This is a genomic window from Hahella sp. HNIBRBA332 (assembly GCF_030719035.1).
Classification (GTDB): Bacteria; Pseudomonadota; Gammaproteobacteria; order Pseudomonadales; family Oleiphilaceae; genus Hahella.
The window spans coordinates 3,341,259-3,802,631 of sequence record NZ_CP132203.1; the positions used below are offsets into that span (position 1 = coordinate 3,341,259).

Here is a 461,373-nt window from a genome sequence, read left to right on the forward strand (position 1 = left end):
AAGAAGCTCCCCAGCTATGAAGACATGCTTTACCGGTTTTGGATCCCCCTCATTCGATTTGAGGAAAAAGCGACTGGCGAAGAAAGGAAGGAGGAAAGTTGAACCCAGATTTATCGACCTGAGTCATCGACAGATGTATTTAAAGAAGGTGAGCATTGCGCTCACCTTCTTAACTTAAGACTGGCGTTATTTACGAGGAAATTTAAGCCGCAGCCAACCCAACGCCGCCAGCATCAACCAGACCGCACCGCCACCGCCGGAATCGCCACCGCCGGAATCGCCACCGCCGGAATCGCCACTACCTGAGTCGCCACTACCTGAGTCGCCACTACCTGAGTCGCTACCACCTGAGTCGCTACCACCTGAGTCGCTACCACCTGAGTCGCTACCACCTGAGTCGCTACCACCTGAGTCGCTACCACCTGAGTCGCCGCCAGCAGGCTCTTCATCATCATTAGATATCACGCCTGACGCAGTCGCCTGACTGACAATCCCAGAGGATGGATTGCTTATTGTCAGCGTGAAAGTCTCATCCGTCTCGAATGTCGTATCGCCAGAGACATTAACCGTAAACGTCTTACTGAACTCACCCGCCGCCAAGCTCACTGCTCCAGAAGGCAAGACGCCTCCGAAGTCTGTCGCGTTGGCTGGATTAGCTCCCGCCCCCGCTACATTGTAATCCACTGTCATGTCGACAATTGCGTACTGACGGGAAACTTGAAAGGTAAAAGCCGTCTGACCGCTATTCCCTTCAACTTGGTTCGCACTGACCGCGCTGACGGAAATATTGCCAGAGGTATTCACGGAAACCAGAGAGAAGTTCGCAGGGGAAATGCTAAAGAACACGTTGTCGCTACACTTCACCCGAATTCGTCCATTTGTGGTATCCGTGTTGGGAGCAACCACTCTCTCGAATCCATCGTTGGAGGCGCCGGCTTTAATTATCGTAGTAAACGTGGAGCCGCCATCTTTCGATAATTCGATATCCACCTGGCTGCAACTTACTGGGGCCAGATTTGTATTCGCTACATTCCAGGCCACATCCATCTGTTGTCCGCCGGTATATGATCCGGCGCCTGGAGCAGTTACCTTAAATGGGCCAGAGTCGCCATCAACCGTCAGCTTGACGTCATCCTGGTTTACACCGAAATCGCCAGAGCGAACGGTAACCCTGAAATTAAGATCGCGGTCGGTCGTAGGCAGGGTTTCCCCTAGAGAGCCGCTTAGATCACCAGAAAGAATTACGTCCAATTTGGGGAAGTAACGCGTAGGTGAAGTCGTTCCTTGAAAAGAACGGAACAAAGGACGCTGTCCATCATCGGTGGCCATTTCAACCGCATCCGAAGTTCCACCGCTATCACTTTTGTCTTGCTGCTCCCATGTGTAGGTTAATCCAGATAAATCGCCTGGATCAGTATCATTAGCCGTCGCAGTGAGCATGAAAGGTGTCTGGGCGGGAATCGTGTAATCTGGCCCTGCATTCACAGTGGGAATTGCATTCCCTGTATTGACCTGCGTTCCGCAGCTAGCCCCACTAACCGTCAGATGATTGTGGATTTGCTCCAGACTACCTCCGTTAAAGTAGTCGTCTGCATTATTCTGTATATTTTGAGGAGAACATAATCCCGAGTAAGACATTATCGTCGAACCAGACCCAACTTCCCATGCGCTGCTGGCTGAACGACGACCTCCGCCGCAATCACCACTAGTCGCATTGAAGGTGTGGCCTGCACCAAACTGGTGTCCAAGTTCATGGGCCAGCAAGTCCGACACAAAGTATTCAAAGCGGCCATCAGGGTTTCCAAGGCCAGTCCGCCCTTGCGCCTTATGAGTGCTGCTACAAACCACCCCGACATAGGCTAGCCCGCCCCCCACTTGATTGAGAAGATGACCAACATCGTAATCAGCAGTTCCTATAACGCTGTCAAGGTTGGACTGATTTTCCGGCAGCATGTTTGAGGAGCTAGAGTAAGGGTCTGTTGACGAATCTGTGTAAATAATGCTGTCGTTGTCCGCAACCAGCTGAAAACGAACCGCAACTTCCTTCTCGTATATCTGATTAAGGCGGTTAACGACAGAAACAATAAATGCCTGAGTTTCCGCTACAGAAGGATTGCTTGAGTCGCTACTAACTGATGCCGAGAACTCGCCAGTAGCAGCCATCGCCAGTCGATATACTTTATAGCTGTCGCCAAAACTTACTCGTTCCGCCAGCCCAGGCATTTCAAGAGACTTCAGATAACCATATTCATTACCGCTCTCTATGGAGTGGTCATGCTCCGCCGTATCGCACTGCAAAGGCTCTTTACTTGGCATGTCCTCTTTGAAAAAACCGCGATACTGGCTGGCGCTCTCTGTCTCGCTAAAGCTGGATTCCGGTTCAATCACCATCGTGGCTTCCGGGGTATTCACATAACCATGAAATCCACGCGGCGTTGTGTCGATACGCCCACTGACGCCTTTGTCCTCAACGCCAAATACTTTGTAGGTGCGCAGTTCTGGATACTTGGCCTCTAACTCTGGGGCCATGACAGGAGAGTAAAACGCTTCCAGCAGTAAAAAGCCGCCATCAGGTTTGGGGTAGTAAAACGGCAATCCTTCTAACGCTCCTTCAAGGGGGGCGTCTTGCAGATAGACTTTAAGGCGCTCAATATCCGCCGCTATTCCGCGATAGTGGAACGCCGACTCAGTCTGCGCCTGCGCTTTACCCGCCATGTCCAGCCACAATCCATCGGGAGACTGGGCATGGGAGACACTGGCGATAGCCAGCGCCAACTGCGACGCCACAAAAAATGCTGCTTTATTCATGCTCATCAACTCAAATACCTGATAATAATCTCTGACGCCTGTCCCCTGAGAAAGCAGGGGCTTTGGCTAGTTCACCGGCGGTTAAAACCAGCTCTTTATGGATCGCCACAACCGTGAGAAAAACCCAGGCTCCACCGTTTCTTCATGGCGCTCGACGCTATTCCCGGCTTTTTCCGGTATGAGCGCGCCTTCCGGCTCGATGGGTTTGGGGATGTATGGCAGATCCTGCTTGAAGAAAACCCGGTAGCGATCCTCCGTCTTCCTATCGGAAAACCGGCTTTCAGGCTCTATCAATACACTACGGCCATCCATGGTGAGAAAAGCCTTGAAGCCTGCATCGGTATAATCAATGCGACCTGACAAGGTGGGGATATCCACGCCATGAACTTTGTAAGTTCGGATATTGGGATACTTTTCAGCGAGCTCAGGCGCCATCACCGGAGAGTCATACGCTTCAACCGTGACAAAGCGCTGATCCGGCATCGGCAATGTCAAAGACAGGCCATCGGCGGTGCCTTGTTGGGGGGCGGCTCTGAGGTAGGCGCGTAGCTCCTCGCCTTTCAACACGACAGCAAAATACGGAAATTCTTGTGTTTTCTGCGTCTCCGCAATGGGCGACCAGAATGACGTCTCAGCACTTGCGGTCTGGGACATCAAAACGATTCCTCCAATCAATGCAAACTGCTGCGCTGACTTTATGGACTTGCGTAACTGCACTATACCCCCGAGAGAAACCGCGGTCAGTTGCGATCAAAAAACGAACACAACCAAGTTAATCCTCAATATATAAACGGATTCGGGGCGGACTACTATATAGTTTTTGTAAGAATGAGAAGGAAGACCGCCTCTAATCACAACAGGTCGCCGCACCTCAGACATGTCACGCTGAATCTAAAATTGACTCATGCTTAAAGAGGTGCGACAACCTATTGAATTTATAGGCAGTTTAATGGAAAAGAACGATTGACGCGCCGGCCATTTGGCTTAGTTGTGAGTTAATTGGGACTCAGTTGGCGCCGTTACAAAAGTACTGTTTTCTTTCCGTAATTCTCCTTTTAACGCTCGGTTCACCCGCCAGTTAAACAGTGTGGTAAGACATATTGCTGTAAACCCGAGACCCACGCCCAAGCCCATCCAGACACCGACTATTCCCCACTGACCTTTCAGCAGCCACGCCACAGGGAAGCCAACCAGCCAATATCCAACCACCGTAATCAGGGTCGGCGCCGCCCCCATACGCAAGGCCCTCAGGGCGGTCATCATGATGACCTGAGCGCCATCCACCACCTGGAAAACCGCCGCTACCGCAAGCAGGCTGACGCCTAGCGTCAACACGTCCTGATCCAAGGCCCCTTCTCCGCCAAGGGTAAAGAGACCAACGATCTGCTCAGGAAGTAACAGAAACACAAGCGCCGACACCAGGCAGAACAACCCGCCCAATGACAGACCCGTCCAGGCGTAACTCTTCAATTCTCCCATGCGACCTTCTCCGTAACATTGCCCTACACGGATAGAAGCGCCCTGAGCGAATCCAATATAGATATTGAAAGACATGGAAGCTGCCTGTAGGGCAATCTGATGCGCCGCCAACGCCACTGCACCCATGGCGCCCGCCAATAAGGTCGCAGCGGTGAACAGTCCCGCCTCCATCGTCCAGGCCAGCATGATCGGCAATCCCAGCGAATAGAACGGCTTGAAGTCCACCAAGCGGGTTTTGACTTTTGCCAGACCGCCCAGCACCGCACGGACTTCCGCATAACGGTTCAAGTCCAAGACAAGCATGACGCACATGAACACACACACCAATGCGGTTCCAATCGCGACGCCGGCAATGCCGAGTTCAGGGAAAAAGCGCCAGCCGGTCATCAGTGCATAACTTAATGGCACGTTCAGCGCCACTGCTGCAAAACTGATTCGCATGATGGAAGTGGTGCGTGACATGCCCGCAGCCAACCCCCGCAGCACCATGAATGTAAACGCCGGCAAACTGATCCAGGCGGCCTGCCCCAAGTATTGCGAAGCATACGCCACCGCCTGCGGCTCCTGGCCCATACTCAGCAACAGCGCAGGCGTCACTTTCATCGCCAGCGCCACCATGGCGGCGATCACCACGACGAGAATCAGGCCCGCCTTGACAATACGAATGATGTCCTGCCGCGCGCCGCGGCCAGTATGAAAAGCGACCTCATTGGCGACCGCTGCGAGCAAACCGCTGATCACCACCAATATGAAGTTGAATATCGCCGCGCCCAGCCCGGCGCCCGCCAACTCTTCCACTCCCAAAATCCCAAACATAACGGAATCGCAGAAAATCATGGCTGACTGCGCAACCTGGGCCGCTGATAACGGAAGGGATAATTTCAGAACTTCTCTTAACCTGCTCATTTTTCCTTGCTCACTCTTCGGCAACGTCTCACGACGAGCCTTCGCCACACACCTGTTAGTTAGTTTCACTCAATAAATTAAAACTGTCGCTCGGAATCCGCCTCCTGCAGGTCCGTATTCATTCCAAGCATGGCCAGTAAAAGAACGCCAGTCACAGCGTCTTAACAAAGCTGTTGCCTAAATTAGGTTGGAGCGGCAATATTCACAAGCGAAACATTCGCCGTTACACATGAGTTTTATTCATGCCAATCCGTCCCAGAAAATTACCACCGCTAAATGCGCTAAAAGCCTTTGAGGCCAGCGCCAGACTACTCAGCTTCTCTGTCGCTGCGCTCGAGCTGAACGTAACGCAAGGCGCAGTCAGCAAACAGGTAAAATTACTTGAGGAATATTTTGAGCAGCCTCTTTTCCTGCGGCGGGCGCGCCATATCAAATTAACGGAAGCCGGAGAAAAACTCTTTCACAGCCTGGGGGATATTTTTGATCAGTTGGTCAAAGCCTGTGACGCGGCGTCTTCCCATCAAAAAGATATTTTGCGCCTGCAAGTAACGCCTTCCCTCGCCGTTCGCTGGTTGTTCCCTCGCCTGCCTCAGTTGCAACGAGAACTCAAAGACGTCCAGCTGAAAATCACAACCATGTGGTTGTCGGCGGAGAAAGAGGCGGACCTGGATCTGGATCACTACGATATCGTATTGCATTGCGGACGCCGGCGGGATAACGGCTCAGCCAACCTGCTGCGGGAAGAGCAACTTGTACCAGTATGCCATCCCTCTTTGCTGAAGCAGCACGGGAATGACTGGGACCGCCTCATTCGCAACTTGCCGCTACTGCACCCTTCCGTCACTCATGAAGACTGGCGCAATTGGTTGACGAAAAATCCCGTGCCCGGCGTGGACCCGTCTTCAGGGCTGATATTCGATACCTTGGACATGCCGGTGACCGTCGCCATTCAGGGGCATGGCGTCGCGTTGGCGGACCCGCTGTTCATTATGGATGAATTGAAAAACGGCATCTTGACCACACCTCGCAATCATAGCCACGACAGCGGCTGGGGCTATTATTTTGTGCATCAGAAACTACGCGCTTCCGACCCCAGCATTCTTACATTCAAGCGCTGGCTGATTGCGGGTCTGCAGGAGGATATGGAGCGACTGGAAACGATCAGGCTGCTACCTTCCTTGACGCCTCTGAGCAAGTAGATTTAAAGCTCCGTTTCGTGGCGCGCATGGGCTGGTTCGCTCAGTCCTGAGGCGTTATCCTTGGACCATGTTAATCGCCGTTGAGGCCGCCTGCAGACAGGCTTTATGCGCAAAATCATCCACATTGACGCCGACTCATTCTACGCCTCCGTAGAGATTCGCGATAACCCCTCGCTGCGGCATCTGCCAGTAGCGGTGGGCGGCAGCCCTGACAAACGCGGCGTCATCGCCACCTGCAATTACAACGCTCGCGCATTTGGCGTCCGTTCCGCCATGTCTTCAGCAAAAGCCGTTCTGCTATGTCCTGATTTAGTGTTCATTCGTCCCCGCTTTGAGGTCTACCGCAGCGTATCCAAAGACATTCATAAAATATTTCGCGACTACACCGACCTGATTGAGCCTCTATCATTGGATGAAGCCTATCTGGACGTATCCGAATGCAACGCCTGCAAGGGCAGCGCTACACTCATCGCCGAAGAAATTCGCGCCCGCGTAAAACAAGACTTGCAGCTGACGGTATCGGCGGGGGTCGCCCCGAACAAGTTTTTGGCCAAAATAGCCAGCGACTGGAATAAGCCCGACGGCATCTTCGTCATCCGGCCGCAAGACATCAAAGACTTCATCCCCCAACTTTCCGTTCGCAAAATTAACGGCGTCGGTAAAGTGACCGCGGCGAAAATGGGGGCTTTAGGCATCACGACCTGCAGCGATTTACAGCAACTGTCCAAGGACGATCTGGAGCGCCATTTCGGCAGCTACGGCGAACGCCTCTACAACCTGTCACGGGGCGTGGACAACCGTCCCGTACAGACAGAGTGGGTGCGTAAATCCCTGTCCGTTGAGCACACCTACGACCACGACCTGCAAAATCTCGACGCTATTCTCGATCATTGCGAGCCTTTGTTCGAAGAGCTACTAGAGCGTTTCAATCGCATCAGTGACGCCTACCTGGTCAGCAAGCGCTTCGTCAAAGTCAAATTCGCCGACTTCACTCAGACCACCCTTGAAGAACTTCTACCGGGTTACAGCGGCCAATGGCGAAGTCTTCCCGACTACCTGCGCCTCATGAGCGCCGCCTGGGCGCGCCAGAAAAAACCTGTGCGTCTGTTGGGCATGGGAGTCAGACTGAAAGATCCTAAAAATAACAATATTGGGGAACAGCTATCGCTGTTTTGAGGCCCGCTTCTCATCGCATTCATAAAGTAAAACCTTGGCCAACACAATAATGTCTATTTACGGCGCTTTTGCATCCCCTCAACATTACCCAGCCAACCACCGGCGCAAATCAGCACAATATAGGTCCAGGGCGTAAACAGGATTATGTTACCGAGCAGGCGTCTCATCAGAGGAGGCCAGTTGTGGATGGCGTCATTTTCCATGACTTCAAACAGCAGCATGACGCAGGCGACGCCCAGTAGGGTGATGGAGGTCAGTTTGACCAGCGCATCGTGCAAGGGAGGCGTATTCTTCAGATAAGGATGAAACGCCCAATAGACGCATCCACCGCCAATCAGCGCGCCAACCGCGATGCCGGCCCACTTAAGCGTGACAGAGACTTCCATGGACGTTTCGCCCATGAACAAAGCAGTGGCCCATCCAAGAAATATTTTACCGCAGATTTCCAGCGCGCCTTGACCGCTCACCGTATGGAAACGCGCAATCCAGACGATAATCGCCAGGCTCAGCATCAGACTGGGCCCCAGGCGAAACAAGTGATAGTAAGTAAAGTCCCGTCCAATCGCGTCGTCGATCAAAAAACAGAATGCGCCGTTACTCACCCCAACGCTTAACGCCAATACCAGTGGCGAAAACAATAAGGATGTATGGGAGACGCCAGCCGCATATTTGAAACTGTGCAAGTGTAAGCCCATGCACTGCCCTCCATGTGAGCTTAACCCAACCTTTCTTTATTCTAATTATTGGTCCGACAAACTATGACGGCCTCTCATCGATCGTTACTCCCTGTCAGCTTGTCTGGCCCCTTACGAGATTGTATATCACGAATAGCGTCAATAAGTTATGCGCCGATTGTTTAAAAATGTTTCTCAAGCCACCTTGAAATTGGAAACCATTTCTTTCAACTGCGCCGCTCGGTTGCTGAGATTTTTGGAAGAATCGAACAATTTGCTTACTACCTGCTCGGTATCCCTAACTGCGTCCCGCACATGGGCGAGGTTAGCAGTCATCTCGCCAGCCACACTGCCCTGCTGCTCCGCCGCAGTAGCAATCTGCAGACTACGATTGGTGATTTCCCCCATTTCCGTCACGATGCCATCGAACATGTCTCCTGACTCGCCCACTTTGGAGGAACCTGTTTCCGCCACTTCAACGCTGGCGCCCATCAGTTCAACTGCGTCCTTAACCTGCTTCTTCAACGCCTCAATAGTGCCGTTTATTTCACCGGTGGCGTCTCGGGAGCGCATCGCCAGTTGCCTTACTTCATCCGCCACGACGGCGAAACCGCGTCCGCTTTCTCCCGCTCTCGCCGCCTCAATGGCGGCGTTAAGCGCCAGCAGGTTGGTCTGCTCGGCGATGCTTTCGATGCTGTCGGTGACAGAGGAGATGGTATCCACTTGATTGGCGATGTCCGTCACCGCCTTGGAGCAATTATCCAGATTGCGTGACAGGTTATTGATGACGTTAACCGCATCGCCCACCAACTCGTTGCCAGTGGACGCACGCTCGTTAGTAGCCTGGGTTGCGGCGGAAGTGGTGCTGGCGTGTTCCGCCACTTCTCTCACTGTCGCCGCCATCTGCTCCATGGCGGAGGACAACTGCTCAAGCTGAGAGGATTCATCGTCAATCGCTCGTTTAGCGGTCGCCATGCGGCTGGAAAGCTCTTTCGACTCATCTGACAGCGAACGGCTGATCTCCATCTGTTTTCCGATCAAATCCGCCAACGAACGCCGGGTGGATTCAATGGCGCGACTGATATGGGATACCTCATCGCGTCCGATACAGTCCAGATGAAAGGTCAGGTTACCCCGCGCCAGATTCTCCATCGCCGCCACCACTCTAGAAAAACTGCGCTGCATCGCATTAACGACGAAATGAGACGCTGCGAACATGACCACAAGAACGCCAATGCTGACCCAAACCAAGCGGGTCAGTGTTTCCTGATACAGCTCATCCGCATCGTCAAGGTATATCCCTGAAGCGATGATCCAGCCTTGTTCCGGCCAGGGCTCGATATAAGTAGTCTTATCGACCAGCTCCTCTTTTCCCGGCTTGCGCCATTGGTAGGTCACAAATCCAGACTTGCCGGCGCGAAACCATTGCGTCGCCACATCCCCAAAGCGCCCGCCTTCATTAAGGTCAATGTTAGGAACCGGCTCCCCCACCCATTCAGGTTTAGGGGGAAACGCGACAAACTTCTGGTCGACGGAAAAGGCGTAAACATAGCCGTCCAGGGACTCCCCCCAACGCAAACCGCCAAGCATCTCACGAATGTACTGATTCAATTCTTCCGGGTGTTTCGCCTTATACTGCTTCAGGTTATGAAGGGCCGCCTCCACCATGTTCATTGCGCTCTCGCGCAGGGCGTCACGTTGGGATTCACGGGTTAAACTGGCGTTATACCAGCTGGAAGCGATAAACATGATCATGATGACCACACTGAGTCCTAGAAATTTTTGTCTCAGGGTCAACTGGGCGAAGAAACGGTCAATAGCGGTGGCAGGATGCGCTTCCCTCATGAAATACTCCCTTTTCGCGGATGCTTGCGTCGCAAATCAGTTCAACGGGGCTTAGACTTTAAAAGTGTAGTCAAGATTTAGCCTTCCGCAGACAGTCCGCCTCAGGAAATTTTCATTCAGCCAAAATCCCCTTCACGCCAACCATGGAACCCCATGCAAAGCCCCTCTCCGTCCGGAGCCAGCTCACTTTCTTCCAGCATAACGCCCTCATCATCGCGAATACGTTGAATCAGAGCATATTCAGCCCGGTGTTTTTCATCAATTTCGTTAAGGAAAATCCCGTCCAGCAACTGCATCATGGCGTAAAGGGTTGCATCCACCGTCTCCTCCACTAACTCGCGGTCTCTGTCGCTCTCATACGATCGCATGCTATGTAACGCCTCTTTTCGAACTTTGTTGAACAAATGCTCGCCAAAGGCGTGAGACGCCGAAACTTTGCGACTATATTGCTCTTTCGGCCAGTTTTCATAAGGTTCCATTGGTCCTCTCCTTGTGCTTATAGACAACCGTTACGGCCCAAACCGTTTTATCAATGAACTATTGAACCATATCGTTGCGACAAACTGATGTTAACCACCGCGCCGCTATTGAACTCAATGGCGTCGCTGATCATACCGTCGCTGAAAATAACGCCGTTTTCCGGTACGCGGGATTTGATAGTCAGCGCCTCCCCGCCGGTAATTTCCCCATACACCAGTTCGGTTTGCGTCGTATTACTGGGGAAAGGTTCGCGAACGGAGAACAGTAGCTTTTGCGCGTCCCATGAGAGCGGCTGATAGGCGTCCGCGCTGTCGCCTTGCGCGCCGCGGGCTCGCGCTACGCCCAGGGAGCCGGCGATGACGCTGCGCATCCACCCGGTGGAACCGAGTCCTGTAGAGACGATCACACCGCTTGAGCTGTGCATTTCCGAAGACTCGCGAAAATCAATTTCGTAGCGTAACGAGGTATGGTTCTTCGGCCCGATGAAGAAGTCGTTCACAGCCACCATTGTCTGGCCATCGTTGAGGCTGGCTTCCGCCATGGATACCCGTTTGATCGGCCGTTTGGCTTTCAGCAGCTCCTTCAGCACCGCATCCAGGTCCGCTACTTGAAATGGCAGCAATACGCCATCGATGCGAGCTGGATCGGGGTTAACCGCCACGACGGGTTGGCCATGCAAATATTTCAGTGTATTCGCCACCAGCCCGTCTTGTCCGAGCACGACAACCACATCCTGAGCGCCGAAGATGAAATTGCTAAGGAAATCTCGATCAAGGGTCTGCACGCGTCCTATGCGTGACAACGTCGTCTCTGCGGCGGCCAATGATGCGCGATAGCTTTGATCCTCATGAATGTAGACATCAAAGTCTTCGCCGCGGCTCTCTATATAAAAGCGCGCCTGTTCTTCAGTGTTATGCCGCCAGGCCAGCTCTTCCAACCGCGTTCTGCGTTTCACCAGAATCAGCTTGGTTTCCGTAGCACGCTCGCTCATCGTTTTTTACCCAGTAACTCGCGCATCAGATCCGGGCTGATATTCAATTGACCAATCTTGTCAGCGCCGGTGGCCAACTGGCGGAAGGCCTGGGCGATCAGTTGTTCTGGATTCATCGAGCTGTTGGTGATCGCCTCCAGAATGCGGTTATCCACTTCCGCCATCGCCTTCATGCTGGCGGATATCGCATAGGCTTTGACATCCGCTTCTTTGCGGCTGTTTTCCGCGCTGACCGTCACCAGTTCTTTACGCTTGTTCTCCTGCTCTATTTCATTCTCCAATACTTCCCGCTGCAGCTCCTGGGTTTTACGTTGCACCGCCATACGGGCGTCCATTTCCGCTTCCTTGACCTGCTGCTTCTTCTGTTCGACGGAAATTTCCGTCTCCAGCTCGTTCTCCTTGATCTTACGCTCCTGCTCAATGGCTGCGTTGCGGCGTGTATAAGCCGCCTCGTCCGCATCCTTCATCATTTGCTCGCGCACTGTGGCTTCAAGCGCGCGGGCGGTTTCCGGGTTGGGCTTAATCGCCAGAATGGAAACATCCAGGATTTCCACCCCCAGTTTTTCCAGCACAGGAGCGGAGTCAAGTGCGGCGGCGAGTGTCCCGGCCAGCGTTTCCGAAGCCAGCAGGCTGTCTTTCAAGGACAGGCTCTGAATGCTGTTGCGAGTAATGGACTGCAGCAGATTGAGAATGCGCGCTGGCAGCTTCTTCGGCGCGTCCGAAACATAGGATTTGCCGTCATCAGCCAGGGTGAAGTTCATGGTCGCCGCCAGAATCTTGGGGCTTTTTACGCGATAGACCAACTGACCTTGCACGGTAACTTCCTGAAAGTCGCTGGTGCTTTCCTTGAAAATAAAAGGCAAGTCCGCCGAGCCAATGGGAATCGAAACCAGTGACGTCGTCGGCGCGAAATAGAAAAAGCCCAGGCCAGCGCCTTCCCGCTTAAGTTTGCCTTTGTTGAATTGCATGATGTAGGTGGTGGGTTCGGTTTTTATATATCTGAACATCTGAGACCTCTTCCTTAATTTCAAATAGTGGCTCAAAGCCACCATAGACAATTAAAGGCTCTGGGCCACTATTTGTCAACCCGTAATTTCCTCATACGCCGGAATGCCTTCCGGCCCGCTACTTTGTAGACTGATTCCGCATGCACTATCTTTAATACAGTGACTCTCATCGATAGAGACTTCAACTATACATGCGGCGCCGATTTACCCGGTTTGTACTTGCGCTGTTATGGCTGCTTATCGTTCAGGGCGTCTATGCGGCGGAGGCGGAGCTGTCCTTTGTGAGGATTTGCGACGACGCGGGAGAATGGCCACCCTATACGTTTTATCGAATGGAGAATGGTAAGAAGGAAATTGCCGGTTACGCCGTGGATGTGGCGCGGGAGATTTTGGAAAGCAACCATATCAAGTATTCCATTGAACTTCCTTCCTGGAAGCGCTGTTTGCTGGAAGTCAGAAAAGCGCGCCAATACGACATGCTGCTCAATGCGTCCTACACCGAGGAGCGCAGCAAACAATATCTGTATTCACTTCCCTACTACTGGACGCACCTTTACTTCTTCTACTTGCAGCAGCGTTTTCCCGAGGGCTTGGGCGAGGTAGAAAAAAACCTCCTGGACACTTACGTCATCGGCGGACTCTCTGGCTACAATTACACCTATCTGGAGCACCCGAACGAATCCATGGATACTGACTCCGTGACCTATGACCACCTGTTCCTGAAGTTGCGTAGCGGCAAGGTGGACCTGATTACCGCCGATTATGAAATCATGCTGGGTTTCGCCCATAAAGGTCTGGATTTGATCGCCACGCCGGGGATGCAATACACCCCGATTCCCAACTCTCCCCCGCAGGGCTATCACATGCTGTTTCCCCGCACTGAGGAGGGAGAATACCTTAAAGCGCTAATGGACGCAGGCATCGCAAAAATGCAAAAAGAAGGACGCTTACAAGAGATCCTGGACAGTTACATCAACCCGACCGAGCAGGTCACGAGCGATCCCTGACATGGAGGCAAGTCTCCCCGTCAAACGCGGGAACAGAACTTGGAAAAACGCGGGGCGACATTTCAGCAATCGAACCGTCATTGGCGTCGCCGCGCTTACGCTCTCCCTGTCCGCATCCCTGACCTTCGCCGCCGGAATCACCGTGCGTCTGGCCAATGGCGAGTGGCCTCCTTATCAATCGAAAACGCTCAAGCACTATGGCGTGGCCAGCCATATTGTGACGGAAGCTTTCGGCATCGTGGGCGTGAACGTGCAATATGTGTTCTTTGACTCTTGGAAGCGCGCCTACGCTGAAGCGCTTTCAGGAAACCTGGACGGCAGCCTGCTATGGAGCCCCTCTGTCGATCGAGAAGCGCAGTTTCACTTCAGCCAGCCGGTCGTCATGGGCGAGTCGGTGTTTTTTCATCGTGTGGATTCGGATTTCACCTGGACCAGCTTCGCCGACCTGAAGCATTATCGCGTTGGCGGCACCCTGGGTTACTCTTACCAATTCGAGGGCACGGAAGGGGTGCAGATTGAGCGGGTGTCCACTGACGAGGTGAATTTCACCAAACTGCTGCGCGGTAGAATTGACGTCTTTCCATCTGATAAAGACGCAGGCTACGCCCTGCTATATGAGCTGTTCCCGCCGGAAGACGTAGCGCAGCTGACGATTTCACCCCATGTCTATAACAGCACCACCTATCATCTCATATTGACCCGCGCTCTCCCGGCGAACAAGGAGCGCGTCAAACAATTCAATGAAGGCCTGCGACAGCTGAAAGAAAGCGGTCTGCTCGACCGCTATCTGGAGGACTCTCGGCGCGGCGCCTATCGACTGCCGCAAGCCGTCACCGAAGAAGAAAGCAAAAAAGTCGCCGCGCCTTAACCGAAGTCGTGATGAATGACTTCCGAGTCTATCGGCTGGCCGTTTTCATCGAATTTGAAGATCTCTTCATACATCAACGTCTTCTCGCCAGGCCTGCCAAAACTCATCTTTTTGATAGGACGCCCTTCTGCGTCAAACACCATGCATTCGGACACTACCTGTACGCCTTTCAACGTATAGATAGAGCTGTGCAGCTTTGACTGCCCAGCCTCCAGAGGGACCGCAGCGGTTGATTCCTGGGACAGCGGCTCATACAGCACGACATAGTGCGTGGCCCTCAATCCATCCAGAGAAATGGCTTCCTTACTGGCGTGAACCCGGCGCAGGTAGGCGTGCAAGGTTTTCTGATGCAGTGCCTGCGGCACATTGATGATTTCCGTGTGGGCGATGCCCCGCGCCGCGATCAGCTCGCTCATCGCCAGGGTCTGATCGTTATGGAACCAGTGACGCCGATAATCGGAATGCTCCATGATTTGATCATGCTCTATGGGCACGCCTTCGAGATCCACGAAGGCGACCAGCTCCGGCGTAACGAAACGCGCGACTTCCTGCAGTCGCGCCTGACAGTCCACTGGGAAAATGACCTGCCCTTCCTCATCCCAGTCATCGTCCTCATCCTCAATAGAACGCATGGCCTGAATACCGTGTTCGGAGAGTTCCACGAAGGAAAACGGGCCGCTAAAACCATATTTCTCATCAAACCCCAGCAAGGGATACTCTATGCCCAGTACGTCCTTATCTTGATTGAAGAAAACATGTTTCACCGGGATAGGATGGGGGCCACGATCGGTGACTTCCATACGGAAAGCATTATCCGGATTCGGTTTCAGCACCCCTTCGCCATTTTCAGGATTCACGTCAACCCGGTATTCCGCATGAACCTTATACTCTTCCAATTCACCGATGGGGATATTGTGAGGGAACGCATCATCGGGAACTTCCACTGTGACGACCACGTCAGGGCTGATTTCCGCCCCATTTTCCAGCGTGGACGCATGTTCCCATATCGCCAGGGCTCTGGCCGCGTAATCACCGTCTTCAGCGGGTCCAAGAAGACGAAATACTGTGTTGTGTTCACAGAACATCATGTACTCAGTAACTTCTTCGTCATTGAGCAGAAAACAGGTGTATTCGGCTCCGGCCGGGATTTCGTCTGCATCGACAGGCGCGCCTTGGTAGAAATAAACAATGGAATGGACGTCTATAGAACTGCTCGAATGGCTCATTGGATACCTGACTGAATTGCAAAGCGGAATTCGGCGCTTCGCTCAATACAAACGGGAAACGCCAACCAAACCCAATACCCTACCCCATATCTACGTTCGGGTCAGCCTCGGGTTAACCCTTTGGCGTCAATTTGGCGTTTCAGGACCTTTCTGCGAAATGCGGGATATCTTCCTGCAACAAATGCCAGGGCGCTTTCGACTCACAATAGATCTGTTTCGAAGGCTTGACGCCGGGGTCGTCGTCCAAAGCGCCAGCGGCGACGCCAATGTCATCCCGCCCATCGCGCATAAATTGAATAGTCGATCCACAGTCTCCACAGAAGGTCCGACTAACATTACAGGAAGAGCGATAGCTGCGCAGGCTCTCAACGCCTTCCAACATCACAAAACTGTCCTTGCCGGTCACAATATATGCGCCAAAGGCAGAACCATGGACCTTGCGACACATGCTGCAATGGCAGTAGGTCAGCGCTTTGATTTCACCTTCTATCTGGAATTTCACCGCGCCACACAAACAAGAGCCCTTTACTTCAGTCATACTAATTCCCCCCTGCACCTTTAATTAATCGCTTTTTTCTCCACGCCCTTCGACGTTGCGATCACCCAGTCGCCCAATGAGTCAAGAAAGCCTTCCGCAAAGGCGTCCGGTCCCAGTATTAGAAACATCGCTTCTGCAGATAATGTCCATTCCTCAGGCGTTTGGAAGTCAAAGTACTTCGCTTTTAACAAACTATGCGTCGCGTCAGGAAACAACTTCAATCGGTAATCCCGCCAGTTTGAGGATTGAAAAGCGCCGTCTATTGCCTGCATGCTCTCATGGACATCCACATTACGGTCTTTCTCGCCGAACAACCCCAGAAAAGGAACCTTGACCTGAGCCAGCCCCGCAGTCATATCGGCTTGTATGTTGCGCATGACGAAACGATAGCGTTCGGGGGACATAGGTTCCGTTAGTACGCCTGCTGGCGCAGCGCTGTCGCGCAGCCACGCTAGGTACTGATCATAGGAGAGATTATTTTGCGCGAGATAGCGATCTGATTTTTCGCTGAACGCCAATGCCGTTCCGATTTGTTCTTCGCTGTAACCCGCGCTGAGCATGCGTTCACGCTGCAGATAAAGTGACTGCCTGCGCCAATTAACCGCGACGCCCACCGCCACCATGAAATCGACGTTTGACGCTCCTTTTGCGCCTCCCGCTAATTCCGACAGCACCCAGCCTCCCTGCGAAAAGGCAATGACGCCGACCGCGCCCACATCAACGCCCGACTGACGTTGCAGCGCCGCCATGCCCGCTTGCGCCTCCTGCGCCCGGTCCAACATGCTTTGCGCCAGCCAGTCGCCACTGGATTCGCCAACGCCCTGCTTATCCCAACTAAGGCAGGCCACGCCACGCTCCAGCAACTGGTTCATGATGCCGACATAACCGCCATTGGCGAAACGGTCCACCGGACCATCGCCGTGCAGAAATACAAGTACAGGAAAGGGGCCTTTTCCTTCCGGCGTCAACAGAGTCGCCCCCAACTGCTCACCGTCATAGTCAAAGGTAAAATCGGTTCTTTGCGCATAGTTCAGGCTGTGTTGGTCCAACACACCCAATGTCGCCACAGCCGCCAAAGCGCACACAAATAGCAGACCCGCCACAACTTTCATCTTCTCTCCCTAACCCATTGTGAAGTCCGCTACATTAAATCCGGAGCGACCTTAAGATCGTCTTAAGAATGCGATGTCGAAGCCCAGATCACACTGACTTGCGCCCCATCCTCGGTCAGATCAACCGAAAAACGCCACTCCAGCTTGTCGCAGATACGCCGCACCAGCTCCAGCCCCAAACCGAACCCTTCTGCATTTGTATCGGCGTCATCAGGATTAACCGGATTCGTCAAACGTAAACTATCGCGATTCGCCGTCAAGACAATCTCACCGTCGGAGGAATGCTGAAAGGCATTGCGAACAAGATTCGCCGACACAATATGCAACAGACTTTTTTCGATTTTGACCACGTCTGCGTCCAGCTCCAGCCGCACCTGCACATTTCTACCCGTCAACAAATATCGGTGATCGTCAATGATGGCGTGAAAAAACGTATCCAGGGTCACCCGCTCTTTCTTTAACGTTTGCGGCGACTCCCGCGCCAGCCATAGCAAGGCGCTGGACAGCAACGCCATATTCGCCCCCGCCAATTGCGCCCGCCGCAGCGACGCCTTACCCGCCTCGCCGGTTTGCAATTCCAGGGTGTCCAGACTGGCCTGGATAATCGCCAGAGGGGTTCTCATTTCGTGACTGGCGTGCTTTAGAAACTGCTTTTCGCGTGCATTGAACGCCTCTATACGGGCGACGCCTTCCTGCATTCGCTGCGCCAGATGATTGAGTTCCTCAATTTCAAAATGCGGCGCTTCCACCCGCGCCTGAGTTCCCAGGGTTTGCGCCCAGGCGCTGAGCGCAGCGATGGGCTGGGTGGCCCGCCGGATCAACCAGAAAAACAGTGCAAACAGTAGCGCGAATACAGCCAGTGTGGTGAGCAATGAATGCAGCAGTGCGGCGCTGAAAAACTCCTCTCCCAGCGTTTCGATATCCGCGCGGTTATGGCGGCTTAATAAATACCGGCGCTCGCCACTTTCAGTCTGAAATGGCAGCAAATATAAAAACGCCTCTTCTCCAGCATTTTGAACCACCGCCTCCAGTACTTCGCCATCGCGAGCTGGCTCAGCGCCAAATTGCGATCGCACATGCTCTGGCACCGCCGCCCAGCTTTGATACAGACTCAGATATCCATCACTCGCTGGCTGCGCTCCCGCCGTTCGCTGCGACTGCCGCAACAGAGCCTGCGCCTCCAGTTTCATCAACGTATCGCCAGCCCAGTCCATATTGTTCCAGGAAGAGATAAAAGCAAGAGTGAGACTCGCCAATAGCAACCCCGCTCCCATCCACCACAATTGATCTCTGAGACTTCGAGCCAATGTCTTGGCGCGAGCGCGCGGCCTTTCCCTGTGTGAGTTAAACATCATGTCATTCTCTGGAGACTGTTTGCTGCAAACAATACCTGTTAATCATTCTCATTATTAATAAGCCATAGGGCTCAAGTATTTATACCTATTTTCTGAGGCGTTATCCAATCATTTGACGCCTTTGCAAATAAGCCGGCCTAAAACCGAACTAAACACTGAAAACACCAATCATTATTTAAATTAAACATCATCTCGTTTCGATCAATCAAAATCATAATCTATCAAGGAACAAGGATACTATCATGACCATTATCAACACCGTTTCTTTACATGAAGCCATGAACAATGAAGTTAAAAAAGGCGGGAAGAAGCTCGCGTTATTTGTCATAGATGAACAAGGAAGACAAGCGCCCGGAAATCATGCCGCGCTATTGGCGACTATCACTAAAGCGCAAACCTTGCGCATGCCGATTTACTTAATAGAAATTGATCACGCCGCACTCAGTGAGGGAGCGCAACCTATCGTGATTGGCGGCGCCCCGCCAGTGGGAGTGAGAACTTGGAGAGACTACTGCGTGCGCGGCGCCAAAGTGGTTAAAAAGCCGCACATTAGTATGTTTAATCCTGAGACCAATCTGGATATCGCAGCGGAAATAAAAAGACAAAACATTACCGGCGCAGTCATTATCGGAACGCAAACCAACCAATGTGTCAAAGTAAATGCTGTAGGCGGCTATGTGGACAGGCTTAACACCAAGAAGTTTGACGGACTGAATAAGCTCTGTAAGGTTTATACATGTGGTGCGGTATTAAGAGGCACGGAAGAAGCCACCTGGAAAAATGAACCTAATGTTTTCTATTACAATCATTTGGAAGTAGCTCCCCATCCTCATCGATAGGCTTCGCTCCTATCACGGCATCAGCCCCAACGCGTCAGCCCTGAACCTTGCAGAAAGACGGCTGACGCCTAGACGCTACGGGTCCGGCCAATCCGGGCCCGACGCATGTATATCAACGTCCAGAGCAGCTCCAATTTCCCCCCAGCAAAGCCATCTGCTCTGCTGACAGCGCTATTCCTCCCATCCAGTCTTTGTAGCCGTAATACAACACCATGACCTTAATATTCGCCGACTCACTGAGAGTGCGTAGACTTTCTCTATTTTCACCGATGACTGATATTAATTTATCCAACTTTTGTTCCAGGGATTCCGGAATGTCTTTATCCAATTCAAACGCCCATCCTTGATGACGATAGACGGATTATACGGATTGATTTCGTTTCTCCTCCTGCAAATAGCTATGCGTTGGATTTAAACCAAGGAAAGCGGATATCTTTTCAGGAATTATCGATGCGAGTTGAATGATTAACTTTACCCTGAAATGAAGTTCAATATACGCTCACTTAATTCGCCACTGTTCAGTATTTCGTTTTAGCGCAATGACAAAACAGTAAGGTTTTCCCACCAAAGCATAATAGACATTACAGCAATTATTCTCCGCTTTAATATCCACTCTTCTTGGCTTCGGCGCGACGCTATGATTGGCCAAAAACCGTTCGAAAACGCCTAGAAAGGACGCATCTATTTCGCTGGTGACAATACCGGTGATGAGTTAATTCAAGCCCTGCACTGAGCCCCAAAATAAGTATGATCGCCACCGGCTTTTTTGTTTAAAGCGCTATTCATGAAAAATCCCCTTGAGGAAACTTTTTTAGAATCTGGTTATCAAACTCATTAAGCATACTAATTATGCAGAAGTCACTGCAGCTTTTATTGTTACATGCCAACAACAGACGGTTTTTGAATTTCATCTTTATAATACTTTCTCAACGACACTTCAGGACTATATATGGCGAAGAAAATCCCATTAGGCGACAAACTGTATTTATTCACTGACGCCACTGGCATGATAGCGGACAACCTGCTTATTACCTCTCACGGCGGCTATATTTCCCGCCCGGATTTCGGCAAGCAGACTGGCTGGGCGCGCAATATTCCTGGTCTGGGTGGCTGGATCGGCGTACCGGAATGGACCCAGCTTTATTTCTATGGCCCTCACACTCAAGCATTGCTGGACCCGGGCCTGAGTTCCGTCATCAGCGGTAAAACCAAGTTTTTGCAACATCTGGCGCCCAATACAAAGGTCAGAAATTACAGCCTGAGTAAATACCAGGGAGAAGAAACCGGGGAAACCTACGACAGCATCAGTCGGGATATAGACAGCAACCGGACATTCATCACTTTGCGTCAGGACGCCTTAAACAGCGGCGACGCGAGAATGATGGCGGAAGTCCAACGCCTGTGTCCCACCCCGTTTCCCAAGTTTGATGTACTGACCGTACGCAATCGGAAACTGATGGGCGGCGTCAACCTCAAGCACGCCCTGGACATGCTCGCCAGTAATGGTTACCGCTACAACAAGATTCACTGCGTCTTCTGTCGTTCAAGAATGATCGGCCCAAGCGGCAGCTGGGACGCCCGTAATAACCCTTAAGGTTTTACAGCGCCGGGCAAGGGACGCTCAGGCGCTGTCTTCCCGAATACATACGCCGACGCCGACAACGGTATGAATCAGAGCCTGCGCAAAGGGCTTATCCACGGCTTTACGTAATTGGTGCAGTTGTACGTTGAAGTTACCTGGGTCTACTTCTTCCCCGGGCCAGGCGGCGCTTTCCAGCTCCTCCCGGGAAACCACGTCGGGACTGCGTCGCATCAACGTCACCAACAGCCTCCAACCGGTTGGCGTCAATTTTAGCTCGCGCCCCTCTCGCATCACGCGATGTTCTCCCAAGCGCAGCTCTAACGGCCCCACCCGCAGCGTCTCCCCCTGCTTCGACGCCCGTCGCGTCAGCGCCTGTAAACGCGCCCACAGCAACGGCATAGCGCAAGGTTTGGCGACATAGTCGTCGACGCCACTGCGAAATCCCTGCAACTGCTCTTCATCCGCATCACAAGCGGTCAGCATCAGCACCGGCGTAAATATCCCCTGCCGTCGCAGCTCCAGGCACAGATCAAAGCCGTTCATTTTCGGCAACATCAAATCCAGAATGATGACATCGAACCTGTCTTGCGTCGCACGCTGCAACCCGACAGCCCCATTGAAGGCGAAATCGCACTCCGCCTGCTGCAGCTCAAGATAGTCGGCGATGGCAGCGGCCAAGTGACGGTCGTCTTCAATGATCAGTATGCGCATGAGAGTCCGGTTTCCAGCCAGGGGGCTTGATCAAAAACTGTAGCCGATCACGCCATGACAGCGCGCTTTGGCAATCCGAATATAACGCCGCCACTTCATGAAACACCAGTATAAAGGGATTGCGGGACGCCAATGGCTCAGTCAGGCCATAACGCACCGGCGTGACCTCCGCCTGATAGGTCCCGAACAGGCGATCCCAAATCATCAGCACGCCGCCGAAATTTTTGTCCAGATAGGGATGGTGAGAGCCATGATGGACCCGATGCGCAGACGGCGTATTGAAGACACGATCCAGCCAGCCGAGCGTCCCAACTTTTTCTGTGTGAATCCAGGATTGATAGGCCACAACCGCAAAAAACGCCACAATCGTCTGTACCAGGTCAAACCCGAGCAACATCATGGGAACCAGAAAGATCCACTCCACCGGACCCTCCAGCCAGGAAAGACGCAAGGACGTACTGAAGTCAAAGCGCTCCGAAGAGTGATGCACGCTATGGACCGTCCAGAAAAATCTGACCTTGTGTTCGATTCGGTGCATCCAATAGTAACTCAAGTCCGCCGCCAGAAGCGCCAACAGCCAAGTCCAGCCATTCATCGGTATACGCCACAACGCCAACGGTTCCACCAGCCACAGCGCAATCAGAAAAACCGCGCCATATAGCGTTCTCTCCAACAGAATATTACCGATGGCGACAGTGATATTGGCGAACTTCTCACGCAAAGGCCCCCATCGCTTTCGCGCCATATCCCAGCATACCCCCGCCGCCACGACGCATAGCGCGGCAAGCACGCTCAGGTCAATCACTTCCAGCCAGACACCCACCGCATCAAAACGCGCCTGTAAATTCTCCATTCTCACCTCCCACAACGATATTCACTACCACAGCGCCTGCTGCGGCCTGTCTCATTGTGGGAGAGCTTAAAAAAGGTGGGGTTAAGAGCGCATTAAGACAGCAGATAATGACGTATCAGCGCCGCGTGAGACAGAGGCTTACGCGGGTCGTCGATATTCGCCCAGACGCAGGTCTCCAGAATAGCTCATCAGTTTTCCCAGCACGGGAAGACTCAGGGTCACGGCAAACCGATACTGGTCGCCCACTACAGTTTTATAGGCGTCCGTCCGAGGAACCAGCCATAAAGGCAAAGGGACGCCATGCACCTTGCATCGCAGTGGGACCCAGCGCCAGCCGCCTTCGCGGATGTCCACGCCCAGACGCAATTCCACGCCACTGGTGGATTCGCTCCAGTAACCGTCAGGAAACGCGCCATGTGGGCGAAATAGCGAGTGCATCTGTGCGCCGGACTCAAAGGTGCGGCTCCACACCAACGCATCGCCGGTATGGCGGATTTCAACACAAAAACCGACCATTCCTGTCGTCTGCGGCGCGCCGGTCTTCCCTGCGATGCGACGCCCGATCCAACCCGCCAACCCCGGCCCGTATTCAACCTGCACCGGTCCTGTCAGCGTTCCGCCTTCGCGATGTAGTTTATGCAGCAATGGGTGCAGGTGCGAGAAAGCGTCGCCAAACCATTGCGTCACGACATTTTCCATTGACGTCAGGCCCTCCGACCGCTTTCGCCGGTCATTACCGCCGAACCAATAATATGCGCCAGCCTCAAAGCCTCTGGCACTCGGCCTTTGGTGGTCAGTCTTACCAAGGCTTTACTGGCGGTTTCCGGGTCGCAGCCCGCAACCTGATAGTGACAGAAATCGTTATTGAAAATGGTTCCCGCCGCGCGAATCAGATCGCGCCGCCGCTCATAGTCGTCAAAGTTGCGCAACGCCTTGTCAATCGCCTGCAGATCAGGGTGCTTGCGCATGACCGCGATGCAGGGACGCTGCACGCTTTCGCAAAACCTGGGCAGATCAATGACATTGAATCCGCCAATAGCGACGCCATCCGTCAGCACCACACCGACCTGATCATAAAACTTGCTGTTCGTCAGCATGGCGATCAGGCAGTCCGTGGCGTCATCGCCATCTTTGGTCGCCGTTCCCCAAAGCATGCCTTCAAATTCGCCATCTGCGCAGATAATTCCCGCCACGTTGACTGGCGATCCTCTCCGCCGTGAAAAAGGCGCGTCGTCAAATCCGGCGACGCGAATGCGACGATTGCCTTTCACCAATTGATCCAATGATTTCATTAAGCCATTACCAAACCGCAGTTAATCCGTCTCACCATTTTCAGTTTTACTTGCCGTTTCCTGAACGCCCTCTTCATAGAAAGCAGGGAGATAAGGATGCCAGTTCCATAGCGCCGGACATCCGCTGTTTTCTGGAAGATAGGCCCCATCGGTTTTACCATGACGCACGAATTTACCTAAAAACAGCACCTGCTCTCCCCGCTCCAGACGCCACACGGCGCCTTCCGGCGCGTCCACGCATCCGTGCGCGCCATCGCCCAATAGCCGCAGCGCCTCATCAATGGAACAGGGTTCGCCGACATGGAGGGTGTGAGCGGGGGTGAATCCTGCTCGGGTTACGCGTCGCAGAAACTCCGCGTGGGTCAAACGTTGATTGTCCGCAGTAAAAATATCGAAGGGAACAAAGGGTTCATGCATCAGCCGGTATCGGGTTCCATGCACGAGGGCCAGCCATTCGCCAACCAGCCTTTCGCCGGGCTCCAGCACATCAAGAAAACGAGCTTGATGTTCCTCCACCCATTCCGCCCACAGTCTTCGCGCGGGATTGGGGGACTCATCCGCCAGATCGCCATCGCGTCCCAACGCCAGAACCCGGTCATCCGTTCGCAAGGCCGCCACGCAGGAGCCGTCCAGCTTTTCCTGCACGATAACCACATCGTCGGGATAACGTTGTCGAGAGGTCAACATGTCCGCCTTATTGACGTCGATATGTTTATCCGCAAGGCCAGTGCGCGACCCTGGCAGATGGGGGATGGACGTATAGGCTTTGTACGGCAGCAGTTTGCGTTTCTGCTGCAGGGTGCGCAGCTTCTTGCGCGCCGCTTCCGAACCGTCTTCCTTCAGCAGTTTCACGCGATAGGTGATCACCTCAGACTGGGTCAGCAAGGTACCGTCATTCTTCAACTGCAACACGGGGTCGAGATAAGTCTGCAGCCAGTCCAACACCAGCTCCATCGGCTCAATCCGCTGATTCGGATATTCCGCCATCAGGCTGCGCCAGCTTCTACGGGATTTCTTGCTGCGGCCAAAATCGCCGTATAGCAGACGACGCAGAATCGCCAATGGATCCATGCGACTTTCAAAGGCGACATGAATAGCTTCCCGCAGCCGTATGGGGTCCAGCGAGTTGTGTTTGCAGAACAGATAGAGGTCCCACAGGGTCTTCGACATCCAGCCGCCATGCATATGCTCAAACAGCCCATGCAGCTTCCAGGCGGCGGCGATCTCAACAGCAACAGCGGGTACAGCGATCATTGCGCCTCTATTCAGCACAGAGGGAATCTCAACGATCCTTGGAGGAATCGTCAACGGATCGCCAACGGCGATATCTACCTGCAGCGCTCCTTCAACACCGTAAACCGCATACTCGCAGGTAAAGCGAATACCGGGAGAGATACTGTCCTGCCAGATTGGGTGCGCCAGCAAAGTATCCGAGTTAAAGCAGCAGGGAGAGGCGTCCGCCTGCGTCATGAGCCGCCCCATCAACATCGTGAAATAGTCCGGGGCATAGTCCCCCAGATACAATAAATCCAGGTCCTTACAGGCTCTCGGCTGCGGTCCGCTCCAATAGCGCGAGACGAAACTCCCTCGAACAACAAAACGGTCAGCCTGCGCCAGACTGCGTAAACGCGCCAGCACAGTTTCAATAGCGATAAGAGTTCGCGCTTCTTCCGTCAGGGCCATCGGCGTCTCCGTCATGAGCGCGTTCCTGTGTTGGCCCCATCCCAACCAACGTCAAGCCCGATGTTACTGTCATAGATATTGAATTCGCGGATGTCTTTCACAATCTCTACGCCATTGTCCAATAAAAAAGTGCGCAAGGCGCCCAGCACATCTCCCGCCTTGCCCAGCCCCCCGCGTATGCGTTGAGTGACGAACTGCTCCCTATGCTCCTCATCGCGCCAAAATGCATTGGAGGAAAGTCGTCCACGGTACTCACGCACCGTCTCACGCAAGGCGATGAGATCATAATCCGCCGGCAGGCGAAGCTTTAGATGGTGTTCGAAGTAACAATAATCAGGCAATTGCGTCGCCGCTTCGTCATGCTGAGGGACATTGGCGTTGCTTATCGCCGCCTCGATTTTCAGTCGCTCGATAGAAAATCCCTCACTCGCCATCCCGTCGCAAAGCTCCTGAATTTGCCCCCACACCCACTCCGGGGCCCCGCTCAAACGCTTGCACAACATGGGCTGCGTACAATGCTGACCGGAAGACAACTGAATAACGATGGCTTTCGCCTCTTTCGCGGCGCAAAAGTCGACAAAACGCTGCAGCACGACTTGATCGCGAGCGACGACGGTAATGTGGATTTCATACTTTCCAGGAAACGCCTTGAGCGCATCCAGCGGCGTGTGGAACCGATACTTCATGAGATAAAAACTGCCTAAAGAAAACCCGATGATACAAATAGCGGACGGATTGATTTCAAATGCGCATCCATCGCGCGACGAATAATTAATGAAGATATGTTTGGAGCCGACCTCAAAACAGGACGTCAAAGGATACCACAGATATCCCTTCCTCCGTTCGGCGACTCCGCCCTTTCTGAAACCCGAAGCGTTCATACAGGGCGATGGCGGGTGCGTTCGCTTCGGCGGTGGACACCCGCGCTCCTATTGGACGCCCAAACTGATCGCTATGCGTAAAAACATATTCCAGCAACCCTCTGGCGTATCCCTGCCGGAACATATCAGGGGCGACCGCCAGGCTGTCAATGCTCAGCCACTCACCCTGCTGCTCCAGCTCCATCGCCGCAACCAGCCGAGCCTCCCTTCGATACCCCAAGAACTGCGTAGAACTTGCCATGAAATCAGCAGTTGTTCTGCGCAATGGCGAAAACAGGTCAACGCCAATCAGATCCGCCTCTACCCGGTAAGCGGATTGAAACAGGTCGAACAACTCCTTGGCGATATCCGCATCCGTATGCTTCAGACATAAAAATTTCATCTGTTCAGCTTCGCCGCTCATATTTCTTCATCCGATTTTTTTGTCCGACTTTACGCCGCTTAGCTTAATTAAGCGCCCCGTATATTTTGTTCAGGTATTTCAACCGGATTGCCGGATTTTTTTATAAACCCTAGTCTTCATTCCTGTGCAAAAGAGGACGCCTATTCCTAACGATTAAATGAACGGCTGGGAGTTTGAAACCATTCCCAACCCGCGTCCGACACTTGCAACTGATCATTTTTTAGTCTTCATTTATATCTGTCTGAGAGTTGTTCTCATTTGAGAAACAGACCGCTCGGCTGCGCTTCCTAGCGCGCAGCGTTTAAACCGGCCAGCCTTTGCTAGCTGCGTTCAACTCATTAACTTTAAAGGGAATTTATATGAAAAAGAGTATCGGATCTATCTTCGTCTGCGCGCTTTCAGCACTCCCCCTCCTGGCGCATTCCGACGATAGCAGAGATATCATTTCGGACGAGCAGTTTATCTATTCTTATCAAGAGATGCTGACCTTCGATGTCGCCGCCTACCTGAAACGGAATGCTCCTCATTTACTGGATCAGACCGAAGTCATTACACACTGGGCCGGTTATAGCACCGTGAGCCCTAAAGTGTTGTTAACCCTGATAGAAATGCAGACTGGCCTGGTAAGCGGCGCACGCACCGCCTCCCTGCAACGTCCCCTTGGGGATTTGTCTGAGCGGGATGGCTTCAGCGCTCAGGTTGAAGATATCGCCATGCGTCTGGCCAGATCTTATTACCGTACGGTAAACCAGGAGCAGAACAGCCTCTCCATCAGCGGCGAGGACATCGCCACACGCGCACTCTCCCGCGCGTTGATGAACAATGCCGCAGGCGACGCCGATGAATTTGCAACCGTCTACCAGCGCTTGTTCCCACAGGAGCAAGAAAGCGCGGAACCTCCCGGCGTCAGCCGCTTCTCCGCTTACTCGAAAAAGCTGGTTCCTCCGGAAAATATGCTTCAGCTCCCCTTCCCGATCGATCAGAGCTGGTGGTTTGGCGGCGCGCATACCAATACAGGCAGCGGCAACTATCCGTTGTCTTCCCTGGATATGAACAACGGCGGCTCCTGGGGCTCGGATACGTCCACCAAGTGGGCGGTGGCCTCCGCCGCGGGTACGGCGGTGCGGCATTCTTCCTGCTTCGTGGAAGTACTGCACGACGGCGGTTGGTCAACCACGTACTACCACCTGGACAATGTCCAGTTCCAGAATCGCACCAGTGTCTCGCAAAACCAGAAACTGGCGAACTACGCCAATAACCGCTCTCAGGCGCTCTGCAATGGCGGCAGTTCAACCGGCCCCCATCAGCACTTCAGCCTGAAATATGACGGCAGCTTCTATCATCTGGATGGCGTTTATCTGTCCGGCTACAAGGTGAAAACCGGCCGGTATAGCTATGACGGCAACTGCAATTATTTCTGGATGAGCAAGAACGGCTCAAAATACTGCACTAGCAATAAACTCTATAACCCAGGTACATCTGGCCCCACCGATCCCGACACGCCGGATACGGAGCTGGAAAACGGCCAGGTTCTGAGTAATCTAAGTGCGGACAAGGAGGACAAAGACTACTACGTGCTGAAAGTCGATCCTGGCGCGAGAGACCTGGTGTTCCGCATCTCTGGCGGCAGCGGCGACATGGACATGTTCGTCAAGTATGGCGGCCGTCCCAACTTCGATTCTTACGACTGTCGCCCCTACAAAACCACCCAGGAAGAAATTTGCAGCTTCGGCTCGCCCCAGGCTGGCAATTACTATGTCATGTTGCATGCATTCTCCAGCTATTCCGGCATTACCTTTGAAGCTGGCTATAAAGCCAACTCCGACAGCAGCCAGGAACTGATGAATGGAGAAGCGGTGACGAAGCTTTCCGGCAGCAAGGATGAGATGGACTATTACTATGTCGACATTCCGGAAAGCGCCCGTAACTTAAGGATTGAAATGTCTGGCGGACAAGGGGATGCAGACATGCATGTCAGATTCAGAACACCGCCCACGTTGAACGAATATGACTGCCGACCATTCAAAACCACGCAGCAAGAGACCTGCTCATACGACACGCCGGAGACAGGGGTTTACCACGTGATGTTGCATGCCTTCGATCCTTACTCGGACGTACAGCTGGTGGCCCGTTACGATGACCGGATTCAGGGCAAAGAAGTGGCTGTCGCGCTGACGCAGGCAAGGCGGGAATAGTCTCGCGCCCGCATCATAAGCTTTTTTAACGAACGCGGGGCTCGATCCCCAATACGGCTGCGAGTCGAGCCCCGCTTAGTCATCTCAATGCGAGGTTTATTTTTTCCGCGCCAGACTGACGCCATCCGCGATGGGCACCATGGAGTAATCAATACGCTTGTCGCGCATCAGCTTCTCATTCAAAGCGCGAATCGCACAGGTATCGTCACTCCGTTCTGTCGGATCGGCGACTTTGCCATCCCACAATACGTTGTCGATGGCGATCAAACCGCCCGGACGCATTAACCGCAAGCAGGCTTCGTAGTAGTTGTCGTAGTTGGTTTTATCCGCATCGATAAAAGCGAAATCAAAAGTGCGCGCGTGGCCCTCATCCAACAGCTTGTTAAGGGTTTCCATCGCAGGAGCCAGCCGCAGGTCAATGCGGTCCGTCAGCCCCGCCAGACACCAGTAGCGTCTGGCGATACTGGTCCATTCTTCACTGACGTCGCAGCAGATGAGTTTGCCGTCTTTGGGTAAGCCTTCGGCGATACAGATGGCGCTATAACCGGTAAAGGTTCCCACTTCAATGGCTTTGCGGGCGCCCGTCAGCTTCGTCAGCAAGGTCAGGAACTGCCCCTGTTCTGGCGCAATCTGCATGCGCGCCATTTCATGTCGGTTGGTTTCGTCCCGCAATGCATGCAGCACTTTGTTCTCCCTGACGCCGGTGACTTGCAGGTACTGATAGAGGCTGTCGTTCATATTTAGAGTTTGTTTTGACATATTGTGTGATCTCTTTCAAATCGCCGCCGCGCCGATCACCCCAAAGGGGCTGCCAATTAGCGGGAGACTTACCTATCCTTGAGTTTACCAAGGTCTGTTGGCGCCTCGTCATTCACAGCGAAAGCGAAGCCTCAACGGAGCCCGGCGCAAACAAAATAACAAAGATATTTCGCAGGGGGTAGCTCATGAGCGAAGCGGCGCGTCACCATGTCATCATCATCGGGTCCGGTTTTGCGGGACTCTGTATGGGAATACGGCTAAGGCAGGCCGGCATTGAAGACTTTGTGATTCTGGAACAGGCCAACGACATTGGCGGAACCTGGCGCGACAACACTTACCCTGGCGCCGGCTGCGACGTTCCCTCACACCTGTATTCATTTTCCTTCGCACCCAATCCGGACTGGAGCCGCATGTTCGCTTCGCAACCGGAAATCTGGGCCTATATGCAACAGTGCGCCGACAGATTTGGCCTGCGTCCCTTTATTCGCCTCAATCAACAAGTCACTCGCGCGGAGTTCGATGAAACCGAAGATCAATGGCGCGTACAAGTAAACGGCGAAGACTGGTTGCAAGCGCGCTTTCTGGTCTCGGGCGTCGGCGCGCTCAGCCGCCCGGCGCAACCGGATATACAGGGTTTATCATCCTACACTGGCAAGATCTTTCATTCCGCCCGCTGGGACCACAGCTACGATTTGACCGCCCAAAAAGTCGCCGTCATCGGCACAGGCGCCAGCACCATTCAACTGTTGCCAAATATTGCGCCGCAGGCCGCCCACACCACTGTCTTCCAGCGCACCCCTCCCTGGATACTGCCCAAACCGGACCGCATGATCAGTCCAATGGAAAGGTCATTGTATCGCCGCTATCCGTTCTTACTGTGGCTCAGTCGTCAGGTGATTTACTGGGTATTGGAGTGGCGCGTCATGGGGTTTGTGCTGCATCCCGGCATCATGAAACTGGTGGAGAAAAAGGCCCTCGCGCACCTGTCGCGTCAAACGCCAGACCCAGTGTTGCGAGCCAAATTAACGCCGCAATACACCCTGGGTTGCAAGCGGGTTCTGATCTCCAATGACTATTATCAGACGCTGGGGCGTCAGGACGTCACTCTGGAGACCACGCCTATCGACGCCATCACTGCAACCGGCGTCAGAACCCAGGACGGAACAGAGTATGATTTCGACGCCATTATCCTCGCCACCGGTTTCCAGGCTGCGGAAGCCGTCATTCCTTTCGACCTCATCGGGCTTGGAGGCGTCAGCCTCAATCAGGCCTGGGAAGACGGTGCGGAGGCGATGCTGGGCGTCACCATCAGCGGCTTCCCCAACTTCTTTATGGTAGTCGGCCCCAATTCCGGCCTCGGTCACAGCTCCATGATATTTATGATCGAGTCACAGGTTAACTACATTCTCGACGCCATGGACAAAGCCCGCGAGCTGGGAGTCAAGCAGATTCACCTGCGCTCCCGGGCGCAAAGACTGTTCAACGAGTCGTTGCAACAGCGCTTGCAACGTTCGGTATGGAAGTCCGGCTGCCAGAGCTGGTATCAAACCAAAAGTGGTAAAATCACCACGCTCTGGCCCGGTTTTACTGTGGAGTACCGTCGCCGCACTCGCAAAGTAAACGAAGCGGACTACGAGTGGCTATAGCGTCGCCTATTCAGCGACCCTCACCACCGCTTTGCCCACCAGCCTGCGCTCCGCCATATCGGATATGGCCTGCGCCGCCTGCTCAAATGGATAGACTTCGCTGACCCGCGGTTGCAAACGGCCCTCCTGCATCCACTGGAACAGGCGTTGGAAGTTCTGCAGATTGTCCTGCGGCTGGCGTTGCGTGAAGGCGCCCCAAAAGACGCCCACTACTTCGCACCCTTTCAGCAAAGTCAGGTTGGCCGGCAGTTTGGGAATATCTCCGCTGGCGAAGCCGACAACCAGATGTCGCCCCCCCCAGGCCATAGAGCGAAGCGCCTTATCCGTCAGAGCGCCGCCGACCGGGTCATAGACCACATCCACGCCGCGCCCTTCCGTCATCGTCTTAATGGCTTCCTTCAAATCCGTCTCAGCATAATTGATAGTCTCATCCGCGCCCGCTTCCTCAGCCGCCGCCAGTTTCTCCATTGAACTTGCCGCAGCAATCACCTTGGCGCCCATCGCCTTACCGATTTCCACCGCAGCCAGCCCGACGCCGCCGCCCGCGCCCAGCACCAACAGCGTTTCACCGGCCAGTAGTCGGCCGCGCTGAGTCAAAGCATGCATAGAGGTGCCGTAGGTCATGACAAACCCGGCTGCGACAATATCGTCTACGTCCGCAGGGACTGGGATCAGGTTGGACTCGGGAACCGCTACTTTTTCTGCAAAACCGCCCCAGCCCGTCAGCCCCATGACGCGGTCGCCAGGTTTTAGCCGCTTCACCTGATCTCCGACTGCGCTCACCAGGCCGACCACTTCTCCGCCAGGGCTGAAGGGCATAGGAGGTTGAAACTGGTATTTGCCCTGAATGATCAGGGTATCGGGAAAATTAAGACCGGCGGCTTTGACGTCCACCAGAACGTTGGCCCCACTTACTTCAGGCTCGACAGTGTCTTCAATGACCAGCTTGTCCGCCGGTCCATGCTCTTTGCACAGCAGCGCGCGCATGATGATCCCCTTTATCTGATGAATAGACTCAACAACCGGGGTTTGATTCGCTCATTTTATGGTTTCGTCGCCGAATGATTCGACGCGGCTCTTGCGGCCTTGGGGAGTATGAATCAGGGAAGGAGGTAACTCAACCGCATTGACCTGGGCGCGGTTGAGTTCCAGGAAAGTGTTCGCGCATCTTTTCGCAGTGATAATCAGATCATTTGGTTATCAATCATGAAACACAGATTCTGTGCGCAGACAATCGCGGCGAAGGTCAGTAACGCCATGCCATAACGCATGGTTTTCGATTGTGTTGGCGAGTTAGAGGCGTTTTGAAGTTTCTCGCTCATAGCGTATCTCCTCTTGGGTACAGCAGTGATGTTCCGGTTAAGCGACTGCGGGACACTCAGACTGTTTCTGTCAGTTTAGTAACCGTTTTGTTGCAGTCGTTTTACATTTCACTCAAAAAATAAGCGGTTTATCTGCTAAAAAACCGTCAAAGCGTCGATCAAAAAATGACGAATTGTGGCAATACGCGCCGCTTCTCTTGAGCAGGGAAATTCAGGCGTGCTCTAATAGCGCCATTCTTTGTCGATAGGTGTGAAATGACCCGCAGAATTGCCTTAGTTGAAGACGAGCCTCTGATCCGCGCCAATTACAGTGAAGCGTTGAAGAAACACGGCTATCAGGTGGAAACCTATGATTCCCGCCCTTCCGCCATGGAGCGCTTTCGCGTGCAACTGCCGGATCTGGTGATTATTGATGTGGGTCTGGGCTCCGATGTGGAAGGCGGATTTGAGCTGTGCCGCGAAGTGCGGGGGCTGTCTTCACAGGTCCCCATTATCTTTCTGACAGCCCGGGACAGCGAGTTCGATCAGATATCCGGTCTGCGTCTGGGCGCCGATGATTATCTGACCAAAGACATCAGCATCCCCTATCTACTCACCCGCATTGTCGCCCTGTTCCGCCGTCTCGACGCTTTGCAGGCCGCCAATCAGAAGCAGGACGAACTGATCACCCGCGGTCAGCTCAAACTCAACATTGACCGCATGCAGGCGTCCTGGAACGATGAGCCCATCATGCTGACAGTCACCGAGTTCTGGATTGTGCATGCGCTGGCGCGCCATCCCGGGCATGTCAAAAACCGCACCCAGTTAATGGACGCCGCCAACGCCGTGCTCGACGACAGCACCATCACCTCGCATATCAAACGCATCCGCAAAAAATTCCAGGCGGTAGACCCGGATTTCCGGGCGATTAACACCGCCTACGGCATGGGATACCGCTGGGACTCGACACAACCTTAGGCTGACGCATGAAACTACGTCGCCAGCTTATCCTGATCGCCTGCGTCATGCTGTTGCTGCCGTGGGCGGTCATTCAGTTCGCCAAGCAGATAGAACAGAGCCTGCGGGAATCCCAGCAGCAGAATCATATCCAATTGGCTGGTTTCATCGCCTCCCTGCTGAGGCCGGAATGGCCGACGCCGGCATCTATAGGCGGACGCATTCTCAATGTGCGCCAATATGATACGCCTATCTATCTGGACGGTTATCAGGACGACTGGGCGGAAATTCCCGCCCTGTCAGGCCCGAAGCCGGATTCCATTCGTGCAGTCAAGGCCGCCACTGACGGGCAGGACCTGTATCTGCTGGTCGCCGCCAATGACGCCTCTATTCAATACGGACAGCCCAACGCCCGCAGCCAACCGGCGGACCATTTAGAATTGATCACGGGCTATCTCGCAGGCGGCAAGGCGGTGACGATGCTGGAAACGGAAGGACCCGGACAGATCAAGGCCCGCCTGGCCGGATCATGGAGCAGCGTGCATGGCATGTGGCAGGAGGATGGCCCTGGCTTTATCCTGGAGCTACGCATCCCCCTCGCCTCCCTGCAGGACGGCTTCAGTCTGCGCTGGATCGACATAGACAAGTCCGCCGCCTGGGTATTCAACCGCAATACGCTGGATGTGCTGGGCAGCGACGCAGAGCCCATGTTGCTGAACTTCGCGCCGCCGGCGTTGATTCAAAAGGCTCAGGAATTAACCCCTGAGTACTCCCGGTTACGCTTGACCGACGCTCAGGGCGCCACCCTGCTGGAATACGACAACGACCTGATGCGCGACATCGTCATGCAGGACGACGTTTGGCGCGTGACCATGCGCCGCCTGCTGCGCTGGGCGGTAGATGGAGTCTCCCATGCGTCTGAGCCCAAACCAACCGCCGCCGACGCGCCGCGCTCCACCTGGGACGCTAGCGCCACCTCGGAACTCGCCAACCTGAATACCCGCTATCCCGTTAAAAGCGAGACAGGGAAAATATTAGGCTGGGTGCAGTTGGAGCAACGCACGCCACAAATCGCCGCCGTGGCCAACGACGCCTTATTCACAGCAGTCGGCGGCTCTGTGGCGCTATTGATCGTCATCATGCTCATCTTGTTCGGTTACGCCTCCTGGCTATCCTGGCGCATCACCCATTTGAGCAAAGGTATTGTTTCCGCGCTGGACACTGAGACCAAGTTCAGCGGCCGCTTCCAGGCCTCACGCCTGCCGGATGAGCTGGGCGATCTATCACGCAGTTTCAGCGAAATGCTGACCCAATTGCGCAGCTATTCGGAATATATGGAGTCCTTCGCCAGCAAGCTAACCCACGAATGCCGCACACCGCTGGCTATCGTCAGCTCCTCCCTGCAATTGCTGGAAAGCGCCGACAACGAGCAGGAAAAGCAGGAGTATCTGGCCCGCGCCCGCGCCGGAGCCGAACGCATCAGCGCCTTGCTCACCGCCATGCGGCAGGCGTCGCGCCTGGAAGCCACGATTCAGTCGCAAAGCCTTGAAACGTTCGATTTGAGCGAGCTTATCAGTGAATTGCAGCAGTCTTATCGCCCCCTTGTGGAGCCGCGTCGACTGGAGCTTGAACTGCCGGACACGCCTATTATGGCGGACGTATCCGCCGAATTGATTGCACAGGCGGTGGACAAATTACTGGAGAACGCCAGAGACTTTACCGCGCCGGACGGGGCTATTTACATCGGCGTCGAAGAAACCAAACTGGAGCGCTGGATCTACGTTGAAAACGAAGGAGCCCCCATTCCGGAAGACATCAAAGAGAAGCTGTTTACGCCGTTTATGAGCGTGCGCCAGGACGGCGGACAGGAATTGCATCTGGGCTTGGGGCTGGTCATCGTCAAACTGATCGCCGAATTCCATCAGGCGCGGATCAAAGTGGAGAACACCGCTCGCGGCGTGCGCTTCGCTATTGGGCTGCCCCGTTCTTGACCTTCGAAATCAAGCGCGGATTTCCCGACAACGGGCGGGTAAACGCAGTGTAAAGCAGCTGCCTTTGTGCAGCTGTGATTTGACGCTGACCCCGCCGCCCATCTGCTCTATCAACGCCCGCACAATACTCAGCCCCAGCCCTGTACCCGCCACGGCCTGGCGACCGGTGGGCGGCGCCTGGAAAAACTTATCGAAGATGCGCGCCTGATCTATTTCACTGATCCCCACGCCTTCATCCACGACATCAATAAACACCTCGCCGCCGCCGGATAATCGGCTGCGAATCGTGACACGCCCCTGTGCAGGGGAAAACTTGACCGCATTGGAAATCAGATTGCTCATTACCTGCTGGAAGCGGCGTTTATCCACCCCAACAATAACGTCCCCGGCGCCATGCTCAAGCTGCATCGTCACATTTCGGGCTTTTGCATAGGGCCCGTTCATGTTCATCGCCTGCTCCAGCTCAACCAGCAGCTCCGTTTCCTCCAACGCCATATCCACGTGGCCCGCTTCCAGCTTTTCGATATCGAGGATGTCGTTGACCAACACCAGCAGACGCTCGCTGTTGTTGGAAGCGATCGACAGCAGCTTCGCCGCCGGCTCGTTCAGCCCCGCTCCCACGGTAGCTGAAAGCAGGCCCAAAGCGCCTTTTATGGATGTCAGCGGCGTACGCAACTCATGACTGACCACCGCCACAAACTCTTTCTTCATCGCCTCCGCGCGTTTGCGGTCGGAAATATCCGCCACGCTGCCGACCCATCTGGTCGCCCCGCCCATGTCTACCTGCCGGAAACTGAGCTGCGCGGGAAACGACTCACCGCTGCTTCTGACCAGTTCCACCTCCAGACGATGGATGCCATCCCGAGTGTCAGCATCGCCTTCCTGCCCACGTTGCAATAGCTCCAGCAGCTGCGCGTCGTTCTTCAACCATTGGGAAAAATGAGCGCCATTCAACTGCTCGCTGGAAACCCGCAACATCTCCTTCATCGCCTGGTTGGCAGCTTCAATGACGCCTTCCGCATTCACCGTCACGATGCCCTCTACAACAGCCTGCAGAATGGAAGTGAGGTACGCCTCCTGATGGGCATTCATGTGCGAAAGTTCCGCCAGACGCAGCATATGCAGCTCTCTTTCCACCCAACCGGCCAAATCCTGCAAGCGTTGCAATTGTTCCGGACTGAAACGACGGGGACGCACATCAATCAGACAAAGCGTGCCGATACGGTGCGTATCATCCAGGCTTAGCGGGGCGCCGGCGTAAAAGCGAATATAAGGCGGTCCGCTGACCAGGGGGTTGTCGCTAAAGCGGGGATCTTTCAAGGCATTGGGCACATACAGCACTTCCCGTTGCAGGATGGCGTGCCCGCAAAATGATATGTTGCGACCGGTTTCCGCCGCGCTGAGCCCTACCTTCGATTTGAACCACTGACGTTCGGCGTCGACCAGAGACACCAGCGCAATGGGCACATTAAACAGCGAGGCCGCCAACCTGGTGATGCGGTCAAAACGCTGCTCCGGCTCCGTATCCAGAATGCACAGTGAGTGCAAACAGGCAAGCCGTTGCGTTTCATTCTCTGGGATGATGGGTTCCTGCATAAATTATACGCGCCATTGGCGAAGATAAATTCTGCTCTCGCGGTTTCGCGTCCCGCTGAAAAATCGCCCTCCCCTGATAAAGATAGCAGCCCGGGAAGGAATATCATCCTCCCCGTATTCGCCTGCGCTCAGAAAATGGCGCGGCGCAGGCGACAATTATTGCAGTTTGCGCATTTTTTCCGCATTCGGGCGTAATACCACGCCGCGCTCGGTGACGATGGCGTCAATCAGTTCCGCCGGCGTTACGTCGAAAACAGGGTTGAAGGCGTTGGCTTTTTCCGGCGCCAACGGCGTTCCCTGCACGAACTTCAGTTCATCGGAAGTGCGCTCTTCAATAGGAATATCCGCGCCACTGAACAGTTCGAAGTCAATAGTGCTGGACGGCGCCGCCACCATGAACTTGACGCCGTGATGACGCGCCAGAACCGCCAAACCGTATGTGCCGATCTTGTTGGCGACGTCGCCGTGAGCAGTAATGCGGTCAGCGCCGACGATCACCCATTTCACCGCGCAGGTTTTCATGACATGCGCCGCAGCGGAATCCGCGATCAGTTTGACGGGGATATCGTCCTGGCATAACTCCCAGGCGGTCAGTCTGGCGCCTTGCAGCCAGGGACGGGTCTCATCCGCAAACACTTCCGTCACCAGATCGCGACGGTACGCTGATCGAATCACGCCCAGTGCGGTGCCATAGCCGCCAGTGGCCAGACTGCCGGTATTGCAATGCGTCAGCAACGCGCCGCGACCGCTTTCTGCGATCAGATCGGCGCCCAACTCGCCCATGGTCAGGTTGGCTTGCAAGTCTTCTTCATGGATACGCGTCGCCTCGTCCACCAACAGTGGAAACAGGTCCGCGTCGGAGCAGCCGTCAATCAGATCCCGCATGCGACGCAGGGCCCAGAACAAATTAACCGCCGTCGGTCGTGAATCCGCCAGCGTTTCCAGAGCGCGATGCATGCGATCCCGGTCAGAGCTGAACTCCGCCGCCGCCAACGCCACGCCATAAGCCGCCGCGATACCGATTGCCGGCGCGCCGCGCACCACCATCTGACGGATGGCGTCAGCCACTTCAACGTGAGTGGCGCAGTGAACATAGGATTCCTGCAGCGGCAGTTTGCGTTGATCTAGCAGAATAAGTTGATTGTTCGCCCAGCGAATGGCGGAAACGGAAGATTGCGACATGTGGCGCGCCCCAATAAGTTGATCAAATGGTCAGAAAACGGAACCGGGCGAAAATCTGCTGGTCCGGGCCGGCATTATACGTCATTTAAGCCCCGCGCCCTACTTATCCCCTTGTATTATAGGTATACTTGGGCGCTGATTTTGAATAGATATAGGAAGTGTAGCTGTGGCTCAAGAAAGCGTTGATTTATTGATAAATGCGCGTTGGGTTATCCCCGTCAGACCAGCGGGAGTCGTTCTTGAAAACGCCTCCGTCGCCGTATCCGAAGGCAAAATTGTGGGCGTTTGCGACGCCGCCGAGGCGACAGCGCGTTTCGCCGCCAAAGAAACAGTCGACCTGCCCAACCACGTCGTGGCGCCTGGCCTGATCAACACTCACGGCCACTTGGCCATGTCCCTGTTCCGCGGTATGGCGGACGACCTGCCTTTAATGGAGTGGCTGAGCCACCACATCTGGCCGGCGGAAGGCAAATGGGTCAGCGACCAATTCGTCCGCGACGGCTCCAAACTGGCCATGGCGGAAATGCTGCTGGGCGGCACCACCACTTTCAGCGATATGTATTTCTATCCGGATGCCGTGGCCGAAGAAGCAACTCGACTCGGCATGCGCTGCCAGATCGTGTTCCCGGTCATTGACTTCCCGGTTCCCGGCGCGGCGACGGCGGAAGAATCCATCCATAAAGGCCTGGCCCTGCACGACGAATACAAGCACAGCGATCTGGTGCGCATCGGCTTCGGCCCCCATGCCCCCTACACCGTCTCCGACGACAAGTTCGAGCAAGTCGTGACGCTGGCTAACCAACTGGATATGCCAGTACAGGTGCACCTCCACGAAACCGCTGGCGAAGTAGAGGAAGGCCTGGAGAAAACAGGTAAGCGCCCGACCGAACGTTTATACGAACTGGGTCTGCTGACGCCGAACACGCAATGCGTGCACATGACCCAGATTAACGATCGCGACCTGGAAATTCTGTTGGAAACCGGAGCCCATGTGGTTCACTGCCCGGAGTCCAACCTGAAGCTGGCCAGTGGTTTCTGTCCTCTGGACCGTCTGCTGAAAGCCGGCGTGAATGTGGCTCTCGGCACCGACGGCGCCGCCAGCAACAACGATCTGGACATGCTGGGCGAACTGCAAACCGCCGCGATGCTGGCGAAAGCCGTGGCGCAGGACGCCGCCGCCGTCAGCGCATTCCAGGCGCTGGAAATCGCCACCATCAACGGAGCCAAGGCGCTGGGCATGGAATCCGTCACGGGATCACTGGAAGCTGGCAAGTGGGCGGACATCATGGCGGTAGACCTGAGCGGCATCGAAGTGCAGCCGGTTTATCACGTCGCCTCGCATTTGGCGTATTCCACCAAATCCAGCCAGGTCAGCCATGTCTGGACCTCCGGCGTAGCGCAGGTGAAAGAGCAGAAGCTGCTCAACATGGATGTCCGCGAGCTACGAGCAAAAGTAGACGCCTGGCGCGAGAGAATCGCCAATACTGCCGAAGCCAATTAAAATAGTCCGCCGAAGCGAACGCGTGGGGCCACATCACGGCCCCTTCCGACCAATTCAGAGGAAACGGATACATGACTCCCGTTGAGAACGTCGATCTGAGTGAAGTGAAAAAGTTTGAGGATCTCGCCCATCGCTGGTGGGATGCGGAAAGCGAATTCAAACCCCTGCATGAGATCAACCCGCTGCGACTCGACTTTATTGACGAGCGCGCCGCCCTTCCCGGTAAAAGAGTGTTGGACGTAGGCTGCGGCGGCGGCATTCTCAGTGAGAGCATGGCGCGTCGCGGCGCACATGTGGTCGGCATCGATATGGGCGAAGCGCCGTTGTCCGTAGCGCGTCTGCACGGACTGGAGTCTGGCGTCAGCGTGGATTATCGCCGCACCACTATTGAGGAGCTGGCGGAAGCCGAAGCGGAGTCTTTCGATGTGGTGACCTGCATGGAAATGCTGGAGCACGTTCCCGACCCGGCGTCAGTCATCGCCGCCTGCGCTCGCGTCGCCAAACCCGGCGCCGACCTGTTTTTCTCCACGATTAACCGCAACCCCAAGTCCTTTCTGTTCGCTATTGTCGGCGCGGAGTACGTACTGAAAATGCTGCCGCGTGGCACCCATGAGTGGAAGAAATTCATCAAGCCCAGCGAGTTGGCGGCCTGGCTGCGTCGCACCGATCTCGACCTGTGCGAAATGCGGGGCATGACTTACAACCCGCTGCTCAAAGAATACAAGCTGGGCGACGACGTAGACGTCAACTATCTCATGCACGCGGTCAAACCGCTCAAGGACGCCTGATGACGGATATGCGACTTTACCGTCCGGAAGCCGTGTTCTTTGACCTGGACGGCACCTTAATCGACACCGCCCCCGACTTCTTTCGGGTGATGAACATGCAACGCAGTCAGCGCGGCATGCCAGACATGGCGTATGAAGCCGTGCGTAAAACAGTGTCTGACGGAGCCCGCGCCATGGTGAAACTGTCTTTCGCCATGGAAGAAACGGACGCTGATTTCGAGTCCCTGCGTCAGGAGCTACTGGACCTGTACCTACGCCACATCGCCGTCGACAGCCGTCTGTTCGCGGGCTTTGAAGCGCTGCTGACGCTGATGGAGGATCAAGGCGTTCGCTGGGGCGTCATCACCAACAAACCCAGACTGTACAGCGAAGCGCTGCTGGAAGCGTTGGACCTGAGCCCCCGCATGGCCGCACTGGTATGCCCCGACGACGTGTCCCGCACCAAGCCGGATCCCGAACCTATGTTACTGGCCTCGCGTCTGGCGGACTGCGACCCACAGAAATGCTGGTATGTCGGCGATCACATACGCGACATTCAGGCGGGCGCCAATGCAGGCATGTTCACCATCGCCGCCGCCTACGGCTACCTGGACGAGCCCGAGGCGGCCCTGGCCTGGAATGCGGACCACGTGGCGCACTCTGTGGAGGATGTCGCCGCCCTGCTGAAACAAGTGCTTTGATTTCCCCTCGGGCGTTATAATCGAAAGTCACTGCACACTAAAGACAGATCACGACGAGAGAAAACACGCATTATGTATTCCTACCAAGCCCCCGCCGACCTTCTGCACGACCGCGTCATCCTGATCACAGGCGCGGGCGCGGGAATTGGCCGCGCGGCGGCGAAGACCTTCGCCCGACATGGCGCCACTATTATTCTCAGCGGCCGCACCACCAAAAAGCTGGAAGACGTCTACGATGAAATCGAAGCGGAAGGCGGCCCCAAACCAGCGATTTTTCCAGTCAATCTGGAAGGCGCTGTGGCGAAGGATTATGACGATCTGGCCAACACTATCCGTGAAGAGTTTGGCCGACTCGACGGGCTGCTGCATAACGCCGCCATTCTCGGCCATCGCACCCCGCTGGAGCATTACGACCCGGACAGCTGGGCTCGCGTAATGCAAGTAAACGCCATGGCGCCCTTTCTGTTGACCCGGTCACTCATGCCCGTGATTCGTGAATCCGAAGACGCCTCGATCATTTTCACTTCCTCCAGCGTCGGTCGCAAAGGCAAAGCCTACTGGGGCGCTTATGCGGTCTCTAAATTCGCCGTTGAAGGCATGATGCAGGTGCTGGCGGACGAACTGGACGACGATGACAAGCGCATTCGCGTCAACAGCGTCAACCCCGGCGCCACCCGCACCGCCATGCGCGCGCTGGCCTATCCGGCGGAAGACGCTACGAAAAACCCAACGCCTGAAGAGATCATGAACGTCTATCTTTATCTGATGGGTAAAGACAGCATTGGCGTTACTGGTCAGGCATTCAACGCACAAGGCGACTGATCTTACAGCTGTATTTCACGCCTTAATCAAGGCCTGCGCCAACGCGCAGCGGAGAAGGAGCGATGAGCAACACAGCAAAATGGACAATCTTTGTTATCGCCGCAGGCCTCAGCGCCTGCGGCAGCAAGCCTCCTGCGGGGTTGGGAGCCCATGACGGACGTCTGACACCCTGCCCGGAAAGCCCCAATTGCGTCAGCAGCTTCAGCGATCCCAGCGACGCGGAGCATTTCATTACACCTCTTTACAACGACAAGGCCGCGCAGATGTGGGATCAATTGCCCACTGTTTTGGAGAACGTCGGCAATATCCGCATCACCCAACAAAAGCCCAATTACATCCGCGCGGAAGCCACATCATTCGTCTTCCGCTTTGTGGACGATGTAGAGTTTCTATTGGATCGGCAAGCCGGAGTGATACATCTGCGCTCGGCGTCCCGGCTGGGTTATCGGGATTTCGGCGTCAATCGGGAGCGGATGGAGGAAATCAAGGCGGCGCTGCTGAGCGAGTAGCGCCACCGACGCATTAATTATTGCACCAACTGATCAATCACCAGATTGAGCGGCTCACTTTGCGCGCGTAATTGGATCGGACCTACAATGCCCTGCAGGTCGCCTGGCTGAGGCTGTGGCGAACCGGATTTGGACACGCGCGCCACCACTTCCACCGTTTCCGCGGAGGATAGCTTCGCCATCGGCCCCATGGCCATTGAATCGTCAAGGGTGACGCTGACAGGCAATTCACCCACGGTTTTACGCACCACCGCCAACGGCATGCGCGTACCGTCTGCTGGCCGCGCGAGGATAAACACGGTATCGCCGGGCTCAGCCTTGCCGTTCAGACTTTCACCCAGACTGACTTGCAATTGCAGACTGGCTCCGCCTGCCGTCTGCGCGGGTTGCTGATCCGCTTGCTCCGCAGCCAATTGCTCCGCTCTCGCTACGCCATTGCGAATCGCCGCGGCATTCGGGTCGTTCGGGTTCAGTTCAATAATACGGCGCCAGAACTTAGCGGCTTCAGCATAACGTTGTTCCTGAAACGCCGCCACGCCAAGAATACTCAGTGAGCTACCTTCATTGGGATCGGTTTTCAGAGCCTGCTCCAGAGCCGCCCTGACCGGAGCGCTCAAACGCCCTTCCTTGAAGAACAGCGCCTGCGCACGCAGCCCATGAGCCCCAGCGGGGTTCTCGCCCTCCGCCGTCAGCAGCTCCGCCAATTGGCGAAACGCCTCCTCTGCTTCCACGTAACGCTGCATGGTCATCAGGGAGCGACCCAATAGCGCCCAACCTTCGATATTATCCGGCTGCTCCAATAGACGATCACGCAATCGACGCAAAATCTCTTCAGGATCGTTTCCCGCCAGAGCCAACTGCAGGCGAGTCTCTTTCATCCACTCCACCTGACGCAGGCCTTTATAGTCGCCGAACTGCTGATACATCAGCAGCGCTGTCACGGGAACGCCCACCACCACCAGAACCAGCACCAGAATCTGCCGCATGCGGCTGCTGCGATACGCTGTATTCTGCGCGCCCGGCTCAGCGTCGTTCAACAGCGACTTTTCCAGTTCAATATGCAGATCGTGAAATTCCGTATCGCTGATTTGTCCGGCCTTCAGCTCCGCACGCAACTCGGTTAGACGATCTTCGAACAACGCTACGTTGGCGGTGTCACGACGCGCGCCAGCGCCCTGTGAACCGGATTTCAGGATGGACAACAAAGGAACGGCGATGATCGCTATCGCCAATACCGCAATAAGGACGATAGCCAGCCAGAATACTGTCATTCGGAATGCCTGTTATTTCTGCTCAGATTCTTCGGAAGAGGTTTGCTGCAACAAGGCGCGCAAACGCGCCTGTTCTTCGTCGCTCAACTCGGTGGACTCTCCCAGAGAGCGACGTCTGCGGCGAGCGACATACAGCAAAATGGACAAACCCAGGGTCACCACTGTCACGGGCCCCAACCACAAAGCGGCGGTTTGCGCGTTCAGCCGCGGCCGATACAACACGAAATCGCCATAGCGGTCCACCATGAAGTCAACAATGTCGTCGTCGCTCTTCCCTTCTTCAATCATTCGATGTACTTCACGACGCAAATCTTTGGCGATGGGCGCAGTGGAGTCAGAGATATTCTGATTTTGACACAAAGGACAACGCAGCTCGTAAGTCAGTGTCTGATAGCGCTCGCGGCCTTCTTCGCTACTGAACTGGTAGTCATCAATCGCCCAGGCGACAGCGGACATCCACAGCGCAGCCAGGGATATCAGTAATCTTTGCGCGATCATGAGCCAGGCTCCTCAACCCCATTGGCGTTCGCCATCTTCAAATTACGCAGCATCGGCGCCAGGGTCTCCCGCCAGACTTTTTCATTCACCACGCCCACATGGCGATAACGAATCACGCCGGCGGCGTCGATCACATATGTCTCAGGCGCGCCATACACGCCCAGATCCAGCCCCAAACGCCCTTCCTGGTCGAAAATCACAAAGCGATAGGGGTCTTCCAGCGCCTCAAGCCACTTCTTAGCCGCGTCGCGATCGTCTTTATAGTTCAGACCGATTATCGGAACGTTGTATTCCTTAGCGAGTTTAAGCAAGTAGGGGTGCTCCACCCGGCAGGAAGGACACCAGGTCGCCCAGACATTGAGCAGCATGGGTTCGCCCTTCAGGTCCGCTGGCGTCAATTCCCGATCAGGGTTGTACAGTTCGCCCAGCTTAAACGCGGGCACAGGCTGATCCTTGCGCGCCAACTCCAGCTTGGAGGGATCGTTGTCCATGTTCTGATTGAACAGAATGACTACCGCAACAAACGCCAGCAGGGGAACAAATAAGAATAACCGCTTCATCACGCCTGCTGTCCTCCCAGCGCATCGGCGTCGCCACGCGCTGGCGCCTGACCGTCTCCGCTGTCCATGGCGTCCGCCGTTGACAGCTTGCGTTTCAGCTTGATGCGATAGCGTCTGTCCGCTACCGCCAGAAAGCCGCCCCATGCCATAAACACGCCGCCCAGCCACAGCCAGCGAACAAAAGGCTTGTATTGGACACGCATGGTCCAGGACTCATCTTCCAGGGATTCGCCCAAAGAAACGTAGAGATCCCTGAACAGCCCCGGATTGATGCCTGCTTCCGTCATGACGTTACCGGATACCTGATAGCGGCGTTTTTCCGGATGCAGAACATGCAGTACATCACCATCGCTGTCGAGGATCGAAACTGTCGCGCGATCACCGATAAAGTTGGGACCGCGACGCTGGGTTTCTTCATCGAAACGAAAGGTGAAACCCGCCAGCTCGACCGATTGTCCCGGCGCCAGACGCACGTCCCGCTCCTGCGTGTACTGCGACACCATGGTCGCCCCAACGATGGTCACCGCCAGGCCCAGGTGGCCCAGCACCATGCCTTTGTAGCTCCGCGAGGTGCGCAGCCAGCCACGCAAACGCCCTTGTGAGGAGGCGCTTTTGAGCCAGGCGTCGCGCAGAGTCGCTGCAAACAGCCAGACGGCGATGAAAACGCCAATGACCGCCATCAAATGGATTTCCCCATACATCCAGGGAATCACAACGGAAAGAACGGTGCTGATCGCCAGAAACATGGGAACAGGACCAAGCAGCTGCGCCGCCCTGGTGTCCTTCCAATGGCTGTACATGCCCACTCCCATCACAATGACCAATAAAGGAACCAACAGGGAGAACATCAAATTGAAATAGGGCGCGCCCACGGAGATTTCTTTATCCATCCACTCCGCCACCAGCGGAGCCAGTGTGCCAATCAACACTGTCAGCATGGCCACCACCAAAATGATGTTATTGACCAGCAGGAACACTTCACGGGATGTTTCGCTGAAACCGATGCGGCTTTTTACCACTGGCGCGCGCAGGGCGTATAGCAGCAGCGAGCCGCCAATCACCACGCCTAGCATCATAAGCACGAAACGCCCCCGTTCAGGATCTGAGGCGAAAGCATGTACTGAGGTCAAAATGCCGGAGCGAACCAGAAAAGTGCCCAGCAGGCTAAGCGAGAAAGCGAATATCGCCAGCAGTACTGTCCAACTTTTGAATACGCCGCGCTTTTCCGTCGCCGCTAATGAATGCATTAACGCAGTGCCCACTAACCAGGGCATAAAAGATGCGTTTTCCACCGGATCCCAGAACCACCAGCCGCCCCAGCCCAGCTCGTAGTAGGCCCACCAACTTCCCAAAGCGATGCCCAGAGTCAAAAAAGCCCAGGCGACTGTTGTCCAGGGACGCGACCAACGCGCCCAAGCCGCGTCCAGGCGACCGCCCATCAGCGCCGCCACCGCAAATGCGAAAGCGACGGAGAAGCCAACATAACCCATGTACAGCATGGGGGGATGCACTATCAACCCGAAATCCTGCAGCAATGGATTCAGGTCTGCGCCATCCTGGGGTGAATTCGGCAAATAACGTAAGAAGGGATTGGACGTCATCAAGATGAACAACATAAAACCGATGCTGATCATGCCCATGACGCCCAGTACGCGCGCCACCATTTCCAGCGGCAGTTGCTTGCTGAACTTGGCCACGGCGGCGGTCCAGCCAGTCAAAATCAACGCCCACAATAACAATGAGCCCTCATGGCCGCCCCATACGGCGCTGAATTTGTAATACCAGGGCAACAGGCTGTTGGAGTGACCCGCCACGTAACGGACGCTGAAATCGTCTCGCAAAAAACAGGCGGTCAATGCAGCGAACGCCACAATCGCCATCAGAAACTGGGCGCCCGCAAGTGGACGAGACAAACGCATCCAGAGACGGTCGCCAATCCAGGCGCCGGCGACAGGAACAACCGCCAATAGAATAGAGAAGCAAAAACTTAAAATCAGTGCGAAGTGACCCAGCTCAGCAATCATACGTCATTCCCTCAGTAAGTCTGCGCGGGCGCCGCGTCCTGCGCCTTGTCGAGCGCACGCTGCACTTCTGGCGGCATGTATTTTTCATCATGCTTGGCCAGTACTTCCTCCGCCTGGAACACGCCTTGAGCATCCAGTTTACCGGTAGCGACAATACCCTGCCCCTCTCTGAAGAGGTCCGGCAGGATGCCAGTGTATTTAACGTCAACGTTGTTGTTGTAATCCGTCACGGAAAAAACGACCGCCAGGGATTGGGCGTCTCTGTTTACGCTGCCGTCAACAACCATGCCGCCCACACGAATGCTTTTATTCACAGGGGCGGCGCCCTGCACCACTTCGGTAGGGTTATAAAAGTGATTCACATTGTTGCTGAGCGCAGTCATGATCAAACCGACCGTCGCGCTGACGCCGATCACCAGAAATGACACGATAATTAAACGCTGCTTGCGCTTGGGATTCATTGGGACGCCTTCTCCCTTCTATACTGCTGGGATAATCTTTTGACGAGACTGCCGCGCTTTAGTTTCGGCGCAGCCAGGTTATACAGGAACACCAGTCCGCCCGCGCCATAGGCCAGCCAAACGTACAGACCATGGCCGCCCATTGCGAAAAATTCATTGAGGCTTTCGAAGTTCATGCTTTCCCCTCTTTCGCCAATAGCTCGCGGACCCATAGGGTACGGCGTTCGCGTTCGATTATCTCATTACGACTTCGTAAGAAAAGCGAATAGCCGAAGAAGCAGTAGACGCCGATCACCATCACCAGCAACGGCGCCCACATTTCCACCGGCATATCAGGCTTTTCCGTCAGCTTGAAGGTGGCCGGCTGATGCAGGGTGCGCCACCATTCCACGGAGTATTTGATGATGGGGATATTCACCACTCCCACCAGACTCAACACCGCCGCAGCTCTGCCCGCGGTGATTTTGTCTTCGATGGCGGCTTCCAGGGCGATAATGCCGAAATACAGGAAGAGCAATATCAGCATGGCGGTGAGACGCGCATCCCACTCCCACCATGTTCCCCAGGTTGGCTTACCCCAGACCGCGCCGGTAAATAGAGCCAGGAAACAGAAAGAAGCGCCAATCGGCGCCGCGCATTTCAACACCACATCCGCCATTTTCATTCGCCAGACCAGGCTGACGAAGCCGGCGACCGCCATGATCATATAACAGGACTGCGCCAGGATGGCGGCGGGCACGTGCAGATAAATAATGCGGAAGCTATTGCCCTGCTGATAATCCTGGGGCGCAAACGCCAGCCCCCAGACCATGCCGACAGGCAGCAGGATCAAGGCGCCCCAACCGAGCCAGAACGACCACATCAAACTACGCTCGTAAAACCATTTGGGCGAGCCCCACCGGTGAAACCACTGTTTAAATGCTTCCCACATAATCGCTTCTGTTATCTGTATCCAAGCTTTTCAGTCCGCCGCCGCCTCGCCCATACGAGACGCTGCGCCAGCCTGTTCTATTGTCTCAGTTGGAGACGCTGATTTTAAGCGCCGCCGCCGCGGCGAAAGGAGCCAATGTCAGCGACAGCGCCAATATCGCGCCCAACATGGCCAGCGTGGCGGTGTAATCCATGCCGGCCGCCGCGCTCTGCACCATGCCGGTTCCGAAGATCAGCACGGGAATATACAGGGGCAGCACTAACAATGAAATCAAAACCCCGCCTACACGCAGCCCCACGGTCAAGGCCGCGCCAATGGCCCCAATCAGACTGAGAACCGGTGTGCCCACCAACAGCGACAACATCAAGACGCCAAGCAGACTTTCATCGACGTGCAGCATCAGCGCCAGTACCGGACTCAGCAACAACAAGGGCAGCCCTGTCGTTAGCCAGTGCGCGAAGACCTTCGCCAGAACCAGAATAAACAGGGGCTGAGGAGCCAGAGTCAACTGTTCCAGCGATCCATCTTCATGATCCGCTCGAAACAAGGCATCCAGAGAAAGCAAGGTCGCCAACAACGACGCCACCCAGACCACACCCGCCGCCGCCGGCGCCAAAAAGCTCTTTTCCGGTGAAACGCCCAGAGGAAACAGGCTTACCGCCATCACGAAAAACACCAGCGGATTAGCCAGTTCCTGCGGACGCCTGAACGCCAGCATCAAATCCCGTCTCACCACGGCGCAAAATCCCGCCCATACGCCTATTTCCGTCAAGACGCAGCCCCCAATTGAATGCGGCGCACTTCGCCGGACAAATGCAAACTGTGATGAGTGGTCAAAATCACCGCGCCGCCTGCATTGGCTTTTTCACGCAGTAGCACTTCCAGCTGGGCCACGCCTTTTTTATCAATGGCGGTGAAAGCTTCATCCAACACCCATAAAGGCGCTGAGGAAACGTGCAATCTAGCCAGCGCTGCCCGCCGCTGTTGTCCAGCGGATAAACTGTTGCAGGGCGAATACTCATAGCCGGCCAGGCCAACCGTTTCCAAGGCGGCCATCATGCGCGCTTCATTCACGTCTTCACGCTGGGCGCACCAGGCGCGGAGATTCTCCAGCGGGGTCAACAACGCTTTAACGCCGGTTTTATGGCCCAGGTAAAGCAGAGATGAAAGAAACTGCGGACGCGCCTGCGACATGCGTTCGCCGCGCCAGAACAATTCCCCCTGACGCAGTGGAGCCAGTCCGCATAAAAGTTTGAGTAAGGTGGTTTTCCCAGCCCCGTTGGGGCCTTCAATCTGTACGACGTCCCCTGGATGGACGGAGAAGGACAGGTTTTCGAACAGGATACGGTCATCTCGCTCGCACTGGAGATTCTTGGCCTCAAGCAGAGGAGTTTGACCTGTCATAATTACTAAAGCAGCCTCTTGTGTGCGCCTCTGTCGTGCAGAGCAACGCGGAACAACCGGAGTAAAGCGGCGCAAGAATAACAAATTGGCGATTTTTCTGAAAAGTCGTCAACAATAACGGAAAAGAGTTAGAAAAGTGGCCCGCTCGCGCTTAAGCTTTGTAAAAACGGGCGCATTATAGCCCAGCTTTCCCCGGATGGTCAGTGCATAGCCCTGATTAAGATCATTTTATTGTGGGAGAAATGTTAAAAAGCGATGAAAGTTCAGCCTGACGCCACGGCGACGCCCACTCGCACCAGCTCGCTCCCTCCTAAGATTCAGGCGGAACTGGCGGCTATCGTGCAGAAAGTCGGCAATCTATTCTCCGCCCGCATCACCGACATCTCCCCTTCTCCCAGCACGGCAACGCCCAATCCCAACCCCAACCCCAATCCCAACCCCAACGCGCAAACCTCCGCCACGCCGTCCTGGCGTTTGATATTGAGCGCCGAAGGCCTGCCGCAGCCGCTACAAACAGACATCCGTACAGCGCAACTTCCTCAGGACTGGCTGGTCGGCAGGATGCTGCAACTACAGGTCACCGCACTGGGCCTGAAAGTCGTCGACTCTCTGGCTCCACCGCAAACAGAACCCGCTCAGGCGCTCCTCGCCACAACATTGCAAACGTTATCCAAATGGCTGCCATTACAGGGGGATCTTCGCCGTAACCTGGAGGCGTTAGTTCGATTATCCTCTGATACCCGCTTACCCAGAGACCTGGCGCAAACACTCAACAAACTTAATCAGGCGCTGCCAACGCCGCCGCGGATCAGCGAAGCTGGCGGACTAAAGCAGGCTATCCAGCAGTCCGGCGTAGGACTGGAGCGTCATTTACTACGAACGTTGGCGGAAAATCGCGCAGCGGCTCCCGACAAGTCCGCCATATCCTCTGGCGCGGAACCACGCCTGCTGAGCGCTGCGCCGCAGGATATCAAGGCGTTGCTGACAGTAGCGCTGGGCGCCACGCTGGCGCAGCTCAATCGTCTCCCCAACAGCGCGCTTCCCGCCAACTGGGAACAACTGGTCAGCTGGCTGACCCGACAGACAGCGGAGCAGCCGGGCATGGCGACCGGCGGACATCCACTGCAATTTCCACCGCCAATGGGGCGCGAAGGCGGACGGCCTCCTCTGCCCGCCAACTTGGACGCCGGCGAAATGTTGCGCGCTCTGGCGCAGGCCACCGCGCGTCTGCACAGCCATCAATTGAACGCCTTGCAGCAAAATCTCAGCGCTGGTCCTGACCAAACCGGAGCGCAAGTGTGGTTTGTGGAGGTGCCTGTCGCCGCCCCACGCATGGATAGCATTCAGATGCGCTTTGAAAAGGAACAACGCGGCGGAGCCAAAGACAACAAGAAAAGCCACTGGAAAATCGTACTCGCCTTTGACCTGGAGGGGCTCGGCCCCATGCAAAGCCAAGTCCTGTATACAGAAGGAACCGTGTCCGCCACATTCTGGGCGATGGAGCAAAGGACGCTCGGCTTGGTTACGGAAGAGTTGCCGCGCCTGCGCAAAGGTCTGCAGGATTGGGGCCTTGAAGTCGGCGACCTGGCTGTGCGTAAAGGCGCGCCGCCAACGCCTTCCGCGCCGATTTCCCGCCAACTGATCGACGAACGCGCATGACAAAGAAACAGCAGGATACACATAACAATCACTCCCAGGAAACGTCTCAAAGCGACGTTCAGCAGGCCATTGCCCTGTTTTACGATGGCAAACAGGCTCCCAAGGTCTCCGCCAAAGGCGAAGCGGACCTCGCGGAGGAGATCATCGCCATCGCCCGGGAGCATGGCGTTCCCTTGTACGAGAACCCAGAGCTGGTGCGCTCTCTGGCGCAACTGGATCTCGGCGATGAAATACCCGAGTTGCTGTATCGCGTTATCGCGGAAATTATCGCCTTCGCCTACCACATTCAGGGCAAAACGCCGGAAGGTTTTCAACCGCCGCCCAATTCTGACAGCGACGCGCCATAGCGAATTGGAGTTGCGATCTTGCGCCGTACGCTCTCAACGAAGCGGAATCAATCGTTTACACTATCAATCCGGCAGACAAATAGCGTTCCTCTATTTATCTGCACATATTTTCTGCGAACTGCACCGTATCTAATGGATATTGATCTGCGGTTGAACTTGCCAATGACTTGCCGAACTGCCCTATTGACGGCAGCCAGGCAAATAGAGCGTTGGGAAGTACGTTTTACTTCACTGAGAACAAGGCTGAATTATGGACTCTAAAACCCAAACCGAAATCGAAGCGGCGGTGTTTCGCCGACTGGTCAAACATCTGCAGGACAACACCGAGGTTCAGAATATAGATCTAATGAACCTCGCTGGTTTCTGTCGCAACTGCCTGAGCAAATGGTACCGCGCCGCGGCGGAAGAACGGGGCGAACAGGTGGAAGACGCTGCGGCCAGAGAGATTGTTTACGGTATGCCTTACGATGAGTGGAAAGCCAAGCATCAGAAACCTGCCAGCGACAGCCAGCTCAAACAGTTTGAGCAAAACAAACCCGAATAGTTCTTCCCTCGACTCAGGCTCAGGCCGACGCCTACGGGCCTGAGTCGCCCTCCTCAGGGAAAGTTTTGCAAAGCCATTGCAAAACTTGCAGGCGCAGCGCGCGCTCTTCTGAACAAAACTTACTCTCCCAATGTCCTCATACACACATAACCATTTGATATATAAATAATTTAAAAATATTTTCAAAACCTGGCCCGGTTTCTGCTGTATTCAGGGAAAGCAACTAAACCTAGGAGAGGTTATGAATCAGCACGCTAAAAAACTCGACCTGACTGCTACATCCCCGGATATGGGCATTAAAGAGAACAAGGCGGACTCAGTCGCCGACAAACTGGCGCGCGTGCTCGCCGACACTTACAGCCTGTATCTTTACACCCAATACGCCCACTGGAACGTCCGGGGCATGAATTTCTTCGCGCTGCATGAGCTGTTTGAGAAGCAATACAAAGAGCTCGCTGAAACCATCGACGATATCGCTGAGCGCATGCGCGCCATCGGCTACAAAGCCCCCGGCGCCCTGTCCCGCATGGCGGAGCTTTCCACGATTTCTCCAAAAGAAGAGCGGACAGCGACGGCTTTGATTAAAGAATTGATTACCGCCCACGAGGGCACAGTCGCAAGCTGTAGAAAATGCATCACCGCGGCGCAAAAAGCCGAGGACTTTGCGACTGAGGACCTTATGGTCAACAGACTGGCTTCCCACGAACAGGCTGTCTGGATGTTGGGCAGCCTTCTTGAGGAGTAATCCTCACCCTATCCCACCCAAACGATACCCTCCGCATTTATCCTACCTTCCTTTTTTTTGGCCACTCCGGTGGCCTTTTTTATGAGTAGAGGACAGTGGAGCGCTGCGCCGTCTCAGGGTTAAAACCGGCACGATTTCTGCGTTACTGGTTAGGTTTGCAGGACGTAGAGGGGCTTCGCCCACATCGTTGAAGTTGTTGTATGAACAGATTAAGGATTAAGCAATGGACATAATAGAATTTGAAAAAGCCGTCGACATTGTATGGTCTTCCATTCAGGAATGGGCGGAAACCGCACTGGCCAACCTGCCCAGCGCCATCGTCGCCCTGGTGTTTTTCTTCCTGTTTCTATACATCGCCAAAGCCCTATCCAACCTGACCCGACGGGTGCTGACGCGTTCATTGGACTCAGTGGAAGTGGCCAATCTGCTTTCCACCATCGTGCATATTGTATTGGTTGCGATCGGCGTCTTCGTCTCACTGGGCTTTGTAGGATTGCAGGGCACTGTCACCTCGCTCCTCGCCGGGGCCGGGATCATTGGTCTGGCGCTGGGTTTTGCGTTTCAGGACCTCACCGAGAACTTTATCGCCGGGATATTTATGGGCGTTCGCAAGCCATTTCGGGTGGGAGATATTGTGGCGACCGCAGATATTATGGGAACCGTAGAGGCGATTAATCTGCGTAATACCCATATCCTGACGTTTTCAGGGCAAAGGGTCATTCTTCCTAATAAAGCCGTATTCACCAACAAACTGACAAACTACTCCATCACCCGTCAACGCCGCCTCGAAATCCAGGTCGGCATTTCTTACGCCGACGACATCGACAAAGCCGCCAAAGTCATCACCAAAGCCATCGACGCTCTGAATTTCAACCGTAACGGCACGGAAACCCAGGTATTCGCCACCGGGTTCGGCGACAGCAGCATCAATTTAGTCGTGTGGTATTGGATCGATTATCCCACCGGAAAAGTGGACTTCATGACCGCCCAGCACAAAGGCGTCGTAGCGGTGAAGAAAGCGCTGGACGAAGCCGATATCCTCATCCCCTTCCCGATCCGCACACTGGATTTTGCGGCGAAAGGCGGCTTGCAGCTTGATCAGATCATCAGCGCTCGCACTGAAGAGATGGAGTCCTCGGCGGCTTAAGTCAGCATGCAGGGAACAACTTAAAATTGATAGCCGTCCTCTTGAGCCTCTAATCCACTGATATGAGGACGGCCGACTCAAAAAGCAAACTCAAGTATATCTTCACTGCCTTGATAGATTTGTAATAAGCCCGATTTCAATTCCTCGAACCTGTTGAAGCCTTCCTTGAAGTAAAAGTGCATCGATTTACCATCCGTCATCTCTACACGAATACCATCGTTGGCGACCACGCATTTCTTTATGCAGTTAAATCCGCCATTAATTTGATCATCAAACTCAAAATAGATTCCATCCTCGGAACCAGTATCCTCAGTCAACCCTCTCTGCCAGAGAATATATCTATCACCATAACCCTCTACAGCCACAATTAGGACATCGTTTTCAACCGTAACAATCTCATATTGGTTGCTCATGATGTAGCCCACCCTTAATTCATTGACTTACTTCCAACAACCGGCGCAGTTTATGCTCCATGCCCCGGCTATATTTATCTGTGTATGCTTTAAACTCCTGAATATCAGCAAGCCATTTTGCTATATACCCTGCATGAGCCTTACTGGATTCCGTTTCCATCAACCACAACCTTTCATACTCACGAATCCTTCCCTTCAGTGAATTATATTTTTCGTAGCAGGGCTCACAGAGAACTTTTCCGTAATAATCTTTTTTCAGCACCTCTATCTCGTACTTTTGTTGCTCCGCAGACCAGATAGTCGTCTTTTTACATTTCCTGCACACATACTGACTGTCGTAATAAAAATCAAATAGTGGGTTATGGAAGTCATGAGAGTTTTTTATGGTTTCAGGCCAAAGCTCTTTATTCGCCTTTACTCTATTCGGTTTTATTTCAGACATACTAAAAGCACATACAGGTTACTATGCATATTGATCATCAACCAGATATTAGGAATCAAGCAGCAGCTCAGCCATAGAGTATTTGCATTCATACCCCATTTCGACAGAGTCCCATCGTATAGAGCCGCGATGCATCCACAGATAATGTTCGGTATTACACGGGGAAACTCTCTCTCCATTGACGAAAGGAAAGATATCTATTTCTTCAATCCTTTCGCCATTTCGCAGTCCAAAATAATACGAACCAACCACTTCGACCTTCATTAGCACAGTATCGGCGACCAAACCATAAAACCGGAAATAAAAGCCTGGATTAAACTCATCCGGCCAGAGCTTTCGTATTTCGAGCTTGCATCCCAAACGCTCACTTAGCTCGTCCAGCTTTTCTTTAGCGGTAAGTTCAATGTCCACTTATGTTAATCCGTCCTATTCAGCATGATTGTTGCCAGAAAGCATAACGACTCGCACGCTCACTACCGTTACGCATTACCCAAAGCGAACGTCTTTCACTCTCTTTTTGAGGTTACCCAGAGCAAACGGTGCTTGGAAATAATCGCATCAATCTTACCTTCTTGCGCCAATTGCTTTAAGCCGTGATTGAAGTCTTGGGAGGTTTTCATAAAGTTCTTCGTTTTCCTGGAGAACATCAGGTATTGATTTTCCACTTTGATCGGAGGGTCGAGCCAGATGAACTTGTTGGCGGAGTCGGGAAATTCCGTGTTGATAATATACTGCCCCATAAACTTATCAATCAGCACAAGATCAATCCAGCCGCGGGAGAGGCTAAGAAGATTCTGGCGATCTTCGGTGACCTCTATGGTATCCAATCTGGCCTGTTCAAACTCAGGGGGATTCACATAGCCCCGCACCACGCCAATTTTGTATGGCTGTAAATCAATCAGTGCGTCATAGGAAATATGACGCTCTTTCAGTGCGTAAAAGCCTAGTTCGTTAGCTGGAAGAGGGTCTGAATACTCAAACCACTGCTCCCTGTTTTTTCGATACCACCCAGTGTAGACCCCATCAAAATCCCCCGCCTGCGCCATACCATACGCCCTTTTCCAGGGTAAAAACTTCACTTCCACGTCATACCCGACTCGTTGAAAGGCGGTGAAGATAATCTCCGTAATAAACCCCTTACTCTCTAAATGCTCACCGTAATAAGGAGGGTACTCGGTCGCGGCCAGCACCACTTGGCGCTCCGCCGCTTCAGCGACGCGGAATAAAGCAAGACAGACTACTAGCACGATAACGCTATAGAACAGATTATTAGGCCTCACTCGATTAAAGCAGCGCCGCAAACAGGAGTCTCTTAGGAATAAAAGAGGCTTGCTGTGGCGTTTGGCTATGCGCTGATTACTGAGTGGAAGGGTCATACCAGAGGGCGTTTTTCGCTTATGGTTATTATCACCAATATAGCAGTAGTGGCGATTTTTTCGTACGCGCCTGACACCGACACAACTGATCCGCCAAAGCGATACCAAGCGCCGAAGTCGGCTTTACTCAGGTAATTAGCAGACCTAAAAGAGGCGCTCGCTCCAGTCGATCAAGCTAACCCAATACTTTGTAAGTTCTGCAAGCCTTTTACCCAAGATTACCAATCAAACGAGAGAGTTGCGCAATATTGCGACAATATGCGCATAAAAAGCGCTAAAATCCGTAAAAATAACTTGGCACGCTTCTAGCAATCTCTTAAGTGACAACGAGGCATAGAGACCTGTTACCCGGTCTCGAAAGAGAACCGGGACTTTAAAAGATAGAAAAGGAGATCGTTATGAAGACGCCAAAAACTTTTACGAAGAAACCTGCTTATGCTGCTCTTATTGCTGCGACCCTGGCTGGCGCGATGACCGTGGCCCCCGCTTACGCAGCTGGCGATAAAGTTAAAACGGAAGAGACTGTTAGTCAGCAAGCGGAAGAGATGAGTGCAGATGCGAAGAAATATTTCAAGGACGGTTGGACTGAAGGCAAGATTGAAACCGCCATTTTGTTCAACGAGAACCTGAGCGCGTTCGAAATTGACGCATCCGTAAACGGCTCCAACGCGACCCTGGTGGGAACAGTCAGTTCAGAGGTGGAGAAAGAGCTGGCGGAACAGATCACCCTGAGCGTAGAAGGCGTCAAGGATGTGGATAACCAGTTGCAGGTAGCCTCCACACCGGCCAAGAAGGAAAACGCGGATAACGAGAGTTTTAAAAGCTCCGTGGCTGACGCCACTATTACCGCTAAGGTAAAAATGAAGCTACTGGCCAACGAGTCGGTCGCCGGTCTTGATATAGATGTAGATACAGAGGGCCGCGTGGTAACGCTGAATGGCGCGGTGGATTCAGAGGCTGAGAAGGACCTTGCCGAGAAACTCGCCAGCAATGTCGACAATGTGGATTCCGTTAAAAACAAGTTGATGATCAACTAAATAACTGCATTCCATGCGCATAGACGTCAACAGGGCCCGAAGCCTCACGGCTTCGGGCTTTTTTCGCTGTCAGAATGATAACAATCAGATTTGCTTCAAAGCCCATATTGGACGACAGTTCCGCGTCCCGGCTTACCACCGGACCGTTGCGCCTCGCACATCCACATGGATAAATGGCCCGTGGTAGCTATTGGCGGAATATACGCCCAAACCGCCAATGAAGGATTTGTACTCCGGCGTTTCGGCAAACTGCTCAATCAGCTGCGCCAGATATTCTGCGTCGTTCTTGTCGACTTTACCGTCCTTATTCAGGTCATCCATTTTACCGTCTTTGGGGTCCTCATCGATAAAGACGTCCGCCGCTCCACCCCACTGATGGCGACTGTACATGGCGTTGCGAATGGAAGTGTTGTAGTACGGAGTGCGAAAGCCGCTCATAATAACGAACGATGAAACCGGCACACCCGCCACATTCACCTGCTCTGTCAAATACTCCAGCTTGAGCAGCAGCTTTTCCCTCAGCACCAGAAACTTGGGGAACTCTGAGGGTTGCCGACATAGAAACTGTTCCAAACGATAATTTGGCGTCAGTTCGATATCCAGCATGTCCTTGGTGACTTCGAGATAACCGGGAGGCGGAAGATAGATAGCCTGATTGAGATAGGCCTCACTAGGATAGTGACCTATCTGATAGCCATTCAACATCCCCTCTTCAACTTGGTTCGCCGGCACCAGAACAAACAGGTTCAAGGTGATTTGCGCCCCAGTGGATGGCCTGCGAATGGTCAAGCGACTGACCCCGGGATGCGCAGGAGCGTTCCAGCGATAACGATCGCCCGGCTCCTTGACGACATCGCCCTGGCCGCTTATTTCAATCTGCTCGCTCTCCGGCAGATTAATTTTGAAGACAAATTCTTCTGACGCCTGTAGAAATGCGGACATAACCCGATAGTCACTGGTTTCGCCTTTGAAGCTGATACTGAAGTCGACTTTACCGGGTTCAAATCCAAAAGCACGGGTCATCAGCAGACAGAGCGTAATGACCGTTAGTGCTCTAACCATTCATTATCCTCCGGCGCCAGCGTCTTTCCTTCAAACGCCATCTGCAGTCGGGCGTCTCTTCCATATACATCCTTACGGAATTGCGCTACGCCGGAGTCATCCATCCAGGCGGTCCAGTATTGCAGATGCACTGGAACCGGGCTCGGTAAACGCAGTGTCGTCGGCTCTCCCGACGCGAGTATTTTGTCCAGCTCAATGCCGGTTTTTCTCTTACTGCCGATCAAGGCAGCGGCTAATTCCAGGGGCCGCTCCAGACGGATGCAGCCTGAGCTGAAGGCTCGTTGTGATTTATAGAACAAGCTTCTGCTCGGCGTATCGTGAAGATACACATTAAATTCATTGGGAAACATAAACTTGATACGTCCTAACGCATTCATCGGGCCCGCCGCCTGTTGCAGCCGATAGGGGAACTTGCCGCCTTTGACTTCTTCCCAGTTAATGGTTTCCGGGTCGAGCGCAGCCTCTTCCCGTCCCCAGCCTTTGTATACCCTGAATCCCATTTTGTTGATAAATTCCGGGTCTTCGATAAAACGCTCCAGCATATCTTCTTCGGCAATCTGGGTGGGCACCTCCCACAGTGGGTTCACCACCAGATAAGTCATCAAACCACTGAAAGCGGGCGTGCGCCGGTAAGGCTTACCCACCACCACACGCATGCTTAACTCGGTGCGGCCGTGATCCACCAGATCCAGGCGGTAATCGGCGATATTCACCACCACATAACGGTCGCCCAGATTCGTTGGCGTCCAGCGACGACGCTCCAGATTGCTGCGCACCTGTTCGATACGCTCGGAAATCGGCGTATTCAGCATCGCCAGGGTTTCTTTTCCTACGATAGCGTCCGGTTTCAGGCCATGACGCTGCTGGAAAAAGCGAACGGCTTTCACCAGGCCCTCATCAAAAAGGGTCTCATCATCGCCCGCTGAGGTATCGATCACAGGCCGTTCCATGTCGCCGCTGGCGATCAAGCGACGGCGTAATTCAATGACTCGCGAATCAGATTGTCCAGGCCGCAGCGTCGGACCGTAGGACACCATGGGCCAACCGCCTTGGGCTTCCGTTTCGCGCAGATCCGTCAGCAGTTGCGACAGACCTTTGTACACTTCCGGCGTCGGCACCATGGCGTTCATATCCTCCAACAGACGATCCTCTGCAATCGCCTGATAGAGGCGAGGCGCCAGTTCGCCGGTTGTGCGCTCTTCACGCCAGACGGAATCGATCGACCTGGGGTCGAAGCGGCCGGTCAGACGGTCGCTGGACAGCGCCACCATGGCGTCCGTCAGTAATAACTCCAACTCAAATGCGCGCCCAAACGTTTCTGGCGCAGCCCGATATTGACCCAACAGCTCTGACAACACCGAGGTGTGGTATCTTTGCGACGGCAAGCCTTCCTGATCGGTATGCTCCAACGTCCTTACCAATGCATAGGCGCGCTCCGTCAAGGTTTCATCCGCAAACCAAACGGGCTTGTATAAACTCATATCGTAAATCTGCCGGACTTCGGCGGGATGCAGCATTTTTTGCTGAGAGGGAAAAGATAATGGCTGGCCGGCGGCCCACTCCAACAATTGCGACGGCAAGCCTGCGATCGGGCTCGCCTGGGTCATCGTCACCCACAGGGACAAGATGCAACACCATGTCCAGCGTGGTAATACAGACGTCACTTGGTTCTACTCCTTAAGATTCAGCGGTCTTACCAGATAGATATTAAAAACCGGGGCCGGCTTTATAACGGGCGCCATTATAAGCGGTTGAATGAATACTATCTATATTAGCTGATTCAGCAGGAGGTCGCCTGAACCTGGCGCGAGGGTTCGTTCGCCCAGGGTGAAAACTTCAAGGCGACGCGAAAACGTTCTGTCGCAGAGTCATAATCCCAACGCTCAAGCAGCGTTAGACGACGGTCACGTCTCACCACTATGCGATTGAAAGAATTAGGTTTTCCGCTGCGAATACGGGTCGACGTCGCCGTCCCCGCCTGCATGACGAAAACACCCGATGGAGCCTCTGGAAAGCTTTCTCGCAGAGGCAAAATGAAGGGATAGTGAATGTGGCCGCCAAGCACCAGATCCACCCCAGCTTTGATCCAGGATTTCAACGCATATTCGCGGCCAATGAGAAGGTTTTTCTGGTCGGACGGCAGCACCACCTGACAAGGGTGATGCGCCACCACAACCCGCAGTTTGTCAGGCGCGGAGGCCAGACGGCGCGCCACGGCGTCCGCTCTTTGCGGGCTGATTTCCCCATCCACGTGGCGATATTTATGAGTGGTGTTTACTCCTACGACCAGCGCCAGATTATTCTCAAATTCCGGCTCCAGATTAGACCCAAAGATTTCACAATATTTTTTATATGGGGCCGTCAAACGGCTCCAGAGATTAAACAGAGGGATGTCATGATTTCCCGGCACGGCGAGTACATGTTCCGCCTCAATTCTCTCCAAAAAGGCCCGCGCGGCGGCGAACTGAGGGCGGGTGGCGCGCTGGGTAATATCGCCGGAAAACAGAAGCAACTCGGGGCGCATGTCATTGAGGGTCTTCACCAACGCTTCCTGTACGCTCCAGTCTTCCGTTCCGAAATGGGGATCAGATAGCTGAATAATCTGCATAACGAATCATTTGGCGTTTTTCTCTGGTTTCTGCGGGGCCACGAACAGAGCGGCGCTTGGCAGCGCCCGCATCCTCACGGGCGTCGATACTTTACGAATCTCACCGTCCACCACTATCCGCAACGACTTGCGGTGAGAGCTGATTTCCAATTCCCGACAAACCATATATTCATAATACTCAGGACTCTCCGGCATGCCTAACGCCATACGCCCCAGCAACTTCATCAACTGCAGACGCTCCTTGGCTTTCAGCACAATGGCGACAAAACCCTGATCATCCGCCGCTTTCACATCCTGCAGGTTCAACAGCTCCAATTGCATATGGCTGATGGTGCTGAACAGCAGCGGCGTATTGATGGCGCGGGAGAGACCTTCCGACGTTAATTTCATCCGTTGCGGCCTGGCCTGGGTCAGGCAGGTCCACACGCCTGACAAAAACGCCACCCAGCGAAACCGCCCAAATCGCTTCTGATGAGATTCACGCGCCTGAATAATACGAGGGTACAGTCCCAAGCTGGCGTTAACCGCGAACAGTATGTCGTTGACCTGGTATAAAGGAATCGCCTTAACCACGCCATTAAGGGCGACGTCCAGGGCTTCCGCAAAGTTCTCCGGCAACTTATGCTCTTTCGCAAACAGGTTGAAAGTGCCGCCGGGAACAACGGCGAAGGTCACCCCTTGCTCCAGGATGTGAGGCAAGGCGGCGTTGATCGTGCCGTCTCCGCCAACCACGACCAGAACGGCCTGGTTCTGCCTCGCTTCCTGCGCCGCCCTGCGGATGGTTTCCTGCAGGCCGATGCCCTGACGAATGCTGTGCGTAGACAGTATCCGATCTCTTACACTCGCCGGCGCTGACTCCAACTGCGCCATTGAATCTCCAGAACGTCCCTTGCCGGAGCCGAGGTTAACCAGCATCACTAGCTTACGCTCTACCGTAGGAACGTTATGTCTCTTTATTTCAGCTACTTGCATAGTGGTTACCATTTATAGCGCAAAGGTTGCGCCTCCTGAAAATCCCGTTATCCCAATCCGCTTCACAGCCATAAAAAGGGCCGCCGATCAGCTCACTTACGAGTTCATCGGCGGCCCCACTCCGCCAGGACTCTTTACTACGTCATAGGCTCTTAACAATCCTGGTCTCTTGCGTTGACGCCCTCTTTAACGCTTTCACATGCGTCTTCCAGTCTGTTGCCTGCGTCATTCAGAGCTCTGTCCACCTCTTCGCCGATTTGCTCCGCTTCGCCATCGCCCGCATCACAAGCGGTTAGTGAAAAAGCCAACGGGGCGGCTATAACCATCGCCTTCAACAGGTCGGTGAATGTAGTCATCGTCATCTCCTCGTTTCCTAACAGTTATTTTGTTTCATTGGCGGCGTCCTACCGCTGTCTTTCCTCAGGTTCTCAATACAAGCCTATAATCGGTTTCTGCGGAATCCTCCGGCGATAATGCTGATCACGAAAAGCACCAGAAAGATAACGAACAGAATTTGTGCAATATCGGCAGTCGCTGCGGCAATACCGGTAAATCCAAGTACGCCTGCTACCAGCGCTACGACAAAAAATACAATTGACCAGTACAACATATCCTTTCTCCTTACTTGTTTCCGAACTCAACAGGTAATAATCAGGACTTGGACCAACTTATATTTTTATTTTAAATATCAATAAATTAAAGAAATAATCCGGTGTTGGTGGAGGAAGTAAGACGAGGCAATCACATGTAAAGCTTACAAACCCGCTGCAATTATGGGTGGAGCGCAAGAATCCCATGAGCGTGGACGTGGACGTGGACGTGGACGTGGACGTGGACGTGAAAAAGCATAACTAAACACCTGCAATCGTACTCGAAGGCGGATTGAACAGTTCTACGCTGCAACAATAGGAGTGTAAGAAGGGAATCGGCATGCAGAAAAAGGCGGGGCCGTCTGCGGTCACTAACAGACGGCCCCTATAGCAGAACCGGACTAACGTACGGAGCAGCTAATAAGGCGCAGCCCGAAGGCTGCGTAAATCGCTTTTCTAAGGGGATAAATCAACTTTCGACGAATGCGCGCTCGATAACATAGTGTCCCAGTTCGCCTTGGCGGGCCTCAGTGAAGCCGCGGGAATCCAGGATGGCGCAGGTGTCTTTCAACATGCTGGGGCTGCCGCACACCATGAAGCGGTCATACTCAGGGTCCATCTCCGGCAAACCAATGTCGGAAAACAGCTTGCCGCTTTCCATCGAGTCAGTGATACGGCCCTGTGTGGGATAATCTTCACGGGTGACAGTGGGGTAGTAAATCAGTTTTTCCTGTACGAGCTCACCGAAGAATTCGTTCTGCGGCAACTCTTCGCGGATCAGATTCTGATAAGCCAGCTCGGAAACATAACGCACGCCATGGGTCAGAATGACTTTATCAAAGCGCTCATAGGTTTCCGGATCTTTGATAATGCTCATGAAAGGAGCCAAACCGGTGCCGGTGCTGATCAGATATAAATTACGCCCTGGCAGCAGGTGATCCACGATCAGGGTGCCGGTGGGCTTGCGGCTCATGATGATTTCATCGCCGACGCTGATTTTCTGCAAACGGGATGTCAAAGGACCGTCAGGCACTTTGATGCTGAAAAACTCCAGTTCTTCTTCGTAGTTGGCGCTGGCGATGCTGTAGGCGCGCATCAGCGGGCGACCGCTGTCTTGCTCCAGGCCAATCATAATGAAATGTCCGTTTTTAAAACGGAAAGACGGATCGCGACTGGTGGTAAAGCTAAACAGAGTGTCGTTCCAATGACGCACGCTGGTGACCGTTTCTTTACGCATTCCTGACATAATCTGCATTGACTCCTGATAAAGGCGCTAAAGTTTTCATTGATCGATATTTAACCCAAGTATAATCTATCTGTAAAACAGGATTATTCAATAACTCTTATCGGATTTATCGATAATGCACTACACCCTGCGACAATTGGAAATATTTCTGGCCGCCGCGCACTTCGAGAACATCACCCAGGCCGCGAAAAGCCTGTCTATGTCTCAATCCGCAGCCAGTGACGCGCTGCGTAATCTGGAGTCCCAATTCAATATTCAATTGTTCGACCGCATCGGCAAAAGCCTCCAGCTCAACGAACTGGGGCGCATGCTGCGTCCCCGGGTGGAAGCGCTGATAGAGCGCGCTCGCGACCTGGAGTTGGACTTTCAACAGCATACGGATATCGGATCACTGAAAGTGGGCGCCACGCTGTCCATCGGTAACTATCTGGCGGTCAGCATCATGGCGGATTTCATGCAGCAACATCCCGGCGCCAAGGTATCCCTGGAGGTGGCCAATACCACCACTATCGCAGGCAAGGTGCTTAATTTTGAATTAGATGTGGGCCTGGTGGAAGGGGAAATCAATCACAATGAGCTGGAAGTGATTCCCTGGCGCGACGATGAGCTGAAAATCTTCTGCGCTCCCGACCATCCGCTGGCGCAGAAGAAAGTGCTGAGCGACGAGGATCTGGTGCGCGCCAGCTGGATATTAAGAGAACGAGGATCGGGAACACGGCAGGCGTTTGAATGGGCGATGCACGGCATTCTTCCTGACCTCAAGGTCTCCATCGAGCTACAGCACACCGAGGCAATAAAACGCGCCGTGGAGGCCAAGCTGGGCATTGGTTGTCTGTCGCGGGTGACACTGGTGGACGCATTCAAGCGCGGTAGTCTGGCGCCGTTGGAGGCGCCGCATCGGAACTTCCAGCGCCGCTTCTACTTTATTCTGCATAAAGAAAAGTACCGCAGCGCCGGCATCGAAAACTGGCTGGAGTTATGCCGCCAGCTTACCTGAGACAAGCCAAAAGCATCAAAAAAGTCAGGAGAAGTTAACGCCATACAGAAACAAGTCGACATCGTCATTGGGAAGTCGGGTGGTCTTCTCCATCGCCATGCCGATTTTCTCCAACAAGCGAATCGAGCTGGCGTTACTCTGGTCCACAATGCCGACAATGCGGCTCATTCCCAGTTTAGTCGCGCCGTAATCCAGCACCGCCCTGGCCGCCTCGTAGGCGTACCCCTGCGAACGGAACTGAGGCATGAAAGCGAATCCTATATCCACATCATCCAGCCCTTCCCGCTTGATCAATCCGCACATGCCGACTGGAGCGCCATCCTGCTTAAGCTCCACCAGATAGAGCCCGAATCCTTCCCTTTCATACATCGCCAACGGACCATTTTGGATATACTGACGCGCGCCCTCCCGCGTTCTTATCCCACGGTCGCCGATAAAGCGTATCCATGATGGATCGTTCAACAGCGCCAAAATAAAATGGTCATCCTCCAGCTGCAGCCACCGAAGCGTTAAACGCTCTGTCTCCAATACCTTCATAGTTATAACCGCCTGTTTACTATTAATCCTATCCAGGTTCCCTTTCCGCCAACGCCGATAGCGCCTGACGTCTATCTCCCGTGCAGCCAAGTGAGCTTATCTACACACTGCTCAGTAATGCTGTTGGGCGCTGGCCAGTACCTTTTCCACCCACTCTGGGTCGTCAGGAGCCACGATCACGAAGCGACATCCCTGCCGCTCACACTCAATTCCCACACCGGGCAAGTCGTCAATCATCAGGTCAATGCCAAACAGCCTGGGGGCCTTGCTGAAGCGAGAGTAACGCTGATTAGCGGCGACCGCTTCACGATGATCGTCCTGGTTGACCACTTCCCCCAATCTGACGCCCCACAGACGAAACCAAGCCTTAACAAGCCAGGGCTTACGCAGAGAGGTGGTGTATATCCAGATTTCATGATCTTTGGCCAGGGTTTGCATGAGCGTCGGCGCTCCGGTACGCAAGGCTTCACGGAACCATAATCCTGCTGGCGGTCCAAGTCGACGCTCCCCAACCACAAAGGGGCCCGTGGTGGGAATCAGGGTGTCATCCAGATCAAATGCGATACGCACGTCATTGCCCCGCTGCAGTAAAACGTTTGCGAAAACCTTGCGGCGTCACGCCTTTATGCTTCTTGAACAAACGGTTGAAGTTGGAAAGATTATTAAACCCGGTCTGTTCTGCAATAAGCGCTATCGGCGCCGCGGTATTGATCAGTTTTGAACAGGCCTGCCCCAGGCGAATCTGGGTCAAATACTGATTAAAGCTTTGATTCATGTGCTTACTGAAGAAGCGGCTGAATTTGCTCACGCTCATGTTGTGTCGTCGCGCCATATCGCCAATCGTCAGCTTATCGGCGAACGCCTGATGGGCGGCCTCCAAAATACCGTCCAGGATATCCTGTTCACGCCGATTAGTGGCGCCGGAATAAAAATTCGCCGACGCCAGCGGGCGATAAGGCGTCTGCGCCAGATCCCCCAGTAACGAAAGCAAGGTAAGCAGACGACTCCGTGGGTCTTGCTCTGGAAGCCCTTTAAACAGTCGATCCACCACTGAGTAGTCCGCTGGTCGAAAGCGCAATCCACGTCGACTTTGCCTGAGTAATTCGCCCACATCGCCATATTCGGGAAAACTCTCCAACAAGCGATCCACCCACTGCTGATTGAACCACAGCACGTAAACCGTATGCGGCGCTTTTTCATCAGGCCGTTGCGAGGAGCGCCAGCTATGGGGCAGATTCGGCCCTATCAATACCAGATCGCCGGATTCGTAGCGATCCACATGATCGCCCACATAACGTTGACCGGCGCTATTCAGAGTGTAGGTAAGCTCGTATTCAGGATGGTAATGCCACTGAAACGGCAGTTCGTCCAGCTGACGCAGAAAAAAGCGCCATGACGCGTCCTCCGGATATCTGACTTTTTCATAGAGCGCTTTCATAGCCTTTCGCCGCACCGCTGAACTGTTTGGCCATCATCGCAAAACAACCATGAGGGTCATACTATTCTGGCCATATATTTAATTAGAATGACCGAAAAGTATCATTCTCCGCCCTATTTCCACAACCTGCCCCGGGTTACGCCAAGCAGAATAGTCCTATTCCCAATCAGCATCAGCGTAGGCAAGAACAGGAGATAACAATATGAAACAGCGTGATGAATATAAAGCTCCCGGTAATCGCAGCGTTTCCGATCCCTGCGGCGTGCAGCTGAAAGATATTCGCAAACAGCTTCCTTTGCGCGTGCTCAGCGAATCCGATTTTGAGTTCTGGCGCGCCTGGGGGTATGTCATCATTCCCAATGCAGTGGATGCGGAACAGGTGCGGGCAGTGCAATCATTGCTTTGGGAGTTTACGGAAATGGACCCAGAGGACGCCGCCACCTGGAGCAAACCGCAATTACGTCAGCATGAAATGAAGGAACTCAATAACAGCGGCATGGTGGAGTGTTACCACCATCAGGCGTTATGGGTCAGCCGTCAGACACAGCGTGTTTATGATGCATTTGTGGATATATGGGACCGAGAAGATTTATGGGTCACCATTGACCGCGCCAATCTGAATACGCCCAATCGCGATGGCCGTCAATTCAGCGGATTCATCCATTGGGACGCAGATTCGACAATGGTTCCGCCTCCTATTGGCGTGCAAGGCGTGCTGGCGCTGTCCGATACGGACGAACGTTGCGGCGGCTTTCAGTGCGTACCGCAACTTTTTCATGACTTCGAGCGATGGAAACAAAGCCAACCTGCCGGCCGCGATCCCTGGGTTCCCGATCTGACGGGCTATGAGCCGGAGTTCATCCCAATGCGCAAGGGCGACTTGCTTATCTTCAACAGCCTGTTGGCCCATGGCATTCGTCCCAACCAATCTGACCGGGTGCGTATGGCCCAGTACATCTCTATGGCGCCGGCGAATGAGTCTGATGAAGAAATGCGGCAGTGGCGAGTGGACTCATGGCGTGAGCACACGCCTCCTCAGGGATTCGCATTTCCCGGCGATCCCAGAGAGTGGGAGAAAACGCGCTACCCGCAAGCCCGCCTGTCGCCGCTTGGCGAGAAATTATTGGGCCTGAAGTCCTGGCGCGAGAGTCATGTCGAGCCAGCTTAATCCGCTTTGGCGAATTCCGGCGGCGGCTTGATCAACTCAAAACCGCTGTCGGCTTTGCCTTCTTCGATGAAGAAGTCATCGCTGTCCTGCGGGAAATTATATTGAAAGGTGTCCTCGGTAATAGAAATCACCCGGAACGAGTTGGACTTGCCGTCGTCATAAGTTTCCAAATACATACCGCCTTCGTAGTCCCATGCGCCTTTCTCAAGCGCCAGCGTGTACTTTTTCGCAGATATATCCATGGACAGATATTCCTGCTCAAAACGACCGTCCGCTGTCCGCGTAATTTTCCAATACTCCTCCAGCCCCGAATAATTACCCTCGTCATCCGCGCTGCCATCGCCCTGCCAAACGCCCACCAGAGCGGCTTTAGCTTTGGTGGCGTCCTCCTTCAACTCAACATCCGCATGACATGCACTCAGCGACAAAGACGCCGCCAAAAGGGAAATGAAATAGATCCGTTTCATAAGGGAGAGCCAATCTCTTTGTGATGTGTTCTTGTCATAACCGAGGCCGTCGCCATCATCCTGAGCGACCACGCATGCTTACGCACACCCTATTCTTAGATGGCGATTGGGGGAAAAGCAAATTAGATCAGCTATTAGTCTCTCACAGCGGGTCTGTCAGATTCAGACTAGCCAACCCTATGCGCTAAAAGGCTTTTTCGAACAACTTCCGGGCCATCTCAGAGCTCATTCCAGCCTAATTTGTGAGGAGATTAAAAGCTTGGAACACCAAAAGATTACCTATATTGAGCGTCCGTCGCAGTGAAACCAGCAATATCATTTGCTCCCAGACCTTCACGAAGCTCAGCTATTAATCCGTTGGCAGCCTTTACTGCATCAATAGAGAATGCCTTGTCGTCTATGCCAGGAAATGAGAATCTGAGTAAATCCAAACCGGTAAGCGCTTTATCTAAAGAACCAAATCCAGAAATCTTATTGTACAGTCGAGCCGCAAGGTTTCTTCGGTAGGCTATATTTATGTCCAATACAGGCTCAACAGCTTTATCACCAACGATTACAAGTCCTTTCGGTGGAAGCTCGCGATAATCATGGTCTTTTTTTGTATAAATCAGAGCTCCACCTGAAGAAACAGGGCTGTAAGTTCGAGCTTTTTTAGGCAGTACGCGCACGACATCAGAAACGTTTCCATCCCCCACTAATAACTCAAAAAACTCATCATTGCCCATTGTAACGAGCTTATCTAGTGGAAGATCTACCGCTAAATTTACTATACTCCCCCATACCTTATGATCTTTACCTTCACAGATAACATCTTCAACAAACTCTTCCAAATGAACTGACTGTGAATGATCACAGATGCTTTTCAGATACATACAAATATTAAGCTCAGAAACCTTTGATACAACCTGCCTCAAATCTTGTATCAGATCATCAGGAATTTTTCTTAAGTCCATAATAGAGTTTGGCTCGCAATAAACTTCCTTACCTAACTTTTCTTCTATCTTCAAAACCACGCTACTTTTCATTCTTTCCTCACTGAGGCTTTTTTGAGATTATCCTAAACTTAGAGGGCACATCTTCAACAATTTCGACACTACCGTCTTTCATTTTTATATATACATCCTCTTTTTTAAATACCTCAAAGTCAAACTCAGAATACCCTAATTTGTCTCTCGCCCTACCAAATGACATTTTCTTGATTGCCTCCCTCATGGCTTCACCCTCATCCAGAAAACCTTCATTATGGTTTAGTTTAATTGCGATATACTCTCTCTTAAAATTATCACTATTTTTACTCATCAAAGATCCGTTCATATTTGGAGGATCAACATCAACCCCCATAACACTCTTGTATTTATCAATACCCAACTCTAAAAAGAAATCCGTTATAGACTCACCATCTTTCAGCCGGATAACCTTTTCATCGTCAGTAATATTTTCAATTACAAATTCAGGACCATAATCATACACCGCGATACTCCCAAGCACATTTTTATCGTCTATCTTAACCTCAATATCTCGTGGATCTCCCATTTCTTTTATTACAAGATCCTCCTTGGAGACCACTATTGATTCAAGTTTAGACGTATCCTTCCCTTTTTTATGAAGCAACTCAAAATCTTTTGTGGTGATTTTATTTTGAGGTGGTGTGCCTAGCTTATTGCCCCCCTCCTCCGATCCCGAGCCATATATCAAGTCAGAAGAGGGCTCAATCCCCGAGACTTCCACAACCGTCTCCCCGTCCGTCACTTCGCTAATAGATGGAGCCTCAACACTAGCAGGTTTATTAAGCTTGGCTTCGACGGAGCCATTTGTACTGCCTTTCTTTTTGATAAAGCGGTACTTTTTCTTAAGCTGTTTGGCTAGATTACGGAGTAACTCACCAAGCTTGGCGAGTTTTGGCATTAAGCGCGCTTTACTGACAGCCATCCCTGCCGCCCCCACACCACCAGTTGCAGAAGCTAACAAAGCGGCCAGCACAATCTCAAACGCACCACCTCCAGCGAACTCCGCCAGCTCGGTGATATGTTGTGACGTGGCGAACTCTTTTGCAAAAGACGCCAAAATAGCCTGGGTTTCTTCATCTTCGTATACAAAGGAAGCGATTTCCTGAGCCTCAGCTATCAGCTCAGGTGTAATCATATTTGGATCAAAGCCTAAGGCTTTAACTAAAGCGTCATGATTAGATTTATCAAAGTTCTTTATAAAGTCAGACTTCCAGTCATCAGTTTCAGTGTTATAAGACTCCCATGAGGTTTTGATTGCCCGATTGAGCACAGCGTTGGGACTAGCAAGATCAAGTACATTGTCAAGGAACTCCAACATTCCAACGCCAGCGTCAAAAATGCCCTTTGCAACACGGTTCTCCAGATCTGTTTTCTTCTGGAGAATACTCAGTTTCGAAAACGCCTCATCTCTCCTAGCAGCCTCTTCCTTTTCTTCTATAAGAATACCCTCAAGCGCTGAGGCGATCTGACTCCTAGCAGCATTAATTGCCCCCTCATCCGGCGCCTCGCCAAACTCGGCCTCAACGTCACTGGCGGGCAAATCCGAAAGCTTGGCCGCACCCCCACCATCCAAAACGCCTGTGTATACAGAGCCATCTGCGACTACCGTCACTTTGTACGGCAGACCAGCGGCAGGTTGGCTATTTTGGAGTTCGCAGACCAATTCAAGAGTATGTTTATCCTCCGAAAACTTCTGTAGTGGACAGGAGCCCGCCAAGTCATCCACATTACCAGACTGGTTCGCAGCCTTAGCGTCTATAGCATCACTCTTTCCACTCATGAAACCATATCCTCTATTTGCATATTGGCGTTGCGCCAGTGGTCGTAAAATGCTTTAAATCTGTCGCTGATCGAGCCTAATGTTCGTTTCTCCAGAAAGTCCCGTTTGATCCACTGGTTGTCTGGTTTATCCATGAAATCCCATCCCAAAAAAACGCACGTTTTTATGTAGTAATAGGCGTCGCGACGCGCTTGCAGACCTAAACGCTTAAACTGAATAAGGGCGTCGCTTATGCGGGTGCGCAATTCGAGTTCTGAGTAGTGCTGTAATCTTTGTGGGTAGGCTTCGCGAAAGTCGTTTTCCAAAGTGCGAATAAAAGACTTGTAGACAGAGCTACGTAGCCTCTCTATCTGATCCCGCCTGATTTTAAATGTGGAACTAGAGAAATATTCCACATGCCGCCGTTGCGCATTGATCAGCGTGGGCCGGGAGCGTGTAAGTTCTTCATCCTCGGAGACAGGTGCTCGACTTGTTATAAGATCATTTCGATCCCGTTCAAACTTAAGCCAGAAATTCGCATCTTCGTCCTCCATCCAAAACTCGCCAATCTCGCCCATCAGCTTTTCGAGCTGCCCCTCGTCGCAAGTTGGGAGAAACTCACGCAAGATGCGAGGGTCATAATAGCGAAAGTACCAGTTCTCATGATTGGGTCCACGTACTTTTGAAACTCGTCGAAAGTGACGGACAACTTCTTGTAAAGATTTATCGGAAGCGAGATATATGCCCCACCCTTTTCCCCATCCTTGCTCAAATACCCATGAAGCAAAACGGCTGGTTAAAGTTACAACATGAGGCGAGGCGGATAACAATGTTTCACTGGCGTGTGGCCAGAACAGGCTGGAATGCTGGCAGCCACTGCGTTTAATGGCTGGATAAAGCCGACTATCGATCGCGCAATCAAGAATCGCATAGTAGTAGCAGAATTGCGGACTGCGCCATCTGAGTTGCTGCAAATAGGGTTTAGCCGTCATCAACGAGCACCAAACGTCAAAACCGGACACAACATAGCGACAAAGTGATAAAGCATGCCGAATACATCCCTTGTGATACTTCAATTCCGGGCCAATCTCAGAAATAGCGGCTCTGGGAAAAAGAGTGAATGGTATACAAAAAGATACAAAGCGCGGGATTGTATTTTATTTAGCCAATCAGACAATTCTCTGATTGGACTATGCCTAACGGCCATTCACCAAACTATTACAATCCTCCTCAGCATTGCATCCCTGCAAAGCTCAATCAAAGCCGAATATCACCCGCCATGATAAATAGACAGCGCCATACGCCTTACATGAGCGGGAAATTCCGTTACGTAGTTGCTCCAGTCGTTGTATTGGTCCAGTTTCAGTTCTTGCGACCAGCGGGGGATGTTATCCATGACCGCTCCGGGGCCTTTTGTCGCTATGGTGTTGGTAATCTGAGTTGAGACCAGTTGATAGAGATCTTCCACGAAGGTTACGTTTTCCTCCAGTGCCTGCACGGAAGTAGAGGTTGAATGTGCGTTTACCGCAATCTGCGGTTTCAGGTCCTGCATCATTCTGAGGGCTTTCAGTACGCCCAGATAGTTGTCGTTGTCCATCCACACGCCGGGGATAATGTACCTGTCCGCGTATAGGTCTGCGCTGTAGACGATGCCGTCTTCGGGCAAGTGAATGATGGTGGAGGCGAAGCCGTCCGCCGGCCCGACGTGAATGAGCGTCACTTTGCGTCCGCCAAACTGAAAACTGTGCCGGTCGTCAAACACTGCATGTACCTTCTTTGGCGCCATGCCTCTGACGTCCAGATCAAACACGGCTTTACAAGAGATGTGACAGATCACTTCCGCACCGGGAAACGTCTCTGTACCGCCAACATGGTCCAAATGCTCATGGGACAGGACGATGTGGGTCACCGGACGGTCGGTGAGCTTGGCGATTTCGGCTTGCAGCGCCTTCGCTCTTTCCGGGGATGCAGGGTCTGTAATCAACACCCCGTCTTTGGAGAGCAACACCAGACTGGTTATACCAGCTTCAGAAATTGCGTACGCGTCCTGCTTAAACTTAACGACTTCCGCCGCCTCGACCTCACCGATCATCAGCGTCGCCGCCAAAAACAAAAAAATAATACTGTACATTTCAGTTTCCTCATTTTTTGTGGTTTTAATGCTCCTGTACGGCAAAAAGTATTCGCCGAAGAAGTGGTGGGAAGCCTAGGAATCAATTGGTTAATGGCAGGTTAACGCCAATTCATATCGGCCGAGTGACGCCACTGGCGTTTAGCCTCGCATTCATTCAATTCCTGTGCTTTAATGCGCCCGTTTAAACCCACGTAAATATGAGGAGACTGCCATGGCACGGGCTAGCGCGCGTCACATCCTGGTAAACAGCGAAGATCAGTGCAACGATCTGAAAAAGCAGATCGAAGACGGAGCGGATTTCGCCGCTCTGGCCAAAGAACACTCTCAGTGCCCCTCCGGCCGCAATGGCGGTGAGCTGGGCGAGTTCGGCCCAGGTCAAATGGTTAAAGAATTCGATCAAGTGGTTTTCAGTGCGGAAGTCGGCACTGTTCAGGGTCCAGTCAAGACTCAGTTCGGCTACCACCTGTTGGAAGTCACTAAGCGCACTGACTAAGAGCGCCGAGGGCGATGCGTCTTAACGTCGCCCTTATCTCCTCCTCAACCGTCTTTATCCTTTAATCTGCTTCTCTTTTTCCATTCTCCCTCTTTAAATTTCCCGACTTTCCCTCCATAAATAACTTCAACCTTTTATCCGACCACCTCACAACGGTCCGCCCATGCAGCAAGACGTTTCTACAGCCCGCATCGGGGCGCTCAAAGCCACGCTTGAGTTTATTCTTCCTTACAAACGACAAATTGTATTCGCGCTCTGCGCATTGTTTTTCACCGCCGGCATTACCCTGTCCATTGGTCAAGGCATACGACTGCTTATCGATCAGGGTCTGGCGACGCAGTCCGAGCAGATGCTGTCCCGCTATGTGCTCATCTTTCTAGGCCTGATCGTCGCGCTGGCGCTCGGCACCTTCACCCGCTACTACTGGGTGACCTGGTTGGGCGAGAGAGTGGTGGCGGATATCCGCCGCAAGGTGTTCGATCACCTGATCGAGCTGCATCCCGGCTTTTTTGAAAGCAATCGCGGGCTGGAGATTCAATCCCGCCTCACTGCCGACACCACCCTGCTGCAATCGGTCATTGGCTCCTCCGTCTCCGTGGCGCTACGCAATATCATCATGATGATCGGCGGGATCATCTGGCTGTTCATCACCAACGCCAAACTCACCGCCATCGTCATGATTTCCGTGCCCTTAGTGGTGTCCCCCATTCTGATATTCGGACGGCGCGTGCGAGGTCTGTCCCGACGCAGTCAGGATAAAGTGGCGGATGTCGGCTCCTACATCGGCGAAGTGCTTGGGCAAATCAAAACCGTCCACGCCTACAATCATCAACAGTTGGATAAACAACGCTTTTCAGAGCATGTTGAAGACGCCTTCAGCGTCGCCAAGGAGCGTATCGTGCAACGGGCCATTCTGGTGACGGTCGTCATCGTTCTGGTATTGGGCGCAGTGGGTGCTATGTTATGGGTCGGCGGCCTGGATGTGATCCAAGGACGCATCAGCGGCGGCGAGCTGGCGGCGTTCGTATTCTACAGCGTACTGGTAGGCGCGGCGGTAGGCTCCGTCAGTGAGGTAATAGGCGAACTGCAACGGGCGGCCGGCGCGGCGGAGCGTATTGTGGAACTGCTGCAGTCAAAGAATGAAATCGCCGCGCCGCAATTCGGCGTGAAGAGCCTTCCTGAGCAGATCCCCGGCAATCTGTCGATTCGCAATGTCAGTTTCTCCTATCCGGCGCGACCGGACGCCAACGCCATCGATCACCTGAACCTGGACGTTGCGCCTGGGGAAACCTTGGCGCTGGTCGGCCCATCCGGCGCAGGCAAGTCCACCCTGTTTGACCTGCTGCTGCGCTTTTTTGATTGCAAGGCCGGAGAAATTCGTCTGGAAGGCGTGGATATTCGACAGCTTGAGCCTACGGATTTACGTCGCTGCTTCGCGTTAGTGTCGCAAACGCCAGCTCTGTTTTTCGGCTCCATTGAAGACAATTTACGCTATGGCAAACCAGACGCCACACAGGAGGAAATCGAAGCCGCCGCCAAAGCCGCCAACGCGCATGAATTTATCGCCGCGCTCCCACAGGGTTACAAAACCCGGTTGGGGGACGCCGGGCTTGGCTTGTCCGGCGGTCAAAAGCAACGCATCGCCATCGCCCGCGCCATACTCACCGACGCCCCCATTCTTCTGCTGGACGAAGCTACCAGCGCGTTGGACGCACAAAGCGAATATCTGGTGCAGCAGGCTCTGGAGCGCCTGATGCAAGGGCGCACCACCCTGGTGATCGCTCATCGTCTGGCGACGGTGAAAAACGCCGACCGCATCGCCGTGTTGAATCATGGTCGCCTGGAGGCTTTGGGCTCCCATAGTGAACTGATCCGCGACAGCGAACTCTACGCGCGTCTGGCGGATCTGCAATTCAATACGGAATGGGAAGAGCCGGTCGTCGATTAACTCGGGGCCGGTCAGTTGACCTGGGATTCGGGCTCGCCTGCGTCCTCTTCACAAGTCGGCAGACGACACAGGTATAAGGTGGTGCAGGCGCCGATACCGCTGAGCATGATCAGGCTCCACAGTTTGCCGACAACCACCATGGAAATGGCGAGTCCCACCCACAGACAGATCAACGCCCGTACTCTCACCTTGCGGGTGACGCCGCGTCCTGACTCAAAGTTCTTCACGATTGGCCCCAAATGGCGATGAGACACCAGCCAGTGATGGAATTTCGGCGAAGAACGCGCGAAGCAGGCGGCGGCGAGCAGAATAAAGGGCGTGGTGGGCAATAACGGCAACACAATGCCGATGACGCCAAGCACAACGGAAGTCCAGCCAACGACGACCAGCAGTATGTGAAGAGATTGTTTACGCATGTCGCGCCAGTCATCCAGAAATTGAAACCCAGAAAAACTCCGTAAAACGTCAGCCAGATCATTTTCAGGAGGTCCACATGGCCAATGCTAGTTTCAAATACGGAGCATGGCAAATTCAGGCCTCAAGCATATTGACCTGCGCCGACGACCGGTACACTCTGTTGCGGGCCGTTGTTGAAGACAACGATTCCCTAAACGATACAAATAGTTAGCCGCCCCTAATGGGGAATGACGCTAACCAGCACAGAGCAAACCACTCCTTACGCGCAGCGGAGAGATCCATGAAACAAGAGACCATCGCCATTCACGGCGGCTTTGCCGGCGACCCTACCACGCATGCCGTCGCGGCGCCGATCTATCAGACCACCTCCTACTATTTCGACAACACTCAGCATGGCGCTGATTTGTTCGACCTGAAAGTGGAAGGAAACATATACAGCCGCATCATGAACCCGACCAACGCCATATTGGAGCAACGTATGGCGCAACTGGAAGGCGGCATTGGCGCCTTGGCGATGGCCTCAGGCATGGCGGCGATCACCGCCACAATTCAAACGCTGACCCGCGCTGGCGACAATATTATCAGCGTCAATCAGCTCTATGGCGGCACTTACAACCTGTTCGCTCACACGCTGCCGCAATCCGGCGTCACTGCGCGCATGTTTAACAGCGACGACCCTGCCTCCATGGAAGCGTTGATCGATGCAAACACCAAAGCGGTTTTTTGCGAATCCATCGGCAATCCCGCCGGAAACGTGGCGGATCTTGAAGCACTCGCCGCAATCGCCCACAAACACGGCATACCGGTGATTGTCGATAACACTGTCGCCACTCCCGTGTTGTGCCGTCCATTCGATTTCGGCGCCGATATCGTGGTGCACTCATTAACCAAATATATCGGCGGCCATGGCACCACCATTGGCGGCGTGATCATTGATTCAGGCCGTTTCCCCTGGAAAGACAATCCCCGCTTTCCCCAGCTCAACGAGCCTGATCCGTCCTACCACGGCGTGGTGTATACCGAAGCCCTGGGCGACGCCGCCTTTATCGGTCGCGCGCGGGTGGCGCCGTTGCGCAATATGGGCGCAGCCCTGTCGCCATTCAACACGTTCCTGATTCTGCAAGGCGTCGAAACCCTGTCGTTGCGGATGGAGAGACACGTGGAAAACGCCATGGCGGTATGCCAGTTTCTGGCTTCCCACCCCAGCGTCAGCTGGGTGAAATACCCCGGCCTGGAGAGCAGCCCGTATTACGAGCTGGCGCAGAAGTACATGGGTGGTAAACCTTCCTCCGTACTGAGTTTCGGCATCAAAGGCGGCAAAGAAGCAGGCGGCCGTTTTATCGACGCCTTGCAGATGGTCAAGCGACTGGTGAATATCGGCGACGCCAAGACCCTCGCCTGCCACCCCGCCACCACCACGCACCGGCAGTTGGATGAAAAAGAGCAAGCCGCCGCCGGCGTTTCTCCAGATATGGTGCGCCTGTCCATCGGCATCGAGCACAAGGACGACATCATCAAGGACCTGGAGCAGGCATTGGCGCAGGCGACGTTGTAACAGCTGCAATAACAAGACGTTATTTGTATCAGCAGGATGATGATTAATGTAGCGCGCCGCCGGTTATCCCGCGGCGTTCTACTCCTCTTTCAATGAATCACTTCCCTTCCATCAACGTTGCGTACAGTAGCGGCAGCTCCCGCGGCAGACGCTCAATATTGTTGATCAGCGCATAGCCTTTGTCGCCAAACAGGTACGGCAGGTATTCCTCCGCCTCTTTATCCACCGTAATACAGAATGGAATCAGCCCTTCTCTTCTCGCTTCCATCACCGCCTGACGGGTGTCCTCCAGCCCATAGCGGCCTTCATAAAGGTCAAGGTCGTTGGGTTTGCCATCAGTGAGAATCAGCAACAACCTTCGCGACGCTTTCTGATCTCGCAGGATCTTCGTGGACTGACGCAGTGCGGCGCCAATGCGGGTATAAAACCCTGGCCGCAGGGCGACTATCCGCCCCCGCACCGCATCCGTGTAGGGCTCTGCAAAGTTTTTAATGACGTGAAAGCGAACATGCTGGCGTTTGCAGGAAGAAAAGCCGTACAGAGCAAAGCGATCGCCAACGGCGTCCAGGGCTTCGGAAAACAGCATCAACGCATCGCTGATGACGTCAATCACACGCCTATCGTTATCCACATAAGCGTCCGTGGACATGGACAGATCCGCCAGCAACAGACAGTCCAGATCCCGCAATCGTCCGTTAAAACTCTTGAACATGGGCTGTTCGACGGCGCCGCCGGCGATTCTGTCAGCGCAGAACTCGTTCCAGCGCTCCATTTCGATCTCTTCGCCATCCGCCTGATTGCGACGCCAAACGCGCATGGGGCGCATCATCTCGAAGCGAGCGCGCACCTCTCGCACCACTCTGCGCAGGCGCGACGGCGGCGCGCAGGGCGGCGCGCGATGATCCAACATCGGCTGTAGCAGACAATGATCTGGAAGCAGTCGTCGGCTGCGGTAGTCCCATTCAGGCAGATGCAAACCTGGCCCCAATGGCGTGTCGTCTTCGCTGGCGGAAGGTAGATCCAGATTCAGCTTGATGCGCTGACCACCGCCGAACTCCTGGGTGGACAAACTGAGATGGTCCAAATCTTCAGCAACGCGCGCCGCATCCTCGTCGGGGCTATCGTCCGCGGTGCGATCCAGCTTCAGGTATTCAGACCAGCTGAACAGATTCTCCAGACGAAACACCAATAATCCTTTATCGCCGTCGTGATCCTGCACATATTCTCCCCGCGCCTTTTTCTCTACTTTCTCTTCTGGCGCAGCCGGTGGCCGCCGCATCTGCGCGCCCGACGCCGCATCTCGCCGCACCGACATCTCAGAAGTCCGCAAGGAGGGATACAACCAGAACGGGGGCGGCTGCACGCCATCTATATCCGTATCCTGGATCAAGGCGGTTTCGGGAGATAGCATTGCAGCGCGCAAACGAACCTCCTTGTCCTGCAGCGTCGGCGGCAGGCTCTCAAGTGTCCCGCGTAAGGGAATGTAGGCTGACACCATGGCGTCATACCGCGCGCGCACCGCCGGATAAGCAGCGCGCAGAGCGGCGTATCGAAGGCAGGCGTTTTGCGCCCACCCGGAAACGCCCGGAAGCGACTGCGCCGCCACCGCCGCCAACATCCTGTAGATTTCCCGATTCAGCTCAGCCTTGGGAAACAGGGCGACCTCCTCCGGCAGCGCCAGCACTTCTTCATCGAGATAAGCCAGCGCCAGACGTCGATGACTGCCCGCCACGCGACGCCAGAATGAGCGCGGCAATGTCACGGGGCGCTCGGCGGCGGCCTCGATGCGCACCGCGCGCTCGCCGCCGAGGGCGCGGTACAGAACGCCGACCTCCTTACGCATCTGGGTCAAGGTCACCGCCGCCTCCTGAAAGCGGTCGTCCGCATAACGGGTTACCGCCCGATGCCAAAGGCCTCCCACCCACTCTTCCACTTCGAACATAGCGACTGGCTCAGGTGGATTGGGCTTGCGGACCTTTTACAAAGAAGCTGGCGAAGTAGCAGACCAGCCCCACCAGGAACACCAGCCCCGCGCCTTCCCGCAACCAGTAGAAAACGGCGATTTTTTCCTGGGTCACCATAAACGGCAGCGCTCCCGCCGCCTCAGGAATACGCTGCAGCCATACTTGCAGAATGCCGGCGCCAGTCAAAAACAGCGTAATAAACACCATCGCGACGGTCATCAACCAGAACCCCCACATTTCCACGACCTGTGAGCGATTGCTGTTGCCCTCCGTGCGTCCGCTCAATATCGGCATTGCATAAGAAATAATGGTCAGCACGATCATCGCGTAAGCCCCATAAAACGCCATATGGCCATGGGCGGCGGTAATCTGGGAGCCATGAGTGTAATAATTGACTGGCGCCAGCGTATGCAAGAAGCCCCAGACGCCCGCCCCCAGAAACGCCATCACCGCTGTTCCCATCGCCCAAAGGGTGGCGGCTTTGTTGGGATGCGCCCGACGTCGACGATTGACCATATTGAAGGCGAAAATGGTCATGGCGAAGAACGGCAATGGCTCCAGTGCGGAGAAAACGCCGCCCAGCCAGTGCCAATAGGGTTCCGGTCCAATCCAGTAGTAATGATGGCCAGTGCCGATAATGCCAGTGATCAGCGCCATGCCGATAATCACGTATAACCATTTTTCGATCACCTCTCGATCCACGCCGGTCACCCGGATCAGTACAAAAGCGAGAATCGAGCCCATGATCAGTTCCCAAACGCCTTCCACCCAGAGGTGCACCACCCACCACCAGAAATATTTGTCCAGGGCCAGATTGCTGGGATTGTAGAAGGAGAACAGAAACATCACCGCCAGCCCCACCAGCCCGGTCATCAACACCACATTGATCGCCGTTTTGCGGCCTTTGAGCAGGGTCATGCCCACGTTATACAGAAAGCCGAGGCACACGATCACAATGCCCACTTTGGTCAGCGTGGGCTGTTCCAGAAACTCCCGCCCCATGGTAGGAAAGAACTTGTTGCCGGTGATCTCCGCCAGCTTGGCGTATGGGACCATGAGATAGCCCAGAATCGTCAGCACGCCGGCCGTGGCGAAGACCCAGAATAAGATCAACGCCAGTTTGGGACTGTACAACTCAGTTTCGCACTCTTCCGGGACCAGAAAATAGGTCGCGCCCATAAACCCGAACAACAGCCACACAATGAGCAGATTGGTATGCACCATGCGGGCGACGTTGAAAGGAATCTCGGGAAATAAAAAGTCCCCGATCACATATTGCAGGCCCAGGATCAATCCAAACAGGATCTGCCCGGCGAACAGGATCAGGGCGAAAATAAAGTAGGGTTTGGCTACCGCCTGTGACTGGTATTTCATGCCTTTTTCTCCGTGCTGTCCCACTTAGCCTTCAATATTGGGCGGCCAATTGTTGTCATCGATTTTGGAGGTCCATTTGAGGAACTCCGCCAGATCCTCCACCTGCTCGTCACTCAGGTTGAATTGCGGCATTTTGCGACGCCCGGGAACATCCAGCGGCTGCGCCGCCATCCAGGCTTTCAGAAACGCAGTGAAGGCCTGTTCGCCGCCGCGGCGATCGAACACGTTGGCCAGCTCCGGCGCAAAATACGCGCCCTCGCCCATCAACGTATGGCATCCAATACAGTTATTTTCTTCCCAAATTTCCTTCCCTCTGGCCACCGCCTCAGTCAGCTGATCCCGATGATCACGCTGCGGTAGGGCCTGGGTGGTTTGATAGGTCAATGCGAGAAACAGCAGAATAAAAAACAGACTGCCGCCGTAGTAAATATTACGGGCGGCGCTCTTACTGAATTTTTCCGGCATGGCTTGCTCCCTGACAAGGTTGATGATGAGGCTGAAGCCCGGTGCGCCGGACTTCGAGGTAAACTTGGCTGTGTTACGGCGACAATGGAAAGCGCTTCACTCTCGCCCCCGAACAAACAGCGGACGACCGGCGTTTTCGCGGGTCAGCGCATACACGCCCCAGATTACGCAGGCGCCGTGCGTCGCCACCCAATACACAATGACCAAAGTGACGGTGATCGGCCCCCTGTCGCTCAACCACAAAACGACCAGCGGAATGACCACCAGCAGAGCGCCATTGATAAGCCCGCCAACCAGTGCAGTCATCTGCGCCGCCAACAACGCCGCAGGCGCGCTCCGACGACGACTGCGCCAGTACCAGCCGAACAGAATCAAAAACGATGCTCCCGGCAGCGCCAGCAGGTTCACCAGGTACAAAATATGCGGCCATAAATAAGCTCGCTGCGACATGGGATCATCCATCAGAAATCCCGGTCAGTCCCTGCCGAAGTGAATATCGACCACCTGAAGCAAGGCGCGAAGCGTCTCTGCATCGTCGGTCAACGGCTCCACCAGGCAGGCCCGGCAGGCGTGCGCAGGATCCACGCCGCTGGCCATCAAACGCGCGGCGTAAATCAGTAAACGGGTGGACGCCGCTTCTTCCAGATCATGTTGCTCCAGACGCCGCAAAGCCGCTCCCACATCAACAATGCGCCGCGCCAACGGGGAACTGACGCCGCCCTCTTTTTCCACGATCAGGGCTTCCAGTTCCGGCGCGGGGTAGCTCAGGCTGACGCCGACAAAACGCTGCCGGGTGCTGGGCTTCATCCCTTTGAGTGCGTTCTGATAGCCGGGGTTGTAGGAGACCACCAGCATGAAGCCCGGCGCGGCCTGCAACTGTTCGCCAGTGCGGTCGATGGGCAGGATGCGGCGATCATCGGCCAGTGGATGCAATACCACAGTGGTGTCCTTACGCGCCTCCACCACTTCGTCCAGATAACACAACCCGCCTTCCCGCACCGCCCGGGTCAAAGGGCCGTCCTGCCAAAAGGCCCCGTCTCCGCCGATCAAATGGCGCCCCACCAGGTCCGAAGCGGTCAGGTCGTCGTGACAGGCGACGGTGTATAGACGCCGGCTCAATCGATGGGCCATGTGCTGCACAAAGCGGGTTTTGCCACATCCGGTCGGTCCCTTGATCAGCACTGGCAAACCGTGACTGTAGGCTTTTTCAAACAGCTCGATTTCACCGCCTTGGGGAAGGTAGAAAGGGGCGTCCTGAGGTGCGTTCATAGGTTGACGATCCTGTGCTTGGTCCTGTCCGATCTCTGTTTTTTACCCTACCCGAAACCGGTTTTCGCTCATGTACCCACGATGGGGTATTTGCCCTTGCCGCTCGCAAAACATTGATCCTCATCAACTTTGCCCGGCCGCCGCTGACCTACTCTCGTTGCGCTCAAGGAAATTCACCCAGCAGCAAAAAGGGGACAGCCATGGGAAAATTCAAACCTGCAACGTTAGTGTGTTTAGTCGCCGCCTTCCTGTCAGGAAACGCTCTCGCCGGAGATGCAACGGCAGGTAAGGCGAAGGCCGCCACCTGCGCCGGTTGCCACGGTGCGGAAGGAGTCAGCGGCAACGGCTTATGGCCGAATCTGGCCGGACAGAAAGAGGGATATCTGGTCAAGCAAATGAAGGATTTTCGCGACGGCAAACGCAACGACCCGATGATGTCCAGCATGGCCAAGCCATTGTCGGACGACGACATCGCCAACCTCGCCGCCTACTACAGCCAACTCAAATAGGAGTCTTCACCACCTGAATCTTCGTTAAAAAAGCGCCGTAGTTTCGCAAGGCGCGTCCGGGATCGGACGGTTTTGCGTCAGTAAAGAATCGAAATAGCAAGACTCTGATGAGAAGGACAGTGCTATGCATACAGACAGCGCTCCAAAACGCAGCCAACGCTCGCCGTCCAGGCCATTGCGCCTGCGTTACTCCACCCTTTCCCTCGCCCTGGTCGCCGGCTTATCGAGCCATGCCTGGGCGGACACTAAAAGCGACCTTGTTAATTCCCCTCCCGGACAATACGAAAGCGCCCCCACGGCGATGACCGGGGAAGGCCTGCGCATTGTGCGTTCTCCCGGCGCCCCAGACCTCACGGAAGAAGAGTTCCAGAAAGCGACGCGCATTTACTTCGAGCGCTGCGCCGGTTGCCACGGCGTACTGCGTAAAGGCGCCACTGGCAAGCCTCTGACGCCGGACATTACGCAGGCCAAAGGATTGGACTATCTGGAAGCCTTCATCAACTATGGCTCCCCCGCCGGCATGCCGAACTGGGGAACTTCCGGCGACTTCACCGCCGATGAAGTCAAACTCATGGCGAAATTCGTGCAACATGAACCGCCACAGCCGCCGGAGTGGGGAATGGCGGAGATGAAGAACAGCTGGAAAGTCCTGATCAAGCCGGAAGATCGTCCCACCAAGCAGCTCAATGCGCTCAACCTGAAAAACCTGTTCTCCGTCACCCTGCGGGACGCCGGTCAGGTGGCGTTGATTGATGGCGACAGCAAAAACATCGTAACGATTATAAAAACCGGCTACGCCGTACACATTTCACGTTTGTCGTCCTCTGGACGCTACCTGTTCGTCATCGGACGCGACGCCAAGGTCAATATGATCGATCTATGGATGAAAACCCCGGCTACGGTGGCGGAAATCAAAGTCGGCCTGGAAGCGCGCTCCGTGGAGACGTCTAAATACAAAGGGTTTGAAGACACCTACGCGATCGCCGGCGCCTATTGGCCGCCGCAGTATGTGATCATGGACGGTGAAACCATGGAGCCGCTGAAAATCGTCTCCACTCGCGGCATGACGGTGGATACCCAGGAGTATCACCCCGAGCCGAGAGTCGCCGCCATTGTGGCGTCCCATGAAAAGCCCGAGTTCATCGTTAACGTCAAGGAAACCGGCAAAATCCTGCTGGTCAACTACGAAGACATCAACGCCCTGAAAGTCACCACTATTGATGCAGCGCGCTTCCTGCACGACGGCGGCTGGGACAGAACCCATCGCTATTTCCTTACCGCCGCCAATCAGTCCAACAAAGTGGCGGTCATCGATTCCAAAGACGGCGCGTTGGAGGCGTTGATCGATGTCGGCGCCATTCCTCACCCTGGACGCGGCGCCAACTTCACGGACGCCAAATTCGGGCCGGTCTGGGCCACCAGCCACCTTGGCGACGGCAGCATCGCCGTGATCGGGACGGACCCGGATAAGCATGGCGATTACGCCTGGAAACAGGTGCGCTCGCTGTCCGCCCAAGGCGGCGGATCGTTGTTCATCAAGACGCATCCAAACTCCAAACACCTGTACGTGGATACGCCCCTGAACCCGGACGCCAATATCAGCCAGTCGGTGGCGGTATTCGACCTCAGCGATATCGAGGCCAAATACAAGGTGCTGCCTATCGCCCAATGGGCGGAGCTGGGCGATGGCCCCAAACGCGTGGTGCAGCCCGAGTTCAACGAAGCTGGCGATGAAGTCTGGTTCTCGGTATGGAACGGCAAGGAACAGGAATCCGCCATCGTCGTGGTGGACGACAAAACGCTCGCTCTGAAAACCGTCATCAAGGACCCGCGACTGGTGACGCCGACAGGCAAGTTCAACGTGTACAACACCCAACACGATATTTACTGATTCATGACCAGGAGAACGCGCTCGCGACGAGACCGCCTCGCGCGAGCGGCGTCGGGATGTACCCACTCATGAGAAAACCGGTAATCGTCATCGCAGGCGCATTGGCGCTGCTAATCGCCTGCGCTTCGCCATTCGTCCGCGCTGTGGACGACAACCACAGCGCGGCGCAATTACGCAATCTGGTGCGCCAGGATTGCGGTTCCTGCCATGGCCTTACCTTGCAAGGCGGGCTGGGACCTTCGTTACGCCCGCAACCTATGCAAGCGTTAGGCGTGGACGCCATCCGCCTCATCATTGCCGACGGCAAACCGGACACCGCCATGCCGCCCTGGCGCGATCTGCTGACGGAGCAGGACATTCGCCAAATCGCTCAAGGCCTGCTGAGCGGCGCTTACATCAGCGACAACCATAGCACTCAGGAAAGCCCATGAAAGAGAAGCCCCCCCATCTGTGGTTATTCCAACGCCTTACCCTGCTGCTGATTATCATGGGACTTGGCGCCTGCGCGCACTTCGACGCACGTGATGATGCGAGGTACCAGGGCGGCACGGGAGACCTTGGCCTGATCATCGAACGCACCGAAGGCAGCGTCCTGCTGATCAACACCAGTCAACGCCAGGTGATCCAACGCATTTCAGGGCTTGGCGACCTTTCCCACGCATCCATTGTCTACTCCCGTGATCAACGGTTTGGCTATGTGTTCGGTCGCGATGGCGGCCTCAGCAAAGTGGACCTGTTACGCGGCGCAGTGGTGAAACGCGTCATCCAGGCCGGCAACAGCATCGGCGGCGCTATCAGCCAGAATGGCGCTTATGTCGCCGTCTCCAACTATGATCCCGGAGGGGTGAATATTTTCAACAGCGAAGACCTGGCGCTGGTGGCGAGTATTCCATCCACATCACTCCTTAAAGACGGCGTCGCCAAAGGATCAAAAACCGTCGGGCTGGTGGATGCGCCGAATAACCGTTTTGTCGTCAGTCTGTTCGACAGCGACGAAGTCTGGATACTGGACATGACGGATAGCGACCCGGCGCCCGGTTTACAACCGCAGATCGCCAAGTTCACGGCGATTGGCCGCCAACCTTACGACGCCTTGATTACCCCCGAGGGCCGCTATTATCTCGCCGGATTATTTGGCGATAACGGCATGGCCAAGCTCGACTTATGGCGACCACAGGAGGGAGTCACGCGCATCATGCCGACCTATGGTCCAGGCGAGCAGCGCTTGCCGGTCTACAAAATGCCTCACCTGGAAGGATGGACTCAGGCTGGCCGCTACCTGTTCGCTCCCGGCGTGGGTCATCACGAAGTCATCGTGATTGATTCCTACGACTGGCGCATCGTGCGTCGCATCCCCACTTACAGTCAGCCTGTATTCGTGATGGCGCAGCCGGATGCCCGCAGAGTCTGGGTCAACTTCGCCCATCCGGATAACGACCGGGTGCAAGTCATCGATGTGGACAGCCTGCAGGTCATTAACACAATAGAAGCCGGAAAAGCCGTGTTGCATATGGCCTTTACGCCGAAAGGCGACCAACTCTGGATTTCACTGCGCGACGATAACCGGGTGGATATTTACGACCCGTACAGTATGCAACGAATCAGCAGTCTGCCCGCCCGGCATCCCAGCGGCATCTTCTTCACCGACAGAGCACACAGGATCGGCCTATGAGTAATCTCGCCACTCCCGCTTGCACACTTGCAACGTCGACAGCCGTCACTGAACTCAGCCCGCTGGAGAAAGCCATTCTGAGCGACTATCAGAAAGGTTTCCCGCTGACGCCGCGCCCCTTCTTCACACTGGCGAGCCAGCTTGGCTGCACGGAGGACGAGGTGCTGGCCTGCCTGCAACGCTTGCAACAACAGGGCGTCATTTCCCGCATTGGCCCGGTATTCAACCATCGACGCGCCGGCGCCAGCACCCTGGCCGCCCTGCGGGCGCCTGTCGAGCAGTTGCAGGACATCGCCGAGCTGATCAACACCTATGACGAGGTGAATCATAACTACCTGCGCGAGCACGACCTGAATCTGTGGTTCGTCGTCACCGCGCCGGATACTGATCATCTGGACGCCGTGATACGCAATATGGAGACGGCGACAGGACTGAAAGTCTGGCGCTTACCCATGGTCAGGCCTTACCACATCGACCTGGGTTTTCGTCCGGACTTTGATTGAAGCGCATATGATGCAGGAGACGTCGACATGCATGTAATTTCGAGCCCTCCCCCTGATCAGGCCTCAGCGCAGGAACGATTGCGAGTAGCGCTACAGGATGGACTTCCCCTGTCGCCACGCCCTTACCAAGCGCTGGCGCAGCAGTGCGGAATCAGCGAGCAGGACGTAATCGACGCGTTGCAAACCTGGGAGCAGTCGCGCCTGACGCGTCGTTTCGGCATCGTCATCAATCATCACAAAATCGGTTACACCAGTAACGCCATGGTGGTGTGGGAAGTCGCCGACAGCGAGGTGAACCGTCTCGGCGCCGCCATCAGCCGCACGGGATTGGTGTCGCTCTGTTATCAGCGCAGGCCGGACGGCCCTGACTGGCCCTACAACCTGTACTGCATGTTGCACGGTAAATCCCGGGAGGAAGTGCTGCAACGACTGCAGCGTCTGAAGACGCAGTGCGGACTGCAGGACACGCCCTGCGCAGTGCTGTTCAGCTTGCGGCAATACAAACAGTGCGGCGGCCGCTACGCCCATAAAAGACCGTCCGCACCGGTGAAGGAGGCACTATGACCGCCCAGCCAACACATCCCCACGCCACAGGGCGCATTACCCATGACTCCAGCGATTATCAACTGGACCCTGTGGATCGTCGCCTTATCAATACACTGCAGATCGGTTTTCCCATTTGCGACGAGCCTTACGCCGCAGTCGCCAGTGAATTGGGCATCAGCGAAACGGATTTGCTGGAGCGCCTGCAACATTTGCTGCACACCGGTTACCTGACCCGGTTCGGGCCGTTCTACCACGCCGAACGTCTCGGAGGCGGGCTGACCCTCGCGGCGATGCAGATCCCGGCGCATGACGTCGAACGTGTAACGGCGGCGATCAACCGCCACGCCGAAGTCGCCCATAACTACGAACGCGACCATGCCCTCAACCTTTGGTTCGTCGTCGCCACGGAAAAACCGGAACACATTGACGCCGTGCTCACCGCCATCGCGCTGGAGTCTGGATATCCTGTTCACAATCTGCCGAAACAGAGGGAGTTTTATGTTGGCCTTCACTTCCAAGCCTGACGCCGGCCAGAGCGGCGCTCCAGAAACACTGGCGCCGCTGGATCGTCAGCTGATTCTGTTGACCCAGGACGGCCTGCCACTGGTTCCACGCCCATTTGACGCCCTGGCGACCACGCTGGGCGTTTCAGCGGATGAAGTCAAAGCCCGTTTCGAACGCATGCTCGCCAACGGCTGCATTCGCCGCATCGGGGCCGCGCCCAACCATTACCGTCTGGGATATCGCGCCAACGCCATGACGGTCTGGGATGTGGATGACGCCCGCGTTATGGCGTTGGGCGAACGTATCGGCGCGCTGCCCTATGTCAGCCACTGTTATCTGCGCCCCAGAATACCGCCGCAGTGGCCTTATAACCTGTTCGCCATGATTCATGGTAAGACCCGCGAGGATCTGGATGGCTACCTTACGGAGATGACCACCCTGCTGGGGGATGCGCGCCACGCCAGCGATTTGCTGCTCAGCACTCGAATCCTGAAGAAAACCGGCATGCGCTTCAGTGGAGGACAATGATGTTCAGGATCAGTCACTACATGCGCGCCCTCGTAAATGAAGAAGCTTTCAAACCACGCCCGAAACCGTCAGCTCCCGTGGTGATCTGGAACCTGATTCGGCGTTGTAATCTGACCTGCCGCCACTGCTATTCCATCTCCGCCGATATCGACTTTCCCGGCGAGCTGACGACTGCACAGGTGTTCGACACACTGGAAGATCTCAAGCAGATGGGAGCGCCAGCAGTCATTCTATCCGGCGGAGAGCCTTTGCTGCGCAAGGACATATTTCTGATTGGCGCCTACGCCAAATCGCTGGGTCTCTACGTAGGGTTATCCAGCAACGGCACGCTGATGAATCGCGACACCGCCGCGGCGATCAGCGACACTGGTTTTGACTATGTCGGCGTCAGCATTGATGGCACAGAGGCTACTCACGATGAGTTCCGTCAAATGCCGGGGGGGTTCAAAGCGGCGTTGGCGGGGGTGGAGCACTGCAAGTCCGCGGGCGTGAAAGTGGGCCTGCGTTTCACCCTGACGGAGAACAACGCCGCGCAACTGCCCGCTATGTTGGACCTGATGCGAGACCGGGATATCGATAAGTTCTACCTGTCTCATCTCAATTACGCCGGACGCGGTCTACGCCACCGCAAACGCGATGCGTTCCACCAAACCACCCGAGACGCCATGTTGCTGTTATTCGAACGCGCTCATGAAGACGCTCTCGCCGGCAGGAACAACGAATACGTCACCGGCAACAACGACGCCGACGGTCCGTTCCTGTTGAAATGGGCGACGCAACGCTACCCGCACAGACTGCAGGAGCTGCATTCCCGACTGGCGCACTGGGGCGGCAACGCCTCGGGAGTAGGCATCGCCAATATCGATAACACGGGTGAAGTGCACCCGGATACATTCTGGTGGAATCACAACCTGGGCAATGTCAAAGAGCGGCCTTTCTCAGCAATTTGGCGGGACACTGAAGACGCCTTCATGCTGGGATTGCGCGCCCACTCCCGTCCGCTCCATGGCCGTTGCGGAGACTGCGCCGTCCGTCATCTATGCAATGGCAACACCCGCGTGCGCGCCTACTCGCAAAGCGGCGATTACTGGGCGGAAGATCCAGGCTGCTACCTGACGGATACGGAGATCCGCTCAAACGCCTGCGCGCATTTTTAACATGACGAGGACGCCAGCATGCTAACCATCAGACACCTGCGCGGCGATAAGCCATAGGCACCAATGCCTGATCTGCGCAGGGCCTGTTGTTTGCGGATAAATTAATATCAGGGAACGCCTGTATGAAGCTATCGCCCATTCTCCTTTTCATCACTCTGTGTCTGACCGCTTTCGCCATGCCGGCATTCCCGGTGGACAAGCCTTCAGCCAGCACGCCGGAAGCGCTGTATCAAACTCACTGCGCCGCCTGCCATCACCCCCAACGCCTCGGCGGCGTCGGCCCGGCGCTATTGCCTGAGAGCCTGGGGCGCTTACGTCCACAACAGGCGCAGGACGTCATATTACATGGCAGGGTGGCCACGCAGATGCCCGCTTTCCAGGACCGCATAACGGAGAGTCAGGCGACGCAATTGGCCGCTTATCTGTTTCAGCCCGCGCCGACGCCGCCGCAATGGACGCAAGACGATATCCGCGCTTCGCATATCATTCATTTCCCCAAGTCCAGCCTGAGCGACAAACCCGTTTTCGAGGCGGATCTGATGAATCTGTTTATCGTGGTGGAAAGCGGCGACCATCACGCCACCTTGCTGGACGGCGACGCCTTCAAGCCCATCCACCGCTTCAAAACCCGCTACGCCTTGCACGGCGGTCCCAAGTTCTCGCCGGACGGACGCTATGTGTACTTCGCCTCCCGGGACGGCTGGATCAGTCAGTTCGATATTTATAACCTGAAAACTGTGGCGGAGATTCGGGTCGGGCTGAATACCCGCAACCTGGCGTTATCCGCCGACGGGCGTTGGGTGATCGTCGCCAATTACCTGCCGCAGAATCTGGTGCTGCTGAATGCTGACCGGCTCAGCCCGGCAAAAACCTTCCCCGTCAACAGTGACGGGCAAGGCTCAAGGGTGAGCGCCGTGTACACAGCGCCCCAGCGTCACAGCTTCATCGCCGCCATGAAAGATATCCGGGAGCTGTGGGAGATCGATTACGATCAGCCGGATTTCCCCGTGCGCAAAATCGCCACCGAAGACTATCTGGATGATTTCTTTTTTGATCAGGAATACCAGCATCTGATCGGCGCTTCCCGCAGTGGGGAAAGCGGTCAGGTTATTGAGCTGAACTCCGGCGCAACCATCGCCACCCTGAACCTTCCCGGCATGCCGCACCTGGGATCGGGCATCAGCTGGGAAACAGAGCAAGGTCCGCTGATGATGACGCCGCACCTCAAAGAAGGCGCCTTGTCTGTGATCAACATGAAAGACTGGAGTCTGGTGAAAACTCTCTCCACTCTGGGTCCGGGATTTTTTACCCGTAGCCATGACGGCTCGCCTTACATCTGGGTGGACGTCTTCTTTGGACCCAACAAGGACAAGCTCCATGTCATTGACAAAAACACCTTGGAAATTATCGCCACCCTGACGCCTGAACCCGGTAAGACCGCCGCCCATGTCGAATTCACCAAAGACGGCCGCTTCGCGCTGGTAAGCTTATGGGAGGACGATGGCGCCTTGATCGTCTATGACGCACTGACGCTGAAGGAAGTCGCCCGACTGCCTATGTCCAAGCCGTCGGGCAAATATAATGTGTACAACAAAACCCACTATGTACGCGGGACGAGTCATTAACAGGGAATCAATTGATCATCATTCGCTGACTCATACTCAACAATGAAGGCGGCGCTTAGTTAGTCAGCGCCACCTTCAACAAATATTCGTACAGGTCCGCATAGCCAGAGGGCTTCCAGGCTTCTTCCTGGTGATCCCAGAAACACAGTTCAGACTGACATACGCCGTCACGCACGTCGAAACCGAAAAAGTCCCCGTTGCTATTCTCTGAAATCAACACGCGGCCTGCGCGGAGATGGGAAAACTCGGCGTTGATATCAATCAGATTCCACTCGCTGCCTTCCTCCAGGGAAAAGACATTGCCGAAGGCGAAATAACCGCCGCCATACTGCAGTAAAAAGTCTTTATATTCCTGCGGCAACCGGGCTTCCAGCAACCGCTCGGCGCGAGTGAGACTATCAAGGTCCGGTGCGTCATCCGGCTCAAAATCGAACCAGAAAGGATGCGCGCTTTTCGCCTCACAGACATACTTTTTAAAGTCTTCAAAATTCATTGTTTTTATTCCTTTGAAGTCATGAAAAGAATGCCGCTGATAATATCTCAGCCTTCATAGTAAAGCATCTTGTCCCAGATAACTCTGACACGCTGGCGAACGCGAACGCCTGTTTCCGTTCAGAACCTGTCTGGGGAATCAAGCTATCGTATTTATAGGTTTATCAGTCCACATTTGACCGCACTCTCACATCAACTTAGATTGAAGGATTGTATGACTGTACTCAAGTGTGTAAAAAATGAACCATACTCCTATCAATTTAAAAGAAAAATTCTCCAAGTTCAGTGAATGCTGGTCGCCGCGGGTGATTGCGGAGATGAATGACTATCAGTTCAAGGTAGTTAAGATCCAGGGTGAGTTTGTGTGGCATCGCCATGAGGACACGGATGAGGTGTTTATGGTGATCGAAGGTGAGATGTGTATTGAGTTTCGAGATGGAAAAGTGAGGCTGGAAGCAGGAGAAATGTTTGTCGTACCGGCAGGCGTGGAGCATAAGCCTTTCGCTGAAAACGAGTGTTGGGCCATGCTGATTGAGCCCAGAGGCGTGGCGAATACCGGCGACGCTGGCGGAGAACGAACGGCGGAGGACAATGTCTGGGTATGACCCAGGCACTATTTCTGCTTACTCCATTCAACGAAAACAAAGACGAAAGCGAGCGCCATGATTCAGGACATTACCGCCAGGCTGTATTCAGACATTCCCGTCGATACGCTGTACCACTACACCACGTTCTCGGGTCTGCTGGGCATAGTGGAAAGCGGCAATCTGTGGGCCAGCGATATCCGCTATATGAACGACTCCGCCGAGCTGAAACATACCGCAGATCTGATCGGCGCCGAGGTGGATCGCCGCATCGCCGACAGCCACCCCAAACCCGGCCTGTTACACCAGTTCCGGGACTGGATCGCTCATCGCATCACCAACGGACACATGCTGTTCGGGGCCTCGTTTCGCTCCAACGGCAACCTGTTGAGTCAGTGGCGAGGCTACAGCTCCATGGGTAAAGGCGTCAGCGTGGGCTTCCCCGCCGCGCATATCCTGGAGTGCGCCAGTCAGCAATCGTTTCAGGTAGGCAAATGCATTTACAGCCACCAGGAGCAAACCACTCTCATCCGGCAAGTGATGGATGTGGTGGAGGCGCTGGCTGAGCAACACGGCGAGCATGCAGGCCCCACGCAATTTCCGCCATCGCAGTCATACCATGGCGTGTTTGAGATGATCGAATCAGACCTGTTGCGCATCGCCGCGATTTTAAAACATCCCTCCTTCCAGGAAGAGGAAGAATGGCGCATTGTCTCCCCCGGCGTCACGGACTACCTGAATTCACCGGTGAAGTTCAGGGAAGGCGCTTCCATGCTGGTGCCTTACTTCGAGTTCAACCTGACCACCCTCAGCAGTGACAACCACTATCTCGAACACATTTATCTGGGACCGACGCCCAACATCAACCTGTCCATGAACTCACTCAACATGTTCCTGACCAAACACCGTCTGAGGCCGAAACACGGCATCACCTATTGCCAGATTCCCTATCGGCAGCGGTGACTGGCCGATCAAACAAACCTCTCAGCGATCACTATCGCTTTCTCGCGGTTATTGCGGTCACGTTTGAGTAATGCTGTCAGATAATCCCTGTGCCGTTGTTCGCGGCAGAGTGCCGGCAACATTTCCAGCAGGTCTTTCTTGGTCAGTTCTTCGCCATTGTATTGAGGCGTGGATGCGTCGAAACTGGAAGCTTCGATATCGTCGAATACGGTCACGTCCAAGGGATCCGCCAGAGTGATGGGGAGTTGTGGCAGTCTTTCTTTGCGCAGCTTCGCGGCAACCAGGTATAGGGCGCTGAAGATAATGAACTCATTCATCTCTCCCTGGTCCTCGCTGACGTCGTCTTCCTCTTCAAACGGCGACCAATCAATCAACTCGTAGCGGATCATGTCCAATAGTTCGTCGCCGCGGGTTCTGTCCTTATCCAGGTATTCCGCTACATTGGACAAGTAGCCGCGAACGGACGTGTGCTCGGCAGTAGCCTCACCACAGGCGAAGTTCATATACCAGTTCTCCTGCTCTTGCCCTATCGCGATCCAATCGAGCCTGTCAGGCTCGCTCCATAAGCTTCTCCTGCTCTCTTTGACGGGAAGCGCATTGGAGAAGGCGTCGCTGTATAACGCGTACATGGCGTCGAGGATTTCTTCGTAGGTTTTCACACTCGTCTCTCCATTGTGTTGCAAGAAAACCGCATTCATAACAAACGCAGAAGGACTATCCAAGTGAATAACGTTCGCACGATGGCGAAAATGGGAGAAAAGCCGACGCCAAGTACGTCGGCCCCCTGAAAAAGAAAGCTAGTCGGAATGCGTCACAGGCAGTTCATGAGGTTCAAAGTGGTCGACCTGGATTGCATCATCCACCGCTTCCTCCGCTTCGCGATAACGCTCCGCCTCATCCGTGGTGAGAATCTTCTTGTTCACCGCCGCCTCCAACATAGCGTGCAGATCGTCATCCGGTATATCCCCGGCTTTGATCGCCTTCTTGATACGCTTCTCCACATTGGCCACGCCAACTTTCTTCAGGAAGGCATTTTCGATTCTTCCCACCGGATCATCCGGACGAGTGTTGCGGTAAACGCCCTCCACCAACCTGTCACGGGCCTCGGAGGGCTGCAGCAACATCTCCGCAATCTCACGGCAAATGGCGTCATCAGCGCGCTCGAAATGACGCCCCAAAGGAAACACCAGCGGTCTCAACAGCAGGCCCAACGCCTTCACCGGGTAATTGCGCAACACTTCATGCAACGCATTCTGAATTTCATACTGGCAATAGCGCATCGCCCAGTGCATCAGCGGGGCATCCGATTTCGGACAACCATCATCATGAAAGCGCTTCAAGACACTTGAGCCCAGATAGAGATAGCTTAAACAGTCGCCCAGACGCCCTGAAATCATTTCACGCCGCTTCAGCTCTCCGCCCAGGGAAGCCAGCGTCACATCGCTGACTAAACCAAATGCCGCAGCCAGGCGCGACATATCACGGAAGTAAGGTCTGGTCTCCCGCGCCGGTTCAGGCACGGAGGCGAAACAGCTTCCAGTCAGGCCCAACACCAGAGACCGAGCGGTCAGCTGCAGGTTTCGACGCACATGCTTGAAGAAAATGTGGTCGAATTCATCCAAGGCTTTTTCTTTGTTCGGATTCTGCGCCGCCTCCATTTCCTGCAACAGGTAGGGATGAGCGCGAATCGCCCCCTGCCCGAAGATCATCAAGCTGCGAGTCAGGATATTTGCGCCCTCCACCGTGATGCTGATGGGGATCGCCTGATACACCCGCGCGATGTAGTTGCGCGGCCCTTTGATCACGCCGCGTCCGGCATGCACATCCATGGCTGCGCCGACCACGCTGCGCATTTTTTCCGTGTTGTGATACTTCAGAATCGCCGAGGGCACCGCAGGCTTTTCGTGGTTATCCAGTAAACCCGCCGTCATCACTCTTGCGCTATCCATTAAATAAGTCAGCCCGCCAATTCGCGCCAAGGCTTCCTGCACGCCCTCAAAGTACCCGACCGGCAGATTGAACTGCTCACGAATACGGGCATAGGCGCCGCTGGTGAGACTGGACAGTTTGCCTGCCCCGGCGCTCAACGCCGGCAACGAAATGGCGCGCCCCACGGAGAGGCAGTTCATCAACATCGCCCAGCCTTTACCGATGTATTTCTCGCCGCCTATCAGGAAGTCCATGGGAATAAAGACATCTTCGCCCCATGTCGGCCCGTTCATAAACACGGTATTCAGGGGTAGGTGGCGTGCGCCGGTTTTTACGCCCGGCGTGCTGGTGGGAATCAAGGCGCAGGAAACGCCACGCTCGACTTCATCGCCAATCAGGTGATCCGGGTCATAAACTTTAAACGCCAATCCCAACACGGTGGCCACCGGCGCTAAGGTGATGTAACGCTTGTTCCAGGTCAAACGCAGGCCAAGCACCTCCTTACCTTCCCACTCGCCTTTGCAGACAATGCCTTTATCGGTGATGGCGCCGGCATCTGAACCCGCCTTGGGCGCCGTCAGCGCAAAGCAGGGAATTTCTTCGCCTTTGGCCAGGCGAGGTAAGTAGTAATCCTTCTGCTCCTCCGTGCCGTAGTGCAGCAGAAGCTCTCCCGGCCCCAGCGAGTTGGGCACCATGACCGTTACCGCGCCGGTGATGCTGCGGGTGGCGACTTTCATTACCGCGGTGGAATGCGCCAGTGCGGATAGCTCCAGTCCGCCATACTTTTTGGGGATGATCATGCCAAAGAACCCGTTTTCCTTGATGAACTTCCACGTCGCCGGGCTCAGGTCATAGCGCTGGTGCGTGATCTCCCAGTCGTTGAGCATTTCGCACAACTGCTCAACCGGTCCGTCGATAAAGGCTTTGTCTTCCTTGGTCAGGGTGGGTTTGCTCATCGCCAGCAGCTTGTTCCAGTCAGGCATGCCGGTGAACAAGTCGCCATCCCAACTGACGGTGCCCGCTTCGATGGCTTCTTTCTCGGTAGCGGAAATACCGGGTAATGTCTTGCCCACCCAGGCGAGAATCGGCGCGGTGATGTAGCGCCTTCGAATGGAAGAGGAGTTAAGCAATACCGCCGCCGCGATAAACAGCCCCCAAACCACTAACAAACCGGCGAAGCCAGGATCGGTGAATGAGAAAGCCAGTGCGGCGATAGTGAAAAGGACTGTCCAGGACAACGCGCCAGCGCCGAAATAGGCCAACGCCAACGCCGCCAATAACAGAAGCAAAACGGTCATGTTCTCCTCCTTGGGGTTTTGCGAACTCAACCAAGGACAGAACGCCGGCGGGATGGGTCATATATCCGCCATCAAAACGACGTTTATGCCGTTCACAGTGCGTTCAACCACGTCCTCTAATCTGGAAATAATCCGGAAATTCATTTAAAAAACCAGTACTTCCGAATAAATCCTATGTATTAATTACCGTATCACGTAATACTCAGGAGATAATGTTTTAACTATCAATATTTCCTTACAGATAGGTAATATACGCGGAATTTTCATGGATAGAACCCGAGATTGAATAAATATAAAACATTGCGGAAATTACGAGGTCATTATGCAGTCCCTGACTGGATACAGGGTTGGCGGTGAAGGCCAACCTATATTGCTCCTGCACAGCTCAATGAGCTCCAAAGCTCAATGGAAAATGCTCACCAGCCAGCTACAGGAAAGCTACCGCACCCTGGCGGTGGATTTATGGGGTTATGGCGAAGCCCCCTACCCGGACCACCTGGCGGAGCGTTTCTGTTTACAGGATGAGGTGGATCGCGTTCTCGCTGTATTGGAGCAAGAAGCGCCGGATAGCGCGCCGCTGCATGTGGTCGGTCACTCCTATGGCGCAGCCACGGCGTTGAGGTTTGCGACGCAATACCCCGAACGCATTCTCAGCCTGACCATCTACGAGCCGGTCGCGTTTCATCTGCTATCGCCCGAGGAGCCGGCATTTCTGGAGATTGTGGAAGTCGTAAAAGGACTGGAGCGGACTCTCGCGCAAAACGACGAAATGTCAGCGACTCAGCAGTTTATTGATTACTGGTCCGGCCCGGGCGCATTCAAACGCTACCCTTCGGATATTCGTAACGCGCTAAGCGGACAGATTAGAAAAGTGGCGCTGGACTTCAAGGCGCTAATAGAAGAGCCCACCCGACTGCAGGATTACGCCAGCTTTCCATTCAACACCTACCTGATGGCGGGCGAGAAGAGCCCGCTGTCATCCCGGCGCATCAGTGAACGCCTGAAGGAAAGTCTGCCCAACCTGGAATTCAAGCAGACGCCCTGGGGCCATATGGCGCCGATTACCCATGTGGCGGAAATCAACGATCTGATTCTGGCGCGCTTTCTGGACTAAGCGTTTATCAGCCGGGTTGCTTTGCTTAAGACAAAAAAATCCCCGCATTCGCGGGGATTTTTTATAAGGCTTAGCCAGATGAAGCTTATTGGCCTGCGCTGGTGATAATCCAACGCTGGTTATTAGCGCCAACCCAATCCCACTGACGCAGTCTTGCGCCATTGTAAGTGCCGCCTGCAGCGTCTACGTCCAGCGCTTTGCCGCTGTGAACCGCGATCAGACGATAAGTTCCGTCGCTGTTCTTGAACGCCTGCCACTTCTGATTGTTGGAGTTGTTACAGGTCCACTGGCCGGCATACGCCCCGTTGTACTGGCTTGCGCCGAACAGATCCAGACACTTGCCGCTGTTCACAGATTTGATCTGATGAACGCCATTGCCCAGATGAATGAACTGCCAGCGTTGATTGTTACCGCCGTGACAGCTCCACTGAATGACGGAAGCGCCATCGCGACGATCGCCACCGTAAACGTCCGCGCACTTGCCGGAGTTTTTGGCTTTCATAGTGTAAATATTGGAAGCGCCATTGTTGTTGTCGCCGCCGTTATTATTGTCCCCACCGTTATTATCGCCGCCGTTGGGGTTGCCGCCGCCGACTTTTGTCGGCATGAAGCCCGCCATTTCGCTGCGCACGTTGTTAATAGCGCGCGCGGCGTCCGCTTCGTTGGAGTAGCCTGCCGCGACACCACAAGGCAAGCCGTTGCATTGCAGGTTGGGGTTGGAGAATTTGGCGATTTTAGGGGCGTTGAACAACCATTCGTAGGTCATGATCGTAGCGAATACGCCGTCAACGCCATGGCCCAGACCGTAACGATAGCGCGACCCGCTCTGATCGCCCTGGCGGCGGGAGTGGTTCAGGCCCATGGTGTGGCCGAGTTCATGCGCCAATGTAGTGGGTCCGCAGCTTGGTCCCACCACGCCGTATGACCAATTGCGGTCGACAGCGACATAAGCCACGCCGCAGGAGCCGGTGCGATGCAACTGAGTCACATAGTCCGCGCCCACTTCCTGACGCTTCTGATTCACCCAGGAATCCACCCTCAGATTGCCCAACACTTCCGTCATGTTGGAACCTGTCTCTTCGTGAGCGTATGCGCCAACCAACCGCAATTGCACGTCAATCTGGCTGTTGGTGTACATGTTGTTCACCTGACTGACCCAGTTACGCACAGCGGTATTTACATCGCCTTTAAAGTAGTTTGAGGTATAAGAATCATACACCACCATCAGATCGACGGTGACGGCTTGGGAAGTGGATGCGGTCGCCGCAAGTACGCCAGCGGCCAGAATTTTTTTGAGGCTGTTTTTCATTTTTTATACCAACTTTCCTGCTCCATTTATGGGAGTTTCCCGATAACGAACTTCGTTATTATCCGGATAGGACTTCCGCAGCGTGGAAAACGGAAAATAGATCACAAACCAGAACTCGACGGAACGTCAACGGCGCAGAAAATCTATCATTGAAGCCTCTTATCCACCATCGCCTAAAGCAGCTAGTACTTAGAGCCTATTATTTTCATAACTAACTGATTAAAAACAAAATTAACCATATAAACCCATATAAGCCTATTAGTATTCGCGTTACAAAAAGATAAGTTAATTCGTTAAACTGAGGAGACAATCACAAATAATAAGTATTTGCCGTTTTTTTAGACAAAACGAAGAGACTTATCCCCAGTCGACAGTGACGCTTTAGAGTAAACGCTAGCCGAGCGCATCAACCTATAATGACAAGTACTGGTTAGTGAAAATATGGATAAAAGGCGCACTAAATATGTTCGAATTCTTTAAACGCATAAGAACAAGCAAACAGCCGGAGAAAAAGAGCGAAGCCGAGCATATTGATACCCGCTCTTCTGAACAGCCAGTCTGGTTCGAAGTAGGCGAAGACAATCCATTTGACGCACCTGTTTTGGATATTCGCTGCATCACTTTAAAAGTTATCGCCACCACCGCTGACAAATCGATCGCGGAAAACTATGTAGCCAGCCGTACCGATGATGGCAGGCGGTACATTGACCAAGAAATCGCAGGAAGCGAAGAAATTCCTTGTGACATTCATTACCATCATGGCGGAGAAACGCTCGAAGGCGTTGTATCGAAAGCCGAATCCATGGATGTGAAATGGGATATCTATGCTTACGGCGAGTGGATTTATTTTGTAAGAAGCTGGACCTCTGTTCTCATGTACAAGGTCCACTATCAGAATACCGGTTCAGAACTGATACTCGATCGCATCGTGGCCGCGGATATAGACGATCCCAACCTGCTCAGACAAAACATTCATTCCATGATAATGACCCACGCCCTGAACAGCCCTTGGCCTTACACCATTCCCGCGAGTTTAAAGTCTGCCAGTGAGAGCGATATCGCACTCGCGCTATTTTCTAAGTTTGGATGCAAAGCCACCCTCGCTACTTTCGCAAACTCAATGGATATCCACTTGGTTGGCAAGTAGCGATCATCCCAAGCAATAAGACAGGCGATCGCCCGATAACGAAAAATCCCCCAGCCGCTCGTCAAAGCGCACTGGGGGATTTCTTCAATAATTGGCTATTAAAACACTTACTTCACGCGCTTCAGATACCAGCGCTGGTTGTCGCCGCCAACCCAGTCCCACTGATGGATAGCCATACCGCTAGCCGTTGAGATTTCTTTCACGTCAAACACTTTGCCGCTTACGCCGGATACCAGCCGGAACGTGCCGTCGCCATTGTCCACCGCTTTCCATTGCTGAGCCGCGCCGCCATGGCAGGACCATTGCTGAACCGTAGCGCCGTTATTTCTGCTTGCGTTGGATACATCCAGACATTTACCACTGTGTACGGCTTTGACTTCATAGTACCCATCTTTGATGTGGGTGAAGTTCCAGCGCTGGTTGTTGCCCTGGTGACAGCTCCACTGAATGACAGGCGTACCGGCTTCCTGCTTGCCGCCGTATACATCCGCACACTTGCCGGAGTGTTTGGCCTGCAGCATGTATACGCCGTTATCAACCGGCTGCGCTCCGCTCTGACCGCCGCCGCTGCTTTTCTTGACGATAATAGAGGAAGTCGTGTCGTTCACGCCGGATAGTGGGAAGCCCGAAACATCCGAGGTATAAACGGTTTTCGCACCGCCGAAGTTATCGTGCTGATACAGTTCCAGCACCATGCCGGATGGCACGCGGGCCGAAGAAAGATCGTCGTTACGGACACCGCGAGCGGTCAAATCGCTCAGACGATATTGACCTTCGCCTAACGCCGCGCTGTAGCCTGCGTAGTTGTAATGCTGGAATACAGACACTTTGTCGCCGGAAGTGTTGCCGCCATCGGTTTTAGTCGGCTTGAACGCGGCAATCTCGTTACGCACGTTGTTGATCGCCTGGGCCGCATCCGCCTCTTGCGCCTGGCCCGCCGGAACACCGCAGGGAAGCCCGTTGCACTGCACCCTCGGGTTGGAGAATTTAGCGACTTTCGGCGCATTAAACAGCCACTCATAAGTCATGATGGTGCCGAAAGCGCCGTCAACGCCATGACCCAGACCATAACGATAGCGCGAGCCACTCTGATCGCCTTGACGACGGGAGTGATTCAGGCCCATGGTGTGTCCGACTTCGTGGGCCAGTACCTGAGGCCCGCAATCTGGACCAGTGACGCTGAACGCCCAATCCTTATGTACAGCGACGTATGCGACGCCGCAGGAACCGGTTTTATGTACTTGCGTAACGTAATCCGCGCCGACTTCCTCACGCTTCTGGATAACCCAGTTATCCACCCGCAGGTTGCCCAGCACTTCTCCCATGCTGGAACCGCTTTCTTCGTGAGCGAAAGCGCCGACCAAACGCAGTTGCACGTCTATCTGGCTGTTTTGATACATGGCGTTAACTTGGTCCACCCAGCTACGAATGGCCGTCGCCGGTTCGCCGCCAAAGCGTCCTGCGGAATAGGCGTCGTACACCACCATAATATCTACTGTCACCGCCTGCGCGCCCAGGGGAACAGCCGCCAGAGTCAAGCAGGACAACCATTTAGACATACTTCCGGTTAATTTCCTTTTCATCGTTATTACTCTCTCTGTCTGTTTTTTTTAGCCAGCCACGGTGCGACCTGGCCTCCTACCCCGGGCGCTAACGCTTATCCTTATTGAGCGATAGGCCCGCCGGTGCTTTGATCCGGAGACGCCGTTCCTTCATCGGCCTTATTCACATCCGCCAATTCGGGTACTTCAACGTGCAAATCTTCACCTTTGAACAAGGTGCCGCTGTTAACGATCCATCCTTTGTCGCCACGGGCCTCGACGACATACAACCCTTCCGGGGTGGTGACGCCGCCATAGGTAAGATTTTCTCCGCGGGTAAAAGAAACCTGATTATCCTGTTCGAAATCCTTCAGATGCCCGTACCAGGTAACGTTGCCGTCGCCATGGGACTCCACCCGATCCACCACCATTTGGTATGTCGCGTTTTGCGGCAGCACAGGCACTTCCATTTCATCCCCGGGCATCAGGGACTCCAGCTTCATTGGGCTAAAGCGAATAAATTCCCGGCCGTCGAATCGATCCGCGTCGCTCAACTCGAGCTGGTCGGCGATACTGTCATCGCCTTTCCAGGCAGAGGGCTCCCACATCGCGCGTACGACTTCTTCCTGATCAAAAGCGCGACCATCGCGACGCGCTTCAATTTCCGTCATACGAAATTCAATGGAGGGATATTCTTCGTTGTTCATGGCGTAATCGGGGAGCTCCGGCTCGGAGTCCCTCGCTGTGTCTGGCGCCGACTTGGAGACCGCCTGTTGTGAGAACTGAGTTGATTGCGCAGTCGACGCTGTGGGGGAATTCTGAGCGCCAGCGACAGCTTGTTGCTCCTGCGCCGTCGTCGCGCTTTCCCCGCCTGGCATAAACTGGTAAGTCACAGCGCATAAACCGCCGATTACCGCGCCCCAAACTAATAACTGTGTTTTTTTCATGGTCGATTGACTCCTGATCAGTGCGCACAGCCTGTAACCGAAATGACGACGCCTCCCCGTCGGGAGGCTTGCAGTACAGGACCAAAAACCTTTCAAATCAAAAATTTGCGACGCGCATCACATTCATTTTTATGAAAGCGCTTTCATATTATGATTCAAAGCAGGCAGATGACCAAAGTGAACGGGGGGATCCACTCGGAAATCTGCCGCAAGAACACATAACAACACTCGCGCAGTCGGGATGCCGTCGTGATACGGAAGAACTTATCACTGGTCAGAGAGGATGAATATCACCCAAATAAGCTAGGACTTGTAGGCGAACCTCTTTGACCTAGGCCTTACGAGTGAAGATGGAAATGTGATGTTTGCGGGGATTACAGACTACCGGGATGGGACAGATGACAGGACGCTCCGTCCCCTCTTTCGACCTGGACAGTGCTATGGCCGATACGGAAACGCTCGTTCAATTGAAGCGCCAATTCGCCAAGAAAGGCGTCATCCACAGTTTGATTGGGAATAAGTAAATGAACGGTTAGCGCGACTTCCGTGGTGCTCATCGCCCAGATATGAAGATCGTGGATATCCGTCACGCCAGCATAGCTGCGCAAGAACGTCTCCACTTCATCAGGATTGATATGAGAAGGTACTGTGTCCATGGCGAGATTGAGTGAGTCCCGAAACAGCCCCCAGGTTCCAAACAGAATAATGGCGACAATGACCAGACTGATCACCGGGTCAAGCCACAACCAGCCGGTAAACATGATGGCGACTCCAGCCGCCGCCACTCCAAATGAAACGCCAGCATCCGCCGCCATATGCAGAAATGCGCCTTTGATATTGAGGTCGTGCTTTTGACCACTCAGAAACATCAGCGCAGTCGCGGTATTGATAGCTACGCCAATCAGCGACACGACAATCACGGTCTTGCCATCCACGCTGACGGGCTGATTGATTCGGTAGGCGGCCTCCCAGGCGATCGCTCCTAACGCCAGCAATAAAAGAATCGCGCTCAACAAGGAAGCCAGAATCGTTCCTCGACGAAAACCATAAGTGCGTCGAGAGGTTGGCGTACGCGTCGCCAGATAGGAAGCGCCCCAGGCCAAAAGCAAACCCAGCACATCGCTTAAGTTATGCCCTGCGTCAGTGATCAACGCCAGGGAGTCGGCGATAAGTCCATAAATCACCTCCACCACGACAAACCCAAGATTCAACGCCACGCCCCACGCAAAGGCCTTGTTATAGCTCGGGACCGAGGACGATCCGGAAGAGTAGCCATGGTAATGCGCATGATTACCACTATGATTATGCTGATGAGATCTTGAGTGCGACATATCCTTTCGCCTTAACGCAGCAGAAGAATCCACCACGCCTGCATCACTTCGCAATGGGCTGACAAGATGACAGCGACTGAACCGCGATAATGCCATTCGACACCAGTAAATCCAACTGATTACCGTTTACTGGAACAAGTGGATAGTTTCAAGATAGAGAAGTACGAATTTTGGAAAAGGCACAAAAAAGCCCTGCATCTTGCGATACAGGGCTTCAGAATATGGCGTCCCCTAGGGGATTCGAACCCCTGTTACCGCCGTGAAAGGGCGGTGTCCTAGGCCTCTAGACGAAGGGGACGGAACACCATCTCGGTGAGATGGCGCGCATTCTATGGAAGCCGCTCACACATGTCAAACACTAATCTTACTAATGTTGGCGCGGATGCCTCAAAGCAGCTCTACAAGCAGAGAGGCGGGAGATTCCATAACGAAAAACAGGCTTAGCGTTTGAATAAAAACAAAGGGAGACTTCGAAAGAGAAAAGCGTTTTTTTGAAGGACACAAAAAAGCCCCGCATCTTACGATGCAGGGCTTTCGAATATGGCGTCCCCTAGGGGATTCGAACCCCTGTTACCGCCGTGAAAGGGCGGTGTCCTAGGCCTCTAGACGAAGGGGACGGAACACCATCTCGGTGAGATGGCGCGCATTCTATGGAAGCCGCCCATACCTGTCAAACACTAATTTCTAATTTTTTCATGAGGGGCGATTTTATTTCCCTTATTCGGCCATATCCCTGTTCTTCTGTGCGAACAACCTCCCATTGCGGCGACAGGAGCGGGTAAATTTACGCAGTCGCAGCGGCATTTAGTCTACACTTCAAGTAGGTTTCCCTGTTTTCTGATGTACCCGCTTTGGGAGCGATGAATGACCGTTGAGCAGATTCTTCTGGCGCGCCAGCCAATTGTAAACGCAGCAAAAGAAATAGTAGGTTATGAGCTGTTATTTCGCTCAAATGAACAGCCGGCTCAGTTCGACGGCAATGCCGCCACCTCTCAAGTTTTGCTCAACGCCTTTACAGAAATACCTATCGGAGAGGTGACCGGCGGCGCGAAAGCGTTTGTAAACTTCACCGAAACGCTTTTACTGCAACCTCCTCCCTTCTCTAAAGAACTCCTGGTAATTGAAATACTTGAGACAATTGAGCTTACCGATGAGATCGTGGCGGCGATCATCCGTCTCGGCAAAAACGGCTTCACCCTGGCTCTAGACGACTATATTCCAGACACCAAGTACGACGAACTTCTGCCGTACGTTTCTATCGTTAAGCTTGAAATTCCCGCCATTTCCAAGGAAAAGCTGGAGCAGACGGTTACTCATCTAAAAAGCCTGAACATCACCCTTCTGGCGGAAAAAGTGGAGACTCATGAAGAGTTTGAATATTGTCGTGACCTCGGATGCGACCTGTTTCAAGGGTATTTCTTCAGCAAGCCGGAAATTGTCACTGGACGCAAACTGGCGCATAACCGCATGGCGGTGATGGAGTTAATCGCCAAAGTGCAAAACCCAGCGCTGTCCATAGATCAGATCATCAAAACCATCACCAGCGACCCTTCTCTAAGCGTAAAGCTGTTGCAGTTGGTGAATTCAGCCGCCTACCGACGCCCGCGCACTATTGAATCCATCCATATGGCGGTCATGCTGTTGGGAATTAGCCGTATCAAGTCCTGGGCGACGTTATTAGCGCTGTCCAACATTGAGGACAAACCTAAAGCGTTGATCACCATCGCGTTGATACGGGCCCGCATGTGCGAGCTTGTCGCCCAGTCCATTGAACCCCAGGCCGCCGATCTTTATTTCACAGTCGGCTTGTTTTCCTGTCTGGAAGCCTTTTTTGACATGCCCATGGAAGAAATTCTGAACAAGCTCCCTCTTTCTGAGAGGGTCAGTGATGCGCTGGTAAAGATGAAAGGCAAGCCAGGGTTGGCGTTACATACCACTTTGCAATACGAGCGCTGCAAATTGGACACGATCCATTGGAATCTGCTGGAAAAGATGAATATCAACAGTGGTGAAATCAGCGCCACCTATCGACAGGCGATTCTTTGGGCCAACGAGCAATCCGCTTTTCGAGCCTGACCCTCTTCCTCCCTCTCATCACACGTGGAAAAATCCCTCCTCGGCGCTTAATATGGGCGCTTTTATTTAAAGGATTTCATTAAGCATGTTTGATATCGGCGTCAACCTGACCAATGGCCGCTACAAAGGAAAGTTACAGCAATTGCTGGACGACAGCCGCGACCATGGGGTCGGGGGAATGATCGCCATCGGAACCAGCGTTAAAGAAAGTCTCGCCTCCGCAAAGATCGCCGAAGAGCATCCAGGTTATGTCTTCGCCACCGCTGGGGTACATCCTCACGACGCCAAGACATTAAATCAGGAAGGCCTGAAAACCCTGAAGTCCCTGCTTCAGCAACCTCATGTAGTCGCCGTAGGTGAAATGGGACTGGATTTTAATCGCAACTTTTCCACTCCCGAAGATCAGGAATGGGCGTTCGCCGCTCAGCTTGAATTGAATCGCGATTTCCAAAAGCCGCTTTATCTCCATGAAAGAGACGCATACACGCGGCAAATGGAGATACTCAGGGCGCACCGGAATTGTTTCGAGCATGGCGTTACGCATTGTTTCACCGGAACCCGGGAGGCGCTCTTTGGCTATCTCGACCTGGGATTGCACATTGGCGTCACGGGCTGGATATGCGATGAACGCAGAGCAGGCGATCTGGTGAATTTAGTGAAAGAGATTCCCCGCGACAGGCTTCTCGTTGAAACGGACAGTCCATTTCTTATGCCGAGAAGTATTAAACCGCGTCCGCGCAATAACACCAATTTCCCATGGTTTGTGCGAGAAGTGATTCGTATAGTGGCGCTGTATCGCGGCGAGACAGAAGAAGACGTGCGCGGCTACACAGCGGAAAACGCCCGCCGCCTGTTCCAAACGGGTTAAGCGGCGGCGAGTTGTCCGCTATGCGGTTCCGCGTCAGCGGGAACTCGTCAGGACCGGATATCGATAACGGTGCCCAACGCCTCGTTAGCGGTCCGGTCAAACTGTCGGGTAGTCTGCGCAGCGCTTTCACGGGGAGGCGGTGATTGGTCCTCTTCCGTGTCCGCCAAATTCGCCGTTGGAGCGGCGTTTTCAGCAGCGCCTTGAGTTCGTTCCGACTCAGTCGAGGCGTTAACCTGTTGACTGTTCGCCAGACTCAACTCCCGGCCTTCCTGAGAAAGCTCCACCTCAACGGCGGGCGTCTCCCGGGCCTGGGTTTGCGCATTATCGACATTCTGACGGGTTTGCTCACGTTCTCGCGACCGGCCTGCATCAAGCTGTTGCAAAGAACTGGTCGCCAAACTGTTTACAGTATTATCAGCCATAGAACGCACCTCCATTATTAAGTATTGCACAAAGTGGTCATATTTTGAACAAAACAATTGCAACCAGGGCCAATAAACCGATTTTGCCTTATTTGACGCTTTGCGTGAGGTGGAAAGCTGGGCTAAGTTTATAATGTTTAATATATTCCAATGCTGCCAGTCTGTTGCGCCATGAAAAGACTTTGAGCTGCTTTTTTACCTACATGAAAGAAAAAAGAGCACCCGCGAATAATGAGTAACCTGTTTCGCAAAGTCTGGAATTTTCGCGAGACCTCTCCGCTTTCTTTTCGCATGTTGGGCTATATCCTTGTGTGTAGCTCCCTGTTTACGCTGTTCGCCACAGGCATCCAGGTGTATGCGGACTATCGGAAAGACGTTTCGTTGGTCGATCAGCGCATGAACCTGATCGAAACCAGTTACCAGTCATCTCTGGCGCGCAGCCTGTGGTCCCTCGACCAGAAATTACTGCGCGTGCAAATGCAGGGCATATTGAACCTGCCTGACATCGTGCATCTGCATCTGCAAATTTATCCGGACTCGGAAATCGAGATGGGCGAGATCCCCCCGCGGATTCCGACCATCAAGCATAAAATCAAGCTACAGCATTCTTCCGACGATCTGTATGAGCTTGGAGAACTAACCATTACCGCCAGCCTTGACGATATATATCGTCAGTTGCGACAGCGTATCTTCGTCATCATGACGACCCAGGCGTTTAAGACCTTTTTTATTTCCGTACTGATTCTATGGATATTCCAGTACCTGGTGACGCGCCACCTATCCAAAATGGCGAACTACGCCCGCGGCCTCAATATTCACCAATTGGATATGCCTTTAGCCCTGGATCGCTCACAAAAAAGCGGCCAACCGCCGGATGAGCTGCAGCGGGTCACCGACGCCATCAACGAAATGCGCCTCACCCTGCTTAACGATATTGAGAAGCAAAAGCAGGACGCGGCGGAAATCCGCAAGTTGTCGCTGGCCATCGAACAAAGCCCCTCTTCCGTGCTGATCTGCGACAAGCGCTGGAAAATCACCTACGCCAACCAGAAATTCAGCCAGCTGACCGGCCACAACTTGAACTCGATCATCGGCAAGCATCCAAAAACCCTGACTCACATCAGCCCGGATGAGTCTCAGAATGAGCAGCTCTGGCACAACATCGAGATTCAGGTGGAGCGCGCCGGCATGTGGCAGGGGGAAATGCACAGCACCCGTCATGGCGGCGAGAAGTTCTGGGAGCAAGTGGTGATCACTCCCATCCGGGATACCGACGGCGAGTCGTCTCAGTATCTGATTCTGGGCGAAGACATCAGCGTACGTAAGCGCTATGAACAACAACTGCTACGACAAGCCAATTATGATCTGCTGACCGGCTTGCCAAACCGTATGCTGGCGCTGGATCGCCTCAAATTGGCGCTGGCGCAATCCCGCCGTGACAAATCACAGGTGGGCCTGATGTTCCTGGACCTGGATAACTTCAAGCACATCAACGACACCCTTGGCCACGACAATGGCGACACCCTGCTGATTGAGGCCTCGCGCCGCATCGCATCATCTCTGCGCGGCAACAGCACAGTGGCCCGTTTGGGTGGAGATGAGTTCCTGATCATTCTGCCGTCGCTGGAATCGCCCGAAGATTCCGAGCTGGTCGCTGCTCGCATCCTGCAGGCGTTTTCATCTCCCTTCCTGCTCAACAATCAGGAAATATTCGTTAGCACCAGTATCGGCATCGCCATTTATCCAACAGATAGTGAAAACTCCAGCACCTTGCTGCAACAGGCTGACGCGGCGATGTATCAGGCCAAGCACAAAGGCAAGAGCGCCTACCACCGCTTCACCCCGGATCTCAATCAGCAGTCCAGGGAGCGCCTCAAGCTGGAAACGCAATTGCGCAAAGCCATCGAGCAAGACGAATTGCTGTTGTATTACCAGCCTATCGTCGAAACCGCCAGCGGGCAGTTGGTCGGCGCAGAGGCGCTGATTCGATGGGACAACCCCTTGCTGGGACTGGTGGCGCCGGACAAATTCATTCCTCTGGCGGAGGAAACCGGGCTGATCACCTCCATCGGCGAATGGGTGCTGCATACCGCTTGTCGCGATGTGAAAAAGTGGCATGAGGACACTGGACTGAAACTGACAATCGCCGTCAATGTCTCTCCGCGTCAGTTCCGCGACCTCAAATTTATCGATACAGTGCAAAAAGCGCTGGAGGTCAACGACCTGGCGGGCGAATACCTGGAGCTGGAAATCACGGAAAGGCTGCTGCTGGATGACTCTATTGAGACCTTTGAGATCTTACACAAACTGGACGCAATGGGCGTGAAACTGTCTGTGGACGATTTCGGTACTGGTTATTCCGCGCTCAGCTATCTGAAGAGCTACCCCTTCGACTCTCTGAAGATCGACCGCTCCTTCGTCAAGGATGTTAACACCGAGGCGGAAGACGCAGCGCTGGTGACGGCGATCATCACCATGGCTCACAGCCTGGGCCTTAAAGTCATAGGCGAAGGCGTGGAAGATGCGGCGCAGATGCAGTTCCTGCGCTCCAAAGGCTGCGACTACGCACAGGGTTACTATTACAACCGGCCTGTGGCGGAGAGCGACTTTTGTAACTGGATATCGGAAAACCGGCGCGCCTACGCCACCTGAACGTCCCTTGCGCTCCCAGGCGCCAGTCGTCATCATGAGCCATACTTGAGGGGCGAGTCATCACCCCGACTTTTAGTCACCGGAAAACAAGCATCCAAGGCAGGCATGACAGGAAAACTTATTCTGGTGTTGAACAGTGGAAGTTCCTCACTCAAATTCGCCATTATCGAACCCGAGCAAGACGCTCCCCTACTCACCGGCATCGCCGAACGTCTGAGTTCCGCCGAAGCCAATTTTCGCATGCGCTGGCGTAACGAAGAAGACAGTCGCCAGCCCTGCCCCAACGCAGACCACGGCCGTATCATCGACCACCTGTTCCAGTATATGCATGAGCACGGCGTCGACGCTGCGGACCTGACAGGCGTCGGACACAGAGTCGTCCATGGCGGCGAGAGCTTTCGCGACTCAGCTATCATTGACGAGCAGGTTATCGCCAAAATTGAACAGTGCGCCAAGCTGGCTCCCTTACACAACCCAGTGAACTTGCTGGGTATCAAGGCGATTGCGCGGAAATACCCGAACTTACCGCAAGTGGCGGTGTTCGACACGTCTTTTCATCAGACCCTGCCAGATTACGCATATACTTACGCCCTCCCCTACGAGCTGTATCGGGAGCATGGTCTCAGGCGGTACGGTTTTCATGGCTCCAGCCATCGTTTTGTCGCAGGACGCGCCGCCGACCTGCTTGGCAAATCGCTGAACGATTGCAGTTTTATCAGCGCCCACCTCGGCAATGGGTGCAGCGCCGCCGCCATTAAAGGCGGCGTCTCGGTCGACACCAGTATGGGATTGACGCCGCTGGAAGGCTTGGTAATGGGATCCCGTTGCGGCGACCTCGATCCCGGCCTTGTCCTGCATTTGATGCAAACGTTGAATTACACGCCCGATCAACTGTCGCAACTGCTCAATAAGGAAAGCGGGCTACTTGGCGTCTCAGAAGTCAGCAATGATATGCGTGAACTGCTGCGCCTAGGTGATGAAGGTCATCAGCAAGCAGCCCTGGCGATCGATATCTTCTGCTACCGGCTGGCGAAAACGATCGCTGGCTACTATCTGGCGACGGCGCCGCTGGACGCTATTATTTTCACCGGGGGCATAGGCGAAAATGCTGCGCCGATACGCGCCAAGGTATGCGCCTGGCTCAAGCCCCTGGGCGTCTATTTGGATGAAGAGGCTAACCGCCGCCACGGAGAAGACCGCAAAGGACGCATTTCCAAGGACGACTCGCTAAACATTATGGTCGTTCCCACCAATGAGGAACTTCTTATCGCCCAGGACACCCTGGCGTTGATTAGGCGCCGTCAATAATCGCAATAGACGTCATCTTCTTTTCACCGCCTTAACCAAGAGGAATCATCGTGGCCAAAGTTCTCTTTATCGCCCCCGCCTCCGTCGCGGTAGGCTTGACCTCCGTCTGCCTTGGCTTAATCAGGGCCTACGACAGCGTAGGGTTGCGCGTCGCGTTTTTCAAACCATTCGCACAACCCCGCGATAATCATCATGAAACAGATCGCTCAATCATATTCACCCGGGAAAAAATGGGCCTAACTGTCCCGGACCCGATGTCCTTGCGCCACGCCCACAGCCTGATGAGCCAACAGCAAACGCCCCTGCTGATGGAACAAACCATCGCGCTATTTCACAAAGTGGATACGGAGGCCGATGTCGTCATCGTAGAAGGCGTCGCGCCTCCCCCCGGCGATGATTACTCAGCCCGTCTGAATGTTGAAGTGGCGCGCAACCTGGACGCCGAAGTCATCCTGGTCGCCGCCCCTGATGGCATGCCCCCACAAGACCTGGATGATCATCTTTCTCTCGCCTCCCGACTGTTTGCAGACCCATCCGATCCTGATGTAGTCGGTTGCGTGCTTAACAAAGTGCACGCCCCCCATGGCGACGAGCCGCCCTTCAGCGACGACGGAGATGAAGACGAAACTCCGGCCGAAAGGCATGACTATGGAAAAGAGTGCAAAGTATTCCGGCAGTCCCATTTCCGCCTCATCGCCAGCATTCCCTGGCGCGCCGACCTGGTAGCGCCCAGAACCTCAGACATTGTTGAGGAGTTGGAAGCGGAGTATTTGAACGAAGGTAAATCCAGGCAGCGCAGGGTGCTCCACACGACCGTGTGCGCCCGCACCATACCTAATATGGTTAATCGTCTGAAGCCCGGAGCCTTGATCATCACGCCTGGGGACCGAGAAGATATTTTTGTCACCAGTTGCGCCGCGGCCCTGATCGGCGTCCCTCTGGCCGGCCTACTGCTGACCGGCGGCCTCAAACCGGACCCCCGCACGCTAAAATTATGTCAGCCCGCATTGGATACAGGCCTTCCCGTACTGATCACCCGCAAAGACACTTATGTCACCGCCAGCATGGTCTCGCACATGGACACTGAAGTGCCGTTGGACGATATGGAGCGCATCGAGTCCGTCATCGCCGGCGTGTCCAGCCATATTGACCCTGAATGGCTCAAGCAATCTGTCAGCCTGCCGCGCAAACCCCGCATGTCGCCGGCGGCATTTCGCTACCAGCTGTCGAAGCGGGCGAAAGAAGCCAATAAGACGATTATTCTTCCCGAAGGCAATGAGCCGCGAACCATACAAGCCGCCACCATATGCCATGAGCGCGGCATCGCGAAATGCATTCTGGTAGGTAAGCGTCAGGAAATACTGGCGGTAGCTGAAGCCCAAGGCGTGCAATTGCCAAACGCCATTCAGATTATCGAACCCGATCAGGTCAGAGAGAAATACATTTCTCCCATGGTGGAACTGCGTAAGCACAAAGGATTGACGCCGCAAATGGCGGAAGCGCAACTGGAAGATAATGTGGTGCTGGCCACCATGATGCTGGCGCTTGGCGAAGTCGACGGCCTGGTGTCCGGCGCCGTGCATACCACCGCCAATACCGTACGCCCTGCTCTACAGCTGATAAAAGCCCGTAAAGGATGCCGTATTGTCTCTTCGGTTTTCTTCATGTGCCTGCCTGAGCAAGTGCTGGTATATGGCGATTGCGCCATTAACCCGGATCCAGACGCGCAAGAGCTCGCCGACATTGCTCTCCAATGCGCCGACTCAGCAGTCTTGTTCGGCATAGAACCTCGTGTGGCCATGCTCAGCTATAGCACCGGCGACTCCGGCTCCGGTAGCGATGTAGATAAAGTGAGAGCCGCCGCAAAACTTGCTCATGAGAAGCGTCCAGACCTGCTTTTGGATGGTCCTTTGCAATATGACGCCGCCGCCATTGAAGACGTGGCCAAAACCAAAGCCCCGGACAGCAAAGTAGCAGGCAAGGCGACCGTATTCGTGTTCCCTGACTTGAATACCGGCAACACCACCTACAAAGCAGTGCAACGCAGCGCCAATGTTATCAGCATGGGTCCGATGCTACAGGGTTTGAAGAAGCCGGTTAATGATCTGTCTCGTGGGGCGCTAGTGGAAGATATTGTCTACACCATCGCACTGACGGCTGTTCAGGCGACGCAAAATACAGAAGTGATGGAAAACTAAAACCACGTCGCCGGAACCCGGCGACGCTTATACGCAAGAAACGATATTAGCGGGATTTCTTGCGTTTCTGCTTATGCTTGAGCTTCTTAACGTGCTTCATCAAGCGCTCTTTTTTCTTCTGCTGCCGTGGCGAAAGCTTGTTCTTTCTGCCTGCAAAGGGGTTCTCACCACTACGGAACTCAAAGCGAATCGGCGTGCCGACCACTTTTAACACTTTGCGGAAAGTGTTCTCCAGATAACGCTTATAGCTGTTCGGCAGAGCGTCGGTCTGGTTGCCATGCACAATGATCAGAGGAGGATTTGAACCACCCTGGTGCGCATAGCGCAACTTGATGCGACGCCCATTGACCATTGGCGGCTGGTGCTGGGAAACCGCGTCTTCCAGCAATGTGGTCAGTTGATTGGTGGACCACTTCGCCATGGCGCTATCAAAACACTCATGCACGGACTCGTACAAATGCCCAACGCCAGTACCGTGCAAAGCGGAGATGAAGTGGATCTGCGCATACTCCACAAACCCCATGCGACGATCAATCTCACGACGCACATTGTCCTTGTCGTCCTGAGACATTCCGTCCCACTTATTGATTGCCAGAACCAATGCGCGTCCAGCTTCAATGGCGAAGCCAAGCAAATGCAAATCCTGATCAACGATGCCTTCACGAGCGTCCAGGACCAGCACGACCACATGCGCGTCCTTGATCGCCTGCAAGGTCTTCACAATGGAAAATTTTTCCACCGCCTCGCTGACATTTTTACGACGACGCACCCCTGCCGTATCTATCAGGGTGTAGCGCTCCCCCAGCCGTTCGTAGGGAATGTAGACGGAATCCCTAGTAGTGCCCGGTTGGTCGAACACGACAACGCGCTCTTCGCCCAACAAACGGTTCACCAGCGTTGACTTACCCACATTGGGGCGGCCAATGATGCCAATGCGAATACCAGAGTCTTCATCACTTTCCTGCGGCTCCTGCTCAGGAAACGGATCCAACGCCTTTTCCAACAATGAGCGCACGCCACGGTTATGCGAAGCGGCGGTGTACATGTGCTCCTGAAAACCAAGCGCAAAGAAATCCGCCGCCGCCACTTCCGGCTGCAGACCATCAATCTTGTTCACCACCAAAATGGTGGGCTTGCCGCGCACGCGCAATTCTTTGGCGATCATTTCGTCTGCTGGAGTGACGCCCGCCTGCGCGTCCACCACAAACAGCACCACGTCAGCCTCGTTCATAGCGGTGAATGACTGCCCCGCCATGGCCGCGTCTATGCCTTGCTCTTCGCCGGTAATCCCTCCGGTATCAACGACAATATAGTGTTTGCCTTCCAACTCGCCTTCGCCGTATTTGCGGTCGCGGGTCAGGCCCGGCAGGTTAGCGACAATAGCGTCACGACTGCGGGTCATGCGATTAAACAGCGTGGACTTGCCAACATTTGGCCGCCCCACGAGGGCGATTACCGGTTTCATGATCGCGGGTATCTCTAAATAAAACGGTTACAACTTTTACAAGAAGCGCGGCTTAAACCGCCGCGCATCAATATCACTTAATGTCCCAAACGCTCAAATCGCCGTCACTGCCCAGAATAATCAGGTGATTACCATAAATCAGCGGAGCGGCGTGTATGGGCTCGCCAGCGAGATGAATCCGCGCCAGCATGCGGCCATCCACTTGCGACAATATATGCACATAGCCTTCCAAATCGCCCACCGCTAAATAATTCCCCCAAACCACAGGAGAGGATAGCTCGCGATAGGACAAATCAGACTGTCGCCATATTTCCTTTTTGGAATTTCTGTCTATGGCGACCACATCTCCTTCGGTCGTGGAAACATAGATATTGGTGAATCCGATGCCTGGCGTCACATAACTGGACATAGGCATGGACCATTCTTCCTTGCCATTCATCGGACTCAGACGTGACAGCTGGCCCTGATAGGAGACTGCGAACAATGCGCCGTCCTGCACCAACACATCGCCGTCAATGTCCACAAGACGCTCAAGTTCAGTACGGCCCTTCGGCGTCGCTACACGTTGCTCCCAGTATAGCTGACCGTCGTTGACGCTGACGGCGACGACAGAGCCATTCGCCATGCCGGAAATGACGCCATCCTGCAGCAATACCGGCTTCGCGGTCCCCCTTAAAGTCAATGCTGGTTCGTTGCTGGCGAACTCCCACAGCTTCTTGCCATCTTCTACGTCATAGGCGGCCAGTTTACCGTCCAGAGTCTGTACAATGGCCTTGCCAGAACCGGATACAGCCGGGGCCAGCACTTCACTGGAAGTAGGCGCGCGCCAAAGGATTTCTCCATTTTCCCGGTTCAACGCCAACAGCTCACCGTCCAGGGTGGCGACGAAAACTCTGCGATAGTCGCCTCCTACACCGCCAACCAACGGCTCGTCCAGGTCGATATCCCACAGACGTTTACCACTTTCCAGCTCCATCGCATAGACTTCGCCATCAACATCGTTAGCGTATATTTTGTCATCAACGACAAAAGGCGCGAACTTCAAAAACTGCTCATCCTGCCCGTCACCAATAGAGCGGGACCATAAGCGCTTGAGCTCTATCTCGGGAGTGAAGGATTTTAGCTCAGCAGGATCAGGACGCACGTCGTCGCTACCGCAACCGCTCAATAACCCTGCCATAACGAAAAAAAGCGCCCCTAACGGGCGCCATTGAATTCGGAACTTCATGATAGATTTATACGTCCGCCAAATCGTTCAACTTAATCTGCAACAGTTCAGTCGGCAACTCATGCTCTTTTGCGTCCGCCAGCGCCTGCTCATAGGCCGCTTTGGCTTCCGCGCGACTTCCCTTCATCTTCAGAATATCTCCAGCGAGTTCTTGAAAGTGAGAATAAAATGCATCGCCTTTCTGTACTTTCAACGCTGCCAGCGCATCATCAAATTTCTGCTGCGCCGCCAAGACCCGCGCCAGACGCAAAGACACTACGCGCTTAAGCGCCTCGTCTTCCGTTTCTGATGCAGCTGCTTTCAATGCGGTTTCCGCACCAGTGAAATCCTTTTTCTCTACCGCTTGTTGCGCCTCAAACAACTTTGCATAAAGCGCATAGGTTGTACCTGGGTATTTAGTCTGAAGCTCAGTCGCCAGAAAAGAGATATTAGCCTGAGACTTTTCGTCATCAGAGACTTGCGCAGCGCCAGCTGCCTGCACCAGATCCTGATACATCTGCGACGCTTCTTCTTTCTTTTGCAGCTCATTCTGCTGATAAGCTTTCCAGCCAAAAATCGCAGCCAGAGCCAATCCGATGCCAATCAAGAGCGCATTGCCGTTTTCCTTCCACCAATTCTTAATGGCGGCGATTTGTTCTTCTTCTGTGCGCAATGAATCCACTTGTCTTCTCCTCAACAATAAGCATCAATAACTGTGATTAAATCATTTGTGGCGCGCGCTGGATAAATTCTTCCAGCGACAACGTTTTTTGTGCCTGATCAGTGCGAAGAGGCTTAATCGTTACTTCACGCTGATTAACTTCGTTCTCACCCAACAAAAGCGCATATGCCGCCGTACTCTTGTCCGCTTTTTTCATCTGGGCTTTAAAGCTGCCGCCTCCGCAATTCATAACAACACGGATGTTCTGCTGTAAATCTCTTAGCTGCTCAGCGACGTCGAATGCGTATGCCTCCGCGCCTTCGCCAAGCGCTGCAATAAAGAAGTCAGCACGATCCAGCAAACTGGCGGGCGTCAGACTTAAGGTTTCCAACATCAACACCAAACGCTCAACGCCCATGGCGAACCCAACTCCAGGCGTGCCTTTACCGCCCAATTGCGCAACCAGACCATCATAGCGGCCGCCTGCGCATACGGTGCCTTGCGCTCCCAGCGAATCAGTAATCCATTCAAAAACGGTTTTACCGTAATAATCTAATCCACGCACCAATTTCGGGTTCACGGTATAGCTCAAGCCAGCCCTGTCCAGAAACGCCCTAAGACCCGCAAAGTGCTGGGCGGACTCTGCATCCAGGAAGTCATTGAACAAAGGCGCATTCTTGAGAATGTCCTGGGTCTTGGCGTCTTTGCTATCCAGTATACGCAGTGGGTTACTGGAAAGCCTGCGCCGGCTATCCTCGTCTAGCTGATCCTCATATTGACCCAGATAAGAAACCAAAGCCTGTCGATATTCCGCTCTCGCTTCCGCACTACCGATGGAGTTGATGTGCAGCTGGACATGCTCAGAAAGTCCAAGCTTCTTCCATAATCTGGCAGTCATGATGATCAGTTCTGCGTCGATGTCCGGGCCGTTGAAGCCGAAGCATTCCACGCCGATTTGATGAAACTGACGATAACGGCCTTTTTGAGGCCGCTCATGACGGAACATGGGGCCGCTATACCAAAGACGGCGGGTCTGGTTAAACAGCAACCCATGCTCTTCTCCGGCGCGCACGCATCCGGCCGTTCCCTCTGGACGCAAGGTCAGACTGTCGCCGTTACGATCTTCAAAGGTGTACATTTCCTTTTCGACGATATCCGTCACTTCGCCAATAGAGCGCTTGAACAAATCTGTCTGCTCCACAATCGGCATCCTGATTTCCTCAATGCCATATTGCTCAAACAAACAACGTGCGGTTTCTTCCAGATAACGCCAGACTGGCGTTTGTTCCGGCAGCACATCGTTCATGCCCCGAATAGCCTGAATACGCGCCAAAATATTACCTCTAACTAAAATGTTTCCTGATTGCCGGATTTTGACGCTCCGACAATGTGCAAATTTGTGCTGCTGACTTAAAGGTTCACCCTTTGAGCAAGTTATGCTGCGGGGGATATTTACCCTTTTGCGATCAATACATCCAGCTCTTCTTGCTTAGCCGCGGCTTTGCTGCGGATCAACGACTCAAAGCGCTCAACCAACTCATCATTATTCAATTTGTGGTCTGGCTTTCCGCCCACATAAATCAAGTTGGATGGCGAACCACCAGTCAAGCCTACGTCCGCCTCTTTCGCTTCCCCAGGTCCATTCACAACACAACCGATGACGGCAACATCCAAGGGCGTGTTGATGTCCTCCAGCCGGCGTTCAAGTTCGTTCATAGTCTTGATCACGTCAAAGTTCTGCCTGGAGCAACTGGGACAAGCGATAAAGTTTATCCCCTTGGTGCGCAGCTTAAGGCTCTTGAGGATATCGTAGCCAACCCGAATTTCTTCAACAGGATCCGCCGCCAAGGACACACGAATCGTATCGCCAATACCATCCATCAGAAGCATTCCCAACCCAATGGCGGATTTGACGGCGCCAGAACGGAATCCGCCCGCCTCAGTAATGCCAAGGTGAAGTGGTTGCTCAATCTGTCCTGCAATCTGGCGATAAGCCGCTACCGTCATGAAAACATCAGACGCCTTCAAACTCACCTTAAAGTTCTGAAAGTCATGACGATCAAGAATGTCGATATGGCGCATTGCGGACTCCACCAAGGCTTCCGGCGTAGGTTCGCCATATTTCTTTTGTAACTCTTTCTCTAACGACCCCGCGTTAACCCCTATACGAATGGGTATGCCTTTATCTTTGGCTGCGCTGATAACCGCTTGCACGCGGTCTTCCCGGCCAATATTGCCCGGGTTGATACGAAGACAGTCGACGCCAACCTCCGCAACCCGCAACGCGATTTTGTAGTCGAAGTGAATATCCGCGACTAAAGGTAAAGTGACTCTTTGTTTGATGGCCGCAAAAGCTTCCGCCGCATCCATGGTCGGAACCGACACCCGGACAATATCCGCCCCCGCCTGCTGCAGTTTTTCGATCTGCGCTACCGTCGCATCAACATCGCAGGTCTCAGTGTTCGTCATAGATTGCACTGCGATAGGCGCATCTCCACCAACCGGCACAGCGCCGACCATAATCTGGCGCGAACGTCGCCTTTTTATCGGTGACTCAAAATGCATAAAAACAGAACCTCAACGTTCCAAGGTCATTTCAACACGGTTATTGCGTACTCGGTATTGCCCGAAATCCAGAGGCTTGCCATTAACCTCCAGTTTCACAGCATCCACCGCGCCTATAATAAAACGCAAAGGGTACTCCCCTTGAAAATCAACCACATCGCCCTGGCGGTATAAACCCACAACGCGATTGTTGCTCTTATCTCTCAAGTCAAACCAGCAGTCTCCCACAAATGTCGCCCTGACTGTCACTTTACCCACCACCGCTTGAGGCGCTGAAGATTCCAAAGCTGTCGAAGGCGCAGGGTCTACCGAAGCAGGGGCCCCTGTCGCAGTAGAGGGCGGCTCACTGACCGAAGGCTCAGCAGTGTTACTGTCTTCGGGTTGAAGAAAATCTTCGGGGGATGGCTCCTGATCATCTTCTTCACGACCTGAACCGTCCAGCGGCATTGACTCAACCTCCGGGACGGAGGTGTCTTGCTCAACAGCCGGAACAAGCGGCTCAATTACGTCACTACTACGCTCAGGAGCAACCGTAATCTCGCTTGAAGCTTCCGATTCCTGCGGGGTTGATCCAACTTTCTCTGTGGAAACCAGTTCGCGCCCCGATAGGAAGAAGTAAATGAGTCCCGCCGCTACCGCCAAAGCCAATAGTATCAGCCACAATCCGCCGCCATGCTTAGGCTTCTCCTCATAAGAGGGGGCAGGAGCTGCTCTTTCTTCAGTAAAGCCACCATCTTCCAGAGATAACTCTTGCTCCAGATCTTCGATCACCCGGTCCTCGGACAGGTTAACCAAGCGGGCGTATGCTCTGACGTACCCTTTCAAGAATACCAGTCCAGGGAGCTGACTGTGTTCGCCATCCTCGATGGCTTTCACATAACGTGGAATAACATGCAGCCGTTCGGCGGTTTCCGGTATGCTCCAGCCCAAACTCTCCCTGGCCTGACGCAATCGGCTGCCCGGTCGGTCATTAGCGGCGGGATTGGATGCGGCCTCGGACGACATATCAACTACTTCCTTTCATCGTTTTATATTCAGCGGAGTTGGGAAACATGTTCTTTAACAACAACATCAAAGATGCTTCCTCATTCAAATCCTTCTTCTCCCTGGCGATTTTTATTCCCAACGCCAAGCTTGCGGGGGAGTGCGAAGCCCCGCCTCTGCGCACTGCCTCCCAGAATGAACTATATAGTTTATCTGCCTGCGACAATCCGCCCTTATCAAAATATAAGGAAGCCAAGGCGTATACCACATCAGGTTGTCCATGCCTCAACGTCAGCGACTTCTCATAGGCTCTAATCGCGGGCTCTATTTCTCCCATTCGCAAACGAATAAGACCAATGTTACTAAACACCTGGGCCCTGCTTTCATAACTTACGTCTTCAGAAGCTCGTTCTAGCTGTTCAACTGCTTCCTTGTAACGACCTTCCTCATAAAGATAAGCCGCGTAGTAAGTACGTCCCCGAGTAAAGTTAGAGTCAGAGCGAAGCGCGGATTTAAATTGTTTCTCAGCCAGCAGTGACTCTTTCTGTCGCTGATACACCAAACCAAGAGCCGCAAGCGCCTCAGCATTATCAGACTTGATTTCTAGCGCTCGCTTCAGTTTCTGCAAGGCGCTATCCAAGTCACCCTGCTGATAATACGCCAACCCCAGTTGAACATATTGCTGAGACGCTTTTTCTTCAGACGCTTTATTGGTGTACGGCCCTGTAACAGTCGTAACGCACCCTGCAAGCACGCCGCCCAATACCATCGCCAATACTGCAGTTTTAATAGTACGCTTGACGTTTTCCATTTTTCTCAACTTAGCTATCAATTCCTGCGTTATTTTCAATGTAATAAACAGCCTTGCATCGTAGGGACCTGAAGCTATGCCTCCATCAATCTAATTAGACGGAAGCTCTGCCGTCAGGGGAAACATTAATATTTTGCAGAGGGATATATTTCTGACTTCTTCGCGTTCTGTCCTCAACCCGCCCTACCAACTGGCCGCATGCCGCATCAATATCATCGCCGCGCGTAGTTCGAATGGTCGCCACATAGCCTGCATCGCTCAACACCTTTTGGAACCTTAATGTCGCGTTTCGGGAGGGACGCTCATAACCGCTATTAGGGAACGGGTTGAATGGGATCAGGTTAATTTTACATGGTAAGTCGCGTAATAAGTCTCGCAACTCACGTGCGTGTGTTTCGCTGTCGTTTACGCCTGCAATCAAGGTGTATTCAACCGTAATGCGACGTTTATCAGAAAGTTTGCCCAGATAACGATGGCAAGCCGCCAACAACTCTTCTATTGGGTACTTTTTATTGACCGGAACCAGAACATCTCGCAACGGGTTATTTGGCGCATGCAGGGAGATTGCGAGGGAGACGTCGGTAACATCACCCAGCTTATCGAGGGCCGGGACAAGTCCGGAGGTGCTGACAGTCAAGCGGCGCTTGGAAATACCAAAGCCAAAATCGTCCATCATGACGTCGCAGGCGCGCACGACGTTGTCGAAATTCAATAAGGGCTCGCCCATTCCCATAAAGACAACGTTCGTGACGTAACGCTCTTTGGACAAGTCATAATCGCCAAAAGATCTCGCCGCAACCCACAACTGACCGATTATTTCAGCGGAACTCAGGTTACGATTGAACCCCTGCTTTCCAGTTGAACAGAAACTGCAATCCAGCGAGCATCCAATCTGGGAGGAAACGCACAATGTACCCCGGCCATTATCCGGGATATAGACAGTTTCAATACTGTTGCCGCCAGCCAATCGCATAACCCACTTACGGGTGCCGTCGGCAGAAATATCTTCATATATAACTTCAGGCACGGAAACTTCAGCTACATCTTTCAGTTTTTCCCGTAATGCCTTACTCATATTCGTCATGAGGTCAAAGTCAGATACGCCAAGATGATACATCCACTTCATCAATTGAGTGGCGCGGAATTTTTTCTCTCCCAACGACTCGAAAAAAGATTCGAGATCGGAACGATTCATTCCCAATAAGTTAATTTTAGCGTTGGCGCCTGACATGCTTTACCTCTTAAAAAGAGTGCAGCGATAATGCTGCACTCGATTAGTTGCCTCGACTGATAATTTTATATCAGCTGCGTGGGCAGATTTCGTTCTCGCTGAAGAAATAAGCTACTTCGCGCTCAGCAGACGCTGCAGAGTCAGAGCCATGCACCGCGTTTGCGTCAATAGAGGAAGCGAAATCCGCGCGAATAGTGCCTGGCTCAGCTTCTTTGGGGTTGGTTGCGCCCATAAGTTGACGGTTCAGAGCGATGGCGTTTTCACCTTCCAGCGCTTGAACAACAACAGGACCAGAAGTCATGAAAGCAACCAGATCAGGGAAGAATCCGCGCTCTTTGTGTTCAGCATAAAAGCCTTCAGCCTGCTCTTGCGACAGGTGCAGCATTTTTGCAGCCACAATACGCAGACCGGCCTTCTCAAAACGCGAATAGATTTCGCCGATTACATTTTTAGCCACTGCGTCAGGCTTGATGATTGATAGCGTACGTTCTACGGCCATCGATATGCTCTCCAAAATCAGGGTTATAACAACTTTAGGTTTATATTCTGAACAGGCGATTATACGCATGTTCCGGGGAAAGTTACACTCCGCTCCTAGCACGAAAAAGGCTTCAGTGACACAAGTGTCAAATGAGCGGCATTCGCGATAACGGACGCCAGATACTTTCAGTCTGAAATTGCATCAGGCGCATATTTAAATTTTGTTAACAAGAGCCAAGAAAGCGCTCTCGATTAAGGTCTGTGGCGTTAACCGCCCAGCTTGGCCTTCCACGCAGGAGATAATTCACGCAATTTATTCACTGCAGTAATAATGACATCCGCGGCGACATCAACATCTTCTTCTTGAGTAAAACGCCCCATAGAGATACGTAGGGAACTGAGCGCCAACTCATCCGGCACGCCAACTCCCCTCAACACATAAGAGGGCTCAAGCGAAGCGGACGTGCAAGCAGAACCTGTTGAAACCGCAAGATCTCGCATCGCCATCAACAGCGACTCGCCATCGACATATCCGAAACTGATATTCAATGTGCCCGGCAGCCTTTGGGAATCCGAGCCGTTCAGGTGGATTTCCGGCAATACAGAGAGCGCTCGCCACAATCTGTCACGCAACCCCGCCAGTCGCTCAGCCTCTCCCATCAGGCTTTGCCCAGCCAACTCAAAAGCGACGCCCATGCCAACAATTTGGTGAGTTGGCAGCGTACCGGAACGCATGCCCCGCTCATGGCCGCCACCATGGATCTGAGCATCCACGCCGACAAATGGATTTCTTCGAACGTAGAGCGCTCCTATACCTTTAGGCCCGTATATTTTATGCGCACAGCAAGACAACAGGTCGACAGGCATGGTTTTCATATCGACAACCAACTTGCCCACGGACTGCGCCGCATCCACATGAAAAAAAGCTTGATGCCCACGCAACAGCTCACCAATTGCCTGAATATCGTTAACACTACCCAGTTCGTTATTGGCGTGCATCAGGGAAACGAGAATAGTGTCGTCACGCAATGCATCCTTAACTGACTGCGGACTGACGACGCCATCTTTGCCCGGTTTCAGATAAGTCACGTCGTAACCCTGCTTTTCCAGATAGGCGCAGGGATCCAGCACAGCCTTGTGCTCTATGGCGCTGGTAATGATATGGCGGCCTTTTTCAGCGTAACGACTCGCCACGCCTTTAATAGCGAGGTTATCCGCTTCTGTCGCACCAGAAGTCCAAACAATCTCCCGAGGATCGGCGCCAATCAGGTCCGCCACTTGGCGACGCCCTTTTTCCACCATCTCTTCTGCACGCCAGCCGTAAATATGCGAACGGGACGCCGGGTTGGCGAAGACGCCATCCAACGTCAAGCAATTGCTCATCGCCTCAGCGACTCTGGGGTCCACCGGCGTAGTGGCGGCATAGTCGAGATATATAGGTTTCTTCATTATTTCAATTATCCATATCCAAGTACTTCAGCGCTCCCCGCGCCTGCATCACCAATGACGCGAGAGAAACCAGGTTAGCCGATATCGACCAAAGAAATACCTGTTTCGCCCGCTCGTTTTCTTTCAGCCTGCCTCTCAGCAATTTCTTGCACAGCCCGACTGGAGACCAACTCCTCCAGGCTGATACTACTGAGGTAATCGTGAATACGCTCACTGAGATCCTGCCACAAGTGGTGGGTTAGACAGATTTCACCGCCCTGACAGTCCCCTTTTCGCCCACATCTCGTCGCATCAATAGATTCGTTAACCGCTTCAATAATGTCAGCTACCGCCGTCTCACCGAGTGGACGCGCCAACTTATAACCACCGCCGGGCCCTCTGACACTGGACACCAGACGATTACGCCTTAATTTGGCGAACAATTGCTCAAGATATGAAAGCGAGATGCCCTGACGCGCCGAGATATCCGCCAGACTAACAGGACCGCTATCACCGTGCAGCGCCAAATCCAGCATGGCGGTCACCGCATAGCGGCCTTTGGTGGTCAAGCGCATGATCAAACCCCTAATTAATTTAGGGCATTATGAAATGACCCTGCAAACTGATCAAGTATTACGGATTATGTCGTCAAGCTACTTATCTTCGCGGACACACTCAAAGTCCTCGCTCTTCAGAGGAGGCAGTTCGCCATTGCGATATTCCACATCCAACTTGTGCAGGCACTTGCACATGGACTCCAGACGATCATCTACCGCCTGCATATGATCCAACATCGCACGAATGGAGCGCGCCACCGGATCAGGCATCTCTTCGCTCAACCCATAGGCGTCAAAGCCCATTTTCTCTTCCATGGCTTTGCGGCGATCCGCTTCCGGCTCTGTTTTCTTGACAATCACTCGCCCCGGAATGCCGACCACTGTCGCGTTAGGCGGCACTTCCTTAGTTACCACGGCATTAGAGCCCACTTTCGAGTTATCCCCTACTGTGAACGGCCCCAAGATCTTGGCGCCAGCGCCGACGACCACGCCATTTCCCAACGTTGGATGACGTTTGCCTGCATTCCAACTGGTTCCTCCAAGGGTTACCCCCTGGTACAAGGTAACGTCGTCGCCAATCTCGGCCGTCTCCCCAATCACTACTCCCATACCATGATCAATAAAGAAGCGGCGACCGATTTTCGCACCCGGATGTATTTCGATCCCAGTCATCCACCGACTGAATGTGGAGAGAAAGCGCGCCAACCACTTCAACCCCTTTCTCCACAACCAGTGACTAATGCGGTGCGCCAGCAACGCATGCAGACCGGGGTAGCAAGTCAGCACCTCAAAGGCGTTTCTGGCCGCCGGGTCCCGGTGAAAGACACTTCTTATGTCCTCTTTTAACTGTGCTAACATGATTCGCCCCGATTAATTCTTTTGCCAAGTTCCCGCTATTTTCTGCGTAGACCTTAGGATGCCTCGCAGAATGTTGATTTCCATCTTATCCAAACGCGCACGTTGATACAGCCGACGTAGTCGCGACATCAATTGCCTGGGATTTTCCGGATCATGAAAGTCGATATCGATCAGTGTCTGCTCCAAATGAGCCAGATAACGCTCGACTTCGTCCGCCGTCGCGGCCTCAACATCCCACCCGGCATCACCTGGGCCGTCCAATCTCTGGATATATGACTGATTCTCTTCGTTTTCAAGCAGCCACCTCATGTGCAGCTCGTAACAAATCACTTGCGCCGCCATCGCAACATTCAAGGACGAATAGTCTGGATTTGAAGGGATATGTACATGCAAGTGACAGCGCTGCAACTCTTCATTGGTGAGACCTCGCTCTTCGCGCCCAAATACAATCGCCACATCGCCCTCGGTCGCCGCGACATGATCGTGTACATCATCCGCCAGATCCCGAGGATTTCTCACCGGCCAGGGAATACTCCGACCTCTTGCGCTGGTTCCCACCACTAATACACAGCCAGCAATAGCCTCATCCAAACTCGCAACCACTTGAGCGCCATCCAATACATCTAAAGCTCCGGATGCACGACTTACTGCATCATCATCTGGAAATCGGTCTGGCTCCACCAGCACTAATCGAGACAGCCGCATGTTTTTCATCACGCGCGCAGTAGCGCCGATATTACCGGGATGAGAGGTGTTGACCAGCACAATACGGATGTTTTCCAGCATTTTCACACCTTTTTAAAAGTGCGCAATGGTAGCAGAATTGTATGCAAATGCCTCCCCCCACTAAGACCAAAACGTCGCTATAACTCCGCTTTCTGGCGCGCCCTGCGACCTTTCCTATAATTTAATCCGTAAGTAGATTTCTGGGTGTGTTTACACGACGGAGTTGCTATTATTAGCGCCCTTTTTAAAACCGTTCTTTACAAAGTAGTGATCAAACCATGCAGCCAATGATTAATATTGCCTTGCGCGCAATTCGCTCGTCCAATGAGCAGATCAACATGATTCTTGAGCGTGAAGAGTTGTCTTTTACCGATCCGGAAAAGCTAAAGAGAGTCATTGCCCGTGTTGACGCCGCTTTCTACGACAATCTGTCCCGCGCCCTGCAACGGGCCTACCCCACACACCAAATCAACAAAAAAGGCGACCTGAAAGGCAACCCGAAAGGCGTCAGCTGGCACATCATGCCTGTACACAACACCGCCAGCCTCGTACGCGGCCTATCCGATTGGTGTTTTTCACTGGTCTGCAAAAAGAATGATCAGACCGAACACGCTATCATTATTTTCCCCGTAACCGGCGATGAATACACAGCAAGCCGGGGCGGCGGAGCCTCATTGAACGGCAAACGCATCCGAGTCTCAGGTACAAAAGACCTGGAGCTTTCCATGCTATCCACCAATATTCTGGAAGGCATTGGAAAAAGAGAAGAACCTGCAGCATTACTGGAAGCTTACGCAGAATTAGACAAAAGCTGCTTCGGCGTAAGAAGCGCCCACTGCATTCCACAGGACTTGGCTTATCTGGCCGCAGGAAAAGTCGACGTCGTTATATTGAACAACATCAACCCACTTGAAACGGTGGCGGGACTGCTTATAGTCAAGGAAGCGGGCGCTCTGCACAGCGACGTTCGCGGCAATCCGCTGAACGATAGAAGCCGCTCTCTTATCTGCTGCAGCCCCAAGATGCTCAAGCCTGTCTCTCAAAAGGCCCACAAACTGGCTGAACTACTGAAGTAATCCTATCTAAAGCGCTCTTCGACATACCAAAGAGCCAGCACAAAAAAGCCGGTCACTTGACCGGCTTTTTATTTGGCTGTGACCCGTCCCGAATAGAGTTGACAGCCTACGCCAAGTAGAAAAACGCCTCAGGGGCGATCATCCAGCTCAACGCCTTCTTTTACAGGGATCATCAGATCTTCTTTGCTGATATTCATAATCAGCAGCAGGTTACTTGCAACATATACTGACGAGTAGGTACCAATAACAATACCTATGATCAATGCCGTCGAAAACCCTTTAAGCGCAGGCCCACCGAACAAGAACAACGCCACCAGAACCAACAATGTGGTCAAGCCGGTGACAATCGTACGGGACAGGGTTTGCGTCAAAGAGATATTAATAATACCTATTGGAGTCTCCTCACGCAGGCGACGGAAATTTTCACGCACGCGGTCACTCACGACGATGGTATCGTTCAACGAGTAACCAATTACCGCCAACACCGCCGCCAACACGTTCAAATCGAAGTCCCACTGAAACAACGAGAACATCCCTACGGTGATAATGACGTCATGCACCAAAGCCAACACGGCGCCAATAGAGAACTTAAACTGAAAGCGGAAAGCGATATAGAGCATAATGACGCCGAGCGCCAGCAGCAGACCCAAACCACCTTGTTCACGCAACTCTTCGCCGACCTGAGACCCAACGAATTCGGAACGACTCAGACTCACCTGCGCCCCATCTGCGGACAACGCACTCACCACCTCAGTTCCAATGGACTCACTGTGCTCCTGCTGCAGACGAACCAGAATACTGGTGTCTGAGCCAAACTTCTGCACGACGAAGTTTTCGTACTTGTGAGCCTCAAGCTGATGCCGTACGTCATTGATTTGGGGCGCTTTGGAGTACTCCACCTCCACCAGCGTACCGCCAGTGAAATCCAACCCGAACGACAAGCCGCGCGTCGCGATGGACACGATAGATACAATGATCATTATCACAGACAAAGCCAGCGCAGGCTTCGCTATGCCCATAAAGTTATAAACTTTCTCATCAGACATAGTTATGCCTCCTTAACCTTGCTTGACGCCGCCAATGGACAAACCACCAACATTGCGGCCGCCGTATATCAAATTAACGACTGCGCGAGTCACGGTTATCGCAGTAAACATGGAGGTCAAAATCCCGATAGACAGCGTAACAGCGAAACCTTTGACCGGGCCCGTGCCGATCGCGAACAGGATTAACGCCGCAATCAATGTGGTTACGTTGGCGTCAAAGATAGACACGAATGCGCGATCATAACCTGCATGAATCGCCGACTGAGGCGGCAGACCGTTACGCAACTCTTCACGAATCCGCTCGTAAATCAATACATTGGCGTCAACCGCCATCCCCACCGTCAATACGATACCGGCGATACCAGGCAATGTCAGCGTCGCCGACAGCAAGGACATGACCGCTATCAGAATAAAGACGTTAGCCGCCAGCGCGATATTAGCCACGATACCGAATACGCGGTAGTAAGCAATCATGAACAGCATAACCAGCACAAAACCGATAGCGACGGAAGTAGCGCCGTCCTTGATGTTCTCAAGCCCCAGGCTGGGGCCGACAGTACGCTCCTCAACGAAATAGATAGGCGCCGCCAATGCGCCGGAGCGCAGCAACAAAGCCAGCTCTTTGGCTTCAAACACAGAATCCAGGCCCGTTATACGGAAGCTATTTCCTAACGGCGATTGTATGGTGGCAAGGCTAATGATTTTCTTTTCTACGTAGCGACGCTTCTTGGGCTGCCCGGTTGTGGACTTGGTATCAACCTCTTCTTTGTACTCAACGAAGAGTACGCCCATGTTGCGCTGCACGGCGTCCTTGGTAATGTGGAACATCTTGTTGCCGCCCAAGGAATCCAACTTAATGTTAACTTCAGGACGGCCATTCTGGTCAAAAGATTGCTGCGCGTTGGCGACACTGCCGCCAGTAATAATGATGTCTCGCTCCAGGCTCGCAGTACGGGGCTCTGAACGGAATTCAAACTTCTCAATCGATCCCGCTGAAGCATCTGGACGCGCCTCAAGGCGAAACTCCAGGTTAGCAGTAGACCCCAGAATACGCTTGGCTTCCGCCGTGTCTTGCACACCTGGCAATTCGACAACAATCCGTCCCCGCCCTTGACGCTGAACCAACGGCTCGGCGACGCCCAACTCGTTAACCCGGTTACGTAAAGTGCTCAAGTTCTGGGAAATAGCGTAGTCTTCGATTTCTTTCGCCCGGCTTTCCAACAGGGTCAGCTTCACCATAAACAGGCCATTCTCTTCGGCGCTTTCCGCCAAAAAGTCGTCAAACTCACGACGCGCCAGAGACAACGCGCTATCGCGATCATCTTCGTCACGGAAGCCCACGGAAATCTGCTTGGGAGATGGAATATCCACCGACTTATAGCGCAGCCCTTCTTCTCTTAGCTTGGTCTTAATGTCGCCTTGAGTAATCTCCATTGTCGTGGCGACCGCTTTCGCCAGATCCACCTCCATCAGAAAGTGAACCCCTCCACGCAGATCCAGGCCCAGCTTCATCGGCGCAGCGCCTATATTGGACAACCATGCAGGAGTTGTCGGAGCTAAATTCAACGCCACAACGTAATCATTACCCAAGGCGCTCTTGACATGAGGCTGAGCGTCTAATTGAGTGTCGTTATCCGCAAAACGGATGATGATGTTCTTCTCGCCGACTTTCGCTTCGCCGTAAGCAATTCCCGCTTCATCCAAGGCCTCCGTCGCTTTTTTAAGCACGCTTTCGTCAACCCCGATGGAGCCGCGAGATCCGCTTATCTGCAATGCGTAGTCATCTGGATACAAATTCGGTAAGGCGTAAATAAAGCCCATCATCAGCACTATGACAACGAGCAGATTTTTCCAAAGTGGGTATTTATTGAGCATGCCGTAAAAGGCTCCCTATCGTTTATCTCTATGCCGGGGAAGAGGCGCGCCATGCAGGCGTTCGATGAAATTGAACGCCTGACGCAGGCCCGGCGCGCATGCGCGGCCGTCTTAGATATCTTTCAAAGTGCCTTTGGGCAACGCTGCGGTCACCGCCATTTTCTGCACTTTGATTTCCACTTTGTCAGCAATCTCAACTACCAGGAAGTCGTCCTTCACACGCACGATTTTTCCAGCAATGCCGCCGTTGACCAACACTTCGTCGTTCTTGTTCAAACCACCGAGTAACTCTCTGTGCTCTTTGGCCCGCTTGCTTTGGGGACGCCATACGAGAAAGTAAAAAATCAGGACGAAACCGCCGAGGAATAGAATCTGCATCACCGCACTCGGCCCTTGCGGACCCGGAGCCGGCTCAGCCGCAGCAATAGCAGGCATCAGCAGGGCGAACAGCGTGCCTAACAGCACATGTAGCTTACGCATAAGAAATAACTCCAAAATATGCTTATAACACTTTGACTAGGCTGGAATACCTTGCTCCTGCCTATGATAAAAGTCGGCGACGAAGTCGCACAATTTACTCTGTTCAATCGCATGACGCAAACCAGACATCAGGTTTTGGTAGTAGCGCAGATTATGAATAGTATTCAACTGCGCACCTAACATCTCGCCGCAACGGTCAAGGTGATGCAGGTAGCTGCGACTGAAATTGCGACAGGTATAACAGTCGCAGTTTTCGTCCAGAGGACGCGTGTCCGTCCGGTACCGGCTATTGCGCAGTTTGAGCACCCCAAATGAAGTGAACAAGTGCGCATTACGCGCATTCCGGGTCGGCATGACGCAGTCGAACATGTCCACTCCGCGCAACACCGCCTCCACTATATCCTCCGGCTTGCCCACCCCCATCAAATACCTGGGCTTATCTTCAGGCATCGCGGGAGGCAGGTAATCCAGCACCTTTATCATTTCATCCTTGGGCTCTCCTACCGACAATCCGCCGATAGCATAACCGTCGAAGCCGATTTCAGTCAGCCCCGCCAGCGATTCTTCCCTTAAATGGGGATACATTCCGCCTTGTACAATACCAAACAATGCAGAAGGGCTATTTCCGTGCGCCAGTTTGCTTCTTTTGGCCCAACGCAGGGACAGGCGCATAGAGTCCGCCGCTTCTTTTTCAGTGGCGGGATAAGGCGTGCATTCGTCGAAAATCATGACGATATCAGAACCCAGATCACGCTGGACCTGCATTGACCGCTCCGGGTCCATGAATATCGGCGAGCCGTCAATGGGCGATTTGAATTTCACCCCCTCTTCCGTAATCTTGCGCAGGTCCCCCAGGCTGAATACCTGAAAGCCTCCCGAGTCCGTCAGAATTGGACCATCCCACTGCATAAAGTCATGCAGGTCGCCATGCTGACGGATGATTTCCGTACCCGGACGCAACATCAAATGGAAAGTGTTGCCGAGAATAATATGCGCGCCGATATCTTTTATGTCCCGGGGCGTCATGCTTTTCACAGTGCCGTAGGTGCCCACGGGCATAAAGGCCGGCGTCTCCACCACGCCCCGTGGGAATTTCAGCCTACCGCGACGGGATTTGCCGTCGGCATTGTCGATTTCGAACTGCATATGGCAAGTACGCGACAAGGTTATTCTCCTACTCAGATCTGACAATAGTTCTTAATTCGTTAGGGCGTCTTCGCGACCAGACTGGCGACGATGTAAAAACATGGCGTCTCCATAGCTGAAAAAGCGATAGCGTTGCTCAATCGCCTCTTGGTAGGCGGCCAGGATATGCTCTCTACCGGCAAAGGCCGACACCAGCATCAATAACGTGGACTTGGGCAAGTGAAAGTTGGTCACTAATGCGTCGACGGTGACAAATTCATACCCAGGATAGATGAATATACTGGTGTCGCCCGCATAAGGTTCAATAGTTCCCGATCGACTCGCTGTCTCCAATGCCCTGACCGCGGTAGTGCCCACAGCGATGACGCGCCCGCCTGCAGCCTTTACCTTGCGCACCTGTTCGCATACATCCGCGCTGACTTCCAGATACTCTGAATGCATCCGGTGATCCTGCACCACATCCACCCGCACAGGTTGAAACGTGCCCGCGCCGACATGCAACGTAACAAACGCGGTCTCCACGCCTTTTTGCGCCAGCGCCCGCAACAGAGGCTCGTCAAAATGCAAGCCTGCGGTAGGGGCCGCCACCGCGCCCGGTTGACGACTGTATACGGTTTGATAACGTTCGCGATCGCTCAAGTCATCTTCACGATCTATATAAGGAGGCAGCGGCATATGCCCGCATGCTTCCAATAATTCGCTGACGCTCCCGCCTTCGCTTACCCGCAGACGGAATAGATCGCCTTCCCGCTCCACCATCGTCAGTACGTAATTATCTTCGATAAGGATCTCGACGCCCGGCTTGGGCGCCTTACTGGCTCTGACATGTGCGAGCATTTCCGTTAAGGATACGACTCGCTCGACCATCACTTCGACTTTGCCGCCACTGCGTTTTTGACCAAACAAGCGAGCAGGAATAACGCGGGTATCGTTGAAAACCAATAAATCGCCGGGATTAATCATACCCAACAGGTCCTTGAAGCCGCGATGGTTTATCTCTCCGGTATCCGCATCCAGACACAATAAGCGGCTGGAGGAACGCTCAGCCAGCGGACGCCGGGCGATTAACTCCGGCGGCAGATCAAAATCAAAATCGTCAACGCGCATCAAGGAATTCTGCTTCAGTTTTGGGGGCGCATAGGTTAGCGGAAATGCCCGCCACTCGCCAGCTTCAAGCGTTTTTATAGTGTAGAGTCAGAAGGATGCAAAAAAATAGTTAACAAAAAATGTTGACGAGCAATCAAAAGCCCGTATAATCGCGGCCCTAGTTAGCCACTCACAGGCTGACATGGTTGCCGGGATGGCGGAACTGGTAGACGCGCACGACTCAAACTCGTGTTCCTTCGGGAGTGAGAGTTCGATTCTCTCTCCCGGCACCAACTTTCTTATCTAACTCCTTTCCGTATTAATTCTAATTAAATTTTCTTTACTCAAGCGCTTTTAGCATCCTTCCTTACTGACTTTCTCCACATACCTGTATCGCGCTAATAATTACTTCTGTATGTGAGCTGTTAGGCCTGCCCTGTTCTGAAAAATAGCGAATATCGTCCAACGTCAAACCCTTGTCGACCCGCTCAACGACACAGGAACAATAATTCGCCACCACTTCTGTCCCCTCTCCTTGGCCGCTGTGTGCGCTAAGGCAACCATTGGACATATTGGAAATATAGTTCCTTTTCATTTCCTGCCATGGCGGCGCTGCGCCATCTATGGCGATAGCGGATACGACGCCGCTGCAAAGAAACACACCACACATCGCCAATGTAGGAATCATTCTCATAGAAGAGCCTCTTTAACTGCAATCCACCCTGACTATAAGAATAGACGTGTTTAAGAAATGCAGCGGCGAAACAATCGCCGCCAAGATTAAAGCAGATCGAACAACGACAGGCTGGTGACTCGGGAGTAGGATTGTTGGGCGGCTTGCAGGACAAAGTTCTGTAAGGTGAGATTGCTGACTGCTTCTGCATAATCCAGATCCTGCAGTTCAGATAACACTTCTTTGGTCAACACCTCAACATCTTCCTGTAGCTGCTTGGTGTCGTCAATTGTGTTCAACCGCGCGCCGAGTCGCGAGCGCGTCTCCAGTAATTTGGTTTCCGCATTGGTTAAATTCGCCAAGGTGGAATCCAGCAGGTCGGTCAACGTCTGACGGCCCGCCGGGGTATCCTGATAATCCTCCAATCCCGCCGCCAGACGCTCCACCGTGGTCAGAAGGCCCTGCTTCTCTGACGACTGCACAAAGAAAGTGTCGCCGGGTTGTGGCGAACCGATGATTTCAAACTGCACGCCTTGTACAGATATCGGTTGCCCAGTGACGAAACGCTGATTACTTAGAATAGGTTTACCGTCGGAACGCTGCACAATCGTAAAATTGGGCGCAGGCGGAACTACATCCGCTTCGTCATTGAACACCACCGTCATGTCTTCCGGATAAAAGGCGTCATAGAGTTCCTGATCGATCATCTGCCCCTGAGTAATGATCGCAGGCGGTTCCGCTGTATTGCGAGGACTCGCCTGGGTGAAAAAGGTGTTATTGGCGCTTTTGATATTGACGAACACGTCTTTGCCATTGTCCCCCGCCGCCACGGAGACATTCGCATCGATCTGCATGAATCGACGCCCTTCGTCGCCCACATACCGATATGCGCCTGCGGCGTTCAGCTGGAACGGCTCCTGCTTGCCCTGAAACCCCGCAAAGATATACTCGCCGCTGGGGTCTTTGGTGTTCAGCATACCAACCAGCTGACTGAGACGCTGCCGCACTTCCGCCGCAATGAACGTTTTATCGTCCGCATTCTGAGAGCCGTCGCCCGCCTGCACCGTCAATTCACGCAAGCGCTGAATCACTTCACTGACGCCCCCCAAGAGACCGTCTTCCAGGCTCAGACGGTTTTCCGCCAGATTGATGTTGCTCTTGTACTGATCGATCAACGACAGCTCTTGGTTTATCTGCAGGATACGCGTAGACGCCACCGGGTCATCCGCGGGCGTCAGCACCCGACGTCCACTGGAAATTTGCAGCTGGGTTTTCTGCAATTGGCCGGTCACATCAAGGATATTGTCCAGCCCGCGGTTAAACAGTTGTTGGGTTGAGATACGCATGGTCACATCCTCGGGTTATCCATCAGGCGAAAGTATTCAACAGCGTGTCGAACAACTGTCGGGCGATGGACACCACTTGCGCAGACGCATTGTAGGCCGCCTGATACTGAATCAGACGACCCGCCTCTTCATCCAGACTGACGCCGGATACTTCCTGCCAGCGATTTTCCGACTGCCGCAGCAGGGATTGAGCCGACTCCGTATCCAGTTGCGCCTGACTGGCGGTGGACCCCACCACTTCCACCAACTGGGAGTAGGCCTCGTTGTAGGTGCTGACATTGCCGCCGATGGTTCCCTCTGTTTCCAGCCCCACCATTTTCAATGCATTTCGGTTATCGGAGACGCCGTTTTCGTTGTACTCGATAGTAAAGGTATCCCCCTGGCTCGGCGTACCGGTAATGCTGGCCTGGTACCCACGGAACGAACTCTGCGCCACTGGCGCAGGCAGGAATATATTGTTGTTGTCAGCAGTCAGGCGCACGCCGTCATCCAGTTGCACATCTACGAATCCGCCGACACTGGTTCCGCTGCCGCCGCTAATGGTGGTGGCGACGGTGTCATTGGCGGTAACAATGTCCACGGAATCAGTCGCGTCTCCCGTCACTTCGACAGTAATATCCTTGCCGGTCAGCGCTCGAATGGTCAAAGCGCCGCCATCGCTCCAGGCGACGATACCGGCATCTTGAAGGTTTGAGTTGTTGTTGATCAGATCCACGTATTCATCTGGCGTAAAAGAGGCTCCACTTGGCAGCGTCAACGCCTCGCCGTTGATGGTCAGCCCCGGCGCTACACCGCCGCCGTCATTCACAAAATTGGAGAGCTCCACTTCTGTGTAGGCGAGAGCGGATACGCCGTTGCGGCTGTTCAAGGCCGAGGCGATTTCCTCAGCGCTGGCGTTGGCGGCGATATTGAGCGGCGACTGGGTTGTGACAATGCCTGTCTCCGGGTCGCGATTTTTGATGGTCACGGTCTGCGCCCCATAACCATTTACGAATGGTCCAGGCGACGCCACCGGCGCGGGAACTTGAGCAATGCTTACCCCTTCAGCGCTGACTGCGGTCTGCCCTTCGTCCGCAGTAAAAATAGCGTTGCTCACGCCTGCGATATACTTCTGATTGTTCAAGGGCGGATCTAGAGGAACCGGATTACCCGGATCGCTGTTATCCAGCACCTCATAGTAAGTGTCGGTGATAAAACGGATCAGTATCGGCGGCGTCAGTTCGCCAGGAACCGCAAATGTCGGCAACAACGCATCATTGGAGCTGCGCTTGACCGCCAGCAGCTCGCCCTGGCTGATCACCGCATTGCCCACGTTACCCAGATCCGCCTCAGTGCGAATCGGCGACGCCAGCGCAATCTCCTCGACCCGGCTCACCGACATATCAATGTCTCGGGCCCCATAGCGGGTGGGCGTCACCAGAAAGCTATCGCCGGTTTGAAAGCTGCCTGATTCGAAGTTAATCCTCAATCCGTCAAACTCAAAGGTGGCGGGAAACAGGCCAGGCAGCCGTCCGCGAGTCACCGTGGCCCCACTTAACGCGTCCACCACCAGAATGTCGTTATCGGAAGGGCCGGTGAACTGGATTTGATAATCTTTGGTGGTCAATGCGGAAGTGTCGATAATCTCCACGCTGATATCGCGATCATTGGGCAGCGCATTGCCTTCGTTCGCCGTAACCCGCTGACGAGCGTTGTTTTCGGAATTGATGTCCTCGAAGAAAGTGCCGCCAAGCCGGTTTTCCAAATCCATACCCAGCTGATGCTGTTCATTGATCGTGTCCGCCATCACCACCGCAATCCGGCCCAGCGCATTAAATGAGGGCTGCAGAATCTGGTCGCGAAATAGCAGTATGCCGCCCAACTCACCACCGGTTATCTCTGAAGTAATAACATTGGTTCCAGAGCCGCCGCTTTCCGTCAGCGCCACTTCCTGATGAGTAGGGTCAGTTTCGCTGACCTGCAGCCCCAATGAATTGGCGTGGGAGCCAATTACCAGCGACTGTCCTTTACCCACCAGGATATTGAGCTGACCATCAGTTTGCTCCACCACTGTCACCGACACAATTTCCGATAGCTCGCGGATCATTTGATCACGCTTGTCCAGCAAGTCGTTGACGTCTTTACCCTGCGCCGAACCACGAGCCGACACGATGGCCTGATTCACCTGAGCGATTCCGCTGGCCAGACTGTTAGCCTCTGTGATCAGGGCGCGCATATCCTGATCTATATTGCTTTGCTGCGATTCCAGGCGGTTATACAGCACATTAAAGCGATTAATCAGGCCTTCCGCCTGGGTCAGCACCAACTGCCGCTCAGGTATGGATGAGGGATCGTCCGCAGCGCCCTGCAACGCCTGAAAAAAGGCGCTCATACCAGGAGACAGCCCGGTGGTGGGATCCGCCAGCAAACTGTCGATCTGGCTCACATTGGCGCGGATCTTATCTATTTCACTGAACATGGAGGTATCGGAACGCAACTGAGACACCAAAAACTGATTCGTCATGCGGGAGATATCCGCAACCCCCACCCCGGTTCCCAAATATCCCGCCCCGATATATTGGGACGGCGTCGCCTCAAACTCCACCCGCTGACGGCTATAGCCCTCGGTGTTGGCGTTGGAAACGTTGTTGCCGGTAGTGGCCAGCGCGGTCTGGCTGGCTTTGAGTCCGGTGAGTCCTATGTTGATAACGTTAGTGCTCATGGCGGGAGTCCTCAGCCTTGATCATCCGAGCGGACGCTTTGCAGATACGCCCCGTTCATGATGCGCTGAATCTTCGACGCATAATTGGGATCCGTGGCGTACCCGGCTTTTTGCAGTTCCCGCAGGTACTCTTCCGGCTCCGCCACCTGCTTCAACGCCTGTTGATAGCGGGGCTGCCCCTGCAAGAAGTTGAGATAATCCGTAAAGCTTTCCTCATAGGAGCCATAGACGCGGAACGGCGCCCGTTCTTTAACCATGCTCCCTTCCCGATACTCAGTCGTCGTCACCCAGGCGACAGGCCCTTTCCAACGCTGATCCGCTTTAATGCCGAACAGGTTGTAACTGGGTTCGCCCTCTTCGGTAAGGATCATGCGCCGCCCCCACCCGGTCTCCAGTGCGGATTGCGCCAGCAGAACGCCTGGCTCCACGCCCAGCCCGGCGGAGGCTTTACGCGCCGACGCCAGCAAACTGTTAACGAAGTGTTGCGGGCTCTCAAATGCAACAGGCGCCGTCTGTTTCTGGACTTCCTCTCCCTCGCCAACGGTTGCTTGCGAGGCTTCCGCCGCCGCAACGGCCTCCTTCACATCGGAATCCACAAACGCAGAACGCGACATTTGCTCCGAGTAATAGGCCACCTGCTCCAAGGCCTGAATCTCTTCTTCCGTCAACTCCGGCGCTTGCGCGAGACTCTCTTCCGCCTGCGCATAGCTCAACGTCATCGCCTCCAGCGAACGAGGGTATTCAGTGATGTCTTTGTAGCCGCCTTTTTTCGGCTCGCCGCTTTCTCTGGCCAACAGTTGTTTCGTCAGCGCATCCGCCAACCCAAAGCTCTTATGTTTGGACAAGGTCAAACTGAGCTGGTGGTCGAACATATCCTGATAAACATTGGAAGCGGAGTCGTGAAATGGGTTGCCTTGCTCAAACACAGCGTTGACCTGCCGCATGGACTTCAGCATCAAGTTGACCATGATGGACTCAAACTGCTTCGACACCGCACTGATCGCCTCCGACTTGTCCATACTGGGCGATTTCAGTCGCTGCAGCGCGTTCAGGTCGGTATAGACATGAGCTTGGTCGAGGGCGCGATTGTTGATGGTCATACGCTTGCCTTAATACACGATTGCCGTCTTAGATCACTATCAGTTCCGCTTTCAGCGCTCCGGCCTGCTTCAGGGCCTCCAGCACCGCCATCACATCGCCTGGCGCCGCCCCGACCTGATTCACCGCGCGCACAATGTCATTAAGAGTCGCCGCCGGACCAAACTTGAACATACGGCTGGGCTCCTGCTCCACATTCACATCTGTCTGGGGAACGACGACCGTATCGCCTCCCGCTAGCGCATTGGGTTGACTGACGCCAAAATCCTCAGTGATGGTGACGGTCAGGTTGCCATGGGTCACCGCGGCCGGCAGCACTTTCACATTCTGCCCCACCACGATTGTTCCGGTGCGGGAGTTGATCACTATCTTCGCGGCTTCCTGCCCGGGCTCCACCTCCAGATTTTCCAAAATAGAAAGAAAGCCCACCCGCTGCGACGCCTCCCGCGGCGCCATCACTCGAATGCTGGCTGCGTCCATGGCTTGCGCCAGTCCAGGGCCCAGCAGGTCATTAATGCGATCCTGCACGCGTTTGGCGGTAGTGAAGTCCGGCGAACTCAAGTTCAACGTCAAGGTGTCGCCATGACTGAAGCTACTGGGAACAGCGCGTTCAACCGTAGCGCCGTTAGGGATACGTCCCACACTGGGCACGTTCACTGTGATGCTGGAGCCATCCGCGCCGCCCGCGCCAAACCCGCCCACCACCAGATTGCCCTGGGCAACGGCGTAGGTTTTGCCGTCAGCGCCTTTCAGGTTAGTCATCAGCAAGCTGCCGCCGCGCAAGCTCTTCGCATTACCGACGGAAGAGACCGTGATATCGATTTTCTGACCCGGTTTGGAGAAAGCAGGCAGATCCGCATGCACGGAAACCGCCGCCACGTTTTTCAGTTTCGGATCGGTCCCGGCGGGAATAGTGATGCCAAAACGGTTCATCATATTGCGGAAGGTCTGATCGGTGAACGGCGCTTTGTCGCCGGTGCCGTCCAACCCCACCACCAGACCATATCCCACGATCTGGTTACTGCGTACGCCTTCCACGGTGGCGATGTCTTTAATCCTTTCCGCGCCGGCCATCGCTGCAAAACACAGCAGCCCCAGCGCAAACAGCGCACGCCATGCTTTCTGCAAGGAATGGATCGCATTGGTTTTGTCGGATACTTCATGCATAGTCGGATACCGCTGGTTAAAGACAAACGTCATCGTTTCGAAATCAGGCGTTATAGAGGGAACCATTCGCTGTTGAAAAACCGCTGTAGCCAACCAGCGCGATTCACGTCGCCGAAGGCGCCGGTGCCGCTATATGCGAAGCGGGCGTCCGCGATCTTGCTGGACAGAATAGTGTTATCCACCCCGATATCCTGGGGACGCACCAGCCCGCTGAGACGGATATACTCATCCCCTTCCGTCAGGGTCAGCCATTTTTCACCACGAATCCGCAAGACGCCGTTGGGCAATACGTCCGAGATAGTGACGCTGATACTGCCAGTCAGGCTATTGCTTTGATCTGCATCCGCCGAGCCCGAGAAGTCCCGTTCGAAGTTCGAGTCAGTGAGCAGACTGAGGTTATGCGCAGAAATTGCGGTTCCCAGAACCGTCGCTTCGTTGAATGAGTTCTCAGAGTCCTTTTTCAAATTGGTGCCTGTGCTTTTGGAGGACTGCGTGCTCTCCTGCAGCACCACGGTCAGCACGTCGCCGACTTGATGGGCTGTACGATCGCCAAACAGGGAGAAATTCTGCGCGCTGGAATAAATGGAGCCATCCACTGGAGCCGGCTGCATCAGCGTCTGTGGCGGAACGGGCGCGAATGCCGGGTCTCCCGGGCGCACCTGCTCTCTGCTGATCGGGCTGCATCCGCTCAGCAAGGTAACCATAATTAGTGAGATCAGCGTTAGAGTTTTCACGCCCGGCCCTCCCCGATTAAATCGACGACACATCAATTAAAGATTCTGGGTGATGTACTGCAGCATCTGATCCGCAGTAGTCACCACTTTCGCATTCATCTCGTAGGCGCGTTGGGTGGTGATCATATTCACCATTTCCTCAACGATCTCTACGTTGGAGGTTTCCACCATGCCCTGCTCAACGGTTCCCAGCCCCGCTAGCCCAGGCGTGCCTTCCTGAGGATCGCCGCTGGCGGCGGTTTCACGAAACAGGTTATTGCCGATCGCTTCCAACCCGGCTGGGTTGATAAAGTCCACTGTATTGATATTGCCGATCTGAGTTGGCGCAGCGGTGCCCGCCACAGTGACGCTAACCACACCATCGGTGCTGATGGTCAGGTGCAAAGCGCCATCCGGCACAGTAATGCCAGGCTCAAGAGGAAAGCCATTGGCGGTGACCACATCACCGTCGGAATTCAGGTGGAACTGACCGTCCCGGGTATAAGAAATAGTGCCGTCCGGCATCAGAATCTGAAAGAAACCGCGGCCGTTGATGGCGATGTCCAGCGGCTGCTCGGTAACTTCCAGATTACCTTCGCTGAATACTTTCTGAGTGCCGACCACGCGCACCCCAGTCCCCAGCTGCAGACCAGAAGGCAGTTGAGTGTCTTGAGAACTCTGACCGCCCGGTTGCCGCTTGATCTGATACAGCAGATCCTGAAATACGGCGCGATCTCGCTTGAAGCCGGTCGTGTTAACGTTCGCCAGGTTATTGGAAATGGTTTTTAGAGCAGTATCCTGGGCCGCGAGCCCGGTTTTACTCACCCACAACGCACCATGCATGACAAATTCTCCTATGCAGGTCGGACAACACAATAAATGGGTTTCAACCTATACCCGGATAAACTCCGGGCCGCATGGCGGAAAATTGCCGCTCATGCGGGATTACTAGGAGATCTGCAATAAGCGTGCCGCTGCTTCGGTGTTATCATCCGCAGCGCGCATAACTTTGACTTGAAGTTCAAATTGGCGGGAAAGAGAGAGGATTTCCGTCATTTCTTCGACGGCATTGACATTGGAGGACTCCAGATAGCCGGGCTCCAGACGCACCAGCCCATCAGGGAGAGCCGGACCGGGAACGTCCGGTTTCAAGTGAATCAGTCCATCGACGCCTTTTTCAAGACTTTCGGTGGGAGGATTGACCAGACGGATACGGTCCACTTCCTGGATTTCGTCTGGATTCCCGCCCAACGGCACAATAGAAATCGTGCCGTCTACGCCAATATTAAGCTTTGCCGCCGGCGGCACGGCGATAGGCCCGCCGTTGCCGAGCACCGGCAAACCCGAGCCTGTGCGCAGCATGCCATTCACATCCAACAGCAGCTCCCCTTCCCGGGTATAAGCTTCGCCGCCATCCGGCGCCTGTACAGCAATCCAGCCCTTGCCGGCGACAGCGACATCCAGGTCGCGTCCAGTCTGCATCAGCGACCCCATTTCGAAGTCCGTCGCCGGCCTCTCCGTCATGGCGTAGGCGCGGCTCGGATAATGTTCGCCAAACACCGGCATACTGCGCGCCTGCAAGAAATCAGACTTGAAGCCAGTGGTGTTGGCGTTAGCCAGGTTGTTGGCGTGGCCGCGCTGAGACAACATGTTCTGCTTGGCGCCGCTCATGGCGATGTATAAGGCTTTATCCATGACTACCTCTCGAATTCCACCTGATCGCGTTAATCATCTTTCTCACTCTTTCACCCATCCACTAACGCAGGTTGATGATGGTCTGAGTGATGGCGTTGGCGGTCTCAATGGTTTTCGCATTGGCCTGATAGTTTCGCTGCGCGATGATCAGTCCCACCAACTGCTCGGACAAATCCACATTGGAATCTTCCAAAGAGCTGGAGCGAATAGCCCCCAGAGATGCCGTGCCGGGGGCTCCAATCACAGGGTTGCCGGAGTTGAACGTCTCCACCCAAGTGGTTTCCCCCACCGGCGCCAAGCCTTGAATGTCATTGAAGTTCGCCAATGCGACCTGCCCCAGCACTTTAGACTCGCCATTGGTGTAGCGGGCGAAAATCACCCCGCCATCATCCACGTCCAAACCAATCAGACGCCCAGTGGTAAAGCCATCTTGCTGTAAATCGTTCACCGCAAACGCGCTGCCATACTGAGTCGTTGCGCCAAGATCTATAAAGAAATTAGAGCTGGTGGGAGGATCAGGAATCGGCAAGGTTCCGCCATCCGCCACATTCAGCGGCCCTTCCGCGCCGTTTGGCGCACCGTCAGGCGTCAGCGGCGTCCAGTTGGAAATCAGCACATCGTCAGACAGCACTTCGTTGATCGAACCGTCCTGATCGAAGACCAGACTAAAGGACGCGCGGGTGGGCGTGCCGCCAGTCACCAGGGGGTCGCCGACATCCTGGCCGTCAATTAATGCATACATAGTCCACAGGTTATCTGGCGTGGTCGCTGTTTGCGGTTCTTTCACGAAAAACGTCGTCAAAACATGGGAATTGCCCAAACTGTCGTAAATCGTGGTGGATGTCGCATGGTTGTATGTGTTTTCATCCGCCGGATCGAATACGTTATTGACGAAAGGCGTACCGGTAAAGGTGGCGAACAGATCGCTCGTGCCGCTGGCCAAAGTGACGCCATCCTGAATGGTCAGGTTGACGCTGCCGCCTACTACGACATCCGTCAGAGCCGTACTCAAGGTTTGTGAGGTAGCCGCCGCATCGTTGCCCTGCACCACAAACTGATCGCCAGCCGCACCATTGAAACTGAAGCTAAGATCATTGCCGCGGTTATCGATTACCACCAGATCCGTACCGTCCAGCACTGCGCGCACGCCAATCAATGAGGAAGAGGAGTTGATGGCGTCGCCCAAGTCAGTCAGGTTGGTGTAGCCGTCGAATAGCACGCCATTGATAAACACCTGCATAGTGCCGGAGGCATTGTTGAAACCCGCCGCCGTAATCGTGGCGCGAGTACTGGCGGCGGCGTCTATGTTGTCCAGGTTGTTGAACAGGGCCGCTATTTCATTCGCGGAACTGTTCGCTGGAATGGTCACCGTTGAAGTGGAGCCATCAGCCTGAGTCACGGTAATTGTCTGTGCGGCATAGCCATTAGCGCCATTCGTGCCGGCGGCGGTAGCATCCACCGCCTGCCCAATAAACACGCCGTCTGAGGACAGTGTATCGCCACGTTCCAGCAGCACCGGCTCGGACGCATCCAGGTTAAGGTTGGCGTCCACCCTTGTGGTTCTGTCCGGCGCCAGGCTGGTGTCATCTATCAACAGATCGCCCAGCACTCCGCTGACGACGCCGCTGTCATTGGCGACAAACCCCTGCAGATGCATGCCGGAGCTGTTCACCACATAACCTTCCTTGTCGATGCCGAAAGCGCCGGCGCGACTGTAGCGACGATCGCCGTTGTTGGTGTCGAGGATAAAGAAGCCTTCGCCGTTGATGGCGAGGTCCAGACCATTCTCGGTAAAGGAAAGATTGCCCTGCGCAAACTCTTGCCGCACCTTTTGCACCCGTACGCCGTCTCCGACCGGGTTAGAGCCCAGACTTAAAAAGCTGTTGGCGTACAGATCTCCAAACTCCGCACGCGACCGTTTAAAGCCGGTAGTGCTGGCGTTGGCGATATTATTGCCGGTCACCTCCAGGTCGACCGACGCTGCCCTGATTCCTGTTAACGCGATATTAAACGGCATACCACACCTCGCACATGCTAACTGATCTGTTTGATATCGCTTAATCCGACCGAGCCAAGTCCGGCCAGATTCAAAGTGACGCCGCCGTCACGCGCGATTGATACACTATCCACATTGGCCGCCAGATAAGAGCTGACTTGCATCTGCTCACCGCTGTAGCGAGCCCGTGCGACCACTTCATACCGCCCCGCCGGCAAAGTTTCGCCGTTGCTGTTTTTGCCGTCCCAACTGAACGTGACATCGCCACCGGGCTGATAACCTTTATCAATAGTCGTGATGAGTTCGCCAGCCTCGTTATAGACGCTAATGGTCAATTGCGACGTTCCGGCAGGCAGCTCCACCACCCCATTTATGGATCCATCCGCACTCTTGATAGCGCTTTCCATCGGAGCCAGCACATCCCGTCCCACCATCGCCGAGGCCTGCAAGGCCTGTGCGCTGCGAAACTGAGAGGCCATTGTGTCCACGGTCGAATTCAATGACTGAATCCCTTCCACCGAGCTGAATTGCGCCAACTGTGCGACAAACGCTGTATTGTCCTGGGGATCGAGCGGACTCTGGTTATTCAACTGGGCGATCATCAGATCCATGAATTCGTTTTTACCCAGCTCGTTTTTCCTGTTGGCGGACTTTTGCTGAAGCGCGTATTGACTCAGCGCGTCGCTAGTCTGATTTGCCGTATTGATATCGCTCATCACGCTGTCCTCACGAAAAGTTCATCACTGACCAATAGTCAGCAGGCGCTGCATCATGGTTTTCGCTGAATTCAGCACTTCCACATTGGTCTGGAAGCTGCGGGAAGCGGACATCATATCCGCCATTTCCTCCACCACATTCACGTTGGGATAAAACACATAGCCGTCCGCATCCGCCATGGGGTGGTCCGGTTGGTAGCGACGCTCCAGAGAGGCATCGCTTTCCACAATGGCGCGCACCTCAACGCCGCGAGAGGCGTCATCGTTGATCGAAGGAGGAATCGCCGCATTGAGAGCGTCCTGATGCACCGCCGCAAAAATCGGCTTGCGCGCACGATAAGTCTGATCGATGCTCGAGCTGGCGGTGTCCGCGTTGGCCAGGTTGCTGGCGGTAGTGTTAAGTCGCACGGATTGTGCAGTCATACCGGAACCGGCAATGTCGAAAATGCTATTGATCCCCATCGTTATTCTCCTTTAATCGCGCTGACGATGCCTTTCAGGCGGCTGTTGAGGAATTCAAAGCTGGCCTGAAAATCCAGCGCGTTCTTGGAGTACTGCACGATTTCCGTCTGCGTATCCACGGTGTTGCCGTCAATGGAAGGTTGCAGCGGCTGGCGGTACAACAGGGCCCCTTCCGCCGGCGTTTTTATCGCCATGTGGGCATCGTGGGTTGTAACCACCTCCAGTGAGTCCTCTATACTTTTGGCCTGCCTGAGCACGGCTTTAAAATCGATATCCCGGGCGCGAAACCCCGGCGTGTCCGCATTGGCTATGTTGTTCGCCAGCACTTCCGCCCGTCTGGCGCGGACGTTCAGCGCTTGCTCATGGATACCCAGCGCTTTGTCGAATGATATGGCCATCTAACACCTCTGCAGTTGCCTGACTGCGACAATCGTCATTTGCGTCAATGTCAGCAAGTCCCGCGCCAGTTATTTTTTTTATTTTATTTTTCAGTTAGATAGCATTTTCAGTCAAGCGGAGGGCGGCAAAGGGATACCGCCCTGAAGAAAAGTGCGTCCACGCCATGCGGCAAAAGGACAACCATCGTCATCGAAAGGGTTTAACAGGAGGACGAATATGGCGGGTGGGGATATGAGATAAGCGACGCCTGCTAAAACATGCAGCGTCGCAGGAAAATCAGCTCGCTTCGCCAGTGAAGAAACTGACGCGCTCTTCAAAAGCAGGCGGTTCGGGAACTTTCTTCTCTTTACTGGCCGGCGTCCCTACATAAAGATAACCCACGACATGCTCGTTGGAGGCCAAACCAAGACGCTGCTTGACACGCTCGTCATAGGCCACCCATCCGGTGCGCCACATAGCGCCATAGCCCAATTCCTCCAGCCCCAGCATCAACGCATAGGCGCTGCAACCGGCGGAAATCAGCTGTTCCGACTCCGGAACCTTGGGGTGTTCCTGCGCAGTGGCGACAACCACAATCACCATTGGCGCGCGACTGGGAGCCTTGGCCAGTTTTTGCTTGGCCGCGTCGTCCTGACCATCCTGCTCCGCAGTTTCGTAATATATGCGGCCCAGAGCATCGAGCCCCTCGCCTTCCACAATAATCAACCGACACGGCCGTAAGCGGCCATGGTCCGGCGCGCGCATGATCACCGGATACAGTTTCCGCAATTCTTCATGGCTCGGCGCCGGCGCCTGCAACAAGGGAGTGGAGGTTCGATTTACAAGAATATCTAATACCGCCATGGTGTTATACGTGGCTCCTGTTGTTTATCCGCGTGACCGCCGGTCAGACCAACAAAAGCCCGGCGACTGATTTCGGATCAGATTATAAATAGGAATAATTCTTAAATATATGCAATTGACCGTCAGAAAACACTTGTCCTATCACGCCACTTCATCTTCCATTTACGCCAACTCAAAAGGTTAAAGATTGTCTAACGACAGACAAAACCGTCCCACAGATTGTCCGACAACCCCATTACTGCTAACCTTAGACGCGATCGTAGCGCTGGTGGACTATACTACCAGAAGAGGGCGGCAGTTATGGCGGATGGTTTACGCCGGTCCAACGGCTTTTTACATGGCAATCCCGCATTCAACCAATGCGTCGCGCTACGCCTGTTGCACAGGCGCCTCCCGCTTTCCACCCGGAAAACCTTCTAATCCTGTCCTTTTTAGGGTATATCCGTGCTAGGACAGGACGTTTTTATTGATAACAGCAAACCGGCGAGCCGCATTGCCACTCCCATGCGCTCGCAGGGACTTTTGGTTAGGTTGAAAAATATGCTGACGGGACAATACCGGTATTCGCGGTTATGACACAAATGATGCCGATACCTCCACATCTCGCCAATACGCCGCACTCCCCGACTCAGGTGACGATCCCGCCCATGCCGGACTATAACGCCCGGGTGCTCGGCTATCTGGTATGCGCCGCCATTATCGTCGCCGGCATTCTGGAGGGGCATTTCGACGAGTACCTTATCTGGATCATTCCCGGCGCCATGCTATGGCCGCATATTCTGTATTTCGCTCTGCGCTTCTTCGATAAACAGAAGAACACCAAGGTCCGCCAGGGCATGATGGTAGTGGACGGCTTTCTATGCGGCGTGATTCTGGTGCTAATCAAATTCAGCGTCACCCCCACTCTGTTTTTTCTGCTGATGCTGAACTTCAGCTTCATAATTGTCGGCGGCATGAAAAGCTGGCTATACGGCAACATCGCCTTTCTCGCCGGCTTTACCGTGGCGTCCATCTATTTTGGTTTGAGCTTCGCGCCGCCTACCCCCATGGTGGTCAGCATCATCGGCGGCGTCACTTGTTCGCTTTATGTCGGCGTCACTGCCTACTACACGCACCAACAGGCTCGCGCCCTGGTGCAGGCGAAGTCGCAGATCCAGTTTCAGCGCGAGCAATCCATCGCCCTGTCTCATAAGCTGGCCAAATACCTGTCGCCGCAGGTCTGGCAATCCATCTTCACCGGCGAGCGCGACGTTCGTTTGGAAACACAGCGTAAGCGGCTGGCGGTGTTTTTCTCCGATATCAAAGGGTTCACCGAACTGGCGGAGGAGATGGAGCCGGAAAGTCTGACCGAGCTGCTCAATACCTACTTCAACGAGATGTCCCAGATCGCGCTTAAATACGGCGGCACCATCGACAAATTCGTGGGCGACAGCATCATGATCTTCTTCGGCGATCCCAGCAGTCGCGGCGCCAAGGAAGATACCTGCGCCTGCGTCATGATGGCGATCGAAATGCGCAAGCACATGAAAATTTTACGGCAAAAGTGGCGCAGCCAGGGCGTGCGCACACCGCTGGAAATTCGCATGGGCATCAGCACCGGCTACTGCACCGTGGGCAACTTCGGCGCGGAAAACCGTATGGATTACACCATCATAGGCAAAGAAGTGAACCTCGCCAGCCGTCTCGAATCCATGGCGGCGCCCGGAGAAATTCTGGTATCCTACGAGACCTTCGCGCTGATCAAGGACACCATCATGTGCCGGGATAAGGGCGAAATTACGGTGAAGGGCTTCACCAAGCCAGTGCCGATTTACTCTGTCGTGGATTTACGCCGCGATATGGGAGGCAATCAGAGCTTTATCGAGCATGAAACCGAAGGATTCGCCATGTATCTGGACGCCGGCAAAGTCAGCGCCCAGGCCAAGGAGCGCATACTGAAGTCCCTCGAAAGCGCAGCGGAAAAGCTGCGCAACTAGCCACGCCCTTCGTCCAATTTACTGACTCAAGTACAGATCGCGCCTCCCAATGCGTCGGCGACGCTGAGGTGCGCGACATGGGTGCATCTCAGTACACGGAGGTTGGCTTCGCCATGATCTAACAAAGCCGCGTCCCCCTCGACGCGCACCCGCCCCGATTGCACTCACACTGGCTCAACCTGCGCCAGCGTGACTGCGCGCAATGTTTCGCCTTTCATATCAGGTTCTATATGTCACAAAAGAAAACGCTACTCAGCGTCTCTCTGCTTATTTTTCTGGGCGCGCTGGAGAAGACCATCGTCACCACGCCCCTTCCCGTCATTGGGACGGAACTCAACGCCATGAACGATATCGCTTGGGTCGTCACCGCCTATCTGCTAACCGCCACCAGCGTCATTCCTATCTGCGGCAAATTGAGCGATCTGTTCGGCAGACTCAAAGTGATCATTGTCAGTCTGGGGATCTTCTCCATTGGGTCGTTGCTATGCGCCCTCGCCACTGATATGCCGTCGCTCATACTCGCCCGGGCTTTGCAGGGCGTCGGCGGCGGAGCCCTGATTTCACTGGCGTTCGTGGTGATTTCAGACGCCATTCCCGCACGGGAGATCGGCCGCTATCAGGGCTACATCTCCGCCATCTATGTCGCTTCCAATATCGCCGGACCGGTGTTCGGCAGTCTGCTGACGGAACACTTGAGCTGGCGCTGGATCTTCGCAATCAATATCCCTCTGGCCCTACTGGCGGCTTTTATCTCCGTGAGAAACATCAAGGATAAGGTCGTCAAACGTAAAGATAAGTTCAATTGGGGCGGCTCACTGCTACTGGTGTCCTCCACGACGTTGCTTATCTTGTTGCTTAGCGAAGACCTGAGCTTATCGCAGACCTTCACTCTCGTTGGGGCCTTATTTATCGCCGGGGCCTGGACGTATCTACTCACGGATAAAAAGCGTTCCGTCGTCCCGCGCCATCTGTTCAAGCTTCCCAACTACGCCGCCTGCATCCTGACGATGGGCGTAAGCCAGATCCTGATGACGGCGGCGTTAATTTACTTCCCATTGCAAATGCAGACGCAGAATGGGGTCAGTCTGACCGTTAGCGGCTATAGCATGCTGCTGTTCACCCTCGGCGTTTGCGTCAGCGCCTACTTTTCCGGTAAACACATTGCGGCGACAGGAGCTTACAAGACGCACATTCTGCTGGGTTTCATACTGCTCGCCATCGCTTTCTTCCTGATGTTGATGAAAGTGGCGTTCGCGCCGCTGTTTCCAATAATTGGACTGGGGATCGGCTTTACCTTGCCAGGATTGACCTGTGCTGTACAAAACGTGTTGCCTGCGGCGGACAGAGGCGTCGGAATTTCCTTCTTCGGATACGTGCGGGAGTTAAGCGGCGCCGCTGGCGTGGTGATCTGCTCGTCCCTGTATCATGGCGGCGGCTCTCTGCAAGCGGCCTACAGCGCTTTCGGCGCGGTATACCTCGCCATGTGCTTGTTCGCCAGCCTGGCGTTTATCATTGTGGCGGGGTTTATCACCGAGAAAGAATTGATGACCCAAGTGGCGGAATAGCATCGCTGAGAGAGACACACAAGGAAGTGGGAGGGCGGCCGCGCCGAACAATGTCTGACGCGGCTTTCCTCTATCAAGAGGAGCGAGCGACCTCTGAGCTATTGTCGCGGCAGCTTGAAATTATCCGCCGCCAAGGGATAGTTGGAACGCAAAGGGTTGATATCCAGCCCGCCGCGTCGGGTATAACGCGCATATACCGCCAACTTCTCCGGCTGATATCGTTGCATCAGCGCAAGATAAACCGACTCCACGCAGTGCTCATGAAAATCCTGATGCGAACGCATGGAGACGATATACTTCAACAGCGCCGCCTTATCCAACGGCTTCCCACGATAATGAATATACAGGGTGGCCCAGTCCGGTTGCCCTGTGACTGGACAATTACTCTTCAGCAAGTCTGAACTCAGCGTCTCCTCCACCACATCGTCCCCCACAGGGTCAGGCAGCAATGAGACGTCAGGGGTATACACCTCCACCTCAATATCCAGACCGTCCAGGTTTTCCGCCGCACGCCAGAAAGAGGACTCATCGCGCCAATCGCTTGCCGACAGCAATGTCACCGACACCTCGCCTTCCGCCGCCGCAGACAGATCTTTCTGCATCAGCGCCTGCACTTCTTCACGGGAAGCGAAGCGACTTTGGTTGAACGAGTTCAGGTACAGCTTGAAGGACTTGGACTCAATGATATTGAGACTGTCACAACGAATGCGAAATACGCCAAGAGCCACTTCCGGTTTGCCTTTACCGTTGAGCCAGGACAACTCATAGCCGTTCCATAAATCCTCGCCAACGAAATCCGGAGCGCCGCTCAAGCCCAGGGTCGCCCGGGATTTGGCGCGGGGAATAGGGGTCAGCCAGGACGGCGAGTATGCCTCAGGATATTCCGTCGCCTTCCCCAGATGCGTATGTTTTTCCAGTTCCAAAATTACTTCTCCAAAAAAACCGGTTAGGTGCGTATGCCAACGCCTTTGTTCAACAGGCGCATACTAAAGCTGAACAACGCGACGATAAATAAGAGAATCATGCCGTAGGCCGCGCCCAGATTGATATCACTGACGCCCAGCAGGCCATAACGAAATGCGTTGACCATATACAGAATAGGATTGATCAATGACACATTCTGCCAGAACTCCGGCAAGAGTGTGATGGAGTAAAAGACCCCGCCCAGATAGGTCAGCGGCGTCAAAATAAAGGTGGGCACAATAGAGATATCGTCAAATTTATTGGCGTAGACCGCATTGATAAAACCGCCCAGTGAGAACAACACCGCCGTCATAAACACCACACTGACCACCACCGGCAAGCTGTGAATCTGCAAGTCCGTAAAGTACAGGGAAATCGCCGTCACAATCACGCCCACCGCCAAACCGCGGGCGACGCCGCCGCCGACGTATCCCAGCAGAATGACGTAATTCGGCACGGGAGCCACCAGCAGCTCTTCAATACTGTGCTGAAACTTCATTCCGAAGAATGACGACACCACATTGGCGTAAGAATTAGTGATGACCGACATCATGATCAGCCCGGGTACGATAAAATCCATGTAAGAGTATCCGCCCATTTCTCCAATTCTTGGCCCGATAAGGTTGCCGAAAATCACGAAGTACAGCGTCATGGTGATCGCCGGGGGCAGCAATGTCTGCGACCAGATGCGGGTGAAGCGGCGCACCTCTTTAATCAGAATGGTGTTAAAGGCGATCATAATCGCGCTGTTCATGCCTGCGCCTCCTCTGCGTTCGCCGTACTGCCTGTCACTTTCTTATCCTCGTTGACCATGCGGATAAACAACTCTTCCAGACGGTTGGTTTTAGTGCGCATGCTGCTCACTTTCACCCCTAATTGGTCCAACTGCTGAAACACTTCATTCAGGCTGCGCTGCTTGTCCACATCCACTTCCAGCATGCCGTCGGCGGTAAGACGGGAACCGTAGCCGTCCAGGCGCGGAGCCTCTTGCAGACGACAGGTGAGATCCAGTACGAAGGTTTCCTGGTTGAGCTTATTCAACAGATCACGCTTATTGGTGTTTTCCAGAATCCTGCCGCGATCAATGATGGCGATATTGCGGCACAGTGCTTCCGCCTCTTCCAGATAGTGTGTGGTCAGAATGATCGTGCGGCCTTCGTTGTTCACGTTGGTAAGGAAGGTCCACATGCTGCGGCGCAGTTCAATATCCACGCCAGCGGTCGGTTCATCCAGGATAATCAGCCGCGGCTCATGCACCAGCGCGCGGGCAATCATCAGGCGCCGCTTCATACCGCCCGACAACATGCGCGCCTGCTGATCTTTCTTGTCCCAAAGCCCCAGCTCTCGCAGATATTTTTCCGCATTGTCCTTGGATACTTTGGCGGGAATGCCGTAGTAACCAGCCTGAGTAACGAGGATATCGAATACTTTTTCGAACTGGTTAAAGTTGAATTCCTGAGGCACGACGCCCAATTGCAGTTTTGCTTTGACCAGATCCTTATCGAGATCGTGGCCAAAGACGGAGACAGAGCCGGATGTCTTGTTCACCAATGAGGATACGATGCCAAGAGTGGTGGACTTGCCTGCGCCGTTAGGGCCCAAAAGCGCAAAAAAGTCGCCCTCCTCCACATCCAGGTTGATGCCTTTCAAGGCCTCGAAACCGTTACCGTATATTTTTCTTAAATCGCGAATAGCCAGTGCGGTAGTCATAATTCTTTCTGATTCCTGCGGCCAGTGTGAGAGCGTCAGGCATAAGGGGCGCGCCAGCGGCCTGGTTTACGGGAAGACTGTATAGATTGCGTCGCCGCCTGTTTTTTTCAATGAAAAAGACGGAATTAATCGTCCATTTCCCCGAAAACTGCGATGGGCTTCCTTTTTAGCGCCCGCCCACTCTTTATAATCTGCGTCAATAAGCGCCTGGGTTGAGGGCGCAGCAGCGATCATGCGCAGAACCTGTAGATTGCAGACACATAAAAGGGACGCTATTGGTCTGCAGAACGAATAATAAACAAAAAGGAAAGTATCAATGATGAAACGGCCGTTAAGAGCCATGACCCTGACGTTCGCCGCCGTATTGGCGGGATGCGGCGGCGGAGGCGAATCCAGCGACGATAGAGCGACCGCCTATCTTGGCTCTCCCGGTGTGGCGGGCGTTAATTATCGGACCGCAAGCCAATCCGGCGTCACCGGCGACCATGGCGAGTTCAGATACTATCCCGGTGAAACCGTCACCTTCTTTATCGGTGATGTGGTATTGGCGCAGGACATTCCCGTCAAACGCTTCATGACCCCTATCGACTTTGATCCGACTTGGGAACAGGCTATCTATCCCGGCACAGTGGTCGGCGGTCTCAGCACTCATAAAGAACAGGAAAAGCAGGTGCTCAACGCGGAATCCAATATCGCCGTCAATACAGCGCGCTTCCTGGTTTCCATCGACTTTGACTCCGATACGGAAAACGGCATTCAAGTTCGTGATTCAACGCGTGCAACGATTGAAAGTTCCATCAATGCCGCCGGCGTAGACTTTACTATCGATCCCGCTGATTTCGGCAACTTGGACGACTTCCCCGAAAGCCCGGAAAACCTCCTTGTAGCGGAGCTGTGTCTGCGTGAAGTCTGCTCCGATCTGACGCCGCTGGAAACAGTCGCCGCCGCTTCAGTGGGCGTGAACTGGGTCAATACGCTCGGCGCCAACATCTTTCTCAGGGAAGGCGGACATATTTTTCTGGAAAGTGAACACATTGAGGCCAACGCAGGCGACACACGTACTTTCACCGTACAAATCCGGTTAATTGATATCTCCGTAGGGCTGGCCGACCTGGAGGTGAAAACGGTAGATGAACTGCCGGATTCCGAAGGCGACATTCCAGATCCCCCCCGATCCGTTATCGCAATCGTTCCCGATCCCACGCCGGAAAGCAGGGAGTTCAGTTTTATGATTACGGGAGAATCGGGAGAGGAAACAGAAATTGTGGTCAATATGCGTCTGGAAGGCGACTATCGCTGGTATCAGAAGGTGATGCGGGTAACGCTGCTGTAGCGTCAACCGCATCGCAACCGATCACCCCATGAAGTGACGCAGGCTCCAGCGGCTGTTGGCGCCGGTCACCTGAAACCGCGAGGCGTCGATGCCATACGCTCCACTGGGCAGACTGTGTGTAATGTGAAGATAGCTGTCTTCATTACTCTGCTTGATGTTAAACGCCATCAGATCCACCACCTTGGCGGTGCGCAGCGGCGCTTTATCTTCATCCAACAGCACCATCACGGTCGGCCATAGTTTCCGCTCCATGTTGTGCTGGATAACCACGCCCACTTCACGATTGCTCAGCTCGACTGTGGCGCCGGTAGGATAAATGCCAACGCACTGAATGAATTTCTCCACCAGGTCTTCCTGGAATTCAATATTGCGGGAGTGATAGAGCGCCGTTACCGCCTGCAGCGAGGTCATCGCTTCCGCCCCTGCGCGCGGCTCCAGCATTTCCTGATAATGATCAACCAGGCCAGCTATCTTGGCCAGCAAAGGAATCTTGTCGCCAGTCACCCCTTGCGGGAAACCTGAGCCGTTGTGACGTTCGCGATGGTATTCCACCACACTGACCACTCTCGGCGAAATTGTGGGATCCGACTTTAGGATCGCCACACTCATGTCCACATATCCTTTGTAGCGCTGGTACTGGGCGGCGTCTAGAAACTTGGCGCTTTGCAACAGTTCCTGCGGCATTTTCGCCTTGCCTACCTGGCTCAACAACAGGCCAGTGGCTAAATCTTTGAGGTAGCTTCTGGAAAGCCCGAGTTGACGACCGAACACCAATCCCCAAATGCTGGCGGCCACAGAGTGTGAGTATGCGTACTCATCCCGTCTTCTGACACGGGACAACCACAGCATGGCGTCGGGGTTGCGAATCACGCTCTCCACCATCATTGCGGCGACTTCTTCGGTTTCCACAATATCCGGAGCCTGTCCTAAACAAACATTCGCGAAAACGCGATCCAGCGCCTGATTCACCCGATGCGTCAGCTTTTCCGCTTCTTTTACTTCATGCTTCAGGGTGCTTTGTCGCTCATATTTGGCGGGACGACGGATTTTAATAGGAGGAAGGGTTAGCCGATGCTCTTCAACGGATTTACCGGAAGACAATGAGCCCAATCTGAACAGCAACTCTTCTTTGCCGCTGTTCTCCATTGTTTCATATTCAGTACGCGTCAACGGCCGGTCGATGTATACCGAACGACAAAAGGACTGCAAGGCGCGAATGTCATCCGCACTGCGAATATAAAAACCCTGAATAGGAAATGGTGTTTGATGCCATGGACGATCTAAATCCGCAACAAACATCCCGATTTGTAGTTCACTTACCGCTATTTGTGTCTTCTTGGCGGCCATAGATACAACCTCATAGAGCGTCAGCTCTAAGCTCCACTACGACATGATGACTATTTTCCCTCAATGAGGGAAAGAAGCCACTGCATTCGGTAGGCTTTCGGTTACAAAAAAATTAAGTTTTCTTACGCTTTGTACAAATATAGACAAGTTCTCACGGATTTTGCGGGGGTTGTCACACTTCTTCAGGCATCGCCGTAAAATTAGTCCGTTATGCAGACAATTTCCGAAAGCGCTGGCGGCTTATCTTCCGGCCCGCCGGCTTCGGCCCGCTTGACCGACACTATATAAGGAACGGAAGACGCCTTGATATAGTCCAGATTACCGGGACCATCATCCGTTTTCACTATTGTCCGTGCAGGCCAACAAGAAATCTGCAATTGCATGACGCGCTTTAAGTCGGCGATATGATCCGCTCCGTTTTCATCCGTGATGGTCCCGCATAAGGTCTTCGAGTCAATTAAAGCCTTACCTTCTAACGACAGATCCTGTCCTGGCGCTCCACACCAGACCACACCGGACTCTTGCTCCACGCGACAGGCGTCGCCGCCCTGCCCCGGCTCCATGAATTGCAGCTCACGGTCGCTACATTGGGTGCGGAGCGTAACGGGAGTTACAGCGGTTACCTCTCCACTCACGCTCTCCGTCGTCCGCCAGGAAATTAAAAATTCCCGCTCCTCCCCGGCGGAATTCTCCGCGACAAAACGACCGTAGTGCGAGTATTCCGTAGCGCAGCCGCCAAGCGCGCTTAATAAAGGAAAGAGCAACAGTAAGCGCTCAATACGGGGGCGGATGGTCATGTCTTTCTCCGATGTGATTCAGGCTGTTGTTTGTTATTCTGCTTTTTACTCTTACTTCTTCTTATTTGCCTTGCTTACAGACCTCCCATCAACTTTTTCAAAAGCGGACAGGTTGCTTTAGATCAAGTCATGGTTGTTTTCATCAAGGCGTATTAACGCCTGCATACCCATAGATATAACGGCGCAGCTGTGGTTAAGCGCTTGTTCTAGCAAGCAAAGCAGTTCGATTTTCCACACCTGTGAGGAGATTTCAAATAGCAGGCGCGATTTATGCGGGCTTGACACTGTTACAAAATTACTGAGAATTATTTTCATTATATTTACTTTTACTTGTTGGGAACCCTTTTCATGCAAAAAAAGACCGCCTCGGTTTTCAAAGCCGCTCTCTTTACCGCTTTCTCTTTGACGCCCCTGGCCACCCAGGCTGCGGAAGAGGTCAATGTTTACTCTTACCGTCAGGAGTTTTTGATCCAGCCTTTGATTGATACGTTCACTAACCAGACCAACATCAAGGTCAACGTCGTATTCGCCAAAGAAGGCGTGGCGGAAAGATTGAAGCGCGAAGGCGCCAACAGTCCCGCGGACCTGGTGTTAACCACCGACATCGGTCAATTGCAGGAGCTGACTGACGCCAAGGTGCTGCAGCCGGTAAAATCAGACGTTTTAAACGCCAACATCCCGGAACAATATCAGGCGCAGGATGACGCCTGGTTCGGCCTCACCGCTCGCGCGCGCGTTATTTACGCTTCCAAAGAGCGCACCGACGTGAAAAGCATTTCCTATGAAGATCTGGCCAAGCCTGAGTGGAAAGGCCGCATATGCACTCGCTCCGGCAAGCATCCCTATAACATTGGTTTGATCGCCTCAATGATCGCCCACCATGGCGAGGCTAAAACGGAAGAATGGCTGCGAGGCGTGAAAGAGAATCTGGCCCGTAAACCCCAAGGTAATGATCGGGCTCAAGTCAAAGCGATTAAAGACGGCATTTGTGACGTCTCCCTGGGCAACAGCTACTATTACGGCTTGATGCTGACCGATGAAAATCAGATAGAATGGGCCCGCGCCGTCAACTTGATTTTCCCCAATCAGGAAAACCGCGGCTCTCACGTGAATATCAGCGGCGTCGGTCTGACCAAAAGCTCACCTAACAAAGCGAACGCCATCAAGCTGATGGAGTTTTTGTCCGAGAAGCTGGCTCAGAAAATGTACTCTGAACAGAACTATGAATACCCAGTCAAGCCCGGCGTGGAACCGTCCGGTTTAGTGCTTTCCTGGGGGGAGTTCAAGCGGGATGAGCTACCTTTGTACAAAGTTGGCGAATTGCGCGAAAAAGCGGTGAAAATGGTGGATAGAGTCGACTTCGACGGCTGATCGCACGCAACGACCGCTCAGTTACAAGCCGAAGCCCAAGCGCTTCGGCTTTGGCGGTTATAAACTCGGGAACTGACGGTAAGGTCACCCATTAATGGAAGCAGTATCAGCCCCGGTCATACGGGAGCTTTCCAAACACGCGACGACAGGCGCCCCAGACGCCCGACGCTGGCGTTATTTCAGCGCGATTGTCGCTTTGATCGCCGTCATACCTCTGCTCGCCGTCATTTATGTGGCGTTTTTCCCTACAGAAAATATTTGGCCTCACCTGTGGAGCACAGTATTACCGCGCTATCTGAAAGCCACGTTTTTCCTGATGCTTGGCGTGGGATTGCTGGCCACTTTCTTTGGCGTGACCTCCGCCTGGCTGGTGGCGTTCTATCGTTTCCCCGGGCGTAAACTGTTTTCCTGGGCGCTGCTACTTCCTTTCGCAGTGCCCGCCTATGTCATCGCCTATGTTTATACTGACTTGCTGGAATACTCCGGCCCTGTGCAAGCGCTGTTACGAGAGTGGTTCGGCTGGCGCACGCCGCGGGACTACTGGTTCCCTCAGATTCGCAGTCTGGGCGGCGCCATTATCATGTTCTCCCTGGTCCTGTATCCCTATATCTATCTGACCTGCCGGGCGGCTTTGATGGAGCAGTCAGACAGTTTGTTAATGGCCAGTCGTTCTCTGGGCGCCGGCGCCTTGCGCACCTTTTATCGCATCGTGCTGCCGATTATTCGCCCTGCTCTCGCGGTCGGCCTGGCGCTGGTGCTGATGGAAACCCTCAACGATTTTGGCGCCGTCAGCTTTTTCGCCGTCCAGACTCTGACTGCGGGGCTTTACGATACCTGGCTAAACCTTGGCAATGTGGGCGGCGCGGCGCAAATCGCTGCGCTCATGGTGGGCATTTCCCTGGCCTTGTTGTACCTGGAGCGCGCCTCACGACATAAATCCAAGAGCTATCAAAGCGGCGGCCGCACACGTCCGTTGACGCCGGCGCAACTCACCGGCAAGTCTGCGTACATCGCCTCTACGTTCTGCTTCTTATTAGTATTTTTCGGCTTTCTGGTTCCTGCTTCCGTACTGGGGTACTACTCCATCGAATATTTCGACGTCACCTGGAATGCGGAGTTTTTCCGCCTGGCGATGAATTCGTTGCAACTGGCGACTATCGCAGCCGGACTCTTGGTCGTTGTCGGCGCTTTGCTGGCCTACTCCCAACGCATCGCCCCCAGCGCCCTCAATAAGTCCATGGCGCGTTTGGCGTCAGTCGGCTACGCCATGCCCGGCGCAGTGCTGGCCATCGGCGTTATTGTGCCTTTGGGCGCATTGGACAATGGCATCGACGGGGTCGCCCGTGATTATTTCAATATCAGCACCGGCCTGATCTTCAGCGGCACCATCGCCGCCATCATCTACGCCTATTCCGCACGTTTTCTGGCGATTTCCCTCGGTTCCGCCGAGAGTGGGCTGGGTCGCATCACTCCCTCAATGGATCAAGCCGCACGCACGCTGGGGCACGGTTCTTTATCCATTCTCACCAAGGTGCATTTGCCCCTGCTCAGCCGCAGTATGCTGACGGCGGCGATTATCGTATTTGTCGATGTGCTGAAGGAGCTGCCGGCCACATTGATCCTGCGCCCGTTCAACTTTGAGACCCTGGCGACGTACCTGTATCAATACGCGTCAGATGAGTTGCTGGAACACAGCGCCCTGGCCGCCATGTTTATTGTGGCGACAGGAATCATTCCCGTCATTCTGCTGAATCGAGCCAGTACGGCGAAACAGTATTAAGAAAAACCGCCAGGGGAACTTCTCCCCTGGCCGGTTGTAGAGTGCTATTGCCAGATGACTGGCGCTTTAGCGCTATACCATTGCTCCAGATGCGGCTTATAGGCCTCTTCAATGACATTGCGTTTCAGTTTCATGGTGGGCGTCAGGAAATTGTTTTCGATGGTCCATTGCTCAGACACCACCGCCAGAAACTGCAGACGCTCATGAGGATCAACGGCGGCGTTGACGTCCTGCAACAGGGTTTGCAGACTCTTCTCTAATGTCTGACGAAAATCTGGATTCGACCGCTTCGGATAGGCGTCATCAGACAGCATGACCAGACAATGAGGCTGCGGATAGTCGGAGCCAGCCACACAAACCATCTCTATCTGCGGATGGCTGATGATGCGGTTCTCAATCGGCGCGGGCGCTACATACTTGCCCTTACTGGTCTTAAACAGTTCTTTCTTGCGCCCGGTCAGCTTCAGGCGGCCAAGATCGTCCACCTCGCCGAGATCGCCGGTGCGTAAAAAGCCATCTTCGGTGAGAGCCTCCGCGGTTTTATCCGGCTCCTTGTAATACCCCATCATGGTGGCGGGGCTTTTCACCAAGACTTCCCCGTCCGATCCTACTCGCACATCCACGCCGGGCAACGCCTCACCAACAAACCCCACTTTGGTGCGTCCCGGTTTGGTCATATGGGAGTAGGCGAAGTTTTCCGACATGCCATAACCTTCCAGCAGCTCCAGCCCCAACCGGCGATACCAGCTGAGAATATCCTGTGACAGGGGCGCAGAACCGCTGCCGGCGAATCTCACATACTCCAGTCCCAAGCCTTTCAGCACTTTCTTTCTGATCAGGTGCGATACGCCGGGGATCTTCAGCAGGAGATTCAGCTTTTCTTCCGGCATTTTGCTCAGAACGCCCGCCTGAAACTTGGTCCAGATGCGCGGCACCGCCAGGAACAAAGTGGGCTTGGCCGCTTTCAAATCGCGCACGAAGGTGTCCAGGGATTCGGCGAAAAACACGTGGAATCCCGTGTACAGAGCGCCCATCTCCACCACAAAACGTTCAAATACATGTGACAGCGGCAGATACGAGAGCATTCGCTCATGGGAGCCGACGTCCAGAAAATTCACGACGCCATCCGCCGCAAACGCCAGATTATTGAACGACAGCATCACGCCTTTCGGCATACCTGTAGAGCCAGAGGTGTAGACAATGGTGGCCAGCTCTTCGTGCTTCCGGGGCGGGCTTTCCTCCAGAGGGTGCGTCTTGGCGACAATATCGTCCCAGGTAGGAAAGTCGTTGGGGGGGCTCAGTGGGTAGGAAATGCAGCGAATATCATCCGGAACGCCGGCTTTCATGCTGTCCCAGTCATCCAGTTTGCCAACGAATAGCACCTTGGCCTCACTGTGCTCCAGAATCTGCCGAACACTTTCCGCACTCAACGTCGGATACAAAGGAACCGAAACATAGCCCGCCATCCAGATGGCCAGATCGCTCATGATCCAGTGGGCGCAGTTCTTCGACAGGATGGCCACCTTGGCGTCTTCAGGCAATCCCAGCGAACGCAGATACGCCGCCATGCGCCTCACTTCCTGCGCAGTCCGTTGAAAGGTGTAATCGACTGAAAGGTTATCGCCCATCGGCTGGGTCATGAAAACATCGCCGGGGCGGCTTTTTTCCCAGTGGTAAAGACGTTGCAATGGGGTGGGAATATGCGTATGCAGCTCCATAGTGTGTCCTTGCCTTCTTTTATTAGTATTGTTGGTTATTTATAAATTATTGATTATTAGACTTATTCATTGTACGGACAACTATCTTCACGAATAGAGTATTCGTTGCGGATAGCGCCTTGGCTCTTCCGGCCCTTAATTCAATCAACCGCAGTATACGGCGGGTCCCTGAACGAGGTTAGTGTATCCCCTGCCGGCTTGTGAATCCGGGCTTGATTCGCAAAATATCCTAGTCCGATTGACGCAGCAAGCGCAGACTTCAACCTCTCCAGCTTCTGAAAACTCTGTAAAACTTGTCCGCAAACGCCGTGAGTCGTGGACCTGCCCCGCCAAGCGGCTATAATAACCCGCCAATACTGCATATATTGACATGTGCTCGTCGGAATCGTGCGAGGCCATTCCAATCACACCGCCATAGCCCCGGGGCGCCAGTTCTTTGTCGCAATATGGACAGCAGACTGACCACCGAAGGCCGCCAGTGAAAAGAAGGTTGAAGCGCGCGTTTCCTGAGGAGAATCCATTAAGAAGATAGGTCGAAGGCGTCCATCGCCAGGATCTTTACAACAGGAAAATAATAATGTCTTCTTACCGCTGCCGAAAATGCAAAAATGGAATTCTTATTGCCGCCGTGCAAGGGCACAACGAGACGGAACTTACAGAAACATATGAGTGCGACGCCTGCGGACATGTCGCAGTGATACCGTCGCGAATGATTATCTGCAGTCAGATGGTGACAAGCTTTATCGGCGGCCTGATTACCGCCTACCTGTTCATAGAGCAGCTGTCGATTTTCGTCACGGTCGTGCAATTTAATATAGAACGGAATCTCACCCAGAATATTGTGTTGCTGGTCGTCTCCCTGCTGTTTCTGGCGGGCTTCGGCTACACCCTCTATTCGGGCATGCAGGGACTGGCGAAAAGGAAGTTTTATCTCAAAGCGCCGCAGCGAGATAAACGGATCCGCGCGTCATAGCGAGGGTTGACGCGGATTTCCGGTTTTAGAAAACTCCCCTGCCGACTATAATCCGGCTCCCGGCGCACAGGAGTCAGGCGGGCAAAAACCATAACTCATAAAGAGAGATCGTGTATGTCGAAGAAATTGTTGGTGGGCTTGTTGTCCTTGTTACCCTTCATGAGTCCGGCGGCTCTGGCTGCTGACGAGAAATTCGTAGCCATCACCCAGATTGTCGAGCATCCCGCTTTGGACGCCTGCCGTAAGGGCGTGCAGGACGAACTCGCCGAGAGAGGTTTCAAAGTTGGCGAAAACCTGAAGTGGATGTACGAAAGCGCTCAGGGCAACCCGACTACCGCCAACCAGATCGCCAAGAAATTCGCGGGTGAAGAGCCTGACGTAATCGTCGCCATCGCCACGCCTTCCGCGATCACCGCCGCAGCGGCCGCACGCAACACGCCAGTCGTTTTCTCCGCTGTTACCGATCCTCTGGGAGCAAAACTGGTCAAGACGCTGAAAAAGCCTGGCGGTAAAGTCACCGGCACCATGGATATGCTGCCCATCGACAAGCACCTGCAACTGGTAAAACGCATTGTTCCTGATGTGAAAACCATCGGCACCATTTATAACCCTGGCGAAGCCAACTCTGTCTCTCTGGTGGAAAGGTTGAAAGAAGAAAGCGCGAGCGCTGGCCTGATTCTGCGTGAGGCCGCCGTCACCAAGAGTTCAGAGATTCTGAACGCAGCGCGCTCACTGGTAGGAAAAGTCGACGCCATTTACCTGCTGACTGACAACACCGTTATTTCCGGCGTGGAAGCGGTGATCAAAGTCGGCGAGCAGAATAAGCTGCCGGTCATCGCCGCCGACACTGACACCGTCACCCGCGGCGCCATCGCCGCTTATGGTTTTAACTACTACGATGTAGGCAGACAAACCGGCGGTATCGTAGCGGATATTCTTGAAGGCAAAGCCCCTGGCGATATCGACGTACAAGGCGTTGAAAAGCTGGAGCTTTATCTGAACCCTGGCGCCGCTGAGCGCATGGGCGTCAAACTGGACCCCAAATTGTCTGAAGAAGCCAAGGAAATCGTAGGCGGCTGATCCCGCTCTCTCCAGGGCCTCAAGGCGAGGCCCTCTCCCATCACTGCAGTTGTTCCCGGAGGTACTTTTGTCCCAAATCGCTTTTCTTGGCGCTATTGAAGTCGGCCTTGTATTCGCCCTCGTCGCCTTCGGCGTGTTTCTGTCTTTCCGCATCCTGGACTTCCCAGACCTCACCGTCGACGGCAGCTTCCCTTTAGGCGGAGCGGTGTGCGCCACCCTGATTACGTTTGGCTGGAATCCCTGGCTGGCCACGCTTGCGGCGATTACTGCCGGCGCGATGGCGGGCGGCGTCACCGCCTGGTTGAACGTAAGGCTCAAGATACTGCATTTGTTGGCCTCCATACTGACCATGATGGCGTTGTACTCCATTAATTTGCGCATCATGGGCAAACCCAATGTCGCTTTGTTGGGCGAGCCTACCGTCCTCAGCGTATTTGATACTCTGGGCGTTAAGTATTACTACGCCGCCCCTATTGGCTTTGCTGTCGTAGTTATCGCCGTCGCCGGTTTTCTGTTGTTCTTTCTGAAGTCAGAGCTGGGTCTGGCCATGCGCGCTGCGGGCGCCAATCCGCATATGGCCAAAGCGCAAGGGATTAATACCGGTTTCATGATTATGGTGGGCATGGCGCTGTCCAACGGGTTGGTGGCGCTGGCGGGCGCCTTGTTCGCGCAATCCACAGGAAACGCGGACATCACCATGGGGGTTGGCGTGATTCTGGTCGGCCTGGCGTCGGTCATTGGCGGCGAAGCGCTCTTGACGCCTCGCACGATTCTGTTGGCGCTGCTGGGCTGCGTCATCGGCTCCATACTCTATCGTCTGGCCGTGGCGGCCGCCCTCAACACTGACTTTCTGGGTCTGCAGGCGCAGGACCTCAATTTGATCACCGCCGCTCTGGTGGCCATGGCGATTGTTCTGCCTACCGCCAAGCGCGCCGTATTCAAACCCACAGGGAGGCCTTAAGCATGATCCAGGTATCCAATCTTCACGTCTGCTTCGGCCGCGGCACGCCGCTGGAAGTCTATGCGCTGAGGGGCGTTGACCTGACTATCCCGCAAGGGCAGTTCGTCACCGTTATTGGCAGCAACGGCGCGGGTAAAAGCACCCTGCTCAACGCCATCGCCGGCGAGATACAGCCGGAGTCCGGCAAAATCGTCATTGGCCATCAGGATGTCACCCAGGCCCCCACTCACAAACGCGCCAAAAATGTCGCACGCGTGTTCCAGGACCCCAAGCGAGGCACTTGTGAAACCCTCACTCTGGAAGAAAACCTGGCCCTGGCTTTGGCGCGGGGCAAACGTCGCGGTTTGCGGCCGGCGATCAAGTCCGTCGACAACAAGCGCTTCAAAGAGCTGGTCGCCCGCCTGGGACTGGGTCTGGAAGATCGCCTGGGCGACCAGATCGGCCTGCTGTCCGGCGGACAGCGTCAGGCTATGAGCCTGCTCATGGCCACTCTGCAGCCCATTGAGATTCTGTTGCTGGACGAACACACCGCCGCTCTCGACCCCAAAACCGCCGCATTTGTTCTGGAACTGACGGCGGAAATCGTCGAGCGGGAAAAACTGACGGTTTTAATGGTGACTCACAGCATGCAGCAGGCGTTGGACTACGGCGACCGCACGCTGATGCTGCACGAAGGCAAAATTATCTTCGATATTGAAGGCGAACAGCGTCAGTCCACCACCATTCCAGATCTGCTGAAACTGTTCGAGACCAAAAGCGGGCGCGGGCTGGCCGACGACTCTCTGCTGCTGGGCTAGCCTCCAGCGCACTATTTCTGGCCACCCTATTCAGGCCGTTAACCCGGCGCGGCGGGAAAAACTTTGTAAATTACATTGAGCAATCCTCGCCGCGTTATCTATAGTTAGGATATAAAACATAAATACCTGTCAAAACAGGCAGCGGGCGATCCTTCATCATTTACGGGTCATTTGCGCGGTAGTCCTCTAAATGCACATTCAACAATTCATCCGGAAAAACGGTCAGTGGATGACGCCCCTCCCAGACCAGCCGGATCATGACACGGTTTTGCTGCTCTGCTTCGGTCGGCAATCCTTTCTGTTTTCCGATGACGTTGACTCCGCCTTACGTTGTAGTTTCCCTCAGGCGCGATTAGTTGGCTGCTCCACTGCCGGTGAAATCATGGGGACCAAAGTGTTGGAGAACACACTGACCGTCACAGCGCTCAGCTTCTCCCGTGCGACTATCGCTGTCGTCTCCAGCCCTGTTCAAGACAATTCAGATAGCCGCACTGTCGGTCGCAATGTTGCGCACCAATTGCCGCCAGAAGGGCTGCGCCATGTGCTGTTATTGTCGGACGGCTTGAAGGTCAACGGCTCCGAACTGGTGCAAGGCGCGCAGGACGCCCTCCCTCAGAGAGTCAAGATTACTGGCGGGCTCGCTGGGGATTATGAAGACTTCACCGACACGTCGGTCTGGGTTGACGCGCCGACGTCTGAGGGGTTGGTGGCGGCTATCGGTTTCTACGGCGACTCATTACGCATCGGTTATGGCTCCATGGGCGGCTGGGATGCGTTCGGTCCCGATTGGCGCATCAGCAAATCCGAGCGCAATAAACTGTTTGAACTGGATAAACATAGCGCGCTCGCCCTTTATAAAGATTACCTGGGCGATTACGCTAACGGGCTACCGGCCACCGCACTGCTGTTTCCCCTACTGGTCAAGCTCGCCGATAATCACTATGTTGTGAGAACGATTCTCGGCATCAATGAAGCGGAACAATCCATGACCTTCGCCGGCGATATGCCCCAAGGCGCCGCCGCCCGTTTTATGAAGGCCAATTTCGAGCGACTGGTGGAAGGCGCCGCCTCAGCGGCGGAGCAAAGCCGTTTCTCTGGCGGACGACAACCGCAACTGGCGTTGCTGGTCAGTTGCGTCGGCCGCAAAATGGTGCTGAAGCAGCGCACGGAAGAGGAAGTGGAAAGCGTCCGTGAAGTTCTTGGCTCCGACACCGCTATCTGCGGTTTTTATTCCTATGGCGAAATCAGTCCGGTAATCAATGGAGTTGGCTGCTCCCTGCATAACCAGACGATGACGATTACCACAATCAGCGAAGACTAAGAATGCAACATCAACCAGGCTTTATTACCACCTATGCATAGGCTGTTAGAGCGCCAGTTGAAAAAACTTTTACCCGCCGACCTTCCACCGGAGCGTCTGCGCGGGCTTCTGGACGCTATCGACGCGGCGTACCTGCAGGCCGACGAAGAGCGCAGCATGCTCGAACGGGCCCTGGAACTGTCTTCGCAGGAACTCACCAAGCGCAATCAAGAACTAAAACAGCAATTACAGGAGATCTCCACGACCAAACAGGAGTTGGAGAACTCAGTCTCCCTGCTTAACGCCACCCTCAACTCCACCTGTGACGGCATTATTGTGTTCGACCAGGACAACCGGGTGATCGCCTGCAATAACGTGTTTCTGAAAATGTTCGACATGCAGCAGGAAGTGGCGGAAAACATCAACAAGCATCACATCCGTCCCTATTTGCGGGAAAAAGTGAAAAACCTGGATGAGCTGACCCGTCTTTGGGAGTTCAATAAGCGCTTTAACCAGCGCTCCAGTTACTGTTTGCTGGAAATGAAAGACGGCCGTTTCATCGACTGCTACACCAATCCGCGCATTCATGAAGGCAAAGTCCTCGGCCGGGTGTGGAGTCTGAGCGATATCACGGAACTCAAGCGCAGCGAGCAGCAGGCGCTGTTTCACTCCTATCACGATAATCTGACCGGCCTGCCCAATCGCACCCTGTTCCACGAGCGCCTCACTCACGCGATCGAGCGGCGCGGCGGTCAGCAGCGGGATCTGGCGGTCATGTTTCTGGATCTCGACGGCTTCAAGGACATCAACGACTCCACTGGGCTGGAAACCGGCGACCAGTTGCTGCAGATGGCCGCGCAGCGCATCAAGGAGACCCTGCCGGCGGAGACGACTGTCGCCCGTTACGGCGGTGACGAGTTCATCGTCCTGCTGGAAAACATCAAAACATCCTTCGAAGCCACTCTGATTTCCGAGCGCCTGCGTACTGCTATTGATCGTCCTTTCATGGTGGGCGATCAGACTTTCCATTTGACCTGCTCGATCGGCATCGCTCTGTACCCGACCGACAGTCGCGACGCCGACGCCTTGATCCGTAAAGCGGACATGGCGATGAATCACGCCAAGAGCCGCGGCCGCAACAATTGCCAGTTCTTCGCTGACGAATTCGAGATTCTCACCTCCCATCGCCTGAGGATTCGCAACAATCTCAAATCGGCGCTGGAAAAGAATGAGTTCGACTTGCTATACCAGCCGAAAATCGCCCTGCACAGCAATATGATCATCGGCGTCGAAGCTTTGATACGTTGGCGTCGGCCAAGCGGAGAATTGGTCTCTCCGGCGGAGTTTATTCCCGCGGCGGAAGAAAACGGTCTGATCATTGATATCGGCAATTGGGTCACCGAGGAAGCCTGCAAGCAATTACAGCGTTGGGGGCGGGAAAATCACCATGACTTTTCCGTCGCCATCAATATTTCCCCCTTTCACTTTCAGCACGCCGATATCCTGAGCACCATCACTCAGGCCCTGCGACGTTATTCCGTGCGCCCCGAGCTGCTGGAAATCGAGCTGACGGAGAGCGCCTTGATGGAGGACATCGAACACACCATCGCGATACTGGGAGAGCTGCGCAAGCTGGGCATCAGTTGTTCTGTGGATGATTTCGGCGCCGGTTATTCTTCTTTGAATTACCTCAAGCGGCTGCCTGTGGATACACTGAAAATCGACAAAATGTTCATCGACGACATCACCAAATCACAACGGGATCTGGCGCTGGTCGACACCATGATCAACCTGGCTCACCACCTGGATATGCTGGTGGTGGCGGAAGGTGTAGAGACGGAAGAAACCGTTCATCTGCTCAAAGAAAAACACTGCGATCTGGCCCAGGGCTACTATTTCAGCCGTCCGGTCAGCGGCAAAATGATCAGTGAGATGCTGACCACCCGCCTGCAGGATCGCGCCTGACAGGCGTCGTCTTCGTTCACGATCACACCCGCTGTTAAAGTTCCTCCGGTTTACCGCTACGAAAGGCGGATAAGGTGTAAGCTTCCTCCAGTTCGTCCGCCGTCGCCACGCCACTACTCATAAACAGCACCACCGTCTTGCTGCGTAGCTTTTGTCGGAGCAGATAAGCCGCCATGATCGGCGCACCACCCACTGCATCCACCATTTGTCGGGTGTGATGCGCCGCCAACGCCACGCCCTCGTACAACCTGTGTTCCGGCAACAAAACAAAATCCGTTAGCGCTTCCGTATACAGACTGAATGGCGTTTCAAAGGCTTTACTCATACCCAGCTCTTGTGAAAACGTGCGACTCTCCTGACGTTGCAACGCGCCGGTTTTCCAGGACAAATATGCGGCCGGCGCCGACTCCGCCTGCACGCCAATCACTTTCAACTTGGGACTGAGGACGCTCGACGCGGCCAGCGTGGAGGCAATGCATCCGCCCATTCCCACGGAACCAATCGCCACATCCGCTTCAGGCAATTCCTCAATCACCTCCAAAGCGGCGGTAGCGCAACCATGAATGAACTGCATCTCGTTAGCGGGGTGCACGAAGTAAAAATCGCCGTTTTCCTCCATGCGACGCGCGATGCGTAACGATTCTGGAAAATCGATACCGTTGGCGCGGACTTCCGCCCCCTGATCCTGTATGGATTGAATCAATAACAGCGGACTTTTTTCTGGAACCACCACCAGCGCACTCATGTTGAACAGGCGGGCGGCGCACGCCAGCGCCACCCCTGAAGCCCCGTTGGCGGCGGTGACAATGCGGGTGACGCCATTGCGCCGCAATTCCCACGCAAGATTGACGGCGCCGCGTATTTTTTGGCTGGCGGTGGGGTTATGATTCTCGTGTTTGATGTAGATATCCGCGCCAATCAGCCTGGAGAGGCTCTCATAGCGTAGCAATTGAGTTGGTTTGAGATTACGCGAAACCGTTTGACGGGCTTTGAATATGTCGCGAATATCAACGACTTGGTCCTTCATAAGTCAGTCTCAGGCAATGTGGGCGACGGCTAGCATATACGCAGGCGCGTTCAGGCGCTGTGACTGCATTCAAAGTAAAGAAATGTAACAAGGAGCAAAAGGACATCCATGCTAATTTCCCCTGCATCCCTGCATTCGCATTTGGGCGACGCCAAGTATCGCATTATCGATTGCCGCTTCGCTCTTAACGACCCAGAATACGGACGCCTCGCCTATCTGCAGGACCATATTCCAGGCGCCGTATACGCCGACCTGAATAAGGACTTATCAGCGCCGGTGATTCCAGGTAAAACAGGCCGGCACCCCTTACCGGATGTCCAGACGTTTCTGGCCTGGTTACAGCAGGCGGGCATCACTTCGGAAGATATCGTCGTCGCCTATGACGACGGCCCCGGCGCTTACGCCTCTCGCTTGTGGTGGTTGTTAAAATGGCTCGGTCACGCAGACGTCCGCATTCTGGACGGAGGCCTGAAAGCCTGGCGCGCAGCGGGTTACGACCTGTCCACGGAGCCAGCGACGCCCAAGCAGGGCGCCCCATACGAGGCGACGCCCGACGAGCGCCTGCTGGTGACGGCGGAGGAATTGCACAGCAAGCTGAACGACGCGTCGGTCAATATTCTGGATGCCCGCGCCGCGCCGCGATTCGCAGGAGAGATGGAGCCAATAGACCCTGTGGCCGGACACATCCCCAACGCGATCTGCGCACCCTTTGAAGAAAATCTGACCCCCGAAGGCGTATTCAAGCCAGAAGAAGAATTACGCCGCCGCTTCGCCACCTATTACGCCCACGGCAAAGCCTGGGAAGTCATTTGCTACTGCGGCTCCGGCGTCACCGCCTGCCACAACATCTTCTCCGCCCACCTGGCGGGCTACCCCATGCCCAAACTCTACCCCGGCTCCTGGAGCGAGTGGATCACCGATCCCAACCACCCCATCGCCGTCGGTAACGAATAAACTCAGCCATCACATAAACATCTCAGCGGCGTCATTGCCTTACAATGACGCCCTTGTGCGTTCATTTGATACTGAATTGAAACCAGTTATAACCCCGTCTTTATACACTCTCTCGCATGCCCGCATAGGTACCTCAGTATTAATCCGGTAAGCAAATAAAGTCCTTCTATTTACCTCCAGCAACATGAATTTTACCTGTCAGGGACTAACTCTTTAATTTTACATCGTAAAGGTAACTAATTATCCCAATCTCAATACATTACAAAATGTAACTGGCGGGCTCAAATAAAGTCTCGCCAATACCATCCCCTTTTGAAGCTAACTCACCATTTCGAGAATAATAGATATAAAATCCACGAAATTAACAACATTTTTGATACAGAAGCATGTTTCACAGATTTATTTAAAGGCAACTTCCCTTAAGTACTTAATGCGGTTGATAAAGGATTTTAAAGAGCCGTAAATTACTTCTCTTTCGCACACCAAGTGATCGCACACATATTTATTTCCGAAAACAATACTAATTAATTGACAATCATTTACATCAGGGATAGGTATAAAAATGTCAACTTCTAATCAAGACAAAGGAAAGTGGATTTCATTACATCCTTCCCAAGAGGAAGTTTACTTTGATCAATTAATACACCCGGGCAGCTCTCATTATAATATTGGTGGATATGTTGAGCTAAAAGGAGTCCTTAATATTGAAAAATTCAGGAAAGCCATTGAGAAATCCATCTACTCAATTGATTCATTTGGCATAAATTTCGATTTTTCTAACGAGCAATTGAGACAGCAGTTTGGTTCCATCTATCGCAACAGCGACGTATTATACATTGACTTCGCCAATGAAAAGCACCCTGCACTTGCAGCGACAAGCTGGCTTAGAGAGTACTATGCAATTCCTTTTGAGCTAAGCCAAAAGTATTTATACGAAAACACATTACTCAAAATAAACGACAGAGACCATTGGTGGGTTAACAAATCGCACCATATTTTAATGGATGGCCTCGGCTATATAAACTATGGAAAGATTGTTGCTGAGACATATAGCAACTTCGTCAACAATGATTCATTAGCATGGTTGAAGGAAACGCCTTCTTATAAAAAGTGCATAGTCCGATCAATGAATTACTTTTCATCCGAAAAGTATCAAAAGGATAGGAACTATTGGGTAGATCAATTAAAGTCTCCACCCCAGCCATTCTTGACCAAGAAATACGCATTGGGAAGCCATAAAAGCGAACACTACTCCATAGCATTGCCTACAGATAATGCAAACCATATAAAAAAATTGGAAACAACACTTAACTCATCTTTGCTTAAGCTTACGATTGCCGCATTATCAGTATACTTCTCCAGAACAAGCTCCACCAATACACTTACATTCGGTTTGCCCGTTCATAATCGCCGCAATAAAGAAGAACGACTTACGGTTGGAATGATGACAGGTGTCATTCCTTTTAAAGCGAGCATTTCTCCTGAGATGACCTTGTCTGAGCTTATAAAGGGAATATCTCAAAAACTAAGAAAAAGCTATAGACATCAACGATACCCTATCAGCCATTTGAAGCGCGACTTAAAAAAAATAACCAGCAATACAGGCGAAATATTCGATGTACTCATAAATCATGAGGCATTTAATTTGGATTTACATTTTGACGGCCTCAAAAGTTCATTTGAGCACCTATCAAGCGATGATGAGATGACGCCATTACAAATCCGATGGTGCGATTACGGAGCCAATCAGCCTTTACAGCTCAAACTCAGCTATAGAACTGATTATTTTTCAAAAGATGAGGCCGCATTATTGGCGGACAGAATACTCCATATGCTACTCAGCTTTGAGCAATATCATGATCAGTCTATCGACCTCATTCCAATCCTCACTCAACCAGAAACCCAAAAGCTGCTCATTGACTGGAACCAAACCGCCACGCCCTACCCGGCCGAGCAATTCATCCATGAGTTGTTTGAAGCCCAGGCTGCGAAATCTCCGAACACGGTGGCTGTAATGTTTAATGACGACGCGTTGACCTATGGCGAACTCAACCGGCGCGCCAATCAGCTGGCCCATTACTTGATCGAACAAGGGGTGAAGCCCGACGCGCTGGTGGGGCTTTGTATGGAGCGCGGCCTGGATATGATTATCGGATTACTGGGTATCCTGAAAGCCGGCGGGGCTTACGTACCGCTAGACCCCAGCTATCCCACGGAGCGACTGGGTTACATGATCGAAGACAGCGGCGTTGAGCTGGTCGTGACTCAAACTGCGCTAAAGAGACCCATTCCTCCTCTGGCTAACCTCTCCTCTATTTGCCTGGATGCGGAAGACCATCAGAAATTACTCTCCCTGTGCTCCGATAGGAATATTGCTAAAGACCGTCTGCAACTGACTTCACAGCACTTGGCGTATGTGATTTACACCTCCGGGTCGACGGGTAAGCCGAAGGGCGTTTTACTTGCGCATCAAGGACTGGTTAATTTGGCTCTGGCTCAACAATCCTTGTTTGACGTCACCGCGTCCAGCCGGGTATTACAATTCGCCTCGCTTAGTTTCGACGCCGCCACCTGGGAATGGTGCATGGCGCTGGCAGCTGGAGCCTCCCTATATATCCCTGCACAAGAGACAATAACTTCAGCTAAAGCACTTTCCACTTTCGTGCAGCGTCAACAGTTAACGCACGCGACCTTGCCACCTGCATTGCTGCCTGTTTTAGATATTGATCAGTGGAAGAGTGTTAAGCACTTAATCGTCGCCGGAGATAGCTGTCCTTTATCACTTGCACAGCAATGGATGGTTAACCGGAATTTCCATAATGCTTATGGACCTTCAGAAGCAACCGTCTGTTGCTCGGCTTATTCCCTGACAGGCCTCTCTACTGTTTTACCTATCGGCTCTCCCATCGCCAACGTTCAGCTCTTTGTATTATCACCAAACCAGTCACTACAACCCATTGGCGTAGCCGGCGAACTCCATATTGGCGGCGCGGGCCTCGCTCGCGGTTACTTAAACCGCCCCGATCTCACCTCAGAGAAGTTCATTCACAACCCCTTTAGCGACGATCCCCATGATCGCCTGTATCGCACCGGGGATCTGGTGCGTTGGCTGCCGGATGGAAACCTGGAATTCCTCGGCCGCATCGATTATCAGGTCAAGATCCGCGGCTTTCGCATTGAGCTTGGAGAAATCGAGGCGGTTTTGTTACAGCACGAGGCGGTCCGGGAGGCCGTTGTGGTTGCTCGCGTAGACCAGGACGATAACCGTCTGGTGGCGTACGTCGTGGCAATCGTCGATGAGATGACGTCAAGTTCCTTGGTTGATGAACTAAAACAAATCATAAAACAGCAATTGCCTGACTACATGACACCCTCTGCGTTTGTAATCCTGGATTCACTGCCGCTAACGCCCAACGGCAAAGTCGATCGCAACGCCTTGCCGGCCCCGGACTACGCCGCTTCGGCGGATGAGTTTGTGGCGCCGGCTACCCCCACTGAATGCAAGCTGGCTGACATATGGCGATCACTGCTGCAGATCGACCGCCCCATCAGCGTCAACGCCAACTTCTTTGAGTCAGGGGGACACTCCTTATTAGCCGTTCGCCTGGCCGCTCTCATTCGGGAGGCCTTTTCTGTGGAAGTGACGGTTAAAGATCTGTTCAGCACGCCGCATCTGTCTGAAATCGCCGCATTAATTGAGCAAAGCGTTCCAACTACCCCCAAAGTGCCCGCCATTAGGCCCAGAGATCCGCAGGTCACGAAGATACCCCTGTCCTATGCGCAACAACGCTTATGGTTTATTGACCAGATGGAAGGCGGCAGCGCGCACTACAATATGCCCGGCGCGTTAATGCTGGAAGGAAGGCTGGATCAGGGGGTCTTAAATCAAGCATTAACCACAATCTTCGAGCGACACGAGAGTCTGCGCACCTGCTTCACCACGGTTGACGGAGAAACCCACCAGCAGGTCATGTCGCCTCCCGATAAATGGGAAATTGAAGTAGTGGACCTATTCGCTCTGGAAGGCGCTGCATTACAGGAAGCCACTAAACAACTCCAATTAGCCGAAGCCTCAAAACCTTTTGATTTAAGCCACGACTATCTGCTGCGCGGACGTTTGCTACAGCTTGCCAATGAGCGCGCCTTGTTACTGCTGACCATGCATCATATCGCTTCCGATGGCTGGTCAATCGGCGTATTGATTCGTGAGCTGAACGCCTTGTATGCAGCTTTCGTTCAGGGCCAGTCCAATCCCCTGCCCCCGTTAGCCATCCAATATGCGGACTACGCCCTGTGGCAACGGGAGTATTTACAGGGCGAGACGCTGGAGCAGCAGGTGGCGTACTGGCGTCAGCAACTGCAAGGACTGCCAGATGTGCATCAGTTGCCCTTGGACCATCCGCGCCCGTCGGTGCAGACCTTTGACGGGGCCGCTTATCACTGCGTCATCGATAACACCCTCAGTGACGCATTCAACCGCTATTGCGTCAGTCGCGGAGCCACGTTGTTTATGGGATTGCATGCGGCGTTTTCCGTGTTATTGAGCCGCTATAGCGGTGAAACGGATATTGTGGTGGGTTTCCCTGTCGCGAACCGCGAGCAAGGGGAAATCACGTCGCTTATCGGCTTCTTTGTGAATACGCTGGTTCTGCGTGCGGATCTGTCTGAGAACCCGACCTTCGACGCATTGCTCCAGCAGTGCAGGCAAACGGCGTTGGAGGCCTACGCCCATCAGCAGGTTCCCTTTGAACAGCTGGTTGAAGCGCTACAGCCCGCCCGTCATCTCAGCCATCACCCGTTATTTCAAGTGATGCTCGCCTTGCAAAACAACCAGCAAGAAACTCTGTCCCTGCCCGAACTGACGCTATCGATGCAAACGCCGGAGTTCACGATAGCCAAGTTTGACTTGACCTTGCATGTATCAGAAGAGGCAGAAGGGCTAAAGCTGAGTTGGGAATACAACACCCGGCTGTTCGAAGCCGCGACCATTCAGCGCATGGCGGGTCATCTCCACCAGCTGCTCACGGAAATCGTCGCCAGACCAGACCAATCGATCAACGCTTATTCCCTGCTCACTCAGCAGGAAACCCAGCAACTGCTCATTGACTGGAATCAGACCGCCGCCCCTTTCCCGGCCGAGCAATGCATCCATGAGTTGTTTGAAGCCCAGGCAGCGAAGTCCCCGAACGCCGTGGCGGTCGTATTTGAAGACGACAAATTGACCTATGGCGAACTCAACCGGCGCGCCAATCAGCTTGCTCATTACTTGATCGAGCAAGGGGTGAAGCCCGATGCGCTGGTAGGGCTCTGCGTAGAGCGCAACCTGGAAATGATCATTGGATTACTGGGCATCTTGAAAGCCGGCGGCGCTTACACCCCTCTAGACCCCAGCTACCCCATGGAGCGGCTGAGCTACATGATTGAAGACAGCGGCGTTGAGTTAGTCGTGACTCAAACGGCGCTAAAGAGATCCATTCCTCCTTTAGCAAACATATCCTGTATTTGCCTGGGAGCCGAAGATCATCAGCAATTACTCTCCCGACACTCCGATAGGAATATTGCTAAAGACCGTCTGCAACTGACTTCGCAGCACCTGGCGTATGTGATTTACACCTCCGGCTCGACGGGTAGGCCTAAAGGGGTGCTTATACCTCATCAAGGCGTAACGCGTTTAGTTATCAGCAATAACTATGCGCCATTAAACAATAAAACCGTCATGGGGCAGTGCGCGACGATTACATTTGATGCGGCTACATTTGAAATCTGGGGAGCTTTACTTAATGGCGGGAGGTTGGTCCTCTACCCTCAGCCAGTCATGGACATTCTGCAACTCAATGAGTTTATCCACAGCAACCATATCAACACCATATGGTTAACCTCCGGCTTATTTGATCATTTCGCCAAGGACGCATCCAAGATCGACTCTTTGAAATACATTCTAACGGGAGGAGATGTAGTTTCACCTCATACAGTTTCCAAGCTGTATTCCACGAACTCTGACCTAACGATAATTAACTGCTATGGTCCAACTGAAAATACAACCTTTACGTGCTGCTTTACCATTTCCTCAAGTATCGATGTAAATAGATCTATCCCTATTGGTCGCCCAATTAAAAATACAACCGTTTATGTATTGTCGCCATCCCAATCGCTACAGCCCATTGGCGTAGCTGGCGAACTCTATATTGGCGGCGCTGGACTCGCTCGTGGTTACTTAAACCGCCCCGATCTCACTGCGGAGAAGTTCATTCCAAACCCTTTCAGCGACAATCCCCATGACCGCCTGTATCACACCGGGGATCTGGTGCGCTGGCTGCCGGATGGCAACCTGGAATTCCTCGGCCGCATCGACCATCAGGTCAAAATCCGCGGCTTTCGTATTGAGCTTGGGGAAATCGAATCCGTTTTACTACAACATGAGGCCGTCCGGGAGGCCGTCGTGATCGCCCGCGAGGATCAGGGCGATAAGCATCTGGTGGCGTACGTCGTGGCAGTTGCCGATGAGACGACTTCGAATTCCTTGATTGAGTATCTAAGGCAGATCATAAAACAACAATTACCCGACTACATGACGCCCTCAGCGTTTGTAGCCCTGGATTCACTGCCTCTAACGCCCAATGGCAAAGTCGATCGCAATGCCCTGCCGAGCCCGGACTATACGTCTCAGGTTGACTACATTGCGCCGACGTCGCCGATTGAGACGCTGCTTTGCGAGATCTGGCGAGAAGTGCTGGGACTTGAACAGGTGAGCGTCGGGGCGAACTTCTTTACCGCTGGCGGGGATTCCATAAAAGCCATGCAAGTGGCTTCCAGAGCGCAAAGAGCGGGCCTGGCGTTAACCACCCGTCAGCTGTTTACGCACCAGACTATTGCTGAACTCGCCCTGCAGGTGACGGTTAAAGCCGGTGCCGATGCGCCCCAGGAAGACAGTACAGGAACGCAGACTTTATTACCCGTACAGCAACACTTCCTGGCAACCCAGCCCATGGGCGCGCATCACTTTAACCAGGCCGTTCGCGTATCCTTACCCGCTGGCGTGACGGAAGAGGCCTTGCGCCAAGCTCTGGCGGCGATAGTGGCGCGTCATGACGTCTTACGCCTGAACTTCCAGCAGCAGGCCTCGCACTGGCGCGCCAGTTACCTGTCCCACTCCCCCGAAGCAATAGCGGATACGATACATCGTCTGAACCTGCCACCCATGGCGGAGAACGCCCGGCGGCGGCTGATCGCCGAGAAGGCGAATCCGTTACAAGCCAGTTTTGATCTGGCGCAACCGCCGCTAATCCGCTGGCTGTGGATTTACAATGAGGCCACAGCCGCCAGTGAACTCATTTGGATCATGCATCACTTGATTGTGGACGGCGTGTCATGGCGGATCCTGCTCCAGGACTTGCAACAGGCGCTTGAGCAATACGCCGCCTCCGCAACGATTACTTTGCAACCCAAAACCAGCAGCTACCAAGCCTGGGCTCAGCAGCTGGAGGCGTACAGCAAGACGTCCGCCTGCCGGCAAACGGCTCGTTATTGGCGGCAGACGCTAAGCCAGCACGCGCCGGACTTACCGGCCCGCCCCTTGTCGTCGACCGATAGCCTGGACTACCAGCGGACGGCCTATCACTCGCTGCAGCTCAGCGAGACCTTGACTCAGCAGCTGCTGCAGCAAAGCAATGCCTGTTACCACACCCAGATCAACGACCTGCTATTGACCGCTTTATTATTGGCCGTCACCGACTGGACCGGCGGCGACAGTTTACGCGTTGATCTGGAAGGACACGGTCGCGAGGCGCTGTTTGAAGACACTAATCTGAGTGAAACCGTCGGCTGGTTCACCTCTGTTTTTCCAGTGCATTTACACAAGGCGGCCAGCGTGTCTGCAGACTCAGCAACAGAGGTAGGCGAGCACATTAAAGCGGTGAAGGAACAGCTGCGACAGATACCGAACAAGGGCATTGATTATGGCGTGTTGCAACGCTTTCAAGCGGACGCTTTGCCCGAGCATCGGCCCTCTGCCGTGGTCTTCAATTATTTAGGCCAGTTTAATCAGACCAACGAAGCCAACGCACTTCAGCTGTCCATCACTGACACTGGGGAAAGCGTTGCTCCACAACTGCAACGCGAGCACCTCCTGGGCTTCAATTGCCTAGTGACTTCCGGGCAATGGCGACTCACTTTGGACTATCACTCCGGCCAATTCGCCGCTGAGCACATCGCCCAGCTGGCGGACCGCTATCGCTTTTACTTAACCGAGATCATTCACCATTGCGCCCACTCCGCGGGAAGCCATACGCCTTCTGACTTCCCTCTGGTTAAATTATCTCAACGCCAGCTCGACCGGCTACAGCAGGACTACCCTGCATTAGAGGATCTCTACCCCAGCACGCCGATGCAGCAAGGGATGTTGTTCCACAGTGAGTTAAGCGGAGACACTGGGGTGTATATGACCCGGCTGGGCATCATGCTGCGCCGGCTTGACCCGCTCCTGTTTCAACAGTGCTGGCGGAGTCTGATAGCGCGCCACGCCATTCTGCGAACCGCCTTTACATCAATAGACGGGCAGGAGCCGCTGCAACTTGTTCAATCCCAGGCGGAAGCGCCCTGGCGGCGGCTGGACTGGCGTCCATTAAGTGAGCCGGAGCAACAGGCGAACCTGCAGGAGTTGCTGGAAGAGACGCCCCATTATGACCCGCGGCGGGCACCGCTCATGGATTTTACCCTGGCGCAAACCGACGACTCCGATTATTGGTTTATCTGGCGTCATCATCATGCTTTGCTGGACGGCTGGTGTTTGCCGATTCTGTTTAAGGAACTGCTTACCCTCTACCAACGCGGAGCGAATCAACCGTCCCTCCCGTTACCCGCTGTCGCGCCTTACCGAGAGTATATCGCCTGGTTACAACGACAAAGCCCCGCGCAGGCGGAAGACTATTGGCGCGCCTATTTAGCCGGATTTAACGCGCCAACGGCGCTGCCCGGCGCCCGTCCGTCGATCGCCGCCGAGGATGCACCGCCGCAACAGGCAACCCATTTAACGCTCTCAACGACGCTCACCACGCAGCTTCAGCAACTGGCTCAATGCCAGCAGGTGACGCTCAATAGCGTCGTGCAAGCTGCATGGGGACTGTTGCTCAGCCGCTACAGCGGCGAGCAGGACGTAGTGTTTGGCGGTACGCGCTCAGGACGCCCGGAGGCGCTTCCCGGCGCAGAGCACATGTTGGGATTGTTTATCAACAGCGTCCCTATGCGGCTACAGCTGACGGGTAACCTCTCTATCGCAGATTGCCTGCAACAATTGCAACAGACTCAAGCCTCTCACGACCAGTATAGCTACCCGCCGTTAGTGGATATTCAGCGTTACAGCGAGGTCGGCGGTGGCCGTCATTTATTCGAGTCACTGCTTGTATTCGAAAACTACCCGCTGGACGCCTCATTGATAGAGTCAGCGTCGTCTCCAGATCAATTCGTCGTAGGACAGCTCATCGCAAACGAACAATCGAGCTACCCCCTGAGCCTATCTATAGTTCCCGGTGACCGGCTGCACTTTAAATTGCTGTATCAACCACAACGCTTCACTGAGGACAACGTTCGTCGGCTGCTCGCGCATTTACAACAACTTCTCATCGCCATGACTCGCACTGAAAGCTCCGTCGCGATGAGCGGATTGAATATGCTAACCGAGCAGGAAACCCAGCAACTGCTCGTTGACTGGAACCAGACCGCCGCGCCCTACCCGGCTGACCAATGCATCCATGAGCTGTTTGAAGCCCAGGCCGAGAAATCCTCAAATGCGGTGGCGGTAGTGTTTGAAGGCGACGAACTGACCTATGGCGAGCTCAACCGGCGCGCCAATAGACTGGCCCATTACTTAATCGAGCAAGGGGTGAAACCCGACGCGTTGGTGGGCCTCTGTATGGAGCGCAGCCTGGATATGATCATTGGGCTACTGGGCATATTAAAAGCCGGCGGAGCTTACGTGCCTCTGGATCCTGGCGCGCCGCCCGCAAGGCTTCAAGCTATATTGGATGATTGTCAGCCTGAGTTATTGATAACGCAGATGCGCTGCATCGAATCATTGAATAGTCACTCTGGCGCTGTAGTTTGTTTGGATGCTGATTGGCCCGTAATTGAAAACTCTCCCAGCAGTCAACCACCTGTCTCCAGCAGCCCCAATGACCTGGCCTATGTGATCTATACATCCGGCTCCACAGGGAAACCCAAAGGCGTATTGCAACACCATAAGACCCTGCTGAATCTGGCTCAGCATCAGGCATTGGAAGGGCATTTAACTCAGGCGATGAAGACACTTCAGCTTACCAACATCACTTTTGACGTGGCGCTGCAAGAAATCGTCACCAGCTGGTTTACAGGTAGTTGCCTGGTGCTTATCCATAACGATGCGAGACTGGATATGTCACTGCTGGCGGACGTGTTATCCAATCAACGCATTGAGCGTCTGTTTATTGCGCCTGCGTTGTTACATGCGCTCACTGATTTCTTAACCCACCAGAGCATCTCCTTGTCTCATATCAAAGAAATCATTACCGCCGGCGAAGCGCTTCAGATCACTGGCAACTTACATCAGTTTCTTCAAGCCCATCCCAGCTGTTGCTTATGGAATCACTACGGCCCTTCTGAAACGCACGTGGTGACAATTGAACAGGTCAAAGATTTCAACGTGGGCGATATCCCGGCAATAGGCAAACCCTTAAAAAACCACCAGTGTTATGTCGTAAATCAACAGAATCAGCTTCAACCCATTGGCGCGCCTGGAGAGTTATTAGTTAGTGGAACTGGACTCGCCCGTGGTTACTTAAACCGCCCCGATCTCACTGCGGCGAAGTTTATTCCAAACCCTTTCAGCGACGATCCTCATGACCGCCTGTATCGCACTGGGGATCTGGTGCGCTGGCTGCCGGATGGCGACCTGGAATTTCTCGGCCGCATCGATCATCAGGTCAAAATCCGCGGCTTTCGCATTGAGCCTGGGGAAATCGAAGCGGCTTTACTACAACATGAGGCGGTTCGGGAGGCCGTCGTGGTCGCCCGGGAGGACCAGGGCGATAAGCGTCTGGTGGCGTATGTAATCACCGAGACTGGCAGTAACTTGACTGAAGAGCAATTAATCCGTGATTTAAAACGCACCATTACGCAACAGTTGCCTGACTACATGACGCCCTCGGCGTTTGTAACCCTGGATTCACTGCCGCTAACGCCTAACGGCAAAGTCGATCGCAACGCCTTGCCAGTCCCGGACTACGCCGCCTCGGCAGATGAGTTTGTAGCGCCGGTTGGCTCCACGGAATGCAAGTTGGCTGACATATGGCGATCACTGCTGCAGATCAATCGCCCCATCAGCGCCAACGCCAACTTCTTTGCATCAGGCGGACATTCTTTATTAGTGATGAGGTTAGTTTCAGCAATTAGTGATCAGTTGGGCGTCCAAATAGCCGTAAGAGATATTTTTGGGCATTCACAGTTAAAAGACTTAGCCACATATATTGATGCCTATCGTGTCCTGGATAAGCACAAAGAGTGGAAGCCGCTGGTAAGGTTATCGGACGAAACATTAACGAATAAAGCATTCCCTAAATTATTCTGCGTGCCTGGAGCTGGGGGATTTAGTATCGCTTACCAAGCGCTATCAGACGAGCTAAGTCAGTTTGCGCAAGTATTAGTATTTGAAGCTAAAGGACTTGATGGAGCCCAAGAGCCTCATAACGATTGGAATTCATTGATTAGCTGTTACTTGAATGCAATCACTATCGAGCAACCGATAGGGCCCTACTATTTATTAGGTCACTCTTTTGGCGGACGGGTAGTATTTGAGCTGGCTCGAAAACTGGAAGCATGCAATCAGGAAGTTCATGTCATTATTTTAGATACAGCGTTATCTAATACTGTCCTTTCCAATGAAATTGCCGCCATGCCTGATATGAGTGTCGCAGAAAAAGTGTTGCATGTTGTCGATGAGTTTCTTGGGGACGCATCGAGAGGTCCAAACCACAATTTTCCATCAGCGAAAGAGGAACTGAAGCATTTAATGGTAATGGGAGGACTACTCCCCGCCAATGGCGACAGCCAACTACTGGATGGATTCATAGAAGTTTATGCTGCTCAAGACTCACTATTCAATCAATATGAGCCAAGCGGCAGGTTGCATAGCAAGCTTCTTTTTTTATACAGCGAAAACTCTTTCTCAAGGAAATTACTTCGTTTGGCCGTTGAGAACTATAACCAGCTATGCGCCCAGCCCATCAATGCACACAAAGTGGATGGTGGACACGTATCAATGTTGAGAGCTAAAAACGTTCATTCTATTGCCTCTGCTATTGCACCTATTCTGAATACAGAGCAAAACATCAGCATGAGTAGCAAAAGCAACGAGGAGGAAATGCTTTTGTAGAAATAGGGATACGAAAAACGCCTCCATACAGGAGGCGTTTCCATCAAGGCTTGGCATGACGCTTTACTGATATCCCTCCCTTCGTATGGAGGATGTAAAAACGCTAACCGATTACAGCCTTATAAAACCATTAAGCAGCCAACCAGCTCTCAACAGTTTCTTTGCCGTATTGTTCTTTCCACGCGTTCAGAACTTTGTGGTTACCGCCGCGGGTTTCAACTACTTCGCCGGTTTCTGGGTTTTTGTACACTTTCAAAGGACGCGCGCCACGACGCTTGTCAGAAGCAGAGGCTTTAGCTGGCGTTTTGTCCCCACCCAGCAGGTTCAGCAGCTCGTCGGAAGAAACGTCGTAGCTTTTCATCAGCGCTTCAAGCTGCTTTTTGAATTCCAGGCTCTTTTTCAGTTCGTCGTCATTTTCCAGCGCTTCCAGTTTCTTTTTCAGCGCTTCGATTTCAGCAAGCGTATTTTCGTAGGCGTTAATCTTTTTCATTTCTTATCCCCAATGTAATTATGAAAACTATTGAATCCGGGCCATTTACAGCCTGGCCAATACAATACGAGTTGGAAGCGGAGTATAACGCAAAGTTATTAAGCATCAAGCATTTTCACTTATAAAGCACAATTATTTACTAATAAATAACATTACCGTCATATTAATTTTTGTTGTATTGGCTCTACCCTTGCGCGAATTCGATCACTTTATAATCAAACCTATTACAATGTGAATTATACAACCGGATAAAACAACTTATACGCAGACAGTCTGGCGCCACGTTAATTAGCGATAACGAAGGTGGCGCGAGTGAATCGAGTGGATACGGGATTTTTACGAGATATGAGGATTGTGACTACTTCAAACACCACCAAAACCAAAGTCGATGTTCCTTATCACCCAAGGCGTAGTCTCCCCGTCCGGCTATAATATCCTGCAACCCTTGCATTAAGAGCTGAACTCCCTGCTTCGATATATCCAGACAAGGTCTGCCTTCGGTTTCATTAATTGTCCACTGCGCAGTCCTATCCGGCGTATAGGTCAGTTTAAGCTTAGGGAAGCTAATCACTTGGTCGCGGCAGTTCGCCACTGCCGCCGCGGCGTCAGGTTTGCTTAAGGTTAGAGTACGATATAAGGAGTCATTAACCTGAAGACATTGACCCAATAACTGCAAGAGCGAATCGGCGCCCGTTGTGTCCGTGCTCAAATGCCAGCCGGCGTAATCGCTGGGATTATTTTTATAGCGCCAGAAATATATTTCTCCCTGCTGGCGCCATGAATAAAGATCCGTCGTTGTCGATTTATTCTGCTTCATGTTCTCTATTAACGATAATCAAGTCGTTCACATCGTCACATAGCTTCTTAAAGCTTTCCACTATCGCCGTACCGCCCACTTCAATGTAGTAAACCGGGCACTTTCCATCTTCCGCATTTTCAATGTCGAGAAACAACAGGCTTTCCGGTTGCGCGATTACATCCAGGTCTCCCACTTCAAAGTCGCCTTCAATAAAGCCGGTGACTAAAAACGGAATTTTGGTGTCCAGGTCCAAATTTTCAGGCATGCCGTCGCAAAAGAGATCGTCGAAAAAGCATTCCGCATCGCTTTCATCCACCTGCGACAGATCAAAGATCATCGCATCACGCGCCTCCCCCTCAATCTCCACGGACACGGGACGCCACATTAAATCCGAATACTTTTCATAGATGCTTCTTAACATGCTTTTACCTCCACCAAAGAAATAAGAATCACGAAAAACCAATGCGCTTCCATTTCCATATGGGTCAAAGCGAAACGACTCTATTAAGAGTAGAGTATGTCAGGGATTTCTTTATATGAAACTTTAATGGCTAAACGTTGGCGCGCAGGTGGGAGGTAAAGCGCAGGCAGCAGATAGATAGGGGGCGTCAAACTCATCCCTGAGTCAATTCTTCACACCGTCATGTACCCTCTTACCTGCTCTTTATCCATGTCGGCTTTCTGGCCGGACAGGACGACGGCGCCGCGATCCAGTACGGCGTAGTTATCGGCGAGTTCGTAGGCGAAGTCGAGGTACTGTTCGATCAGCACTATGGCCATATCCCCCCTGTCGCGCAGTCTTCCGATGACGCTCTGGATATCCTTGATGATGGATGGCTGGATGCCTTCCGTCGGCTCGTCCAACATCAGGAGTTTGGGACGGGTGACCAGGGCGCGGGCGATAGCGAGCTGCTGTTGCTGCCCGCCGGAGAGATCGCCGCCGCGGCGTTTCAGCATACTTTTCAGCACGGGAAACAGGGTGAAAATTTCCTCAGGTATGCTGCGCTGACTGCGAGGAATGGCGGCGAAGCCGGTTTTCAGGTTCTCCAACACCGTAAGCTGGGAAAATATCTCACGCCCCTGGGGCACGTAGGCAATGCCCAGTTTGGCGCGGTCATGGGGGGAGAGTCGCGCTATATCGCGCCCCTGCCAGAGCACCGCGCCCTTTTTGACGGGATGGCGACCGGACAGCGCACGCAGCAAGGAGGTCTTACCCACCCCGTTGCGACCCAGAATGCAGGACACCTTGCCCGCCTCCGCTTCCATACTGACGCCATATAAGGCCTGACTGGCGCCGTAAAACAAGTCTACGTTCTGTACGTTCAACATATGACATTACTCGATTATTCTGTCGCTGTTTGATCCAGGGGCGTCTACTTATCGTTACCGCCCCAGATAAACCTCAATCACCTGCTGATTCTTCTGCACCTGATCCAGCGAACCTTCCGCCAGGACGCGTCCTTCGTGCAACACCGTGACTTTGCACTCCAGCGCGCGCACGAAGTCCATGTCATGCTCCACCACCACCAGGGAATGTTGCTTGGAGACGGCTTTGAACAGCTCGGCGGTTTTCTCGGTTTCCACGTCGGTCATCCCCGCCGCTGGTTCATCGATCAGCAGCAATTCCGGCCCCTGTATCAGCAGCATGCCGATCTCCAACCATTGCTTCTGCCCGTGAGAGAGCGCGCCAGCAAGTTCGTCCGCCCTGGCGCTGAGATCCACCAGATTCAGAATTTCATCAATGCGGGTTTTCTGCGCCTTGCTGAGCCGGTGGAAGAAGGCCTCATACACCTTGCGACCGCCTTGCAGCGCCAGCTCCAGGTTTTCAAACACCGTCAGCGACTCAATCACCGTTGGCTTCTGGAATTTGCGGCCGACGCCCATATTGGCGATCTCGGCCTCGTCGTGCTGAGTCAGGTCGATGTTATTGTTGAACAGCACCTGCCCGGTGTCTGGCCGCGTCTTGCCGGTGATCACATCCATCATGGTGGTCTTGCCTGCGCCGTTTGGGCCGATAATCGCGCGCAATTCTCCCGGAGCCAGAATCAATGACAGGCTGTTCAGCGCCTTGAAACCATCGAAGCTGACAGAGACGCCGTTTAAATAAAGAATGCTGGGCTGTTCCAGATGTTTCGCTTGCATGATCTTTCCTTATGAGCTGGGACTGACTTCCACCGCTTTCCCGGCGCGCAGGTCAGCGGCGGCGGGACGCGAAGGCTCACTTGGCGTCGACGCGGCGGTACCGGTAGTCGTGACGGCGTCCCCAGACGTTTCAGATTGCGCTGGTGACGCCGACTTTCTCCTTGGACGGATGCGCTCAAGCAGCCCGACCAACCCTTTGGGTAAAAACAGAGTGGTGATCACAAACAAAGCGCCCAGACAATACAGCCAAAGCTCAGGAAACGCGCCGGTGAAATAAGTTTTCGCGTAGTTCACCGTCACAGCTCCGATGACCGCGCCATACAGCGTACCGCGCCCGCCCACAGCCACCCAGATGATGATCTCAATGGAGTTGATGGGAGAAAACTCGCCGGGATTAATAATGCCCACCTGAGGGACATAGAGCGCGCCGGCTATTCCCGCAAGCACCGAGGAGACAACGAATACAAAGAGCTTGTATTTATCCACCCGATACCCCAAGAACCGCGTGCGCGCTTCCGCGTCGCGCACCGCCACCAGGACACGCCCGAGTTTGGAGTTAACGATACGGCGACACAGGACATACCCCAGCATGAGCGACACGGCGGAGGCGATGAACAAGCCGCAGCGGGTGGCGTCCGATTGCAGGTTGAAGCCCAGCAAATCCTTGAAATCCGTCAGGCCGTTATTACCGCCGAATCCCATATCATTGCGGAAAAACGCCAGCATCAGCGCGTACGTCAGCGCTTGGGTAATAATGGAGAGATAAACCCCGGTGACCCGCGAGCGAAACGCCAGCCAGCCAAACACAAACGCCAGCAGCCCAGGCGCTAACGCCACCATCAGCATGGCGAAACCGATATTATCGAAGCCATGCCAATACCAGGGCAGCTCTTTCCAGTTCAAAAACACCATGAAGTCCGGCAGCAACGGATCGCCGTAAACGCCCCGATCGCCGATCTGGCGCATCAGGTACATCCCCATCGCGTAGCCACCCAAGGCAAAAAAAGCGCCGTGCCCCAAACTGAGAATCCCGCAGTATCCCCAGATCAGATCAACCGCCAGCGCCAAGAGGGCATAGCAGAGATATTTTCCGAGCAATGTTACCGTGTAGGTGGACACATGCAGCGCCGAGCCCGGCGCCATGGTCAGATTCAACAGCGGCACGATCACCGCCAACGCAGCCAGCGCCAGCAGCAGATAGCGGCCGCCTTTATCGTTCATGAGAAGTCGAGTGACAGGTCCCAACTGCATTATCAGCCCTCCACCGCGCGGCCCTTGAGGGCGAACATGCCTCGCGGGTATTTCTGAATAAACAAGATGATGAAAACCAGCACCAGAATTTTCGCCAGCACCGCGCCAGCGAAGGGCTCCATCAGTTTATTGGCGACGCCCAGGGACATGGCCCCGACGAAAGTGCCCATAAGATTGCCCACGCCGCCGAACACCACCACCATAAATGAGTCAATGATGTAGGACTGACCGAGGTTGGGACCGACATTGGTCAATTGACTCAACGCCACGCCGGCGATACCGGCGATGCCGGACCCAAGACCAAAGGTCAGCGCATCCAGCCAGCCTGTGCGAATCCCCATGGAGCTGGCCATGGGCCGGTTTTGCGTCACTGCCCGCATTTGCAGTCCGAACTGGGTTTTACGCAGCAACGCCGCCAGCGCCAGCAGCACCAGAATGCTGAAGATAATGATGTATAAACGGTTGTAGGTCAGAGACAGTGCGCCGTTGATCTCAATAGAGCCCGACATCCAGGCCGGCGTAATAACGGATTGATTCAAGGAACCAAAAACGGTTCTGACCAGTTGCTGCAGACACAGGCTGATGCCAAAAGTGGCCAATAGGGTTTCCAGTGGGCGACCGTAAAGAAAACGGATCACGCCACGCTCGATCACGACGCCCGCCAGCCCCGACACCAGAAACGCCGCAGGAATGGCGACAAATAAAGAGTACTCAATATGGTTCGGCATCCATTGCTGAATCATATAAGTGGTGTAAGCGCCCAGCATAATCATCTCGCCGTGGGCCATATTGATGACTCCCATCACACCAAATGTGATGGCCAGCCCTACCGCCGCCAGCAACAGCACCGCGCCCAGACTGACGCCGAAGTACACGTTCTCCACGCCTTTATTGAAGGCGACCAGGCTTTCGATCGCATCCAACGCCTCCTGCGCCGCCTGCCTTACGGCTGGGTCCGGCTCCAGGAACTCGCCCTGGCCGTTGGTGTTCAGAAAGCTGCGCAGCAGCGAACGCACTTCCACATACAGCTCGCCCTGCAGCTGCTCTATCGCCGCCACCCGACTCTGCGTTGTTTCGCCATAGCGCGCCTGCAACATGGCCAGATCGACAGATAACAGCTCTTGAACGGACGCATCCTGCTCTTTCTCCAGCGCGCGCTGCAGTAGAGGAATATTGCTCGCGTCATCGGATTTCATCATATTGCGCGCCGCTTCCAGTCGCACATTCACATCCGGCGCACGTAATTGCAGCGCCGCCAGACTTTCCCGCAGCAATTGCCGCAGGGAATTATTCACACTGATCTTCTTGAACGCGCGCTTCTCAACGTCCTCAGTCACCTCGCCGGTCAGCGCGTTTTGCGCAGAGTAAAGATCATTGGCGTAGCGCAAGATAACCACTTCGCCTTCGCCTTTCTTGGCGTATTGTAGATCGCCTTCCAGCAACGCGCTGAGAATGGGAGCGACCTGGGGATCGTCAATCTCGCTTAATGCGCTGACGAGCTGCTCTTTTTCAGCAAAGCCCGCCGTCTTTAATTGGGTAAGAATGGGTTCCAGGCGTGCGTCAGCGGGCTCCGCCTGTGCGCCGGAACCCAGCATCCACATACATATCATTAATAGCGCACAGCCCAGTCTTACAAAACTCAGCCGCGAGCTTGGGGAAAACAGGAGGGAAAGTCGTCGCATGGGTTACTCTTTCCGTAGCGGTTTGCGCCCGGCGGAAGTCTGCGCTGTGACGCCAGTCGAAGCCGGCGTCACAGTAATTTCCGCGATGGGATGGGCGTGATCGATTAATAGTTTTGCCCGGAGCACTTGCCGGTTTTGACGTTGTAGTTGCCGCAACTCAGAGGTAGCGTCCAGTCCGCCGTCAGGTCTTTGCTGCCTGGCAGATAGTCGGACCAGGCGTCGCCCATGACAGCGCCGGAAGTGCGCCACACGGTTTCAAACTGACCGTCTTCCTGAATTTCGCCAATCAGCACCGGTTTGGTGATGTGGTGGTTCGGCATCATGGTGGCGTAGCCGCCAGACAGATTAGGCACCGTGACGCCGACAATTGCCTGACCGACTACGTCTGGATCGGTAGTCCCGGCTTTCTTGACCGCTTCCGCCCACATGTTGAAGCCGATGAAGTGCGCTTCCATGGGGTCGTTGGTGACGCGTTTTTTATCCTTGATAAAGGTTTTCCAGGAATCGATGAATTCATCGTTCGCTTCCGCGTCCACGCTCATGAAATAGTTCCAGGCCGCCAGGTGGCCGACCAGGGGTTTGGTGTCCAGACCGGACAACTCTTCTTCACCCACGGAGAAGGCCACGACCGGGATGTCTTCCGCGGAAATGCCCTGGTTGCCCAGCTCTTTATAGAAAGGCACGTTGGCGTCGCCGTTGATGGTGGAGACGACTGCGGTTTTCTTGCCGGCGGAACCGAACTTCTTGATGTCGGAGACGATGCTCTGCCAGTCGGAGTGCCCGAAAGGCGTGTAGTTGATCATGATGTCTTCCTGTTTGACGCCTTTCGATTTCAGGTAGGCTTCCAGGATTTTGTTGGTGGTGCGCGGATACACATAGTCGGTGCCCGCCAGCACCCAGCGCTTCACACCCAGCTCATTCATCAGGTAGTCGACCGCAGGCACCGCCTGCTGGTTGGGCGCGGCGCCGGTATAGAAAACATTCTTGGAGGACTCTTCCCCTTCGTATTGCACCGGATAGAACAACAGGCCGTTCAGCTCTTCAAACACCGGCAGTACGGATTTGCGTGAGACGGAGGTCCAGCAACCGAACACCACATCCACTTTGTCTTTTTCCAACAGCTCGCGCGCTTTCTCTGCGAACAGCGGCCAGTTGGAAGCGGGATCAACCACGACGGCTTCAAGCTTCTTACCAAGCAGGCCGCCCTTCTTGTTTTGCTCATCCACGAGCATGAGAACTGTATCCTTCAGAGTTGTCTCGCTGATAGCCATGGTTCCGCTCAGGCTGTGCAGAACGCCCACCTTGATGGTGTCCGCCGCCTGCGCCAGGGAGGCGCTGATTGAAAGGGCCAACGCGCTCAAACCAATCCCAACACGCCTAGACATTTTTTTCATTGTACGAACTCCGATACGGGTTAATGTTGTGAGTTTCTCCCGTCGCAAGCAACGCACGCAGTGTTCCATCACTTTTTTATCTCTTTGATTTCATAACGTTACATTTGAAAACCCAAAGATACGTAGTTTTACGGAGCCCCCATTCGCACCAGTGTGACCCATGTCTCAAGCATGGGGGCACAATAACGGGGCGCTCTCAAAAAATGTCTGACGACCCACTTAAGGCGCGCCCAATCCATGAACCAAAGCGGTGCAAAAAAAGAGAGCCTGAACGCTTTTAAACCACCGCCTCCGCCCTGTCAGCGCCAAAATGGCGAGGGATTGGCACAGCATTCGCTTAATGACTTGCCACAACGAGACAGAAATGAGCGCGCCCACGCATTGTTTCAGGGCGCAGCAGGTAAGAAGAAAGTCGCGGACAGAGGACGCGACCCCAGCGTAAAGGTACGCAGCGTAATGCTTGCAGAGCAATTCACCGATACAAACAAGCAGGCGGAGCAGGAATTGAATCCTGGCTCTTCCGCCGCCACCGGCGCCAGAAACTGGCGGGCGTCGCTCACCTTAAACCTGACTAAAGAGTCAAGTCGCACCATATTGAAGCAAGCCGCTCATCAAGGCCCTTTGCGGGTGCAGCGACCGTTTTATCCAGAAGGCGCGCAACGCCCCCACATCTATATATTGCATCCTCCCGGCGGTCTGGTTTGCGGAGATGAAATCGAAATTGACGCCAGAGTGGAGCAAGGCGCAGGCGCGCTGTTCACTACCCCTTCCGCCGGCAAAATCTATCGCACTGACGCAGCCGGACACCGGCAATGTCAGACCGTTCGGCTGCACTGCGCCGCCGCGGACAGTCTGGAATGGCTGCCCCAGGAAAACATCATTTACGACGGCGCCGATGGCGCACAGACCTTACAGCTGCATACCAGCGCCGCCAGCCGCTTTATCGTCTGGGAAATCACCGCATTGGGACGCCCGGCGGCGGACGCCCCATTCGCCCATGGAGCCTTCACCCAGACCACCCAGATTCTGCGTGACGGCGCGCCCTGCTTCTTCGAGCGGGTCGCATTGCGCGGCGAAGGCCCCGGGTTTCAAGAGCCGTGGGGGTTGCAGGGACAACAGGTTTACGGATCGCTGCTCGCCGGATATGAGAAGGAATCGCCGCAAAAACTGCTGCAGCAGTGCCGCGAAGCCTTGCAGGCGAATACAGTCATCACAGCCCTTGAAGTAGACAAAGGCTTGCGCTGGACCCTGACGCGCAAGGATGACCTGATCATTCTGCGCGCGCTGTGCCAGCAGTCGGAACCCATCAAGCATTTGTTTATGGCGGCGTGGTCCCTGCTGCGTCCAGCGTTAATCGGGGTAGAAAGTCATCCGCCGCGGATATGGGCGACCTGACACAGACGTGACTTGAAGCGAAAGCTGATCAGCCACTAAGACCCAAACATCGCAGTTATCCAACAATAAAAGTAACCGCAAGATAAAAGAGGAAGTTCACGATGGAACTCACCCCTAGAGAGAAAGACAAACTGCTGCTGTACACCGCCGCGCTGGTGGCGGAGCGGCGCAAAGCGCGGGGATTGAAACTGAATTACCCGGAGGCGATGGCCTACCTGAGCATGGAAATCGTGGAAGGCGCCCGGGATGGCCGCAGCGTAGCTGAGCTGATGGCCTACGGCCGCACGCTGCTGACGCGGGATGACGTCATGGATGGCATACCGGAAATGATTCCAGAGGTGCAGGTGGAAGCCACCTTTCCGGACGGCACCAAACTGGTCACGGTCCATAACCCTATCCCTTAATCGCTGATGGAGATCCAGTCATGATTCCAGGAGAAATAGACGCCCTCCCCGGCGACATCGAAATCAACGCCGGCCTGCCGACCATTACCGTGGAAGTCACCAATACCGGCGACCGGCCGGTGCAAGTGGGCTCTCATTATCACTTTTTTGAAACCAACCCGGCGCTGTCCTTTCCGCGAGAGCATGCGCGCGGCTTCCGCCTGAACATCGCCGCTGGGACCGCCGTGCGTTTCGAACCCGGACAAACCCGCACGGTGGAGCTGGTCGCCCTGGGCGGCGAGCGCAAGGTTTACGGTTTCCGTGGCGATGTCATGGGCGCCTTATGACGACGCCCGGCGCGACAAAAATAAGGCAGCACGCAAACAGGTTACACAGCAGGACTTATCACCATGGCAAAGATTTCTAGAGCCGCCTACGCCGACATGTTCGGGCCAACCGTAGGCGACCGGGTGCGCCTGGGCGACACCGAATTATGGATTGAAGTGGAGAAAGATTACGCCGCCTACGGCCACGAAGTGAAATTCGGCGGCGGCAAGGTTATCCGTGACGGCATGGGACAGTCGCAACGCCCCAATACGGAAGCGGTGGACACCGTCATCACCAATGCACTGATCCTGGATCATTGGGGCATCGTCAAGGCGGATATCGGACTTAAGCAGGGTCGCATCGCCGCCATTGGCAAAGCAGGCAACCCGGATATTCAGGACAACATCGACATCATTATCGGTCCCGGCACCGAGGTCATTGCCGGCGAGGGCATGATCGCCACCGCTGGCGGCATCGACGCCCACATACATTTCATCTGTCCGCAGCAAATCGAAGAAGCGTTAATGTCCGGCGTCACCACCATGCTGGGCGGCGGCACTGGTCCCGCCACCGGCACCAACGCCACCACCTGCACGCCCGGCCCCTGGCATATGGGCAAGATGCTGCAAGCCGCCGACGCCTTTCCCATGAATCTGGGCTTTCTCGGCAAAGGCAACGCCAGTCTGCCGGCGGCGTTGGAAGAACAAATGCTCGCCGGAGCTATGGGCTTAAAGCTGCATGAGGACTGGGGCACCACCCCCGCCTCCATCGACAACTGCCTGAATATCGCGGAAAAATACGATGTGCAGGTGGCCATCCACACCGACACGCTGAATGAGTCCGGTTTTGTGGAGGATACGCTGGCCGCGTTCAAAGGTCGCACCATCCACACCTATCACACCGAAGGCGCTGGCGGCGGTCATGCGCCGGATATCATCAAAGCCTGCGGCGAATTGAACGTGCTGCCCTCCTCCACCAATCCGACCCGACCTTACACCATCAACACAGTGGACGAGCATCTGGACATGCTCATGGTGTGCCACCATCTGGACCCGGATATCCCAGAAGACGTCGCCTTCGCCGATTCCCGCATCCGCAAGGAAACCATCGCTGCGGAAGACATCCTGCACGATCTTGGCGCATTCAGCATGATCTCCTCCGACTCTCAGGCCATGGGACGGGTTGGCGAAGTGGTTTGCCGCACCTGGCAGACCGCCCACAAAATGAAAGTGCAGCGTGGCCCGCTGGCGCAGGACTCCGAGCGCGCCGACAACTTTCGCGCCAAGCGCTACATCGCCAAATACACCATTAACCCCGCCATCGCCCATGGCATCGCTCACGAGGTGGGATCACTGGAGCCCGGCAAGCTTGCGGATATCATTTTGTGGCGGCCGGCTTTCTTCGGGGCGAAACCCTCCCTGATCATCAAAGGCGGCATGATCGCCGCCGCTCCCATGGGCGACGCCAACGCCTCCATCCCGACGCCGCAGCCGGTGCACTATCGCCCCATGTTCGGCGCGTTCGGTCAGGCCATGCATCAGACCCGCCTCACCTTTGTCTGTCAGGCCGCTCTGGATAACGGGGTGAAAGAGCAATTCGGTTTGCAGTCCCCGCTCAGCGCCTGCCGCAACACCCGCACTGTCACCAAGAAAAGCATGGTGCTGAACGACCTGACGCCGCAGATGGAAGTGGATTCGCAAACCTATGAAGTGCGCGCCAACGGCGAGCTGCTGGTCTGCGAGCCCGCCAAGGTCCTGCCTCTGGCGCAGCGCTATTTTCTGTTTTAAAGATGGAGGGATGGCATGATTCGCATTACTGAACGCTACGTCGCGGAAACACAAACGCCCCCTATCGCGGGCGTCATCAGCCTCACTTATGACGAACGCAAACGCGGTCGCTTGCGCGCCAGAACGCAGTCCGGCGAGGAGGTCGGATTGTTTCTGGAGCGCGGTAAAACGTTACTCGACGGCGACCTGCTGGCGGCTGAAAACGGCGATATTTACGCCATCAGCGCCGCGCCGGAAACCGTAGCTACCGCGCAGGCCAGCGAAGCGCGTCAGTTTGCGCAGATTTGCTATCACCTGGGCAACCGACATACGCCGCTACAGATTGGCGAGCTCTGGGTGCGCTTCCAACCGGATCATGTTCTGGAGGATCTGTGCCGCCTGTATGGGTTGGAAGTCATTCACGAGTCTGCGCCGTTCAATCCTGAAAACGGCGCCTATGGCGGACATAGCGGACATGGCGGTCATCATCATGGCCACGACCAGTCTCACGATCAGAGTCGTCACGACGCCAGGGAACTCAGTGCGCGCTACCATTTTCACGGGCCGGATCATGAACATCCACATGGTCATGTTCACCTTCATTCGCACCCTCACGAGCATTAGAGGACTAGCCGCCCATGCCGCCTTTAGCGTTGCTGAAACTCATGAACCTGACCAGCCCGGCCTTGCCTGTGGGCGCATTCGCCTACTCGCAGGGCTTGGAGTGGGCCATTGATCACGGCGGCGTCGACACGCCGGAAAAAATCCACGACTGGTTACAGGGCGTGGTCAGTCAAGGGCTCGGGAAAACCGATCTGCCCGTGTTGTTCAAGCTGCTGCAGGCTTGGCGCGCCAATGACCACGAACAAATCACCTACTGGAACGCCTGGCTGCTCGCCGCGCGTGAAACCCAGGAGTTGCTGGACGAAGACCGCCATGTGGGCAAAGCCCTGGCCAAGCTGCTGCGAGACTTAGGCGTCCCCGGCGCGGAGCCCTGGCTGGAGCGACCGGCGTCCCTGCTGACGTTGTGGACGCTGGCCTGCGCGCATTGGGACATTGATGCGGAGAACGCCGCCCTGGGGTTTCTGTGGAGCTGGCTGGAAAACCAGATCGCCGTAGCGGGAAAGACATTGCCGCTGGCGCAGACGGCGGCGCAGCGCATATTACAGCGACTGATGCCCATTTTGGCGGAGACAGTTGCAGCCGCGACGCAGATAAAAGAAGAAAATTTCGGCGCATCCCTGCCCGGCTGGGCTATGGCTTGCGCCCGACACGAAACGCAATACTCGCGCCTGTTCCGATCCTGAACAGGGCGAGCAGGACAAGAAACATCATCTGGAGGTAACGCTTTTATGAGCACACAAACTTTGCGCGTCGGCATCGGCGGCCCGGTGGGTTCCGGCAAAACTGCGCTGGTGGCCCGTCTGTGTCAGGAACTGCGGGAACGCTTTAATATCGCCGTGGTCACCAACGATATCTATACGGAAGAAGACGCCCAGTTCCTGATCCGCAATCAGGCGCTCACTGAAGACCGCATTATTGGCGTAGAAACCGGCGGCTGCCCCCATACCGCCATTCGGGAGGACGCCTCCATGAACCTCGCCGCCATCGACACGCTGACAGCGCGCCATCCCGGACTCGATCTGGTGCTGGTGGAAAGCGGCGGCGACAACCTGAGCGCCACGTTCAGCCCGGAGCTGTCCGACCTTACCCTGTATGTCATCGATGTTTCCGCCGGCGACAAGATTCCCCGCAAAGGCGGTCCCGGCATCACCAAGTCCGACCTGTTGGTCATCAACAAGACCGATCTGGCGCCAATCGTGGGAGCCTCATTGGAGGTCATGGATCGCGACGCCAGGAAAATGCGCGGTGACAAACCCTTTATTTTCAGTAATATGAAGACCGGCGAAGGCCTGCAGGACATAATCAGTTTTATTATTGACCAAGGTATGCTGCAAGCGGCTTAGCGTCCCAAGCGGACGACGACACAGCACTCATTTCCAACAAGGGAGCAGATTAATGCGATTCACCAAAGCTCAATTTCTATTACTCACCGCAGGCCTGGGCGCCTCCATGGCCGCCGTCGCCCATCCGGGTCACGGCGTCGTCGGCGGATTTTTCTCTGGATTGACTCACCCCATGTTCGGCCTGGATCACCTTGTCGCCATGCTGGGCGTGGGCTTCCTGGCCTGGAAAACCGGCCAGAAAGCGCGTCTGTTGCTGGCGTTTCTGGGCGCCATGTTGACTGGCGGTTTGCTGGCTGCCTCAAGCGTGAGCCTGCCCATTCCTGAAGCCATGATCACAGCTTCTTTGTTCGTACTTGGCGCTGCGCTGCTGGTGGCGGGAAACAGCCGCATGCTGACTCTGGCGGCGGCTCCGCTGGTCGCTTTGTTTGCAATTTTCCATGGCTACGCCCACGTTGCGGAACAGCCTGCCGGCGCAGATTCTTTCAGCTACGTCAGCGGATTCATTCTGGCGACAGCGATGATTCAGCTGGTTGGTTGGGGCGTCGCGGCGCTGGCCAAACGTTATGAAAAAACCAACGCCACCCGCAAAACCCTTGGCGCTGGCGCGATCGCCACAGGCGTCGCCGCGGTCGCTTCCGCTTTCTGATATTGAGCGACTCCCTGCGTCCGTGCTGGCAGCCGCCCACGGACGCACTTTTCCCAACAACCCTCATACGTCGACTTCGCTGACGTCTTCTGTCCCACTGTAAAATCAGCGTTGGCGTTTCCCTCAATTTTTTCCTATGTTATTACCCTGCAGTAACGGAATAACGAGCAGTATCGGAGCTAGTAGTCCGCAGTTAGCGATTAATAAATGAAGGCTTCCGGCAGGAGTTTATTTAATGATCAGCGTCAAGTCGCTTCATAACGCGCGCAATCAAAATGAAACCTGCTATCTCCACAATAAAACTGCAACCTTAGTGAGGGATTACCACATGCATAATCAACAACAATTGGAGACTTTTTCTGACATCGAACTTTTACGGCTCGAAGAACTGATCACAATGAATTTCGACGCCTCCGATGAAGACAACCTGCGTGATTCGCTTGATTTTCTGCAGTCCATCGAAAGAGAACTGGGCTATCGCGGCCTGACTGAAAGTTTCGGTCTGGATCACTCCCAGGCGGCCTGATCCGTCACGGGCGAATTCAGCGGTATCGCCCCAACTTTGATTCTCTCACTCATTTTTTCTATCCAGATAAATTTCTATTTCTCACCAATTCCTATCTCCCATCTCAGACTTATTCGACCTTAAACGCGTCCGCAGCGTCTCCAGTGAGCGCATCGGCGTGAATTGCCGTACAATACCAGTCAGACCGTCGGCGGAATCATCCGCTAAATCATCAGCTTGTCCGGATTGCAGCACTCATGAAACTAGACGACATCAGACGCGAGTACCTCTATTCCGGCCTGTCCCGCAAAGACCTGGCCGACGACCCCATTGTTCAATTCAAAAACTGGTTGCAGATGGCGATCGACGCCGACCTGAACGCCGACCCCACCGCCATGTCCCTGGCGACGGTCAACGCGCAGGGCGTTCCCAGCCAGCGCATCGTATTGCTGAAAAACCTGGATGCCTCCGGATTCGTGTTCTACACCAACCTGGGCAGCCGCAAGGCGCAGAATATCGCGGAAAACGCCAACGTCAGCCTGCATTTCGCGTGGTTGCCGATGGAGCGTCAAATCTGCGTCACTGGCGTGGCGGAGAAGCTTTCCATTGCGGAAGCCACCCGCTATTTTCTGAGCCGTCCTCATGAATCCCAGGTCGCCGCCTGGGCGTCGCAGCAAAGCCAGGCGATAGGCTCGCGTGTATTGCTGGAACAGGCGTTCGAGCAGATGAAAAACCGCTTTAAGCAAGGCGAAGTGCCACTGCCCTCATTTTGGGGCGGTTATCGGGTAAGACCAGTGACGATTGAATTCTGGCAAGGCCGCGCAAACCGTTTGCACGATCGCTTTATATATAAGAAGGTCGGAGAGAGTTGGGAAGTTGAAAGACTGCAGCCATAAGCTGCAGTCTTCTAAGAGGCATAGAGGCCAACGAGGATCAGTCGTCCAAGCCGCCGCCGCTTTCTTCCATCACTTTACGCAGCTTGCTCATATGCGGCTTGACCGCCTCGACATCCGCAGGCGGCGCATTCTTGAATTTCTCCATCATCGCCAGCCCTTGCTGCATCATATCCCGCATCATTTTCTTCTGTTCCGCGCTGATATTCGGATTCTGTTCCAGCTCCGCCAATTGCTGCTTCATAGCCTCCATATCGACTTGCTGCCCCTGCATCTCAATCGCCGCATAGGCGCCGAAAATACGCAGCGCCGTGCTCGCCCATTCTTCTGGAGTGGAGAAACCGTAGTCTTCTACAATGTCTTCAACCTGACCATATAGTCCTGAGGCTTTCAGCGGCGCGACAATGTCGTCGATATTGCTGGGTATCATTTCGTTGTCTTTTTCGTATTTGGACAACTCTTCTTCGTGCTTGTCACCCCACTCCTGGACGGCTTTCTGGGACTTTATCCAGCGGTCGATGAGGTCTCCGGTGAGGGGCGCTTCCGCCTGAACAAACAAACTGAAGCAGAATGTGAACAATGCCACGCCTATTTTTGACAGAGTTCTACTATGCATATATTTCTCCGAGTTTCATTAGGTTGCGCTATCGAGTAAAAGCGTTTTCTAGTTTGTTATCGCATTTCGAAAATACGCTTCCGAGTTTAATGGATAATCCGTCTAACGCGCTAGCATAGGCTTTACTACACTCTAATTGTCTGAAGCAATTCAGAGTCTTTTTCATTTCATTTCTTCGTTTACCCTGCTTAAATACTTGCAGATACCAAGTAACAGTAGCGCTGATGGATCAGCGCTTTTTTTGTATTCGTTCCTCTATCCATACCGACTGCACCATAGGTTAAATCCAAGTGGCCAATTCGCCAAACGACCTGCTATTCGACTGGCTGACCGTCATGTCCCCGACTTGCGTTCTGAACATCGGCCCGGCGCAACCGCCCGCTTTGCGCAGATACTGCCGTGACGATCAGATAAAGGTGATCTGCGCTTCCACGCCTGCAGAGGTTGCGGCGGTCGACCACCAACCTGAAGCGGCGATTATCAGCGAGGCGGTGGAGAAACTTTCCTTGCAAACTGGACAAGCGTTGCTGGCGGCGCCGCGCAACTTGTTGATCCCCAATGTGCTGGCGACCATAGATCATAATCAGTCGCCTGAATGGGACTTTAATCACTTGATCGCACTGGGGTTTCGCCGACTGGCGATGTTTACGGATCATGATCGGGCGCTGGCGATCTACGCTTATTCCCTCACCGATTACAACCCCAAACGGGCCTGGAACAATGCGGAAAATTGGGCGAACCCGGAGATGTTCGGTAAGTATTGGTGGTAAACGCGGCGTCCGCGCAATGTGTTATGAGAGCATGCCGATCCAATCTACGCGAAACCGCGCAAGCACCCTTCCGCAAAGATCTCCAGGACTCTCTGCGCGTCAAAACAATCCTGTAAGTGCGCCTCCAGTTGCAACCGCTGCGCGGCTGGAATCTGATCGCGGTATACCGATAAATAAGCGGACATGATGGGACAGGTAAATTCAGGGTGGAACTGCACGCCCCAGGCGCGATCGCCATAGCGGAACGCCTGATGCTTCACCCGCCCGCTGCTGGCCAGATTCACCGCCCCTTCCGGCAGGGTTAACACAGACTGAGCGTGGGTCAGATGAGCATGAAAGGTGTGAGGCAAGCGCGAAAAGATATAATCATCACCGTCAGAAGCATGGTTGGTGATCAGCAGGGAACCGATTTCACGTCCGTCAGATTGATAGTCCACCGCGCCGCCCAAGGCGTCAGCCAATAACTGGTGACCGTAGCAGACTCCCAACAGCGGTAGACCTTGCTCTATCGCCAATCGCATCCAGCGTCCCAGATCTTCCGACCACTGCGCCCGGTCCGTTACCATCGCCGGTGAACCAGTAACGACGCAACCAATAAAATTTCCTTCCGGCGCATCGTGGTACATATGGGTATTCCACAAATGAGTAGAGATCCCCATTTTGTCGAAAACATCAATAAACCAACTATCAAAATTACCGAACTCTTCAAGGATCGCCGGATGCGTATCCCCGCAGAGCGCGATCAGCAGTTTTCCTGTTTCCATATCACCCAACGCCTTCATTATAGCCACGCCGCCCGCCTCTTCTGCGATCCCAACAGGACCCCATGGAACGGCAGCCGTATCTATTATAATTTAAGCCTCTACAAGCGCTTTTTACTAAATATAGTGATAAACCTGTCAGAAGTATGCGCTCTTTAGCGCTGACAGATAAGCTTGGTGACGAAAAGCGGCCTACATACCACCTGAAAACAGCGTAAAGAGCCAGCAAGCCCCGTTCTATGCCTTGGCGTAGTATGGGTAAAGAGAGCAAAGTGAGCGCAATCAACGCAACAAGCGAAGGAGATGAAAGTGCAGGATAAACAACACATCCGCGCCTGGGTCAGCGGCAAAGTCCAGGGGGTCTGGTATCGCAACTCCACCCGCCAGGTCGCCGAGCGCCTCCAGGTACACGGCTACGCCAAAAACCTGCCAGACGGCCGGGTCGAAGTACTCGCCTACGGCGACGCCAAAGCCGTCAGCCAACTCATAGACTGGCTCCACGACGGCCCCGAAGCCGCCATCGTCACAGAAGTCAAAACTGAACAGGTGGAAGGCGAAGCGACGCCGTTGGGGTTTGAGGTGTGTTAGGGGTAAAAGGTCTTAAGTACAGACCTGCTCCGACCCAAGTTGCCAAATCTACGGTCGAAGGCGAGACAAATAGAAACACTTCTGTTTAGCCATGCCAATCGAGTGAGTCTTGCTTCAGTTTCACTTTGGTTGCTCCAGCCAGTTTTAGAATAGCCACCAGGAAAGGCCCCACATAAACGCTACTTTCCACAAATATTTCATGCCCTTTCCTTTTCTTGATCACACTACCGCTTCCAAGGGCATCTCTGTAACTATAGAAGTCACCCAACCAGAGCCGGTAATCCTTATCTAACTCATCAAAATGCAATAAGTGTTCGGCGCTCTTTTTTATGTCTGGATAATCATCCAGCCACTCCAAATTTTGGCGCCCGTAATGAGGCGCTCTGATTAAGTCGACAATCTCTGGATTAAACTCGCCTAGCATTGCCTCCACCTCTGAGTTCTTCCCAGTAAACCGCCAGTCGAGTATTTGGTTAAGCACGTCTGCAATTACTGGATTGTCATGCTAAAAATAAATCTCGGTCGATACTCCACCCATTAACTCTCCTCCAAACTTTTTCCTAGGCCTGCACAGCAGCAGCGAATAGAAACAGAGCCACAAACGACGCTATCAATACTACGACTTAAGGACGGGTGACTGATTCACTGCTTCATTCAGTCATGGCGCAGCAAGAATAGCTTCGCAGGCAGCCAACCTTACTTCATCAGCTTCTCGAAGCAAGTATTCAATCAATGATCTCATATAGGTATTGAAGTCCGGATATGAGTCGCCAAACTCCTTCTCATAACCCGGAAACCAGTACTGCAGTCCAAATTCGCCAGTTACAGGATTATACTTTGACGTGTCTAGCGCTAAATGTCGGTCGTCCGGGTTGGATTTGATGAGCACAAAGCTCCTTGGCATCACATAACGCCATCGTCCATGTCGTCTTCTGCGAATATTCTTATAAAGACTGTTTGTCCGAATGATATGAAAGTAGGACTGATAACTCTCATCAAAAAGACAGAACTGCTCCGCATAGTATTTGCTCGCTTGCATAAAACGAACGAGAGATACAGGAAAATTCATTCCAAAATGGGAGTTAATACGCTCAATACTGCATTCGGTAGGTCGCGCTGACTCGTATTTCCCCTTGCAGAGAACATCAAAGAGATTTGGTAGCTTTTCCTCAGGAATCATTGCACTCCCAGGCTAATGGGCTGATAAGCATGTTTTCTTCGACAGATTAGCTCACTCTCGGGACTTTCTAACAGCTATCCGCGCCTCTCCGCTCATTTTCTTTGTCCAAGTCTTTTATGCCTGGCGCATTAGCCAACAGTCTGCGGCTTAACTCTTTAGAGAGGCCGATAAACAGTGTTGCGCTACTGTCCCAACATACGATTTCAAACAAAGCGCCGTCTAGCTGGGTACAGGGCGCGCCTTCCCAGAGCGCAGGGTTATCCTCGACATAAGGCAGGCTTGATGTGAAGGCTTCCGTTCCCTTCGGAAATGCGGATATAACAGCCCAGACAAACTGGTAATCGAACTCTTCAATCTTTGCTGCAAACTCTTCACCCAGCACCCAACTCGGGTCGACGATTCCACACCAGCCACCGTCTATATCGGATATGTGCCAGTCATAATCTCTCAGTTCAATTTCAAGCCAACCAGCAACGTCCTTCATGCTGGTGTAGAAGTTAACTTCTGGAACTCCCTTTTGGATGTAGTTCATTATTTAATCCCAGTTTGTAGTGCCCGCACAGCATCATTAATTGTCAGAAAAATCAGCGGCAATCGAATTCCGTACGCCACAGTATTAGGTGATTAACTAATTCTCACCGAAAGCTTCACAGAGGCCAGCATACCGGCAGCGTTGTCTACTTTATCTTTCCAGTAGAATGGACCTATGGTGATTTCGTTCTGACTCTGCAATAAAGCTTTGCACGCAACAATCGAAAGAGTCCTGAAATGCTCATCCACTTCCCGAATAGCCTTAAGCTGCGTAACGCTTAAGGAGTCTGGTATATCTACGGTGATAAACCAATCTGGCTCCACCTCAACATCGGCGCCATTCTCGTCGTCTTCGATGCAATCGCACTGAGGATAGTAGACGCCAGCGCTTTCAGATCCTTCAAACTCCAGCCAGGTTTCCGCCATGGGGACGCCACACGTCTTACATTTCATTATTTTGCTTGTCACGGTCAACCGCCCTCCACCATCAAGAACGTTTCGCCAGGGCATCCAGCGTAATCTCGCCAAATCGACTCAGTAGTTTCTTTTCCGCGTCGTCCATGGCGGTTTTTAGCGCTTCATTGATCGCCCTTTCAATAAAGCAATTTGAGTGTTCGTCGGTGAGACCCAACGTAAACAGGGTCGGCTCGCCAAGCGCATTATGCACGTCAAGTAAGGTGATTTCGTTCAGCGGTTTTATCAACGTCCAGCCGCCGCTGTGGCCTTTGGCGGAATCAACATATCCCTGCACTCGCAACATGCCCATGGTGCGGCGCACCACGACTGGGTTGGTCGACAGCATCTCAGCAATCTGCCCTGAAGTCATAGGTTTGTCGCTGGCGGCCAGGTGAATCAGCACGTGCAACACTCGGGATAATCGACTGTCTTTTCTCATCTTGCATCTCGTGTAATAGACGCCCAATCCTATCACGCAACTTTTAACGTTACATCAATTGTCTCGCGCACCCAACCTATGTAACATTTACAGTTACGTAAAAATGAGAGCACACATTCAGCAAAGCGAGCGACCCCCAAATGGATAAACAGCAACTGACACAACTATTCGACCAACAGGCGCCAAACTACGACACGCAGTGGCGACGAATGTCTCCAATTAATAATGGGCTGTATTTCTTCATGGAGACTATTCTTGGCGTCCTGCCAGAAAAAGCCCATCTACTGTGCGTGGGCGCCGGCACGGGTAAAGAACTGCTGCACTTAGCCCGGCACTTTCCTGAATGGCGTTTTACCGCCGTCGAACCGTCTGGCGAAATGCTGAATCAGTGCCGCAAAGCCGTTGAGCTGGCGGGGTTTACATCCAGGTGCGACTTTTATCAGGGCTATGTGGAGACACTTCCCAGTGAAGAGAAGTTTGATGGCGCCACCAGTCTGCTGGTTTCCCAATTCGTACTGGATCAACAGACCCGTAGTGAGTTTTTCCGCCATATCGCCGACAGACTAAAACCTGGAGGGCTTCTCGTTAGCGCAGATTTAGTCGCTGATACCCACAGCGAAATCTACGAGGAACAGTTAAATTTGTGGTTGCGACTGATGGCGAACGCAGCGGTATCGCAAGAGGATATTCAGCGGATGAAAGCCGCCTATAGTCAGGATGTCGCCGTACTGCCGACAGGCACAGTCGCGGCCATCATCAAAGCGGGTGGTTTTACGACGCCCATTCCCTTTTATCAGGCCGGCCTTATTGGCGCGTTCTTCGCACATAGCGCGTGACTGATTTGAACACAGCATGATTGAAGAGGTTGGCCGCCTCGTTTTCAAGCTATTAATCAGGCAGACAAATAGCTTCCTTCTATTTGTTGCAACGACTGGGCCTGCACATATCAGGCCCAGTCTCCCGCGGCTAGCCGCCGCGCAGGCGCATCCATGCGCCTGACTATTAACATGTCAATATCATTACCATGTTAATACCAGTAAAGGTGGCGATCTTCCTTGTCCATTCGAAGAAAAGACGCCACTCTTTTTCGATAAATCAGGGTGAGACGATATATTTCATGCCCCCTGTTGAACCAGTTCCTTTATCTTTACCGCCTTTTCGAAGTGGTCCAGTTTATTGGTTAAAATCCACCATTCAGCGGCTTCCATTAACAACTCAGGGTCATCATTTTTATTGACGAAAAAAGCATAAAACGACACACCGACATTGACGCCTTTAGCCGCAATTTTCTGATCACAGACATCAATGATCTTCTTCCTCAAACTTTCTCTCATTACATCTCCTCAAGTATCGACGCCGGGAACGTACAGGTAAAAAGCTTTAAACATCATCAGAGCAGAAAACCGTCGCGTACATTTCGATGAATAACTTTTATTTCCCCAGAATTTCCGGCCAAACTTTCCGTTTAACATTCTTGACTAAATAGTTTTCAATTTCAGCACGAACAAGCTCAACGCTTACGCTTGAGCCCTTTTCTATTATATCTTTCGGTTGTTTATACCAACGTCGCAATGAAGCCTTCAATTGAGGGCAAACTTTATCTCTAGACTGGTAAATAGATCCACAAATCTCACATAATCGTTGATCCTTCCTGAACAATAATTGGGTTATGGAGCCGTGCAGGAATACAGTATAAGGAAGGCTCTCGCTCACTTCGTGTGGAGAATGGTTGTTAAAGTCCGTGAGTCCAGAAGAAAATGTTTCGCCGCAACTTTCACATGAAGACTCGCCCTTGCAAGGAACTTCAGAGGCAATTTCATTTTCACAATATGGGCATCTCATACCTTGATCTCTTTACCCGGAGGGTGTTGCTCAAACCAGGAGACAATTTGAGGCATATGCTGTTCGAAGTTGCCTGGGGTTGATATGTTTAAAACGCCTGCGCGGAACGCGCTTCGATTCTCAAAGTCGTGAGTGACGCCACTGGGGGCGAGAACAAAACTGCCTTTTGGCGCTTCCGTCCATGCTTCGCCAATGAGAAAGCTCATTGTTCCTTCTATAACAAAAAATATGTCATCTTCATTGTGGCTATGAGCCCCCGGTCCTTTTGAGCATGGCTCTAACCACCATTCGGAAATTGAATAAGCTCCAGCAGACTCCTCGCCATCCGCTTTGAATATGGCTGAAATAGGCCCCATAGAGTATGAACGACCTTGGCCTGACGCTATGAATATAGGCTGTCGATCTTCGTGTTTCATATTCAATGCTCCGTATTTTTCAGCTAACGCCTCATTGTAGGATGCTGCCTGGCATCCTTCTGATTATTTTGTTAGGTGTTATCATAGCCACACTCGTTGACGAGCATAAGCCCATCAATATCACTGTGAACAGAGATTAATCAGTCATCGCGGTCGAATTGGAGTTGGTATTACAGTGTCTATATTCGAGCGTTTTACAAGCCCTGCCACATTGTGGGTATGTGGCCACTATCAGCACCCGAGGGTGCTCCGAGCCGCCGCTGAGTCAGAAAAAGCTGCGAAAATTTTAGCCTGGATTGATGCACACCGGTTGCACAGGACACATACAAAAACATGAGATATTTACTTTTAACTCTTTTACTTTCACTTACCGGATGTTCTGTAGAGTTTGGGCCTGAGCCGGTTAAAGAAGGCCCTGCAGGCGCCGTATGGGCAGGAGGTGCGGACGGCGGCGTTTTTCTATACGTAAAAGATGATGGCAATCCCAACGACCGCATCTATCTTGGGAAAATTTATTACGAGCACGATTCCTCAATCTGGTACGACGGGCGCTTAGAGCTGGTTGGCGTTATTGCTTTCGATCCTTCCGATAAAACCCAATACGCAGTCTGGGATGGTGACTATCTACACCTGAAACAAGGGGGATATCTAAAGTCTCTGGATGAACCGCGCGAGCCTACGCCATAGCCGTCCGTTTTAAACTACGGAACACTATGATTGGCAAGGTAGAGGCAATTAAACGGGGCGGACAGTGCAGGAATTGGTTTTAAAAGTTGAGACTAGGTAGAGTTACAGTATTTCTTAATGAATTCATTAGAACGGGCAATATAGTCGAGTGCGCAATACGCGCATGCGAAAGGCATAAAATTTAGTTGATAGCGAAGATGACACTTTCAAGTAGCCAGCAAGAGCAACTTTGGATAGACGCCTGGAACGATCTTGACGATTTATTGGCTCAGAATCAGTTCTCATTTATCTTGTTACCAGACTATGTGGAAGCTAATTTAGAGCAGGCGCAAGGATGGATTCAGAGCCACGTTTATGCAGACTATAAAATTCACTTTGAGATTGCCTTCTACAAAGGGAAAAAACCCATTTTCATTAACGCAAAAAAGTGCAGCTGAATGCCCATTTACTCAATCAAACTAACGAGACCGAGCCCTTGATTTACTTCTGCTTCTAAACACATGAATAGATACATATTAAACGGAAAAAATATAAGAAATTTAGAAGCCCTTTACCGAGAGTTCGCAAGGTCTGTAAACGCTCCCAATGGATACTTTGGTAAATGCCTTCAAAGCTTCGATGATTGTTTGTTCGGAGGATTTGGCTTAGAGACACCCTGTGAAATAATTTGGGAAGATGCAGAGTTTTCTAGGAGCGCTATGGATAGTTTTGCTTTAGAAGCCTACTGCTTATCATTAATCGAGGGTTGCCCTCTCTTAAACAAAGAGGGCTTTGAAAAAGGCAAGGCGTGGGTTTATACCACACTCGCCGCCGCCAGATCTGGCAGTAAGACTTTGTTTGATGAGGTCATAGAATTAATCGAATCCGTACCAGCAAGGGCCAGTTGGAATCACAAAATTACACTGCACATCAAGTAAAGACCCCGATAGCCACTGCAACCAAAGCCGTCCCTTTCCATAGAAGTAGAGAAATGATGCGTAAACGCCTACTCCTATCAAAATTAACAGCCCACTTAGCCATAGTGAGCGCCTGCATACTCACTACGACACTAGTTGCTTCCTGCACGTCTACGAGCAAAAGCGTTGCTGGGCGATCCAACGGTCCGGAAAGAAGTCTGGTTGATGACTTTGACTATATCGTTCCGATTTTGGATGAGGATCATTTCCGCATCTGCACGGGCCTTATTCTGAAACACGGACTGGTGGTTACCGCCAAGCACTGTTTTCGGGACGACTCCAAGAAAGGCAATTATTATCTCGCCTACTCTGAGGACGGCTCGATTAATCAAAACGATCTTTATATCCCCGTCGCCTCGTTCGAATATGACAGTGCGGTTGAAGGTATCAACGATCTGGCGGTCGTGCATTATGACCCTGGTTATACCGAGGGGAAGCTGGCGCTTAAGGATATCCATCTAAACTTCGGTCCAGCTCCAGAAGCAGGCGCGCCGCTGTTTTCAGTCGGCTATCCCATTGTTAAAACGCAGAGTACCTTGAGGGTCAGCTCCGCCAAATGTCAGCGCAAGCATCGATCAGGAAGGCTATTGTCCTCGCCCAAATCTCCAGGGTACGACGGCGTGTTGTTCGATACGGACTGTCCCGCCTTCTGGGGGAATTCCGGCGCGCCGGTCTTCAACGCCCGCTACGATGATCTGGGTAATGTGGAGTTAATATCGCTGGAAGGCGTTATCACGCATACCTTTGATCTGGTTAGTAATGGGGATCTTGATTATCGAAAAATGAAACACGACGCTTTCGGCCCATATATGACGTCGAATTATTCGCCGCTTGGTCAGTCCGTACGCCTAAAGGAAATATTGAAGGCTCTATAAGAGAGAGCCTTCTCCCGAGGCCTCAACAACGAGCCTTGCGATCAAGTCCTGCAACGTCTTCGTCTCCTCCCACCCAGGAAAAGCGCGAAAACATAGCGTCACGGCAGGGTTTTCATGGAGCTGAAGGTAACCGCCTTCCCCAGGTTGAGCTTCATTATAGGAGCGACATGTCGGGAACTGCGTAAACCCCGTCATGCCCGGCTGGTAGAGCCGATACTGAGCCGCAATGGGTTCAAACTGGGACTCTGCGTGCGCTGTCAGGATGGCGTCATGAAGCACGCCGGCAAGTAGACAAAACCGACGATACTGAACCGGGAAACCATTCCACTCATGTCGCCCACGACTCCAACGTTGGAGTTACGCTTTGCTGAAAGTTGTTCACGAGAAACACCAAGTCAAACGATAACAATCCAGAGCAGGCGGCGACATGGAATGGTTTCCGTCAGATCATCAATTCAATAAATTCATGCAACGCTGATAATCACTATAGCTATGATGGCTCAACACATAGTTAGAGGGATAAGGATTGTTACAATAAGCGTCGGCTTGCCCATGACTGATTGTCGACCGTCTATCCAGTCCATTCTGCCCTGGAACTTCCACCATAAAATAAAAAGAGCAGTATTTCGGAGAACCTTGTTCATCATAAGAAGAGCAAGTCGCCGTTAAGCTTTCGCCTTGTTTCCAGGTTTCTTGATAGGCAAAGAAATCGCCGCGGGTTGTATAGTCATTCCCTTCAAACTGACGACTGTCGCAAACCGTCTCGCCACCCTTGGCGACACAGGTTTCGTTTTCAGCGCCATTGGTATTGTCATACGCCCAAACACCGTTAATTTTCAGATCCTGATTGGAGAGGTTCTGGTGATACGCTGTTCTGGAATGTGGCGTATACACAAAGCTCTCATCAAAAAACGGCGCTCTCACACTTTGATATGCCGGGGAAGCAGCGTCACTCGGGTTGTAGTCCGCCATGAAAAGTTCGCAGGTAAAGTTTGAAAAGAGCTGGAACTGGCCGTTGTCATTCGCGCCTACCGGCAAGCTTCCTTGCGAGTCGCAGGCCACTATCGAGTCTTTGGAAATCAACAAACCCTGACCTGGAAAATTAATCTCCACCGTGGATTTTGGCCACTGCGGCCCATCGCCTTTATGCTGATTGAAGCAGACCGCCTCATTCTGCGTCACCGTCAATTTATCTTCATACTGGCCATAAGAAGCGGGATGAATAAATATGCAGACGTCTACGCCAGCATTCTTGATCTCAGAAAAAGGCGCAGCATCGAGCTTGAATACAGCTTTACGCAACACTTTGGTATCGCTACTGCTACTGCGTATATAACCCACAGTGTTGTATTCGCTTGTAGCAGGCCTGGTCCAGTCAGCCGGAAAGTGATTCGGGCTGACCTGCCCTTTGCTGGTAAGCTGAGTTTGAAACAAAGCAACTTCATCGGCATAGGCGCCGAAAGTTAACATTGAGATGAGTGTGAATTTAGTAATTCCAGACAGAAAGGTTCGGCCTTGCATAGTTTATTAAACCGCCATATAAAAAGTGAACAGATTCTATTCTCTTTCAGCCGAATATGCACTGCGTCTGCCCCCGATACAATCAATTCAGCGATCACAATTCAACCGAATAGATAATATGTGCCGCTCACACTAAATCACTTTGGCTTTATTACAGTGTATATATTGAAACTGATATGATTCGCCATTCACTTAAAAGTCTGAGGTCACATGAAAACAGTAGAAGGCGATTTACTGGCGCTGGCGCAAGCTGGTTACTTTGATGTCATTATCCATGGCTGCAATTGCCAGTGCCAGATGGGACGTGGGATCGCTTTGACGATCAAAAATACGTTTCCGGATGCTTACAAAGCGGATTTAAAAACGGAAAAAGGCGCTCGGGACAAGCTGGGGACTTACTCCTGCGCCGAGATCACCAGCAGCGATACATCCTTCACGATTGTTAACGCCTATACCCAGTTCCACTGGCGTGGCGCTGGCGACTTGGCGGACTATGAGGCGATTCGCTCTGTCATGAGAAAGATCAAGACTGACTTCTCCGGCAAACGCATCGGCTATCCATTGATTGGCGCAGGCCTGGCGGGTGGGAACTGGGAGCGGATAGCCGCCATTATAAACGAGGAGCTACAAGGCGAAGACCACACATTGGTTAAATGGAACGGCGCTTCCGCCTAGGGGTCATACCCCCACACAAACACTTGGCCGCCGGTTTCAAAGTTACCCTGAATATTGATCTCGTTGAGTAGCTTGCCACCGCTGGCCGGGTCGCCGGTATTGTTGAGATAAATGCCTTTCATGCTGTAGCCATCGCCGACGAAGTTGACCCGCTCAGGCAATTGCAGAACCATGTGGCCGCCATCGTCCACGTCCAGTTTCAGAGGCCCTTCTATATCCATAGCGATGGAGATTTCATCGGTGAAATAGTAGGTCTGGGCGCCGCCATCATGTTCTGTGGTGATGTAGTTGTAGCGAAACCCTCGGGTGCGGCGACCGTCGCTTTCATCCTGTGGCGTGCCGGGGTCGTCCAGACCGCCATCATGAGCGTTGATGCGCACCCGGGGAATTTCGATGATCAAGCCGCTTTGCGCCGATACCTGCGACAGCTCTCCTTCCTCCATACCACGTAATTCCGAGGTGGCCATGTCGGAGGCGGTTAGCGCCAGACTCACCAGCATTGTGCGGCTCAGAAGACGTTTGTTAGTGACTTGCTTGCGCTGTTTCATTGTCACTCCGCCTAGTTGCGCACGTTGAAGATAAGATGATCCAGGGTGACGCCATGGATTCTGGATTCATTTAGCTTCGATTGCGTCATCTGCGCCTGAAATGTCAGATCCACTTTAGGGAAATTAGGATCGTAATCTGGATGTTGCGTATCCGGCAGCCCCCCTCCTGAGGGGATGATGCCGCCGTCTTCCGTAAAAGGCTGCGGGTCGGAATAGGCGAAGCGCAAGCCGTTGGGCGCAGCTTCAAAGGTAGCGGACTGCAGGTGTAAATTTTCCAGTTTGAAATTGTAGAGAATGAAATCCGTGGCGGGATCGAACACGCCATCGCCTATCTGAGATTCGACCAGCCACTCGGGAATCAAAAGTTCATTGATGTCCACATTGAGCAGCATCCCCTGACGCGAATCCGCGCCGCGGCTGCCGTCATCGACTCGTGCGCTTTCTATCTTATAGCCCTCAGGAGTCCCGCTATAGGCTACGCCGCCTAGAATGGAAATGTCATTCATCGACACGCTACCCAGCATAGTGTGCTCCGACGGCGTACCTCCGGCGCGGATATTAGGGTTGTTTGGATTAGGGACGTCCGGATTGCCGAACTCTTCATTGAAACGCACGTCCAAATTGCGCCAGCCTTCCATTCCAGGCAGCCCGATACGCAACATGGGAAGCCCAGCGCCCGAGCTATTCACCAGAGAACCGTCCATCTCCACCAGACTGAAGGTCAATGGCGATTCAAATGTGCCGATCGCATCAGCGGAAAGCTGGAACTCTTGCAACCCCAGGCTGGAGCCGTCTGCAGCAATGATATTGATACTGCCCGCTTCCGCACCGTCTATCGCCATCCCTTTGAACCTGACGTTATCGAAAGCGAAGCTGAACCCGCTGCGGCCGTCAACCTGCCCCAGTTCCTCATCGGTCATCGCCTCCATCGCCATGGCGGCGGCGCTGAGCGCCAGGCAGCAGAACGCCAACACAGATTGCGGATGTTTCATGGTTCCCTCCCGCTACAGTTCATCGTCGTTTTAAAACAACTTATTGTTCTGATATCCCATGCGTGGGTTGTCATCCCCGACGCCAAAAAATATCTGCTGCAACGTCGGCCCCACGTCGGTATGCGCCTCCAGATATCCGTCTGTCGGATTATTGGGATCGTTGAAGGGAATACCGAAATTCCAGCCCGGCAAATCCGGCCGTGAATCGGGGATGATCCCTTCAAGATGCTGCGACCACATGGCTCCGTTGATCGAACCATTTTGATTCGACATCAGATTACCCGCACCCTGCACAAAGGAAATATAGAAGTTTTTGACGTTGTGATAATCGAGGCTGGTCACATTCGAAAGGTTCAACTCCTTCCCGCCATAGCTGTAACCAATGCCAGCGTTGCCGGTCAGGCCGACATTGTCTGGAGTAAAACCGCACATGCCGCCATTGCACACCCACTCGCCGGGCGCCGGCGTTTGCGGATAATTACCGGAGCCATCCGGCATGTATCCGATAATGTTGACGAAGGTGTCCTTGGTGCCGCTGCCATATATCTGCGAGCGCACCAGCCCACCCAGATCCGCCATGATGCTCAATGCCGGGATGTAACCGGAGATGGAGTCGATAGTCACCGGCGTCGAGCCATCGACTCTGCCGAAGCCAAAGCGAATGCCGCGAATGGTGTCCGTCCCGTCAGCATGATGCTGCTTCTGGATTTCCAGATAGGGGTCTTCAAACACAAAGGGCTCTTGCGCCGACTTGCCGAAACCAAAGTTTCTCAGCGCCACATCGGGCACGCCCTGGCCATTTTCATCTTTATAAATGGAGTTATTGGCGCCGCCATAGTCGCCGAGGGTCAGCTCTTCTGCGAAAGCATGCAGTTCACCGGAGCCATTCAGCTGAAGCCGATAAACCGTGGCGTCCACGGACTCAGTTTGCGTGCGCTGTTCCACCCGGGTAAATCCAATACCGGGATTTTTGATGAACTCGATGCCGGTCAACTGGCTCAAGTTGTAATTGATGTCCGTTGCGGAAAACTCCAATGCGGACTGAGCGGAAATTTCGCCCATTTCCTGATCCGCCATCGGCTTCAGCTCACTATGGGCGACAGGATGGCCCAACGCAGGCAGCAGACACAACAGAGTTCTCCACGTTCCTTTGGGTATAAGGTCCATCTCCGTTCCTCTTTATTCTTATTCATTCAGTACTGCACTTCCAACTATGCTCACTGCTGTCGAACAGAGGGCTGACGCTCGCTGCAAAGACCTAGGTTCGACAAAAATAAAACTAACACTTGTTAATTTTTAAACAAGAAGAGGAATAGGAAATATTTTTACAAGCGAGATATTCGGCACAAAAAACACATTAAATGCGCTTAAAATTGGCCTAAAATTGAATTTGAGCGCAATTATTGCACTATTGACAGGAGTTTTCGCCGATCCGAACAGTTGTTAGGAATTACTTCCAGCATGGTCGCAAGCCGGCGAACTACTCCACAGGAATTGACGTCACCGCGCCTTTCGCCATGACTTCCGAACCATAAATAGCCATACGCGCCTGAATAATCGTACGTTCAATGATTTCATTGCGTTTCTCCGTATTGGCGGACAGGCTTTCAACCCCCGCCTGAAACGCGCAATTAACCAGCATTTCAGAGAGATAAAGTGGGTGTGCAACCGGTCTGTCCGTCGCTGTCCCCACCTCCGCCAGCGGCTTGGCCATGGCCTCCACCACATGCTTCACTTCACGTTCAATTGCATCCCGAAACGCCTGCACGCGCCCTACCCGTTCCGCTGCGACAAAATGAAACAGGTCGCCATTCTCTTCCAGATAACGCGCAAAGACGCGAATCGTGCGGCGCACCACCCCTTCCCGCACATCCACCTCTTTCCAGGTTTGCCGCATCAAACGACGCAGAGTCAGCCCCGCCTCATCAATAATCGCCAGGCCCAGTTCCTCAAGATTCGGGTAGTAGTTATAAAACGTCGGCGGCGCGATCCCCGCCTCACGGCAAATCTCCCGCAGACTCACCCCGGAATACCCTTTCGTCCGGCACAGACGCAGTGCAGCGTTACAGATATTACGATTAACTTGTTGTTTCTTCTCGGCTCTTACGGCCATAGCGGTGGTTACCAATAGCTGCCAGAAAATCGTGAGCTTATATCATATTAGCTCTACTAGTTATATCCATTATTACATTTAATAACTAAATTCATGAATCACCGTGCGCACATAAACTAGACAATCTAGGGTTTATCGATATTCCCAACAAGAAATTAATTTTCTATGGTAAATACCAGTCGTCCCACCAGCCTTTCGTCACAACAGGAAAAAGTATATTACTTAATCTGAAAATTATGGCGACAAGGATAACAAAAGATCTGGAGAAGCTATAAATCTACTAATGGAGAGTATGGAATGCTTATATTAGACGGAAATTACATTGCATTGCGGCAAGGGGATTCAGATTCACGAAAAATCTGGGGAGGTGAAGCCCGAAACACTGAAGATGCAGATTATGTAAAGCAACTTCAGGAGAGACTTGCTGAGGTCGAAGCCTATTCTGGAGAAAGTGATGGTGAGTTTGGCCCTAATACAGCGAAAGCGCTCAGATTTTTTCAGTGGACGGCCAAGGAGGTCGGACTAGAAAGCTGCTCCGTATACTCTTTTAATATGTCTCCAACCGGAATTTATGACATAAACTCATATAAAGAGCTTGATAAGTGGATCTCTCAAAAGGCGGTAGTTGGCGGCGACTTGGTTCGCATTAAAGAGAGCTCTTTCAGTAATATTGAGTTGGGGCCTTATTTCAAGAAAATTGAACACCCAAATATTAATGATAATGAATTTGTAGTTTCTCTGGCGCTCGCCCCTTATCTTGTTTACATGAACAAGGAAGCGAAAAAGTACGGTATTATCATTAAACTGAACCAAACCCTCCGTTTAGTTAATACAGTAGTTAGCGGCAGCGTCGTCACTCCAGCTAAAAAGTCCCAGCACTTCATAGGACATGCTATTGATTGCAATTTAATGGATGGTGATAACTGGAACAGCTCAACCACTTTTTCTCAAGGAAAGGAGAGCGAGAACGCAAAGAAATTTATCGCTTCGGTAAAATCTCAGCTTATTAGATGGGGTGGCGACTTTCAGGAGCGTGATACGCCTCATTTTGATTACAAGCTTGACTCCAGCACAGAAGCCTACACTTTCAAACACTACTTGAATCAAAAGATGATCTCCAATAAAGAACTCATCTCTATTTGGGAGCCCTTACATGGCTAGATGTAAACACAGGCTACAGATTAGCCTGGCTTTAATTCTCACTACCTGCTTATCTGCAGGTTGCTCTACTACGAACGCCGTAGAGAGCAATAATAAAAATGCTCAAATACAATTATTTCTGCAAGATTCGCCAATGAGTGAGTCTGAGCTTTATGCTGATTGGGCCGCCTACTTGAATGATTTTAAAAGTGCTGAAGGTGAGAACTTGAGCATCAATCATGCCCTTAATGCATCTCCTACTCTGAATAATATTAACCTGAATGGCTTCAAGGAAAAGTATTCCACCCTCTTTGTAGTATCTGATCATGCCTGTTATCTCTATACAGGCCCGATATTAGAACCCGCCGTCTACGATTTCATTCACAAAATCTCGACTCAGCAAGACATACCTGAGTTTTTGACTCAGTTCAGTCCAGAGGCATTAAAGGGCAGACTGACGATTGGCGAGTATTCTGTTAACTGTCAGTAGCTACTTGGCGGGTCGCCGCCTCGATACAAGGCAATACTTTCTCGGCCCGGCATCCGTTGAGGCCGGCGCCCCAGGCGGCGTTGGCTTCGATAGTCGCCCAGCCGCGCTGAGGGATATAGCCGATATCGATCACGCAGGTTGCCGGCAAGTGTTCGCTGTGAGCAAGTTGTCTGGCGAATTTCAAGCCGTCCTCAAGCGCTCCGTCGCCTTCGTAGAGCGCGGCGTCGAGAATTTCTCCCCGCCAGACAAAGCAACGTATTTCGCAGGCGAAATGCACGATTTCCGAGTGAAGCACCGGCGTATCCGGCTCCAATCCTCGGGTTTCCACGTCTAAATCATTTGGGCTTGCATAGACGGAAGCTTTGAACAACTTAGGCGCAGCAGGTTTCAGGAAAGCCGGAAATGGCGAGGTCATCGCCATAGATAAAGGCAGCAGCGTTACTGAGCGCTGCAACGCCTGTTGCGGCAGTTGCACCAACAGGTCGTCCGCAGGTGAAATCAGGTCAAGACCCAACTTCTGCGCCAACACCAGCGCAAAGGTGTCATTGCCATAGACGCGCACTTTGGCCGGATCATAGGAAGGAGGCTCCCAGAATCGTCCCAGCCGGGATACCTCGCCTCCGGCGGCGCTCCATGCCGCCGCCACAGAATCACGCTCTGGGTCGCTCTTTTCCGGGATAACCAAGGTCAACCCGGCAAGGGTCGCAGGCTCAGTCAAAACTTAGTCCGCGCTGGCCAGACAAGCTCCGGTGCCGCCCAAGCCGCAGTATCCCCCCGGATTCTTGGCCAGATACTGCTGATGATAGGTTTCTGCGAAATAGAATTCTGGCGCTGGCGTAATTTCCGTCGTGATGGCGCCGCGATTTACGTCATGCAGCGATTGCTGGAACTCCGCCTTCGACGCTTCCGCCAGTTGCTTCTGTTCGTCATTGGCGTAATAAATAGCAGAACGGTATTGGGAGCCGACGTCGTTGCCTTGACGCATACCCTGAGTCGGGTCGTGATTTTCCCAGAACAGTTTCAGCAGCTTCTTATAACTGATCACAGCGGGATCAAACACGACCTGAACCACTTCCGCATGGCCAGTCTGTCCAGTGCAAACTTCTTTATAGGTGGGGTTGGGCGTATAGCCTCCCGCATAGCCGACACAGGTGCTGTAAACGCCTTCCTGTTTCCAGAACAAACGCTCCGCTCCCCAGAAACACCCCAGACCGAAAACCGCCGTTTGCATTTGCGTTGGAAAGGGACCTCTCATGTCCACGCCAAAGACAAAATGCTCGCCTTCGATTTCCATGGGTTCCGCTCTGCCCGGCAGCGCTTGCTCCCGCGCAGGCATGGATGCTTTATCCTGTGAATGACTTCCAAACATACGCTTAACCTCTCCCAATATTCTTAAACTTCGCCACCATGGCGATCGCCCGCCCTCCATATAGAAGACGGAACTAAAAGCGGATCAATATTGTGATAGTAGACACGTTTTCGGGGAAATGGTTCAAGCCCGACGAGAGGACTGCGGCGTTATATTTCCGTAAGCAGTGAGCGGCCAAGCGTTTGATTTCGCTGTTCATAACGGAAAAGACAGAGCTCAGAACAGCGCCAACTCAGCGTATCAGGCAGCCTTAGGCGCTGGCTTGTCACCAGACAACGTGACAGGAGCCGGAAAAAGGCCCGGAATCGGTTCATCGATCCAAGTCGGTTCTGCGTCCGGCTCCACCGCCAGCCAACGCGGCTGTTCCGACCAATGCAGCAGCCTTAACTGCCCCTGATGAGTTTCCACCAGTGCGGAGCAATGTTCCACCCAGTCGCCGTCATTACAGTAGAGCCTGCCGTCTTTGCGACGAAACGCAGCGTAGTGAATGTGGCCACAGATATAGCCGTCCACTTCCAGACTGCGCGCCGCTTTCAGCGCCGCATTTTCGTAGCGTTGAATAAACTCCCTGGCGCGCCCTAAATGGGTTTTCAGGTATCCCGCCAAGGACCAATACGGAAAGCCAAACACCCTGCGGGCGCGATTCAACCAGCTATTGAGCTTGAGCATTAGACCGTGGGCCTTATCCCCCACCAGCAGCGCCAGCGGACTCAGTTGCACGATCTGGTCAAACTCGTCGCCGTGGCTCACATGGAAGCGGCGCCCATCCGCGGTGCGATGGACGCAATTAAGCCGAATCTTCACGCCGGAGAAGGTTTGCCCCACCATTTGCCGGAAAAAATCATCATGGTTGCCGGGAATGTAGATGACCTCCATCCCTTCCCGCGCTTTACGCATGATCAGGCTGAGAATGGCCCGATGCGTCTCGGGAAAGTGGGCTTTGCGTCGCATTTCCAGCAGGTCGATGATGTCGCCGACCAGATACAATCTATCTGTTTTGATTTTATTGAGAAAATCCAGCAAGTGCTCAGCCTGGCAGGCGGCCGAGCCCAAGTGCGCATCTGAGATAAAAACAGCTCTTAGGGAATCTTGCATCTGGATATCCTTTTTAGCGATTAAGCCCTTGCGGCGTAATTATCTATTTTTCCAGCAAACGCAACATATTGATTTGAATATGCAAATACAAAGCTGAAGCATTAGAAAAATTAACTTTAATCATCTTTAGCCGCGATCCTAGAAAGGCTATATGACGCTAAGGTGACCAAATGACGAAAGTTACATTAAACAGATCAAAAAACATGCTGTTACAATATCTAACCTTATGATTTTTGATAGGAAAGTCTTATTTGATATATCTTTGTCATACCTTAGTGTTTGTCGAGGTTCCGGCATCGCCCTTGTAACGCCAGAAAAAGCCTGTGGCTGGGCGTTCAGAGGATGCAGAAACGTCAACAAACCCTATACTAGGATTTTGCCGGCTAGCTTCAAGAATGTGCTAGATTTATCGATGTATCTTAAATTGCAAAAGGTTCCGCAATGTCGCTGCAAACTGCACTGGTGGTAGATGACTCCAAACTGGCGCGTATTACATTACAAAGACTGTTAGAGAAGCATAATTTGCAGGTTCAACTTGCAGAATCCGGGGTACATGCTCTGGAAATGCTGAAAACCAATCTGCCCGATATCATTTTTATGGACCATCTGATGCCTGAGTTGGACGGCTTCGAAGCCACCAAGAAAATCAAGGCGGATCCTCAGACCTCCCATATTCCCGTTATCATGTGCACCGGGAAAGAAGGAAAAGATAATTACGATGCGGAAGCCCGCGCCATCGGCGCATCGGGCACGCTGTTCAAGCCGCCTCAAGCGGAAAAGTTAGCCATGGTGATTGAGTCCGCACGCAGCGGAACGCTCACCTCCGTCGCAGTCCCCCAGGAAGCGGAGCCTGTGGCGGATGTCGTAGAGGAAACCTCTCCAGAAATTGTCGTCCCTACCCCAACGCCGGAATACGCCCCACCGCAACCGCAACAAGCGGTGGTGTCCGCTTCCGACTGGGAAATCCTGGTGGACAGACTCGACAAACTGGAGAAAAGCAGCCGCGATTTCCCCTCTTTCGATGGTTTCGAAAGCCGCCTGAGAGAGAGCGAAAGCGAATTGACCGCACTGCGTCAGGATATCCAGCAGCTACGGGAGCAGCCTTCTGAAGCGCCTGAGCAATCACAACCTGATTTCAGCGCCATGGCGGAGCAATTGCGTGAAGAACTGATGCCCGGACTGGAAAAGCGCGTACAGCAGGTTCTGGAGGCGCATATTGCCAGCATTGAGCCTGCAGAAGCTCCCGCCGCCCCTGCTATTGATGAAGTCCAGCTCGCCGCCACGATTACCCGTGATGTGGAGCAAACCCTCACGCCATTGCTGGACGCCGAGCTGAAAAGCCTGGAAGATCGCTTACTCGGCTCCATCGACGATGCTGTCAGCGAGTCCCGTCGCGATCTGGACGTACAGCTAAGGGAAACCGTCAACGACCTGGAGATGAGAACCAAGCCAGTACCGGAAGCGCCCGACCTTGACGACCTCATCGAACGCATTCGCCCTCAGGTGATGGACATCGCCACCCACTCCGCCACCGCCACCATGGACAACAATGTGGAGGACAGGCTGAGCGCGTGGGAAGCGGAACTGCAGTCAGCCAAGGAAGAACTCAAGCGCACCCTGATCGAACGCACCTCCAGAGACGAGCCGGCGCCCAGCCTGAATATAGAAGACGTTCTCAACGACAAGAAGCTGCATACGCTGATTGAGGGAACTGTGGAGGAGTTGCTGCGCGGTCAGATCAGCAAGCAGGGACAGGACCTGGTGCAACAGATCGCCAAGGCCCTGCGCGAGCAAATGGCGGAAAAACAAAGTGAGATCGACGCCATGGCGGCGCGGGTCGAGCAATTGGAGCGCCAAAAAACCACGCTGGCGACGCAACTCAACACCCTGCAAAACGTCAAACCACCGAAAAGCGGCGGCGCAGCAGCCATGGTTATTGGCGGCGTTGCAGTGGTGCTGGCGATTGTGTCTCTGCTGAAAGGCTTCGGAGTATTTTAAGCGTATCGCCAAGGTGACGTAGTCTGGGTATACGGGTGAGGTTACGTCCCGAGTGACCGGATGCGGTTCCTGACCCGCCTCGCCTGACAACGTCATGCAGCTATGACGGCGGGGAACCAGTTTGCCCCGCGCATAAAAAAAGGCCCGATTCAATCGGGCCTTTTTTGTCGGCTTGACGTCTATGTCGACGTATTAGCCAGCGCCTTAGAACTGTGCGTTGTCCGGCGTTCTTGGGAACGGGATAACGTCACGCACGTTTTCCATGCCGGTCACGTAGGCGATCAGGCGTTCGAAGCCCAGACCAAAGCCTGCGTGGGGCACGCTGCCGTAACGACGCAGGTCGCGATACCACCACAGTTCCTCTTTGTGATGCATATTGCCGATGCGGGCGTCCAGCACGTCCAGACGGTCTTCACGCTGGCTGCCACCGATGATTTCACCAATGCCCGGCGCCAGAACGTCCATGGCCGCAACGGTCTTATCATCGTCGTTCAGGCGCATGTAGAACGCTTTGATTTCCTTCGGATAGTTCATCACGATCACTGGCGCGCCCACATGGGTTTCCGCCAGGTAACGCTCATGCTCGGATTGCAGATCCAGACCCCACTGCACCGGGTATTCGAACTTCTTGCCGCAGTTCTGCAGAATCTTGATCGCTTCCGAGTAATCGATGCGGACGAAATCCGTGTCGACCATCTTCTCCAGACGCGAAACCACATCAGGATTGATGCGCTCGGCGAAGAACGCCATGTCGTCACTGCGCTCGTCCAGCACCACCTTGAACATATGCTTGAGGAAGCGCTCCGCCAGATCCGCATCGGCATTCAGGTCTGCGAAGGCGATCTCCGGCTCGATCATCCAGAATTCCGCCAAGTGACGGCTGGTGTTGGAGTTTTCCGCACGGAACGTGGGTCCGAAGGTATACACTTTGGACATCGCCAGACAGTAGGCTTCCACGTTCAACTGACCGGAAACGGTCAAAAACGTCTCTTTGCCGAAGAAATCTTTGCTGTAGTCGATTTTACCGCTGTCCGTCTTGGGCAGGTTGACCATATCCAGGGTGCTGACGCGAAACAGCTCGCCGGCGCCTTCACAGTCGCTGGCGGTCAGGATCGGCGTATTGATCCACTGAAAGCCCTGCTCATAGAAGAAATGGTGCACAGCGTGAGCCAGAGCCGTACGCACGCGGGTCACGGCACCGAACGCGTTAGTGCGGGGACGCAAGTGAGCGACGCCGCGCAGGAATTCAAAAGTGTGTCTTTTCTTGGCGACCGGATAGGTTTCCGGATCGTCCACCAGGCCGACCACCTCCACGGCAGTCGCCTGAATTTCGCAGGATTGTCCTTGCCCGGGCGACTCTACCAGGGTTCCGGTGACAATCAGGGAGCAACCGGTCGTCAAACGCAGAACGTCAGCATCGTAGTTCGGCAGCTCTTTGGCGACAACCGCCTGAATCGCGTCGAAGCAGGAGCCGTCATGCACGTGAATAAAAGAGACGCCCGCCTTGGAGTCCCTTCTTGACCTTACCCAGCCTTTGACGGTCACTTCGCTACCGATCTCCGCTTTGTTCTTGAGTAAGTCTGAAATGGCGTAATGAGTCATAAACCTGCCCGCTATCCTCTCTATCTTTTCAATAAATGCTTCTCAAATTTTTTGGCCAATGGCGCACAACCGCCAATTAAAGATGGGTTAAGTCGCAAAGTCTAGCGTTCTCTTGCGGTTTAAGCGCCTTATCCGCCTGTCATCAGAACTCACAGTATCCCAGGCGACTGGACCCTGTATGGGCCGGGGCGGTAAAATGCGCGCCCTGACAGGAGCGAGCGGAAAATGAGCGACAGCAAAGACCGAATCTACCAAGACGCCAAAGGCGCCGTCGGCGCCTTCGAATTCGATGAGCGGGTGGCGCACGTATTCACGGACATGATCAACCGCTCGGTGCCCGGCTACGCCATGATGCTGGAGATGATCGGCGTTATTTCCCGACGTTACGCCCAGGCGGGAACCCACTGCTACGATCTGGGCTGCTCTCTAGGCGCCTCCACCCTCGCCATCCGCAGCAACCTTGAACATTTCAATGAGTCCGACGACAAGCCTAAGGTGATCGGCGTCGATAACTCCGCCGCCATGGTGGAGCGCTGTCGAGTAAATATGGAGCGGATGCCCAGCGTTATTCCCACAGAAATACTGTGTCAGGACATCCAGAGTACGGCCATTGAAAACGCCTCCATCGCCATCATGAACTTCACCCTGCAATTCATTCCTCTGGCGCAACGGGAAGATCTGCTGCATCGCATCGCGGTCAATATGCAGCCCGGCGGCGCAATGGTGCTGTCCGAGAAAATCGAGTTCGCCGACGCGGATAAACAACACACCCTGTTCGATCTTCATCATGACTTCAAACGTTCCCGGGGCTACAGCGACCTGGAAATCGCGCAAAAGCGCAGCGCCCTGGAGAATGTCCTGGTGCCGGAAACCATCGAGGCGCATATCGAGCGCCTACGCAGAGCTGGGTTCAGCCAGGCTTATTTATGGTTCCAATGTTTTAACTTCGTCTCTTTTCTGGCAATAAAATGATCCGTTTCGACGACTTCCTGGCCCACGCCGACAAAAACCGTCTACAGCGTTTTATCCCTGACTTCGAACGCGTGTTGGATGAGCGCTATTACTCTCACACCCATGGCGACTATGAAGGCTGGTGGAACGCTTTACAGCAGTTGCCCGACGCACAGCCGAGTCAACTCAGGCTTGACGCCGATACATTGGTCGTCGGCTCAGCGGAAGATCTTGACGCACAGGCGCAGGAATCGCTCATCAAAGGGTTACGCGGTCTGCATCCCTGGCGCAAAGGCCCATTCAACTTCTTTGGTAACCATATCGACACAGAATGGCGATCCGATTGGAAGTGGACGCGCGTAGCGCCGCATTTAAGCCCCCTGAAAGATCGCTTTGTGTTGGATGTCGGCTGCGGCAGCGGCTATCACTGCTGGCGTATGTTGGGCGAAGGCGCGCAGTTCGTGCTCGGCGTGGACCCTTCCCCCAAGTTTCTGTTTCAGTTCCACTGCGTCAAAAAATACGCGCCCACCGCGCCGGTTTATTACCTGCCGTTGCGTTCAGAGGACTTGCCCCCCAACATGGGCGCCTTCGATACGGTGTTCTCCATGGGCGTGCTGTACCACCGCCGCTCGCCGTTCGACCATATTGATGAGCTGAAAGCGGCGCTGCGTCCGGGCGGAGAACTGGTGCTGGAAACACTGGTCATCCCTGGCGACGAAAATACCGTCCTGACGCCGCGAGATCGCTACGCGCAAATGCGCAATGTCTGGTTTATCGGCAGCTCCCTGGCTACCAAACTCTGGTTGGAGCGCTGCGGATTCGAAGACGTCCGCATTGTGGATGAAGGCGTCACCTCACTGGAAGAACAACGCCAGACAGACTGGATGACCTTTCAGTCACTAAAAGACTTTCTTGATCCTCAAGACTTCAGCAAAACCGTCGAAGGCTACCCCGCCCCTGCCCGCGCGGTGTTGGTGGCCAGGAAGCCTTAAAATTTTGAATATGACGCCCTTGGCGGTTACTGCGGTAGACCATTGAGTATCCGCTTTGGATACAGTCATTTGGCATCAGAGACGTCCCGGCGAGAAATATAATTAAGACGTGTTTCTAAATGCCCATGTGGATTGCAAAAATATTAAAAAGATGTCCTAGTTCAATGCTTTGAAGCTATAATTTATTTAGCTATCGTTCTCTTTTTGCACTTAGCAGGAAATAGCTTACTTAAGATAGGTAAGCGCTTGTCCAGAGACCTCCAAACATCAGCTACTTTAGCAACTCGACCGGACTGAATTGCCCTTCGTTTCCCAAAGGCTCCAGATACCCCTTTTATTGCGTCCCATTTAGCCCTAAGAATAACTTTTCCTTGCCCTCTTAATGTAAATAACAACACCGTCGCCAAGTTCATCAAAATATGCAAAGGCAAAAGCAGCCAAAATAAATAAGAAGGCATGTCTTTTATAAAGGTCCACACTAGGTTTCGATGGCCATGATAAACAGAGAAATCGCTTCGCTGTCCACCCGTGGTTGCAGATCCAACATGGTAAACCACAGCACTTGGCACATACATTGACTTATAACCTGCCAAACGCAGACGAAACCCCAAGTCTACGTCTTCAACATAACAAAAATAATCTTCATCAAACCCACCGACCTCATGCAATGCTTTCCTTCGATACAATGCTGCCGCGGCGCATGGTGAAAAAATTTCTCTTGTAACCAGATCATTGGGTTGCTGCTTCGCGCCATGTCGATCACGCCAAACCAATCCACTGACATGGTAACTATCACCAACTCCGTCTAATATAAAGTTGGCGTCACTACAAAGCTGGCGTGATCCAAATGCGCCTACGTCAGGATTTTCACTCGCCGCGGCAAGCAGGCTCTCAAGCCAATCAGGTTCTGGGAAAGCATCAGGGTTTAACAGTGCAACAAACTCTGTATCCACACCTGATAGCGCTAAATTGTTGCCGCCTGCAAAACCAAGGTTTTCGTTCAACAGGAGCATGTCGACACTGGCATATGCCCCTGCAATATTTTGAGAACCATCTACGCTAGCGTTATCAACTACAATTATTTTGTCTGAACGGACTGTCTGCGCTTCCAAGTGCTTAAGGCATTCGTCAAGCAAAGCCCCGCTATTGTAATTAACAATGATGGTCGTAACAGTCATCGAGTTTTTATATATCCATTATTAAACAAGGCGCCCTACACATTTATGTGGCGGATAAACTCAGCTCTTAACTCCTCACGATCCAACAGTACTTCTTCCGGTGAAAAATCTTCTGTTTCCCGATGCGCAGCAATGTACTGCATGAGCATCCAAAAAACTTTATCATTACCCTGTAAATTTATTGAGTTAGCCATCAGATCAAGACCATGAGAGAATCGATCTAATTCAGTAGACTGCAATAGTAATTCGCCAGAAAAATTCTTTAGATGAACTGCAAAAATCCAACAAATTTCAAACAGCATCCATGCACGATTTGATGAAATAGTGTTTGTAGAATGAATCCTGTATTTCAAAAGAGGCTTTTCCAGAAGCTCACACCGAAACTTTAGTGCCACCCTTAATAAAAAATCCCAGTCATGTGCGAATCTTAGATTACGCATACCACCGACTGCCTCATATACCTTGCGAGAAAAGACTACGTTGCTCGTCGTAGACACAAAGTTAGAAAACAGCAAATGTAACTTAAAGTCATCCGCTCCAATAAGCCTTGCGTCCGGTTGTTTAATGTTCCAGGGCAGCATATTCCGCCACCCTTCTTTAACACCAAGCACCTTACTTTTATTGTCTATAATCTCAATCCATGTTGCTACTAAATCAGCGCCTTGTTGCAGCCTTTCCACACACTCAGAAAGCCTTCCCTTATGAAAGATATCATCAGAGTTGAGAATCGCAAGATAGTCGCCTTTTGCCAGAGACAATCCTTTGTTAATAGCATTATGAGCCCCGGCATTTTCCTGCTCTATTAATGTATATCGAGGGTCATTTACGCTGCGCAGGTAGTCAAGTGATGCATCGCTGGAGCCATCATCAATGACGATCAACTCCAAGTTGGTATAAGATTGAGAGAGAACGCTTTCCACCGCCTCCCTAATATAATGGGCATGGTTATAGCTGGGTATAACAACTGATACAAGACTCATAGCTATTACTTTCTCACATTAAATTAAAATTCTTTAGCCACATTAAGGTTTCGCGCAAACCATCACTGAGCTCGATAATTGGAGAGAAATTCGTGTCGCGGCGTAGCTTATCATTCGATAATACGTTGTATGACACATCCACACCTCGAGGGGGGGTGTATTGGCACTGCAAAGTGTAACCATCGTCTTCTAATATTGGAGTTATATACTCATTTAACAAAGTGTGCAGTGCGACGCCGTTAGATGTTCCAATATTATATGCTTCACCGAGTTTGCCAAATCTGAGTATGGCAACCAGCGCATCAGCTAGATCGCGGGCATGTATGTAATCTCGAACAACCGACCCGTCACCAAAAATATTCAGTACCTCGCCCTTCAACGCAGAGGCAAATGCAGTTGCCACAAAGCCCTGACCACGAAATGGTTTCTGTCCAGGCCCATATGCATTGCCGGGACGCGCAACAATAAAGGGTAAGTTTTTCTGAATATTATAGAGAAATCCAATGTTCTCTATAATTAGCTTTGATGTTCCGTATAAGGAAATCGGCTTTGTGGATGAATTCTCAACAATGGGCTGGCGGTTTAGCTGATCTCCATAAACAGTGCCGCCTGAAGATACAAATAAAAATTTCTTAATTTTCTTCACGCAACACATATCCATAAGATGCATTGCAGGCCTGACATTACGCTCAAATTCAACGTCCATGTTGCACTCTTGGTTAAGAATCATTGTATCGTGAACAAGATGTACAACAGAGTCGACTTCTTCAAGTATGCTCTGCAGAAATTCCGAGTCTTTATAGTCTCCATCTACGTATTCAACTCCGTCTTGCCTCGCTTCTGGAGCAGGCAGAAACATATCTGCGACTCTAACAATCATTCCAGCAGAACGACAAGCCTGGGTCAGATGCTGCCCAATAAATCCCATACCGCCAAGAATCAAAACGCGAGAGGCCTCTGGCGTATTCATACTGTTACACCTTGTTTTTTGTATTGTCTAATCGCACCATCCCAGCACTCAACATACTGCTTTGCTATATTCGAACTGGAAAAACGATCAAGTATATCCTGCTCTCGAGCCTTCAACTTAACCCGATATTCCTGATGGTTTTTAAGCCAATTTTCAAATTCAGTGTTTATATTAATATCCGACAAATTTACTGAAATCACACCACCGCCATAGTATTCACTCACTACATCTGCAATATCGCCCACGTCAGTCGCAAATGCCGGGACTCCCATTGCTAATGCTTCAATCATCGCTATCGGTAATCCCTCATACGCAGAGGTAAATATAATTCCGTCAGTCACCGCATGGAGTTCAAGCGTATTTTCAACATATGGTATTCGTTTTACATTCTTCAGTTCATTTTTTTCAATGAATGCATTAGCCTCATCAGCAAGCTCGCCATCACCGACTAACACAAAATACTCGTCCTGATTACCGCAACGTAGTTTTGCCAGCTTTAGGAACTCAAGAGGTCTTTTCTGCTGCGTAAGCCGTGCTACAAACGTAAATATTCTCTTCCCTTGAGGAAGCCCAAATTTTTCCCTCAGCTCAGCCTCATCAGGTTGCGACTGTTTAAACTGCTGAATGCGCAAAGTATCAACAGCAGAATAGATTAAGTGCGTCTGTTTTGGGTCAATTCCAAAATCTTCACGGAAGCGTCGCTCAATCTTCTTATTAACAGCAATAAAATGGTCAAAAGACCTAATTCCAGGCTCACCGTATCGGGTAATCCACCCTTGCTCAACATCATATACTTCCTGATCGATGATCGGCACATCGCGAAACACGCGCCGAATAGAGGGCGCATTATCACAAAACCAAGGAGAGCCATTGCAGACCCAGACTAGTTCAGGTTTCAAAGTCGACTTTAATCGAGTCAAAACGCGCAAATAGTCCTCATGTCGCACAATCTCGGCCATCTCAATGACTTGAGCTGCGACATCCATAGCCTGGGCGGCCAGGCTACCTTGCTCTGCACGTAATCTCTCCATCGTTATCACAATGAAATCAAATTGCTGATTCAGCTTCCTCATTATCTCAACGGTATTACGTTCCACGCCGCCTACCGCTAAGAAAATAGGGAATACAAAGATAACCGGCTTTGTACTTAAACGTGGCGGCAAATACTGAGACTCATATCGAATCAAGCCATGCGAAGGTTTCTCCTGACTAGAAAAGAAACCATCTTCATCAACTTCAACACTACTGCAATCAAGCACTTCACCAATACGCGCTTCAACAGCACTACTTCTTGCCGGCAATAACCGAAGAATTTTTCCGCGCAACGGAGTCTGATTGAGTTCGTTTTCAAAAACAGCATGAGCGATGTCGCGTGAGAAAATCATATGATCGCGCAAATTACTAATACAAATGCTTCCTTCTGACGCAAGAGAATTAGAAATTATTGATAGATCTAAGCTGTTCTCTATAAGAGCCACATAAGCAGAATACAAATGATCAGGGCAGGAAATGGCTGATGAAGATATTGGCCAATAGAATGCCGTAGCTTCGGCAGCTGACGGTGTAATAGGGTTGCCGCTGAGACCACTCTCCTCGATTAGAGACAACATTCCACACTGCAACAACTCGTACACTTTTGCAGTGTCGCCAAAGGTGCGACGGAAATTCGCTACTAAAGTCTTTGTTTCTAAACCAGGCGAACCAACTACAAGTGCAGGGATAGCCTTAATAACAGTGGCGACATCAGTATTAGCGACATTTAACTTACCGCTCCTTTTATTCTCACTGATTAGCTGTCTTGTTCGATGGATTAAGTATCTTGGGTTGTTTAAAAGATGATAAACCGCCCTTGACGCCAATTGCATGAATCTGTCCATTTTACTAACCAGAGTCACTTGCGACTCTAACAGCAACTGGGCCTGCATTAATTCATCAAACAGCTGACGCTGCTTTGAACCATAATGAAGGTCTCTCTCACTCCCTGTATTAAGCGCCTCACACAGATTGTAAAGCTCAGCGGAAGACAAGCCATCAGTCTCCCCTGCGCTCTTCTCAAGCTTATCCCAGTAATCTGAGCCAATACTCGGAAAGTGCGCTTCCATGGCGATTGCCAAAGAATTAGGATAATCACCCAGCTTTTGGATGACTCCATACTCATACATCGCTCGAAATAGATGCACATACAAAGTGCTCAAACATTTCCGAATGCCCATAGAAATGTCATCAGGCGTGGCCGCGATAAGCTCTTCGTAATACTCACACCTACTGACAAGCGCATCTAACCTCTGTTGCCACCTCTCTTGAGAGAATTGTGATGCGCGGCTCTTGTGCGCTTTTTTCTCAAGTGACGCAACTCCCAATATCGTATCAATACCAGAGTGCATCCTTGCAAATACCACAGCCATTTTCCCTGCTGAAATTTGGCGTTTACAGAACTTTGACGTCACATAGGGATGATAATGATCACCTTTCGCTCGAGTGGTATAAAATAACTTTAGCCCGCGTTTCGCTAACCGATAACCTAATTCGATGTCTTCAAAACCATACTCGTCAAATCGCTCGTCAAAAATCACGTCCTCCTCAAGAAGAAAACGTCTGTCAACACAGATATTACAGGTATAAAAATGTCTAAAGTCAGTAAAGTCGTTGTCTTTAAGGCGATTATAACTAAACTGCTCATTTCCAATTTCTGTAATATGATGCATCAGATGATTAACATCGAGGTCTTGATGCCAATCGACAACACCCAGCGTGGCGACTTTCGGTCCTAGCTGCTCGCATATTTCAGCATGAATATTAAGAATTTGAGGATCAGGGAAGATATCATCCCCTATGATAAGCAGCTTATCACCTGAAGCCGCTCTAATCGCAGCATTTCGCGCACTTGAAGCCCCTCCATGCGCATTACGCAGCACTTTTAACGGCAAGCCATTCACCGTCTCAAGAAATTCGACCGAGCCATCAGATGAGCCATCATCAGAGAAAATAATCTCATACGGAAACAAAGTCACTGCATTCACTTCGCGCCATGCAGCAATAATTTCAGGCAGGAGCTTACCTCTGTTATAAGTTGGGATAATCACGCTTATTAGAATTGGATTAGTAGAGCTGGTCTGTCCGGCCAAAGTACCAGACTCTTCATTCGAAGAGAGTGATAAATCCCTCTCAGGTCGATTCCAGTCCATATCAAACAGTGAATTAGGGTGACGCCCTTCGGAGCATCCATGCAGCCAATAGTGAACCAGAGGAGGCATGTCTAAGCCTGCGATATCGGGATAGCGAGCTCGATAATATTCGCTGTCAAAATATGGACCTGGCTGCCTACTCTCTTTCCATCCTATCGCTAAATAGTGTTTTAGAGGATTAACGCCTTTTTGCGCCACATCTGGATAATTTTTCAGGTACCATTCAGAATCAAATAGAGGAGACCGCAACAACTTCCAATACCAGTAAAGCAACTTACTACGGCTTTCCAGTCTACTCAAAACCACTTTTCCAATCCCCTTATCTTTTTCGGCAAATACAGACAGCCTATGCTCAATTTGAGTAATGATATGCTGTAGGTTACTAATAGTTTGTTTATGTTCATGAGCAGCCTTGCTGAATGCAGCCAGCTTTTCATCTCGGTCAAGAATGGTCTGACCAAGAGAATCGATCTCAGCTAACTTAGCTGCCACATCTTGGCTTAAGCGGCTTATTTCCGAATCGCGCTCTTTTATTTCCTGCTTAAGCGATAGAGCTTCCAAATCTAGCGCGCCAATCTTCTGCTTAAGCGATAGAGCTTCTAAATCCAGCGCGCCAATCTTCTGCTTAAGCGATAGAGCTTCCAAATCCAGCGCGCTGATCTTCTGCTCAAGCACTAATATTTCCTGCTCACGATCATGAATGACCTGGCTTAGTGTCTCAGATGAGTATGACGCGACCTTTCCAAGTGCACTACACAGCAGGTCTTTATTGCTTACCTGCTGTATCTCATATACTTCTGGAGCAAGCAGACTTAAACGTCCCAGCTCCTCCCACGTTACTTTGTCAAGGGCTACAATCGTGGCGCTACCGACTCCAGGATCTTCAAGATTTCTAGAGGCGCTTAAGCCTACAAAAATCTTGTCATCAGTGACACATATCCCTCGCGTATACCCCCCCAGAACTTTCGAACGAACCAGTTCTCCCGCACTGTTATATTCAGCTATCTCTTTCTTTTCAGAGTTAGCCAACAATAAATTTTCATCTAAAGGCGTTAAGCTGTGAGGCTGAGATAGACCTTTGATGAGTTCCTTTCCGCTAAGTAAATCCTTTACATAGCCAGCCTCTCTGGTTTTTCCTTTATATTCGCGGTGCTGTTTAAAATCTCCAAATGCAGAGAAAACAATGCGCTCATTCCAAAGCCCAAGGCAGTTAATATGAAGCGAGTCAACATCTCCCTCAAAGGTCCATCTATCTATTTCTGCGGACTTACCATCAACCTTGATTATTTCGTTACCGGATGTACCTACAAAATATATAAAGTCGTCCACGATCAACACATCGTGTATATCGTCAGCGGCAACAGTACTGGGCTCGGAATCAGGCTTCTTTTGGCTATGAATCAACACTGACGAGGGTTGGAGGCCTCTAGCGAATTTTTCACTATTTACCGAAAATCCCGTCGCGCTAAAATTATCCAGTTTATAAGTAACGCCCTCATGGATCAGGAAAAGGCCTCCCTGATTTGGGCATGATACGAGTAGGTTATTGAATAGTTCATTCATCAATACTTACCAGTGGAGTGCAGCAAAAATCAACAATTTCTGTTGCAGTGCTAGAAGTTACCGGCAATACACGAAATGCAATTGCATCTATTTTTCTATGTAAAAACGTTTCCTCTTGACCACAAACCGCTAACACTCCAGCATTCATGAAGTAAACACCCGGGTTTAAGTAGCAATGAAAGGTAAACTCAACAGATACAACTTTTCCTTGTGGGATAAATGGAACAGACTCAGCAAGAGATGGCGCCGAAATTGACCCTCCAAGCTCTAGTCCTGAGGTTGTTTTAAGCAACATACCAAAACGAACATTTGTAGCGGCGACATCAAATTTCACGCTATAGCAATATCTATACTTCTTGCCACGAACAAGTCCATTCACAGGCTCCCCAGTAAGAGTCAAGATCTGGAGTGATTCGATCGTAGCGCCACGTGACTCATATTCAATTGTACTAACAGGCTTCAAGTGTGGATCAAAATTTTCCTGGAGATGCTGGCCTCCCTCTTCCTGCGCCTTATTAGTAGGCTGAGGCAGACCATCGACTCCGCTCACTTGTTCAGGCATAACATCATTGGCCTGGAGTAACTGGTTACGAATGCTCTCTCTTTTATCTATAGGAGCATAAAGCAGTTTTTGATAGTTCCCTATAATTTGCTTGGGCTTGCCAACCGCAAGCCTCTCACCAGAGTCCATGAGTATGGCTCTATCGCACAGTTCCACAACTGTACTCCCAGAGTGGGAAACGAATAAAATTGTTGCCCCGCTGTCACGAATAGCTTCAATTCGAGAAAAGCATTTTCGTTGGAAAAGCTCATCTCCAACAGACAAAGCTTCGTCAATAACCAGGATTTCCGGGTCAACATTAATGGCTACAGCAAATGCAAGCCGAACAACCATTCCACTAGAATATGTCTTAACTGGCTGATCTATAAACTGCCCAATATCAGCAAATGCTGCTATATCATCAAATCGCTCGTCAACTTCGCTTTGGCTTAGTCCTAGAACCGCTGCGTTAAGATAAACGTTTTCCCTTCCCGTAAACTCTGGATTGAATCCCGCCCCCAATTCCAAAAGCGCTGCAATACGACCATTTATCTCGACTACGCCCTCTGTCGGAGACAAAGTACCACAAATTATTTGCAGAAGAGTGGACTTACCAGAACCATTACGCCCAACAATCCCAACAGTTTCACCTCTCTTTATTTCAAATGAAACATCTCTGAGAGCCCAAAAATCGCGATAATAATGTACTGGCGGCCGATTACTGAAACGTTTTAGCTTTGGAAGAACAAACTGTTTAAGCCTATCTCGCGGAGACTCGTATATTTGATAGCACTTACTTAGGTTTCGAATTCGAATAGCCGTATTATCAGTGCTGTTAGTGTTTAACGGCTCGCTACTATTATTAAAGGACATCCGAAAAGCCTCTTCTTGTCTTTTGAAACCACGCGTACCCGGCCCATGCCAAAGCTACAGAGACAAGTGAGTAGATACCCAAACCAAACCAATCAGGCACACGCCCCCATATAAGAACGCCTCTTGATTGCTCAATGATGAACGTTAGTGGATTCAGCATAATTAAAGAATGATAGTTTGCAGGCAGAGCATCAATAGGAAAGAAAACAGGCGAAAGGAAGAGTAGAACTGTGGTAATTATGACTATTGTTTGCCCAACATCTCGAATAAATACACCTATAGAGGCCAAAATCCATGCTCCCCCTAATATAAGCAGAATAAACGGTATAAATATTAAAGGTAAGAATATGGCCGTCCAGTGTATAAACCCGTTAAAAATAATAAATGCTATTAACAATACCAACAGGCTAATTAATGAGTGAAATAATGCAGCAAACAGACAAACCACTGGTAGTATCTCAATAGGAAACACTACTTTTTTTACAAAGTTCACATTCCCTAAAATCAACCCTGGCGCTCGGTTGATAACTTCAGCAAAAACGCCATGAACAATAAGTCCAACAAAAAGAACTATCGCAAACTGAGATTTACTTTCATCACCACCAACGCCCCACTTGGCTTTAAATATCACAGAAAATACAAATGTGTAGACAACCAACATTAATATTGGATGAAAAAATGACCATGCCAGCCCTAAAAAAGAGCCTCGATACCGGCCAACAACTTCTCTTTTTGTCATTTGCCGAATAAGTTGCCAATTATGGCTGATCGATAGAATCAGCCCTGTTAAAGAAGAAGAGTACTGAGGCATTTAAAATAAGAACTTCCAGATAAGTTGTCATGTGGACATATTTGCAGGCGGTTTCCACCAAAAGCCCAAATAGTGAAAGCTGAGTTGAATAGATACCTAGAGGTATAGCCTTGATTTGGTTTACCTTTGTATTCCACCCCAAACATTTGCTGGTTAATCCCACTAATGCGCGTGGTCTACCACGCGAGAGATTTTTGCCGGATGCGGCGAGATTATATACACCAGAGGAAAAATTTCCAGCTTTACGGCCCTTCTGTGCAGTGTAAACAGTGGTACGCTCCTGAAGTCTCAAAGGCAAGATGCGGAACATTCCATAAAGACTGCTCTCTGGATTAATTTATGCCCCTACCCCTTCTGATACAACACATGAATATAGCGTCCCAGGGAAAGGTAGGGTTCTTTCTGGGAGTGCATGCGCTCCATTTCCAGTACGTCTTCATAGCTGCGTTCGCGGGCGACGTGCTTTTGCATGAAGTCGTAAAAAGTGCGGATGCCCCGTTTACATATCTGATGCATGCCCGCTTGCTGCAGCCAGCCGTAGACTTCATCCGGATCTAGTGGATTCTGCGGCGTCAGTCCGCCTTTACGGTAGAACCAGTTGTTCTTCTTGAGTTTGCGAAAATTGCCCTGTAATAGATTGCGGTAGATCAGGCCATTTCGGTTGTAGAAAGCCAGGGACAGCACGCCGCCGTTACGCAGTTTGCTCAGCGCCAGCTCCAGAGCGGGACGGGGATCGTCCATCCACTCCAGCACTGCATGGATGATTATCAAATCATAAGGTCCCTGGAGTTGCGGCAGAACGTCCTGCATCGCACCTTCACGCCACTCCTCGCAGGCCTGCGCCGCTCCCAGAGCCTCCAGATTGGCGCGGGCCGCCGTCAGCATCTCTGCGGACAGGTCGGTCAGCGTCAGCCGATGTCCCGCTTGCGCCAAGCGCCCGCTGATCATCGCCGCGCCGCAGCCAATGTCCAATATTCGCCAGGCGTCCTCTCCCAAACGTTCCGCCAAATGGGCGTCCAGGTCTTCGTTGATCAGATCCAGTCGCAAGCGCCCTTTGGGGGTGCCGTAAATATTATTCTGGAAGCGTTCTTTCAGTTCGTCGAAGTTGTGCCCTGGGGAACCCTTTGAATCTTCTTGCATTTTTGGGAACTTACTGTTGAATCAAGGTTGATGTTGACGCGTATAATACCACTACTGCGCACAAAGCCCTCGACAGGTTATTGAAAAGCCTTCGAAAAAACGTCGCCGCAATATCAATAGATCCAATGTAACAAGGATACGCTTCGCCATGCTTTCGCTACTCAAAATACTTCATGTTCTAGCGGCCCTGGGCTGGGTCGGCGGTATGTTTTTCGCTTATGTCATTCTGCGCCCTACCGCCGCGGAACAATTACAGCCGCCTCAGCGCCTGCCGTTGTGGTCGGAAGTGCTGACCCGCTTTTTCCGATGGGTGTGGATCGCCGTGCTGACGCTCTGGGGCTCCGGCATGGGCATGCTCGCTCTGTGGGGCGGCAAACCGCCGTTGTATGTACACATCATGCTGGGCGGCGCTTTGACTATGACGCTCATTTTCATTGGGGTGTTTTTCTTTCCCTTTCGCAGGCTGAAGACCTGCACGCTGGAAAAGACCTGGAGCGAAGCCGGCGCCGCGTTGAATCAAGTGCGGCAGGCGGTATTGGCCAACCTCTGCCTGGGACTCATCGTCATCTGCGTCGCCGTTGGCAGGTGGCCGCTTTAATGTTAGCGCCGTAATAGCGCCAGGGCGTTATCCAATGGCGCATCGTCCGCTTCCAGCCAGTGGATGGCGACGCCCTGACGCTCCATACGACGGAACCATTTCACTTGCTGGCGGGCGAACAGATAGATCGCGGACGCCAGCTTTTGCATCATATCGTTGCGGTTCAACTGCTCCTGCAGATACAACGCGACATAGCGATACTCTAACCCCAGCTCATCCAACTGCCGCCAACTCAAACCCGCCGCCCGGAGGCTTTCCACTTCTTCAATCAAGCCTTCGTCTAGACGAGTTTCCAGACGTTCGCGAATGCGGGCGCGCAATCGGTCATTGTCGCAGTGCAGCCCGATCACCACAGGTTCGATACTGATCTGCACGCTGGGGCTGTTCTCATTCAGCTCGGCGTAGGCAATCTCAATCGCTCGCAGCGTGCGCTCGCGGTCCTGGGTATCAGTGGTGTTATGCAAGGGTCTCAATGAGGCCAGCAGCGCATTCAGCCGCTCCTGATCGTGATGTTTGAGCCGTTCCCGCAGCAGCGGATCGACAGGCGCCTCGACAAGTCGATAACCGCGCAGAATCGCATCCAGATACAACCCCGAACCACCAGCGATAATAGGACGCTTACTTCTCGCACCCAGATCATCAAGTGTCCGCTGCATAGCGCTGAGGTAGTCAAACAGGCTGAACGGAGCGCCCGGATCGACAATATCGATCAGGTGATAAGGCGTATCGCCGTAGTCCTGCAAATCCTTGCCGGTTCCAATATCCATGCCGCGAAACACCTGCCGGGAGTCCGCAGACACCACCTCCCCCTCAAAGGCGCGCGCCAAGGCGACAGCGAGCCGGGTCTTTCCGCAGGCGGTGGGCCCAAGCACCACCAGGGGGCTGGCGCTGGGATTATCGTTAGTGATACTCATCTGTGACTCTTTTCTTGATTTCGGACAGCCTTCTCCGTCAGGAAGCAATCTAATCTATGCTTATATCAGACCCCATTTACCTGAGCACGGAGTATGGCAATGACGAAAGTAACCATTATCTGGATGGCCGTCGCCGCTGTATTTATGCTGCCAACCATAATGGTGTTGGCGTTTATCTTTCGCAATTCTCGCACTGCGGACCTGTATTACAACGGGCTGGCCAACCGAGTGGAGCAGGAGCGCCTGGGCCAGATGCTGAAGCAGCAAGGCGTCGATACGGCGCATTACGTTCGCGGCTCGTCTTCCGTTGAGGTGTTCAAGGCCATTCAAAACTGTCGCAACTGTTCCGAAAAAGCCCACTGTGGAGAACACCTGCAACAGGAAAACGCCAACCTTGGGGTTCCCGACTTCTGCCCTAATCAGGACACCATCGCCGCCCAAGCGCCTGTCAGTTCTGATGACTCCAAGCCGGAAGCAACGCCTCCGGCATAATTACTCGCATGGCCCGGCGGCGCATGGGACAGGTAAACGCCAGCTCCATCGCCGCCAGCATCAAACCATCTTCGTGCTTGTTGCCGGAACCATAACGCGGATCGCCCAATAAGGGATGCCCCAGATCCGCAAAATGGCGGCGAATCTGATGTTTGCGTCCCGTGATCAGTTTGACCCGCACCAGACTGGAATCCGTCGCATCGTCATAATGCTGAACCTGGTAATAGCTCAACGCTGATTTGTCGTCCACAGGGAAGTCGATTTCCCCCTGCTCTTGCGCCAGACGCCCTTTTACCCGCGCCAGATAGAACTTATCCAGCGCATTATTCTGCAGCATCGCGCCAAATCGACCCGCCGCTGCTTTATTATGGGCGATGATCACCAACCCCATGGCCTCGCGATCCAAGCGATGCAGCAGGAACACCTGTCGCTTGCTTTGGAAATGCAGCTCCACCATGCGCAGCAAGCTGCAGTGGTCGCCCCATTCAGAGCCCTGCGTCAGCAATCCAGCGGGCTTGCACCAGATCGAGTAGGTGTCATAATCCGCCACCAGTGAGGGTTGCGGGCTGTTCAGCGAAAGAATTTGAGGGTCGTAATTCAGCTCCAGCACATCGCCGACGGCCAGCGCGGACTTGGCTCTGCGCAAGCGCTTCTGGGGCTTGCCTCCACGCTTCCACCAGACGGCTCCTTTCAGCATGGCGTCTTTGATCTTTTGCTTCGACAGGCCGGTCTGCGCGGCCAGCCAGGACGACGCATCCGCCACCGCCTCGCCGACGATTAACTTGCGACGCCAGCGACTTTGGGCGTCCATTTCCCCGCCCCCGGAACGCCAAATATTATCTGACGGCATGGTACACCTTGAAGCGGCTGTTCTCGAACAGAACCCGCACCGGCCCAACATGGGCTTCGATCCAATCCGGGTATGGCAGGAAGCGGTTCGCCACCAGGGTTAATGAGCCTCCCGGCTTAAGCACGCGAGCGCAATCGCGCAGAAACTGCTGGGTGATGCGAGTATCCTGCTTCACCCCCTGATGAAACGGCGGGTTAGTGACAATGGCGTCCACGCCGGGCTGCACTTCGGCGAGCCCATCGGACGCATAGATATTCAACTCCGCGTTATTGGCCTCAGCAGTGCGCGCCGCGCTTTTCAGCGCCAGCAGATTGATATCCGTCAGCTCTACTGATGCCTTGGGATAGCGCTTCTTCAAAGTCGTTCCAATAACGCCGCAACCGCAGCCAAAATCCAGAAAACGCCGCCCGCGCAACTCCGGCAGGGACTCCAGCAGCACTTGGGTCCCCTCATCCAGACGACCTGCGCTGAACACTCCCGGCAGCGTGAAGAGCTGCAGTGCGCCCACTTTCGCCTGCGTGAGCTCGTAGGCGCGCCAGAAATCGTTCTGTTGCGGAGCCCAATCGTCCGCCGGGATCAACTGCCAAACCTGACAATGACGCGCTGAGTCCACCTTAGTGGCGTCCCAGCCTTCTTTCGCCAGACGCTTGGCGGCGCTCTCCACGCCTTCGCGCTTTTCCCCCACCAGCCAGATATGCTGTGCGTGTTTCACTGCTGGCGCGACAACGGATAGCATCAAGTCCAGCATTTCTCTGGCCTTCGGCATAAACAGGGCGATCTGATCCCATTGCGCGTCAGCAGGCAACGCCAGATCCGTAAATAACCGCTCTTCCGCTACGGCGCCCCGGCAGGCGTTTACCGCCGTGTGATCCCAACTCAGAACGCTGACCTCTGCGCCAGTCTGGCGCAGGTCCGCAGCAATGGCGTCTGCGGGCGGTGAGCACAATAATATTCGACCGCTCAACTGCTCACGTTGGCGTAACAGTGCTTGGCTGGGATTACTTAACTGGCTCATGCGGGCCTCGGAATACTGATAACTTCGCCCAATGTGGCGTATTCATCCGCCCCCAGACGGGACAGCGGGTTCACCTGCATTGCGTCCACTTTGTGACGGCCTTTGGCGTCCGTCGTCATCACGCTATCGTCCACAAACAGTTTTTCGATATTGAGCAGCACCATCGCCTGGGGCACGCTGCCCAGCTCCACCACTTCCTGCACGCGGCACCCAAACGCCAAACGACATTCCGCCAATCTGCCCAACTCAAAACCTTCGAAGTCCACCAATGACAGGTTAAGCCCTGGCAGCTCGGATTCGCCGTAAGGCAGCGTCCGGGACGAGTCCGTCACCGCCTGCGCCATCTCACGACCGGCGATATGCACCGTGCAGGGCGCGCCAACCTGCAAATTGCTGCGCGTATCTTTCAGCTCTCCGCTGGGCTTTTTACCGATGGAAATGGCAATGGTGGGGGGCGCGCTGGAAATCGCGGTGAAATAGGAGAACGGCGCCAGATTCATGCCTCCATCCTCATTGCGGGTCAGCGCCCATGCAATGGGACGAGGGATGATGGTCTGCGTCATCCAATGATAGATTTTGGTCGCTTCTAATTGCTGGAAGTCAATATACATGAGGGACTCTGTCGCGTTGCGGTGGCTTGAAGTTGCTAAAGCCCGCTATTTTAAGCCCGCCAGCCTCTTTTTTCTAACCTTTACGAAGAGTTGGGGAAATAATGACGCCCAAACAAAGGACTATATAAAAAGACCTATTGAGACAGATAAAAATGTGATCAGCATCCACTCAATCTTTGTATCATTGTGTAACACTGCTCAACATTCAGTCAGGGCCACCCAGGTAACCAAGCCTGGAGAGCCCTGACGTTATAAAAACAATAACGTCCATCAACCTGTCGCGCCAGGAACCCAGAAAGTTATAACAAACCCTGGCGCCGGAGTCTGCAGCCATGCCGTCAGCAGATCCCAGGGCAAAGAGGCGCCACAATGAGCATATCCCCAACGCTATCGTCGATGCTGTTTATCGTCTTGTTGAGTCTGACTACGCCTTCCTTTGCGGTGACGCTGCAAGGCGTGGACGTTCCAGAATCCCTGCCGTCGAAAGGCGACCGTCCTTCTCTCTTCTTAAATGGCGCAGCCACTCGCCGCTTTCTTGTCTTTGTCGACGTGTATGTCGGCGCGTTGTATGTGGAGCGCCCGAGTCATGAGGCGCAAGCACTGCTTACCGATGAAGGGCATCGGCGCATGGAGTTCACCATGTTGAGAGACGTGCGCGGCCGCAAAATCGCTGACGCCTTTTACGAAGGCATGCGTCTGAATATCAGTAAGCAGCAGGCGGAGGACATCCGGGGAGAGATTGAACAGATGGTGCATATGTTCGATCAAAAGCTGGAAAAAGGAGACACCGCCGTTGTGGAGTATATCCCTGGCGTCGGGGCGCAAGTCTGGCTGGACGGGCGGGATCGCGGCGTCATTCCCGGCAAGAAGCTGTTCGACGCCATTCTTTCCATTTGGATTGGCGACTACCCTGTCAGTCAGGACTTCAAAGCAGGCATCCTGGGGGCGCCGCAACAGTCGGCGAGTCGAACGGCTGACCGGAATTGACTCCGGTCAATATAAGCGTTACCGGGGATATTGCCGCTGAAAGAGGTTGACCTGAGTCAAACTTGCTTTAGCGGACCTCGCCATAATCCAACTAAAGATCACCTTATCATCGATCAGCCAAGTTGGAGATTCATTATGTACATCGACGAAACCATCATCGCGGGTTTACTGGTAGTAGGCATGACCATCGCATTCTTCGGCGGTGTATATGTCGTACTGAAAAAAGACAACGACAAGCATCAGAAACATCATTAATGACAGGCTTTGTCGCCACCTTGGCGTCAGTAGTCCTGCTTCCATTGTAGTTCGACGCCGCCGAAGCCGGACTGTCCACCAGTGGTCGTCTCCAGGTTGAGGTTGGGGTTCAACTCCACCTCGACGGAACCTTTCCACGGCTGCGCCGGATCTGGAGTCCGCTCCAGCTCCAGGTAGACGCGTTCAGTCAGATATTTGCCCACGCCGACGGACACGCCGCTGCCATTATCAGTTTCCTGCGTGTCGACGGATAGCGTGTCCACCCCCAGCAAATCGCGGGTGGTGGCGATGGGGTCAAAGAAACTGCCGCCTTCCCCACGCAGCGTCTGCACCGCCGCCGCTAAACGATACGCCTGAATCGGCGTGATGTTGCGCACTGACTTGCCGAACATAAGCTGCGACAGGATTTCGTCCTCGGGCAATGGCGGATTCGAACTCAGGTTCACCTTCAGCGACGCCAGCGACCCGGACAGCTCTGCACGGTATTCCGTGTCTTTGCTGGTGTATACGCCAACGATAAACATGGTGAAGCTGTCGTTTTCAAACAGCACCTCCCCTTCCTGCAGATCGAACTTCTTGCCAAACACCTCGAAGGTGCCGCGCAAAGTTTCAAAATTGCCGCGATAGGACGCGGATTCCAGCGGCCCTTTGGCGAACACACGGCCTTTCAGTTCCGCCTCCAACCCGCGCCCGCGGAGAAAGGCCTGCTGATTGACAATCAGACGGATATCCAGAGCGACCTTAGGCAAAGGCAGGATGCTCTCATCCTCCAGTACTTCTTTAGCCACCTCACGCACTTCAATCTCCGGAATATCACGGCCCAGCGCCGCATCCAGCATCATCGCGAACGGCAACACTTCCACTTTCCCGCTAAGCAGCAGGTTTTTGAAGTCACCTTCCAGCGTCAGCTTCCCGGACACCGCCCCCTCCATATCGGAGCGACGCAGAATACTGGCGTTGGTGGCGATCAACTGCAGTTCTATCGGTTTGTCGTCACTTTCTTCACCGCCTTTCAACTCATTCCAATCCACATGGCCAAGCAGCTCCAGCTTGCCGGAGCCGCCATCGCTGGCGGAGCTGTCGCTCATGGTCATTTTCCGGCCAGCGAACGCCAGATTGGCCTGAGCGTCTTTGAACAAGGTGCTGGTGATGCGGTTTTCGTAAAAACCATCCTGCAGTTTCAAATCGCCATTTAACAGAGGATCGCCAAGAACGCCCTTGGCGGTCAGGTTCAGATTCAGGTCGCCGGAAAAGCGGTGAATATCAGGGTCCAGCAGGAAGTTGAGCCAACGCGTCTCCAGGTTGCCCGCCACCGCCACGTCCAGCGGAATCTTGCGCACGTCCAGTTCACCCTGCAGTTGGTTGAGGAAATCCAGGTAAGTGCGCGCATTGATATCCAGCTTCACCCTGCCGGTCTGCATATCGTCTTTCTTGATGACCGTCACCAGCGATAAAGTCTCGTCTTCCTGAGTGGCGATATCGGTATGTAACTGCAGCGGGTATTTTTGCTTCCGCCCTTTGTCGTCCTGGCCTTCAATGTCCGTAGCGTAGGCGACATAACCATCTACTCTGGGTTGTTGCAGCGACCCCTGCAGTCGCAAGTCCGTATTCAACACCCCATGCTGCATTTGCCAACCCAAGGCTTGCAGACTCTGCGTGTTCACGCCCGAGCCGTTCAGCGAAACGTCGAACCCGGTTGGCCGCCACCAGCCAGACAGATCGATACGTCCGGCATCGCCCAGGTTTGCGCTCAAGGAAGAAATATCCACACCCTGCGTCCCGCCGCTTCCTTCACCGCTCACCACAAACGGCAAAGTCGAGTAACGCCCCGCTGTGTGCAGCCGACCGCTGACTTTAGGGTCAGTGAATGCGCCTTCCACATGTAAATCTGCATCTACATTACCGCTCAGATCCGGAGGCAGCGCTACATCCGTCAACGCGGCCAGGGAATATGGCAGTTTATGCGCCATCACATTCAGATTAAGCGTACTTTTGGTGATGCTGACCCGCCCGGAGCCTTCCAGCGTGGCCAGCTCGGCCTGGTTTGCAGAGTCGCCCTCAGAAGTTAGCGCACGAGGCAGTTCGGCGCGAAAAGAGCGAAAGTTCAATACATCGGGGGAACCGGACAAGTTCGCACTTACCGCAAAGGCTTGTGATTTGAAGCTGCCCGCCGCCTGCGCTGAGCCGGAGAACTCCGGCTTGGTGAATTTGCCTTTCACCTTGGCGTCGAGGCCAACCAGGGTGGGTCCCAGTTCAGGCGGCAGTTCGACTTCCAGTTTGCTAAGCAGATCCAGCGGGATTTTGCCGCCCTTGGCGCTCAGGTCGAGAAGAGATTTGCTCCAGTCGATCTTGCCTGAAGCCGTCACCCAGGCCTCTCCCGTGTTGACGCGGGCGTCACGTAGCGTGACGGAGTCTATGCCTCCTTTCACGCCGCCCTCCACCGTAAAAGGCAAATCCAGGTAGGACCCGCGGGCCGAGACCCACCCTTCATAGTTGGGAGATACATAGGGGCCGGTCACGGTGACGTCGCTCGCTTCGGCGAACAACTCCAGCCCTTCCGGCGGCGCAATATCCAACAGGCTCAGATAACTTAACGGCGTCTGCGCCCGAGTGACGCGAATATTCAGGGATTCCCCCGCGAGATCCACTGTCCCGCTGGCTTGCGCCTGTAATTGGTCCAGACTGGCGGTCAGGGAGTCAACGACAATTTTTTCTTTGCCGCCACTGCCGCGTACGGAGGCGATCAAAGGCTTGCCGCTAAAGTTGGTGCGCACACTGGCGCTGCCCGACGCTTGCGGGTCATTAAGCGAACCTGTCGCACGTATGCTGGCGCTGGCGTTGCCTGTACTGAAATCTTTGGTCCAGGGGGCCAATACATCCAGCGGAAAGCGATCAATATCCACTTGCGCATCCAGTTCTTCATCCGTCACCCGCCCACGGACTTTTTGCAGACGCTGGTCGACATAAATATCCAGCCCCTCGGTTTGCACCAGAAACGCATCCAGATTCACATCCACTTTTCCTGACGCGTGCAGATGATGGCCGAATAACGGCGCCTTCAATCGTTGCAGGTCGATGCTGTATGTCGGACCAGCCTGCGCGCTGTCTACCGCCTGATCTGAAGGAGCGGACTGGGCCGCAACGGCTTTCAACTCCACATCCAGCGCCTGCCAGGCGGGCATTTTCGCCAGTCCGCCCAACCAGCCGCCGGCGGGCTCATTCAGGGTCGCAGTCAGAGTAAGTCGTTTCTGATCATCCCACTGCGTGGATATCGCGACCTGCGCCGGCTTCTCCGTGAGCGTCCCGGCATTCAACTCCAAAGTAAGGGGAACGTCCGTCCAATACAGCGTGGCGGAGCCATGAATCTTCGCAGCGGGAATATCTTCCATCCCCGGCGCTTTCACTTTCAGACGCAGCAGCGACAATTCATCCAACGCCACCGGCCACATCGCCGTGGTTCCAGACTCCGGCGTTTCCTCTTCTTCCTTGCTGGACTCCGGCAAAGTGTCCACCAGGTTGATGTACAAATCATCCGCCGACAGATTGTCCACGTGCACCCGCTGGGCGAACAGACTGTTGATGTCCACCTGCAGGTCCAAGGCCCGCGCCCGCACCAGTTGCTTCTCGTTAAGATAGACTTCCAGCAATCCGAAGCTCCAGTGCCCAAGATCCGGGCTAACGACGTCTTCGACTTCAATTCGGATGGGCGAACCTTTCAACGCCAGCGGCAGGCCTTTGTCCAGCAGCCAGACGCGCCCGCTTTCACTGCCGACGAAAGTCACCGCCAGCAGCAATATGAATACAATCAGACTCATGATCAGGGAGAAAAAATGAGCCGGCCAACGCACCCACCATTTGCGCAGCATCAGAAGGCCTGCCCTATGCTGATGTACAACTGAAAGTTGTCATCCACCTCATCCCTGGGACTAAGCGGAACGCCAACGTCAAAGCGGATGGGCGCAAAGAAAGTGAAATACCGCACGCCAATTCCCGTTCCCCATTTCAACTCCTCGCCTGGCTGCAGGTTGGCGTCGTCAAAAGCAAAGCCGCCGTCTACGAATAGAACCGCTCCCCAACTCTCGGAAAAACGAAAACGAGTTTCCACGGAGACTTCGTTAAACGAGCTGCCGCCAAACGGATCGTCTCCGGTGATTCGACTCAGTGACTGATATGGATATCCGCGCACAGAACCGCCGCCGCCTACATAGAAGCGCTCATCAGCGGGTATGTCGTCTGTTGACTGTCCGGAAATGGTTCCTGTCGCCGCTCGCAACGCCAAAGTGGGCTCCCAGTAAAAGGTGTCCGCCGTCAGGTACGTGCTGGCGGAAAAAGTGGTTTTCACGAAGCGACGGGAAGTTTCCAAGGTATCAATGTATGGCTGGACGCCTGCCGTAAGAATGAACCCTTTGCGCGGGTCGAGGAGATTGTCTGTCGTGTCCAGCTTCAAGGTGAATGGGAAAGACACCAGACCGAACTCATCGGTCACGCCTTCGTCAGTGACTTCACTGTATTTCAGCTGCGCGCCGATGGAGCCGGACAGGATATCCGTGAACTGGCGTTTGATCGTCAAACTGGTCTGTGCGCTGAGAGAATCGTAGGCGTCCAACTCTTTCTTGGTCAGGTCGCCGTTCAGAACGGCGCTTTGATCATCGCGAAAAAAATTAGGCAGCGTCAGCTCGCCCTCCACCGTGCGACGGACCTGAGACACGCGTCCGCCCACTTCAATCTTCTCGCCTGCGCCGAGAATATTGCGATGTTCCCAGCCGAGAGACAGGCCGAATCCTTCATCCGTGCTGTAACCGATCCCCGCTTTGCGTGTACGGTGGTTACGCTCCTGCAAGTTGAAGGAGGTATTGACGCGTCCGTTCTCCGGCTGGGAGATATTGGTTTCGATACGCGCAATCAGATTGGTTTTGAGCAGATTCAAGCGCGCCTGATCCACGCGGGCGCGGTTGAAGCATTGTCCCGGTTCATACCCCAGCTTTTCGCGTAGATAGTTTTCCTTGACGGAAGTCAGGCCGGTGACGGCGATCTCGCCAAAGTTGACGCTGGGGCTAGGCTCCATGCGATAAGCCACGGTCGCGGAATGATCGGCGTGATTCACTTCCGCCACGTAGCTGAGCTTCACTTCGTAAAAGCAGGCGTTTTCCTGAATATATTTTTTCAGCGCGTCCTGGGTGTCCAGCACATTGGAAGCCACCAACGCGCGCCCCTCACGCAAAGGCCAAGTGGAGGCCCTGGGCATTTTGAACCCATCCGGCACGTCGAAGGTAATCTTTTGCACTTTGTACAAAGGGCCCGGAGTCAAAAGATAGGACACGCCTTTGTCATCTTCCTTAAGACGGTATTCCACCGCCCCCGCGTAATATCCCTGTGAACGCAGCAGACGCTGAATGATGTCTTTTTCGTAGCGGGCGATTTTGACCGGGTTGGTGTACTGCTTGAGCGTGAGGTTCTCATCCCGTTGGCGATCCAGCTCATCCTCCACCAGGGATTTCAGTTTCTCGTTATCCTCCACCAGAACTTCATATTTGAGTTTGTCTGAAAAAAACGGAATGTCGATGGCGTGTGTAAGTCCGGAAACGGCCAGAAATAATGTGAAACTAGCTAAACACCTTATTAAATGCATTAGGTTGAAATGGCTATCCGAAATATAGAGTCAGGTGATGAAATTGCTTCGTCCTATGAGACTCGGCATTTTGCGATAATTTTCGGTGTCCTTCTAGATGAAACCGCAGGAATTACCCGTATTTAATAATGACTGGAGGTGACAACCATGTTTTATCCGCTAACATAGGGCGGATTCACCTGCATTCAGGAACACTCGCAAAAAGCACTTACAATTCAGCAGGATCAGGAAGAACCGGAACTTAGCGATTGCTATCAACGAACGTCGGGCCAACGCCCCATACCCATCGCCAGCATACAACTTTTCCCGGCCGCCCTCCGGCTGGACTCGGACATATACAAGTAATCATAAAGGGAGAACTTCATGGCTAAACGCATGACGATAATGATTGTCGTACTTGCTGTCGTCTTCGGTGGAATTTTCTACTTCCTGGGCTATCTGAAGCCGAAAAAGATGGGCGAGTATTTCGCCAACTTTCAGCCTCCGCCCGTCACCGTTTCCTCGGAGAGCGCCCGTACGGAGAAATGGACGCCCTTTTACAGTTCCATCGGAAACGTCGTCGCCGTACAACAAGTGACGGTCACTTCCGAAGTGGCGGGTGTCATCAAGTCCATGCCGATTGCGTCCGGCGCCAAAGTGGAGGCCGGCGACCTGCTGGTGCAGTTGGACACCGAGGTGGACGTCGCTGAGATCAAAGGGATGCAGGCGTCGGCGGAACTGGCCGAGGCCACGTATAAGCGCGATCAAAAACTACTGGAGCGCAATGTCGCCAGCAGCCTGGATTTCGAGACCAGCCGCGCGCAATTGAAAAATGCGCAGGCACAAGTGGAGAGCCAGCGCGCCCGCATCAACAAGAAGAGTATTCGCGCGCCTTTCAAAGGCACTTTGGGCATCCGCAAAGTCAACCTGGGCGAGTACGTGCAGTCGGGCACACCAATTGTCACTTTGCAGGATTTATCCCGAGTGTACATCAACTTCGCTCTGCCAGAGCAACTGTTCAGTCAGGTGCATAACGATCAGCAGGTCGAAGCCAAAGTGGCGGCGTTCCCGGGCCGCACGTTCAACGGCAAGGTCACGGCTATTGACGCCCGCGTGGATCAGCAAACCCGGAATTTCACTATTCAGGCGACTTTCGAAAATCCTGACCAGGCGCTGCGCCCCGGCATGTTCGCGGAAGTGAAACTGTTGCTGGGCTCCGAACGGGATGTGATTACGGTCCCGTCCACCGCCCTGGAAGCCAAGCTGTACGGTACATCCGTGTTCGTGATCAGCAAAGCGCCCGCGGAAGGACAAGCCGCCACAGAAGACGCGCAGGAAAATCTGATAGTCGAGCGCCGTTATGTTGAAACGGGACTGTCGCAGAACAACTGGACAGAAATCACCAAAGGGCTGGAGCCCGGCGAGTCCGTCGTCACCGCCGGTCAGCTCAAATTGCAGAACGGCTCCCGCGTAAAGATCAACAATAACGTGGAACTGCGCTGATCCGCACCGGTAAACAAGGAGAAGCCTATGCGTTTTACCGATTTATTCATACGCCGCCCGGTGCTGGCGTCCGTCGTCAGCCTGATTATCCTGCTGTTGGGTCTCAACGCCCTGAAGACCCTGCAGGTGAGGCAATATCCGCAATTGGAAAATGCGGTTATCAATATTTCCACTGCTTATCCTGGCGCCAGTTCTGAACTGGTGTCGGGGTTCATCACCTCACCCATTCAACAGGCCGTGGCGAGCGCTGAGGGGATCGACTACCTGACGTCCTCCAGTAACCAGGGGTCCAGTCTGGTGGAAGTGCACCTGAAACTGGGCTTTGACTCCAGCACCGCGATGACGGAGATTCTCTCCAAAGTGGCGGAGGCGCGCCGTCAATTACCGGCGGATGCGGAAGAGCCGGTGATCCAGAAGTCCACCGCCGGCACCACAGCGCTCATGTACGTCAGCTTCTTCAGCCAGGACATGAGCGAAGCGCAGATCACCGACTATCTGAAGCGCGTGGTGCAACCGCAGCTGGAAACCGCCGATGGCGTGGCCAAGGCGGAAATTCTTGGCGGTAAAACTTTCGCCATGCGCGTCTGGTTGAATCCGCAGAAGCTGGCGGCCTTCGACCTGACGCCTCAGGATGTCGCCCGCGCAGTCGGCTCCAACAGCTTTTTGTCCGCCGCCGGCGCCACCAAAGGTCAGTACATCACCGCCAACATCACCGCCGACACGGACTTGCACAGCGTGCAGGAATTCCAGCAGCTGGTGGTGAAACGGGATGATGCGACCCTGGTGCGTCTGCAGGATGTCGCCACTATCGAACTGGATGCGGAAAGCGATGATTCAGCGGTGTACTTCAACGGCAACCGCGCTGTGTTCATGGCCATCACCTCCCTGCCCGCCGCCAACCCACTGGAAGTCATCGACAATATCTACGACCTGATGCCCGCGCTTGAAAAGCAGTTGCCCAGCGCCCTGAACGTCAAAGTGGCTTATGACGCCACCAAGTTCATTCGCGACTCCATCAACGAGGTTATCAAGACAGTTGGCGAAGCCACGGTCATCGTTATTTTCGTCATCTTTCTGTTCCTGGGGTCTTTGCGCGCAGTGATGATTCCGGTGGTGACTATCCCCCTGTCCCTGGTGGGCGTTTGCTTCTTCATGCTGGCTTTGGGGTACTCCATCAACCTGCTGACCCTGCTGGCCATGGTGCTCGCCATCGGCCTGGTGGTGGACGACGCCATCGTGGTGGTGGAAAACATCCACCGCCACATCGATGAAGGCCTGTCGCCGTTCAAGGCCGCTATTATTGGCGCCCGGGAAATCGCCACGCCGGTCATTTCCATGACCCTGACCCTGGCGGCGGTGTATGCGCCGATTGGCTTCCTCGGCGGCCTGACAGGCGGCCTGTTTAAAGAGTTCGCCTTTGCTTTGGCCGGGGCGGTGATCATCTCAGGCGTCATCGCACTGACGCTGTCGCCGATGATGTGCTCCAAGCTGATGACGGAAACCAACAGCAAGATGGCGATCTGGTTGGATGAGGTGTTTGAAAAACTCCGTGGGGCCTACCAGCGCCGTCTGCATAACGCGCTCAATTATCGTCCGGTCACGCTGGTGATGGTGCTGACCATGCTGGTGAGCTGTTTTTACCTGTATCAGCTGTCCAACAAGGAGCTGGCCCGGGACGAGGACCAGGGCATCATCTTCAGTATGTCCACCGCGCCGGTGAGCGCCACCCATGACTACGTGGCCGCTTATACCGATGAAGTCATCAAAACCATCGAGACTTTCGACGAACGGAATGATTATTTCATCGTGCAAGGCGCCGACGGCGCCGCCAACAGCATGTTCTCAGGGATGATTCTGAAGACCTGGGGCGAACGTGAACGCAGTCAGATGGAGCTGGTTCCCATCATGCAGCAGCGCATGGGGGATATCGCCGGTTATCAGTCGGTCTCCTTCAACCTGCCTACCCTGCCCGGCTCCAGCGGTCTGCCTGTGCAGTTCGTCATCACCACGGCGCAGGATTACAAGGTGCTGTACGAGCTGGGTCAGGAACTGCTGGCGGAAGCCCGCAAGAGCGGTAAGTTCTTGTTCGTTAATTCCGATCTGAAGTTCGACAAGCCCACCGCGCATATTGCTATCAACCGCAGCAAGGCGGCGGAGCTGGGCATCAGCATGCAGGATATCGGCGCCGCATTGGCGACCATGTTGAGCGGCGGCTACACCACCCGCTTCAGCGTGGAAGGTCGCAGTTATAAAGTGATTCCACAAGTGCTGCGGGAATACCGCGCCACAGCGGAGCAACTGGATGACTACTACGTGCGCACCGCCTCCGGCGAGTTGATTCCGCTCTCCACTATCGCGGAAGTGTCCAAAGGCGTGGAGCCCAATAAACGCGGGCAGTTCCAGCAGTTGAACTCCATGGTGGTGGAAGGCGTGATGACGCCAGGGATCAGCCTGGGCGAAGCATTAGACTTCCTGGACCAGAAGGCGCAGACCATCTTCCCGCAGGGGTATGGATATGAGTACGCCGGACAGTCCCGCCAGTACAAGCAGGAAGGCAGCGCGCTAATCTTCACCTTCTTCTTCGCCTTGTTGATGATCTATCTGGTGCTGGCGGCGCAGTTTGAGAGCTTCCGCGATCCTTTCATCATTCTGGTGAGCGTGCCGATGTCGTTACTGGGGGCGTTGATTCCCATCGCCTTTGGCGTGACGTCGGTGAACATCTACACCCAGATCGGCTTGGTGACCTTGATCGGTCTGATCACCAAACACGGCATCTTGATTGTGGAGTTCGCTAACCAACTGCAGGTCGAACAGGGGCTGAGCAAACGCGAGGCTATCGAACAGGCCGCAGGCATTCGTCTGCGGGCAATCCTGATGACCACCGCCGCGATGGTGGTCGGCGTCTTGCCTCTGCTGTTCGCCAGCGGCGCCGGCGCCGTCAGTCGTTTCGATATCGGTCTGGTGATCGCATCCGGACTCTCCATTGGCACGATCTTCACACTGTTCGTAGTGCCCACTATGTACATGATCCTGGGCACAGACCACAGTCAGGTCGAAAAACAGGAAGACGTAGACGGCGAACTGTCCCACGCCTGAGCTTCCCATCTTAGTCTCCGGCGCCCGCCAGCGCCGGAGCGCCATTGAAAAAAGCTATTATCGGGCGGCGCCGGCTTGCCTGATAATGGCTTTTCTGATTTATTCCCCTAACGCCATCCGCTTGATCATCGCCTTCAGGACGACATTTGTATGACCGACTATTCCGTACTTCTGGTGTTTCTCTCCACCTGCCTGTTTGTGTCCGCCACGCCGGGCATGTGTATGACGCTGGCGTTGACGATGGGGTTGAGCATTGGTCTGAAGCGCACGTTCTGGATGATGTGGGGCGAGTTGATCGGCGTCGGCATTGTCTCCATCGCCTCTGTCATAGGCGTCGCCACCCTGATGCTGCAGTACCCGCAAGTGTTCGCCGTGCTTAAGTACGTCGGGGGCGCTTACCTCGCCTATCTTGGGGTACAAATGTGGTTGTCCCGGGGCAAAATGGCCATTCCAGAGAAGACGGAGGACACCCGCGTCGCCAGCCCCACAGAGCTGGCCACCCAAGGCTTTGTGACAGCGATTTCCAACCCCAAGGGCTGGGCGTTCATGGTGTCATTGTTGCCGCCCTTTATTTCGACAGACGCCCCAATGGCGCCGCAATTGGCGACCTTGGTGTCAATCTTGTTGATCGTGGAATTTTTCTGTCTGGTGTTATATGCCAGCGGCGGCCGCACACTGCGTCATTTCCTGTTGCAAGGCGATAACGTACGCTTGTTGAACCGCATCGCCGGAACCCTGATGATCGGCGTCGGGGCCTGGCTGGCGTTTTTCTGACGTCGATCTTCTGACCTCAGGAGGTTTGCGGCGTAACGGGAATTTTATAGCTCAGCGCCGCCGCCAGATCCCGTTTGGAGACTTCCCAGTACGCAGCGACAGAGGAAGCCAGCTCCAGCATTTTATGTACGGGCGCAGGCAGGTCGTTGAGATCGCCGGTGTCCAGCAAGTTTTTCATTTCATGCCCCAGCTCTGTATCGCCGAGAATCACAATCCGCCGTTGAAAAAACAGCGTATCCGGGTCCATCTTGCGTCCTGCAATCATGGCGAAGGCGGCGGAGTCGCCTCGGATTTCCGTATCCACCGTTTCCGTTCGCGCCACTCTGATGGAGCGATCCGCCCCCAGACTCAGACTCCAGCTCAACTCCAAATCCACCACCGTTACTTTGACCCAGCGATGAATAAGGGAATCGAACTCTCCTTCTCTGATCGCTTCGCCGAAACCGTCCTGCAACAGCTTTCGTATCAGCGCCGCCTGTAGCGGAAACGGCGTGCGCGTCAACGGATGCAGAAGATAGCGTCCCGGCCGTCGCACTACCTCTGTCAACGCCGGCAGCGCGGCAGCGAACTCTTTGGATAATTGCAGCGGGCTTTTCAACATGAACATCAGTCTCCCTTGTCGCAGCGTTTAGTCGCCGTTATTAAATAGACTCGGGACCTGGGGCATATTGATTTCCATCAAATCCCCGGCACAGCGCTTTTGCTACCTTACCTATATTTGCCGCCCCTGGGAGTATGCAATGGAGCTGGTTTGTCCGGCGGGAAGTCCTCCCGCTCTTCGCGCCGCCGTGGATAACGGCGCCGACGCTGTTTACATCGGATTCAAAGACGATACGAACGCCCGCCATTTCGCCGGGCTGAATTTTGACGACGCCAAGGCCCAACAAGCGCTGGCATACGCGCGCGACCACGGCGTGAAGCTCTTTGTCGCCATCAACACCTATGCTCAATCACAAGGCTGGGAACGTTGGCGCAGCGCGGTGGATAAAGTCGCCGGATTGCAGGCGGACGCGCTGATCGCCGCCGATATCGGAATCATGGATTACGCCGCCCGCCAGTATCCCCAGCTTAACCTGCATCTCTCCGTACAGGGCTCCGCCACCAACTATGAAGCGCTGCGTTTCTATCACAGTCGTTTCAATATCAAACGAGCGGTCCTGCCCAGAGTATTGTCCTTGCCGCAGGTGCGGCAGGTGGCGTCGCACAGCCCGGTTGATCTGGAAGTCTTCGCTTTCGGCAGTCTGTGCATCATGGCGGAGGGGCGCTGCTACATGTCGTCCTACATGACCGGCGAATCTCCCAACAACAGCGGCGCCTGTTCGCCCGCAAAATTCGTGAAGTGGGAGCAGAAAGACGGACGCCTGGAGTCCCGCCTTAACGGCTCCCTTATTGATCGCTTCGAAGCGGACGAGAACGCCGGTTATCCCACGTTATGCAAAGGACGCTTCGACGCCGGCGACAGCCATGCTTTTCACGTTTTTGAGGAACCGACCAGCCTGAATACTCTCGACCTCATTCCAGAACTCGCCGCGACCGGCGTCAAGGCGGTGAAGATAGAAGGCCGGCAGCGCAGCCCTTCTTACGTCGCACAAGTCGTGTCCACCTGGCGTCAGGCCCTGGACTGCTTCCAACGCGAGCCTGCGGCGTTCCGCTGTCAGCAAGATTGGCTGGAGGCGTTACAGGCGCTGTCTGAGGGCGCGCAGACCACATTGGGCGCTTATTCGCGTCCCTGGCAGTAAATCAGCGGGCGTTATCCCACATCGCAAATGTCCGACTCATCACTAGAAGGCGCAGTACTATGAAAATCTCTCTGGGTCCCCTGCCTTATTTCTGGCCGAAAGAAATGGTCGTTCAATTCTATTCCCAAGTCGCCGCCGCGCCGGTCGATATTGTTTATCTGGGAGAAACCGTCTGCTCCAAACGCAGGGAGATGAACTTGCACGATTGGCTGGACATCGCTGACACATTGCTCGATGCGGGAAAAGAGGTGGCGCTTTCCACCCTGGCGTTAATAGAAGCCGAGTCGGAACTAAAGTCCCTGCGCGCCATCTGCAAGGCGGCCAATGCAAACGAGCGTCTGAGCGTGGAAGCCAATGACATGGCCGCGGCGCACCTGATGTCGGAAGCAGGCAAGCCTTTCATCGCCGGCCCTTACCTGAACCTTTACAACGCACCGGCGCTGGAAATCATGCGACAAGCAGGCGCTAAACGCTGGGCGCCGCCGGTGGAAATCAGCCGCCACGCGCTGGAAGGAATTGTTGGGGGGCTCACCGCGCCTATTGAAACCGAGTTATTCGCTTACGGTCATCTCCCCCTTGCGCTCTCCGCCCGTTGCTTCACCGCAAGATCAGAGGGATTGCCCAAAGACGACTGTCGTTTCGTCTGCAAGAAATACCCGCAAGGCATTGCGACACGGAGCCAGGAAGGCGAAACCTTATTCAACCTCAACGGCATTCAGACGCAGTCCGGCAAGTGTTACCACCTGCTGAATCAATGGCGCGATCTGCAACATGCCGGCGTGAATGTAATCAGACTGAGCCCCGAATCGCCGGATACCCTGCAGGTCGCAGAAAGCTTGGCGTTGGCGCTCAAAGAAGAACAGGATCTGGTCCTGCCTTACCAGCTCAGCCATAGCAACGGCTACTGGAGCCGTATCCCAGGCATGGAGCTGGCGGCGGGACCTCAGGAAACGCCTCATCTCTCCTGAGGCTTATTTCTGAGATAAAACCAAGCTTAAAAATATCCCTGCATGATTTTATCGACGTCGATCTTTTTCAGGCCCTCGCTGAACACCTTGGCGAGCTCTTCCCCACGAGGGCCTTTTTTGAAGCAGATATAGAGCTTCTTGTCTTCCAATAGCGTCGGGTTAAACTCAATCGCCCCAGCGGCGGATTTAAGGCTCGCCTCGGTGGATAACAGATATTTCATGACGTTTTTGTCAATGACCGCCAAATCAATGCGATCTGAGACCAGTTTCATCAGGTTCTTCACGTCATCTCCCGCCTCACTGGCGTTTAATTTCTTGTTGGCCACCATATCGTCGAATTCCGCCGTGTTCACATAACCGCTCACCACGCCGATACGATACTTGGCGAGGTCCGGCAGCGTCGACCAGTCAATCTGATGATTTTTGCGTTGCGCGAAACCCAGAGGGCCTGAGCCCATCGGCTCAGACAGGATAAAGTCGTCTTCTAGCTCTTTGGCGTAATATTCAGGAAAGTAGCCGTCATAAGCCGGATCGTTCTTGGCCAGCGCCACAGCGCGCTTCCAGGGATAGAATTTCACTTCCAGATTGTAACCCATAGCGGCGAACGCCTCTTTCGCCACCGCAGCGCTGGCGCCCTGGTTGGCCAGGCTTTCCGAGGTATAGGGCGGCCAGTCTAGCGAAGTCAATTGCACGTTCTTACCTTCAGCGCCCACTTCAAAACCTACAGCAGCGATAAAGACAGTCAAAACAGATAGAATAAGGCGCTTCATTAAAGCCTCCTAATTGTGTTGTTCACAGGCGTCATTTCGTCACTTCTGGCTAAAGTATAGACATTAAGTCTTAGACCGGAATTGACGTTGGCCAAGCAATCCACTTTAATCGCGGGGTTGGAGAGGGTCATACGTTAAACGTTGCCAGAAAAGTCACTTTTCCCGCGATTTTCGCGGAGTCACAGAGTCAGGGTCATACACATTGAGCAAACCGCCCATTCTTACGCTTGCCGACATCACCAAACGTTTTGATACGCAAGAAGTGCTGTCGGGCTTCAACTTGAGCATTGAAGACGGAGAATTCTTTACGATTTTGGGGCCGTCAGGCTGCGGCAAAACCACCGTGCTGCGCCTGATCGCCGGATTTGAGGGCGCCGATGAAGGGCGCATCATGCTGAACGGGCAGGATGTTTCCAAGCTGTCTGCGGAAAAGCGGCCAGTGAATACGGTGTTTCAGAGTTACGCCCTGTTCCCCCATATGACCGTTTTCGACAATGTGGCCTTCGGTCTGAAAATGGCTAAAGTCAGCAAACCGGAAATCGCCGAGCGCGTAAAAGAAGCGTTAGCCACGGTACGCCTGTCTGATTTCGCCACACGCAAACCCCATCAGCTGTCTGGCGGCCAGAAGCAGCGCGTCGCCATCGCCAGAGCCGTAGTGAATCGCCCCAAAGTGTTGCTGCTGGATGAATCTCTCAGCGCCCTGGATTACAAACTGCGCCAACAAATGCAGATGGAGCTGAAGCAGCTACAGCGCAAGCTGGGCATCACCTTTATCTACGTCACCCACGATCAGGAAGAAGCCCTGTCCATGTCCGACCGCGTTCTGGTCATGCACAATGGCCAAGCGCAACAGGTAGGGACGCCTCGTGAAATATACGAGTGTCCGAATAATCTGTTCGTCGCCAGTTTTATCGGGGAGATCAACGTATTCAACGCGGAAATCCTGGAAAGCCTGGACGATTACCGCTACCTCGCCGCGATGGACGGCTTCAAGCGGGAGATTCACGCAGACCGCCGCTTCGAAGCAGGCGACAAGGTACATGTATTGCTGCGTCCGGAAGACCTGAGGATTGAATACCTGGAAGATGCGCCAGATCGCCCAGGCTTTTCCGGTCAGGTGCTGGAGCGCAATTACACCGGACAGACCCTGGACTCACAGATTCAGTTACAGTCAGGCCAAACCATCATGGCAAGTGAGTTCTTTGATGAGGACGACCCTGACTTCGACTACAGCATCAATCAGAAAGTCTGGGTCGATTGGGTGCATGGCTGGGAACACGTGATCAAAGCGGAGTCCTGACGTGAGCCAATCGCCCTTTCGCCGTTTCATCATCATTTTGACGCTGGCGTGGCTGGCGTTGTTCGTTCTGGCGCCCCACTTTCTGGTGGTGCTGACCAGCGTGATGACGCCAGACTCCGAGCACCTGGCGGTCTGGCCGATGACGCTGGACGCCTACGCCCGTATTTGGGAGCCCCTGTACGCCGACGTTTTCTGGCAGAGTCTGGCGCTGTCCGCCAAGGCCACGCTGATCTGTCTGTTGCTCGGCTACCCGTTCGCCTACATTGTCGCCAAAATGTCCCCAGCCTGGCGCGCCTTCATGATGTTCCTGATGATCATCCCCTTTTGGACCAACAGTCTGATCCGCACTTACGCCATCAAGCTTCTGCTTGGCAATAAGGGGCTGTTCAACTGGGTGCTGGAGGCCATTGGCGTCATCGATGCGCCCATTCAGATGATCTACACCGAGTTTGCGGTGGTGTTCGGCCTGACTTACATTCTGCTGCCCTTTATGGCGCTGCCGTTGATCTCCAGTTTCGACAAACTGGATAAAGATTTAATCGAGGCTGGCCATGATCTGGGCGCGGGATTCTGGCAGCGCTTCTATCATATCGTGCTGCCGCTTACGATGCCGGGCGTGGTCGCCGGTTGCCTGATCGTCTTTCTGCCGGCCATGGGCATGTTCTATGTCGCGGATCTGCTGGGCGGCGCCAAGAACCTGCTGTTGGGCAATATCATCAAGAATCAATTCCTGGTGGTGCGGGACTGGCCGTTCGGCTCCGCCTTCAGCGTCACGCTGATTGTCATCATGGGGCTGATGCTATGGCTGTATTACGCCGCCAACAAGAAAGTGCAGCGCATGGGAGGACTCGATGACCAGAATCTTTAAAACCGGTTTTCTGGGCCTGATCTTCCTGTACCTGTATCTGCCCATACTGGTGCTGGTGGTCAACTCGTTCAATGAATCCAAGTACGGCTATGACTGGAAAGGCTTCTCCTGGCGCTGGTATGAAAAACTGTGGAATAACGATGCGTTGATGAACGCCTTCGGCAATTCACTGCTGATCGCCTGCCTGTCGGCGACAGCGGCGACAGTCATTGGGGCGTTGATGGCGCTGGCGATCTATCGTTATAAATTTCCGCTCAAGAAGACCGCCGGCAGTTTGCTGTTCGTGGTGATGATGTCGCCGGACATCGTATTGGCGATCACCTTTCTGGTTATTTTTATCGCGCTGGGAATTCAACTGGGGTTCTGGTCCTTGTTGATCGCCCACATCACGTTCTGTCTGCCTTTCGTAGTGATTACCGTATACGCCCAATTGAAAGGGTTTGACGATAATTTACTGGAAGCGGCGCAGGATTTAGGCGCCAGTGAAAGCCGCATCTTTCGCCTGATCATTTTACCGATTATCCTGCCCGCCATTATTTCCGGCTGGCTGCTGAGTTTCACTCTGTCTTTGGACGATGTCATTATCAGCTCATTCGTAACCGGACCCGGCTTTGAGATTCTGCCTATTCGGGTTTTCTCAATGGTGAAAGTGGGCATCTCGCCCGAGGTGAATGTGTTGGCCACAGTATTGCTAATTATTTCTTTAACTCTTGTCACGGTGGTGACGCTACTTATGAAAAGGAAAACCGAAGCATGAAAAAAACCTCCTTTGTAACTGGCTTCCTCTTCGCGGCAGGCTTCCTGTTCGCCGCTATCGGCACAGCCCGGGCGGCGGAAAAAGTAGTCGTGTACAACTGGACGGAATACATACCTGAAGGCGTGCTGGATGAGTTCACCGCCAAGACCGGCATCGAAGTGGAGTACGCCACTTACGAGAGCAACGAAGTCATGTACGCCAAAGTCCAACTACAACAGGGTAAAGGCTACGACGTTGTCGTGCCTTCTGGTTACTACATCTCTAAAATGCGCAAAGAAGGTTTGCTGGCGCCAATCGATAAGTCCAAGCTTTCCAACTTCAAGCACCTGGACCCGAACCTGCTGAACAAACCCTATGATCCGGATAACCAGTACAGTATCCCTTACACTTGGGGGAGCACGGGCATTGGCATTAACGCGGAAGCGATCGATCCCAAGAGCATCACCTCCTGGAAAGACCTGTGGGATCCCAAATGGAAAGGCGGCCTGCTGCTGACGGACGATGTTCGCGAAGTGTTCCACATGGCGTTGAAAATCAACGGCCACTCCGGCAACTCTACTGATCCTGCGGAAATCAAACAGGCTTACGAACTGCTGAAAACCCTGATGCCCAATGTATTGGTATACAACTCAGACGCGCCCCGTGAGCCTTATATGGCCGGCGACGTCAACCTGGGCATGATCTGGAACGGTGAAGTAATCCAGGCGCAACAGGAGAACCCGGACATTCAGTATATCTATCCCAAAGAAGGCGCTGCATTCTGGGTTGACAGCTTCGCTATTCCCGCTGGCGCGGAGAACAAGGAAAATGCGCTCAAGTTTATCGATTTCATGCTGCAGCCGGAAATCGCCAAGCGTTGCGTGGAGTTTATCGGCTATGCCACTCCCAACAAGTCAGCGCTGAGCCTGTTGGATGAAAAGCTGCGTAACAATCAAACCATCTTCCCACCCGCCGAAGTCATCCAGAAAGGCGACTTCCAGCAGGACGTAGGCGAAGCCATGGAAATTTATAACGATTACTGGCAGAAGCTGAAAACCGGCAACTGATCCTGGTCCACAAGCAGGCCGGAGAGTTATTCCGGCTTGCTCGCCTCCTCTCCGCTATCCTTTCCCCATTTACGTTCGCCCTCGTTACGACGACATAGACTCGCCTGACGTTCGCTGGGCTGAAACCCTAACGACTCATAGATTCGCGCAGCGTGATAGTTCTCATCCGCCACCATGACCAGTATATCCGCCCGATCAAACCCCGCTTTCGCAATGGCATACACCAACGCGTGGCAAATTCCCCGGCTTCGATGGGAGGACTTGGTGAGCACATTCTGAAATCGGCCGATACGCTCATCAAAAAAGAGACCAACGCTGCCCACCAACTCTCCCTGTTGAAACGCGCCGAACCAATTACCTCTTCCTGCGACGATCATGCTGCGGTACATATCCCGAACGCCTTGAAGGAAGGCGACATACTCCTCCATCGGCTGATCGACATCCCGCTCCTGCAACTCAAGTTCATACCAGGCGCGCCAATCCTTCTCCGACTGCAGCATTCGCACATTAACCTCGGCGTTAATTTTTTGCGGCTCTGACAAGGCTGATTGCTTTGCAGTGAGGACCGCACATTCCATGTACTCATAACCTCGCTGCATAAAACCGCTCATATCCGCCCCATCCTCTTCATCGCTGACGCGCCATTGAAACGCAAAATGTTTAATACGCGGCGGCGCGCCAACATAACGCGCAAAATCCAACTCCAGATCAGTCCACTGATCGGCCCGCGGCGGCGTCTTCAACAACAGATAATTGCCGAAGTAATAATTTGGATTGCTCGGCGTGGTAATCACAACATACCGGCCCACATCCTCAACCACACCGGAATACCGGCTGAACATCAAATCAGTCTGTAATCCCAGGCTTGGCATGGGGGCTCCTTTATTACTTCTACTCAAATTACTGGGCGATGGTAATTCCTGCTCAGCAGGCTGACGTTAATACGACTACACTTGGTTTCTAAAATTTAGTTAATATTTTGAGAAAAAGCTTATAAACTAGTGCGCTGGCTTAACCAGTAGTATGTTGGAGCTCCATCGAACGGAATCGTCCTTTTCGTAGCATTCCCACCAATGCAGTAGCCCCATACCCCCTGATAAATAGTGTTTTCCCCAACAAGATTAGTCTGATCACTGGAGTTTTGAGTGTTTTTTCGCTGTTTTACACACGTTATTTATGCAGCCTGCGCTTTGACTTTATCTGTTAACGCATACGCTGAAGAAATTACCCCATTGCTTCCCAAAGAGTGCGAGCAACCAAAACAATACTCTTATCTAGAGCTAGACAATGGACTGAAAGTGCTGACAATTTCAGATCCATCAGTAAGCAAAGCCAGTATATCTCTTGAAGCCTCCGTAGGAACTCAGCAAGACCCTCAGGATATATTGGGTATGGCGCACTTCCTGGAGCATATGCTTTTTCTTGGCTCAGAGAAGTATCCGGATGCAGACGCCTTACAGACTTATCTGGCGCAGCATGGAGGTTCAACCAACGCCTCCACCGATTATAACGCCACCAATTATCACTTTGATGTTGAGCCCCAGCATCTGGAAGGCGCCCTGGACCTGTTCGCCGACGCCATGTCGGCTCCCAAACTGGATTCAACCTACGTAGGAAGAGAAAGGAACGCAATCCAGGCGGAGTACCAGTATAGAAAGGACATGGTTTATTGGCGCCTGACCGATGCAGCATCAGAGGCATTCGCGACCAACCACCCCATTACGCGTTTTGGAATGGGTAATGCGAAATCTTTCGAAGCTTTCAGCGACCAAGAGCTCGCTGATCGGGTGAGGGCTTGGTGGACGACGCACTATAGTGCAGAAAAAATGTCTTTGGTAATTAGCGCTCCACAACCTAACGAAGTATTGGAATCTCTGGCCAAAGAAAAGTTTAAGCGCCTGCCTGTGCGTCAGAAGGTAGTTCCGCCAAACCAAGAGCCTCTTAAATTGAGCCGTATTCCTTCTTTGGTGAAGACCAAGTTCAATGACCTGGAAAGGTACATGATTCTTTACTTCCCAATATCTGATATCCGGGAAGAGTATAAGGCGGCGCCAGAAGAGTTCATCCGCTTTTTACTTGAGCAACAAGTTCCTCAGACGCTATCCAGCAACCTGAGGGGTTACAGCTACGCTCAAGGCGTAAGCGTCCGGTTCAACACCGACGACCCAGGCGCCTCACGAATTGAAATATATATAAACCTTCATTACAAAGGGGGCGAACAATACTGGGACGTTATCAGGCGTCTGATGGCGTATGTCGACATTCTAAAGAAAGAGCCGCTGGAAGAATGGAGATTTAATGAATTTCAAAAAGCCCGAGGTTTGCAATGGTGCTACTTTAACGATTTCAATATCGCTAATGCCGCTCATAATTTAAACCTTTATGGCCCAAACTACGCTGCGGCCAAAGGATATGTCGCGGAAGAGTTCAACCCCTCGCTTTATCAAAAGATTCTTGAAGCCATTCGTCCCGATAACATGATGGCGATCGTCACCCACCCCGACTTCGTTCTATCCAAAGAATCCAAGTGGTTCAGCACTCCCTATTCGGTAAGCATGCTTTCAACTTCAGAGCAAAAGCATTACTTACCCAAGGAGAGCTATTACATGGCTCGCCCCCCCGCGAATCCTTTTCTGCCGAAAGGACAAGTGCAGATCAGCGGCGATATAGCCGCCTCGCCCGAGCTACTGAGCACACATCCAAACATTAAGGCTTGGTACGGCAAAGATACCAAGGCAGGCAGTCCATTAGCTTACTACTTTGTATTGCTGCGCTCCCCAGAAATGGACGAAGACCGAAGAAATGCAGCGCTTACGCAACTTTTCTGGAATCTACTGAGAAAGAAACTTGAACATCAAACGCTTATTGCTGAAGAAGTAAACACTAACTTAAGTATCGAAAGGCAAAAAAATGGAATAGCGCTGCACTTCCATGGCTATCCTGAAAGCGTAGAACTCCTGCTTTCGCAAACATTGGAAGAAATAAAAACTTTTAGGGTGAAGGAGCGCCGCTATGAAGGATACAGATACGGATGGTTGGAGTTTTTGAAAAAATATACAGAGGAGGCCCACCCATTAACTGTTGCTCAAGAAACAGCGGACAGTGTTATCAATAGTCCAAGCTATAGTCGCTCTGACCTCGCAATGGGCATGCAAGGCGCCTCCTATTCAAGAATGATCAACCTTCTTGAGGACTTCAAGGACAACTTACATGTTACTTCACTTGCTTACGGCAACGTTGAGCAACCTCAAGCAGAGACATGGAATAAAATGGTGGCCGACGCAATCATTAATAAAAAAAGTACGCCAAGAATAAAGGAGTATGTAATGCGTATGCCAAAAGGCGTCACTCGGGTATTTGAAGAGTCAGAATTTACAGACTCCGTTTCCCTTGTCTACGTACAGGGGGCCTCTGCAAGCTATGAGGAGCGCGCTCATTTTGAGCTATTGGAGAAAATGCTATCTGAATCCTTCTTTAAAGAGCTGCGGACAGAGAAACAACTAGGGTACGTAGTTCATGCGACATCAAACAACTACCTCAACATTCCTGGTATGAAGTTTAAAATGCAATCGCCGGTTTCAGGTCCTGACAAGCTGGAGAAAGAAACATTAAACTTTATGAAAGACTTCCTTGTAATACTAACCGGCATGCAGGAAAAAGACTTCAACATCTTTAAAAGCACCCTAATTACAGAGTTAAATGCAGACAAAGAACTGGAAAACAAAGCCTACGCATATTGGAAAGAGGTCAAGAACGGTAGTTTGCACTTTGACTCACACAAGCGTATGGCTGAAGCAGCGAAAAACATTAACAAAGACAGTTTCATAAGCTGGTATGAGCAACGCTTTATAAGCTCAGAAAGTCGTTTGTTATCGATTCTCGTGGAAGGAGACTCTCACGACATTAACTCTAAATGGATGTCTCAGGTTTCCAATACAAAACTAAGTTCACTTGAGAAGTTCCAAAACGCAAATCAAAAGTGGGTATTGGAGTCTCCACAGACTGAAAGCGTTGAAATGATGCTTAGCAAGCAGTAAGCCAATCATGGCCATAGGTGACACTACCTATGGCCTCTTGACCCTGTAAATAATTCTGTGTATCTGCCTGGTTATTAAAGATACTCCGTTAAGCGATCTTCGAACTCGATCATAAATCGGTTCAGCGCTGACTTCCAATTCCTGATCGGCATCGTCCATTTCTTCGACGCATCCATGATCGCCAGATACACCACCTTTCTCGCGGAATCATCCGTGGGGAACAGCTTCCGTTTCTTGATCACTTTCCTAATGACGCTGTTAAGGGACTCAATGGCATTGGTCGTGTAGATGGCCCTGCGAATGTCTTCCGGGTAGCGGAACAGAGTGTTGAGATTCTCCCAGTGAAGCCGCCAGGATCGGCTGATCTGGGGATATTTCTCATCCCATCGTTCGGCAAATTTGTCCAGCTCTGAGAGGGCTTCCTCTTCGGTGGCCGATTGGTAGATCCGCTTCAGATCTGTTGTGACCGGCTTATAGTCTTTCCATGGCACATACTTCACCGCATTGCGCACCATGTGCACGATACAGAGCTGTATCCGGGTTTGGGGATACACGGTATTGATCGCTTCGGGGAAACCCTTCAGACCATCCACACAGGCGATCAGAATGTCCTTCACGCCCCGGTTCTGTAACTCGGTCAGCACATTAAGCCAGAACTTCGCCCCTTCGGTTTCAGAGATCCACATCCCTAACAGTTCTTTGTGACCTTCCAGATTCACTCCCAAGGCAAGATAGATCGCCTTGTTGATCACCTGCTTATCCTGGCGGATCTTCACCACAATACAGTCCAGGTATACGATGGGATAAACCGCATCCAGAGGACGAGACTGCCATTCCACCACCCGCTCAATCACGGCATCCGTGACTTTGGAGATTAAGGTGGGAGAGACATCCGCGCCATACATTTCCTTAAAGGTGGCCACGATCTCTCGGGTGCTCATGCCTTTGGCGTAGAGGCTGAGAATCTTGTCGTCCATGGTGGTGAAGCGGGTCTGCTGCTTCTTGACCAGTAGAGGCTCAAAGCTGCCCTGACGATCTCTGGGAGTATTAACTTCAAACTGACCGTCCTCGGTACGGAGGGTCTTGCTGGAATAGCCGTTACGGCTATTGTCTGAATTTGAAGATTGATGTTTCTCGTATCCCAGATGCACATCCAGCTCTGCATTGAGCGCGGCTTCCACGGTCGCCTTGGTGAGCATCTGACGGAACTCGTTGAGATCCTTTTCTGTTTTCAGAGATTTGGCTGCCTCACGGGCAAATGCTTCTAATTCTTTCTGGTTCATTGTCTACCTATCCTTAACCCCGCTATAGGGTACTAGTGATAGGCAGATACACAAATTAAATTACAGTCTCGGCCTCTTCTCTACCAACTAATCCCCCAACCATTTATACATAACCAAGGCATCCACCAGTCCAAGCTTTGAGTGACGGAAAGCTTTGGGAAGGCGGCCAGCGATGTCATAGCCCAACTTACGCCACAGATTAACAGCAACTTCGTTGGTGGATACCACAAAGTTGAATTGCATGGCTTTGTATCCGTACTTTTTCGCCATGGCTTGCGAGTGTTCGCACAGTGACGCCGCCACGCCTTTGCCACGCGCAGCTTCCGCCACCATATAGCCACAGTTGCTGACATGAGAACCCAATCCCAATTGATTTTGCTTCAGGTAATAAGTGCCCAAGACCGTCTCGCCTTCAACTGCGACATAGGTCTTCTGCGGCTGTCGCAGCCACAGCTCATAGGCTTCTTCTTTACTTGTGTCAGGGGCGTAAGCATAGGTTTCTCCCGCGACAACCACAGAGTGAAATATCCGCCAAATCTGTTCAAAGTCCTGTTCTAACGCCTCTCGTATTTCCATGAATCCCTCGTTGCAACACGTTTCGCTTTTCCTATAACCGCTTATTTTAAGCGGAGCCGCTTGAAAGCATAACGGAATATCTATGGGCTAAAAAAGAGTAAGAGGTATCTATTTTGACAAAAATACTGTTTTTATATACAGTATTCTCATTTCAGCTTAATCCTACTCAGACAATGAACAAATCAGGGCTAGAACAAGCTATTAATCGCGGTCAAGTATGGCGGGGAAGACATTTCTCCTCAGCCTCAATAAAAGGATTGGATACCGGCTTTCCAACTTTGAATCAGGCATTGGCTGATGGTGGGTGGCCTGCGGATGGCGTGACTGAAATAGGATATAGGTCTCCAGGCTTGGGAGAGGTCAGCCTTTTGTTTCCGGCGTTGGCTCCATTAAGTCATCAAGACCAGTGGATACTGTGGGTGGCGCCGCCATATCCCCTATATGCGCCCGCCTTAATTAATGGCGGTTTGAGTCTCTACAATAACCTGATAATTCAGCCTCAATCTCGCAGGGATTTGCTCTGGTCGATCGAAGAAAGTTTGAAAAGCTCGTCATCCGCAGCGGTATTGGCGTGGCCGCAGAGCATGCGGCCAGAACACGTGCGTCGACTACAGATTATTGCAGCTCAACAGCAAAAACCGTGCTTCCTGTTTCAGGATAAACAGTACGCCAACTCGCCCAGTTCATTAAGAGTTCGTTTAAATGCGCTCTCCCAGGGAGGCTTATGTGTAGAGATCCTAAAACAACGCAGAGGGTGGATGACAGCCAAGGTAGCCATAGATTCGCTTCATTCGCCCTCTCTTTTTAGGCAGCCCTCACTTCACGTAGCGGCTGAAAGCGACGCTCATAGGGAAAGAACCAAGTAAGCTAAAGGCGGCATGATCTTATGCGATGGTTATATCTCTACTTCCCACACCTTTACGCAGAAACGTGGAGTCCAGACTTCGCAGAAACCACTCCCATTGCCCTGATTCATGAAGGTGGTTCTGTCATTGTTGACGCAAACGCGAGCGCGTCACACTCGGGCGTAGACTCAGGGATGCTCTTAAACACCGCTTTTTGCCTATGTCCCACCTTGCAGGTTCTCGACATAAAACCGTACAAGCAGACTCAAGCAATGCACCGAGCAGCGCAAATCGCTAACCGCTTTTCATCCTGGGTAAGCCTGGACGAGCCTGACGGTTTGTACTTGGAAGTCGCCTCAATGAAACGCCTGTATGTAAGCCCATTGCAATTGCGCCAGGTCATTCAACAAGCTTTTTCAAGCTTTAGGGTTACAGTATTGAGCGCAACAGCGCCCCACCCCAAAGCAGCGCGCCTCCTTGCTCGCTCCGACATAGAAAAAGACGTTAATGCTGAGAGTTTTTGGCGGGTGCTTAAGCACCTGAAATTAGATCGCCTGAAACTGGAGAGTCGTATTGAATATAAACTGCGCAAGGTGGGCCTGAAAACCATTTATGATATCGCCAAACTTCCAAGCTGCGATCTTGCGTATCGAATTGATGCCGACCTCGCTTTGTACCTTGACCACGCGCTTGGCCGCAAACCATGGCGGCCTTCGCCTTTTACTCCGCCATGTCGTTTTAAAAAGCGGATGGACCTGGAGCAGGAGTATGAAAGCCTGCAGCCTCTGCTCTTCTACTTAGCCAAAGCCATTAAAGAGTTCTGTCTTTTTTTACAGGAGCGCTGTCTGATTAGTCAGTCATTAGAAGTACGCCTTATTCATCGCCATCAACCGCCAACCCTGGAGAGCATCAGACTCGCACAGGGAGATAACCGACCAGAGTCCTGGTTATACGTACTGAATAAGAGCTTGGAAAGGATAGAACTGTCCGCCCCAGTTGTAATGGTTGAGCTTTTCGCCTCCCATTTTGAAGAAGCGCCACAACAATCAGAGTATTTATTCATCCACTTCAACGAAAATATCGCTGCAGAAAAAACACGCTTGCTCAATAGGCTGGCTGCCCGGCTGAGCTCCGAACATGTGCACTTTCTTAGGCTTACCACAGACCATAGACCAGAACTCAAAACCCAGCAGACACCTTTACCGGCGCTTGAAAAATACCCTCTCTCACAAACATCACCACTGCCGCTTTGGCTTCTGCCTTCGGCATCCCCTATCAATATTGAGTCTTATAAGCTGCTTCATGGACCACTACGCATAGACTCGGGTTGGTGGGATAAATATGCCGTAAGGCGGGACTACTATGTCGCCGCCACCACAAACAACAGTTTGCACTGGATTTTTCACACCCCTGAAAAACAGTGGTTCCGTCACGGATTTTTTTCCTAACTCAGCAGTTTCACCATGTTTTTCGCCGAACTCCATTGCATCAGCAACTATTCATTTCTAAAAGGCGCATCTCATCCTGAAGAGCTAGTGCAACAAGCCATTGAACAGGGCTACAGCGCCTTGGCGATCACGGACGAGTGCTCTGTCGCTGGCGCAGTCAAAGCGTGGCGTGAACTACGACGGCTAAGGGAGGAAATTGCTGGGGCTTCAGCCTTTAAGCTAATCATTGGCAGCGAGTTTCATTATGAAGGAAATTGCTTTGTCGTACTGGCTCCCCATAAAAAGGCTTATGGGGAACTCTGCCGCTTTATTACCGACTGCAGGAGAAAAGCAGAAAAAGGCGACTATCGATTTTCACCTCACGACCTTAATGAAAGCATCAAGCAAGGCCTCTTACTTTGGCGTCCCAAACAAAGTGATCAAGAGTTTATTCCAGCGTTAGCGCAAGCATTCTCTGGCCGTCTATGGCTACTGTTAGAGCTATCCTTATCAGAAGCAGACGACTCAGAGTCTGAGCTTATACAAACACTATCCAGCGCCTATAACCTTCCTGTTGTGTGCAGCAATGGGGTCAAGATGCATATACCCGAGCGAAAGCGCCTGCACGACGCACTGACAGCAATTCGCCTCAATCAATCAGTGGATTCCATAAAAGAGCGCCTGGCCCCTAATGCGGAGAACTATCTACGCCCTTTAAGCGAAATCCATGAGATTTATCCCTCTAGCGCCATACAAGAAAGCTTAAAGATCGCGGCGCAATGCACCTTTGAGTTGAATGAAATCCGCTACCAATACCCCAAAGAGGTCGTCCCAAAAGGTGACGATCCCAGCGCTTATCTACGTCGTCTAACATATGAAGGGGCCCATCTTCGTTATCCACAAGGCATACCTGAAACGGTTCTAGTTACGCTGGAGAAAGAGCTCAAGATCATCAGTGAGCTGCAATACGAGTATTACTTCCTAACCATTTTCGACATCGTGGATTATGCAAAAAAATCAGATATTCTCTGTCAGGGAAGAGGCTCGGCCGCAAACTCTGTGGTTTGCTATTGTCTTGGTATCACCGCTGTTGATCCCACCAGAGCCAGCCTCCTTTTTGAGCGCTTTATATCCAAGGGACGTGATGAGCCTCCAGATATTGATGTGGACTTCGAAAATGCGCGTAGAGAAGAAGTTATCCAATACCTCTATCAGCGCTACGGACGTGAGCGCTGCGCCATTGCTGCAACTGTAATCACTTATCGCCCCAAAAGCGCAATAAGAGACTTGGGTAAGGCCCTGGGTGTCGATTTATTGCAGCTCGAAAATGTAATCGCTAACTATGGTTGGCGTTATCGCGGACAAGACTGGATAGATGAAGTCATCACGCCCCAAGTCTCCCAAGACAATCATATTCTGACTTGTTTTAAAGAGTTACTACCTGAATTATTAGGCTTTCCAAGACACTTATCTCAGCACGTAGGCGGCTTTGTTTTATCCGCCGGCCCCTTGGTTGAACTTGTCCCAATAGAAAATGCCGCAATGGAAGACCGCACAGTCATACAGTGGGACAAAGACGACCTTGAGTCTCTTGGATTAATGAAAGTCGATGTATTGGCGTTGGGCATGCTGACAGCACTGAAAAAATGTACGACATATATTAGTGAAATAACGGGGGAGACGTTTTCTTTGGAAAGCATTCCCAAGGATGAAGATTCCCAAGTTTATGACATGTTGCAGCAAGCTGACACAGTTGGACTCTTTCAGGTGGAGTCTCGCGCCCAAATGAACATGCTTCCTCGTCTCAGACCCGAAAGGTATTATGACCTTGTGGTGCAAGTAGCTATTGTCAGGCCTGGGCCGATCCATGGCGATATGGTTCACCCCTATCTGCGTAGACGACATAATCTGGAAGATCCTGAAGACGTCCCATTACCTGAGCTAAAACCCATACTGAAGCGAACCTTCGGCGTTCCCATCTTTCAGGAACAGGTTATCGCCATAGCTATTGTCGGAGCGGGCTTCACTTCCGAAGAAGCAGAAGAACTAAGGCGCTCTATGGCTAGCTGGAAACGCCGCGGCCATATGGGCAAGTTAATGGATAAGCTGATAACCAATCTGCTGAACAAAGGTATACGCCAAGAATATATCCAGCGTTTATGCCGACAGATAGAGGGCTTCGGCGAATACGGCTTTCCTGAGTCTCACGCCGCCAGTTTTGCACTGCTGGCCTATCATTCAGGCTGGCTAAAATACTATTACCCTTCTGCTTTTTGCTGCGCGCTCTTAAACAGTCAGCCAATGGGGTTTTATGCTCCCTGGCAATTAGTCCAAGACGCTCAACGACATGGCGTTATCGTCTTACCCGTGGATATAAAGAGTAGTTACTGGGAGCATCGCTTAGAGCCACACCCTGGTAACACAAAAGAAGGAGCTTTACGGCTAGGGTTCCGGCTCGTTAAAGGATTATCAGAAGAAGCCGCCATCTCTATTGTTAAGCATAGATCCGGCGAAGGATTTACTTCTCTCGCTCAGGTAATGCATCTCCCAAAAATAACCAGGAAAGATCTTGAAGCCCTTGCCTCAGCCAACGCTCTGACTTCGTTAGGCGACAATAGATATCAGCAGCGCTGGGAGTGCTCAGGCTTTCTTTATTATTATCAACTCTTCTCCGAGTTTGAACACAGAAGCGTAGACTTCAAGCCTCCCAGCCGTCTGGACAGCATTTATGAAGATCATGCCAGCACAGGCGTAGTGCTAAGTGACCACCCCCTCGCCTATCTTCGAGAGGCTAATCTAATACCTCACTGCTTAGCAGCGGTTGAACTGATCAAACAAAAAGCAGGCCTCAAGACCTATGTAGCAGGCGTGGTCATCAACAGGCAACGCCCAAAAACCTCGACAGGAGTAACTTTTATCACGCTGGAAGATGAAACGGGCTCAATCAATATCATTGTTTGGAAAAAAACAGCGATGGCGCAGATGGACGTCCTCATCAAAGCGCGACAGCTAATGGTATACGGAGAGATCGATAAGGATGACGAAGGGAGCGTAGCGCACGTCATCGCCCATCGTTTGACGGACCTGACGCCGCACCTGGAGGAACTGGAGTCGCGATCAAGGGACTTTCACTGAGCTTGAAGGGTTTGTTTGTGGTAGATGAAGCGCTCTACGGGAATAGTAAGAGGGGCTCTGACGCCTGGCCTGGGCATAAACTCCAGGCATAAAAAAACCCGTCACGAGGACGGGTTCTTCGTATTAAGAGCCTGACGACGACCTACTCTTGCATGGGAATCCACACTACCATCGGCGCTGGACTGTTTCACTTCTGAGTTCGGAATGGGATCAGGTGGTTCCAGTCCGCTATGATCATCAGGCAAAACCGTTAAGCTTTGTCTTAGTTCTAGCTTGTCTAGTTGGCGCTTGGTCAGAAGACCTTTAACTTGGATAAGCAGTTATACTCAATCAATACCGGTAAATTACTTCGGTGTTATATGGTCAAGCCTCTCGGGCAATTAGTACTGGTTAGCTCAACGCCTCGCAGCGCTTACACACCCAGCCTATCAACCTCGTGGTCTACAAGGGCCCTTTAGGAGGATCAAGTCCTCAGGGAGATCTTATCTTGAAGGGGGCTTCCCGCTTAGATGCTTTCAGCGGTTATCCCGTCCGAACATAGCTACCGGGCAATGCGATTGGCATCACAACCCGAACACCAGCGGTTCGTTCACTCCGGTCCTCTCGTACTAGGAGCAACTCTCCTCAAATCTCCAACGTCCACGGCAGATAGGGACCGAACTGTCTCACGACGTTCTAAACCCAGCTCGCGTACCACTTTAAATGGCGAACAGCCATACCCTTGGGACCGGCTTCAGCCCCAGGATGTGATGAGCCGACATCGAGGTGCCAAACACCGCCGTCGATGTGAACTCTTGGGCGGTATCAGCCTGTTATCCCCGGAGTACCTTTTATCCGTTGAGCGATGGCCCTTCCATACAGAACCACCGGATCACTAAGACCTACTTTCGTACCTGCTCGACGTGTTTGTCTCGCAGTTAAGCGCGCTTTTGCCTTTACACTAACCGTACGATGTCCGACCGTACTTAGCGCACCTTCGTGCTCCTCCGTTACTCTTTTGGAGGAGACCGCCCCAGTCAAACTACCCACCACACAGTGTCCTCGACCGGGATTACCAGTCAGAGTTAGAACCTCAAACATGCCAGGGTGGTATTTCAAGGATGGCTCCACGAGAACTGGCGTCCTCGCTTCAAAGCCTCCCACCTATCCTACACAAGCAGGTTCAAAGTCCACTGTGAAGCTATAGTAAAGGTTCACGGGGTCTTTCCGTCTAGCCGCGGATACACTGCATCTTCACAGCGATTTCAATTTCACTGAGTCTCGGGTGGAGACAGCGCCCCCATCGTTACGCCATTCGTGCAGGTCGGAACTTACCCGACAAGGAATTTCGCTACCTTAGGACCGTTATAGTTACGGCCGCCGTTTACCGGGGCTTCGATCAAGAGCTTCGCTTACGCTAACCCCATCAATTAACCTTCCGGCACCGGGCAGGCGTCACACCCTATACGTCCACTTTCGTGTTTGCAGAGTGCTGTGTTTTTAATAAACAGTCGCAGGGGCCTGGTATCTTCGACCGCCTTCCGCTCCAGCCGCAGGGCCTTCACGTACATGACGGCGTGCCTTCTCCCGAAGTTACGGCACCATTTTGCCTAGTTCCTTCACCCGAGTTCTCTCAAGCGCCTTGGTATTCTCTACCTGACCACCTGTGTCGGTTTGGGGTACGGTTTCGTATTGCCTGAAGCTTAGAGGCTTTTCCTGGAAGCTGGGCATCAATCACTTCACTCTCTTAAAGAGAGTTCGTCATCACCCCTCAGCATTGTGTGTCCGGATTTGCCTAAACACACTGCCTACAGGCTTAAACCTGGACTACCAATCCCAGGCTGACCTAGCCTTCTCCGTCCCCCCATCGCAGCAATACAAAGTATCGGAATTTTAACCGATTTCCCATCGACTACACCTTTCGGTCTCGCCTTAGGGGCCGACTCACCCTGCGCCGATTAGCGTTGCGCAGGAACCCTTGGTCTTCCGGCGTGCGGGTTTTTCACCCGCATTATCGTTACTCATGTCAGCATTCGCACTTCTGATACCTCCAGCAGACCTCTCGATCCACCTTCATCAGCTTACAGAACGCTCCCCTACCACTCATCCATTGGATGAATCCGCAGCTTCGGCGCCATGTTTGAGCCCCGTTACATCTTCCGCGCAGGCCGACTCGACTAGTGAGCTATTACGCTTTCTTTAAAGGGTGGCTGCTTCTAAGCCAACCTCCTAGCTGTCTGTGCCTTCCCACATCGTTTCCCACTTAACATGGACTTGGGGGCCTTAGCTGGCGGTCTGGGTTGTTTCCCTCTTCACGACGGACGTTAGCACCCGCCGTGTGTCTCCCGGATATCACTCTACGGTATTCGGAGTTTGCATGGGGTTGGTAAGTCGAGATGACCCCCTAGCCCAAACAGTGCTCTACCCCCGTAGGCGTTCGTCCGAGGCGCTACCTAAATAGCTTTCGGGGAGAACCAGCTATCTCCGAGTTTGATTGGCCTTTCACCCCCAGCCACAAGTCATCCGAATCTTTTTCAACAGATTTCGGTTCGGTCCTCCAGTTGATGTTACTCAACCTTCAACCTGCCCATGGCTAGATCACTCGGTTTCGGGTCTACGCCTAGCGACTAATTCGCCCTATTCAGACTCGGTTTCCCTACGCCTCCCCTATTCGGTTAAGCTCGCCACTAAACGTAAGTCGCTGACCCATTATACAAAAGGTACGCAGTCACAGAATAAATCTGCTCCCACTGCTTGTACGCATACGGTTTCAGGTTCTATTTCACTCCCCTCACAGGGGTTCTTTTCGCCTTTCCCTCACGGTACTGGTTCACTATCGGTCAACTGGGAGTATTTAGCCTTGGAGGATGGTCCCCCCATATTCAGTCAAGATAACACGTGTCCCGACCTACTCGATTTCACTTTGATAAGATTTCAGATACGGGGCTGTCACCCACTATGGCCGCACTTTCCAGAGCGTTCTCCTATCTGTCACAAAGCTTAAGGGCTGCTCCCCGTTCGCTCGCCGCTACTAAGGGAATCTCGGTTGATTTCTTTTCCTCGGGGTACTTAGATGTTTCAGTTCCCCCGGTTCGCCTCCTACACCTATGGATTCAGTGCAGGATACCTGATAAATCAGGTGGGTTTCCCCATTCAGAGATCGCCGGGTCAAAGGTTGTTTGCCACCTCGCCGACGCTTATCGCAGGCTTCCACGTCTTTCATCGCCTCCAGTTGCCAAGGCATCCACCGTATGCGCTTATTCACTTGACCATATAACCCGAAGTAATTTCATTACTGCCATCACTTCAAGCTATACAGCGCTGGTTTCACCGTAACAATAATTTGCCGATATTGCGCTTGAGTATAACTACTCAGTAAAACCTATCCGTTGTGTGACAAACAAACTTCGTTCATCACTACGTGTTGGTTTTTACTTTGCTTATCCAAATTGTTAAAGAGCTTCTCTGACCAAATGCCAGAAACCAATACAGTCATCTTTCTGAAACTTTCATGCTGTATTCGTTTCTAACATCTCAAACCGTCAGCTTTCACTTACTTAATCGTCAACCGTACTACTACCATTCATGGAATGGTGGAGCTGAGCGGGATCGAACCGCTGACCTCCTGCGTGCAAGGCAGGCGCTCTCCCAGCTGAGCTACAGCCCCATAATCTTCCTAATCACACTTAGTTTTCACCAAGAACAAGGAAATTCTGGTGGGTCTGGGTGGACTTGAACCACCGACCTCACCCTTATCAGGGGTGCGCTCTAACCACCTGAGCTACAGACCCAGAACTTGCAATCTCTCGATTGCGTCACGGGTCTGATGACCCTTAAGTAAGCTCTCTACTCGCCAATCAAGCAATTTGTTGTGGACGCCAAACTGAGACAGTTGGATATCGTTTAAGGAGGTGATCCAGCCGCAGGTTCCCCTACGGCTACCTTGTTACGACTTCACCCCAGTCATGAATCACACCGTGGTAACCGTCCCCCCGAAGGTTAGACTAGCTACTTCTGGTGCAACCCACTCCCATGGTGTGACGGGCGGTGTGTACAAGGCCCGGGAACGTATTCACCGCGACATTCTGATTCGCGATTACTAGCGATTCCGACTTCATGGAGTCGAGTTGCAGACTCCAATCCGGACTACGAGACGCTTTAAGAGATTAGCTCCACCTCGCGGCTTCGCAACCCTCTGTACGCCCCATTGTAGCACGTGTGTAGCCCTGGCCGTAAGGGCCATGATGACTTGACGTCGTCCCCACCTTCCTCCGGTTTGTCACCGGCAGTCTCCCTAAAGTTCCCACCCGAAGTGCTGGCAAATAGGGACAAGGGTTGCGCTCGTTACGGGACTTAACCCAACATTTCACAACACGAGCTGACGACAGCCATGCAGCACCTGTCTCAGAGTTCCCGAAGGCACCAATCCATCTCTGGAAAGTTCTCTGGATGTCAAGGCCAGGTAAGGTTCTTCGCGTTGCTTCGAATTAAACCACATGCTCCACCGCTTGTGCGGGCCCCCGTCAATTCATTTGAGTTTTAACCTTGCGGCCGTACTCCCCAGGCGGAGAACTTATCGCGTTAGCTGCGCCACTAAAGTCTCTAAGGACCCCAACGGCTAGTTCTCATCGTTTACGGCGTGGACTACCAGGGTATCTAATCCTGTTTGCTCCCCACGCTTTCGCACCTCAGCGTCAGTTTTTGGCCAGAGGGCCGCCTTCGCCACTGGTATTCCTCCAGATCTCTACGCATTTCACCGCTACACCTGGAATTCTACCCTCCTCTCCAAAACTCTAGTCGCCCAGTTCTAAATGCAGTTCCCAGGTTGAGCCCGGGGATTTCACATCTAGCTTAAGCAACCGCCTACGCGCGCTTTACGCCCAGTAATTCCGATTAACGCTCGCACCCTCCGTATTACCGCGGCTGCTGGCACGGAGTTTGCCGGTGCTTCTTCTGTGGGTAACGTCAACTGCAGCTGATATTAGCAACTGCCCTTTCCTCCCCACTGAAAGTGCTTTACAACCCGAAGGCCTTCTTCACACACGCGGCATGGCTGGATCAGGGTTGCCCCCATTGTCCAATATTCCCCACTGCTGCCTCCCGTAGGAGTCTGGACCGTGTCTCAGTTCCAGTGTGACTGATCATCCTCTCAGACCAGTTACGGATCGTCGCCTTGGTAGGCTCTTACCCTACCAACTAGCTAATCCGACATAGGCTCATCTGTTAGCGCAAGGTCCGAAGATCCCCTGCTTTCCCCCGTAGGGCGTATGCGGTATTAATCCGAGTTTCCCCGGGCTATCCCCCTCTAACAGGCAGATTCCTATGCTTTACTCACCCGTCCGCCGCTCGTCAGCTCCCGAAGGACTGTTACCGCTCGACTTGCATGTGTTAAGCCTGCCGCCAGCGTTCAATCTGAGCCATGATCAAACTCTTCAGTTTAAAGAGTGTGAATCATTAAGATTCTTAATCTTGCTCAAGTTAAAACTACTGTACTCTTGAGTGATTACTCACTCATGAATTGTACGAGTCACTAACTTAAGACTTAATCTTTTCCAGATCCGCCTCAGTTAGCGCCCACAACAAATTGCTTGATTAACTTTTTAAAGAACTTTCTCTTTCGGAGACTCTCTCCGACCGAGGCGCGCATTCTACACTTTCGTTTCTCAGTGTCAACTCCTTTTTAGCGCCGCCGGCTCTCTCAAACCAGCTTCTTTCCCTCCCCTCCGACCGGCTTCCCCGTCGAAGTGGGGCGCATTATACGCACATCCTTCTCACCGTCAACTCCATTTTTAACTTTTAGGGGAAAAGTTCCTAATGGGTAATTTATAAGTAAAGCACGCTCTTTTTATTTTACAAGCTCACTCTTGTTTCATTTCTGGTTCAAGCTCAACGACAATGCTGTCCGCCGCTTTCTGCGCAAGCTTCTTCGCCTCATCAACGCTTTCAGATTGGGCCAAAACTACCCCCATTCGACGTTTGCCATGAACTTCCGGCTTACCAAAAAGTCTCACTTGCACATCTGGATTGCACAGCGCAGCTTCAAGTGAAGAAAAACAGACACTGGACGAATCGCCCTCCACCAACAATGCTACGGAAGCAGACGCCCCCATTTGCTTAATAGAAGGAACCGGCAGACCTAATAACGCCCTCGCATGCAAAGCAAACTCCGACAGGTTCTGTGAAACAAGGGTAACCAATCCAGTATCATGGGGCCGTGGCGACACTTCACTGAAGTAGACTTCATCTCCTTTAACGAAAAGCTCCACACCAAAAATTCCATATCCGCCCAGAGCCGCCGTCACCTTTTCAGCTATATCCTGCGCAGCGTCCAATGCTACAGAACTCATCGGATGTGGCTGCCAGCTTACCCGGTAGTCACCATCAACTTGCAAATGACCAATAGGCTCACAAAAGGAAGTCCCTCCAGCATGTCGCAAAGTTAAAAGCGTAATCTCATAATCGAAGTCTACAAATCCCTCTACGATAACTTTGCCCTGACCCGCCCGACCACCTTCTTGAGCGTATCGCCAAGCACGCGCAACATCGCTTTCGTTATGTATAACGCTTTGACCTTTTCCTGATGAGCTCATAATTGGCTTAACGACACAAGGAACGCCAATTGAATTCACCGCTTCGCGAAAAGACTCGAAGTCAACAGCGAAGACATAAGGTGAAGTGCTCAATCCCAGCTCCTCCGCCGCCAGCCGGCGAATTCCTTCCCTATTCATGGTCAAATTAGCTGCACGAGCGGTGGGCACGACATTGAAGCCGCTTCGTTCAAGCTCAAGGAGCTCAGCTGTCGCAATCGCCTCAATTTCAGGAATGATGAAATCAGGAGCTTCAAGCTCAACCAATTCCCGCAGCTGTTTAGGGTCAAGCATGTCGATGACATGAGCGCGGTGAGCCACCTGCATTGCAGGCGCGTTTGGGTAGCGGTCCACTGCAATGACTTCGACGCCAAATCGCTGCAGCTCAATCGCAACCTCTTTTCCCAGCTCCCCGCTTCCTAATAGCATTGCACGTGTCGCAACATCCGTCAGCGGAGTACCAATTCTTACCATAGCCTTTTGCTCCTATTCATTATTAAGCGACTTAAATGACAGACTTACGTTCTCTGTCAGCCACTTTCTTCAACACATCCATGCGCTGTTCGTTACTCATTCGAGACCAAGCAGCTATTTCCTCAACACTGCGATGACAACCAATACATATGTCATCGTCATCCAAAGCGCAGATACTAACGCATGGCGAGCGCACAACTCGCTCACCATTCATTCGATTGGTATTCTCTTTCATAAATATGCAATATCAGGCTGGCTGCAAAGTGCGCGAATATTTGAGGGCGTTTTCCACATAGTGTTCGGCGCTGACGATAAGCTGCTTCTTTTCTTGCTCGCTCAATTCACGCTTTACTCTTCCTGGAGACCCAATAACCAAGCTGCCATCAGGAATCTCAACACCTTCAGGAATCAATGCATTAGCGCCAATGATACAAAAGCGTCCAATTTTGGCTCCGTTAAGCACAACAGCATTGATGCCAATCAGACTGTAGTCGCCTACATCACATCCGTGCAGCATAGCGTGATGTCCTACCGTCACCCCCTCTCCCAACACAATGGGACAACCAGAGTCGGTGTGTAACACTGCACAGTCCTGAACGTTCGATTTTGGGCCAATGGTTACTTGATCGTTATCCGCTCGGACAACCGCACCAAACCAGACACTGGACTGGGGGCGCATGACAACTCGCCCTATAACCGCAGCATTTGGCGCAACAAAGCATCCATCCCCGGATATTTCAGCCAGATAATCGCCTAAATTAAACCTCATATGCGTTCAATCCCTACCTTCAGTAAAACTGCCAATTCTTCGATTAAATGAAACTCGGAAAAAGTCCATCAATATGATTGCGGAAACGCCCCAGATCTCATAATCGCCGTAAAACCAGCAAGGAACTTGTAATCGATACTGCTCAAAATTGATTTTATCCAGTCGATCAGGCTCGTTTTCCAAGAAAAAGCTCACCGGCGCTTTAAATACGCTATGCAACTCACTTGGGTCCGGGATCAACTCCACCTCAGGATCGACTATCCCAACATAGGGCGTGACGGCTATACCATGGCGGGACACAACCTGATTAAGGCTGCCAACCACTTCTATCTTTTCAGGAGACACTCCCACTTCCTCAAAAGTCTCTCGCAGCGCAGTGTCCCGCAAGTTCTGATCCGAAGGGTCTCGCATCCCTCCCGGGAAAGCCACCTGCCCGCTATGAGTTTTCATATGCTCAGCGCGTCTGGTCAGGATAATCTGAGGACAGTTCTCTCTGGTAATCGGCACCAAAACCGCCGCTTCTGGGAAGTCGCTGGGAAAACGCCGCGGTTGATTGGAAGATAGAGTAGCGATGATTTTATCGAGCATGGCAGACGACTGAATGAGGAAAACAAGGAAAGATACCATACAAGTCCGGGGTAATGTATGGTGCAATATGAGGCGCAGCATTCAAAAAGAACACCCAAATTACGAACGCTTATTTCGGCTAGTAAAAAGACAACCAGTGAGACTGTTCATCTGACCATGAAGTATTGCAGCCAATGCGGCCAACCCGTCGAGCATAAGATTCCCGCAGGAGATAACCGGCCGAGGCATGTATGCGGCCACTGTCAGGCTATCCACTACATCAACCCTAAAATCGTTGCCGGCACACTTCCCGTTTATGGCGACCGCATTTTACTTTGCAAGCGAGCCATCGAGCCCAGATTAGGCTTTTGGACTTTACCCGCCGGCTTTATGGAAATGCAGGAAACCACTTCAGAAGCCGCCATGCGAGAAACGTGGGAGGAAGCGCAAGCGCGTGTCAATCTAGACGGCTTATACACGATGATCAGCGTCCCCCATATCGGTCAGGTGCATATTTTTTACCGCGCCAATGTAATCAATGGAGAGTTCGCCGCCGGCGAGGAAAGCCTGGACGTACAATTGTTTTCAGAGAGCGACATCCCCTGGGATGAAATCGCTTTTCCTACGGTAAAAATAACGCTGCAGCAGTATTTCCATGATCGTAAAAGCAATTCCTTCCCCGTGCATGTGAAAGATATCCACGCAGGCATTCCCGAAGATTAACCCTATCCCTCAGGCGCTTTATGCATGGGGATACCTTTAAAAACTTTCCAGCCGGTATACGTCGTATGCCGGTTCTTCGTAAGGATGCGCCAGCTTCATTGCCGCCACGACCGGCGAGATCAACGCATCTTCAACCACTAACTCCACTTTATATTCTTCGACCCGTTCAACTTCACCAACACTACCGAGAAATGGAGAGCTGCCATCCAGGGGACGGAACTGGCCGACCCCCTTTGTCTGCCAACTACAACGATCATAATCGCCTATCTTCCCGCCTCCCGCAGCAAAGACTGCTTCCTTCACTGTTTCCATATGCGACTCAGGAACAAAAAAGCTTAATTTATACATTTTCCCTCCATTACAGTTTAAATTTTATCCACAGGCAGACACTAAATTACTGCCCAGATTGAAAAACTAGAGTTCTCCACAGATTCTGTGGATAACTTTGGGGATAAATACTTAACTTCCTCCCAAATCGCCCATAGGGCCTATGCCCGGGACAAATTGGCGACGAATTAAACAGGACAAAAATACCAATATTTATCAACAAGTTACATTTGTCAACGCTGATACCACAACATCTTTGAAATATTTTTAGATGCTACTTGACATAGATATTTCTGATGTGAATAAACAGAAACAACGCAGACAAAAAGGCCTCGTTTTTAGGCGGCGATAGGGATTTTCCGGCAGGCCCCGCAACTCATGCGAGCATTTTTTGAGCACATCAAGTTTTGCAACTAGCGATGACGTACACTTTGTTACCTTTTCTGACAAAAAATAATAGCGGAGAAAAGCATAGCCTAATTTGGCCGCTTGAAAAGGAAAACGGAGATTTTTTATCTCATGTGGCGAAAAGCCCTGGAAATGAACAGATTCAGCAGAGAGTAAGAGCGGAGACAAATGTCTCCGCTCTTTAAAATCATCATTGCGTCCTGGAATTAGCCCAACCAGACCCTCGCGTTACGGAACATCCTCATCCATGCGCCATCTTCACTCCAAGCGGAAGGACGCCAAGAGTTAGCAACTGCACGGAACACCCTTTCTGGATGCGGCATCATAACAGTGATACGCCCATCATCATTACACACCGAGGTGATGCCCAGCGGAGAGCCGTTAGGATTAAATGGATGCGACATGGTGGGACGGCCATAGTTATCCACAAACCGTAGCGCCACATTTTTTTGAGCCATTAAAGCCGATGCGCCTTCAGGGCCCACTTCCGCCAAACCTTCTCCGTGCGCCACTGCGATAGGCATCATGGACCCCGCCATCCCTTGGAACAATATGGACGGCGAGTCCAACACCTCCACCATTGCAACACGGGCTTCGTACTGTTCTGAGCGGTTACGCACAAAGCGCGGCCAGGAATCCGCCCCCGGTATCAGCTCTTTCAGGTTTGAAATCATCTGACAACCGTTACAAACGCCCAGTGCGAAGGTGTCTTTGCGATGGAAGAACGCCTCGAACTGGTCTCTTGCCCGAGCGTTAAACAATATTGATTTGGCCCACCCCTCGCCAGCGCCCAAAACGTCGCCAAACGAAAAGCCGCCGCACGCCGCCAAGGCTTTGAACTGACTCAGAGAGACCGCGCCGGACAGAATATCGCTCATATGTACGTCAACCGCGCTGAAGCCGGCTCTATCGAACGCCGCCGCCATTTCAGCCTGACTATTAACGCCCTGCTCTCGCAGCACTACAATTTTTGGCTTGGCGCCGCGATTAACGAAAGGAGCCGCAATATCTTCGTTGACATCGTAAGTAAGCTTGGCGCTCAAGCCCGGATCGTTGTCATCATCAATGGCGGCAAACTCCTCGGCCGCACACTCGCTGTTATCCCGCATGGCCTGCATACGGTAGCTGGTCTCAGCCCAGATTTTTTGCAACGTCGCCCGGCTATAACCAAGAACGGTTTGTCCTTCATGCTGAAATTTGACTGATTGATCCGCATGAGGCTCACCCAATACGACAACATGATCCGCCAGCCCCGCGTCAGCAAAACAGGCTTTCACATCCTCAACATGCTCTTCGGACACCTGCACCACAGCGCCAAGCTCCTCATTAAACAACTCGCGAGCGATATGAGTGCGGTCTTTTACCAGACCATCAAAGCAAATAGTCATACCACAGCGACTGGCGAACGCCATTTCACATAAGGTAGTGAATACGCCACCGTCGGAACGGTCATGATAGGCTTTGAGTTTGCCCTCGCTGTTCAGCTTCTGGATGCATGCGAAAAAGGCCACTAACTCTTCAGGGTTATCCAAATCAGGAGCCACTGCCCCAACAGAACGATAAACCTGCGCCAAGGCAGAACCGCCCAGTCGATTCTTGCCTGCGCCCAAGTCTATAAGTAACAGCTTGGATGGCGCGGATAGGTCCATTTGCGGCGTCAATGTCTTGCGTACATCCTCAACCGGCGCGAAACCACTGATAATCAGGGACAGAGGCGCAGTCATGGACTTTTGCCTCTCGCCCTCTTCCCATACCGTCTTCATGGACATGGAGTCTTTGCCGACAGGAATGGTGATGCCCAACTTGGGGCACAGCTCCATACCTACAGCTTTGACCGTTTCGAACAGGGCCTCGTCTTCACCGGGATGCCCGGCTGCGGCCATCCAGTTCGCAGACAGTTTAATGTCCGACAGCTTTTCTATTTTTGCAGCGGCGAGGTTAGTAATCGTCTCACCTACCGCCATACGACCGGATGAAGGAGGATCAATCAGCGCAATCGGCGTTCTTTCCCCCATCGCCATTGCTTCGCCGCGATAGGTATCAAAACTTGCGGTAGTCACCGCCACATCGGAAACCGGCGCCTGCCATGGACCCACCATCTGATCTCTGGAGACCATCCCCGTCACAGAGCGGTCGCCGATAGTGATCAGGAAGCTCTTAGAAGCGACACTGGGCAACCGGAGAATTCTCTCCGCCGCCTCTTTAAGATCCAAGGTAGTGGAGTCAAAAATGGGCTTGGTGAAACTCTTCCGCTCAATAGTGCGGTGCATTTTTGGCGGCTTGCCAAATAGAACCGACATAGGAAGGTCTACCGGACTGTTAGCAAAGTACTCATCAGAGACTTGAATCTTCAACTCTTCCGTCGCAGAGCCTACCACTGCGTATGGGCAACGCTCGCGTCGACAGAGCTGATCAAACAACTCCATATCCTGCTCAGCAACCGCCATGACGTAACGCTCTTGTGATTCGTTACACCAGATTTCCAGAGGCGACATGCCAGGCTCATCGTTAGGCACGTCACGCAGTTCAAACAATCCGCCGCGACCGCCATCTTTCACCAGTTCAGGCAAAGCGTTGGACAAGCCACCCGCACCCACGTCATGGATAAACAGAATGGGGTTGTCATCCCCCAACTGCCAGCAACGATCGATCACTTCCTGGCAGCGTCTCTCCATTTCCGGGTTATCCCGTTGTACAGAGGCGAAGTCGAGATCCTCCTGACCAGCGCCGCTATCCATTGAGGACGCTGCTCCGCCACCCAGACCGATCAACATCGCAGGGCCGCCTAACACGATCAGTTTTGCGTCGACAGGAATATCTTTCTTTTCCACATGGGAGGCGCGAATGTTGCCCATGCCGCCAGCGATCATAATTGGCTTGTGGTAACCCCGCCATTCAAGACCGTTTACGCCAGGCACCTGCTCTTCATAGGTGCGGAAGTACCCACATAGCGCCGGCCGGCCAAATTCATTGTTAAACGCAGCGCCGCCAATCGGGCCATCCAGCATGATTTGTAATGCGGACACAATGCGTTCTGGCTTACCGTAGTCCCCTTCCCAGGGTTGCTTGTAGCCTGGAATATTAAGGTTGGAAACGGTAAAGCCGGTCAGGCCCGCTTTGGGCTTTGCGCCGATACCGGTGGCGCCTTCATCGCGAATTTCCCCCCCAGACCCCGTGGAGGCGCCGGCGAAGGGAGAAATTGCCGTAGGGTGGTTATGCGTCTCCACCTTCATAAGGATATGGATATCTTCAACGTTATATCCATAAACCTTGGTTCGATGATCAGGGAAGAAACGCCCGCCCTGACCGCCTTTAATTACCGCTGCGTTATCGCGATACGCCGAGAGTACGTCTTCGCCACCCTGCTCATAGGTGTTGCGGATCATGCCAAACAGCGAGTGCGACTGAGCTTCGCCATCAATTTCCCAGGTCGCATTAAAGATCTTGTGACGACAGTGTTCTGAGTTCGCCTGAGCGAACATCATCAATTCCACATCCGTTGGGTTGCGTCCCAATTCAGTGAAAGCGCTGGTGAGATAATCGATTTCATCTTCCGCCAGAGCCAGCCCCATTGAGCGGTTAGCTTCCACCAACGCGTCACGGCCATCAGCGAGGATATCGACGGTCGTCATCGGCTTGGGCTCGGCATGAGCGAATAACAGCTCGGCTCCCGCAATTTCATGAAACACTGACTGCGTCATGCGGTCGTGCAATATCGCAGCGATCGCAGCGCGGCGTTCGCTGCTCAATTGTTCTGAGCTGCCAACATGGTAGGCCACGCCTCTCTCAATTCGGCGAATCGCCGTAAGTCCGCAGTTATGGGCGATATCCGTCGCTTTACTCGACCATGGAGAAATCGTACCGGGACGGGGAACCACCAGAAACAGAGTGCCGCTTGGCATTTCGCTCTGTCCTTGCGGCCCGTATTGAAGCAAGCGATCCAGAACGGTGCGTTGTTCTGCGGAAAGGTCTCCTTCCAAATCAACGAAGTGCATGTATTCGGCATACACTGACTGGACTTCAGGAGCCTGTTCCTGGATATTCTTGAGTAGTCTTTCGCGCCGAAATGGGGAGAGGGCTGGTGCGCCACGGAGTTCAAACATATCTCTGACTGATGGCCTCTAGGCTGGAAAAAAGAGGCGCTAATGATAATAGATATCAAGCCATTGAGCCACTTTTAAGAGGCCTGCCCATGAGTGCGATGGTTGCTTGCGGGTTAGCCCGAGCCAGTGACGCTTTGTACATAAATCGACAAGATTTTTCACAGTTTAACTACAGTTAACTTGCAACCTGATTTGTTACTGTTAAGTATTGAGCCCCTTTGTTTATAACCGGAACTGATATTGCTTGCTTCAGCCTGCACTCATTCATGGCGAACAGGACGTTTCCTGAACAAACTTATTAGGAGCGGTATTCAGACGCTGACCGCAGCGGCGCTTATCGTCAACCTGAGCGCATGCAGTCGCCCCACTACGCTGGAGAAGATCGAGCAAGAGGGCGCCCTCCACGTTATCACCCGCAATGCCCCCACTACATACTATGAAGACAGGGATGGCCCCGCCGGGTTTGAATATGAGCTGGCGAAAAAGTTTTCGGAATATCTCGGCGTCGAGTTGCGACTGCGGGTCGCCAGCGATCTTGACGAAGCCTATACAGTCCTGGAGCAGAACTACACCAACCTGGCCGCCGTCGGTTTGAGTCGCCTGGCGGCTTCCGCACAGAGTCCCAGTCTCCGCTTCAGCTCAGAATATCTGGAAATCCAGCCCCTGGTGTTGTATCGAAACGGCAGTGCCAAACCGAAGCAGCTTGACGATCTGATTGGGGGCAAATTGATTATTCCCGCGCAAACGGCGCAAGCGGAGTTTCTGCGACAGGTTAAAGACTCTCGCCTTCCCGATATGGACTGGTTGGAGGCGGCGGACATGGAAACGTCCGAGATCATGCGCCTGATAGAAGAGGGAGAATACGAATACGCCATCGTTAACTCCCGGGAATACGAGATTCACAAAGCTATGTTCCCTCGTGCGCGGGAAGCCTTCCCTTTAATGGAGCCATTGCAAATCAGCTGGATTTTCCCCCCCGGCGAAGACATGTCTCTGGTTCAAAAAGCGGACGAATTCATCAAACAAATCAAGGAAGACGGCACACTTATCTATCTTCAGGAGCGCTATTTCGGGCACGTAAATCAACTGAATTACGTGGGTGCGCGCACTTATATCAGCCATATCAAGGACAGATTGCCAAAGTTTGAGCCGACCTTTAAGCAGGCATCGGAAAAGTTCGAAGTCGACTGGCGCCTGCTGGCTTCAATTGGTTATCAGGAATCTCACTGGCGCCCGTACGCCACCTCTCCCACCGGAGTAAGAGGCCTGATGATGCTGACGCTACCCACCGCCAAGGAGATGAACGTCAAAAATCGGCTTAATCCTGAGCAGAGCATCTTCGGCGGAGCAGGCTATTTCAGCCGCATCAAGCAGCGCATCTCTGAGCGTATCGCGGAGCCAGACCGGACTTGGATGGCGCTGGCCGCATATAATGTTGGACTCGGACACCTGGAAGATGCTCGCGCCCTGGCGAAAATGCAAGGCATGGATCAGGACAAATGGATTGACGTCAAACAAGCACTGCCCCTGTTACAGCAGAAGAAATGGTATGTGAAGACTCGCTACGGTTACGCTCGCGGCTGGGAGCCCGTGCATTATGTGCAGAATATCCGTCGCTATTATGACGTCCTGGTATGGATGACTCAGCCTGGCGCTGAAGACGGCAGCGTCGCCCAAAATGAAGACGCCCCAACGTCTGGCGCCGATGGCGTGACAGAGGAAGCGCCCGCGATTCCCGCTCCGTTCCGCGTCACTCCTCCAATGCTTTAGGGCCTCTTCTCAACAGTCCTCAAAACTCATCTGCATCAGCCTTCACCGCCTCATTGATTTCGTCAAAATTAAACCCTCTCTGTAACAGATAACGCTTCTGTTTCTGTAATTCGAGCGGGGTTTCCGGGCGCTCTCGAAATCGCTTACTCAGAGTCGTCTCAGCACGCTCAAACCAGTCCACGCCGGACTCCGCAAACGCCTTTCTGATCAAGTCCGACTCCACGCCCTGCTGCTTCAATTCCGCTGAAATTCTTATAGGGCCATAGCCTTGCCCTGCTCTATGCCGGACCAGAATCTCCGCGTAGCGTAAATCGCTCAGCCAGTTATTCTCCAACAGATGAGCGATCACCGCTTCCACAACGTCTGCACCTGCACCCCCAGCCTCAAGTTTGCGCCGAAGTTCACGCTCAGCATATTCCCGACGAGCTAACAATCTTAACGATTTCGCCAAAAGCGCCTGTTTTATTTTTTCAAAATCAGGGTTGGCTGAAGCGTCCATAATTAAACCTTAAACATATTGATCAGTATGCAAACAGTCTGACGCCCTATTAAAGGCGGCGGATTTACGCCCGACCCTTTCGAGACGCCAACAACGAGAGTAGACTATGCTGTCGCGCAAATGAGCATAGCGCGAATGGTGACCAGATCGCACGTCCGCAGCGACGCAGTATGCCGCCAGTAGTCTTTCCGCAAGAACTCAAGGCCCGATAATTGAACTTTCAGGAACCTTTCATGCCGACCCTGCTAAACAAGCTATTCAAGCCCAAGTGGCAAAGTAACAACCCGCAAACCAGGTTGGACGCAATCAACGAACTTGATTGGAATATACCAGAGCAGCGCAGCATCCTCGAACAGGTTATCGCAAAAGACTCCGAAGCCGAAGTGCGCCAGGCGGCGCTGAAAAAAGTGATAAAAATCGAAGACCTGCTTAAATTCACCAACGACAAAGATAAAGTCGTTCGGGATGCCTCCAAGGCGCGCCTGCAATCACTTGTGCAAGACGCATCCAGCAATTTCGACAACTTTGTCGCCCAAAATCTTAAACAGGCCTCCGATGAACTGCTGTTCACCATTCTCGGCGCACTGAACGAGGAAACCCAGCTCCCGGCGTTTCTACAAGCGCTTGGCGATAACAACTCCCCGATGCTGGAAAAAATCGCCACCGAACACCATCTCAGCAAAGTTCGCATGAAGGCGGCGGACCACATCCAGGAACCCAGCGCTCTGGAGCGTCTCGCCAAAGTGGCGAAAAACAAAGATAAGGGCCTGTTTCAACTGGTCAAAGGCAAGCTGAAACAGGAAAAGGACCAGGAAAAGCAAGAAGCCGCCGCACGCCAGGAAGTCGAAGCTTTTTGCCTCACTCTCGAAAACCACGCAAAGACAGACGTTACCCGCTACTATCCAGAAAAACTGTATGCGCTGGAGCGAACACTCCATACATTGACGACCGCGCGCTTCGTCGACTTACAGCAACGCATCCAAAGCGCACTGGACACTTGCCGCACCAGAGCCAAAGCAATGGAGGACGAAGCCAAGGCCACCGCGCATGAAGAAGCGCAAACGCAAGAGCTGCAGTCAGAGCGTGACGCCACCTGCTCTGAGCTGGAAAACACCATCGAAAAGTTACAGGCGGCGCCCCTGAGCACGCCCAGCGAATTATCCGCCTTGGATGCGCTGATAAAGACCCAGGAAAACCGTTGGCTGGAAGCGACTCGCGACCACAAAGTCAGCAAACACGAGCAAAAGCGTTACCAAGCCGCAATGGGCGAAGTCCGCCACTACTACTCCTGCCTGCACAAGCTCAGCAACCTGCAAGGAAATCTGGACGCATCGATCAAACAGGCGGAAGAATTCAAAGAGAAAGGCGACAGCGAATCCAAAGATAGCCGTCAGACCCTGAAAAAGATTCGCCAAATGGTGGATGAGGTGGAATGGCCATCCGGCTACCAAAGACCTTCGCTGTTGTCCAGGGCGGCGGAATTGATGGGTGAAATCCATACCATTCAGGCTCAGCACATCCAGGATCAAAAGCGTTTAAAGCAAGAAGCACTGAAGAATATTCAACAATTAAGCGATGCGATTGATGACGGGTCTGTCAAACGCGCTCTTAAATTAAATAAGGACATCGCTCGTACATTGGAACGCCTTCCCGCCAAGATCGCACACGACCTGACCGCTCGCTTCCGTCTGGAACAGAAGCGCCTGGAGGATCTTAAGGACTGGCAAGGTTTTGCTACCCGTCCCAAGCAGGAAGAGCTGTGCGAACGCATGGAGCATCTGGCCGATCAACACCTGGAGCCGCACCTTAAAGCTCAGCGGATTCGCGAGCTACAAAAAGAGTGGCGCACACTCGGCGGTTCCTCCGATCAATCGCTGTGGAACCGCTTCCGCGACGCCTCCGAAAAAGCCTATGAGCCATGCCGGGAGTTTTTCAGCGAGGAAGAAAAGCTCAAAGAGGTTAACCTCAATAAACGCCAGGAAATTGTTCATCAATTACGCAGCTTCATCGACTCCGTGGACTGGGACGCCCCAGACTGGAAAATGGTGGACAAAATCAATCGCAAAGCGCGGGAAGAATGGCGTCAGTACTACCCGGTTGATCCGCAACACGGCAAGCAGGCGCAAAAGCATTTCAATGAATTGCTGAAGTCCCTGGATGAACGGCTCAGCGGTGAAAAAGCGCGTAATCAGGCGATTAAAGCCGACATTGTTAAACGCGCAGAAGCCTTGATCGCGGAGGAGGACATCCGTACCGCCACCCATCAGGCCAAAGCGTTGCAGAAAGAATGGCAATCAGCAGGCATTACCGATCATCGTGAAGACCGACGCCTGTGGAGCGAGTTCCGCAAAGCTTGCGACCAAATCTTCGGTCGCCTGAACGAGACTCGTCAAAAGCATCATGAAGAGCAGCAACATAACGTACAAAGAGCAGAAGAGCTGGTGACCGCCGCTATCGCGCTGGCGGAGCATCCAGACGACAGCACGGAAAGTGCTCTGGCGTCGCTGTCTGAAGCCTTCAGCGACTTGGGGCACTTAGGCGATCACGGCAAGGAGTTGCACGGCCGCTTCAAAAACGCTGTGAGAACCTGCCGTAAAGCATTGGAGCAGCGCACTCGAACGTCCTATATCCATTATTGGGGCGGCATCCTTGATAACGGCGCGCACATCCGGACGCTAACAGATGCTCAAAGCGTTGAGTGGCCGACTGAACTGGACGAGCTGCAGGCGCAGCATAAAGCCCAGTTTGAAAACGCGCTATCTCAATTCGCACAAGCGGGAAGCCTGAATGAGATATCGCAGGACGAAGCCCGCGACCTCGTTCTTACTGCGGAAATTCTGGCGGAAATGGAAAGCCCGGCGGAGGAAAAAACCCGGCGCATGCAGCTGCAGGTAGAGCGACTCACCGCCGGCATGCAGCAATCCGCACCGTTGGAAAACCCTATCAGTAAGTTTGAGCAGATCGTCCTACAATGGGCGACCGCCAAGACAGCAGACAGTGACGCCGCGCAGGACCTGGATAAACGCTTACGTACAGCTCTTGAGGGCATTGTCGTCAAGTTACAACCACACCCTCATCGCGACTGATTCGCGCTTATAAAACCAAAGCCTCGCCGCCGCTAATCAATGCGGCGGAGGGCTGCGATGAAACTTTCCTGTAGCCCAACCTCAAAGCACTTAGTCTCGATGCCCTTCTTTTACGTATGTAACCGCTTTGCCGACCGCGCTAACGACTTCCTCCTGCATCTTCAAAAACTCATCTGAAGAAAGGTAGAACGCCATATCCACACCGTGGCGAAAGTAACGGGCGGGTAAGTGGTTTAACGCAACACAGACAGCGTCGGTCAGAAAGTCCTCATCGGGCTCCTGCCCTTCCATTTGCTTGGCCAGCTCCTCCAACACTAATTTTTCATAGTAGTTATAAACATTGTCGAGAATAGACATAGCGCCTCCTGATAACCCCTTTTCATCTCACACCTGCAGTCAGATTCCGGCGAACAGCCATGACCCATTTTTGACCTTCGCTCCGAATTAATAATAGACCAGACCTTTCGCCCCGCCATTGCGGGCTCGCGTATCTGAGCAAACTGTATGTTTTCGCCAATGGGGTTGTTTGTTCCTGTCATTTCTCCGCAAAGGCCCCTCGCATAAGGTGAATAACGTCATCAGCGTTCAATAAAACAAGAAGGTACGATTCATGGACACAGACGCTTTCATCTATGACAGTGTTCGCACGCCGCGTGGTCGGGGCAAGAAAGACGGAGCCCTTTACGAAGTAAAACCCGTCAACCTGCTCGCAGGGATACTGAGCGCCTTGCAGCAACGCAACCAGCTCGACACTCAACAAGTGGACGATATTGTGATGGGGTGCGTCACGCCTGTCGGCGATCAAGGCGCGGATATCGCCAAAACCGCCGCTCTTGTCGCCGGCTGGAGTAATGAGGCCGCAGGCGTCACGCTAAGCCGCTTTTGTGCGTCAGGCCTGGAGGCAGTGAACCTTGCTGCAATGAAGATCCGTTCCGGATGGGAGGATCTGGTGGTTGCAGGCGGTGTTGAGTCCATGTCCCGGGTTCCTATGGGCAGCGACGGCGGCGCCTGGGCGCTGGACCCCGCGACCAATCTACGCACCCACTTTATTCCGCAGGGCGTCAGCGCCGACCTGATCGCGACGATAGAGGGATTTTCCCGCGCGCAGGTGGATGAATTTGCGGTGAAATCTCAACGCAAAGCCTCAGAAGCAAGAAGCCAGGGGCTCTTCAAGAAGTCCATTGTCCCAGTAACAGATCAGAACGACCTTATCCTTCTGGAAGAAGACGAACTGATTCGCCCGGAAACCTCACTGGAGGGACTGTCGCAATTGAAGCCATCTTTCCAGATGATGGGAGAGATGGGATTCGACTTTGTGCCGAAAGAGAAGTATCCCTTCGTTGAACGCATAAGCCATGTGCACACTCCCGGTAACTCCTCCGGCATTGTCGACGGCGCAGCGGCGCTCTTGATCGGTTCAAAGCAAAAAGGCGCTCAACTGGGCTTGAAGCCCCGCGCTCGCATCGTTGCCACGGCTGTCACCGGTTCCGATCCTACGATAATGCTGACCGGCCCCGCCCCCGCCACCCGTAAAGCGTTGCAGAAAGCGGGGTTGTCCGTATCCGATATAGATCTGTTTGAGGTGAACGAGGCTTTCGCCGCGGTTGTCCTTAAGTTTCAGAGAGAAATGGCCGTACCTGACGACAAGGTCAATGTAAACGGCGGGGCCATCGCCATGGGGCATCCTCTCGGCGCTACAGGCGCCATGATCCTCGGTTCATTGCTGGACGAATTGGAGCGCCGTCAACTGCGATATGGTCTGGCCACTCTCTGCGTAGGTGGAGGCATGGGCATCGCCACCATCATCGAACGACTCTGAACAGCGCGTCGGACACAACTACCGGACAATGACAAGCGAGAGATGACATGACTGCCATACGCTACGAAAAAGACCAAGAAAACATCGTCCTTCTGACCATGGACATGCCCGGCCAAAGCGCCAATACAATGAATGCGGAGTTCCGCAAAGCTTTCCGCGACACTCTGCAACGTCTGCAGCAAGACAAGGAACATATTGCTGGCGTCATTATTACTTCAGCGAAAAAGACCTTCTTCGCCGGCGGCGACCTGAGAGAGCTGATTCAGGTCAATAAAGAACATGCCCAGGATTTTCTGGACATGCTGACAACCAGCATTACCCAACCCCTCCGCCAACTTGAACTGTTGGGACGACCGGTCGTCGCGGCGATCAATGGAACCGCCCTGGGCGGAGGCTGGGAACTGGCGCTGGCCTGTCATGCCCGTATCGCACTGGCGGACGACCGGATCGAGCTAGGTCTGCCGGAGGTAACGTTGGGCCTGTTGCCCGGTGGAGGCGGGGTCGCCCGTCTACCTAGATATCTGGGCCTGGAAAAAGCGCTTCCTCTTTTACTGGAAGGAAAAAAACTGTCCCCACCAAAAGCCTTGTCGATGGGATTGCTGCATGAATTAGCCGAAAACCCGGAGGACCTAATTAACGCCGCACGAGCCTGGATAAAAGCCAACCCGTCTCCCCAACAACCTTGGGATACAAAGGGCTATAAAATCCCTGGCGGATCGCCCAGCAGCCCCAAAGTGGCGCAGATGCTGGCGATTGCTCCCGCCATGCTGAAAGCCAAGACCAAGGGTTGCTACCCCGCACCGGAGGCCATCATGTCGGCCGCCGTAGAAGGCGCGCAGGTAGACTTTGAAACCGCCCAGAAAATAGAGTCCCGCTACTTTACCTACCTCACCACCAGTCAGGTGGCGAAAAATATGATTGGAACCTTCTGGTTCCAGCTAAATGATTTAAAAGCGGGGCAAAGTCGTCCGAAAGACATTCCAACACAAAAAATGAGCAAAGTCGGCGTGCTCGGCGCAGGCATGATGGGCTCAGGCATCGCCTACGCCTGCGCGCAAAGAGGGTTGCAAGTCGTACTCAAAGATGTGGAGCAGGCCTCCGCGGAAAAAGGTAAAGCTTACTCCGATAAAATTCTTGCCAAAAAGGTTAGTCAGGGGCGCATGACTGAGCCCCAAAAGCAAGAAGTGCTCGACCGCATTACTCCTACTACGAACGTCAGCTTGATGGAGGGTTGCGATCTCATTATTGAAGCGGTATTCGAAAACAGTGAATTGAAGGCCAAGGTAACCCAAGAAAGTGAGCCGATGTTGCGCCCAGAGGGCATTTTCGCCTCCAACACATCCACCATTCCTATCACTCAGCTCGCACAGGCTTCCAGAAACTCAGAGAAGTTTGTCGGGCTGCATTTTTTCTCCCCTGTGGACAAGATGCAGTTAGTGGAAATCATTGTGGGTGAGTCCACCTCACAAGAAACCCTGGCCAAGGCCTTCGACTTTGTCATGCAAATCGGTAAGGTTCCTATCGTTGTAAACGACAGCCGGGGCTTCTTCACCTCACGCGTCTTTGGCGCCTTCGTCAATGAAGGCGTCGCCATGCTGGCGGAGGGCATTCATCCCGCCGCCATCGAAAACGCCGCGCAGCTTGCAGGAATGCCAGTCGGACCGCTTGCTCTGTCAGACGAAGTCAGCCTGACCTTGATGACTCACATCAGAGATCAATCCCGCAAGGATGTTGAGGCGAGTGGAGGAAAATGGTCCCCTCACCCCGCAGAGCAGATAATTGACGCAATGGTGAGCAAGTTTAAACGCAAGGGTAAAGCCGATGGCGCAGGCTTTTATGAGTACCCCCCAAAGGGCGCTAAACACCTGTGGCCACAGCTTGTTGAAAAATACACCGACATGACGAAGACTCAAAACAGTGAACTGCAAGAGCTGAAGGACCGCTTACTGTTTATTCAGTCGCTGGAAACCATGCGTTGCCTGGAGGAAAACGTGTTGCGCTCGGTTAAGGACGCCAACATTGGCAGTATATTCGGCTTGGGCTTTGCTCCCTGGACGGGGGGCGCCATCCAGTACGCCAACCAATATGGCTTGCGCCAGTTTGTCGAGCGCGCCAACTATCTGCACGACCGCCACGGAGAACGGTTCGCACCTCCCGCGTTATTGGTGTCACAGGCGGAGAAAGGCGCAGTATTCGAATAGCGTCCATTCCACCCACCGCCCTCGACTAATCTATTGCCGCATCTTCCAGCACAGCCTGTTGCTCGCTGGAAGATGCGGGTTGCCGTTTGGAGAAATACGAAGCCGTAGCCTCCCTATTCCCACTCCCCCCAAAAGCGCCGCATACTTACTTTTCTATCAATCCGCTCTCTGCATCATCGCGCCTAGCGCTTATCCTGAGCGCCCCTTCACACCTTGGGCAATTAGCGGCCATTATGAATAGATTGTCATTTGCTTTTTTGCAACCCAGCATTGACTCTAGAAACTAGGTGTGTGTAAAGCTTCATCGGCATTTCCAGCATATGCAGACTGAATTCAGCTTTTGATTGTCCGTCATTGCAAAGGCTTACAATTGGTGATGAATAGATACTAGTTGGAACTTCGTATCTGGCCTACAATCAAAGTGTTAATACTGTATAAAAGCTGTGGAGTATTTATACCCTTGCACAATTATCCCGGATTTAGTCGTGAATAAGTTTAAACATATGTTTTTGTTACAACGCCGCAGTCTCTACGCTGTCCTGTTTACCTCTCTGTGCTCACTGGCGCTGGCCGGTAACGCCGCCGTCGCATCTGGAGCCAAGACGGAGAACCCGGACTACCTCAACCTGGTCCCCACCGCGGACCAGGAAAAAGCCAGCAGGGATATCGCCAGGCAACTGCAGTACGCTCACTACCGCAGCCTGAAAATTGATGGCGAAGTATCCTCAGAGGTGTTGGACAACTACATAAAATATCTCGATCCGCAGCGAATCTACTTCATCCAAAGCGATATCGACGAGTTTGAAAACTACCGATATCGACTTGATGGAGCCATCAAATCCGGCCAGCTTGATCCAGCTTTCCGCATCTATAATCGCTTCCAGTCACGCATTGTCGGCCGCTTAAACCATATTACCGGCATTCTCGACACCGGCGTTGACAAACTGGATTTCAAAAAAGACGAAGAAATCCTCATCGACAGAGAGGAAGCGCCTTGGGCGAAGTCTGAAAGCGAGCTGGATAGCCTTTGGCGCAAGCGCCTGAAGAGCGCCATATTGAGTCAGCGCTTGTTGGGCAAAACGGATGAAGACATCAGCAACGGCCTGCGTAAACGTTACGAAAGTCAGCTGAGTCGCATCAAGCAGTCCCGCTCAGAGGACGTATTTCAGGCGTATATGAATGCGCTGACCAATATTTACGATCCGCATACCCAGTATTTTTCACCTCGTAACTCCGAAAACTTCAACATTAACATGTCTCTATCGCTGGAAGGCATAGGCGCTGTTTTGCAGTCGGATAATGAGCATACCAAGGTCGTCAGACTGGTACCGGCGGGTCCAGCCGATAAGAACGGCAAGCTTAAGCCCGCTGACCGCATCGTTGGCGTCGGCCAAGGCGATAAAGGCGAGATCGTCGATGTCGTGGGCTGGCGTCTGGAGGAAGTGGTAGACCTGATCCGTGGTCCCAAAAAGTCCACAGTCAGACTGGAAGTTATTCCCGCCACCGCCAGTAACGATTCAGAAACCCGCATCATCAACATTGTGCGCGACAAAGTGGATCTGGAAGATCAATCAGCCCAAAAACACGTCCTTAACATCAACCGGGGCGGGCGCGAGTACAAATTGGGCGTTATAGATATACCCACCTTCTACGCCGATTTCCGCGCCATGCAGGCCGGAGATCCTAACTATCGCAGCACCACGCGAGATGTAAACAAACTTTTGAATGAGCTGAAAGCCGAAGGGATTGATGGTCTGATCATTGATCTGCGTGATAACGGCGGCGGAGCTTTGCAGGAAGCGATTCAGCTGACTGGTCTCTTTATTCAGGAAGGCCCAACGGTGCAAGTGCGTACAGCGGACAACCGCGTGCGCGTTTACGACGATCCTGATGAGCAAATCGCCTACACCGGCCCTCTTGCCGTCATGGTCAACCGCATGAGCGCCTCAGCATCCGAAATTTTCGCTGCGGCCATTCAGGATTACGGACGTGGCGTCATCATCGGCGAGCAAACCTTTGGTAAAGGAACCGTCCAGTCTGTACGCGGTCTGAGTCATGGCCAACTGAAAATCACTGAAGCCAAGTTCTACCGTATTTCAGGAGGCAGCACTCAGCACAAAGGAGTCACTCCCGATGTCATCTTTCCATCCGCTATAGACAAGAGTGAGATCGGCGAAGATGCGCTGCCGCAGGCCCTGCCCTGGGATCATATTGATGCTGTCGCACACCGCAGATATGGAAACTTCTCTCCACTGATTTCAGATTTGGCGAAAAACCATGATACCCGCATGGAGAAGAACGCCGAGTACCAAGCTTTATTGCAAGAAATCGACTTCTTAAAGGACACCAAGGCGCAAAAGACTATCTCCCTGCGCGAAGATGTCCGTAAGCAGGAACTGAAAAAACTGCAGGACCGCGAGCTGGCCTACGTCAACCTGAAGCGCGCAGCCAAGAAAGAGACTCAGTTTAAAAATTACAAAGAGTACGAGGCATATCAGGAAGAGCAATCAGCGCAAGCGCCTTCGAAGAAAGACCTCGATTTTGTAGCGCGTGAGACCGGTGAAATTCTGGTGGACGTGCTAACCATGCAACAACAAATTGCTGACTCAAAAAGCTAATCCCTCCCCAGACGTTAGCAGAAACCAGCTTCTGCTAACGTCATTGACTTCATTTACTTTTTAATCGACAGTGCAACAAGATATTCATCGTTGCAGGTCATCTTATGTCTGGAGACATCCCCAAAAAGTCCAACGCATCACCAGCCAGGACTGACGCCAAGGACAGCGCCTCAATGCCCGCAACGCGCAAGTCGTCAACAAAAGACAAAGCCGCCGCCAAAGCCGATGAGAGCGGCTGGTTTAATCGCATCAGTGAATTAACCTCCTCCGCCCTGAAAATCGCCAAATTAACAACCGACAGCTCCATTCGCGTCGGCAAAACCATCCTGAAAAATCAGGATCAATTAAAGCTTATGGCCGCTGCCGGGCAATCTCTGAAAGACATGCGCGAGGTTGCAGGTCTCACTATCCATGAACTCAGCGACTCCTTAAGCCTCAAAGATAAAAGCCTGTGGGAAGCAGTCGAAAATGGCACAGCGACCATTTCATTCGAACTCATTTTACGCCTGGCAGCTTTACTAGCCCGTAATGATCCTGTCCCTTTCATCCTCAAATATACGCGCACCTATAACCCGGAACTATGGCGCATCCTTAATGACTGGGGCCTGGGACGACTACCGCTTCAGTACGAGCGTGAGCGGAAGTTTATAAACATTTATCGACGTCATGACTCGGCGCGCCAGCTATCCGACGAAGGTTTTGACAAAGTGTTGGAATTTACCCAAAAGGCATTTGAAATGGGCCTGCACTTTGTCGCCGACAACGAACAACTTAGCAAACCGAACAAAGACGCTAAACAGGCGGAGAAATCAACTTCGGAAGATTCACATCCTCCTCACAACGATAAGGCGACTATAACGAAGCCCTCAGACGAGTCTAAAATCGAGAAAGAATAGGGATGAAGTAAACTGTATTTGTCGCGGAGACAGCCGCTTCAAAAAAATCGCGCTCCAAGTAGGGGCGCGATGATGAGCAGAACAAATGCAGTATATTGACGGATTAGTTTTCCTTGATCTGGCTACCTTTCATGGTAATCACGCCGGAAGCTTTAGTATTTACCTTACTGCCGTTAATAGTGATGTCGCCATTCTTTTTCATCGTGATGCTGGCTTTACCCACCTGCAAGGTAATCTCATCCTTAGCAGTGATCTGAACGCTCTTGGCGTCAACAGAGTACTCTTTGGTAATGGATTCGGTATGTTTGCCTTTAATCGACTCAGTACGATCCTTCCCAATCTCCACCGTTACATTTTTACCAACATTCAGTGATGAATTTTCGCCGATGACTTCATCTTTGTTTTTACCGATATCAATACTCTGATTCTCACCAACAGTCAGACTGTCATTTTTACCGATATTGATAGTACGATTCTCGCCGACTTCTTCAGTCTGATTCTTTACGACGCTGATGGATTGGTTATTACCGACGCTTTCTGTATCGTCGTTTTCAACCGTAATGTCTCTGTCTTTTTGAGCGTGGACACGAATCAGCTCTTCGCCTTTTTCGTCGATGAGCATAATTTCGTTATAGTCTTCCGTCCCGCCGCCCTTGGAAGAACGCGACTTAACACCAGTATGGGTCTTTTTCGCTGGCAATTCGTAGGGAGGCATTTGCTCCGCATTGTATACGCTCCCGATAATCAGAGGACGATCCGGATCTCCTTCAAGGAAGGAGATCACCACCTCTTGACCAATTCTCGGAATATACTGCGCGCCCCAGTTCTTTCCGCTCCATATCTGCGCAACACGGATCCAGCAGGAACTCTTGTCGTCTTTCTTGCCCAAGCGATCCCAATAAAACTGAACTTTAATACGGCCAAACTCATCGGTGTAGATTTCATCCGCAGAGGGACCCACAACCAACGCCGTTTGTGTACCGCTTATTACGGGCTTTGGCGTCTTTAGAGTTGGACGCATAATGGTTGTACTTGGCGCACATTGAAATGAGTTGGAATAATGCGGGGCTGATTCAACGCCAGCTCGATAGCTCCCCTCTTCTGCGTTATGCGTCACGCTAGCGACAACATACTTTTCTTTGCTTTCCTTCGAGTCAGGATGGACCCCTACGGTAAAGATATAGCCGGAGCACATTGAGGGGTAATTGCTTTCTGCATTAACCAGTGAGTAGCCGCTTTCTAATGTTTCCATACGGGTCTTGGCGTAACCATCGCCTTCCCCTTTCTGTGCGTACTCGCCAGGGTAATCATAAACTTCAAACTTACTGATATTTGGCAGTTTGACCTTAGTCCCCTGGAAAACCGCCAAACTAGTGGCGGGAGTTTCGAAGTTATAATCCGTTAGAGAAACTTTTCCGCTGACAAGCTGGTACGCATGCTCCCAACTGCTGATTTTGAATTTGGTGTGAGCGCCATCAGTAACATCCAGAGAAGACTCCGAAACCGATTCATATCCTTTGGCGTTATCACTAAGCACTAGCGTATGTTTGCCTTCTTCGTGCTGGAAGTAGTAATAAATCCCCTCTTCCTCCAACAACCGTGAGACGAAATCGAAATCGCTTTCACGATATTGAACGCAGTAAACCCGGTTTTCATATGTTTTCTGCAAGCGCCAGCTCACATCTGAAAAACCTAATTCGCTAAAGACTTTATCAATAATTTTTTGAACGGTCAGTTCCTGAAATATCCGGCAGTCGCGACGATACTTGAGCAGAGAAAACCAAGGAACCATCTTGAGTCTGTACTCTCTATAGTGGTTCTCTTCAATCTGGTGCGCGGACATCTGGGTTACGATGCCCGAAAAGTGCCTGGGTTTACTGGGGTCCGCATGCACGCTGATGGTAACTTCTTTACCAACGATAGCGTTTGGATCAATGTTGTAATCTGTACTCCAGACCGTCGCTGTCGTTTCAAACGGCTCTGACAGGCATTCCGTTACCTTAAGTTTTTTCATTACAAGCACATCCGCCCCTAACGGAGACTTAATCGTCAGGAGCTGTTTATCTTGCTTCGGTCCCGCCATGGTCTAACCCTTCCATCAGCATGATTAATTTTTGTCGCCTCATCTTGATTGATTAGAGGCCAAGTTCAGATTCAGTTTTCTGCAATTCTATATGACCGCCGCCCATCTTGCATAAATCAAGGGCGAATCACTTATCAACCATTACAAACAGAGCGTCAAAACTAATTGAAAGCCGTCAGTAATACCTGATTTTTTTACGGATTTTTGGACGCTGACTTTTGTGAGAAGTCATACACAGAAGGTATGAAATGAAGAAGCATCAAGAAAGTTCATCCCTCTGCGCCCTGGCTATTTACCAAGCCAAAGAGCCCTGATTCCACGCTGGCTTGCACGGTAACAAATGCAACGACATATTAAGCAAATAAGCCTCTGCGCTGGACACCCGGCACTAGAAACCGCGTCGTAGATTCTATCTGATCAAAGATGATGCCTACACCAGCCATAGGGATGAGATTCTAAATCTACGTCCAACATAAGTAGAGCAAGCTGATAGGGAAAGTTTCGCCCAAGCATCCCAAAGGGTCTAGGCCATACCCCCTCTTGCCCCATCATAACAAGACAAATACCATTTCCTTCCAAAAACACAATTGCACTAGCCCTTAGGGCATTATTGAACACAGGTTTAAGGAGTAACAGTGAATCAGACGTCCCCTTCGCAGAAGGTCGTTAACGACTTATTCCGCATCGCGGAGTTGCTGCGCTATACCGAACAGATAACCCCTTACGGGTATGCCTGGCTGATGGAGTTTTGCGCAAATGTAGAAGCCAAAGAGGATGAACAACAATTCGGCGCGCCCATTCCCTCAATTCGGCCATTGACCGGCAACGCGCCAGAGCCTTCTGCAACAGCTCTATTATCCCGCCGAAACGGCTAATGAAATTAAAAGTACGGATCTATTAAACATACGCCAAGGATTTGGCTTTTACCTTAAACGCCAGAGGCGACCTGAAGCTCCTTTTTAATCGTCGTCATCCACTTCGCAAAATCCGCATCCAAGGATTTCGCCTCATCTTCCATCCAGTCTTGATAATCTTCGTAACGCCCGAGCCGAAACCATTGCACCAATCGTTCAACATCATCTGGATGCTGTTCGAACATGTACCTTACCGCCCAATAACCCCAATGATAGATACGCGACTCATCGCTACTGTAGTTAGAGTGTAATATATCCGAAAAGCGCGCCATTTCTGTTAAGGCCGCTTCTTCTGCGTCTGGATAATGCTCCAACAAGGCGATATATTCGGCGACGCCTTCGGCCCACCAGACATTTCCTTCAACATACTCCGACTCCAAACCATACATGGTGTATCGTCCGTCCAGATAATGCACAAACTCATGATCTAAATTCAGCACCTGATGGGAGTCTGAAACATCCTCAGACTGGTAAGCCAAAACCCGCGCCTGGTTCGCTTCATCAAAAGGGTCGCCCTCATAGAAAACGCCGCCAGCGGTCACAGCATCGGAATCAAACAATAGCCATCCCAGATCAACGAATGTGTCTGAGTCTTTAAATATAACCATTTCCAGAGTGTCATTCTGGTCGTCAGCAACAGGCTCTCGTTCACTGCTCAGCATCTCGTGGAAGATGTCTTCGCGCCGTGACAAAGCCTCACAGGCGGAGTCAAATTGATCCTCCGTCATGGATTGGGCCCTAATTATGACCGTCCCGACACACGCGCGCTCACGACGAAAAATAACGGTTTCGACTCGCTTTCTAAAGTCACAGGCGTTGTACAGTCTACAGTTCGCCTTGTCGTAATAATCCACTGAGCCGGCCAGAATGCTCCACACATTCGCCGTGTCACGGCTCAGGTCATACCTGTTGATCAAGCTACGTATGAAGTGACCTGTATCATCCTTTATCGTTTTATATTGCAAAAAGCGTCCGAGTTCTTTGACGGCATTCATCAATAGATACTCACGGCCGCCTACCAGCCACGAATCTTTATCAACAATGAAGCGATAGAGTGCATTAGGAAACTGCGAATCATGAGAGGCAATGTCGACAAAGGCGTCATTGTCATGGCCTTTATAGTAGATATTGAAAAGCTCGTTTAACGCCGAATCATAACGCCCACTGGCGCCGGTCAATGAGCCCAGTTTCTCTAGCCAGGAGACCGAGTCATTGACGACCGCTCCCTGATTATCGGAACTGTTTACCAGTTTAAAAGACAACTCCGCCAATCGGGCGCTACCTGTTCCGGCAGAGCCTTGCAAAGCATTATTGGCAACTTGGACGACAGCTATCGCAACCTGCTTCTGCAACGCCTTTCCATATAATTTCTTCTTACGCGGGCGGTTTCTCTCCAGCACATATCCCGCATGCAAGTATTGAGTGAGGTTCGTCAGTTCATAGAAGTTATCGTCTTGAAAATAAGATGATTCTGAAGTGGCTGTTTGCGCTACGGCGGACATGTTGGCTTCTGAAAATATATTGAGAAGAGCTTGTTCTTCCATGAAGACCATTTCCCTCACACAACGATGATCCATTCCCCATATAGCCAGAACAAATTCGTCACCCGAAAGCCCCGTCATTCCGTCCAAATAGCAATCAGGCTCACTCTCTTCCTCGTAATAAGATTCATCCTCTTTAGTTCGACAGTATGCCGGCAGCGGCGGGGGTAACTCTGATAGCTTTTCCGGTTGCTCCGAATTGTGTCGAAAATATTTAAAAAGCTCCCCACCGCCCTTCGACCATGTCATTGCGCTGACAGTGAGAATGAAAAAGACAACGCCAACCACAAAGGGGGCCCTAAACCATCTATTCGCTGGCGTCATTACAATTCCTGAAGAGATTTACAACTTGTATAAAGAATTCGTCGCAGATTATGAAAGTACCGCACGGGCAATGAAGATATACCGGTAGAACTTATCGGTCTGTCTAAGAAAAGCATCAAATTGTATCAAAAACGCCAAGCCGATAATGCATTGGTTCAACCAAAGGCTATATCGCCTTACCGCCATACACACGCATTCTATCCAGCCACTGTTTTCGGGATTTAGGGTTTGAATCTTCCACCGCGCCAATCAGAGAGGTTCGGATCGGCGAAACGCCACAAATCCCCAAGATATTGCGTTTTAAGCTTTTTAAGCTGTGCGCGCGATAAAACCAGCGATATACAAACGCAGGCATCCCCATCGTCACGACAACATGCGCCCTGCGTCCTTTCAATAAGCGCCTGGGCCATTTATCGCCGCCGCTTATAGCAAAACCCGGACGCAGCGTCTGCTCCAGAAAAGCTTTTAATATCGCCGGGATATCTCCCATCCACAACGGATAAACGATAAACAGACATTCAGCCCACTGGATTTCTTTTTGTGCGGCGATAATCACCTCCGGCGGAAATTGCTCTTCAAACTCCTGTTTAGAACGCAACCAGGGAAAACTCAGTGTCGCCACCGCCAACCTACGCACCTCATGTCCTGCCGTCTCCGCGCTTTCTGCATATGCGTCAGCCAAAGCGTGACAAAATCGACCTCCCTGAGGGTCTGGGTGCCCCTGAATAATCAAAATGCGCGAGCCCATCTGCTGCTCCCTGAGAAACTAAACATTCTCTTATATTCTCTCGATAAACCATGATAGGCATTTGTTGCTGGTCAATATTCAACTGTTTCGCTTGAACTAGTGGAGCCCTATGTGAGTTTTCATCTTAAACCTCAGTCACTTAGACATTTTTTCTTTACTTGCCCACACCATTACTGTATACATAAACAGACATGGATAAACATATAGTGTACACTGATTTTATCAGACCTTTTTGGGGTCGCCGGAGGGTGGAGTGATTAAGCTAACCAAGCGTCAGGAGCAGGTTTTACAACTGATTCGCGAGCATATTGAGGAAACGGGTTATCCACCTACTCGGGCGGAAATTTCCAATCGCCTGGGATTTCGCTCCGCTAACGCTGCGGAGGAGCACCTGAAAGCTCTGGCGAAGAAAGGCGCTATAGAGATGGTTCCCGGAGCCTCTCGCGGCATCAGGTTGCCAGCGACGGAAACGCAAAATCAGGGGATTCCAATTGTCGGCCAGGTTGCAGCGGGTTATCCCATTCTGGCCCAGGAAAATATTGAAGAATATTGCGACTTGCCTCCGTCCTTCTTTACTCCTTCCGCCGATTATTTCCTTCGCGTCAAAGGCATGAGCATGAAGGACGTGGGAATACTCGACGGCGACTTACTGGCGGTGCACCGCACGACTGATATCCATAACGGACAAATTGTCGTTGCGCGTATTGGCGATGAAGTGACCGTAAAGCGTTTTCAGCGCCAAAAAAACAAAGTGCTTTTACTGCCGGAAAACGAAGAGTTTGAACCAATCGAAGTGAATCTGTCGCAACAACCGTTGGACATCGAAGGACTGGGCGTCGGCGTTATCCGCCGCTAACAGGGAACGAAGCGCCGACTGCCCTTGCGCGGGCAGCCGGGGGCTTTAGTGTACGGTTTTCGGTTTCTCTTCCGCCTCAGACTGGCGAATTGCCTCTTCCCGCATATCTCCTACCAGTTTAATCGCCGCATTTATCATTGCATGCGCAACGGCTGCGTCATTTTCCGCCAGATATGCCTTGGCTTCCTGACCGAAGCTGATTTTCACCAAATGTTCGCTTCCGCCCCCCATGGGTTGCAAAGCGAAATCACCATTCGGCAATTGAACAATTTCAAAGAAGCTTGATGCCATTTCCAAATCTCCTACTCGTAAGTTCTCACTGAAATGTTTTCCATCGTCCCAACACCCGGGAGCGAACACATCAGAAAACTAGCCACAGGCGCCTCATACATTTTCCTAAGCTGTTATCAGTCGAGGCCTGAGAGGGTTTCTTTCATTCAAGCTTACCTCTACCACTCAAAACTGTGCTCTCTCATCTCGTTGATGAACGCCTGCATGGACTCCAGTATCGCCGTTAACTCCATTGCATATGGAGCGGACGTGGCGGCGATAATATTTTCATTCTGCGGCGTTTCATTTTTTCGGGGGCGAGATATTTCCCCAAATTGTTTCAGCAGTTGAGCCAGCCAGGAATCAGGTTGAGCCGCCGCCAGTTTCATGCTGATTACCTCTGGCGATTCGACTTCCAGCTGGCCTTCCAAGTCAGCGAGCGTCTCAACCTTAACTTTGATGCGACGCTGCTCCGCAAGCTCATTCAAGAAGCCGACATATGCCTGCTGCAGAAAACGCAAAGCCGCCCGTCCGGCGCATTGCTTTTCCGCCACCGTTGAGGATGAATCCCTCCACTGCAACTGCAGCTTGGCGAAAAACAGGTTTTCATTAACAAAAGTCAGCCACTTTCCAGACATACCTTAACTCATCAACAATTGCTCTTTATTAGTGTATAGGTTTTTAACCATAAGTTCTTTAATAAAAAATTCCCCTCCGGACTATTTCCTGAGGCGCAATTCCGATTCGTTTAGACGCCTAAATTTCTTACTATTACCCCCCTCATCCGACTCAGGTTTCCACAAAAAATGGCGGTCAACTATCAGCAACCTCTTTCTCATAGCTTAGCATCCGATCCCCAGGCTCGCCCCTTACACAAGTTAACGTTCAGCAGCAACCCGCCATAAACGCTAACAAAGGCGCTAGTGAGAAAACTAGAATAATATTTTAGACTGCTATAATTTTGTCCAGGGAGAGAAAGTAAGGGAACTGTCTGTTACTTTTAGAAAGAGAGTGAGAAAGACATGGCTTATAGCCGTAACGCAAGAAAAAATATAAATAACGCACTGGTATTACTCGTATTTTCACTAATCGCGCAAAACGCCCCAGCTAAGGCGCCGCCGGATCAGGTTGCACGTTTGGACCAGGATCTCACGCCGCTTGGCGCCGAAAGGGCCGGAAGCGAAGGAGGTGAAGTGCCCTCTTGGGATGGAGGCATTAAGCAACCGCCTGCGAACTACAATCCTGACAAATGGCATGCCGACCCTTTCGATGCGGACGTTCCACGCTTCATCATTAACACCGGTAATGCACAGGATTATTCAGACAAGCTGACCGAAGGCCACAAGGCTCTCCTGCAGAAGTATCCCAGTGATTACATTCTGAAGGTGTATCCCAGCCGTCGCAGCGCGTCTTACCCTGACCACGTCTACGCCGCCCTTAAGCAGAACGCCGCCAAGGCGGAACTGATGCCTCGCGGCACGGGCGTTAAAGGCTCATTGATCACCAGTCCTTTCCCGATCCCTAATCAGGGGGTAGAGATCATCTGGAACCATATCCTGCGCTACCGAGGGGAAGAGGCTGCATTTCGCTCTTCGTTCGCCGCCACCCTTCCAGACGGCTCTTACACGCCGGTGACAACCGATTATGAGTATTTCTTTGTGTATGCTCAGCAGCACAATCGGCCGGAAGACATTGACAACAAAATCTTCTATCTCAAGACGGAGGTAGTCGCTCCCGCCAAGCTCGCTGGCACCATGAACCTGGTGCATGAGACGCTGGATCAGATTCGCTCTCCCAGACAGTCCTGGCGCTATCAGGCCGGTGAACGTCGCCTGCGGCGCTCTCCCAACCTGGCCTACGACGCCGAGGCTCCAAATAGCGAAGGCCTGCGCACCACCGATCAGATTGATATGTACAACGGAGCGCCGGACCAATATGAATGGACGCTGATCGCCAAGAAGATCATGTATGTGCCTTACAACGCTTACCAACTGCACTCCAGCAACCTGCGCATGAACGACATCGTGCGTCCCGGCCATATCAACCAGGAGCATGCCCGCTATGAAGCCCACCGGGTGTGGGTGGTGGAAGGCGTCCTGCGTGAGGGGTTGGGTCATATCTATCACAAGCGCCGCATGTACTTTGACGAGGACTCCTGGCAACTGCTGGTTGCGGAGGACTATGACGATAAAGGCGAGCTGTGGCGTGTATCGGAAGCCCATTTGGTGAACTACTACGAGGTGAAAGCCCCCTGGACCACGTTGGAGGTTATTTACGACCTGAAGTCAGGGCGTTATTTCGTCGACGGTCTGGATAACGAAGAAAGGCCTCGTGACTTTGCGCCCGGACTGAGAGACAGCGACTTCTCAACTTCAGCCGTCCGTCGCGCCGCCAGACGCTAGCTTTCTTAAATCAAAACCTACCCAACTTTCTGCCCAGTCCTGAAATAGGTTGACACCTATTCAGGACGGGTCACTCCCACAAAAAAGGCCGCTGATTATAGCGGCCTTTCTATTACTGCGACTTACTTAGCTATACGCGGCTTAGCCCGCATTAGAAAGCTCAAGCAGCAGTTTATTCAGACGGCTTACATAGCCAGCGGGATCTTTCAGGTTCTCGCCGCCGGCCAATCGCGCCTGATCAAACAGCACCCAGGTCAGATCTTCGAAACGCGCGCCCTGCTCTTCACCCAGTTTTTTCACCAAAGGATGCTCAGGGTTGATTTCAAAGGTCGGTTTACTCTCGGGCAACGCCTGACCCGCCGCTTCCATGATGCGACGCATTTGCACGCCCATATCGTACGCTCCTACCACCAGACAGGCGGGAGAGTCGGTCAGACGATGAGTCACACGCACTTCTTCCACATGGTCTTTCAGCACTTCCTTCAAGCGGTTAAGCAAAGGTTCCGCCTCTTTGGAAACCTCTTCCTGCTTCTGCTTCTCTTCTTTGTCTTCCACTTCGCCCAGGTCCAATTCACCTTTGGCGATATCCTGGAAGTGCTTGCCGTCAAACTCGTTCAGATGACTCATCAGCCACTCGTCAATGCGGTCATGCATCACCAGCACTTCAATGCCCTTCTTGCGGAAGATCTCAAGATGGGGGCTCTTCACTCCAGCGCTGTAGGACTCGGCAGTGATGTAATAAATCTTATCCTGCCCTTGCTTCATACGGCTGACATAGTCTTCCAAAGACTGGGTCTGTTTGTCGTCATCCTGGTGTGTGCTGGAGAAGCGCATCAACTTGGCGATTTTCTCGCGGTTAGCGAAGTCTTCAGCAGGGCCTTCTTTCAACACGCGGCCAAACTCGTCCCAGAAGGACTGATATTTTTCCGCATCGTCAGCAGCCAGTTTGGACAACAGGTCCAACACGCGCTTGGTCAGCGCCGAGCGCATGCTTTCCACCGCCTTGTCATTCTGCAGAATTTCCCGCGATACGTTCAGGGACAAGTCGTTGGAGTCCACGACGCCTTTTACGAAGCGCAGGTACAACGGCAGGAACTGCTCGGCGTCATCCATGATGAAAACGCGCTGGATGTATAGTTTCAGACCACGCGGCGCTTCGCGATTCCACAAGTCATAGGGCGCTTTTGCGGGAACATACAACAGACTGGTGTAGTCCAGCTTGCCTTCCACACGGTTATGCGCCCACAGCAATGGATCACTGAAGTCGTGAGCAATGTGCTTATAGAACTCTTTGTAGTCTTCGTCTTTGATCTCGTTACGGGGTAAGGTCCAGAGAGCGGTGGCTTCGTTAACCGATTCGAATTCAGGCGCGGATTCCGTCTTCTCTTTGCCTTCCTCTTCGTCCCCGACGTCCATATTTTCTTTTATCATTTCAACCGGGAAGGAAATATGGTCAGAGTATTTCTTCACTAGGCTGCGCAGGCGCCAACCGTTAGCGAACTCTTTCTCTTCTTCCTTCAAGTGCAACACGATGCGCGTACCGCGTTCTTCTTTGGTCACAGTTTCAATAGAGAAATCGCCTTCTCCTCTGGACTCCCAGCGCACCGCTTCTTCAGGTTTCATGCCTGCGCGTCGGGTATAGACCTCAACCTTGTCGGCGACGATGAAGGCGCTATAGAAGCCGACGCCAAACTGCCCGATCAGACGTGAATCCTGCTTTTGGTCGCCGGTCAGACTGGAAAGAAATTCCGCCGTACCGGATTTGGCGATGGTGCCCAAGTTCGTCACCACTTCATCACGGCTCATGCCGATACCGTTGTCCGATAAAGTGATGGTCTGTGCTTTCTCATCAAACTCCAGGCGAATTTTGAGGTCGTTGTCGCCCTCGTAGAGGTCTTCTTTGCTCAACGCCTGAAAGCGTAACTTATCCAAGGCGTCCGACGCGTTGGATACCAATTCGCGAAGGAATATTTCCTTGTTGCTATAGAGCGAATGAATCATCAGGTGAAGCAATTGCTTCACTTCAGCCTGAAAGCCTAAGGTTTGTTTTTCTGTTGCAGTCGTCATCGGTCGACAAACTCCTGGCGTAAGTCCGTATCGGAAACAAGTGAAATAATATTGATTGCAGGCCGGCGATTTATCCGGCGCTTGTGGCCAGAAAGTGGGGGCGAATATGGATATTTCAACCGTTTCGGAGCTATGCTCACATTTTCATGACTAACAAATGCGAGAAGCCCCGTGGGAGATGTCATTCCATTCAAGAGGCCGTCCCTGAAGAAAAAAGCCAAAGGCAAAACCTTGTGCCGCAACGGCTTTCACAAATGGGAGGTCAGTAAGGAAAAGCAATTCGACGTAAAATCAGGCAAGCTGGTGACGGTGTACCGTTGCGCCCGCTGCGGCGAGCAGAAAGTGCTGGCGCTGTAACGGCGCCGGACGCTCAGCGCCCTGGCCAGGGCAGATCCCAGGGAGACGCCCACCCCTCCGCCAATAAGTCGCGCATCGCCTCGGACACAAACAACTCTCCAATCTGCGGCGGACGGATGATCGCATGGCGCTCCCCTTTATAGCTGAAACGCAATCCATAGGCGTGCAAATAAGTGCGATCAAAATCTCTGGCCGCCTTTCCCGCATACAGTTCATCCCCGGCGATGGGTGCGGAGATACTTTTCAAGGCAACGCGAATCTGATGTGTTTTCCCTGTTAAAGGACGTACGATAAAAGCCCTGACGCCGGGCATTAGCGTGTGACTGAAGAACTGGGTGACTGCGGGATTTTCACGCCCCAGGGTTAACTTCCAAGCGCCCGCGCGCGCTTTTTCCATATCACCGATGATTTTACCCTGCTTTTTTTGCGGCTTTTGCCCAGACAGGGCCAAGTAAAACTTCTCAACTTGGCGGGAGCTGAACTGCTCGGTCAATTCGCGAGCTAACGCTGGTGTTTTCGGCAGCAATAATAGTCCGGACGTCACTTTATCAAGGCGATGCACAGGATAAACGCGGATGCCTAAGGCTTCCGCCACGCTGGAGCACAAGCCCGGCAGTCCGTCGTCATCATGAAAAGATGTTCCTGGCGCTTTATCAACGACCAGCAAGTCATCGTAGTCGGCGACTATTTGAAAAGAGGATGTATTCACCGTTTCACTCCACATCGGACGGCAGATGGGGCGGCAGTTTACCCCAGGCGCCAACAATGCACGAGTGGAGACCGCCGAAACCGGTTAAAACACATCAGACGGCGTTGCGATCAGTTAACGCCGAGAAGGCAATCCATTGCGGGAGAGAGAAGCGCCTGGGATCAGGCTCGACTACGATAGTCTTCGAGGGAGATAACTTCGGCATTGGAAACCGGGGCGGTTTCCGCCTCAGCCAAGGCGAAGTCATAACGCTCGTTCAAACAGTAACGCAGCTCCGCCAGGGATTCATGCATTAACTGACTGATCTTGATGCATGCCGCCAAGGGGGTCTTGGCTCTGGCGCGGGTCATATCGACCTTGAACTGAAGTCCGCGCAGCTTGCGCTGACAGTCAGTCCGGGCGGAGGTGATGATGTACTCCACCATCTCTTCTCTTAGCGCTTCCAATGCTTCAGGCCTTTGTTTGGCCATTTCAAGCAATTCATCAAAATGTGGAAGTTCCATTCTAAGCTCTCTTACTACACTACAGCCTGATTCGGCTTTCATACTACCCAGCGGCTTTTTGTTACGACTCAGCAGCCACCTGCTGAAAAGCGATAGGCTCTTAAGCTTCAAGCCGGTCTCACCCAGCGCTCAAGACATGGACCCAACCAGAAAAAGCCACACCCTATTTTGTTCAATTTTTAACCATATTTAGATAGTACAAGTCTGCTTTTGACCTGTACACATAAAATGCATTCTACCAGAAAAAAATGGCATGTTACATTGTGTAAAATTAGTTATACCTGTGTAAATAAAAGGCTTTATATACAAGCCGGTTAGCATAGCAAGCTAAGGTTGACAGGTAGATAGACAACCTAAGTGGTCTAGGAAAGATGGGGAAAAAGGCAGGGCCTGTTAACAAAAATGTGAGGCGAGACACACTTAAAGACTCGCCATCAATGCCGCTTGAGACGTCATATTGGACTAACTCAGGCGCCGCTGATCAGTCCTCGCAAGTTCTTTAACCGGCTCTGTATGCGGTCACGAACCAGGCGATAGGGAAAAAACGTAACGCCGAGTCCCAGATCCATAAACAACTGAGAGCGCGGAGCCTGCTCATACATGCTCAGATAGGCGCCCGCCATTGCAGTAATGGAACGGCTCAGGTGCAAGTAGTCGCTTTGAACGATAATTCCCAGTTGATAGGTGTTGGATAGCAGGTGCATCACTGTTTGCAAACGACGCTGAACGCCTGTCACGCCCTCTTTGTACAATTGCGTCAGGGCATGAACGCCCAGTGGCGTGACCCCCTTCTTCTTCAGCGTTTCCGTCAAGGCGGCGCGAATAAACTCTCTGCGGCGGCGATTGTCCTCCGGGTGCGTGCTCATTTCGATCAATGCGTGGGTCAGACGCTCCACATCCGCCGTCAGCGCGCCATAAACATAGTCCCAGACCAACGGCCACTTACCCCGCATATCCACCACATTGCCCCAGTCAATCAGAAACAAGCGACCTTCGGGCGTCACCATGATATTGCCCGGGTGTAAATCGCCGTGAAACTCTTGATACACCAGGACGTGCTGCAAAATGGTGAATAGAAAGCGCTCTGCGACTTTCCGGCGCAGGTCTTCCTTCTCCTGTCCCGCTACTTCCCGCAGCAGACGATCCACCGACAACGCCGTCTCAAGGTATTCCATCTCAATAATGCGCCCGGTGGCGGAGTAAATTTGTGGCACGGACCAACTATCGCTGTCCTGGGAGCGACGATGAAAACGTTTTTGTATCGCCGCTTCGTCCTCGAAGTTCAGCTCCTGTTCGAACCCTCGCGTGAACTCTTTAACCTGGCGGGACATTGCTTCCAAAAACGGTAACAATTTGGTGTGGGGCGCCCAGTATTGACTGGATATCAACATCAGCTCCAGGGCCAGCGCGCCCATCTGAAATTCCCGCTCAAGATTGTGCCTGGACACCTTCACGACGATTGGAACCAGCATTTCGACGCCATCCCGGCGCACGGGTTTCTTCGCTACATATACCGAACCAATGGAACCTGAACGTAAGGGATTGGCGACATCAAAACCGAAATATATCTCTCCTGGAAGCTTGCCGTAGCATTCCAGAAACGCCTGATTCACTTCCTCCGCCGTCATCGGCTGCACGTCTTCCTGAAACACTTTCAGCTCAGTGGCGATTTCCTCCGGCAGGAACTCTGCATTAGCAGCGGCTACCTGGGCCATTTTGATAAATAAAGGGCCGAATTCGCGCACCATTTTCGCCACAATCTGCGCCTGTCCGGCGAAATCACGCGGATCGGTTTGCAGGAAGGGCTTGATATAACGGATAGCGCGGATCTGCCGCCGCAATATCGCCAGATCGCTGCGCAACACCCTCGCCTTTTGCGCCATTTCGCCGATAGCCAGATTATTCACATGTCGCAAATGTTTGATGCGATTGATGATATCCACCAGCAGCGGTTCATAGGCGCGCAACACGGAGCGGATAATATCCAGGTTGAGCTCCACCAGCCCTTTCAACTCCGGCGCGCTGATCAACTCATGGAAGAACTGCCAGAACTCATTGACGATGGCTTCCGGAATCTCCACCGGGCTTCGCGACACAGTCTGTTTGACCAGAAACTGAATCAGGCCCTCAGTCGTCTCTTCATTGGGAATCAGTTTGTATTTACGCAGATACCCGGTCAGGGCCTTGGATTGTTCTGAGATGGGGTGCTGGTAGAGGGCTTCGAATAACAGGTCCAGTTCGCAGGCCAGTTGTTCTCTGTCAATGAGGTCGTCGCTGAGGATCAACTGGCCGATAGGAAGAAAGGATTTCGGCAGTTTTACCGTACTGACCGCAAACTGACCAGCCCCCCGCAACATCCGGTCAGTTCGTTGCTTTAAAACCGGAAAGTTAATCTCGATGAACTTCTTTGGGTCCGATTCACTCATGTGGGCGCCAGAGCCTGATGCTATCCATAGGTTGTTTATGAAGTCCGACAAGCTCCAAGCTTATCAATATCATTCGAGGCAAAAAAGCAGTCTAGCACTTATCCACAGAGCGAATAGATAAAGTTTGATGGAGTTGGCCAAATTGAAAATGACCACTGGTCATTTATATTGATAGACTGCTGTTCGGTGCTTTATGGGCGTATTAAAACAGTCCGGCTTCACGACGAGTCACACGCTTTCATCAAGGTAAAGCAGGCATCTGATAAACACGCATAACACAAGACAGGGTTGGGATTATGAGCGCGAAAACTGTATTGATCACGGGCGCCTCCTCCGGTATTGGCCTGGCGTTGGCGCGGGTATTCGCCCGCAATGGTTGGAATCTGGCCCTGGTCGCCAGACGTAGCGACAATCTGGAGCGTCTCGCTACAGAGCTGAAAGAGAAATATGGAGCCGATAGCCAGTGCATCGGTTTCGACCTGACTGCTGATAACGCTGCGCGAGCGCTATACGACGAGGTGCGTTTTCGCAACTTGCGGATAGACTGTCTGGTGAATAATGCGGGACGAGGATATTTTGGCTCGTTCATCGAACGCGATTATCAGCTTGAAGAAGAGACCATCTATCTCAACGTGACCGTACTCACCTCGCTGTGCAAGCTGTTTGGCCGCGATATGGTGGAGCAAGGCGGCGGCCGCATCCTAAACATCGCTTCCATCGCCGGTTTTATGCCGGGCCCCAATTTCGCGGTATACCACGCCACCAAAGCCTACGTGCTATCGCTGTCCCGGGCTATTCACGCCGAACTTAAATCACAGGGCGTCACTGTCACCGCGTCCTGTCCCGGGCCCACGGAAACCGAGTTCTTTGACAAGGCGGGAACCGGCGTACTGAAAGCAATGGAATACATCCGTCGCATGCCAGCGGAAAAAGTGGCGGAGCAGGCTTACGAAGCGATGATGAAAGGCAAACCTGTGGTGGTGCATGGAATGCTCAACAAGGTGATGGTGGAATCGCCGCGTCTGGTTCCGAAGAGCTGGGTCGCGCCCGTCGTAAAGAGCCTGATGCGGTAGGCGACGGCCCCATTATTCAGCCGGGGCCTCTTTCAATCTGCGCCACTCTCTGACTGCGTCCGGGTCCATGCGGAAGTAATGCAGGACCTGGGACGCCACCAGCAGGCTGATCACCCCGGCGGCGATAAATAAGCCGTCATAGCCCAGCATTTTGGCGACGAAGCCGCTGAACACGCCCGCCGCGCCGGAAACAATCACCTGGATGCAGGCTTGCAGCGTAAAGTCCGCACCTTCATGTTCTTTGCGGCAATAATGCATCATCATGGCGAATAAGGCGACATTCGCCATGCTGTCGACTATCTGTTCGAAAATGGCGACCGCCAGCACAACCGGCATCTCCGTCGCACCGCCGCTGACAAGGGAATACATCGCCAACGCCAGAGCCTGCAGCAAGGAAAGCGACACCAGACAGACCCTGGGACCAAAGCGATCATAAAAACCACCGCCGGCGAAAACCGCCGCCACGCCCACCAATGAGGACATCAGCGTCACCACGCCCACATCCGACAGCGACATGCCCTTGTCCACCAGCATGGGTTTGATCATGCCAGAGGCCAGGCTGTCCGGCATTTTGAACAGCAATAGCACGGCCACCCAGTAGATCATGCCGGGTTGGCGCAGGAAAGACAGGTAGGTGTTGAGAATCAGCGCCAGACTCACCACCGATTTGCTTTTCCCATCCTGAAGATTTTCGTCAGAGGCTGCCGCGTCGCCCAAGGGACGCTCATCGAACAGCAGGATCGGAATCAGGCAGCAGACCAGAATCGCCGCCATACTGTACAGGCTCAAACTCCAACCTATCTTATCGATGGCCATCAAGAGCAAGCTGGCGCTGACGATCATACCCACTTTGTAGCCGCCAACCTGGAGCGCGTTCCCCCACCCACGCATAGGCGGCGGTAACAGTTTCACCGCCAGTCCATCCGTCGCAATATCCTGAGTGGCCGCGCCAAAATTCATGCACACCAGAATCAGCATGAAAAGCAGAATCCCCCAAGCGCCAAGGTGGCCCGGATGCATGGTTCCCAACCACAGCAATAACCCGCTGACCACGCTAATGGCGGTGATAATCCAGCCTCTGTGCAGCCCCAGCTGAAACAGATTGTAGCGATCCACCCAAGGCGCCCATAAAAACTTCAGAACCCATGGGAACGCCAGCATTTTGATCAGGCCAATATACTCCAACGGAACGCCATGCTCCCGCAGCACGGGCGGAATCACATGCACCATCAATCCTGCGGGAAAACCTTCCGCAAAATAGAGACTTAACAAAAGCACAGAATGAAAGGGCGTAAAGCGCATGGGTTACCAATATCGCTGCGTATAAAATGAATAGGCGGACTTTATGCCTACACTGATAAAAGTCAACCTATCCACAACAGGAGCCCCCCATGACAATGGACGCGTCTCCCTCCATTCAGCAGTTGGTGGATCAATTAAAGTTGTCGCCGCACCCCGAGGGAGGGTTTTATCGGCGGATTTTCGCTGCGCCTTACCTGGTTTCTACGCCCTATGGCGAACGTCCGAGCGCGACGTTAATTTACTATTTACTGCCTCGGGGCGGCTTTTCTCAGTGGCATAGGCTACGCAATGACGAGATCTGGCTTCATCTGGGGGGAGACTGTATTCATATTTACACCATTGCGCCGGATGGGGCCTTGAGCACTCAGACTATAGGCTCCGGGCTCAGTAGAGACGCGCATGCGCCAGGGATGACCTGGCTCGCCGCCGAGCCGGAGCCGGGTTCTGCGGGCTATACTTTGGTGAGCTGCATCGTCTCCCCCGGATTCGACTTCGCGGATTTTGAATTGGGCGATGCGGATGAGTTAACCCCCCTCTACCCCAAGCACTTCGATCTTATCCTGCGGCTAAGCCGAAGCGGCTCCCAGGGGGGCTAAACCCGGATGCCCCCGGCGCGGGCAAGGGATATACTTCTATCATGACGCCGTGAAATATTATCCCGGCATTCAGCACTGCGTCCGCATTGCATCGGCACTACGTCCGTACTACGTCCGTACTGATTTCCAAGAAAGGAGAATGACTATCATGACCACCGCCTACCAATGGCTTGAAGCGAAAGACTGCGTACTGGTTCTGGTGGATATCCAGGGCAAGCTCGCTCAGCTCATGCATGAGAAAGAAAGACTGTTCTCGCAGTTGCAACGCATGGTCAAAGGCGCGTTGTTGTTTGATATTCCAATACTATGGATGGAACAACTACCGGAAAAACTTGGCCCCACCATTCCAGAAATCACCGAGTTGCTCCCGGACCTGCGCCCGATTCCCAAGCACGCATTCAGCTGCTACGGCGAACCCCGCTTCGTGGAAGCGCTGCAAAAAAGCGGTAGAAAACGGGTGTTGCTGACCGGCATTGAAAGTCATGTGTGCGTCTATCAATCCGCCTATCATTTAATTGAGGCCGGTTATGACGTCACCTTGATCAACGACGCCATATCCTCCCGCGATCCCGCCAATCGTGAGCTGGGCTTGCAGCGCATGCAGGCGCTGGGCGCGACGCCATCCAGCGTGGAAATGGTCCTGTTTGAACTGCAAAAAGAAGCCGCCGGCGAGCGCTTCAAACCGATGGCGCAGTTATTCAAGTAATGCGCTTCGGCTTGCCGATCGGAGACCTCTATCTCTCTGATGACAAAGCAGATTAAACTGACGATTATAAAAAGACGACTCAGCAAGCGGCGCGTCCGGTGTTAAGCGCTCCGCTTCCCATTAGAGGTGGTGATTGAAATGAGCCAGAATCATGACGCGGGGATGTACGACTCGGTGACGATTAAACACGTCGGCGATCTTGACCTGATAGAAATTGAGCGCCCCGAGTGCTCCGCCAGCCTGACCCTGCAGGGCGGCCAGTTGATCAGTTACGCTCCCCACGGAGAACATCCCGTTTTATGGCGCAATCCGGATGTGGCTTATCAAAAAGGGGAAGCCGTACGTCAGGGAATCCCCATTTGCTGGCCCTGGTTCGCCTTTCTGGAGCGCAATGCGGACCCCGTGCGCAACAGTTTCCCAATACAGGAAGCCCCCGCTCACGGTGTGGCGCGCAATGCGCTATGGCGTTTGTTGAGCATTACTGAAGAAGAAACCAGCACCACCATTGCTTTTGAGCTGAACGCCGAGCCCTTGGGCCTGAAAGTGGTGGTTACCTACCGATTGGGCGCGGTGATGAGAATGGAGCTGCAATCGTTCAATCTGTCAGAACAGCCCAAACACTTGAGTTGCGCCCTGCACACCTATTTCGCCGTGTCGGATATTCAGCAGGTCAGCGTGCTGGACCTGGACGACCTGCCCTACATTGACTCGCTGCGCGGGTGGAGCCTGCACAAGCAGGACGGCCCCCTGCACATCGCAGAAGAAATGGATCGTATTTACTACGACACGCCGGCGATATTGCGCATTCATGATAAAAAGTGGGAGCGGTTCATCGTCCTGGAGTCCTCCGAAAGCCGTTCCGCCGTGGTATGGAATCCCTGGATCGAGAAGAGTAAACGCCTATCCCAGTTCTCACCGGACAGCTACAAACACATGCTGTGCGTGGAGACAGGGAAGCTGCTGAACGACTATATCGAGTTGGAGCCGGGCCAGAGCCATACATTGGATCTGACCCTGTCATCCCGTCGTTAGATCAGGGAGTGACGGTATTCACGCCTTGCGGATGCAGGTTCTTTGAATAGCTCATCGCCTGGAACGCCAGCTCAAAACTGGCTTCCAGCTCGTCTTTCTGGCTAAGGAAGTACTCACATTCGGTTTCCACATCCCCTTCCTTCAAGTCGTTCTGGAACTCCCATTTGAACTTCCAGTACGCGTCTTCAGCATTGTATTTGCGGTCCGGGTGGTTATCCATTTTCCTGACGATGGCGACCAGGTTAGCGCGCTCGCCTTCAATGCCGCACAGATCATAGGCGGCGGAGGCCAACGCCAGGGCCTTCACGGATTCATTGAACAGGTTGTCCACCGCAGACAGCACCGCGTCGGACTCACGCTTGATCTGCTCAGCCAGCGCCTGAATCTGCTGACGTTCCGCAGACGCATCTTCGCCGTTGCGCACTTTAACTTCCAACTGAGTCAACACCTGCTCACTCATATTTTCTCTGGAAGCTTTGCCGTCGGAAAATGACTTGGATATTTTTTGCAGATCCTGGCTGGCCTTTTCCCTCTCTTGCTTGGAAGCCGTCATCAGCGCCTCGAACCTGCTTCCGTCGCCGCTGTCCGTTGAACATCCAGCCATACCGCCAGCCATGGTGAAAGTAAGGAGGATCATTATGAAACGAAGCACAGGCATCCATCACCTTTATAATTAAAAACAGAAGCATACATAATCGGACACAGCAAGCAAATAATCCATCCGGCCCCTGAACAGGGTTCATTTCCAAGCGCAATCAGTCCCGCATAGTCTACACTGAAAAATAAATAAAACATGGAGTTAGTCCCCCGTGACAGATACCCATTCCTCCGCTGATCCGTTGACCCGGGAGCTGGATTCCCGCCTCCAGGCGGGCAACCTGGATATTCCGATGCTGCCGGAAGTGGCGCAGAAAGTGATCGCCATCACCAATAACCCTGACTCCAGCGCGTCCGAACTGGTCAAGGTGATTCAAGGGGATCAGGCTCTGGCGGCGCGGGTGATGCGTATCGCCAACTCCGCCGCGTACTCTCCCAACGCCTCCATTGTGTCCTTGCAGCAGGCCATCGCCCGCCTCGGCATGGTGTCGATTCGCGACATCGCCCTGGCCGCTTCCATCAACGCCCGCATGTTCAAGGCCCCGGGCTACGAAGACCGCATCGGGGCCATGTGGCGCCACGCCCTGGCCACAGCGCTTTGGTGCAAGGAAATCGCCCGGCGCGCACGAATGAATGTGGAGGCGGCGTTCCTGTGCGGGTTGCTGCACTCCGTGGGCAAACCCATCATGTTGCAGGAAACCCTGGATGTAGCCGGAACGGAAGGGCTGCAACCGGAACTGGATTTGCTGTTGGAAATCGTCGACGAGATGCATCTGGACGCGGCCCGCTTGGCGCTGGAGCACTGGCGCATGCCGGAACTGATCATCGACGCGGTGACGCATCAGGACAATTATCAGGAGGCGGGTAACGGCAAGGACCAGGCGAAATTAATTCGCGCAGGTAAACAGTTCGCCTCCCATTTCCTGTTTGATGAGCCGGATAAAGACACCTTGCTGGCCTTGCCCGCTATGGCGGACTTGAATCTGTATCCAGATGAAGTGGCGGAGCTGTATGAACAGTCCGACACCGTGAATCAGGGGCTGGAGGCCATGCGCGCATGAGCGATTTCGACATTATCGTCATCGGCAGCGGACCCGCCGGTCAGAAAGCGGCGGTGCAAGCGTCCAAGGCAGGCAAGCGGGTCGCCTTGATCGAGCGTGACGCCCTGCTCGGCGGCGCCTGCGTGCATCGCGGCACCATTCCCAGCAAGACGCTGCGTGAGAACGCGCTGCGCGTAAACAACATGCGCAAAAACGCCGCCTTGTTCCAGTTCAAACTCAGCGAAGATCTGGAAATGGCGACACTGATCGATCGTCTGGATGACGTCATGAAATCCCATGACGAATACATGCGCCGCCAGATCGACCGTAATACCATCAAGCGCGTTCACGGGCGCGCCCGGTTTCTGAGCCCGAATGAAGTGGAGGTGACCTCCGTCAGAGGCGAGAAGCAGGTGCTGGCCACCGATTATGTAGTCATCGCCACCGGCTCATTCCCTCGTAAGCCGGATCAGGTGCCGATTGATCATGAGAATATTTTCGACAGCGACTCCGTGCTGTCCATGCTGTATCTGCCGAAAAGCCTGGCGGTGCTGGGCGGCGGCGTTATCGCCAGTGAATACGCCTCCATATTTCAGGCTTTGGGCGTGCGCGTGATCATGATTGACCGTTATCCCCGCCCCCTGGGCTTCCTCGATAAGGATCTGACCGACAACTTCGTCAACGCCTTCCAGGACATGGGCGGCGTGTGGATGGGCGACAGCGTGGTGAAACGGGTCTATTTCGATGGCGTCAACGACGTGATCACCGAGTTGGAGGACGGCCGCACCATCATCACCCAGAAATTACTGTGCGCCGCCGGCAGAGTGGCCAACGTCAAGGATCTGGATATCGATAACGCCGGTCTGGAGCTGGACGAACGAGGGGTGATTCCCGTTGACGGCCAGTTACGCACCCGGGTGCCGAATATCTTCGCCGCCGGCGATGTGATCGGCCCGCCATCGCTGGCGTCCGCGTCCATGGAGCAAGGCCGCCGCGCCGCCTGCAACGCCATCGGACTGAAAGTCGGCAGCATGCCGGAGATGATTCCCGTCGGCATCTACGGGGTGCCGGAACTCTCTTCCGTGGGGATGAGCGAGCAGGAAGCGCGCAAAGCTTATGGACAGATCATCGTGGGCCGGGCGCCGTTTGCGGAAATCGCACGCGGCCATATTTCCGGCAATCAAGACGGCATGTTGAAACTGGTGTGCGACGCCGAAGGACGTCGTTTATTGGGCGTGCAGATCGTTGGCGAGGAAGCCACCGAACTCATACACATCGGACAAATGGCGCTGCTTTCCAAGTCCGACGTGGATATCTTCGTGGAGAGTATCTTCAACTTCCCCACCCTGGCGGAAGCCTACCGGGTGGCGGCGCTGGCGGTCATCGGCCAGCGCGCCCGCCGCAACAGCGTCTACTAAAACAGACCCACAGGCGCCCCATTCAGTCTGTGGGCGCCTGCTGCAGCTCATACAGCGCATCGCTGATGTTCTCCACCTGCATGCGAATGATGTTTTCCGCTTCGTCCAAGGCTTTGTTGTAGGCTCGCGGGCCTATTTCCCGCACGAAAAAGTCGATAAGAAACTCCGCCTGAAAACCGCCGATCTCCTGATCCAGTTCACTGGCGAAGTAGTCTTTCACTTTTGCAACGAGTTGCTGTTTTTCTTCCCGGGTCATTTCAATCATTCGTGGCCTCCCCTTTGTCCTGGCGCATCAATCCCTTAAACGCGACCCGCACCGCACGCCAGCGGTTGATCAATAGCGCGGAGAATATCAGGAAACAGCCCAGCATCTGCATGCCGGACATGGTTTCTCCCAACCATAGCAAAGCCATCAGGGTGGTGAACACCGGCTCCATGGTCATGATCACCGCCGCATGGCTGACGGGCGTCAGGCTCTGCGCGAAGGTCTGCAGAAAGAAGCGCAGGCTGGTGGCGATCACAGCGCTGGCGGCCACCCATCCCCATATGTCGACGCTGACCTGCTGCGGCCATTCCTCCAACGCCAGGGACAATCCCGAGGCGGTGACGCCGACCGTCAATAACTGCACGGTGGTCAGGGCGATCACCGGCACTTTCGCAGACATATGGGTATTCAAGGTGAAGTTGAGAGAAAACAACACCGCAGACGCCAGAAAAAACAGCTGTCCCAATTCCGGATGCAGGCCATTGCGCAACGACAGCAAAGCCAGACCGCAAGTGGCGACAGGTAACGCCAGCCAAGTGGCGAGCGCCAGACGCTCGCCGAAAATAACGCGCGACACCAAAGGCGCCAGCACCATGGCCAGACTGGTGATAAAAGCCCCTTCCCCGACATGGTCGCCGTAGAATAGCCCGGAGATCCACAAGCACATGGCGGCGGCGAATAACACGCCTGTAGACAGCGCGATCCGCAATTGCTGAGCGGACAAAGACATTAGCGCCCGCCGTCCCACCGCCGCCAGAATTATGCCGGCGCAGAAAAATCGAATACCGATGAACAACAGGGGCGGCAACCCCGACAGCGCCTCCTTGGAGAAAATCCAACCGGCGGCGGCCAACAGGGTGACCAACAGCAGTAATAAATCCGCTTTTAAATGACTGGACTGCGACACAGGCGAGCTCAGGCTTGCGAGGATTGTTTAAGCGCCGTCAGCCTGGCGTCTTTCTCCCGCCACAACGCAGTCATCCACTCTCTGAACTCCTGTTTGAAAGCTTCATCGTCGACATTGCGGCTTTTCAACGCCTCGGGAATGGTGACGCGACGAATATACATTTCCACCGCCGGCACCCGTCCGCACATAAAGTCCCGCAATCGCGGCGCGCCGCCAGGATAGTGGATGGTGATGTCCACCATGGTGGGAATGTATTCCCCCATGGCGCTGAGAACGAACGCCACGCCGCCCAGTTTGGGCTTCAACAAATTTTGGTAGGGCGACTGCTGACGCTCATGCTTGCGCTTGGTGAAGCGGGTGCCTTCGACAAAGTTCATGACGCTTACCGGCGTCGTGCGGAACTTTTCACAGGCTTTGCGCGTGGTTTCCATGTCCTTGCCTTTCAGCTCAGGACGTTTGGCGATTTGCTCCGGGGTGTGCCGGCTCATGAAAGGAAAGTCCAATCCCCACCAGGCCAGTCCGATGACCGGCACCCAGATCAGTTCTTTTTTCAGGAAAAACTTCAGAAAAGGAATGCGCCGGTTAAGCACATGCTGCATGGCGAAAATATCCACCCAGCTTTGATGGTTGCAGACCACCAGATACCAGCCCTCCCGCTGCAATTCCTCCAAGCCTTCCACTTTCCACTGGGTGCGCTGAGTCAACGCCATCCAGCCGCTGTTGCAGGCAATCCAGGCCTCGGAAATCAGGATAATCAGTCGGGTGCACGCCTTACGCCATGCGTGGATGGGAATGATCAGCTTGAGGATGGCTGGGATGTACAGAAGCGTACACCAGAAAACCGTGTTGATCGCCAGGGACAATGAGGCCAGACAGCCAACGAGGGGGGCTGGCAGAAAACTCAGCATAAAAAGCTCCGGACAACGATTGGATTAAAGGCTCCGCAACGCCTTCAGCGGGCGACCGTTTCGGCAAGGGCGCCCAAGATAACACACCTGCGCAGCGCGGACACTGAGCGGGAACGCAATTTTGCGCCCTCCCGCGTTGCGTCGCGTCGCCGCGACGCCATCTCCCTTAAAGACTGAATTTCTCCGCCAGCTCCGCGCACTCGCGATGCTGAGGACAAAACGTCATATGGTCATTCACCATCCCCACCGCCTGCATAAAGGCGTAAACAATGGTAGTCCCCACAAAGGTGAAGCCGGCCTTTTTCAGCGCCTTGGACATGGCGTCGGAGACTTCAGTGCTGGTGGGCGCCTGCTGCATGGACTGCAGTTGATTGACGATGGGCTTGCCGCCCACAAAGTCCCAAAGAAAGTGAGAAAACTCAATGCCTTGATCCCTGAGCGCCAGATAGCCGCGGGCATTCTTGATAATAGACTGCACTTTCAGGCGGTTGCGTACGATACCGGGATTCTGCAATAAGCGCTCAACGTCCTCCTCGTTGAAACGTACGATGGCTTCCGGGTCGAAATCCGCAAAGGCTTCCTCGTAATTTTTCTGTTTGCGCAGAATCGTAATCCAGGACAACCCCGCCTGCTGACCATCCAGGCACAACTTGGCGAACAGCTCCTGAGAGTCCGTCACCGGTCGCCCCCAGACATGATCGTGGTAGCTGACATATTGAGGATCGTTCCCACACCAACTGCAGCGCTGCTCGGACGCCATACCGGTCTCCTGTTATTCTTGCTCTTTTATATTCTTACACGTGTCTATTCTTACACGTGTATATCTTACGCGTGTCTATTCTTACTTTTTCGTTGACTCATCGCCGCTTCCACTCAATCGCTCACGCCAGGGACTTTTGCGCGTTTACGCCGAAGCTGCGCCCATCTGACGGGCCGCGACGGTATGCGGCTCATACCCCGCCGTATTGTGCCGATGCTCACGCCAAAAGCAAACCACCGGGAAACGAAAAACACGGTTGCCAGCGGCGACGTATCTCCTCACAATGGCTATCTTGCGGCCCACCGATGGACGCAGCAGGATCGCGATTATAACGATGGAATTGCATGTCCCTATGTCTGAATCAACGCCCCATACGCCTATTTCCGTCGAGCAGCGCGCGACGCTGACCCGCTTACGGAAGCTTGCGTATCGCCTGGATTCCCAGTTCCGCATCCCGGTTCTGGGCGTGCGCGTCGGCTGGGACTCCCTGATCGGTCTTGTGCCGTTAGTGGGAGATATTGTCGGCGGTTGCCTGTCCCTGTACCTGTTGTGGCAAGCCTGGCGCATCAAAGCGCCGAAGAGACTGCTGCTGCGCATGCTCGCCAATATCGGCGTCGAAGTGCTCGGCGGCGCAGCGCCGCTTATCGGCGACGCCTTTGATATTTACTGGAAAGCCAACCAGCGCAACATGGATATGCTCGCCGTCTATCTGGAAAAGCAGATCATGCCCGCGCCGCCCAAGCGTCGAACGCCCTGGCTCTGGATCAGTCTTAGCGTCGCATTGCTGGTTGCATTCATTATCTACCTGCTCAGCACTCCTGAGCCGTTTAGTTTCAGTTAAAGCCAATGAAAATATTCTGGGAATTGCGGGGATTTTTCCTGCGCAACTGGCCGCCCTATCTCGCGGCGGTGATCATGCTAACGCTGGTGGCGCTGTTGTTAATGCTGCCGCCTCACCTGATCGGGACGCTGGTGGACCGCATCGCGCAGCAGACGCTGGATGCAGATTATCTGATGCTCACGGTGGGCGAACTGCTGGGTCTGGCGGTGCTGATTTATATCTTCCGCGTGTTGTGGCGGATTTTCCTGTTCGGCGCCTCCCATAAACTGGCGGCGGAGACCAGGCAGGACCTGTACCGGCACTGGACCACCATGTCGCCGCAGTACTTCCGCAAACACACCACCGGCGATCTCATGGCCCACGCCACCAACGACGTCGAAGCCCTGCAGATGACCGCAGGCGAAGGCATTCTGGCTACTTTCGATGGCCTGCTGACCGGTGTCATCGTGCTGGCGGTGATGATGATCACCCTTAGCTGGGATCTTACCCTGGTTGCGCTGCTGCCCTGGCCGATCATGGCGATATTCATGTATCAGTTCGGCCGCAGCCTGCATACCGGATTTTCGGACGCGCAAGCCTCCTTTGGCGCGTTGACGGAGCTGAGTCAGGAGGCCATCTCCGGCATTCGCACCATTAAAGCCTACGGTCAGGAAGACGCCATGGCGCGACAGTTCGCAAACACGGCGGAAACCGCCACCCAGGCTTACATGAAAGTGGCCGCCACCGACGCCAAGTACGAGCCCACCATCGTACTGACCATCGGCGCGTCGTTCCTGTCCGCCGTCACCTACGGCGGCTGGCTGATTCACCAGCAGACGCTGACGTTGGGAGAACTCACCAGCTTCACCATGTACCTGGGCTACCTGATATGGCCCATGTTCGCGTTCGGCTGGATGCTGAACATCGCCGAGCGCGGTTCCGCCGCTTACGATCGCATCAAGCGTTTGCTGGCGGAAGCGCCGCAGATTCCTGATACCGGCGAGCTGACGTCCCTGCCGGATACGTCTCTGCAAGTGGCCATCAATGAATTTCATTACCCGGACCAGGAACCTGTTGCAGGGGACGCGGAACAAAACGCGGTTTCCATACAGGCGGCGCTGCGGAACATCCACTTTCATCTGGCGGCGGGAAAAACACTGGGAATAACCGGGCCGACCGGTTCCGGCAAAACCACCCTGATCAAACTTCTCCTGCGTCAGTACGCCTTGCCGCCGGGATCAGTGGCGTGGGGCGGCGAATCGGTGGAGCGCTATCAGCAGGCGGCGTTTCGCGCGCATATCGCCTATGTGCCTCAGGAGCCTTTCCTGTTCTCCACCACAGTGCAGGAGAACCTGTCCCTGGGACGGCCGGAAGCGAGCCGCGAGGAAATAGAACACGCCGCCGGACTGGCGGCCCTGCATGAAGACATAGAGCTGTTCCAACAAGGCTACGATACTGTCGTGGGCGAACGCGGCGTCACGCTGTCCGGCGGACAGAAGCAACGTCTGGCGCTGGCGCGGGCGCTGCTTATCGAGGCGCCAGTGTTGATCCTCGATGACGCGCTGTCCGCCGTGGATACCGGTACGGAAAATCGCATCCTGCAGCACCTGAAGGAAGGACGCCGCGACACCACGACCATCATTGTCTCGCATCGCCTGTCCGCCCTGCGCCACGCCGACAAAATACTGGTGCTGGATCAGGGCGAGATTCGGGAACAAGGCGATCACAGTGAACTGGTGGCGCAGGCCGGCTGGTACAGCCAGATTTATGAACTGCAGCAAATCGAGCAGGATCTGGACAGAGTTCAGCCGCAAGATACGGTCGTGAAACCAGTACAACCGTAAAACACAGCGAAACGGCCAGGCGCAGGTTTACGGCAGTCGGTTATTGATTCGCAGCAGTTGGTTATTGAATAGACAAATATCGAATAAACAAAGTACGGGGTTTGATAGGTTCATGCAGTGGCGGGTGTTTAAACGGTTGTTAGCCGCCAGCGCGAGCTGGAAGAAGTTATGGATGGGCGGCTGCGCCATTCTCTTGCTGGCGACGGCGATGGATGTGTTGGGGCCTTACCTGATCAAGCATTTTATCGACGATTATCTGTCGCACGGACGTTACCTGGACTCAGGCTCGGTGCAACTGTTCGTGTTTTATGTGGCGTCGTTGCTGATCGGGTCGCTTGCGCATTACGGCGCGCCGTTGGTGTTCAGCCGCATCGCGCTGCAGGTGGTGGAGAAATTGCGTAAGGATGTATTCCAAAGCGTGCTGTCACGCCCGGTGTCCTATTTCGACAAGAGCGCCACCGGCGCACTGGTGTCCCGCCTGAGCAACGACACCGAGGCCATCAAAGAGCTGTTCCTGAATGTCATAGCCAATTTCATCACCAATGTGGTGCTGGTCACCGGTATCTTCATCATGATGGCCGTGCTCGACTTCCGCCTTATGCTGGTGTGTCTGGCGCTGATGCCGCTGGTGGTGGGCGCCATGGTGATGTATCAACGTCTCAGCACGCCCATGTTCCAGCGGGTGCGCGCGCTGCTCAGCGACATCAACGCGCAGTTGCACGAGTCCCTCAACGGCATGCCGATTATTCAGCTGCTGAATCAGCAAAAGCGTTTCAATGAGCGCTTTCGCGGCACGGTTCAGGAACACTTCCGCTGGCGGGTGAAGAACGTCAAATTGGATGGCTTGATGCTGCGCGCCCTGATTGACATGTTCTCCATGGCGACCCTCGCCTCCATCGTGTACTTCTTTGGCGCCCAGTCTCTACAGGAGGCGGTGGAGATCGGCGTATTGTACGCCTTTATCAGCTATCTGGGCCGCTTCGTCGAACCTTTGATCGAGCTGACCCAGCGTCTCAACATCATGCAGCAGTCGCTGGTGGCAGGACAGCGGGTATTTGAGTTGTTGGATACGGAGCCGGAGCGCTACGACGGCGTCGGCCAGATCACGAATGGCCGCATCAGCCTGCGCAATGTCAATTTCAGTTATAACGGGGAAACTCAGGTATTACAGGATGTGTCGCTGGATATTCCCGCCGGCGGCATGCTGGGCGTGGTCGGACGCACCGGCAGCGGCAAAAGTACGCTGATGCAATTGCTGATACGGTTTTATCCAGTCAAGCAGGGCGAAATCCTGATCGACAACCAGCCGCTCAACGCCATCTCCGCCGCCAGCCTGCGCCAGGATGTGTGTCTGGTGGAGCAGGAGCCGTTCCTGTTCCAGGGCTCACTAGCGGACAATCTGCGCCTGGACCGCCACTACAGCGAGCAGGAGATGATCGACGCGCTGACCAAAGCCGGACTTCAAAGCATGCTGCAACGCCTGCCCCAGGGGCTGGCCACGCCTCTAGGCGAGCGCGGCGGAAGGTTGTCCAACGGCGAGCGTCATTTGGTGGCGCTGGCGCGAGCGTTACTGCGCAAGCCCAAAGTATTGATTCTCGACGAGGCCACCGCCACGGTGGACAGCGAAAGCGAAGCGTGGGTGCAGCAAGCGGTTAACCGGCTGCACGGCGAGGTGACGCTGATTGTCATCGCCCACCGACTGTCCACGATCCGTCATGCAGACAAGATCATCGTCCTGCATCACGGCAAGCTGGTGGAGGAAGGCGACCATCGTCAACTGATGGCGTTGGAGGGGCTGTATCAACACCTGTACAGCATTCAAACCGCGCACCTGCTCGCCGACTGAGGGCGGCGCGGTCTGACAAGCCGGTAATTCACGGCTAAGCTCTTAGGGACTGTCGACGACCAGGTATCGCCACTGCAGCCCCTATGCTTGAACTGAGAGTACTACTGCTCTTACTGATTGCTAATGGAGCCCCGGTGTTCGCCCGTTTTTTAATGGGCGATCGAGGCGGCCTTCCCATTGATTTCGGCGTCTGCTTCAAGGATGGCCGTCCCCTGCTCGGCCCCGCAAAAACCTGGCGGGGCCTCATCGCCGCGATTCTTATCAGCGGTCTCGCGGCTCCATTACTGGGCTTTTCCATTATGACCGGCTGCGCAGTCGCCCTGTTGGCGATGCTTGGGGACCTCTTCACCAGTTTCTGTAAACGCCGCTTCAATCTGACGCCCAGCAGTCGCGCGCCTTTTCTGGATCAGTTTCTGGAAACCGTATTGCCCCTCGCCGCCTACCAACACACGCTCGGCCTGTCGTTGCTGCAAATCGGGGTTATCTTTATCGCTTTTGTCGTGGTCAACTGGGGAATATCTCCCTTGCTGTTTCGCCTCGGCGTGCGCAAAAAACCTTATTGAGTCTTAGATTGTTGGCGCAGCGGCGAAGCCAGAAAGGCAACAGGCGCCGGCTGGCAGCTATTGGTCAGGTAGTTGTTGATTAGGTAGTTGTTGATTAGGCAGTAGTGATTAGAGTCGGAAAGCCTATTCACAGCAGGCCAACAGCAACGCGCTGATTTCCCTTCTCAATTCCAGATCGTTGGTAGACTGCGCCAGTTTGTCGGCCTCTACCAGCAGCTCGCGAGCGGCGTCGCGTTCGCCGTCATCATACAGCCTATTAGCCATGGCGAAAGTAATGGAGGCGGAATAGTCGACCAGGTTTTTCTCGTTGGCGTATCGAAGCGCCTTGCGGTAGATCTTTAACGCCAGATTGAGGTCACAGGTAAAGTCCGCTAACGCCTCCCACTGGAAGGGATGATTGCGAGGGGTAAATTCGTTGTTTTCACACAGCGTTCGCAGCGCCTGATAATTGCGCCATATCGCTTTGGTGTCGCCTTCCGCCGAGGCGTTGACGATATCCACCGCCAACTGGTGTATCTCGTCGAAAAAAGGCAGGGCGATTCTGGAAGACATAGGCGGGCTTCATCAGATAGCGGGGAAACCCGCGGGAACCATAACCCGCAGGTTTCCGGTGGGTGAAGTAGTCATGCTCCCCGCGCTCGTATGCGACGGAGAGTATAGCGCCGATCACGACTGTAGTGTTCGGCCAACTCCAGATCGTTATCGCCGGGCGCCCGGGATTGTTCCAGCAGACGCTCCAGTTCTCCACTTTGCTCCAGTTGCTCGATGTACTCCTTCATCAGCTTAACGACATTCTGCGTTCTCTGAGTGTCCGCCATAGCAGTCTCCTTTTCTATTTATTTCTTATAAGGTCCTGTCCCACGTACATCCAGGGACGTCCTGAGCACTGATTACAGCGAGAAATGCACTGGGGAGTTGTTACAGTCCCCATACTTAATATGTAGAAGATTAAACCGGCGGACGCAAGTCGCAATTTTTGCTCTGAAAGGGTGAACTACGTTAATTTACGCGGCAAAACAGCCGATTGTAGAGGCTTTTTGATAACGAAAATAATTAGGCGCCGATTGAAGGAAACGGTAGCTCTAGGGGATGAACTCCAGAGGCGGAATAGAGAGATCAGACACCCTGGCGATCCGCCTGTTCGCCGAGTTTTCAGGGGCGCAACCCTGGATCTCTCCCAACTTACTCTCCTTAAACACCGCGCCTGCGGAGACATTGAAATAATAGTGGAAATGGATTCTATTTTTTTTACGTCAGAGAGTTCTGACGTAGCTGGACCAGCCAGCTTCGGTTTTGACGCCGATAACCAGCGCTGCGCCGGTTTGCGGTCCCTGGGCCAGCAGGTCGCCGCTGGGGCTCCATACCGCGCTTTTGCCGATAGGCTCCCAGCCGCCGGAGGGGCCGCTGAAGTTGGCCATGATCACCCACATGCCATGGGTGTGTGCGTAATCCTGTAATTTGGCGGTGTCTTCGGCGTATCCGCCAGCGGTAATCAGAACCGAACTCAAATAAGCGGCGGCGCCGGCGGCGGCCGTGTTGCGGGCGTGAGTAGCGACGCCGGTATCCGCACAGATAGCCAGCCCTAAGGCAACGCCTTGAAGTTCAAACACCTTTTCGCTGGCGCCTGGCGCGAAATGCTGATCTTCTCCAGGATGTAAGTGCATTTTGCTGTAGTGAAACACAGGCGCATCCGGGCTGATGACAAAGAGTCCGATTTGAGGCTTGCCTTCCCCTTCTTGCACCGGCGCGCCGACCATCAGCGTCACGCCCTGCTCTCGCGCCGCCGCCTGAAACGGCGCCAAACGAGGGTCCGCATCAGTGAACGCTAACTCCCTCGCCAGATCCGGCTCATATCCCGTCAGAGAAAGCTCAGGAAAAATGACCACATTCGCGCCTTCCGCGGCGGCGGCCGCAATCAGTTGCAGATGTCTCCGCGTATTTTCCTCAACATCCCCACGCACCGGGCCAAACTGCGCCGCGGCTATTTTGAAATCGCCTTGCATCATAGGTTCCTTGATAAATTGCACGTGCCTGTCAGTCATTGCGCAGCCCCGACGCAGCAACGTCTCACGCCGGGGCTGAATGGGCTGGCTACAGCATTTTCAGAAGCACAAAAACGGCCACGCCCAACGAGCTGGACAGTATAAGCCGTTTAGTAAACAACATAAGCGCAAATGTGGCCACTGACGCTAAAAAATAGGGATGCGTCAGCAGGCTCAGCGACACTTCTTTCTCCACGAAGACCACCGCCGGCGCCACAAGCGCCGCAATCACCGCCGCCGGCGTCATGCGGAGAATGTTTTCCACTTTGGGGGGCAAGGGTTTTCCCGCCCAGACCACCCAGGGCAGATAACGGGGAAGAAACGCACACACTGCGATTAATGCAATCAGAATATAAATATCCATCTCAGCTTTCCTTAACCTCTTCCACAACCACTACCGCGTTTTTCGCCGGAACCCATCGACCGTACAACACGCCGGCGGCGACGCCAGCCACCGTCCCCAGAATCGTCCCCAGTCCGTATGGCGCGTGATGCGCCAGTATCGCCGTCAGGCCTGCAACCGACACAATGCAGTAGGCTTTTCTATCCACCAGACAGGACGCCAGCATGGCGACAAACAACGCAGTCATCGGGAAGTCAACGCCAGACCCCGCCCACTCAAGCAGCGCAGAGCCGACCAGAATGCCGACCACGGTGGCCACCGTCCAGGCGCCATAAATGGAAAACGATCCCCCGAGATAAAACCACTGGCGAGCTGTCACCGGCGCGTTTTTATCTTTGAATTTCTCAACGAAGATGAAGAACAGCGCATCAATCAGGCCAAATCCCATCACCAGTTTCCACCCGGGGGAAATATCATTGACTTTGTCCCGCAACACGATGCTGTAAATCATCATACGCAGGCTCAATGTGAGCACCGTCAGCAGAACCACGGTCCAGCTCGCTGACTCCTGCAGCATCATGTAGACGACAAACTGAATGGTTCCCGAGTTCGCCAGCATCGCCAGCAGCAACGTCTGCAAACCCGTCAGTCCACTGGTGACGCCCAACGCCCCGGCGATCATCGCCATCGGGATGGCGGAGAGAATAAACGGGGACATGGCTTTCACGCCGTCCAGGAAGTGCTTCTGTCTTAATTCCGAGTTTAATGGCTGTCCGGAGCTGTCGTCCGGTTTTGCGGCCACACTTTCCATACTAAAGGACTCCATCACTGCAAAGTTTTTCAAGGCTGGACATAACGCCGCCGCTTCAATCTACGGTCACGACAGGAGTGAACAGCTTCAGGTGCTCATCCCGGCTTTGCGGGCTGTCCGACTCAAAGATCATCCAGCCGATCCGGTCATAGAATCCCGTGCTGGATTTGATCTTGTCGCCGATGCGAGCGTCTTGCTTTTGCTTAAGCACATTCACACTGCTTTCGAACTGAACCGGAAATGCAAAGGCCTGCAGCTCGCCTTCCTGCGCCATGACAAACTCAATGCTGACCAGACGATCATGGGCTTCGACCGGCGCCGGCATGGTTTTATCCGCCAGGAAATTAAACTGATCCGCGAACACTTCCGCGCCGGTGCTGAAATGGATCAGGTCCGTGATGAAGTCGCCGCCGAAGCGAGAGTGCAGCTCTATGATTTCTATCTTGTCGCCGTCCACTTTGAACTCAACATGGAAGGGACAGTTGCGCATGCTCAGCGCCTCAAACACCTGCTGAAAATAATCAGCGAAAGTTTCCAGGTGCGGATGGCGGGTGTAGAAAGTGTGGCCGGTTTCGACAAAATACGGGGCGTCCGTCGTACGCTTTTCCGTCAAACCGTAATAGTAGACCTGGCCATCAAAGACCTGCCCTTCCACGCTGAACTCTTTACCGCCGATATAACTTTCCACGGTAAGCTCGGTTTTATCGCCCCCGTACGGATGGCTGCGAACGCGCTCCAGATAGCCTTCCACTTCGGGATAGGAAGACAACAGCTGCACGCAGATGCTTCCCCCCAATCGCACCGGTTTGACGACCACCGGAAACTCGACGGAGAGCAATGCTTCCCCCAGCTCGGCGACCGTGGTTTTGAATGACTGAACCGCCGACAACCCTTTTTCCACCAGGGTGTGGCGCATCAGGCTTTTATCAATGCTGAACAGCTCCACGTCCTCGCTGTGCCCTGCAAAGCCGAAGTGCTTGCGCACCTTGGCGGCGATGGTGAGTCCGGCTTCAGCGGTGGAAATGACCTGAGTGCAGGCTTCCGCCTCCACAAGCTTGATCACGGCGTCCACATCGGAGGGGGAACAGGCCACAGGCTTGGCGTTTTGCGGCCACCAGTCGGCGGGAATGCGGTCAATGCGTTCCTGCATGTCGATAAACACAAACTCGTGCGCACAGTTTCCAGCCTGGCTGAGAATGGACTGCGCAACGTCCAGGTTAAACGGCAATGGCAATATGGCCAGTTTCATGTCTGATCCTTGATTTCATGTGTTGTTATTAATACGCAAGTCGCAAAAAAGGCCCCACGCCGTCTGGAGTGGGGCCTTAACGTTATTTGGACAGTCGCATCAGTTCGCTGACCGCTGCGGCGGTTTCCGCAGGTTTGGTCCGGCAGAAGTAATGGCCGCCCTCGGCGAGTTCAACCAACGTTACTGACTCGCACACCTTGCTCCACCCCAGATACTGTTCCCGATACTGCAGCGTCAGGGGATCGTCTTGCGCCGCCACCATGGTCAGCGGCAATGACATAGGCGTCCCGTTTTCCGTTAAATCAGCAAGGTAGCGGTTGGCGCCGCAGGCGTCATGACGGAAGGCTTTCACCAATTGCGCCAGTTGAGGCTCAGATAATGCGTTCAGATCGCCGTAGCCCGTCTGCGTCACCAGCCACTCGCCCACGTCCTTCAACGGCATGGATTCCAGTTCATCCGCAAGCGTACGCGAGCGCTCCGCGTCCGGCAGTAATTTACCACCGATAAATACGCCGGCGACGCGGCCGCTTTCCTGCAACAGTGCGGCGGTAGCCAGGGCGGCGGCGCTGCCGACGCAATGTCCCCAGATGAAGATGTCGCCGCGGATGTTAGCGCTGATTTCCGCAGCGACCTTGTTCGCCAACGCCTCGACGGACAACAGTGTTTCGCCGGTATCACTCGGGTTATGCCCCGGGGGCTCCACGGCGAAAACCTGCACCTCGGCATTCATCTCCGCCAGACGCTCGGCGAACGGTTTGAAGTTAATCGCGTTGCCGCCCGCATAGGGGAAGCACACCAAGGTGACCGGCGCTGAACGCCGATCAGGAGTCATCGCCACTAGAATGTCAGCTTCGTCAGCAGGCATTTTCTTTCTGGCGACCTCCGCTAACGGCGCCAGAGTGGAATTGCGCATGAGATCCACCAGGGAAATCAGCCCTTCCAGCAGAATCGTGACTTTCATCGCCGCCAGAGAGTTGCCGCCCAGGTCAAAGAAGTTATCGTTGCGTCCGATATTCTCCTGGGAAATCTTGAGCGCCTGCGCCCAGGCCGCCGCGATGCGCGCCTCCACAGCGTCCAGCGGGGTCTGTTGCGCCGCCGCTGTGTCGACGTTTTTGCCCTGCTGCAACTCAGGCTTCCGGAAAATCAGCGTCGCCGCCTCGTTGACAATCTCAACCCCACCATCCTGCACATAGCGCCCTTTAAGGTCAGTGCGCTGCAATCCCAGGCCGTTTAGGGCCGGGTTAACATCAGTCTCCAGTCTGTCCGCTTCAGCGTTCACAAAGTACAGGTCCCCAACAGCTCCCACAGGGATAAAGCGACCGGATTCTCCCAGGAGATAAACGCCCGTATCCGTGTTTTTCAGCTCCGGACGCTGAGTCAAATTCCCAGGAACCTTAGCGCCCTGCTCAGCGATAGCCGCCAGTTCCTGCTGCGTCAGGATGGGCTGACGTCGGGGATCCGCTTTCGGGTCCTGAGTCATGCACTCAAAGATAGTGAGATAGTATTGCGCGAAGTTCTCCACCTGCTCCGCCGTGAAAGCGTGCTCGTGGTAGTGCAGGCTGAGTTTCACGTCGTCAGTGAAGAAGTGACGGCAGAATTCGGCCCGAATCGCGAATTCCGTCTCCGAGTTCGCTCGCACGTCCAGCAGATTGAACTCCGGCATTTCCTTGAGTTCTTTCAGCAGATAGAAATGGGTGTAGTTGAAAGCAGTGTCGAACAGCGGTTCCTGCGTCCCGATATCCTGCTTCATGCGCGCCATAGGATAACGACGGTGCGGCAACAACGCCGCTTCCGCTTGATACACGCGTTGAATCAGGCCAGCCCAGGATTCCGCGTCGACATCCACCCGGAACGGCACTGTGTTGAGGAAAAGTCCGATCGCCTTGGTGGCGTCTTCCGCTTCCGGACGGCCGCTGTGTTCATAGCCGGTCATGACGTCCGCATCGCCGGAGACCACGCTCAGGAACTTAAGATGCGCCGCCATCAACAGTGTTTTGACCGGGACCGCCAACTGGTCCGCCAGCGCAATGATCCTGTCGGACAGTTGCTTGCTGATGTCCACCTCGTGGAACAGTACGGACAACTCCGACACCGGTTGGGCGGCGTCCAGTTTGGGCAGGCGAGTATAGATCGCGCCATCCAGCATGTTCACCCAGAATGCGCGATCACCGGCGGACTGCAACGATTGCGCTTCCAGACCGATGTAATTACGGATGTGATTGTCCACCAGCGGCTCGTCAAAGGTCCCGCCCTGCAGCAGCCTGTTGTAGATGCGGAATAACTGCGTATGCACCAGGGTGATGCTCCAGCCGTCGAGGGCGGAGTTATGCTGACTGAGCACATAGCGGTACATATTGTCACGCAGGACATGCACATGCAGGCGCACCAGACCGGGCTGATTCCATTCAAAGCGGTACGCTTTCTCTTCCGCCAGCCAGTCCTGATGCCAACGCTCCTGCTCTTCCTCGCTCATTCCCCGCAAGTCGTGACAGTACAGTGGCGCTTCCACGTCCGTATGCACCATCTGGATATACTCGTCGAAGCCATCCAGGTGATAACTGGTGCGGAAAATCGGATTGCGCTTGACCAGAATGTCCGCGGCGCGCTTGAACACCTCCAGATTGATCGGGCTCTCGATGATGTAGCTGATAATGTCGTGATATTGCGCCGTACCGAAGGTCAGTTCGTTCTGGAATATCAGCCCCGCCTGCAACATGGACAGCGGATAGGCGTCATCAACCCCTTGCGGCAGGCGCTGGCGATCCTGCTCGCCCAACAGTTCAAACGCCTCAAAGTGGTGCTGCTGAAGCTCGCCTTTTTCCTCTTCCATCGCCTGCGCCAAGGTCGCTATCGTGGGATTGGCGAACAATTGCTGGAAGGTGAACTCCAGATCAAATTTCCTGGCCTTGGCGAGCACGGTGACAAAGTGAATGGAGTTACCGCCAATCGCAAAAAAGTTATCGTGCACGCCAACCCGAGGCAGCTGCAGAACCTCCCGCCAGATGTCCGCCAGAATTTCTTCCGTGCGGTTACGAGGCGCAGTGTATTCCGCGGTTTGCAAATAACTGTCCGGCGACGGCAGCGCTTTCCGGTCCAGTTTCCCGTTCGGCGACAGCGGCATTTGCTCCAGCACGATGATCATATCCGGAACCATGTACGCCGGAACCTGTCCCGCCACATGCTGACGCAGGGCCTCTTGCTCCGGCTCGCCGCTGACGGTGACGTAAGTGACCAGCTTGTCCAGACCGGCGGCGCGGTGCACCAGGGTGACGGCGTCGCGTACGGCGGGATGGGAGCGCAGGACCGCGTCGATTTCCTGCAGTTCAATGCGAAAACCGCGCACTTTCACCTGATGATCCAGGCGTCCCAGATATTCGATTTCGCCATTGCCGAGCCAGCGCGCCAAATCGCCGGTTCTATACCAGCGTTCAGATGCGTTTTCAGGATTTGAGACAAAGCGATCCGCCGTCATTTCCGGCAGCGCATGATAGCCCCTCGCCAGTCCGACGCCAGCGATGCAAAGCTCGCCAGGAACGCCAATGGGCAGAGGACGCAACTGCTTGTCCACGATATAGATTTGGGTGTTGTCGATAGGACTTCCGATAGTGACCTTGTCCAGTTCAGGTTTGGCGGTGCAGTCAAGATGGGTGACGTCCACCGTCGCCTCAGTCGGCCCATATAGGTTGATCAGGCGGGTTCCATTGGCCGCGTGCAGCAGCTTCTTGAAACGCTCCGCCTGATGCAGGGTCAAAGCTTCGCCGGAGGTAAACACCTTGCGCAGCGACTGCAGGCGGGCCACCGCCTGAGTGGACTCCACATAATCCAGGAAGGCGTTCAGCATGGACGGCACAAAGTGCATGGTCGTCACCTTATGCGCCTCAATCGCCGCCACGATTTTCTCTGGTTCGCGCTCTCCGCCGGGCTCCAGCATGCAGACGCGGGAGCCGGTAAAGAACCACCAGAACAACTCCCATACGGAAACGTCGAACGAAACCGGCGTTTTCTGCAGAATGACGTCCTCCGCCGTTAACGGATAGGCGTCCTGCATCCAGGCGATCCGGTTGATGACGGAGTGATGCTCAATCAAAACGCCCTTGGGTTTACCGGTAGAGCCTGAGGTGTAAATGGCGTAGGCGAGATTTTCCGAACCGCCGACGATTTCAGCTGTCGCCGCCCCCTCAGCGCCCAATGCTTTGTCGTCAATATCGATGACGGTATAGCCGGACGTATCCACCTGCAGCAGATGACGATGCGTCAGAATGACGTTGGCCCCGCTGTTTTCCAGCACATACTGAATCCGGTTTGCAGGATAACCGGGATCTATCGGCAAATAGGCCCCGCCGGCTCGCAAAATCGCCAGAATCGCCACGATCATCTGGGTCGAACGTTCCGCCGCCACCGCCACCAGCTGATCTTGCGCCACGCCAGCTGCGCGCAACTGCGCCGCCAGGGAGTTCACTGCATCATTTAGCTGTGCATAGGACAAATGATCCTGACCACAAATCACCGCCGCCGCATCCGGCGTCCGCGCCGCCTGTTCCGCAAAGACCGTTTCGATTCTGACGTCCCGGCGATATTCCCGCTCGGTTGCATTGACTTGCTGCAGCAAAGCCTTGTCCGCCGGCGTCGTGATGGAAGCCGCCGCAACGTCGGCGTCAGGCGCGCTCAACAGCTCCAGCAGCAACTTTTCAAAGTGTTCAGCGATGCGTTGTATGCTGTCGGCGTCGAACAAACCGCCGTCATAGGAAATCGTGATGGCGCCTTGCTCAGCGTCGACGAAGTGGCTGATCAGCACACGACACTGAAATAGACTGGCTACCGAATCGTCAGCTTTCTCAAGCGCTTGCAACGCCACATCGAAAAAGGGATTGCCGCCTTTTTCCGCTTCCAGGCCAAATTCGTCCGCCAACACCGTCAACGGATAGTCGCAGAATTCCAGCCCCGCAAGCATGGCGTCCCGCGCCGCGCCCAGCAGCTGCTTAAAATTCGCGTGCGCCGGCGCCTGGATGCGCAGCGCCAGATAGTCGGACAGTTTGGTTTGCTCCGGTTGCAACGGCTGACCGATGCAGGCCGTGTCGGAGCCGGTGTAGCGACGCAGCAATTCCGCCAGCGCCGCCAGCATGACCACTTGACGCGTCGCGGTTTTGCCGCCGCTTAACTTATGCAGGCGCTGCCTTACGTCGGCGTCCAATGTATGCACATAGCGTTGATTCAGCGACCCCGACGGCTTCACCCTGTCGGGATGAAACAGGCTTTTCTCCACTGGCTCCGCCAACAGACCGCGCCAGTATTTTCCGTGCTCCGGCCGCTGCGCCGCCGCAACCTTTAATTGTCCTTTGGTTTCTATCGACTGCATGTCCTACTGCCTCTAAATATTAAAATTCAAACTCGATTTCCGGTAACGCAACCGGACCACTTTCTTCGTCCTGATTCAGCGTTCGAATCTGGCTATTCATATCCCCAAGCGCCTGATCGATGATCTCCAGCAGCCGATCACGGAAAGAAGCCAATGTCTTGGCTGTGAAAAGATCGCGGTTGAAATGCCAGCTTGCGCGCAGACTGGTCTCGCCGTCTTCAATTTGCAGGTTAAGGTCATAGATGGCGGCGCCGGTGGCCGCCGGCGTCCAGACTATCGCGCCGCCCAGAAAGGTTTGTCTGCTCAGCCCCGTGTTCTGCAACGCAAACATGGCGTCAAACAGCGGAGAGCGGCCATAGGAGCGCTCCCCGGCGACCTGCGCCACCAAGCGATCAAAGGGGTAATCCTGGTTGTCGAAGGCGTCCAGCGTCATCTTGGCCACCTCTCGCAGATAATCCGCAAAGCGCGCCTCCGGGGCCGGGCGTAACCGCAAACAGAGTGTGTTCACAAACATCCCCTGAATGTCGTCGACGCCTGGGGCCAGACGACCTGCAACCGGCGTCCCGATGGTGATGTCGTCATCGCCGGTGATCTGAGCCAGGAAGACGCCATAACAGGCCAGCAAAAACTGGTAGGCGCTGACTTGATCGCGTTCAGACAGACGACGAATGTTCGCCGTTCTCTCTGCTCCCAAATCAAATTCAAGAAACTCACCGTTGAGACTGCGCACTCCAGACCTCGGAAAGTCCGTGGGCAAATCCGGTAACGCAGGCTTCTCCGCATACATTTTCAACCAATAGGCTTCCTGCTCCGCCAAATGAGCCTGCCCGCCATCGCCGGCCAGCCAGTGCGCATAATCACGATATTGCAGAGGCGACTCAGACAGTGTGTGGCCGCGATACAACGCCTCCCACTCCGCAAACAAACGGAGCAGTGAATAGCCGTCAGTCAAAATGTGGTGAATATCGAAAAGCAGATAGGTTTTCCCTGTGTCGCGATAGAGCGCTGCGCGCCACAGGGGCCCCTGCTGCAAGTCGAAGGGTTGGATGAATTGAGTCAGCGCATGGAATACGTCTGAAGCCGCCGGCGCCTGCGCTATCGAGACAGCCAGATCTGCATGAATCCGCTGACGGGTGACCTCCCCGTCACGCTCAAACGAAGTGCGGAGAATTTCGTGTCGATCGACTAACTGCCGCAAGGCCTCCTGCAAGCGAACCGGGTCTATATCCGCCTGCAGTTCCACCCAAATCGGTAAATTATAATGGCAGGCATCCGCCTGCTTGGACTGCTCAATGAACATGCGCACCTGTTGCGGCGTCGCCTCTACGCTGGCTTGCGCAGGCGAAGCGCTCACACCGGACCCGGCGGTGCCTGGCCCGCGCTGCATTCTGACTAACGCGGCCAACTCCGCCACCGTTCCACTGCGTAGAACATCGGCGACGGCGACTTTCACTCCCAGGTCATGACGCACCCGTGACGCAATCATGGCGGCGGTTAACGAACTTGCGCCCAATCTGAACAAGTCATCATCCGTCGCCAAATGGTCAACGTGTAAAAGTGAACGACAGATTTCCAGCAACACGCGCTCGTTATCATCCACTGCTTCGGCGCCGCCGGACTCTACCTGCTTCATCTCCGCCAGGGCGCGTCGGTCCACCTTGCCATTAACCGTCAACGGCAATTCAGGCATGGCCCAGACCGCCGCAGGAACCATGTGCGTGGGTAGTTGGTCGATGAGTTGCTGGCGCCAACTATCCAGATCAAACTCATCGGCGACTCCTAAATAGCAATGCAGCCGATATTCCGCTGCGCCTTCTGGCTTGAGTGCGAGCACCAGGACTTCATTCACTTGTGAATGCGACAACGCCACCTTCTCGATTTCGCCCAGCTCAACCCGAAAGCCGCGAATTTTGATCTGAAAATCCCGGCGTCCGAGAAATTCCAGCTCATCCTCGGCATTCCAGCGCGCCCGGTCTCCCGTGCGATAGATTCGGCTTCCAGGAACATAAGGATGGGGCACGAACGCTTTCGCGGTGTCGTCTTCCCGTCCCAAATACCCTAACGCCAAACCAGCGCCGCCGACATACAGCTCGCCTTCAAACAGCGGCGGCGTCAGACGACCAAACCGGTTCAGCACCAGCGCTGCGGAATTACTGATGGGAGCGCCGATGGAAATACTATCCAGTCGAGCGGGATCAATGCGCTGCACAGTGGATATCACCCCGTTTTCAGTGGGGCCGTAGGCATTCAGAATAACGATTTCCGGACAGGCGGCGTATACCGCAGCCACCTGCTTCGGGGATATCACATCGCCGCCCACCAGCAACTGGCTCAAGGGTGCGAACATGGCAGGATCGTCACTGGCCAGCTGCGAGAACAGCGAGGTCGTAATCAACGCAACATCCGTTTTCCGCTCTCGGAAAAAGCGCGCCAGTACAACGCTATCCAGGAGCACTTCCCGATCGACAATCTGCAGGCAACCGCCGTTGAGCAACGCCGCCCAGATCTCAAACACACTGGCGTCAAATCCCGTGGCGCCGGCCTGGGCCACGCGAACACCGGTTTGCAGATCGAGATAATTGGTGCGTCGAACTAATCGCAGAACCCCCGCGTGCGTGTTCAGCACGCCTTTGGGACGCCCGGTGGTGCCAGACGTAAACATCAGATAGGCCGCCTGAGAATCTGCCTGAGCAGACTGCGACGGTGTCTGGATTTGCAGGGCGCGCACCCGCCCGCCAGGCATGTCCAGCGACAGCGACGCATGCTTCACATCGATCAGGTCAGTCGGCGGCGCCTCTTCACTGTGAATCAGCGCTGCGGCCTGACTGTCTTCCATCAGCACCTGAATGCGCTCAGCGGGGTAGTCAGGATCCAGCGGCATATAGACGGCCCCGGCTTTCAGCGCCGCCAGCGCAGAAACCGTCATGGGAATGCTGCGCGGGGTCAGGATGGCGACAACTTGCCCCGACTTTACGCCCAGCTCACGCAAGGCCTGGGCAAGCTGGTAGCTGGCTTCATCCAATTCGGCGTAGGTAAGCGAGATCTCGCCATGAGTGACCGCCAGCGCTGAGGGCGTTTCCGCCACCTGGGCCGCGAAAGCTTCTTCAATGCGGGCGTATTCAGCGAAATACGTGGTTTCCGCCGTTCCCCGCTGCAGTCGTTCAGCGATGTCATCGGGCGCCAAAAGCTCCAGCTGAGACAAGGGTTTGTCCTGCAACAACCCCATCTCCAGAATATTCATAACCGCCGCGCACAGAGGGCGCAGGTAGCCGTAAGAAGCGAAAACGCCGCCTCCCTGAACTACCATCTCGGCTCCCTCCGCCGTGACGCGCAGTCCCATGACAATGGGCGCCCGAGGGGCTTCCCTCTCTCCCAGATTAAACAGCAAGGGCGTCAGCAGGTCCTGCGCTGGCGGCAGAAGACCATATTCTTCCGCAGCAAGCTTGAGATATGGGAACGCCCGGTGAGACAACGCTTCCGCCATCGTCTTCGCGACCAGATCAATCACTGAGGCCAGATCAGCGTCGGGGTCCAGCGTAAACGTCAGTGGAATAATCTCGCCGTCATCCAGTTGCACTGACAGCGTCTGCCGCTCCATGTCAGTAAAATGCATCAACGCCGCCAACCATCCCGCCAGCGCCACTTGTTGCGGCGTAACGCCCTTCTCGACGGCAGCGCCTTCAATGGCGCTCAACAGATCAGCGCCGACAGGCATGCTCGCCACCAGACGCTCGACAGGCTCCGCCGCCCGGGACGGCGCTTTCAGTTCCGTTGGCGACCAATCGGCGTCAAACAGACCCCGCCAATAAGCTTCCGCCGCGCGGATCGCTTCAAGCTCCGTGAAATCCATATCACTAACCTCCATGGCCGACCATTACCGGCGCCAGTTTTTCAATAGTCTGCCGCACATATAATTCACGTATCGGCAACGCAGGCAGTCCCGCTGCTCTCATGGCGGAAGCGATTCTGACCGCGTAAAGGGAATTGCCGCCAAGGCTGAAAAAGTTGTCGGCCGCCGCGACTTCGCGCCCCAGCACCTCACTCCAAACCCTCACCATATCGACGATGAGACGATCTGTTTCTGTCTCCGCCTCGGGCTCGTCAACGCAGGTTTCAGCGGACTCAATTGGTCGCTCCGCCGCCTTGGGCTTGTCCATCGCCTTGCTTGGCGCCGTGGGCTCCGGCAGCTTTTTGACGTCCAGCTTGCCATTCGCTGTGAGTGGCATGGCCTCAACCGGCGTAAAAGTGGACGGCATCATATAGGCCGGCAACATCTTCTCCGCTTTCACTATCACGTCTTCCACGGCGATATCGGACAACACAAGATAGCTGTCGAGACGGGCGGAAGCCGGATCGTTTTTATCCGGCTGGTTCAATACCACCGCCGCCGCTTCCACGCCGTGGACGCCAAGCAACACCTTACGGATTTCATCCAGTTCGATGCGGAAACCACGCAATTTCACCTGACTGTCCAGACGCCCTAAATGCTCCAGACGTCCGCAAGGCAATAAGCGTCCTTTATCGCCGCTGCGATACATGCGGCCGCCACAGAACGGATCAGGCATAAAACGCTCTTCCGTCAGTTCCGGGCGGTTCAGGTATTGCGAGGCGACGCCTGCTCCCGCAACGTAAATTTCCCCCGCCACGCCCACCGGCAGAATATTGCGCGCGGCGTCCAATACATATAAACGCCAGCCTGGAATCGCCGGACCGACGGAACGCGAGCCGGCGATGGCTTCCGCCCGCGCAATGGTCTGGGCGGTGACATGCACCGTGGTTTCGGTAATGCCGAACATGTTCACCAGACGACAACGGGATTCAGGGTAACGGTCGAACCACTTCACCAGCATTTTCGCGTCGAGGGGCTCGCCGCCGAAGATAACCAGCCGCAAATGCTCCAGCGGCGCGCCGTTGCGCTCCATTTCCATAAACTGGGAGAACGCGGAGGGAGTCTGATTCAGCACCGAAACCTGCTTCTCTCTGACCAGTTCCAGGAACTCGTCAGGAGCGCGGGAGACCCAATAGGGCACAATCACGAGATGAGCGCCGGTCAGTAGACTTCCCCATATTTCCCATACCGAGAAATCAAACGCAGCGGAGTGGAAGAACGTCCAGGCGTCCTTTTCATTGAGACCAAAATCCGCTTGCGTCGCCGCCAGCAGACTGACGACATTCTTGTGAGGAACCACCACGCCTTTGGGCTTGCCAGTCGATCCTGAGGTGTATATCACATAGGCGGCATCGTCTGCGCTGAGTTGCTCTGCGGAGGGCGTCGTCACCCGGGCGTCGTCAATATCCCGCTCCAGCTCTGACGGCGTTATCAACCGCCGCCCCTCCGCCACAGGGAATGCGTCAGCGTCGGTAATCACCAGACGGATCTCGGCATTGTCGCAGGTATAGGTCAAGCGCTCTTCCGGATAGGCCGGGTCCATGGGGATATAGATCGCGCCCGCTTTCAGAATCGCCAACATCGATGCGATCAAATCAAATGACCGCTCCAGACAGATACCGACGCGGTCTCCCGGTTTGACGTTGAGCACCACCAAATTCAACGCCATAAGATGGGCCTTGCGCTCCAGCTCCGCGTAGGTCATTTGCTCGTTTTCGTAGGAGAGCGCGACGGCGTCTGGAGTTTGAGCGGCCTGACGAACGAACAACTGCTCCAGACGTTCTGTTGCAATCTCGCCAAGCTCACGGTCCACGCCCAGCGCAGCCATCTCCTGCTGCGCTTTTTCATCCAGCAAAGCAAAGCTGCGCAGGTTCAACTCGCCGTCTGCACGCGACAATTCATACGCCCGACGCACGCACTGGAAGAATTGTTCGACTCTGTCGCCTGCAAACAAAGCGCCGTCCGCCAGCCCGCTGACGCAATATCGCCCCTGCCCCTGATTCTCAATGAGCAGCGTCATCGGATAAGGCGCTCCCAGGGAGGGCGCATAGTCGCATGCCGCCACCTTGGCGTGCGGCGACTTCGCAGCATCGTAGATGAGCGCGGCCAGAGACACCTCGCCGCCGTTTTCACAATCCTGCAGACGATTCGCCAGCTCTTGCGAACGCCAGGCTGGTTGCTGCAACGACTGTTCAATGTGCGACCTAAGACGCTGCGCCGTAGCGTCTTCCTGCACCGGCGCGACCGCCAGAGACCAGCCGCTCACCGACTCGGCGCGGCTGTCATTAATGGCGACGACCGGACCATTCGTTGCGGAATAACGAGCCCATACCGTCGTCAGCGCGCTGATCCAGCCCGCCACCAATTGCTGGTCATCCTGGCCGCTGAAAACGCCCAGAGGCATTCTGATCACGCCCTCTTCGCACTCTTCGCCCTTGCCCCGCCAGTCCGGAAGCGGAGAGAAGTCGGCGGACAGCAGAGAGGACAACTCCGGCTCAGATCCTGACGCCGCCGCAGGCGACTGGTAAACGGCCTCTTGTTCGGAGAGGGCCGCACAGACGAATGCGTCCAATGATGATTTATCAAAAACAGCGCGGTTGGCGACAATCACCAAATCAACAAAGCGATCTGCGTAGGTTAATAACACCACGCGAATATAGGGAAATGTCTCAGCCAGCGGCCTCTCCATTTCCTTTCTGACGCGGTCCGCAGCCTGGAGGCTGTCCGCCCGAAAATGCAGCGTCTCAATCCAGACGTAATCGCGCCCCTCAGCCGTTTTTTGCATAAACGGCAGAGCTGCAAGGGCATGTTTTAGCCGCATCGCAACGGCCTCTGGATTAACGGATTGCGTCAGTCGATAGGCGGCGGCGTGCAATGCGCTGGGCGCGACATCGCCGTCACTCAGATAAGAGCTCAGATTCCCGGCCATTTCCGGGTAATTAAAAAACGTGCTTTTCATGGAAGTGCCTTATGTCGAATGAGAAAATCTGGACAGTCCTTGGCTAAGAACCCTATCCACCGCCTAACGTGCGGAGAAGCCGCCGTCTACGGTAATCACGCTTCCGGTGACCTGACGGGACTCGTCAGAAGCCAGCCACACGGCGCTATGGGCGATATCCTCAGGCTCAATCAGCGCATTCATAGGCTGCGCCTGCACAAAGGTGTCCTCATGCTCGGCGACAGGCACATGCAGGGAGCGCGCGATCTCAGACAACATGCGACCTTCGACATGAGAGGCGTCGCGAACGGAGCCCGGGCATAACGCGTTCACCCGGACTTTAAGAGGCGCGTAATCAAGGGCGACGGCTTTGCTCAGCCCGATGACGCCATGTTTGGCCGCCACATAACCGGAGAAATGGCGGTAACCGACCACCCCCGCCGTGGAAGCAATATTGATGATGCTGCCGGAGCGACGCTCCGTCATGGCGGCGCCCACTGCGCGAATCATCCGCCAGGCGCCGGAAAGATCGACGTCAATCATGGTCGTCCATTCATCTTCGCTGATGTCATGGGCGATTTTTCCTGACGGCGCGGCGATGCCTGCGTTATTCAACAGCACATCAATGCGCCCGAAGCGATCCAGCCCTTTTGCGACCACCGCGTTGATCTCGGCCTGCCGCGTCACATCCGCCAAGCCGGTCAATACCGCCACGCCCTGCTCTTCACATAATTGAGCGGTATATTGAAGTTGGCTCTCCGACCCCAGGGGATAAGGGACGGTGGCGATATCCCTTCCAATATCCAGCAGTATCAGATCCGCGCCCTGTCTGGCGAACTCAAGGGCGCAGGCGCGCCCCAACCCTCTGGCTGCGCCGGTAACCAGCGCTACTTTTCCTTTCAGTCTCATAGTTATCTCCTTGACGACACTGCGATCCACTAATAACAAGAGTTAAAGAACCGCACTTTCGATCAAAGCGATAAGCGCCTTGGGATTGTCCATCAAATACATATGGCCGCCGGGAAGCTCTTCGTGCAGGGTTTGCACGGAAGAGGCCTTGCTCCAAAGCTTTTTATCCTCAGCGCTCACCAATTCATCCTCGCTTCCGCGAATGGTCAACACAGTGATCGGCAGAGAGTCATCCGCCAGGGGGAGATAGCTTTCATGCATCTCAACGTCAGCGCGCAGCGTCGGGAGCAGCACTTCGCGCATGATGGGGTCTTCCAGGGCGGGATGAGAGTATCCGGCAAACTCATTTACGCGACGCACAAATTCGTCATCCGGTAATCCGGAGGCGCGCTCTTGCCTGTTGTTCCAGGGGCTGGGAGAGCCGCTCACTATCAACCCCTGCACATTCGCCTTTTCTTCGCCGCACATGGCGCGCGCCAGCTCAAACGCCAGCACCGCGCCCAGGCTGTGTCCGAAAAAGACGATGGGTTTGGAGAAATCCAGCTCAGCCATTAACTCGGGCATAATGCCATGCACCGCATCCGCGACATGGGTGTAGGCGGGCTCGACAAAGCGCTTCTCCCGTCCTGGCAACTGCACGGCGATCACATTGAGTTTCTCAGACAAGTCCTTCCACTCGTGAAACACCGATGCGCCTGCGCCAGCGAAGGGGAGACAAACCAAGTTAACCAGAGAGACATCTTTCATTTTCTGTATCCTTTAGTTATTACTATTTCCTTTTTCGCCGACGCATTTATAAACGCCAGACAATAGGAGGCCATAAAGCCTGTTTAGCTTTATATAAAAATAAAATGAGCGGTATTTATCGATGGACTAGAATAAGTCTATGCGAGGTTCCATATACTTCCCTTTCCACAATTAATACTTCCTGATTCCCGTTAATATTGTCTAATTAGACAGAATTATCATACACGCAAACTATTTAATGCTCGCCGTGTTGCATGAACATGACGTAGCGCAGAGTCGTTAGTTTCCGCACGCGCCAAAAAATCAACAACCTATTGATTTTTATAAAAACAAATAAGTTGTCGCCTCCGCAAAAAACAAGCGTCAGCACGTCTAAACAGCGTAAATTTCATAACGACAGAACTTTGTCATCCTCGCACAAAAATTCAAAGCAAGGTGTGGAAATTTCACATAAACACTTAACTATACTTGTATAAACGGGATAAGAAGCGTTGGAGAGAGGAACCCGAGATAATATAGCCGGAATAGGACATAAACGGACGGATAGAGGCCGTCCCCTTTGGCTTATGATACAACATCCTGTAATACTCGTAGTGCTGTTAATGTTTAATCAACAAAACGTGATTATATATATTTTTTTAGCGGCTTCAATCTGATAATCAGTATTTTTTACTATATTGCAGCGTTAGGGTATAGAGCTGCTATCCCTATCGCCTGTTTGCTCAATGAGCCGGCATCAGCAGAGCGCACTTTCAGCGGCCGCTCTCTTCAACTACCGCGCATCAAAATGGTTTTTACTGGCATTATTGTTCGCAAATTATGGATAGTCCAACCATAAAGAGCAGATTTATTCCTCGTTATGCACCCAATAAACTGGTCCTGACACTGAGAAGCAAGTATTCAACACCACACTCTGGAGACGATATATGAGCAGCAAAATCGCAATAGTCACTGGCGGAAATCGCGGTCTGGGTAAAAACACGGTATTGCATCTGGCGAAAAAAGGCGTGGATATCATTCTGACCTATCGCAGCAATCGCGCCGAGGCGGAGGATGTGGTCGGAGAAGTGCGTCAAATGGGGCGCAAGGCGGTCGCATTGCAACTGGACGTAGCCGAAAGCAAGAGTTTCGCGGACTTTGCTAATTCAGTCGCCCAGGAACTCAGCGCCAACTGGGGACGCGAGCAGTTCGATTATCTGGTGAATAACGCGGGCATCGGCATCCATGCGCCTTTCGCGGAAACAACGGAAGAGCAGTTTGATCAGCTAGTGAATATTCATTTGAAAGGCGTTTATTTTCTGACGCAAAAGCTTCTGCCGTTCATCGCAGATGGAGGCAGAATCATCAATATTTCCACCGGTCTCGCCCGCTTCGCCCTGCCCGGTTACTCAGCGTACGCTGCGATGAAAGGCGGCGTAGAGGTGCTGACCCGCTATATGGCGAAAGAGCTGGGAGCGCGAGGCATAGCGGTGAACGTGGTGGCGCCGGGCGCTATTGAAACGGATTTCGGCCAGGGAGTCGTGCGCGATAACCCGGAGGTCAACAAGTTTATCGCCTCGCAAACCGCACTCGGACGTGTCGGTCTACCGGACGACATTGGCGGCGTCATCGCCGCTCTGCTCTCAGAGGACAACCGCTGGATCAACGCTCAGCGCATTGAAGCGTCCGGCGGGATGTTTCTCTAAGCGGTATCAGCGGACCAGCCCAAGGGCTGGTCCAATTATGCATTCGCTGTGATCTCACCAACGTTCCCTTGGCGGAAATCAGGCTTTATGATTGCGGACTTCAGACTTAGATCAATGGTTCGCTATGTCCTCAATCCCGGTGTCGTGGTACTACCTGTTTTTTCAGCTTCTATCCATCGCGCTCTGCACCACACTGCTCGCATTGATACTGCAACGTTTAGGCAAATCGGAATACTTTTCCTACGCTACAGGCATCCTTAGCGCTATTTTTATCTTCTTAGCCGCGCCGAGACTCCTGGGAGTTTATGCTCGCAGCGAGCAAATCACGTTGGATATGGCGATAGGGTTCATCGCCTTTTTAATCGTCGGTCTATTTGGCTTGATATATGTCTTGGCGAGCAACGCTTTATCTTATTTAAAAGCCAAATGGGGAAAGCGCCGTTAACGCGATAACCCAACGCTGATATAGCCACACGCCATCAATACGCCAATCGCCAGGATGGCGATGTAAGCTCTTTTCTTGAATGCATTGCGGCCTTGGGCGGAGATAAAAGCAGCGATCGGAACCAGTATTCCCATTTCAATTCCCAGATTTCGCCAGAAATAAAAGTTAAGAAAGTCGAGCTTTCCCGCGCTGGGCAGAAAACCATAGTCAAAGGCGTATACGGTGTCGGTCAGCGGCCAGAATATGGGATTTTTATGCACGCCGACACAGTAATCCATGAGCACGTGGGCCATAGAAGCGGCGCAAATCAAGAGCGAGTTTGCGTTCCTTAAGCGTTTGACGAACACATACTTCTTCAAACCCAGTCCGATGCAGGCGATCGCCAGACTTGCTCCAATGGAGTGGGTATAACGAGGCGCTATATTGACGCCGAAACACCATGTCAGTAGATAATCCAGATCGGGGCATATGACCAACCCCATAAAGAAACAGCTCAGGAACAACTGCTCCGATTTATTTTCCGATTTGGCGTTATCGCCAATCGCCGCTCCAATCAGAGCATGGCCGAATATAGAAGACATCGATTCAGGTTACCGCAACTCACCAGTGCTTCAGGGCGCGATTCCACTGGTACAAACACCAGGCGAACACATTATAGATTTTGTTCAACAGCCAGCGCAGGCCGGAAACCTTGGACACCTTCGCTTTCCACTGCTCCGACGACGACGCCTCCCAGATAGCGATAAAGGCTTCATATCCCACGCGCAAATCGCCATTAAGGTCGATGACATGCAGCCGCTCTCTGACAAATTCGAGATCGGCGTTGAGGTCCTTTACTTTATCATTGTCCAGATGCACATCTTCCCATTCGACACCGCAGACCGCTCCTTTTTTCTGCTGGAATTTAATGCCAGCATCACACACCGGACAGGCGGAGTTGTAGAAAACGCGGATTTTAGGTTCCATAGGCGTCCTTAAAAACGAATACAGCAATCCAGCATCGGACAATAGAAGCAACGAAACGCAAGCATATGGAAAAAGATCTTACGCTGAAAGCGCGTTTTAAAGCTCTGATACAAAGCGTCCCCGAGATCATGGAAACTATCGAGGCTTGCGCCAATTATGGTCTGCCTGATTATTATCTGGCTGGCGGCGCCGTCACCCAGACGCTTTGGAACAGCATGCTTGGAGAGGCTCCGCTGAGCAAAGTGAAAGATTTCGATGTGGTCTATTTCGCGCATGAAGCATCAGGGTCGGAAAAAGAGCATGAGAACACACTTAATCGCCTGATTCGTCATAGCATTCCTATCGATGTTAAAAATCAGGCGCGTGTACACGAGTGGTATCCACGCAAGTTTGGACACGACATCCCACCCTACCGGAGTGCGGAAGCAGGTATTTTATCCTGGCTGCCCGCATTCGCGATTGGCGTGCGAAAACAGGTTGATGGTCTAAAGATATTCGCGCCTTTCGGTCTGAATGACGCCATGAACATGATCGTCCGCCCTAACAAGACCGTCATGAGCGCAGCCAACTATATGACTCTGGTGGATAGTTTTAAACGTCGATGGCCTGCTGTAACAGTTTTATCTTGGTAACTATTTGATAGCATAAGACAGAACAGCCAAATAACAGAGTAAACTTTCATACATAGAATAAAAACAACCGTTTTACTTCTACCTTTAGTCGTCTTTTAAAACTTATTTCTAAATCTTTCGGCTATTTTTTCCAAAGAGATCATAACATCCCGATCTCTATCCGTTCCCTTAATCTCATCTGGACGGCGAGGGTCCCAATGTTTCACGATAGAGATGATCAGAAATGTGTCCTTATCATAAAATCCAGGGCAGTAGACAATAACTTGCCCCGATGTTCTCCTGATTGGCGCAAGTCGAAGAGGAAATCCTTTCGGATTATAGTGCACATGTTGTAACTCCACGTATCTACTGTCGTGTGAATGCGTATAAGGAAAATCTCTACCAAAAGTGCTAGGTAATCCTTTTCCGGACTTGTAGTCAGTAAACTCAGCTTTTAATATAGCGGCCCTTCTCTCTCCGAGAAGCTCCCGCAGAGTGCCATATACAGAAACCTTCACCAATCACCGTCCTTTGTATTTTTTATAGATTTTTCTATTGCGTCGGCGATCTTACTCAGCTCACTATCACTAACATATAGTTTCTGGCCATTAGGCTCATCGTCCCTTTCATCGTACTCAAAAATTTCTATAGGTTTCTGATCTGCTGTTTTGGGTGGAATTAGTGTTCGCTTTATTTCCATTATTCAAAGTCTCCATCATCAGAGTCTTTAAGTTTTTTAGCCATTTTTTCAACTATTTCATCGAGATCGATATCATCATCTTCCATCTGTGACGGTATATCCTTGACCTCAGTATCTCCCCGTCTCAAATAATCCAAGACATCTATCATCTCTTCATAGTCGTGCCTTTCAGAGGCATAGAAAACGATATCTCCATTAATGGTTATGGCAATCGCATTACAATTATATTTTTGAAATGCACCCACAGGATCTTTTGCAAAATCCTCCACCGACATAGTATGCTCTGCGTACAATTTATCTGACATCAAATCACCTCTCTTCTAGCATCAGTATTCAGCCTGCTTAGTTTTAAACCACTTACGAATCAATAAATTTTCATATCTGACTCAAATTATATATTTAAACAGATAAAAAGCGCATTCGTTTTATCCCTAACTCACACTCAGTAGGCTACACTTTGTCCCGTACTTTATAGCTCTCATAAAAAAGCATTTACCACGGCTTATATAGTGAAAACGAAACGATAGCAACCATATCACCGCTACAGTCGATAAAATCACTGAGCAACGACTAACCTTCATTTTTTACACGAACAATAAAGCCCGGAGATTGAGCCTGAGGCGACTTTCGCCCCGTACACATCAAGGAAGTATCTGATATTTAACATCCATTCTCAGGAGGAGAATCTCAATGTCAGGATGCTTAGCCACCCTATTCCCAGCCTCATTAATCCGGGCCTTACTCGCCCTACCACTGCTGTTGTGCTTCTGTGCAGGGTCCCCTGTCTGCCTGGCGGAGGCTTTTGGAATCAGAATCAAGGATTCCGCCAAAAACTGGGGGATGACGCAGAACAGTTATTATTCCTTCAGTGTCCATAAAAACGCGCTCTTCGCCGGCGGACGCGCTGTGCATGGTTCGGGAGGTCCGACTGCGCGCCTACTGCGCAGTGAGGATGGAGAGAACTGGGCGCAGGTGGATGTCCCCTTCAGCACGGACGATAACGAGGTCCGTCGGGTCTGGTCCGCTCCCGACGGATATCTCTATGCGGTCACGCAGAGCGACACGCCCAAAATCTATCGCTCTCTGAATGGGCGGCATAACTGGACGCGGGTTAAGACACTATCCGAGTCGGATGAATACGGTCGCTGGTTTGAAGCCTTTCAGGGTTGCATTTATCTGGCGGGCCGCAGCGACAAGCATACTGAAGCCAGGCTTTATCGTTCCTGCGATGGCGTTACCTGGAACGTAGCCGCCTCCTTTCCCGGCGTCACCGGCATTTTTTCCTTACTGGCTCACGAGAATACACTGTACTTGACGACAGGACTCCCGTACTCAGGAGAAGTCAGCGTAATGGCGTCGGATAACGGAACAAATTGGGCGCGCGTGAATGAAACGACTTTCGCCAGCGATGAAACTCTGCATTCTCTGGTGGAGTGGCAAGGCGCGTTTTGGCTGGGCACATTAAACAGCACGACTGGCGGAGCGATCTGGCGCTCAGAGGACATGCGCGTCTGGGAGAAAGTCACCGGTGACGGCATGGGAGTGGGACTTGATGAAAAAGAGGTGTATCGGCTGTATCCCTGGGGAGATCTGCTGGTCGCAGGAACCTACAATCCGGTGGATGGCGGCCGCCTATGGGCAACGGAAAACGGTCGCGACTGGGGCCAGATTGGCAGTCCCGGCGGTAACTCCGGGAGCCAATATAAAGGCGTATTTGATTTCATCGAGTTTCACGGAGCGCTTTACACTGCACATCGAGTCAGCTCTATCGCAACGAATATCCCGACTTTTCCGCAAGTCTTACTAAGACAATAGACTCAAACTGATAAAGGCGGTTTTGCTGTCCGCCTTCATCGCCTTTGATAGGGTTCAGATCACGATCTCACTGGGACAGAACGCCCGGATTCTGTGACCATCCGGGTCCTGAACAACAAAGGTATAACCAAAGTCCATTTGCGTAGGCTCTTGAATCACCTTCGCCTGCTTCGCGCTCAAAACTTCCAGCGTTGCGGCGACCTCTTCACGGCTATCAAGCGTTAAGCCAATCTCAACCCCTCCGCCAGTTATATCGGCGGAGGGTTCTACTGCCTGTCTGGCCCATAATCCCAGCTTCCAGCCTGAGTCCAGCACAAACAGAGAGAAACCAGGGGAAGACTCCACCGGGGCTTTCCCCAATATATCCGAGTAAAACGCAGTACTGGCTGGAATATCGTTGACATACAGAATGATGTAAGAAGGTTCTTTCATAATTGTTCTCCAATTTCAATCTTTAGCTGAATCCGGTTATCGGGCGAAGCTGAAGCGTTTGCCTGGCTTCAATCGCTTCGTTGGAGAGCATCTTAGGCGGACATACTGCCAGTTTCTGGCAGTAGCGTTTTACTGCGGCTCCACGCCTTTGTATTCACGCCACTCTTTCATTAAGTCATGACGACGTCGGGGAATACGCGCTTCCAGATTATGGAGTTCGCCAATACGATCTGTGCGGAAATGACGAAACCCTTTACGCAGCTCGCACCACGCCACCACCACTCGGATGGTGTCGAAAAAGCCGACAGCAAAAGGCCAGATGATCCTTGTGGATGCGTTGCCTTCGCTGTCGCCGTATGCAATGCACAATTTGCGTTCAGCTCTAATCGCCGCCCGCACCCTTTCCAGTATGCTATCGTCCTCGGGTTGCTTCGCCGCCGGGCCAATCAGCAGCGTGGACGTCTCCATCTCCTGACGCAATTCGGCGGGAATCACCGCCGCAATTTTTGCAATCACATTACGGGCGGCTTCCCCCAACTTCGCATCGCCACGCCGGGACACCCATCTTGACCCCAACACCAACGCTTCAATCTCATCATCGGAGAACATCAAAGGCGGCAACATAAAGCCAGGACGCAACAGATACCCCACGCCCGGCTCCCCCTCAATATGCGCGCCCTGAGCCTGCAACGAAGCAATGTCGCGATACAACGTGCGAATACTGACGCCCAACTCAGACGCCAACTGCTTACCGCTCACCGGATAACGGTAGCGACGCAGAGTCTGCATGAGTTCAAGCAAACGTTCAGCCCGTGACAATTTTGGTGTTCCTGAGTGGGGAATTAAAAAAACATGAAGCACATACTGCCATAAACTGGCAGCTTGTGCTTAGGAGGGAAGAAATTAAAGGATGGCTATTTGGCGTTGTTGTAGCGCGTAATCTCTTCGAGAGTTTCTGGGGGATATTTGATATTGACGTGTTCGAGGAACTCTTCGAGCAGCTTTTCCTTATTCGACTCCCATTCAGAAGCTGATGGAAATTCGTTATCCCTAAAGCCGGTAAAAGAAACCCTAAAACTCAGGAAGTGCTTAGCCGTAATAGCTGTGTTGACAATATAGTATGTACCAGTACTAGGATGCCCAACAGGCGCACTGAACCACACCCCTCCATCATGCTCTCTACGCATAAAGTCACTATTTTTCTTAGGATAGACCCAATAGTCTTCAAGCGTCGGCGATCTGCCCAACTGCGAAAACTCTTCATCCACCTCTCTGTCAAGGTCTTTATAGGGTGCGTACCCAATATTAACCAGCCATCTCTGTAGCTCTTCTTTGTTAATCAAAGAATCATACTCAGCTTTATCATCAACAATATAACTTAACGCCATGCTAATGGTCATATAACCTGCGTAGGCTTGACTTTTAGAGTAGCGACACTCCCACCCACAATCCAATAACGTAAGTATGCTATGCGACGGATAGGTTCTACTATAGGAATCGCGACTATATATATCCGCCTTCCCTATAAATACTGACTCAAAAGGAGCTTCATGATCTGGAAGTCTCATAATAACTTCCACATCAGACAAATCCCAGCTGACTATTGGGGATTCTGTATAGTTATACTTAGATATAATCAGGTCATTTACCATGTTTTAACCTTCCTTGCTATTTCGTCAACAACAGACATAAATGTTGGCCGCGTGTCACTGGCAAATTTAGTTCTCGCTTCCCCCAGCCCTTTACTTGCACCAGCTAAGCCTTTAGTCAACATGTCAATATTTTTTTTATGGAAGCGACTACCTAACGCATCTACAGTCTCCTGAAGAGATAACGACAAGTTTACAGTAGCCGGATAGTTATCATTCAAAATTACTGCGTCAGTAGTGAGTTCTGCACATTTTTGCTTCAACACCCCTAACATATTAGGGAATATACCCTTTCGAGGAATTGATGGGTTTAAGAATCTAAATCGGTGCTTATCAAGGATCTTCGCTTCTGGATCTTTTTCAAGAAGCTCCACGGCCTTATTTAAAATTTCTGCAGCTTCACCAACAACTAGCCAATCAAGCGGTTCCAGGTTCTCTATACTCCTAGCCTTTTGAGTGGACTTTATGACTAAAGCAAGTTCTTTAGCTGCTATTAATGGATCGTGTTGTCTACTTACGGGATTAATCCAATTCCCTAACTCATTTCTTATATGAACGGGAATATAAAACAACCCAAAGTCAGTTTTCCAGCCATCACCAGAGATACCATACCGTTCAAGCGCCTTTTTAGCATTCTTAGCGGTTAACTCTAATGATGCCATGCCTCCTATACATGCTCCCACTGTATCTACAACACCACTATCCTGTTTCTTAATATCGAGGTTTGCATCAAACCCTGACAACTCTCTTGCCCGATATAACCCAGGATCTTTGCCGTCGCCTTTATAATTGCTTTTTATATTCGTTACATACACGCCAGGTAAACCGCCATCATCCTGACACTGGTATACCTTATAGTGAATCTCAACGGCCCCTATTTCTTTTTTGTGAAGGAAGCTGTCTTTAGAATTTGAGGAGGAGTTCACATCCACACTACTCGAACGCAACCCCTCAATCCCTTTTATTATTTCGATTCCGTCAAATGTGCCAGGATCGACTTTATACAAAAATTGAGGAAACAAACCAAAGTCAATATATACAGGCTTACCTGACTCACCTTTAGTGGCGTCTGAAAAGTAGAAAAAGTTGTTATCACTCATAAAAAACCTTTGAATCCATACAAAAAATCCACACCAAAGCATGGAGCTACACAAGAGCAGCAGAGAAACACTGGAAAGTATTCGGGGAAAAGAGAGTGAAGCACAATCAGGCTTCGAATACTGTAAAAGACATTAAAATAGATGCAGCAACCTAAGCGACACTTCTCCTAAAAACCCTTCACACAAAGGTGCTTTTTCTACAGTTTATTTGATTGACGCATGTAATCCCCCTTAAAAAAATAGAAGGATACGCCACAGTTACCGTCTGAGAGGAGGATTATTTGGCAGGTGTTGGAACCGGTACAGTTATATATCGACTTCCTGTTGCAGATAGCGGAATAGCCTGACCTTTAGAGAACAAGTGCATCTTGGAGAAAGCCAATGGTGATGGTGTGGAATTGAGGCGTAACACGGAAGATGGAGACGATCTACCGGCGACGGAGAACGGTCGCGCCAAGTAGGCAGTCCCGACAGAAGTTTCGGTAGCGAATATAAAGGTGTGTTTCGTTGAGTTTCGTACAAGTCCTGCTTAGACAGTAACGTCAGATTGATAAGGCGGACTCTAAACGCCAACCACAAGATACGCATACACTTTTAAGACAAAGTGATCCTACCCACCAATGATAGACACCCTGTTAAGCGAGTACACTACGCTACAGAGGTGAACTATGACCAAACAGAAAACAACAAATTCCAAATCTCGCCAACGTTATTCCAACGAGTACAAGGCGGAAGCCCTGACGCTAGCTCAACGTATCGGCGTGAGCGCCGCCGCAAGGCAATTGGGTCTGCACGAGTCACAACTTTACAATTGGCGCAGTAAAGCCCGACTGGCGCAGGATCGTGGCGAAACGGAACAGCAACTGGCCCAGGAAAACGCCCGCCTGAAGCGTCAGTTGGCTGAACAGGCGGAAGAGCTTGCCGTGTTAAAAAAAGCGGCGGCGTACTTCGCCAAAAGTGTGAAGTGAGGTACGCCTTTATGCACTCTCACACGAGCCTTTTCCGCGTCACTTGCATGGCGAGAACGCTTCAGGTCTCAAGAAGCGGCTACTATGTTTGGCTCCATCGACAGAAAGCCCCTTCTCTGCGACGACAGCGTCAGCAATCCCTGGACATCCAGGTTGGGGCCGCTTTTGATAAAGCTAAAAAGCGTAATGGGGCGCCCCGGCTGACCAAAGACTTGGCGCAACAGGGAGTCCAGGCTAACCGTAAAACGGTGGCCAGAAGCATGCAACGCTTGGGCTTGAGAGCGAAAGCCGCCAGAAAGTTTAAGGCCACCACCCACTCCAGACATAGCCTGCCTGTGGCGGAAAACCTTCTTCAGCAGGACTTTAATGCAACGGAGATAAATCAAAAATGGGCGGGTGACATCACCTATTTGTGGACGGAAGAAGGTTGGCTGTATCTAGCCGTCGTGCTGGACCTGTTCAGCCGTAAAGTCATAGGCTGGGCGATGAGCGAGCGAATGAAATCGGAGCTGGTCTGTAACGCCTTGCGGATGGCGTTGTGGCGTCGACGTCAGCCCAAAGGGGTGATCGTCCATTCAGATCGAGGTTCCCAATATTGCTCAGAAGCCTATCAGACGTTGATTCAGGCGCATGGGCTTCGTTGCAGCATGAGCGGCAAAGGCAACTGCTATGACAATGCCTGTGTGGAAAGCTACTTTCACTCCCTGAAAGTAGAAGCGATTCACGGAGAGCGGTACGCAACCCGACAAGAAATGCGTGAAGCCGTGTTTGAGTATATCGAAGTGGATTACAATCGAACCCGTCTTCACAGCGCAAATGGCTATCTCAGCCCAGAGAGTTATGAAGCATCGAAAGTCGCTTAATGACGTGTCTAATCTTTGTGGGCAGGATCATCAGTTTTCTGCATTGACTTTCTACAAGGCTATCACCCCTTCCTCAAACTTCGACCAATAATCATTGCGACTCCAATTGTTAGGGCTGACATTGGAATATCTATAAACCACAATGGCGAAAAAAACCATTCTCCCATTAATGCAGAAAAAATGATAAAACCAAGGAAACCGCATATCGATACTACAGCCACCAAATGAGGCAATGTATTGTGAGCTTGTACTTTAGCGTAGTAAGACAGCACCAGCAAACTCGGCAAAATTAGCGGAAGGTACTGACAAATAAAGTAATCCAGCAAAGGCTGACTTTTATAGTTGTCCGCACCCCAAAGCATAGTCGACGCCATGCCCACTAACACTTCCACCACAAAGAGAATCAACGAATATTTAAGAATACTAAGAAAGTTCAAGGTGACTCCCGCCACATAACGTTTATATATCGCGCATACGCGCTTTTCAATTTCAAGGCGCTAAAGATACCTTCTCCGGCCCACTGATTCCAGCGTACGAAGGCCCAGACGTTCGCGGTCTTATTCACGAAAAGCTGTGCGGTCGCATGGCCAAGGTATTTACTGAAGTTAGACCTGATTGAGATTTTGTGGCGAAAGGTGATTCGGAATAACGGCCTCTATGACCGCATATCGAAAAATACGACGACGTTCTGGAGGCGCCTGAAGGAAACTGAAGCATGCAGTTCCTTCAGGCGTTTGTAGGTGGAAAAGGCGTTCTATAGACGCTTGCGAATGATGTCAAAAAGCGCGCTGGATTCCCGCTTTATCGGATCGGGCTCCCCCTTCTCCATGGCGTCCCAGTATTTCCAGTCCACCTTCTTCGTTCCGAGTTCGTAATCCATCTGATCCCAGCTGTCCTCCCGAAACGCATAGAAAGCCCAATGCAGTTTAAGGTTGTCAGCGGCTTCCAGAACATCCTTCAGATATTCGCCACAACCAGGAATCGTCCTGGCGCAGCCAAACTCTCCCATCACCATCCGATTTACCGGGATTCCCGACTTTTTCGCCCAATTTATAGGCTGGGAAATATAGGCGGCGACTTGCTGCGGCCCCCATTGCATCGTTTTCTCCCCAAATGGAATATCGCCTGGATACACATAGCGCTTCTCTCTATTAATGTTGGGAGAGCTGGTAAAGTCATAGGGCTCATACATATGGAAGGAATAAAGAATATTTGAATCTTCAAGCCCGGATGGCCAATAGGAAAAAGCATCCGCAGCAGCGTACCAGCCGGCATCCAGCATCACCGTCACGTTCGGATCAACCTGTCGTATTGTTTTGACCAATGATTGATAGAACAAACGCAGGTCTCGCGAGCTTCCCTGATGCTTCTTATACCATTGCGCCATGGCATCAGAATCGGCGTGCTCTTTAAGATCGCTATTAAGTTCCGGTACGGGTTCGTTGACAAGGTTGAAGGCGGCAATGGCCGGATGCCCTTTCAATGCTGTCGCGAGATCTTTCCAGAAGTGATTAGCATCGTTCCAATATTTTTTATCCAACCAGAGTCGGCCATCAAAAACATCATTATTATTCTGCGACCAGCGCATATTGGGCAAAGACAATGGAGCAATGACCACTTTCAGATTCGCCTTATGCGCCCGATCCAGCACCAACTTCAGTTGCGCCAAATCGGTGGCGTTCAGCGATTGGTAATGATCCGCATCGCCGATTAGAAAATCCCTGCCTTCAGAGGGCCATTTATCATATGCCAACCTAACCCAGGTCGCGCCATAGGCAGCGAGAGCGTCAAAGTATTCCTGAGTCGGTGGAAGCCGGTTAAAGCTGTTAGCGCCATGCTGTGGGGAATCCCAGAAACTCGCCGTTTCAGCTCTGATGAAACAGGAAAATAGAATGAGTGAAATAAATACAACGCGTCGAAGCACCGATTAAAATCTCCATGTTTTAAAATAGGGCGACAATAAAAGGTGAAAGATAGAAGAATTTCTCCCATTTAAATATCGGTATTTCTGCTGCTTTCTGGCGAAAATTTATCAGGATCTGCTCACTTTTATTAACTGTCAGCAATAAATGCAAACGGGAAGAAGAATTAAAACAAAATATCATCTTTATCAAGTCGGGAACGCTTGTCAGGATATTACTGGAGAGGATCTAGCGGAATGACCACCGCTATCTGAAGCCCAGGCCAGCCTTACCTACTACCAAAAATGCGGCTACGATGAGTTCTTTGCCAAAATTGATTAAATATATTAATTTCACTTTCCTATACATAAAATTCACATGCTAATATGACTTCCATAAATTTACTTCACCGAAAAAAATATATTCATAAATATAGAGAGAGTATTGTGCTAAGCGAAAGATGGTTAGATATTGATGGCGATAAGCTCTATTGCTTGTTATCCAGCATTTCAAAAACACAAGACACCCTAGTTCTTCTACATGGTTTGGGAGAGTCCCATTTGTGTTTTGCTGATGCAATTGATTGGCTACCTAATCATAACATCGTTATGTTTGATATGTGTGGCTACGGTTATTCACCTGCATCCTCTACCTCCCATAGCACAGAGACTCAAGCAAAGCGCATATTAGCAGCGCTAAAGTTGATGAATATTGACAAATGTTTTCTGCTGGGTCATTCCTGGGGCGGGGATGTTTCAACCCTGGTTTGCAAGCAGGATGATAATAAAGTTATACAAGGCTTTATCAACGCAGAAGGTGGGTTACATGAGGAAAATGTCATATTATCCAGAATAATTTCTGAGCAATATTCCAACCTAAATGAAAAAGAGTTTAATCACTGGGTAAAGGGAAGCGGCTTTGCGACGCGCTTTCCACTAGCTTGGAAACATGGCGCTGGAATAAAGTTTCTTTCATCCGTCAGACGCTGTGATCCTGTTGTATTAGGTGAGACCGCCAGCGAAATCTATTCTCAACATGCGACCCAAGACAGTCGCGGAGTCGTCAGTTGGGGACAGTTTTATGAGGCGCTGCCAATTCCTAAAGTCTACTTCTGGGGCACTCAGAGCTTAGAAGGATGTGAACGGGCTCTGGAGTTCATCGAAACGCTAGACAATGTTCGCTTTGAAGGGGCAAATCACTGGGTACAAAATGAACCAGCCAAGTTTTATGCTGAAGTAGAAAAATTCATATCCAGTGTAATATGAAATCCAGGCGTCCAGACGGTTTCACCACTACATAACTCAGGTCCGCCTTGCGTTGATCCAGCTTTGGTATGCGCGAACAAATGAGGTCTTAATAACTCTTTACGGCCTCTCCTTCATAATACCTGATAGATCCTCCAGGCTAGAGCCGCCGCCACTAGACAGCCCACCAGGAATAATAGATTTTTTGCCATTATGCATACCCAGATTCCGCTGATTAAACTTTCGCCATTGCAGCAATACTATAGAGGAATACATAGGCTGGTGTTATCACGTTGAAAAAGTAGATCGCCTGCACTTGACCGTATAGTATCCAGAGGCCGATCAGCTATTTCATGATAAGATCGGAAGCTATAGAATATAACAGATAAATTAAGTGACTATGACAGGTATCGGATGGATTATTTAGAAGAGAGCGCGACGCCTCATGATAAAGAAGAACTAGCTGCTCTCTATGTGAGATCACTCAAAGAAAGCTTAACGACTATAAACCGCTTCAATCCAGAAAATTTAACCCAACAATTTTTGGAATATTACGATGATTTTTGCTTTATAAAAATACTGATAAAAAAGGAAATTGTTGGGCTATATAGCACTAAAGATATGCCCGACCATATTTGGTTAGTTCACTTATATGTTGATCCAAAATACCAGTCGATGGGCATTGGGACCAACATTCTGAACAACATCATTCGAGAAGCTAAAGCAAAGATGCTTCCTGTGCGATTAACCACAATAGAAAAGAGTCCCGCCAATAATTTTTACATCAAAAATGGCTTTACGCTGGATTATGCGGAAGACACCAATAATCACTACATCTATAAAGACTTATAGACCGTAGACGCCGCGCCCCAAGAAACAGATCATTTGCAGCCATTCCTTTGGTATACGCATTACCTGTTTTCAGAACATGCAGGAGGCCGTATGCAAGTACACCGCTCGGGCCGCCGAAAAGCTCCGAGAGAAGCAGCTGGCCTCCTTCATTGTCATGTTTATCCAAACCGGCATATTGAGCCGTAAAACTCCAATGTAACAACCAGAAACCCACATTCTCCTTCTGACGATACCCGCGATTTTATAGAGCTTACCTGGGTGTTACTGGAGAGGATCTGGCGGGATGGCCACCATTACTTAAAGGCAGGAGTAATGCTTCGTGACTTTTCTCCAACCGAAGAGCCAGTTAATCAATCCGGAAACCACGAGCTTTGGCTCTTTTGATTTGTTCTTCAGTTAATGGCGGTTCATCATCCGATTTCCAGAAGTATGGAAGCTTTTTGGTTACTTCGCGCAAGGGAATATACCCTTTGATCTTGTCATCCGGAGATATGCTGGCCCATCCCTCAATCGGACTCCAGTAGGAGGCGGATATTGTAGCCATTCCGTATGTTTCAACCGCAATGATATACACTCCCTGCTCTTTCGGGGTATCACCTACAGTCCACTGAATATCTTCAAACATGAGACTCTCCATCAATATTTCAGCCTGAACTTTTCCGCTTCACATGCATATTCCCATAGCTTCGTGGTTTCCCTTTCAAGAAACTCATCCGCCCCTCCCAAACCATGGTAATGAGAAAGCAGTGATTATCAAGAATGGCCCTCCGGGATTAAATCGGCACAGAAGAATGAATCATAGGAAGGTTTCTCCTGCTTATATTACTCAAGCGTCTGATATTCCAGAGGCTATCTAGTTAAAACAACAATCGTCGGTATGGAGATACAAAGAAATACGATTATTAGTAGAAAACAAAGCCAATAACGGAAAGGCCTTTGCCTTTTTTCAAAGGCGGTAGAAAAAAAGTATGCCTTCCCAGATTTATGGGTAGAGTAAAGATCATAAAGAGAAACGAAAAAAACGACTACTGCCGCAGGAATGTAGGCCATAGCCACTGAAGCGCCGCCCATATTCACCGCCCCAAAGGCTACATTATAAGAAACGACAAATGCGATATTGGCTGTAAGCAGCGGTTTTAACATAATTATCAAGCTTGCATTCAGATTAGGGCTCATCGGTACATCAGTCGATTATAACCAAATCTACTCATAGCGCCACGACTCTGGGGATTGCTGTAGCTCATACTGATAGCAGGCCACATAGTGTCGAAGTCCTCTATCGCCATCATAAAACTGGAGGACTTCATAATCTCTGCCTTTATCTCCATGGTATAATATCGCGGTAATCAGCGTTTTAGAGCCTCTTCCTGAGTGGGCTAAATTAGCCCCCGCCCATATAACACTGAGCGGTCCTTCAAAATAATAATTTCTTATATATCAAATATAAAAACACATATCGACAAATAGTATAAAACCTCTATCATATTTAATTAAAAAATCAATGTAAAAATAGAAAGAAGAGTATCACGCCAGTGTTAAATCCTATCTATCCACTACAAATGATCAGACAAAAAAACATCTGAAACTAATTTTTAGGAGACAAAATATATAATCAATTCCCAACATCCCGAATCAAAATTATAATAGCGCCAGTGGCACTCACCTTAATCTTATATTTATCTCAATATCCTAGTGGCGACAAAACACAAGCATAGCTCTCACGATTATAGCCGCTATCGATACCAATTCAAAAGGCATGATACAACGAGATATAAAAAACAGAACCTAACAGAATAAAAAATTAAAGAAAAAATAGCGACATATCTATTTAACCTGAGTTAACCTCCACCAAGACATTTAACTTAAGATGCTTTAAAATTAGTTTTTGATCAGACAAACATATTAAGCTACAGTTGCAAGGATTATTCACTCTAATAACCTCTCCCACATAATTATTCCCATCAATATAAGCCAATAATTTTTTTACAGCACACTCAAAAGCATCCTTGGCATTATAAAAAGATTCACCCACAGAAAACAACTCCTCAAATAGATCCTTTTTCTCTTGCAGCGACACGAAAAACGCATTACTTTTCTTTAATATAACTATGCGAAATATTAGTTTTTTTTCTGTCAAAAAATCCACGTCCTGTATCAGATCCATAACTCCCCCTATAAAAATACATCTATAAATTAAATCTCACATAACTATATATAGACTCTTCAACCTTGGCTCTATAGCGCGAACCAGAAAGCATCCAATGCCTTGCGGTTAATTTTTACTCAATCCCCACTAAAATTATTCAACATATATTAAAAATCGTAACCGTGACATAATTAAACATAGTCCGACTCCGTATTCGACCATTTATTTTTGACTATTCATAGTTAAAAAACCACATCAAAAACTCATACACATAGAATCCAGTGCGTACTTTTAATCCGTCGTAGAATCTAACCTACCAACAACTTGATCCATCTCCAAGTCATCAAAATAAGAATAGGACAAAGAATCTTCAGATTTACTACTCCATGGAAACTGAACGCTTCTTTCAGTTGAAAACCAGGGAGCATAGTCAATATAATCAGGAAACTCATTCAAAGACTTATACTCAGTTGCGACAACCAGAACAAATTTATATATTTTCACCCCGGGATAAATGCTTAATATATAATTATTAACTTCTTTAATAGTATTCCCAGTCCTAGAAACATCATCAATCAATACAATAGGTGCATCCATGCACGCACGACCCTCACAGTATATTTTTCTATAATCACTCCTAAAATCACACTTAACCAAATACTTTTCGTGCAAGTCAAGTCTATGCGCCAAATAAGCCGCAAGAAAATTACCACCTTTATTGATACCAAATATGTAAGGAGTAACCCCTTCGTTCTTTCTTATTCCTCTGAGAACAAACTCTATATTTGCCAAACCTATTTCTGCTGCGGTATTTGATAATTTATTACCATTAACCAAAGGTCTTGGCTTGAGTTCTACAACCCTGCTTATCAAAGTGCTCAAATGCTTTTTTAGAGAATGCTCTTTATCTTCCAGTGCGACAGAGAGTATATCATCTCTATTAAAAACTTTTGCTGTCATTGACATCAATTCAGTGAAGTTCTTAGTAATATCCATTTGCGCATAACTAACAGCCCCTATGCTTTTTGACATAGCCAAGCTTTCATTTTGCCGTTTGCTGATAATTTCAATATCACTTTGCAACTTCGTTAGGTTATCCACCAGCAAACCAACTCTATCAAACAAATCCAAATACTTCACCTGATTATTCTCAACTCTTTTAATTATTTCCAGCATTTCAGATTCAATATCCCGTCTATTTAAATAATCATGAACAATCCTATTACAGTTAACAACAGGATAAAAGAAATCAAATACTGCATTTTTAGCAGTTTTCTTTATCTCACTAAAATCTATAACACTCATCACAGCTCTCTCCATGCTCTTCGATAAGCACACCACATAAATCTAAAAAAAAGCAGCATATCACAAATGAAAATTATGTATTCAGAAGTCTGAATACCCATTACGATATACTGATCATATCCGTTACTTTTCAAATAGCCAACTAGAAGACTCAATGCTATCGCCACACCCGCTACAATCACAAACAAGAGCGATCCAACAATAATTTCAGTTATAAATTTTATCAGCTTCACATATTGATACTTTTCATTATTCTCAACCATTAGCATCCCTTCAAATAACCTTTATAAATTAGTGAGGAAAATTTAATAACAACAAGCCATATATCCAACACCTATAAGGCCGGGTATTCATAAGTGCTAAGAGCTATATCCAGCCAAGTATTAAAGCCATAAGGCTGCCCATGATCCATACTCATTACCGACCCCTTAGCCACCCATGCATACGACCTAGACGACAGGTACCCCACTCATTTGTATAAATTTAGACCACCACGTTTCCTATTCCAGTAATTACACGGCTTTATCTACTACTCGTCTCACTGCTTTATCCCTACCAATTCATTTTCAATAACTTGGACAGACGTCCAAACCAGCCAGTCCATGTTCAGTTATTCCAACATACCCCAATAAGCAGCCGGCTTTTCCACAACTCATATGTTTTACACATATAATCCCCCTAACAAACAGGAGGATGCGAGATGCCTGAATATCCTGACATTACCGTGTATATCGATGCGTTGGAGCGGCGGATTCTTGGGCGGGTGTTGGAGTCGGTGGAGTTGCATAGTTATTTTCTGTTGCGGACGGCGGAGCCGTCTTTGGAGGCGGTGGTTGGCGCGAAGGTGACGCAGTTGCGGCGGATTGGTAAGCGTATCGCCATTGGCTTTGATAATGATGTCTGGATGGTGTTTCACCTGATGATCGCGGGGCGTTTGCATTGGCGCGACGCGGGTAAGAAAGCGCCGGGGAAAAATGCGTTGATTAGCTTGCAGTTCCCCAATGGCGTTCTGTTTTTGACGGAGGCGGGAACGAAGAAACGCGCGTCTCTGCATCTTGTCAGAGAGGAAGCAGGCTTGGCGCAGGTCAATCCGGGTGGTCTGGAGATATTGGAGTCGGACCTCCCTGCGTTCCAACAAGCGTTGACCCGCAATAATCACACATTAAAAAGAGCGCTGACTGATCCGCATATTTTCAGCGGCGTCGGCAACGCCTATTCCGATGAAATTCTGCATGCGGCCCGACTGTCTCCCATCGCGCAAACTCAAAAGCTGAGCGCAGAAGAAATTGAGCGATTGTATCAGGCGTGCCGCACCTGTTTGACGACCTGGACGCAGCGTTTGCGCGATCAGTATGGCGACGCCTTTCCAGAAAAAGTCACCGCCTTTCGTGAAGACATGGCGGTGCATGGCCGTTACAACCTTCCCTGTCCGGTCTGTGGCGGAACCGTACAACGCATTCGCTATGCGACCAACGAAACCAACTATTGTCCCAATTGCCAGACGGAAGGACGCTTACTTGCGGACCGGGCATTGTCCCGGCTGTTAAAGAAAGACTGGCCTAAAAGCGTTGAAGAACTGGAGAAAATTCGCGGCAAAAGCCATCACTGATCAAAGCCGCAATAACCGCCAATCGGTCGTTGGGGGCATTGCCAAAACTTCCCCGTCGGCTAAACTTTCGGCATGGATTCACCATTAATCAGGCTTCGCCCGTTTCCGCAGGGCAATGACCCAATAACAAGGACTCAGTATGCTGCAAGACCAGTTTGCGCCCAATTGGACGCTTACCCCTACATCCGGATTGCAAATCAACACCACCGCCATTTCCGCCAACGGCGCGCAACTCATCACCGGCACTTCCTCCGAATATGGAGAAAGTAGCGATTTCGCCATATACAGCTACGCCACCGACGGCTCCGCGCCGTCACTGCAGTGGAGCGATCCGCTGGGCGATAACGTCACCCAGGGCGTGTTCTGGGTCGCAGTCTCCGGCAACGGCGCTTACGCGGCCGCCGGCGGAGAGTATGGCAGCGGCAATGGCTTTCTGCGTACTTACAACGTCGGCGTCGGCGTTTCCAGTCGTCAGGAGTTCAGCGTCGACAGCCGCATCAACGAAGTGGAAAGCAGTTACGATGGCTCCACCATTATCGCCGTGGAAGGCTCCAACGCCTTGTTGCTGACCCTCAACGGACAGAGTTACACCGACTCCCCTACCAACGTCAGCGAGTCCTATTTGCGCAGTTGCGGCATCTGCAACACAGGCGAAATCGTGGTGGTGGGCGGAGAGTTGGACAGCTATTCGGAGAGCGTCGAATTCGCCCGCGGACGCAAGCCGGCGAAACGCGCGGAGGTCAGTTCCACCGGACTGGTCATCCTCTACGCCAATCAAAGCGGAACCCTGGTGGAATACGGTCGCTTTCATACCGCCACTGGCGTTCTGCGCGTTGTCATCAGCGCTGACGGGGGCTACTTCGCCGCCTCCACCAAGAACGGCTACGTCTATCTGTTCGCCACCCCGGACAGTCCTGTCAGCGGCCTCACGCCCCTATGGTCCTACACGCCTTCCGACCAGTCTCTGGGACTGACTTACGCCCTGGCCATCGCCAATGTAAACGGACAGGTCTATGTCGGCGCCGGCGGCAATTACGATGGCTCTGGAACGACCAAAGCCGCCTCTGACAGCCCCGGCTTCGGTTTCGCCTATATGTTGAAGAACGCCGGCGATTCCGGGGAATATTACCCGCAACGCCTGTGGATCAATCAGCTGGAATATTGCCCCAACCCCGGCATGAATATGGACGCCAACGCGCAGTATGTGACCTCCGCCGACGGTGAGCCCATCTTCAGCGACAGCAACTCGTCGCCACAAGAAGAAACCCCTGGCAACTTCTATCTATTTAACGCGCAGACTGGCGAGCTGTACTGGAAGTACGCGACATCGCTGATGAACTGGCCCATGTCCATCAACGCCGAAGGCACCGCCGTCTTCGCCGGCAGTGATGACGGCAGCGTGTATTACTGGGGTAGCCCGACGCTCTGAATATAGAAAGACTTAAGTGTTATAAGCCGCTTATAGATAACCTCTAGAGTGGCTTACTTACTTGACACTCCACGGCATCCCGTGACTTTTGGATATTTCTACGACTAATGGATGTGCATCTATAGGCTTCAACATCTTACGAAGCTTCTGTTGTACGTCAGCTGGGTTAATAGCTCTAGGGCGCAACTTTGAACTTTTTCTTGGCTGTTCTAAATGAAGTGCAACTCTTAACTTCTGGGCACCCAAAATAAAATGAGATACTTCACGCTCTTTTAAATTATTACTATTTAGTCTACAAGGTAAGATTAATGCTAATGTATCAAAAACTTTTTCAGCGATCTCAATATGAAGATGGCTTGGTTTAGTACGCACATTTAAACGATAGTCTTTCACCTCAATCAGCCAAACTTCCTTACCAGGTCCTATGGCAAGGATATCCAAAGACTTTATTCCATTCCACATTTTTGAAAACTGTTTTCTATAGAACGACCACTCATCGCACTTAGAAACTACCCAGCTTTTCGGGAACTCAAAAGTTAATCCATCAACTTCTAAAACTTGCATAATCAGCTTTCTTCTTCTAAAAATCGGTCAGTTTGCTCTAACTCTTCGTCGAGCGCAGTTATATCTCCAATATCATCAATAGAAGCACCTTGCTTAACACAAACTCCAGCCTTCCCCCTGTGAAGACCAAAAAATCGAGTTTCCTGCAATGATTTTCTATTACCTTCTAAAAGTATTTCTAACTCACGTAAAAGAAAAAGACTATGTGTTGCAATAAAAATCTGAATCCCACTAGAGCTTAAATCAACAATACTTTTTGCAACCCAACGAACCAACTTTGGATTAAGGTTTGCTTCAGGCTCGTCCCAAAACAAAAATCCTCTATCTAATAGGGCCCCAGTCGCAATCAACCTAGAGAGCATACCTAACTTTCTGAATCCCTCAGCAACCAAAGGCATTTCAAGACGACCATCTTTAGTTCTAAGGTAGAATCTGCCATTTCTGTCTAGCTCAATTGAGCCATCCATTGCCGTTTCCAAAGGGCGTAAAAGTCGCTTAATATTTTCTTCTTTTGGGCCGCGCTGTAACGGAGCTCCCAATAAAATACATGTGTCCCTCCATGTTTCCTCAAAATCGAGATAGTGCCCTTCATAAACTGAAATAAAGTTTGGAAATATCGTTAATAGTTCACGAGTTGGAAGATACGCTGGGGCGTCAGTGACCCACTTACTAGGCAGCACATCAATATTTACCTCCGATTTACTGTTGGTTGCAAAGTCAAATGAAACATTCCAATTTTTGTCCTCATAAAACATCTTCACTTCACAACGCTCTCTTCCCTGCTTACGGCGAGCAAGTCTCCCCAATTGCTCTGGGCGAAAAACATTTACTAGCTTTTCTGCTATTCGATATTGAAGACTCGTCTTGGTCGGCGATGAGGAGGACGGCTTCTTACCCTCCTCAGCACTAACAGCCAACAGTGTATAAGCCATTTTTAACAAATGAGTTTTTCCCGCGCCATTCTCACCTACGATTATATTGAGCTGTCTACCAAAATGAAGTTCGGCTTGAGGAAACACGGTTAAGTTCTTAACATCCATGCGTTTAAGCATTATTCACCCATTAATTTATAAAGATATACTCATCAAGCATCAGTGGTTCCAGAAAGCGTATAGATAGGTAAGCATTAAGCTTTCATTAAAAGTTTCCACCATGCTAAGCCATGATTTTATTACTAAATAATATTCCGCTAATAGTAAGGATAATAAATCTGCACTACGAATGTCAGCTAAATAATCAGCCAAAGATTAGTCAGGGAGTGAGCTTCACCACATTGGGAGCGCTGAATTTTCCGATGATTTCATGCAGGTCGCCCGCTTTGGCGAAGTAGAATCCCTGAGCGAGAAAGCATTGGTTTTCCTTCAGGAATTTCACTTGCTCAGCGTCCTCCACACCCACCGCCACCACCTTCAGCTTGAGATTATGGGCCATGGAAATCATCGCTTTTACGATTTCCGCATCGTCGCCTTTTCTCAGCATGTTATGAATAAATGATTTGTCGATCTTGATGGAGTCGATCGGCAGTTGCTTAAGATTGCTCATGGAAGAGTAACCCGCGCCGAAATCATCCACCGTGATACCAAAGCCAAGCTTGTTCAGATCGTTGATGTTGCGGTTGCTTTGCTCCAATTCCTCGATGATGGTGGCTTCCGTCAACTCCAGCTGGATGTTGCAGGGCTCGTCACGGTGGGCGGCGACGATGCGCCCAATATCCGCAATCAGGCCCTTATCCCGTAACTGCCGGGCCGACACATTAATGGCCACGCCGACATCGGAAAAGCCCATCCTGCGCAACTCGCGCGTGGCGGAGATCACTTCGCTGATCACCCATTTCCCCAGCTCCACAATGAGGCCTGTCTCTTCCGCCAAGGGGATAAAGTGGTCGGGATAAATAACGCCCTGACGAGGATGGTTCCAGCGCAACAGCGCCTCCAGCCCCACCAGCTTTTTGGTTTCCAGGTCAATCACCGGCTGGTAGTCCAGACGGAACTGTTTCTTGGACAGCCCCTGGATCATTTCCGCTTCCAGCGTCTGCTTCTTCCTGGCTTCTTCATTCATGGAATGAGAGAAAAACTGGATATCGTTCCGGCCATTGCGCTTGGCCTGATACATGGCGGTGTCCGCGTTCTTCAACAACTCATCCAGCTCTACGCCATCGTCGGGTGCAATGCTGATGCCGATACTGGCGCCGACAAAATATTCTTTACCCGCAAACTTGAACGGACGGTTCAAGGTGCGACGAATGCCCTGCGCCACGCGCCGGGCGTCCGCATGCCCCCGGATGTCCGACAGGATGACGGTAAACTCATCGCCGCTGATGCGCGCCACCGTATCGTTCTTACGCACGTTCTGTTTGATGCGCGCCGCCACGGTTTTCAGCACTTCGTCACCAGCGTCATGGCCGTAGTTGTCGTTGATCTCCTTGAAGTGGTCGATGTCGATAAACATCAGGGCGATCATGGACTTGTCGCGCACGGCCCGGGTAATGGCGTTTTCCAGACGCAGTTTGAACAGCAGCCGGCTCTCCAGGCCCGTCAAATGGTCGTAAAACGCCAACTGCTCCATTTCGTCCTTGCTCTTTTTCAGCAGAGTGATGTCTTCACAGGTCACCACGTAATGACTGACTTTTTCCGGCGCGGGACGGAACACGCCGTAGTTGCGCGCCGCCTGTTCATAAATGGGGAAAATGGAGATCTGCACCCAGTACTGCTTGCGCGAAGCGTCGTAACAGTGCAGTTCATCGCGAATCATCGGCTCCGGCAACTCGCGGAAATTGATCTGATCAAGGCGAGGGAAACACACACGCTCCTCCAGTGAGGAAATGTGCTTGTCGAACACCTGCATGCGATCGTAGCCGGACATCGCCAAAAAAGCGTTATTAACGTAGACGATAATGCCATCCGCATTGGTGATGATGACGCCGCTGCGGCTGCTCTCCACCGCCTTGGAAAGAAGGCGCAGGGACAACTCGCGTTGCTCCCTTTCCGCAATCTCCAGCTTCAATTCCTGGTTGGCCTGCGCCAGCGCCTCGGTTCTCTCCTCCACTCGGGCTTCCAACGCATGATTCAGTTTGTACAGCGCCTGCTCTTTCTCCATCAAGGTCTGCGTCTGTTCGTACAGCGCCTGGTTGGCCTCGCGCAGTTGATGAGTGTGCAGCTCAACCCGGTTTTTGAGCCGGTTGTTGAACGTCACCAACAGAAAAATGCCCACCGTCCCGGCGATCACCACCAGGCCGCCAATCCACAGCGCCGTGTGCAGCACCAGTCTGGCGTCATTGCGGTCCGGATCGAAGACAAACCCCTCCAGCCTGTAATTCTTGGGGGCCATATCCAGCGCGACGAAGGTGTCCGCGATATGCCGCCAGCGGCCGGGGTTCATATGCCCTATCTCCACCAGCTTGGGCACGATCAGATCAATGGTTTCCCGGGCTTCATACACCAGCTCGTCGTATTCTTTGCGGGAGCTATATTTACTTTGCAGCAAACGAATGATCTCTTCCGGGTTCTCCACCGCATAACGCCAGCCGTCAATCGTGGCTTCGCGGAAGCGCACTACCTCTTCGGTATCGCTCATCGCACGACTCTCGGTGGTGAAAAGGGTGTCGCCGTAGAAATCGATGCCGTAACTGCGCGGGTCCATGAGGTTATAGGCGATCTGACGTTTACGCAGCTGATACGGCAGATCAGTCACGTACCCCACCATGGCGTCAACGCGGTGCTCCACCAGATCATTGATGTTAAAAGATAATGGCATCTGCTTGATTTGAGACAGCAGCACGCCTTCCTTGCGCAGAATACCAATGGTATTGGCGCCGTATGGCCCATGGGGAAACATGACGCGCTTATCAATCAGGTCCTGCGGGCTGAGTATCTCCGACTCCGCCAGACTCACTAACACCAGGGGCGAATGCTGAATCATCACCGCTACGGCGGTGACAGGCGCGCCCTGCAAGCGATAAAGCAACAACTCCGAGTTGGCCACCCCGAAGTCCGCCCTGCCCTGCACCACTTCGTCGATGGGATTAATGTCCGGCGCCGCTTCGCGCAGGGTCACGTCAAAACCGGCTTGCTGATAGAAACCTTTTTCGATGGCGGCGTAAAAGCCGGCGAATTGGAATTGATGCAGCCACTTCAACTGCACAACGATAGGGGTAAGTTCAGACTCCGCCGCCCCACTGATTCTCGTCATCAGACAAAGAACCAGAAAGCATATCGTCCGGATACGGCCAATAGGAGAAGATGAGTTCGACATCTATGGCATTACCACCGTTTTTTTCGGATGAAACGCAACGCCCGAAAAGCTGCTGAAACGCAACCCAATCACGGTTGACCGGAATTATCTCTTTAAGCTTAGTAGATAATGTTCCCGAGCACGTTGGATTTCCATATCTATGACACATTTTTTCATCTGCGGGGCTTATATTTTACTTCCATGGTCGCCCCCATACTGTTTCAGTCAGTTTGATTATTATCCCAACAGCAAAAAAAGTCCGGTCTATAGTTAAATTTCAGGCGATCCTTTTTTCTTTCAACTCCCAGATGGAAACAAAACGCCACTCCTTTTCTCTTGAAGCCGCCTGATCCGCAAAACAAAGAAGTAGAGGTACATTTACGATGAGCGTATTGAAACGGTTGCCTTGGCTTGTGTTCTTTTTAGGCTTTTCTCTTTTCGCCGGCGCAAAGGAACTGGCCTTTCTCATTCCCGGCGGCGAAGGAGGCGGTTGGGACACTACCGCCCGCGAAACCGGCGCGACGATGCAAACCATCGGTTTGGTGGATGGCGTCAGTTTCACTAACCTGTCTGGAGGCGGCGGCGGGCGCGCCCTGGATGATCTGGTGCGTAACGCGCCCAAGTACTCGGAAACCTTGATGGTGCAGTCCACCCCTCTGATATTACGCAGCCTGACCGGGGTGATCGACAAAGACTTCCGCGATATCACGCCGATCGCCACAGTAATTGCGGAGTATCAGGTGGTGGCCGTGAAAGCGGACTCGCCGATTCAATCAGTTTCACAACTGGCGGACCTGATTCGGGACCATGCCGCGAAAAATCCGATTATCGGCGGTTCATCCAAAGAAAGCCTGGACCACATTACCGCCGCGCTCCTGCTTAAATCCGCCGGCATCGGTATTGATCAAATGCGCTATGTCCCCAGCGATGGCGGCGGCGACGCACTGGAGAAGCTGTATAAGGAAGTGGGCGTCGCCCTGGTGACCGGGTTGGGAGAAGTGATCAATGATTATAAATCCGGCAAACTGCGCCTGCTCGGCGTCACCAGCGACGAGCGTCTGGAAGGCTTTGATATCCCCACAATGAAGGAACAAGGCTACGATCTGGTTTTCGCCAACTGGCGCGGTTTCTTCGGAACGCCCGGCATGCCGGCGCAAGATGTCGCCCAATACGCTGATATGCTGGAAAAGCTGTCGCAGAGCGATCAATGGAAGCAGGTGAGAAGCAAATACGGATGGTCCAACTTTTATCACCGCGGCGACGCCATGCAGCGTTTCCTGGAGAATCAGGAAAAAGATATCCGCGAAGTGTTACTGAGCCTGGGCGTCAAGGTGCGCTGATCTTCTTCTCGATCAGAGTTATGCAAGCGCCGATGGACGTCGGCGCTATTGCGATGGAAACATCTCTTTAGCGACGGACTTTCGCCACCGCCTCAATTTCCACCAACGTGCCCGGCGAGGCCAGCGAGGCGACGCCCACGCCGGTCAGCGCAGGCCGCACGGCTCCCAGGTAACTGGCGAGAATGGGCGCCACTTTCGCCATGTGGTCCGCCAGCTCCCCCCTGACAAATATGCGCACCTGCAGCAGGTTATCGACGGAAGACCCGGCTTCTTTCAGCACGATGCTCAGATTCTCCAGCGCATTCGCTGTCTGAGCTTCAATCGTGTCGTTCTTCAGTTCGTAGTTGGCGTCCCAGTCCACCTGCCCGGACACAAACACCAGCCCCGATTCCGTATCGACCGCCGCTTGCGACAGACCAAAAGGCGAACCGTCATACAGCGCGCTGGGGTTTACTTTACTAATGCTCATAAAGACCTCTAAAACCGACCAATAATGTACAGTCAGAGTAGAGTTTCGAACGCGACTGAGCGATCAAGCAGCCGTTGTAACCGATACAAGCGCCGCTGGATTGACCGCAAAAATCAGGCGCGGGAAATGCGCTGTTTCACGGTACTGAGCACCCACATGATCAGGGGATCGCCCTTGGCGCTGGGATGATAGGTCGCCACCACTTCGTATCCCGGCGGATATTTTCTGAGCGGAATCTCGAATAGCCCTGTGCAAGGCAGCAGCCGTGACGGCATAAAGGCCACCATATCCGTCGCCTTTAAATATTCCTGGGCGATGTGGAACGAAGGCGCTGAAATCGTCACGTTACGGCGCAAACCCTGCTGCTCAAACCAGGCGTCCGCCGACCCGGTGAAGCCGCCAATCCCCGGCGAAGTGACAATAAAGTCACGCTCAACCAGCCGCTCCAGAGCAATCTCTCCCTCGCCCGCCAACCCGGCGTCGGCGGAGACGCAGAGATACCTTTCGGTGAACAATGCCTCGGACAGCAGGCCTTCCGGCACATAGCCATGGGAGGTAAACGCCACATCAATCTCTCCTTGGCGCATTTTCCGGGTCAGGCTGGCGCTTTCGATATTGGCGACCACGACTTTCACCTTGGGCGCAGCCTTTCGTACTTCCGCAACCAACGACGTCACGATGACTTTCTGGGTGTAGTCCGTTGCGGAGATTACCAAGGTCCTTTCCATTTTCGCCAAAGAAAACGCCTCCGGCGCCGGAATCGCATGCAAATGGGTCAGAACCCGCTGGATATGCGGCTCGATCAACTTGGCGTATGGCGTTGGAGCCATGCCATGGCCGGTGCGCACGAATAGCTGATCGCCCAGAATGTCCCGCAGTTTTTTCAGTTGTTGACTGATCGCCTGCTGCGACAGATCGAGTGACTCCGCCGCGGCTGAGATATTGCCGAAGCGATACAATGCGTCCAAGGTTCGCAGATGGTGAATTTCCAGTTTTTCAATCATGCATGCCTCAACAGAGTCCGGGACGCCGCCGCTTGAACAACGGATCTGAAATACTTGCCTGATTGTATGTGCATGACGCGGGGTTGGCGACGCATAATCATTAAAACCTCTGACGACAGGCAATCCGAAATTGAGTTTGTCCCCGGGATCGTTTAGCTTCGTCCGATCTTTTACAGAGTGGCGGTCACATTAGACCAGTCGCTATCGCCGCTCTCAAAGCGGACAGGTGAAGCCTTATTCGCGCCACGTAAACGCCCAGGTGGGTCAACGAAGGATAATTGATTGAAAGATATACTGTCTTATCTCAATGAAGAACAGTTCAAAGCCGTCAACGCCACCGAAGGGGCCACCCTGGTGCTGGCGGGCGCCGGTTCAGGCAAAACCCGCGTGGTCACCTACAAAGCCGCACACCTTATCCTGAATAAAAAAGCGCCGCCGAAGTCCATTATCCTGGTGACCTTCACCAACAAGGCCGCGAATGAGATGAGATCAAGGCTGGGCGAGCTGATTGGCCCCATCGCTAAAACCATCCACATCGGCACCTTTCACAAGCTGTTTCTTGAATTGATCCTGAAACCCAGTTCCGATCGCCCCGTCACGCAGAAATATGGGTACAACCAAACGACGCGCGTGATCAGCGAGCACGAGGCCAAAAGCTTCATCGAATCATTCTGGTCCAATCTGGGCGAGGAACAACAGCGCTTTGTCGCCCGTAACAGCATTTCTCTCAATGAAGTTCTCGCCTGCCTGTCCCGCGCCAGAGCTAACGGCTTTGGCTCAAACGACTATGCGCCGCCAATGGAACTGACCAATCGTGAACGCATGATCGATCGCATCATGATTGCGCTGTGGAAAAACCTGGATGAGGAAAAAAGAAAGCTCAACGCCATTGATGCGGACGATATTCTTTATATCGCCTGCCACGTGCTGAAAGAAGACGCCGAGTTAAGAGACGCGCTGCAATATCATTTGAAGCACTTCATCATAGATGAGTTTCAGGACTGCAATTACCTGCAGTTTGAGGCCATACGCCTGTTGGCCTCCAACTCCGTTTCCATCACTGTCGTCGGCGACTCCAAGCAGTCCATCTATCAGTTCCGGGGCTCGGAGCCAACGGTTTTCCAGGCGTTCCTGGAAGCGTACGACGCTCCCACCATAAGGGTGTTGGACACCAACTACCGGTCCTTGAACAAGCTGGTGCAGCTCAGCAATAAGCTGGCTGACAGCATGCCTCATCGCCTGCAGGAGGACATCGCCATGCGCGCCCACAGAAGCGGCGACGGGATGGTGCAGTTCGCGTCGCCCCTCAATGTGGTGACCGAGTCAAACGAAGTCGCCGCGAATATTCAAACACTATTGAACGCAGGGACGCCGCCTGATGAGATCGCCGTTCTCTACAGGGAGAACAGCCAGCGTCTGCATATCGAGCAGGCGCTGATCGCCCGCCGCATCCCTTATCTGGTTAATGAAGGCGTTCCGCTGATGCGCAGGCGCGGTCCGCGCATGCTTCTGAGTCTGTGTCTTGCGCCCTCCAGCAGCGAAAGCCCGTTGGAGGAGAAGAATCTGGAATACGTCCTCAATAACAGCCGGATTAATCTGCAGTGGCGACACAAGAAGTCCGGCAAATATAAAGACGAGGCGATCTTCAAATATCTGCAGTTTATTTCCGACGCCGATGGCAGCCTCGGGGAAAAGGCGACGGACATCATTCGCGACGTCCGCCTGATCAAGAAGCTGAACAACTGTCCGCCGTCGCAAGCAGAGGAGCAGTTATGGGAAATCCTCCTGCGCCACACCTATTTCAGTCGGGAAGGCATGGAAAGCCTGCCCGCCAAAGTGGTGATTCAGCAGTTATTGGACGGCTTGAAAAAAGGCGTACCCCTGGAACAAAGCGCCGAGGAACTGCTAAAAATAAACAGCGATAAAACCGAGTCGGACAAAATTCATCTCATGACCATTCATGCGTCAAAAGGGACTGAATTCGACACCGTCTTTCTGATCAATGCGACCCTGGCCGAGCATAAAGAGAGAGACGATAACAGGGAGGAAGAACGCCGGGTTTTCTACGTGGCGCTGACTCGGGCCAAAAGCAGACTGCATATCTCCTGCCCGCAATATAATGAGCGTGGGCTACCCTTGCAGCCTTCGCCGTATATTGCAGAACTCAGGCGCGGCTAGCCGCGCAGGCCGCTGGCGGCATATTTTCGATAAATTCAGGAATAACCATGTCATACGAAATTTTTTTTCAGAAATTCGAAAACGGTGAGGCCAGCGTCATTCCGTTTGAAGAAATAAATACCGTACTAAAAAATTATGGTGAGATTATCGAAGACGATTGCGACTTGGCGTTTGTCTCGAAGGTTGGCGAAATCTGTGAACGCGCATACTTATTCGGTGAATCCCGTGACGCCATTTCCGGGATGGTTTTTTTAAGACCAATACAGCATGAACTCCTGCCCCAAATGATTTATGAATTACTATCAATAGAAAACACATGCTTTTTTGGTCCAGGTCTAGACTATCTTCAGGCAAGAACTGACATTTCTTCCCAGTTGCCTGAGTCATTACTTGAAGGCGCAGAATCAGGCCTACAAATCATAGATTCGGCTTACAATTCATGGCCATTATCATAGAAGAGAAACGCACCTTGTCGACGTCCATCGCTTTGGACCTGCGGCGTTATTCGCCGGAAACGCAATGTCACAGCCATGATTATCACCAGCTGGTGCTGCCGCTCAGCGGTCGCCTGGAGCTGGATGTGGCGGGCCAGGGCGCGATGGTGGACCGGCGTACGGCGGCGGTTATCGAAGCCGGACGGGATCACGCCTTCGCCGGCGGTGAGGATAACCGTTTTGTGGTGGCGGATCTGCCGGTAGCCATGGAACCCGCGTTAGGGCGTCTGCCCTCGTTCATAGAGCTGGATCCGGGACTACGATCCTATATTCATTTTATTGCGATGGAGCTAAGCCATGGACAACTGGGCGAAGCGTCCCGCGAGCGCATACTCGGCTTATTGCTGCAGCTGCTTCGGGAGCGCTATGGCGCTGCGTTGAATCTGGACAAGCGTCTGCTCGCCGCCCGCGACTTTCTGGACGCACACTTGGGCGACACGATCACTCTCGATCAGGTCGCCACCGCGGCGAATCTGAGTCGCCGCCATCTCTCAGATTTGTTCAAAAACGCATTCGGTATGACGCCGATGGATTATCTGCGCGACAAACGCATGCGACTGGCCCTGGAGCTGCTGGAAAACAGCCGGCTCAGCATGCAACGGATAGCGTTCGACACAGGCTTTCAGAACCAGGCCGCTTTCAGTGACCGTTTCAAACGTCACTTCGGCAAATCCCCCAGGCATTTCCGCCCGCGCGAGAAAAACTAGCGCCCTACCAACAAAGTTTCTCTCGCCCCCAAGCGCTAAGCTGACGTTTCCGACCTTCTCTCATACAACAAAAAATCTCATACAACGGAAGAAGAAACGTCATGAACCGACAAGCCGCAACGTCCATAGGGTTCACCGCCGTCGTCTTATGGGGCGCATTAGCGCTGTTTACACGTTGGAGCGCGGGCATTCCTCCCTTTCAGTTATTGGCGATGACGTTTTGCATCGCCGCCTTGCTGATGCTGGGTAAAACAGTGGCGCAGGGAGGTAGTCTTCTACGTCTGCTGCGGCAACCGGTTCGCGCCTGGTTGTTGGGCGTGGGCGGTCTTTTTGGTTATCACCTGTTTTACTTTATCGCGTTGAATCAGGCCCCGGCGGTGGAAGCCAGTCTGATCGCCTATCTCTGGCCGCTGTTGATCGTCTGCTTTTCTGTGATGTTGCTGAAAGAGTCCGCGGGGAAAGCGCTGTGGCTCGGCGGACTGCTGACGCTGGCGGGATGCTGGGCGCTGCTGTGGCGTCCCGGCGCGGGCTTCGATCTGCGTTACTTGAGCGGCTACGGCGCCGCGCTGCTCTGCGCCCTGATCTGGTCACTGTATTCGGTGCTGTCCCGCACTCTGGCGACGGTCCCCTCTGACGCAGTGGGGTTATATTGCCTGGGCGTCTCGGCGCTGGCGGCGCTGTGTCATAGCGCGCTGGAAGTGACCGTCTGGCCGCTTAGCGGCGGACAATGGCTCGGAGTGATCGGCCTGGGGCTGGGTCCGGTGGGGATTGCGTTCTTTACCTGGGACTATGGCGTCAAACACGGCGACATTCAGTTATTGGGGGTTCTGTCATACGCCGCGCCGCTGATTTCCACGCTATTGTTGATCGCTTTTGGCGAAGCGGAGTTCACGCTAACGGTGTTGCTCGGATGCGGTCTGATAGTCGGCGGCGCCTTACTGGCGTCCCTGGGACCGACGCTGCTGCGCAAACCGGCCCCGCAGACTCAGGCGTAGCGTCACCACGCCTCGGGCGTCACCACTTTCCGGGAGGCGCCTGATAAGACAGAATCGCGTCGAGCAGTTCCGCCGGGTTTTCTTTGATGACCAGGGCGTCGATATAGCCCTGACTCAGAAAGCGCTCGTCCTGCATGTGACGGATGAAGTCGAGCAGCTTGTCGTAGTAGCCAAACGCGTTATAAAAGCAGCTTGGCTTGCTGTGATAACCCAACTGACTCCAGGTCCAGACCTCAAAGATTTCCTCCAGGGTTCCGGCGCCGCCAGGCATGGCGATAAACGCGTCTGACAGCTCGGCCATTTTCGCTTTGCGTTCGTGCATATCCGCCACCACGAACAGCTCGGTCAAACCGGTATGCTCGATTTCCTTTTCTTTCAACGCCACAGGGATGACGCCGGTCACCTTGCCTCCCGCCGCCAGCACCGCATCGGCGATGACGCCCATCAGGCCCACATGGCCGCCGCCGTACACCAGCTCGATATTCCGGCGCGCCAGTTCTTCCCCAAGCGCTTTGGCGGCGTCTTGGTATTCCTCTCTGGCCCCCATACTGGAGCCGCAAAATACTGCTATTCTCACCACTTTCCCCTTATAAATCAGATCGACAGCAAAGCGCCCACACTATAACGCCGATAGGCGTCCCATGCTATGCAGACGAGTGCGGAGCCGGTCCAGACAACACTGGCGCGCAATGACTAACGGTCGATCAGTACGAAAGCGAGTATCCGCCCGGATGGGCAAGGTCGGCGATTGCGACTCAATAGCGAATGGCGGCGTCCTGCTCATACAGCGCCAACGCCGCTTCCGCAGGCAGCGGCGGCGAAAACAGGTAGCCCTGCGCCAGATGAATGCCCAGGCTTTCCACCACTTCCAATTGCTGAATAGTCTCAATCCCTTCCGCCACCACCGCCATGTCCATTTTTCTGGCCATCGCGATAATGCTGGAAAGGATCGCCTGGCCGGCTTCATCGTCATGCAGGTCACGCAGGAACGAGCGGTCAATTTTCAGCGTGTTGAATGAGAATTTTTTCAGGTGACTGAGTGAGGAATACCCCACTCCAAAGTTGTCCAGAGATACCCGAAAGCCCTGATTACGCAGCTTATCCAGGGTCATCGCGCAGCCCTTGCGATCTTCGAACAAGGCGCTTTCCGTCACCTCAAACTCAAAGATATTGCGGGACATGCCGAAATCAACCAGCAGTTGATTGATCTTGTCGAAAACATCCCCCGTCATCAGTTGTCCGGCGGTGATATTCAGCGATACGCTCGGCTGTAAGTGATATTTCTCTTCCAGCGCTTTTACAAACTCACAGGCATGTGAAGCCACCAACAAGGTGATGTGATCAATCATGCCGCGCTTCTCCGCCGCCGGCACGAATTCCAGAGGACTGATCCAGCCGTACTGTTCCGAATGCAGACGCGCCAGCGCTTCAAACCCGGTGAGATGACGGGTGCGCAGATCAATGATCGGCTGGAAGCAGATCGTGAACTCATCCTTGTCCAAAGCTTTGCTGATCAGGTTATCCATCGCCAGGCGGGCCTGCTCGCTGTGCTCCAAGTGCGGCGAGAAAAACTCAAAACGCATTTTGCCGTGAGCCTTGGCGGAGTACATGGCGGTATCCGCATATTTGATCAGATCATTGACGCTGTCGGCGTCGTCCGGGCACATCGCAATGCCGATGCTGGCGCCGATAAAGGTTTCCTGCCCTTCCACTTTGAACGGAGGCTTCAGCTGGTCCAGCACCCGTTGCGCCACTGCCGCCGCATTCTTACGGGCGCCGATGTTGGGAACGATAATGGTGAACTCGTCGCCGCCAAGGCGGAACAGAATATTGCGCTCTTCATCCGTGTCGTCCAACGCATCTTCTTCCGAAATCTGATAAATCACATCGGAGGGACGCAATACAGAAGAGAGGCGACCGGTCACTGCTGTCAGCAAGCTGTCTCCCACCTGATGGCCGTAGACATCATTGATCTGCTTGAAGCCATCCAGGTCGATAAACAGCAGGGCCAGGGACTGGTCGCGCTCTTCATTGCGCCGCATCAACAGCGCCAACATATGCGCCATGGCGTGACGGTTGGGCAGACCGGTCAGGCTGTCGGTGTACGCCTGGGTTTTCAGCTCCCGCGTGTACTGACGAATCTGTCCTTCCATTTCCAGAAACGCCTGCTGCAAACGTCCTATTTCGCCGCTTTGCATACGCAGCGACTTGGCTTTGTCCGGCGCATGCAGTATGTGATAGGTAGCCGTGGCCAGTTCTTTCACCGGTCGCACGATCATGCGATCCATCTGCACGTAGATAAACCAGCCCAGCAAGACGAACACCACCACCAGCACCACGATGGCGGTGAACAGCAAACGATGAAACTCGCTGCGCGCCTCCGCAAACGGCGCCGCATTATAGAGACGCCAGTCCCCGATCAAGGGGCGCGAGTCCACCAGATAATCCTCTCCCATCATCCGCGCCATGTATTGACTCGGCCCATCCACGCCGGCGCTGGGGATGTTGGACAGCGCGCGCGCCTGCGCCTTGGACAGGCCCGATGCGTAGATCACGCCCCGCCCCCGGCTGGCGATAAAGGTGACGTCCACTTCCGCCGCATCGCTCCCGGGCTCATGCCGCATCAACCAGTTTATGTCCACTGTGAATTTGAGCACGCCTTTCACCACCTTGTTGTTTTCATAGGCGCCCAAGGAGCGATCGATCATGTATAACGCACGGTAAAATGTCAGGTGCGGTCCGTCGAAGCGTTCCTGGTTGATGAAGTCATAGTAGGTGTTGTAGGGGTCCTGCAGCGCCTGTTGAAACAGACTTTCTCCCGCAGGCTCCGCTTCCGGGGAGCGGATATCATCGGCGATGCGGATATCCTCCACGCCGTCGGGCAATAGCAGGACGATCTCCAGATATTCGGGAAACAGCGTGGCGTAACGGCTCAACGCCTTGGCGGACAGGTCATACATGAGGGTGTAACGCTCCTCCCCCATGGATAAATACCGGTCCAGTACATCCTCGGAAACCAGCAGGCGCATATTGGCCAGGGTATGCTCTACCGAACCGCTCACATTGGCCGCCGCCAGGGAGGCGGATTCATCCAGCAAATGACGGCTGCGGCTTTCCCAAAAAGCGGTTAACTCCACGTACAACGCGGTCGCCAGACTCAAAAAGCAGGTAAATGTCGCCACTACCAGCGTAATGATCAACCGCGCGCGTAACTTCATTGCAGAATCTGTTCGAAGCCGAGATTGTGCCAGATGCTCATCATGCGCCGCTTGTATAGCGTGCTTGGCGCTTTATGGGTTCCCATCCTGGGATTGATGGCGGGAAACACGATCTGATTGGCCAGCAGCTCCTCCGGCAAAATTTTCAATGCTTCTTCATTATAGGTGGCGGAATAGGTGAATTCACAATTGCGGGCGGCGTTGCGGGGTTCGCTGATGAAATTCAAAAACGCGTAGGCGGCTTCCGGGTCGGAAGCGTAACGACTGACAATGAAGTAATCGAACCAGACAATACCGCCCTCTTCCGGCAAACGGTATTCAATGTTCGGGTTATATTGCTTCAACATCAGCGCATCGCCGCTATAGGTCACGGCAGCCACCGCTTCGCCCGTCACCAGGAGCGATTCGCCGTTGGTCTTAAGGGAACGGTAGGTCAGCACATGGGGTTTCTGGGCGGCGATCAGCTCCGCCGCCAGCGTTAATGCCCGGGGGGATTCGTCATACATGTCGTAACCCAGGGTTTGCAGCGCGATAGGCAGCATTTCGGTGGCTTGCGGCGTCATCACGATTTTGCCTTTCAGCTCATCCGCCGGACGAAACAACTGCATGAAACGGGAGATCGGCCGCACCAGATCAGAGCGATAGGCGACGCCCTGAGTGCCCCAGGCATAGGGAGCGACATAGCCCACCAACGCCGGTTGATGGCTGCGCCACAGATCATTGTTGAATTTAAGATTGGGCACTTCGGTTTCGGTCAAAGGCGCCACCCAGCCCAGCTTGATGTAGGCCTCCGCCGTCAGACCGTCCATCAGAATCAGATCAAAGCCCTGGCCATTACGCGTGGCCATGATGCGATCGCGTTTCTCTTCGTTCTGGAAATAGCTGAACTTCAGCTTGATATGGTGGGTTTTCTCGAACTCGGCGACAACATCCGGGTCCAGATAATCTTCCCAGGTGAAAATATGCAGCACGCTGTCCGCGCGACTGACGAAACTGAACAGCGACAGCACACTGAAGAACAAAAGCGCAACCATAGACCGTTTCATCAGACACACGCCTCCCCGCAAAAACAGGCTACAACAGTTTAAAGCAAGCGCACGAGGACGTTAGGGGGGCTGCTGTAAATTCATGCAAAATCTACAGCGTATAAAAGCGGGCGTCCGGCTGGCCGGACAATTTTCAGGCAACGATGGCGCAACCTGTCAGCCCTTCTGAACATTTATTAACCACCCCATCCCGGTTTACCTCCAACCTGCTGAATTCATGGCATTAATCATTATGGCGCAGGATTTGATAGGCCCTGAATGCGTTCATGGTAATGACACATACAACACAGAAAAATCCGGCGTGTCTTGTTGCGCGGACAGTTGCAACCAACAGACAAAGCCCACCATGGACGTACGACAACAACTCAAGGGGCCGAATATGAACAGATTCATGACGTTGAAGAGCGCAGCCGTTCTGACTTCCACACTGGCCGCCGGCGGAGCCGGACTGGCTGTGTCTCCCGGGCAGGAGAGCATTGATTTACGCCGTCTCAATGTCGACCCCGCCCAGATCTCTATCTCCGGTTTATCCTCCGGCGCATTCGCCGCCATGCAGGCTCACGTGGCCTATTCCAAAACCTTCATGGGAGCCGGACTGGTGGCGGGCGGTCCTTATGGATGCGCAGAGGGCAGTTTGACCCAGGCTGTCGGCCGCTGTATGAGCCGGGGGGATTTACCTGACGCCGACGCCATCGTCAAACTGACCCACACAATGGCTGACGCGGGTAAAATCGATGGCGTGGAGTTTTTACGCGACGACCGCGTATGGATCTTTCATGGCAAGAGCGATCATCGGGTTTGGAGCGCCTCCTCGCAGCGAGCGGCGGAGGTGTATCAGAGGTTAAGCGGAACTCAGAATGTTTCCGTTAATATTGACCTCATAGACGCCGGTCACGCCATGCCGACGCAAAACTTTGGGGCCGACTGCGCCGACAGCGATTCCCCTTATATCGGCGACTGTCAGTATGACGCCGCAGGGCTGTTGCTGAATCACATCTACGGCCCTTTGGCGCCGCCCGTTCCGGAAAAAACGGAAAACCTGCTGACTTTCGATCAGAGCCTGCTGAGCTATTCGCAGTATCTGGACGAAACTGGCTATATCTACGTTCCCGACGCCTGCCGGGAAGCCCAGGCCGCCTGCCGCGTACACATCGCCCTGCATGGCTGCAAACAGAATCGCTCGACGTTGCAAGACACCTTCGCCCGCCACGCCGGCTACAATGCCTGGGCGGAGAGTAACCGCATCATTGTGGTGTATCCGCAAACCAGCAATGAGCCAATGAACGGCTGTTGGGATTGGTGGGGGTACGCAGACACAGGCCATGACACACTGGACTACCTCACCCAGCAAGGCCCGCAGATGCAGTTCATCAAGCGTATTGTCGACCGCTTGACCGGCGAGGAGGCAAACGGGTCCGGTTCTGTGGCGGCGGCCTGTTATCGAGAAGAAAATCTTAACCACTCGCTGGCTGGGCGCGCGCAGTATTTCTGGGGGCTTTATTACGCGGTGGGATCTATGGACTATCTTGGATTTTCACCTTCCCATCGCACCAGTTTGCGTTGCGATAAAAAGGATTACTGTCGATCGATCAATACTTGCGCATAGCGAAAAAAAAGCGGCGGCTTCCGTGAGAGGCCGTCGCTTGATGCAAGACTAATTGGCGTCGCATTTCACTTCATCGATATCGCACCAGAACGCACCGATTTTAGACTCGCATTGCTGCGCCGCCTTCCCCGTGGCTTCCAGCTTGGTCAGGCCAATGCCGGTAAAAGTGCCTTTATGGGTTTTCAGGATGCAGGAATATTGAGTTTGCGGCGCCGTGACTGGAGGAGGCGTCGGCTCGGCATTCTGCAAATCGTACACTGTATCCTGTAACTGCCTCACCGCCAGCTCAAGGTTCCTGACCCGCTCTCTCAGCCTGCGATTGGCGTGGTAGTGGGATTCATAGTCATACCCACGCTCACGCATGTATTGATCGTAGTCGCGGCGGTCAAATTCATCCTCTCTTGATGTTTCAATGTAGATGATCTTTTCACCGCCCATCTGCACTCTGAACTCTTCCGCCCCTGCGTTTTGCATTAAGCTTCCCAGCGCCGCCGCCAGCAACATCGCTTTTTTCATTTTTAATGGTTTCCCCAGTTGAAACGCTTCGTTAGTTATAGGGAAGCCATTGTAACGGCAAATCATGAACTTAAACTGAATAAATCTCCCTTTTTCGGCTCAGCGCATTGGTCAGGCGACCTAAGAAGGTCTCAGGCCGCCATGCTGAGGAACAGAAGAGGCGAGTTTTATTCAAAAGAATCCAGAATGACCCGTCCCATGGTTTTGTCATCCGCATCCGTGATGTAACGATATTCCCGGAACCAGTCCCACCATGCGTAGACGGAGTGATACTCCACGTCCAGTCCAATGGTGCGTGCGCCGGCGTTGTAGCGGTCAGCGCCGCTTAACGCGAAGGTCATATCCCGGCCGCGTTTGTTGGCCTGCATTTCGTTGTGCGCCATTTTTTCGCTCATGATGATGGGGTAATGGTAGTCGTACAATTGGCTCGAAGACGGCGCATTGCTGACGCTGGTGACGCGCCCGTCTATACGCAAGTCCCTTACGCAGGAATCCAACGCACCGTCATAAGCGGCGCCGCAGGCGCTGTGCAACGGCACTACGCTGTCGTCCCTGCCTTTGATGATGGGGTGCGTCGCGAAGCCGTAAAACTCGCTGCCTGTGGAGGCGATTCTCAGGCGAGGAATGGCGGGCAGATTAGTGACGGCGGTGTTGCGCGCAACGGCAGTCTGCAGATCAATCATCACACCAGGATTAATGCCCAACGGAATTTCATAACCCAGAAACTTCAGCAGCGCTTCCAGTACGTCCGCGCCGTGGTTGACGCCATTAATCAGGTCCACCCCGAAGTTAGCCAGTTCAGTGCCCCCGCCGGCGCCCGCCATGTCGATCACCGCAGCGACTTTCAAACGCTGCGCCAGCGACGAACCCAATAACGAGTTCTTATTGGACAACACATAGCGCATCACCAGGTCGCCGGTGGAATGGGTAATGACGACGCATTCGTTATCGCAGAAACCAGAGGACAAGATCGGCTGCAACTGATTGGCGATTAGTGCGGCGATACCGCCCGCCCCCTGTAAACGGTAATGGGACGGCCAGTAAAGAATGCGGGTGGTGGCGGGGTCTTTCAGGGAAGCGTCGAAGCCGTCCCAATATCCAATGCCATCCGCCCGCCCCTGATCGGTGGGGTTGAACAGAATGTGCTGGGGCAAAAAGCCCTGAATCAAGAGGACGTTCTTGCCCGCCAATTGCGCCTTGGCGGCGCCGCAGGCGGCGAACATCAACATTGCAGTCAGCCATAGCTTGAGTGTTTTCACGTTAAATCTCCTTTTTTATCTTTGTTTTCGAGAATCGGTGGTGCTGCAGGCTCAACACCCGCAACGTCGCGCCCGTTTACTGCACGCTTCCTAACTGGCGCAGAAACTCCAACCGCTTCTGCGCGTCTTCATCAACATAGGGAACATCGTCATAGTCAGAGAAAGGAAAACCGTTCACCGCAAAGGACGCTTTGGCGACGCTTCCGTATTCGGTTTGATAGGTCGGCGGGGCCGGCATCCGGGTCAAGGAAATGTCCTGCAGCCGATAAGGGCCGGCGTCGCCTTTCTGTTTCAGCGCCGCAATGTGAGCCCGCAGATACACCAGGCCATTTTCCACCTGAATGTCTTCCTGGGCGGATAAATGCACTAATGGCTCGCTGGCGCCGGCGCTGTACAGAATCGCTGCTACCTCGTGAAAGCCGGGGGAGATCACCCGGACATGCAAAGGAATATACAAATAAGCGCCGCGCACTTCCGCCGCGTCCACATGCGTTACCTGCGCCACACTTGGCGTGTAGGAAACCGGGGTTCCAATTTCAAAAACACGGCCGTTGATGGTCAGATTGGCGATGACGCGTAAATCGCTCCCCGCTTCCGCCAGTGCAGGATCATTACCCGAGAAAGTAAGATTGAACACGGAGCCGCTGCGTTGGACCCCTTCGGTAACAGCTAACGCCTCTCCCTGCTCCACCAGACGTCCGTCCGCTTCCACCGTTGATCCAGCGTCCAGTCCGGTGACGCTCACCGACGCAACGATATCCTCGCCGATAAAATACTGGCTCTTGCTGGTTTCCAGGCTGATGCGAGGGCTGTTTGGGTCCTTGAAGTCCAACGGCATCCCTGCGGGAAAACTCTTGTTGGGCAGGTATTTGGCGAGCGCCTGTTTATCCCGAATAGGCGTAGAGAACGTCGGATATTGAATCTGGTCCTGATATTGATCGGCGACCTGAGTCAGGCGCGCTTTGACTTCCTTTTCAAAGAAAGGGTTTTCGCCAGTTTCTTCATCTTCCCCGGCATCCGGAGCCATGGATGACGACGATCGCAATGGCGCGACGGCGCTTCCGCTGGGCGCAACTGTCGCAGCGGCGACAGGAGGCGTATCGACGACGGGCGTCATCGCCGCTTCAGCGTCAGGGATATCCACGCCCTGGCCGCCAAAGAAAAAATAACTGCAAGTTAACGCGGCTATGACGCCGCAGGCCAAAACAAGGCCCTGCTTTTCCTTGAAAAACATAACGTTGAACCTTTGCCCGTTGTTATTTTTGTTTTAACGTCCGGCGGACCCTGTCTGCGCCAAACGCGGATATTCTTATTTCCTGTAGGCCACTATAAGCGTTAGAAAGCGGACGCGAAACCGCCCAAATAGGTGATTTCAAGCATTAGATATTAGATAAAAAGAGAAAGGGAGCTGACCGGAAGGTCAGTTTTGTGAGGCAGGAGAAGAAGCGGAAGAGCAGTCTTTATCAGCGGTGGCATGAACGGCGTTTGGAGTACAGTCATCCTCCGCCAGATATTGTTTCAGCTTCGGTATCACCATCACGCCAATAATGCCCAGCGCAAACAAGATAACCGGAAACAGCAACATCATTTTTGCTTCGCGGGAATAGTGTTTACTCATCGTTTTAATTGCCTTGTAAATTGTCGATATCTATTTTGCGCATGAATTCGCCCAGGCTCTGCGAGACTAACCGAGGCTTATCTCCATCAAAGCAGTCGCTGTACACTTGAACGCTATATTCATCTTTAGGCTTTATCCGAAAGAGCTCGCTTTCCACAAGGAAATCAGCGAAAAGCACGCCGAATTCATTCGTGTACTGAGCGTGGGCCTCAATCTCGGCAAGAGACCAAAAACGCACAAGCCCGGCACCAAAGTCGCTCATTCCATCGCACTCAAGATAGAGGTCCAAAATATCCTGCCTCGCAGTCATGCCCAGCCGGGAAAATACGAGTTTGACCGCCTCGCTTGTGGCGGGAGGATGGAATTGATGACCTTGTTCACGCCATTTCTGAATGAAGTCGGCAGGTTTGCTCAAGCCGATAACCTCCTGATAAATAACAACTCATGCAGCGGCTCACCGGCATGTCCATAGTCCACCTTGGATCTTCCGTCGGGCAGAAATCCCAAGCTTTCATAAAACGCCATGGCGCGCAGGTTTCCGTTCAATACCCACAGGTATATTGCCTTGGCTTCTTTCTGTTGATAGTAGTCGCTCACATACTCCACCAGCCTTTTACCCAGGCCACATCGCCAGTAATTGGGATCAATATTGATGGCGTACAGCTCGACGCCCTCTTCCATGGCGAGTTGCTCGTCGCGAAACGGGCCGCTGCTGCAGAATCCAGCGACACGTCCCTCATGCTCAATCACCAGGCGCAATATCGGGCTGTCTTGCGCTAACGCCGCCGTCCATTGCTGCGTTCTTTTTTCCACGGACAGGGAAGCCAGAAATTCACTCGACATCAGGCCGCGATAGGCTTCCCGCCAAGCCGCTACATGAATGACAGCGATGGTTGGAGCGTCTTCCACTTCAGCGGGACGGATACGCATGTCAGAGTCCGCCGACATTACACAGGGACAAGCGGCAAATAGGGCTCAGGCGGCAACGATACGGCGATGGCGTCGTCAACACTTACGGGGCCGCCATCCAGCACTATCGCCATTACGCCGGATTTGCGGATCAGGTTACCCTGCTCGTCACGATCCAGCACTGCTGCGACGAGTCCTTTCTGGTACTTGTCGAGTTGTGAACATGGGCTGCGCAAACCTGTCAGTTCAATGCGGGCGGTCGCGCCGAATTTAAGAACCGTTCCAACCGGCAAGGACAACAGATCCAAACCGCTGGTGGTGATGTTCTCGCCAATCACGCCAGGGCTGACATTGAATCCTTTGCCTCGTAGCTCTTCCAACAGTTCATTGTGAATCAAATGCACTTGGCGCAGGTTTGGCGATTCCGCATCTTTCTTGGCGAGATGGATATGCTTCACCATCGCGCCGCGGTGGGCGTCGCCGTCGACGCCTTCGCCGGCGATCAGATGGATGGTGGGAACCTGCGCCTTGGAAAACCGGTGTTCCGCGTTCTTGCTGACAGATAAAACTTTAGCCAACGTAAAATCTCCTTTTAGCGACTGAGTTCAGCAGAATAATTCTGCGTCCCTCAGCTTACCAGCGCTCCCACCTGAAAGTTAAGTCGTTGACTTAGCTCAAGCTTTACACCAATCGATTTTGGTTCCGCCTTCATAGGGAACGGCGAGTTTTTCCTTGATCAGAGACTGCCCCAGGCTCTCGCCGTCAGCTACGACGTCCGCCAGCACACGGAAATATTTATCCCGTTGGATATTTTCAAGTTTCACCTCTTTCGCGCTTCTCAGCTTTTCCACCAGAAACTGTTTCGCTTTCAGCGCCAGGGCTTTTTCTTTCTTGCAGGAGCCACGCAGCTCAGGGGTATCGATATGCTTGATGCGCACGCCGATGCGCTGCCCCACAATCGCCGGCCAATCGGCGATGTCGGCGCGAAAGGTGTCGCCATCATAAATACTGGTGACCTGCGCGACGGTTGCTGAGCCAAAATTTTCATCCTTAATCCCAGCATTGGCGAGCATTGGCGCGGCAAGAATCAGACACAGAGCCAGACGTAACTTCATATGCATAACACCTTATTTATCAAAAAGACTAAGGTGAATGCTAAAGTTGAGTTGTAAATTTATCCAGTAAATATTTGTTTAGACTGAATTATTACTTCAGCCAAATAAGAAGTCGCGCACCGCCTGATAGACGCGCTCTCCACTCCTCCAAGCGCTGGATGAGAGTATTTCGCTGGGGTACAAGGTCTTGTCCTGCATAACAAACCCTAAACGGGTGGCGTCGTCATCAGTTTCCAGAACCACGCCACTATGCCGCCAGTTCTCTCTTATCAACGACCGCCGTCCCATAAGCCAGCACTTCGACTGTGCCAAGGGCGTTTTGCATCCCATTAGAAATCGTCGATGTTTCCAGCTTTACGTTGTATATCTCCTTGGAGCCGAAAGACACAGCCTGCTCTTTCATGCGCAGAATGGCCTCACGGCGCGCTCTTTCCATTAAGGACTCATAGCTGAACAGGCGTCCGCCGATCAGTAAACGCAGTATGGCGAAAAAGCGTTTGAAATAATCAACGGACACCACCACGCTGCCGGTTACCAGACGCGCTTCCACATTGGCGCGGACCGGAGGGATATGACGCCCCATGGATAAGATGACCGCTCGGTGCTTGGCCTCGCGAATCCGCAGTGACTTAAAGTGGGCTTTCTCCGCACGACGTCCAAAACCATAGCCCAGCGCCATCAGTAGCAAAAAAACGCCTATATTGATAAACATTTCCATGGGCGTTACTCCATGACCACCGCCGTACCATAGACAAACAGCTCCGCTGCGCCCTGCGCCACGGACGAAGTGGCGAAGCGCACGTTAATCACTGCGTTGGCGCCCATGCCGCGCGCCTGCCTTTTCATACGCTCCAGCGCTTCACCCCGTGCGTCTTCCAACAACTCGGTATAACCGCGCAACTCACCGCCGAAGATATTCTTCAATCCCGCCATGATGTCGCGCCCCACATGCTTCGAGCGGACCGTACTGCCCTGCACCAGACCAAGATGTTTGACGATATTTTTACCAGGAATGGTTTCGATATTAGTGATCAACATAACTAACCCACAGACCTCTTGTTGGAGACACCTGCGGACATAATATGTCACAAATATTCAAAAAGGGAAGGACAAATATTTGCACAAGACGATCCAAGGAAGTCTAAGAGTCAGAGTGCGGTTTCATGACTTCATAAATGTCAGGCTGCTTAATAAAAAGAATGAGCTTGGCGAAGGATACCGTCATTATGACAGCGAACACCGCCATCAGTAATTCTTTGCTAACAGAGGCGTACCCCAGATTCACTGTCGCAACAATGCCCACGCATATAAGGTTTATACATGCCAGTATCGCCAAACCAAAACGTGGCTTTTGCACCAGTTTTGAGTGGCAGTGTGGGCACATAAAGCAGGCTGCGTTTCTGATCCTTGTCTTACTGAGCACAACCAGCTCTGGGCCCTTAAGTGGAAAAAGGAAGCCGCATTCAGGGCAATGGGATCTCATGTGAACTCCAAAATAAGCAGGAACGCTTAAACCTTAGCACAGCGGCAACTGTATGCCGGCTCGATCATTCTTGTCTCTGACAAAGGATTACTCTTGCGCACGACAGAACGCATTGAGATCCATACCAATTGAGTCAATCGGCCTTGCTCGCTCTGTTGCCCAAGCCATTGAGGGAGGGCGCGCTATCTCACTCATCTCCCATCGCCATTACCGCTAACTATTCAACATAGCCGTCTCCATTCAGCCATATTGGCGAGGGGTCTTTTGCGTCGAGAACGATGGCTCGGTATCGGGTCTCACCACTATCGTATCGCAGGGTCAGCAGGTAGCCGTCGATTTCATATTGGCCCTTTTGGTCAGGGGAGACATGGTTAAAGGTCGAGCTGGTATCGGAGATCTCCGTGCTGGCGTAAACCTGTGCGCCACTGATAAATCTGCCGTCTGAGAAAAATTGAAAATTTCTGATCGTCGTCACGGTGCTGTCGCCGGTGCTAGAGCCGCCGATATAATGGAACTTGTTGTTAAGACGAAATCCTTTTTCTATCGCCGGATATTCATCGTCATAGGCGAACGCCTTCCACTTATCCCCTTTCAGCCACTCATAATCGCCCCAGCTTTTGCGCCATTGAGTCCAACGCTTGGGATACTTGGCTTTATGCGCTTCGACGCCACCTGGAAACACTAACGCTTTCATGTCCTTACAGGCTTCGCCATTTTCAAACAGCAGTATCGGGTAGGCTTCGTTTAAGATCATGCCATAGCTATGCACAACCTTCTTGTCGAATAAGACTGTCTCTACTTTGGCGAGGTCTTTCTGGATCAGCACTGGATCAAGAGGCGACTCCTTTTCCTTTTCCTTTTCCTTTTCCTTTTCCTTTTCCTTTTCCTTCAAAGCCTTAACCTGGGGGGCGATGGCAAGCAATTTATCCATCAGGTCTTTGTAATGGGTCGCTGGCTGATACTCTTCGCTTATCAGAATCTGTCCCAGAAACACACAGCTCTTGGAGCCGAGACTGCTGACTTTTTCCTTCATCGCCTTGTCCGCTTTCACGATATTGCTCCGAAGCTTCTTATCCTTCGCTAACAAGGCGTCCATCACGATGTCGATATCATCGATATGATTGCGCTCGCGCCAGGACTGATACGCTGCAACATGCTCATTTGGGCATGCTATGGCCAGCTCTGTGGCGAATCGAATATTTGTATACAGATTGGGAAACTGTTCAAAACCCGAGCCGCCGCTAAACACAGAAGTAGAGAAGGCAGCGGTGGAGAAAATAAACCCAGACAGGAGTCGCTTCATTCATGAACGCCTTTATTTGATCCCCTGATACAACTCAGGAAGTCTGCTTCAGCCTGCGACTTCCTCAGGAGAGATAATCCAAAACGTTATAAAAAACATAACCCTGCCCAGGTTACAACTGTGATTTACCCCAGGTAAAAATCGCTCCGGCTTGCTCTAAAGCCATCCGTGGGCTAACAGAATGAGGCGCTGTAAAAGCCGCTTATTCCACATACTCATTCCCATCCAGCCACGTGGGCGATGGAGAGTTCTTATCACGCACGATGGTTTTGTAGAGGGTCTCGCCATTGTCAAAGCGCAGCGTCAGCAGATAACCCTGGATGTCATAGCGCCCTTCTTCCTCTGGATAATAAAAACTAACGGAAGAGCTGATAGCGTCGTCATGAGTTGGGTATGAATCCAATTTGCGGATGAACTTGCCGTCAGAAGAAAACTGGTAGCGGATAACATTAGTGATAAGAAAGGCGCCGCCGTCCGTCTCCTGCTGAAAACGCAGGTCGCTTTCCATGCGGAAGCCTTCATTAAGAGGCGGGAACGCCTTGGCGGAGACGAATTTTTGCCATTTCTCGCCGTTCAACCATTCGCGTTCGCCCTGGTTTGTTCGCCAACGCGTCCATTTAGAGGGGTGCTTGGCTTTGTGCTTCGCGACGCCGCCGCGAAATACCAGCGCTTGCATATCCATGCAGAGATCGCCGTTTTTAAACAGCAGTTCGGGCGCATCCACCTCCGTCGACTTTCCTGCAATGCGTAGGGTGCGGCGGTTGAACATCACCGCTTCTACTTGCGTGACATCCTGTTTGATCAACTCAGGATTTATCGGCTGACTGTCGGCGCGCTCCCTCTCGCTGGTAAGAGCTTCCTGAGGTATTTCATCAAGTAACGTCTGGCTTAGCTCATTGAATGCGACAAAAGGCATAAAGTCGGGATTGGCGAGGACTTGTTCCAGATGAGCGCAATAATCCGCGCTGTGTAGTTTAACTTCCGCCGCAGCATCTCTGGCGATATCAGTCAAACGAACCTGGAGCTGCGCATCATTCACCGATAACACATTAACGGCTGATTCAATATCGTCGATGCGATTGAGCTTGCGCCAATTGAAATACTCCGATTGATAGTTGTCTGGGCAGGCTTCAGTGAGCCTGGCGACATACTGGATCTTCGCCAACATGTCCGGAAGACGCTCAATACTGGCTTCATCGCCGAAAGCGAAAACCGGCATACCAACGGAAAGCAACAGGGACCTAGCCAGGAAATTCTTCATTTATGCTCACTACCTGTGGTGGGATTCCTGCGGCGCGCGCCCAATGGCGAAATTGTTTTTACGACCAGGAATGTTGAGCGAATATATATTTTTTACCGCGAGTTACAACATTTCTTTAACAAACCTGAACCCACCCTTACAAAAATCAATTTGGCTATTTTTTGAACCGCACCTATGTTTTTTATTACCTGAGGAACGGAATAAAAAAGTAACGTTTCGCTGACAAGGAGTGGGCTGATGGAAAACGCTGCATTGACCTTGGATGTCGCGATTGTCGGTGGAGGAGTTTCGGGCGTATACAGCGCCTGGCGCTTGCAGTCGGAATTTGGCGCCAAGCAGGCTATCGCACTGTTTGAGTACAGTGACCGCATCGGCGGCCGCCTCTATAGCATCACGCTGCCGGGTCTTCCCAATGTGGTGGCGGAAGTCGGCGGCATGCGATATATCCCCGACGCCCATATTCTGGTAGCCAATCTGGTCAAATACCTGCAGTTGCCGACGAAAGATTTCCCCATGGGAGCGCCAGAGCCCGTCGGCTCCCAAGACAATCTCTTCTTCTTGCGCGGCGCGCGTTTCCGCTATCGGGACTTCAGCAGTCATCCCGACAAGATTCCCTATAACCTGGCGTGGACCGAGCGCGGTTATGGGCCCGAAGACCTGCAAGTCAAAATCATGAACTATCTGTATCCCGGCTTCGCCGACCTGTCTCTGTGCGATCAGATGCGGGTGAAAGTATTCGGCAAAGAGATCTGGAAATACGGTTTCTGGGATCTGCTTTATCGAGTGCTCAGCAATGAAGGCTATATGTTCATGAAGGACGCAGGCGGCTATGACGCCAACGTGGCCAATGCCAATGCGGCGACACAGTTGCCGGCGACGGAGTACAGCGATGAGACGAAGTTTCTCACGCTGAAGCACGGTTTCCAGACGCTGCCGCTGACGCTCTGCGAACAGTTCGTACAGGCGCCGGGGAGTCTGCTTGGAAGCAAACGTCTCTATATGAATCATCGTCTGACGGAGATTCGCTACACCGGCGACGACGATTATCCCTACAGTCTGCATTTTCAACATACGCACACGGTGGATGGAAAAACCACGGACCAACCTGGCGAAACGATCGTGCGCGCCAAACGCATTATCCTGGCCATGCCGCGTCGTTCACTGGAGTTGATCAAGTCGGAATTTTTCGATGATCCCTGGCTGCAGGAAAACCTGCCGTCCGTGTTAATCCAATCCGCCTTCAAGCTGTTCCTCGCTTATGAGAAACCCTGGTGGCGCAGTCTGGGGTTGGTGGCGGGACGCTCTGTCACGGATCTGCCGGTGAGACAGATTTACTACATGGGAACCGAGTGCGAACAACCTGGCGGCGAGCCTTTCCTGAACTCTCTGCTGATGGCCTCCTATAACGATATTGGCACGGTTCCGTTCTGGAAGGGGCTGGAAGACGGCCTGCCTTTTATCGGCTACAAGCCGTCCTGTCTGGAGGCTGAAATCAGCGCCGACAAAATCGTGCCCCGCACCCGCTATCAAGTCAGCGAAGACATGGTGCGCGCCGCGCAACAGCAAGTGCGTCAGGTACATGATCAGGTAGAACTGCCGGAACCTTACAGCGCGGTGTTTCACGCCTGGGACGACGATCCCTACGGCGGCGGCTGGCATGAATGGAAAGCCAATTACCGGCTCGACAAGATCATGTGCCGCATGCGCCATCCGGTGGAGGAAGAACAGATTTTTATCGTCGGCGAAGCCTACTCTTACGATCAGGGCTGGGTGGAAGGCGCTTTGACTGTCGCCGAGTCGACCCTGGAGGATTTTTTCGCAATGACGCGCCCCGCCTGGCTGCCCCCGGAACAACCGTTTTCCCTGATGCCGGTCCCCTGCCCCGACGGTTGCGCTGACGACTGCGACTGTCTCACCTGCAATGACTGCAAGAAAGTGTTGGATGAAGTTACTCAATTTGCGTACAAAGGAATCGACAATGTTGAAGGATAACTCATTTACCGTCGCCGACTATCTGCTCACCCGCCTGCGCCAGCTTGGTCTCGGCAAAGTGTTTCAAGTACCCGGCGATTATGTTTCCGAGTTCATGGAAACATTGGAAAAATTCGATGGCGTGGACGCCGTGGGAGACATCAATGAACTGGGCGCGGGCTACGCCGCCGACGGCTATGCCCGTTTCGCCGGCATCGGCGCGGTATCCGTCCAATACGGGGTCGGAACCTTCAGCGTGTTGAACGCGGTGGCGGGATCATACGTAGAGCGCAATCCAGTGGTGGTGATCAGCGCCAGCCCGTCCGCCCAGGACAGGCTGATCATTCGTGACAAAGGCGTGTTGTTTCATCATTCGACCGGCAACCTGAATGCGGATAAAAAGGTCTTTGAGCAAGTCACCGTCGCAGCAGAAGTCTTGAGCAATGCCACCGAAGCTCCATTACAGATTGATCGCGCCCTCACCGCCGCCATCAGCAAGCGCCGCCCTATTTATCTGGAAGCCTGGCAAAATGTATGGGGCGAACCCTGCCGGGAACCGGAGCACCCACTGCGACCGCAACCTCCCGTCAGCGACAGAGCGTCTTTGCGGGCAGTGGTGGATGAGACGCTGCACAGACTCGTCAACGCCAAGCGCGGCGTGATCATGCTGGGTATAGAGATCGCCCGTTACGGCCTGCAGGAACAGGCGCTACGCATGGTCGAGGCCAGTGGGCTACCCTTCACCACCACGCTGGAGGCGAAATCCGTCCTCGATGAAAGCCATCCGCAGTTCATCGGCACCTATGCGGGCGCCGCGTCCTGTCCAGGCACGCGGGAATACATGAAAAATGTCGATTGCATACTCGCCCTTGGCGTGATTTTCACCGATGACTACCTGGACCTGATGCAAAGCGGTTTCTCCGATATTATTCTGGTTAACGATGAACAGGTGCGGGTGGGCTATGAGTATTTCCGCAATGTCGCCATGACCGATTACATCGACGGCCTGTCGGCGCAGATCAAAAGCAAAAACGGATTTCCTCACCCACTGATAAGAGTCCATCTGGACGACGGCGAGTGCGCCGGCTGGAATACGGAACTGGGCGCTCAGCTCACCTACAACATCTTCTTCGATCAACTCACGCACTTCTTCCAGGAGCGACGCTTGCAGTCAGAGATCGAACTCATCCTGGGCGAAAGCTCTTCACTTTATGTGGCCAGCAATATTAACGGACTACCTCAAAACAGCTTTATCGCCGACGCCATTTGGGGATCGCTCGGACATGAGACCGGCTGCGCCATCGGCGTCGCCATGGCCAGCGGCAAGCGTCCCTATGTGGTCGCCGGCGATGGCGGTTTCATGATGATGTGCCAGTCGCTGTCCACGCTGGCGCGCAATCGCGTTAACGCGGTCATTTTCGTGATGAGCAATGGGGTTTATGCGATCGAGCAGGCCTTTGTCGATATCAAGGCGTTCACGCCGGAGGGACGTTTTGCGCCTTTCGACATCCTGCCGCAATGGGATTACCAGTCCCTCGCCAAAGCCTACGGCGCCATGGGATACCGGGCGCAGACCATCGACGAACTGCAGAAAATATTGTTGGATGTGGAGTCTCTGGTGGACTGCCCCGCACTGGTGGAAATTGTCATTCCACAAAAAGATCTGGCGCCGCAAATCCGTCGTCTGGCCAAACCATCCTGAGGATAGGTTAAAGGGGCTGAATGCCGTGAGGGCAAGGCGGGCGCAGGCGCCCGCCTCTATGTGATATTCAAGGCAAATAGTAGTCTGCGAAAGAGACGAACTCTACCGTCGCCTTAACCGCTCGCTCCATCTGACTGCTGACTCTGCCGGGGAAGGCGGACTCCATGGCGTCGATCCGGTCGCTGCCGGTATGCCAGATTTCTCCCCACTTCTCCTCGGCGTCTTTATCGCAGGCGCCAACAGTCGCTTCGTCGAAGCAGGTCCAGAACTGGGAATTAACAGTCTGCGAATAGCCGTCTTTCCCATATTTCCCATCAATATCGAAGTTAGTGGCTTCAACGTATGCAATGGGAATACCGCGACAGGCGAATGCAACGTGATCAGACCAGTCGCCGGTCTCCCCCGCCTGATAGCCGCCATCCACGTTTGGATGTATTAGGAAGTCATTGTCGCCATCCAAAGCGATAGATGCGTTCAACATCCCCTTGCGTACAGTATCTCCAGCCGCATAGGAGGCGTTGTCGCCGTTACACTCATAAGGCGTGGCGCTGTCAGCGGAGTGCACATACAGATAATCGCCGCCGGCCACCGTGTCGTAGTTAACCATACCGACAATCTTGCCCAGATCATCTACCGATAACTGACTCACATAGTAATTGGAACCATGCAGGCCTTTCTCTTCTGCGCCGAAGAAAACGAAACGCAAAGTGTAAGGTAAGGTCTTATCTTTAATGCGCTTGGCCACATCCAACAGCGTGGACACACCTGTACCATTATCCGTGGCGCCGGTGGAGCCAAGATCTTCACCGGTGGTGTCGTAATGAGCGCCTAACACCAGTACTTTATCAGCGTCGGTCCCGGCCTTCTCAAAGATGACATTGCTGGAGTTAAACTCATTGTTGTCTCGATCTTTGTAGGTAAACGCTTGCGCACTGGGCGTATAACCCAGGGACTTGAGTTCAGCCAGCAGATAGGCTTCCGCCTTACGCTCACTCTCAGTTCCCGCCACCCTGGCGCCGATGCCTTTGGTGGGATGCGCCAAATCGATCAAGTAGTCGTCCGCAGTTTTGTTGGCGTTAGATCCGCCATTATTGGAATCATTATTATCGGAACAGCCTGTCACTAACATCAAGCAAGCCAATCCAGGCAGTAACTTTTTTGTATTTATTTCAGGAAACATCAAATTTCTCCTATCGTAAAAAGATGCGCAAGGCATCAAAAACCCCGTCCGGCGACAAGCAAATATCGTGGAGAAGTCATTATTTTTATTTGAAAAACATCAAGATAATTGATGTAACGACACCTCGCGGCGCACCTTGGCGGCGACGCCGATCGCTGTCGTCGCACCATACTGCAGCATTCAACTCTAAGCGGATATCCCTCTTTTGCCTTAGGAATCGCTCGCGCAGCTTCCATCCACTACAGCTTCGTTATGCTCGGTGCTATAGTTTTTTGACAGGGACTGCATAAATATCACCCAACCTTCTGAGTAATTCATGCGCGCCCAAATGACATCTCCATGGTCAAAAATCCTGCTCCTCGTCTTTGCGCTGACTGGAGCGGCAGGAACGGCTCGCACCGAGTCCGACATTGTTGAAATCAATGTTTGCGGCATTGATGTGGCGAATCCCCCCATCTACCGGCTGACTATGGCGGAGACGAAAGAAACGACTGAATATAAGGGCGTCGCCTATGAGTTGATGGACGAGATCGAGCTGCAGGCGCCCATACGCATTATCTTTGAGCGCCGCCCCTGGAAACGCTGCCTGTCGCAATTACAGACAGGTCAGTCGGATGCGGTGATTGGCTCCTCCTATGTGCCGGAGCGGGAGCAGTTCAGTCACTACCCCCGCAAACTCGACGGCACGGTGGACTACTCCAAGCTGGTGTACAGCAACACCCTTTGGCTGTATGCCTCAGACCCCGCGGTGCAATGGGACGGCGTGTCGCTGAAGCTGCCGCCGGGAGCGCAAGCCGCCGCCGGACTGGGATACTCCTCCGCTGACTTGCTGCAACGTATGGGGGTGGAGGTCATTGAGCGCTACGAACCCAAACACCTGGCCAATCTGCTGACCAGCCGTCGGGTGGCGATAGTCGCCAGTTACGCCATGCAGGTGGAGCCGCATCTTGATCTGAGTGATCCCAACTCGCCCGTGCGACGACTGCCCACCCCTTTAATGCAAGATGATATGTTTCTGGTCTTTTCGCGTCAGTTTTACGCCCGCCACCAACACCTGGCGGAGCGTATTTGGGACGTCTGCGCCGACATTCATGAGTCTGGCCGCTATGATGAAATCATGGCGTTATACTTCTCATTTCTGGATTCTCAGTAGCCTAGCCGACGCCACGCCTCACGCCACTTCCGAGTGAGCGCGGGCCAGTAACAGTTCTGGAGACATTGGCAGCAAATTTTCAATCGCTTTCCGCTCTCTCACCAGCTCTTCTTCCGTCACCCGCACCATACGGCGGCAGAAGTCGTCCAGATCCAGCCCCTCCACCACTTCCGCCCGACCTTTGCGGCAGGTGACCGGGTAGGAAAAGAACAGGCCCGGCGTCACGCCATATTCTCCCTGGCTCAGTACGCCCATGCTGACGAAATCCCCTTCTTCCGTGCCAAAGCGCCAGTCTCGCAAATGATCGATAATCGCTTGCGCGGCGGAGCTGGAACTGGTTTTCCCTTTGCAAGAAATAACCGCAGCCCCTCGCTGCTGCACTTGATCGATCATAATGTCCCGATACCAGTTCATATCCAGCGCCATGCGAATGGGCTGGCCATCAATGCGTAAATGAGAGGCGTCCGGAAACAAGGTGCTGGCGTGGTTGCCCCAGATAGTCAGGCGCTTGATGCGGAGCGGATTGATGCCTATTTTGCGGGCGAGAAAGCCCAGCGCTCGATTGTGGTCCAGCCGCATCAGAGCGGAGAATTGATGGTGGGGCAGATAGCGCGCATTCGCCCAGGCGATCAAGGCGTTGGTGTTGGCGGGATTGCCTACGACCAGGGTCTTCACTGTCTCTTTGGCGACCTTGCCCAGCGCTCTCCCCTGCTCGACAAAGATTGATGGGTTTTCCTGTAATTGCTGCATGCGATCCATGCTGGGCGTACGTGGCTTGGCGCCGGTCAGGATGGCGAAGTCCACATCCTTGAAGCCGCTGACAGGATCATCGTGCAGACTCACGCTCTCCAACAAAGGCAGCGCGCAGTCCTCTAACTCCATCGCCAAGCCTTCCAGGGCTTTCATGGATTCACTCTTTTCTATCAGTTGCAAACGAATGCTGGCGTCGGGTCCGAACGGCTCCCCCGCCGCCAAGCGGAACAGCAATGACTGACAAACGTTTCCGGCGGCTCCGGTGACAGCGACAGTGACGGTTTCGCTCATGGCGCGCCCTCCTTGAAGTGGATAAAAGATACGGCGACCCTTTTATTCTAATCAGGGTCATCCTGGCGCGACCTCAGCAATAGGTCGTATTTTGTACAACCCGAGCTTAGACTTCCGGCTAATTTATAACGAAGAGATGCTCAGGGGTTTCATCCTACGAGGAAAATCTGAATACTTAATTCCCTTATCGCCAAGTACTTAGAGGCGTATTTGTATTTGACCACGATTGAGTGAGGAAACCGCTATGAGTAAGCCGGAAAACAACAGTAGTAAAGTTGCGCTGGTCACGGGCGCATCCGTCGGCTTGGGCGAAGCTATAGCAGAACGCTTGGCGCACGAAGGGTATGACCTGATCCTGCTGGCCCGCCGTCAAGATAAACTGGAGGCGCTGGCGGCCCGTCTGCAGACCAACTGCCATATCATCGCCTGCGATATCTGCGATCAACAAGCGGTGACGGCGGCGATCGAAAACCTGCCGCCCGCGTTCGCCGCCATAGATCTGCTTATCAACAACGCCGGACTGGCGTTGGGGTTAGGTCCCGCGCAAAGCGCCTCCTGGGAAGACTGGAGCCGCATGATTGAAGTGAATTGCACCGGACTGGCGTTCATGACTCATTTGCTGTTGCCAAGTATGGTGGAGCGCAATGCCGGACATATCATCAATATCGGCTCCATCGCCGGCTCGTACGCTTACTTTGGCGGCAATGTCTACGGCGCCACCAAAGCCTTTGTCGAACAGTTCTCCCGCAATCTGAAAGCCGACCTGTTAGGCACAGCGCTGAGAGTCACCAACATTGAACCCGGTATGGTCGGCGGCAGCGAGTTCTCGCTGGTTCGTTTCAAAGGCGATGAAGACAAAGCGAAGGCGACTTATGAGAACGCCGATGCGTTAACGCCGGAGAATATCGCGGATTGCGTGGCCTGGGCGGCGACCCGCCCCGCCAATGTGAACATCAACCGCATTGAAGTGATGCCGGTGTGTCAGGCTCCCGAGCGACTGGCCATTCACCGGAATAAATCCGAAGGCTAGCCCAACGTTCTCATAGAAAAACTACTGCGCCAACACTAGGCGCTAATTGGACCGGATGAAGTTGGCGACAATGTCGCAGAACTCATCCGGCGCTTCCAACATCATCATATGCCCGGTATTTTTCTGTCGAACGCTTTGCCGCGCCGCTGCCCGTGCATAAGTAGGCGTATCCCACCCCGCGTCGGAGTGCTCGCCTGAGAGCAGGTATAACGGCAGGCCGCTATCCACGACGCGGCGAACAATATCCTGATATTCCTCCCCGACCGTTTCTTTCACGATGGCAGTGGCTACCTCATGGACAGTTTCCGCCGATTGGTTGAACAAGATTTTGCGCGCCCATTCCAGCCGCTCAGGGGTTGCCTCAATCTCCGCTCGAGTCAACCAGCTCTCTGGATCGCTTTGCAATTCCGTATAATTTTCTCGCCACTCCGACACAGACATGGCGGCGACTTTCCGGCACCAGAACGCGTCATTAAGAGTGAAGTTGCCTTCCACGCTAATAAAGCCTCGCACCAGCTGTGGATACGCCTCAGCCAATATCATCGCAATGGCTCCGCCTACACTGTGCCCCACTACCCAACAAGGCCCCTCATCCAGCGCCAGTATCAGATCGCGGACATAATCGGCCTGACCACGCAAAGAAAAACCTTCCTCTCCATGCTGCATGGGAGTCGCGGCGTAACCTGGCAAATCCGGTGTTAGCCAGCGAATCTCAGGAACACGTTTTTGCGGTTCGAAGTAGCTCAAGGACCCCATTAACCCGTGGATCATCACCACATTCGTCGTATGCGCCATCGCGTTATGCCTGCTCTGAGTGGGAAAGGTTTAAATTCGACGCGAAGCGGGTAAAGCTATCATCCCAAGGCAGAGTCAACCGCTGCTCAGGCATAGAGGAAAGCGTAACATTCGCGAAACGACCAGAAGGGCTGATAGCCCGTAAAAACTGAGGCGCGCCGGCAGGCAACAGACTTGTAGTGGATTTGATTGCGCTGACGTCGCTCCAGGGAATCGCCAGCGTTGGGTTACCCAGACGAAATAGAAACAACGTTTTTAAATATAAGTACTGCTCATCAGCCCCTACAAACAAGATATTTTTGTACGACACCTTCCCTATCATGCCGCTATTCGGACCAATAAAACGAGTCGCGACGTTATTAGCGGAATATTGATAACGCTCGGCCAAAACCTTCCAACCGCTCCTCGCTCCCATAGATAAAAGCATCAGCGGCCATGCAAGAATAAAAATTATAAATACCGGCAGTGCAAAATATACCGGGGAGCTCACTGCACTCGACAACATGCTTTTGATAAACGCCAGAGGTAACGGCAGCTCTTGAGGAAACATGGATGGGTACACGACAGCGAGAATCACTAACAAGACAAACAAAGCCCATACTGCACTCAATATCCTAAACATCCACTTCATGCTGGCGCTCCAACTTGCTCGGCGATGGCCGCACGCCAACTATCCCGCCCAAATAACACAAAGCGAAAGACCGTATTGTCATGGGTGCTGATAGCCAGAGAATTAGGATAAAGAGGAACCACACCAAACAGCTTGGTCCAGCACTTGGTTAACTTACAAACCTGCGCCAAAGGAATCTCCGTCACACCACCCTGCACATTCAGAGCATGCGCCCGAAAAACCAGACGCTGATTAGTCAAATAAAGCTTACCGCCCACCGTCTCAACGTTCTTCTGCAAATTGGCGGCGCCTTCCTTCAGGATATCTTCACCGGGCGCGAGATGTATCATGGAGAAACTTCCAAGTATATGACGTTAAAGAATCGCCCGAATCATAGCGTCACCGCGTAAGTCTGGGCAATGGCTTTGCTTCGGCCAGGTACGTTAGAGTTCGGGTGAGATGAAAAGCTCACCAATAAAATATCATCCTTAAAACCTGTGGTTAAGGTTATATTTTCTTAATGAGCAAATTAATTTCTTTTTTTAAACTTTCAAGAAGTCGCTTTTTCTCTTCACTACCCCCATTTAATGAATACATTTCATATACCATGCTTCTTGCTCTGGAATATACGTGACTGGGAGTAATAGGGTTTTTATAGTTTTTAAAAAGCTTCACTTCTTCTTCAGTAAGACTAATCTGAACACTTGTCGGCATCATCACAAGATTGTTTTTTTTAATATCTATCTGATGCCCAAAGAATGTGATGCGTGCACGACCAACCTCTGTGTAAAGAGCCCCACCATGCTCTTGGAAAATGCACAACTGTTTCATATAGTTTGGTCTAACCTTTTTTATGTGGCTCTACTTTATGTTTTTTTATATCTGTGATCTTAGGGTTTTTATTTAAAGCGGGCTCCTCGCATTCTTTCCATATAGCTCCTTCATAAGCTTGGACTACATTTACATGTCCTGAAGCACGCTCAGCATAATCCTCTGATATCGCGAACCATAACCGCCTTCCGTCTGTTGGTTTTCCTGACCCCAGTCTTCGTAGATGAAGCACTCATCCAGATATTTCCAATTATTAAATATATTTCCTCCAGGAGTCATCTCCAAAGTGGTTTCTCCAGGAATACTTTCTCTCAAATTTAACGCAAACTCTTCTGCTTTAAGGTAATTCCCTGACCAGAATACTGCGCCATTATTTGGGCTACTTAAATCGAGAAGCTCAGCCATTTTATCAAAGTCTCTGGCTAGAAAAAGCTTCCATGCAGCAGATGCCTCTGTAGAATTTCTAAATTGTCCTTTGGAGCGTTGCTGGAACTCTGTCCTGGATGAACGCCAGCGGACGGAAGCTGTTGGGTTCGTAGACGTAGACTTTGTGTAGATTGTTGCGCTGTTCTGAGAGCAGCACGTCACCGCTCCACAGGAACTCGGTCTTGCCGAAGGCGTCCTGTTTGGCGATGCGGCGTCCCAAGGAACCATAGTCGTAGCAGGATTCCGACGCGCCCTGGCTCTCTCACAGCTATCGACCCACTTCGAGGGGTGGCTAAGACGCCCAAGGGGACCTGTAACGGGACTGACATAGAGCCTCTGCTTTCATTAATACCGCCTCTTTCTTTTTTAAAAAGGAAGTGCTGGATAAGGCGGAAATATTCACTCTGTTTATACGGAAGATATTTTTCTACATTTCATCAAGCATACTTAACGCATCGCAAATCTCTTCCCTTATAATTCTATTTTTAATATTTTTCGCAGAAATCAACCCTTCTTTTGCTATCTTTCCTGCCGGTCTGTCAAGCGTTGCTATCCAGTGCAGGCAGTCAATACATTTTATATTTATGTTAAAATTAAAGTCTCCATTTAATTCATATGGAATATAATTCAAAAGAGAAGTTGTCGCCAGCGCCAAGAATTCGTCATTTATTGGCTCCTCGACAAGATCGGAAATCAGGTCAACAACCGCTTCAGGATGAAACTCCTCTTTATAATTATCCAAAATATCGCAGAAATATTTCATATAAATTTGTTTTGGGCTCTCTCTGCAAAAATAAAAGAGTTTAGCAATTAGACTCCAATTCCTGTCGTGAATGGCACTTTCAATAAGAGAAGAAATTACTTCCTGTGGAGGTGAAGAGATGTCTCTTAGATCATCGAAAGAGCAGCTGGCAATCTGATTCTTAAATTCGAGTTTGTTCATGTTTTTTTCTTGGAGTCTATTTTTGTCATTTTAATCGGTTTAAACAATTCTTTTGTTTCTGGGCTCAGGCCATAATTCAAGCTCCCTCTCTCGCTTTTCAAGTGAATGTATTTTTCTTTTTCAGATAATGCATTAGTAAATTCCGGCAAACTGGAAAATTTACTTAATTCAGGTTGGTTGGGAGCACGAGCGCCATGTTCTTCCAACAGACTTCTCGTGCCAGCTGGCACTTCCAATCTAATAAGATGGTCGTATTTTTTCTGTGTTTTGGGTTTACTTTTATACATCAAATATAAAGGATAGCTTTTATCTTGGGTGACAAAGTAGTCTACACCTCTGGGAACAATATTATTTTCTTTCTGCATTCTTTCCCACTCTTTATCACAAACAGCTCTATAAAAAATTTCGACATCTGCACACGGCCCCCCAGACAGACTACTCTCTGCCGTAGTTTGCACTGCTTCAGCCTTAGGACAATCCCCAGGTTTGGCAGTCAACCCATACGGATCCACCCACCCCGTCGGATTCGGCGCATACTGATAGTTATTATCTCCCCCCAACAGTCCGACAGGGTCCTGGTTGATAAACCGTGCGGCGCTGGGGTCATAATAACGGTGCCTGTTGTAATGCAGGCCGGTTTCTTCGTCGTAGTATTGACCCTGGAAGCGCAGGGGGTTCTGCACTTCTTCGACGTCTTGCAGCGCCAGGTTGCCGTAGGCTTTGTAGCGGGCGGACCAGACGACTTCGCCTTCCGCATTGGTCATTTCCTGTGGCGTGCCCAGGTGGTCCAGATGGTAGTGATAGACCTGCTTGTCCTGGATGAACGCCAGCGGACGGAAGCTGTTGGGTTCGTAGACGTAGACTTTGTGCAGATTGTTGCGCTGTTCCGAGAGCAGCACGTCGCCGTTCCACAGGAACTCGGTCTTGCCGAAGGCGTCCTGTTTGGCGATGCGGCGTCCGAGGGCGTCGTATTGGTACTCCGTCTTTTGCCCGTCTTTTTCGATGGCGATCAGCTGGTTCTGTTTGTTGTACTGGTAACGGGTCTCCAGCTTGCCGCCTTTGCCGCGTTTCTCGCGGATCAGGTTGCCGGCTGCGTCGTATTCGAAGTGGCGGTCGCCGTGGAAGTTCAGGCGATTGCCCTTGGCCTGATTCTGGCCGTCGAGAATGTTGCCCGCCGGGTCGAAGGCGAATTCTTCATTGCAATAGCCTTCGACTGTTTTCAGGCGATCGAGGGCGTCGTAACGGTAATGGGTGGTCCCCTTTCTCAGGTCATCGATGAGCGCCAGATTGCCGCAGGCGTCATAGCCATAGCTGCGTTCGATAATGCGCGCTTTGCTTTGGCGATGACTGACCCGGTGACGGATCAGGCGTCCCATGACGTCGTATTCGTAGCGGGATTCCGCCGCCCCCTGGCGACGGCGCAGTTCGCGTCCGTCCTCGTCCCGTTCAATGCTGGCCAGGACGTCGCCATTGAAACTGGCTTGGGTGAACAGGCCGTGGCGGTCATAGCCGAAGCCAAGGACGCCGCCGTCCGGCAGCAATGACTTGATGCGGGCGCCGAGCGGGTTGTATTCGTGGCGCAGACGCTGCCCGTCCTGAATTTCCTCCGCTAAACGCCCTGTGGGTGTATAGGCGAACTCAAGGGTGCGATAAGGGTTGCTGGCCTGCGTCAATTGACCGTTGGCGTTGTAGGCGAAGCGACTGATGTCGCCGTCCGGGCTGTGCTTTTCGCGCAGGCGGCCCATGGGGTCGCGTTTGAACAGCGTGGTGTGCTGTGCGCGGATGCGTTCGTCTTCGTGCACGCCTTCAATATGCGCCTTCAGATGGCCCGCCGGGTCATACTGATATTGCTGCACTCGGCCGTCGAAGCCGATTTCCTGAATCAGACGTTCGTTGCGGTCATAGGCCAGTTCATAGCGCTCGCCCTTTTCGTTGATCAGGCCGATCAGGTTGCGTTCTTTATCGTACAGGTACTCAAAGGTCTGGCCAGCCGGGTCGATGCGTTTGCGCACCTGGGCCAGGCCGTCATATACGTATTCGGTGCAACGGCCGGCGGCGTCGATAAAGTGCGTCAGCTGGTCGTTGGCGTTATAACGCATTTTGAGGACGGAGCCGTCCGGGCGTTTGACTTCGGTGACGTTGCCGTTGCGGTCGTACTGATACGCCGTCGTTTGTCCCTGATGATCGGTGGCGGCGCGGACCAGCCCCTGTGCGTTGTACGCGTAACGGGTGGTGTGCTGGTTTTCCGTTTCGCTAACCAGTTGACCTTCCCGGTTCCACTGCAGTTCCCGGGTGTGTCCCAGGGCGTCGATGATTTTTTGCGGCAGGCCCTGGGCGTTGTATTCGTACTGGGTCTGCGCGCCTTCCGGGTCGGTAATGCGGGCCAGCAGACCTTGCTCGTTATACTCGCGACGCCAGACATGGCCGAGAGCGTTGGTGATCGTCACCGGCATGCCGTCGTCGTTGTAGTCGATCTTGTAATGGCCGCCGTTGGCGTCGATCAGGGCGGTTAACTGGCCGTTGTCATTGTAGGCGTAGTGGGTGCTGTGACCGTTGGGATCGGTCTGCTCCACCAGATTGCCCGCGTTGTCGTACGCGCGTCGGGTGATCCCGCCTTCTGGATCGATTTCTTTAACGATCTGGCCGCGATCGTCATAGTGGAAGGTGGTTCTGCCGCCGTTGCTGTCAATGGCGTGAGAAGTCTTGTTGGCCGGGTCCCATTCGAAGCGGTAGTCATAGACGCCCTGGTCGCCCCACTGACGCACACAGCGGGCGGCTTTGTCGTAGCGGCTCCATTCGAAATAGAAGCTGAAACCGGTCTTCAGGGTGCGGCGGGTGATGACGTGATTACGATAGGCGTAGGATTCGCCAGCGCCGGCGGGGTCCCGCACCTGCACCAGATCCTGGGCGTCGTCGTATTCGTATTTGGCCAGGGTGTCCACATCGCCGTCCGCGCGCAGCGACTGGATCTCGCAGATCAGTCCCTGGGCGTTATGCAGCACGTACAGGCGTTTGCCCCAGCTGGTCTGAATAAGGGTGACCGGCCGCTCGTGGCCGTCCAGGTCCTGCCAGTATTGAATGCGCACGCCATTGCCGACGCCATCCAGCAGTCCTTCCAGACGGTAAACGCCGCTGGCGCCCACGAACAAACGGGCGGGCTCGCCGCGCTGCTTCAGTACGTAATGGGTCTCGTCGATTCGGCGCAGCTCCAGGTGCTCCGCAGCGTTGCGGACGGTCTGGCCCGGCTCCGCCAAAGGAAAATCAATGTAGCGGCCTTCGTCCGTGGTGAAGACCAAACGCCCTTCCTGCTCCTCCAGCTGCTGACACAGCAGGTGGGTCCAGCCCACGCCCAAACCGCGCTGATGGGGATTGGAGGACTTGTAGGTGCGTTTCCAGATGATTGGCAGAGGACCCGCGACGGTAAAGTCGGTCAGATCCAGCAATTCCTCGCCGGTGACCATGCTGATGGGTTCCCCGCTGGTGCAGACCTTTTTGTTATCCGGCGTGGTCGCGCCATTATCGTTACTGCCGGATTTTTCGCTAACGCTGCTGTCGCTCGATGGTGACGCGGAGCCAGCTCCGCCGGACTTTTCGCACTCCTCGCAGAAAGGCAGTTCATCTTTGGCGGTGTTCTTGAGAGCCTGTGCTTGCGCCTGCTCGTCCACGGCGCTTTCCGAGGCTGCGGGAGCCGCCTGGGCGGGAGGGGCGGAATAGGTCTTGGGCGGAGTCTGGTGACTGGTGGATTCTCTGGGTTTGCTTTCCCAACCTGGGTTGCCATTAAGCGCAGTGACGTCCATGACTTCCCCGGTAATCGCCGGCGGAGGCGGTGGCGCAGGGTTGGCGCGATTGATCAGACGCACGGCCAAAGTCAGTTCGGACACATTGGGTTTGAGGCCGTCCTCGCTCTCGCTCACGACGGAGCAAAACGGCTTTCTCTTGTCGGTAAATACCAGCAGGATTTCGCCTCGTTCCAGCCCTTTAACAAAGTCTTCTTTCCACTTACGCAGATGCCGCGAACCTCGGCCGGGAAACGCGCCAAACGATGAACGAAAGTGACTGCCCTTTAGATGATTAACGACATCACCGACTTTTGCTTCGGCATTCAAACAGCGCTCGGCATAGCTGGAGGCGAAGAAAGGTGATTCAACAAACGGCAGGTCAGCAATGGTAATGTCAGTCCAGTGCTTGAACTCATACGAGCGAGAGGAAAACATTTGAAAACATCCCTAGTATTACGCCATTCCCAGCCATGTAGAAAATATGGCGATGAATTTTGCGCGGACAATAAATAGCCACATTCTACGTTTCAAAGATGCACGCATGAATCATCCACATCACCTAATACAGAGGGAGTAACGGACAACTATCATGAAGACTTATGCGACCCAGTCTCAATAAAATTCAAGAGCTATATAACGTGACATTCTCAATATCAATCAACGATTTGCAAAAGGCGCCATAGCCGGATGCCTGACGTTCTCCCAACCTCTCAAAACCACATTGTCGAACGCTGCTCGCATTTGCGTCGCTGACTCGACTGCGTCCATGCCTCCCACGCCAGTGCAAAGGCTGGGTATGGCGATATGCCTGATTTTGTTATCCGACTTCGCATTGTATCGGGCAAGCGTCAGTAACAAGCCGCGCATGGCCAGATAGGCGTTGAGTGTAGCGCTGACGTTACCGGGAATTCTCATTGTCGGGGCCAGGATCAGCACCGGAAATTGCTGCGTGCGCATATCCAACGCCAACCCAGCGCCGACGGGCAGCTCACCGAGGTATTCCTGACGAATCGCCGCACAGGCTTTTGTTTGCGCCTGGCTGTCATAAAAGTCGTCTATCGCTTTATCTAGACCGCCGCTCATTTCACCAAAACCGTTGCTGGGACTGACCAACGCATAGCACTTCAAACGCAGGATGTCGCCCTGCGCCACCTCAACCTGACCAATATCAGAAAACGCAGCAGCCAATGCCCTCGCCGTCATTTCATCGTATCCACACAAATGAAACGCCACCGCTTTCTGATCCTTATTATCACCAAATGGTTTCACCACTTGCGGTCGTTTCCCGGTGATGGAGGCAATCATCGACTTGAACATATTTTTGTTTGTCTCCCTTAACGAAAGATCTTTAAAATGCTGCACTCAATGCATTGCTACAATGATCAAGCCTGAAGCCCATGTCCTACTCCGAGCACTATATTGACTCTCATCATTTTACATATGGCGCATCACATTTCCGAGGCGGTCAGCTCCCAAACATAAAAAGTCTATTAAATAAGCAGCTTATAAGAGCCAGGGGGTATCAGAAGTTTATACCTGAATATCCACAAGTGAGATGTTTGCCTTTGGAGTTCTTCTATACCTGCTATCACTGTATCTGCGCCATGGACGCCAAACTTTTCGAAGATATAACAACTAGGGGCAGCCGCAGTCTGGCGTGGGCCTCCTGGCTTGCCCTCGCCACGCCATACCCAGAGAGCTATATGCTTCAGCAACTGGAGCAGCTTATCGAAAAAAACGCTGACTATTCTGAGTTTTACATCTTAACTATGGCGATTCGAAGGTTGAAGGAAGAGGAGCTGGAATGCCAGGAAACAGCCGATATGTTTAGCGAGTATGGTAGTTTCCTATCCTTGCTTCCAAGAATAAAAATCCCTTTACGCGCCACCCCGACTGAACACTACTTCAAACAACGTAAATATAGAGCGGAAACCATCAACAATATTTATAAAAACAAAGGGACTGACGCCGCCATAGGGTATATAAAAAGCCTTCCTGTGCAGGAAGAAGATATGGACTATAAAGAGTGGTTGCGACTACAGGCTTTGCGAGAAGAGCATCAGCATAAAAACAGTAGCTTCTTAGCCAAACTTCTCCATCATACAACGTAGGCCGGCATAAGCCTGCCTGCAAAATTTGATGGTTAAATTATTGTTTAATATTCGGAGGCGTTTTATGACGAAAGCCTCAGCACCGTTTTTCACGGCCTCCAGCACAGACTCATCAATGTTGAGACCTGCGTAACCTATATTAGGCAAACTTGGTGTCCATTCCCCCCAATCCAAAGGCTTTCCTTTTTTCCAGATATCCTTATCCTGCAGGCACTGATACCCAACCTGAGTATCTCCCGCCAGAGAAGAGCAGCCAACACATTTTTCCGGGATATAAAAGCGACTGTTCTCAATCTGCACCGGTATGCAGCTCCCATTAACTCGACAGGCGCCATAATCCAATGGCAAGTAACCATCAACTTGTTCCTCCGCCCTTAGACACTCTCCTTCCAAAAAATATTCACACTTAGCGCACTTCGCCGGAATAAGATCTTCTATGCCCATATGACTAAATATCACTGGGTCTAGAGACCCCTTTACTTCACATTTTGGCATTGTCTTTCGATACATGTACTCTTCCTCAGAAACCTAATCCGGCTCCCATCGATGCCATCAAGCTTCACGCCAAGGCGTCAACTTCTGTTTCATATTCCAATCAGTCTGAAACGCCAATCGCCGCAGCGACGCCGCCAGTGAGCGATAGCAAGTCCTGAGGAGCAAGTTCTATTTCCAGACCTCGCTTTCCTGCACTGACGAAGATGGTGGCGTAATTGAGAGATGTGTCGTCAAGGACGGTGGGGAGGCGCTTTTTCTGTCCCAGAGGGCTGATGCCGCCGACAATGTATCCGGTGGCGCGCTCCGCTTCCTTTGGGTCCGCCATTTCCGCTTTTTTGGCGCCGAGCGCTTTCGCAACGGCTTTCAGGTCCAGTTTGCCGGAAACCGGCACTATTCCCACGGCGAGCTTTTGCGCGCCGCCGGTCAATGACACCAGCAGCGTCTTGAATACACGCTCTGCAGATACTCCCATCGCCTGTGCAGCTTCCTCTCCATAGGATTCAGAGCGCGGATCGTGCGCGTATTCATGGACTTGATAGGTTACCTTGGCTTTCTTGGCCTGATTGATCGCTGGCGTCATCGGACTTCCTTTTACTGCATCGTAAGTGGTTTAAGACTGAGTAGTTTCCACCATTTTCCGGAATCGTCCAAGCGCCGCCAGAAACAGGACCAGACCAATCGCCGTGATGGCGAGAAATTGAGGCCATACCGCGGAGAACCCGGCGCCGCGATAGATAATCGCCTGCGCAAAACTGACGAAGTGCGTGGTCGGCGCCGCCAGCATGATGTACTGCACGATATCCGGCATGCTTTCCCTCGGCGTAATGCCGCCGGACAACAGCTGCATAGGCAGTATCACCAGGATAATCAGCAGCCCCAATTGCGGCATGGAGCGCGCCACCGTACCGAGGAAGATTCCCATGGAAGTCGTGGAGAACAGATGCAGGGCCACGCCAATCAGAAATAATGGAATCGATCCTGCAATCGGCACATCCAATACGCCCTGAATCACCACATACAGCGACATGGCCGCCCCCAGCAGAACAACCAAACCATTGGACCACACCTTGGCCGCCATGATTTCCAGCGGCGACAGCGGCATCACCAACAGATGCTCCAGGGTGCCGTGCTCTTTCTCACGGATCAATGCTGCGCCAGTGAGGATAATCGACAGCAGTGTGATCTGAGAGATGATCTCCATCACGCCACCGAACCAATATCCCGTCAGATTGGGGTTAAACATGACGCGCACATTCTGCTCTATCGGCAACGCCGCGTCGTCACGGCGTCCGCTGACAAACTCATTCACCTCCACCGTCACGATACTGCGAATATAGGTGGCGCCGATAAACGCCTGCGTCATGGCGGTAGCATCGATATTCACCTGCACATCCGCGCTTGCCCCCGCCATCACATCCTTCTGAAAACCGGATGGAATGACCACCACGAAAGTGTAGCGACCTTCATCCATCCCTGAGTCCACTTCCGCATAGGAGATCAGGTCCGGGTCTTTGAAATGCGGAGGATAAAAGGCATTGGCTACGCGTAAGGACAGTTGGCTCTGATCTTCATCCACGATGGCGATCGGCGCGTTGTGCAATTCCCGGGAAGCCGCTGTTGCGGCGCTATACACAATGATCGTAAAGGCCGCCAGGACAAAAATCAGCAGTGCGCGGTCATGCAAAAAACTGCGAATCTCTTTCACTCCCAGGCGGCGAATATTGGCCAGTCTGGTGCTCATATCAACGCCCCTGCTTTTTCAGAGTTAATACCGACAGCACGGTAATCATCGGAATAAAGGCGGCGAGAATCAGGAAGTAACGGTACAGATCCGCAAACTCCAACGCCTTGGTGAATGTGCCCCGACTGATAATCAGAAAATAGGTGGTCGGATACAGGCTGCCGATCCAGGCCCCGGACCCTTCCAGGGAGGACACCGGATCCGTCATACCGGAAAACTGCACTGCGGGAACCAGTGTAGCCAACGCGGTCCCCGCTAATGCGGCAATTTGGGTCCGGGTGAATGATGACACCAGCAATCCCAACCCTGTCGTCGCGGTGACATACAAAAGGGCTGCGACGCTTAACGCGGCGAAGCTGCCTTTGATGGGCACATCGAAGAAAAATACCGACTGCGCCACCAACAACAGAAAGCTAATCATGCTGACGAGAATATAAGGCGCCTGCTTGCCCAGCAGAAACTCCAGCCGCGTCACCGGCGTGACATAGAGGTTGACGATGGAGCCCAACTCCTTCTCCCGCACCACCGCCAGCGCCATCAAGATGGCAGGGATGAAGATCAGCAACATGGGAATCACCGCGGGGACCATGGCGTAGATGCTGCGGAAATCCTGATTATAGCGGTAACGCATTTCCAGATTGACCGGAGACAACGCGGGCGCCGAACCCAGTGAACGTATGGCGAGATCGCCAAGGTAAGCGTAGTGGGCGGCGGACAAGTACCCCTTGATCGTCTCGCCCCGGAAAGGCATGGCTCCATCCAGCCATACCGCCACGCCTGTCGCCCTTCCCCGGCGCAGATCACGCCCGTATCCTGACGGGATTTCCACCACAAAACTGAGTTCGCCGCTGCGCATGCGACGATCCACATCCTCATAGGTGGACGCTGGCGGCTGCTGAATAAAATAGCGCGATCCAGCCATATACTGAACGTAGTCGCGACTTTCCGGCGTTTGATCCTGATCGTAGACGGCGAACGCCAGATCCTCTACGTCCAGACTGACGCCATATCCCAACACGAACATCAGGATAACCGAGCCCAACAGCGCAAAAGTCAGGCGAATAGGGTCCCGCAAGAACTCCAGCGATTCCCGATGCGCATACGCCAACATACGGCGCATATTGAAGCCATGCGTAATGGGCTGTTTGGAACGCTCAGAGGCCGGCGTCTCCACCGCAGCCGGTTCATCGCCGCCGTTGTTATCAGCGTCCTGCGTCTCACTGGCGGCTTCACTCAGACAGCTGACGAACGCCTCTTCAAAACTCTCTGCTTGCCGCTGCGCCACAATGTTTTGCGGACTGTCGCAGGCCAGGACTTTACCGGCGTGCATCAGCGACACTCGATCACAACGCTCGCCTTCGTTCATGAAGTGGGTGGAAATAAATATGGTCACCCCATCCTGACGGGAAAGCTGAATAAGATGCTCCCAGAATCGATCCCTCGCCACCGGATCGACCCCGGAGGTGGGTTCATCCAGAATAAGAATTTTTGGCTTATGGACCACCGCCACCGCCAGCGAAAGACGCTGCCGAATCCCCAGGGGCAGAGATTCCGCAAATTCATTTTCATAGGCCTGCAGATCAAATCCGCTCAACAGTTCCTGAGTTCGCGTTTCCGACTGGCGGGCGTCCAGTCCAAATATGCGCGCGTGCAGCATCAGGTTTTGGCGCACGGTCAATTCGGCGTAGAGCGAAAACGACTGCGACATATAGCCCACATTTCTCTTCGCCGTCAGATCATTCGGCGCCATTTCGGCGCCGAACAGCCGCACCACGCCTGAAGTCGGCGGAGACAGCCCGGTCAGCATCTTCATCGTGGTGGTTTTACCGCAGCCGTTAGAGCCGATAAAGCCGAAAATTTCTCCCTGGCGGATACTGAAACTCACCTGATCCACCGCCGTGAACGCGCCAAAACGTTTCACCAGCGCCTCAGCTTCAATGGCCGGAACTGACGAGCGCTCCCGCCAGGGTGAAATCGTCAATTGTCGATGCCCCTTGCGGCTCTCTTCCGGCAGCAGGCGGATGAACGCCTCGTCAAGATTTCCCGCGCCAGTTCGCGCCTTCAATTCCTTCGGCGTTCCCGTCGCCAGGATGCGGCCCTTATCCATCGCCACCAGCCAGTCAAAGCGCTCCGCTTCATCCATGTAAGCCGTGGACACCAGCACGCTCATGCGACCAGCGTCGCCGCGAAGCTCGTCTATCAAGCGCCAGAACTGGCGACGGGACAGTGGGTCCACGCCGGTTGTCGGCTCATCCAGAATCAACAAGTCAGGATCATGGATCAAGGCGCAGCACAGCCCCAGCTTCTGCTTCATACCGCCGGACAGCTTACCCGCCGGACGTTCGCGAAACCGACTCAGTCCCGTACTGCGCAGCAAGGTATTGATGCGCTGATGGCGCTCCCTCTTGTCCAGACCAAAAAGACGGCCAAAGAAGTCCACGTTCTCGAATACCGAGAGAGAAAAATACAGGTTTTTCCCCAGCCCCTGCGGCATATAAGCGATGCGGGGGGACAATTCATCACGCACGTTATCGTCGCCGATGTCGCCGCCCAATACGTTCACTGAACCGCACTGAATGCGTGCGGCGCCAGATATCAGATTCAGCAGACTGGACTTACCGACGCCATCGGGACCAATGATCCCGGCGATGACGCCAGCGGGAATATTCAGGCTCAGTGTTTGAAGCGCGAGAAGGTCGCCGTATCGATGTTCGAGCCCATTGATTTCGATGACCGGCGCCGCCGGGCTCACTGCAGCCTCACTTGCAGATCTTCCGGCCACTCAGCAGCGTCCTCCAGTTTCACATAAGCTACGCCAGTGACCCCGGTTTTGACTTTCTCCTGGTGGGCTTTCAGCAGATCAGGATCGATTTTCACTTTTACCCGGAACATCAGTTTCTCTCGCTCCGTCTGCGTCTCCACCTGCTTGGGCGTGAATTGCGCCCGCGGCGCCACATAAGAAACCCTGGCGGGAATGCGCAAGTCCGGCAAGGCGTCTACCACCACCCGGGCATCGGCGCCCACTGACAACACACCGGCTTGATAGGTCGGGAGGAAAATCGTCATATAAACATCGGTCAGGTCCAACAACGCCAAGACTTTGCCGCCGGAGCCCAACACCTCTCCCGGCTCCGCCAACCGATACAGAACCCGGGCGTCGATGGGGGCTTTCAGCTCGGACTCGGCAATATTGGCGTGCAGGCGTTCAATGGCCGCCTGCGCGGCTTCAATCGCCGCCTGGGCTTCCACTACCTTGATGCGGGCGGCTTTCAACGCGGCTTCCGCCCGCAGCTTGGAAGTCTTGTCCAGATCTAACTTCTCTGTGGAAATATGTCCTTTTTGACTCAACTGAGTAGACCGATTCAGCTCCTTTTCCGCAAAGCTCAACTCACTTTCATATTGATCCACCACCGCTTCCGCATACTTGGCGGATTCCTGAACCTGTCGCAGCGTCGCCTGGGCCTGACGCAACTCCGCCTGCAGATCGTCCACATTGATGCGCGCCAGGACTTGGCCGGCTTTCACCATATCCCCCTCTTCCACCAGGACTTCCTCCACCCGCCCCGGCAGCTTGGTGGCGACATCAATCTCTTGCGCCTCCAGACGCCCATTTCCCCTGGCGATGGAGTCCGGTAGACTGTCCGGCTGGTAGGCCATGTAGGCGAATCCGGCAGCCGCCAGCAATAGCGCCGGGGCCAGAAACCTGATCCATTTTTTTTGCGACTCGCTGTTCATTTCTCCTCCTCCCTCGTACAAATTCGAAAACGAAAGGAACAATAAAGAAAAATGATCGCGATGACGCTGACGAGCGTCAAATCCGATTCGCAAAGGCGCTTAGTTATCAGAAACTTAAGAACGGCGGCGTCTGTCCGCCATCCCGGAGACTTGGACATGATCAGACATTTTGTATTCGTGAAGTTTAAAGACAGCCTATCTCAGGCCGATGTAGCGGAAATGATCGAGCGTTTCGCCAAAATGGCGGAGGAAATGGACGAAGTCGCCGCTTTTGAATACGGCCCTAACAATAGTTCAGAGGGGCTAACCAAAGGTCTGGAGCATTGCTTCAACCTGTCCTTCGCTACGATTGCGGACCGCGACGCGTATCTTCCTCACCCCAAGCATGAAGCGTTCAAAGAGATCTTCGTTCCAACCATCGCCGATGTCATGGTGTTTGATTACGAAGTGACGGAATAACCAGCGGCAGGGCCCGAGACCAACCTGGGGATTTCCTGGCGTTCGTCTCGGGACTGTGGTTACAACATTACTCAGCCTACCCTTGCCGTGAGCCTTGCGCTTTCTCCAGCGTTTCCTGGTCGACAATTTCCCGTAATTGCTGAATAAATGGGTCTATATCCGCGTACTTTTTGCCGTATTCCAGATTGAACGCGTAATCGAAATCCTGAGGGTTTTTACCCTGGTTGTGCTGAAGGATAGTTTCCATCTTGTCCAGGGCCTTGGCGACTTTAGCTTCAATGGACTGCACTTGATCATAGTCGTCCCACAACGCCAGAATTTCCTGCTGCAGGTCTTTGGGCAACGGCGTCAGCAACTGCTGCAAATCCTTGCGCTCCTGAATGGACTTGTCGACATCCGGAGACTGCTCCGTCGCGGGAATGTCGCCGCTGATGGCCTCTCCCAGGTCGTGAATAAGACATATTTTCAACAGCTTGGCGAAATCCAGCTCCGGCAGCGCCTTTTCAAACACCATCGCCATCAGACAGAGGCGCCAAGTATGCTCTGCAGTGCTTTCGTTACGGCCCGCAGAAGTCCAGGCGGAACGGATGACGTTCTTAAGCTGCTCCGCCCCTCTTAAAAATTCCAATATTCCATGAATGTCGGATTGCAGCATTCATCTTCTCCTTATTTGCTGTAAATACTTCAAGTGTCAGCGGCTGCGCAGATCCTATCGTTGCAGGTAAATAGATGCACGCTGTTGGTCTGTTGAATGAACAGTCTAGTCGCCGCAGTCCAGCTCAATCGGTTTCCAGGATGGCGGCGTCTGCATGGTATCCGGGTAGCCGCCATTGGAATTACGAATGGCCGAGTAATATTGCCCCTTGTAGCTCACCAAGTCGGATACATAGTAGGACTGCGCAAAACTCCAGGGCTTGATGTCCGCACATTTAAGGCCATCGGATTCAGGCTCGGGGCTCAACAGGTTTTTTATCTGCGAAATCAGACTTTCTTTTTCACGCCAGTCATCTGAACCGACATCTTCCACTTGCGCTTCCACAGGCTGCTCGACCGCCGACGTCTCAGTTACTGTCGCTGCGCCGCCCTCTATCCCGCCATCAGCTTCGACACGCGCCTCTACGTCCGCAACGGCCGCTTGCGCATCGATAGGACCTGTGTTTTCAGAAGGGGTCGTCGGATGACTTGGTTCCTGCTTGTTGGCGGACTCTCCATCACTGGCTTCCAGGATGGCTTCACAAGGGGGCAAGTCCAATTTCTCCCAGGTAAACCCGATCCCTGGCTGCATTCCTGAATGGCGCATACGAGATCGATACCAAACGCCATCATAGAAAGTCAGATCGCCGGCTTCATAGTTCTTGCTGGTAAACCATTTAATGGCGTCGCTTTCGCAAGAAACCATATTGTCTTCCGCCGCCGCCAAAGAGGAAATTAAAGCGAGCGCCATAGCGACGCCCCGAATCGTTTTTGCAGTTTTCATAAACGCTTTAATATCTGGAGCGAGGAACGATATAGCATTCAAGCCCGTTCCGCGCTGAGCTTTATTAATATTGAATGATTCGCACATCATACAGAAAAAGCGACGACAAAGACCTCCTACCTCAGGACTCAATATAAAAATATTTCCTACTAATCAAAAACTAACTAGAATGCCGCTCCCGGCTTAACGCTGTTAAGCTCAATTCTTACGCCCGCTCGGATATCAGACGCCTTCTTTCGTGCATTCAACGTATTTGTACGTGTTCAGAGGTCAGTTTCCTCAAGGGATGGTTTTACACAGGAGTATTACAGTAAATGCTAAGCAACTTCTCACTACACCGTTTTGGTCCAGCCACACTGCTGACCTCAAGCGTTTTACTTTTATCCGCATGCGGAGGAGGAGGCGAAAGCGGAAACGATCCAGTTCGCTTTTCAAACCCTAATGGCGACAGTTCGACGACCAAGTCATTAGCCATCACTGAAAGCAATGCTGTGCAGTTAGCCAACCTTGTAGTGAAACTGGAGAATATTACCTTCTATTCCGGCGACGAAGAGGGTGATGGTGAGTCAGATACTGAGTCCTGCCCTCGCTCCGGCAGCGTTACCAGCAGCGTCAAATCAACCCTCAATAGCACTACGGGCAAAAAAGATGTCACAGGGAAGTTAACGCCAAAGAACTGCTCCATAGATGGTAAACTCGCCATAAATGGGATGATCGAAATGCAAGGCGAGTACTATCAGAAGCTGCTGGATATGCACCTGTCAGGTCAGTTAAATCTTAACTTGATCGGAACCAGCAAGCAGTTGGCCGTAACAGGTATCAATATTCTGGCGACTGACAACAGCTTGAAAACATCCTCCTCATTTAGCATGACCTTAAGCGGCTCAATGTTGTCAAATACTTCTGTTAAAGTGCAGTCCACCACCAATGTCGAGACAAACGAGGACGCCGACTACCCTTATGAAGGCGTATTCCGAATCACTGGGGACAAAAATACGGTTTTGACGCTCAAATACGATAGCTCTGGAGCTGGCGTGTACTTGGGCGTTAACGGAAACCCAAGCTATTTTTTAACCTGGAAGCAGCTCGAAGACGCCAACTTATCTGACATAAAATAACCCTGCTACCGCCCGAGCAGCGTGCATGATCGGGCGGATCGATTCCAATCTTAAACTACCTAACCCCAGCCACTCTAAACGCCACCCGCGCCGTCTTACCCGCCTGATCCATCACAGATACGACATGCGGGCCGTTACTTAACGAGGCCAGCGTCCACTCCTGACCGGACTCCACTGAACCAAGCCATACTCCATCCAGAAACCAGTGGTTTTCTCCCTGTGCGCCATCCGCTTTTAACTTGACTTCCGGCAGCGCGCCTTCGCCGGGAAGGGGCGTTAAGGTGGAGCCGGGGCGAATGCCCTCCATCGCCAGGACGCCGATTGGTTGGTCTGCTTCCGCGCCACAGGCCGGATGTATCGGCGGCAGCAGGTTACCCCTTTGCCGACGCCTGGGCAGCCATGGCTCCAGAGATGCAGGCCAAAGCGTTACTTGCGTTTGCGACACTTTCGGTTCAGTGCAGTGAGGCGTTATTCGGTAAAGCCCTGACGCATCCAGGCTCACCGCAACAGACAGCGATTCCCCGAGGGATTGAAATGGGTCCCGCAGCGTCGGCGGCGCGGCCTCATCCAATAACCAGGCATGATGAACCTGCTGACAGGCGTTGGCTGACTGCAATTGTTGTTGAGTTCCCAGCGGCCAACAAATCGGCGCTTGTCGCACGTTCGCGGGCTGAGGAGAAGGTTGCAACGACTCCACTGGCATTAGATGCAGCAGCCGATCAAGTAAAGGCACCGCCGAGAAACGCCCTGTGTTGTGGGGCAATGCAGTGCCATCAGGTCTGCCCACCCATACGGCCACCGTCACATCCTCGGTGGAAGCCAGCGCCCAGGCGTCGCGAAATCCAAAGCTGGTGCCGGTTTTGTAGGCGATCTTCGGCATCCAGGCCCGGCTTTGCCGGTACAGGCTGTTGCTGCGCTCCAACGGCATGCGCAACGCATTCTGAATAATCCAGGCTGCGCCAGTGGAGAGCAATCGACGCTCCACCACAGGATCATCGGGCTGCAGCCGCAGACGCCCCGCCATCCCTTGTCGCCCCAATGCAGCATAAGCGCCAGCAAGCTCTTCCAAGGTGGCGCCCGAGCCGCCTAACGCCAATGACAAATTTGGACGCGCGCCCGCCGGCAAACGCAAAGGCGTTCCCGCGTTGGCCAGTCTTGCGTAAAACAACTCCGGTCCCAGGGCGTCCAGCACCTGAACAGCTGGAACATTCAGCGAGCGACGCAAAGCATCGCTGACGCCGACAGGACCGGAAAATCCTGTATCGAAGTTCAAAGGACGATAGCCTGCGAACGCAAGAGGCGCGTCCGTCAACAACGATTCAGAGTGAATCAGCCCCTCATCAATGGCCATACCATATAAAAACGGTTTCAGCGTGCTGCCGGGAGAGCGCACCGCCTGGACCATGTCCACATGCCCTGCTCTTTCCTCAGACCCAAACTCCGCGGTTCCCACATACGCGCGCACCGCCAGTGTCGCGTTATCCACCACCAATACCGCCGCGGAAGTCTGCTCCGGGAACTGGCGGATATAATCCGCCACCAGCCCTTGCGCAGCCGTCTGTTGCGAACTGTCGATATTAGTTTGAATCAGCGCCTGCTCTGGAAACGCCTGACTGAGTCGCCGCGCCAATAAGGGCGCCAGCATGGGATGGGGATTAAAAAACGCGCTCACCGGCTCCTGCAATGCTTCGCGGGTTTCCTGCTGCGTCCATAACTCGAATGTACGCATACGCTGGATAACCTTGTCGCGAGCCTGCCGCGCGCGCTCTGGAAAGCGGTCCGGTCGCAATGCGGAAGGCCGCTGCGGCAGCACCGCCAATAGCGCCGCTTCGGCATGGGTCAATTGCGCAGCGGGTTTGCCAAGATAGGTATAGCTCGCCGCCTGAACCCCTTCCACCGCACCGCCGAATGGGGCGTAGTTGAGATAAAGCGTGAGGATTTCCTCTTTGCTGAAATGCGCCTCCAACTGCAGCGCCCGAAACATTTGATATAACTTGCCCGGCAAGGTGCGTGAATGCGGATGCAGGACTCGCGCAACCTGCATGGTCAACGTAGAGCCGCCAGACACCGTTTCACGATGATAGATCCACTGCCCAAAGGCGCGAACCAACGCCAGCGGATTAACGCCAGGGTGATAGTAAAACCAGCGGTCTTCGTAAGACATCAAGGCCTGCAGGTAACGCGGCGACACCTGCTCCGGCGTCACAGGATAACGCCACACGCCGTCTTGATCTGGAAACGCCCGTAGCGGCTGTCCCTTGGCGTCCACCACCACCTGGGCGAAGCGACGCCCCTGTTCCTGAGGCGTCTGCAAGGGAAACAAGGCGTCGGCGGAGACAAATACGACAACCCAGAACAATAGGGCGCAACCCAGAGCCAGCAGCAGCTGAAGAGCGCTTTTGCGTCGCGATCTTTCACTTTTCCGCAGGGGCTGCGCCGCATTCATCATTGCGCGGAGCGCTCCTTGATGGTCACTTTGCCGGGTGTATTACTGATCGCCCGGTAGTACGGACGATACATGTCTTCCACAATCGTGGGAGGAATCACGTATTCGCCCGGCGACACCGCCCGCGCCAAGTAAAAGATCACAGACGTGCCGTAAGCGTCCAGGGGAATCGCCGCCACGTAGCGGTCGTCGCGGAACTCCTGATGCAACACTTTAGTGTCCGCCACCCAATCCCTGACCATCTTGTTGCGCACCACTACTTCATCGAAGCGCGTGGCGTTAGCCAGATTCTGATTATCCAGCTCCAGACCCGCCGGCAACAGATCCACCAGCAACGCATCAGGCAGATAGCGGTGACCTTGCGTGCGCACTTGCAGCATCACCAATACGAAATCGCCGCTTTCCAGCTTCTTCACATTGAGAGGCTGTCCGTTCAAGTCAAAGAAATCCCGCTCGACTTCGATGCCGTCAAAAGTCTGTTTCGGAGCCTGCGTCGGATAACCTTGCGCCTTGAAGGTAACGAACAACGGAAAGTCGTTCATGTTGCTTAGTTGTGCATCACCCGGCCAGGAGCCCTTACTCCAGGTGTTAATCCATTGCTGCGTCTGCTCCAGCACTTCGCTTTCGCCATTTAAGGCCAGAGAGGCTTTCCATTTAGCGCCGGCTTTACTGTTCAAGGCGAGAGACAGGCGATACAGAGCCATTTGCTCCTGGGTGGACAACCAGCGTCGATCACGCAGTTCATCCCGCAACGGATAGATCAAGTCCCAGGGTTGCTTGGCGACAGCGCTATCCAGAGATAGCAACAGTGTCCAGGCCAGATCGCGCACCGGTGAACCATAATCGCCAGCATAGTAGCGTTCAATTTCACCCCAATGCAGCGCCTTGTACCAGGCTTCCTGCGCGCGTCGGGCGTCACCCAGCTTCTCCAGCGCCAGCGCCAGTTGCGCCAACGGTAAAGGCGACTTGGCCCACTTGCTGTAGTTATCGTACAGGGTGCGCACGTCCGCCAGTTTGGCTTGTTGCACGGACGCCAACACTAACGCGGCGTAGGCGCGATACGCTAAATGATAATGATCGCGGGCTTCGCTGTAGTAGCTGTTTTCCGTGCTGAGACGCCCTTGTGTGGTCAAGTAAGTGCGCAGGCGACCCAGCGCGTTATCAAGTAGCCCCTGATCTACGTTGTAGCCGCGCTGTTTCGCCGCCAGCAGCATGTCCGTGGCGTATACGCTCAACCAGTGATACTCATCGCTGTCGTTGCCCCACAATCCGAAGCTGCCGTCATAGCGCTGCATGCCGGAAATACGACCCAGGCCTTTTTCAACCCACTGGTCACGCTCTTTAGCGAGTTGCTTGCCGCTGCTGCGGTCATACTTGAACAGATCCTGCTCCGTCGCCAGCAATAACGGCCATACCCGGCTGGATGTCTGCTCCAGACAGCCATAGGGGTATTGAATCAGGTACTTCATGTATTCGTTGGCATCCAGCGGCGGCACAGGGCCGACTGACAGTTGCGTTTCCAGCGACGAGCTTAGGGCCACATCAACCAATGGGTCAGTCAGCGACATGGCTGCGCCGGACTCCAACACATGGCTTTGCACATTCAATTGCGCTGGATAAGGCGGACGCAGGCCCAACTTCCATTCGCGCTGAATGTTGATCGCCGGCTCCAGACCGTCAGTCGAGGTGACGCTCAATGACAGTTTGCCCACACCATCCGCATCCATCGCCTCCAAAGGCAAGCGCACCCATTCGCGGCCTTTGCCCGCCAGGGTCGCTTCCGTAGCGGATTCCGCACCGCCCAGAGGGCTGTCAGCACTGACTTTAACGCTTAGTTTGCGTTGATCCGGCAGCAGATTTTGCAGATCCCATAGCGCTTCCGTTTTGTCGCCGAACGCCAGGAAGCGCGGCAAGTTGACTTCCGCCACAATCGGCGCGGCGATGGTCATCGTTTTTTCCGCAGAGCCGCTGCGGGCGTCGTCAAACGCCACCGCCATCAAACGCACTTCGCCATTGAAGTAAGGCAGTTGCAGTTCGATGGTTCCCTTCCCTTCTGCATCCAGCGCCACTTTGCCGGAATAGAGAGAGACAATCTGCACATCGCTGACCGGCGCATCGCCGCCACGGGACATTTCATCCGCGTCGCCGCCGAAACGTTGTCTGGCGCGATCGGCGCTGCTCATTTCAATCAGGCTGGAATAGGTATCGCGAATTTCCGCAGAGTAACTGCGCGGACTGAAGAACCAAGCGAAAGGATCCGGGGTTTTGAAACGGGTCAGACTAAGCACGCCGGTATCCACCGCGGCAAGAGTCACGGCCACTGACTCGGGCTTGGTTGCGCCGGGCTGCACCTGAATCTGCACCGCCACCTTGCTCTCCGGCTCTACGCGCTCTGGCGCTTTCAGCTCGATCTGCATTTTTCTGGCTTCGCGGTCCAAAGGCAGATGACGCATGCCCCAGGCGCGACGCGGCATTTCCATGGCGGATTGTTTTCCGGGGCGCAGCACTAGCGCCGTGGCGAACATATCATGGCGCGTCCAGATGTCCTTCACCGGCACATTAATCTCCGCTTTGCCGTCTTTTACGTCCACAGCGCCACGCCACAACAACTCATTCGCTTCAACAGTGACGATAGCGCGCCCATCAAACGGCGCCTGCAGCGTCAGCTTGGCGGTATCGCCTCCCGGATACGCGTTCTTGTCCCAACGCAGCTCCACCTGCTCCGGGCGAGGGCCTTTACCGCCACGTTCGCCATCCCAGGTCCAGCCTGCAAAGAACTTATAGGCATTGAGCAGATTCTGCTGCTTGTCGCGCAGTTCCAGACGATAATTGCCGTACTCTACCGGTACGGATACGGTCAAACGTTGGCCCGACTCGATTTTCAACACGCGGTTGTAGACAGGCTGGTTACGCTCCGTGGTTTCGTAATCCCACCCGTCATCACTCCAACGCCAATAATAGGCGGAATCTTCGCGAATCAGGGTGGCGTCCAGGTATTCCATCCCCAGCAACTCGTCCGCCTGATTAATATGAATCAGCTCAAACTCCGCACTGGTTTCAGGATCAGCGATGTCGCCATCCCATAAAGGCCGCACGCCGACCAGGCTCGCACTGGGCCACAAAGACTGTTGCCACTGCCGGGCGACGGGACGACCGCCGGACTCAAATACGCTGACATTAGCGCGCACGCGCACGGGCATGGACGCTTCAGACCAATGATTGGGAAGTTCCAGGGAGTAATGTCCTTCCTCGTCTAATTCCACCGGCGGCAGGGACAGTGTTTCTTTCAGCGCGTCGTTATCCTCGCCGAAGATAAAGTCGGAAAAGGTTTCGGAAACAGTACGCGCCGGCGCAATCTGTAAGGTGGTTTCCGCACGGTTGCCGGATGCAGGCGCTCCCCAGAGGTACTCCGCCTGCAGCTGCAGATTGATGGTGTCGGTCGTGCTGTAGTTGTCCGCATCCGGTTTGATTTCCAGACGCATGCGCTCAGGCAGGAAGTCTTCTACTTGCAGGCGATACAGGAAGTAATCGCCATTGCCCAGAGTGGCCTTGAAGAACCAGTCCCCGGTCAGCGTGTTTTCTGGCAAGGAGAACGTGGTGGTATAGAAGCTCTGCCCATCCCCTTGCCAAGTGAACGAGGTATGCACGCGTCCATCGGGACGGGTCAACTCCGCCTGAACCGGCATGGCGGTCACCTTGCGGCCGTCATGGTCGCGCAGCAAGGCGTTGATGTGTACGGTCTCGCCAGGACGATAGAGATCACGCGGGCTATACAAAAATAGCTCCAGCGGGTTCTGCTTGCGACTCGGCAGTTTAAACTCGGTCAGATCCATCGCTGGTTGATTCAACCGCACCAGCGCCAGTTGCTTGTCCGTACGCGCAATCGCCAGCACCGCAGAGGATTCCGCGCCATCGAAAGTCGCCACGCCATCGGAGTCAGTTTTGGCGTTTCTCAGCGTTTTGCCTTGCTGATTGATCAACTCAATGCTGACGCCGCTGCGAGGCTTGGCGTCAGTCAGCCCGTTCACCCATGCCAGCATCTGATTTTGATAGGTGCGCACTTGCAGTCCAATGTCGCTGACAGTGAACCAGGTCGTGACATACTCATAAGGATAATGCCCGGCGCCTTTCATAATGGCGACAAAGATGCCCGGTTGCTTGAGAGGTTCGACCGAAGAAAGATCGATCAAGCGACGTTTGCGTTTATTCACGTCGATATTGAGATCGAAGCGGCCGCCGTACACCAGCTCGCCCCAGGAGCGCAGTTGCTCCAGCTCATAGTAACTACGGCCAAGGTAGCCGCTGACGAAGTCAGTCATTTTATCGTCGCTGATGCGCCAGATATCCATATCGACCGCGTCGATATTCAGCGCTTCGATTTCCAGTCCATCGGTCAATTCCGGCGACAACTGCGCGCCGCGACTGATAAACCGAACGCTGGGATCCAAACGACGCGTGCTGATCTCCTGACTCGCGCCCTCTTCCAACATGCGCCCGGTAATGGCCGCCAAACCTTGCGATACGGTGACGGTGTAGCGCTTTTCCGGCTCGACAAAAGGAAAGAACGCCGTTGTGCCGACAGGATTAAGAATCCAGTCGCCAGCGACAGGCTGATTCTGCTCATCCGCTACAGTCAGATAACGACCCAGCATCGTATCCTGATCCAAAGGCGCAGAGAAGGTGACAGAGAGTGCGGGACCATCGTCCCAGGGTTGCTCGCCGATACGTAGAATTTTGAACGGCGTTTGCGCGTATTCTTGCCTAAGCGTTTCCCGGTCCACTTTAACCGGCGGCTTTTTAGCTTCGGGTTGCGGGGTCGGCATGGCGGGTCTTTTCTCAGCAGCGGCCGATTGCGACTGCGCGGTCTTACCGCCCTCGTCATTACCGGACTCGCCGGAGCAGCCGACCATCAACACCAATAGTAAGCCCCACGCCCAGCGGGTTAGAACTTCTCTCATACACTGTCCTTTAGAAGAGGTTAGTCGTAGCGATTTTTGATAAGCGTTTTTTTGAAGGATATCGCCGCACTTTGCCACCGCCTGATATCAGACGATCAGTATCAGCGTAACAAAGGTTTAGGGAATTATGCGGGCGAATTATGGCGAAAAATGGCGATAAGGGAAGCGGATTCTTGCGACGGGCCAACACGCTCAGCCTGCAGGGCTTGCGCCAAGCCGCTCAGCGCCAGGATAGGTAGTTCCACCTGTACATGGCTTTGACCAGCCGCCTCCCTGCGGCCGGACCTTATCAGAACAATCAATCGTCCAAAGTATAAGCGGTTTTTTCCAAGGTGCTTTCTGCGCCATCGATAAAGGTGAAGGCGTTCCAGGCCACTCTGACCACATCATTGTTGTTCAGGCGGCGTCTGCCGCTGACTTTTTCGTCATTGACGAATGTGCCGTTGGTGCTGCCTTTATCCGATATAAAGACATCGAGCACGCCTTCCATATATTGGTTTTGCTCCACTTCAATCAACGCATGTTTGCCGCTGACGGCGATGTCATTGATCTGGATATCGCAGTTGGGATGCCTGCCGATCACGATTTCCGGCTTCTCCAGAAGAAATTTATTCGCCACCACATCATCAATCAGTTGCGCTAGCATGGGCATACTCACATTCACCTCACTTCTTGCGGTCCTTCCGCTGAACATAATCCTGTTTATCACTTCTTTTCTCTGCGGCGCATCACATCAAGCGTCGATGGCCACACCGCTCACTTCGACCATTAATACGGAGACGTTATCTTCAGCGCCCTTGTTCAAGGTGGCCGCGATCAGACTGTCGACGCGCTCTTCCTGCGGACGCACGCCGCTGGCCAGCTCGCCAATCACGCCCTGAGGCAGCATGTTGAACAAGCCGTCGGAGCACAACAGGAGGCGCTCTCCCTCCTTGAGACTGACATTGATGCAGCTGAATAGCAGGTCTTCCTGGCAGCCCAGGGCTTTGGTCAGCATATTACGGTACGGCACATGCGGGGCGTCCTGTTCCGTAATGGAGCCGTCATCCAGCATTTGCTGCACCACGCTATCGTCCCGGGTGAGCTGCCTCAATTCCCCGGACTGCGACACTAAATAGCAGCGCGAGTCCCCGGCGTGAACCACACAGGCCTCACCATCATAAGAGAACGCCGCCACCAAAGTGGTTCCCATGCCGGACAGAGCTTCATTCAGCCTGCGCTCGACACACACCGCCTCGTTGGCCGCTTCCGCCGCATCCAGTAAACGCTCGCGGATCAGATATTCGGATAATTCGACATTACGCCACATCAAATCGATGGCGCACTCAATAAAGGCTTCAACTGCAATGCGGCTGGCTTCGGCGCCCCCCGCGTGACCACCCATGCCATCCGCCAACACCGCCAGCGCTCTCCTTCCATCAGTGGAAACGCGCCAGCCGATATAATCTTCATTCGCCCGACGGACACAGCCCACATGGCTCTGCCCACTTACTTTATATGTCAGCATAAGGCGGTTTTTCCAAACTCGTTCATGCAACATCTCCTTAGTTGTTCCGCCATCTCGCCTGCATTGGCATATCGCTTGGCAGGGTCCTTTTGCAACGCCTTATTGGTAATTCGAACAGCGCTTGCGGGAAGCTCCGGCCTCAGCTCTCTGACGCTACGGTGCTTTTTGTTCAGAATCTGCTGAGTCAGTTCAGGCAGGGAGTCCGCATTGAAAGGCGGCTCCCCGGTCAGCAGCTGATAAAATGTCACACCCAGGCTGAATATGTCCGAGACACCGTTCACTTTGCCGCCTTTCAGTTGTTCCGGCGACATATATAACGGACTGCCCAGCATTTGCCCCGTGCGGGTTTTCGACTTGTCGGAGATCCGCGCAATGCCGAAATCAGTTACTTTAACCTGTTGGTTATCCGGGTTGAAGATGATATTCGCGGGTTTGATATCACGGTGCACGATATTTTTCTGGTGGGCGTACTCCAGAGCCTCCGCCACTTTCGCCATCAACATGTATACCACTTCCACAGGCAGCAACCGGCCCGGTTTGGCGTAGGCGTTGAGACTCTTGCCCTGGATATAGTCCATAGCGATGAAAGCGAGGTCGGCCTCTTCGCCGACATCATAAACCGTCACGATATTGGGATGGTCCAACCTGCCCGCCGCTTCCGCCTCACGGAAGAAACGCGCTTTGAGATCAGCCAGGCGGTGGGAGTCGAACTGCCTGTAATTCAGCGTTTTAACGGCGACTTGGCGCGAGATTTTAGGGTCGCGCCCCAAGTACACCACGCCCATAGCGCCGCGCCCCAATTCCCGCACGATTTCATACCGCCCCAACACTGGACGGGATATGTCCTCCGGTGTGGCCAAGGTTTGCGTGGCCGCCCACTCGGTATCTCCCGCCTGCTGCATGGTCTCGAACTTCGCCAGTTTCTTGGCCCGTTCCGCCGCATCGCGGAATTTAGGGTTGGCGGCGGCAATGGACAAATAGGTATTGGCGGCGGCGTCATATTGACGCTTTTTCTCCTGCTGCACGGCCACGTCATACACAATGGCGCAGGCGTCTTCTCTGGACAGACACGGACGCAGCGTCGTGAGCGTCTCTTCCAACATACCTTGTTTCAACTGCATTTTACCCAGGCGCAAACTGACATCCTGGCGCGCCTCCCGCAACGCTTCGATCTGTTTCTGTTGCTTCAGCCAGAACGCCATTACCAGATAGCCCGCCAATAAAAACTGGATCGTTACTCCCAGCGGCAGCCATCTTGATTGCGCTACCTGCATGCCTATCTGGATAACTGCGAGGGAAACCACAAACACAGCGACAGTAAAAAAACCCGCCGACCAAGTCATTCTGGGCAGTACGGCCACCAGCAACAGCATGCAGATCAAAATGAGCGCTTTCTCCGCCAGGAAAAACCAGGGCGGCGTCTCCAGCCCCGGCGCTACGCGGAAAGCATTGGTTTCAACTTGGCTGGCGGCGTCCCACTTCGCCGGAGCCAGATAGGGGTCTAAAAAGAATACGGGGGACGGCGCCAACCCCGGCATCAGCCTTTGCGCCAAGGGAACATCGTCGGCCGGTTTGATAGGGGTATTCTTGTTGACGCTCCAGGCGGCGTTATATAACCAGGTATCCAGAGAAGGAAGATGACGAGCCAGTTGCGGCGCGACCACGATAAGACAAGCAGCCGCAATGACTACTGTACGTAAGCTGTATGCGCGCGCCAGCAATCGGCGCACATTGTTAAAAACCGAATGACGCTTCTCCGCCACGCTGAGTATCCCTGCTTTAATTCTGATGAAAAAGGCGATCAGCCGATTATGCAGAGATTAACGGACACTTAGAGAAACTTATAGATAAATTAGTTTAAGTTTCGTTACATATTGTTGTGTTACGACATGGCTAACGAAGAGCCGCTCCGGAAGGAGACAGCTCTTGTCGCAGATAGAAGGGAATTACGCTAACTGAAAGGGATACAGCGGGCCTAATTGCAACAGCTGGGTCAGTTCATCCAGGGCCGTGCGGCACTCTGTCAGCAGTTGCGGATCAGCCAGGTCCTGCTGGGAGATGCGGTCGCGGTAGTGCTTGTCCACCCAGGCATTGAGGGAGGCGAACAGTTCGTCCGACATCATCACATGAGGGTGCACCGCCGCCAGCTCCGCTTCATTCAACGCCACACGCAAGCGCAAACATGCGGGGCCGCCGCCGTTTTTCATGCTTTGCTTCAGATCGAATACTTCCACGCGCTTGATAGGACCGCCGCGAGTGACCAAGTCGTCCAGATAGGCTTTGACGTTGGGGTTGTCGCGGCACTCATGAGGCACCACCAGCATCATGTCGTCGTCATCCAGACTCAACAATTGGCTGTTGAACAGATAACTGGACACCGCGTCCGCCACGGACACTTCGCTATCCGAAACTTTAACTGCCTTCAGCAGACAGCCTTGCAGTTTCGCTTCCAGCTCAGTCAGCATTTTCGACGTGTTCAAAAACGCCTGCTCATGGTAGAACAGCACATTGCGGTTCCCTACCGCAATAACGTCATTGTGGAACACGCCCTGGTCGATAACCGCCGGGTTTTGCTGCGCATACACTACCGATGAATCGGCGAGTCCATGCAAGCGCGCTACCGCCTGACAGGCTTCCAAGGTCTGCCGCGCAGGGTATTTCATCGGGCGCGGCGCGTTCTCGTCGAAAGCCACGCGTCCGTATACAAACAGCTCCACGCCCTTGTCTTCATAGTTTTTGCAGAAGCGGGTGTGGTTGGCTGCGCCTTCGTCACCAAACTGACTGGTGGGCGGCAGCGCTTTGTGATGAGCAAAGTGCTGGTCATTATTGAAAATGCCCTGCAGGATACGGGTCGTCGTCGGGTGCTCAATCGAACGATGGAACTTCGCATTCAGGTTCGCCGCGGTGAAATGTACGCGGCCATCGGTGGTGTCCGCGCTAGGCGAGACTGTCGCCGCGTTCGCCGTCCACATGCAGGAGGCGGAAGCGACTGCGCCCAAAAACACCGGCGACTGATGCGCCGCCTGCAGCAGCACTTCCCGATCTGACCCGGCAAAGCCCAGACGACGCAGGGTCGCGATATCCGGACGCTCCTGCGGCAGCAATACGCCCTGCTTGAAGCCCATGTCGTGCAGCGCCTTCATTTTGCGCAGGCCCTGCTTGGCGGCTTCCTTGGGGTTGGACACATCGCGAATATTGGTTTCTGAGGCCACGTTGCCGTAGGAAAGCCCGCTATAGTTGTGAGTCGGCCCTACCAGCCCGTCAAAATTGACTTCAAATGCCTTCATCGTCTATCCGCCTCTTCTACTCGTTTAAATTCGTTGCTGTTTTGCATGCCATACAACTTACAAGGACATGCCCGGCGATAACTGGGCTGGGGCCTGCGCCTGATCCGCCTCAAGAGACGCGACTGGATAGGCGCAGTAATCCGCCGCATAGTAGGCGCTGGGGCGATGGTTGCCGCTGGCGCCCACACCACCGAACGGCGCTGCGCTACTGGCGCCGGTGAGAGGCTTGTTCCAGTTGACGATGCCCGCGCGCACTTCCAGCCAGAAGCGGTCATACAGTTCGCGAGAGTCGCTGATCAGGCCGGCCGCCAGTCCGAATCCGGTCTTGTTGGCTAACTCCAGAGCATGATCGAAATCGCGGTAGCGCAATACTTGCAGCATGGGTCCGAAATGTTCTTCGTCCGGCAGCTCCTGCACATTGGTGACGTCGATGACGCCAGGACTCAGCAGGCTCGCGTTGTCCTCCAGGCTACGCATCTCCAGCAGAATGCGTCCGCCGTCCGCAGCCAGCTTGCTTTGCGCGGCCAGCATCTGATCCCGCGCGCGCAGGGAAATTACCCCGCCCATGAAAGGCTGAGGGTCCGCGTCATAGCGTCCCACCTGCAAATTGGCCGCCGCTGCGACCAGTTCGTCCAGAAACGCCAGGCCTTCCGCCGTATCCGGAACTAATAGACGACGCGCGCAGGTACAACGCTGGCCCGCCGAAACAAATGCCGAGAACAGTGTATGATGCACAGCGCCTTTCAAGTCATAAGGCGGAGCAATGATCAATGGGTTATTGCCGCCCATTTCCAGCGCCAGGATTTTCTCGGGACGGCCGCCGAATTGACGGTGCAGGCTGTGTCCTGTCGGCGAACTGCCGGTAAACAACAGACCGTCTATCTGTTCGCTGGCGGCCAGGGCCACGCCGGTTTCACGCGCGCCTTGCACCAGGTTCAACACGCCTTCCGGCAAGCCGGCTTGCGCCCAGATACGCACGGTTTCTTCCGCGAACCATGGGGTCAACTCACTTGGTTTGAAGACAATTGTATTGCCGGCGATCAGCGCCGGTACGATGTGTCCGTTGGGCAAGTGGCCAGGGAAGTTATAGGGGCCAAAGACCGCCAGCACGCCGTGGGGGCGATGTTTCAACACCGCATGCCCCGCCGCCACGTCCTGCTCGGTCACGCCAGTGCGCTCATTAAACGCCTGGACGGAGATACCCACTTTGGCGATCATGCTGGCGACTTCGGTGCGCGCCTCCCATAACGGTTTGCTGGTCTCTTTGCCGATAACTTCGGCGAGGCGTTCTTTGTCTTCTTCCAGCAACGCCGCAAAGCGCTTGACGATGTCGATACGCTTGGCGACATCCAAACGTCCCCAGCTGTGAAACGCCTGACGCGCCGCCTGCACCGCCTGCGCAACCACCTCATCGGAGGCCGCCGCGCCTTTCCACAGACAATCCTGGGTCACTGGGTCCAGGGACTCAAACACCACGCCGCCGCCAGCTAGCCAGCGGCCGTTTATAAATGCGCTTTCACGTACAGTCATGCATCGCTCCTCTTCGCTTTCAACGCAACCACCCGTACTGTATCGCCCGCGCCCAATTGCAAATGATCCATCAGATCATGATTGAGGGAGACGGTGTCGGACTTGATCTGGTCGCTGTCGAGCAGTCCCACCCTGAAGTTGGAGAAGGACCGGTTGGAAATCATATAGGGTTCGGAAATCTCGTCGACGCCGGTTTTTTGCACCGGCATGACGAAGCGCTTGGCGCTGTCGCGCACGCTGCGAATGCCATGGACAAAGGACTCCACCAGCGGGCCGGCGTCAAAAATGTCCACCAGACCGTTGAAATTGAAGCCCTCGCTTTCCAGCATGGCCAGCGCCGGTCTGGTGTGCTCATGCACCTGACCGATCACATCGCGGGCCTCCTGGCTGAAAAACGGGACGTAAATCGGATACTTGGGCATCAGTTCAGCGATAAACGCCTTATTGCCGATGCCGGATAAATAGTCCGCCTGAGAGAACTCCAGACTGAAGAACTTGCGGCCCAGGTCTTCCCAGAACGGAGACTCGCCCTGTGCGTTGGTGTAGCCGCGCATTTCCGCAAAAATTTTGTTGCTGAAACGCTCGGAGAAGTCCGCCAGAAACAGGAAGCGGCACTTCGACAACAGTTGCCCGTTAAAGCTGTTGCGATATTTTTCATGCAGGAACAACGTACAGATTTCACTGCAGTTGGTCATATCGTTAGTGAGATACAACGTCGGCGTCTGTTTGTGAATGCCCAGTTCTTTAGAGGCGTTCACGGTGGTGGAGACCCGGTAGTTGTACCAGACCTCGTCCAGACCGACCCGCGCCTTGATCGCGCTGACCCCGACGATGGCGCCCGCCGCAGTGTCCTCCAGTCCGAACATGTAATACGCATGTTCCTGCTCGATGCGCTCAGAAAACGAACGCTCCGATTCTTCGATTCTCTGTGACAGCAGTTCGCGGTTGGCGGGCAGCGTCGTTACGCCAATGCCAGCGCTTTTCGCCAGCTCGTATACCGCATCCAGATCTTTGCTGCTAATGGGACGAATAACCATCATGTTGAAATCCTCTTGCTCCGGCCCTGTTTTACGCTTCGCTTAAATTGTTAGTCCCGACGCCGATCACAGGGGCGCGAACTGAACGTTGTCGCCTTCCGACACCAATATCCCCTCGGCGGTGCTGCGCTTCAGGCGCAGCAGGTCGCCCATGCCGTCCGTCACATTGGCCAACGTGGCGCGGAAATCTTCGAACAGGGTGTTGCACATCAGGTATTGCAGACCGGTCTGGTTATCCGACAGCTTGACCTGTTTGGTTTTAGTGGATTTCACGGTGGTCAGATTGTCCATATCCGCCTCCAGAGTCGGACCGCCGTCGAAAATATCGATATAGCGGCCCATGCGGAAGCCTTCCCGATTCAGGAACTGGCAATTGTCTCTCGCCGCCGAATGGGGCTGTGCGATGGCATCCTGAGCGTCTTTGGTCAGCAGGTTCACATAAATCGGATGGGGCGGCATCATTTCCGCGATAAAGGTTTTGCTCTTGATGCCGGAGTAGTAATCCGCCGTCGCAAAGTCCATATCGAAGAAATGGCGGCCCAGGCTGTCCCAAAACGGAGAGTCGCCGCTATCGCCCTGCTTGCCCTGAATTTCCACAATGATGCGGGACTGGAAGCGCTCACGATGCTGTCCCATGAACAGGAAGCGGGAGCGCGACAGCAGATCGAAATATTCCGTTTTGCGATAACGGGGAGAGATAGTCAGTGAGCACAGCAGCGGAGAGCCAGTGAGCTCATGGGTCATATAAAGAATGGGAACCTTGTTGAACACCCCCAGTTGCTGCGAGGAGTGAATGAGTTCATCCAGCCGGTAGTTATAAAACGGCGCGCCATTGCCGGCGCAGGCGTCGATGCCTGACGTACCCAGGATCTCCTTGCTTTCGGTATCCTCAAGCACGAACAGGTAGCGTTCCTTGCCCGCCATGGACTCATCGCCGGCGAAGGAGCGACAGGACTGGTCGATTTTCTCGCCCAGTTTGTCGCGGTCCGCAGGCAGGGTGGACACCTGCGCTGCGCTTTCGTTTATCAACTTCTCAATGCCGGGCAGGTCGGCGAAGCGGCTGGGGCGAAAAATCACCATTCTCATTCCCTCCAATTTAATCAGACTGACAGGTTGTACAAGCTAGTTCCCTTTAACTTTCCTTATTGCCCTTGCGCGACGCGGGCTACCGCTCTTTCGAAGCGGGCCAGTCCTTCTTTGATCTCGTCATCGCCGATGATCAGAGAAGGCGCCAGTCTCAACACATTAGGTCCAGCGATCAGCGCCAGTACGCCCTCTTCCAGCGCCGCCGTCATGAACTGCTTGGCTTTACCCTGCCACTCGTCAGTGAGCGCCGCCCCAATCAAAAGGCCCATGCCGCGAACAGCGCTGAATACGCCATATTTCTCATTAATCGCTTTCAGGCCGGCCACCATCAGCTCATGCTTGCGCTCAACGCCCTGCAAAACTTCCGGCGTGTTGACGATGTCCAAGACCTTGTTCGCCACAGCGCAGCCCAGCGGGTTGCCGCCGTAGGTGCTGCCGTGAGTGCCCACCGCCAGACTCTTAGCCACTTCCGTGGTGGTCAGCATGGCGCCGATAGGGAATCCGCCGCCCATCGCCTTGGCCGTGGTCAGAATGTCCGGCGTCACGCCATACTTCATGTACGCATACAGCGCTCCGGTGCGGCCAACGCCAGTCTGAACTTCGTCGAAGATCAGCAACGCGTTGTGCTGGTCGCACAGCTCTCTGGCGCGCTTCAGATAGGCTTCATCCGCCGGCGTCACACCGCCCTCGCCTTGCACTGGCTCAACTACGAAAGCGCAGGTGTTTTCATTGATCGCGGCTTCCAGAGCGGCGATGTCGTTGAAAGGCACATGCTTGATGCCGCCGGGAACCGGTTCGAAACCTTCGCGATACTTGGCTTGTCCGCCTACGCTGACGGTAAATAGCGTACGACCGTGGAAGCTGTTGTTACAGGCCACGATTTCATGTTTATGAGGTCCGTGTTTTTCCCAGCTGTAACGACGCGCCAGCTTGAACGCGGCTTCGTTGGCTTCGCCGCCTGAATTGGAGAAAAACACGCGATCAGCGAAGGTCATATCCGTCAGTTTCTTAGCCAGCAGAATAGCCGGCTCGTTCGCCAGAACGTTGCTCAGGTGCCACAGTTTTTGCGCCTGTTCAGTCAACGCCGCCACCAGTTCCGGATGAGCGTGACCCAAACCGGTTACCGCAATGCCGCCCGCCAGATCGATGTATTCCTTGCCAGCCTGATCCCAGACTCGGGAGCCGATGCCGTGAGTGGGAATAATCGGGCCCGGCGCATAGTTGGGAACCATTACCTGATCAAACATTTCTCTGGTGACTTGGCTAGAGGTCATTCATCTTCTCCATTCGGGTGGGCCGGCCAACGCTCCGCAGCGTCTCCGGCGAAGTTATTTTTTACGGGCCTGTCAGGCCCAATGTCAGTTAGTTTAGGAACAAAAGAAATAGAAGGATTTCGCAAAGGCGACATGAATTTACAGATTTGCGCACCCCGACGCAGGCCGCCATACGTAATTAAGGCAATTTCAATGGGCTATAGCGTATTGATTCGCCAGAGAATAATACTGTCGCGCGACAGTCCCCGTCTCGCTTAGTATAGGAAGGCTTTCTATAAAGGGTGTGAATAACCATGAAAAATACGCTCGCCAAGATCAAGGACGTAAAAAATCGTCATAAAGAACGCCGGACGCCACTGGGACTGGAGTTCGCTATCGCCGACAGCATCAACTTTCTCAATGCGGCGGACTGGGACCGCATCGCCGCCTCCGCATCCGTATTTCTGCAACGGGATTATCTACAGGCGCTGGAACTCAACGCGCCGGACAACGTCTCTCCCCGATATGGACTGATATACAAAGACCGCACCCCTATCGGCGTGGTCAGCTGCCAGATCGCCGACGTGTCCGGCGACCGCATGATAAAAAGCGAAAAGCCCGATAACGCCAAAGCCAAATTGACTCAGAAGTACCAGGAACGCATTTTGGTCTGTGGCAATCTGGTGTCCTGCGGCCTCCATGGCGTAGCCTTCGCCGAGGGCGTCGATGCGGAGCTGGGATGGCGCGCTCTGGCTGAGCTGTTGTACCGCATCCGTCGAGGAGAAAAACTGGGCGGCTCCATCGATTTTGTCATGCTGAAAGACTTCAACAGCGACATGCTGCCGCAATCCGACATCCTGAAACGCTACAGTTACCGATCCATTCAGACTGACCCGGAAATGGTGTTGACGCTGGAGCCGGGAACCCGGACCTTCGAAGATTATCTGCAAAGCCTGACTGGCAAGTATCGCAAACGCATCACCGCCATCATCAAGAAGCTGCAGGACGCCGGTGTGGAAACGCAGACGCTAGACAGCATCAGCGACGAGCAGGATGCAGCGCTGCACGCACTCTACCTGCAGGTGGAGAACCGCGCCGCCGCCCGCCTGGCGACATTGCCCAAGGGCTATTTCAAAGCGCTATCGGACTCTCTGGGAGACCGTTTCGCCTGCACCACGCTGTCACTGGAAGGCAGGATTGTTGGCTTCGTCACTTCCGTTAAGGACCGCGACACGTCCATGGCCTACTATGTCGGGCTGGATTACGACATCAATGCCGACCTGCCTTTGTATTTTCGCCTGCTGCAACTCTCTATCGAGCATGGCTGTCAGTTTGGCTGCAGCAAGGTGTCGTTAGGCAGAACGGCGCTGGAGCCCAAGGCCAATCTTGGCGCTAAACCCGTGGATTGCCATCTGTGGATGCGGCATCGCGCGGCGGCGGTCAATTACGTGGTGCGCAAATTGTTTCGCGCAATCCCTCACGCGGAAGCCCCCACTCGTAATGCACTGAAAACGGTCGAGCAGTAACCTCTCTTCGCCGGCGGCCATCAAGGCTGACCGGCTCTTTCCTCACTGGGCGTCAGCCCATACAGATTTCGATACGCAGTAGAAAAATGCGCGCCGGAGGAAAAGCCGGTTTTCAACCCGATTTCGGTGATGCTCAAGGCGGAAGAACATAGCATGTCCCGCGCCTTTTCCAGACGAATTTGCAGGTAATAACGGGAAGGGACGGAGTCCAGATAGCGCTTGAACAGTCGCTCCAGCTGGCGACGGGAAATTTCCAGATGCTTGGCGATATCATCCGTAGTTAACGGCTCTTCGATATTGTTCTCCATCAGTTGCACCGCATCGCAAAGCGCTGGCGCTTCTCGTTTCGCCACAGGATCAGGACGTTTGCGCCCGGTGGTTTTGGCGCCGCCAAGACGCTCCCGCATAATCGCCTGGGAAGCCATTTCCGCCAGCTCGACCCCATGATGACGCCCAATCATAAACAGCGCCATGTCCAACGCAGCGGTGCCGCCGCGACAGGTCCAGACATTAGCGTCAACGGAAAACACATCCTGAGACAGAAAGCACGCCTGCGCCTCTGCGGAAAAAGCGTCTGGAATCTGTAAAGAGGCTTTTTTTCCGCGCAACAGCCCCAGTTCCAGCAGCAAAGCTGCGCCGTTAGCCACGCCCCCCAACCAGGACAAGCTCTTGCTGTGCGTGGCGAGCCATTCTTTTTCCAGAAGCGGAGTTTTATAGAGCCCCGCAGAGCCGCAGACGATCAGCGCATCCAGGCCGGCGGCATGAGCCAGAGAGCGATCCACAGACACCGCCACGCCATCTCCAGACGTCACTACCGGCTCCGCTCCCAGACGCACCATCCGATACTTGCGTTCGTCCAACAGCTCGTTACACACCCGCAATGGCTCCACCAGGCTGGCGTAGGACAGCATGGAAAATCCCGGCAGTAACAGTACGCCCAGTTTGCAGCTCAAATCTGATTCCTCACACCCGACAGCCCGCCGCCGGGCGGAGCTGAGAATTTCTGCTATAAATAAGCGTAATAATAGATTAAGCGGCTGCGACAAAACCATCTAAAGACCGCCCTGGAGATACAGGGATGGCGAGGTCGCGTCCAGCGGTTACGGAGCTTATCCTATTCGTCCGCGAAGTATAACTCCCGCCGCCAGTTGAACTAAATTCAAATACGGAAGCGACATGGCTCACATCTTCAACCGGGTAACCAGGCGCATCACCATTTTCCACCGCGCGTTAATGATGAGCGCCGTGTTCGCCATCATTCTCACCTGCGCACTGCTTTACTTGCTGGGCGCGGTGCATGACATGCTCAGCACCATCGAAGGCCAGCGCAGCATGGTGGAGCAGCAGAACACCGCTGTCGCCAAGCAGAACCAGCTGGTCAGTCAGCAACAACACCTCAACGCGCTGCTGGCGGAAAGCCAGACCGCCTTCTCCCAGTATTCCGAATATCTGTATTGGCGTCTGGACTCCGCCACCACCGCCGAAGAGCACTCCATCAGCCAGGGCGACAAGGCAGAGCAAAACCTGCGCGACACTTTGGATAAAATCGCCGGAACCGATGAGGAAATGGCGGACGTGGCGGATGTCGTACTCATGTATCTGGATGATTTCAACAAATCCATCGCAGAAGCCGTGGATCGCACCCGTAACAATGATTCCCGTCAGCGCGTTAGCGCGATGATCGGCGAAGCACGCACCGCCAGTATGGCCATGAGCTCTACTTTTAAGATCATACTGGAAGAAGCCGCCAAAGCAGCGGCTGAAGCCAACGAAGGGGTTGGGCAAGCAGCGCAGGAAGTATCCGTCGCCGCCAATCAGGTCCTGGAGGCTAACGACTCTGTCGCCGCCAGCGGGCGCAGTCTGCAGCAGGAAGTGTTGTTTATTCTCGTGGTGTCGGTCACGGTTTCCCTGCTAGTGGGCTTTTTGCTATCCCGCTCCATCACCCAGCCCATTCACCGTCTGCGTCGGGTGATTACGGAGATTGAGGACACTAACGACCTCACCAAACGGGTGGATTACAGTCGTCGGGATGAAATTGGCGCTATCGCCCAGGCGTTCAACGCCATGATGGATAAGTTCTCCGTCATCGTAGGCGATTTGGCGAAGACGACTGACGAACTTTCCGCATCGTCCGAACAAAGCGCACGCATCAGCGAAAAGACCAAAGAATCCGCCGAGCAACTCAGCCATGAAACTGATTTGGTGGCCACCGCTTCCAACGAAATGACAGCGACGGTCAAAGGCATCAATGAGAACACCGACAACGCCGCCAATATCGCACTGGAGGCGCGGCAAGCCTGCGAATCCGGCAAATCAGCTGTTGACGGCGCCACCACACGCATCAACGAGCTGACTCAAGCCATCAATGAAACGTCAGACTCCGTCAGCCAGCTCGCCAGGGAAAGCGAATCCATTGGCGCTGTGCTTGATGTGATTCGCGGCATCGCCGAGCAAACCAATCTATTGGCGTTAAACGCCGCCATAGAAGCCGCCCGCGCAGGAGATCAGGGACGCGGCTTCGCCGTGGTCGCCGATGAAGTGCGCACACTCGCGCAACGCACCGGCAACTCCACTGATGAAATACAAAAAATGATCGAACAGCTCCGCGCTGGCGTTAATAAAGCCGTCACCAGAATGGAGCAAAGCTGCAAACGGGCGGAAGGCACGGTTACTCAAGCGAGTCAGGCCGCCCAGTCCATTGACCAGACTCTCTCCGCCGTCACCTCCATGCATGACGCCAACCAATATGTGGCGCAGGCCACCTATGAGCAGCGCGAAGCGGCGGAGAGCATTGACCGCAGCATCGTAAACATCAGTGAACTGTCGCAAACTCTCCATACCGCTGCGGAGGAAAACTTCCAGTCCAGCGACAACCTGAAACAAATGGTGACCCGGCTCCGACAGCTAGTCGTGCAGTTCAGATACTGACCAGAACCATGTGACGCCGCGGCAAGGCATACCCTTATGGCGTTCGCCGTACAGCAAGAGCAGCGAACGCATTCCTTGGGACTGACGACTAGTGCAGCGTCCCCAGTCTCTCTCTTTTATAGCGCACCCACTCGCCATCCACGCATTTGTAGTAGAACGCCATCATGTATGTGCTAACCGGCATTTGAATGCGGATGATATCTCCGTTAGACGAAACCTGCATAATCAAGCCCTCATATAACAGTGCCAGCGTTCCTGCTCATGCGGCGACGCCGGGAAGTGTTTAAACATACAGTACTGTAATCTTATACAGTATTTTTTATTCTGTCTACACTTTGTTCAACGCTTGACTTGTTGGCTTCCCCTTCCGCTTTGGGTAAGGTACTGACGCCCGCTCGGAGCAATCCGGCTTACTGATGGATAAGGTCTGAATACGCAATGAAGAAAAAAATACTGACCGGACTGCTAATCACGCTAATCATCGCAGTTCTTTCGTTTTTCGCTTTGGTTCCGCCGCTGGTGGATAACGCCAGCAATCAGCTCACGAGTTCACCGCCGCAGCCGGCGACGGATAAAGTCAAAAGCCTGCACCAGTCTCTGTTCATCGCCGACCTGCACTCGGATTCACTGTTATGGGGCCGCAACCTGTCCAAAGGCTATCAGCGGGGTCACATGGACCTGCCGCGGCTGCGGGAGGGAGGCATGGCGTTGCAGGCGTTCTCGGTGGTGACCAAAGTTCCTTTCGGCCTGAACATCCAGAAAAATGCTGGCGATAGCGACATGATATTCTGGCTGGGACTGTCGCAAGCTTGGTCGCCCAGCGCGTTACAGAGCCTTTTGAGTCGCGCCGAACGTCAGGCGGGAATGCTTCGCGACCTCGCAGATTCGCCCGCCAACAAGTTCGCACTCATTCTGAACCGCAAGGATCTGCAGGATTTCATCGCACAGCGAAAAACCGACAAGGACGCCGTCGCCGGCTGGCTCACCTTAGAGGGAGCGCAAGCGATGGAGGGCGATCTGAAGAGTCTGGACGCCCTGTATGAGGCGGGCTTTCGCATGATCGCCCCTACCCACTTCTTCGACACGGAGCTGTCCGGCTCCGCCCATGGCATGAACAGGGGTGGACTGACCACGTTGGGGAAACAGTGGGTTAAAGCCATGGAAAGCAAGTCTATGATTATTGATCTGGCCCACGCTTCCGCCAAAACCATTTCCGACGTGCTCGCCATGGCCAAACGTCCCGTTATTGTGTCGCACACTGGCGTTAAAGGGACATGCAACAATAATCGCAATTTGTCCGACACTCAGCTAAAAGCTATCGCCGCCAACGGCGGCATCGTCGGCATCGGCTTCTGGTCGACGGCGGTCTGCGGACGCGACGCCGCGTCTATCGCCCGTGCGATTAAATACACGGTCAATCTGATTGGCGTGGAACACGTGGCGATGGGGTCAGATTTTGACGGAGCTGTGGCGACGCCCTTCGACGTCACCCGACTGGATGGTTTAACCGAGGCGCTGATGAAGGCGGGGCTGAATGAGCGGCAGATTCGCCGGATAATGGGCGAAAATATCCGCGATTTCCTACTCAACAACCTGCCGTCAGCTTGACCTTTCCAACCTCAGGGCGCCGCCACCGGCGCCCGTTTGAGGCGATACAACTGCCGGTCGTGAACCCGCCCCAGAGTCATTAAGGCGATAATGGCGCCAACCAGGGCGTAGCACATATCCGATTGAGTATCCCACTCGTAGCCCTGGGTACCCAGGAAGGCGACGGAAGAGTCTCCGCTGGCCACCGCCACCCACCACTCGATCAGCTCATAGAAAGCGCTGATCGCCAAGGCGATGCAGACAATAAAGAAGTTCATCCATCCACGCCCTTTCACGACCCGCAGACGGAGCAGAATTTCCCGCGCCACCATCGCCGGAATAAAACCCTGGGCGAAATGGCCAACCTTGTCGTAATTGTTTCTCTCCCACCCCATGATTTCTCCGATGTGGTCGAACAGGGGCACTTCCGCGTAGGTATAGTGACCACCCACCATGAGAATGACCGAGTGGATCAAGATCAACCAATACAACAGGGGCGTCAGCGGAAATCGCTTATAGGTGGACGCCAGAATGAAGGCGGCGATCACCGCCGGCGCCACTTCCAGCATCCAGATAAACCGGTCTTTTGGCCATAGTCCTGACCAGACCAGCACGCCCAAGAAGATGAGAATCCAAACAACGCTGGCTCCAACGCCGCCCCGGCCATGCCCCATATGATTGATCCTTAGCAGTTATAATTGCGGATCAACAACATAACGCATTCTGCGGCGGGATTCGATCCCCAGGGGGATTATCCCGCCTCCCTGACTTCCGATGCCGGTTGCGCAGGTTGCGGCCCCTGCTTCAACAGGCGTCCCAGCTTGTAGCCTTCTTTGCCCAACATGGCGAAGCTGGTCATGACGCCTCCCATCAATGCGCCGCCCACCCCGGCGGTGACCACATCCGCGCCGGTCAGATAGAAGCTCTTGATGGGAGTCACCGGGTGCAGCCAATCCTGTTGGAAGCGCTCAACCGTATGATCCACGCCGTAAATTTCTCCGCCTATGTTCATCTGGAACCACTGCGTCGACAATGGCGTGGATAGCTCGTAAAAGTCCAGCGCCGCCTCTAATTGCGGCAGACGCTTATACAGTTCATTGAGCATCCGGTGAGAAAACTGCTCTTTCAGCGCCAGATAGTCTTCACCACGTTTGTTCCACTGCGATCCCGCCCACTTATCAAACCATTGGTTGTTGACGGGTACGATGATTTCCACGGTGGAGCAGTCTGGATAGCGCGCATTCCAGCTAGGGTCTTTCGCTGAAGGAAAGGACACATAGGTGACAGGGAAAGGCGCGGACGGATCTTCCATAAAACGGGCGACGTTACCGTCATGGTCATCGGAGGGGTAAATCCAAAAGTTGCTCCGCGGCATGCCTAAACTTTCGGGGGAACCGCAAAATCCTGCATAGATGCATAAATGTGAGGCGGATAACGCCACGCTCTCCAGTTTTTTCAGCAAGTCGCCTTTCGCTGCGGCGGACTCCGGCAGCAGATGCTTGATCGTGGGAATGACGCCTGCGTCGCTGACCACGGCGTCCGCCAGCAGCTCGTCGCCATTACTCAAGCGCACGCCGTAAGCGCGATTAGAGCGCACCAGCACTTCCGCCACTTGCGCGTAGGTGAAAACTTCTCCGCCGCTACGGCGAATCACCGGAATAATTTCCTCGGCAATACGCCAGGAGCCGCCCACAGGATAGTTGCCTCCTGTGATGTAGTGCTTCGCAACCATGGCGTGCATCATGAAAGATGACGTCGTGGGCGGCAGACCGTAATCGCCCCATTGCGCCGTCAACACGGAGATCAAGCGCTGATTTTGCGTCAGGCCTTCCAGCACTTCACGGGTGGTCTTGAAGAAGTAGTCCGGCAGGAGAAAACGGCGGGCCTTGTGATAAGCCCAGGCGGCGAGCTTGGGCAACGCCTGCCCGGCGAAAAATTTGGGGATGCGTCGGCTGACTGAATACAGCAAATCGACATAGCGGCGAATGGCGTCTTCTTCACCGGGAAAACGTCGCGCCATCTCGTTGATGAACGGTTCTTTGCCGGCGATGAAGTCATAATTGTCTTCGCCAATGAAAATACGATCGTAGCAGGGGTCCATTTCCGCCCACTCTATTTTTCCATCGCTGATCAGGTCGAACACCCGTCGGATCATCGACCAGGGCTTGTGCACTTCGCCGATATAGTGCACCCCGACATCCCATTCATAGCCGTTACGCTCGTAGCTATGGGTATATCCGCCAGCGGTGTAGTGCTGCTCCAGCACACAGACTTTCTTGCCCATCAGAGACAACAACGCGGCGTTACACAGCCCGCCAATTCCCGATCCGATGATGATCACATCATAGTGATCGTCCGCCCTATTCTTGCGGTAACGCTTTCCCGTTCTGACCATATTTTCCAGCCTCCTTCCTGATTATTGTTTTAATACGTCGTCGCCAGTCCAATGCATCATACTGCTCCCACCCGAAAGTGTGAACTGTCAACATTACTTTTTTAGGCCTATGCCGCATTTACAAAACCAATCGCCAGTTGCTAGGGTCTGTTGTGATTTTACCCCGTTTCAATGTCGGAGACGCCTATGTGCGAGATATACGCCAATACCGATCCACAGTTATATGAGGCCCATTCAAAGTCTGTGCGTCTGCGAGGGTTTGTCACCAGCGTGCGCCTGGAGCAGCGCTTTTGGACGCTATTGGAGGAAATTGCAGGCTCTGAGGGCATGTCGACGTCTCAGTTCATGGCGAAGCTGTACGACGAAGTTGTGGAGAAGAGAGGCGAAGTCGGTAACTTCGCCTCTCTATTGCGCGTGGTTTGCGCGACTTATCTGGAAAGAAAGTACAGCGCGGGACTTATAGCAGTTTGACGAACTGCGCCAGCCATGCCGGGTGAGCAGGCCACGCCGGCGCAGTGACGAACTGGCCGTCAGTCACGGATTGATCCACAGCGATATCGGCGTACTGCGCGCCCGCCAGCTGCACTTCGGGCGCACAGGCCGGATAGGCTGAAATCTTCTTCCCTTCAATCACTTTCGCCGCCGCCAGAATCTGCGCGCCGTGGCAAATCGCCGCAATCGGTTTGCCCTGTTGCGTAAACTCCTGCACCAGACTGATTACTTTCTCTTTCAGACGCAGATACTCAGGAGCGCGCCCGCCTGGCAGCAACAATGCATCAAACTGATCAGAGCGCACGTCGTCAAAAGTGGCGTTGAGAGTAAAGTTATGCCCGGGCTTCTCCGTATAGGTTTGATGCCCTTCAAAATCGTGAATCGCCGTGGCCACGCTATCGCCCTGCTTCTTGTCCGGGCACACCGCCGCGACTTCGTAGCCCATCGCCTGCAGCGCCTGAAAAGGCACCATCAGTTCATAGTCTTCAGCAAAGTCGCCAGTAATGATCAGTATTTTTTTAGTCATACCTCTGTCTCCTTGTCGTCTAAGGTTGCGGTCATCGCTCGCCTGTCAAAACACCCGGCCGGTTGGCCGAAAGTCATTTAGCAGACTACCAGTCTAGGCTCCTTTTCCCAGCCTCGGGTAGTAGTGGGTTACTACAGAGCCCCATCCGCGTCGAAAAGCAAATCGGTAAACAAAAAGAGAGGGCGGCGCTCTACGCAAGAACGCCGCATTTGACAGGATTATTCGAGATGGTCGGACTTATTCGCGGAACGACGTTCCGCCAGCCACTCTTGATAGGTTTGCGCGGCCTCATCTCCGGGCATACTGTCGATGATTTCGAAGTAGTCTTCGTTAAATTCATCCAACATGACTTCCGAACGAGGCTTGCAGCGCACGGCGTATACCGTCTGTACGTTCTGATGGTCGAACTCACGCCAGTACTGCTCGTCTTTCAGCAGCGTGTAGCGATGCCCTTCCAATTCTTTGATGACGGACGCGGTTCTGAATGTCCCGGCGCGTTCCACCGCGTCTTTGTACTGCCACAGAATGCTGTAGGCGGAGGCGGCGGATGAAGAAGGCCGCAAGCCGTATAACTCAGAGAACTTCTCTACGAATTCCTTCCCCTTCGGATGATTGAAAATGTAAGGCACTTCCCAAGTCCAGGGTGCCGCGCCGACGACGCCTTCCATAATCGCAGGGCCCGCCGCTTTCGCCATACCCAAGGTCAGGTTCGGCACGACGATTTTCATCTTGTCCTTCATACCCATAGACGTGGCCAACTCCAGGGCGCGCACCATATCGTCGCCAAACAATACCAGCACCAGTATCTTGGCGTCGCTGGCCTGCGCCTGATTCAAGGCGTCGACGAAATCTTTCTGCAAAGCTGTGGGGAAAGGCGTCAGCACCCCAGGGTGACTCTCTTCATCCTGCGTGTTGCTGAAAATACGAATCGACCGCTCAGTGCTCCACCCCCAGGTGTAGTCAGCGGTGATAAAGAAATATTTCTGTCCGGCGTAATTGGTTTTCAGGTACTTGGACAGCACCTTCGCCCCCATCCAGGCGTTATAGCTCTCCCGGAACATGTGGGTATGCCCCTCTGTGCCGGTGGTTTCATTGGAGTAGGTGAGCGTACCGAAGTAGATGCGATCCCGCGCCTTGGCGGCTTTACCGCCGGAGATGGCCACCGCGCTGGATGACCCGCCGAATATAGCGACGACGCCATCTTCGTCCACCAATTGCTCGACATTTCTTTCAGAACGATCGGGTTTGGATCCGGTATTTTTAATCACCAGTTCCACCGGCCGGCCAAGAATGCCGCCGGCGGCGTTTATCTCATCCACAGCCATAAAAGCCGCCCTGCGTTGGGCCAGACCTTGTTCCTGGTATCGTCCAGTCTGGGGATAGTTGAGACCAATTTTAACGGATGGAGCAGCGAGTAATTCACCACTAACTAACAGGCAAAGCAGCGCAATGCTCTTCCAGATATAGCGCATACAGAGAACCCTCAATTTTTTTTGTAAGCAAATCGGGTTGATAGAGGTTTTGTGATTACCGGCTTCAAACATTCCCTGAAACCGGCGTGCTGACTACAGTAGTTGTAACCAGGAGCGGGGTAAAGTAGCGTAATAAAAATGACGACCTTATTAGCCTTTAGTCTAATATGAAAATGCGGAAACAAATCAATACACACCTCCGCCGCTCGATAGCGCTATACTCGCGCCGGGTCGCCTCGGATGGTCGCCGACGAACGTCGGCTGACGGATTTTCACGCAATTTCCATTAGGCTTTTAAACTCGCGGCCTGACGACGGACGCAATAACGCCCGTTATCAGCGCCCAGTTTAACGGGCTAAATAAGCAACAAACCATGGACAAGTCGGAACCCTGGATGCCGATGAATACGATAAGATGGCGCTTTTTTCTCGGACTTGTGATGTGCGCCACATTTTCAACTTCTACCGCCGCGGTCAAGCTGACTGTCGGAGAGTGGCCGCCCTACGCGTCGGAAAGCCTGCCCTACAAAGGGTTGCTCCCCAAACTGGTGACCGAAGCCTTCGCTCTTGAAGGAATTGAAGTCGAATACGACTTCATGCCCTGGGCCCGGGCTTACGAGTTCGCCCGCAAACCCGGCTGGGACGGCGCCGTCGGCTGGGTCGACAATGCGCAACGACGACGTAATTTCTGGTTCAGCGATCGCATTATTTACAGCAGTAGCGCGCTATTCCACCTGAAGGATCATGAATTCACCTGGAACGAGTTGAAAGACCTTGCGCCGTACCGGGTTGGAGTCAGTGTCGGCTACAGTTATGGCGAAGCGTTCGATAACGCCGTCGCCAACCAGAATCTGCAGGTCATCCCCGCCGTGAATGACCGGCAAAACCTGGTCAAACTACTGCGCAGAGAAATCGATTTGTTTCCTCTGGACGCCAAAGTGGGCGAATATTTGCTGCAACATGAGCTGCCGGAGTATCAACGTCTCTTCACTTATGACGAGAAACCTCTGATTCAGGACGGGTTGTCAGTGATGTTCCCCAAGAACGGTCCTAACAGCCGCAGCTATGTCGCTATCTTCAATCAGGGCCTGAAACGACTAAAACGCAACGGCGACTACTCACGCATTCTCAACAACATTGACGTTATCAACGGCATCTCCCAGCTCAGTTTTTACAGTGAGGACTACGCCCCTTTCAATTATCGCGAAAACGGCGTGGCCAAAGGCATCGCCCTGGACCTTTTCGATGCGATCATGGAGACCATCGGCGCTGATAAAAGCCGCAGAGACGTGCATTTCATGAACTGGCCGGAAGCCTATAAAGCCGCGACCAGCCAAAACCGCAGCGCGCTGTTCACCATGACTCGCACGCCACAAAGAGAGAGTAAGTTCAAATGGGTCGGTCCCATTTACCGCTCAAAAGTGGTGCTGATGAGTAAACGCCACGACGTTGAAGATGAGGAGTCAGAGCCGATCCGCCTGAAAGAACTCGGCCATAAACGCATCTGCGTCATCCAGGATGATGTTGGCCATCAACTGATGGTCAGCGCCGGCGTCAAGGAAAGAAACCTGGCCGCCACCACGCACCCCCTCACTTGTGGGCAAATGCTGAACAACGGCGAAGTCGATTATTGGGCGTACGGCTCACAGACCGCCAACTGGTATCTGCAACAACTGGGTCTGGACGCCCGCGATTATCAAGAGGTGATGACGGTGACCGAGTCTTCGGAGTACTTCGCTTTCAACCTGGGTGTGGACGACCGCATTATTGAGTCATTTCAGAAAGCATTGGATTACCTGAAACTCAGTGGCCAGATGCATGACATTCTGCAGCGCTACGTTCCCAACTAGGCAGCGCACACAGCGGATGAAAAAGCGAACGGACGGCAGTCGGGTCTACCGTCCATTCGAGAAAGAAAGCAACATCCCGACTTACACCTTGAAACGGGCCACCTGCTGACGTAGATGCTCGCCCAGCTCCGCCAGTTGCGTACTGGTATTGGCGGTCTCCTGAGTTCCCCGCGCCGTCTGCTCCGCCGCATCGGCGATGGAGGTAATGCTGCGGCTGATGTCTTCGGTCACCGCAGTCTGTTCCTCCGAGGCGGCGGCGATCTGAGTGTTCATGCTGCTGATGGTGGTGATGGCGGAAACAATTGCATTCAGCGACGAGCCCGCCGATTGCGCTTTATCCACCGCCGCCTGCCCGTTGTTGCGACTTTGCTCCATACTGCCCACGGCTTTATTGGAGCCATCTTGCAAGCGACTGATCATGGCCTGAATCTCTTCCGTACTTTCCTGGGTCTTGCTGGCGAGCGCCCGCACTTCATCGGCCACGACGGCGAATCCACGTCCCGCTTCACCTGCCCGCGCCGCTTCAATGGCTGCGTTCAACGCCAGCAAGTTGGTTTGCTCGGCGATGCCGCGAATAACGGAAAGCACTGACACAATCGAGTTCACATCCCCTTCCAGCGCGTTGATGACTTCAGACGCGCTGCCGATTTGGGTGGAGAGCTGTTCGATGGATTTAATGGCGTCGTCCACAATGCGCTTAACGTTGGCGCTCTCATCATCCGCCTCTTGCGCCGCCTCCGCCGCCTGTTGCGCGTTCTGGGCGATTTCTCGGGCTGCGGCGGACATCTCATTCACCGCCGTCGCCACCATCTCTGTTTCCTGCTGCTGGGACGCCACCGCTTCACTGGTTTCCGCCGCAAAGCCTTTCATCTCGCGAACGGCGGAGGACATGCTTTCAATAGAATTCTTGATGTCGCCGACCAGGTTCTGCACTTTCGCCACGAAAGCGTTGAAGTTGGTGGCCAGACGAGTGAATTCGTCTTTGCCGGACACATCCAGACGCTGTGTCAGATCGCCCTCGCCTTCCGCAATATTTTCCATGGCGTCGCCCAGTCGGATAACAGGACGCATCAATGTATTCAACAATAACGTCATGAGAATGCTGACCACCAGCACCCCAATAATCGCATAAACAATGGCGGAGTTACGAAAGTCAGCCAATGAGGCGAATGCCTTTTCTTTGTCTATCACCACGCCCAGCCGCCAGGACACCGAGGCGATGCCGGAAATCGGGAAAAAGCTGACCAGTACGGCCTGATCTCCGCTATTGGTCTCTTGTAAATCACTAGAGCTAGATTTAGGAGTGTTTTTAGGAAACAAATCTGAAAGCGTTTTATCCACCTTCGTCAAGTCAGGATGAACCAAAACTTTTTCTTTATCTGTCACAAGAAATGCGTATCCCAGGCCAAAAAAGTCGACTGAGTTAACCATTTTAGTGACGACATCCAAGTTCAGGTCCGCACCGGCGACACCTGTACTAGACCCAGAAAAGGGGGCAGTAGCCGTTATCTGCAACAACTTTGTGTTGATATCTCTATACGGTTCTGAAAATGTAGCCCCTCCTTTTTGCTGAGCAGCTAAATACCAAGGGCGTTTACGTGGATCAAAATCCGAAGAAAACGTTTGGTTAGGGTCGTTGAAAATGAACGTCCCATCGCTCAGTCCCGTGTAAACTCCCGCAACCTCGTCAGAAACTGCAGCAACTTGAGTGTACGCCCTTATTGTTTCCATATCGGTAGTGCCTGCTGCTTTTAGCGCTACGCCTCTCACCAGATCTAGTTTGCCATTAAGCCAACTAGCGATGCTGCCTGACACAGCCCCAGATAGCTCCTGCATACCGCTATCAAGATCCTTCTTGGTTTGGTCGGCCAAAAAGTAATAGTTGTTGGCCGCAAATGCGACAATCGAGAGCAGCAGGATCCCGCCGCTCAAAATGATAATCTTATGCCGGAACTGCATAGCTAAATTCATGCGTCAGAACTCCAAAATAAATCCCGTGGAAGAAGCCCCCTGAGCCATGCTCGGCCGGAGCCGATAAAGCGCTTTGCGAACAATGAGGTAAGCGAAGTCGGAGCAGGCTTTATTCTTTAGCTTAGACGGATTTTGAAATAGTGCACTGCGCCGGTTATTTCCGGCGCCTATTAAGGAGGGATTACAAGTAAGGTATGTGAGCGCTAACGCACTCGACGCAATAGTACGACGCCAAGCAGTGCGCATATGCAAATCGGCGCCAGCGTCGCAATCACGGGGTTGAAGCCAAACACCAGGCTTGCCGGACCCAACAGATCCTGCATGTACTTAAACAGCAGCCCGATGATGATGCCGCAGAAGACGCGAAAGCCCATGGTGACCGAGCGCAGCGGACCAAAAATGAAGGAGATCGCCACCAGCACCAATACTGAGGTCGCCACCGGCTGCAACACCTTCTTCCAGAACGCCATCAGATAAGAGTTGGCGTCCAGTCCCTGCTCTTCCTGGTATTTGGCGTAGGTATACAGGCCTTTGATAGACAAATATTCAGGCTTAATGATCAGCACTTCCAGAATGCTGGGCGACAAACTGACATTCCAGCGCAGAGAGTCGAATGTCTGCACATTACTGCCATCGCTTTTGATCTCGGTGCGCTCAATATCCTGCAATAGCCAATGATCGCCCTGATAAATTGCGCGCCTGGCGAAAGTGGAGCGCACCATGCGACGTTCGTCATTGAACTCAAACAGGCTCACGCCATGCAGCACGCCTTTCGGCTCCACCGCATTGAAGTGCATAAACACATTGCCTTCACGCCGCCACATACCGGCGGAAGAGGCCACATTCTCAGCTGCGCCCTGCTCCAAGGCTTTCTGCGTCTGCGCAATACGCTCTGTATGAGGCGCCACAAACTCGCCCACCAGGATGCCGACAACGACCACCGCCAAAGCGGGCTTCATCGTGGACCAGACGACCCGCACCACGGAAACGCCAGCCGCGCGAATGACTGTCAGCTCGCTGTTGTTGGCCAACACGCCCAGTCCTACCAGACAACCAATAAACCCAGCCAGGGGCAAGTAATCATAGATACGCCTGGGTACGGTGAAGACAATGTATTTCATCGCCTGAATGGTCTGGTAGTCGTTTTTCAACTCGTCCATTTCAGCAATGAACGCAAACACCAGATCCAGAGACAACACCACCAGCAACACCAGCAGCATGGCGGAGGCGACAGTAGCGACTATATAGCGATCAATTCTGCGCACGCGCCGCTCTCCTCTTTTGCCGCCAGTCAGGTCCGAACATCAACACCAGCGCAATCGCCAGAAATGTTCCGTGCACCCACCACATACCTATCCACTCGCTGATGCGCCCCTTCTCCAGACTCTTGCGACTGGCGATCAGCAACCCTAAATAGGTGATGTAAATAAGCATGGCGGGCAGTAAATGAAAGAAACGCCCCTGCCTGGGATTCACTCGACTCAAGGGGATCGCCAGCAGCGCAACAATAGGAACCAGTAAAGGGATGGAGATGCGCCATTGCAGCAAGGCTCTGTCCTTGGGATTGTCGGAACGCCACAGCTCACTGGTGGGCTTGGCTTCATCCCGGGTTTTCTCCGCCTCCGCGTCAGGTTCCGCGATCTTGATGCCATAAGCGTCATATTCAATAACGCGGTAATCCATTTCTCCCGGACGCCCTTGATAACGGGCGCCTTCATGTAGAACCACAAAACGGCTGCCGGTATTGGGGTCGACCAGTTGCGTACCCCGCTTGGCCGCCAATACAGAGATGCTGCCGTTTTCCGAGTCCCGCTCCGCGATAAATACGTTCTGCATTTCCCGCTTGTCGCTGCTCAGTCCCTCGGTGTAGGTCACCCGTTCTCCTGATCGCAGGCTTTGGAAGCGCCCTGGCGCCAGCAACTCGAACTCAGTCACTTTGGATTGGTCTGAAAAAATTTCATCCACCTGACGCAGCCCCCAGGGGCTGACGTAGAGACTCATAGCGCCGACCACCAACATCACCAGCAACGCGGAAACCATCGTCAGTTTGATAAGCTGAAAGCGGTTCATGCCACAGGCGAACAGCACCGTCATTTCACTTTCCAGATACATGCGACCGTATGCGAGCAGGATGCCGATAAACAAACCCAGCGGCAGAATCAATTCCAAAAAGCCCGGCAGGCGATATCCCATAATGGCGAACAACACATCCGCCGACAGTTTGCCCTGGGCGGCGTCAGCCAGATATTTGATAAACCGTCCGCTCATAAAAATAAGCAGCAGCACACCCGCGACAGCGACCATGCTGACCAGCAACTGCCTGGACAGATAACGAAGGATAATAAACAACGAAATTACCTATTTACGTTCTTCCGCAATATCAACCGAAGCGCGCGGAACGGCGCGTCAGGACGGGTTAAGCGGCGCAGCGTTTTTGAGCGCGCGTCAAAGTGACGCAAGATACCAGACTCACATGCAAATTTCATAGCCTTAACGTAGACTTGATTGCGTATAGGATACGTCTCATATAGATTGCCTCTTGCAACGGCGGGCGACGCTCCCGCATCGAATGAGACTTCTGCGGCGCCCCAGGGAACGCCTCCGGCGCCATCCATCAAGCGGACGTTGGTCCGGCATGGAGAACAAAGCCCAATGAATTTAGGTTAAGAGGATTCGCAACCACTATGAATTATTCCGCTCTTTCCACCGACCCGATAAAACAAAAAAGCGACTGCCTTGTGGTCGGCGTTGTCGAAGGCAAATCCCAGTCGGCAGTTTGGACAGAACTCGACCAACAGTGCAAAGGCGTTCTGGGTAAGTTGCTCTCTTCTGGCGATATCTCCTCCAAGCTGGCCGCCACCAGCTGGTTTTATCCGCAGGAAGGCGGCATTAAACGTCTTTTGTTCGTCGGCTTGGGTAAAGAGAAAGAATTAAGCGAAGCCGGTTTCCGTAAAGCCGCAAAATCCGTCATGCAAAGCCTGAGCAAAAGCGGTGCGGGCAACGCCGTGGTCGCGCTATCCAGTTTGACCCTGAATGCGTTGAAAGCCGGCTGGGCGACGGAGCAACTGGTGGTCGCGCTGGAATCCGCCTGTTACACCTTCGACAACATGAAAAGCGAGAAGGCTACGCCGACTAAAGTCAGCCAGGTTAAAGTCGCTGGCGACAAACGTGACAAAAGCGCCATCGAGGCCGCTATCGCCAAAGCCGGCGCCGTCGCCAAAGGCATGAGCCTGACCAAAGACCTGGGCAACCTGCCCGGCAATGTCTGCACCCCGGATTATCTGGCTAAACAAGCCAAGGCGCTCGCTAAAGAGTACAAATCTCTAAAGGCGGAAGCCCTGGGTGAAAAAGAGATGAAAGAACTGGGCATGGGCTCTTTCCTTTCCGTCTCAGCAGGCAGCGACCAGCCCGCCCGCCTGATCGTCATCGAATATAAAGGCGGCGACGACAAGCAGAAGCCTCATGTACTGGTAGGCAAAGGCATTACTTTCGACAGCGGCGGCATCAGCCTGAAGCCCGGCGAAGGCATGGATGAAATGAAGTACGACATGTGCGGGGCCGCCAGCGTGTTTGGAACGTTGCTGGCGCTGGCGGAAATGAAAGCGCCAATCAATGTCGTCGGCGTCATCGCCGCCGCGGAAAACATGCCCAGCGGCAAAGCCACCAAGCCCGGCGACATCGTCACCACCATGTCCGGCCAGACGGTGGAAATTCTGAACACGGACGCCGAAGGCCGTCTCGTGCTGTGCGACGCCCTCACTTATTGCGAACGCTTCAAGCCAGAAACCGTGGTGGACATCGCCACACTGACCGGCGCCTGCATTATCGCACTGGGCAACCACGCCACCGGTTTGCTGGCCAACGACGACAAACTGGCTGACGCACTGCTCGCCGCAGGCGAGAGCACAGGCGACAGAGCCTGGCGTCTGCCCCTGTGGGACGAGTACCAGACTCAGCTGGACAGCAACTTCGCGGACATGCAGAACATTGGCGGCCGCCCCGCCGGCACCATCACCGCCGCCTGCTTCCTGTCCCGCTTCACCAAGAAATATCGCTGGGCTCACCTGGACATCGCCGGCGTCGCCTGGACCTCAGGTAAAGACAAAGGCGCCTCCGGCCGTCCCGTGCCTTTGCTGACCGAGTATCTGCTGGGCCAAGTCAAAGGCTGATTGCGACGCATATAAAGCGATCCCTGTCACAGACCATGGTATTCGATTCGGATACCATGGTTATTTAATTATTCCGATTACTTATATACATTACATGCCAAAAGCCGACTTCCATCTGCTTTCTTCCGGCGACATTGCACAAAGGGATTTTTATCTTTGTAGACTTTGCGAAAAGATATATCGATTAGGACATCGGATATATATCCTATGCAAAGACTCAAAAGAACTAGAACATTTGGACGATTTATTATATTCCTTTCGGCCGGAAAGCTTTATTCCACATAGTATTGAACCTGAATCCCCCTCTTCCGACATACCTGTTTTTTTATGCACCCGCCTGCCGAAAACAATTTCCACCGAAGTTGTTATAAATCTCACAGAAGCCCCGCCAGACAAGGCGAACAGAGTGATAGAGCTTGTAACTGGCGATCCTGAGGCCCGTGCGAAATCCAGAAAAGTGTATAAACTGTATAAACAATTAGGCTTCGAGTTGCAGACTTATAACATCGAATCTGCTTAAATATTGAGTAGGAAACGGGAGTCATTTCTCGACAACGAGCAAGTCATCGTTTCCATAAAGACCCAAAGAGGTCTAAATAATAATTAAATTAATCGGAGCCTGATTAATAACTACAATTGAAACTTGGGATTTACGAGGAATATAACCGATGAGTTCTCCTGTAGCTGACAGTGAAAGTGATCTCATTCCCTTGTTGGATGAAATAGTGATTGATGACTCGGAGCTGGCTTCTTCCCATCCCGGCCTTACCGAAATTCAGAACAATCAACCCCAAACGCAACTTAGCAAGGAGTGTGAAAGTATGGAGATGACACCCGCGAACGGACAGGTTGACGTAAAACCGACCAGTCTGCGGGGCAATAATCCATTCTTGCCCTATGAGCACTTGGAAAAGCTGGCGCTGGAGCGCATGGAGTTTCAGAAGGAGTTTGAGGCCTTTTTCAAGAAACAAAGCACGCACGCCGCCGCCAGTTCGGTTTTGAAAGAAACCAAAGATCTGGAGCGGATCGTCCACCTCACTACGCAGAAAGTGGTGGCGGAGTACATGCCGCAGATCGAGCAAAGGGTCCGCGCCGAGGTCATCCGTCATATGAACAGCCTCAACTTATCCAAATAAGCTGAGCATCCCCTCCGATAACGGCCACGCTGCGGGATGCGGCGCGGCCCGATATGCGCCCATGCGGCTATCAGAAGATCCCATGGGTGTGTATAATGCGGCCTTTTCCAGGGCCGTCTGATCAGCGCTAGCACCCACTATTCCGCACCCGTGCGCTCACCTGTTGCAGACGCCCATTTAGCGGCCTCTTTCGGCTATTATTCTTAGATCCTAGAATCAAGCACCTGAGCGAAACGAATACATATACGTCATGATGGAAAAAACCTACCAACCCGGCCAGATTGAAAGTCAGTGGTACGCCTTTTGGGAAGAACAAGGCTTCTTCAAACCCAGCCAGCAGGGCGAGCCCTTCAGCATCATGATCCCACCGCCCAACGTCACCGGCAGCCTGCACATGGGGCATGCTTTCCAGGACACGATCATGGACGCCCTGACCCGCTATTATCGCATGCAGGGCCGCGACACCTTGTGGCAGGTTGGAACGGACCATGCTGGCATCGCCACTCAAATGGTGGTCGAGCGCAAACTGGCGGCGGAAGAGGACAAAACCCGCCACGACCTGGGTCGCGAAGCGTTTCTTAATAAAGTCTGGGAGTGGAAAGCGGAATCAGGCGGCACGATTACCCGCCAGTTGCGTCGTATGGGCGCATCCGTGGACTGGTCCCGCGAGCGCTTCACCATGGACGAGGGCTTCTACAAAGCGGTGCAGGAAGTATTCGTTCGCTTGTATGACGACAAACTCATTTACCGCGGCAAGCGTCTGGTTAACTGGGACCCGAAACTGCACACAGCCATTTCAGACCTGGAAGTTATTTCCGAAGACGAAAAAGGCAAGCTGTGGCACTTCCGCTATCCATTGGCCAAC

The 461,373-nt window shown here is 53.2% G+C and carries 410 protein-coding genes, 5 tRNA genes, 3 rRNA genes and 2 pseudogenes (2 of these 420 running past the window's edge); 157 read left to right on the top strand and 263 right to left on the bottom strand.

Annotated elements, in window-relative coordinates; all coding sequences use genetic code 11:
• Positions 1–102, top strand: partial view of a hypothetical protein gene (locus tag O5O45_RS14730; protein WP_305905963.1) — the 3' end only. It extends 126 nt beyond the left edge of the window; the window shows 102 of its 228 coding nt (coding positions 127–228); its start codon lies beyond the left edge, outside the window; its stop codon occupies positions 100–102.
• An 84-nt stretch (positions 103–186) separates the two neighbouring features.
• Here the strand turns inward: O5O45_RS14730 and O5O45_RS14735 are convergent, their stop codons facing one another.
• The 3 genes from O5O45_RS14735 to O5O45_RS14745 form a co-directional block, all read right to left on the bottom strand.
• Complete coding sequence (locus O5O45_RS14735; protein ID WP_305905964.1) at positions 187–2,808, bottom strand: reprolysin-like metallopeptidase; 2,622 nt, start codon at positions 2,806–2,808, stop codon at positions 187–189.
• Positions 2,809–2,889: 81 nt separating this feature from the next.
• On the bottom strand, positions 2,890–3,462 hold the full coding sequence (locus O5O45_RS14740) for a hypothetical protein (protein ID WP_305905965.1): 573 nt from the start codon (positions 3,460–3,462) through the stop codon (positions 2,890–2,892).
• 330 nt (positions 3,463–3,792) lie between these two features.
• On the bottom strand, positions 3,793–5,193 hold the full coding sequence (locus O5O45_RS14745; RefSeq protein ID WP_305905966.1) for an MATE family efflux transporter: 1,401 nt from the start codon (positions 5,191–5,193) through the stop codon (positions 3,793–3,795).
• A gap of 242 nt (positions 5,194–5,435) precedes the next feature.
• Between O5O45_RS14745 and O5O45_RS14750 the strand changes: the two genes are divergently transcribed.
• On the top strand, positions 5,436–6,392 hold the full coding sequence (locus O5O45_RS14750) for a LysR substrate-binding domain-containing protein (RefSeq protein WP_305905967.1): 957 nt from the start codon (positions 5,436–5,438) through the stop codon (positions 6,390–6,392).
• A gap of 105 nt (positions 6,393–6,497) precedes the next feature.
• On the top strand, positions 6,498–7,568 hold the full coding sequence (gene dinB, locus O5O45_RS14755; protein WP_305905968.1) for a DNA polymerase IV: 1,071 nt from the start codon (positions 6,498–6,500) through the stop codon (positions 7,566–7,568).
• A gap of 53 nt (positions 7,569–7,621) precedes the next feature.
• Here the strand turns inward: dinB and O5O45_RS14760 are convergent, their stop codons facing one another.
• The 5 genes from O5O45_RS14760 to O5O45_RS14780 form a co-directional block, all read right to left on the bottom strand.
• A complete protein-coding gene (locus O5O45_RS14760; RefSeq protein WP_305905969.1) occupies positions 7,622–8,263 on the bottom strand; it encodes a hypothetical protein in 642 nt (213 codons plus the stop codon).
• Between the two features lie 174 nt (positions 8,264–8,437).
• Positions 8,438–10,087, bottom strand: coding sequence for a methyl-accepting chemotaxis protein (locus O5O45_RS14765; RefSeq protein WP_305905970.1), 1,650 nt, complete (start codon positions 10,085–10,087; stop codon positions 8,438–8,440).
• A gap of 116 nt (positions 10,088–10,203) precedes the next feature.
• Entirely contained in the window at positions 10,204–10,566 is a 363-nt protein-coding gene (locus O5O45_RS14770; RefSeq protein WP_305905971.1) for a hypothetical protein, read from the bottom strand.
• A 50-nt stretch (positions 10,567–10,616) separates the two neighbouring features.
• Positions 10,617–11,558 (bottom strand): diacylglycerol kinase catalytic domain-containing protein, encoded by a 942-nt coding sequence (locus O5O45_RS14775; protein WP_305905972.1) that lies wholly within the window; start codon positions 11,556–11,558, stop codon positions 10,617–10,619.
• Positions 11,555–12,565, bottom strand: coding sequence for an SPFH domain-containing protein (locus O5O45_RS14780; protein ID WP_305905973.1), 1,011 nt, complete (start codon positions 12,563–12,565; stop codon positions 11,555–11,557). Before O5O45_RS14780 ends, O5O45_RS14775 begins: the two co-directional genes overlap by 4 nt.
• 191 nt (positions 12,566–12,756) lie before the next feature.
• Between O5O45_RS14780 and O5O45_RS14785 the strand changes: the two genes are divergently transcribed.
• Complete coding sequence (locus O5O45_RS14785; RefSeq protein WP_305905974.1) at positions 12,757–13,572, top strand: substrate-binding periplasmic protein; 816 nt, start codon at positions 12,757–12,759, stop codon at positions 13,570–13,572.
• Between the two features lies 1 nt (position 13,573).
• On the top strand, positions 13,574–14,440 hold the full coding sequence (locus O5O45_RS14790) for a substrate-binding periplasmic protein (protein ID WP_305905975.1): 867 nt from the start codon (positions 13,574–13,576) through the stop codon (positions 14,438–14,440).
• On the opposite strand, the gene O5O45_RS14795 is transcribed toward O5O45_RS14790, so the two are convergent.
• The 4 genes from O5O45_RS14795 to O5O45_RS14810 form a co-directional block, all read right to left on the bottom strand.
• Positions 14,437–15,666 (bottom strand): hypothetical protein, encoded by a 1,230-nt coding sequence (locus tag O5O45_RS14795; RefSeq protein ID WP_305905976.1) that lies wholly within the window; start codon positions 15,664–15,666, stop codon positions 14,437–14,439. The genes O5O45_RS14790 and O5O45_RS14795 overlap by 4 nt on opposite strands.
• Positions 15,667–15,805: 139 nt before the next feature.
• Positions 15,806–16,204: a GFA family protein gene (locus O5O45_RS14800; protein WP_305905977.1), complete on the bottom strand. Its 399-nt coding sequence runs from the start codon at positions 16,202–16,204 to the stop codon at positions 15,806–15,808.
• A gap of 20 nt (positions 16,205–16,224) precedes the next feature.
• Positions 16,225–17,316, bottom strand: a complete 1,092-nt coding sequence (locus O5O45_RS14805) for an alpha/beta hydrolase family protein (RefSeq protein WP_305905978.1) — start codon at positions 17,314–17,316, stop codon at positions 16,225–16,227.
• A gap of 62 nt (positions 17,317–17,378) precedes the next feature.
• Complete coding sequence (locus tag O5O45_RS14810) at positions 17,379–18,671, bottom strand: sensor histidine kinase (RefSeq protein WP_305905979.1); 1,293 nt, start codon at positions 18,669–18,671, stop codon at positions 17,379–17,381.
• Positions 18,672–18,913: 242 nt separating this feature from the next.
• Between O5O45_RS14810 and O5O45_RS14815 the strand changes: the two genes are divergently transcribed.
• Positions 18,914–19,510, top strand: a complete 597-nt coding sequence (locus O5O45_RS14815; RefSeq protein ID WP_305905980.1) for an isochorismatase family protein — start codon at positions 18,914–18,916, stop codon at positions 19,508–19,510.
• Positions 19,511–19,622: 112 nt separating this feature from the next.
• On the opposite strand, the gene O5O45_RS14820 is transcribed toward O5O45_RS14815, so the two are convergent.
• The gene (locus O5O45_RS14820) at positions 19,623–19,838 is read right to left on the bottom strand and encodes a hypothetical protein (RefSeq protein WP_305905981.1); all 216 of its coding nucleotides are present in this window, start codon (positions 19,836–19,838) and stop codon (positions 19,623–19,625) included.
• Positions 19,839–20,459: 621 nt separating this feature from the next.
• Between O5O45_RS14820 and O5O45_RS14825 the strand changes: the two genes are divergently transcribed.
• The gene (locus O5O45_RS14825) at positions 20,460–21,104 is read left to right on the top strand and encodes a putative adhesin (protein WP_305905982.1); all 645 of its coding nucleotides are present in this window, start codon (positions 20,460–20,462) and stop codon (positions 21,102–21,104) included.
• A 27-nt stretch (positions 21,105–21,131) separates the two neighbouring features.
• Here the strand turns inward: O5O45_RS14825 and O5O45_RS14830 are convergent, their stop codons facing one another.
• From O5O45_RS14830 to O5O45_RS14860, 7 genes are all read right to left on the bottom strand, one after another.
• A complete protein-coding gene (locus tag O5O45_RS14830; protein ID WP_305905983.1) occupies positions 21,132–21,803 on the bottom strand; it encodes a response regulator transcription factor in 672 nt (223 codons plus the stop codon).
• The gene (locus O5O45_RS14835; protein WP_305905984.1) at positions 21,784–22,656 is read right to left on the bottom strand and encodes a sterol desaturase family protein; all 873 of its coding nucleotides are present in this window, start codon (positions 22,654–22,656) and stop codon (positions 21,784–21,786) included. Before O5O45_RS14835 ends, O5O45_RS14830 begins: the two co-directional genes overlap by 20 nt.
• A 138-nt stretch (positions 22,657–22,794) precedes the next feature.
• Positions 22,795–23,355 (bottom strand): DUF4166 domain-containing protein, encoded by a 561-nt coding sequence (locus O5O45_RS14840; protein ID WP_305905985.1) that lies wholly within the window; start codon positions 23,353–23,355, stop codon positions 22,795–22,797.
• Between the two features lie 5 nt (positions 23,356–23,360).
• The gene (locus O5O45_RS14845; protein ID WP_305905986.1) at positions 23,361–23,948 is read right to left on the bottom strand and encodes an endonuclease dU; all 588 of its coding nucleotides are present in this window, start codon (positions 23,946–23,948) and stop codon (positions 23,361–23,363) included.
• A 21-nt stretch (positions 23,949–23,969) separates the two neighbouring features.
• Positions 23,970–25,646: a nucleotidyl transferase AbiEii/AbiGii toxin family protein gene (locus O5O45_RS14850; RefSeq protein ID WP_305905987.1), complete on the bottom strand. Its 1,677-nt coding sequence runs from the start codon at positions 25,644–25,646 to the stop codon at positions 23,970–23,972.
• Complete coding sequence (locus O5O45_RS14855; RefSeq protein ID WP_305905988.1) at positions 25,643–26,317, bottom strand: hypothetical protein; 675 nt, start codon at positions 26,315–26,317, stop codon at positions 25,643–25,645. The genes O5O45_RS14850 and O5O45_RS14855 overlap by 4 nt, the downstream gene beginning before the upstream one ends.
• A gap of 112 nt (positions 26,318–26,429) precedes the next feature.
• On the bottom strand, positions 26,430–26,915 hold the full coding sequence (locus tag O5O45_RS14860; protein ID WP_305905989.1) for a GNAT family N-acetyltransferase: 486 nt from the start codon (positions 26,913–26,915) through the stop codon (positions 26,430–26,432).
• Between the two features lie 359 nt (positions 26,916–27,274).
• Between O5O45_RS14860 and O5O45_RS14865 the strand changes: the two genes are divergently transcribed.
• On the top strand, positions 27,275–29,110 hold the full coding sequence (locus O5O45_RS14865; RefSeq protein ID WP_305905990.1) for a pre-peptidase C-terminal domain-containing protein: 1,836 nt from the start codon (positions 27,275–27,277) through the stop codon (positions 29,108–29,110).
• A 96-nt stretch (positions 29,111–29,206) separates the two neighbouring features.
• Here the strand turns inward: O5O45_RS14865 and O5O45_RS14870 are convergent, their stop codons facing one another.
• The gene (locus tag O5O45_RS14870) at positions 29,207–29,869 is read right to left on the bottom strand and encodes an O-methyltransferase (protein WP_305905991.1); all 663 of its coding nucleotides are present in this window, start codon (positions 29,867–29,869) and stop codon (positions 29,207–29,209) included.
• Positions 29,870–30,054: 185 nt separating this feature from the next.
• Between O5O45_RS14870 and O5O45_RS14875 the strand changes: the two genes are divergently transcribed.
• Positions 30,055–31,515, top strand: coding sequence for a flavin-containing monooxygenase (locus O5O45_RS14875; protein ID WP_305905992.1), 1,461 nt, complete (start codon positions 30,055–30,057; stop codon positions 31,513–31,515).
• Between the two features lie 6 nt (positions 31,516–31,521).
• Here O5O45_RS14875 and O5O45_RS14880 read toward each other — a convergent pair whose 3' ends face one another.
• Both O5O45_RS14880 and O5O45_RS14885 read right to left on the bottom strand, forming a co-directional pair.
• Positions 31,522–32,502 carry an NADPH:quinone oxidoreductase family protein gene (locus tag O5O45_RS14880; RefSeq protein WP_305905993.1) on the bottom strand — a complete coding sequence of 327 codons (981 nt, stop codon included), beginning with the start codon at positions 32,500–32,502 and terminating at the stop codon, positions 31,522–31,524.
• 197 nt (positions 32,503–32,699) lie between these two features.
• Positions 32,700–32,837 carry a hypothetical protein gene (locus O5O45_RS14885; RefSeq protein ID WP_305905994.1) on the bottom strand — a complete coding sequence of 46 codons (138 nt, stop codon included), beginning with the start codon at positions 32,835–32,837 and terminating at the stop codon, positions 32,700–32,702.
• A 255-nt stretch (positions 32,838–33,092) separates the two neighbouring features.
• Here O5O45_RS14885 and pdsR point away from each other — a divergent pair, with 255 nt between their 5' ends.
• Entirely contained in the window at positions 33,093–33,794 is a 702-nt protein-coding gene (pdsR, locus tag O5O45_RS14890) for a proteobacterial dedicated sortase system response regulator (protein WP_305905995.1), read from the top strand.
• An 8-nt stretch (positions 33,795–33,802) separates the two neighbouring features.
• The gene (gene pdsS, locus O5O45_RS14895; RefSeq protein WP_305905996.1) at positions 33,803–35,764 is read left to right on the top strand and encodes a proteobacterial dedicated sortase system histidine kinase; all 1,962 of its coding nucleotides are present in this window, start codon (positions 33,803–33,805) and stop codon (positions 35,762–35,764) included.
• A 9-nt stretch (positions 35,765–35,773) separates the two neighbouring features.
• Here pdsS and O5O45_RS14900 read toward each other — a convergent pair whose 3' ends face one another.
• The gene (locus tag O5O45_RS14900) at positions 35,774–37,360 is read right to left on the bottom strand and encodes a GAF domain-containing sensor histidine kinase (RefSeq protein WP_305905997.1); all 1,587 of its coding nucleotides are present in this window, start codon (positions 37,358–37,360) and stop codon (positions 35,774–35,776) included.
• Positions 37,361–37,516: 156 nt separating this feature from the next.
• Positions 37,517–38,542: an S-methyl-5-thioribose-1-phosphate isomerase gene (mtnA, locus tag O5O45_RS14905; RefSeq protein WP_305905998.1), complete on the bottom strand. Its 1,026-nt coding sequence runs from the start codon at positions 38,540–38,542 to the stop codon at positions 37,517–37,519.
• A 166-nt stretch (positions 38,543–38,708) separates the two neighbouring features.
• Between mtnA and O5O45_RS14910 the strand changes: the two genes are divergently transcribed.
• From O5O45_RS14910 to O5O45_RS14930, 5 genes are all read left to right on the top strand, one after another.
• Positions 38,709–40,043, top strand: a complete 1,335-nt coding sequence (locus O5O45_RS14910) for a TRZ/ATZ family hydrolase (protein WP_305905999.1) — start codon at positions 38,709–38,711, stop codon at positions 40,041–40,043.
• Positions 40,044–40,114: 71 nt separating this feature from the next.
• Positions 40,115–40,831 carry a bifunctional 2-polyprenyl-6-hydroxyphenol methylase/3-demethylubiquinol 3-O-methyltransferase UbiG gene (gene ubiG / locus O5O45_RS14915; protein ID WP_127971952.1) on the top strand — a complete coding sequence of 239 codons (717 nt, stop codon included), beginning with the start codon at positions 40,115–40,117 and terminating at the stop codon, positions 40,829–40,831.
• Positions 40,831–41,511 carry an HAD family hydrolase gene (locus tag O5O45_RS14920; protein ID WP_305906000.1) on the top strand — a complete coding sequence of 227 codons (681 nt, stop codon included), beginning with the start codon at positions 40,831–40,833 and terminating at the stop codon, positions 41,509–41,511. Before ubiG ends, O5O45_RS14920 begins: the two co-directional genes overlap by 1 nt.
• A gap of 72 nt (positions 41,512–41,583) precedes the next feature.
• On the top strand, positions 41,584–42,333 hold the full coding sequence (locus tag O5O45_RS14925) for a YciK family oxidoreductase (RefSeq protein ID WP_305906001.1): 750 nt from the start codon (positions 41,584–41,586) through the stop codon (positions 42,331–42,333).
• Between the two features lie 62 nt (positions 42,334–42,395).
• Positions 42,396–42,842: a DUF1499 domain-containing protein gene (locus O5O45_RS14930; protein WP_305906002.1), complete on the top strand. Its 447-nt coding sequence runs from the start codon at positions 42,396–42,398 to the stop codon at positions 42,840–42,842.
• A 17-nt stretch (positions 42,843–42,859) separates the two neighbouring features.
• Here the strand turns inward: O5O45_RS14930 and ccmI are convergent, their stop codons facing one another.
• From ccmI to ccmA, 9 genes are all read right to left on the bottom strand, one after another.
• Positions 42,860–44,113: a c-type cytochrome biogenesis protein CcmI gene (gene ccmI / locus O5O45_RS14935; protein WP_305906003.1), complete on the bottom strand. Its 1,254-nt coding sequence runs from the start codon at positions 44,111–44,113 to the stop codon at positions 42,860–42,862.
• A gap of 12 nt (positions 44,114–44,125) precedes the next feature.
• Positions 44,126–44,611: a cytochrome c-type biogenesis protein gene (locus O5O45_RS14940; RefSeq protein ID WP_305906004.1), complete on the bottom strand. Its 486-nt coding sequence runs from the start codon at positions 44,609–44,611 to the stop codon at positions 44,126–44,128.
• A complete protein-coding gene (locus tag O5O45_RS14945; RefSeq protein WP_305906005.1) occupies positions 44,608–45,171 on the bottom strand; it encodes a DsbE family thiol:disulfide interchange protein in 564 nt (187 codons plus the stop codon). Before O5O45_RS14945 ends, O5O45_RS14940 begins: the two co-directional genes overlap by 4 nt.
• The gene (locus tag O5O45_RS14950) at positions 45,171–47,195 is read right to left on the bottom strand and encodes a heme lyase CcmF/NrfE family subunit (protein ID WP_305906006.1); all 2,025 of its coding nucleotides are present in this window, start codon (positions 47,193–47,195) and stop codon (positions 45,171–45,173) included. The genes O5O45_RS14945 and O5O45_RS14950 overlap by 1 nt, the downstream gene beginning before the upstream one ends.
• An 11-nt stretch (positions 47,196–47,206) precedes the next feature.
• Positions 47,207–47,656: a cytochrome c maturation protein CcmE gene (ccmE, locus tag O5O45_RS14955; RefSeq protein ID WP_305906007.1), complete on the bottom strand. Its 450-nt coding sequence runs from the start codon at positions 47,654–47,656 to the stop codon at positions 47,207–47,209.
• Positions 47,653–47,832 (bottom strand): heme exporter protein CcmD, encoded by a 180-nt coding sequence (gene ccmD, locus O5O45_RS14960; RefSeq protein WP_216739670.1) that lies wholly within the window; start codon positions 47,830–47,832, stop codon positions 47,653–47,655. Before ccmD ends, ccmE begins: the two co-directional genes overlap by 4 nt.
• Complete coding sequence (locus O5O45_RS14965; RefSeq protein WP_305906008.1) at positions 47,829–48,587, bottom strand: heme ABC transporter permease; 759 nt, start codon at positions 48,585–48,587, stop codon at positions 47,829–47,831. The genes ccmD and O5O45_RS14965 overlap by 4 nt, the downstream gene beginning before the upstream one ends.
• An 85-nt stretch (positions 48,588–48,672) precedes the next feature.
• Positions 48,673–49,359 (bottom strand): heme exporter protein CcmB, encoded by a 687-nt coding sequence (gene ccmB / locus O5O45_RS14970; protein WP_305906009.1) that lies wholly within the window; start codon positions 49,357–49,359, stop codon positions 48,673–48,675.
• Positions 49,356–49,991: a cytochrome c biogenesis heme-transporting ATPase CcmA gene (gene ccmA, locus O5O45_RS14975; RefSeq protein WP_305906010.1), complete on the bottom strand. Its 636-nt coding sequence runs from the start codon at positions 49,989–49,991 to the stop codon at positions 49,356–49,358. Before ccmA ends, ccmB begins: the two co-directional genes overlap by 4 nt.
• A 255-nt stretch (positions 49,992–50,246) precedes the next feature.
• On the opposite strand from ccmA, the gene fliK reads away from it, so the two are divergent.
• From fliK to O5O45_RS15000, 5 genes are all read left to right on the top strand, one after another.
• Positions 50,247–51,650 (top strand): flagellar hook-length control protein FliK, encoded by a 1,404-nt coding sequence (gene fliK / locus O5O45_RS14980; protein ID WP_305906011.1) that lies wholly within the window; start codon positions 50,247–50,249, stop codon positions 51,648–51,650.
• On the top strand, positions 51,647–51,997 hold the full coding sequence (locus tag O5O45_RS14985; protein ID WP_305906012.1) for an EscU/YscU/HrcU family type III secretion system export apparatus switch protein: 351 nt from the start codon (positions 51,647–51,649) through the stop codon (positions 51,995–51,997). The genes fliK and O5O45_RS14985 overlap by 4 nt, the downstream gene beginning before the upstream one ends.
• A gap of 250 nt (positions 51,998–52,247) precedes the next feature.
• Positions 52,248–52,541, top strand: coding sequence for a DUF1244 domain-containing protein (locus O5O45_RS14990; RefSeq protein ID WP_305906013.1), 294 nt, complete (start codon positions 52,248–52,250; stop codon positions 52,539–52,541).
• Between the two features lie 241 nt (positions 52,542–52,782).
• Positions 52,783–53,286: a Dps family protein gene (locus tag O5O45_RS14995; protein ID WP_305906014.1), complete on the top strand. Its 504-nt coding sequence runs from the start codon at positions 52,783–52,785 to the stop codon at positions 53,284–53,286.
• A gap of 223 nt (positions 53,287–53,509) precedes the next feature.
• The gene (locus O5O45_RS15000) at positions 53,510–54,433 is read left to right on the top strand and encodes a mechanosensitive ion channel family protein (protein WP_305906015.1); all 924 of its coding nucleotides are present in this window, start codon (positions 53,510–53,512) and stop codon (positions 54,431–54,433) included.
• 77 nt (positions 54,434–54,510) lie between these two features.
• On the opposite strand, the gene O5O45_RS15005 is transcribed toward O5O45_RS15000, so the two are convergent.
• The 4 genes from O5O45_RS15005 to O5O45_RS15020 form a co-directional block, all read right to left on the bottom strand.
• Positions 54,511–54,846: a hypothetical protein gene (locus tag O5O45_RS15005; RefSeq protein ID WP_305906016.1), complete on the bottom strand. Its 336-nt coding sequence runs from the start codon at positions 54,844–54,846 to the stop codon at positions 54,511–54,513.
• Between the two features lie 19 nt (positions 54,847–54,865).
• Entirely contained in the window at positions 54,866–55,288 is a 423-nt protein-coding gene (locus O5O45_RS15010) for a hypothetical protein (protein ID WP_305906017.1), read from the bottom strand.
• Positions 55,289–55,336: 48 nt separating this feature from the next.
• Entirely contained in the window at positions 55,337–55,699 is a 363-nt protein-coding gene (locus O5O45_RS15015) for a hypothetical protein (protein ID WP_305906018.1), read from the bottom strand.
• A gap of 95 nt (positions 55,700–55,794) precedes the next feature.
• Positions 55,795–56,535: a substrate-binding periplasmic protein gene (locus O5O45_RS15020; RefSeq protein WP_305906019.1), complete on the bottom strand. Its 741-nt coding sequence runs from the start codon at positions 56,533–56,535 to the stop codon at positions 55,795–55,797.
• Between the two features lie 527 nt (positions 56,536–57,062).
• Here O5O45_RS15020 and O5O45_RS15025 point away from each other — a divergent pair.
• On the top strand, positions 57,063–57,701 hold the full coding sequence (locus O5O45_RS15025; RefSeq protein WP_305906020.1) for a BON domain-containing protein: 639 nt from the start codon (positions 57,063–57,065) through the stop codon (positions 57,699–57,701).
• A gap of 132 nt (positions 57,702–57,833) precedes the next feature.
• Here O5O45_RS15025 and O5O45_RS15030 read toward each other — a convergent pair whose 3' ends face one another.
• The 7 genes from O5O45_RS15030 to O5O45_RS15060 form a co-directional block, all read right to left on the bottom strand.
• Entirely contained in the window at positions 57,834–58,763 is a 930-nt protein-coding gene (locus tag O5O45_RS15030; protein WP_305906021.1) for a M15 family metallopeptidase domain-containing protein, read from the bottom strand.
• Positions 58,748–60,427: a L,D-transpeptidase family protein gene (locus O5O45_RS15035; protein WP_305906022.1), complete on the bottom strand. Its 1,680-nt coding sequence runs from the start codon at positions 60,425–60,427 to the stop codon at positions 58,748–58,750. Before O5O45_RS15035 ends, O5O45_RS15030 begins: the two co-directional genes overlap by 16 nt.
• Positions 60,428–60,543: 116 nt before the next feature.
• Positions 60,544–61,371 carry a metallophosphoesterase family protein gene (locus tag O5O45_RS15040; protein WP_305906023.1) on the bottom strand — a complete coding sequence of 276 codons (828 nt, stop codon included), beginning with the start codon at positions 61,369–61,371 and terminating at the stop codon, positions 60,544–60,546.
• A gap of 6 nt (positions 61,372–61,377) precedes the next feature.
• Positions 61,378–62,343, bottom strand: coding sequence for a diacylglycerol/lipid kinase family protein (locus O5O45_RS15045; RefSeq protein WP_305906024.1), 966 nt, complete (start codon positions 62,341–62,343; stop codon positions 61,378–61,380).
• Positions 62,344–62,495: 152 nt separating this feature from the next.
• Complete coding sequence (locus tag O5O45_RS15050; RefSeq protein ID WP_127972002.1) at positions 62,496–62,699, bottom strand: hypothetical protein; 204 nt, start codon at positions 62,697–62,699, stop codon at positions 62,496–62,498.
• 83 nt (positions 62,700–62,782) lie between these two features.
• Positions 62,783–62,953, bottom strand: coding sequence for a DUF1328 domain-containing protein (locus tag O5O45_RS15055; protein ID WP_011398159.1), 171 nt, complete (start codon positions 62,951–62,953; stop codon positions 62,783–62,785).
• 449 nt (positions 62,954–63,402) lie between these two features.
• Entirely contained in the window at positions 63,403–64,179 is a 777-nt protein-coding gene (locus O5O45_RS15060) for a ferredoxin--NADP reductase (protein ID WP_305906025.1), read from the bottom strand.
• A 115-nt stretch (positions 64,180–64,294) separates the two neighbouring features.
• Here O5O45_RS15060 and O5O45_RS15065 point away from each other — a divergent pair, with 115 nt between their 5' ends.
• Positions 64,295–65,176, top strand: a complete 882-nt coding sequence (locus O5O45_RS15065; protein ID WP_305906026.1) for a LysR family transcriptional regulator — start codon at positions 64,295–64,297, stop codon at positions 65,174–65,176.
• A gap of 24 nt (positions 65,177–65,200) precedes the next feature.
• Here O5O45_RS15065 and O5O45_RS15070 read toward each other — a convergent pair whose 3' ends face one another.
• From O5O45_RS15070 to O5O45_RS15080, 3 genes are all read right to left on the bottom strand, one after another.
• Positions 65,201–65,713, bottom strand: coding sequence for a GNAT family N-acetyltransferase (locus O5O45_RS15070; RefSeq protein ID WP_305906027.1), 513 nt, complete (start codon positions 65,711–65,713; stop codon positions 65,201–65,203).
• A gap of 111 nt (positions 65,714–65,824) precedes the next feature.
• Entirely contained in the window at positions 65,825–66,283 is a 459-nt protein-coding gene (locus tag O5O45_RS15075) for an HAD family hydrolase (protein WP_305906028.1), read from the bottom strand.
• Position 66,284: 1 nt separating this feature from the next.
• Positions 66,285–67,151: an AraC family transcriptional regulator gene (locus tag O5O45_RS15080; RefSeq protein ID WP_305906029.1), complete on the bottom strand. Its 867-nt coding sequence runs from the start codon at positions 67,149–67,151 to the stop codon at positions 66,285–66,287.
• Positions 67,152–67,353: 202 nt separating this feature from the next.
• On the opposite strand from O5O45_RS15080, the gene O5O45_RS15085 reads away from it, so the two are divergent.
• Positions 67,354–68,319 carry a phytanoyl-CoA dioxygenase family protein gene (locus O5O45_RS15085; RefSeq protein ID WP_305906030.1) on the top strand — a complete coding sequence of 322 codons (966 nt, stop codon included), beginning with the start codon at positions 67,354–67,356 and terminating at the stop codon, positions 68,317–68,319.
• On the opposite strand, the gene O5O45_RS15090 is transcribed toward O5O45_RS15085, so the two are convergent.
• The 5 genes from O5O45_RS15090 to O5O45_RS15110 form a co-directional block, all read right to left on the bottom strand.
• Positions 68,316–68,786, bottom strand: a complete 471-nt coding sequence (locus O5O45_RS15090) for a lipocalin-like domain-containing protein (protein ID WP_305906031.1) — start codon at positions 68,784–68,786, stop codon at positions 68,316–68,318. The genes O5O45_RS15085 and O5O45_RS15090 overlap by 4 nt on opposite strands.
• Before the next feature lie 275 nt (positions 68,787–69,061).
• Complete coding sequence (locus O5O45_RS15095; protein ID WP_305906032.1) at positions 69,062–69,811, bottom strand: hypothetical protein; 750 nt, start codon at positions 69,809–69,811, stop codon at positions 69,062–69,064.
• Between the two features lie 7 nt (positions 69,812–69,818).
• Positions 69,819–71,573 carry a hypothetical protein gene (locus O5O45_RS15100; RefSeq protein WP_305906033.1) on the bottom strand — a complete coding sequence of 585 codons (1,755 nt, stop codon included), beginning with the start codon at positions 71,571–71,573 and terminating at the stop codon, positions 69,819–69,821.
• Positions 71,570–72,544, bottom strand: coding sequence for a DUF4123 domain-containing protein (locus O5O45_RS15105; protein WP_305906034.1), 975 nt, complete (start codon positions 72,542–72,544; stop codon positions 71,570–71,572). Before O5O45_RS15105 ends, O5O45_RS15100 begins: the two co-directional genes overlap by 4 nt.
• Before the next feature lie 278 nt (positions 72,545–72,822).
• A complete protein-coding gene (locus O5O45_RS15110; RefSeq protein WP_305906035.1) occupies positions 72,823–73,683 on the bottom strand; it encodes an MBL fold metallo-hydrolase in 861 nt (286 codons plus the stop codon).
• Between the two features lie 214 nt (positions 73,684–73,897).
• Here O5O45_RS15110 and O5O45_RS15115 point away from each other — a divergent pair, with 214 nt between their 5' ends.
• Together O5O45_RS15115 and O5O45_RS15120 are read left to right on the top strand one after the other, a co-directional pair.
• Positions 73,898–74,179: a peptidylprolyl isomerase gene (locus tag O5O45_RS15115; RefSeq protein ID WP_011398176.1), complete on the top strand. Its 282-nt coding sequence runs from the start codon at positions 73,898–73,900 to the stop codon at positions 74,177–74,179.
• Between the two features lie 163 nt (positions 74,180–74,342).
• Complete coding sequence (locus O5O45_RS15120) at positions 74,343–76,127, top strand: ABC transporter transmembrane domain-containing protein (protein ID WP_305906036.1); 1,785 nt, start codon at positions 74,343–74,345, stop codon at positions 76,125–76,127.
• Positions 76,128–76,138: 11 nt separating this feature from the next.
• Here the strand turns inward: O5O45_RS15120 and O5O45_RS15125 are convergent, their stop codons facing one another.
• Positions 76,139–76,543 (bottom strand): YbaN family protein, encoded by a 405-nt coding sequence (locus O5O45_RS15125; protein WP_305906037.1) that lies wholly within the window; start codon positions 76,541–76,543, stop codon positions 76,139–76,141.
• 281 nt (positions 76,544–76,824) lie between these two features.
• Between O5O45_RS15125 and O5O45_RS15130 the strand changes: the two genes are divergently transcribed.
• On the top strand, positions 76,825–78,099 hold the full coding sequence (locus tag O5O45_RS15130; RefSeq protein WP_305906038.1) for an O-acetylhomoserine aminocarboxypropyltransferase/cysteine synthase family protein: 1,275 nt from the start codon (positions 76,825–76,827) through the stop codon (positions 78,097–78,099).
• A 97-nt stretch (positions 78,100–78,196) separates the two neighbouring features.
• Here the strand turns inward: O5O45_RS15130 and O5O45_RS15135 are convergent, their stop codons facing one another.
• From O5O45_RS15135 to O5O45_RS15155, 5 genes are all read right to left on the bottom strand, one after another.
• Positions 78,197–80,041, bottom strand: a complete 1,845-nt coding sequence (locus O5O45_RS15135; protein ID WP_305906039.1) for a nitric oxide reductase activation protein NorD — start codon at positions 80,039–80,041, stop codon at positions 78,197–78,199.
• Positions 80,042–80,051: 10 nt separating this feature from the next.
• The gene (locus O5O45_RS15140; protein ID WP_305906040.1) at positions 80,052–81,437 is read right to left on the bottom strand and encodes a cbb3-type cytochrome c oxidase subunit I; all 1,386 of its coding nucleotides are present in this window, start codon (positions 81,435–81,437) and stop codon (positions 80,052–80,054) included.
• 24 nt (positions 81,438–81,461) lie between these two features.
• Positions 81,462–81,902 carry a c-type cytochrome gene (locus O5O45_RS15145; protein WP_305906041.1) on the bottom strand — a complete coding sequence of 147 codons (441 nt, stop codon included), beginning with the start codon at positions 81,900–81,902 and terminating at the stop codon, positions 81,462–81,464.
• Positions 81,903–81,998: 96 nt separating this feature from the next.
• A complete protein-coding gene (locus O5O45_RS15150) occupies positions 81,999–82,352 on the bottom strand; it encodes a hypothetical protein (protein ID WP_305906042.1) in 354 nt (117 codons plus the stop codon).
• Positions 82,353–82,376: 24 nt separating this feature from the next.
• The gene (locus O5O45_RS15155) at positions 82,377–83,171 is read right to left on the bottom strand and encodes a CbbQ/NirQ/NorQ/GpvN family protein (RefSeq protein ID WP_305906043.1); all 795 of its coding nucleotides are present in this window, start codon (positions 83,169–83,171) and stop codon (positions 82,377–82,379) included.
• Between the two features lie 200 nt (positions 83,172–83,371).
• Here O5O45_RS15155 and O5O45_RS15160 point away from each other — a divergent pair, with 200 nt between their 5' ends.
• From O5O45_RS15160 to O5O45_RS15205, 10 genes are all read left to right on the top strand, one after another.
• Positions 83,372–83,680, top strand: a complete 309-nt coding sequence (locus O5O45_RS15160) for a c-type cytochrome (RefSeq protein ID WP_305906044.1) — start codon at positions 83,372–83,374, stop codon at positions 83,678–83,680.
• A gap of 124 nt (positions 83,681–83,804) precedes the next feature.
• Complete coding sequence (locus O5O45_RS15165) at positions 83,805–85,571, top strand: cytochrome D1 domain-containing protein (RefSeq protein ID WP_305906045.1); 1,767 nt, start codon at positions 83,805–83,807, stop codon at positions 85,569–85,571.
• Positions 85,572–85,639: 68 nt separating this feature from the next.
• Entirely contained in the window at positions 85,640–86,002 is a 363-nt protein-coding gene (locus O5O45_RS15170) for a c-type cytochrome (RefSeq protein WP_305906046.1), read from the top strand.
• On the top strand, positions 85,999–87,243 hold the full coding sequence (locus O5O45_RS15175) for a cytochrome D1 domain-containing protein (protein WP_305906047.1): 1,245 nt from the start codon (positions 85,999–86,001) through the stop codon (positions 87,241–87,243). Before O5O45_RS15170 ends, O5O45_RS15175 begins: the two co-directional genes overlap by 4 nt.
• Complete coding sequence (locus O5O45_RS15180) at positions 87,240–87,746, top strand: Lrp/AsnC family transcriptional regulator (RefSeq protein ID WP_305906048.1); 507 nt, start codon at positions 87,240–87,242, stop codon at positions 87,744–87,746. Before O5O45_RS15175 ends, O5O45_RS15180 begins: the two co-directional genes overlap by 4 nt.
• A 27-nt stretch (positions 87,747–87,773) precedes the next feature.
• The gene (gene ahbB / locus O5O45_RS15185; RefSeq protein ID WP_305906049.1) at positions 87,774–88,310 is read left to right on the top strand and encodes a siroheme decarboxylase subunit beta; all 537 of its coding nucleotides are present in this window, start codon (positions 87,774–87,776) and stop codon (positions 88,308–88,310) included.
• The gene (locus tag O5O45_RS15190; protein WP_305906050.1) at positions 88,307–88,816 is read left to right on the top strand and encodes an Lrp/AsnC family transcriptional regulator; all 510 of its coding nucleotides are present in this window, start codon (positions 88,307–88,309) and stop codon (positions 88,814–88,816) included. The genes ahbB (O5O45_RS15185) and O5O45_RS15190 overlap by 4 nt, the downstream gene beginning before the upstream one ends.
• Positions 88,791–89,324: a siroheme decarboxylase subunit beta gene (gene ahbB, locus O5O45_RS15195; RefSeq protein WP_305906051.1), complete on the top strand. Its 534-nt coding sequence runs from the start codon at positions 88,791–88,793 to the stop codon at positions 89,322–89,324. The genes O5O45_RS15190 and ahbB (O5O45_RS15195) overlap by 26 nt, the downstream gene beginning before the upstream one ends.
• 20 nt (positions 89,325–89,344) lie before the next feature.
• Complete coding sequence (nirJ, locus tag O5O45_RS15200) at positions 89,345–90,481, top strand: heme d1 biosynthesis radical SAM protein NirJ (protein WP_305906052.1); 1,137 nt, start codon at positions 89,345–89,347, stop codon at positions 90,479–90,481.
• A 122-nt stretch (positions 90,482–90,603) separates the two neighbouring features.
• Positions 90,604–92,106, top strand: coding sequence for a cytochrome D1 domain-containing protein (locus tag O5O45_RS15205; RefSeq protein ID WP_305906053.1), 1,503 nt, complete (start codon positions 90,604–90,606; stop codon positions 92,104–92,106).
• Positions 92,107–92,161: 55 nt separating this feature from the next.
• On the opposite strand, the gene O5O45_RS15210 is transcribed toward O5O45_RS15205, so the two are convergent.
• The gene (locus O5O45_RS15210) at positions 92,162–92,599 is read right to left on the bottom strand and encodes an SMI1/KNR4 family protein (protein WP_305906054.1); all 438 of its coding nucleotides are present in this window, start codon (positions 92,597–92,599) and stop codon (positions 92,162–92,164) included.
• Positions 92,600–92,837: 238 nt separating this feature from the next.
• Here O5O45_RS15210 and O5O45_RS15215 point away from each other — a divergent pair, with 238 nt between their 5' ends.
• Both O5O45_RS15215 and O5O45_RS15220 read left to right on the top strand, forming a co-directional pair.
• On the top strand, positions 92,838–93,203 hold the full coding sequence (locus O5O45_RS15215) for a cupin domain-containing protein (RefSeq protein ID WP_305906055.1): 366 nt from the start codon (positions 92,838–92,840) through the stop codon (positions 93,201–93,203).
• 57 nt (positions 93,204–93,260) lie between these two features.
• Positions 93,261–94,145 carry a DUF2971 domain-containing protein gene (locus O5O45_RS15220; protein WP_305906056.1) on the top strand — a complete coding sequence of 295 codons (885 nt, stop codon included), beginning with the start codon at positions 93,261–93,263 and terminating at the stop codon, positions 94,143–94,145.
• Positions 94,146–94,153: 8 nt separating this feature from the next.
• On the opposite strand, the gene O5O45_RS15225 is transcribed toward O5O45_RS15220, so the two are convergent.
• Complete coding sequence (locus O5O45_RS15225; protein ID WP_305906057.1) at positions 94,154–94,804, bottom strand: hypothetical protein; 651 nt, start codon at positions 94,802–94,804, stop codon at positions 94,154–94,156.
• Positions 94,805–94,942: 138 nt separating this feature from the next.
• The gene (locus O5O45_RS15230; RefSeq protein ID WP_305906058.1) at positions 94,943–97,372 is read right to left on the bottom strand and encodes an acyl-CoA dehydrogenase; all 2,430 of its coding nucleotides are present in this window, start codon (positions 97,370–97,372) and stop codon (positions 94,943–94,945) included.
• A gap of 322 nt (positions 97,373–97,694) precedes the next feature.
• Between O5O45_RS15230 and O5O45_RS15235 the strand changes: the two genes are divergently transcribed.
• Positions 97,695–98,486 (top strand): alpha/beta fold hydrolase, encoded by a 792-nt coding sequence (locus tag O5O45_RS15235; RefSeq protein WP_305906059.1) that lies wholly within the window; start codon positions 97,695–97,697, stop codon positions 98,484–98,486.
• Between the two features lie 85 nt (positions 98,487–98,571).
• Here the strand turns inward: O5O45_RS15235 and O5O45_RS15240 are convergent, their stop codons facing one another.
• Entirely contained in the window at positions 98,572–99,795 is a 1,224-nt protein-coding gene (locus tag O5O45_RS15240) for an RICIN domain-containing protein (protein WP_305906060.1), read from the bottom strand.
• Positions 99,796–100,258: 463 nt separating this feature from the next.
• Here O5O45_RS15240 and O5O45_RS15245 point away from each other — a divergent pair, with 463 nt between their 5' ends.
• Complete coding sequence (locus O5O45_RS15245) at positions 100,259–100,942, top strand: hypothetical protein (RefSeq protein WP_305906061.1); 684 nt, start codon at positions 100,259–100,261, stop codon at positions 100,940–100,942.
• Between the two features lie 107 nt (positions 100,943–101,049).
• Here O5O45_RS15245 and O5O45_RS15250 read toward each other — a convergent pair whose 3' ends face one another.
• The 5 genes from O5O45_RS15250 to O5O45_RS15270 form a co-directional block, all read right to left on the bottom strand.
• Positions 101,050–102,501, bottom strand: a complete 1,452-nt coding sequence (locus tag O5O45_RS15250) for an RICIN domain-containing protein (protein WP_305906062.1) — start codon at positions 102,499–102,501, stop codon at positions 101,050–101,052.
• Between the two features lie 104 nt (positions 102,502–102,605).
• Complete coding sequence (locus O5O45_RS15255; RefSeq protein ID WP_305906063.1) at positions 102,606–103,430, bottom strand: hypothetical protein; 825 nt, start codon at positions 103,428–103,430, stop codon at positions 102,606–102,608.
• A 374-nt stretch (positions 103,431–103,804) separates the two neighbouring features.
• Entirely contained in the window at positions 103,805–104,761 is a 957-nt protein-coding gene (locus O5O45_RS15260; protein ID WP_305906064.1) for a cation diffusion facilitator family transporter, read from the bottom strand.
• Between the two features lie 222 nt (positions 104,762–104,983).
• Positions 104,984–105,059 (bottom strand) — tRNA-Glu (locus O5O45_RS15265).
• Between the two features lie 243 nt (positions 105,060–105,302).
• Positions 105,303–105,378, bottom strand: a tRNA-Glu gene (locus tag O5O45_RS15270).
• A gap of 247 nt (positions 105,379–105,625) precedes the next feature.
• On the opposite strand from O5O45_RS15270, the gene O5O45_RS15275 reads away from it, so the two are divergent.
• Entirely contained in the window at positions 105,626–106,837 is a 1,212-nt protein-coding gene (locus O5O45_RS15275) for an EAL and HDOD domain-containing protein (RefSeq protein ID WP_305906065.1), read from the top strand.
• 85 nt (positions 106,838–106,922) lie between these two features.
• Positions 106,923–107,705, top strand: coding sequence for a TatD family hydrolase (locus O5O45_RS15280; protein ID WP_305906066.1), 783 nt, complete (start codon positions 106,923–106,925; stop codon positions 107,703–107,705).
• Between the two features lie 47 nt (positions 107,706–107,752).
• Here the strand turns inward: O5O45_RS15280 and O5O45_RS15285 are convergent, their stop codons facing one another.
• The gene (locus tag O5O45_RS15285) at positions 107,753–108,127 is read right to left on the bottom strand and encodes a hypothetical protein (protein ID WP_305906067.1); all 375 of its coding nucleotides are present in this window, start codon (positions 108,125–108,127) and stop codon (positions 107,753–107,755) included.
• A 231-nt stretch (positions 108,128–108,358) separates the two neighbouring features.
• Between O5O45_RS15285 and O5O45_RS15290 the strand changes: the two genes are divergently transcribed.
• From O5O45_RS15290 to pta, 3 genes are all read left to right on the top strand, one after another.
• Entirely contained in the window at positions 108,359–110,779 is a 2,421-nt protein-coding gene (locus O5O45_RS15290; RefSeq protein WP_305906068.1) for a bifunctional diguanylate cyclase/phosphodiesterase, read from the top strand.
• Positions 110,780–110,884: 105 nt separating this feature from the next.
• A complete protein-coding gene (locus O5O45_RS15295; protein ID WP_305906069.1) occupies positions 110,885–112,087 on the top strand; it encodes an acetate/propionate family kinase in 1,203 nt (400 codons plus the stop codon).
• Between the two features lie 50 nt (positions 112,088–112,137).
• Positions 112,138–114,285, top strand: coding sequence for a phosphate acetyltransferase (pta, locus tag O5O45_RS15300; protein WP_305906070.1), 2,148 nt, complete (start codon positions 112,138–112,140; stop codon positions 114,283–114,285).
• Positions 114,286–114,331: 46 nt separating this feature from the next.
• Here pta and der read toward each other — a convergent pair whose 3' ends face one another.
• The 13 genes from der to trmJ form a co-directional block, all read right to left on the bottom strand.
• Positions 114,332–115,750 (bottom strand): ribosome biogenesis GTPase Der, encoded by a 1,419-nt coding sequence (gene der / locus O5O45_RS15305; RefSeq protein ID WP_305906071.1) that lies wholly within the window; start codon positions 115,748–115,750, stop codon positions 114,332–114,334.
• A 73-nt stretch (positions 115,751–115,823) separates the two neighbouring features.
• Positions 115,824–116,978 (bottom strand): outer membrane protein assembly factor BamB, encoded by a 1,155-nt coding sequence (bamB, locus tag O5O45_RS15310; protein ID WP_305906072.1) that lies wholly within the window; start codon positions 116,976–116,978, stop codon positions 115,824–115,826.
• Between the two features lie 7 nt (positions 116,979–116,985).
• Positions 116,986–117,639: a YfgM family protein gene (locus O5O45_RS15315; RefSeq protein WP_305906073.1), complete on the bottom strand. Its 654-nt coding sequence runs from the start codon at positions 117,637–117,639 to the stop codon at positions 116,986–116,988.
• Between the two features lie 37 nt (positions 117,640–117,676).
• Positions 117,677–118,954 carry a histidine--tRNA ligase gene (hisS, locus tag O5O45_RS15320; protein ID WP_305906208.1) on the bottom strand — a complete coding sequence of 426 codons (1,278 nt, stop codon included), beginning with the start codon at positions 118,952–118,954 and terminating at the stop codon, positions 117,677–117,679.
• Between the two features lie 116 nt (positions 118,955–119,070).
• A complete protein-coding gene (gene ispG, locus O5O45_RS15325; RefSeq protein WP_305906074.1) occupies positions 119,071–120,183 on the bottom strand; it encodes a flavodoxin-dependent (E)-4-hydroxy-3-methylbut-2-enyl-diphosphate synthase in 1,113 nt (370 codons plus the stop codon).
• A gap of 12 nt (positions 120,184–120,195) precedes the next feature.
• Positions 120,196–121,188 carry a RodZ domain-containing protein gene (locus tag O5O45_RS15330; RefSeq protein WP_305906075.1) on the bottom strand — a complete coding sequence of 331 codons (993 nt, stop codon included), beginning with the start codon at positions 121,186–121,188 and terminating at the stop codon, positions 120,196–120,198.
• A 1-nt stretch (position 121,189) separates the two neighbouring features.
• Positions 121,190–122,017, bottom strand: a complete 828-nt coding sequence (pilW, locus tag O5O45_RS15335) for a type IV pilus biogenesis/stability protein PilW (RefSeq protein ID WP_305906076.1) — start codon at positions 122,015–122,017, stop codon at positions 121,190–121,192.
• Between the two features lie 55 nt (positions 122,018–122,072).
• The gene (gene rlmN / locus O5O45_RS15340) at positions 122,073–123,209 is read right to left on the bottom strand and encodes a dual-specificity RNA methyltransferase RlmN (protein ID WP_305906077.1); all 1,137 of its coding nucleotides are present in this window, start codon (positions 123,207–123,209) and stop codon (positions 122,073–122,075) included.
• Between the two features lie 70 nt (positions 123,210–123,279).
• On the bottom strand, positions 123,280–123,708 hold the full coding sequence (ndk, locus tag O5O45_RS15345; RefSeq protein WP_011398231.1) for a nucleoside-diphosphate kinase: 429 nt from the start codon (positions 123,706–123,708) through the stop codon (positions 123,280–123,282).
• A 248-nt stretch (positions 123,709–123,956) separates the two neighbouring features.
• Positions 123,957–125,138, bottom strand: coding sequence for an IscS subfamily cysteine desulfurase (locus O5O45_RS15350; RefSeq protein WP_305906078.1), 1,182 nt, complete (start codon positions 125,136–125,138; stop codon positions 123,957–123,959).
• Positions 125,139–125,212: 74 nt separating this feature from the next.
• Complete coding sequence (gene iscR / locus O5O45_RS15355) at positions 125,213–125,692, bottom strand: Fe-S cluster assembly transcriptional regulator IscR (protein ID WP_305906079.1); 480 nt, start codon at positions 125,690–125,692, stop codon at positions 125,213–125,215.
• A gap of 78 nt (positions 125,693–125,770) precedes the next feature.
• Positions 125,771–126,532: a serine O-acetyltransferase gene (gene cysE / locus O5O45_RS15360; protein WP_305906080.1), complete on the bottom strand. Its 762-nt coding sequence runs from the start codon at positions 126,530–126,532 to the stop codon at positions 125,771–125,773.
• A 12-nt stretch (positions 126,533–126,544) separates the two neighbouring features.
• On the bottom strand, positions 126,545–127,318 hold the full coding sequence (gene trmJ / locus O5O45_RS15365) for a tRNA (cytosine(32)/uridine(32)-2'-O)-methyltransferase TrmJ (RefSeq protein WP_305906081.1): 774 nt from the start codon (positions 127,316–127,318) through the stop codon (positions 126,545–126,547).
• Between the two features lie 218 nt (positions 127,319–127,536).
• Here trmJ and O5O45_RS15370 point away from each other — a divergent pair, with 218 nt between their 5' ends.
• On the top strand, positions 127,537–128,334 hold the full coding sequence (locus tag O5O45_RS15370; protein WP_305906082.1) for an inositol monophosphatase family protein: 798 nt from the start codon (positions 127,537–127,539) through the stop codon (positions 128,332–128,334).
• A gap of 128 nt (positions 128,335–128,462) precedes the next feature.
• Here O5O45_RS15370 and secF read toward each other — a convergent pair whose 3' ends face one another.
• The 5 genes from secF to queA all read right to left on the bottom strand — a co-directional run bounded on the left by secF (position 128,463) and on the right by queA (position 133,988).
• On the bottom strand, positions 128,463–129,380 hold the full coding sequence (gene secF / locus O5O45_RS15375) for a protein translocase subunit SecF (protein ID WP_305906083.1): 918 nt from the start codon (positions 129,378–129,380) through the stop codon (positions 128,463–128,465).
• A 12-nt stretch (positions 129,381–129,392) separates the two neighbouring features.
• Positions 129,393–131,255: a protein translocase subunit SecD gene (secD, locus tag O5O45_RS15380; protein WP_305906084.1), complete on the bottom strand. Its 1,863-nt coding sequence runs from the start codon at positions 131,253–131,255 to the stop codon at positions 129,393–129,395.
• 111 nt (positions 131,256–131,366) lie between these two features.
• Positions 131,367–131,735, bottom strand: a complete 369-nt coding sequence (gene yajC / locus O5O45_RS15385; protein WP_127972116.1) for a preprotein translocase subunit YajC — start codon at positions 131,733–131,735, stop codon at positions 131,367–131,369.
• A 36-nt stretch (positions 131,736–131,771) separates the two neighbouring features.
• Positions 131,772–132,881, bottom strand: coding sequence for a tRNA guanosine(34) transglycosylase Tgt (tgt, locus tag O5O45_RS15390; protein WP_305906209.1), 1,110 nt, complete (start codon positions 132,879–132,881; stop codon positions 131,772–131,774).
• 51 nt (positions 132,882–132,932) lie between these two features.
• Positions 132,933–133,988 carry a tRNA preQ1(34) S-adenosylmethionine ribosyltransferase-isomerase QueA gene (gene queA, locus O5O45_RS15395; RefSeq protein ID WP_305906085.1) on the bottom strand — a complete coding sequence of 352 codons (1,056 nt, stop codon included), beginning with the start codon at positions 133,986–133,988 and terminating at the stop codon, positions 132,933–132,935.
• Between the two features lie 187 nt (positions 133,989–134,175).
• Here queA and O5O45_RS15400 point away from each other — a divergent pair.
• Positions 134,176–134,260 (top strand) — tRNA-Leu (locus O5O45_RS15400).
• Positions 134,261–134,334: 74 nt separating this feature from the next.
• Here O5O45_RS15400 and O5O45_RS15405 read toward each other — a convergent pair.
• The 13 genes from O5O45_RS15405 to O5O45_RS15465 form a co-directional block, all read right to left on the bottom strand.
• A complete protein-coding gene (locus tag O5O45_RS15405) occupies positions 134,335–134,661 on the bottom strand; it encodes a hypothetical protein (protein WP_305906086.1) in 327 nt (108 codons plus the stop codon).
• 86 nt (positions 134,662–134,747) lie between these two features.
• Positions 134,748–135,986, bottom strand: a complete 1,239-nt coding sequence (flgL, locus tag O5O45_RS15410; RefSeq protein ID WP_305906087.1) for a flagellar hook-associated protein FlgL — start codon at positions 135,984–135,986, stop codon at positions 134,748–134,750.
• 22 nt (positions 135,987–136,008) lie between these two features.
• Positions 136,009–138,687 (bottom strand): flagellar hook-associated protein FlgK, encoded by a 2,679-nt coding sequence (flgK, locus tag O5O45_RS15415; RefSeq protein WP_305906088.1) that lies wholly within the window; start codon positions 138,685–138,687, stop codon positions 136,009–136,011.
• An 11-nt stretch (positions 138,688–138,698) separates the two neighbouring features.
• Positions 138,699–139,787 carry a flagellar assembly peptidoglycan hydrolase FlgJ gene (flgJ, locus tag O5O45_RS15420; protein ID WP_305906089.1) on the bottom strand — a complete coding sequence of 363 codons (1,089 nt, stop codon included), beginning with the start codon at positions 139,785–139,787 and terminating at the stop codon, positions 138,699–138,701.
• Positions 139,788–139,815: 28 nt separating this feature from the next.
• Positions 139,816–140,952, bottom strand: a complete 1,137-nt coding sequence (locus tag O5O45_RS15425) for a flagellar basal body P-ring protein FlgI (protein ID WP_371747992.1) — start codon at positions 140,950–140,952, stop codon at positions 139,816–139,818.
• Between the two features lie 50 nt (positions 140,953–141,002).
• The gene (gene flgH, locus O5O45_RS15430; RefSeq protein WP_305906090.1) at positions 141,003–141,686 is read right to left on the bottom strand and encodes a flagellar basal body L-ring protein FlgH; all 684 of its coding nucleotides are present in this window, start codon (positions 141,684–141,686) and stop codon (positions 141,003–141,005) included.
• A gap of 36 nt (positions 141,687–141,722) precedes the next feature.
• The gene (flgG, locus tag O5O45_RS15435) at positions 141,723–142,508 is read right to left on the bottom strand and encodes a flagellar basal-body rod protein FlgG (RefSeq protein WP_305906091.1); all 786 of its coding nucleotides are present in this window, start codon (positions 142,506–142,508) and stop codon (positions 141,723–141,725) included.
• Positions 142,509–142,613: 105 nt separating this feature from the next.
• Positions 142,614–143,360 carry a flagellar basal body rod protein FlgF gene (locus tag O5O45_RS15440; RefSeq protein WP_305906092.1) on the bottom strand — a complete coding sequence of 249 codons (747 nt, stop codon included), beginning with the start codon at positions 143,358–143,360 and terminating at the stop codon, positions 142,614–142,616.
• A 61-nt stretch (positions 143,361–143,421) separates the two neighbouring features.
• Positions 143,422–145,377: a flagellar hook protein FlgE gene (locus O5O45_RS15445; protein WP_305906093.1), complete on the bottom strand. Its 1,956-nt coding sequence runs from the start codon at positions 145,375–145,377 to the stop codon at positions 143,422–143,424.
• A gap of 17 nt (positions 145,378–145,394) precedes the next feature.
• Complete coding sequence (locus O5O45_RS15450; protein WP_305906094.1) at positions 145,395–146,072, bottom strand: flagellar hook assembly protein FlgD; 678 nt, start codon at positions 146,070–146,072, stop codon at positions 145,395–145,397.
• A gap of 24 nt (positions 146,073–146,096) precedes the next feature.
• Positions 146,097–146,534: a flagellar basal body rod protein FlgC gene (gene flgC / locus O5O45_RS15455; RefSeq protein WP_216737404.1), complete on the bottom strand. Its 438-nt coding sequence runs from the start codon at positions 146,532–146,534 to the stop codon at positions 146,097–146,099.
• A gap of 2 nt (positions 146,535–146,536) precedes the next feature.
• Complete coding sequence (flgB, locus tag O5O45_RS15460) at positions 146,537–146,932, bottom strand: flagellar basal body rod protein FlgB (RefSeq protein WP_305906095.1); 396 nt, start codon at positions 146,930–146,932, stop codon at positions 146,537–146,539.
• A 277-nt stretch (positions 146,933–147,209) separates the two neighbouring features.
• Positions 147,210–147,776, bottom strand: a complete 567-nt coding sequence (locus tag O5O45_RS15465; RefSeq protein WP_305906096.1) for a nitroreductase family protein — start codon at positions 147,774–147,776, stop codon at positions 147,210–147,212.
• A gap of 581 nt (positions 147,777–148,357) precedes the next feature.
• Here O5O45_RS15465 and O5O45_RS15470 point away from each other — a divergent pair.
• The gene (locus O5O45_RS15470; protein ID WP_305906097.1) at positions 148,358–149,752 is read left to right on the top strand and encodes an adenylate/guanylate cyclase domain-containing protein; all 1,395 of its coding nucleotides are present in this window, start codon (positions 148,358–148,360) and stop codon (positions 149,750–149,752) included.
• Between the two features lie 230 nt (positions 149,753–149,982).
• The gene (locus O5O45_RS15475; RefSeq protein WP_305906098.1) at positions 149,983–151,317 is read left to right on the top strand and encodes an MFS transporter; all 1,335 of its coding nucleotides are present in this window, start codon (positions 149,983–149,985) and stop codon (positions 151,315–151,317) included.
• A gap of 98 nt (positions 151,318–151,415) precedes the next feature.
• On the opposite strand, the gene queF is transcribed toward O5O45_RS15475, so the two are convergent.
• The 4 genes from queF to O5O45_RS15495 all read right to left on the bottom strand — a co-directional run bounded on the left by queF (position 151,416) and on the right by O5O45_RS15495 (position 154,224).
• Positions 151,416–152,240, bottom strand: a complete 825-nt coding sequence (queF, locus tag O5O45_RS15480; RefSeq protein WP_305906099.1) for an NADPH-dependent 7-cyano-7-deazaguanine reductase QueF — start codon at positions 152,238–152,240, stop codon at positions 151,416–151,418.
• A gap of 23 nt (positions 152,241–152,263) precedes the next feature.
• Positions 152,264–153,034: an ABC transporter permease gene (locus O5O45_RS15485; RefSeq protein WP_305906100.1), complete on the bottom strand. Its 771-nt coding sequence runs from the start codon at positions 153,032–153,034 to the stop codon at positions 152,264–152,266.
• Entirely contained in the window at positions 153,031–153,990 is a 960-nt protein-coding gene (locus O5O45_RS15490; protein ID WP_305906101.1) for an ABC transporter ATP-binding protein, read from the bottom strand. Before O5O45_RS15490 ends, O5O45_RS15485 begins: the two co-directional genes overlap by 4 nt.
• Positions 153,991–154,056: 66 nt before the next feature.
• Complete coding sequence (locus O5O45_RS15495) at positions 154,057–154,224, bottom strand: hypothetical protein (RefSeq protein ID WP_305906102.1); 168 nt, start codon at positions 154,222–154,224, stop codon at positions 154,057–154,059.
• An 82-nt stretch (positions 154,225–154,306) separates the two neighbouring features.
• Here O5O45_RS15495 and O5O45_RS15500 point away from each other — a divergent pair, with 82 nt between their 5' ends.
• Positions 154,307–155,323: a hypothetical protein gene (locus O5O45_RS15500; protein WP_305906103.1), complete on the top strand. Its 1,017-nt coding sequence runs from the start codon at positions 154,307–154,309 to the stop codon at positions 155,321–155,323.
• Positions 155,324–155,344: 21 nt separating this feature from the next.
• On the opposite strand, the gene O5O45_RS15505 is transcribed toward O5O45_RS15500, so the two are convergent.
• Entirely contained in the window at positions 155,345–156,670 is a 1,326-nt protein-coding gene (locus O5O45_RS15505; protein ID WP_305906104.1) for an HD-GYP domain-containing protein, read from the bottom strand.
• Positions 156,671–156,870: 200 nt separating this feature from the next.
• Positions 156,871–157,467, bottom strand: a complete 597-nt coding sequence (locus tag O5O45_RS15510) for a hypothetical protein (RefSeq protein ID WP_305906105.1) — start codon at positions 157,465–157,467, stop codon at positions 156,871–156,873.
• A 348-nt stretch (positions 157,468–157,815) separates the two neighbouring features.
• On the opposite strand from O5O45_RS15510, the gene O5O45_RS15515 reads away from it, so the two are divergent.
• Both O5O45_RS15515 and O5O45_RS15520 read left to right on the top strand, forming a co-directional pair.
• Positions 157,816–158,838, top strand: coding sequence for a Fe(3+) ABC transporter substrate-binding protein (locus tag O5O45_RS15515; protein WP_305906106.1), 1,023 nt, complete (start codon positions 157,816–157,818; stop codon positions 158,836–158,838).
• 94 nt (positions 158,839–158,932) lie between these two features.
• On the top strand, positions 158,933–160,618 hold the full coding sequence (locus O5O45_RS15520) for an ABC transporter permease (protein ID WP_305906107.1): 1,686 nt from the start codon (positions 158,933–158,935) through the stop codon (positions 160,616–160,618).
• A gap of 44 nt (positions 160,619–160,662) precedes the next feature.
• Here the strand turns inward: O5O45_RS15520 and O5O45_RS15525 are convergent, their stop codons facing one another.
• Positions 160,663–162,336 (bottom strand): AMP-binding protein, encoded by a 1,674-nt coding sequence (locus tag O5O45_RS15525; RefSeq protein WP_305906108.1) that lies wholly within the window; start codon positions 162,334–162,336, stop codon positions 160,663–160,665.
• A gap of 577 nt (positions 162,337–162,913) precedes the next feature.
• Between O5O45_RS15525 and O5O45_RS15530 the strand changes: the two genes are divergently transcribed.
• From O5O45_RS15530 to O5O45_RS15555, 6 genes are all read left to right on the top strand, one after another.
• Positions 162,914–163,309, top strand: a complete 396-nt coding sequence (locus O5O45_RS15530) for a hypothetical protein (protein ID WP_305906109.1) — start codon at positions 162,914–162,916, stop codon at positions 163,307–163,309.
• A gap of 114 nt (positions 163,310–163,423) precedes the next feature.
• Positions 163,424–164,389, top strand: coding sequence for an ABC transporter substrate-binding protein (locus tag O5O45_RS15535; RefSeq protein WP_305906110.1), 966 nt, complete (start codon positions 163,424–163,426; stop codon positions 164,387–164,389).
• Positions 164,390–164,456: 67 nt separating this feature from the next.
• Complete coding sequence (locus tag O5O45_RS15540; RefSeq protein WP_305906111.1) at positions 164,457–165,350, top strand: ABC transporter permease; 894 nt, start codon at positions 164,457–164,459, stop codon at positions 165,348–165,350.
• 2 nt (positions 165,351–165,352) lie between these two features.
• Complete coding sequence (locus O5O45_RS15545; protein ID WP_305906112.1) at positions 165,353–166,147, top strand: ABC transporter ATP-binding protein; 795 nt, start codon at positions 165,353–165,355, stop codon at positions 166,145–166,147.
• Positions 166,148–166,337: 190 nt separating this feature from the next.
• Entirely contained in the window at positions 166,338–167,468 is a 1,131-nt protein-coding gene (locus tag O5O45_RS15550) for an FIST signal transduction protein (RefSeq protein ID WP_305906113.1), read from the top strand.
• Positions 167,469–167,525: 57 nt separating this feature from the next.
• The gene (locus tag O5O45_RS15555; RefSeq protein ID WP_305906114.1) at positions 167,526–169,412 is read left to right on the top strand and encodes a putative bifunctional diguanylate cyclase/phosphodiesterase; all 1,887 of its coding nucleotides are present in this window, start codon (positions 167,526–167,528) and stop codon (positions 169,410–169,412) included.
• A gap of 34 nt (positions 169,413–169,446) precedes the next feature.
• On the opposite strand, the gene O5O45_RS15560 is transcribed toward O5O45_RS15555, so the two are convergent.
• Positions 169,447–170,439, bottom strand: a complete 993-nt coding sequence (locus tag O5O45_RS15560) for a threonine ammonia-lyase (protein ID WP_305906115.1) — start codon at positions 170,437–170,439, stop codon at positions 169,447–169,449.
• Between the two features lie 108 nt (positions 170,440–170,547).
• Here O5O45_RS15560 and O5O45_RS15565 point away from each other — a divergent pair, with 108 nt between their 5' ends.
• Both O5O45_RS15565 and O5O45_RS15570 read left to right on the top strand, forming a co-directional pair.
• Positions 170,548–171,393, top strand: a complete 846-nt coding sequence (locus O5O45_RS15565; RefSeq protein WP_305906116.1) for a sulfurtransferase — start codon at positions 170,548–170,550, stop codon at positions 171,391–171,393.
• Positions 171,394–171,955: 562 nt separating this feature from the next.
• On the top strand, positions 171,956–183,793 hold the full coding sequence (locus O5O45_RS15570) for a non-ribosomal peptide synthetase (protein WP_305906117.1): 11,838 nt from the start codon (positions 171,956–171,958) through the stop codon (positions 183,791–183,793).
• Positions 183,794–183,923: 130 nt separating this feature from the next.
• Here the strand turns inward: O5O45_RS15570 and O5O45_RS15575 are convergent, their stop codons facing one another.
• The 8 genes from O5O45_RS15575 to urtA form a co-directional block, all read right to left on the bottom strand.
• The gene (locus O5O45_RS15575) at positions 183,924–184,283 is read right to left on the bottom strand and encodes a histone-like nucleoid-structuring protein, MvaT/MvaU family (protein WP_305906118.1); all 360 of its coding nucleotides are present in this window, start codon (positions 184,281–184,283) and stop codon (positions 183,924–183,926) included.
• A 358-nt stretch (positions 184,284–184,641) separates the two neighbouring features.
• Positions 184,642–185,100, bottom strand: a complete 459-nt coding sequence (locus O5O45_RS15580) for a hypothetical protein (protein ID WP_305906119.1) — start codon at positions 185,098–185,100, stop codon at positions 184,642–184,644.
• Positions 185,087–185,503 carry a hypothetical protein gene (locus tag O5O45_RS15585; RefSeq protein ID WP_305906120.1) on the bottom strand — a complete coding sequence of 139 codons (417 nt, stop codon included), beginning with the start codon at positions 185,501–185,503 and terminating at the stop codon, positions 185,087–185,089. The genes O5O45_RS15580 and O5O45_RS15585 overlap by 14 nt, the downstream gene beginning before the upstream one ends.
• Before the next feature lie 212 nt (positions 185,504–185,715).
• Positions 185,716–186,411 carry an urea ABC transporter ATP-binding subunit UrtE gene (gene urtE, locus O5O45_RS15590; protein ID WP_305906121.1) on the bottom strand — a complete coding sequence of 232 codons (696 nt, stop codon included), beginning with the start codon at positions 186,409–186,411 and terminating at the stop codon, positions 185,716–185,718.
• A gap of 54 nt (positions 186,412–186,465) precedes the next feature.
• Positions 186,466–187,224, bottom strand: coding sequence for an urea ABC transporter ATP-binding protein UrtD (gene urtD / locus O5O45_RS15595; RefSeq protein ID WP_305906122.1), 759 nt, complete (start codon positions 187,222–187,224; stop codon positions 186,466–186,468).
• A 9-nt stretch (positions 187,225–187,233) separates the two neighbouring features.
• On the bottom strand, positions 187,234–188,475 hold the full coding sequence (gene urtC / locus O5O45_RS15600; protein WP_305906123.1) for an urea ABC transporter permease subunit UrtC: 1,242 nt from the start codon (positions 188,473–188,475) through the stop codon (positions 187,234–187,236).
• A 2-nt stretch (positions 188,476–188,477) separates the two neighbouring features.
• Entirely contained in the window at positions 188,478–190,157 is a 1,680-nt protein-coding gene (gene urtB / locus O5O45_RS15605) for an urea ABC transporter permease subunit UrtB (RefSeq protein WP_305906124.1), read from the bottom strand.
• A gap of 104 nt (positions 190,158–190,261) precedes the next feature.
• Positions 190,262–191,551, bottom strand: a complete 1,290-nt coding sequence (gene urtA / locus O5O45_RS15610; RefSeq protein WP_216737374.1) for an urea ABC transporter substrate-binding protein — start codon at positions 191,549–191,551, stop codon at positions 190,262–190,264.
• Positions 191,552–191,872: 321 nt separating this feature from the next.
• On the opposite strand from urtA, the gene O5O45_RS15615 reads away from it, so the two are divergent.
• The 10 genes from O5O45_RS15615 (at position 191,873) to pdxH (ending at position 199,436) form a co-directional block, all read left to right on the top strand.
• Positions 191,873–192,946, top strand: a complete 1,074-nt coding sequence (locus O5O45_RS15615) for an urease accessory protein UreD (protein ID WP_305906125.1) — start codon at positions 191,873–191,875, stop codon at positions 192,944–192,946.
• A gap of 101 nt (positions 192,947–193,047) precedes the next feature.
• Entirely contained in the window at positions 193,048–193,350 is a 303-nt protein-coding gene (gene ureA, locus O5O45_RS15620) for an urease subunit gamma (RefSeq protein ID WP_305906126.1), read from the top strand.
• A 20-nt stretch (positions 193,351–193,370) separates the two neighbouring features.
• Positions 193,371–193,676 carry an urease subunit beta gene (locus tag O5O45_RS15625; protein ID WP_305906127.1) on the top strand — a complete coding sequence of 102 codons (306 nt, stop codon included), beginning with the start codon at positions 193,371–193,373 and terminating at the stop codon, positions 193,674–193,676.
• 63 nt (positions 193,677–193,739) lie between these two features.
• On the top strand, positions 193,740–195,443 hold the full coding sequence (ureC, locus tag O5O45_RS15630) for an urease subunit alpha (RefSeq protein WP_305906128.1): 1,704 nt from the start codon (positions 193,740–193,742) through the stop codon (positions 195,441–195,443).
• A 15-nt stretch (positions 195,444–195,458) separates the two neighbouring features.
• Positions 195,459–196,046 (top strand): urease accessory protein UreE, encoded by a 588-nt coding sequence (ureE, locus tag O5O45_RS15635; RefSeq protein ID WP_305906129.1) that lies wholly within the window; start codon positions 195,459–195,461, stop codon positions 196,044–196,046.
• Positions 196,047–196,060: 14 nt separating this feature from the next.
• Positions 196,061–196,729: an urease accessory protein UreF gene (locus O5O45_RS15640; protein ID WP_305906130.1), complete on the top strand. Its 669-nt coding sequence runs from the start codon at positions 196,061–196,063 to the stop codon at positions 196,727–196,729.
• Between the two features lie 45 nt (positions 196,730–196,774).
• On the top strand, positions 196,775–197,389 hold the full coding sequence (gene ureG, locus O5O45_RS15645) for an urease accessory protein UreG (RefSeq protein ID WP_305906131.1): 615 nt from the start codon (positions 196,775–196,777) through the stop codon (positions 197,387–197,389).
• Between the two features lie 52 nt (positions 197,390–197,441).
• Positions 197,442–198,035, top strand: a complete 594-nt coding sequence (locus O5O45_RS15650; RefSeq protein WP_305906132.1) for a HupE/UreJ family protein — start codon at positions 197,442–197,444, stop codon at positions 198,033–198,035.
• 328 nt (positions 198,036–198,363) lie between these two features.
• The gene (locus tag O5O45_RS15655; protein WP_305906133.1) at positions 198,364–198,561 is read left to right on the top strand and encodes a hypothetical protein; all 198 of its coding nucleotides are present in this window, start codon (positions 198,364–198,366) and stop codon (positions 198,559–198,561) included.
• Positions 198,562–198,797: 236 nt separating this feature from the next.
• Entirely contained in the window at positions 198,798–199,436 is a 639-nt protein-coding gene (gene pdxH / locus O5O45_RS15660; RefSeq protein WP_305906134.1) for a pyridoxamine 5'-phosphate oxidase, read from the top strand.
• Between the two features lie 37 nt (positions 199,437–199,473).
• Here the strand turns inward: pdxH and O5O45_RS15665 are convergent, their stop codons facing one another.
• On the bottom strand, positions 199,474–200,049 hold the full coding sequence (locus O5O45_RS15665; protein ID WP_305906135.1) for a hypothetical protein: 576 nt from the start codon (positions 200,047–200,049) through the stop codon (positions 199,474–199,476).
• 290 nt (positions 200,050–200,339) lie between these two features.
• Between O5O45_RS15665 and O5O45_RS15670 the strand changes: the two genes are divergently transcribed.
• Entirely contained in the window at positions 200,340–200,819 is a 480-nt protein-coding gene (locus tag O5O45_RS15670; RefSeq protein ID WP_305906136.1) for a DUF6231 family protein, read from the top strand.
• A gap of 44 nt (positions 200,820–200,863) precedes the next feature.
• Here O5O45_RS15670 and O5O45_RS15675 read toward each other — a convergent pair whose 3' ends face one another.
• Positions 200,864–201,601 (bottom strand): glutamine amidotransferase, encoded by a 738-nt coding sequence (locus O5O45_RS15675; protein ID WP_305906211.1) that lies wholly within the window; start codon positions 201,599–201,601, stop codon positions 200,864–200,866.
• A 282-nt stretch (positions 201,602–201,883) separates the two neighbouring features.
• On the opposite strand from O5O45_RS15675, the gene O5O45_RS15680 reads away from it, so the two are divergent.
• Positions 201,884–202,168, top strand: coding sequence for an acylphosphatase (locus O5O45_RS15680; protein ID WP_305906137.1), 285 nt, complete (start codon positions 201,884–201,886; stop codon positions 202,166–202,168).
• Positions 202,169–202,253: 85 nt separating this feature from the next.
• Here the strand turns inward: O5O45_RS15680 and O5O45_RS15685 are convergent, their stop codons facing one another.
• The 5 genes from O5O45_RS15685 to O5O45_RS15705 form a co-directional block, all read right to left on the bottom strand.
• Positions 202,254–202,592 carry a hypothetical protein gene (locus tag O5O45_RS15685; RefSeq protein WP_305906138.1) on the bottom strand — a complete coding sequence of 113 codons (339 nt, stop codon included), beginning with the start codon at positions 202,590–202,592 and terminating at the stop codon, positions 202,254–202,256.
• Positions 202,593–202,826: 234 nt separating this feature from the next.
• The gene (locus O5O45_RS15690) at positions 202,827–203,348 is read right to left on the bottom strand and encodes a hypothetical protein (RefSeq protein ID WP_305906139.1); all 522 of its coding nucleotides are present in this window, start codon (positions 203,346–203,348) and stop codon (positions 202,827–202,829) included.
• Positions 203,349–203,415: 67 nt separating this feature from the next.
• Positions 203,416–203,880: a hypothetical protein gene (locus O5O45_RS15695; protein ID WP_305906140.1), complete on the bottom strand. Its 465-nt coding sequence runs from the start codon at positions 203,878–203,880 to the stop codon at positions 203,416–203,418.
• 92 nt (positions 203,881–203,972) lie between these two features.
• Positions 203,973–204,332 carry a hypothetical protein gene (locus tag O5O45_RS15700; RefSeq protein ID WP_305906141.1) on the bottom strand — a complete coding sequence of 120 codons (360 nt, stop codon included), beginning with the start codon at positions 204,330–204,332 and terminating at the stop codon, positions 203,973–203,975.
• Between the two features lie 34 nt (positions 204,333–204,366).
• Positions 204,367–204,774 carry an Rrf2 family transcriptional regulator gene (locus tag O5O45_RS15705; protein ID WP_127972229.1) on the bottom strand — a complete coding sequence of 136 codons (408 nt, stop codon included), beginning with the start codon at positions 204,772–204,774 and terminating at the stop codon, positions 204,367–204,369.
• 140 nt (positions 204,775–204,914) lie between these two features.
• Here O5O45_RS15705 and O5O45_RS15710 point away from each other — a divergent pair, with 140 nt between their 5' ends.
• On the top strand, positions 204,915–205,610 hold the full coding sequence (locus O5O45_RS15710) for a class I SAM-dependent methyltransferase (protein ID WP_305906142.1): 696 nt from the start codon (positions 204,915–204,917) through the stop codon (positions 205,608–205,610).
• A gap of 279 nt (positions 205,611–205,889) precedes the next feature.
• On the opposite strand, the gene O5O45_RS15715 is transcribed toward O5O45_RS15710, so the two are convergent.
• Both O5O45_RS15715 and O5O45_RS15720 read right to left on the bottom strand, forming a co-directional pair.
• Positions 205,890–206,108 (bottom strand): DUF6500 family protein, encoded by a 219-nt coding sequence (locus tag O5O45_RS15715; RefSeq protein WP_305906143.1) that lies wholly within the window; start codon positions 206,106–206,108, stop codon positions 205,890–205,892.
• 504 nt (positions 206,109–206,612) lie between these two features.
• A complete protein-coding gene (locus tag O5O45_RS15720) occupies positions 206,613–207,032 on the bottom strand; it encodes a cupin domain-containing protein (RefSeq protein WP_305906144.1) in 420 nt (139 codons plus the stop codon).
• 333 nt (positions 207,033–207,365) lie between these two features.
• Here O5O45_RS15720 and O5O45_RS15725 point away from each other — a divergent pair, with 333 nt between their 5' ends.
• The 6 genes and pseudogenes from O5O45_RS15725 to O5O45_RS15745 all read left to right on the top strand — a co-directional run bounded on the left by O5O45_RS15725 (position 207,366) and on the right by O5O45_RS15745 (position 209,841).
• A complete protein-coding gene (locus O5O45_RS15725; RefSeq protein ID WP_305906145.1) occupies positions 207,366–207,719 on the top strand; it encodes a hypothetical protein in 354 nt (117 codons plus the stop codon).
• A gap of 197 nt (positions 207,720–207,916) precedes the next feature.
• On the top strand, positions 207,917–208,156 hold the full coding sequence (locus O5O45_RS15730) for a hypothetical protein (RefSeq protein ID WP_305906146.1): 240 nt from the start codon (positions 207,917–207,919) through the stop codon (positions 208,154–208,156).
• 63 nt (positions 208,157–208,219) lie between these two features.
• A pseudogene (locus O5O45_RS31995) lies at positions 208,220–208,411 on the top strand (barstar family protein); the annotation flags it as partial.
• Between the two features lie 6 nt (positions 208,412–208,417).
• Entirely contained in the window at positions 208,418–208,636 is a 219-nt protein-coding gene (locus O5O45_RS15735) for a hypothetical protein (protein ID WP_305906147.1), read from the top strand.
• A 56-nt stretch (positions 208,637–208,692) separates the two neighbouring features.
• On the top strand, positions 208,693–209,550 hold the full coding sequence (locus tag O5O45_RS15740; protein WP_305906212.1) for a S1 family peptidase: 858 nt from the start codon (positions 208,693–208,695) through the stop codon (positions 209,548–209,550).
• Positions 209,551–209,664: 114 nt separating this feature from the next.
• Complete coding sequence (locus O5O45_RS15745) at positions 209,665–209,841, top strand: hypothetical protein (RefSeq protein WP_305906148.1); 177 nt, start codon at positions 209,665–209,667, stop codon at positions 209,839–209,841.
• 159 nt (positions 209,842–210,000) lie between these two features.
• On the opposite strand, the gene O5O45_RS15750 is transcribed toward O5O45_RS15745, so the two are convergent.
• Positions 210,001–211,071 (bottom strand): hypothetical protein, encoded by a 1,071-nt coding sequence (locus O5O45_RS15750; protein WP_305906149.1) that lies wholly within the window; start codon positions 211,069–211,071, stop codon positions 210,001–210,003.
• A gap of 210 nt (positions 211,072–211,281) precedes the next feature.
• Between O5O45_RS15750 and O5O45_RS15755 the strand changes: the two genes are divergently transcribed.
• Positions 211,282–211,746: a macro domain-containing protein gene (locus O5O45_RS15755; protein WP_305906150.1), complete on the top strand. Its 465-nt coding sequence runs from the start codon at positions 211,282–211,284 to the stop codon at positions 211,744–211,746.
• Here O5O45_RS15755 and O5O45_RS15760 read toward each other — a convergent pair.
• The 4 genes from O5O45_RS15760 to fabR all read right to left on the bottom strand — a co-directional run bounded on the left by O5O45_RS15760 (position 211,743) and on the right by fabR (position 215,399).
• A complete protein-coding gene (locus O5O45_RS15760; protein WP_305906151.1) occupies positions 211,743–212,294 on the bottom strand; it encodes a hypothetical protein in 552 nt (183 codons plus the stop codon). The genes O5O45_RS15755 and O5O45_RS15760 overlap by 4 nt on opposite strands.
• A gap of 11 nt (positions 212,295–212,305) precedes the next feature.
• Entirely contained in the window at positions 212,306–213,286 is a 981-nt protein-coding gene (locus O5O45_RS15765) for a hypothetical protein (RefSeq protein ID WP_305906152.1), read from the bottom strand.
• A gap of 30 nt (positions 213,287–213,316) precedes the next feature.
• Entirely contained in the window at positions 213,317–214,453 is a 1,137-nt protein-coding gene (locus O5O45_RS15770; protein ID WP_305906153.1) for a hypothetical protein, read from the bottom strand.
• 313 nt (positions 214,454–214,766) lie between these two features.
• Positions 214,767–215,399, bottom strand: a complete 633-nt coding sequence (fabR, locus tag O5O45_RS15775; protein ID WP_305906154.1) for an HTH-type transcriptional repressor FabR — start codon at positions 215,397–215,399, stop codon at positions 214,767–214,769.
• 297 nt (positions 215,400–215,696) lie between these two features.
• On the opposite strand from fabR, the gene O5O45_RS15780 reads away from it, so the two are divergent.
• Together O5O45_RS15780 and O5O45_RS15785 are read left to right on the top strand one after the other, a co-directional pair.
• On the top strand, positions 215,697–216,560 hold the full coding sequence (locus tag O5O45_RS15780; protein ID WP_305906155.1) for a M15 family metallopeptidase: 864 nt from the start codon (positions 215,697–215,699) through the stop codon (positions 216,558–216,560).
• On the top strand, positions 216,553–217,029 hold the full coding sequence (locus tag O5O45_RS15785) for a hypothetical protein (RefSeq protein WP_305906156.1): 477 nt from the start codon (positions 216,553–216,555) through the stop codon (positions 217,027–217,029). Before O5O45_RS15780 ends, O5O45_RS15785 begins: the two co-directional genes overlap by 8 nt.
• Here O5O45_RS15785 and O5O45_RS15790 read toward each other — a convergent pair.
• From O5O45_RS15790 to O5O45_RS15800, 3 genes are all read right to left on the bottom strand, one after another.
• Positions 217,016–217,747: an ATP-grasp domain-containing protein gene (locus O5O45_RS15790; RefSeq protein ID WP_305906157.1), complete on the bottom strand. Its 732-nt coding sequence runs from the start codon at positions 217,745–217,747 to the stop codon at positions 217,016–217,018. The genes O5O45_RS15785 and O5O45_RS15790 overlap by 14 nt on opposite strands.
• A gap of 3 nt (positions 217,748–217,750) precedes the next feature.
• Positions 217,751–218,398, bottom strand: a complete 648-nt coding sequence (gene msrA / locus O5O45_RS15795) for a peptide-methionine (S)-S-oxide reductase MsrA (protein ID WP_305906158.1) — start codon at positions 218,396–218,398, stop codon at positions 217,751–217,753.
• Between the two features lie 240 nt (positions 218,399–218,638).
• A complete protein-coding gene (locus O5O45_RS15800; RefSeq protein ID WP_305906159.1) occupies positions 218,639–219,493 on the bottom strand; it encodes a UDP-2,3-diacylglucosamine diphosphatase in 855 nt (284 codons plus the stop codon).
• A gap of 441 nt (positions 219,494–219,934) precedes the next feature.
• Between O5O45_RS15800 and O5O45_RS15805 the strand changes: the two genes are divergently transcribed.
• Positions 219,935–221,491 carry a response regulator gene (locus O5O45_RS15805; RefSeq protein ID WP_305906160.1) on the top strand — a complete coding sequence of 519 codons (1,557 nt, stop codon included), beginning with the start codon at positions 219,935–219,937 and terminating at the stop codon, positions 221,489–221,491.
• A gap of 204 nt (positions 221,492–221,695) precedes the next feature.
• Here the strand turns inward: O5O45_RS15805 and asnS are convergent, their stop codons facing one another.
• Positions 221,696–223,093 (bottom strand): asparagine--tRNA ligase, encoded by a 1,398-nt coding sequence (asnS, locus tag O5O45_RS15810; RefSeq protein ID WP_305906161.1) that lies wholly within the window; start codon positions 223,091–223,093, stop codon positions 221,696–221,698.
• Positions 223,094–223,318: 225 nt separating this feature from the next.
• Here asnS and cmoA point away from each other — a divergent pair, with 225 nt between their 5' ends.
• A complete protein-coding gene (gene cmoA / locus O5O45_RS15815; protein WP_305906162.1) occupies positions 223,319–224,065 on the top strand; it encodes a carboxy-S-adenosyl-L-methionine synthase CmoA in 747 nt (248 codons plus the stop codon).
• Entirely contained in the window at positions 224,062–225,036 is a 975-nt protein-coding gene (gene cmoB, locus O5O45_RS15820) for a tRNA 5-methoxyuridine(34)/uridine 5-oxyacetic acid(34) synthase CmoB (RefSeq protein ID WP_305906163.1), read from the top strand. The genes cmoA and cmoB overlap by 4 nt, the downstream gene beginning before the upstream one ends.
• 182 nt (positions 225,037–225,218) lie before the next feature.
• Here cmoB and O5O45_RS15825 read toward each other — a convergent pair whose 3' ends face one another.
• The 7 genes from O5O45_RS15825 to O5O45_RS15855 form a co-directional block, all read right to left on the bottom strand.
• Positions 225,219–226,214, bottom strand: coding sequence for a glycosyltransferase family 2 protein (locus O5O45_RS15825; protein ID WP_305906164.1), 996 nt, complete (start codon positions 226,212–226,214; stop codon positions 225,219–225,221).
• A gap of 35 nt (positions 226,215–226,249) precedes the next feature.
• Positions 226,250–227,194 carry a glycosyltransferase gene (locus O5O45_RS15830; RefSeq protein ID WP_305906165.1) on the bottom strand — a complete coding sequence of 315 codons (945 nt, stop codon included), beginning with the start codon at positions 227,192–227,194 and terminating at the stop codon, positions 226,250–226,252.
• Between the two features lie 13 nt (positions 227,195–227,207).
• Complete coding sequence (locus O5O45_RS15835) at positions 227,208–228,164, bottom strand: NAD-dependent epimerase/dehydratase family protein (protein WP_305906166.1); 957 nt, start codon at positions 228,162–228,164, stop codon at positions 227,208–227,210.
• On the bottom strand, positions 228,161–232,912 hold the full coding sequence (locus O5O45_RS15840; protein ID WP_305906167.1) for a glycosyltransferase: 4,752 nt from the start codon (positions 232,910–232,912) through the stop codon (positions 228,161–228,163). The genes O5O45_RS15835 and O5O45_RS15840 overlap by 4 nt, the downstream gene beginning before the upstream one ends.
• A complete protein-coding gene (locus O5O45_RS15845; protein ID WP_305906168.1) occupies positions 232,905–234,326 on the bottom strand; it encodes an ABC transporter ATP-binding protein in 1,422 nt (473 codons plus the stop codon). The genes O5O45_RS15840 and O5O45_RS15845 overlap by 8 nt, the downstream gene beginning before the upstream one ends.
• Positions 234,316–235,137, bottom strand: coding sequence for an ABC transporter permease (locus tag O5O45_RS15850; RefSeq protein WP_305906169.1), 822 nt, complete (start codon positions 235,135–235,137; stop codon positions 234,316–234,318). Before O5O45_RS15850 ends, O5O45_RS15845 begins: the two co-directional genes overlap by 11 nt.
• Positions 235,138–235,482: 345 nt before the next feature.
• Positions 235,483–236,277 carry a methyltransferase gene (locus O5O45_RS15855; RefSeq protein ID WP_305906170.1) on the bottom strand — a complete coding sequence of 265 codons (795 nt, stop codon included), beginning with the start codon at positions 236,275–236,277 and terminating at the stop codon, positions 235,483–235,485.
• 148 nt (positions 236,278–236,425) lie between these two features.
• Between O5O45_RS15855 and O5O45_RS15860 the strand changes: the two genes are divergently transcribed.
• Positions 236,426–236,875: a CopD family protein gene (locus O5O45_RS15860; protein WP_305906171.1), complete on the top strand. Its 450-nt coding sequence runs from the start codon at positions 236,426–236,428 to the stop codon at positions 236,873–236,875.
• Positions 236,876–236,877: 2 nt separating this feature from the next.
• Here the strand turns inward: O5O45_RS15860 and miaA are convergent, their stop codons facing one another.
• Positions 236,878–237,789, bottom strand: a complete 912-nt coding sequence (gene miaA / locus O5O45_RS15865) for a tRNA (adenosine(37)-N6)-dimethylallyltransferase MiaA (RefSeq protein ID WP_305906172.1) — start codon at positions 237,787–237,789, stop codon at positions 236,878–236,880.
• Between the two features lie 99 nt (positions 237,790–237,888).
• Between miaA and O5O45_RS15870 the strand changes: the two genes are divergently transcribed.
• Entirely contained in the window at positions 237,889–238,281 is a 393-nt protein-coding gene (locus O5O45_RS15870; RefSeq protein WP_305906173.1) for a DUF6455 family protein, read from the top strand.
• Here O5O45_RS15870 and O5O45_RS15875 read toward each other — a convergent pair.
• Genes O5O45_RS15875 through O5O45_RS15885 form a run of 3 tightly spaced genes read right to left on the bottom strand, consistent with a single transcriptional unit; the run spans position 238,238 to position 240,757 of the window.
• Positions 238,238–239,131 (bottom strand): RluA family pseudouridine synthase, encoded by an 894-nt coding sequence (locus O5O45_RS15875; protein ID WP_305906174.1) that lies wholly within the window; start codon positions 239,129–239,131, stop codon positions 238,238–238,240. The two genes, O5O45_RS15870 and O5O45_RS15875, sit on opposite strands and share 44 nt — an antisense overlap.
• On the bottom strand, positions 239,118–240,146 hold the full coding sequence (locus O5O45_RS15880; protein WP_305906175.1) for a class I SAM-dependent methyltransferase: 1,029 nt from the start codon (positions 240,144–240,146) through the stop codon (positions 239,118–239,120). The genes O5O45_RS15875 and O5O45_RS15880 overlap by 14 nt, the downstream gene beginning before the upstream one ends.
• Positions 240,143–240,757, bottom strand: coding sequence for a flavin reductase family protein (locus O5O45_RS15885; RefSeq protein ID WP_279508104.1), 615 nt, complete (start codon positions 240,755–240,757; stop codon positions 240,143–240,145). The genes O5O45_RS15880 and O5O45_RS15885 overlap by 4 nt, the downstream gene beginning before the upstream one ends.
• A gap of 369 nt (positions 240,758–241,126) precedes the next feature.
• On the opposite strand from O5O45_RS15885, the gene O5O45_RS15890 reads away from it, so the two are divergent.
• Positions 241,127–241,744 (top strand): chalcone isomerase family protein, encoded by a 618-nt coding sequence (locus O5O45_RS15890; protein WP_305906176.1) that lies wholly within the window; start codon positions 241,127–241,129, stop codon positions 241,742–241,744.
• A gap of 135 nt (positions 241,745–241,879) precedes the next feature.
• Complete coding sequence (ccoM, locus tag O5O45_RS15895; protein WP_305900375.1) at positions 241,880–241,999, top strand: cytochrome c oxidase subunit CcoM; 120 nt, start codon at positions 241,880–241,882, stop codon at positions 241,997–241,999.
• Positions 242,000–242,025: 26 nt separating this feature from the next.
• Here ccoM and O5O45_RS15900 read toward each other — a convergent pair whose 3' ends face one another.
• Both O5O45_RS15900 and O5O45_RS15905 read right to left on the bottom strand, forming a co-directional pair.
• Positions 242,026–245,865, bottom strand: a complete 3,840-nt coding sequence (locus tag O5O45_RS15900; protein WP_305900376.1) for a translocation/assembly module TamB domain-containing protein — start codon at positions 245,863–245,865, stop codon at positions 242,026–242,028.
• Positions 245,865–247,517 carry an autotransporter assembly complex protein TamA gene (locus O5O45_RS15905; RefSeq protein WP_305900377.1) on the bottom strand — a complete coding sequence of 551 codons (1,653 nt, stop codon included), beginning with the start codon at positions 247,515–247,517 and terminating at the stop codon, positions 245,865–245,867. The genes O5O45_RS15900 and O5O45_RS15905 overlap by 1 nt, the downstream gene beginning before the upstream one ends.
• A 474-nt stretch (positions 247,518–247,991) precedes the next feature.
• Here O5O45_RS15905 and O5O45_RS15910 point away from each other — a divergent pair, with 474 nt between their 5' ends.
• The 3 genes from O5O45_RS15910 to O5O45_RS15920 all read left to right on the top strand — a co-directional run bounded on the left by O5O45_RS15910 (position 247,992) and on the right by O5O45_RS15920 (position 252,980).
• On the top strand, positions 247,992–249,110 hold the full coding sequence (locus O5O45_RS15910) for an efflux RND transporter periplasmic adaptor subunit (protein WP_305900378.1): 1,119 nt from the start codon (positions 247,992–247,994) through the stop codon (positions 249,108–249,110).
• Between the two features lie 27 nt (positions 249,111–249,137).
• A complete protein-coding gene (locus tag O5O45_RS15915; RefSeq protein ID WP_305900379.1) occupies positions 249,138–252,206 on the top strand; it encodes an efflux RND transporter permease subunit in 3,069 nt (1,022 codons plus the stop codon).
• A gap of 150 nt (positions 252,207–252,356) precedes the next feature.
• A complete protein-coding gene (locus O5O45_RS15920) occupies positions 252,357–252,980 on the top strand; it encodes a LysE family translocator (RefSeq protein ID WP_305900380.1) in 624 nt (207 codons plus the stop codon).
• 16 nt (positions 252,981–252,996) lie between these two features.
• Here the strand turns inward: O5O45_RS15920 and ubiT are convergent, their stop codons facing one another.
• Entirely contained in the window at positions 252,997–253,581 is a 585-nt protein-coding gene (gene ubiT, locus O5O45_RS15925; protein WP_305900381.1) for a ubiquinone anaerobic biosynthesis accessory factor UbiT, read from the bottom strand.
• 139 nt (positions 253,582–253,720) lie between these two features.
• Between ubiT and ubiU the strand changes: the two genes are divergently transcribed.
• Together ubiU and O5O45_RS15935 are read left to right on the top strand one after the other, a co-directional pair.
• On the top strand, positions 253,721–254,719 hold the full coding sequence (gene ubiU, locus O5O45_RS15930; RefSeq protein WP_305900382.1) for a ubiquinone anaerobic biosynthesis protein UbiU: 999 nt from the start codon (positions 253,721–253,723) through the stop codon (positions 254,717–254,719).
• Between the two features lie 59 nt (positions 254,720–254,778).
• Positions 254,779–255,687 carry a U32 family peptidase gene (locus O5O45_RS15935; protein ID WP_305900383.1) on the top strand — a complete coding sequence of 303 codons (909 nt, stop codon included), beginning with the start codon at positions 254,779–254,781 and terminating at the stop codon, positions 255,685–255,687.
• A 26-nt stretch (positions 255,688–255,713) separates the two neighbouring features.
• Here O5O45_RS15935 and O5O45_RS15940 read toward each other — a convergent pair whose 3' ends face one another.
• Positions 255,714–256,457, bottom strand: coding sequence for a substrate-binding periplasmic protein (locus O5O45_RS15940; protein ID WP_305900384.1), 744 nt, complete (start codon positions 256,455–256,457; stop codon positions 255,714–255,716).
• 202 nt (positions 256,458–256,659) lie between these two features.
• Between O5O45_RS15940 and potA the strand changes: the two genes are divergently transcribed.
• Genes potA through O5O45_RS15960 form a run of 4 tightly spaced genes read left to right on the top strand, consistent with a single transcriptional unit; the run spans position 256,660 to position 260,428 of the window.
• Positions 256,660–257,757: a spermidine/putrescine ABC transporter ATP-binding protein PotA gene (gene potA / locus O5O45_RS15945; protein ID WP_305900385.1), complete on the top strand. Its 1,098-nt coding sequence runs from the start codon at positions 256,660–256,662 to the stop codon at positions 257,755–257,757.
• 1 nt (position 257,758) lies between these two features.
• Complete coding sequence (gene potB, locus O5O45_RS15950) at positions 257,759–258,625, top strand: spermidine/putrescine ABC transporter permease PotB (RefSeq protein ID WP_305900386.1); 867 nt, start codon at positions 257,759–257,761, stop codon at positions 258,623–258,625.
• Positions 258,609–259,382, top strand: a complete 774-nt coding sequence (gene potC, locus O5O45_RS15955; protein ID WP_305900387.1) for a spermidine/putrescine ABC transporter permease PotC — start codon at positions 258,609–258,611, stop codon at positions 259,380–259,382. Before potB ends, potC begins: the two co-directional genes overlap by 17 nt.
• Positions 259,379–260,428, top strand: a complete 1,050-nt coding sequence (locus O5O45_RS15960; protein WP_305900388.1) for an extracellular solute-binding protein — start codon at positions 259,379–259,381, stop codon at positions 260,426–260,428. The genes potC and O5O45_RS15960 overlap by 4 nt, the downstream gene beginning before the upstream one ends.
• A 26-nt stretch (positions 260,429–260,454) precedes the next feature.
• On the opposite strand, the gene O5O45_RS15965 is transcribed toward O5O45_RS15960, so the two are convergent.
• On the bottom strand, positions 260,455–261,300 hold the full coding sequence (locus O5O45_RS15965; protein ID WP_305900389.1) for a GNAT family N-acetyltransferase: 846 nt from the start codon (positions 261,298–261,300) through the stop codon (positions 260,455–260,457).
• 273 nt (positions 261,301–261,573) lie between these two features.
• Between O5O45_RS15965 and O5O45_RS15970 the strand changes: the two genes are divergently transcribed.
• Complete coding sequence (locus O5O45_RS15970) at positions 261,574–264,465, top strand: insulinase family protein (RefSeq protein WP_305900390.1); 2,892 nt, start codon at positions 261,574–261,576, stop codon at positions 264,463–264,465.
• A 74-nt stretch (positions 264,466–264,539) separates the two neighbouring features.
• Here O5O45_RS15970 and O5O45_RS15975 read toward each other — a convergent pair whose 3' ends face one another.
• Positions 264,540–265,748, bottom strand: a complete 1,209-nt coding sequence (locus O5O45_RS15975) for an IS256 family transposase (protein ID WP_305900391.1) — start codon at positions 265,746–265,748, stop codon at positions 264,540–264,542.
• An 87-nt stretch (positions 265,749–265,835) separates the two neighbouring features.
• A complete protein-coding gene (locus tag O5O45_RS15980; protein ID WP_305900392.1) occupies positions 265,836–266,324 on the bottom strand; it encodes a GNAT family N-acetyltransferase in 489 nt (162 codons plus the stop codon).
• A 113-nt stretch (positions 266,325–266,437) separates the two neighbouring features.
• Between O5O45_RS15980 and imuA the strand changes: the two genes are divergently transcribed.
• Genes imuA through O5O45_RS15995 form a run of 3 tightly spaced genes read left to right on the top strand, consistent with a single transcriptional unit; the run spans position 266,438 to position 271,731 of the window.
• A complete protein-coding gene (gene imuA / locus O5O45_RS15985) occupies positions 266,438–267,190 on the top strand; it encodes a translesion DNA synthesis-associated protein ImuA (protein WP_305900393.1) in 753 nt (250 codons plus the stop codon).
• A 20-nt stretch (positions 267,191–267,210) separates the two neighbouring features.
• Positions 267,211–268,617, top strand: coding sequence for a Y-family DNA polymerase (locus O5O45_RS15990; RefSeq protein ID WP_305900394.1), 1,407 nt, complete (start codon positions 267,211–267,213; stop codon positions 268,615–268,617).
• Between the two features lie 15 nt (positions 268,618–268,632).
• Positions 268,633–271,731, top strand: coding sequence for an error-prone DNA polymerase (locus O5O45_RS15995; protein ID WP_305900395.1), 3,099 nt, complete (start codon positions 268,633–268,635; stop codon positions 271,729–271,731).
• A 129-nt stretch (positions 271,732–271,860) separates the two neighbouring features.
• Here the strand turns inward: O5O45_RS15995 and rrf are convergent.
• The 9 genes from rrf to O5O45_RS16040 form a co-directional block, all read right to left on the bottom strand.
• A 5S ribosomal RNA gene (gene rrf, locus O5O45_RS16000) occupies positions 271,861–271,973 on the bottom strand.
• 117 nt (positions 271,974–272,090) lie between these two features.
• Positions 272,091–274,981: ribosomal RNA gene (locus tag O5O45_RS16005) — 23S ribosomal RNA — on the bottom strand.
• A 320-nt stretch (positions 274,982–275,301) separates the two neighbouring features.
• Positions 275,302–275,377, bottom strand: a tRNA-Ala gene (locus tag O5O45_RS16010).
• A gap of 47 nt (positions 275,378–275,424) precedes the next feature.
• Positions 275,425–275,501 (bottom strand) — tRNA-Ile (locus O5O45_RS16015).
• Between the two features lie 113 nt (positions 275,502–275,614).
• Positions 275,615–277,149, bottom strand: a 16S ribosomal RNA gene (locus O5O45_RS16020).
• Together the 16S, 23S and 5S rRNA genes with 2 tRNA genes alongside form the textbook arrangement of a ribosomal RNA operon.
• A 419-nt stretch (positions 277,150–277,568) precedes the next feature.
• Positions 277,569–278,771: a formate-dependent phosphoribosylglycinamide formyltransferase gene (purT, locus tag O5O45_RS16025; protein ID WP_305900396.1), complete on the bottom strand. Its 1,203-nt coding sequence runs from the start codon at positions 278,769–278,771 to the stop codon at positions 277,569–277,571.
• Positions 278,772–278,802: 31 nt separating this feature from the next.
• Positions 278,803–279,006: a DUF1289 domain-containing protein gene (locus tag O5O45_RS16030; protein ID WP_371747849.1), complete on the bottom strand. Its 204-nt coding sequence runs from the start codon at positions 279,004–279,006 to the stop codon at positions 278,803–278,805.
• 12 nt (positions 279,007–279,018) lie between these two features.
• Complete coding sequence (locus O5O45_RS32090; RefSeq protein WP_459077231.1) at positions 279,019–279,354, bottom strand: gamma carbonic anhydrase family protein; 336 nt, start codon at positions 279,352–279,354, stop codon at positions 279,019–279,021.
• Between the two features lie 192 nt (positions 279,355–279,546).
• Positions 279,547–280,167: a CoA pyrophosphatase gene (locus O5O45_RS16040; RefSeq protein ID WP_305900398.1), complete on the bottom strand. Its 621-nt coding sequence runs from the start codon at positions 280,165–280,167 to the stop codon at positions 279,547–279,549.
• A 117-nt stretch (positions 280,168–280,284) separates the two neighbouring features.
• On the opposite strand from O5O45_RS16040, the gene O5O45_RS16045 reads away from it, so the two are divergent.
• Positions 280,285–280,830: an NUDIX hydrolase gene (locus O5O45_RS16045; RefSeq protein ID WP_305900399.1), complete on the top strand. Its 546-nt coding sequence runs from the start codon at positions 280,285–280,287 to the stop codon at positions 280,828–280,830.
• Positions 280,831–280,866: 36 nt separating this feature from the next.
• On the opposite strand, the gene O5O45_RS16050 is transcribed toward O5O45_RS16045, so the two are convergent.
• Together O5O45_RS16050 and purL are read right to left on the bottom strand one after the other, a co-directional pair.
• The gene (locus O5O45_RS16050; RefSeq protein WP_305900400.1) at positions 280,867–281,178 is read right to left on the bottom strand and encodes a YqfO family protein; all 312 of its coding nucleotides are present in this window, start codon (positions 281,176–281,178) and stop codon (positions 280,867–280,869) included.
• Positions 281,179–281,771: 593 nt separating this feature from the next.
• Positions 281,772–285,668, bottom strand: coding sequence for a phosphoribosylformylglycinamidine synthase (gene purL, locus O5O45_RS16055; RefSeq protein WP_305900401.1), 3,897 nt, complete (start codon positions 285,666–285,668; stop codon positions 281,772–281,774).
• 240 nt (positions 285,669–285,908) lie between these two features.
• Between purL and mltF the strand changes: the two genes are divergently transcribed.
• Positions 285,909–287,438 (top strand): membrane-bound lytic murein transglycosylase MltF, encoded by a 1,530-nt coding sequence (gene mltF, locus O5O45_RS16060; protein ID WP_305900402.1) that lies wholly within the window; start codon positions 285,909–285,911, stop codon positions 287,436–287,438.
• Positions 287,439–287,457: 19 nt separating this feature from the next.
• On the opposite strand, the gene O5O45_RS16065 is transcribed toward mltF, so the two are convergent.
• On the bottom strand, positions 287,458–287,937 hold the full coding sequence (locus O5O45_RS16065; protein WP_305900403.1) for a regulatory protein RecX: 480 nt from the start codon (positions 287,935–287,937) through the stop codon (positions 287,458–287,460).
• A gap of 233 nt (positions 287,938–288,170) precedes the next feature.
• Here O5O45_RS16065 and O5O45_RS16070 point away from each other — a divergent pair, with 233 nt between their 5' ends.
• Positions 288,171–291,023: a DUF349 domain-containing protein gene (locus O5O45_RS16070; protein ID WP_305900404.1), complete on the top strand. Its 2,853-nt coding sequence runs from the start codon at positions 288,171–288,173 to the stop codon at positions 291,021–291,023.
• A 90-nt stretch (positions 291,024–291,113) separates the two neighbouring features.
• Here O5O45_RS16070 and O5O45_RS16075 read toward each other — a convergent pair whose 3' ends face one another.
• Positions 291,114–291,380, bottom strand: coding sequence for a late competence development ComFB family protein (locus O5O45_RS16075; RefSeq protein ID WP_305900405.1), 267 nt, complete (start codon positions 291,378–291,380; stop codon positions 291,114–291,116).
• 253 nt (positions 291,381–291,633) lie between these two features.
• Here O5O45_RS16075 and O5O45_RS16080 point away from each other — a divergent pair, with 253 nt between their 5' ends.
• From O5O45_RS16080 to O5O45_RS16095, 4 genes are all read left to right on the top strand, one after another.
• Positions 291,634–292,842: an acetyl-CoA C-acetyltransferase gene (locus tag O5O45_RS16080; protein ID WP_305900406.1), complete on the top strand. Its 1,209-nt coding sequence runs from the start codon at positions 291,634–291,636 to the stop codon at positions 292,840–292,842.
• Between the two features lie 47 nt (positions 292,843–292,889).
• On the top strand, positions 292,890–295,043 hold the full coding sequence (locus tag O5O45_RS16085; protein WP_305900407.1) for a 3-hydroxyacyl-CoA dehydrogenase NAD-binding domain-containing protein: 2,154 nt from the start codon (positions 292,890–292,892) through the stop codon (positions 295,041–295,043).
• A 485-nt stretch (positions 295,044–295,528) separates the two neighbouring features.
• Positions 295,529–297,661, top strand: coding sequence for a carboxy terminal-processing peptidase (locus O5O45_RS16090; protein WP_305900408.1), 2,133 nt, complete (start codon positions 295,529–295,531; stop codon positions 297,659–297,661).
• Positions 297,662–297,765: 104 nt separating this feature from the next.
• Positions 297,766–298,557 carry an XRE family transcriptional regulator gene (locus tag O5O45_RS16095; protein WP_305900409.1) on the top strand — a complete coding sequence of 264 codons (792 nt, stop codon included), beginning with the start codon at positions 297,766–297,768 and terminating at the stop codon, positions 298,555–298,557.
• A 103-nt stretch (positions 298,558–298,660) separates the two neighbouring features.
• Here the strand turns inward: O5O45_RS16095 and O5O45_RS16100 are convergent, their stop codons facing one another.
• Positions 298,661–300,640 carry a type VI secretion system Vgr family protein gene (locus O5O45_RS16100; protein ID WP_305900410.1) on the bottom strand — a complete coding sequence of 660 codons (1,980 nt, stop codon included), beginning with the start codon at positions 300,638–300,640 and terminating at the stop codon, positions 298,661–298,663.
• Between the two features lie 635 nt (positions 300,641–301,275).
• Between O5O45_RS16100 and O5O45_RS16105 the strand changes: the two genes are divergently transcribed.
• A complete protein-coding gene (locus O5O45_RS16105) occupies positions 301,276–301,515 on the top strand; it encodes a hypothetical protein (RefSeq protein WP_305900411.1) in 240 nt (79 codons plus the stop codon).
• Positions 301,516–301,568: 53 nt separating this feature from the next.
• Here O5O45_RS16105 and O5O45_RS16110 read toward each other — a convergent pair whose 3' ends face one another.
• Positions 301,569–303,419: a collagenase gene (locus tag O5O45_RS16110; protein WP_305900412.1), complete on the bottom strand. Its 1,851-nt coding sequence runs from the start codon at positions 303,417–303,419 to the stop codon at positions 301,569–301,571.
• 166 nt (positions 303,420–303,585) lie between these two features.
• On the bottom strand, positions 303,586–304,167 hold the full coding sequence (locus tag O5O45_RS16115) for an NAD(P)H-dependent oxidoreductase (RefSeq protein ID WP_305900413.1): 582 nt from the start codon (positions 304,165–304,167) through the stop codon (positions 303,586–303,588).
• A gap of 253 nt (positions 304,168–304,420) precedes the next feature.
• On the opposite strand from O5O45_RS16115, the gene lexA reads away from it, so the two are divergent.
• Positions 304,421–305,023 carry a transcriptional repressor LexA gene (gene lexA, locus O5O45_RS16120; protein WP_305900414.1) on the top strand — a complete coding sequence of 201 codons (603 nt, stop codon included), beginning with the start codon at positions 304,421–304,423 and terminating at the stop codon, positions 305,021–305,023.
• A gap of 45 nt (positions 305,024–305,068) precedes the next feature.
• Here the strand turns inward: lexA and O5O45_RS16125 are convergent, their stop codons facing one another.
• Complete coding sequence (locus tag O5O45_RS16125) at positions 305,069–305,314, bottom strand: hypothetical protein (RefSeq protein WP_011395969.1); 246 nt, start codon at positions 305,312–305,314, stop codon at positions 305,069–305,071.
• 158 nt (positions 305,315–305,472) lie between these two features.
• Entirely contained in the window at positions 305,473–305,931 is a 459-nt protein-coding gene (locus O5O45_RS16130; RefSeq protein ID WP_305900415.1) for a DUF6586 family protein, read from the bottom strand.
• Between the two features lie 555 nt (positions 305,932–306,486).
• Between O5O45_RS16130 and O5O45_RS16135 the strand changes: the two genes are divergently transcribed.
• Positions 306,487–307,695 (top strand): DUF1329 domain-containing protein, encoded by a 1,209-nt coding sequence (locus O5O45_RS16135; RefSeq protein ID WP_305900416.1) that lies wholly within the window; start codon positions 306,487–306,489, stop codon positions 307,693–307,695.
• A 141-nt stretch (positions 307,696–307,836) separates the two neighbouring features.
• Here the strand turns inward: O5O45_RS16135 and htpG are convergent, their stop codons facing one another.
• Positions 307,837–309,762: a molecular chaperone HtpG gene (gene htpG / locus O5O45_RS16140; RefSeq protein ID WP_305900417.1), complete on the bottom strand. Its 1,926-nt coding sequence runs from the start codon at positions 309,760–309,762 to the stop codon at positions 307,837–307,839.
• Between the two features lie 171 nt (positions 309,763–309,933).
• Between htpG and O5O45_RS16145 the strand changes: the two genes are divergently transcribed.
• The gene (locus tag O5O45_RS16145) at positions 309,934–310,119 is read left to right on the top strand and encodes a hypothetical protein (RefSeq protein ID WP_011395964.1); all 186 of its coding nucleotides are present in this window, start codon (positions 309,934–309,936) and stop codon (positions 310,117–310,119) included.
• 13 nt (positions 310,120–310,132) lie between these two features.
• Here the strand turns inward: O5O45_RS16145 and O5O45_RS16150 are convergent, their stop codons facing one another.
• From O5O45_RS16150 to O5O45_RS16160, 3 genes are all read right to left on the bottom strand, one after another.
• Positions 310,133–310,828, bottom strand: a complete 696-nt coding sequence (locus O5O45_RS16150) for a TIGR01621 family pseudouridine synthase (RefSeq protein ID WP_305900418.1) — start codon at positions 310,826–310,828, stop codon at positions 310,133–310,135.
• 161 nt (positions 310,829–310,989) lie between these two features.
• Positions 310,990–311,331, bottom strand: coding sequence for a DUF3135 domain-containing protein (locus O5O45_RS16155; protein WP_305900419.1), 342 nt, complete (start codon positions 311,329–311,331; stop codon positions 310,990–310,992).
• A gap of 467 nt (positions 311,332–311,798) precedes the next feature.
• Positions 311,799–313,757: an AarF/UbiB family protein gene (locus tag O5O45_RS16160; protein ID WP_305900420.1), complete on the bottom strand. Its 1,959-nt coding sequence runs from the start codon at positions 313,755–313,757 to the stop codon at positions 311,799–311,801.
• A gap of 296 nt (positions 313,758–314,053) precedes the next feature.
• Between O5O45_RS16160 and O5O45_RS16165 the strand changes: the two genes are divergently transcribed.
• Positions 314,054–314,830 (top strand): SDR family NAD(P)-dependent oxidoreductase, encoded by a 777-nt coding sequence (locus O5O45_RS16165; protein ID WP_305900421.1) that lies wholly within the window; start codon positions 314,054–314,056, stop codon positions 314,828–314,830.
• Between the two features lie 12 nt (positions 314,831–314,842).
• Here the strand turns inward: O5O45_RS16165 and O5O45_RS16170 are convergent, their stop codons facing one another.
• Positions 314,843–316,132 carry an MFS transporter gene (locus O5O45_RS16170; RefSeq protein WP_305900422.1) on the bottom strand — a complete coding sequence of 430 codons (1,290 nt, stop codon included), beginning with the start codon at positions 316,130–316,132 and terminating at the stop codon, positions 314,843–314,845.
• An 89-nt stretch (positions 316,133–316,221) separates the two neighbouring features.
• On the opposite strand from O5O45_RS16170, the gene O5O45_RS16175 reads away from it, so the two are divergent.
• The 3 genes from O5O45_RS16175 to O5O45_RS16185 all read left to right on the top strand — a co-directional run bounded on the left by O5O45_RS16175 (position 316,222) and on the right by O5O45_RS16185 (position 318,466).
• Positions 316,222–316,728: a cupin domain-containing protein gene (locus O5O45_RS16175; protein ID WP_305900423.1), complete on the top strand. Its 507-nt coding sequence runs from the start codon at positions 316,222–316,224 to the stop codon at positions 316,726–316,728.
• Positions 316,729–316,867: 139 nt separating this feature from the next.
• Complete coding sequence (locus O5O45_RS16180; RefSeq protein WP_305900424.1) at positions 316,868–317,434, top strand: hydrolase; 567 nt, start codon at positions 316,868–316,870, stop codon at positions 317,432–317,434.
• A 138-nt stretch (positions 317,435–317,572) separates the two neighbouring features.
• Entirely contained in the window at positions 317,573–318,466 is an 894-nt protein-coding gene (locus O5O45_RS16185) for a D-hexose-6-phosphate mutarotase (protein ID WP_305900425.1), read from the top strand.
• A gap of 1 nt (position 318,467) precedes the next feature.
• On the opposite strand, the gene O5O45_RS16190 is transcribed toward O5O45_RS16185, so the two are convergent.
• On the bottom strand, positions 318,468–319,118 hold the full coding sequence (locus tag O5O45_RS16190; protein ID WP_305900426.1) for a hypothetical protein: 651 nt from the start codon (positions 319,116–319,118) through the stop codon (positions 318,468–318,470).
• Positions 319,119–319,275: 157 nt separating this feature from the next.
• Between O5O45_RS16190 and O5O45_RS16195 the strand changes: the two genes are divergently transcribed.
• Together O5O45_RS16195 and sthA are read left to right on the top strand one after the other, a co-directional pair.
• Positions 319,276–320,124 (top strand): HDOD domain-containing protein, encoded by an 849-nt coding sequence (locus O5O45_RS16195; protein ID WP_305900427.1) that lies wholly within the window; start codon positions 319,276–319,278, stop codon positions 320,122–320,124.
• Positions 320,121–321,521, top strand: a complete 1,401-nt coding sequence (gene sthA, locus O5O45_RS16200) for a Si-specific NAD(P)(+) transhydrogenase (RefSeq protein ID WP_305900428.1) — start codon at positions 320,121–320,123, stop codon at positions 321,519–321,521. The genes O5O45_RS16195 and sthA overlap by 4 nt, the downstream gene beginning before the upstream one ends.
• A 22-nt stretch (positions 321,522–321,543) precedes the next feature.
• On the opposite strand, the gene O5O45_RS16205 is transcribed toward sthA, so the two are convergent.
• The 4 genes from O5O45_RS16205 to O5O45_RS16220 form a co-directional block, all read right to left on the bottom strand.
• Entirely contained in the window at positions 321,544–321,786 is a 243-nt protein-coding gene (locus tag O5O45_RS16205; RefSeq protein ID WP_305900429.1) for a DUF2164 domain-containing protein, read from the bottom strand.
• A complete protein-coding gene (locus tag O5O45_RS16210; RefSeq protein WP_305900430.1) occupies positions 321,779–322,693 on the bottom strand; it encodes a DMT family transporter in 915 nt (304 codons plus the stop codon). Before O5O45_RS16210 ends, O5O45_RS16205 begins: the two co-directional genes overlap by 8 nt.
• Before the next feature lie 8 nt (positions 322,694–322,701).
• Complete coding sequence (locus O5O45_RS16215) at positions 322,702–323,601, bottom strand: acyltransferase (RefSeq protein WP_305900431.1); 900 nt, start codon at positions 323,599–323,601, stop codon at positions 322,702–322,704.
• A gap of 166 nt (positions 323,602–323,767) precedes the next feature.
• On the bottom strand, positions 323,768–324,361 hold the full coding sequence (locus O5O45_RS16220; protein WP_305900432.1) for a DNA-3-methyladenine glycosylase I: 594 nt from the start codon (positions 324,359–324,361) through the stop codon (positions 323,768–323,770).
• A 352-nt stretch (positions 324,362–324,713) separates the two neighbouring features.
• On the opposite strand from O5O45_RS16220, the gene O5O45_RS16225 reads away from it, so the two are divergent.
• The 4 genes from O5O45_RS16225 (at position 324,714) to O5O45_RS16240 (ending at position 329,434) form a co-directional block, all read left to right on the top strand.
• Positions 324,714–325,202 (top strand): DUF4112 domain-containing protein, encoded by a 489-nt coding sequence (locus O5O45_RS16225; RefSeq protein WP_305900433.1) that lies wholly within the window; start codon positions 324,714–324,716, stop codon positions 325,200–325,202.
• A gap of 5 nt (positions 325,203–325,207) precedes the next feature.
• A complete protein-coding gene (locus O5O45_RS16230; protein WP_305900434.1) occupies positions 325,208–327,025 on the top strand; it encodes an ABC transporter transmembrane domain-containing protein in 1,818 nt (605 codons plus the stop codon).
• Between the two features lie 112 nt (positions 327,026–327,137).
• Entirely contained in the window at positions 327,138–328,871 is a 1,734-nt protein-coding gene (locus O5O45_RS16235) for an ABC transporter ATP-binding protein (RefSeq protein ID WP_305900435.1), read from the top strand.
• A gap of 83 nt (positions 328,872–328,954) precedes the next feature.
• Positions 328,955–329,434, top strand: coding sequence for a CDP-archaeol synthase (locus O5O45_RS16240; RefSeq protein WP_305900436.1), 480 nt, complete (start codon positions 328,955–328,957; stop codon positions 329,432–329,434).
• A gap of 123 nt (positions 329,435–329,557) precedes the next feature.
• On the opposite strand, the gene O5O45_RS16245 is transcribed toward O5O45_RS16240, so the two are convergent.
• From O5O45_RS16245 to O5O45_RS16295, 11 genes are all read right to left on the bottom strand, one after another.
• The gene (locus O5O45_RS16245; protein WP_305900437.1) at positions 329,558–329,986 is read right to left on the bottom strand and encodes a tetratricopeptide repeat protein; all 429 of its coding nucleotides are present in this window, start codon (positions 329,984–329,986) and stop codon (positions 329,558–329,560) included.
• Between the two features lie 71 nt (positions 329,987–330,057).
• The gene (locus O5O45_RS16250) at positions 330,058–330,252 is read right to left on the bottom strand and encodes a hypothetical protein (protein WP_305900438.1); all 195 of its coding nucleotides are present in this window, start codon (positions 330,250–330,252) and stop codon (positions 330,058–330,060) included.
• A 435-nt stretch (positions 330,253–330,687) separates the two neighbouring features.
• Positions 330,688–331,476: a carbon-nitrogen hydrolase family protein gene (locus O5O45_RS16255; RefSeq protein ID WP_305900439.1), complete on the bottom strand. Its 789-nt coding sequence runs from the start codon at positions 331,474–331,476 to the stop codon at positions 330,688–330,690.
• Between the two features lie 49 nt (positions 331,477–331,525).
• Positions 331,526–331,840, bottom strand: coding sequence for an AzlD domain-containing protein (locus tag O5O45_RS16260; RefSeq protein WP_216737320.1), 315 nt, complete (start codon positions 331,838–331,840; stop codon positions 331,526–331,528).
• 1 nt (position 331,841) lies between these two features.
• The gene (locus tag O5O45_RS16265; RefSeq protein WP_305900440.1) at positions 331,842–332,630 is read right to left on the bottom strand and encodes an AzlC family ABC transporter permease; all 789 of its coding nucleotides are present in this window, start codon (positions 332,628–332,630) and stop codon (positions 331,842–331,844) included.
• 55 nt (positions 332,631–332,685) lie between these two features.
• Positions 332,686–333,879, bottom strand: coding sequence for an ATP-grasp domain-containing protein (locus O5O45_RS16270; RefSeq protein WP_305900441.1), 1,194 nt, complete (start codon positions 333,877–333,879; stop codon positions 332,686–332,688).
• An 82-nt stretch (positions 333,880–333,961) separates the two neighbouring features.
• Positions 333,962–339,235, bottom strand: coding sequence for a non-ribosomal peptide synthetase (locus O5O45_RS16275; protein WP_305900442.1), 5,274 nt, complete (start codon positions 339,233–339,235; stop codon positions 333,962–333,964).
• A 19-nt stretch (positions 339,236–339,254) separates the two neighbouring features.
• The gene (locus O5O45_RS16280) at positions 339,255–343,085 is read right to left on the bottom strand and encodes an amino acid adenylation domain-containing protein (RefSeq protein WP_305900443.1); all 3,831 of its coding nucleotides are present in this window, start codon (positions 343,083–343,085) and stop codon (positions 339,255–339,257) included.
• Positions 343,086–343,089: 4 nt separating this feature from the next.
• On the bottom strand, positions 343,090–346,083 hold the full coding sequence (locus tag O5O45_RS16285; RefSeq protein WP_305900444.1) for an amino acid adenylation domain-containing protein: 2,994 nt from the start codon (positions 346,081–346,083) through the stop codon (positions 343,090–343,092).
• Positions 346,084–346,146: 63 nt separating this feature from the next.
• Entirely contained in the window at positions 346,147–346,971 is an 825-nt protein-coding gene (locus tag O5O45_RS16290) for an SDR family oxidoreductase (RefSeq protein WP_305900445.1), read from the bottom strand.
• Between the two features lie 42 nt (positions 346,972–347,013).
• Entirely contained in the window at positions 347,014–347,718 is a 705-nt protein-coding gene (locus tag O5O45_RS16295; protein WP_305900446.1) for a thioesterase II family protein, read from the bottom strand.
• A gap of 926 nt (positions 347,719–348,644) precedes the next feature.
• On the opposite strand from O5O45_RS16295, the gene O5O45_RS16300 reads away from it, so the two are divergent.
• Together O5O45_RS16300 and O5O45_RS16305 are read left to right on the top strand one after the other, a co-directional pair.
• Positions 348,645–349,403 carry an SDR family NAD(P)-dependent oxidoreductase gene (locus tag O5O45_RS16300; RefSeq protein ID WP_305900447.1) on the top strand — a complete coding sequence of 253 codons (759 nt, stop codon included), beginning with the start codon at positions 348,645–348,647 and terminating at the stop codon, positions 349,401–349,403.
• A 91-nt stretch (positions 349,404–349,494) separates the two neighbouring features.
• Positions 349,495–349,848, top strand: coding sequence for a hypothetical protein (locus O5O45_RS16305; protein WP_305900448.1), 354 nt, complete (start codon positions 349,495–349,497; stop codon positions 349,846–349,848).
• Here the strand turns inward: O5O45_RS16305 and O5O45_RS16310 are convergent.
• Together O5O45_RS16310 and O5O45_RS16315 are read right to left on the bottom strand one after the other, a co-directional pair.
• Positions 349,845–350,429: a metal-dependent hydrolase gene (locus tag O5O45_RS16310; protein WP_305900449.1), complete on the bottom strand. Its 585-nt coding sequence runs from the start codon at positions 350,427–350,429 to the stop codon at positions 349,845–349,847. The genes O5O45_RS16305 and O5O45_RS16310 overlap by 4 nt on opposite strands.
• 19 nt (positions 350,430–350,448) lie before the next feature.
• On the bottom strand, positions 350,449–350,814 hold the full coding sequence (locus tag O5O45_RS16315) for a thiol-disulfide oxidoreductase DCC family protein (RefSeq protein WP_305900450.1): 366 nt from the start codon (positions 350,812–350,814) through the stop codon (positions 350,449–350,451).
• Between the two features lie 65 nt (positions 350,815–350,879).
• Here O5O45_RS16315 and O5O45_RS16320 point away from each other — a divergent pair, with 65 nt between their 5' ends.
• Positions 350,880–351,446, top strand: a complete 567-nt coding sequence (locus O5O45_RS16320) for a nucleotidyltransferase family protein (protein WP_305900451.1) — start codon at positions 350,880–350,882, stop codon at positions 351,444–351,446.
• Positions 351,447–351,541: 95 nt separating this feature from the next.
• Here the strand turns inward: O5O45_RS16320 and O5O45_RS32000 are convergent, their stop codons facing one another.
• Positions 351,542–351,943 carry a type II toxin-antitoxin system YafO family toxin gene (locus O5O45_RS32000; RefSeq protein WP_371747850.1) on the bottom strand — a complete coding sequence of 134 codons (402 nt, stop codon included), beginning with the start codon at positions 351,941–351,943 and terminating at the stop codon, positions 351,542–351,544.
• Between the two features lie 181 nt (positions 351,944–352,124).
• On the bottom strand, positions 352,125–352,430 hold the full coding sequence (locus tag O5O45_RS16325) for a hypothetical protein (RefSeq protein ID WP_305900452.1): 306 nt from the start codon (positions 352,428–352,430) through the stop codon (positions 352,125–352,127).
• A gap of 385 nt (positions 352,431–352,815) precedes the next feature.
• On the opposite strand from O5O45_RS16325, the gene O5O45_RS16330 reads away from it, so the two are divergent.
• Positions 352,816–353,940 (top strand): beta propeller repeat protein, encoded by a 1,125-nt coding sequence (locus O5O45_RS16330; protein WP_305900453.1) that lies wholly within the window; start codon positions 352,816–352,818, stop codon positions 353,938–353,940.
• 54 nt (positions 353,941–353,994) lie between these two features.
• Here O5O45_RS16330 and O5O45_RS16335 read toward each other — a convergent pair whose 3' ends face one another.
• From O5O45_RS16335 to O5O45_RS16350, 4 genes are all read right to left on the bottom strand, one after another.
• Positions 353,995–354,372, bottom strand: a complete 378-nt coding sequence (locus tag O5O45_RS16335; RefSeq protein ID WP_305900454.1) for a VOC family protein — start codon at positions 354,370–354,372, stop codon at positions 353,995–353,997.
• Positions 354,373–354,501: 129 nt separating this feature from the next.
• Entirely contained in the window at positions 354,502–355,191 is a 690-nt protein-coding gene (locus O5O45_RS16340; protein WP_305900455.1) for a helix-turn-helix transcriptional regulator, read from the bottom strand.
• A gap of 95 nt (positions 355,192–355,286) precedes the next feature.
• Positions 355,287–356,024: a hypothetical protein gene (locus tag O5O45_RS16345; protein ID WP_305900456.1), complete on the bottom strand. Its 738-nt coding sequence runs from the start codon at positions 356,022–356,024 to the stop codon at positions 355,287–355,289.
• Entirely contained in the window at positions 356,018–357,121 is a 1,104-nt protein-coding gene (locus O5O45_RS16350; RefSeq protein WP_305900457.1) for a hypothetical protein, read from the bottom strand. The genes O5O45_RS16345 and O5O45_RS16350 overlap by 7 nt, the downstream gene beginning before the upstream one ends.
• A 668-nt stretch (positions 357,122–357,789) precedes the next feature.
• Here O5O45_RS16350 and O5O45_RS16355 point away from each other — a divergent pair.
• Positions 357,790–358,952 (top strand): IS3 family transposase gene (locus O5O45_RS16355; RefSeq protein WP_371747851.1). Its coding sequence is split into 2 segments (ribosomal slippage): positions 357,790–358,048 and positions 358,048–358,952, totalling 1,164 coding nucleotides; the frame shifts between segments, so codons are not numbered across the junction.
• Positions 358,953–359,014: 62 nt separating this feature from the next.
• On the opposite strand, the gene O5O45_RS16360 is transcribed toward O5O45_RS16355, so the two are convergent.
• Positions 359,015–359,389, bottom strand: a complete 375-nt coding sequence (locus tag O5O45_RS16360) for a hypothetical protein (RefSeq protein ID WP_305900459.1) — start codon at positions 359,387–359,389, stop codon at positions 359,015–359,017.
• A 317-nt stretch (positions 359,390–359,706) separates the two neighbouring features.
• A complete protein-coding gene (locus O5O45_RS16365) occupies positions 359,707–360,855 on the bottom strand; it encodes a glycoside hydrolase family 5 protein (RefSeq protein WP_371748007.1) in 1,149 nt (382 codons plus the stop codon).
• 444 nt (positions 360,856–361,299) lie between these two features.
• On the opposite strand from O5O45_RS16365, the gene O5O45_RS16370 reads away from it, so the two are divergent.
• From O5O45_RS16370 to O5O45_RS32010, 4 genes and pseudogenes are all read left to right on the top strand, one after another.
• Positions 361,300–362,118, top strand: coding sequence for an alpha/beta fold hydrolase (locus O5O45_RS16370; protein WP_305900460.1), 819 nt, complete (start codon positions 361,300–361,302; stop codon positions 362,116–362,118).
• A gap of 393 nt (positions 362,119–362,511) precedes the next feature.
• The gene (locus O5O45_RS16375; protein WP_305900461.1) at positions 362,512–362,949 is read left to right on the top strand and encodes a GNAT family N-acetyltransferase; all 438 of its coding nucleotides are present in this window, start codon (positions 362,512–362,514) and stop codon (positions 362,947–362,949) included.
• Between the two features lie 31 nt (positions 362,950–362,980).
• Positions 362,981–363,148, top strand: a complete 168-nt coding sequence (locus O5O45_RS32005; protein WP_371748008.1) for a DinB/UmuC family translesion DNA polymerase — start codon at positions 362,981–362,983, stop codon at positions 363,146–363,148.
• Between the two features lie 14 nt (positions 363,149–363,162).
• Positions 363,163–363,333 (top strand): annotated as a pseudogene (locus tag O5O45_RS32010) (DinB/UmuC family translesion DNA polymerase); the annotation flags it as partial.
• Here O5O45_RS32010 and O5O45_RS16380 read toward each other — a convergent pair.
• The 5 genes from O5O45_RS16380 to O5O45_RS16400 all read right to left on the bottom strand — a co-directional run bounded on the left by O5O45_RS16380 (position 363,296) and on the right by O5O45_RS16400 (position 366,663).
• Positions 363,296–363,574 carry a hypothetical protein gene (locus O5O45_RS16380; RefSeq protein ID WP_305900462.1) on the bottom strand — a complete coding sequence of 93 codons (279 nt, stop codon included), beginning with the start codon at positions 363,572–363,574 and terminating at the stop codon, positions 363,296–363,298. The pseudogene O5O45_RS32010 and the gene O5O45_RS16380 overlap by 38 nt on opposite strands.
• Before the next feature lie 224 nt (positions 363,575–363,798).
• Entirely contained in the window at positions 363,799–364,092 is a 294-nt protein-coding gene (locus O5O45_RS16385) for a hypothetical protein (protein WP_305900463.1), read from the bottom strand.
• A 685-nt stretch (positions 364,093–364,777) separates the two neighbouring features.
• Positions 364,778–365,113: a hypothetical protein gene (locus tag O5O45_RS16390; protein ID WP_305900464.1), complete on the bottom strand. Its 336-nt coding sequence runs from the start codon at positions 365,111–365,113 to the stop codon at positions 364,778–364,780.
• 273 nt (positions 365,114–365,386) lie between these two features.
• On the bottom strand, positions 365,387–366,400 hold the full coding sequence (locus O5O45_RS16395) for a phosphoribosyltransferase (RefSeq protein ID WP_305900465.1): 1,014 nt from the start codon (positions 366,398–366,400) through the stop codon (positions 365,387–365,389).
• Positions 366,400–366,663: a hypothetical protein gene (locus tag O5O45_RS16400; RefSeq protein ID WP_305900466.1), complete on the bottom strand. Its 264-nt coding sequence runs from the start codon at positions 366,661–366,663 to the stop codon at positions 366,400–366,402. The genes O5O45_RS16395 and O5O45_RS16400 overlap by 1 nt, the downstream gene beginning before the upstream one ends.
• Before the next feature lie 437 nt (positions 366,664–367,100).
• On the opposite strand from O5O45_RS16400, the gene O5O45_RS16405 reads away from it, so the two are divergent.
• Together O5O45_RS16405 and O5O45_RS16410 are read left to right on the top strand one after the other, a co-directional pair.
• The gene (locus tag O5O45_RS16405; RefSeq protein ID WP_305900467.1) at positions 367,101–368,009 is read left to right on the top strand and encodes an Fpg/Nei family DNA glycosylase; all 909 of its coding nucleotides are present in this window, start codon (positions 367,101–367,103) and stop codon (positions 368,007–368,009) included.
• A gap of 139 nt (positions 368,010–368,148) precedes the next feature.
• Positions 368,149–369,438 carry a hypothetical protein gene (locus tag O5O45_RS16410; RefSeq protein ID WP_305900468.1) on the top strand — a complete coding sequence of 430 codons (1,290 nt, stop codon included), beginning with the start codon at positions 368,149–368,151 and terminating at the stop codon, positions 369,436–369,438.
• Between the two features lie 57 nt (positions 369,439–369,495).
• Here the strand turns inward: O5O45_RS16410 and O5O45_RS16415 are convergent, their stop codons facing one another.
• From O5O45_RS16415 to O5O45_RS16425, 3 genes are all read right to left on the bottom strand, one after another.
• Positions 369,496–370,002 carry a cysteine--tRNA ligase gene (locus O5O45_RS16415; protein ID WP_305900469.1) on the bottom strand — a complete coding sequence of 169 codons (507 nt, stop codon included), beginning with the start codon at positions 370,000–370,002 and terminating at the stop codon, positions 369,496–369,498.
• Positions 370,003–370,004: 2 nt separating this feature from the next.
• On the bottom strand, positions 370,005–371,054 hold the full coding sequence (locus O5O45_RS16420; RefSeq protein ID WP_305900470.1) for an AAA family ATPase: 1,050 nt from the start codon (positions 371,052–371,054) through the stop codon (positions 370,005–370,007).
• Positions 371,055–371,253: 199 nt separating this feature from the next.
• Positions 371,254–374,190: an EAL domain-containing protein gene (locus O5O45_RS16425; protein ID WP_305900471.1), complete on the bottom strand. Its 2,937-nt coding sequence runs from the start codon at positions 374,188–374,190 to the stop codon at positions 371,254–371,256.
• Positions 374,191–374,615: 425 nt separating this feature from the next.
• On the opposite strand from O5O45_RS16425, the gene O5O45_RS16430 reads away from it, so the two are divergent.
• Entirely contained in the window at positions 374,616–375,572 is a 957-nt protein-coding gene (locus O5O45_RS16430) for a Bug family tripartite tricarboxylate transporter substrate binding protein (protein ID WP_305900472.1), read from the top strand.
• A 67-nt stretch (positions 375,573–375,639) separates the two neighbouring features.
• On the opposite strand, the gene O5O45_RS16435 is transcribed toward O5O45_RS16430, so the two are convergent.
• Both O5O45_RS16435 and O5O45_RS16440 read right to left on the bottom strand, forming a co-directional pair.
• Positions 375,640–376,041: a RidA family protein gene (locus tag O5O45_RS16435; RefSeq protein WP_305900473.1), complete on the bottom strand. Its 402-nt coding sequence runs from the start codon at positions 376,039–376,041 to the stop codon at positions 375,640–375,642.
• Positions 376,042–376,154: 113 nt separating this feature from the next.
• Entirely contained in the window at positions 376,155–377,045 is an 891-nt protein-coding gene (locus O5O45_RS16440) for a LysR family transcriptional regulator (protein ID WP_305900474.1), read from the bottom strand.
• Positions 377,046–377,327: 282 nt separating this feature from the next.
• Here O5O45_RS16440 and O5O45_RS16445 point away from each other — a divergent pair, with 282 nt between their 5' ends.
• From O5O45_RS16445 to yddG, 4 genes are all read left to right on the top strand, one after another.
• Complete coding sequence (locus tag O5O45_RS16445) at positions 377,328–379,223, top strand: ATP-dependent helicase (protein WP_305900475.1); 1,896 nt, start codon at positions 377,328–377,330, stop codon at positions 379,221–379,223.
• Between the two features lie 47 nt (positions 379,224–379,270).
• Positions 379,271–379,678 carry a hypothetical protein gene (locus O5O45_RS16450; protein ID WP_305900476.1) on the top strand — a complete coding sequence of 136 codons (408 nt, stop codon included), beginning with the start codon at positions 379,271–379,273 and terminating at the stop codon, positions 379,676–379,678.
• Entirely contained in the window at positions 379,663–380,424 is a 762-nt protein-coding gene (locus O5O45_RS16455) for an AraC family transcriptional regulator (protein ID WP_305900477.1), read from the top strand. Before O5O45_RS16450 ends, O5O45_RS16455 begins: the two co-directional genes overlap by 16 nt.
• A 101-nt stretch (positions 380,425–380,525) precedes the next feature.
• Positions 380,526–381,419, top strand: a complete 894-nt coding sequence (gene yddG, locus O5O45_RS16460) for an aromatic amino acid exporter YddG (protein WP_305900478.1) — start codon at positions 380,526–380,528, stop codon at positions 381,417–381,419.
• A gap of 19 nt (positions 381,420–381,438) precedes the next feature.
• Here yddG and O5O45_RS16465 read toward each other — a convergent pair whose 3' ends face one another.
• The 3 genes from O5O45_RS16465 to O5O45_RS16475 all read right to left on the bottom strand — a co-directional run bounded on the left by O5O45_RS16465 (position 381,439) and on the right by O5O45_RS16475 (position 385,683).
• Positions 381,439–381,996, bottom strand: coding sequence for an LOG family protein (locus O5O45_RS16465; RefSeq protein ID WP_305900479.1), 558 nt, complete (start codon positions 381,994–381,996; stop codon positions 381,439–381,441).
• Positions 381,997–382,174: 178 nt separating this feature from the next.
• Entirely contained in the window at positions 382,175–384,637 is a 2,463-nt protein-coding gene (locus O5O45_RS16470; protein WP_305900480.1) for a putative bifunctional diguanylate cyclase/phosphodiesterase, read from the bottom strand.
• Positions 384,634–385,683 (bottom strand): polyamine ABC transporter substrate-binding protein, encoded by a 1,050-nt coding sequence (locus O5O45_RS16475; RefSeq protein ID WP_305900481.1) that lies wholly within the window; start codon positions 385,681–385,683, stop codon positions 384,634–384,636. The genes O5O45_RS16470 and O5O45_RS16475 overlap by 4 nt, the downstream gene beginning before the upstream one ends.
• 379 nt (positions 385,684–386,062) lie before the next feature.
• On the opposite strand from O5O45_RS16475, the gene O5O45_RS16480 reads away from it, so the two are divergent.
• Positions 386,063–387,289 carry an extracellular catalytic domain type 2 short-chain-length polyhydroxyalkanoate depolymerase gene (locus O5O45_RS16480; RefSeq protein WP_305900482.1) on the top strand — a complete coding sequence of 409 codons (1,227 nt, stop codon included), beginning with the start codon at positions 386,063–386,065 and terminating at the stop codon, positions 387,287–387,289.
• A gap of 48 nt (positions 387,290–387,337) precedes the next feature.
• On the opposite strand, the gene O5O45_RS16485 is transcribed toward O5O45_RS16480, so the two are convergent.
• The 13 genes from O5O45_RS16485 to O5O45_RS16545 all read right to left on the bottom strand — a co-directional run bounded on the left by O5O45_RS16485 (position 387,338) and on the right by O5O45_RS16545 (position 396,753).
• Entirely contained in the window at positions 387,338–387,805 is a 468-nt protein-coding gene (locus O5O45_RS16485; protein WP_305900483.1) for a hypothetical protein, read from the bottom strand.
• A 167-nt stretch (positions 387,806–387,972) separates the two neighbouring features.
• Positions 387,973–389,064 carry a hypothetical protein gene (locus O5O45_RS16490; RefSeq protein WP_305900484.1) on the bottom strand — a complete coding sequence of 364 codons (1,092 nt, stop codon included), beginning with the start codon at positions 389,062–389,064 and terminating at the stop codon, positions 387,973–387,975.
• A gap of 76 nt (positions 389,065–389,140) precedes the next feature.
• Positions 389,141–390,298 (bottom strand): hypothetical protein, encoded by a 1,158-nt coding sequence (locus O5O45_RS16495; protein WP_305900485.1) that lies wholly within the window; start codon positions 390,296–390,298, stop codon positions 389,141–389,143.
• A gap of 186 nt (positions 390,299–390,484) precedes the next feature.
• The gene (locus O5O45_RS16500) at positions 390,485–390,682 is read right to left on the bottom strand and encodes a hypothetical protein (protein ID WP_305900486.1); all 198 of its coding nucleotides are present in this window, start codon (positions 390,680–390,682) and stop codon (positions 390,485–390,487) included.
• 4 nt (positions 390,683–390,686) lie between these two features.
• Positions 390,687–391,097, bottom strand: a complete 411-nt coding sequence (locus tag O5O45_RS16505; RefSeq protein ID WP_305900487.1) for a hypothetical protein — start codon at positions 391,095–391,097, stop codon at positions 390,687–390,689.
• Positions 391,094–391,612, bottom strand: a complete 519-nt coding sequence (locus tag O5O45_RS16510) for a GNAT family N-acetyltransferase (protein ID WP_305900488.1) — start codon at positions 391,610–391,612, stop codon at positions 391,094–391,096. The genes O5O45_RS16505 and O5O45_RS16510 overlap by 4 nt, the downstream gene beginning before the upstream one ends.
• Positions 391,613–391,629: 17 nt before the next feature.
• Positions 391,630–392,169 carry an MOSC domain-containing protein gene (locus O5O45_RS16515; RefSeq protein WP_305900489.1) on the bottom strand — a complete coding sequence of 180 codons (540 nt, stop codon included), beginning with the start codon at positions 392,167–392,169 and terminating at the stop codon, positions 391,630–391,632.
• 96 nt (positions 392,170–392,265) lie between these two features.
• Entirely contained in the window at positions 392,266–392,706 is a 441-nt protein-coding gene (locus tag O5O45_RS16520; RefSeq protein WP_279507816.1) for a thermonuclease family protein, read from the bottom strand.
• Between the two features lie 96 nt (positions 392,707–392,802).
• Positions 392,803–392,949, bottom strand: coding sequence for a hypothetical protein (locus O5O45_RS16525; RefSeq protein WP_305900490.1), 147 nt, complete (start codon positions 392,947–392,949; stop codon positions 392,803–392,805).
• Between the two features lie 4 nt (positions 392,950–392,953).
• Positions 392,954–393,424, bottom strand: a complete 471-nt coding sequence (locus tag O5O45_RS16530) for a YbjQ family protein (protein WP_305900491.1) — start codon at positions 393,422–393,424, stop codon at positions 392,954–392,956.
• A 5-nt stretch (positions 393,425–393,429) separates the two neighbouring features.
• Positions 393,430–393,744, bottom strand: a complete 315-nt coding sequence (locus O5O45_RS16535) for a YbjQ family protein (protein ID WP_011395889.1) — start codon at positions 393,742–393,744, stop codon at positions 393,430–393,432.
• A 662-nt stretch (positions 393,745–394,406) separates the two neighbouring features.
• Positions 394,407–395,492, bottom strand: a complete 1,086-nt coding sequence (locus tag O5O45_RS16540; protein WP_305900492.1) for a hypothetical protein — start codon at positions 395,490–395,492, stop codon at positions 394,407–394,409.
• 202 nt (positions 395,493–395,694) lie between these two features.
• Positions 395,695–396,753, bottom strand: coding sequence for a hypothetical protein (locus O5O45_RS16545; RefSeq protein WP_305900493.1), 1,059 nt, complete (start codon positions 396,751–396,753; stop codon positions 395,695–395,697).
• A 237-nt stretch (positions 396,754–396,990) separates the two neighbouring features.
• On the opposite strand from O5O45_RS16545, the gene O5O45_RS16550 reads away from it, so the two are divergent.
• Entirely contained in the window at positions 396,991–398,745 is a 1,755-nt protein-coding gene (locus O5O45_RS16550; protein ID WP_305900494.1) for a flavin monoamine oxidase family protein, read from the top strand.
• Positions 398,732–400,426, top strand: coding sequence for an alpha-keto acid decarboxylase family protein (locus tag O5O45_RS16555; protein ID WP_305900495.1), 1,695 nt, complete (start codon positions 398,732–398,734; stop codon positions 400,424–400,426). The genes O5O45_RS16550 and O5O45_RS16555 overlap by 14 nt, the downstream gene beginning before the upstream one ends.
• Positions 400,427–400,493: 67 nt before the next feature.
• On the opposite strand, the gene O5O45_RS16560 is transcribed toward O5O45_RS16555, so the two are convergent.
• Positions 400,494–401,606: a M28 family metallopeptidase gene (locus O5O45_RS16560; protein ID WP_305900496.1), complete on the bottom strand. Its 1,113-nt coding sequence runs from the start codon at positions 401,604–401,606 to the stop codon at positions 400,494–400,496.
• 328 nt (positions 401,607–401,934) lie between these two features.
• Here O5O45_RS16560 and O5O45_RS16565 point away from each other — a divergent pair, with 328 nt between their 5' ends.
• A complete protein-coding gene (locus O5O45_RS16565) occupies positions 401,935–402,759 on the top strand; it encodes a substrate-binding periplasmic protein (protein ID WP_305900497.1) in 825 nt (274 codons plus the stop codon).
• Between the two features lie 18 nt (positions 402,760–402,777).
• Here the strand turns inward: O5O45_RS16565 and O5O45_RS16570 are convergent, their stop codons facing one another.
• The gene (locus tag O5O45_RS16570; RefSeq protein WP_305900498.1) at positions 402,778–403,803 is read right to left on the bottom strand and encodes a malate dehydrogenase; all 1,026 of its coding nucleotides are present in this window, start codon (positions 403,801–403,803) and stop codon (positions 402,778–402,780) included.
• A gap of 244 nt (positions 403,804–404,047) precedes the next feature.
• Here O5O45_RS16570 and O5O45_RS16575 point away from each other — a divergent pair, with 244 nt between their 5' ends.
• Complete coding sequence (locus O5O45_RS16575; protein ID WP_305900499.1) at positions 404,048–404,833, top strand: SDR family NAD(P)-dependent oxidoreductase; 786 nt, start codon at positions 404,048–404,050, stop codon at positions 404,831–404,833.
• A gap of 42 nt (positions 404,834–404,875) precedes the next feature.
• Here O5O45_RS16575 and O5O45_RS16580 read toward each other — a convergent pair whose 3' ends face one another.
• From O5O45_RS16580 to O5O45_RS16615, 8 genes are all read right to left on the bottom strand, one after another.
• Positions 404,876–405,628 (bottom strand): alpha/beta fold hydrolase, encoded by a 753-nt coding sequence (locus tag O5O45_RS16580; RefSeq protein WP_305900500.1) that lies wholly within the window; start codon positions 405,626–405,628, stop codon positions 404,876–404,878.
• A gap of 4 nt (positions 405,629–405,632) precedes the next feature.
• Entirely contained in the window at positions 405,633–406,259 is a 627-nt protein-coding gene (locus O5O45_RS16585; RefSeq protein ID WP_305900501.1) for a hypothetical protein, read from the bottom strand.
• Positions 406,256–406,588: a GRAM domain-containing protein gene (locus O5O45_RS16590; RefSeq protein WP_127972527.1), complete on the bottom strand. Its 333-nt coding sequence runs from the start codon at positions 406,586–406,588 to the stop codon at positions 406,256–406,258. Before O5O45_RS16590 ends, O5O45_RS16585 begins: the two co-directional genes overlap by 4 nt.
• 157 nt (positions 406,589–406,745) lie before the next feature.
• Entirely contained in the window at positions 406,746–407,069 is a 324-nt protein-coding gene (locus O5O45_RS16595) for a hypothetical protein (RefSeq protein ID WP_305900502.1), read from the bottom strand.
• A 129-nt stretch (positions 407,070–407,198) separates the two neighbouring features.
• On the bottom strand, positions 407,199–407,474 hold the full coding sequence (locus O5O45_RS16600; protein WP_305900503.1) for a hypothetical protein: 276 nt from the start codon (positions 407,472–407,474) through the stop codon (positions 407,199–407,201).
• Positions 407,475–407,922: 448 nt separating this feature from the next.
• Positions 407,923–408,438, bottom strand: coding sequence for a hypothetical protein (locus O5O45_RS16605; protein ID WP_305900504.1), 516 nt, complete (start codon positions 408,436–408,438; stop codon positions 407,923–407,925).
• Positions 408,435–412,652 carry an RHS repeat-associated core domain-containing protein gene (locus O5O45_RS16610; protein WP_305900505.1) on the bottom strand — a complete coding sequence of 1,406 codons (4,218 nt, stop codon included), beginning with the start codon at positions 412,650–412,652 and terminating at the stop codon, positions 408,435–408,437. Before O5O45_RS16610 ends, O5O45_RS16605 begins: the two co-directional genes overlap by 4 nt.
• 222 nt (positions 412,653–412,874) lie before the next feature.
• Positions 412,875–413,534 (bottom strand): macro domain-containing protein, encoded by a 660-nt coding sequence (locus O5O45_RS16615; RefSeq protein WP_305900506.1) that lies wholly within the window; start codon positions 413,532–413,534, stop codon positions 412,875–412,877.
• Positions 413,535–413,920: 386 nt separating this feature from the next.
• Between O5O45_RS16615 and O5O45_RS16620 the strand changes: the two genes are divergently transcribed.
• Positions 413,921–414,328, top strand: coding sequence for a hypothetical protein (locus O5O45_RS16620; RefSeq protein WP_305900507.1), 408 nt, complete (start codon positions 413,921–413,923; stop codon positions 414,326–414,328).
• On the opposite strand, the gene O5O45_RS16625 is transcribed toward O5O45_RS16620, so the two are convergent.
• The 5 genes from O5O45_RS16625 to O5O45_RS16645 form a co-directional block, all read right to left on the bottom strand.
• Positions 414,299–414,838, bottom strand: a complete 540-nt coding sequence (locus O5O45_RS16625) for a hypothetical protein (protein WP_305900508.1) — start codon at positions 414,836–414,838, stop codon at positions 414,299–414,301. The genes O5O45_RS16620 and O5O45_RS16625 overlap by 30 nt on opposite strands.
• An 85-nt stretch (positions 414,839–414,923) precedes the next feature.
• The gene (gene ybaK / locus O5O45_RS16630) at positions 414,924–415,403 is read right to left on the bottom strand and encodes a Cys-tRNA(Pro) deacylase (RefSeq protein ID WP_305900509.1); all 480 of its coding nucleotides are present in this window, start codon (positions 415,401–415,403) and stop codon (positions 414,924–414,926) included.
• Positions 415,404–415,433: 30 nt separating this feature from the next.
• The gene (locus O5O45_RS16635) at positions 415,434–416,564 is read right to left on the bottom strand and encodes an ABC transporter permease (RefSeq protein WP_305900510.1); all 1,131 of its coding nucleotides are present in this window, start codon (positions 416,562–416,564) and stop codon (positions 415,434–415,436) included.
• Between the two features lies 1 nt (position 416,565).
• The gene (gene rbbA / locus O5O45_RS16640; protein WP_371747852.1) at positions 416,566–419,346 is read right to left on the bottom strand and encodes a ribosome-associated ATPase/putative transporter RbbA; all 2,781 of its coding nucleotides are present in this window, start codon (positions 419,344–419,346) and stop codon (positions 416,566–416,568) included.
• Positions 419,313–420,299 (bottom strand): HlyD family secretion protein, encoded by a 987-nt coding sequence (locus tag O5O45_RS16645; RefSeq protein ID WP_305900511.1) that lies wholly within the window; start codon positions 420,297–420,299, stop codon positions 419,313–419,315. The genes rbbA and O5O45_RS16645 overlap by 34 nt, the downstream gene beginning before the upstream one ends.
• A 156-nt stretch (positions 420,300–420,455) precedes the next feature.
• Here O5O45_RS16645 and O5O45_RS16650 point away from each other — a divergent pair, with 156 nt between their 5' ends.
• Positions 420,456–420,758: a Dabb family protein gene (locus O5O45_RS16650; protein WP_305900512.1), complete on the top strand. Its 303-nt coding sequence runs from the start codon at positions 420,456–420,458 to the stop codon at positions 420,756–420,758.
• Between the two features lie 76 nt (positions 420,759–420,834).
• On the opposite strand, the gene O5O45_RS16655 is transcribed toward O5O45_RS16650, so the two are convergent.
• Together O5O45_RS16655 and O5O45_RS16660 are read right to left on the bottom strand one after the other, a co-directional pair.
• Positions 420,835–421,413, bottom strand: a complete 579-nt coding sequence (locus O5O45_RS16655) for an HD domain-containing protein (RefSeq protein ID WP_305900513.1) — start codon at positions 421,411–421,413, stop codon at positions 420,835–420,837.
• Between the two features lie 105 nt (positions 421,414–421,518).
• Positions 421,519–422,202, bottom strand: a complete 684-nt coding sequence (locus tag O5O45_RS16660; protein WP_305900514.1) for a hypothetical protein — start codon at positions 422,200–422,202, stop codon at positions 421,519–421,521.
• Between the two features lie 347 nt (positions 422,203–422,549).
• On the opposite strand from O5O45_RS16660, the gene O5O45_RS16665 reads away from it, so the two are divergent.
• Complete coding sequence (locus O5O45_RS16665; RefSeq protein ID WP_305900515.1) at positions 422,550–423,353, top strand: hypothetical protein; 804 nt, start codon at positions 422,550–422,552, stop codon at positions 423,351–423,353.
• Positions 423,354–423,408: 55 nt separating this feature from the next.
• On the opposite strand, the gene pbpC is transcribed toward O5O45_RS16665, so the two are convergent.
• From pbpC to O5O45_RS16715, 10 genes are all read right to left on the bottom strand, one after another.
• On the bottom strand, positions 423,409–425,802 hold the full coding sequence (gene pbpC / locus O5O45_RS16670; protein ID WP_305900516.1) for a penicillin-binding protein 1C: 2,394 nt from the start codon (positions 425,800–425,802) through the stop codon (positions 423,409–423,411).
• Positions 425,799–430,757: an alpha-2-macroglobulin family protein gene (locus O5O45_RS16675; RefSeq protein ID WP_305900517.1), complete on the bottom strand. Its 4,959-nt coding sequence runs from the start codon at positions 430,755–430,757 to the stop codon at positions 425,799–425,801. Before O5O45_RS16675 ends, pbpC begins: the two co-directional genes overlap by 4 nt.
• Positions 430,758–431,055: 298 nt before the next feature.
• On the bottom strand, positions 431,056–431,409 hold the full coding sequence (locus O5O45_RS16680; RefSeq protein ID WP_305900518.1) for an FHA domain-containing protein: 354 nt from the start codon (positions 431,407–431,409) through the stop codon (positions 431,056–431,058).
• Positions 431,410–431,490: 81 nt separating this feature from the next.
• Positions 431,491–432,264, bottom strand: coding sequence for a PP2C family protein-serine/threonine phosphatase (locus tag O5O45_RS16685; protein ID WP_216738272.1), 774 nt, complete (start codon positions 432,262–432,264; stop codon positions 431,491–431,493).
• Positions 432,258–434,027, bottom strand: coding sequence for a serine/threonine-protein kinase (locus tag O5O45_RS16690; RefSeq protein WP_305900519.1), 1,770 nt, complete (start codon positions 434,025–434,027; stop codon positions 432,258–432,260). Before O5O45_RS16690 ends, O5O45_RS16685 begins: the two co-directional genes overlap by 7 nt.
• A gap of 183 nt (positions 434,028–434,210) precedes the next feature.
• Positions 434,211–435,551, bottom strand: coding sequence for an N-succinylarginine dihydrolase (astB, locus tag O5O45_RS16695; protein WP_305900520.1), 1,341 nt, complete (start codon positions 435,549–435,551; stop codon positions 434,211–434,213).
• A gap of 57 nt (positions 435,552–435,608) precedes the next feature.
• Positions 435,609–437,081 carry a succinylglutamate-semialdehyde dehydrogenase gene (gene astD, locus O5O45_RS16700; RefSeq protein ID WP_305900521.1) on the bottom strand — a complete coding sequence of 491 codons (1,473 nt, stop codon included), beginning with the start codon at positions 437,079–437,081 and terminating at the stop codon, positions 435,609–435,611.
• Complete coding sequence (gene astA, locus O5O45_RS16705; protein WP_305900522.1) at positions 437,078–438,121, bottom strand: arginine N-succinyltransferase; 1,044 nt, start codon at positions 438,119–438,121, stop codon at positions 437,078–437,080. Before astA ends, astD begins: the two co-directional genes overlap by 4 nt.
• 63 nt (positions 438,122–438,184) lie before the next feature.
• Complete coding sequence (aruF, locus tag O5O45_RS16710) at positions 438,185–439,198, bottom strand: arginine/ornithine succinyltransferase subunit alpha (RefSeq protein WP_305900523.1); 1,014 nt, start codon at positions 439,196–439,198, stop codon at positions 438,185–438,187.
• Positions 439,199–439,260: 62 nt separating this feature from the next.
• Entirely contained in the window at positions 439,261–440,478 is a 1,218-nt protein-coding gene (locus tag O5O45_RS16715) for an aspartate aminotransferase family protein (protein WP_305900524.1), read from the bottom strand.
• Between the two features lie 293 nt (positions 440,479–440,771).
• Here O5O45_RS16715 and O5O45_RS16720 point away from each other — a divergent pair, with 293 nt between their 5' ends.
• A complete protein-coding gene (locus O5O45_RS16720; protein ID WP_305900525.1) occupies positions 440,772–441,983 on the top strand; it encodes a GNAT family N-acetyltransferase in 1,212 nt (403 codons plus the stop codon).
• Positions 441,984–442,003: 20 nt separating this feature from the next.
• On the opposite strand, the gene O5O45_RS16725 is transcribed toward O5O45_RS16720, so the two are convergent.
• Positions 442,004–442,936, bottom strand: coding sequence for a GlxA family transcriptional regulator (locus tag O5O45_RS16725; RefSeq protein WP_305900526.1), 933 nt, complete (start codon positions 442,934–442,936; stop codon positions 442,004–442,006).
• A gap of 223 nt (positions 442,937–443,159) precedes the next feature.
• Between O5O45_RS16725 and O5O45_RS16730 the strand changes: the two genes are divergently transcribed.
• Positions 443,160–444,911 (top strand): methyl-accepting chemotaxis protein, encoded by a 1,752-nt coding sequence (locus O5O45_RS16730; RefSeq protein ID WP_305900527.1) that lies wholly within the window; start codon positions 443,160–443,162, stop codon positions 444,909–444,911.
• An 88-nt stretch (positions 444,912–444,999) separates the two neighbouring features.
• On the opposite strand, the gene O5O45_RS16735 is transcribed toward O5O45_RS16730, so the two are convergent.
• Complete coding sequence (locus tag O5O45_RS16735; RefSeq protein ID WP_011395847.1) at positions 445,000–445,134, bottom strand: hypothetical protein; 135 nt, start codon at positions 445,132–445,134, stop codon at positions 445,000–445,002.
• 215 nt (positions 445,135–445,349) lie between these two features.
• Between O5O45_RS16735 and O5O45_RS16740 the strand changes: the two genes are divergently transcribed.
• Entirely contained in the window at positions 445,350–446,519 is a 1,170-nt protein-coding gene (locus O5O45_RS16740; protein WP_305900528.1) for a dipeptidase, read from the top strand.
• An 11-nt stretch (positions 446,520–446,530) separates the two neighbouring features.
• On the opposite strand, the gene O5O45_RS16745 is transcribed toward O5O45_RS16740, so the two are convergent.
• Entirely contained in the window at positions 446,531–447,172 is a 642-nt protein-coding gene (locus O5O45_RS16745; RefSeq protein ID WP_305900529.1) for a DUF2238 domain-containing protein, read from the bottom strand.
• Positions 447,173–447,249: 77 nt separating this feature from the next.
• Complete coding sequence (locus O5O45_RS16750) at positions 447,250–448,893, bottom strand: phytoene desaturase family protein (RefSeq protein WP_305900530.1); 1,644 nt, start codon at positions 448,891–448,893, stop codon at positions 447,250–447,252.
• Between the two features lie 186 nt (positions 448,894–449,079).
• On the opposite strand from O5O45_RS16750, the gene O5O45_RS16755 reads away from it, so the two are divergent.
• The gene (locus tag O5O45_RS16755) at positions 449,080–449,364 is read left to right on the top strand and encodes a ribbon-helix-helix domain-containing protein (protein ID WP_305900531.1); all 285 of its coding nucleotides are present in this window, start codon (positions 449,080–449,082) and stop codon (positions 449,362–449,364) included.
• Here O5O45_RS16755 and O5O45_RS16760 read toward each other — a convergent pair.
• Both O5O45_RS16760 and O5O45_RS16765 read right to left on the bottom strand, forming a co-directional pair.
• Positions 449,351–449,911, bottom strand: a complete 561-nt coding sequence (locus O5O45_RS16760) for a DJ-1/PfpI family protein (protein WP_305900532.1) — start codon at positions 449,909–449,911, stop codon at positions 449,351–449,353. The two genes, O5O45_RS16755 and O5O45_RS16760, sit on opposite strands and share 14 nt — an antisense overlap.
• 218 nt (positions 449,912–450,129) lie before the next feature.
• Positions 450,130–451,383, bottom strand: a complete 1,254-nt coding sequence (locus O5O45_RS16765; protein ID WP_305900533.1) for an ABC transporter substrate-binding protein — start codon at positions 451,381–451,383, stop codon at positions 450,130–450,132.
• Positions 451,384–451,783: 400 nt separating this feature from the next.
• On the opposite strand from O5O45_RS16765, the gene O5O45_RS16770 reads away from it, so the two are divergent.
• Complete coding sequence (locus tag O5O45_RS16770) at positions 451,784–453,232, top strand: substrate-binding periplasmic protein (protein ID WP_305900534.1); 1,449 nt, start codon at positions 451,784–451,786, stop codon at positions 453,230–453,232.
• A gap of 81 nt (positions 453,233–453,313) precedes the next feature.
• Here the strand turns inward: O5O45_RS16770 and O5O45_RS16775 are convergent, their stop codons facing one another.
• The 3 genes from O5O45_RS16775 to lptF form a co-directional block, all read right to left on the bottom strand.
• Entirely contained in the window at positions 453,314–455,203 is a 1,890-nt protein-coding gene (locus O5O45_RS16775; protein WP_371747853.1) for a methyl-accepting chemotaxis protein, read from the bottom strand.
• Positions 455,204–455,406: 203 nt separating this feature from the next.
• Positions 455,407–456,468: an LPS export ABC transporter permease LptG gene (gene lptG, locus O5O45_RS16780; protein ID WP_305900535.1), complete on the bottom strand. Its 1,062-nt coding sequence runs from the start codon at positions 456,466–456,468 to the stop codon at positions 455,407–455,409.
• Positions 456,455–457,552 carry an LPS export ABC transporter permease LptF gene (gene lptF / locus O5O45_RS16785; protein WP_305900536.1) on the bottom strand — a complete coding sequence of 366 codons (1,098 nt, stop codon included), beginning with the start codon at positions 457,550–457,552 and terminating at the stop codon, positions 456,455–456,457. Before lptF ends, lptG begins: the two co-directional genes overlap by 14 nt.
• A 335-nt stretch (positions 457,553–457,887) precedes the next feature.
• Here lptF and O5O45_RS16790 point away from each other — a divergent pair, with 335 nt between their 5' ends.
• The 4 genes from O5O45_RS16790 to O5O45_RS16805 form a co-directional block, all read left to right on the top strand.
• On the top strand, positions 457,888–459,372 hold the full coding sequence (locus tag O5O45_RS16790; protein ID WP_305900537.1) for a leucyl aminopeptidase: 1,485 nt from the start codon (positions 457,888–457,890) through the stop codon (positions 459,370–459,372).
• A gap of 94 nt (positions 459,373–459,466) precedes the next feature.
• A complete protein-coding gene (locus O5O45_RS16795) occupies positions 459,467–459,892 on the top strand; it encodes a DNA polymerase III subunit chi (RefSeq protein WP_305900538.1) in 426 nt (141 codons plus the stop codon).
• A gap of 148 nt (positions 459,893–460,040) precedes the next feature.
• A complete protein-coding gene (locus tag O5O45_RS16800; protein ID WP_127972603.1) occupies positions 460,041–460,508 on the top strand; it encodes a hypothetical protein in 468 nt (155 codons plus the stop codon).
• Positions 460,509–460,761: 253 nt separating this feature from the next.
• A protein-coding gene (locus tag O5O45_RS16805; RefSeq protein WP_305906217.1) for a valine--tRNA ligase crosses the window boundary here: on the top strand, positions 460,762–461,373 show its 5' end (the start). 2,244 nt of this gene lie beyond the right edge of the window; 612 of the gene's 2,856 nt are visible here — the first part of the coding sequence; the start codon lies at positions 460,762–460,764; its stop codon lies beyond the right edge, outside the window.

Coding starts and splice junctions, on each gene's coding strand:
- O5O45_RS14750 (WP_305905967.1), top strand. CDS start 5,436: ATGCCAATCCGTCCCAGAAAATTACCACCGCTAAATGCGCTAAAAGCC.
- O5O45_RS16185 (WP_305900425.1), top strand. CDS start 317,573: ATGAGCCAGAATCATGACGCGGGGATGTACGACTCGGTGACGATTAAA.
- O5O45_RS16310 (WP_305900449.1), bottom strand. CDS start 350,429: ATGTCTTCTATATTCGGCCATGCTCTGATTGGAGCGGCGATTGGCGAT.
- O5O45_RS15800 (WP_305906159.1), bottom strand. CDS start 219,493: ATGCAAGATTCCCTAAGAGCTGTTTTTATCTCAGATGCGCACTTGGGC.
- O5O45_RS15000 (WP_305906015.1), top strand. CDS start 53,510: ATGGACATAATAGAATTTGAAAAAGCCGTCGACATTGTATGGTCTTCC.
- cmoB (WP_305906163.1), top strand. CDS start 224,062: ATGATCCGTTTCGACGACTTCCTGGCCCACGCCGACAAAAACCGTCTA.
- O5O45_RS15210 (WP_305906054.1), bottom strand. CDS start 92,599: ATGAATTTTGAAGACTTTAAAAAGTATGTCTGTGAGGCGAAAAGCGCG.
- O5O45_RS15470 (WP_305906097.1), top strand. CDS start 148,358: ATGATGCCGATACCTCCACATCTCGCCAATACGCCGCACTCCCCGACT.
- O5O45_RS15505 (WP_305906104.1), bottom strand. CDS start 156,670: ATGGCCGCCAAGAAGACACAAATAGCGGTAAGTGAACTACAAATCGGG.
- der (WP_305906071.1), bottom strand. CDS start 115,750: ATGAAACCGGTAATCGCCCTCGTGGGGCGGCCAAATGTTGGCAAGTCC.
- O5O45_RS15745 (WP_305906148.1), top strand. CDS start 209,665: ATGGAGCTGAAGGTAACCGCCTTCCCCAGGTTGAGCTTCATTATAGGA.
- O5O45_RS16475 (WP_305900481.1), bottom strand. CDS start 385,683: ATGAAACGGTCTATGGTTGCGCTTTTGTTCTTCAGTGTGCTGTCGCTG.
- ahbB (WP_305906049.1), top strand. CDS start 87,774: ATGCATGTAATTTCGAGCCCTCCCCCTGATCAGGCCTCAGCGCAGGAA.
- O5O45_RS15215 (WP_305906055.1), top strand. CDS start 92,838: ATGAACCATACTCCTATCAATTTAAAAGAAAAATTCTCCAAGTTCAGT.
- O5O45_RS16760 (WP_305900532.1), bottom strand. CDS start 449,911: ATGACTAAAAAAATACTGATCATTACTGGCGACTTTGCTGAAGACTAT.
- sthA (WP_305900428.1), top strand. CDS start 320,121: ATGAGCGATTTCGACATTATCGTCATCGGCAGCGGACCCGCCGGTCAG.
- O5O45_RS16240 (WP_305900436.1), top strand. CDS start 328,955: ATGCTTGAACTGAGAGTACTACTGCTCTTACTGATTGCTAATGGAGCC.
- O5O45_RS16125 (WP_011395969.1), bottom strand. CDS start 305,314: ATGGCATCAAGCTTCTTTGAAATTGTTCAATTGCCGAATGGTGATTTC.
- O5O45_RS16050 (WP_305900400.1), bottom strand. CDS start 281,178: ATGTATAAATTAAGCTTTTTTGTTCCTGAGTCGCATATGGAAACAGTG.
- O5O45_RS15840 (WP_305906167.1), bottom strand. CDS start 232,912: ATGAATGAACTATTCAATAACCTACTCGTATCATGCCCAAATCAGGGA.
- O5O45_RS15665 (WP_305906135.1), bottom strand. CDS start 200,049: ATGCATAGTAGAACTCTGTCAAAAATAGGCGTGGCATTGTTCACATTC.
- O5O45_RS16620 (WP_305900507.1), top strand. CDS start 413,921: ATGCTTCAGCAACTGGAGCAGCTTATCGAAAAAAACGCTGACTATTCT.
- O5O45_RS15725 (WP_305906145.1), top strand. CDS start 207,366: ATGAGATATTTACTTTTAACTCTTTTACTTTCACTTACCGGATGTTCT.
- O5O45_RS14940 (WP_305906004.1), bottom strand. CDS start 44,611: ATGATCGCGCAAAGATTACTGATATCCCTGGCTGCGCTGTGGATGTCC.
- O5O45_RS16715 (WP_305900524.1), bottom strand. CDS start 440,478: ATGACCTCTAGCCAAGTCACCAGAGAAATGTTTGATCAGGTAATGGTT.
- O5O45_RS16530 (WP_305900491.1), bottom strand. CDS start 393,424: ATGGAAATGTTTATCAATATAGGCGTTTTTTTGCTACTGATGGCGCTG.
- O5O45_RS14950 (WP_305906006.1), bottom strand. CDS start 47,195: ATGATTGCTGAGCTGGGTCACTTCGCACTGATTTTAAGTTTTTGCTTC.
- O5O45_RS16275 (WP_305900442.1), bottom strand. CDS start 339,235: ATGCAGTCGATAGAAACCAAAGGACAATTAAAGGTTGCGGCGGCGCAG.
- O5O45_RS15910 (WP_305900378.1), top strand. CDS start 247,992: ATGGCTAAACGCATGACGATAATGATTGTCGTACTTGCTGTCGTCTTC.
- O5O45_RS15205 (WP_305906053.1), top strand. CDS start 90,604: ATGAAGCTATCGCCCATTCTCCTTTTCATCACTCTGTGTCTGACCGCT.
- O5O45_RS16405 (WP_305900467.1), top strand. CDS start 367,101: ATGCCTGAATATCCTGACATTACCGTGTATATCGATGCGTTGGAGCGG.
- O5O45_RS16245 (WP_305900437.1), bottom strand. CDS start 329,986: ATGTCTTCCAGAATCGCCCTGCCTTTTTTCGACGAGATACACCAGTTG.
- O5O45_RS15710 (WP_305906142.1), top strand. CDS start 204,915: ATGGATAAACAGCAACTGACACAACTATTCGACCAACAGGCGCCAAAC.
- O5O45_RS16565 (WP_305900497.1), top strand. CDS start 401,935: ATGACATCTCCATGGTCAAAAATCCTGCTCCTCGTCTTTGCGCTGACT.
- flgC (WP_216737404.1), bottom strand. CDS start 146,534: ATGGGGATCAATAGCATTTTCGACATTGCCGGTTCCGGTATGACTGCA.
- urtE (WP_305906121.1), bottom strand. CDS start 186,411: ATGTTGAACGTACAGAACGTAGACTTGTTTTACGGCGCCAGTCAGGCC.
- O5O45_RS16235 (WP_305900435.1), top strand. CDS start 327,138: ATGCAGTGGCGGGTGTTTAAACGGTTGTTAGCCGCCAGCGCGAGCTGG.
- O5O45_RS15495 (WP_305906102.1), bottom strand. CDS start 154,224: ATGATCGCTGCTGCGCCCTCAACCCAGGCGCTTATTGACGCAGATTAT.
- O5O45_RS16655 (WP_305900513.1), bottom strand. CDS start 421,413: ATGCTGCAATCCGACATTCATGGAATATTGGAATTTTTAAGAGGGGCG.
- yddG (WP_305900478.1), top strand. CDS start 380,526: ATGAACCGACAAGCCGCAACGTCCATAGGGTTCACCGCCGTCGTCTTA.
- O5O45_RS15140 (WP_305906040.1), bottom strand. CDS start 81,437: ATGAAATACCAGTCACAGGCGGTAGCCAAACCCTACTTTATTTTCGCC.
- flgB (WP_305906095.1), bottom strand. CDS start 146,932: ATGGCCATATCATTCGACAAAGCGCTGGGTATCCATGAGCAAGCGCTG.
- O5O45_RS15870 (WP_305906173.1), top strand. CDS start 237,889: ATGACGAAAGTAACCATTATCTGGATGGCCGTCGCCGCTGTATTTATG.
- nirJ (WP_305906052.1), top strand. CDS start 89,345: ATGCGCGCCCTCGTAAATGAAGAAGCTTTCAAACCACGCCCGAAACCG.
- O5O45_RS15750 (WP_305906149.1), bottom strand. CDS start 211,071: ATGCAAGGCCGAACCTTTCTGTCTGGAATTACTAAATTCACACTCATC.
- O5O45_RS16430 (WP_305900472.1), top strand. CDS start 374,616: ATGAGCGTATTGAAACGGTTGCCTTGGCTTGTGTTCTTTTTAGGCTTT.
- O5O45_RS15700 (WP_305906141.1), bottom strand. CDS start 204,332: ATGAAATGTAAGACGTGTGGCGTCCCCATGGCGGAAACCTGGCTGGAG.
- O5O45_RS15520 (WP_305906107.1), top strand. CDS start 158,933: ATGGAAGCAGTATCAGCCCCGGTCATACGGGAGCTTTCCAAACACGCG.
- O5O45_RS14860 (WP_305905989.1), bottom strand. CDS start 26,915: ATGAGCGGCGAAGCTGAACAGATGAAATTTTTATGTCTGAAGCATACG.
- dinB (WP_305905968.1), top strand. CDS start 6,498: ATGCGCAAAATCATCCACATTGACGCCGACTCATTCTACGCCTCCGTA.
- O5O45_RS15005 (WP_305906016.1), bottom strand. CDS start 54,846: ATGAGCAACCAATATGAGATTGTTACGGTTGAAAACGATGTCCTAATT.
- O5O45_RS16115 (WP_305900413.1), bottom strand. CDS start 304,167: ATGGGCTCGCGCATTTTGATTATTCAGGGGCACCCAGACCCTCAGGGA.
- iscR (WP_305906079.1), bottom strand. CDS start 125,692: ATGCGCTTGACCACCAAAGGCCGCTATGCGGTGACCGCCATGCTGGAT.
- O5O45_RS14835 (WP_305905984.1), bottom strand. CDS start 22,656: ATGGAGAATTTACAGGCGCGTTTTGATGCGGTGGGTGTCTGGCTGGAA.
- O5O45_RS15040 (WP_305906023.1), bottom strand. CDS start 61,371: ATGCAGATTATTCAGCTATCTGATCCCCATTTCGGAACGGAAGACTGG.
- O5O45_RS14830 (WP_305905983.1), bottom strand. CDS start 21,803: ATGCGCATACTGATCATTGAAGACGACCGTCACTTGGCCGCTGCCATC.
- O5O45_RS15680 (WP_305906137.1), top strand. CDS start 201,884: ATGAAAGTGCAGGATAAACAACACATCCGCGCCTGGGTCAGCGGCAAA.
- O5O45_RS15175 (WP_305906047.1), top strand. CDS start 85,999: ATGAAAGAGAAGCCCCCCCATCTGTGGTTATTCCAACGCCTTACCCTG.
- O5O45_RS14780 (WP_305905973.1), bottom strand. CDS start 12,565: ATGTTCAGATATATAAAAACCGAACCCACCACCTACATCATGCAATTC.
- ureG (WP_305906131.1), top strand. CDS start 196,775: ATGAGCACACAAACTTTGCGCGTCGGCATCGGCGGCCCGGTGGGTTCC.
- O5O45_RS15825 (WP_305906164.1), bottom strand. CDS start 226,214: ATGACTGTTACGACCATCATTGTTAATTACAATAGCGGGGCTTTGCTT.
- ubiU (WP_305900382.1), top strand. CDS start 253,721: ATGGAGCTGGTTTGTCCGGCGGGAAGTCCTCCCGCTCTTCGCGCCGCC.
- O5O45_RS16605 (WP_305900504.1), bottom strand. CDS start 408,438: ATGAACAAACTCGAATTTAAGAATCAGATTGCCAGCTGCTCTTTCGAT.
- O5O45_RS15095 (WP_305906032.1), bottom strand. CDS start 69,811: ATGAAAAGTAGCGTGGTTTTGAAGATAGAAGAAAAGTTAGGTAAGGAA.
- O5O45_RS15960 (WP_305900388.1), top strand. CDS start 259,379: ATGAAAAAAACCTCCTTTGTAACTGGCTTCCTCTTCGCGGCAGGCTTC.
- O5O45_RS15685 (WP_305906138.1), bottom strand. CDS start 202,592: ATGCTAGGCGAGTTTAATCCAGAGATTGTCGACTTAATCAGAGCGCCT.
- O5O45_RS15080 (WP_305906029.1), bottom strand. CDS start 67,151: ATGAAAGCGCTCTATGAAAAAGTCAGATATCCGGAGGACGCGTCATGG.
- O5O45_RS15055 (WP_011398159.1), bottom strand. CDS start 62,953: ATGTTGTACTGGTCAATTGTATTTTTTGTCGTAGCGCTGGTAGCAGGC.
- ybaK (WP_305900509.1), bottom strand. CDS start 415,403: ATGACGCCAGCGATCAATCAGGCCAAGAAAGCCAAGGTAACCTATCAA.
- O5O45_RS15575 (WP_305906118.1), bottom strand. CDS start 184,283: ATGAAAAAGATTAACGCCTACGAAAATACGCTTGCTGAAATCGAAGCG.
- O5O45_RS15135 (WP_305906039.1), bottom strand. CDS start 80,041: ATGTTCGAAGTGGAAGAGTGGGTGGGAGGCCTTTGGCATCGGGCGGTA.
- O5O45_RS16295 (WP_305900446.1), bottom strand. CDS start 347,718: ATGAAAGATGTCTCTCTGGTTAACTTGGTTTGTCTCCCCTTCGCTGGC.
- O5O45_RS14930 (WP_305906002.1), top strand. CDS start 42,396: ATGAGCAACACAGCAAAATGGACAATCTTTGTTATCGCCGCAGGCCTC.
- O5O45_RS15295 (WP_305906069.1), top strand. CDS start 110,885: ATGACAGGAAAACTTATTCTGGTGTTGAACAGTGGAAGTTCCTCACTC.
- O5O45_RS16635 (WP_305900510.1), bottom strand. CDS start 416,564: ATGAGCACCAGACTGGCCAATATTCGCCGCCTGGGAGTGAAAGAGATT.
- O5O45_RS16030 (WP_371747849.1), bottom strand. CDS start 279,006: ATGAAAGAGAATACCAATCGAATGAATGGTGAGCGAGTTGTGCGCTCG.
- O5O45_RS15165 (WP_305906045.1), top strand. CDS start 83,805: ATGCATACAGACAGCGCTCCAAAACGCAGCCAACGCTCGCCGTCCAGG.
- O5O45_RS14990 (WP_305906013.1), top strand. CDS start 52,248: ATGGACTCTAAAACCCAAACCGAAATCGAAGCGGCGGTGTTTCGCCGA.
- ispG (WP_305906074.1), bottom strand. CDS start 120,183: ATGCATTTTGAGTCACCGATAAAAAGGCGACGTTCGCGCCAGATTATG.
- pbpC (WP_305900516.1), bottom strand. CDS start 425,802: ATGATGAATGCGGCGCAGCCCCTGCGGAAAAGTGAAAGATCGCGACGC.
- O5O45_RS15995 (WP_305900395.1), top strand. CDS start 268,633: ATGTTTTTCGCCGAACTCCATTGCATCAGCAACTATTCATTTCTAAAA.
- O5O45_RS15330 (WP_305906075.1), bottom strand. CDS start 121,188: ATGTCGTCCGAGGCCGCATCCAATCCCGCCGCTAATGACCGACCGGGC.
- O5O45_RS16745 (WP_305900529.1), bottom strand. CDS start 447,172: ATGGGGCATGGCCGGGGCGGCGTTGGAGCCAGCGTTGTTTGGATTCTC.
- O5O45_RS15695 (WP_305906140.1), bottom strand. CDS start 203,880: ATGAACTACATCCAAAAGGGAGTTCCAGAAGTTAACTTCTACACCAGC.
- O5O45_RS16215 (WP_305900431.1), bottom strand. CDS start 323,601: ATGCTGAGTTTTCTGCCAGCCCCCCTCGTTGGCTGTCTGGCCTCATTG.
- O5O45_RS16650 (WP_305900512.1), top strand. CDS start 420,456: ATGATCAGACATTTTGTATTCGTGAAGTTTAAAGACAGCCTATCTCAG.
- queA (WP_305906085.1), bottom strand. CDS start 133,988: ATGCGCGTTGACGATTTTGATTTTGATCTGCCGCCGGAGTTAATCGCC.
- O5O45_RS16070 (WP_305900404.1), top strand. CDS start 288,171: ATGCCGACCCTGCTAAACAAGCTATTCAAGCCCAAGTGGCAAAGTAAC.
- cmoA (WP_305906162.1), top strand. CDS start 223,319: ATGAGCGACAGCAAAGACCGAATCTACCAAGACGCCAAAGGCGCCGTC.
- O5O45_RS15850 (WP_305906169.1), bottom strand. CDS start 235,137: ATGCCTCAGTACTCTTCTTCTTTAACAGGGCTGATTCTATCGATCAGC.
- O5O45_RS15450 (WP_305906094.1), bottom strand. CDS start 146,072: ATGAGCGATATCAATACGGCAAATCAGACTAGCGACGCGCTGAGTCAA.
- flgK (WP_305906088.1), bottom strand. CDS start 138,687: ATGAGCACTAACGTTATCAACATAGGACTCACCGGACTCAAAGCCAGC.
- O5O45_RS15120 (WP_305906036.1), top strand. CDS start 74,343: ATGCAGCAAGACGTTTCTACAGCCCGCATCGGGGCGCTCAAAGCCACG.
- ureA (WP_305906126.1), top strand. CDS start 193,048: ATGGAACTCACCCCTAGAGAGAAAGACAAACTGCTGCTGTACACCGCC.
- O5O45_RS16415 (WP_305900469.1), bottom strand. CDS start 370,002: ATGCAAGTTTTAGAAGTTGATGGATTAACTTTTGAGTTCCCGAAAAGC.
- astA (WP_305900522.1), bottom strand. CDS start 438,121: ATGATGGTTATTCGTCCCATTAGCAGCAAAGATCTGGATGCGGTATAC.
- secF (WP_305906083.1), bottom strand. CDS start 129,380: ATGTCTGATGAGAAAGTTTATAACTTTATGGGCATAGCGAAGCCTGCG.
- O5O45_RS16350 (WP_305900457.1), bottom strand. CDS start 357,121: ATGAGTGATAACAACTTTTTCTACTTTTCAGACGCCACTAAAGGTGAG.
- O5O45_RS16410 (WP_305900468.1), top strand. CDS start 368,149: ATGCTGCAAGACCAGTTTGCGCCCAATTGGACGCTTACCCCTACATCC.
- O5O45_RS15625 (WP_305906127.1), top strand. CDS start 193,371: ATGATTCCAGGAGAAATAGACGCCCTCCCCGGCGACATCGAAATCAAC.
- urtC (WP_305906123.1), bottom strand. CDS start 188,475: ATGCAGTTGGGACCTGTCACTCGACTTCTCATGAACGATAAAGGCGGC.
- secD (WP_305906084.1), bottom strand. CDS start 131,255: ATGCTCAATAAATACCCACTTTGGAAAAATCTGCTCGTTGTCATAGTG.
- O5O45_RS15920 (WP_305900380.1), top strand. CDS start 252,357: ATGACCGACTATTCCGTACTTCTGGTGTTTCTCTCCACCTGCCTGTTT.
- O5O45_RS14760 (WP_305905969.1), bottom strand. CDS start 8,263: ATGGGCTTACACTTGCACAGTTTCAAATATGCGGCTGGCGTCTCCCAT.
- pdsR (WP_305905995.1), top strand. CDS start 33,093: ATGACCCGCAGAATTGCCTTAGTTGAAGACGAGCCTCTGATCCGCGCC.
- O5O45_RS14945 (WP_305906005.1), bottom strand. CDS start 45,171: ATGAAGCGGTTATTCTTATTTGTTCCCCTGCTGGCGTTTGTTGCGGTA.
- O5O45_RS15090 (WP_305906031.1), bottom strand. CDS start 68,786: ATGAAACGGATCTATTTCATTTCCCTTTTGGCGGCGTCTTTGTCGCTG.
- flgG (WP_305906091.1), bottom strand. CDS start 142,508: ATGCATGGTGCGTTGTGGGTGAGTAAAACCGGGCTCGCGGCCCAGGAT.
- O5O45_RS15735 (WP_305906147.1), top strand. CDS start 208,418: ATGGATAGTTTTGCTTTAGAAGCCTACTGCTTATCATTAATCGAGGGT.
- O5O45_RS16645 (WP_305900511.1), bottom strand. CDS start 420,299: ATGAACAGCGAGTCGCAAAAAAAATGGATCAGGTTTCTGGCCCCGGCG.
- O5O45_RS15510 (WP_305906105.1), bottom strand. CDS start 157,467: ATGACCATCCGCCCCCGTATTGAGCGCTTACTGTTGCTCTTTCCTTTA.
- O5O45_RS15060 (WP_305906025.1), bottom strand. CDS start 64,179: ATGTCAGGAATGCGTAAAGAAACGGTCACCAGCGTGCGTCATTGGAAC.
- O5O45_RS16555 (WP_305900495.1), top strand. CDS start 398,732: ATGTTGAAGGATAACTCATTTACCGTCGCCGACTATCTGCTCACCCGC.
- tgt (WP_305906209.1), bottom strand. CDS start 132,881: ATGCAGTTCGAAATCGACAATGCCGACGGCAAATCCCGTCGCGGTAGG.
- O5O45_RS15585 (WP_305906120.1), bottom strand. CDS start 185,503: ATGTTAAGAAGCATCTATGAAAAGTATTCGGATTTAATGTGGCGTCCC.
- O5O45_RS14800 (WP_305905977.1), bottom strand. CDS start 16,204: ATGACTGAAGTAAAGGGCTCTTGTTTGTGTGGCGCGGTGAAATTCCAG.
- O5O45_RS15230 (WP_305906058.1), bottom strand. CDS start 97,372: ATGACCGTTTTGCTTCTGTTATTGGCGGCGTTGGCGTTGGCCTATTTC.
- O5O45_RS15100 (WP_305906033.1), bottom strand. CDS start 71,573: ATGAGTGGAAAGAGTGATGCTATAGACGCTAAGGCTGCGAACCAGTCT.
- O5O45_RS15980 (WP_305900392.1), bottom strand. CDS start 266,324: ATGGAAATACGAGAGGCGTTAGAACAGGACTTTGAACAGATTTGGCGG.
- O5O45_RS16585 (WP_305900501.1), bottom strand. CDS start 406,259: ATGAAGTGGATGTTTAGGATATTGAGTGCAGTATGGGCTTTGTTTGTC.
- O5O45_RS15845 (WP_305906168.1), bottom strand. CDS start 234,326: ATGTCCTTTAATAATAGTAGCGAGCCGTTAAACACTAACAGCACTGAT.
- O5O45_RS16535 (WP_011395889.1), bottom strand. CDS start 393,744: ATGTTGATCACTAATATCGAAACCATTCCTGGTAAAAATATCGTCAAA.
- O5O45_RS14865 (WP_305905990.1), top strand. CDS start 27,275: ATGAAAAAGAGTATCGGATCTATCTTCGTCTGCGCGCTTTCAGCACTC.
- O5O45_RS14815 (WP_305905980.1), top strand. CDS start 18,914: ATGACCATTATCAACACCGTTTCTTTACATGAAGCCATGAACAATGAA.
- cysE (WP_305906080.1), bottom strand. CDS start 126,532: ATGTTAGCACAGTTAAAAGAGGACATAAGAAGTGTCTTTCACCGGGAC.
- O5O45_RS16220 (WP_305900432.1), bottom strand. CDS start 324,361: ATGGCGTCCGAGCAGCGCTGCAGTTGGTGTGGGAACGATCCTCAATAT.
- O5O45_RS16325 (WP_305900452.1), bottom strand. CDS start 352,430: ATGTCAGATAAATTGTACGCAGAGCATACTATGTCGGTGGAGGATTTT.
- fliK (WP_305906011.1), top strand. CDS start 50,247: ATGAAAGTTCAGCCTGACGCCACGGCGACGCCCACTCGCACCAGCTCG.
- O5O45_RS15915 (WP_305900379.1), top strand. CDS start 249,138: ATGCGTTTTACCGATTTATTCATACGCCGCCCGGTGCTGGCGTCCGTC.
- O5O45_RS16625 (WP_305900508.1), bottom strand. CDS start 414,838: ATGTATCGAAAGACAATGCCAAAATGTGAAGTAAAGGGGTCTCTAGAC.
- O5O45_RS15780 (WP_305906155.1), top strand. CDS start 215,697: ATGCTTATATTAGACGGAAATTACATTGCATTGCGGCAAGGGGATTCA.
- O5O45_RS15065 (WP_305906026.1), top strand. CDS start 64,295: ATGCACTACACCCTGCGACAATTGGAAATATTTCTGGCCGCCGCGCAC.
- O5O45_RS16675 (WP_305900517.1), bottom strand. CDS start 430,757: ATGAGAGAAGTTCTAACCCGCTGGGCGTGGGGCTTACTATTGGTGTTG.
- O5O45_RS14855 (WP_305905988.1), bottom strand. CDS start 26,317: ATGAAGTATCGGTTCCACACGCCGCTGGATGCGCTCAAGGCGTTTCCT.
- O5O45_RS16265 (WP_305900440.1), bottom strand. CDS start 332,630: ATGGAAAGTGTGGCCGCAAAACCGGACGACAGCTCCGGACAGCCATTA.
- O5O45_RS15570 (WP_305906117.1), top strand. CDS start 171,956: ATGTCAACTTCTAATCAAGACAAAGGAAAGTGGATTTCATTACATCCT.
- O5O45_RS15250 (WP_305906062.1), bottom strand. CDS start 102,501: ATGTCTAAATGGTTGTCCTGCTTGACTCTGGCGGCTGTTCCCCTGGGC.
- O5O45_RS16580 (WP_305900500.1), bottom strand. CDS start 405,628: ATGGCGCATACGACGAATGTGGTGATGATCCACGGGTTAATGGGGTCC.
- purT (WP_305900396.1), bottom strand. CDS start 278,771: ATGGTAAGAATTGGTACTCCGCTGACGGATGTTGCGACACGTGCAATG.
- O5O45_RS14880 (WP_305905993.1), bottom strand. CDS start 32,502: ATGCGCGCGCTGCTGTGCAAAGAGCATGGACCGGCGGACAAGCTGGTC.
- O5O45_RS16080 (WP_305900406.1), top strand. CDS start 291,634: ATGGACACAGACGCTTTCATCTATGACAGTGTTCGCACGCCGCGTGGT.
- O5O45_RS15835 (WP_305906166.1), bottom strand. CDS start 228,164: ATGAATACGCCAGAGGCCTCTCGCGTTTTGATTCTTGGCGGTATGGGA.
- O5O45_RS15070 (WP_305906027.1), bottom strand. CDS start 65,713: ATGAAGGTATTGGAGACAGAGCGTTTAACGCTTCGGTGGCTGCAGCTG.
- O5O45_RS16075 (WP_305900405.1), bottom strand. CDS start 291,380: ATGTCTATTCTCGACAATGTTTATAACTACTATGAAAAATTAGTGTTG.
- O5O45_RS15770 (WP_305906153.1), bottom strand. CDS start 214,453: ATGGACCTTATACCCAAAGGAACGTGGAGAACTCTGTTGTGTCTGCTG.
- O5O45_RS16495 (WP_305900485.1), bottom strand. CDS start 390,298: ATGTTTTTCAAGGAAAAGCAGGGCCTTGTTTTGGCCTGCGGCGTCATA.
- O5O45_RS16300 (WP_305900447.1), top strand. CDS start 348,645: ATGAGCAGCAAAATCGCAATAGTCACTGGCGGAAATCGCGGTCTGGGT.
- flgL (WP_305906087.1), bottom strand. CDS start 135,986: ATGCGTATCTCAACCCAACAACTGTTTAACCGCGGGCTGGACAATATC.
- O5O45_RS16540 (WP_305900492.1), bottom strand. CDS start 395,492: ATGAAGCGACTCCTGTCTGGGTTTATTTTCTCCACCGCTGCCTTCTCT.
- O5O45_RS15885 (WP_279508104.1), bottom strand. CDS start 240,757: ATGTATATTGACTTCCAGCAATTAGAAGCGACCAAAATCTATCATTGG.
- O5O45_RS15675 (WP_305906211.1), bottom strand. CDS start 201,601: ATGAAGGCGTTGGGTGATATGGAAACAGGAAAACTGCTGATCGCGCTC.
- O5O45_RS16685 (WP_216738272.1), bottom strand. CDS start 432,264: ATGCTGACATATAAAGTAAGTGGGCAGAGCCATGTGGGCTGTGTCCGT.
- O5O45_RS16480 (WP_305900482.1), top strand. CDS start 386,063: ATGAACAGATTCATGACGTTGAAGAGCGCAGCCGTTCTGACTTCCACA.
- ccmE (WP_305906007.1), bottom strand. CDS start 47,656: ATGAATCCCAAGCGCAAGCAGCGTTTAATTATCGTGTCATTTCTGGTG.
- O5O45_RS16520 (WP_279507816.1), bottom strand. CDS start 392,706: ATGAAGTTACGTCTGGCTCTGTGTCTGATTCTTGCCGCGCCAATGCTC.
- O5O45_RS15285 (WP_305906067.1), bottom strand. CDS start 108,127: ATGGCTGATAATACTGTAAACAGTTTGGCGACCAGTTCTTTGCAACAG.
- O5O45_RS15160 (WP_305906044.1), top strand. CDS start 83,372: ATGGGAAAATTCAAACCTGCAACGTTAGTGTGTTTAGTCGCCGCCTTC.
- O5O45_RS14810 (WP_305905979.1), bottom strand. CDS start 18,671: ATGATGTTTAACTCACACAGGGAAAGGCCGCGCGCTCGCGCCAAGACA.
- O5O45_RS16665 (WP_305900515.1), top strand. CDS start 422,550: ATGCTAAGCAACTTCTCACTACACCGTTTTGGTCCAGCCACACTGCTG.
- O5O45_RS16575 (WP_305900499.1), top strand. CDS start 404,048: ATGAGTAAGCCGGAAAACAACAGTAGTAAAGTTGCGCTGGTCACGGGC.
- O5O45_RS15900 (WP_305900376.1), bottom strand. CDS start 245,865: ATGCTGCGCAAATGGTGGGTGCGTTGGCCGGCTCATTTTTTCTCCCTG.
- O5O45_RS16595 (WP_305900502.1), bottom strand. CDS start 407,069: ATGAAACAGTTGTGCATTTTCCAAGAGCATGGTGGGGCTCTTTACACA.
- O5O45_RS14925 (WP_305906001.1), top strand. CDS start 41,584: ATGTATTCCTACCAAGCCCCCGCCGACCTTCTGCACGACCGCGTCATC.
- O5O45_RS15475 (WP_305906098.1), top strand. CDS start 149,983: ATGTCACAAAAGAAAACGCTACTCAGCGTCTCTCTGCTTATTTTTCTG.
- O5O45_RS16095 (WP_305900409.1), top strand. CDS start 297,766: ATGTCTGGAGACATCCCCAAAAAGTCCAACGCATCACCAGCCAGGACT.
- O5O45_RS14840 (WP_305905985.1), bottom strand. CDS start 23,355: ATGGAAAATGTCGTGACGCAATGGTTTGGCGACGCTTTCTCGCACCTG.
- O5O45_RS16165 (WP_305900421.1), top strand. CDS start 314,054: ATGAGCGCGAAAACTGTATTGATCACGGGCGCCTCCTCCGGTATTGGC.
- O5O45_RS15855 (WP_305906170.1), bottom strand. CDS start 236,277: ATGCAAGAAGATTCAAAGGGTTCCCCAGGGCACAACTTCGACGAACTG.
- O5O45_RS15860 (WP_305906171.1), top strand. CDS start 236,426: ATGCTTTCGCTACTCAAAATACTTCATGTTCTAGCGGCCCTGGGCTGG.
- O5O45_RS16765 (WP_305900533.1), bottom strand. CDS start 451,383: ATGCGCTATATCTGGAAGAGCATTGCGCTGCTTTGCCTGTTAGTTAGT.
- O5O45_RS14795 (WP_305905976.1), bottom strand. CDS start 15,666: ATGAGCCATTCGAGCAGTTCTATAGACGTCCATTCCATTGTTTATTTC.
- O5O45_RS15785 (WP_305906156.1), top strand. CDS start 216,553: ATGGCTAGATGTAAACACAGGCTACAGATTAGCCTGGCTTTAATTCTC.
- O5O45_RS16680 (WP_305900518.1), bottom strand. CDS start 431,409: ATGCCCATGCTAGCGCAACTGATTGATGATGTGGTGGCGAATAAATTT.
- ndk (WP_011398231.1), bottom strand. CDS start 123,708: ATGGCCGTAGAACGTACGCTATCAATCATCAAGCCTGACGCAGTGGCT.
- flgJ (WP_305906089.1), bottom strand. CDS start 139,787: ATGACCATCAACAATCGCGCCCTCGACCAAGCTCATGTCTATACCGAC.
- O5O45_RS14875 (WP_305905992.1), top strand. CDS start 30,055: ATGAGCGAAGCGGCGCGTCACCATGTCATCATCATCGGGTCCGGTTTT.
- O5O45_RS16380 (WP_305900462.1), bottom strand. CDS start 363,574: ATGTTTGAAGATATTCAGTGGACTGTAGGTGATACCCCGAAAGAGCAG.
- ubiG (WP_127971952.1), top strand. CDS start 40,115: ATGACTCCCGTTGAGAACGTCGATCTGAGTGAAGTGAAAAAGTTTGAG.
- O5O45_RS16255 (WP_305900439.1), bottom strand. CDS start 331,476: ATGACTGACAGGCACGTGCAATTTATCAAGGAACCTATGATGCAAGGC.
- O5O45_RS15530 (WP_305906109.1), top strand. CDS start 162,914: ATGTCTTCTTACCGCTGCCGAAAATGCAAAAATGGAATTCTTATTGCC.
- O5O45_RS15760 (WP_305906151.1), bottom strand. CDS start 212,294: ATGAAACAGCGCAAGCAAGTCACTAACAAACGTCTTCTGAGCCGCACA.
- O5O45_RS16735 (WP_011395847.1), bottom strand. CDS start 445,134: ATGCAGGTTTCGTCTAACGGAGATATCATCCGCATTCAAATGCCGGTT.
- O5O45_RS16485 (WP_305900483.1), bottom strand. CDS start 387,805: ATGAAAAAAGCGATGTTGCTGGCGGCGGCGCTGGGAAGCTTAATGCAA.
- urtA (WP_216737374.1), bottom strand. CDS start 191,551: ATGAAAAAAATGTCTAGGCGTGTTGGGATTGGTTTGAGCGCGTTGGCC.
- O5O45_RS16040 (WP_305900398.1), bottom strand. CDS start 280,167: ATGGTATCTTTCCTTGTTTTCCTCATTCAGTCGTCTGCCATGCTCGAT.
- O5O45_RS16510 (WP_305900488.1), bottom strand. CDS start 391,612: ATGCGTATCCGTCCCGCTGAAGTGGAAGACGCTCCAACCATCGCTGTC.
- O5O45_RS16280 (WP_305900443.1), bottom strand. CDS start 343,085: ATGGATTTCACGGAGCTTGAAGCGATCCGCGCGGCGGAAGCTTATTGG.
- O5O45_RS15705 (WP_127972229.1), bottom strand. CDS start 204,774: ATGAGAAAAGACAGTCGATTATCCCGAGTGTTGCACGTGCTGATTCAC.
- O5O45_RS15255 (WP_305906063.1), bottom strand. CDS start 103,430: ATGAAAAAAACACAGTTATTAGTTTGGGGCGCGGTAATCGGCGGTTTA.
- O5O45_RS16045 (WP_305900399.1), top strand. CDS start 280,285: ATGAAGTATTGCAGCCAATGCGGCCAACCCGTCGAGCATAAGATTCCC.
- O5O45_RS16205 (WP_305900429.1), bottom strand. CDS start 321,786: ATGATTGAAATGACCCGGGAAGAAAAACAGCAACTCGTTGCAAAAGTG.
- O5O45_RS14900 (WP_305905997.1), bottom strand. CDS start 37,360: ATGCAGGAACCCATCATCCCAGAGAATGAAACGCAACGGCTTGCCTGT.
- htpG (WP_305900417.1), bottom strand. CDS start 309,762: ATGACGACTGCAACAGAAAAACAAACCTTAGGCTTTCAGGCTGAAGTG.
- O5O45_RS14870 (WP_305905991.1), bottom strand. CDS start 29,869: ATGTCAAAACAAACTCTAAATATGAACGACAGCCTCTATCAGTACCTG.
- O5O45_RS14740 (WP_305905965.1), bottom strand. CDS start 3,462: ATGTCCCAGACCGCAAGTGCTGAGACGTCATTCTGGTCGCCCATTGCG.
- O5O45_RS15890 (WP_305906176.1), top strand. CDS start 241,127: ATGAGCATATCCCCAACGCTATCGTCGATGCTGTTTATCGTCTTGTTG.
- O5O45_RS16335 (WP_305900454.1), bottom strand. CDS start 354,372: ATGAAAGAACCTTCTTACATCATTCTGTATGTCAACGATATTCCAGCC.
- rlmN (WP_305906077.1), bottom strand. CDS start 123,209: ATGTCAGGCGCCAACGCTAAAATTAACTTATTGGGAATGAATCGTTCC.
- O5O45_RS16400 (WP_305900466.1), bottom strand. CDS start 366,663: ATGGTTGAGAATAATGAAAAGTATCAATATGTGAAGCTGATAAAATTT.
- O5O45_RS15690 (WP_305906139.1), bottom strand. CDS start 203,348: ATGATTCCTGAGGAAAAGCTACCAAATCTCTTTGATGTTCTCTGCAAG.
- O5O45_RS15715 (WP_305906143.1), bottom strand. CDS start 206,108: ATGAGAGAAAGTTTGAGGAAGAAGATCATTGATGTCTGTGATCAGAAA.
- O5O45_RS14790 (WP_305905975.1), top strand. CDS start 13,574: ATGGAGGCAAGTCTCCCCGTCAAACGCGGGAACAGAACTTGGAAAAAC.
- O5O45_RS14775 (WP_305905972.1), bottom strand. CDS start 11,558: ATGAGCGAGCGTGCTACGGAAACCAAGCTGATTCTGGTGAAACGCAGA.
- O5O45_RS15030 (WP_305906021.1), bottom strand. CDS start 58,763: ATGGTTAGAGCACTAACGGTCATTACGCTCTGTCTGCTGATGACCCGT.
- O5O45_RS15655 (WP_305906133.1), top strand. CDS start 198,364: ATGCATAATCAACAACAATTGGAGACTTTTTCTGACATCGAACTTTTA.
- O5O45_RS16160 (WP_305900420.1), bottom strand. CDS start 313,757: ATGAGTGAATCGGACCCAAAGAAGTTCATCGAGATTAACTTTCCGGTT.
- O5O45_RS14965 (WP_305906008.1), bottom strand. CDS start 48,587: ATGTGGGAAGCATTTAAACAGTGGTTTCACCGGTGGGGCTCGCCCAAA.
- O5O45_RS15350 (WP_305906078.1), bottom strand. CDS start 125,138: ATGAAGAAACCTATATATCTCGACTATGCCGCCACTACGCCGGTGGAC.
- O5O45_RS14985 (WP_305906012.1), top strand. CDS start 51,647: ATGACAAAGAAACAGCAGGATACACATAACAATCACTCCCAGGAAACG.
- O5O45_RS14850 (WP_305905987.1), bottom strand. CDS start 25,646: ATGACGGAGACGCCGATGGCCCTGACGGAAGAAGCGCGAACTCTTATC.
- astD (WP_305900521.1), bottom strand. CDS start 437,081: ATGACTGTACGTGAAAGCGCATTTATAAACGGCCGCTGGCTAGCTGGC.
- O5O45_RS14845 (WP_305905986.1), bottom strand. CDS start 23,948: ATGAAATCATTGGATCAATTGGTGAAAGGCAATCGTCGCATTCGCGTC.
- O5O45_RS16250 (WP_305900438.1), bottom strand. CDS start 330,252: ATGGCGGACACTCAGAGAACGCAGAATGTCGTTAAGCTGATGAAGGAG.
- O5O45_RS15145 (WP_305906041.1), bottom strand. CDS start 81,902: ATGCCGGAAAAATTCAGTAAGAGCGCCGCCCGTAATATTTACTACGGC.
- O5O45_RS15110 (WP_305906035.1), bottom strand. CDS start 73,683: ATGTACAGTATTATTTTTTTGTTTTTGGCGGCGACGCTGATGATCGGT.
- O5O45_RS14770 (WP_305905971.1), bottom strand. CDS start 10,566: ATGGAACCTTATGAAAACTGGCCGAAAGAGCAATATAGTCGCAAAGTT.
- O5O45_RS16545 (WP_305900493.1), bottom strand. CDS start 396,753: ATGAAGAATTTCCTGGCTAGGTCCCTGTTGCTTTCCGTTGGTATGCCG.
- O5O45_RS16320 (WP_305900451.1), top strand. CDS start 350,880: ATGGAAAAAGATCTTACGCTGAAAGCGCGTTTTAAAGCTCTGATACAA.
- O5O45_RS16770 (WP_305900534.1), top strand. CDS start 451,784: ATGAATACGATAAGATGGCGCTTTTTTCTCGGACTTGTGATGTGCGCC.
- O5O45_RS15580 (WP_305906119.1), bottom strand. CDS start 185,100: ATGAAGCAGAATAAATCGACAACGACGGATCTTTATTCATGGCGCCAG.
- purL (WP_305900401.1), bottom strand. CDS start 285,668: ATGTTTGAACTCCGTGGCGCACCAGCCCTCTCCCCATTTCGGCGCGAA.
- O5O45_RS15975 (WP_305900391.1), bottom strand. CDS start 265,748: ATGAACCAGAAAGAATTAGAAGCATTTGCCCGTGAGGCAGCCAAATCT.
- O5O45_RS15545 (WP_305906112.1), top strand. CDS start 165,353: ATGATCCAGGTATCCAATCTTCACGTCTGCTTCGGCCGCGGCACGCCG.
- O5O45_RS16330 (WP_305900453.1), top strand. CDS start 352,816: ATGTCAGGATGCTTAGCCACCCTATTCCCAGCCTCATTAATCCGGGCC.
- O5O45_RS16550 (WP_305900494.1), top strand. CDS start 396,991: ATGGAAAACGCTGCATTGACCTTGGATGTCGCGATTGTCGGTGGAGGA.
- O5O45_RS16155 (WP_305900419.1), bottom strand. CDS start 311,331: ATGGAACTTCCACATTTTGATGAATTGCTTGAAATGGCCAAACAAAGG.
- O5O45_RS15180 (WP_305906048.1), top strand. CDS start 87,240: ATGAGTAATCTCGCCACTCCCGCTTGCACACTTGCAACGTCGACAGCC.
- O5O45_RS15740 (WP_305906212.1), top strand. CDS start 208,693: ATGCGTAAACGCCTACTCCTATCAAAATTAACAGCCCACTTAGCCATA.
- O5O45_RS16740 (WP_305900528.1), top strand. CDS start 445,350: ATGAAGAAAAAAATACTGACCGGACTGCTAATCACGCTAATCATCGCA.
- O5O45_RS16470 (WP_305900480.1), bottom strand. CDS start 384,637: ATGAAGTTACGCGCGCGGTTGATCATTACGCTGGTAGTGGCGACATTT.
- O5O45_RS14765 (WP_305905970.1), bottom strand. CDS start 10,087: ATGAGGGAAGCGCATCCTGCCACCGCTATTGACCGTTTCTTCGCCCAG.
- O5O45_RS15560 (WP_305906115.1), bottom strand. CDS start 170,439: ATGAAGGACCAAGTCGTTGATATTCGCGACATATTCAAAGCCCGTCAA.
- O5O45_RS16720 (WP_305900525.1), top strand. CDS start 440,772: ATGAAAAATACGCTCGCCAAGATCAAGGACGTAAAAAATCGTCATAAA.
- O5O45_RS14805 (WP_305905978.1), bottom strand. CDS start 17,316: ATGAAAGTTGTGGCGGGTCTGCTATTTGTGTGCGCTTTGGCGGCTGTG.
- O5O45_RS16790 (WP_305900537.1), top strand. CDS start 457,888: ATGAATTATTCCGCTCTTTCCACCGACCCGATAAAACAAAAAAGCGAC.
- O5O45_RS16440 (WP_305900474.1), bottom strand. CDS start 377,045: ATGATTGAAAAACTGGAAATTCACCATCTGCGAACCTTGGACGCATTG.
- O5O45_RS16590 (WP_127972527.1), bottom strand. CDS start 406,588: ATGATACATCTCGCGCCCGGTGAAGATATCCTGAAGGAAGGCGCCGCC.
- O5O45_RS16560 (WP_305900496.1), bottom strand. CDS start 401,606: ATGTTTCCTGAAATAAATACAAAAAAGTTACTGCCTGGATTGGCTTGC.
- O5O45_RS16260 (WP_216737320.1), bottom strand. CDS start 331,840: ATGGATATTTATATTCTGATTGCATTAATCGCAGTGTGTGCGTTTCTT.
- fabR (WP_305906154.1), bottom strand. CDS start 215,399: ATGGCCGTAAGAGCCGAGAAGAAACAACAAGTTAATCGTAATATCTGT.
- aruF (WP_305900523.1), bottom strand. CDS start 439,198: ATGGTGATTTTTCGCCCCAGCCGCTTCGCCGACCTGCCCGGCATTGAG.
- O5O45_RS15650 (WP_305906132.1), top strand. CDS start 197,442: ATGCGATTCACCAAAGCTCAATTTCTATTACTCACCGCAGGCCTGGGC.
- ccmA (WP_305906010.1), bottom strand. CDS start 49,991: ATGACAGGTCAAACTCCTCTGCTTGAGGCCAAGAATCTCCAGTGCGAG.
- O5O45_RS16610 (WP_305900505.1), bottom strand. CDS start 412,652: ATGTTTTCCTCTCGCTCGTATGAGTTCAAGCACTGGACTGACATTACC.
- potC (WP_305900387.1), top strand. CDS start 258,609: ATGACCAGAATCTTTAAAACCGGTTTTCTGGGCCTGATCTTCCTGTAC.
- O5O45_RS16395 (WP_305900465.1), bottom strand. CDS start 366,400: ATGAGTGTTATAGATTTTAGTGAGATAAAGAAAACTGCTAAAAATGCA.
- O5O45_RS15730 (WP_305906146.1), top strand. CDS start 207,917: ATGACACTTTCAAGTAGCCAGCAAGAGCAACTTTGGATAGACGCCTGG.
- trmJ (WP_305906081.1), bottom strand. CDS start 127,318: ATGCTGGAAAACATCCGTATTGTGCTGGTCAACACCTCTCATCCCGGT.
- O5O45_RS15940 (WP_305900384.1), bottom strand. CDS start 256,457: ATGAAGCGCCTTATTCTATCTGTTTTGACTGTCTTTATCGCTGCTGTA.
- O5O45_RS16375 (WP_305900461.1), top strand. CDS start 362,512: ATGGATTATTTAGAAGAGAGCGCGACGCCTCATGATAAAGAAGAACTA.
- pdxH (WP_305906134.1), top strand. CDS start 198,798: ATGAAACTAGACGACATCAGACGCGAGTACCTCTATTCCGGCCTGTCC.
- O5O45_RS16800 (WP_127972603.1), top strand. CDS start 460,041: ATGAGTTCTCCTGTAGCTGACAGTGAAAGTGATCTCATTCCCTTGTTG.
- O5O45_RS16450 (WP_305900476.1), top strand. CDS start 379,271: ATGTCATACGAAATTTTTTTTCAGAAATTCGAAAACGGTGAGGCCAGC.
- O5O45_RS15170 (WP_305906046.1), top strand. CDS start 85,640: ATGAGAAAACCGGTAATCGTCATCGCAGGCGCATTGGCGCTGCTAATC.
- O5O45_RS16130 (WP_305900415.1), bottom strand. CDS start 305,931: ATGTCTGGAAAGTGGCTGACTTTTGTTAATGAAAACCTGTTTTTCGCC.
- O5O45_RS16180 (WP_305900424.1), top strand. CDS start 316,868: ATGACTATCATGACCACCGCCTACCAATGGCTTGAAGCGAAAGACTGC.
- O5O45_RS15240 (WP_305906060.1), bottom strand. CDS start 99,795: ATGAAAAACAGCCTCAAAAAAATTCTGGCCGCTGGCGTACTTGCGGCG.
- miaA (WP_305906172.1), bottom strand. CDS start 237,789: ATGAGTATCACTAACGATAATCCCAGCGCCAGCCCCCTGGTGGTGCTT.
- O5O45_RS16600 (WP_305900503.1), bottom strand. CDS start 407,474: ATGGCTGAGCTTCTCGATTTAAGTAGCCCAAATAATGGCGCAGTATTC.
- O5O45_RS15125 (WP_305906037.1), bottom strand. CDS start 76,543: ATGCGTAAACAATCTCTTCACATACTGCTGGTCGTCGTTGGCTGGACT.
- O5O45_RS15290 (WP_305906068.1), top strand. CDS start 108,359: ATGAGTAACCTGTTTCGCAAAGTCTGGAATTTTCGCGAGACCTCTCCG.
- O5O45_RS16570 (WP_305900498.1), bottom strand. CDS start 403,803: ATGAGCGAAACCGTCACTGTCGCTGTCACCGGAGCCGCCGGAAACGTT.
- ccoM (WP_305900375.1), top strand. CDS start 241,880: ATGTACATCGACGAAACCATCATCGCGGGTTTACTGGTAGTAGGCATG.
- O5O45_RS15640 (WP_305906130.1), top strand. CDS start 196,061: ATGCCGCCTTTAGCGTTGCTGAAACTCATGAACCTGACCAGCCCGGCC.
- O5O45_RS15565 (WP_305906116.1), top strand. CDS start 170,548: ATGCTAATTTCCCCTGCATCCCTGCATTCGCATTTGGGCGACGCCAAG.
- O5O45_RS15150 (WP_305906042.1), bottom strand. CDS start 82,352: ATGTCGCAGCGAGCTTATTTATGGCCGCATATTTTGTACCTGGTGAAC.
- O5O45_RS15720 (WP_305906144.1), bottom strand. CDS start 207,032: ATGAAACACGAAGATCGACAGCCTATATTCATAGCGTCAGGCCAAGGT.
- O5O45_RS16435 (WP_305900473.1), bottom strand. CDS start 376,041: ATGAGCATTAGTAAAGTAAACCCCAGCGCGCTGTATGACGGTTCGCCT.
- mtnA (WP_305905998.1), bottom strand. CDS start 38,542: ATGTCGCAATCTTCCGTTTCCGCCATTCGCTGGGCGAACAATCAACTT.
- O5O45_RS15190 (WP_305906050.1), top strand. CDS start 88,307: ATGACCGCCCAGCCAACACATCCCCACGCCACAGGGCGCATTACCCAT.
- O5O45_RS15115 (WP_011398176.1), top strand. CDS start 73,898: ATGGCACGGGCTAGCGCGCGTCACATCCTGGTAAACAGCGAAGATCAG.
- O5O45_RS15805 (WP_305906160.1), top strand. CDS start 219,935: ATGTCGCTGCAAACTGCACTGGTGGTAGATGACTCCAAACTGGCGCGT.
- O5O45_RS16730 (WP_305900527.1), top strand. CDS start 443,160: ATGGCTCACATCTTCAACCGGGTAACCAGGCGCATCACCATTTTCCAC.
- astB (WP_305900520.1), bottom strand. CDS start 435,551: ATGAAGGCATTTGAAGTCAATTTTGACGGGCTGGTAGGGCCGACTCAC.
- O5O45_RS14745 (WP_305905966.1), bottom strand. CDS start 5,193: ATGAGCAGGTTAAGAGAAGTTCTGAAATTATCCCTTCCGTTATCAGCG.
- O5O45_RS16345 (WP_305900456.1), bottom strand. CDS start 356,024: ATGGTAAATGACCTGATTATATCTAAGTATAACTATACAGAATCCCCA.
- O5O45_RS16420 (WP_305900470.1), bottom strand. CDS start 371,054: ATGCTTAAACGCATGGATGTTAAGAACTTAACCGTGTTTCCTCAAGCC.
- O5O45_RS15525 (WP_305906108.1), bottom strand. CDS start 162,336: ATGGAGCTGCATACGCATATTCCCACCCCATTGCAACGTCTTTACCAC.
- O5O45_RS14785 (WP_305905974.1), top strand. CDS start 12,757: ATGCGGCGCCGATTTACCCGGTTTGTACTTGCGCTGTTATGGCTGCTT.
- O5O45_RS16795 (WP_305900538.1), top strand. CDS start 459,467: ATGCCAAAAGCCGACTTCCATCTGCTTTCTTCCGGCGACATTGCACAA.
- ureC (WP_305906128.1), top strand. CDS start 193,740: ATGGCAAAGATTTCTAGAGCCGCCTACGCCGACATGTTCGGGCCAACC.
- O5O45_RS15830 (WP_305906165.1), bottom strand. CDS start 227,194: ATGAGTCTTGTATCAGTTGTTATACCCAGCTATAACCATGCCCATTAT.
- O5O45_RS15880 (WP_305906175.1), bottom strand. CDS start 240,146: ATGAGCCAGTTAAGTAATCCCAGCCAAGCACTGTTACGCCAACGTGAG.
- O5O45_RS15875 (WP_305906174.1), bottom strand. CDS start 239,131: ATGCCGTCAGATAATATTTGGCGTTCCGGGGGCGGGGAAATGGACGCC.
- O5O45_RS16425 (WP_305900471.1), bottom strand. CDS start 374,190: ATGACGAGAATCAGTGGGGCGGCGGAGTCTGAACTTACCCCTATCGTT.
- O5O45_RS16175 (WP_305900423.1), top strand. CDS start 316,222: ATGACAATGGACGCGTCTCCCTCCATTCAGCAGTTGGTGGATCAATTA.
- O5O45_RS15050 (WP_127972002.1), bottom strand. CDS start 62,699: ATGACTACATTCACCGACCTGTTGAAGGCGATGGTTATAGCCGCCCCG.
- yajC (WP_127972116.1), bottom strand. CDS start 131,735: ATGCGTAAGCTACATGTGCTGTTAGGCACGCTGTTCGCCCTGCTGATG.
- bamB (WP_305906072.1), bottom strand. CDS start 116,978: ATGAAGTTCCGAATTCAATGGCGCCCGTTAGGGGCGCTTTTTTTCGTT.
- urtB (WP_305906124.1), bottom strand. CDS start 190,157: ATGCGACGACTTTCCCTCCTGTTTTCCCCAAGCTCGCGGCTGAGTTTT.
- O5O45_RS15965 (WP_305900389.1), bottom strand. CDS start 261,300: ATGCCAAGCCTGGGATTACAGACTGATTTGATGTTCAGCCGGTATTCC.
- O5O45_RS15490 (WP_305906101.1), bottom strand. CDS start 153,990: ATGACTACCGCACTGGCTATTCGCGATTTAAGAAAAATATACGGTAAC.
- O5O45_RS15085 (WP_305906030.1), top strand. CDS start 67,354: ATGAAACAGCGTGATGAATATAAAGCTCCCGGTAATCGCAGCGTTTCC.
- O5O45_RS16065 (WP_305900403.1), bottom strand. CDS start 287,937: ATGGACGCTTCAGCCAACCCTGATTTTGAAAAAATAAAACAGGCGCTT.
- O5O45_RS16230 (WP_305900434.1), top strand. CDS start 325,208: ATGAAAATATTCTGGGAATTGCGGGGATTTTTCCTGCGCAACTGGCCG.
- O5O45_RS16390 (WP_305900464.1), bottom strand. CDS start 365,113: ATGGATCTGATACAGGACGTGGATTTTTTGACAGAAAAAAAACTAATA.
- O5O45_RS16455 (WP_305900477.1), top strand. CDS start 379,663: ATGGCCATTATCATAGAAGAGAAACGCACCTTGTCGACGTCCATCGCT.
- O5O45_RS15755 (WP_305906150.1), top strand. CDS start 211,282: ATGAAAACAGTAGAAGGCGATTTACTGGCGCTGGCGCAAGCTGGTTAC.
- O5O45_RS16755 (WP_305900531.1), top strand. CDS start 449,080: ATGTGCGAGATATACGCCAATACCGATCCACAGTTATATGAGGCCCAT.
- O5O45_RS15440 (WP_305906092.1), bottom strand. CDS start 143,360: ATGGATAAAGCCTTATACATCGCCATGAGCGGCGCCAAGCAGAACATG.
- O5O45_RS16615 (WP_305900506.1), bottom strand. CDS start 413,534: ATGTTCAAGTCGATGATTGCCTCCATCACCGGGAAACGACCGCAAGTG.
- O5O45_RS16660 (WP_305900514.1), bottom strand. CDS start 422,202: ATGGCGCTCGCTTTAATTTCCTCTTTGGCGGCGGCGGAAGACAATATG.
- O5O45_RS16385 (WP_305900463.1), bottom strand. CDS start 364,092: ATGTTAAAACCGCTGCTTACAGCCAATATCGCATTTGTCGTTTCTTAT.
- O5O45_RS15500 (WP_305906103.1), top strand. CDS start 154,307: ATGATGAAACGGCCGTTAAGAGCCATGACCCTGACGTTCGCCGCCGTA.
- O5O45_RS15260 (WP_305906064.1), bottom strand. CDS start 104,761: ATGTCGCACTCAAGATCTCATCAGCATAATCATAGTGGTAATCATGCG.
- O5O45_RS15485 (WP_305906100.1), bottom strand. CDS start 153,034: ATGAACAGCGCGATTATGATCGCCTTTAACACCATTCTGATTAAAGAG.
- asnS (WP_305906161.1), bottom strand. CDS start 223,093: ATGACTCATTACGCCATTTCAGACTTACTCAAGAACAAAGCGGAGATC.
- O5O45_RS15405 (WP_305906086.1), bottom strand. CDS start 134,661: ATGAGAATGATTCCTACATTGGCGATGTGTGGTGTGTTTCTTTGCAGC.
- O5O45_RS15025 (WP_305906020.1), top strand. CDS start 57,063: ATGAAGACGCCAAAAACTTTTACGAAGAAACCTGCTTATGCTGCTCTT.
- O5O45_RS15445 (WP_305906093.1), bottom strand. CDS start 145,377: ATGCCGTTTAATATCGCGTTAACAGGAATCAGGGCAGCGTCGGTCGAC.
- O5O45_RS14885 (WP_305905994.1), bottom strand. CDS start 32,837: ATGAGCGAGAAACTTCAAAACGCCTCTAACTCGCCAACACAATCGAAA.
- O5O45_RS15130 (WP_305906038.1), top strand. CDS start 76,825: ATGAAACAAGAGACCATCGCCATTCACGGCGGCTTTGCCGGCGACCCT.
- O5O45_RS15245 (WP_305906061.1), top strand. CDS start 100,259: ATGTTCGAATTCTTTAAACGCATAAGAACAAGCAAACAGCCGGAGAAA.
- O5O45_RS16100 (WP_305900410.1), bottom strand. CDS start 300,640: ATGGCGGGACCGAAGCAAGATAAACAGCTCCTGACGATTAAGTCTCCG.
- O5O45_RS15155 (WP_305906043.1), bottom strand. CDS start 83,171: ATGAACGCACCTCAGGACGCCCCTTTCTACCTTCCCCAAGGCGGTGAA.
- O5O45_RS15765 (WP_305906152.1), bottom strand. CDS start 213,286: ATGAAACATCCGCAATCTGTGTTGGCGTTCTGCTGCCTGGCGCTCAGC.
- msrA (WP_305906158.1), bottom strand. CDS start 218,398: ATGTTTGGAAGTCATTCACAGGATAAAGCATCCATGCCTGCGCGGGAG.
- O5O45_RS15275 (WP_305906065.1), top strand. CDS start 105,626: ATGACCGTTGAGCAGATTCTTCTGGCGCGCCAGCCAATTGTAAACGCA.
- O5O45_RS16285 (WP_305900444.1), bottom strand. CDS start 346,083: ATGAAAAGCACGTTTTTTAATTACCCGGAAATGGCCGGGAATCTGAGC.
- O5O45_RS16270 (WP_305900441.1), bottom strand. CDS start 333,879: ATGAAACTGGCCATATTGCCATTGCCGTTTAACCTGGACGTTGCGCAG.
- O5O45_RS15045 (WP_305906024.1), bottom strand. CDS start 62,343: ATGCAAGTAGCTGAAATAAAGAGACATAACGTTCCTACGGTAGAGCGT.
- O5O45_RS15235 (WP_305906059.1), top strand. CDS start 97,695: ATGCAGTCCCTGACTGGATACAGGGTTGGCGGTGAAGGCCAACCTATA.
- ureE (WP_305906129.1), top strand. CDS start 195,459: ATGATTCGCATTACTGAACGCTACGTCGCGGAAACACAAACGCCCCCT.
- O5O45_RS16110 (WP_305900412.1), bottom strand. CDS start 303,419: ATGACGCCAGCGAATAGATGGTTTAGGGCCCCCTTTGTGGTTGGCGTT.
- O5O45_RS16500 (WP_305900486.1), bottom strand. CDS start 390,682: ATGAGTAAACACTATTCCCGCGAAGCAAAAATGATGTTGCTGTTTCCG.
- O5O45_RS15220 (WP_305906056.1), top strand. CDS start 93,261: ATGATTCAGGACATTACCGCCAGGCTGTATTCAGACATTCCCGTCGAT.
- O5O45_RS14920 (WP_305906000.1), top strand. CDS start 40,831: ATGACGGATATGCGACTTTACCGTCCGGAAGCCGTGTTCTTTGACCTG.
- pdsS (WP_305905996.1), top strand. CDS start 33,803: ATGAAACTACGTCGCCAGCTTATCCTGATCGCCTGCGTCATGCTGTTG.
- O5O45_RS16775 (WP_371747853.1), bottom strand. CDS start 455,203: ATGAATTTAGCTATGCAGTTCCGGCATAAGATTATCATTTTGAGCGGC.
- O5O45_RS14735 (WP_305905964.1), bottom strand. CDS start 2,808: ATGAATAAAGCAGCATTTTTTGTGGCGTCGCAGTTGGCGCTGGCTATC.
- ccmI (WP_305906003.1), bottom strand. CDS start 44,113: ATGACAGTATTCTGGCTGGCTATCGTCCTTATTGCGGTATTGGCGATA.
- ccmD (WP_216739670.1), bottom strand. CDS start 47,832: ATGAACTTCGAAAGCCTCAATGAATTTTTCGCAATGGGCGGCCATGGT.
- O5O45_RS15105 (WP_305906034.1), bottom strand. CDS start 72,544: ATGACGGCTAAACCCTATTTGCAGCAACTCAGATGGCGCAGTCCGCAA.
- ahbB (WP_305906051.1), top strand. CDS start 88,791: ATGTTGGCCTTCACTTCCAAGCCTGACGCCGGCCAGAGCGGCGCTCCA.
- O5O45_RS16315 (WP_305900450.1), bottom strand. CDS start 350,814: ATGGAACCTAAAATCCGCGTTTTCTACAACTCCGCCTGTCCGGTGTGT.
- O5O45_RS15990 (WP_305900394.1), top strand. CDS start 267,211: ATGCGATGGTTATATCTCTACTTCCCACACCTTTACGCAGAAACGTGG.
- O5O45_RS14825 (WP_305905982.1), top strand. CDS start 20,460: ATGGCGAAGAAAATCCCATTAGGCGACAAACTGTATTTATTCACTGAC.
- ubiT (WP_305900381.1), bottom strand. CDS start 253,581: ATGTTGAAAAGCCCGCTGCAATTATCCAAAGAGTTCGCTGCCGCGCTG.
- O5O45_RS15370 (WP_305906082.1), top strand. CDS start 127,537: ATGCAGCCAATGATTAATATTGCCTTGCGCGCAATTCGCTCGTCCAAT.
- urtD (WP_305906122.1), bottom strand. CDS start 187,224: ATGCAAGCGAAACATCTGGAACAGCCCAGCATTCTTTATTTAAACGGC.
- O5O45_RS15515 (WP_305906106.1), top strand. CDS start 157,816: ATGCAAAAAAAGACCGCCTCGGTTTTCAAAGCCGCTCTCTTTACCGCT.
- O5O45_RS16085 (WP_305900407.1), top strand. CDS start 292,890: ATGACTGCCATACGCTACGAAAAAGACCAAGAAAACATCGTCCTTCTG.
- O5O45_RS15550 (WP_305906113.1), top strand. CDS start 166,338: ATGCACATTCAACAATTCATCCGGAAAAACGGTCAGTGGATGACGCCC.
- O5O45_RS16290 (WP_305900445.1), bottom strand. CDS start 346,971: ATGAGACTGAAAGGAAAAGTAGCGCTGGTTACCGGCGCAGCCAGAGGG.
- O5O45_RS15425 (WP_371747992.1), bottom strand. CDS start 140,952: ATGCATGAAGTATCCGACAAAACCAATGCGATCCATTCCTTGCAGAAA.
- O5O45_RS16170 (WP_305900422.1), bottom strand. CDS start 316,132: ATGCGCTTTACGCCCTTTCATTCTGTGCTTTTGTTAAGTCTCTATTTT.
- O5O45_RS14995 (WP_305906014.1), top strand. CDS start 52,783: ATGAATCAGCACGCTAAAAAACTCGACCTGACTGCTACATCCCCGGAT.
- O5O45_RS16225 (WP_305900433.1), top strand. CDS start 324,714: ATGTCTGAATCAACGCCCCATACGCCTATTTCCGTCGAGCAGCGCGCG.
- O5O45_RS15935 (WP_305900383.1), top strand. CDS start 254,779: ATGAAAATCTCTCTGGGTCCCCTGCCTTATTTCTGGCCGAAAGAAATG.
- O5O45_RS15535 (WP_305906110.1), top strand. CDS start 163,424: ATGTCGAAGAAATTGTTGGTGGGCTTGTTGTCCTTGTTACCCTTCATG.
- O5O45_RS15465 (WP_305906096.1), bottom strand. CDS start 147,776: ATGGCGGTATTAGATATTCTTGTAAATCGAACCTCCACTCCCTTGTTG.
- O5O45_RS15010 (WP_305906017.1), bottom strand. CDS start 55,288: ATGTCTGAAATAAAACCGAATAGAGTAAAGGCGAATAAAGAGCTTTGG.
- O5O45_RS15280 (WP_305906066.1), top strand. CDS start 106,923: ATGTTTGATATCGGCGTCAACCTGACCAATGGCCGCTACAAAGGAAAG.
- O5O45_RS16750 (WP_305900530.1), bottom strand. CDS start 448,893: ATGGTCAGAACGGGAAAGCGTTACCGCAAGAATAGGGCGGACGATCAC.